This window comes from Thioclava sp. DLFJ4-1, from assembly GCF_002020145.1.
Classification (GTDB): domain Bacteria; phylum Pseudomonadota; class Alphaproteobacteria; order Rhodobacterales; family Rhodobacteraceae; genus Thioclava; species Thioclava sediminum.
Genome location: NZ_MPZT01000001.1, coordinates 619640 through 1068532, shown reverse-complemented (window position 1 = coordinate 1068532; position 448893 = coordinate 619640). Strand labels below are relative to the sequence as shown.

General features: G+C 64.9%; 429 protein-coding genes, 6 tRNA genes, 1 pseudogene and 1 riboswitch (2 of these 437 only partly in view). Of the genes and pseudogenes, 231 read left to right on the top strand and 205 right to left on the bottom strand.

Features of this window, described 5'->3' with window-relative positions; translation table 11 throughout:
- On the bottom strand, positions 1 to 146 hold the 5' portion of the coding sequence (locus tag BMI85_RS04845) for an MAPEG family protein (RefSeq protein ID WP_078599738.1). It extends 319 nt beyond the left edge of the window; only the first 146 of its 465 coding nucleotides appear in the window; the start codon lies at positions 144 to 146; its stop codon lies beyond the left edge, outside the window.
- Positions 147 to 203: 57 nt separating this feature from the next.
- Positions 204 to 539: a YegP family protein gene (locus BMI85_RS04840; RefSeq protein WP_078545629.1), complete on the bottom strand. Its 336-nt coding sequence runs from the start codon at positions 537 to 539 to the stop codon at positions 204 to 206.
- A 193-nt stretch (positions 540 to 732) separates the two neighbouring features.
- Here BMI85_RS04840 and BMI85_RS04835 point away from each other — a divergent pair, with 193 nt between their 5' ends.
- Positions 733 to 1263, top strand: a complete 531-nt coding sequence (locus BMI85_RS04835; protein ID WP_078599736.1) for a universal stress protein — start codon at positions 733 to 735, stop codon at positions 1261 to 1263.
- 201 nt (positions 1264 to 1464) lie between these two features.
- On the opposite strand, the gene BMI85_RS04830 is transcribed toward BMI85_RS04835, so the two are convergent.
- The 9 genes from BMI85_RS04830 to BMI85_RS04790 all read right to left on the bottom strand — a co-directional run bounded on the left by BMI85_RS04830 (position 1465) and on the right by BMI85_RS04790 (position 11915).
- Positions 1465 to 4674 carry an autotransporter domain-containing protein gene (locus tag BMI85_RS04830; protein ID WP_168174736.1) on the bottom strand — a complete coding sequence of 1070 codons (3210 nt, stop codon included), beginning with the start codon at positions 4672 to 4674 and terminating at the stop codon, positions 1465 to 1467.
- Positions 4675 to 5048: 374 nt separating this feature from the next.
- Positions 5049 to 5933, bottom strand: coding sequence for a DMT family transporter (locus BMI85_RS04825; protein WP_078599732.1), 885 nt, complete (start codon positions 5931 to 5933; stop codon positions 5049 to 5051).
- Between the two features lie 128 nt (positions 5934 to 6061).
- The gene (locus tag BMI85_RS04820; RefSeq protein ID WP_246832481.1) at positions 6062 to 6544 is read right to left on the bottom strand and encodes a GNAT family N-acetyltransferase; all 483 of its coding nucleotides are present in this window, start codon (positions 6542 to 6544) and stop codon (positions 6062 to 6064) included.
- A 41-nt stretch (positions 6545 to 6585) separates the two neighbouring features.
- Entirely contained in the window at positions 6586 to 7083 is a 498-nt protein-coding gene (locus BMI85_RS04815) for an anthrone oxygenase family protein (RefSeq protein ID WP_078599728.1), read from the bottom strand.
- Between the two features lie 154 nt (positions 7084 to 7237).
- Positions 7238 to 7666 carry a DUF4345 domain-containing protein gene (locus BMI85_RS04810; protein ID WP_078599726.1) on the bottom strand — a complete coding sequence of 143 codons (429 nt, stop codon included), beginning with the start codon at positions 7664 to 7666 and terminating at the stop codon, positions 7238 to 7240.
- 25 nt (positions 7667 to 7691) lie between these two features.
- A complete protein-coding gene (locus tag BMI85_RS04805) occupies positions 7692 to 8519 on the bottom strand; it encodes an NAD(P)H-binding protein (protein WP_078599724.1) in 828 nt (275 codons plus the stop codon).
- Between the two features lie 108 nt (positions 8520 to 8627).
- Positions 8628 to 9632: an AraC family transcriptional regulator gene (locus BMI85_RS04800; RefSeq protein ID WP_078599722.1), complete on the bottom strand. Its 1005-nt coding sequence runs from the start codon at positions 9630 to 9632 to the stop codon at positions 8628 to 8630.
- Positions 9633 to 9902: 270 nt separating this feature from the next.
- Positions 9903 to 10817 (bottom strand): AraC family transcriptional regulator, encoded by a 915-nt coding sequence (locus BMI85_RS04795; RefSeq protein WP_143594996.1) that lies wholly within the window; start codon positions 10815 to 10817, stop codon positions 9903 to 9905.
- A gap of 57 nt (positions 10818 to 10874) precedes the next feature.
- Complete coding sequence (locus BMI85_RS04790; protein WP_210402307.1) at positions 10875 to 11915, bottom strand: alpha/beta hydrolase; 1041 nt, start codon at positions 11913 to 11915, stop codon at positions 10875 to 10877.
- A gap of 294 nt (positions 11916 to 12209) precedes the next feature.
- Here BMI85_RS04790 and BMI85_RS04785 point away from each other — a divergent pair, with 294 nt between their 5' ends.
- The 4 genes from BMI85_RS04785 (at position 12210) to BMI85_RS04770 (ending at position 15857) form a co-directional block, all read left to right on the top strand.
- Positions 12210 to 12683, top strand: a complete 474-nt coding sequence (locus BMI85_RS04785) for an autoinducer binding domain-containing protein (protein WP_158522098.1) — start codon at positions 12210 to 12212, stop codon at positions 12681 to 12683.
- Between the two features lie 486 nt (positions 12684 to 13169).
- Positions 13170 to 13580 (top strand): FMN-binding protein, encoded by a 411-nt coding sequence (locus BMI85_RS04780; RefSeq protein ID WP_168174735.1) that lies wholly within the window; start codon positions 13170 to 13172, stop codon positions 13578 to 13580.
- A gap of 7 nt (positions 13581 to 13587) precedes the next feature.
- Complete coding sequence (locus BMI85_RS04775) at positions 13588 to 14334, top strand: FAD:protein FMN transferase (protein ID WP_078599716.1); 747 nt, start codon at positions 13588 to 13590, stop codon at positions 14332 to 14334.
- Entirely contained in the window at positions 14334 to 15857 is a 1524-nt protein-coding gene (locus tag BMI85_RS04770) for a hypothetical protein (protein WP_210402306.1), read from the top strand. The genes BMI85_RS04775 and BMI85_RS04770 overlap by 1 nt, the downstream gene beginning before the upstream one ends.
- A gap of 132 nt (positions 15858 to 15989) precedes the next feature.
- Here BMI85_RS04770 and BMI85_RS04765 read toward each other — a convergent pair whose 3' ends face one another.
- Positions 15990 to 16922 carry a M90 family metallopeptidase gene (locus tag BMI85_RS04765; RefSeq protein WP_246832480.1) on the bottom strand — a complete coding sequence of 311 codons (933 nt, stop codon included), beginning with the start codon at positions 16920 to 16922 and terminating at the stop codon, positions 15990 to 15992.
- Between the two features lie 256 nt (positions 16923 to 17178).
- Between BMI85_RS04765 and BMI85_RS04760 the strand changes: the two genes are divergently transcribed.
- Genes BMI85_RS04760 through BMI85_RS04750 form a run of 4 tightly spaced genes read left to right on the top strand, consistent with a single transcriptional unit; the run spans position 17179 to position 18785 of the window.
- Positions 17179 to 17436, top strand: a complete 258-nt coding sequence (locus tag BMI85_RS04760; protein WP_078519961.1) for a YjhX family toxin — start codon at positions 17179 to 17181, stop codon at positions 17434 to 17436.
- 39 nt (positions 17437 to 17475) lie between these two features.
- Positions 17476 to 17616 (top strand): hypothetical protein, encoded by a 141-nt coding sequence (locus BMI85_RS21345; protein ID WP_168174734.1) that lies wholly within the window; start codon positions 17476 to 17478, stop codon positions 17614 to 17616.
- A 27-nt stretch (positions 17617 to 17643) separates the two neighbouring features.
- Positions 17644 to 17832, top strand: coding sequence for a hypothetical protein (locus BMI85_RS04755; protein WP_078599710.1), 189 nt, complete (start codon positions 17644 to 17646; stop codon positions 17830 to 17832).
- Positions 17829 to 18785, top strand: a complete 957-nt coding sequence (locus BMI85_RS04750; RefSeq protein ID WP_078599708.1) for an NAD(P)-dependent alcohol dehydrogenase — start codon at positions 17829 to 17831, stop codon at positions 18783 to 18785. The genes BMI85_RS04755 and BMI85_RS04750 overlap by 4 nt, the downstream gene beginning before the upstream one ends.
- A gap of 2 nt (positions 18786 to 18787) precedes the next feature.
- On the opposite strand, the gene BMI85_RS04745 is transcribed toward BMI85_RS04750, so the two are convergent.
- From BMI85_RS04745 to BMI85_RS04735, 3 genes are all read right to left on the bottom strand, one after another.
- Positions 18788 to 19759 carry an NAD(P)-dependent alcohol dehydrogenase gene (locus BMI85_RS04745; protein WP_246832479.1) on the bottom strand — a complete coding sequence of 324 codons (972 nt, stop codon included), beginning with the start codon at positions 19757 to 19759 and terminating at the stop codon, positions 18788 to 18790.
- Between the two features lie 88 nt (positions 19760 to 19847).
- Positions 19848 to 21188, bottom strand: coding sequence for an ATP-binding protein (locus BMI85_RS04740; RefSeq protein WP_078599706.1), 1341 nt, complete (start codon positions 21186 to 21188; stop codon positions 19848 to 19850).
- Entirely contained in the window at positions 21185 to 21844 is a 660-nt protein-coding gene (locus BMI85_RS04735; protein ID WP_078519957.1) for a response regulator transcription factor, read from the bottom strand. Before BMI85_RS04735 ends, BMI85_RS04740 begins: the two co-directional genes overlap by 4 nt.
- 144 nt (positions 21845 to 21988) lie before the next feature.
- On the opposite strand from BMI85_RS04735, the gene BMI85_RS04730 reads away from it, so the two are divergent.
- From BMI85_RS04730 to BMI85_RS04705, 6 genes are all read left to right on the top strand, one after another.
- The gene (locus BMI85_RS04730) at positions 21989 to 22306 is read left to right on the top strand and encodes a PepSY domain-containing protein (RefSeq protein ID WP_078599689.1); all 318 of its coding nucleotides are present in this window, start codon (positions 21989 to 21991) and stop codon (positions 22304 to 22306) included.
- Positions 22299 to 22976 carry a cytochrome b/b6 domain-containing protein gene (locus tag BMI85_RS04725; RefSeq protein WP_078539993.1) on the top strand — a complete coding sequence of 226 codons (678 nt, stop codon included), beginning with the start codon at positions 22299 to 22301 and terminating at the stop codon, positions 22974 to 22976. The genes BMI85_RS04730 and BMI85_RS04725 overlap by 8 nt, the downstream gene beginning before the upstream one ends.
- A gap of 175 nt (positions 22977 to 23151) precedes the next feature.
- Complete coding sequence (locus BMI85_RS04720) at positions 23152 to 23550, top strand: PepSY domain-containing protein (RefSeq protein WP_078599687.1); 399 nt, start codon at positions 23152 to 23154, stop codon at positions 23548 to 23550.
- A 39-nt stretch (positions 23551 to 23589) separates the two neighbouring features.
- A complete protein-coding gene (locus BMI85_RS04715; RefSeq protein ID WP_078539991.1) occupies positions 23590 to 24060 on the top strand; it encodes a DUF2271 domain-containing protein in 471 nt (156 codons plus the stop codon).
- Between the two features lie 11 nt (positions 24061 to 24071).
- Entirely contained in the window at positions 24072 to 26279 is a 2208-nt protein-coding gene (locus BMI85_RS04710; protein WP_078599684.1) for a PepSY domain-containing protein, read from the top strand.
- Positions 26260 to 27225 (top strand): FAD:protein FMN transferase, encoded by a 966-nt coding sequence (locus BMI85_RS04705; RefSeq protein ID WP_078599682.1) that lies wholly within the window; start codon positions 26260 to 26262, stop codon positions 27223 to 27225. Before BMI85_RS04710 ends, BMI85_RS04705 begins: the two co-directional genes overlap by 20 nt.
- Before the next feature lie 26 nt (positions 27226 to 27251).
- Here BMI85_RS04705 and BMI85_RS04700 read toward each other — a convergent pair whose 3' ends face one another.
- Positions 27252 to 28184 carry a LysR family transcriptional regulator gene (locus BMI85_RS04700; RefSeq protein WP_246832478.1) on the bottom strand — a complete coding sequence of 311 codons (933 nt, stop codon included), beginning with the start codon at positions 28182 to 28184 and terminating at the stop codon, positions 27252 to 27254.
- A gap of 143 nt (positions 28185 to 28327) precedes the next feature.
- Between BMI85_RS04700 and BMI85_RS04695 the strand changes: the two genes are divergently transcribed.
- From BMI85_RS04695 to BMI85_RS04675, 6 genes are all read left to right on the top strand, one after another.
- Entirely contained in the window at positions 28328 to 29089 is a 762-nt protein-coding gene (locus tag BMI85_RS04695; RefSeq protein WP_078599680.1) for an HAD family hydrolase, read from the top strand.
- Entirely contained in the window at positions 29083 to 30012 is a 930-nt protein-coding gene (locus BMI85_RS04690; RefSeq protein WP_078599678.1) for an ABC transporter permease, read from the top strand. Before BMI85_RS04695 ends, BMI85_RS04690 begins: the two co-directional genes overlap by 7 nt.
- A gap of 4 nt (positions 30013 to 30016) precedes the next feature.
- Positions 30017 to 30898: an ABC transporter permease gene (locus BMI85_RS04685; protein ID WP_078539986.1), complete on the top strand. Its 882-nt coding sequence runs from the start codon at positions 30017 to 30019 to the stop codon at positions 30896 to 30898.
- Positions 30899 to 30961: 63 nt separating this feature from the next.
- Complete coding sequence (locus BMI85_RS04680; RefSeq protein ID WP_078569694.1) at positions 30962 to 32527, top strand: ABC transporter substrate-binding protein; 1566 nt, start codon at positions 30962 to 30964, stop codon at positions 32525 to 32527.
- 69 nt (positions 32528 to 32596) lie between these two features.
- Entirely contained in the window at positions 32597 to 33472 is an 876-nt protein-coding gene (locus BMI85_RS21030) for a metallophosphoesterase (protein WP_083078686.1), read from the top strand.
- A gap of 3 nt (positions 33473 to 33475) precedes the next feature.
- On the top strand, positions 33476 to 35314 hold the full coding sequence (locus BMI85_RS04675) for an ABC transporter ATP-binding protein (RefSeq protein ID WP_143594978.1): 1839 nt from the start codon (positions 33476 to 33478) through the stop codon (positions 35312 to 35314).
- A 32-nt stretch (positions 35315 to 35346) separates the two neighbouring features.
- On the opposite strand, the gene BMI85_RS04670 is transcribed toward BMI85_RS04675, so the two are convergent.
- Positions 35347 to 36162: a helix-turn-helix transcriptional regulator gene (locus tag BMI85_RS04670; RefSeq protein WP_168174733.1), complete on the bottom strand. Its 816-nt coding sequence runs from the start codon at positions 36160 to 36162 to the stop codon at positions 35347 to 35349.
- A 127-nt stretch (positions 36163 to 36289) separates the two neighbouring features.
- Here BMI85_RS04670 and BMI85_RS04665 point away from each other — a divergent pair, with 127 nt between their 5' ends.
- The 12 genes from BMI85_RS04665 (at position 36290) to ugpC (BMI85_RS04610) (ending at position 49646) form a co-directional block, all read left to right on the top strand.
- Entirely contained in the window at positions 36290 to 37636 is a 1347-nt protein-coding gene (locus BMI85_RS04665; RefSeq protein WP_078599673.1) for a glutamine synthetase, read from the top strand.
- A 74-nt stretch (positions 37637 to 37710) separates the two neighbouring features.
- Entirely contained in the window at positions 37711 to 38820 is a 1110-nt protein-coding gene (locus tag BMI85_RS04660) for an extracellular solute-binding protein (protein ID WP_158522092.1), read from the top strand.
- A gap of 62 nt (positions 38821 to 38882) precedes the next feature.
- On the top strand, positions 38883 to 39971 hold the full coding sequence (locus tag BMI85_RS04655) for an ABC transporter ATP-binding protein (RefSeq protein ID WP_078599670.1): 1089 nt from the start codon (positions 38883 to 38885) through the stop codon (positions 39969 to 39971).
- A 3-nt stretch (positions 39972 to 39974) separates the two neighbouring features.
- Positions 39975 to 40847 carry an ABC transporter permease gene (locus BMI85_RS04650; RefSeq protein WP_078545692.1) on the top strand — a complete coding sequence of 291 codons (873 nt, stop codon included), beginning with the start codon at positions 39975 to 39977 and terminating at the stop codon, positions 40845 to 40847.
- A complete protein-coding gene (locus tag BMI85_RS04645) occupies positions 40840 to 41673 on the top strand; it encodes an ABC transporter permease (RefSeq protein WP_078539980.1) in 834 nt (277 codons plus the stop codon). Before BMI85_RS04650 ends, BMI85_RS04645 begins: the two co-directional genes overlap by 8 nt.
- 21 nt (positions 41674 to 41694) lie before the next feature.
- Positions 41695 to 42870 (top strand): iron-containing alcohol dehydrogenase, encoded by a 1176-nt coding sequence (locus BMI85_RS04640; RefSeq protein ID WP_078599668.1) that lies wholly within the window; start codon positions 41695 to 41697, stop codon positions 42868 to 42870.
- Between the two features lie 354 nt (positions 42871 to 43224).
- Positions 43225 to 44295, top strand: a complete 1071-nt coding sequence (locus tag BMI85_RS04635; RefSeq protein WP_078545697.1) for a LacI family DNA-binding transcriptional regulator — start codon at positions 43225 to 43227, stop codon at positions 44293 to 44295.
- A gap of 1 nt (position 44296) precedes the next feature.
- Positions 44297 to 45559: an extracellular solute-binding protein gene (locus BMI85_RS04630; protein ID WP_078599666.1), complete on the top strand. Its 1263-nt coding sequence runs from the start codon at positions 44297 to 44299 to the stop codon at positions 45557 to 45559.
- 68 nt (positions 45560 to 45627) lie between these two features.
- Positions 45628 to 46695, top strand: a complete 1068-nt coding sequence (locus BMI85_RS04625; protein ID WP_078545702.1) for a sugar ABC transporter permease — start codon at positions 45628 to 45630, stop codon at positions 46693 to 46695.
- A 1-nt stretch (position 46696) separates the two neighbouring features.
- On the top strand, positions 46697 to 47575 hold the full coding sequence (locus tag BMI85_RS04620) for a carbohydrate ABC transporter permease (protein WP_078519936.1): 879 nt from the start codon (positions 46697 to 46699) through the stop codon (positions 47573 to 47575).
- A 6-nt stretch (positions 47576 to 47581) separates the two neighbouring features.
- Complete coding sequence (locus BMI85_RS04615) at positions 47582 to 48574, top strand: levansucrase (protein WP_078599663.1); 993 nt, start codon at positions 47582 to 47584, stop codon at positions 48572 to 48574.
- Position 48575: 1 nt separating this feature from the next.
- The gene (gene ugpC / locus BMI85_RS04610; RefSeq protein WP_078599661.1) at positions 48576 to 49646 is read left to right on the top strand and encodes a sn-glycerol-3-phosphate ABC transporter ATP-binding protein UgpC; all 1071 of its coding nucleotides are present in this window, start codon (positions 48576 to 48578) and stop codon (positions 49644 to 49646) included.
- A 156-nt stretch (positions 49647 to 49802) separates the two neighbouring features.
- Here ugpC (BMI85_RS04610) and BMI85_RS04605 read toward each other — a convergent pair whose 3' ends face one another.
- From BMI85_RS04605 to otnK, 3 genes are read right to left on the bottom strand one after another with little or no spacing between them, the layout of a single operon-like run.
- Positions 49803 to 50696, bottom strand: a complete 894-nt coding sequence (locus tag BMI85_RS04605; protein ID WP_078569684.1) for an NAD(P)-dependent oxidoreductase — start codon at positions 50694 to 50696, stop codon at positions 49803 to 49805.
- A gap of 39 nt (positions 50697 to 50735) precedes the next feature.
- Entirely contained in the window at positions 50736 to 51374 is a 639-nt protein-coding gene (otnC, locus tag BMI85_RS04600) for a 3-oxo-tetronate 4-phosphate decarboxylase (protein WP_078519932.1), read from the bottom strand.
- On the bottom strand, positions 51367 to 52644 hold the full coding sequence (gene otnK / locus BMI85_RS04595; RefSeq protein WP_078599658.1) for a 3-oxo-tetronate kinase: 1278 nt from the start codon (positions 52642 to 52644) through the stop codon (positions 51367 to 51369). The genes otnC and otnK overlap by 8 nt, the downstream gene beginning before the upstream one ends.
- 198 nt (positions 52645 to 52842) lie before the next feature.
- Here otnK and ltnD point away from each other — a divergent pair, with 198 nt between their 5' ends.
- Together ltnD and otnI are read left to right on the top strand one after the other, a co-directional pair.
- Positions 52843 to 53769, top strand: coding sequence for an L-threonate dehydrogenase (ltnD, locus tag BMI85_RS04590; protein ID WP_078599657.1), 927 nt, complete (start codon positions 52843 to 52845; stop codon positions 53767 to 53769).
- Positions 53770 to 53772: 3 nt separating this feature from the next.
- Complete coding sequence (gene otnI, locus BMI85_RS04585) at positions 53773 to 54543, top strand: 2-oxo-tetronate isomerase (protein WP_078599656.1); 771 nt, start codon at positions 53773 to 53775, stop codon at positions 54541 to 54543.
- Between the two features lie 19 nt (positions 54544 to 54562).
- Here otnI and BMI85_RS04580 read toward each other — a convergent pair whose 3' ends face one another.
- Together BMI85_RS04580 and BMI85_RS04575 are read right to left on the bottom strand one after the other, a co-directional pair.
- Complete coding sequence (locus BMI85_RS04580) at positions 54563 to 55618, bottom strand: aldo/keto reductase (protein ID WP_078519928.1); 1056 nt, start codon at positions 55616 to 55618, stop codon at positions 54563 to 54565.
- Between the two features lie 40 nt (positions 55619 to 55658).
- Positions 55659 to 56342 (bottom strand): aspartate/glutamate racemase family protein, encoded by a 684-nt coding sequence (locus BMI85_RS04575; RefSeq protein ID WP_078599655.1) that lies wholly within the window; start codon positions 56340 to 56342, stop codon positions 55659 to 55661.
- Between the two features lie 467 nt (positions 56343 to 56809).
- Between BMI85_RS04575 and BMI85_RS04570 the strand changes: the two genes are divergently transcribed.
- The 7 genes from BMI85_RS04570 (at position 56810) to BMI85_RS04540 (ending at position 64474) form a co-directional block, all read left to right on the top strand.
- Positions 56810 to 57736 carry an ABC transporter permease gene (locus BMI85_RS04570; RefSeq protein ID WP_208607944.1) on the top strand — a complete coding sequence of 309 codons (927 nt, stop codon included), beginning with the start codon at positions 56810 to 56812 and terminating at the stop codon, positions 57734 to 57736.
- Positions 57737 to 57903: 167 nt separating this feature from the next.
- Positions 57904 to 58836 (top strand): sugar-binding protein, encoded by a 933-nt coding sequence (locus BMI85_RS04565; protein ID WP_078519926.1) that lies wholly within the window; start codon positions 57904 to 57906, stop codon positions 58834 to 58836.
- Positions 58837 to 58901: 65 nt separating this feature from the next.
- Positions 58902 to 60404, top strand: coding sequence for a sugar ABC transporter ATP-binding protein (locus tag BMI85_RS04560; RefSeq protein ID WP_078539965.1), 1503 nt, complete (start codon positions 58902 to 58904; stop codon positions 60402 to 60404).
- Positions 60405 to 60450: 46 nt separating this feature from the next.
- Positions 60451 to 61344 (top strand): NAD(P)-dependent oxidoreductase, encoded by an 894-nt coding sequence (locus BMI85_RS04555; protein ID WP_078519924.1) that lies wholly within the window; start codon positions 60451 to 60453, stop codon positions 61342 to 61344.
- Positions 61345 to 61466: 122 nt separating this feature from the next.
- On the top strand, positions 61467 to 62492 hold the full coding sequence (locus tag BMI85_RS04550) for a LacI family DNA-binding transcriptional regulator (protein ID WP_078599654.1): 1026 nt from the start codon (positions 61467 to 61469) through the stop codon (positions 62490 to 62492).
- Between the two features lie 43 nt (positions 62493 to 62535).
- Positions 62536 to 63378, top strand: coding sequence for an SDR family NAD(P)-dependent oxidoreductase (locus BMI85_RS04545; RefSeq protein ID WP_078599653.1), 843 nt, complete (start codon positions 62536 to 62538; stop codon positions 63376 to 63378).
- Between the two features lie 7 nt (positions 63379 to 63385).
- A complete protein-coding gene (locus BMI85_RS04540; RefSeq protein ID WP_078599652.1) occupies positions 63386 to 64474 on the top strand; it encodes a tartrate dehydrogenase in 1089 nt (362 codons plus the stop codon).
- A gap of 137 nt (positions 64475 to 64611) precedes the next feature.
- On the opposite strand, the gene BMI85_RS04535 is transcribed toward BMI85_RS04540, so the two are convergent.
- Together BMI85_RS04535 and BMI85_RS04530 are read right to left on the bottom strand one after the other, a co-directional pair.
- A complete protein-coding gene (locus BMI85_RS04535) occupies positions 64612 to 65193 on the bottom strand; it encodes an NTP transferase domain-containing protein (RefSeq protein ID WP_168174732.1) in 582 nt (193 codons plus the stop codon).
- Between the two features lie 17 nt (positions 65194 to 65210).
- Positions 65211 to 65522, bottom strand: coding sequence for an NIPSNAP family protein (locus BMI85_RS04530; protein WP_078519919.1), 312 nt, complete (start codon positions 65520 to 65522; stop codon positions 65211 to 65213).
- Positions 65523 to 65664: 142 nt separating this feature from the next.
- On the opposite strand from BMI85_RS04530, the gene BMI85_RS04525 reads away from it, so the two are divergent.
- The 14 genes from BMI85_RS04525 to sigJ all read left to right on the top strand — a co-directional run bounded on the left by BMI85_RS04525 (position 65665) and on the right by sigJ (position 79980).
- Positions 65665 to 66426 carry a TetR/AcrR family transcriptional regulator gene (locus BMI85_RS04525; protein ID WP_210402130.1) on the top strand — a complete coding sequence of 254 codons (762 nt, stop codon included), beginning with the start codon at positions 65665 to 65667 and terminating at the stop codon, positions 66424 to 66426.
- Positions 66427 to 66665: 239 nt separating this feature from the next.
- Positions 66666 to 67997, top strand: coding sequence for an extracellular solute-binding protein (locus BMI85_RS04520; RefSeq protein ID WP_078599650.1), 1332 nt, complete (start codon positions 66666 to 66668; stop codon positions 67995 to 67997).
- A gap of 131 nt (positions 67998 to 68128) precedes the next feature.
- Positions 68129 to 68974: a sugar ABC transporter permease gene (locus BMI85_RS04515; protein WP_208607942.1), complete on the top strand. Its 846-nt coding sequence runs from the start codon at positions 68129 to 68131 to the stop codon at positions 68972 to 68974.
- Between the two features lies 1 nt (position 68975).
- Entirely contained in the window at positions 68976 to 69941 is a 966-nt protein-coding gene (locus BMI85_RS04510; protein WP_210402129.1) for a carbohydrate ABC transporter permease, read from the top strand.
- 13 nt (positions 69942 to 69954) lie between these two features.
- The gene (gene ugpC, locus BMI85_RS04505) at positions 69955 to 71064 is read left to right on the top strand and encodes a sn-glycerol-3-phosphate ABC transporter ATP-binding protein UgpC (protein WP_078519916.1); all 1110 of its coding nucleotides are present in this window, start codon (positions 69955 to 69957) and stop codon (positions 71062 to 71064) included.
- 4 nt (positions 71065 to 71068) lie between these two features.
- Positions 71069 to 71938, top strand: a complete 870-nt coding sequence (locus BMI85_RS04500; RefSeq protein WP_078599648.1) for an FAD binding domain-containing protein — start codon at positions 71069 to 71071, stop codon at positions 71936 to 71938.
- On the top strand, positions 71935 to 72432 hold the full coding sequence (locus tag BMI85_RS04495) for a (2Fe-2S)-binding protein (RefSeq protein ID WP_078599647.1): 498 nt from the start codon (positions 71935 to 71937) through the stop codon (positions 72430 to 72432). Before BMI85_RS04500 ends, BMI85_RS04495 begins: the two co-directional genes overlap by 4 nt.
- Positions 72429 to 74807, top strand: coding sequence for a xanthine dehydrogenase family protein molybdopterin-binding subunit (locus tag BMI85_RS04490; protein ID WP_078599646.1), 2379 nt, complete (start codon positions 72429 to 72431; stop codon positions 74805 to 74807). Before BMI85_RS04495 ends, BMI85_RS04490 begins: the two co-directional genes overlap by 4 nt.
- Positions 74804 to 75697 carry an NAD(P)-dependent oxidoreductase gene (locus BMI85_RS04485; protein WP_078539954.1) on the top strand — a complete coding sequence of 298 codons (894 nt, stop codon included), beginning with the start codon at positions 74804 to 74806 and terminating at the stop codon, positions 75695 to 75697. Before BMI85_RS04490 ends, BMI85_RS04485 begins: the two co-directional genes overlap by 4 nt.
- Entirely contained in the window at positions 75697 to 76287 is a 591-nt protein-coding gene (locus tag BMI85_RS04480) for a carbon monoxide dehydrogenase subunit G (RefSeq protein ID WP_078599645.1), read from the top strand. The genes BMI85_RS04485 and BMI85_RS04480 overlap by 1 nt, the downstream gene beginning before the upstream one ends.
- An 11-nt stretch (positions 76288 to 76298) precedes the next feature.
- On the top strand, positions 76299 to 77471 hold the full coding sequence (locus tag BMI85_RS04475; protein WP_078599644.1) for a M20 aminoacylase family protein: 1173 nt from the start codon (positions 76299 to 76301) through the stop codon (positions 77469 to 77471).
- Between the two features lie 10 nt (positions 77472 to 77481).
- Entirely contained in the window at positions 77482 to 78402 is a 921-nt protein-coding gene (locus BMI85_RS04470) for an XdhC family protein (protein ID WP_168174731.1), read from the top strand.
- Between the two features lie 242 nt (positions 78403 to 78644).
- Positions 78645 to 79097: a carboxymuconolactone decarboxylase family protein gene (locus tag BMI85_RS04465; RefSeq protein WP_210402128.1), complete on the top strand. Its 453-nt coding sequence runs from the start codon at positions 78645 to 78647 to the stop codon at positions 79095 to 79097.
- Entirely contained in the window at positions 79084 to 79980 is an 897-nt protein-coding gene (gene sigJ, locus BMI85_RS04460) for an RNA polymerase sigma factor SigJ (protein ID WP_078599642.1), read from the top strand. The genes BMI85_RS04465 and sigJ overlap by 14 nt, the downstream gene beginning before the upstream one ends.
- A gap of 80 nt (positions 79981 to 80060) precedes the next feature.
- Here sigJ and BMI85_RS04455 read toward each other — a convergent pair whose 3' ends face one another.
- A complete protein-coding gene (locus BMI85_RS04455; RefSeq protein WP_143594977.1) occupies positions 80061 to 80336 on the bottom strand; it encodes a hypothetical protein in 276 nt (91 codons plus the stop codon).
- Positions 80337 to 80355: 19 nt separating this feature from the next.
- Positions 80356 to 80754 (bottom strand): c-type cytochrome, encoded by a 399-nt coding sequence (locus BMI85_RS04450; protein WP_078599641.1) that lies wholly within the window; start codon positions 80752 to 80754, stop codon positions 80356 to 80358.
- A 239-nt stretch (positions 80755 to 80993) separates the two neighbouring features.
- Between BMI85_RS04450 and BMI85_RS04445 the strand changes: the two genes are divergently transcribed.
- Positions 80994 to 81437, top strand: a complete 444-nt coding sequence (locus BMI85_RS04445) for a YtoQ family protein (protein ID WP_078519905.1) — start codon at positions 80994 to 80996, stop codon at positions 81435 to 81437.
- Positions 81438 to 81755: 318 nt separating this feature from the next.
- On the opposite strand, the gene katG is transcribed toward BMI85_RS04445, so the two are convergent.
- From katG to BMI85_RS04415, 6 genes are all read right to left on the bottom strand, one after another.
- Positions 81756 to 83930, bottom strand: coding sequence for a catalase/peroxidase HPI (katG, locus tag BMI85_RS04440; protein ID WP_078599640.1), 2175 nt, complete (start codon positions 83928 to 83930; stop codon positions 81756 to 81758).
- A 328-nt stretch (positions 83931 to 84258) separates the two neighbouring features.
- Positions 84259 to 86457: a glycoside hydrolase family 2 TIM barrel-domain containing protein gene (locus BMI85_RS04435; protein WP_078599639.1), complete on the bottom strand. Its 2199-nt coding sequence runs from the start codon at positions 86455 to 86457 to the stop codon at positions 84259 to 84261.
- A gap of 2 nt (positions 86458 to 86459) precedes the next feature.
- Positions 86460 to 87608, bottom strand: a complete 1149-nt coding sequence (gene dgoD / locus BMI85_RS04430) for a galactonate dehydratase (protein WP_078599638.1) — start codon at positions 87606 to 87608, stop codon at positions 86460 to 86462.
- 27 nt (positions 87609 to 87635) lie between these two features.
- On the bottom strand, positions 87636 to 88556 hold the full coding sequence (locus tag BMI85_RS04425) for a Gfo/Idh/MocA family oxidoreductase (RefSeq protein WP_078599637.1): 921 nt from the start codon (positions 88554 to 88556) through the stop codon (positions 87636 to 87638).
- Positions 88553 to 89614, bottom strand: coding sequence for an ABC transporter ATP-binding protein (locus tag BMI85_RS04420; protein ID WP_078545764.1), 1062 nt, complete (start codon positions 89612 to 89614; stop codon positions 88553 to 88555). Before BMI85_RS04420 ends, BMI85_RS04425 begins: the two co-directional genes overlap by 4 nt.
- Before the next feature lie 32 nt (positions 89615 to 89646).
- Positions 89647 to 90450 (bottom strand): IclR family transcriptional regulator, encoded by an 804-nt coding sequence (locus BMI85_RS04415; protein ID WP_078599636.1) that lies wholly within the window; start codon positions 90448 to 90450, stop codon positions 89647 to 89649.
- 127 nt (positions 90451 to 90577) lie between these two features.
- On the opposite strand from BMI85_RS04415, the gene BMI85_RS04410 reads away from it, so the two are divergent.
- The 7 genes from BMI85_RS04410 to BMI85_RS04380 all read left to right on the top strand — a co-directional run bounded on the left by BMI85_RS04410 (position 90578) and on the right by BMI85_RS04380 (position 98080).
- Positions 90578 to 91813: an extracellular solute-binding protein gene (locus BMI85_RS04410; RefSeq protein WP_078599635.1), complete on the top strand. Its 1236-nt coding sequence runs from the start codon at positions 90578 to 90580 to the stop codon at positions 91811 to 91813.
- 117 nt (positions 91814 to 91930) lie between these two features.
- Positions 91931 to 92821: a sugar ABC transporter permease gene (locus BMI85_RS04405; RefSeq protein ID WP_078599902.1), complete on the top strand. Its 891-nt coding sequence runs from the start codon at positions 91931 to 91933 to the stop codon at positions 92819 to 92821.
- Position 92822: 1 nt separating this feature from the next.
- Positions 92823 to 93668 carry a carbohydrate ABC transporter permease gene (locus BMI85_RS04400; protein ID WP_078519897.1) on the top strand — a complete coding sequence of 282 codons (846 nt, stop codon included), beginning with the start codon at positions 92823 to 92825 and terminating at the stop codon, positions 93666 to 93668.
- On the top strand, positions 93665 to 95737 hold the full coding sequence (locus BMI85_RS04395) for an alpha-galactosidase (protein WP_078599634.1): 2073 nt from the start codon (positions 93665 to 93667) through the stop codon (positions 95735 to 95737). The genes BMI85_RS04400 and BMI85_RS04395 overlap by 4 nt, the downstream gene beginning before the upstream one ends.
- Complete coding sequence (locus BMI85_RS04390; RefSeq protein WP_078599633.1) at positions 95734 to 96624, top strand: 2-dehydro-3-deoxygalactonokinase; 891 nt, start codon at positions 95734 to 95736, stop codon at positions 96622 to 96624. The genes BMI85_RS04395 and BMI85_RS04390 overlap by 4 nt, the downstream gene beginning before the upstream one ends.
- Entirely contained in the window at positions 96621 to 97229 is a 609-nt protein-coding gene (locus BMI85_RS04385; protein WP_078599632.1) for a 2-dehydro-3-deoxy-6-phosphogalactonate aldolase, read from the top strand. The genes BMI85_RS04390 and BMI85_RS04385 overlap by 4 nt, the downstream gene beginning before the upstream one ends.
- Positions 97226 to 98080 carry an SMP-30/gluconolactonase/LRE family protein gene (locus BMI85_RS04380; RefSeq protein WP_078599631.1) on the top strand — a complete coding sequence of 285 codons (855 nt, stop codon included), beginning with the start codon at positions 97226 to 97228 and terminating at the stop codon, positions 98078 to 98080. The genes BMI85_RS04385 and BMI85_RS04380 overlap by 4 nt, the downstream gene beginning before the upstream one ends.
- Positions 98081 to 98164: 84 nt before the next feature.
- On the opposite strand, the gene BMI85_RS04375 is transcribed toward BMI85_RS04380, so the two are convergent.
- Positions 98165 to 98635 (bottom strand): autoinducer binding domain-containing protein, encoded by a 471-nt coding sequence (locus tag BMI85_RS04375; RefSeq protein WP_078599630.1) that lies wholly within the window; start codon positions 98633 to 98635, stop codon positions 98165 to 98167.
- Positions 98636 to 98764: 129 nt separating this feature from the next.
- On the opposite strand from BMI85_RS04375, the gene BMI85_RS04370 reads away from it, so the two are divergent.
- Positions 98765 to 99364, top strand: a complete 600-nt coding sequence (locus BMI85_RS04370; RefSeq protein WP_210402305.1) for an autoinducer binding domain-containing protein — start codon at positions 98765 to 98767, stop codon at positions 99362 to 99364.
- Positions 99365 to 99465: 101 nt separating this feature from the next.
- Here the strand turns inward: BMI85_RS04370 and ugpC (BMI85_RS04365) are convergent, their stop codons facing one another.
- Genes ugpC (BMI85_RS04365) through BMI85_RS04350 form a run of 4 tightly spaced genes read right to left on the bottom strand, consistent with a single transcriptional unit; the run spans position 99466 to position 103650 of the window.
- A complete protein-coding gene (ugpC, locus tag BMI85_RS04365; protein WP_078599629.1) occupies positions 99466 to 100587 on the bottom strand; it encodes a sn-glycerol-3-phosphate ABC transporter ATP-binding protein UgpC in 1122 nt (373 codons plus the stop codon).
- A gap of 2 nt (positions 100588 to 100589) precedes the next feature.
- Entirely contained in the window at positions 100590 to 101483 is an 894-nt protein-coding gene (locus BMI85_RS04360) for a carbohydrate ABC transporter permease (RefSeq protein ID WP_078569650.1), read from the bottom strand.
- Complete coding sequence (locus tag BMI85_RS04355; RefSeq protein ID WP_078519888.1) at positions 101480 to 102361, bottom strand: sugar ABC transporter permease; 882 nt, start codon at positions 102359 to 102361, stop codon at positions 101480 to 101482. Before BMI85_RS04355 ends, BMI85_RS04360 begins: the two co-directional genes overlap by 4 nt.
- A 29-nt stretch (positions 102362 to 102390) precedes the next feature.
- Positions 102391 to 103650, bottom strand: coding sequence for an ABC transporter substrate-binding protein (locus BMI85_RS04350; protein WP_078599628.1), 1260 nt, complete (start codon positions 103648 to 103650; stop codon positions 102391 to 102393).
- Between the two features lie 215 nt (positions 103651 to 103865).
- Between BMI85_RS04350 and BMI85_RS04345 the strand changes: the two genes are divergently transcribed.
- The 16 genes from BMI85_RS04345 to BMI85_RS04270 all read left to right on the top strand — a co-directional run bounded on the left by BMI85_RS04345 (position 103866) and on the right by BMI85_RS04270 (position 122481).
- Entirely contained in the window at positions 103866 to 106520 is a 2655-nt protein-coding gene (locus tag BMI85_RS04345; RefSeq protein ID WP_078599627.1) for a cation-transporting P-type ATPase, read from the top strand.
- Positions 106521 to 106640: 120 nt separating this feature from the next.
- A complete protein-coding gene (gene acsA, locus BMI85_RS04340; RefSeq protein ID WP_078599626.1) occupies positions 106641 to 108380 on the top strand; it encodes an acetate--CoA ligase in 1740 nt (579 codons plus the stop codon).
- Entirely contained in the window at positions 108377 to 110374 is a 1998-nt protein-coding gene (gene pdhA / locus BMI85_RS04335) for a pyruvate dehydrogenase (acetyl-transferring) E1 component subunit alpha (RefSeq protein WP_078599625.1), read from the top strand. Before acsA ends, pdhA begins: the two co-directional genes overlap by 4 nt.
- A 4-nt stretch (positions 110375 to 110378) precedes the next feature.
- Positions 110379 to 111560: a dihydrolipoamide acetyltransferase family protein gene (locus tag BMI85_RS04330; RefSeq protein ID WP_078599624.1), complete on the top strand. Its 1182-nt coding sequence runs from the start codon at positions 110379 to 110381 to the stop codon at positions 111558 to 111560.
- Positions 111557 to 111811 (top strand): acyl carrier protein, encoded by a 255-nt coding sequence (locus BMI85_RS04325; RefSeq protein WP_078519882.1) that lies wholly within the window; start codon positions 111557 to 111559, stop codon positions 111809 to 111811. Before BMI85_RS04330 ends, BMI85_RS04325 begins: the two co-directional genes overlap by 4 nt.
- A gap of 234 nt (positions 111812 to 112045) precedes the next feature.
- Positions 112046 to 112249: a hypothetical protein gene (locus BMI85_RS04320; protein ID WP_143593791.1), complete on the top strand. Its 204-nt coding sequence runs from the start codon at positions 112046 to 112048 to the stop codon at positions 112247 to 112249.
- Between the two features lie 145 nt (positions 112250 to 112394).
- Positions 112395 to 113168, top strand: a complete 774-nt coding sequence (locus BMI85_RS04315; protein WP_078599623.1) for a carbon-nitrogen hydrolase family protein — start codon at positions 112395 to 112397, stop codon at positions 113166 to 113168.
- A gap of 116 nt (positions 113169 to 113284) precedes the next feature.
- Positions 113285 to 113953, top strand: coding sequence for a cupin domain-containing protein (locus tag BMI85_RS04310; protein WP_078599622.1), 669 nt, complete (start codon positions 113285 to 113287; stop codon positions 113951 to 113953).
- Between the two features lie 33 nt (positions 113954 to 113986).
- Entirely contained in the window at positions 113987 to 115051 is a 1065-nt protein-coding gene (locus tag BMI85_RS04305) for an FAD-dependent oxidoreductase (RefSeq protein WP_078599621.1), read from the top strand.
- A 120-nt stretch (positions 115052 to 115171) separates the two neighbouring features.
- Positions 115172 to 115465: a ribbon-helix-helix domain-containing protein gene (locus BMI85_RS04300; protein WP_078530393.1), complete on the top strand. Its 294-nt coding sequence runs from the start codon at positions 115172 to 115174 to the stop codon at positions 115463 to 115465.
- Between the two features lie 114 nt (positions 115466 to 115579).
- Positions 115580 to 115975 (top strand): VOC family protein, encoded by a 396-nt coding sequence (locus BMI85_RS04295; protein ID WP_078545828.1) that lies wholly within the window; start codon positions 115580 to 115582, stop codon positions 115973 to 115975.
- A 36-nt stretch (positions 115976 to 116011) separates the two neighbouring features.
- Positions 116012 to 116536: a Twin-arginine translocation pathway signal gene (locus BMI85_RS04290; protein ID WP_078599620.1), complete on the top strand. Its 525-nt coding sequence runs from the start codon at positions 116012 to 116014 to the stop codon at positions 116534 to 116536.
- 11 nt (positions 116537 to 116547) lie between these two features.
- Complete coding sequence (locus tag BMI85_RS04285; protein ID WP_078599619.1) at positions 116548 to 118119, top strand: GMC family oxidoreductase; 1572 nt, start codon at positions 116548 to 116550, stop codon at positions 118117 to 118119.
- A 173-nt stretch (positions 118120 to 118292) separates the two neighbouring features.
- On the top strand, positions 118293 to 119201 hold the full coding sequence (locus tag BMI85_RS04280) for a pirin family protein (RefSeq protein ID WP_078539920.1): 909 nt from the start codon (positions 118293 to 118295) through the stop codon (positions 119199 to 119201).
- A 44-nt stretch (positions 119202 to 119245) separates the two neighbouring features.
- Positions 119246 to 119839: an NAD(P)H:quinone oxidoreductase gene (gene wrbA, locus BMI85_RS04275; protein WP_078599618.1), complete on the top strand. Its 594-nt coding sequence runs from the start codon at positions 119246 to 119248 to the stop codon at positions 119837 to 119839.
- Between the two features lie 125 nt (positions 119840 to 119964).
- Positions 119965 to 122481 carry a cation:proton antiporter gene (locus BMI85_RS04270; protein WP_078599617.1) on the top strand — a complete coding sequence of 839 codons (2517 nt, stop codon included), beginning with the start codon at positions 119965 to 119967 and terminating at the stop codon, positions 122479 to 122481.
- Between the two features lie 37 nt (positions 122482 to 122518).
- Here BMI85_RS04270 and BMI85_RS21340 read toward each other — a convergent pair whose 3' ends face one another.
- Positions 122519 to 122665, bottom strand: a complete 147-nt coding sequence (locus BMI85_RS21340; RefSeq protein WP_158522086.1) for a hypothetical protein — start codon at positions 122663 to 122665, stop codon at positions 122519 to 122521.
- Positions 122666 to 123037: 372 nt separating this feature from the next.
- On the opposite strand from BMI85_RS21340, the gene BMI85_RS04265 reads away from it, so the two are divergent.
- Positions 123038 to 123454 (top strand): hypothetical protein, encoded by a 417-nt coding sequence (locus BMI85_RS04265; protein WP_078599616.1) that lies wholly within the window; start codon positions 123038 to 123040, stop codon positions 123452 to 123454.
- A 26-nt stretch (positions 123455 to 123480) separates the two neighbouring features.
- On the opposite strand, the gene BMI85_RS04260 is transcribed toward BMI85_RS04265, so the two are convergent.
- From BMI85_RS04260 to gndA, 19 genes are all read right to left on the bottom strand, one after another.
- Positions 123481 to 124395, bottom strand: a complete 915-nt coding sequence (locus tag BMI85_RS04260; protein WP_078599615.1) for an N-carbamoyl-D-amino-acid hydrolase — start codon at positions 124393 to 124395, stop codon at positions 123481 to 123483.
- On the bottom strand, positions 124392 to 125663 hold the full coding sequence (locus BMI85_RS04255; protein ID WP_078599614.1) for a Zn-dependent hydrolase: 1272 nt from the start codon (positions 125661 to 125663) through the stop codon (positions 124392 to 124394). Before BMI85_RS04255 ends, BMI85_RS04260 begins: the two co-directional genes overlap by 4 nt.
- Positions 125660 to 126895 carry a diaminopropionate ammonia-lyase gene (locus BMI85_RS04250; protein WP_078599900.1) on the bottom strand — a complete coding sequence of 412 codons (1236 nt, stop codon included), beginning with the start codon at positions 126893 to 126895 and terminating at the stop codon, positions 125660 to 125662. The genes BMI85_RS04255 and BMI85_RS04250 overlap by 4 nt, the downstream gene beginning before the upstream one ends.
- 29 nt (positions 126896 to 126924) lie before the next feature.
- Positions 126925 to 127701: an ABC transporter permease gene (locus tag BMI85_RS04245; protein WP_078599613.1), complete on the bottom strand. Its 777-nt coding sequence runs from the start codon at positions 127699 to 127701 to the stop codon at positions 126925 to 126927.
- A 1-nt stretch (position 127702) separates the two neighbouring features.
- Positions 127703 to 128554: an ABC transporter permease gene (locus tag BMI85_RS04240; RefSeq protein WP_078539912.1), complete on the bottom strand. Its 852-nt coding sequence runs from the start codon at positions 128552 to 128554 to the stop codon at positions 127703 to 127705.
- Positions 128551 to 129624: an ABC transporter ATP-binding protein gene (locus BMI85_RS04235; RefSeq protein WP_078599898.1), complete on the bottom strand. Its 1074-nt coding sequence runs from the start codon at positions 129622 to 129624 to the stop codon at positions 128551 to 128553. Before BMI85_RS04235 ends, BMI85_RS04240 begins: the two co-directional genes overlap by 4 nt.
- 47 nt (positions 129625 to 129671) lie before the next feature.
- Entirely contained in the window at positions 129672 to 130739 is a 1068-nt protein-coding gene (locus BMI85_RS04230) for a substrate-binding domain-containing protein (protein ID WP_078519866.1), read from the bottom strand.
- 115 nt (positions 130740 to 130854) lie between these two features.
- Positions 130855 to 131817 (bottom strand): MurR/RpiR family transcriptional regulator, encoded by a 963-nt coding sequence (locus BMI85_RS04225; protein ID WP_078599612.1) that lies wholly within the window; start codon positions 131815 to 131817, stop codon positions 130855 to 130857.
- Between the two features lie 55 nt (positions 131818 to 131872).
- Complete coding sequence (locus BMI85_RS04220; protein ID WP_168174730.1) at positions 131873 to 132676, bottom strand: F0F1 ATP synthase subunit gamma; 804 nt, start codon at positions 132674 to 132676, stop codon at positions 131873 to 131875.
- A complete protein-coding gene (locus tag BMI85_RS04215; protein ID WP_078599611.1) occupies positions 132673 to 134175 on the bottom strand; it encodes a F0F1 ATP synthase subunit alpha in 1503 nt (500 codons plus the stop codon). Before BMI85_RS04215 ends, BMI85_RS04220 begins: the two co-directional genes overlap by 4 nt.
- A complete protein-coding gene (locus tag BMI85_RS04210; RefSeq protein ID WP_078599610.1) occupies positions 134162 to 134896 on the bottom strand; it encodes an ATP synthase F0 subunit B in 735 nt (244 codons plus the stop codon). The genes BMI85_RS04215 and BMI85_RS04210 overlap by 14 nt, the downstream gene beginning before the upstream one ends.
- A gap of 2 nt (positions 134897 to 134898) precedes the next feature.
- Positions 134899 to 135144, bottom strand: a complete 246-nt coding sequence (locus BMI85_RS04205) for a F0F1 ATP synthase subunit C (RefSeq protein ID WP_078519861.1) — start codon at positions 135142 to 135144, stop codon at positions 134899 to 134901.
- A gap of 2 nt (positions 135145 to 135146) precedes the next feature.
- Complete coding sequence (locus BMI85_RS04200) at positions 135147 to 135833, bottom strand: F0F1 ATP synthase subunit A (protein ID WP_078599609.1); 687 nt, start codon at positions 135831 to 135833, stop codon at positions 135147 to 135149.
- Complete coding sequence (locus BMI85_RS04195; RefSeq protein ID WP_168174729.1) at positions 135830 to 136102, bottom strand: ATP synthase subunit I; 273 nt, start codon at positions 136100 to 136102, stop codon at positions 135830 to 135832. The genes BMI85_RS04200 and BMI85_RS04195 overlap by 4 nt, the downstream gene beginning before the upstream one ends.
- On the bottom strand, positions 136099 to 136395 hold the full coding sequence (locus BMI85_RS04190; RefSeq protein WP_078519858.1) for an AtpZ/AtpI family protein: 297 nt from the start codon (positions 136393 to 136395) through the stop codon (positions 136099 to 136101). Before BMI85_RS04190 ends, BMI85_RS04195 begins: the two co-directional genes overlap by 4 nt.
- On the bottom strand, positions 136392 to 136802 hold the full coding sequence (locus BMI85_RS04185) for a hypothetical protein (protein ID WP_078599607.1): 411 nt from the start codon (positions 136800 to 136802) through the stop codon (positions 136392 to 136394). The genes BMI85_RS04190 and BMI85_RS04185 overlap by 4 nt, the downstream gene beginning before the upstream one ends.
- A complete protein-coding gene (gene atpD / locus BMI85_RS04180; RefSeq protein WP_078599606.1) occupies positions 136799 to 138190 on the bottom strand; it encodes a F0F1 ATP synthase subunit beta in 1392 nt (463 codons plus the stop codon). The genes BMI85_RS04185 and atpD overlap by 4 nt, the downstream gene beginning before the upstream one ends.
- A complete protein-coding gene (locus tag BMI85_RS04175; protein WP_078539901.1) occupies positions 138187 to 138939 on the bottom strand; it encodes an SDR family NAD(P)-dependent oxidoreductase in 753 nt (250 codons plus the stop codon). The genes atpD and BMI85_RS04175 overlap by 4 nt, the downstream gene beginning before the upstream one ends.
- Positions 138940 to 139151: 212 nt before the next feature.
- Positions 139152 to 140561: an NADP-dependent phosphogluconate dehydrogenase gene (gndA, locus tag BMI85_RS04170; RefSeq protein WP_078599605.1), complete on the bottom strand. Its 1410-nt coding sequence runs from the start codon at positions 140559 to 140561 to the stop codon at positions 139152 to 139154.
- A 279-nt stretch (positions 140562 to 140840) separates the two neighbouring features.
- On the opposite strand from gndA, the gene efeU reads away from it, so the two are divergent.
- The 5 genes from efeU (at position 140841) to BMI85_RS04145 (ending at position 147385) form a co-directional block, all read left to right on the top strand.
- Positions 140841 to 142385: an iron uptake transporter permease EfeU gene (efeU, locus tag BMI85_RS04165; protein WP_168174728.1), complete on the top strand. Its 1545-nt coding sequence runs from the start codon at positions 140841 to 140843 to the stop codon at positions 142383 to 142385.
- 38 nt (positions 142386 to 142423) lie between these two features.
- Positions 142424 to 143623: an iron uptake system protein EfeO gene (efeO, locus tag BMI85_RS04160; protein ID WP_210402304.1), complete on the top strand. Its 1200-nt coding sequence runs from the start codon at positions 142424 to 142426 to the stop codon at positions 143621 to 143623.
- Positions 143624 to 143640: 17 nt separating this feature from the next.
- Entirely contained in the window at positions 143641 to 144897 is a 1257-nt protein-coding gene (locus BMI85_RS04155) for a Dyp-type peroxidase (protein ID WP_078599603.1), read from the top strand.
- 222 nt (positions 144898 to 145119) lie between these two features.
- Positions 145120 to 146064 carry an HWE histidine kinase domain-containing protein gene (locus BMI85_RS04150; RefSeq protein ID WP_078599602.1) on the top strand — a complete coding sequence of 315 codons (945 nt, stop codon included), beginning with the start codon at positions 145120 to 145122 and terminating at the stop codon, positions 146062 to 146064.
- Between the two features lie 64 nt (positions 146065 to 146128).
- Entirely contained in the window at positions 146129 to 147385 is a 1257-nt protein-coding gene (locus BMI85_RS04145) for a glycosyltransferase (protein WP_078599601.1), read from the top strand.
- Positions 147386 to 147449: 64 nt separating this feature from the next.
- On the opposite strand, the gene BMI85_RS04140 is transcribed toward BMI85_RS04145, so the two are convergent.
- The 4 genes from BMI85_RS04140 to glgX all read right to left on the bottom strand — a co-directional run bounded on the left by BMI85_RS04140 (position 147450) and on the right by glgX (position 154862).
- Positions 147450 to 148562 carry a sugar phosphate nucleotidyltransferase gene (locus BMI85_RS04140; protein WP_078599600.1) on the bottom strand — a complete coding sequence of 371 codons (1113 nt, stop codon included), beginning with the start codon at positions 148560 to 148562 and terminating at the stop codon, positions 147450 to 147452.
- A gap of 221 nt (positions 148563 to 148783) precedes the next feature.
- Complete coding sequence (treY, locus tag BMI85_RS04135) at positions 148784 to 151063, bottom strand: malto-oligosyltrehalose synthase (protein ID WP_078599599.1); 2280 nt, start codon at positions 151061 to 151063, stop codon at positions 148784 to 148786.
- Positions 151063 to 152790, bottom strand: a complete 1728-nt coding sequence (gene treZ, locus BMI85_RS04130) for a malto-oligosyltrehalose trehalohydrolase (RefSeq protein ID WP_078599598.1) — start codon at positions 152788 to 152790, stop codon at positions 151063 to 151065. Before treZ ends, treY begins: the two co-directional genes overlap by 1 nt.
- Positions 152787 to 154862 carry a glycogen debranching protein GlgX gene (gene glgX / locus BMI85_RS04125; protein ID WP_168174726.1) on the bottom strand — a complete coding sequence of 692 codons (2076 nt, stop codon included), beginning with the start codon at positions 154860 to 154862 and terminating at the stop codon, positions 152787 to 152789. The genes treZ and glgX overlap by 4 nt, the downstream gene beginning before the upstream one ends.
- Before the next feature lie 225 nt (positions 154863 to 155087).
- On the opposite strand from glgX, the gene BMI85_RS04120 reads away from it, so the two are divergent.
- Entirely contained in the window at positions 155088 to 156602 is a 1515-nt protein-coding gene (locus BMI85_RS04120) for a catalase (protein ID WP_078599596.1), read from the top strand.
- Between the two features lie 78 nt (positions 156603 to 156680).
- Here the strand turns inward: BMI85_RS04120 and BMI85_RS21335 are convergent, their stop codons facing one another.
- Positions 156681 to 157148 carry a nucleoside deaminase gene (locus BMI85_RS21335; RefSeq protein WP_168174725.1) on the bottom strand — a complete coding sequence of 156 codons (468 nt, stop codon included), beginning with the start codon at positions 157146 to 157148 and terminating at the stop codon, positions 156681 to 156683.
- Between the two features lie 528 nt (positions 157149 to 157676).
- Between BMI85_RS21335 and BMI85_RS04110 the strand changes: the two genes are divergently transcribed.
- The 3 genes from BMI85_RS04110 to BMI85_RS04100 all read left to right on the top strand — a co-directional run bounded on the left by BMI85_RS04110 (position 157677) and on the right by BMI85_RS04100 (position 161180).
- A complete protein-coding gene (locus BMI85_RS04110) occupies positions 157677 to 158213 on the top strand; it encodes a DUF882 domain-containing protein (protein ID WP_078539890.1) in 537 nt (178 codons plus the stop codon).
- A 229-nt stretch (positions 158214 to 158442) separates the two neighbouring features.
- Positions 158443 to 158916 (top strand): (2Fe-2S)-binding protein, encoded by a 474-nt coding sequence (locus BMI85_RS04105; RefSeq protein WP_078599594.1) that lies wholly within the window; start codon positions 158443 to 158445, stop codon positions 158914 to 158916.
- Complete coding sequence (locus BMI85_RS04100) at positions 158913 to 161180, top strand: molybdopterin cofactor-binding domain-containing protein (RefSeq protein ID WP_078599593.1); 2268 nt, start codon at positions 158913 to 158915, stop codon at positions 161178 to 161180. Before BMI85_RS04105 ends, BMI85_RS04100 begins: the two co-directional genes overlap by 4 nt.
- 52 nt (positions 161181 to 161232) lie before the next feature.
- On the opposite strand, the gene BMI85_RS04095 is transcribed toward BMI85_RS04100, so the two are convergent.
- Positions 161233 to 161664 (bottom strand): MarR family transcriptional regulator, encoded by a 432-nt coding sequence (locus BMI85_RS04095; RefSeq protein WP_078599592.1) that lies wholly within the window; start codon positions 161662 to 161664, stop codon positions 161233 to 161235.
- A 110-nt stretch (positions 161665 to 161774) separates the two neighbouring features.
- Here BMI85_RS04095 and BMI85_RS04090 point away from each other — a divergent pair, with 110 nt between their 5' ends.
- Positions 161775 to 163658 (top strand): FAD-dependent monooxygenase, encoded by a 1884-nt coding sequence (locus BMI85_RS04090; protein WP_078599591.1) that lies wholly within the window; start codon positions 161775 to 161777, stop codon positions 163656 to 163658.
- A gap of 7 nt (positions 163659 to 163665) precedes the next feature.
- Here BMI85_RS04090 and BMI85_RS04085 read toward each other — a convergent pair whose 3' ends face one another.
- On the bottom strand, positions 163666 to 164526 hold the full coding sequence (locus BMI85_RS04085; RefSeq protein ID WP_078599590.1) for an NAD(P)-dependent oxidoreductase: 861 nt from the start codon (positions 164524 to 164526) through the stop codon (positions 163666 to 163668).
- Between the two features lie 375 nt (positions 164527 to 164901).
- Between BMI85_RS04085 and BMI85_RS04080 the strand changes: the two genes are divergently transcribed.
- The 3 genes from BMI85_RS04080 to BMI85_RS04070 are packed head-to-tail and all read left to right on the top strand — an operon-like array spanning position 164902 to position 168597.
- The gene (locus BMI85_RS04080; RefSeq protein ID WP_078599589.1) at positions 164902 to 165627 is read left to right on the top strand and encodes a sugar dehydrogenase complex small subunit; all 726 of its coding nucleotides are present in this window, start codon (positions 164902 to 164904) and stop codon (positions 165625 to 165627) included.
- Complete coding sequence (locus BMI85_RS04075; RefSeq protein ID WP_078599588.1) at positions 165627 to 167222, top strand: GMC family oxidoreductase; 1596 nt, start codon at positions 165627 to 165629, stop codon at positions 167220 to 167222. The genes BMI85_RS04080 and BMI85_RS04075 overlap by 1 nt, the downstream gene beginning before the upstream one ends.
- 1 nt (position 167223) lies before the next feature.
- The gene (locus BMI85_RS04070; RefSeq protein WP_078599587.1) at positions 167224 to 168597 is read left to right on the top strand and encodes a cytochrome c; all 1374 of its coding nucleotides are present in this window, start codon (positions 167224 to 167226) and stop codon (positions 168595 to 168597) included.
- A gap of 9 nt (positions 168598 to 168606) precedes the next feature.
- Here BMI85_RS04070 and BMI85_RS04065 read toward each other — a convergent pair whose 3' ends face one another.
- Both BMI85_RS04065 and BMI85_RS04060 read right to left on the bottom strand, forming a co-directional pair.
- The gene (locus BMI85_RS04065) at positions 168607 to 169887 is read right to left on the bottom strand and encodes a sensor histidine kinase (protein ID WP_281480482.1); all 1281 of its coding nucleotides are present in this window, start codon (positions 169885 to 169887) and stop codon (positions 168607 to 168609) included.
- Between the two features lie 29 nt (positions 169888 to 169916).
- Entirely contained in the window at positions 169917 to 170612 is a 696-nt protein-coding gene (locus tag BMI85_RS04060) for a response regulator transcription factor (protein WP_078569603.1), read from the bottom strand.
- 73 nt (positions 170613 to 170685) lie between these two features.
- Here BMI85_RS04060 and dsbD point away from each other — a divergent pair, with 73 nt between their 5' ends.
- The 3 genes from dsbD to BMI85_RS04045 are packed head-to-tail and all read left to right on the top strand — an operon-like array spanning position 170686 to position 173971.
- Complete coding sequence (gene dsbD, locus BMI85_RS04055) at positions 170686 to 172611, top strand: protein-disulfide reductase DsbD (protein WP_078599585.1); 1926 nt, start codon at positions 170686 to 170688, stop codon at positions 172609 to 172611.
- Positions 172608 to 173360 (top strand): L,D-transpeptidase, encoded by a 753-nt coding sequence (locus BMI85_RS04050; RefSeq protein WP_078545931.1) that lies wholly within the window; start codon positions 172608 to 172610, stop codon positions 173358 to 173360. The genes dsbD and BMI85_RS04050 overlap by 4 nt, the downstream gene beginning before the upstream one ends.
- Positions 173357 to 173971 (top strand): DsbA family protein, encoded by a 615-nt coding sequence (locus BMI85_RS04045; protein WP_078599584.1) that lies wholly within the window; start codon positions 173357 to 173359, stop codon positions 173969 to 173971. Before BMI85_RS04050 ends, BMI85_RS04045 begins: the two co-directional genes overlap by 4 nt.
- Positions 173972 to 174074: 103 nt before the next feature.
- On the opposite strand, the gene BMI85_RS04040 is transcribed toward BMI85_RS04045, so the two are convergent.
- The 3 genes from BMI85_RS04040 to BMI85_RS04030 all read right to left on the bottom strand — a co-directional run bounded on the left by BMI85_RS04040 (position 174075) and on the right by BMI85_RS04030 (position 177022).
- Positions 174075 to 174650, bottom strand: coding sequence for a YSC84-related protein (locus BMI85_RS04040; protein ID WP_078599583.1), 576 nt, complete (start codon positions 174648 to 174650; stop codon positions 174075 to 174077).
- A gap of 165 nt (positions 174651 to 174815) precedes the next feature.
- The gene (locus tag BMI85_RS04035; RefSeq protein WP_078599582.1) at positions 174816 to 175856 is read right to left on the bottom strand and encodes a glycosyltransferase family 4 protein; all 1041 of its coding nucleotides are present in this window, start codon (positions 175854 to 175856) and stop codon (positions 174816 to 174818) included.
- A gap of 176 nt (positions 175857 to 176032) precedes the next feature.
- Entirely contained in the window at positions 176033 to 177022 is a 990-nt protein-coding gene (locus BMI85_RS04030) for a LacI family DNA-binding transcriptional regulator (protein ID WP_246832477.1), read from the bottom strand.
- A gap of 141 nt (positions 177023 to 177163) precedes the next feature.
- Between BMI85_RS04030 and BMI85_RS04025 the strand changes: the two genes are divergently transcribed.
- The 4 genes from BMI85_RS04025 to BMI85_RS04010 all read left to right on the top strand — a co-directional run bounded on the left by BMI85_RS04025 (position 177164) and on the right by BMI85_RS04010 (position 180755).
- A complete protein-coding gene (locus tag BMI85_RS04025) occupies positions 177164 to 177700 on the top strand; it encodes a gluconokinase (RefSeq protein WP_208607939.1) in 537 nt (178 codons plus the stop codon).
- A gap of 24 nt (positions 177701 to 177724) precedes the next feature.
- Positions 177725 to 178744 carry a TRAP transporter substrate-binding protein gene (locus tag BMI85_RS04020; protein WP_078599580.1) on the top strand — a complete coding sequence of 340 codons (1020 nt, stop codon included), beginning with the start codon at positions 177725 to 177727 and terminating at the stop codon, positions 178742 to 178744.
- Positions 178745 to 178821: 77 nt separating this feature from the next.
- Entirely contained in the window at positions 178822 to 179433 is a 612-nt protein-coding gene (locus BMI85_RS04015; protein ID WP_078519826.1) for a TRAP transporter small permease, read from the top strand.
- A complete protein-coding gene (locus tag BMI85_RS04010) occupies positions 179430 to 180755 on the top strand; it encodes a TRAP transporter large permease subunit (RefSeq protein ID WP_078519825.1) in 1326 nt (441 codons plus the stop codon). The genes BMI85_RS04015 and BMI85_RS04010 overlap by 4 nt, the downstream gene beginning before the upstream one ends.
- Positions 180756 to 180830: 75 nt before the next feature.
- Here BMI85_RS04010 and BMI85_RS04005 read toward each other — a convergent pair whose 3' ends face one another.
- Complete coding sequence (locus BMI85_RS04005; protein ID WP_078599579.1) at positions 180831 to 181835, bottom strand: LLM class flavin-dependent oxidoreductase; 1005 nt, start codon at positions 181833 to 181835, stop codon at positions 180831 to 180833.
- Between the two features lie 149 nt (positions 181836 to 181984).
- On the opposite strand from BMI85_RS04005, the gene BMI85_RS04000 reads away from it, so the two are divergent.
- Positions 181985 to 182788, top strand: a complete 804-nt coding sequence (locus tag BMI85_RS04000) for a crotonase/enoyl-CoA hydratase family protein (RefSeq protein ID WP_078599578.1) — start codon at positions 181985 to 181987, stop codon at positions 182786 to 182788.
- Between the two features lie 59 nt (positions 182789 to 182847).
- Complete coding sequence (locus BMI85_RS03995) at positions 182848 to 183357, top strand: winged helix DNA-binding protein (protein WP_075776310.1); 510 nt, start codon at positions 182848 to 182850, stop codon at positions 183355 to 183357.
- Between the two features lie 19 nt (positions 183358 to 183376).
- Here the strand turns inward: BMI85_RS03995 and BMI85_RS03990 are convergent, their stop codons facing one another.
- The 3 genes from BMI85_RS03990 to BMI85_RS03980 all read right to left on the bottom strand — a co-directional run bounded on the left by BMI85_RS03990 (position 183377) and on the right by BMI85_RS03980 (position 186258).
- Complete coding sequence (locus BMI85_RS03990) at positions 183377 to 184678, bottom strand: TRAP transporter large permease subunit (RefSeq protein ID WP_078599577.1); 1302 nt, start codon at positions 184676 to 184678, stop codon at positions 183377 to 183379.
- A gap of 3 nt (positions 184679 to 184681) precedes the next feature.
- Positions 184682 to 185206, bottom strand: coding sequence for a TRAP transporter small permease (locus BMI85_RS03985; RefSeq protein WP_078599576.1), 525 nt, complete (start codon positions 185204 to 185206; stop codon positions 184682 to 184684).
- Positions 185207 to 185292: 86 nt separating this feature from the next.
- Positions 185293 to 186258, bottom strand: a complete 966-nt coding sequence (locus BMI85_RS03980; protein WP_078599575.1) for a TRAP transporter substrate-binding protein — start codon at positions 186256 to 186258, stop codon at positions 185293 to 185295.
- A 135-nt stretch (positions 186259 to 186393) separates the two neighbouring features.
- Here BMI85_RS03980 and BMI85_RS03975 point away from each other — a divergent pair, with 135 nt between their 5' ends.
- From BMI85_RS03975 to BMI85_RS03965, 3 genes are read left to right on the top strand one after another with little or no spacing between them, the layout of a single operon-like run.
- Entirely contained in the window at positions 186394 to 187164 is a 771-nt protein-coding gene (locus BMI85_RS03975) for a carboxyltransferase domain-containing protein (RefSeq protein ID WP_078599574.1), read from the top strand.
- Positions 187161 to 188192 (top strand): biotin-dependent carboxyltransferase family protein, encoded by a 1032-nt coding sequence (locus BMI85_RS03970; RefSeq protein ID WP_078599573.1) that lies wholly within the window; start codon positions 187161 to 187163, stop codon positions 188190 to 188192. Before BMI85_RS03975 ends, BMI85_RS03970 begins: the two co-directional genes overlap by 4 nt.
- On the top strand, positions 188185 to 188943 hold the full coding sequence (locus BMI85_RS03965) for a 5-oxoprolinase subunit PxpA (protein WP_078599572.1): 759 nt from the start codon (positions 188185 to 188187) through the stop codon (positions 188941 to 188943). Before BMI85_RS03970 ends, BMI85_RS03965 begins: the two co-directional genes overlap by 8 nt.
- Positions 188944 to 188979: 36 nt before the next feature.
- Here BMI85_RS03965 and BMI85_RS03960 read toward each other — a convergent pair whose 3' ends face one another.
- Complete coding sequence (locus tag BMI85_RS03960; RefSeq protein WP_078599571.1) at positions 188980 to 189789, bottom strand: hypothetical protein; 810 nt, start codon at positions 189787 to 189789, stop codon at positions 188980 to 188982.
- Positions 189790 to 189822: 33 nt separating this feature from the next.
- Positions 189823 to 190878 carry an AI-2E family transporter gene (locus tag BMI85_RS03955; protein WP_078599570.1) on the bottom strand — a complete coding sequence of 352 codons (1056 nt, stop codon included), beginning with the start codon at positions 190876 to 190878 and terminating at the stop codon, positions 189823 to 189825.
- A 359-nt stretch (positions 190879 to 191237) separates the two neighbouring features.
- Between BMI85_RS03955 and BMI85_RS03950 the strand changes: the two genes are divergently transcribed.
- Both BMI85_RS03950 and BMI85_RS03945 read left to right on the top strand, forming a co-directional pair.
- Positions 191238 to 192686, top strand: coding sequence for a trehalose-6-phosphate synthase (locus tag BMI85_RS03950; RefSeq protein ID WP_078599569.1), 1449 nt, complete (start codon positions 191238 to 191240; stop codon positions 192684 to 192686).
- A gap of 1 nt (position 192687) precedes the next feature.
- Positions 192688 to 193194: a hypothetical protein gene (locus tag BMI85_RS03945; RefSeq protein ID WP_078545965.1), complete on the top strand. Its 507-nt coding sequence runs from the start codon at positions 192688 to 192690 to the stop codon at positions 193192 to 193194.
- Positions 193195 to 193339: 145 nt separating this feature from the next.
- Here BMI85_RS03945 and BMI85_RS03940 read toward each other — a convergent pair whose 3' ends face one another.
- From BMI85_RS03940 to BMI85_RS03890, 11 genes are all read right to left on the bottom strand, one after another.
- Positions 193340 to 193828 carry a fasciclin domain-containing protein gene (locus BMI85_RS03940; RefSeq protein WP_078569582.1) on the bottom strand — a complete coding sequence of 163 codons (489 nt, stop codon included), beginning with the start codon at positions 193826 to 193828 and terminating at the stop codon, positions 193340 to 193342.
- A gap of 133 nt (positions 193829 to 193961) precedes the next feature.
- Positions 193962 to 194966, bottom strand: coding sequence for a DNA topoisomerase IB (locus BMI85_RS03935; RefSeq protein ID WP_078599568.1), 1005 nt, complete (start codon positions 194964 to 194966; stop codon positions 193962 to 193964).
- A gap of 46 nt (positions 194967 to 195012) precedes the next feature.
- The gene (locus BMI85_RS03930; RefSeq protein ID WP_078599567.1) at positions 195013 to 195585 is read right to left on the bottom strand and encodes a nucleotidyltransferase family protein; all 573 of its coding nucleotides are present in this window, start codon (positions 195583 to 195585) and stop codon (positions 195013 to 195015) included.
- Between the two features lie 3 nt (positions 195586 to 195588).
- Positions 195589 to 196455: an XdhC family protein gene (locus BMI85_RS03925; protein WP_210402302.1), complete on the bottom strand. Its 867-nt coding sequence runs from the start codon at positions 196453 to 196455 to the stop codon at positions 195589 to 195591.
- Positions 196456 to 196495: 40 nt separating this feature from the next.
- Entirely contained in the window at positions 196496 to 198691 is a 2196-nt protein-coding gene (locus BMI85_RS03920) for a xanthine dehydrogenase family protein molybdopterin-binding subunit (RefSeq protein WP_078599565.1), read from the bottom strand.
- The gene (locus tag BMI85_RS03915; RefSeq protein WP_078599564.1) at positions 198688 to 199710 is read right to left on the bottom strand and encodes a xanthine dehydrogenase family protein subunit M; all 1023 of its coding nucleotides are present in this window, start codon (positions 199708 to 199710) and stop codon (positions 198688 to 198690) included. The genes BMI85_RS03920 and BMI85_RS03915 overlap by 4 nt, the downstream gene beginning before the upstream one ends.
- Entirely contained in the window at positions 199710 to 200219 is a 510-nt protein-coding gene (locus BMI85_RS03910; RefSeq protein ID WP_078599563.1) for a 2Fe-2S iron-sulfur cluster-binding protein, read from the bottom strand. The genes BMI85_RS03915 and BMI85_RS03910 overlap by 1 nt, the downstream gene beginning before the upstream one ends.
- Positions 200220 to 200426: 207 nt before the next feature.
- Positions 200427 to 202703, bottom strand: a complete 2277-nt coding sequence (locus BMI85_RS03905; RefSeq protein ID WP_078599562.1) for a pyrroloquinoline quinone-dependent dehydrogenase — start codon at positions 202701 to 202703, stop codon at positions 200427 to 200429.
- On the bottom strand, positions 202700 to 203071 hold the full coding sequence (locus BMI85_RS03900) for a hypothetical protein (RefSeq protein ID WP_143594974.1): 372 nt from the start codon (positions 203069 to 203071) through the stop codon (positions 202700 to 202702). The genes BMI85_RS03905 and BMI85_RS03900 overlap by 4 nt, the downstream gene beginning before the upstream one ends.
- Before the next feature lie 197 nt (positions 203072 to 203268).
- Positions 203269 to 204288 (bottom strand): aldo/keto reductase, encoded by a 1020-nt coding sequence (locus tag BMI85_RS03895; RefSeq protein ID WP_078599561.1) that lies wholly within the window; start codon positions 204286 to 204288, stop codon positions 203269 to 203271.
- A gap of 165 nt (positions 204289 to 204453) precedes the next feature.
- Positions 204454 to 205896, bottom strand: a complete 1443-nt coding sequence (locus BMI85_RS03890) for an MFS transporter (RefSeq protein WP_078599560.1) — start codon at positions 205894 to 205896, stop codon at positions 204454 to 204456.
- 424 nt (positions 205897 to 206320) lie between these two features.
- Here BMI85_RS03890 and BMI85_RS03885 point away from each other — a divergent pair, with 424 nt between their 5' ends.
- The 13 genes from BMI85_RS03885 (at position 206321) to BMI85_RS03825 (ending at position 224662) form a co-directional block, all read left to right on the top strand.
- The gene (locus tag BMI85_RS03885; RefSeq protein WP_347429495.1) at positions 206321 to 207940 is read left to right on the top strand and encodes a peptide ABC transporter substrate-binding protein; all 1620 of its coding nucleotides are present in this window, start codon (positions 206321 to 206323) and stop codon (positions 207938 to 207940) included.
- A gap of 65 nt (positions 207941 to 208005) precedes the next feature.
- Positions 208006 to 208929, top strand: a complete 924-nt coding sequence (oppB, locus tag BMI85_RS03880) for an oligopeptide ABC transporter permease OppB (protein ID WP_078519800.1) — start codon at positions 208006 to 208008, stop codon at positions 208927 to 208929.
- A 1-nt stretch (position 208930) separates the two neighbouring features.
- Positions 208931 to 209854, top strand: a complete 924-nt coding sequence (locus BMI85_RS03875) for an ABC transporter permease subunit (protein WP_078539851.1) — start codon at positions 208931 to 208933, stop codon at positions 209852 to 209854.
- A gap of 1 nt (position 209855) precedes the next feature.
- Positions 209856 to 210833, top strand: coding sequence for an oligopeptide/dipeptide ABC transporter ATP-binding protein (locus tag BMI85_RS03870; protein WP_078519798.1), 978 nt, complete (start codon positions 209856 to 209858; stop codon positions 210831 to 210833).
- Positions 210830 to 211843 (top strand): oligopeptide/dipeptide ABC transporter ATP-binding protein, encoded by a 1014-nt coding sequence (locus tag BMI85_RS03865; RefSeq protein ID WP_078599559.1) that lies wholly within the window; start codon positions 210830 to 210832, stop codon positions 211841 to 211843. The genes BMI85_RS03870 and BMI85_RS03865 overlap by 4 nt, the downstream gene beginning before the upstream one ends.
- A gap of 150 nt (positions 211844 to 211993) precedes the next feature.
- Positions 211994 to 213961, top strand: coding sequence for a bifunctional 2',3'-cyclic-nucleotide 2'-phosphodiesterase/3'-nucleotidase (locus BMI85_RS03860; protein WP_078599558.1), 1968 nt, complete (start codon positions 211994 to 211996; stop codon positions 213959 to 213961).
- 340 nt (positions 213962 to 214301) lie between these two features.
- A complete protein-coding gene (locus BMI85_RS03855) occupies positions 214302 to 215513 on the top strand; it encodes an efflux RND transporter periplasmic adaptor subunit (RefSeq protein ID WP_078599557.1) in 1212 nt (403 codons plus the stop codon).
- Positions 215514 to 215520: 7 nt separating this feature from the next.
- Entirely contained in the window at positions 215521 to 218607 is a 3087-nt protein-coding gene (locus BMI85_RS03850) for an efflux RND transporter permease subunit (RefSeq protein ID WP_078599556.1), read from the top strand.
- Positions 218608 to 218779: 172 nt separating this feature from the next.
- A complete protein-coding gene (locus BMI85_RS03845; RefSeq protein WP_078569563.1) occupies positions 218780 to 218965 on the top strand; it encodes a PLDc N-terminal domain-containing protein in 186 nt (61 codons plus the stop codon).
- A gap of 25 nt (positions 218966 to 218990) precedes the next feature.
- Positions 218991 to 220646: an FMN-binding glutamate synthase family protein gene (locus BMI85_RS03840; protein ID WP_078599555.1), complete on the top strand. Its 1656-nt coding sequence runs from the start codon at positions 218991 to 218993 to the stop codon at positions 220644 to 220646.
- A gap of 1 nt (position 220647) precedes the next feature.
- A complete protein-coding gene (locus BMI85_RS03835; RefSeq protein ID WP_078599554.1) occupies positions 220648 to 222363 on the top strand; it encodes a thiamine pyrophosphate-dependent enzyme in 1716 nt (571 codons plus the stop codon).
- Between the two features lie 346 nt (positions 222364 to 222709).
- Positions 222710 to 223540 carry a fructosamine kinase family protein gene (locus tag BMI85_RS03830; protein ID WP_078599553.1) on the top strand — a complete coding sequence of 277 codons (831 nt, stop codon included), beginning with the start codon at positions 222710 to 222712 and terminating at the stop codon, positions 223538 to 223540.
- Positions 223541 to 223603: 63 nt separating this feature from the next.
- Positions 223604 to 224662, top strand: a complete 1059-nt coding sequence (locus tag BMI85_RS03825) for an FUSC family protein (protein ID WP_143594973.1) — start codon at positions 223604 to 223606, stop codon at positions 224660 to 224662.
- A gap of 52 nt (positions 224663 to 224714) precedes the next feature.
- On the opposite strand, the gene ilvD is transcribed toward BMI85_RS03825, so the two are convergent.
- Positions 224715 to 226550: a dihydroxy-acid dehydratase gene (ilvD, locus tag BMI85_RS03820; RefSeq protein WP_078546018.1), complete on the bottom strand. Its 1836-nt coding sequence runs from the start codon at positions 226548 to 226550 to the stop codon at positions 224715 to 224717.
- A 307-nt stretch (positions 226551 to 226857) separates the two neighbouring features.
- Here ilvD and BMI85_RS03815 point away from each other — a divergent pair, with 307 nt between their 5' ends.
- Together BMI85_RS03815 and pdeM are read left to right on the top strand one after the other, a co-directional pair.
- Complete coding sequence (locus BMI85_RS03815) at positions 226858 to 229263, top strand: ligase-associated DNA damage response DEXH box helicase (protein ID WP_078599551.1); 2406 nt, start codon at positions 226858 to 226860, stop codon at positions 229261 to 229263.
- Positions 229260 to 229907: a ligase-associated DNA damage response endonuclease PdeM gene (gene pdeM / locus BMI85_RS03810; RefSeq protein WP_078599550.1), complete on the top strand. Its 648-nt coding sequence runs from the start codon at positions 229260 to 229262 to the stop codon at positions 229905 to 229907. The genes BMI85_RS03815 and pdeM overlap by 4 nt, the downstream gene beginning before the upstream one ends.
- On the opposite strand, the gene BMI85_RS03805 is transcribed toward pdeM, so the two are convergent.
- From BMI85_RS03805 to BMI85_RS03785, 6 genes are all read right to left on the bottom strand, one after another.
- A complete protein-coding gene (locus BMI85_RS03805) occupies positions 229880 to 230383 on the bottom strand; it encodes a gamma-glutamylcyclotransferase family protein (protein ID WP_078599549.1) in 504 nt (167 codons plus the stop codon). The two genes, pdeM and BMI85_RS03805, sit on opposite strands and share 28 nt — an antisense overlap.
- A complete protein-coding gene (locus tag BMI85_RS03800; RefSeq protein ID WP_078599548.1) occupies positions 230380 to 231231 on the bottom strand; it encodes an aldose 1-epimerase family protein in 852 nt (283 codons plus the stop codon). Before BMI85_RS03800 ends, BMI85_RS03805 begins: the two co-directional genes overlap by 4 nt.
- Positions 231232 to 231650: 419 nt before the next feature.
- Complete coding sequence (locus tag BMI85_RS21025; RefSeq protein WP_143594972.1) at positions 231651 to 232418, bottom strand: hypothetical protein; 768 nt, start codon at positions 232416 to 232418, stop codon at positions 231651 to 231653.
- Positions 232415 to 234370, bottom strand: coding sequence for a DNA topoisomerase IV subunit B (parE, locus tag BMI85_RS03795; protein ID WP_078569553.1), 1956 nt, complete (start codon positions 234368 to 234370; stop codon positions 232415 to 232417). The genes BMI85_RS21025 and parE overlap by 4 nt, the downstream gene beginning before the upstream one ends.
- Positions 234371 to 234492: 122 nt before the next feature.
- The gene (locus BMI85_RS03790) at positions 234493 to 234828 is read right to left on the bottom strand and encodes a hypothetical protein (RefSeq protein WP_133051995.1); all 336 of its coding nucleotides are present in this window, start codon (positions 234826 to 234828) and stop codon (positions 234493 to 234495) included.
- 219 nt (positions 234829 to 235047) lie between these two features.
- On the bottom strand, positions 235048 to 235707 hold the full coding sequence (locus tag BMI85_RS03785; RefSeq protein ID WP_078599546.1) for a glutathione S-transferase family protein: 660 nt from the start codon (positions 235705 to 235707) through the stop codon (positions 235048 to 235050).
- 140 nt (positions 235708 to 235847) lie between these two features.
- Here BMI85_RS03785 and ppk2 point away from each other — a divergent pair, with 140 nt between their 5' ends.
- The 5 genes from ppk2 to BMI85_RS03760 all read left to right on the top strand — a co-directional run bounded on the left by ppk2 (position 235848) and on the right by BMI85_RS03760 (position 240324).
- A complete protein-coding gene (gene ppk2 / locus BMI85_RS03780; protein ID WP_078599545.1) occupies positions 235848 to 236861 on the top strand; it encodes a polyphosphate kinase 2 in 1014 nt (337 codons plus the stop codon).
- A gap of 92 nt (positions 236862 to 236953) precedes the next feature.
- Complete coding sequence (locus tag BMI85_RS03775) at positions 236954 to 237556, top strand: class I SAM-dependent methyltransferase (protein WP_078569549.1); 603 nt, start codon at positions 236954 to 236956, stop codon at positions 237554 to 237556.
- Between the two features lie 262 nt (positions 237557 to 237818).
- Positions 237819 to 238262: a cytochrome c gene (locus BMI85_RS03770; RefSeq protein WP_078519779.1), complete on the top strand. Its 444-nt coding sequence runs from the start codon at positions 237819 to 237821 to the stop codon at positions 238260 to 238262.
- Positions 238263 to 238268: 6 nt separating this feature from the next.
- Positions 238269 to 238865: a cytochrome b/b6 domain-containing protein gene (locus tag BMI85_RS03765; RefSeq protein WP_078599544.1), complete on the top strand. Its 597-nt coding sequence runs from the start codon at positions 238269 to 238271 to the stop codon at positions 238863 to 238865.
- Positions 238866 to 238965: 100 nt separating this feature from the next.
- Entirely contained in the window at positions 238966 to 240324 is a 1359-nt protein-coding gene (locus tag BMI85_RS03760) for an MATE family efflux transporter (protein ID WP_143594971.1), read from the top strand.
- Here the strand turns inward: BMI85_RS03760 and BMI85_RS03755 are convergent.
- The 3 genes from BMI85_RS03755 to BMI85_RS03745 form a co-directional block, all read right to left on the bottom strand.
- Entirely contained in the window at positions 240321 to 241532 is a 1212-nt protein-coding gene (locus tag BMI85_RS03755) for a UbiH/UbiF family hydroxylase (protein ID WP_078599542.1), read from the bottom strand. The genes BMI85_RS03760 and BMI85_RS03755 overlap by 4 nt on opposite strands.
- A 205-nt stretch (positions 241533 to 241737) precedes the next feature.
- Entirely contained in the window at positions 241738 to 241965 is a 228-nt protein-coding gene (locus tag BMI85_RS03750; protein WP_078599541.1) for a hypothetical protein, read from the bottom strand.
- Positions 241966 to 242079: 114 nt separating this feature from the next.
- Positions 242080 to 242781 carry a pyrimidine 5'-nucleotidase gene (locus BMI85_RS03745; RefSeq protein WP_078599540.1) on the bottom strand — a complete coding sequence of 234 codons (702 nt, stop codon included), beginning with the start codon at positions 242779 to 242781 and terminating at the stop codon, positions 242080 to 242082.
- A 96-nt stretch (positions 242782 to 242877) separates the two neighbouring features.
- Between BMI85_RS03745 and BMI85_RS03740 the strand changes: the two genes are divergently transcribed.
- Positions 242878 to 243531, top strand: a complete 654-nt coding sequence (locus tag BMI85_RS03740) for a GntR family transcriptional regulator (protein ID WP_078519773.1) — start codon at positions 242878 to 242880, stop codon at positions 243529 to 243531.
- Here BMI85_RS03740 and BMI85_RS03735 read toward each other — a convergent pair whose 3' ends face one another.
- Both BMI85_RS03735 and carA read right to left on the bottom strand, forming a co-directional pair.
- The gene (locus BMI85_RS03735) at positions 243532 to 245427 is read right to left on the bottom strand and encodes a glycosyltransferase family 2 protein (protein ID WP_246832476.1); all 1896 of its coding nucleotides are present in this window, start codon (positions 245425 to 245427) and stop codon (positions 243532 to 243534) included. It abuts the gene before it with no gap.
- A 265-nt stretch (positions 245428 to 245692) separates the two neighbouring features.
- Positions 245693 to 246856, bottom strand: coding sequence for a glutamine-hydrolyzing carbamoyl-phosphate synthase small subunit (gene carA / locus BMI85_RS03730; protein WP_078599538.1), 1164 nt, complete (start codon positions 246854 to 246856; stop codon positions 245693 to 245695).
- A gap of 170 nt (positions 246857 to 247026) precedes the next feature.
- Between carA and BMI85_RS03725 the strand changes: the two genes are divergently transcribed.
- The 3 genes from BMI85_RS03725 (at position 247027) to BMI85_RS21020 (ending at position 248219) form a co-directional block, all read left to right on the top strand.
- Entirely contained in the window at positions 247027 to 247491 is a 465-nt protein-coding gene (locus tag BMI85_RS03725) for a GatB/YqeY domain-containing protein (RefSeq protein WP_078519770.1), read from the top strand.
- 81 nt (positions 247492 to 247572) lie between these two features.
- On the top strand, positions 247573 to 247758 hold the full coding sequence (locus BMI85_RS03720) for a DUF3008 family protein (RefSeq protein WP_078539825.1): 186 nt from the start codon (positions 247573 to 247575) through the stop codon (positions 247756 to 247758).
- A 59-nt stretch (positions 247759 to 247817) separates the two neighbouring features.
- Complete coding sequence (locus tag BMI85_RS21020) at positions 247818 to 248219, top strand: hypothetical protein (RefSeq protein WP_143594970.1); 402 nt, start codon at positions 247818 to 247820, stop codon at positions 248217 to 248219.
- Here BMI85_RS21020 and BMI85_RS03715 read toward each other — a convergent pair.
- The 4 genes from BMI85_RS03715 to lipB form a co-directional block, all read right to left on the bottom strand.
- Entirely contained in the window at positions 248131 to 248640 is a 510-nt protein-coding gene (locus BMI85_RS03715) for a DUF2244 domain-containing protein (protein WP_246832475.1), read from the bottom strand. The genes BMI85_RS21020 and BMI85_RS03715 overlap by 89 nt on opposite strands.
- A gap of 128 nt (positions 248641 to 248768) precedes the next feature.
- Complete coding sequence (gene ctaD, locus BMI85_RS03710; RefSeq protein ID WP_078539822.1) at positions 248769 to 250439, bottom strand: cytochrome c oxidase subunit I; 1671 nt, start codon at positions 250437 to 250439, stop codon at positions 248769 to 248771.
- A 287-nt stretch (positions 250440 to 250726) separates the two neighbouring features.
- The gene (locus BMI85_RS03705) at positions 250727 to 251158 is read right to left on the bottom strand and encodes a c-type cytochrome (protein WP_078599890.1); all 432 of its coding nucleotides are present in this window, start codon (positions 251156 to 251158) and stop codon (positions 250727 to 250729) included.
- 114 nt (positions 251159 to 251272) lie between these two features.
- A complete protein-coding gene (lipB, locus tag BMI85_RS03700) occupies positions 251273 to 251947 on the bottom strand; it encodes a lipoyl(octanoyl) transferase LipB (protein WP_078599536.1) in 675 nt (224 codons plus the stop codon).
- A gap of 201 nt (positions 251948 to 252148) precedes the next feature.
- Here lipB and BMI85_RS03695 point away from each other — a divergent pair, with 201 nt between their 5' ends.
- The 9 genes from BMI85_RS03695 to BMI85_RS03655 all read left to right on the top strand — a co-directional run bounded on the left by BMI85_RS03695 (position 252149) and on the right by BMI85_RS03655 (position 264879).
- On the top strand, positions 252149 to 253813 hold the full coding sequence (locus BMI85_RS03695; RefSeq protein WP_078599535.1) for a peptidoglycan-binding domain-containing protein: 1665 nt from the start codon (positions 252149 to 252151) through the stop codon (positions 253811 to 253813).
- Positions 253814 to 253956: 143 nt separating this feature from the next.
- Positions 253957 to 254043, top strand: a tRNA-Leu gene (locus BMI85_RS03690).
- A gap of 232 nt (positions 254044 to 254275) precedes the next feature.
- Positions 254276 to 256840 (top strand): hypothetical protein, encoded by a 2565-nt coding sequence (locus BMI85_RS03685; RefSeq protein WP_078599534.1) that lies wholly within the window; start codon positions 254276 to 254278, stop codon positions 256838 to 256840.
- A gap of 122 nt (positions 256841 to 256962) precedes the next feature.
- Positions 256963 to 259695: a Hint domain-containing protein gene (locus BMI85_RS03680; protein ID WP_078599533.1), complete on the top strand. Its 2733-nt coding sequence runs from the start codon at positions 256963 to 256965 to the stop codon at positions 259693 to 259695.
- A 109-nt stretch (positions 259696 to 259804) separates the two neighbouring features.
- On the top strand, positions 259805 to 260905 hold the full coding sequence (locus tag BMI85_RS03675) for an ABC transporter ATP-binding protein (protein WP_078519761.1): 1101 nt from the start codon (positions 259805 to 259807) through the stop codon (positions 260903 to 260905).
- Between the two features lie 115 nt (positions 260906 to 261020).
- Positions 261021 to 262097, top strand: a complete 1077-nt coding sequence (locus BMI85_RS03670; RefSeq protein ID WP_078599532.1) for an ABC transporter substrate-binding protein — start codon at positions 261021 to 261023, stop codon at positions 262095 to 262097.
- Positions 262098 to 262165: 68 nt separating this feature from the next.
- Complete coding sequence (locus BMI85_RS03665) at positions 262166 to 262657, top strand: DUF2314 domain-containing protein (protein ID WP_168174723.1); 492 nt, start codon at positions 262166 to 262168, stop codon at positions 262655 to 262657.
- Positions 262658 to 262674: 17 nt separating this feature from the next.
- A complete protein-coding gene (locus tag BMI85_RS03660) occupies positions 262675 to 263955 on the top strand; it encodes an ABC transporter permease (RefSeq protein WP_078519758.1) in 1281 nt (426 codons plus the stop codon).
- A gap of 12 nt (positions 263956 to 263967) precedes the next feature.
- Complete coding sequence (locus BMI85_RS03655) at positions 263968 to 264879, top strand: ABC transporter permease (protein WP_078539814.1); 912 nt, start codon at positions 263968 to 263970, stop codon at positions 264877 to 264879.
- Here the strand turns inward: BMI85_RS03655 and BMI85_RS03650 are convergent.
- From BMI85_RS03650 to thyX, 3 genes are read right to left on the bottom strand one after another with little or no spacing between them, the layout of a single operon-like run.
- A complete protein-coding gene (locus BMI85_RS03650) occupies positions 264868 to 265281 on the bottom strand; it encodes a DUF1810 domain-containing protein (RefSeq protein ID WP_246832474.1) in 414 nt (137 codons plus the stop codon). The two genes, BMI85_RS03655 and BMI85_RS03650, sit on opposite strands and share 12 nt — an antisense overlap.
- Entirely contained in the window at positions 265278 to 266444 is a 1167-nt protein-coding gene (locus tag BMI85_RS03645) for a DUF3644 domain-containing protein (protein WP_143594969.1), read from the bottom strand. The genes BMI85_RS03650 and BMI85_RS03645 overlap by 4 nt, the downstream gene beginning before the upstream one ends.
- Positions 266445 to 266450: 6 nt before the next feature.
- A complete protein-coding gene (gene thyX / locus BMI85_RS03640) occupies positions 266451 to 267365 on the bottom strand; it encodes an FAD-dependent thymidylate synthase (protein WP_078599528.1) in 915 nt (304 codons plus the stop codon).
- Between the two features lie 154 nt (positions 267366 to 267519).
- Here thyX and BMI85_RS03635 point away from each other — a divergent pair, with 154 nt between their 5' ends.
- On the top strand, positions 267520 to 267954 hold the full coding sequence (locus tag BMI85_RS03635) for a VOC family protein (RefSeq protein ID WP_078519753.1): 435 nt from the start codon (positions 267520 to 267522) through the stop codon (positions 267952 to 267954).
- Here the strand turns inward: BMI85_RS03635 and pth are convergent, their stop codons facing one another.
- The 3 genes from pth to BMI85_RS03620 all read right to left on the bottom strand — a co-directional run bounded on the left by pth (position 267955) and on the right by BMI85_RS03620 (position 269868).
- Positions 267955 to 268665, bottom strand: a complete 711-nt coding sequence (gene pth, locus BMI85_RS03630; RefSeq protein WP_078569527.1) for an aminoacyl-tRNA hydrolase — start codon at positions 268663 to 268665, stop codon at positions 267955 to 267957.
- Positions 268666 to 268752: 87 nt separating this feature from the next.
- Positions 268753 to 269043 carry a hypothetical protein gene (locus tag BMI85_RS03625; RefSeq protein ID WP_078599527.1) on the bottom strand — a complete coding sequence of 97 codons (291 nt, stop codon included), beginning with the start codon at positions 269041 to 269043 and terminating at the stop codon, positions 268753 to 268755.
- Between the two features lie 189 nt (positions 269044 to 269232).
- On the bottom strand, positions 269233 to 269868 hold the full coding sequence (locus BMI85_RS03620) for a 50S ribosomal protein L25/general stress protein Ctc (RefSeq protein WP_078599526.1): 636 nt from the start codon (positions 269866 to 269868) through the stop codon (positions 269233 to 269235).
- A 185-nt stretch (positions 269869 to 270053) separates the two neighbouring features.
- Here BMI85_RS03620 and BMI85_RS03615 point away from each other — a divergent pair, with 185 nt between their 5' ends.
- Positions 270054 to 270926, top strand: a complete 873-nt coding sequence (locus BMI85_RS03615) for a helix-turn-helix domain-containing GNAT family N-acetyltransferase (protein WP_078599525.1) — start codon at positions 270054 to 270056, stop codon at positions 270924 to 270926.
- 10 nt (positions 270927 to 270936) lie between these two features.
- Here BMI85_RS03615 and BMI85_RS03610 read toward each other — a convergent pair whose 3' ends face one another.
- Complete coding sequence (locus BMI85_RS03610) at positions 270937 to 272100, bottom strand: alpha-hydroxy acid oxidase (RefSeq protein WP_078519749.1); 1164 nt, start codon at positions 272098 to 272100, stop codon at positions 270937 to 270939.
- Positions 272101 to 272254: 154 nt separating this feature from the next.
- Between BMI85_RS03610 and BMI85_RS03605 the strand changes: the two genes are divergently transcribed.
- The 3 genes from BMI85_RS03605 (at position 272255) to argF (ending at position 275417) form a co-directional block, all read left to right on the top strand.
- Positions 272255 to 273001 (top strand): ZIP family metal transporter, encoded by a 747-nt coding sequence (locus tag BMI85_RS03605; protein WP_078547264.1) that lies wholly within the window; start codon positions 272255 to 272257, stop codon positions 272999 to 273001.
- Positions 273002 to 273223: 222 nt separating this feature from the next.
- Entirely contained in the window at positions 273224 to 274402 is a 1179-nt protein-coding gene (locus BMI85_RS03600) for an aspartate aminotransferase family protein (RefSeq protein WP_078599524.1), read from the top strand.
- Between the two features lie 88 nt (positions 274403 to 274490).
- Complete coding sequence (gene argF, locus BMI85_RS03595) at positions 274491 to 275417, top strand: ornithine carbamoyltransferase (protein WP_078599523.1); 927 nt, start codon at positions 274491 to 274493, stop codon at positions 275415 to 275417.
- Positions 275418 to 275438: 21 nt separating this feature from the next.
- Here the strand turns inward: argF and yihA are convergent, their stop codons facing one another.
- The 8 genes from yihA to rpmH form a co-directional block, all read right to left on the bottom strand.
- Complete coding sequence (gene yihA, locus BMI85_RS03590) at positions 275439 to 276089, bottom strand: ribosome biogenesis GTP-binding protein YihA/YsxC (RefSeq protein WP_078599522.1); 651 nt, start codon at positions 276087 to 276089, stop codon at positions 275439 to 275441.
- Positions 276089 to 276856 carry an MOSC N-terminal beta barrel domain-containing protein gene (locus BMI85_RS03585; protein WP_078599521.1) on the bottom strand — a complete coding sequence of 256 codons (768 nt, stop codon included), beginning with the start codon at positions 276854 to 276856 and terminating at the stop codon, positions 276089 to 276091. Before BMI85_RS03585 ends, yihA begins: the two co-directional genes overlap by 1 nt.
- Positions 276853 to 278700 carry a membrane protein insertase YidC gene (gene yidC, locus BMI85_RS03580; protein ID WP_078599520.1) on the bottom strand — a complete coding sequence of 616 codons (1848 nt, stop codon included), beginning with the start codon at positions 278698 to 278700 and terminating at the stop codon, positions 276853 to 276855. Before yidC ends, BMI85_RS03585 begins: the two co-directional genes overlap by 4 nt.
- 191 nt (positions 278701 to 278891) lie before the next feature.
- Positions 278892 to 280418 carry a phosphodiesterase gene (locus BMI85_RS03575; RefSeq protein ID WP_210402301.1) on the bottom strand — a complete coding sequence of 509 codons (1527 nt, stop codon included), beginning with the start codon at positions 280416 to 280418 and terminating at the stop codon, positions 278892 to 278894.
- A 173-nt stretch (positions 280419 to 280591) separates the two neighbouring features.
- On the bottom strand, positions 280592 to 281473 hold the full coding sequence (gene ttcA, locus BMI85_RS03570) for a tRNA 2-thiocytidine(32) synthetase TtcA (RefSeq protein ID WP_078539799.1): 882 nt from the start codon (positions 281471 to 281473) through the stop codon (positions 280592 to 280594).
- On the bottom strand, positions 281466 to 281756 hold the full coding sequence (gene yidD, locus BMI85_RS03565; protein WP_078519741.1) for a membrane protein insertion efficiency factor YidD: 291 nt from the start codon (positions 281754 to 281756) through the stop codon (positions 281466 to 281468). Before yidD ends, ttcA begins: the two co-directional genes overlap by 8 nt.
- Entirely contained in the window at positions 281753 to 282181 is a 429-nt protein-coding gene (gene rnpA / locus BMI85_RS03560) for a ribonuclease P protein component (RefSeq protein WP_078599518.1), read from the bottom strand. Before rnpA ends, yidD begins: the two co-directional genes overlap by 4 nt.
- 130 nt (positions 282182 to 282311) lie before the next feature.
- The gene (gene rpmH / locus BMI85_RS03555) at positions 282312 to 282446 is read right to left on the bottom strand and encodes a 50S ribosomal protein L34 (protein WP_075776231.1); all 135 of its coding nucleotides are present in this window, start codon (positions 282444 to 282446) and stop codon (positions 282312 to 282314) included.
- 329 nt (positions 282447 to 282775) lie between these two features.
- Here rpmH and BMI85_RS03550 point away from each other — a divergent pair, with 329 nt between their 5' ends.
- Together BMI85_RS03550 and BMI85_RS03545 are read left to right on the top strand one after the other, a co-directional pair.
- Positions 282776 to 284200, top strand: coding sequence for a HAMP domain-containing sensor histidine kinase (locus BMI85_RS03550; protein ID WP_078539797.1), 1425 nt, complete (start codon positions 282776 to 282778; stop codon positions 284198 to 284200).
- Positions 284201 to 284346: 146 nt separating this feature from the next.
- Positions 284347 to 284423: transfer RNA gene (locus BMI85_RS03545), tRNA-Arg, on the top strand.
- Between the two features lie 408 nt (positions 284424 to 284831).
- Here the strand turns inward: BMI85_RS03545 and BMI85_RS03540 are convergent.
- Positions 284832 to 284907: transfer RNA gene (locus BMI85_RS03540), tRNA-Ala, on the bottom strand.
- A 247-nt stretch (positions 284908 to 285154) separates the two neighbouring features.
- Complete coding sequence (locus BMI85_RS03535) at positions 285155 to 285481, bottom strand: TIGR02300 family protein (RefSeq protein WP_078519738.1); 327 nt, start codon at positions 285479 to 285481, stop codon at positions 285155 to 285157.
- 179 nt (positions 285482 to 285660) lie between these two features.
- Here BMI85_RS03535 and BMI85_RS03530 point away from each other — a divergent pair, with 179 nt between their 5' ends.
- The 5 genes from BMI85_RS03530 to BMI85_RS03510 all read left to right on the top strand — a co-directional run bounded on the left by BMI85_RS03530 (position 285661) and on the right by BMI85_RS03510 (position 288544).
- Positions 285661 to 286320, top strand: a complete 660-nt coding sequence (locus tag BMI85_RS03530) for a SprT family zinc-dependent metalloprotease (RefSeq protein WP_246832473.1) — start codon at positions 285661 to 285663, stop codon at positions 286318 to 286320.
- A 31-nt stretch (positions 286321 to 286351) separates the two neighbouring features.
- The gene (locus BMI85_RS03525; RefSeq protein WP_078519736.1) at positions 286352 to 287008 is read left to right on the top strand and encodes a GntR family transcriptional regulator; all 657 of its coding nucleotides are present in this window, start codon (positions 286352 to 286354) and stop codon (positions 287006 to 287008) included.
- A 182-nt stretch (positions 287009 to 287190) separates the two neighbouring features.
- Positions 287191 to 287478 carry a 50S ribosomal protein L28 gene (gene rpmB, locus BMI85_RS03520; protein ID WP_078519735.1) on the top strand — a complete coding sequence of 96 codons (288 nt, stop codon included), beginning with the start codon at positions 287191 to 287193 and terminating at the stop codon, positions 287476 to 287478.
- A gap of 112 nt (positions 287479 to 287590) precedes the next feature.
- Positions 287591 to 287944 carry a hypothetical protein gene (locus BMI85_RS03515; RefSeq protein WP_078599516.1) on the top strand — a complete coding sequence of 118 codons (354 nt, stop codon included), beginning with the start codon at positions 287591 to 287593 and terminating at the stop codon, positions 287942 to 287944.
- Positions 287945 to 287983: 39 nt separating this feature from the next.
- Entirely contained in the window at positions 287984 to 288544 is a 561-nt protein-coding gene (locus tag BMI85_RS03510) for a copper chaperone PCu(A)C (RefSeq protein WP_078546104.1), read from the top strand.
- A gap of 22 nt (positions 288545 to 288566) precedes the next feature.
- Here BMI85_RS03510 and meaB read toward each other — a convergent pair whose 3' ends face one another.
- Positions 288567 to 289553 (bottom strand): methylmalonyl Co-A mutase-associated GTPase MeaB, encoded by a 987-nt coding sequence (gene meaB, locus BMI85_RS03505; RefSeq protein WP_078539792.1) that lies wholly within the window; start codon positions 289551 to 289553, stop codon positions 288567 to 288569.
- A 130-nt stretch (positions 289554 to 289683) separates the two neighbouring features.
- Here meaB and BMI85_RS03500 point away from each other — a divergent pair, with 130 nt between their 5' ends.
- The 4 genes from BMI85_RS03500 (at position 289684) to BMI85_RS03485 (ending at position 294423) form a co-directional block, all read left to right on the top strand.
- Positions 289684 to 290436: a DUF3108 domain-containing protein gene (locus BMI85_RS03500; RefSeq protein WP_078599515.1), complete on the top strand. Its 753-nt coding sequence runs from the start codon at positions 289684 to 289686 to the stop codon at positions 290434 to 290436.
- Complete coding sequence (hrpB, locus tag BMI85_RS03495; protein ID WP_078599514.1) at positions 290408 to 292894, top strand: ATP-dependent helicase HrpB; 2487 nt, start codon at positions 290408 to 290410, stop codon at positions 292892 to 292894. The genes BMI85_RS03500 and hrpB overlap by 29 nt, the downstream gene beginning before the upstream one ends.
- Before the next feature lie 72 nt (positions 292895 to 292966).
- Positions 292967 to 293470: an acyl-CoA thioesterase gene (locus BMI85_RS03490; protein ID WP_078519729.1), complete on the top strand. Its 504-nt coding sequence runs from the start codon at positions 292967 to 292969 to the stop codon at positions 293468 to 293470.
- Between the two features lie 68 nt (positions 293471 to 293538).
- Positions 293539 to 294423 carry an intradiol ring-cleavage dioxygenase gene (locus BMI85_RS03485; RefSeq protein ID WP_078599513.1) on the top strand — a complete coding sequence of 295 codons (885 nt, stop codon included), beginning with the start codon at positions 293539 to 293541 and terminating at the stop codon, positions 294421 to 294423.
- A 69-nt stretch (positions 294424 to 294492) separates the two neighbouring features.
- Here BMI85_RS03485 and lpdA read toward each other — a convergent pair whose 3' ends face one another.
- The 6 genes from lpdA to sucC form a co-directional block, all read right to left on the bottom strand.
- Positions 294493 to 295881, bottom strand: a complete 1389-nt coding sequence (gene lpdA, locus BMI85_RS03480) for a dihydrolipoyl dehydrogenase (protein WP_078599512.1) — start codon at positions 295879 to 295881, stop codon at positions 294493 to 294495.
- 48 nt (positions 295882 to 295929) lie between these two features.
- The gene (locus BMI85_RS03475; RefSeq protein ID WP_078599511.1) at positions 295930 to 296322 is read right to left on the bottom strand and encodes an MAPEG family protein; all 393 of its coding nucleotides are present in this window, start codon (positions 296320 to 296322) and stop codon (positions 295930 to 295932) included.
- Between the two features lie 115 nt (positions 296323 to 296437).
- A complete protein-coding gene (gene odhB / locus BMI85_RS03470) occupies positions 296438 to 297976 on the bottom strand; it encodes a 2-oxoglutarate dehydrogenase complex dihydrolipoyllysine-residue succinyltransferase (protein WP_078599510.1) in 1539 nt (512 codons plus the stop codon).
- Between the two features lie 4 nt (positions 297977 to 297980).
- On the bottom strand, positions 297981 to 300938 hold the full coding sequence (locus BMI85_RS03465; protein ID WP_078546115.1) for a 2-oxoglutarate dehydrogenase E1 component: 2958 nt from the start codon (positions 300936 to 300938) through the stop codon (positions 297981 to 297983).
- A 552-nt stretch (positions 300939 to 301490) separates the two neighbouring features.
- Positions 301491 to 302378, bottom strand: coding sequence for a succinate--CoA ligase subunit alpha (gene sucD / locus BMI85_RS03460; RefSeq protein ID WP_075776193.1), 888 nt, complete (start codon positions 302376 to 302378; stop codon positions 301491 to 301493).
- Positions 302379 to 302383: 5 nt separating this feature from the next.
- Entirely contained in the window at positions 302384 to 303577 is a 1194-nt protein-coding gene (gene sucC / locus BMI85_RS03455) for an ADP-forming succinate--CoA ligase subunit beta (RefSeq protein ID WP_078519722.1), read from the bottom strand.
- Positions 303578 to 303812: 235 nt separating this feature from the next.
- Between sucC and BMI85_RS03450 the strand changes: the two genes are divergently transcribed.
- Complete coding sequence (locus tag BMI85_RS03450) at positions 303813 to 304877, top strand: glycosyltransferase family 2 protein (RefSeq protein ID WP_078546117.1); 1065 nt, start codon at positions 303813 to 303815, stop codon at positions 304875 to 304877.
- Here the strand turns inward: BMI85_RS03450 and BMI85_RS03445 are convergent.
- Both BMI85_RS03445 and mdh read right to left on the bottom strand, forming a co-directional pair.
- Positions 304864 to 306123: a hypothetical protein gene (locus BMI85_RS03445; protein ID WP_078599509.1), complete on the bottom strand. Its 1260-nt coding sequence runs from the start codon at positions 306121 to 306123 to the stop codon at positions 304864 to 304866. The two genes, BMI85_RS03450 and BMI85_RS03445, sit on opposite strands and share 14 nt — an antisense overlap.
- A 69-nt stretch (positions 306124 to 306192) precedes the next feature.
- Positions 306193 to 307155, bottom strand: coding sequence for a malate dehydrogenase (gene mdh / locus BMI85_RS03440; RefSeq protein WP_078539780.1), 963 nt, complete (start codon positions 307153 to 307155; stop codon positions 306193 to 306195).
- A 225-nt stretch (positions 307156 to 307380) separates the two neighbouring features.
- Here mdh and BMI85_RS03435 point away from each other — a divergent pair, with 225 nt between their 5' ends.
- Complete coding sequence (locus BMI85_RS03435) at positions 307381 to 308124, top strand: sulfite exporter TauE/SafE family protein (RefSeq protein WP_078546121.1); 744 nt, start codon at positions 307381 to 307383, stop codon at positions 308122 to 308124.
- Between the two features lie 9 nt (positions 308125 to 308133).
- On the opposite strand, the gene BMI85_RS03430 is transcribed toward BMI85_RS03435, so the two are convergent.
- Positions 308134 to 308466 carry a hypothetical protein gene (locus BMI85_RS03430; protein WP_216644087.1) on the bottom strand — a complete coding sequence of 111 codons (333 nt, stop codon included), beginning with the start codon at positions 308464 to 308466 and terminating at the stop codon, positions 308134 to 308136.
- Between the two features lie 164 nt (positions 308467 to 308630).
- Here BMI85_RS03430 and BMI85_RS03425 point away from each other — a divergent pair, with 164 nt between their 5' ends.
- The 11 genes from BMI85_RS03425 to BMI85_RS03380 all read left to right on the top strand — a co-directional run bounded on the left by BMI85_RS03425 (position 308631) and on the right by BMI85_RS03380 (position 316595).
- On the top strand, positions 308631 to 309503 hold the full coding sequence (locus BMI85_RS03425) for a CoA ester lyase (RefSeq protein WP_078599508.1): 873 nt from the start codon (positions 308631 to 308633) through the stop codon (positions 309501 to 309503).
- Positions 309504 to 309515: 12 nt separating this feature from the next.
- Positions 309516 to 310067 carry an NnrU family protein gene (locus BMI85_RS03420; protein ID WP_078599507.1) on the top strand — a complete coding sequence of 184 codons (552 nt, stop codon included), beginning with the start codon at positions 309516 to 309518 and terminating at the stop codon, positions 310065 to 310067.
- A gap of 1 nt (position 310068) precedes the next feature.
- Entirely contained in the window at positions 310069 to 310272 is a 204-nt protein-coding gene (locus BMI85_RS03415) for a DUF1737 domain-containing protein (protein WP_078546137.1), read from the top strand.
- Entirely contained in the window at positions 310272 to 311306 is a 1035-nt protein-coding gene (locus BMI85_RS03410; protein ID WP_078599506.1) for a MaoC family dehydratase, read from the top strand. The genes BMI85_RS03415 and BMI85_RS03410 overlap by 1 nt, the downstream gene beginning before the upstream one ends.
- A 254-nt stretch (positions 311307 to 311560) precedes the next feature.
- Positions 311561 to 311950 carry a succinate dehydrogenase, cytochrome b556 subunit gene (gene sdhC / locus BMI85_RS03405; RefSeq protein WP_075776227.1) on the top strand — a complete coding sequence of 130 codons (390 nt, stop codon included), beginning with the start codon at positions 311561 to 311563 and terminating at the stop codon, positions 311948 to 311950.
- A gap of 11 nt (positions 311951 to 311961) precedes the next feature.
- Positions 311962 to 312354: a succinate dehydrogenase, hydrophobic membrane anchor protein gene (locus tag BMI85_RS03400; RefSeq protein WP_078539774.1), complete on the top strand. Its 393-nt coding sequence runs from the start codon at positions 311962 to 311964 to the stop codon at positions 312352 to 312354.
- A gap of 13 nt (positions 312355 to 312367) precedes the next feature.
- Positions 312368 to 314173, top strand: a complete 1806-nt coding sequence (sdhA, locus tag BMI85_RS03395) for a succinate dehydrogenase flavoprotein subunit (protein WP_078599505.1) — start codon at positions 312368 to 312370, stop codon at positions 314171 to 314173.
- On the top strand, positions 314173 to 314460 hold the full coding sequence (locus tag BMI85_RS03390; protein ID WP_078599504.1) for a hypothetical protein: 288 nt from the start codon (positions 314173 to 314175) through the stop codon (positions 314458 to 314460). The genes sdhA and BMI85_RS03390 overlap by 1 nt, the downstream gene beginning before the upstream one ends.
- 17 nt (positions 314461 to 314477) lie before the next feature.
- Positions 314478 to 315254 carry a succinate dehydrogenase iron-sulfur subunit gene (locus BMI85_RS03385; RefSeq protein WP_078539771.1) on the top strand — a complete coding sequence of 259 codons (777 nt, stop codon included), beginning with the start codon at positions 314478 to 314480 and terminating at the stop codon, positions 315252 to 315254.
- Positions 315255 to 315443: 189 nt separating this feature from the next.
- Positions 315444 to 315620, top strand: a complete 177-nt coding sequence (locus BMI85_RS21330) for a hypothetical protein (protein WP_158522076.1) — start codon at positions 315444 to 315446, stop codon at positions 315618 to 315620.
- Between the two features lie 117 nt (positions 315621 to 315737).
- Positions 315738 to 316595 carry a DUF1989 domain-containing protein gene (locus tag BMI85_RS03380; RefSeq protein WP_078599503.1) on the top strand — a complete coding sequence of 286 codons (858 nt, stop codon included), beginning with the start codon at positions 315738 to 315740 and terminating at the stop codon, positions 316593 to 316595.
- Here the strand turns inward: BMI85_RS03380 and BMI85_RS03375 are convergent.
- Positions 316592 to 317524, bottom strand: coding sequence for an ABC transporter ATP-binding protein (locus BMI85_RS03375; RefSeq protein WP_246832472.1), 933 nt, complete (start codon positions 317522 to 317524; stop codon positions 316592 to 316594). The genes BMI85_RS03380 and BMI85_RS03375 overlap by 4 nt on opposite strands.
- An 80-nt stretch (positions 317525 to 317604) precedes the next feature.
- Here BMI85_RS03375 and BMI85_RS03370 point away from each other — a divergent pair, with 80 nt between their 5' ends.
- Positions 317605 to 317811, top strand: coding sequence for a zinc-finger domain-containing protein (locus tag BMI85_RS03370; RefSeq protein WP_078519710.1), 207 nt, complete (start codon positions 317605 to 317607; stop codon positions 317809 to 317811).
- A complete protein-coding gene (locus tag BMI85_RS03365; protein WP_078599501.1) occupies positions 317798 to 318241 on the top strand; it encodes a globin domain-containing protein in 444 nt (147 codons plus the stop codon). Before BMI85_RS03370 ends, BMI85_RS03365 begins: the two co-directional genes overlap by 14 nt.
- An 18-nt stretch (positions 318242 to 318259) precedes the next feature.
- Here the strand turns inward: BMI85_RS03365 and BMI85_RS21325 are convergent, their stop codons facing one another.
- A complete protein-coding gene (locus tag BMI85_RS21325; RefSeq protein WP_165757027.1) occupies positions 318260 to 318418 on the bottom strand; it encodes a hypothetical protein in 159 nt (52 codons plus the stop codon).
- Positions 318419 to 318635: 217 nt separating this feature from the next.
- On the opposite strand from BMI85_RS21325, the gene polA reads away from it, so the two are divergent.
- Positions 318636 to 321461 (top strand): DNA polymerase I, encoded by a 2826-nt coding sequence (gene polA / locus BMI85_RS03360; protein WP_078599500.1) that lies wholly within the window; start codon positions 318636 to 318638, stop codon positions 321459 to 321461.
- Here the strand turns inward: polA and BMI85_RS03355 are convergent.
- Positions 321455 to 321691, bottom strand: coding sequence for a DUF2798 domain-containing protein (locus tag BMI85_RS03355; RefSeq protein ID WP_078519707.1), 237 nt, complete (start codon positions 321689 to 321691; stop codon positions 321455 to 321457). The two genes, polA and BMI85_RS03355, sit on opposite strands and share 7 nt — an antisense overlap.
- Positions 321692 to 321956: 265 nt before the next feature.
- Here BMI85_RS03355 and BMI85_RS03350 point away from each other — a divergent pair, with 265 nt between their 5' ends.
- Positions 321957 to 322928: a cation diffusion facilitator family transporter gene (locus BMI85_RS03350; protein WP_078599499.1), complete on the top strand. Its 972-nt coding sequence runs from the start codon at positions 321957 to 321959 to the stop codon at positions 322926 to 322928.
- Between the two features lies 1 nt (position 322929).
- On the opposite strand, the gene BMI85_RS03345 is transcribed toward BMI85_RS03350, so the two are convergent.
- A complete protein-coding gene (locus tag BMI85_RS03345) occupies positions 322930 to 323682 on the bottom strand; it encodes a TIM barrel protein (RefSeq protein ID WP_078599498.1) in 753 nt (250 codons plus the stop codon).
- A gap of 1 nt (position 323683) precedes the next feature.
- Positions 323684 to 324277 (bottom strand): DUF1285 domain-containing protein, encoded by a 594-nt coding sequence (locus BMI85_RS03340; protein ID WP_078599497.1) that lies wholly within the window; start codon positions 324275 to 324277, stop codon positions 323684 to 323686.
- Positions 324278 to 324350: 73 nt separating this feature from the next.
- Here BMI85_RS03340 and BMI85_RS03335 point away from each other — a divergent pair, with 73 nt between their 5' ends.
- The 7 genes from BMI85_RS03335 to BMI85_RS03305 all read left to right on the top strand — a co-directional run bounded on the left by BMI85_RS03335 (position 324351) and on the right by BMI85_RS03305 (position 333240).
- The gene (locus BMI85_RS03335) at positions 324351 to 325367 is read left to right on the top strand and encodes a MoxR family ATPase (RefSeq protein WP_078599496.1); all 1017 of its coding nucleotides are present in this window, start codon (positions 324351 to 324353) and stop codon (positions 325365 to 325367) included.
- Positions 325364 to 326284 (top strand): DUF58 domain-containing protein, encoded by a 921-nt coding sequence (locus BMI85_RS03330; protein WP_246832471.1) that lies wholly within the window; start codon positions 325364 to 325366, stop codon positions 326282 to 326284. Before BMI85_RS03335 ends, BMI85_RS03330 begins: the two co-directional genes overlap by 4 nt.
- Positions 326284 to 329025 carry a DUF4159 domain-containing protein gene (locus BMI85_RS03325; RefSeq protein WP_078599495.1) on the top strand — a complete coding sequence of 914 codons (2742 nt, stop codon included), beginning with the start codon at positions 326284 to 326286 and terminating at the stop codon, positions 329023 to 329025. Before BMI85_RS03330 ends, BMI85_RS03325 begins: the two co-directional genes overlap by 1 nt.
- Positions 329022 to 331154, top strand: coding sequence for a hypothetical protein (locus tag BMI85_RS03320; RefSeq protein ID WP_078599494.1), 2133 nt, complete (start codon positions 329022 to 329024; stop codon positions 331152 to 331154). Before BMI85_RS03325 ends, BMI85_RS03320 begins: the two co-directional genes overlap by 4 nt.
- An 83-nt stretch (positions 331155 to 331237) precedes the next feature.
- Complete coding sequence (locus BMI85_RS03315) at positions 331238 to 332161, top strand: carbohydrate kinase (RefSeq protein ID WP_078599493.1); 924 nt, start codon at positions 331238 to 331240, stop codon at positions 332159 to 332161.
- Positions 332158 to 332607: a D-aminoacyl-tRNA deacylase gene (gene dtd, locus BMI85_RS03310; RefSeq protein WP_078599492.1), complete on the top strand. Its 450-nt coding sequence runs from the start codon at positions 332158 to 332160 to the stop codon at positions 332605 to 332607. The genes BMI85_RS03315 and dtd overlap by 4 nt, the downstream gene beginning before the upstream one ends.
- Positions 332608 to 332658: 51 nt before the next feature.
- The gene (locus tag BMI85_RS03305; RefSeq protein ID WP_078599491.1) at positions 332659 to 333240 is read left to right on the top strand and encodes a thymidine kinase; all 582 of its coding nucleotides are present in this window, start codon (positions 332659 to 332661) and stop codon (positions 333238 to 333240) included.
- Positions 333241 to 333243: 3 nt separating this feature from the next.
- On the opposite strand, the gene BMI85_RS03300 is transcribed toward BMI85_RS03305, so the two are convergent.
- From BMI85_RS03300 to BMI85_RS03270, 7 genes are all read right to left on the bottom strand, one after another.
- Entirely contained in the window at positions 333244 to 334362 is a 1119-nt protein-coding gene (locus BMI85_RS03300; RefSeq protein WP_078599490.1) for a beta-ketoacyl-ACP synthase III, read from the bottom strand.
- A gap of 42 nt (positions 334363 to 334404) precedes the next feature.
- A complete protein-coding gene (locus BMI85_RS03295) occupies positions 334405 to 335352 on the bottom strand; it encodes a D-glycerate dehydrogenase (RefSeq protein ID WP_078599489.1) in 948 nt (315 codons plus the stop codon).
- A complete protein-coding gene (locus BMI85_RS03290; protein WP_078519696.1) occupies positions 335352 to 335687 on the bottom strand; it encodes a tRNA-binding protein in 336 nt (111 codons plus the stop codon). Before BMI85_RS03290 ends, BMI85_RS03295 begins: the two co-directional genes overlap by 1 nt.
- Entirely contained in the window at positions 335684 to 336496 is an 813-nt protein-coding gene (gene proC, locus BMI85_RS03285; protein WP_078599488.1) for a pyrroline-5-carboxylate reductase, read from the bottom strand. Before proC ends, BMI85_RS03290 begins: the two co-directional genes overlap by 4 nt.
- A 27-nt stretch (positions 336497 to 336523) precedes the next feature.
- Positions 336524 to 337027 carry a YbjN domain-containing protein gene (locus BMI85_RS03280; protein ID WP_078519694.1) on the bottom strand — a complete coding sequence of 168 codons (504 nt, stop codon included), beginning with the start codon at positions 337025 to 337027 and terminating at the stop codon, positions 336524 to 336526.
- Positions 337028 to 337311: 284 nt separating this feature from the next.
- Positions 337312 to 337387 (bottom strand) — tRNA-Ala (locus BMI85_RS03275).
- An 87-nt stretch (positions 337388 to 337474) separates the two neighbouring features.
- A complete protein-coding gene (locus tag BMI85_RS03270; RefSeq protein ID WP_078539752.1) occupies positions 337475 to 337927 on the bottom strand; it encodes a thioredoxin domain-containing protein in 453 nt (150 codons plus the stop codon).
- 68 nt (positions 337928 to 337995) lie between these two features.
- Here BMI85_RS03270 and BMI85_RS21320 point away from each other — a divergent pair, with 68 nt between their 5' ends.
- Positions 337996 to 338172 (top strand): hypothetical protein, encoded by a 177-nt coding sequence (locus tag BMI85_RS21320; protein ID WP_158522074.1) that lies wholly within the window; start codon positions 337996 to 337998, stop codon positions 338170 to 338172.
- 5 nt (positions 338173 to 338177) lie between these two features.
- Here BMI85_RS21320 and BMI85_RS03265 read toward each other — a convergent pair whose 3' ends face one another.
- The 6 genes from BMI85_RS03265 to BMI85_RS03240 all read right to left on the bottom strand — a co-directional run bounded on the left by BMI85_RS03265 (position 338178) and on the right by BMI85_RS03240 (position 345537).
- Positions 338178 to 339311 (bottom strand): zinc ribbon domain-containing protein, encoded by a 1134-nt coding sequence (locus BMI85_RS03265; protein WP_078599487.1) that lies wholly within the window; start codon positions 339309 to 339311, stop codon positions 338178 to 338180.
- Positions 339312 to 339315: 4 nt separating this feature from the next.
- Positions 339316 to 340452 (bottom strand): SPFH domain-containing protein, encoded by a 1137-nt coding sequence (locus BMI85_RS03260; protein WP_078599486.1) that lies wholly within the window; start codon positions 340450 to 340452, stop codon positions 339316 to 339318.
- A gap of 22 nt (positions 340453 to 340474) precedes the next feature.
- Positions 340475 to 341443 carry a DUF2927 domain-containing protein gene (locus BMI85_RS03255; RefSeq protein WP_078599485.1) on the bottom strand — a complete coding sequence of 323 codons (969 nt, stop codon included), beginning with the start codon at positions 341441 to 341443 and terminating at the stop codon, positions 340475 to 340477.
- Positions 341440 to 342618, bottom strand: a complete 1179-nt coding sequence (locus BMI85_RS03250; RefSeq protein WP_078519690.1) for a toxic anion resistance protein — start codon at positions 342616 to 342618, stop codon at positions 341440 to 341442. The genes BMI85_RS03255 and BMI85_RS03250 overlap by 4 nt, the downstream gene beginning before the upstream one ends.
- A 61-nt stretch (positions 342619 to 342679) precedes the next feature.
- On the bottom strand, positions 342680 to 343591 hold the full coding sequence (locus tag BMI85_RS03245; RefSeq protein WP_078599484.1) for a 5-bromo-4-chloroindolyl phosphate hydrolysis family protein: 912 nt from the start codon (positions 343589 to 343591) through the stop codon (positions 342680 to 342682).
- A gap of 254 nt (positions 343592 to 343845) precedes the next feature.
- Complete coding sequence (locus tag BMI85_RS03240; protein ID WP_078599483.1) at positions 343846 to 345537, bottom strand: pseudouridine synthase; 1692 nt, start codon at positions 345535 to 345537, stop codon at positions 343846 to 343848.
- A 123-nt stretch (positions 345538 to 345660) separates the two neighbouring features.
- Between BMI85_RS03240 and BMI85_RS03235 the strand changes: the two genes are divergently transcribed.
- The 5 genes from BMI85_RS03235 to BMI85_RS03215 all read left to right on the top strand — a co-directional run bounded on the left by BMI85_RS03235 (position 345661) and on the right by BMI85_RS03215 (position 348836).
- Positions 345661 to 346110, top strand: coding sequence for a nucleoside deaminase (locus BMI85_RS03235; protein ID WP_078599482.1), 450 nt, complete (start codon positions 345661 to 345663; stop codon positions 346108 to 346110).
- A gap of 105 nt (positions 346111 to 346215) precedes the next feature.
- The gene (locus BMI85_RS03230; RefSeq protein WP_078599481.1) at positions 346216 to 346491 is read left to right on the top strand and encodes a peptidase; all 276 of its coding nucleotides are present in this window, start codon (positions 346216 to 346218) and stop codon (positions 346489 to 346491) included.
- A gap of 65 nt (positions 346492 to 346556) precedes the next feature.
- On the top strand, positions 346557 to 347015 hold the full coding sequence (locus tag BMI85_RS03225) for a PaaI family thioesterase (RefSeq protein ID WP_078599480.1): 459 nt from the start codon (positions 346557 to 346559) through the stop codon (positions 347013 to 347015).
- Entirely contained in the window at positions 347012 to 347536 is a 525-nt protein-coding gene (locus tag BMI85_RS03220) for a PaaI family thioesterase (protein ID WP_078599479.1), read from the top strand. Before BMI85_RS03225 ends, BMI85_RS03220 begins: the two co-directional genes overlap by 4 nt.
- Positions 347529 to 348836 carry an MATE family efflux transporter gene (locus BMI85_RS03215; protein WP_078599478.1) on the top strand — a complete coding sequence of 436 codons (1308 nt, stop codon included), beginning with the start codon at positions 347529 to 347531 and terminating at the stop codon, positions 348834 to 348836. The genes BMI85_RS03220 and BMI85_RS03215 overlap by 8 nt, the downstream gene beginning before the upstream one ends.
- A 93-nt stretch (positions 348837 to 348929) precedes the next feature.
- On the opposite strand, the gene BMI85_RS03210 is transcribed toward BMI85_RS03215, so the two are convergent.
- From BMI85_RS03210 to BMI85_RS03165, 10 genes are all read right to left on the bottom strand, one after another.
- Positions 348930 to 350261, bottom strand: a complete 1332-nt coding sequence (locus BMI85_RS03210; RefSeq protein WP_078519683.1) for a glutamine synthetase family protein — start codon at positions 350259 to 350261, stop codon at positions 348930 to 348932.
- Positions 350262 to 350264: 3 nt separating this feature from the next.
- The gene (locus BMI85_RS03205) at positions 350265 to 351092 is read right to left on the bottom strand and encodes an ABC transporter permease subunit (protein WP_078519682.1); all 828 of its coding nucleotides are present in this window, start codon (positions 351090 to 351092) and stop codon (positions 350265 to 350267) included.
- Positions 351089 to 351967, bottom strand: a complete 879-nt coding sequence (locus BMI85_RS03200) for an ABC transporter permease subunit (RefSeq protein ID WP_078519681.1) — start codon at positions 351965 to 351967, stop codon at positions 351089 to 351091. The genes BMI85_RS03205 and BMI85_RS03200 overlap by 4 nt, the downstream gene beginning before the upstream one ends.
- Positions 351968 to 352022: 55 nt before the next feature.
- Complete coding sequence (locus BMI85_RS03195) at positions 352023 to 352745, bottom strand: transporter substrate-binding domain-containing protein (RefSeq protein WP_078569472.1); 723 nt, start codon at positions 352743 to 352745, stop codon at positions 352023 to 352025.
- A 32-nt stretch (positions 352746 to 352777) separates the two neighbouring features.
- Complete coding sequence (locus tag BMI85_RS03190) at positions 352778 to 353572, bottom strand: amino acid ABC transporter ATP-binding protein (protein WP_078519679.1); 795 nt, start codon at positions 353570 to 353572, stop codon at positions 352778 to 352780.
- Between the two features lie 163 nt (positions 353573 to 353735).
- Positions 353736 to 354179: a TerB family tellurite resistance protein gene (locus BMI85_RS03185; protein ID WP_078599477.1), complete on the bottom strand. Its 444-nt coding sequence runs from the start codon at positions 354177 to 354179 to the stop codon at positions 353736 to 353738.
- Between the two features lie 72 nt (positions 354180 to 354251).
- On the bottom strand, positions 354252 to 355283 hold the full coding sequence (locus tag BMI85_RS03180; RefSeq protein WP_078599476.1) for an NADP-dependent oxidoreductase: 1032 nt from the start codon (positions 355281 to 355283) through the stop codon (positions 354252 to 354254).
- 182 nt (positions 355284 to 355465) lie between these two features.
- Positions 355466 to 355777 (bottom strand): phosphoribosyl-ATP diphosphatase, encoded by a 312-nt coding sequence (locus tag BMI85_RS03175; RefSeq protein WP_078519676.1) that lies wholly within the window; start codon positions 355775 to 355777, stop codon positions 355466 to 355468.
- Positions 355774 to 356535, bottom strand: coding sequence for an imidazole glycerol phosphate synthase subunit HisF (hisF, locus tag BMI85_RS03170; protein ID WP_078599475.1), 762 nt, complete (start codon positions 356533 to 356535; stop codon positions 355774 to 355776). Before hisF ends, BMI85_RS03175 begins: the two co-directional genes overlap by 4 nt.
- A 62-nt stretch (positions 356536 to 356597) precedes the next feature.
- Positions 356598 to 357545 (bottom strand): 1-phosphofructokinase family hexose kinase, encoded by a 948-nt coding sequence (locus tag BMI85_RS03165; protein WP_078599474.1) that lies wholly within the window; start codon positions 357543 to 357545, stop codon positions 356598 to 356600.
- Between the two features lie 116 nt (positions 357546 to 357661).
- On the opposite strand from BMI85_RS03165, the gene BMI85_RS03160 reads away from it, so the two are divergent.
- Both BMI85_RS03160 and BMI85_RS03155 read left to right on the top strand, forming a co-directional pair.
- Positions 357662 to 357871 carry a hypothetical protein gene (locus BMI85_RS03160; protein WP_078599473.1) on the top strand — a complete coding sequence of 70 codons (210 nt, stop codon included), beginning with the start codon at positions 357662 to 357664 and terminating at the stop codon, positions 357869 to 357871.
- Positions 357872 to 357890: 19 nt separating this feature from the next.
- Complete coding sequence (locus BMI85_RS03155; RefSeq protein WP_078599472.1) at positions 357891 to 358889, top strand: hypothetical protein; 999 nt, start codon at positions 357891 to 357893, stop codon at positions 358887 to 358889.
- Between the two features lie 132 nt (positions 358890 to 359021).
- On the opposite strand, the gene BMI85_RS03150 is transcribed toward BMI85_RS03155, so the two are convergent.
- Both BMI85_RS03150 and BMI85_RS03145 read right to left on the bottom strand, forming a co-directional pair.
- A complete protein-coding gene (locus tag BMI85_RS03150; protein WP_246832470.1) occupies positions 359022 to 359939 on the bottom strand; it encodes an MBL fold metallo-hydrolase in 918 nt (305 codons plus the stop codon).
- Between the two features lie 112 nt (positions 359940 to 360051).
- Entirely contained in the window at positions 360052 to 360468 is a 417-nt protein-coding gene (locus BMI85_RS03145; RefSeq protein WP_078599886.1) for a metallopeptidase family protein, read from the bottom strand.
- 97 nt (positions 360469 to 360565) lie between these two features.
- On the opposite strand from BMI85_RS03145, the gene gltX reads away from it, so the two are divergent.
- The 4 genes and pseudogenes from gltX to gcvP all read left to right on the top strand — a co-directional run bounded on the left by gltX (position 360566) and on the right by gcvP (position 366639).
- Positions 360566 to 361894, top strand: coding sequence for a glutamate--tRNA ligase (gene gltX / locus BMI85_RS03140; protein WP_078599470.1), 1329 nt, complete (start codon positions 360566 to 360568; stop codon positions 361892 to 361894).
- 166 nt (positions 361895 to 362060) lie between these two features.
- A riboswitch (glycine riboswitch) is annotated at positions 362061 to 362151 on the top strand.
- A gap of 156 nt (positions 362152 to 362307) precedes the next feature.
- Positions 362308 to 363411, top strand: a complete 1104-nt coding sequence (gene gcvT / locus BMI85_RS03135; protein ID WP_078599884.1) for a glycine cleavage system aminomethyltransferase GcvT — start codon at positions 362308 to 362310, stop codon at positions 363409 to 363411.
- Between the two features lie 22 nt (positions 363412 to 363433).
- Positions 363434 to 363793: a glycine cleavage system protein GcvH gene (gene gcvH, locus BMI85_RS03130; RefSeq protein ID WP_078599469.1), complete on the top strand. Its 360-nt coding sequence runs from the start codon at positions 363434 to 363436 to the stop codon at positions 363791 to 363793.
- 5 nt (positions 363794 to 363798) lie between these two features.
- A pseudogene (gene gcvP, locus BMI85_RS03125) lies at positions 363799 to 366639 on the top strand (aminomethyl-transferring glycine dehydrogenase).
- A gap of 82 nt (positions 366640 to 366721) precedes the next feature.
- Here the strand turns inward: gcvP and glpX are convergent.
- The 3 genes from glpX to BMI85_RS03110 form a co-directional block, all read right to left on the bottom strand.
- Complete coding sequence (glpX, locus tag BMI85_RS03120; RefSeq protein WP_078599468.1) at positions 366722 to 367687, bottom strand: class II fructose-bisphosphatase; 966 nt, start codon at positions 367685 to 367687, stop codon at positions 366722 to 366724.
- A 275-nt stretch (positions 367688 to 367962) separates the two neighbouring features.
- Positions 367963 to 369264 carry a homoserine dehydrogenase gene (locus BMI85_RS03115; RefSeq protein WP_078599467.1) on the bottom strand — a complete coding sequence of 434 codons (1302 nt, stop codon included), beginning with the start codon at positions 369262 to 369264 and terminating at the stop codon, positions 367963 to 367965.
- Between the two features lie 100 nt (positions 369265 to 369364).
- Positions 369365 to 369568 (bottom strand): hypothetical protein, encoded by a 204-nt coding sequence (locus BMI85_RS03110; RefSeq protein ID WP_078599466.1) that lies wholly within the window; start codon positions 369566 to 369568, stop codon positions 369365 to 369367.
- Between the two features lie 114 nt (positions 369569 to 369682).
- Between BMI85_RS03110 and BMI85_RS03105 the strand changes: the two genes are divergently transcribed.
- The gene (locus BMI85_RS03105; protein WP_078539730.1) at positions 369683 to 370270 is read left to right on the top strand and encodes a TetR/AcrR family transcriptional regulator; all 588 of its coding nucleotides are present in this window, start codon (positions 369683 to 369685) and stop codon (positions 370268 to 370270) included.
- A gap of 60 nt (positions 370271 to 370330) precedes the next feature.
- Here the strand turns inward: BMI85_RS03105 and BMI85_RS03100 are convergent, their stop codons facing one another.
- Entirely contained in the window at positions 370331 to 370801 is a 471-nt protein-coding gene (locus BMI85_RS03100; protein WP_078599465.1) for a hypothetical protein, read from the bottom strand.
- 102 nt (positions 370802 to 370903) lie between these two features.
- On the bottom strand, positions 370904 to 371623 hold the full coding sequence (gene hisA / locus BMI85_RS03095; protein WP_075776131.1) for a 1-(5-phosphoribosyl)-5-[(5-phosphoribosylamino)methylideneamino]imidazole-4-carboxamide isomerase: 720 nt from the start codon (positions 371621 to 371623) through the stop codon (positions 370904 to 370906).
- A 145-nt stretch (positions 371624 to 371768) separates the two neighbouring features.
- Between hisA and BMI85_RS03090 the strand changes: the two genes are divergently transcribed.
- A complete protein-coding gene (locus BMI85_RS03090) occupies positions 371769 to 372155 on the top strand; it encodes a DUF2147 domain-containing protein (RefSeq protein WP_078519662.1) in 387 nt (128 codons plus the stop codon).
- A gap of 52 nt (positions 372156 to 372207) precedes the next feature.
- Here the strand turns inward: BMI85_RS03090 and BMI85_RS03085 are convergent, their stop codons facing one another.
- From BMI85_RS03085 to purD, 6 genes are all read right to left on the bottom strand, one after another.
- Entirely contained in the window at positions 372208 to 372873 is a 666-nt protein-coding gene (locus BMI85_RS03085) for an ATP-binding protein (RefSeq protein ID WP_078599464.1), read from the bottom strand.
- Complete coding sequence (gene hisH / locus BMI85_RS03080; RefSeq protein WP_078599463.1) at positions 372873 to 373511, bottom strand: imidazole glycerol phosphate synthase subunit HisH; 639 nt, start codon at positions 373509 to 373511, stop codon at positions 372873 to 372875. The genes BMI85_RS03085 and hisH overlap by 1 nt, the downstream gene beginning before the upstream one ends.
- Positions 373511 to 374098, bottom strand: coding sequence for an imidazoleglycerol-phosphate dehydratase HisB (gene hisB, locus BMI85_RS03075; protein WP_078599462.1), 588 nt, complete (start codon positions 374096 to 374098; stop codon positions 373511 to 373513). Before hisB ends, hisH begins: the two co-directional genes overlap by 1 nt.
- 127 nt (positions 374099 to 374225) lie before the next feature.
- Positions 374226 to 374300 (bottom strand) — tRNA-Gly (locus tag BMI85_RS03070).
- Positions 374301 to 374322: 22 nt separating this feature from the next.
- Positions 374323 to 374397: transfer RNA gene (locus BMI85_RS03065), tRNA-Gly, on the bottom strand.
- Between the two features lie 432 nt (positions 374398 to 374829).
- On the bottom strand, positions 374830 to 376095 hold the full coding sequence (purD, locus tag BMI85_RS03060) for a phosphoribosylamine--glycine ligase (protein WP_078599461.1): 1266 nt from the start codon (positions 376093 to 376095) through the stop codon (positions 374830 to 374832).
- A 92-nt stretch (positions 376096 to 376187) separates the two neighbouring features.
- On the opposite strand from purD, the gene xseA reads away from it, so the two are divergent.
- The gene (gene xseA, locus BMI85_RS03055) at positions 376188 to 377768 is read left to right on the top strand and encodes an exodeoxyribonuclease VII large subunit (protein WP_078599460.1); all 1581 of its coding nucleotides are present in this window, start codon (positions 376188 to 376190) and stop codon (positions 377766 to 377768) included.
- Positions 377769 to 377771: 3 nt separating this feature from the next.
- Here the strand turns inward: xseA and BMI85_RS03050 are convergent, their stop codons facing one another.
- Positions 377772 to 378194, bottom strand: a complete 423-nt coding sequence (locus BMI85_RS03050) for a hypothetical protein (protein WP_246832469.1) — start codon at positions 378192 to 378194, stop codon at positions 377772 to 377774.
- 55 nt (positions 378195 to 378249) lie between these two features.
- Positions 378250 to 379470: an alkane 1-monooxygenase gene (locus BMI85_RS03045; RefSeq protein ID WP_078599459.1), complete on the bottom strand. Its 1221-nt coding sequence runs from the start codon at positions 379468 to 379470 to the stop codon at positions 378250 to 378252.
- A 98-nt stretch (positions 379471 to 379568) separates the two neighbouring features.
- Here BMI85_RS03045 and BMI85_RS03040 point away from each other — a divergent pair, with 98 nt between their 5' ends.
- The 7 genes from BMI85_RS03040 (at position 379569) to BMI85_RS03010 (ending at position 386165) form a co-directional block, all read left to right on the top strand.
- Positions 379569 to 380204 (top strand): lysoplasmalogenase family protein, encoded by a 636-nt coding sequence (locus BMI85_RS03040; RefSeq protein ID WP_210402300.1) that lies wholly within the window; start codon positions 379569 to 379571, stop codon positions 380202 to 380204.
- 55 nt (positions 380205 to 380259) lie between these two features.
- Positions 380260 to 381540, top strand: a complete 1281-nt coding sequence (ftsY, locus tag BMI85_RS03035) for a signal recognition particle-docking protein FtsY (protein ID WP_078546267.1) — start codon at positions 380260 to 380262, stop codon at positions 381538 to 381540.
- Between the two features lie 181 nt (positions 381541 to 381721).
- Complete coding sequence (locus tag BMI85_RS03030; protein WP_078546269.1) at positions 381722 to 382624, top strand: EamA family transporter; 903 nt, start codon at positions 381722 to 381724, stop codon at positions 382622 to 382624.
- A 6-nt stretch (positions 382625 to 382630) separates the two neighbouring features.
- Positions 382631 to 383242, top strand: coding sequence for an inner membrane-spanning protein YciB (locus tag BMI85_RS03025; RefSeq protein WP_078599458.1), 612 nt, complete (start codon positions 382631 to 382633; stop codon positions 383240 to 383242).
- 66 nt (positions 383243 to 383308) lie between these two features.
- Positions 383309 to 384118, top strand: a complete 810-nt coding sequence (xth, locus tag BMI85_RS03020; RefSeq protein ID WP_078546271.1) for an exodeoxyribonuclease III — start codon at positions 383309 to 383311, stop codon at positions 384116 to 384118.
- 76 nt (positions 384119 to 384194) lie between these two features.
- Complete coding sequence (locus BMI85_RS03015; RefSeq protein ID WP_078599457.1) at positions 384195 to 384761, top strand: peroxidase-related enzyme; 567 nt, start codon at positions 384195 to 384197, stop codon at positions 384759 to 384761.
- A gap of 66 nt (positions 384762 to 384827) precedes the next feature.
- Positions 384828 to 386165, top strand: a complete 1338-nt coding sequence (locus BMI85_RS03010) for an 8-oxoguanine deaminase (protein WP_078599456.1) — start codon at positions 384828 to 384830, stop codon at positions 386163 to 386165.
- Here the strand turns inward: BMI85_RS03010 and BMI85_RS03005 are convergent.
- Complete coding sequence (locus BMI85_RS03005) at positions 386155 to 386886, bottom strand: hypothetical protein (RefSeq protein ID WP_078599455.1); 732 nt, start codon at positions 386884 to 386886, stop codon at positions 386155 to 386157. The genes BMI85_RS03010 and BMI85_RS03005 overlap by 11 nt on opposite strands.
- Positions 386883 to 388166: a guanine deaminase gene (guaD, locus tag BMI85_RS03000; protein WP_078599454.1), complete on the bottom strand. Its 1284-nt coding sequence runs from the start codon at positions 388164 to 388166 to the stop codon at positions 386883 to 386885. The genes BMI85_RS03005 and guaD overlap by 4 nt, the downstream gene beginning before the upstream one ends.
- 146 nt (positions 388167 to 388312) lie before the next feature.
- Between guaD and mgtE the strand changes: the two genes are divergently transcribed.
- A complete protein-coding gene (gene mgtE, locus BMI85_RS02995) occupies positions 388313 to 389698 on the top strand; it encodes a magnesium transporter (protein ID WP_078539714.1) in 1386 nt (461 codons plus the stop codon).
- Entirely contained in the window at positions 389695 to 390231 is a 537-nt protein-coding gene (locus BMI85_RS02990) for a 5-formyltetrahydrofolate cyclo-ligase (RefSeq protein WP_078599453.1), read from the top strand. Before mgtE ends, BMI85_RS02990 begins: the two co-directional genes overlap by 4 nt.
- On the opposite strand, the gene purU is transcribed toward BMI85_RS02990, so the two are convergent.
- The 4 genes from purU to BMI85_RS02970 form a co-directional block, all read right to left on the bottom strand.
- Positions 390232 to 391128 carry a formyltetrahydrofolate deformylase gene (purU, locus tag BMI85_RS02985; RefSeq protein ID WP_078546283.1) on the bottom strand — a complete coding sequence of 299 codons (897 nt, stop codon included), beginning with the start codon at positions 391126 to 391128 and terminating at the stop codon, positions 390232 to 390234.
- A 144-nt stretch (positions 391129 to 391272) separates the two neighbouring features.
- The gene (locus BMI85_RS02980) at positions 391273 to 392223 is read right to left on the bottom strand and encodes a cation diffusion facilitator family transporter (protein ID WP_078599452.1); all 951 of its coding nucleotides are present in this window, start codon (positions 392221 to 392223) and stop codon (positions 391273 to 391275) included.
- A 116-nt stretch (positions 392224 to 392339) separates the two neighbouring features.
- The gene (locus BMI85_RS02975; RefSeq protein WP_078599451.1) at positions 392340 to 393101 is read right to left on the bottom strand and encodes a VCBS repeat-containing protein; all 762 of its coding nucleotides are present in this window, start codon (positions 393099 to 393101) and stop codon (positions 392340 to 392342) included.
- On the bottom strand, positions 393101 to 393424 hold the full coding sequence (locus BMI85_RS02970; protein WP_075776110.1) for a 2Fe-2S iron-sulfur cluster-binding protein: 324 nt from the start codon (positions 393422 to 393424) through the stop codon (positions 393101 to 393103). Before BMI85_RS02970 ends, BMI85_RS02975 begins: the two co-directional genes overlap by 1 nt.
- A 167-nt stretch (positions 393425 to 393591) precedes the next feature.
- Between BMI85_RS02970 and BMI85_RS02965 the strand changes: the two genes are divergently transcribed.
- The 3 genes from BMI85_RS02965 (at position 393592) to BMI85_RS02955 (ending at position 396149) form a co-directional block, all read left to right on the top strand.
- Positions 393592 to 394155 (top strand): peptidoglycan-binding domain-containing protein, encoded by a 564-nt coding sequence (locus tag BMI85_RS02965; protein ID WP_078599450.1) that lies wholly within the window; start codon positions 393592 to 393594, stop codon positions 394153 to 394155.
- Between the two features lie 110 nt (positions 394156 to 394265).
- Positions 394266 to 395504, top strand: a complete 1239-nt coding sequence (locus BMI85_RS02960) for an MFS transporter (RefSeq protein ID WP_078599449.1) — start codon at positions 394266 to 394268, stop codon at positions 395502 to 395504.
- 201 nt (positions 395505 to 395705) lie between these two features.
- Positions 395706 to 396149 (top strand): GNAT family N-acetyltransferase, encoded by a 444-nt coding sequence (locus BMI85_RS02955; protein ID WP_078599448.1) that lies wholly within the window; start codon positions 395706 to 395708, stop codon positions 396147 to 396149.
- Positions 396150 to 396273: 124 nt separating this feature from the next.
- Here the strand turns inward: BMI85_RS02955 and BMI85_RS02950 are convergent, their stop codons facing one another.
- The 7 genes from BMI85_RS02950 to BMI85_RS02925 all read right to left on the bottom strand — a co-directional run bounded on the left by BMI85_RS02950 (position 396274) and on the right by BMI85_RS02925 (position 403664).
- Complete coding sequence (locus tag BMI85_RS02950) at positions 396274 to 397746, bottom strand: DegQ family serine endoprotease (RefSeq protein WP_078519638.1); 1473 nt, start codon at positions 397744 to 397746, stop codon at positions 396274 to 396276.
- 175 nt (positions 397747 to 397921) lie between these two features.
- Entirely contained in the window at positions 397922 to 398113 is a 192-nt protein-coding gene (locus tag BMI85_RS21015; protein WP_134331877.1) for a DUF2065 family protein, read from the bottom strand.
- The gene (locus BMI85_RS02945) at positions 398113 to 399045 is read right to left on the bottom strand and encodes a protease modulator HflC (RefSeq protein ID WP_143594967.1); all 933 of its coding nucleotides are present in this window, start codon (positions 399043 to 399045) and stop codon (positions 398113 to 398115) included. Before BMI85_RS02945 ends, BMI85_RS21015 begins: the two co-directional genes overlap by 1 nt.
- Complete coding sequence (gene hflK / locus BMI85_RS02940; RefSeq protein ID WP_078599447.1) at positions 399045 to 400226, bottom strand: FtsH protease activity modulator HflK; 1182 nt, start codon at positions 400224 to 400226, stop codon at positions 399045 to 399047. The genes BMI85_RS02945 and hflK overlap by 1 nt, the downstream gene beginning before the upstream one ends.
- 55 nt (positions 400227 to 400281) lie before the next feature.
- Positions 400282 to 401634: a glutathione-disulfide reductase gene (gene gor / locus BMI85_RS02935; protein ID WP_078599446.1), complete on the bottom strand. Its 1353-nt coding sequence runs from the start codon at positions 401632 to 401634 to the stop codon at positions 400282 to 400284.
- A 142-nt stretch (positions 401635 to 401776) separates the two neighbouring features.
- Positions 401777 to 402562, bottom strand: coding sequence for a ribose-5-phosphate isomerase RpiA (gene rpiA / locus BMI85_RS02930; protein WP_078519635.1), 786 nt, complete (start codon positions 402560 to 402562; stop codon positions 401777 to 401779).
- 85 nt (positions 402563 to 402647) lie between these two features.
- Entirely contained in the window at positions 402648 to 403664 is a 1017-nt protein-coding gene (locus BMI85_RS02925; RefSeq protein WP_143594966.1) for a Hint domain-containing protein, read from the bottom strand.
- A 153-nt stretch (positions 403665 to 403817) separates the two neighbouring features.
- On the opposite strand from BMI85_RS02925, the gene BMI85_RS02920 reads away from it, so the two are divergent.
- Both BMI85_RS02920 and BMI85_RS02915 read left to right on the top strand, forming a co-directional pair.
- On the top strand, positions 403818 to 405197 hold the full coding sequence (locus BMI85_RS02920) for an L-serine ammonia-lyase (protein ID WP_078599444.1): 1380 nt from the start codon (positions 403818 to 403820) through the stop codon (positions 405195 to 405197).
- A 464-nt stretch (positions 405198 to 405661) separates the two neighbouring features.
- Entirely contained in the window at positions 405662 to 407041 is a 1380-nt protein-coding gene (locus BMI85_RS02915; RefSeq protein WP_078539702.1) for a DEAD/DEAH box helicase, read from the top strand.
- Between the two features lie 103 nt (positions 407042 to 407144).
- Here the strand turns inward: BMI85_RS02915 and BMI85_RS02910 are convergent, their stop codons facing one another.
- Positions 407145 to 407642, bottom strand: coding sequence for a hypothetical protein (locus BMI85_RS02910; RefSeq protein ID WP_078599443.1), 498 nt, complete (start codon positions 407640 to 407642; stop codon positions 407145 to 407147).
- Between the two features lie 135 nt (positions 407643 to 407777).
- On the bottom strand, positions 407778 to 409136 hold the full coding sequence (locus BMI85_RS02905) for an aminotransferase (RefSeq protein WP_078599442.1): 1359 nt from the start codon (positions 409134 to 409136) through the stop codon (positions 407778 to 407780).
- Positions 409137 to 409302: 166 nt separating this feature from the next.
- Here BMI85_RS02905 and BMI85_RS02900 point away from each other — a divergent pair, with 166 nt between their 5' ends.
- Complete coding sequence (locus BMI85_RS02900; RefSeq protein WP_078599441.1) at positions 409303 to 410253, top strand: LysR family transcriptional regulator; 951 nt, start codon at positions 409303 to 409305, stop codon at positions 410251 to 410253.
- 4 nt (positions 410254 to 410257) lie between these two features.
- Here the strand turns inward: BMI85_RS02900 and BMI85_RS02895 are convergent, their stop codons facing one another.
- Positions 410258 to 410911: a thiamine diphosphokinase gene (locus tag BMI85_RS02895; protein WP_078599882.1), complete on the bottom strand. Its 654-nt coding sequence runs from the start codon at positions 410909 to 410911 to the stop codon at positions 410258 to 410260.
- A gap of 141 nt (positions 410912 to 411052) precedes the next feature.
- On the opposite strand from BMI85_RS02895, the gene BMI85_RS02890 reads away from it, so the two are divergent.
- Positions 411053 to 413905, top strand: a complete 2853-nt coding sequence (locus tag BMI85_RS02890; RefSeq protein WP_078599440.1) for a hypothetical protein — start codon at positions 411053 to 411055, stop codon at positions 413903 to 413905.
- Positions 413906 to 413959: 54 nt separating this feature from the next.
- Here the strand turns inward: BMI85_RS02890 and BMI85_RS02885 are convergent, their stop codons facing one another.
- The 3 genes from BMI85_RS02885 to BMI85_RS02875 are packed head-to-tail and all read right to left on the bottom strand — an operon-like array spanning position 413960 to position 416720.
- A complete protein-coding gene (locus tag BMI85_RS02885; RefSeq protein WP_078599439.1) occupies positions 413960 to 415138 on the bottom strand; it encodes an amidohydrolase in 1179 nt (392 codons plus the stop codon).
- Between the two features lie 42 nt (positions 415139 to 415180).
- Positions 415181 to 415420 (bottom strand): DUF2842 domain-containing protein, encoded by a 240-nt coding sequence (locus BMI85_RS02880; RefSeq protein WP_078599438.1) that lies wholly within the window; start codon positions 415418 to 415420, stop codon positions 415181 to 415183.
- A gap of 4 nt (positions 415421 to 415424) precedes the next feature.
- Positions 415425 to 416720 carry an adenylosuccinate synthase gene (locus tag BMI85_RS02875; protein ID WP_078539695.1) on the bottom strand — a complete coding sequence of 432 codons (1296 nt, stop codon included), beginning with the start codon at positions 416718 to 416720 and terminating at the stop codon, positions 415425 to 415427.
- 289 nt (positions 416721 to 417009) lie between these two features.
- Here BMI85_RS02875 and secG point away from each other — a divergent pair, with 289 nt between their 5' ends.
- Positions 417010 to 417462: a preprotein translocase subunit SecG gene (secG, locus tag BMI85_RS02870; RefSeq protein ID WP_078539694.1), complete on the top strand. Its 453-nt coding sequence runs from the start codon at positions 417010 to 417012 to the stop codon at positions 417460 to 417462.
- 183 nt (positions 417463 to 417645) lie between these two features.
- Positions 417646 to 419289 (top strand): CTP synthase, encoded by a 1644-nt coding sequence (locus BMI85_RS02865; protein WP_078599437.1) that lies wholly within the window; start codon positions 417646 to 417648, stop codon positions 419287 to 419289.
- A gap of 34 nt (positions 419290 to 419323) precedes the next feature.
- Here BMI85_RS02865 and BMI85_RS02860 read toward each other — a convergent pair whose 3' ends face one another.
- The 3 genes from BMI85_RS02860 to BMI85_RS02850 are packed head-to-tail and all read right to left on the bottom strand — an operon-like array spanning position 419324 to position 421643.
- Positions 419324 to 419854: a MarR family transcriptional regulator gene (locus tag BMI85_RS02860; RefSeq protein ID WP_078599436.1), complete on the bottom strand. Its 531-nt coding sequence runs from the start codon at positions 419852 to 419854 to the stop codon at positions 419324 to 419326.
- A gap of 35 nt (positions 419855 to 419889) precedes the next feature.
- Entirely contained in the window at positions 419890 to 420654 is a 765-nt protein-coding gene (locus BMI85_RS02855) for a 2-dehydro-3-deoxygalactonokinase (protein ID WP_078599435.1), read from the bottom strand.
- A 32-nt stretch (positions 420655 to 420686) separates the two neighbouring features.
- Positions 420687 to 421643, bottom strand: coding sequence for a zinc ABC transporter substrate-binding protein (locus BMI85_RS02850; protein ID WP_078599434.1), 957 nt, complete (start codon positions 421641 to 421643; stop codon positions 420687 to 420689).
- Between the two features lie 91 nt (positions 421644 to 421734).
- Between BMI85_RS02850 and BMI85_RS02845 the strand changes: the two genes are divergently transcribed.
- The 5 genes from BMI85_RS02845 (at position 421735) to BMI85_RS02825 (ending at position 427017) form a co-directional block, all read left to right on the top strand.
- The gene (locus tag BMI85_RS02845) at positions 421735 to 422244 is read left to right on the top strand and encodes a Fur family transcriptional regulator (RefSeq protein ID WP_078519619.1); all 510 of its coding nucleotides are present in this window, start codon (positions 421735 to 421737) and stop codon (positions 422242 to 422244) included.
- Entirely contained in the window at positions 422241 to 423041 is an 801-nt protein-coding gene (locus BMI85_RS02840) for a metal ABC transporter ATP-binding protein (RefSeq protein ID WP_078599433.1), read from the top strand. The genes BMI85_RS02845 and BMI85_RS02840 overlap by 4 nt, the downstream gene beginning before the upstream one ends.
- Positions 423034 to 423819, top strand: a complete 786-nt coding sequence (locus BMI85_RS02835; protein WP_078519617.1) for a metal ABC transporter permease — start codon at positions 423034 to 423036, stop codon at positions 423817 to 423819. The genes BMI85_RS02840 and BMI85_RS02835 overlap by 8 nt, the downstream gene beginning before the upstream one ends.
- A gap of 61 nt (positions 423820 to 423880) precedes the next feature.
- Complete coding sequence (locus tag BMI85_RS02830) at positions 423881 to 425296, top strand: aldehyde dehydrogenase family protein (RefSeq protein ID WP_078599432.1); 1416 nt, start codon at positions 423881 to 423883, stop codon at positions 425294 to 425296.
- Positions 425297 to 425415: 119 nt separating this feature from the next.
- Positions 425416 to 427017, top strand: a complete 1602-nt coding sequence (locus BMI85_RS02825) for an APC family permease (RefSeq protein ID WP_078599431.1) — start codon at positions 425416 to 425418, stop codon at positions 427015 to 427017.
- Positions 427018 to 427066: 49 nt separating this feature from the next.
- Here the strand turns inward: BMI85_RS02825 and BMI85_RS02820 are convergent, their stop codons facing one another.
- Genes BMI85_RS02820 through tkt form a run of 3 tightly spaced genes read right to left on the bottom strand, consistent with a single transcriptional unit; the run spans position 427067 to position 430901 of the window.
- Positions 427067 to 427942 (bottom strand): lysophospholipid acyltransferase family protein, encoded by an 876-nt coding sequence (locus BMI85_RS02820; protein ID WP_078546331.1) that lies wholly within the window; start codon positions 427940 to 427942, stop codon positions 427067 to 427069.
- An 11-nt stretch (positions 427943 to 427953) separates the two neighbouring features.
- A complete protein-coding gene (locus tag BMI85_RS02815) occupies positions 427954 to 428841 on the bottom strand; it encodes a DMT family transporter (RefSeq protein WP_158522073.1) in 888 nt (295 codons plus the stop codon).
- Positions 428842 to 428882: 41 nt separating this feature from the next.
- Complete coding sequence (gene tkt / locus BMI85_RS02810) at positions 428883 to 430901, bottom strand: transketolase (protein WP_078599430.1); 2019 nt, start codon at positions 430899 to 430901, stop codon at positions 428883 to 428885.
- A gap of 200 nt (positions 430902 to 431101) precedes the next feature.
- Here tkt and BMI85_RS02805 point away from each other — a divergent pair, with 200 nt between their 5' ends.
- From BMI85_RS02805 to BMI85_RS02795, 3 genes are read left to right on the top strand one after another with little or no spacing between them, the layout of a single operon-like run.
- Positions 431102 to 431686: a hypothetical protein gene (locus BMI85_RS02805; protein ID WP_143594965.1), complete on the top strand. Its 585-nt coding sequence runs from the start codon at positions 431102 to 431104 to the stop codon at positions 431684 to 431686.
- The gene (locus tag BMI85_RS02800; RefSeq protein WP_078569416.1) at positions 431679 to 432056 is read left to right on the top strand and encodes a cell division protein ZapA; all 378 of its coding nucleotides are present in this window, start codon (positions 431679 to 431681) and stop codon (positions 432054 to 432056) included. The genes BMI85_RS02805 and BMI85_RS02800 overlap by 8 nt, the downstream gene beginning before the upstream one ends.
- Positions 432053 to 432475 carry an MliC family protein gene (locus BMI85_RS02795; protein ID WP_078599428.1) on the top strand — a complete coding sequence of 141 codons (423 nt, stop codon included), beginning with the start codon at positions 432053 to 432055 and terminating at the stop codon, positions 432473 to 432475. Before BMI85_RS02800 ends, BMI85_RS02795 begins: the two co-directional genes overlap by 4 nt.
- Positions 432476 to 432542: 67 nt before the next feature.
- Here BMI85_RS02795 and purF read toward each other — a convergent pair whose 3' ends face one another.
- The 5 genes from purF to BMI85_RS02770 form a co-directional block, all read right to left on the bottom strand.
- The gene (purF, locus tag BMI85_RS02790; RefSeq protein ID WP_078539679.1) at positions 432543 to 434021 is read right to left on the bottom strand and encodes an amidophosphoribosyltransferase; all 1479 of its coding nucleotides are present in this window, start codon (positions 434019 to 434021) and stop codon (positions 432543 to 432545) included.
- 105 nt (positions 434022 to 434126) lie between these two features.
- Positions 434127 to 434738 carry a CvpA family protein gene (locus BMI85_RS02785; protein ID WP_078569415.1) on the bottom strand — a complete coding sequence of 204 codons (612 nt, stop codon included), beginning with the start codon at positions 434736 to 434738 and terminating at the stop codon, positions 434127 to 434129.
- Positions 434739 to 434760: 22 nt separating this feature from the next.
- Positions 434761 to 436125, bottom strand: coding sequence for a DNA repair protein RadA (gene radA, locus BMI85_RS02780; protein WP_078539678.1), 1365 nt, complete (start codon positions 436123 to 436125; stop codon positions 434761 to 434763).
- A 4-nt stretch (positions 436126 to 436129) separates the two neighbouring features.
- Positions 436130 to 436945 (bottom strand): alpha/beta hydrolase, encoded by an 816-nt coding sequence (locus BMI85_RS02775; protein ID WP_078599427.1) that lies wholly within the window; start codon positions 436943 to 436945, stop codon positions 436130 to 436132.
- The gene (locus BMI85_RS02770) at positions 436946 to 437545 is read right to left on the bottom strand and encodes a 2-hydroxychromene-2-carboxylate isomerase (protein WP_078519604.1); all 600 of its coding nucleotides are present in this window, start codon (positions 437543 to 437545) and stop codon (positions 436946 to 436948) included. It lies immediately after the preceding gene.
- Between the two features lie 111 nt (positions 437546 to 437656).
- On the opposite strand from BMI85_RS02770, the gene BMI85_RS02765 reads away from it, so the two are divergent.
- From BMI85_RS02765 to BMI85_RS02745, 5 genes are all read left to right on the top strand, one after another.
- The gene (locus BMI85_RS02765) at positions 437657 to 438676 is read left to right on the top strand and encodes a ribose-phosphate pyrophosphokinase (protein ID WP_078519603.1); all 1020 of its coding nucleotides are present in this window, start codon (positions 437657 to 437659) and stop codon (positions 438674 to 438676) included.
- Between the two features lie 349 nt (positions 438677 to 439025).
- The gene (locus tag BMI85_RS02760) at positions 439026 to 439871 is read left to right on the top strand and encodes a DMT family transporter (protein ID WP_078599426.1); all 846 of its coding nucleotides are present in this window, start codon (positions 439026 to 439028) and stop codon (positions 439869 to 439871) included.
- A gap of 102 nt (positions 439872 to 439973) precedes the next feature.
- Positions 439974 to 440573: a superoxide dismutase gene (locus BMI85_RS02755; protein ID WP_078599425.1), complete on the top strand. Its 600-nt coding sequence runs from the start codon at positions 439974 to 439976 to the stop codon at positions 440571 to 440573.
- A 159-nt stretch (positions 440574 to 440732) separates the two neighbouring features.
- Positions 440733 to 440960 carry a hypothetical protein gene (locus BMI85_RS02750; RefSeq protein ID WP_078519600.1) on the top strand — a complete coding sequence of 76 codons (228 nt, stop codon included), beginning with the start codon at positions 440733 to 440735 and terminating at the stop codon, positions 440958 to 440960.
- Positions 440960 to 441415, top strand: coding sequence for a host attachment family protein (locus BMI85_RS02745; RefSeq protein ID WP_078599424.1), 456 nt, complete (start codon positions 440960 to 440962; stop codon positions 441413 to 441415). Before BMI85_RS02750 ends, BMI85_RS02745 begins: the two co-directional genes overlap by 1 nt.
- Positions 441416 to 441624: 209 nt before the next feature.
- On the opposite strand, the gene BMI85_RS02740 is transcribed toward BMI85_RS02745, so the two are convergent.
- Positions 441625 to 442470: a DUF1206 domain-containing protein gene (locus BMI85_RS02740; RefSeq protein ID WP_078599423.1), complete on the bottom strand. Its 846-nt coding sequence runs from the start codon at positions 442468 to 442470 to the stop codon at positions 441625 to 441627.
- A gap of 133 nt (positions 442471 to 442603) precedes the next feature.
- Between BMI85_RS02740 and rarD the strand changes: the two genes are divergently transcribed.
- On the top strand, positions 442604 to 443545 hold the full coding sequence (gene rarD, locus BMI85_RS02735) for an EamA family transporter RarD (RefSeq protein WP_078599422.1): 942 nt from the start codon (positions 442604 to 442606) through the stop codon (positions 443543 to 443545).
- Here the strand turns inward: rarD and BMI85_RS02730 are convergent.
- Positions 443531 to 444085: a TIGR00730 family Rossman fold protein gene (locus BMI85_RS02730; protein WP_078599421.1), complete on the bottom strand. Its 555-nt coding sequence runs from the start codon at positions 444083 to 444085 to the stop codon at positions 443531 to 443533. The two genes, rarD and BMI85_RS02730, sit on opposite strands and share 15 nt — an antisense overlap.
- 147 nt (positions 444086 to 444232) lie before the next feature.
- Here BMI85_RS02730 and BMI85_RS02725 point away from each other — a divergent pair, with 147 nt between their 5' ends.
- Together BMI85_RS02725 and BMI85_RS02720 are read left to right on the top strand one after the other, a co-directional pair.
- Positions 444233 to 445693 (top strand): LysM peptidoglycan-binding domain-containing protein, encoded by a 1461-nt coding sequence (locus tag BMI85_RS02725; protein ID WP_210402299.1) that lies wholly within the window; start codon positions 444233 to 444235, stop codon positions 445691 to 445693.
- 137 nt (positions 445694 to 445830) lie between these two features.
- Positions 445831 to 447678: an ABC transporter ATP-binding protein/permease gene (locus BMI85_RS02720; RefSeq protein WP_078599419.1), complete on the top strand. Its 1848-nt coding sequence runs from the start codon at positions 445831 to 445833 to the stop codon at positions 447676 to 447678.
- A gap of 183 nt (positions 447679 to 447861) precedes the next feature.
- Here the strand turns inward: BMI85_RS02720 and BMI85_RS02715 are convergent, their stop codons facing one another.
- Positions 447862 to 448893, bottom strand: the 3' portion of a protein-coding gene (locus BMI85_RS02715; protein ID WP_078599418.1) for an efflux RND transporter permease subunit. The gene runs 2523 nt beyond the window's last position; only the last 1032 of its 3555 coding nucleotides appear in the window; its start codon lies off the right edge, out of view; its stop codon occupies positions 447862 to 447864.

Genomic DNA, 448893 nt, shown 5'->3' with positions numbered 1-448893 from the left:
ACGTCCTCCGGGCTCGCAAGCCCAGAGTTGGTTTTCTGCATCCGGTAGACTGTCATCCAGCCCTGGCCCATCACTTTGAGCACCGTCAGAGCGGCTGCAATCACGTAAGTCGCAAAGACCGGATTTTCCAAGCTCAATAGGGCCATCGCATTCTCCATGGGCCGTTCATTCGGGGTGCGTCACGCCGACGGAACAGCACCTCTTCAAGCTGTCAGATCGTCGAGCTTGGCATCTGGTGCATTGTTTTTCACCGATGTGATGCCATTCTCGCGGGCGGCTTCGCTGCTATAGGCTTCGCTGGTCCCGATAACCTGCCCGTTGGTGGCCTTGAGGTTGAACATCGGTTTGCCCGACGTCGTGGCCTTGCGCTCATAGCGCTCGTCCTGCGGCGCGTTCTTGCGCACGGATGCGATGCCCTGTTCGGCGCTTGCCTTTTGCTTATAACCCTCGCTGGCAAGGATGGTCTCACCGTTCCCGGCTTTCAGTCGAAAGCGGTATTCGCCCGCCTTGTCCTTATAGAGTTCGAATTTTCCAGCCACCTGTCTGTATCCTTTTGAAAACTGCTTACGCGATCAATTTGAAGCGAGCAGTCCTTCGTTGGCAATGCCTTTCGGATGCCCCCAATCGCCCACACGGCCAGATTGCAGGGCCATTCGTTCGGCGTTGAGCGCAATCAATGTCGCGATGCGCCATCGCTGTGATGCTGAAGCGTGAGCACCGAGGGGGTATGACATGGTCAAGAAAATTCTCATCGCAACCGACGGTTCGGACGCGTCAAATCGCGCGGTGGAGCTCGGAGCGGATATCGCCGCGCGCTTCAGGGTGCCGGTCGTGCTGCTCCATGTTTTGTTGCGCGATCACCTCTCGGAGGGGCTGCGGCACATGGCCGAAATGGAATACGAACCCGCGGAGGGTGGTCGGACCCTCTTCGAAGCGGTTTCGGCGCTGCCCCATGCCCGCTTCCCCCTCGCAGATCTCATACCGAGGAACGCCCGGACCGAGGACGAGTTGCTGCGCGCCGTGGCAAAGCGCATCCTCGATGTCGCGGAACGCACGCTGCATGATCATGGCGTGGAGGGCGTGGAAAGTCTGACCGCGGATGGCGATGCCGCCCGCCGGATCGTTGAAGCTGCCGAGGACACCGGCGCAGACATGATCGTGATGGGCGCCCGGGGGCTATCGGACCTCAAGGCGCTGATTGTTGGAAGCGTTTCTCAAAAGGTCCAGCACCTGTCTCCCGTGACCGTCGTGAGCGTCCGCTGATCTCGAGACATGGCCTGAGCGGAGGCGGCGGCCTCGATGGGCGTCCGAGCAGAGCTACGATCACGCGCAATCGTCAACTTCTGACTATGCGCTCTGGACCATGCCCATGGGCCGACATCAAAATCAGCCCATGGTTCTCGTTCTGCGAGGTCGCGAAAGCTCAGTGGACCTTCTGATTTTGTGCCGTTCTGAACTTCGAAATCAGAAGGAGATATGCATCGAGGCTCTTACCTGTTGGCTATGTGCGGAAGCGAGGTCGGAGGTGAACTGATAGCCCAGCTCGAAGTCCATGTTCTGATCGACCGTTCCGCGCAGCGACAGCCCGAGGGTCAGGGCATCCTGCGATTGCGTATCCCCGGCGAAGGAGTAATCCATCGTTCCGAGATCGGCGTAACCGAGAGTTTGCGTGAAGCCACCGTTGAACGCATGCCGGTATTCCAGCTGCGCGCCGGGTGTCAGGGTCCCCCAGTCGCGACGCATGTCATATTCGGCCGTGATCCCGATGACGCTCGAAGCTGTCGTGTTTTCGAGCTTTCCGTAGTCTAGCGCCCAAACCGACGAGCCGGTTTCCGAGTAGCTGTCCAGCGACAGTTTCACCACGTCGAGGCGGCCATAGCTCGACGTGCTCCATCGTCCCAATTGCCCGAGTTGCGATAGGCCGAGCGAGCCGAAGAGCATATGGCCGCCGCGCTCGCCCGAAAGCATCACGCCGCCGTCGGTCGAGTAACGGTTTTCCCGGAAGTTCAGCTTCCCATAACCGCCTGTCGCATCGAGGAAGAGATCGGGCTTCATCTGCCATGTGGCGTAGAGCGAGACGGTTTTCGCCCGCGAGCGCGACTTGCTTCCATCCGGCCCGAAGGTCGTCCGGTTATATCCGAAGCCAAGCGCGGCCCCTGCGGCGATGTCGCTGCCGAAGACCCGGTCGACACCGAGCGTGATCCCCTGCGTCGAGAGCTTGTTGGTATAGCCGCCATCGACCTGATCCCTGCCGAAATCGAGCGTGCCTGTCGCCCAGATACGGTAGGGCAGATCAGAGCCGTTCTGTGCGGGTTGCAAAGCGCGGGAAACGAGATCGATGACCTGCTCCGGCTCCGAGGAGCTCTCCGAATTGGTGGCGGCCGGATCGAGCAGGTAATTCGTGCTCGGCGTGGTCGCCCCTTGGGCTGCCGAAGCCTCCGGCGCACCGCCTGTCCCCGCAAAGGCTTGGGATGTCGTTCCCCAACCGGTGCGGCTTCCGCCCGAGCGCAGCATGCCATGAAGCGTGTCGAGACGCCGATGGGTGTTGTCGATCTGGGTTTGCCCGAAGCGGTGCGATGTCGAAACCTGCGAGACGATCATGCTTCTCACGGTCGGATCGAGCTCAGGGGCAGGGCGGCCGTTGACGGCCAAGGACTGTGCCGCCGAGCTCGCGGGCGCATTGGCGGCATCCCCGGAGTAATCCGCGGTGATCGAATGCGAACCCGTCGAGAGCGTGCGCGTGGTATAGCTCGCCGTCGAGCCGGATAGCGCGACCGTCGCAATCGCGGTGCCACCGTCGCGGAAGATGATGTTGCCGGTCGGCGAGGCGCCGCTCGTTACACTCGCCGTCATCGTGACCGGAACGCCTTGCAGCGCGCTGCTCGACGAAAGGGTCAGCGATACTCCGGTCGCGGCTTTCGAGACGGTAAAGCCCGCGTAGCTTTGTTGATCGGTATTCCCCGCGCCATCTTTCACCTGCACCGTGAAATCATAGGACCCGGCCGTTGTCGGCGTTCCGCTCAGGACACCACCACTGCTCAGGCTGATATTGGCCGGAAGGGTGCCCGAGGCGATCGAGAACGTGTAAGGCGCGTTGCCGCTCGTAGCCGTGATCGTCTGATTGTATGGCGTGCCGACCATTGCGCCGGGCAGGCTCGTGGTGGAGATCACCGGCGAGGCGGCCGTCACGTTGAACGCGTAGTTTTGCGTTCCGGTATAGGGCCCCGTGCCGGTCGAGCTGTCAGTGGCGGTGATGGAAAAGTTGAAGCTGCCGTAGCCCGTCGGCGTGCCGGAAAGCACGCCGCCTGACGAGAGGGTCATGCCAGTGGGCAAGGTGCCAGAAACGGAATAGGTGTAGGGGGAGGTGCCGCCACTCGCGGTGATCGTCTGGCTGTATGCCGTATTCTGCGCCGCATCGGGCAAGGTCGTCGGCGCCACGGAGATCGTCGGTTGGTTTACGGTCAGCGTGTAGGTTTTCGTGGCGTTCGCCGGTGATCCTGTGCCGGTGCTGCTATCGGTTGCCTTCACTGTGAAGGAGAAAGTGCCGCCCGCAGTCGGTGTGCCCTTGAGGGTCCCGGAGGTCGTGAGGTTTACGCCTGCAGGTAGGGATCCCGATTGAACCGTAAACGTGTAGGGTGCGATGCCGCCACCGGCCTTGATCACCTGACTATAGGGGCTCCCCACAGTCGCATTGGTAAGAGAAGCTGGCGAGGTAATGCTTATCGTCGCTGAGGCGATCGTCAGCGTGAAGGACTTCGTCACCTTGAAGGGCCCGTTCCCGGTGCTGGAATCGGTGCCTGCGACAGTTAACTGGAAAGTGCCGCTGACCGTGGGTGTGCCGGAAATCGTGATGGATGTGCTGTTGAAGGCTGTGACGCTAAGACCAGCGGGGATGCCGAGGATCGAATAGCCGATATAGGGGGCCGTGCCACCCGAGAAGGTGAAGGTCTGGCTGTAGCTCTGTCCGACGGTTGCGCTGAACGACCCGCTGGCGGCGATGCTCAGGGTGGGATTGCTCACGGTGATCGAGGCGGTCGCCGCGTTCGAAGTTCCGGTGGAATTGGTGCCGGTATAGGAAAAGCTGTCCGCCCCGGCATAGCCGGCGGTGGGCGTGTAGGTGATCGAGGTCCCGCTGACGCTGGTCGTCCCGTGGGAGGGCTGCGAGGTCACCGCAACCGAAGTCGGGGTGCCGCCGCCGGAAAAGTCGAGCGGGATGCTGTTGGCGCTGCTGCCATAGGCAACCGTCTTCGAGACCGCGCCGGCCACCGGGGCTGCAGGCCCCGAGCCGGTGTAGGCCACGGTGATGATGCCGCCGTTATAGGTTGCCGTATCGAGCCCATTGACCGTGACGATCGGGATGATCTCCAAATTCGATGTGTCGCTCGACGTCGTTACATAGCGCGCCGTGCAGGTGACCGTTGCGTTCGTCTGGTTCGTGCCTGGCGGGCAAATGGTCTGAACCGAGCCGGCGGGAAACGCCTGAAAGGTGATCGAAGCGGAATTGTAGGCGTAAGAGTCCGTGTTGAAGGTGACGCTCAGATCGATGGTCTGGCCCGCGCCGGAGAAGGTCGTCGGAGATGCGGTCGGCGTGCCCACGAAGGTGACGGCGGCGGCGGCCTGCCCGAAGAAGATCAACGCCGTTGCGATCCCGAGGGCGCGCAGCCCCGTGCGCATTTTTTGGTCCAAGCGGCTGGCTGGATTGTCGCTCTGAGTGGATTTGGAGGTTGCCGTAGCGGCAGGTTCACGACATGCGACAAGACGCGCGAACAGGCGCGCAAGCTTGTTGAAAGCTTCCATTTGAAATTGTCCCCGTTTGGCCCCCACAGGCCTGAATTTATTGATTTTCGGCGCGTTGACGTAACGTGCGTCTCATCCCTGTTTTCAATCAGGTGGATAAGTTCGTGGCTGTCAAATCACTAACGTTATTATCACCGATACGTGATACGGGCATTTCTCGCCAAGGCGGTATCTTCCCGGTCGGATCGCAGGGTTTCGCTGCGGTTAGCCCGGATGGCCCGATATCCTCTTTCTCGGTGACACAACTCGCTTCAGTCGCTGGCCTGTTTATGCTCGCGGAAGATCGTGAAAACGCCGCTCGCGATGATGATCGCCGCGCCCACGACCGTCATCGCATCGGGGCTCTCACGCCAGATGAGCCAGCCAAAGAGCGTCGCCCAGAGCAAACCGGTGTAGTCCAGAGGCGCCACGACGACCGCAGGCGCGAAACGGAAGGCCTGCGTGATCATCGTCATCCCGGCGGTGCCGAATATCGCGAGCCCCGCGAAAAGCCAGAGATCCTCGGACCGCACCGGCACCCAGACGAATGGCACGATCAGCGCACTCAGCAGCGCGCCTGCGCCCGTCAGGTAGACAAGCAAAGTCCACACGCTCTCGCGGCTGTCCACCCAACGGGCGCTGAGCATCAGCAGGGCATAGACAAGTGCCGTCGCGACTGGCAGCAGTGACACCAGCTGAAACGTCGCGCCGCCCGGGCGGATGATCACGAGAACCCCGAGAAACCCGACCAGCACGGCGAGCCAGCGCCGCCAACCGACCTCTTCCCCGAGGAAAGAGGCTGAAATCACGGTGATGAAGAAGGGGGCGACGAAGATAAGCGCGGTCGCCTCTGCCAGACCGAGATGGATGAAGCTGGTGAAGAACATCATTGCGGCCCCAACCCAGAGCGCACCGCGCAGCAAATGCGCAAGCGGCCGGTGCGACCGCAAGGCTTTGGGGCCACCGAAGAGCAGCGCGATCACGATGGTGGCCGGCAGGGCGATCACGTTGCGCAGGAATAGGATCTGCAGGGGGGAATAGCCGGCGGTCAGTGCTTTCGCGAAGGCGTCATTGGCGCTCAGACAGGCCACGCCCACGCACATCAGGAAGATGCCCTGCGTGTAAGGTCTCGGCGCGTTGGAAACCGCAGAGCTCATCGTTGCCTCCCTGATTGGACCAGCCCTACGAGGAGGGGTCAAACGAGCCAGACCTACACTGTCGGAGGGAGCGCGGAAAGCGCGACATGGTTCTTTGGAGTTCGCCTGCGAGATTAGTCGCCTCTCCCTCAGAGCTTCAGCTTGTATCCGACATGGGTCGGTTCAAATCCCAAACGGTCATAGAAACGATGCGCGTCCGGACGGGCCTTGTCCGTGGTGAGCTGAATCAACGAACACCCGCGCGCCCGGCATTCGCCGATCGCCCAGGCAAACATCGCCTCACCAAGCTTGCCGCCCCGATGGTCGCGCGCAATCCGCACCGCCTCGATCTGTCCGCGCCAGGCGCCCTGTCTGGCGAGGCCGGGCAGGAAGCTGAGCTGCAATGTTCCGACGACCGCTCCCTTGCGCTCGGCAACGACCAGCAGCTGGTTAGGGTCGCTTTCGATTGCGGAAAAGGCCGCGCGGTAGGCCTCTGGCAGGGGCGCGCGCAAATCCTCGCGCGTGGCCCCCAGCGGATCGTCGGCCAGCATCTCGACGATCTCGAACAGATCGGTCTCGCGGGCCGGGCGAATGGTCAGTGCTGTATCGATCATGGTCTTGTCCTCCTTCAAGGGTGGCAAACCCAAGCGCGTCGGCTCCAGCCCGAACCTTGTCACACCTGTCCGGCGATCGTGACGGTCGCGCCGAGGTAGCCGATCGAGGCGGCAAGTGCGGCCACCCAGCGCAGATGGTTCCAGCGGGTCCAGTCGCGCGTGTAGCTGGCCCGATAGGCATGTGAGTCGGGGCTTCGGTGCTCCATGCGGTCAAGCCGCTGATTCATCGGCACGTTCTTGCGGGCGGTGACCGCCACGACGCCGAGGATGTAGAACCCGGCGGCCGCGGCGAGCCAGAGCGCCACGTCAGGTCCCGCAAGGTATATCCCGACGACGGCGAGCAGGATCGAGACAAGGGCCAGCCCGAGCAGGAGCGTGGCGAACAGCGACCGATAGACCTCACGGTTTATCATCTGCATCGCTTCGATCCCGGCTGCGGGCTCGGCCCGTCCGAGCGCGCGTATCACGAAATCGGAAAAGGAGAGAAACACCCCTGCGACGAGGCCCGTGGCAAGCGTTGCGGCGACGAGGCTGACTTCGAAGAGTTGTTGGATCATCGGGGTGTCTCCTTTTGGAGCGTTCAGTTGGGGGTGCCGGCGGCGCTGTGAAGGTGGCAGCGCTCGAGGAAAGTCAGCCTTTTGGATGCCCTGCACGGCAGACTTCCCCGGTCATATCGATCACGCCCGGAAGCGCCGCGCTGGCACGGCAGGCTCAGCGCGCGGGCTGCGCCGTGGAGAGTCCGGGTGCCCGCTGCCAAAGGCGGGGGCGGAACGCGGCGAGGCAGAGCGCGGCGAGGATCAGTTCCACGATGAGGGCGCCGATCACGTTGCCCGAGGGCATCCCGTCCGCGATCAGTCCGACCAGCCGTCCGACCGGAAAGGCGATGAAGACCGTCAGGGTCGCCGCGATCGCGATGGGCAGGGCTGCCTGCCGCCAGATGCCGAGCAGCATCAGAAGACCGAACCCCGCGAGCCCGGCGCCGGGCGCGCGCAGTTCGCTCAGCAGGTTGGCGTCGTCGCCCAACGTGATGCCGTAGCTGGCGTAGAAGGCGTGCGGCACGAACAGGATGGACGCGCCGATGGTGAACGCGGTGAGGCCGGAGAGGCCGAGCGCGATCTTCTCGAACAGGGTGGGGCTCATGTCATTTTCCTTTCGTGGGGCGGTATCAGGCAGCGCTTGTCCAGGCGCCGGTTCGGGCGGCGGCCCGGGCGAAATCTGCAAAGTCGCGGGGCGCACGGCCGAGCGCGCGCATAACGCCGTCCGCGGTGTGGGCGTTGCGCCCGTCCAGCGTTTCGCGCGCGATGGCCGTGAAGACGTCGGCGACGAAATCGCCGCCAGCCTGCGCGACGGCCTCGTGGAATGCCTCGAAGCTGATCGGGATGTGCCGGATCTCGCGCCCGGTGGCCCGCGAAAGCTCGCCCGCCATGTCGGCAAATGTCATCAGCCGCGGTCCCGTCACCTCGTAGAGTTCGCCCTTATGGCCGTCTTCGGTCAGCGCGGCGACGACGACTTCGGCAATGTCGTCGATGTCGATGATGGGCTCGGCGACATTGCCGCCGGGCATCGGAAGAACGCCGGAGAGGAGCGGGTCGCGAAGGTAGCCCTCGGAGAAGTTCTGCGCGAACCAGGCGGCCCGGACGATCGTGAAGTCGATGCCGGACTTGCGCACCACCTCTTCGCCCAGCCGGGCGTGGTGTTCGCCGCGACCGGAGAGCAACGCGAGGTGTTCGACGCCAACGTCGCGGGCCGTCTCACAGAGGGACTCGAGCTTTTCCACCGCTCCGGGGAAAGCAAGGTCAGGAAAGTAGGTGACGTAGGCTGCGCGCGCTCCGCGCAGGGCTGGCGCCCAGGTCTCGGGGGCGTCCCAATCGAAGGGCGTTGCAGAGCTGCGCGAGCCGCGGCGCACGGGAAGGCCCCGCGCCTCGAGGCGGTTGGCGACACGGCGGCCGGTCTTGCCGGTGGCGCCGATGACGAGAATCTCCCGGTCTTGCATGGGCTGTCTCCCTGGCTTCGGTTTCGATAACCAAGGGATATGCGCAGGGAGGCAGCGCGGTCTTGACCGGTGAGGCCATCCTTTTGACCGCCGTCGCCAACGCGCCCGTCAGCGGTGGGTCATATCCTTGCGGTAGCTCGCCGGCGTCGTGCCGACCCAGCGCTTGAACGCGCGGGTAAAGGCGCTCTGCTCGGAGAACCCGGTGAGGAACGCGATTTCAGCCAGGGAATGGCTCTCGTCGCGCAAAAGCCCTTCGGCAAGGTTGCGGCGGGTTTCCTCGGTGAGCCTCTGAAAGTTCACCCCGTGCTCGGAGAGGCGCCTGTGAAAGGACCGCGCACTGAGCCCAAGGCTGCGGGCGATCTCGGCCATCTTGGGTGCGCCCTCGCTGAGGGCTTGGGCGATTGCGGTTTTCGCCTGCAAGACGAGCGCGGGCTCCTGCGTGATCTCGGCCATTTCCGCGTCGAGATGCTTCGCTAGATATTTCGAAATCCCCTCGTCGCCGAGAATATTGGGCCGGGCCAGCGTCTCGTTGTCATAGAAGATCGCGTCGAGATCGGCCCCGAAGCGCACCGGACAGCCGAACCAATCTTCGTGTGCGGTAATCGAGCGCGGAGCGGGATGCCGGACAAGCACTTCCACGGGCGCGAGGGGCACTGGTGAGACCTGCCTTGCGATGGACACGGCGCTCGCAAGGGTCGCCTCGTTCGACAGCCGCATACCGAGGCGCCGCTCGCCTTCACGGTGCAGGATGAAGAGGGTGCCCCCGGCCTCCGGCCGCAGCTCGTATTCGACGACGCTGGTCCAGAGACGCGCGTAGCGTTCGACCCGCGCGTAGGACGCTCGGAGCGTCGTTGCGGCCTTGAAGGCCAGTCCAAGCGCACCGTATTCATCAAGCCGCATCGAGGCGCCCGTACGCAGCGGAAGATCCGTCACGTCGATCCGATCGGCAATTTTCTCGAGCATGTCGTAGTAACGCTCGGCGGAAACCATCCGCCCGGCGTTCCAGGGATCGTCAGGAGCAATCCCGACGCTGGCCAGCATCGCGGCAGCGTCAACGCCACCGCCCGCTGCGGCAACGATTTTGCGTGCGAAGAGAGACGTCACATACCCCATGCCCCGTATCCTACGGTGCGCGTGGTGAGCCGCCAAGCTCACGTTGGCCCCGAGCGCGCGGCGGGCAGGGTGGCCTCTTTTCGCCGCCCTTTCCAACCAACATGAGAGTGCAGGAGGAAGGTCCCGGCCCGAACCGGACCTTCGTTGCTGAAGCTTATGTCGCGACGCGGCTTCGTCTGAGCCAACATTCCCGCCTCTGGCCTTGAAGCTCGAATTTTGGATCGAATTCATGCAGCGCAAGACGCCCCACCTTGGAGAGATGTGGGAGTCTTATATCGCTACATCGAGCCGCAGCTGGTCGATGTCCTTCTTGGGAGGATTTCCGAACAGCCGGGAGTATTCCCGGCTGAACTGCGAGGGGCTTTCATAGCCAACTTGGAAGGCCGCGCTGGCTGCATCGAGATGGTCGTTGAGCATCAATTGGCGCGCCTCGTTCAGACGGAGCCATTTCTGGTATTTGAGCGGGCTCATCGTGGTGAGCTCGCGGAAATGCTGGTGAAAGGTCGAACTGCTCATCTGTGCGCGGGCCGCGAGGTCGTCCACCCGGAGGGGTTCGGCATAGTTGAGCTTCATCCAGTTGAGCAGGGCGAGAATGCGTTGGTTCGGGCTACCGGCGGCGACGAAGGACCACAAACGGTCTCCCTGATCGCTGCGCAGGAGCCGGTAGTGGATTTCCTGCCGGATCAGTGGCGCAAGAACAGGGAGGGCCTCGGGCTCGTCGAGAAGCGCCACGAGCCGCTCGAGCGGGGCGAGAAGGTCAGAGGTCATGGTGCCCACCGCGACACTGCTGCGCTCCTTTGCGTGAGAGGGCGGTGGCGTAACGTTGCGCGCGACCATCTCGGCCAGCATCCGCTGATCGAGCTTCAGGACCAGCCCTAGGCAGGGCCGTTCTTCGCTCGCCTCGATGATCTGCGTCTGCCCGGGGATTTCCAGCGAAGTGATCAGAAAGCCGGACGGGTCGTATCGATGCGGTGCGCCGCCCACGAACATCTGTTTGGCCCCTTGCGCCACGACCAGAAGCGCGGGTTCGACCAGGCAGACATCCGGCTCGGTCGGGCGCGTGCGCCGGAAGAAGCTCAGATCGGGGAGAGGGGTCGAGACATCTTCCGAACCCTCGGCCCATTTCGCGATCATCGCGGCGAGGGCGTCGTGCGAGTGTCCATATCGGATGGTCTGCTCATTCATCGGCATCATGCCCCGTCTGCAGCTCGGAGCCGCCCGCAGGCGGCTCCGAGCATTTTATCACAGGTTCTCGGTGAAGAAGCTGGTGAATTTGTCGAAGGGGATCTTGTCGACCTGATCGTAGAGATCGGTGTGGTTCGCATCTTCGACGATGAACAGCTCTTTCGGTTCGGCCGCGGCGGCGTAAGCCGTCTCGCTAAAATAGAGCGAATGCGCCTTGTCGCCGTGAACGAACAGGCTCGGACGCGGCGAAATCTCGTCGATATAGGTCAGGAGCGGCATGTTCATGAACGACAGGGGCGTCGTCAGCGTCCAGGACGCGTTCGAGTTGACCGACCGGGGGTGGAAGCCGCGCTCTTCGGACTTGTAGTAGCCGGCGTATTCCACGACGAATTGCGGCTCGCCGCCCTGAAGTTCGAGCGAGACCGGGCCATAGGCCGGAGCGCCGTTTTCCGCGTCGACCCAGCGCTGCTGACCGAGCGCCTCGAGAGTTTCCGCGCGCTGCTCGGGCGTGTTGCTGTCGAAGTAGCCTTTGGCCATCATGCGGCTGATGTCATACATCGTGGTGACCGCCACGGCCTTGACCCGCTTGTCCACCGCGGCTGCGTTCAGGCCCATACCGCCGAAGCCGCAAATCCCGAGGATGCCGATGCGCTCGCGATCGACCGACGCCAGCAGGCCGAGATAGTCGACGGCAGCGCTGAAATCCTCGGTGTTGATGTCGGGCGATGCGACATTGCGCGGGCTGCCGCCGCTTTCGCCTGTGAAGGACGGGTCGAATGCCAGGGTCACGAAGCCGCGCTCGGCGAGCGTCTGCGCGTGGATGCCGGAGGATTGCTCTTTCACGGCGCCAAACGGGCCGCTGATCGCGATTGCGGCGAAGGGGCCGTCGCCCTTGGGGGCGTAGAGATCGCCCGCCAGCGTGATGCCGTAGCGGTTGGTGAAGGTGACCTTGCTGTGGTCGACCTTGTCGCTTTTCGGGAAGGTTTTGTCCCAGTCTTGCGTGAGTTCCATCATGTGTCCTTTCGAGATCGACGCGCCAATCTGCGTATCGGCGTTGCACTCGAAATAAGTCCCGAAGGCCGGAGACAGGTATATCATTCCGGGGGTATTCTTGCCTGATCCTCCGAAAGCGCATTGTCTTTCGCTTCTCTGGTTGCGAGGTGTCGTTTCAGGATGCCGGTCTCATCGGAACGGCGCTATCGCGCTTTCTCCCCAAAGGCACTCTCGACCCGAAAACTCCCGCTGCGGATGGTCCAGAGTCCTCAGGCACAGCACGGGTTTCATCGGTCTCAGCTTGTATCCCGAATTTACAAATCGAAGTTTTCAAGAAACTGCCCTAAATACGCCAAAAGCATCGGCGAAGAGTTGCAAGATGTGGTCAGGAGGCGAGACATGGATAATCTGCATAAGATCGAGGACCTATTGCAACGTCTGAACCGGGTCTGCGATTGGACATTCGCGTTGGGCCTGCATGTTCGCTTTGCTAGTCCGACCCTTAGCTATCTCACCTACCCAAAAGAGTGGGTCGATTACTACACTGAAAAAGAGCTCGTTTTTGTGGATCCGACCGTCCGCTGGGCGATCTCCAATCAGGGCATTTGTGACTGGGAAGATCTCGCCGACGGTGACCAGAGTGACGTGTTCGGCGCCGCCGCGCGTTTCGGATTGCGCTTCGGAAAAGTCATTGCGCTTGGGGAGCTGGACCGCTCGCTCGGCTTCTTTGCCCATCCGTCTCGTCCGATCACGCAGGAGGAGATCGAGCAGGCTCAAACATTGATGCAGGAGCTTCACGATGTGACCCGCGATGCGCTGGACATGTCCGAGGAGGAGCTTGAGAAATTGCGTCAAATTATCGTGCCAGCGTAGCTGGTCGTTTGAAGGCCGGGCGCAATACGGTCGGGGCGCGTCGCCCGTCTCGAGCCCGGCGCGGCTATCGTTCTCGTGTCGGTCTGGGCCAGGCAGCGAACGAACCGTCCGCGCGTTGCCAATAGCTTCCGTGCCCGACCTCTCGTCGGCTTTCGCCCCGCATATGGGCTGACAATCCTCGCAGAGACTGCGTTCTCCCTCAGGTTGCTGTTCCGGCGGCGGTGAGGCTGACGGAGCGCAAGTGCTGGCAAGGTGAAAGATCCGCGAAGGAGAGGCGACACCTCAAGCTGATATGGGGTTGGGCGCGACTGCGTTCTTGATAGGGTCGCTCCCTTCGCTCGCAATTGCTTCACGCAAAGGGGAACGGGCGCGACTTCAATGTCGATGCGGAACACGTATCTTTATAAGTGGTCTGGGGGCAGGCGAGCGACCGTCAAATCGAAGTCACTGGGCCGGGAGCCCGCAAGGAATATCAGGAGGTCCCCAATGACGAGCAGGAAGTTTACAAGCGCACTTTCAAGCACCGTTCTCGCTGTGCTGCTCAGTTCGACCGCGGCATCGGCAGGCTTTTTCTCGAGCTTTTCGCAGCCTCGCCAAATTCCCGCGAACGCTCAATTTCAGGATGGCACTTGGACCGGGTCTCCGGTCCGCCAGTATTACGGCTATGTGCAGGTGCAAGCCCATGTGAAAAATGGGAAAATCGCCTCCATCGACATCCTGAGATCGCCGACGGATCGCAGGACGAGCCGCTATATCAACAGCAAGGCGCTGCCGATGCTCGAGCGCGAGATCGTCATGGCGCAGAATACCAACGTCTCTTACATTTCCGGCGCAACGCTCACCAGCCAGGCGTTCCTGAATTCGGCAAATGATGCGCTGCTGAAATCGCTGAAATAGTCCGGCCATGACCGTCGAGACGCGGATCATCATGGGAATGCCGATCACGCTCGACATCCCGAATTCCGAGGGCGCAGACATTCACGAAAGGGTGTTCGACGTCTTCAATGACGCGGATAAACGCTTCAGCCCCTTCCGCCCTGACAGCGAAGTTTCGCGCTTCAATTCGGGCGAGATCGATGCGCCCGCACTCAGTTCTCAGATGCGCGACGTCCTGAAGATCGCCCATGACATGCAAGAGATCACGGGCGGGTATTTCGACATTAGGTGCGAGGATGGAACCATCGATCCCTCCGGTGTCGTGAAAGGATGGGCGATCCTCGGTGCGGCCCGACTGCTCGAGAGAGACGGGTTCGGGAATTTCTGCATCGATGCGGGCGGAGACATTCAAGTCGGCGGGCGCGATGCGCGCGACCGGGAGTGGTCGATCGGCATTCGCAATCCCTTCGATCCGCGCCAGATCGTCAAGGCGATCGCGCCAAGAGGGCAGGGCGTGGCGACGTCGGGCAACTACGTCCGTGGCGATCATATTTATGACCCGCATGACCGAACCAGCCGCATCGAAGGCCCCGTCAGCATCACCGTGATCGGGCATGACGTGCTCGTCGCGGACCTACACGCCACGGCGGCCTTCGCGATGGGCGACAAGGGCATCTACTACATCGAAGCCCTCGATGGCCTCGAAGCCTACCAAATCCACCAGGATGGAACGGCCGTGCAAACGACCGGTTTCAAGGAGTTTGTCTTCTCATGATGAAACTGATCAGGCGTTCGCTGAATGGCGTCACGATGTATCGATTGATGGTCTATTACCTCGGGATCCTGTTTCTGGGCGGGATTGCGGTCGGCATGATGGGAGCGGCCTTCCTCGACCCTGTCGGGCTGGTCGTGTCGCTCGTGCTCTCTGTCGCGAGCGCCTGGGTGACGAACCGGCTTTTCAGCTTGTTTCTGAAGCTGCCGACGAACGCGGAATCCGTCTATATCACGGCCCTGATCCTCGCGCTCATCATGCCGCCCGCGGATTTCGCCGATCCGATGACACTGGCCGCGATCGTGCTCGCATCGGTCGCAGCGATCGCGTCGAAATTCATCCTGACGCTCGGGCATAAGCACATCTTCAATCCGGTGGCGATCGGCGCGGTCGTCGCGGGGCTAGCGCTCAACACCCCGGCCTTGTGGTGGGTCGGGGGCACGCCGCAGCTGTTGCCTCTGGTGATCCTCGGAGGGCTGCTCGTCGCCTACAAGATCGAACGCCTTGGCATGATCGCGGTCTACATCCTGTCCAACCTCGCCGCCGTTCTGGTAACGACGCCTCCGGGCATGATGGGAATGGCGCTGCAACAGACGCTCCTCTATTCGCCGCTGTTCTTTGCTGGTTTCGCAATGCTGACGGAGCCGCTGACGGCCGCGCATGGTCGCTGGTCGCGGCATGTCTACGCCACCATCGTCGGGGTTCTGTCTTCCTCGAACATCCATATCGGGACGATGTACTTCTCCCCCGAAATGGCCTTCCTCGTGGCGAATATCTACGCTTGGGCCGCCAGCCCCAAAGGTCGGTTCAAGATGAAGTTGATCGGTGTCGAGGAGATCGCCGCGAACTGCTACGAATTCGTCTTTCAGTCGGATCGCGCCCTGAAATTCCGGGCGGGCCAGTATCTCGACTGGACGCTGGGGCTGTCGGGGTCGGACAAGCGCGGCAACCGCAGGCCCTTCACCATCGCCTCCGCGCCCGGGGCCTCGGCCGTGCGGGTTGGCGTCAAGTTCAACCCTCAGGGAAGCGCGTTCAAGCGGGGGCTTTTGCGGTTGCAGGAAGGCGACACGATTTACGGCTCCCAGATCGCGGGCACATTCGTCCTGCCGCGGCAGCGCGAGAAGAAGCTTCTGTTCATCGCGGGCGGGATCGGAATTACCCCGTTTCGCAGCATGATCGCCGACCTCCTCGAACGCGGAGAGAAACGCGATATCGTTCTGGTCTACGCGAACAGGTCAGCAGACGAGATCGCCTATCGAGAGCTTCTGACACGCGCGCGCAACGAATTGGGGATGAAGGTGGTCTACGCGGTGTCCGGAGAACCCGGCTCCGCCATATATGACGATGTTACGCTGGTGCAGGGCCGGATGGACGAGACGAAGTTGCGCGAATGCGTTCCCGATCTGGACGAACGGCGCGTCTATGTGTCCGGCGCGAGCACCATGGTCTCCGGGTTTCTGAAGATGCTGCGCAAATGCGGCGTGCGTCGCAGATGGATTCACACCGATGCCTTTGCCGGGCTGTGACGGAGGCGGCCTCGTTCTGGAGAGCATGCCGCGCTGTCCTGAAACCCTCGATGAGAGCTGGATGAGCCGGCGGATGCCGGATCTTCCGGTGCAGGCCGGAAGGTCACGGGGACGAGCCTGCGCGCAGGGGCATCAGGCCCATGTCGATGGCTCAAGCTGGAAGAGTATCGACAGCTGTTCATAGACTGCAGGTTCGGCGTGTTTCAGCTCTGCCGGTCGCTCGAAGAAGGCCTCGACCAGAACCGCGAAGAACTCCTCCGGCCCCTCGGCGCCGTAGGCGTCTATCACGGTGCGCCGCCCGTGTCGGACGTGCTGAACATGGCGCTCGTAGGCCTCGGAGAATGGCACCGCCCAGCCCGCGAAGCTCTGCTCTTTGCTCAGCACCGGAATGCCGTCCGTGTGACCTGAAAGATCGTCGAGCTGGTGGGCGAACTCATGCAGGACGACGTTGTGGCCGTCATGATCGTTGGAGGCGCCCCACCGGGTGTGCTTCCAAGACAGAACGACCGGACCGCGCGCCCAGCTCTCCCCGGTCCGGATGGTTTCGCGCTCCGTCAAAACATAGCCGCTGCGCTGAGCTTGTCTGGACTTGAAGGCCCCGGGATAGATCAGGATGGTGCGAAGGTGATCGTACCAGCTGTCTGAATTCACGACGAGAAGACAGGCTTGGGCGGCGATGGAGAGCCGCATTTCCTCGGTCACTTCCAAGCCATTGCAGCCGAGGAATTCGACCTGATCCAGAAACAGGCTGATCTTGCCGTCGAGCCGAGCTTGCAGGTCGCCCGGCAGTCTTCGGATTAGCGGAACCTGCTGCTTCACGATCCGACGCTGACGCTCCGGCAGCGCAGTCGTCAGCAGTTGGGCGCGCTTATGCCGCTTGAGCCAGAAGAACGCTCCAACGGCGCCTGCGACGATGACCATGAGGATCAGGAATATCGGCATTACCGCTGTCCAATCTGGGCTGGTGTATCTGATGGCGTAGATAGTCGCTGAGGACAATGCAACCGCGCTGTCTTGCGTCTCTTCTTCAGTGCGCTGGCCGCGAGAGCTTTTGCGGAGGGACATGAACGCCCGCTTTTCTGCAACGCCACTGCTTTGATCGTGCAGAGATGTCGCAGGGGACTTGTTGTGCTCTGCGTCCGTGCCTAACTGTCCAAAAGGTATGAGGCAGAGACCTCATGCGATGGAGATTTTATGCAAGAGCCCCGGGCATAAGCCCGTTCCCGATCAAGTGATACGGGAACGCCAGAACCAAAAGAACACTCACGCGCAACGCTGAGTGCCTCTGTTTCTGCACTCTCATAAAATCGAGACCAATCCCTTGAATATCTCAAAGCACGAACAGCGTGTTTTGCATGAACTCGCCCTTGGCGGAGCAATCCACCATGAAAGAGGCGAGGGCGGCAAGATACGCGCCATCACCTGTTACACGCGCGACGGTTACGTCCTTTCGGACTGCACGCTCGACGTGTTTATGCGCCTGAGAAAACGGCGCTTCATCCGCTCGCAGAACGGCCAGCCTTATCGCGTATCGCGGCAAGGCATCAAAGCCGTGCGCGCGCAGCTCAATCAACGATGACAAACCGGAGGAGCATGATCATGCAAACGACAATCTGCTATGACGGTCGACGTGCCCATGAAAAGGATCAGGGCGCTCTACGGGCGCATCGGCGACTGGCTCGGCTGGCTGTCGGTCGGGCTTGTCGGGCCGTTCGGCTTGGGTGCCGTGATCTTTGGGCGTCGCGCGCGAATCGACTAGGATTTACATGAAGAGGGGGAGAGACCGATGGGCTTGCGACAGAAGAGAAAAGAACTGGTCGGACTGGTCGGCGCAATCGGCGTGGTGATCGCGATTGCCGGATTTGTCGGCGGCTACCTGAGCCCCGGCGCCACGATCGTCTGGACCTTGGGGGTCTGGATCGTCGGCACGATGCTGGTCCGTGTGTTCACCGATCCCCCCGGACCCGGCAAATGAAGGCCATGACCTATCACCGCTACGGCGGGGCCGAGCAGCTGCGGCTTGCGGACCTGCCGGTGCCCGAACCGGGCAAAGGCCAGCTTCGGCTCCGGGTAAGCGCCTGCGCTGTGAACCTGTCGGATTGGGAATATCTCACGGGCGCGCCGTTCTATGCGCGAATGGTCGGCGGGTACTGGCGGCCGAAGCAACCGGTGCTTGGCTCGGATGTCGTGGGGATCGTCGACAAGCTCGGTCCCGACACTCCCGGCTTCGCGATCGGCGACCGGGTCATGGGGGATGTCGTCATGACCCGCGGCGGCTTCGCCGAATATGTCTGCGTGCCCTCTGAGCTGATGGTGAAGGTGCCCGAGAGCCTGTCCGACGCGGTCGCCGCCTGTTTGCCGCAGGCGGGCGGCATCGCCGTCGCGGGGACCGAAAATGTCACGGCAGGGGACAGGCTCCTGATCAACGGGGCCGGGGGTGGTTCGGGCACTATGGCGCTGCAACTGGCGAAGCAGGCGGGGGCCTTCGTGAGCGCGGTCGACAATGGCGGCAAGGTCGACTGGCTGCGCGCGCTCGGTGCCGACGAGGTGATCGACTATCGCGCACAGGACTTTACCGAGACCGGGGCCACCTGGGATCGCATCCTCGACATGGTGGCGACGCGCGGGCCACGCCGCATTGCGAAGGCGCTTGCGCCGGGTGGCATCTACCGGGCGGTCGGCGGCGAGGTCCGCGTGCTCTTGTCGCTCCTGCTCGGTGGGGCGATCTACCGGGGGCGGCACAAGTCGATCGGAATGCTGATGGTGCCCTCGGGGCGTGAACTGACCGCGCGCGTGGCGGCGCTGGCACAGGCGGGGCGGATCGCGCCGCATCTCGAGGCGGAGCTGCCGCTGGCCGAGCTGCCGGAGGCACTGGCGCGCACCGGTCATGGCGAGGTCAGGGGCAAGATCGTGATCCGCCCGTCCTGATCCTAGGGGATGTCGATCCTGACGATCCCGGTCTTCTGCCCGGTCTCGACATAGCGGAAGGCCTCGACGATCGCGTCCAGCCGATAGCGCCGGTCGAAGACGCCCCGGAACCGCCCCTCGGCCATCAGCCCGGCGAGGCGTCGCACGAAGCCCGGGGCATTCTCGGGAAAGGGAAGCCGCACGCGCTTGCTGCCGGTGAGCGCGCACCAGCCGGAGAGAAACAGGTGGGACCAGCCGGGGCCCAGATCGGTCGCCGTGAAGACGCCGTCGGGCGTCAGCAGCGGGCGACAGGCGCGCCACGAGGTCTTGCCCACCGCGTCCATGACAAGGTCGAAGCGCTCGCCGATCGCGGTGAAATCCTCGGTCTCGTAATTCACCACCCGGTCGGCCCCCAGGCTCTGGGCCAATTCGAGGTGACGGGTTCCGACGACCGCCGAGACATGCGCCCCACGCACCTTGGCAAGTTGAACCGCCGCCGAGCCGATGGCGCCGGAGGCACCGTAGATCAGGCAGCGGGCGCCCTCGGACAGCAGGCTGGTGGTCGCGTCGGCATACCATGCGCCTTCGCCCACGACGGCCTCGTCGAAGGTGAGATCGCCCGGGATCCGCGCCAACGGTCCATCGGCGGGCAGGCAGAGATATTGGGCATGGGCTCCGAACCTCTCGGGCGACAGGCCGAACACCCGCTCCCCGGGCCGGAAGGCGCTCACGCCATCGCCCAAGGCGTCGACCACGCCGGCGAAATCCATCCCGAGCGTGGGCATCTTCGGTCGCAAGAGCCCCGTCATCGCCCGCGCGAAGAAGGGGTGGCCGCGCAGCGTGGCCGTGTCGGTCCGGTTCACCGTTCCGGAATGCACGCGCACCCGGATTTCGCCCGGTGCGGGCGCCGGGATGGGCACGTCGTCCAGCCAAAGCGTGTCAGGCGCCCCATAGCGGTCGCAAAGCACCGCAGTCATCGTGTCCGCGTCGGTCATTTTTCCAGACTATCAGCCGAACGAGGTCCGGCAAGTGACGCTGAACAAGACGGGTTTCGGAACGTGACGGATTTCGGCGCGCGGCTCTTCAGGACGTCGCCGCACTCAGCGGCAGCTGCAAGCTGACCTCAAGGCCGGAGTCGCGACCGCTCGGCGGCGATGTCAGCGAGAGCGGGCTTCCGATCCGCTCCGCGATGACGGCGACGATGGCGAGGCCCAATCCGCTGCCGTCATTCGTGCTGCCGGCGCGCTCGAACCGCGCGGTCAGGCGCGCGAGCGTCTCCTGCGGAATGACCGGCCCGGCATTCGTCACGGTGAAAACGCCTTTCGCAGTCAGGCGCACCGCAACCGGTTCGTCCTGCGCCCCATGCTTCAGCGCGTTCTCGATCAGGTTCCGGCACAGGATACCGAAAGCGTCGGGATCGAGATCTGAGATGACAGGCGTCTCCGGTAGCTCCAGAGCGATACGCCCGGGATCGAAGCCGCGCGCGAGGTCTTCGACGATCAAGCGGGCAGCGACCCGCAGGTCCGAGCTGCGCTCCAGCCGCAAAGGCCCGCCTTCCGCGCGGGCGAGTTGCAGCAGACGTTCCGAGAGCCGTGTGAGACGTTTGAGCGTCGCCTCGATATCGGCGGCGCGTGTCTTCGCGACCGGGTCGGTGGTTTCCGCGCTCAACCGCTGTGTCTGCGCGATGGCGCCCGCAAGGGGCGTGCGCAATTCATGCGCGGCGTTGGAGGCGAAGCTTCGCTCGGCCTCGATCCCTTCGCGCAACCGCCCCAGAAGATTGTTGAGCGTGGCGGCGACCGGAGAAATCTCGGTCTGCAGATCGTCGGTCGGAATGGGGGTGAGATCGCGGGCGTTGCGCGCCTCGAGACTGGTTCGGAACCGCCGCAGCGGCCCGAGATTGGTCCGCACCGCCAGCACGACCGCCGCGAAGGCGAGCGGGATCACGATCAGCAGCGGCAGACCAAGGCCAAGCTCCACCTCTCGCGCGACCTTCGCACGATGCGCGAGCGGTTCCGCGACGGTGATCCGGATCGTGTCCTGAAGGGCGGCATCGCTATAGAGCCGGTGGGTGGCCGTCTGGCTGAACCCCCGGCCGTCATAGGCGGGGAAGGCGGACGGATCGGCCGCGTGGGACTGCAGAAGAATGTGCCCCTCCGCGTCCCGCACGATATAGGTGAAGAATTCCTCGTGGTTGCGCAGCCTTGCAAGACGCTGTGTCGTGTTGTTGCCGTCGCGGTTCACGATATCCATGACCGCGAGGGGCAGGATCCTCTGCGCCGTTTCCTGAAGCGTGGAGTCGAAGACCTCGCTCATCTCCTTGCGCACGATCAGCGCGGTGACGGTTGCCGCCGCGATCCACATCAGCGCCAGAACGACCCCGAGCGAAAGCCCCAGACGGGCCTGAAGGCTTCGGGGTAATCTCATGCCTTGCCCAGCCTGTAGCCGAGGCCGCGTTCGGTCTCGATCACATGGGCGCCGAGTTTCTTGCGCAGGCGGCTGACATGAACCTCGATCGTGTTGCTCTCGACCTCCGCGTCGAAGGCGTAGAGCTTCTCTTCGAGCTGGGCTTTGGACAGCAATTGGCCGGGGCGCGAGAGGAACGCCTCGAACAGGGCCCATTCGCGCGCGGTCAGTTGCACGGGCTTGCCGTCGCGCAGGATGCTGCGCGCGGCGAGGTCGATCTCGAGCCCGGCATGGCTCACGATTGGGTTCGGATTGCCGCTGTAGCGCCGCGCGACCGACCCGATGCGCGCGGAGAGTTCCGCGAGGTCGAAGGGCTTCACCAGATAGTCGTCGGCGCCCGCGTTCAGCCCCTCGATCCGGTCCGAGACCTGATCGAGCGCGGTCATGATGATCACGGGGGTCACATCGCCCCGGCTGCGCAGCGACTTCAGAAAACCGATGCCGCGGCCATCCGGGAGCATGAGATCGAGCAGGACGAGATCATAGCCGGTGCTGCGGACCGACGCGCCCGCTTCATCGAGGCGCGTGACCCAGTCCACCGAGTGGCCGTCGCTCGCGATCTGGTCGCGCACCGCGGTGCCCAGAATAGTGTCGTCCTCGATCAGCAGGATGCGCATGTTGGTCCCATCTCTTTTCCGTTGCCCAGTCTTTACCTGCCCGGCTGACACCAAGCTGACGTTGCGCGCGATGCGGCTTCAGGTTCCCGTCAGATTGATCGCCCATGAAAGGTGCAGAGTTGGCCGCGAACAGGAGTTTGGCCCATGAAGAAGACAGTGACAATTCTCGCCTTTCTCGCGGTGCTTCCGGCTGGAATGGCTCTGGCCGATGACGACTGTTTCGTGCCGATGGCGGATTGGCAGCCGCGCGATGCCGTGGCCCAACTCGCCGAAGAGAACGGTTGGACGGTGCGCCGCATCAAGATCGATGACGGCTGCTACGAGATCGACGGCACCGACGCGCAGGGCCGCCAACTCGAAGTGACGGTTCATCCGTCGACGCTCCAGATTCTCGAGGTCGAATATGAGGGCGATGAACATGGTCGGTCCCGCGAAGATCGTGAAGGAGACAAACATGACTGACGCAGCATTTCACGACACGACGAATTCCGGCGGTAGCTCCGGAGGCAAGGTGCGGGTCTGGGATCCGCTGGTGCGGATTTTCCACTGGGGCCTCGTCGCGGCTTTCGCCACGGCTTGGTTCACGGCCGACGAATTGCAGCCGGTGCATGAGATCGCAGGCTACACCGTCGCCGGGCTGGTCGCGTTCCGGCTGGTCTGGGGGCTCGTGGGCGGGCGCTATGCCCGGTTCACCCAGTTTCTCAGAGGCCCCGGGCAGACGCTCTCCTATCTCGGCGACATGCTGCGCGGCAAAGAGCGTCGCTATCTCGGCCACAACCCTGCGGGGGCTTTGATGATCGTGGCGCTGCTGATCTCGCTGTCGGGCACCGCCTTTACCGGCTGGCTGATGGCGGAACCCACGCGCGTGGCGATGCTTCCCGCGCTGCCGCAGATCGTGACACCGGCCTTCGCGGACGAGGATGGCGAATACGGTGAATATGGCGAGGGCGGAGAAGGCGAAGGCAACGAGGCGCTGGAAGAACTGCACGAGGTTCTCGCCAATCTGGTCCTGCTGCTCGTGGCACTGCATGTCGCCGGTGTGGTTCTGGCCTCCTTCCGGCATCGCGAAAACCTCGCGCGGTCGATGCTGACCGGCGACAAGCGTGGGCCTGAACCCGGCGATATCGCCTGACCGTTCCCGATCACATCGCCAAGGCCGTTTGTCCCGCGGCCTCACCTGGCCCCGCCCTCACAAGGCGGGGCCTTTTTCCTGACGCGAAGCTGAAGCGGAAACTCTCCGCCCGTCAGGAAGCGCTCAGGTCCGCTGCCCAGATTGTCGCTAGCAGATGAAAAAAGGAGACCCTGCCATGCGAAAGATCCTGACCGCACTTCCCCTCATCGCCCTGCTGCCTGCGGGGATGGCTCTGGCCGACGACGACTACCGAAAGTCTTCGCGCGGCGAAGGAATGTCCCGCGACGCAGTGATGCAGATCGCGCGCGAGAACGGCTGGACTGTCCACGAAATCGAGATGGAAGACGGCCGATACGAGATCGAGGGCCGCGACCGCGACGGGCGGAAAACCGAAGCCAAGCTCGATCCGGCGACGCAGCGCCTCATCACGTCGGACTATGATGACGATGACGAGGACGACGATGATGACGACTACGGCGCATCGGCGCGCAACCCGGCCCCCGCCGGCACGGTCGCCCCGCCGAAAAACGGCCTCTTCGGTGACGGCGCTCCGCCCAAGGTTCAGGTGAACTGAGCCGCCGCCGCTTTCCTCCCCAAAACAAGGATTCCCGAAATGAAGTCTCTACTTGCAACATTGGCGCTGAGCACGGCTCTGACCATTCCCGCGCTTGCATCCGCACAGCCCGTCACGCTCAAGACCACGCTGAACAACTATGGCGGCGACGGCGCTTATCTCGCGCTCTATGTCACCGATCCGTCGGGCGCCTATGCGGGCAGCCTCTGGATGGCGGGCGGCAAGTCCAAATATTACGAGCATCTCAACGACTGGTATCGCGCAACCGGGGGTGATCCCGCGCAGATCAACGGCATCACCGGCGCGAGCGTCGGGGCGGGCCGGACGCTCGAGATCACGCTCGATCTTGCGGATGCGCTTTTTGATGCGGGCTACACGCTGCATATCGACGCCGCGGTCGAGGACATGCGCGACAGCCCCAACGAGGTCGCCGTGCCGCTGACGACCGAGGGCGCAGGCACGCCGGTTCCGGGGCGTCGCTACGTCGCCGATTTCACCTACGACATGTGAGGTGACAGGCCATGATCCGCGCGTTTCATCGCTGGCCGGGGCTGATTGCCCTGGCGCTTGTCACGGTGCTGGCGCTCAGCGGCGCGGTGCTCGCGGTCTTTCCGGTTGCGGAGCGGATCGCGGCACCGCAGGCGGGGGCGGAGCTCAGCGTCGCGACCCTCGCCGAGCGCATCCAGACGATCTATCCGGGGCTCGAACAGATCCGGCGCGCCCCGTCGGGGCGGATCACGGCCTATTGGTTCGAAGCCGGACAGCCCGGCGCGGCGGTGATCGATCCCACCACGGGCCGAGGCGTCGCATCGGCTGATCCGAATGCCTTTCAGCGTTGGCTGACCAACCTTCACCGCTCCCTCTTCCTCGGCGATCCCGGCCGCGTTGCAAGCGCGCTCGGCTCCGTCGCGATGCTGGTGCTCTCGGTCTCCGGCATCCTGCTCGTGGCGCGGCGTGTCGGCGGCTGGCGGAACTGGTTCTCGCGTTTGCGCGGGCCGCTCGCCGGTCGGCTCCACGTCGAGATCGCGCGCGTCGCGGTGGTCGGCCTGCTTCTATCCTCCGCCACCTCCTTGTGGATGACGGCCTCGACCTTCGAGCTGATCCCCGATGGCGGGCCCTCGCTCGGCGTTCCTGCGGAGGTGAGCGGCCAAACAGACGTGCCGCTTGCCGGTCTTGCGATGCTGGGCGACATGCCCGTCTCGGAGCTGCGGAGCCTGAGCTTCCCCTATGACGGTGATGCCACCGATGTTTTCACGCTGAAGACCGATCTCGGCACCGGCTATCTCGATCAGGGCACTGGCGCGGTGCTCGCTTGGGCGGACCTCACCGCATGGCAACGCATCTCGGAAACCATCTACATGCTGCATACGGGGCAGGGGGCGGCGCTGCTTGGCGCGGTGCTCGGCCTCATGGCGCTGGGCGTGCCTGTGATGGGTCTCACCGGCCTGACGATCTGGCTTGCGGGTCGGCGCGGCCGCCCGCGCATCCGGGCCAACCAACCAGCCGCGCGCGCGGCGACGATCCTCCTTGTCGGCAGCGAAAGCGGCAGCACCTGGGGCTTTGCCGCGACCCTGCATGCGGCGCTCCGTGCGGCGGGCCAGAGTGTTCACATCGCGCCGATGTCGTCCTTCGCCCCCGAGCGCTACGCCCGGGCCGATCGGATCATCGTGCTCGCGGCCACTTATGGCGACGGGGCAGAGCCCAGTTCCGCGAAAGGCTTCCTGACCAAACTCGACGCCTGCTCCGATGCGCTGGATATCCCGTTTGCCGTGCTCGGTTTCGGGGACCGGAGTTTCCCTGCCTATTGCGCCTACGCCCAGAAGATTGCCGAGGCCGTGGAGGCGAAAGGGTGGCCGGTTCTTCTGCCCTATGACACGATCGACCGTCAGTCGCCGCAGGCCTTCGCGCGCTGGGGGCAGGCGCTGGGTGCGGCGCTCGGGATCGCGCTCGAACTGCACCACCAACCGACGCCCCCTGCCACGACCGAACTCACGCTCCAGTCGCGGCGCGACTATGGGGCGGACGTGCAGGCTCCGACGTCGATCCTGCGCTTTTCCCTGCCGCGCGCCACGTTCTGGGAGCGGCTGACGGGGGCAGGCTTCACGCGATTTGCCGCAGGAGACCTGATCGGGATACTGCCCGAAGGGTCGCCGACGCCGCGTCTCTATTCGCTCGCGTCGTCACGCCGCGACGGGTTTCTGGAGATCGTGGTCAAGAAACACCCCGGTGGGTTGTGTTCGGGCCAGCTGACGGCGCTCGAACCCGGCGAGAGCGTCCGCGCCTTCGTCCGACGCAACCCCGCCTTCCGGCCGGACCGTTCGCGCGCGCCGCTGATCCTGATCGGCGCGGGCACGGGGATCGGCCCTCTCGTGGGCTTCGTGCGCGAAAACGAGCAACGGCGCCCGATCCACCTCTTCTTCGGGATGCGCGATCCGCAAAGCGATTTCCTCTATGAGCAGGAGTTGGGCGGCTGGAAGAACGAAGGGCGTCTGTCGCGGCTCGTGACCTCGGTCTCGCGCGGCCAGCGACCGCGCTATGTCCAGGATGCGATGCGCGCCGATGCCCCCGAACTTGTCCGGCTGGTGCAGAGCGGCGCGCGGATCATGGTGTGCGGCGGGCGGGACATGGCGGCGGGCGTCGCCGATGCCCTGCATGACATTCTCGCGGCTTCGGGCCTGAGTGCGATCAAACTGAAAACGGAGGGCCGTTATGTCGAAGACATCTTCTGATCTGCTGCGCCACGCTTTGCAAGGCGCGACCATGGGCACCCGCTGGACCGCCCTGTTCTTCGCACCGCCCGAGCGCGATCCAGCGCCGATCCAAGCCGCGCTTCAGGCGGCGGTTGCGGAGGTGGATGCGCAGATGTCCACGTGGAAACCGGACAGCGACCTGATGCGGCTCAACGCGGCTGCGGAAGGCGAATGGGTGAAGGTGCCCGGGCGTTTGGCCGAAGTGCTCCGTCTCGGGCTCGAGATCGGCAAAGCCTCGGGCGGTGCGTTCGATGTCGGGCTCGGAGATGCGGTTGCGGCGTGGGGCTTCGGTCCCGACGATGCGACACCCGAGGCGATCCGCGCCGCGATGAGCGTGCCGCGGGAGCCCGCATATCAATGGCTCGAGCTCGACCATGACCGGGTACGCAAGAGCGGACCCGTGGTGCTGGACCTGAACGGGATCGCGAAAGGCTACGGCGTGGATCGCCTTGCCGAGACGCTGGCCGCGCAGGGGATCGAGGCCGGTCTCGTCGGGATCGACGGCGAAATGCGGGCCATGGGGCTCAGGCCCGATGGCAGCCCGTGGACGATCGCGGTCGAGAGCCCCGATCCGCTGCGCCGCACGCCGCATTCGATCCTCGCGCTCGAGAATGCGTCCGTCGCGACCTCCGGCGATTATCGTCATTGGATCGACCTCGGCGCGCGCAGGCTCTCGCATACGATGGATCGTGTGCGCGGCGCGCCCTTGCTGGCATCGCCTGCCTCCGTGACGGTGGTCGCGCGCAGTTGCGCCGAGGCCGACGGCTGGGCCACCGCGCTTATGGTGCTTGGCCCGGAGAAGGGATTGGAGGTTGCGAGAAAACGCGGGCTCGACGCCCTGTTCCTGATGCGCGAGGACGACGGGTGCGTGAAAAGCTTCGGGACAGGCGATCTGTTTCCCGAGAGCGTCGTGGCGACGGTCTAGGCCACGTCGCTTGGGCGTCGGCGCACTTAGTCTCGAATGATCTCCGCGCCAGCGGCCCCGGCCGGATCGATCTGGCTGGCGGCGTTGAAGAACAGTTCGATCAACTCGTTCCGTTCGTCCTTCAGGGCGAACACGACCTCGTCCACCGTCGACCGGATGTCGCGGATCAAAAGCCTGCGCACCGTATCGGTTCGGTAAGTGCCAAAGCGCCACATGAAGCCGACGCCGATCCCCAAGGCCACCGCCTCGTAGACGGCGTCGCGGGTGTCGGCGATCAGCTGCGGCTCGGGGGACAGGCCGGTCGCACGGAAGGCGCGGTCGACGACCTTCTGGGTCGAGGACCCCTGCGAGCGGAAGATCAGCGGCAGCCGCGCCAGTTCTTCCAGACTGACCTCGTCGCGCAAACCGGCCGGGCTGTCGGCGGAGACGATGCCCACCACCTCCTGCGACAGCACCCGCGCGGTGCGGAATCGGCGATCGTTCGGCAGATCAGGCAGCACCGCGACATCCACCTCGCGCCGCAGCAGGGCCGCGAGGATGTCCTGATGCGAGCCGCTTTCCACCGAGACCGTCAGCGAGGGGTGCTGGCGCAGCAGCTGGTGGACGATCGCGATGCCCGGCATCGAATTGCCCAGACCGACGCGCAGCCTGCGCCTGCCGGTCGGGCCCCGGCGTTCGAGGATGCGCAGCGCGTCATGCTCGGCCTCGCGCATCCGTGCCCCGATATCGCAAAGCTGCTCGCACAGGGGCGTGGCACACAGGGTTCCGTTGAGCTTGTCGAACAGCCGCACGCCGAAGGCGGTCTCGAGATCGCGAATCTGCTGCGCGACTGCGGAATGCGACACCCCCAACCGGCGCGCAGCAGCCGAAAAAGAGCCCTCCTCGGCGACCGCAGTCACCGAGCGCAGGCGCGAGAGCGACAGGGCGCTCGCCAAAGATCCAACCGAAGCTTTCATCATCTGACGGCTTAGCTTGCAGATGTAACATCCACGTCACAGAAACTCGTCAAACCGTGAGCAGTCCGGGGCGACGCCCCATCACCGCATGAACAGACGCGCATCGCGCGAACGGGGCCGAGGCCCCGAACGGAGAGGATTTGCCCATGACCCAGCCTGTCGGATTGTCCGAGTTCCTGTCAGGGCCGCTCCCCGAACGTGCTGCGGTTCTGGCCGATCTCGATGGCTGTCTGATCGCTGGGGACCGCGTGCTGCCCGGCGTGCCCGAACTGATCGAGCGCTGCGGCGAGCGGCTTTGGGTCGTCTCGAACAATTCCACCGACACCGCCGAGCACCTCTCGGCCCGGCTCGGCATGATGGGGCTCGCGGTAGCTGCCGAGCGCATGGTGCTGGCGGGGGAGGAAACGCTCCGCAATCTGCAGCGCCGTCGCCCCGGTGCGCGGGTTGCACTTTTCGCCGCGCCGCCGCTTGTCACGCTGGCGCGCAAGCTGGGGCTGGTGCCCGACCGGGCGCAACCCGAACTGGTGCTTCTGGCGCGCGACACCGGTTTCAGCTTCGCCGACCTTACGGAACTCACCGCGATGGCCGCGCGGGGCCTGCCCGTGCTGCTGAGCAATCCCGACACGTTCCATCCCGGCCCTGACGGCACGCCCCGACCCGAGACCGGCGCGCTTTGGGCCGCGGCACGCGCCGCAGTGCCCGCCGCCACCGCATCGAGCCTCGCCAAGCCCGCCCCCGATCTGGTCCACGCCGCGCTGTCGCGCGCCGGGGTCGCGCCGGGCGCGGCGGTCTTTCTTGGCGACACGCCCGAAACAGATGGCCGCGCGGCCGCCGCCGCCGGGGTCGAGTTCGTTCTGCTCGCCCGGCCGGGTGGGGTGACCCTCGCCCAGGAGATCGTGACATGCTGAGCTACACCCTGCGCACCCTCGTCCGGATGGCGCTGACCTTCTTCGTGATCGTCACGCTTGTGTTCTTCGCCACGCGCCTGTCGGGGAACGCCATAGATTTCCTCGCGGGCGAGGGCATGACCCAAGAGGACCGCGAGATCCTGATCCGCTACTACGAGCTCGACCGGTCACTTTGGGACCAATATTTCGCTTTCCTGCGCGCCTTCCTCGACGGGAATTTCGGCCTGTCCTTCATCGAGCGCCGACCGGTCATCCAGATCGTGGTGGAGCGGTTGTGGCCCTCGGCGCAGCTCCTCTTGTCGGCGATCGGCCTCACGCTCGTCGTGTCTCTCCCGCTGGGCATGATCGCCGCGATCTGGCGCAAGCACTGGCGGGGCAGCGCGGCGATGGTCGTAGCCTTCCTCGGCTATGCGGTGCCCAACTTCATCCTCGCCGTGGTGATGGTCTTGGTCTTCGCCTACTGGCTGAATTGGTTGCCGGTGGTGGGCAATGGAACGCCGCTGCATTTCATCATGCCGACGCTGGCGATGTCGGGAGTTCTGATCGCGGCGCTCACGCGCTTTACCCGCAACGCCATGCTCGACGTGCTGGGGCAGGACTTCATGCGCACCGCCCGCGCCAAGGGCCTGCCCGAGCGCGCGGTGATCCTGCGCCACGGATTGCGCAACGCCTCGATCACGCTGCTGTCGGTGATCGGTCTTCAGATTGCGGGGCTCGCCGCCTCCGGCTCGGTGGTGGTGGAATCGATCTTCGCCTGGCCCGGCATCGGCGACCTGCTCGTCTCCTCGGCGATCCGGCGCGACTACCCGGTGCTCCAGTTCGGAGTCATCACCGTCGCCATCGCCGTCATCCTCATCAACGCCGCCATCGACCTTGCCTACGCATGGGCCGATCCGCGCCTGCGCCATCAACTCAAAGGGTGATCCGATGACCATGGCCCTCAACACTCCCGCGCCTTCGGCTTTGAGCCGCCTTTGGACCGGCACCAACGTGATCCAGAAAGTCGCCTTCGCGGTCGGGCTGGCCCTCTTGCTCATGGCTTTCCTCGGCCCACTGATCGCGCCGCATGATCCCAATGCGCAGAGCCTGCTTTCGCGGCTGCGCCCGCCGATTGGCTTCGACCGGGCGAAGATCGCCTATCCGCTGGGCACGGACGAGCTGGGCCGCGATGTCCTCTCGCGCAGCCTGCACGGATTGCGCCTGACGCTGATGCTGGCGATCCTCGGTGCGCTGTTGGGGCTTCTCGTCGGCGGGCTGCTCGGTCTGCTGGCAGGCGTGGTCGGCGGACGCACCGATGCCGCGATCATGTCGGCGGTCGATACCCAGATCGCGGTGCCCTTCACGCTGATCGCGCTTTTCACGTTGGCGATCTTCGGCAGCTCGCTTCAGGTGATGGTCATCGTCCTCGGCCTCGCCGGCTGGGAGCAATATGCCCGGATCGTGCGCGGCGACGTGCGCCGCCTGATGCATCTGCCCTTCATCGAGGCCGCCCGCGCCGCAGGCGCCAGTCCGCGGCGCATCGCCTTCACCCACCTGCTGCCCAATATCGTCTCGCCGCTGGTGGTCCAGTTCACGCTGTCGCTGTCGAATATCGTGCTCCTTGAAAGCACGCTGTCCTTCCTCGGCCTCGGCGTGCAGCCGCCCACTGCGACGCTTGGTTCGATGGTCGGCATCGGTCGCGACTACATGCCGACCGCCCCCTGGATCGTCATCGTCCCCGCCGCGCTGATCGTGTTGCTGACCTTCGCCGTCCAGGTGGTCGGTGACTGGTTACGCGACAGCGTCGACGTGCGCCTGCGCGCACGCTGACACCCCGCAACAAGAACAGAAGGCCGCAAGCGCCCGTCGTCAAACCCTGCAATGGAGATACCAATGCTCAGACTGCTCGTTTCCACCGCTCTTGCCGCCGGCATCGCTGCCGCTGGCGTCACGGGGGCTCAGGCCCGCGAACTGAAAGTCGGCGCTGCCAACGTCGCCAAATATCTCGATCCCGGCCGCGACCACTCGAATGTCGGCTCGCAGTTCTACTACAACACCTTCGACACGCTGATCGACAAGGATCACGAGAAGATCGGCGGCGAATGGCGCCCCGGTCTGGCGACCGAATGGAACCTCGTTTCGCCCAAGGTCATGGAGTTCAAGCTCCGTCAGGGCGTGACCTTCCAGAACGGCGAAGCGATGACCGCCGATGACGTGGTCTTCTCGCTCAACCGCATGTATCAGGCCACCTTCCCGCCCTACATGGTGCGCTCGAAGGACCGTCTGAACAACTTCGAGAAAGCCGAGAAGGTCGACGATTACACCGTCCGCATCACAGTGAAGCGCGAAGAGCCGCTTTGGGAAACGCTCGTGAACCTGCAGCAGGTCATGATCATCCCCGAAGACTACACCAAGGGCCTGACCGGCGATCCGAACGTGGCCGAGGACAGCGATTACGAAGCCTTCTCGATGGCTCCGGTCGGCACCGGCCCCTATGCGATCAGCGAGTTCAGCCCCGGTGAGCGCGTGGTCTATACCCGCTTCGACAATTTCTGGGGCGACAAGGCGCCGCTGGAAAAGGTCTCGGTGATCCATATCCCGGAAACCGCCTCGCGGATCACCGCTCTCAAGACCGGCGAAGTGGACATGATCACCAATGTCGCGCCCGACCAGTTGTCGCTGATCGAAGCCGACCCGAGCATCAAGGCCGCCGGCAGCGTCACGCCACTGTTCCACGTCATGATCATGAACACCAACCATCCCAAGCTGCGCGATCCGCGCATCCGTCAGGCGCTCAGCCTCGCGATCGACCGCGACGCGCTGAACGAGGCGCTTTGGCTCGGCAAGGCCGTCGTTCCCTCGACCCACACGATGAAGGAATTCGGCGACCTCTACATGCCGGAGCTGAAGACCTTCGAATACAACCCCGAGAAAGCCCGCGAACTGCTGAAGGAAGCTGGCTATGACGGGTTCGAGATCACCTATGACACCGACCCGGTCTATTACACCAACGGCCTTCTGGCCGCGCAGGCCATCGTCGAGATGTGGGCGCAGGTCGGCATCAAGGGCAAGGTGAACGTCGCCGAGAAATGGACCGGCAACAGCAAGGACATGATGACCCGCAACTGGTCGAACCCGATGTATTTCGCGGACCCCTTCGGCTCGTTCGGCGTCATGTGGGCCCCGGATGCGGCCTCGGAATCGGAAGGCCGTTTCACCACCGACGAAGCCTATCGCAAGACCTGGGACAAGTTCCGCTTCTCCAAGGATGTCGCGGATCGTCGCGCCGCCTATGCCGAGCTGATGGATCGCATCAAGCAGGACCCGCCGGTGCTGCCGCTCTATCGCCCCTATGAGAGCTGGGCGATGCGCAAGGATATCGCCTGGGCGCCGAAGCCCGGCCACATCCCCTATGTGCTCGACTTCCGCGCCGGGGCGATCTCCTTCGCCTCCAACTAACGCTCCCCGCCCGTCGCCGCTTGTGCGCGGCGGCGGGCACCTTCCCCCAACTCTTTGGAAAGTTTCAGCATGTCTACCCGTATCGCCATCGTCACTGATATCCACCATGGCAAACCCTCGACCGCGAAGCGCGGCGACATGGCGCTGCCCCTGATGGAAGACTTCGCCCGTTACGTTCGCGACGGCGGCGCCGATCTGGTGCTCGATCTCGGGGACCGGATCTCGGATGAGAACCGCGACACCGACCTGCGTCTGGAAGCCGAGGTGGCCGAGGCGTTCCGCGCCGTCGAGGCCCCGATCCTGCATCTCAACGGCAACCACGATCGCGATCATCTGGAGGTCTCGGATAACGAAGGGATCCTCGGCCAGACGCTCGATCACGGGGTGGTCGACATCGGTGGCTGGCGCATCGTCCTGTGGCGCGCCGATACGCGTATCCGCCGGATGCCCGACTATTCCGGCTTCGTGCTGACCGAGCCCGATGTGGTCTGGCTCTCGCGCACCATGCAGGCGAGCGATCGTCCGACGCTCGTGGTCAGCCATGTGCCGATCTCGGGCCATTCGCAGCTGGGCAACTACTATTTCGAGAACAACCCGGCCAGCTCGACCTATCCGATGGCCGAGCGCGCCCGTGCCGCTCTGTCTCGCGCCAAGGTGCCGGTCGTCTGTCTTGCCGGTCACGTGCATTGGAACACTGTCACCACGGTCGACGGCATCACCCATCTAACCCAGCAATCTCTGACCGAGAGCTTTACCACCGAGGGCGAGCCCGCCGGCGCGATGGGGATGATCGAACTGGGCGACAGTTTCCGCTGGGAGGTCGTGGGCGACGATCCGTTCTCCTTCGAGACCACCCCCCGCCATCGCCGCTGGACGCCCCCGCTGCCGTCCTTCGCCGACCACCCCGAGGCACGCGTTCGCCGCGCTGCCGCAGCCGCGAGTTGATCCATGAGCCGCGCACCGCTTTTGTCAGTCCAGAACCTGAGCCTCGCTTTCGGCTCCCACACCGCGCTGTCGGGGCTCAGCTTCGACATCGCACGCGGCGAGACCGTCGCGCTCGTGGGGGAGTCCGGCTCGGGCAAATCCGCCACCGCGCTGGCGCTGATGCGCCTGATCGAACGCGAGGGCGGGCGCCTGACCGGCGGGCGCATCGATCTGGATGGCGATACGCCGGTCGAGATCACCGTGCTCGAGGAACGCGAGATGCAGCAGGTGCGCGGCAACCGGATCTCGATGATCTTTCAGGAGCCGATGACCGCGCTCAACCCGGTGATGCCGCTTGGCGAACAGGTGGCAGAAGTCTTGCGCCTGCATCAGGGCTTGGACCGCAAGGCGTCGCTGGCGGCGGCCCGTGCCGCCTTCGCGCGGGTCAAGATCCCCGAACCCGAGCGGCGGCTGGTGCAATATCCGCACGAGCTGTCGGGCGGGTTGCGTCAGCGCGTCATGATCGCGATGGCGCTGGCCTGCCAGCCAGACCTGCTGATCGCCGATGAACCGACGACCGCGCTCGATGTGACGACGCAGGCGGAAATCCTCTCGCTGATCAAAGAGTTGCAGGAAGAAAGTGGAATGGCCGTGCTGTTCATCACGCACGACATGGGGGTGGTGGCCGAGATCGCCGACCGCGTCGTCGTGCTGTGTCGCGGCGAACAGGTCGAAACCGGTCCGGTCGGGCAGATCTTCGCGGCACCGCAGGCCGAATATACCCGCAACCTGATGGCGGCAACGCCGATGCTGGGCGCGGGGGCTCCGAAACGACCGCTCAATGCAGATGCGCCGCTCCTCGAAGTCGACCGGCTGTCTGTCCGTTTCCCGGTGCGCCGCGCTGCTCCGGGACGGCCTGCGCTCGATTATCACGCGGTCAACGAGGTCTCGCTGACCCTCGGGCGCGGTGAAACGCTCGGGCTGGTGGGGGAATCCGGCTGTGGCAAATCCACTCTGGCGCGGACCTTGCTCGGTCTCGAGGCAGCCTCCGGCGGGCGGGTTCGGCTGAGCGGGCAGACCCTGACCGGCCTGACGGCGCAAGAGCTGCGCCCGCTGCGCGGAAAGATGCAGATGGTCTTTCAGGACCCCTATGCCAGCCTCAATCCGCGGCTTCCGGTCTACGATCTGATCACCGAGCCTGCCCATATCCGCAACCCGATGACGCGCACCGAACGGCGGGCTATGGCGGGCGAGCTGCTGGAGCGGGTCGGGCTGGAAGCCGCCGCGATGGACCGTTACCCGCACCAGTTCTCCGGCGGGCAGCGTCAGCGGCTTTGCATCTGCCGCGCGCTCTCGGTCAAACCGGCGATCATCGTCGCGGATGAGGCGGTTTCGGCCCTCGACGTATCGGTCGCGCGCCAGATCACCGATCTGATCGCCAAGCTGCAGCGGGAGGAGGGCGTCTCGTTCCTCTTCATCTCCCACGATATCGCGGTCGTCGAACGCGTCAGCCACCGCATCGCCGTGATGTGGGCGGGGCAGGTCGTCGAAACCGGGCCGACCGACACCGTGCTGAAGAACCCGCTGCATCCCTATACCCGACGGCTCCTGTCGGCGGTGCCGCATCCGGACCCGCAGCGCAGACCGCTCCAGCGCGAGCGCGCATCCGACCTGAAAACGCCGAAGCTTCTGCTGCCGCGCGCCACAGACCCCGAGCGCATCGCGCTGCGTGAAGTCGGGGAGGGGCATTTCGTGGCCATCCGCGACACGGTCGAGCTGATGGCCTACCAGTCGATGGCAAGCGCCGCGCCAGAGGCGGTTCGCGAAGCGAAGCGCGAAGATGTCGGTAGCATGGTTTTCTAGCGCTCTCGGAGTCGTCGGCGCTGGGCGGAGGGCTACCCAGATCGACGCTGCTGCAACTGACCTGCCACTGAACTTTCGTCCAGCGCCTTCAGGAACAGCGAGAAGAGCTGCGCCTGGGACGAGATCGACAGCTTCCGGTAGGCGTTCTTGCGATGGACCTTCACCGTCTCGTCGCTGATCTCGAGATTTGCGCCGATCGCCGTGGTCGAATAGCCACGCAGCACCATCGCAATCACCTCGGTCTCGCGCGGGGTCAGTACCCCTCCGGCAATTCGGTCGAGCAGGACCTGCAGAGGGGGCAGGGCGGTCTCCGCCGCATCGTCGCGCGCCTCGCGCGCTGCCGTGACGCCCCAATGGCCGCGCATCAGGGCTTCGATGACGGGCCCCACCTCGGCGAGACGCGCCCGCTCGCGGGCACTGAAAACCGGCTGGCCGCGTTCCCGGGCGAAGCTGATCACCGCGACCCGCTCCGGCCCGATCGCGGCGAAGATGCCGATCTCGTCGCGAATGCCGGTGCGGCTGTAATGCTTGGCGTAATATTCCGACTGGAAGAACTTGTCCGGCGCCATCTGTCGAAGACCGGCCATCCCCGAGCGCCGCCGTTCGGTCTCGGCGTAGAACGGGTCGAGCAGATACGGACCGGTGCAGTAATCCCAGATCACGATCCGCGCCGCATCCGGCGGCAGATTGTGGTAGAGCGATTGCGGCGTCGCGTTGCCCTCATAGGCAAAGACCATGCAAATCTTGTAGGGAAACAGCGTCTCCGTCGCCCGGTCCAGCGCTCGGGCGAACTCTTCGGTCCCCATCGCAGTGATCGCATCTGCGACGCGTTCATTCCATCCTGACATCGTTCCCGGTCTCGCTTTGATCCGCGGCGCCCGTTGCGGGGAACGCGGCATACCCCTCGGGGGGTATTGGTAGGCTCAGCCAAGGCTCTAAGCTGAACCCGATCAGGAAAAAATGGAATGCTGCGGAATGCAAGCTGATACCCCCCATCATGTCGATATGCACGAAATGCTCGATCGGATCGGCGCGCAATATGTGCATATCGGGATTTTCGATCAGGACGGGATGTTCCGCGTCAAACGGGTCGCGCGCGCCAAGGCGGAGAAGCTGGCCCAAGGGGGCTACCCGTTCTGCGATGTGCTCTACAATTGGGATAGCGCCGAGGAAACCTACGGGAGCGGCGACTATACCGATGTTCCGGCGCAGCTTTTCCCCGAGACGGTGCGCGCCTGGCCCTTCGAGGGCGATCAGGCGATCTGCATCGCCGATTATGCGATGCCCTTCGGAGAGCGGTCGGGACGAAATCAATTGATCCGCCAACTCGAGAAAGCGCGAGACATGGGCTTTTCGGTCCATTCGGCTTTTGAGTTCGAGTTCAACCTGCTCGACGAGGACGCGGCGAGCCTGCGCGAAGGCGGGTTTGCTGAGCCCAAGCATTACGCGCTGGGCAATAAGACCTACTCGCTCGAGACGCTGGCGAATGAGCACGAGCTGCTCGATGGGCTCGTGGCGATGATGGAGAGCCTCGGGATCGGTCTCGACGCGCTGCATACGGAACTTGGCCCCGGCTGTCTCGAAGTGCCGCTGACCCATGCGCCCGGGGTCAAGGCCGCCGACGATGCCGCCTTGTTCAAGAACTTCGCGAAGACATACTTCCGGCGCCACGGGCTCACCGCCTGCTTCATGTCGAAGTTGAATGAGAACCTCTCGGGGCAGTCCGGGCACCTGCATGTCTCGCTGCGCAACCTGACCGACAACAGTCCCGCCTTCGTCGATCCCGGCGATGCGGACGGGCTGAGCAAGACCGCCCGGCATTTCATCGCCGGATTGGTCGCCTTGATGCCGGAGATGCTCGCGCTGTGCAGCCAGACGGTGAATGCCTATCGCCGGATGGTTCCGGGGATGTGGGCGCCCACGGCGGCCTCCTGGGCGATCCAGAACCGCACGGTCGCGGCGCGGGTGATGAATGACAGCCCCGATGCGACCCGTGTGGAGTTCCGTGTGCCATCGGCTGATACGAACCCGCATCTGGCCCTGGCGATGTGCCTCGGGGCCGGGTTGTGGGGGATCGAGAACGAGCTCGACCCGGGCCCGCCTGCCTCCGGTGATCAGTATCTTCTGGACCCGTCGCCCGACACCCGTTTCCCGAGCGATCTTGGCATGGCCGCCGAGCGGCTGAACGAAAGCAAAGTCGCTCGGGCGATTTTCGGCGACGTGTTCATCGACAGTTTCGTGCGCGCGCGGCGCCACGAATACGCTTCTTTCCTTCGCCATGTGAGCACTTGGGAACGCGAAAGATACCTAGAGGTCGTCTGAAACAAGAAAACAAAGCTGGCCTTGATCCAACCAACCGGGAGTAAAGAGAGATGACAAAGTCCAAGGGAATACCGATGTTTTCACCCAATCGCCGCACGTTCCTGCAAGGCATGGGCGCGGCAGGGCTCGCGGGGGCAGGGTTGATGCCGCGAAAGGCACATGCCGCCACTTCCATGAAATTCATGTGCTGGGAGGGCTATGACAGCCCCGACATCATCAAGCCCTTCGAGGAGGCGAACGACGTTTCGATCTCGATCGACCTCATCACCGACAGCCCCGGCGGTTTCGCCAAGCTCGCAGCGGGCGCATGGCGCGATTTCGACGTCGTAGCCACCGACAGCCCTTGGGTGCAGCGTATGGGACCGGCCGATATCGGGGAATTCCTGGACGACGCCGAATTCGCCGATGTCTACGAGAGCTTCTACCCCCAATTCCGCGCCCCCTTCGCGCCGCTGGATTTCGACGGGAAGACCACGGGCCTGCCGACGCGCTGGGGCTGGGTCGGGCCGACCGTCAACACCAAGTATGACAAGCTGGAAAACTGGAGCAGCTACGCCCCCTGTTTCGACCCGGCCTACAAGGACAAGATCTGTGTGCTCGACTGGGGCGACTGGCCGATCATGCCGATGGCGCTCTATGCCGGGATCGATCCCTACAAGGAGCTCGACGACGCCGAGCTCAACGAGATCCGCCTCGTGCTGCGCGCGCTCTTCAAGAACACGCGGGCGATCGTCGGAGACCTGTCGGTCGCACAGAAAGGCCTGATGGACGGCTCGTTCAGAACCCTGATCGGGGGCGGCACCTACTGCACCTCGGCGCTGCGCAAGGATGGCCAGAAAGAGATCATGTCGATCGTGCCGGAGCCCAAGGACGGCTTGAACCAGGGCATCATCTGGATGGAAGCGGGCGGGGTCGTGAAAGACCCGGTCGACGACGCCAAGGCGAAGGCTCTGCTGCGCGACCTGACCTCGCCGGAAGTGGCCGTGAAGCTCGCCTGGACCGAAGCGACCTGCAACCTCGTGCCCTCGCAGGAGGCCGAAGCTCTCTTCACCGACGAGCAGAAGGACGTGCTGCAGATGGATTACATGTGGGAGGCCTGGGACAAATCCCACTTCCACAATGTGGCGCCGAATATCGACCAGATGCTCGAAATCTGGTCTCAGGAACTGGCCGCTGCGCGTTGATCTCCCGATTTGCAAGGGCGGTTTCGCCGCCCTTGCTCCCTTTCTGAGACAGGAAGTCCCCCTTGGTTTCTCCCATCATCAAAGCCACCGGAATCGATAAATACTACGGCACCTATCGCGCGCTGACCGACATCTCATTGGAAGTCGCCAACGGTGAGTTTCTGGCGCTCGTCGGGCCTTCGGGCTGCGGCAAGACCACATTGCTCAAGATCCTGGCCGGTTTCGAGGATCTGTCGGCGGGCAGTCTCGTGATCGACGGGGAGGATATGACGGAGATCCCAGCCTCGGCCCGGCCGACGCGGATGGTGTTCCAGAAGCTCGCGCTTTTCCCGCACAAGACCGTTGCGCAGAATATCGGTTTCCCGCTGCATCTGGCCAAACGCCCGAAGCCCGAGATCGACGCTGCCGTGCGCCGGATGTTGGAGCTGATGCATCTCAAGGAGAGCTACCTCAACCGCTACCCGCATGAGCTGTCGGGCGGGGAGCAACAGCGCGTGGCGCTCGCGCGGTCGATGGTGTCGCAGCCGCCGGTGCTGCTGCTGGACGAACCGATGAGCGCGCTCGACGCGAAGCTCAAGAAATCCCTGCAGGCCGAACTCAAGCACCTGCATCGCCATGTCGGGACGAGCTTCGTCCATGTCACGCATGACCTCGAAGAGGCGATGATGCTCGCCGATCGGATTTGCGTCATGCGCGCCGGGAAGATCGTGCAACTGGGCGAGCCGTCCGAGATTTATTACCGCCCCGCGAATGCCTTCGTGGCCGGGTTCATCGGGGATACCAATCTCCTGCCCGCCAAGGTCACCCGAGAGGGCGATGCGTTCCGGTTCGCCTGCGACGTTCTCGATTGCGCAAACCCGATCATTGCCGCCGATCAGGTCGCGCCCGGTGTCGCGGCGGGGGCCGATGCCGCGCTGATGATCCGTCCGGAAATGCTGCGCCTGCTTGCGCCGGGCGAAAGCGCTGACTGCAGCATCACCGGGACGGTGAACGAGTATTTCATCCGGGGCGCATCGATCCAGTATCGGATCGCGGCGGCCGGAACCGAGATCGTGATGGATATCCCCGGCACCTCCACCTTGCCGGCGAAACAAGGCGATCCGGTGAAGCTCGGCCTCGCGCTGGGCGACCTGTTCGCCGTGGAGGCGTAAACAATGGCCGAGATACAGAAATCCTGGCGGGACGGGGCGTTGCGCCTGTCGACCTTGCCTCTCTTGCTGCTGATGGGGTTGTTCTTCGTGATCCCGCTGATCATGACGGCGCTCCTGAGCTTTCAGGGCACGCAATACTATCGGCTTGTCTGGACATGGGATCTGAAGGTCTGGACCGACGTGTTCAGCCAGGTCCATTACTGGACGATCATGTGGCGCACCTTGATGATGGCGCTGGTCTGCACGGTGCTCTGCACCATCCTCGCGATCCCGATCGCTTATGGCATGCTGCATCGCCTGTCGCGCTGGTCCGACCATATCACCCTCTTGATGGTCTTCGCCTTTCTCACCGACGCGGTCCTGAAGACCTTCGGTTGGGTGCTGTTTCTCGACCGCTCCGGCGTGTTGAACGGCACGCTCGAGGCGATCGGATTCCCACCGGCCGCGGTGAACGTGCTGTTCACGCCGAACGCGACGATGATCGGCATGGTCTACAACCTGCTGCCCTACACGATCTTCACCATCGCGCTCTCCATGGCGCGGATCGACGGCGATCTGGTGCTCGCGGCACGTGATGCGGGCGCCTCGCGGCTGCGCGCCTTCATCGAGGTGACCTTGCCGCTTGCCAAGCCCGGTATCTGGGCGGGGGCGGTTCTGGTGTTCGTCCTCAGCCTCGGCGTCTTTCTCGAGCCGAAGGTGATGGGGGGCGGGACCTCTCCGCTCGCGGCGGAACTGATCCGACAGAGTTTCGAGACCCGCGTGAACTGGCCCCTGGGCGCGGCGCTGACGCTCGTGCTGATCGTGATCGGGGCGGCGGCTTTGACGGTGGCCGGAGCGGTCGCGCTCTGGCAGGCGCGGAGGGTGGTAAATGACTGATCGCATGGAAAAGCGAATTGCGGATGTCCTGCTTTACGGCTCCGTGATCGCCGCGCTGATTTTCTTCTACATCCCGATTGCCACGCTGGTGCTGTTCTCCTTCACCAAGAGCCGCTTCCTGTCCTGGCCGATCCCCGAATTCTCGACCCGCTGGTATGGCGAGTTGCTGGCGGATCGCGATTTCTGGTCCGCGCTTGGCAATTCGGCGCTTCTCGCGGTGCTCGCGACGGTCTTCGCGACGCTTCTCGGCATCGGGGGCGCCTTCGCCTGGAGCCGCTACAAGTTCCGCTTCCAGTGGGGCTTTCGCATCCTGACCTTCGCGCCGCTTTTGTTCCCGCAGCTTCTGCTGGGCGTCGTGATGCTCTTGTGGTTCTCGGTGCTGGCCGGCTGGCTGAACATGTCGCCCGGGCTTTGGTCTGCGGTGATCGGGCATGTCATCTACATCACGCCGTTCTGCATCGTGATCATCTCGGTGCAGATGCAGGGCTACGACAACACGCTCGACTATGCCGCCGAGGATGCGGGGGCGACCCGCTGGCAGATCCTGCGGGAGATCACGCTTCCCCTGATCTGGCCGGGAATCTTCTCGGCCGCGATCTTCGCCTTCCTGCTATCGTGGGGGAATTTCTACATCACCTACAGCCTCTCGGGCTCGACGCGCACGCTTCCGACCTTCGTCTTCTCGGGGATCGCGGTGGGGTCGTCCCCGATCTACCCGGCCCTCGCCACGCTGACCTTCATCCCCGCCTTGGTATTGATCTTCGCCGTCGACAGGTTGCGCAAACGCGCCGCCCGTCGCCGCCTGAGCGCGATTGCCGAGAGCTGATCACTTCGACAGGACCTTCCCATGGGTGAATTCGATTTTGCGAGCCTCCACGCGCGCTGGAGTTTCCCGACGCAAGTCTGGTTCGGAGCCTGGCGCCTGTCCGATCTTCCCGCAGGCCTGGCGGAGATCGGTGCGAAGGCACCGCTGCTGATCACCGACAGGGGCCTCGCCACCTCTTCGATCGTAACGCAGGCGCTGGAGATCGTGAAAGCTGCAGGCATGGAGCCCGGGTTTTTCCATGACGTGCAGCCGAACCCCACTGTGGAAAATGTCATGGCGGGGCGGGAGATCTTGCGCAAAGGCGGCCATGATTGCGTCATCGCGCTTGGTGGGGGCTCCGCGATGGATGCTGCCAAGGCGGTCGCGATGATGGCGGGGCAGTCGCGCGCCCTGATGGATTTCGAGGATGTCGGCGACAACTTCCGGCGCGTTCAGACCGAGGGAATGGTGCCGGTCATCGCCGTTCCGACAACGGCAGGGACGGGTTCCGAATTCGGCAGATCGTCGGTGATCACCGATACCCAGACCCATCGCAAGGTCATCATCTTCCACCCCGAGATGCTGCCGGAGCTGGTCATCCTCGATCCCGAGCTGACCGTTGGCCTGCCGCCCACTCTGACGGCTGCGACCGGTATGGATGCGCTTTCGCATGCGCTGGAAGCGCTCTGTGCGCCGGGTTGGCACCCGATGGCCGATGGCTTGGCCCTGACGGCATTGAAGATGATCGACGGGGCCCTCGCGACGGCCTACTGGGAGCCCGAAAATCTCGAGGCGCGCTCGAACATGATCGTCGCCTCCGCAATGGCCTGCACGGCCCTGCAAAAGGGGCTCGGCGCGGTTCACGCCTTGGCGCATCCGTTGGGCGCGCGTTACGATGCGCATCACGGAATGCTCAACGCGGTGCTGATGCCCCATGTGCTCCGCTTCAACCTGCCTGCCGTGAGAGAGCAGATGGCGACGCTCGCGCATGAATTGCGGCTCGAGGGCGGCGATCCCGGCGCGGCGGTTCTTGCCTGGCTCGAGGCGTTGCAGGCGCGCATCGACATGCCTTCGACGCTGAGCGAAATGGGCGTGAAGGTGAATGACAGTGATATTCCCGATCTGATCGCCGATGCGTTGCGCGATCCGTGCGCCGGAGGCAATCCGATCCGCTTGGACGCGGAAGGGGTCGAGCAGATCTTGCGGGCCGCACGCTGACTGCCGGGCTGCGGCGCATGCGATCCTCAAGGCATCGGGGGGCGGCCTGTCGTCGCTCGGCGTCGGCCTTGTCGTGCTGCCCGGCTACAATCGGCCCGAGAACGATCGCGCGCGTGCGGGCCCTGCGCGGGAATATGCATTCCGAAGATATTGAACCGCTTATCGATCACCCGGACTTCGTGGTGGTGCTGAGGGCTCTGGGAGAGCTCCAGTTCGGGAGATCGCACTTCCAAGGCGCACGGGGCAGGGCCTAAGGGGCGCCTCCCAACTCAATTTGACATCGATGACATTTCTGATTATGACATCGATGTCTTTTGGGAGTCGCGGGGTTTTCTCTGCGTTGGAGGGGCCGTCGTGTCGACGATTTACGATGTAGCAAAGCTGGCTGGCGTTTCGCCGAAAACGGTGTCGCGCGTCGTGAACGGGGATGCGCCGGTCGGCAAAAAGACCCGCGAGAAGGTGGAAACCGCCATTCGCGAGTTGAAATATGTCCCCTCGAGCGCGGCACGCATGATGCGCTCGAATCGGTCGGGTCTAATCGGCGTCGTGACGGGGGCGATTTCGCGCACGGCCGAGCTGTCCGACCCCAAGGGTCTGCCCGATCTGTTCATCCTTCAGGGCATTCAGCAGGTCGTCGCCGAGCGCGATCTGACCTTGATGATCGCGGATACGGCCGGACAGATCGACAAGGTTCCCGCGCTCCTGCGCACGTTTCAGGAGCATCGGGTCGAGGGGCTGATCTATGTCGCCGACTATCACAAGCGGGTGGCGTTCGAGACCGCGACACCGGCTTGCCCGCTCGTGCTCGCAAACTGCTACGACGCCCATGGCACCCCGGCGATCGTGCCCGACGACAAGGCGTGCGAGAAACGGCTCGTCGAGCGTCTGACCGCGCATGGCCACAGGCGCATTGCCTATCTGACATTCGATCCCGCGATGGATGCGGTGCCGCTGCGCATCGAGGGGTATCGCGAAGCGCTTGAGGCTGCGGGGATCGCCTACGACCCCGCGCTCGTATCGACAGGCTACCCGATCAACACCGAATTTCTGCACCGGTGGCTCGACGAGGCGCTCGACCGGATCCTCGCCCTGCCGGAACCGCCAACAGTGATCTGCTGCGGCAATGACGAGATGGCGATGCAGCTTTACGGATTGCTGCGCACCCGCGGCATCCGTGTCCCGGAGGATATCTCCATCGCCGGTTTCGATAATTACCGTGCGATCGCAGAGACCCTCTACCCGCCGCTGAGCACGGTCGAACTGCCCTATGCCGAGATGGGCAGGCAGGCGGCCGAGCTTTTGCTTTCCTTGATCTCGGAGGAGGCATCCCGTCCGCACGACCCTGTGCGGGTGGCGGGACGCGTATTCTGGCGCTCCTCCGTGACCGACCTCGAACTCGAAAGCCAGACATCCAAGGGAGGATGACATGAAACTATTGAATGTGACGGCCGGGGCGGTCATTGCCGCCACCGGGTTCTGCAGTGCTGCCTTCGCGACCACCGATCTGACGATGTGGTATCACGGTGCAGGCAACAAGGTGGAGAGCAAGATCGTCCACCAGATCATCGACGACTTCAATAAGAGCCAGTCGGACTACAAGGTCGCGCTGCAGAGCTTCCCGCAGAACAGCTACAATGACTCGGTGACGGCAGCAGCCCTTGCAGGCAACCTGCCCGACATTCTCGACATGGACGGGCCGATCATGCCGAACTGGGCTTGGTCGGGCTATCTGCAGCCGCTGCCGATCCCGGAAGATCACTTCAAGGATTTCCTGCCCGGCACCAAGGGCGTCTATGACGGCAAGCTCTACTCGATCGGGCTGTGGGACGCGGCGGTCGCGCTTTATGCGCGCAAGTCCACGATGAAAGAGCTGGGGCTGCGCCCGCCCACGCTCGACAAACCCTGGACCAAAGACGAGTTCATGAGCGCGCTCGAAGCCGCGAAGAAGAGCGGCAAGTTCGACTACGCAATCGATCTGGGCATGTCGGACAAGGGCGAGTGGTATCCCTATGCGTTCCTGCCCTTCCTGCAGAGCTTCGGCGGCGGGCTGGTCAACCGCGAGACCTATGACACCGCAGAGGGCGTGCTCAACGGCGATGCCGCGATCGCATGGGGCAACTGGTGGCAGTCGCTGTTTACCGAAAAGCTGGCGCCCGGCACCAGCCAGGACCCGGCAGCCCATGAAACCGGCTTCATCGACGGCAAATACGCCTTCTCGTGGAACGGCAACTGGAATGCGGTCAAGACGATGGACAAGGTCGACGATGTCGAGTTCCTGCCCGCGCCTGATTTCGGCAACGGTTCCAAGATCGGCGGCGCGTCCTGGCAGTTCGGCATCTCGGCCAGCTCCACGGCTCCCGAGGGTGCGGCGGAGTTCATCAAGTTCGCGACGCAGGACAAGTACCTGGCGGAGTTCTCGGATGCGCTCGGCCTGATCCCGGCGACCAAGTCGGCCGCGCAGATGACGAAGAACTACAAGACGGGCGGTCCGCTTGCAGTGTTCTACGGCCTGTCCGAGGCGCAAGCCGAGAAACGTCCGGTGACGCCCGGCTACGTCGTCGACTCCAAGGTGTTCCAGAAGGCCGCCGCGGATATCGCGGACGGGGCTGACGTGATCGACACGCTCGATTCCGCCACCGACCAGATCAACGCCGATATCAAGCGCAACGACGGCTACAAGAAGAACTGAGCCGCTGTGCCGCGGGGGCGCGCGATTGCCGCGCCCCCGCCTCCAACTTCAGACCGGGAGACCGCGCCATGCGCTCGTCACTGACTTCCGCCAATCGGGCGGGATGGGCCTTTGCCCTGCCGGGCATCGTGCTGATCCTCGCCTTCATCATCACGCCTTTCTTTCTGGGCGTCGGCTTCTCGCTGACCAACCAGCGGCTGATCTCGCCCAATGCCACGCGTTTCGTAGGCCTCGAGAACTACCGGGAAATGCTCAACATCGCGGTGGTCGACCTTCAGGCCAAGACCGATAGCGCGGGCAAGACCGTCACCGATGCCGATGGACAGGCCGAATTTCCCCGCCTGCGCTCCATCACGCGCAACCCCGACACGCCGCAATATCACGGCATGCAGGAATGGTTCCGCTGGGTCTCGGGCGACACGGCGCATGTGGTGATCGCAAGCGACGTCGTCTTCTGGAAAGCGCTGCTCAACACCTGCATCTTCGTGCTGATGGTCGCACCGATCCAAGCCGCGATCGCGCTGGGTCTCGCACTGCTGATCAATCAGAAACTGCGCGGGATCACGATCTTCCGCACCATCTATTTCATGCCCGTCGTCGTCTCGATCGTCGTCGTCTCGCTGCTCTGGCGTTTCATCTATTCGGGGCAGAACGGGCTCTTGAACAACATGCTGTCCTTCCTGAGCTTCGGGCATTTCCAGCCCGTCGACTGGCTGGGCAATCCACATACCGCGCTTGGCGCAATCATCACGATGTCGATCTGGCAGGCGGTGGGCTTCCACATGGTGATCTGGCTTTCCGGGCTGCAGACGATCCCGCCCACGCTTTACGAGGCCGCTGCGATCGAAGGCTCGTCGAAATGGCAGACCTTCCGCTATGTCACCTGGCCGGGGCTGCGCCACACCGCCGTGCTGGTGCTGATCGTGATCACCATGCAGGCCTTCGCGATCTTCGCCCAGATCGACGTCATGACGAAGGGCGGCCCGCTCGACTCCACCCAGACGCTGGTCTTCCAGGCCGTGCAGCGCGGCTACGGGATGCAGAACATCGCGGGCGGCTCGGCGATCTCGGTGATCCTGTTCCTGATCGTTCTGGTGATTTCGATGATCCAACGCTGGCTGACGAGGGAGCGCTGAAATGAGTGTCATTGGTTCCGATAACCGCAATCTGCGGCTGGGTGTGCGCTATCTCGTGCTGATCCTGATCGCGCTGATCTTCGTTCTGCCGCTGCTGTTCATGGTGATGTCCAGCTTCAAGCCCAGCGACGAGCTGCTGCGCGACACGTCGAGCCTGCGCGCCTTCCTGCCGGTGGGCCAGCTCAGCCTCGACAATTACACCGGCGCCTTCGAGCGCGCCCCGGTCGGGCTCTTCGTCTTCAACTCGATCTTCGTGACCGGCACGACCGTGCTGCTGTCGCTGGTGATCTGTTCGCTCGCCGGGTTCTCCTTCGTCTTCCTGCAATGGCGCGGGCGCGACGTGATGCTCTCGATCATTCTCGCGACCTTCATCGTGCCGTTCGAGACGATCGCGATCCCGCTTCTGCTGGAAGTGTCGAAATTGCCCTGGCTGGGGCTGGACGGGCTCAGCTGGGGCTGGCTCGACAGCTACCGCGTGCAGATCATCCCGTGGATCGCGGACGGGCTGACGATCTTCCTCTTCGTGCAGTATTTCAAAGGCCTGCCCGGTGAGCTGATCGAAGCGGCCCGCGTCGAGGGCGCAAGCTGGTTCCAGATCTATCGCCGCGTGGTGATCCCGCTCTCGGGGCCTGTCATCGCGACCGCTGCGATCCTGAAATTCCTGATCATGTACAACCAGTATCTCTGGCCGCTGATCGTGGTCCAGCAAGAGCAGTATCGCCCGGTGATGGTCGGCCTGCAGTATTTCTTCCAACTCAACCCCGCCTGGGGGGAGATCATGGCTTACCTGACGCTGATCACGGTGCCGGTTCTCGCCTTCTATCTCGTGCTTCAAAAGGCGTTCATCGCCTCCATCGCCTCTACCGGCGTGAAAGGATAATCCGACATGGTTCTCGCACTCGACAAGCAATGGGTCTGGGACAGCTGGTATGCCCATGATGGCGAACGCTGGCATGCCTGGTTCCTCAAGGCCGACAAGTCGCTCGGCGATCCGGACCTGCGCCACTTCAACGTGAGCCAGGGCCACGCGGTCTCGGACGACCTGATAAGCTGGCAGCATCTGGGGACGTCGCTCGCCCCGGCTCCGGCCCCGGCCTGGGACGATCTGGTCACCTGGACCGGGTCGGTGCTGCGCGACGATGACGGGCTGTGGCACCTGTTCTACACGGGCGGTCGGCAGTCTGAAGACGGGCTCTATCAGCGCATCGGTCATGCAACCTCGCATGATATGCATAATTGGGACCGCGTGGGCGACGGGCTCTGCCTCGACCTGACCGGCCCCAATGCCGCGCAGTACGAGGCAAAACATATGGTCGGTCACTGGCACGACCGGGCGATGCGCGACCCTTGGGTGATGCGCGACCCCGCAGGCGATGGCTGGCTGATGTATTTCACCGCCCGCGCCCCCGGCATCGAAGAGGCGAACGCGGCCGGGGCCATCGGCTTCGCCACCTCGCCCGACCTGATCCACTGGGAATTGCAGCCGCCGGTCTTCGTCGGCGGGTTCGGCCAGCTGGAAGTGCCGCAGGTCTTCGAGGAGAGCGGGCGCTGGTATTGCCTGTTCTGCACCGCCGCCGAACATTGGAGCCGCGCGCGCATCGCGGACACCGGCATGACCCCGGTGACCGGCAACCACTACCTGATCGCAGACGACCCGCGCGGGCCGTGGCGGATCGCCCCCGGCTTCCTCGATGGCGCGAACCCGTGCCGGCGCTATGCCGCGCGTATCCTCAAGACCGCCGAGGGTCTTGTGATCATGGGGTTCGACGACAACGGCCACGACCATTTCGTCGGCCAGATCCGCGACCCGGAGCCCGTTCTCGTGGATGCGGAGGGTTATCTTCACATCGACCCGGATGCCGAGCAGGGAGGGAAATGACATGGCAGACATCAAGCTGCGCGGCCTGCGAAAGAGCTATGGCGCCCATGAGGTCATCCGCGGAGTCGATATCGACATCGCCGATGGCGAGTTCTGCGTCTTCGTAGGCCCCTCGGGCTGCGGGAAATCCACGCTGCTGCGGATGATCGCCGGGCTCGAGGACATCTCGGGCGGCACGCTGGAGATCGACGGCGAGCGCGTCAATGACGTGCAGCCCCGCGAACGCGGCGTGGCGATGGTGTTCCAGAGCTACGCGATCTTCCCGCATATGAGCGTGCGCGAAAACATGGCCTTCGGCCTCACCATCTCGGGCGCCTCGAAGGCCGAGAAGGCGGAGAAGGTGCAGCGCGCCGCCGAGATCCTGCAGATGGAGCATCTGCTCGACCGTCGCCCCAGCCAGCTCTCGGGCGGCCAGCGCCAGCGCGTCGCGATCGGGCGCGCGATCACCCGCAACCCCTCGGTCTTCCTCTTCGACGAGCCGCTCTCGAACCTCGATGCGGCGCTTCGGATGGACATGCGCATGGAGATCGGAAAGCTCCACAAGCAGCTGGGCGCGACGATGATCTACGTCACCCACGATCAGGTCGAGGCGATGACGCTCGCCGACAAGATCGTGGTGCTGCGCGACGGGCTGGTGATGCAGTCGGGCTCGCCGATGGAGCTCTATCACAACCCGGCCAACCGCTTCGTCGCCGGCTTCCTCGGCGCGCCGTCGATGAATTTCCTCGAGGTCGAAGTCCTGGAGGCCGACAGTGAAAACGCCAAGGTCGCGCGCCACTCCATGGACCCGATCGTCGTGCCCGTGCGCGGTCGTAAATTCGCCCCCGGCGACACCGCCCTGCTGGGCCTGCGCCCGCAATACGTCACCCCCAGCACGCCCGATGAGGGCGTCCTGCACGGTCAGGTATCGCTCGTCGAGCGGCTGGGCAGTGAAACGGTTGTCGATCTGGCGATGGCGGACGGCACGAGCCTGATCGCCGCCTTCAGCGAGGACAAGCAATTCGAACGCGGCGAACGGATCGATCTGGCGTTCGACCCCGCCCGGACGCATCTGTTCCACCCCGACGAGTGAGGGGTGGCACCCATCGGCCCCGAAAATATCCTCCCGAAGGACCTGAGGTCGGCCAAGTTCGAACACTCAAAACGACCCCCTCAGGTGGGGCCGGTAAATGCTCAGCCCGACCATTTCTGGCCGGGCTGAGACGTCGCTTCCGGGAGGTGCGTGGGCTCAGTCGAGCCCGTTCGCGCGTGCTACGAAATCCGCGAGATGCGGCACGTAATCTTCAGAGCCATCGCCACCGGTCGCCATCGCCATCGCGAAGGCGTTTTTGGCCGTGCTGGCGAGCGGGGTCGCGACGGTGGCGGCATTGGCCATCGTCTCGACATAGCGCAGATCTTTGTAGGCATTGGCGAGGGTGAACTTGTGCGCCTCGCGGTTGCCCTCGAGCGCGTAGCCCATGAAGGTCTGGTAGAAGCCGCAATCCATCCGGCCGCCCCGGATCACCTTGTCGAACTGCTCGATCGGAATGCCGACCTTGCGCGACAGCGCGAGGGCTTCGGAATAAAGCGCGGCATAGCCGAGAGAGATGAAGTTGTTGAGCAGCTTCATACGGTGGCCGTCGCCCAGACTGCCCACGCGCACGATCTTGCCCGCCCAGGTGTCGATCACAGGTTCGATGCGGGCGAACAGCTCTTCATCCGCGCCGACCATGCAATCGAGCGTACCTTCCCAGGCCTCTTTCGGGGTGCGGCTGAGCGGTGCATCGGCATAGGCGACGCCGATCGCCTCCATGTCCTGTGCGAGCTTCATCGTCATGGTCGGTTCGCCGGTCGAACAATCAATGATCACGCTGCCTTCTTTCAGGCCCGGCGTCAGCTTCGCGACCGCCTCGGCGGCCTCGGGCGCGCCGGTGAGGCACAGGAAGATGATCGACGAACGGGCGGCGAGGTCTTCATAGGACGATGCTTCGGTCGCCCCGCGCGAGACCAGGTCCTCGATCGGCTTGCGGTTGCGGTGGGCGATCACGGTCAGCGGATAGCCTTTCTCGACGATGTTCTTGGCCATGCCGTGGCCCATCAGGCCGGTGCCGATGAAGCCGATGGTTTCCTGGGTCTTAGTCATTGGGTACTCCGCTTGGGTCGGTAGGTCGTGAAAATCGTGTCAGAGATTGAAGCGCTTGCGCAGGTCCGCGACCTGCGACTGGGTGAGCGGGCGGATCGCGTGGCCTTGCAGCGCGAGGAACAGCTTGGAAGTCTCCTCCAGCTCTTCGGCGGCGTATTGCGCGTTCGACAGGCTGGTGCCTGCGACGACGGGGCCGTGATTGGCCAGCAGCACCGAGTGATGCGCGCTGGCGAGCGAGCGCACGGCCTCGGCCAGTTCGGGATCGCCCGGCGCGTAGTAGGGGACAAGCGGCAGCTTGCCCACGCGCATCACGTGATAGGCGGTCAGCGGCGGCAGCACGTCCTCGGGGTCGATATCGCGCAGGATCGAGACGGCCGTCGAATGGGTCGAGTGCAGGTGGATCACCGCGCCCGCCTCCTGACGCTCGTCATACATCGCGAAATGCAGGAAGGATTCCTTGGTCGGCTTGTCGCCCGAGACGAAATTTCCATCCCGGTCGAAGAGCGAGATCCGGGCCGGATCGAGCGTGCCGAGCGAGGCGTTGGTGGGCGTCATCAGCCAGCCGCCATCGGGCAGCCGCGCCGAGATATTGCCCGAAGACCCGGCGGTCAGGCCGCGATCGAAGAGCGAGCGCCCGATGGTGCAGATCTGGTCGCGCAAACGCGTTTCGTCAGACATGTTCGGCCTCCGGCTCCAGCAGGTCCCACGCCTTGAGGAAGAAATCCTCGGCGCCGAAATTGCCCGATTTGAGCGCGAGCGCGAGGCGCGGGCCCGACAGGCTCATCGTCCACGGCACGCCGGGGTCGATCTCCGGGCCGATGTCGAGCAGGCGCACGCCGAGGGCCGTCGTCACCGCGCCCGACGTCTCGCCGCCCGCGATCAGCATCCGGGTGAACCCGGCGTCGCGCAGGCGTTCGGCGACCGCGGCCAGCGTGTCTTCGACCAGCGCGCCGGAGGCGTCACGGCCCAGACGGGACTGGATTTTGCTGAGTTGCGCAGGATCGGCGCTGGAATAGATCAGGGGTGTGCTGTCGGCGGGCTGCGCGATGGCCCAGTCGGCGATCTCATCCGCGCTCTGTCTGCCTTCGGTCAGTGCCTCCACGTCGAGCGCGCGGCTCGGCAGGCCCGCCGCTTGCGCCGCCGCGATCTGGCCACGGGTCGCGACCGAGCAGGAGCCCGCGAGGATCGCGCAGCGGCCCTCCGGGGCCGGCATCCGATCCGGGGCGCTATGCGCGTCGCTCTGGTCGCGAAGTGCTGCGGCCAGACCCAGACCGATGCCCGAGCCGCCGGTAATCAGCGGCATCTCCGCGCAGGCCGCGCCGAGCGTCATCAGATCCGATTCGTCGATCGTGTCCGTGACGACGATGCGGGTGCCAGCGGCACGTGCGGCGTCGAGCGCCTCGCGCAGCGCGGCCTCTCCCTGCCGGATCGTGGTGATGTCGATGGAGCCCACTTTCAGCGCCGTCTGCCGCCCCAGAACGCGCACCAGATCGGGGTCGCGCATCGGGGTGAGCGGGTGATCTTTCAGCGGGCTTTCCGACAGCAGGCGGTCGCCCACGAAAAGGTGGCCCTTGTAGACCGTGCGCCCGGTCGCCGGAAAGGCGGGGCAGGCGATGGTCAGCGTCGCGCCGGTGAACTCCATCAGGGCCTCGGTGACGGGCCCGATATTGCCTTCGTCGGTGGAGTCGAAGGTCGAGCAATACTTGAACATCAGGCGCTGCGCCCCAGCTGCGCGCAGGGCCTTCGCGGCCTGCAGCGACATCTCGACCGCGTCGGCTGCCGGAATGGTGCGCGACTTCAGCGCGACCACCACCGCATCGGCTCCCGACAGGTCCATTTGCGGCCCCGGCAGGCCGATGACCTGCCGCGTCTTCAATCCGCTGCGTGACAGCATCAGGCACAGGTCAGTGGCGCCGGTAATATCGTCGGCGACCGCTCCGATCAGCATGGAAATTCCTCCCTCGGTCCACAGATCGCCGATCGCCCCGACGGCTCGGGACGGCGATTTCACATAGCCCTTGCCAAGCCGTTGCGGCTCGGGCTAACGATGTAATGACAACGCTATCATTCCAGCAATGCAAGCGCAAGATGGACGCTGGGAGGGGGCGGAGTGAGACTAGAAATCGGCGATTGAGAGGTATTCCGCATGAAGTCACCCCAAGAGACGAAGGTCTGTGTCATCGGTCTGGGATCGATGGGCTTCGGCATGGCCGAGAGCTTGCTGCGAGACGGGTTCGCGGTGACGGGCGTCGATGTGAATGTCGATGCGATGGAGCGCTTCGCGGCGCTTGGCGGTGCGGTTGCGGCTGAACCTGCGACGGGTGCGCAAGATGCGGATCTGGTGATCGCCGTGGTCGTCAATGCCGACCAGACAGAGCAGGTGCTTTTCGGACCGGGCGGAGCTGTCGCGAGCATGTCCAAAGGCGGCGTCGTGATGTCCTGCGCCACGATGGCGCCCGATCTGGCGCGCGTCTTCGCCAAGCGCTGCGCCGAGGTCGGCGTGGAGTATCTCGACACGCCGATCAGCGGCGGTGCGGTGCGTGCGGCCAGCGGTGAGTTGACGATCATGGGCTCGGGGCCGTCTGCGACCTTTGCGCGCATCCGTCCGGCGCTCGATAGCGTCGCGGCCAAGGTCTATGAGCTGGGCGAGGAGGCGGGCACGGGCGCGGCTTTCAAGGTGGTCAATCAGCTTCTGGCCGGGGTGCACATCGCGGCGGCCTGCGAGGCGATCACCTTCGCCAAGGCGATGGATCTGGATCTGGAGAAGGTCTACGAGGTGATCACCGCCTCGGCGGGCAACTCTTGGATGTTCGAGAACCGGGTGCCGCACGTGCTCGAGGGCGATTACAGCCCACGCAGTGCGGTGGATATTTTCACCAAGGACCTCGGAATCGTCGCGGATATCGGGAGGGACCTGAAATTCCCGACCCCGATTGCAAGCACGGCGATGCAGATGTTCGTCATGACAGCGGCGGCCGGGATGGGGCGCGACGATGACGCCTCGGTGGCGCGGATGCTGGCGGATATCGCAGGTCTCGAGCTGCCGTCTGCCACGCCTGCAAGCGAGGGCTGAGCGATGCCCAGATTTGCCGCCAACCTGACGATGATGTTCACCGAGCACGATTTTCTCGACCGCTTCGCTGCGGCGAAAAAGGCAGGCTTCGATGCGGTCGAATATCTTTTTCCCTATGACCACCAGCCCGAGGCGATCGCGGAGCGGCTGCAGGAGCACGGGCTGACGCAGGCGCTCTTCAATCTGCCGCCCGGCAATTGGGCGGCGGGTGATCGCGGGCTGGCGGCTCTGCCGGAGCGGGGAGAGGAATTCCGGGCCTCGATCGACACCGCGCTGCGCTATGCAGAGGCGACCGGGGTAGGGCGGGTCCATGTGATGAGCGGGCTGGCCTCACGCCAAGATACGGCAGCGCGGCAGGCCTATCGCGACTCGCTGCGGCGGGTCTGCGATGCCGCCGGGGCGCAGGGGCGCGACGTGGTGATCGAGCCGATCAACACGCGCGACATGCCGGGGTATTTTCTGGATGATTTCAGCTTCGCCGCCGATCTGATCGCGGCGTTGGGGCTGCCCAATCTCAAGCTGCAATTCGACATCTATCACCGCCAGATCCTGCACGGTGACGTGCTGATGGGGCTGCGGGAGATGGCGCCGATCATCGGGCATGTGCAGATCGCTGCGGTGCCGGATCGGCATGAGCCCGGAACCGGTGAGCTCGACGATACGCGCATCCTGCGTGAGCTGGACGCGCTGGGCTATGAGGGGTTCGTGGGCTGCGAATATCGCCCGGCGGGCCGGACAGAGGATGGCCTCGGGTGGATGCGCGCCTTCGCCTGAGACGAAGGCGCGCCCCTGATCAGCTTTCGATGTAATCGCGATGCAGCGCCCAGTCGCCCGGGCTGAACCGGTCCGAGGCGAATTGCTGCTGGTGCCAGTAGGGGTAGATCACGGGCAGCTTGCTGACCTCGTGCAGCCGCTTCAGCTCGTCCTCGCTCAGCTCCAGATCCACGGCGCGGAAATTGTCGCGGAACTGCTGTTCGTTACGTCCGCCGATGACGAGCGAGCTGACTGCAGGACGCGTCAGCAGCCATGCCAGCGCGACCTGCGCGGCCGAGACCCCATGCGCGTCGCCGATCTCGACCAGCGTGTCGACGATGTTCCACAGCTTCTCTTCGTCGCGGATCGGCGGCTCGGTCCAGCCTGCGAACTGACGCGAGCCTTCCGGAGTGTCCTTGCCGCGGCGATGCTTGCCCGACAGGAGGCCGGCGGCGAGCGGGCTCCAGACCAAGACGCCCAGCCCCTGATCGACCGAGATCGGTAGCAATTCGTATTCCGCCTCGCGGGCCTCGAGCGTGTAGTGGATCTGCTGGGCCACGAAGCGCTCGCGCAGGCTCCGGTCGCTGACGCCGAGCGCCTTCATGATGTGCCAACCCGAGAAATTCGAGCAGGCGATGTAGCGGACCTTGCCCTGTTGCACGAGCGTATCGAGCGCCGAGACCATTTCCTCCATCGGGGTCACGCCGTCCCATTCATGCATGTGGTAGATGTCGATGTGGTCGGTGCGCAGCCGCTTGAGCGAGCGTTCGCATTCGCGGATCAGGTGATAGCGCGAAAAGCCCTCGTCGTTGGGGCCGTCGGCGATCCGCATCCGCGCCTTGGAGGAGATCAGCACGTCATCGCGCCGACCGTCGAGCACTTCGCCAAGGATCTCTTCCGACAGGCCGGTCGAGTACATGTTCGCGGTGTCGTAGAGGTTGATACCGGCGTCGATGCAGGTGTCGACCAGCTTGCGCGCTTCGCTGACGCCTTGGGCGCCGACGGCCTTGAAGGCGCCCGCGCCGCCGAAGGTGAACGTGCCCATCGTGAGCACCGAGACCTTGAGCCCCGATCGTCCTAGGGTTCTGTATTTCATGGATATCTCCTCCTCTTGAGTATCGTTTCCTCAGGCGCGATCAGCGCGCCAGACGTCTTGCTGCATGGGCGATGCCCAGCGTCGGGCTGGTCAGGACCGGCGGGTCATCCGCGCTCGGTTCGAGCCGTTTGAGCGCGCGTGCCATCGAGGCCTGTGCCAGAACCACCACGTCGTTTTCGCGGGCGAGCCGGGCGATGCCTTCGGCCACCCGCGCGTCATGTCCCTCCCGGTCGCCCGATTGCAGCGTCTCGAAGGCGCCTTCGACGACCTCGCTCGTGATGGTGCTGTCCGCCCCGGCCTCGCGGCTGACGCGTTCGACCAGTTCGACGGTGGGTGTCAGGGTCGATTGCAGGGTTGCGAGCACGCCGATGCGGCGGCCTTTTGCGACCGCCTCCTGCGCCATTCCCTCGTCGATACGGATCAGCGGGACGGGACAGAGCGGTGCGATACGTTCGACCGCGCCGCCGAGGCTGGAGCAGGTCACGAGGACGGCTTCGGCCCCCGCATCGACCGCCGACCAGATCATGCCCGTCAGGCGTCGCGCCGTCATCGGGCTGACCGACCCCTCGCGGATCGTCAGGCGCAAAAGGCTCTCGTCGAGCATGTTGAACACTTTCCAGTCGGGCAGGTGCTCCTGCGCCAGACCTTCGAGTTCCGGGATCAGCCCGGCGACGGTGTGGATCATCGCCAGGGGGCGGGGTGATTCGTAGCTTTCGTCGGTCATGGGCGGGCTCCTTTGTTGCGGTCTGGGTGCTTTCGCCCCGTTGGTTATGACAGCGCTGTCATGTTTTGCGAGTATCACCACGGACCCGGCGCGATGACAAGCCGGAATGTCTCAAGACCCTTGTTTGAAACGCTTCGGCGGGGGTCGGAACTATGTTCCGCCGGGGAGGGCGCGTCGTTCCGACACCTGTCCTGAGACAAGTTTTTGTTATTTGCTGATTGACAAGTCGTCTTTGCAGTTCGCAATATGACAGCGCTGTCACCGGAGGAATGGCAGCGCTAGCATTTTCGGGCGTATCCCCGTTCGACCCGCCAGCCCCTCACCGACGAGATCGGTTCCGGGATGAGCGAGTGGAACGTCGGGGATGCGGAGAAGGGAGGGGCGTTTTGGCACTGTCGGAAAATTCGGTCACGCCATCGGAAAGGAAATCCATGCGAGTCCTGCATCAATTGCTTCAACTGCGTCACATGCGTGAATTCAACGTTCTGATCGCGTTGATCCTGATGGGGCTGCTGATCAGCCTGTTCACACCGTATTTCCTGACCGTGTCGAACCTGATGGGCGTGTCGCGGGCATTCTCGCTGACGGCGATCATGAGCATCGGCATGGTGATGGTCATCATCACGGGCGGGATCGACCTGTCGGTTGGCTCCGCGATGGGGCTTGCCGGTCTGATCACGGCGCTCTGTTTCGACGCGGGCTATTCGCAATATGCGGCGGTGGCTGCGGGGCTCGGTGTCGGGCTTGCCTTCGGGCTGACCAACGGGCTGCTGATCACTGCGATCGGCCTGCCGCCGTTCATCGCCACGCTCGGCACGCTGAGCATCGGTCGCGGCCTTATGTACATGATCACCCACGGCGTGCCGCTGACCCCGGAGACGCCCGAGAGCTTCAGCTTTCTGGGGCAGGGCTATGTCGGCCCGGTGCCGGTGCCGGTGGTCATCCTGCTCGTGCTGACGCTCATCTTCACGGTCATCATGACCCGGACCCGCTTCGGTCGGCACGTCTACGCCACGGGCGGCAACGAGAACGCGGCGCGTCTGAGCGGGGTGAAGGTTCAGCGCGTCAAGCTCGCGGTCTACGTCCTGTCTTCGACGATTTCCGCGCTGGCCGGCGTCATCGCCTTCTCGCGTTATCTTTCGGCGGAACCGGCGTCCGGCTTTGGCTCGGAACTTGAAGTGATCGCCGCGGCCGCAATCGGCGGGGCGAGCCTCGCGGGCGGTATCGGCTCGGTGCTCGGTGCGGTCATCGGGGCTGCCCTGATCGGTGAGATCGCCAACGGCGTCGTGCTGCTCAACATCAACACCTATGCCCAGCAGGCCATTACCGGCGGCGTGATCCTGATCGCGGTCAGCCTCGACGTGCTGCGCAATCGGATGGGCGGGCGCGGCTGAGCCGCGCCGTCCGGGAAGGAACAAGATCAAGAAGCCGGACCGCGTCTCGAAGAGGAGAGAGCGGCGCGAGATCCGGACGAAGAATGCCCCGGTGCGGGGCGTGAAACCGAAACTGCATCAACAACAGGGGCCCGCCGCGGTTGGTTGGGTCCGGAGGAGGAGATAAGATGCGTATTGCAATGAAAGCCGCCGCTGCGGTTCTAGCCCTGGCAACCGGTATGGGGACGGCAGCGTCCTATGCTCAGGACATCACCGTGGCGCTCGTGCCGAAAGTGGCCGTTCCGTTCTTCGACGACTGCAACACCGGTGGCGCGGAAGCGGCCAATGAACTGGGCGTGAAGTATCAGTGGGTTGTGCCCGCGAACACGCAAGGTTCGACGCAGGTCAAGATCATCGAGGACCTGATGGCGCGCCATGTCGACGGGATCGGGATCTCGGTCAACGAGCCGAAATCGGTCGAAGGGATCATCAAGCAGGCCACCGATGCGGGCATCAAGGTCGTCACCTTCGACAGTGACAGCGCCAACAGCTCGCGCAGCATGTATATCGGCACGATCAACAAGCAGGCTGGCGTGACCATGGGCAAATCCATGGCCGAAGCGCTCGGCGGCAAGGGTGAGGTGGCGATCGTCACCGGTCAGCTCGGCGCCTCGAACCTGAACGAGCGGATCGACGGCGTGAAGGAAGCGCTGGCGGACTATCCCGACATCAAGCTGGTCGCGACCGAAGGCACCGAGGATGACCTCGCGCGCGCCGTGTCGGTGACCGAGGCGCTCCTGCGCGCCAACCCGAACCTCTCAGGCATCTTCGGCATCAGCCAGGTCGGTGGCCCGGCCGTGGCGAAGGTTCTCGCGCAGCAGGAATTCGCGGATAAGAAAGGCCAGCTGAAGGTCTTTGCCTTCGACGATCTGCCCGACACGATCAAAGGCGTGAAGGAAGGCTTCATCGACGGCATCATGGTGCAGCGTCCGATCACGATGGGCAAGCTGGCGGTCGAGCATCTCGTGGCCCAGATCAAGGGTGAAGAGACCGACCCGCAGAACATCGACACCGGTGTGACCGTTGTGACTGCCGACAACCTCGACAGCTACACCAAGTGATCTCCGACAAGACCTGGGCGGGGCCAAACGCGGTCCCGCCCGACATTCTTCAGCCAGAGGCCGCGATGAAACCGTTTCTCGAAATGATCGGCATTTCCAAAACCTTTCCCGGGGTGAAGGCGCTGGACCACGTCGACCTGCATCTCAATTCCGGAGAGGTGCATGTGCTGGCGGGTGAGAACGGCGCCGGCAAGAGCACCCTGATGAAGATCATGACAGGCGTTCTGCGCGCGGATCCGGGCGGTGAGATCCGGGTCGAGGGCGAGCCCGTCGTGATCAAGAATCCGGTCCATGCCCGGTCGCTCGGTATCTCGATCATCTACCAGGAACTCGCGGTGGTGAATAACCTCACCGTCGCTGAGAACGTCTTTCTCGCGCGCGAGCCGCTGTTGCCCACCGGCCTGATCGACCGCACCAAGATGAATGCGGATACCCGCGCGGTGCTGCACGAGCTTGGCGTGGAAATCGATCCCGAAGCGATGGTCGGCACGCTTTCGATCGGCCAGAGGCAGCTGATCGAGATCGCCCGCGCCATCTCCTACAATTCCAAACTCATCATCATGGACGAGCCGACCGCGTCGCTCAGCCACCACGAGGCATCGACGCTGTTGCGCATGTCGCGCAAGCTGGCCGCGCAGGGTGTCGGCATCGTCTTCATCTCGCATAAGCTCGAGGAGATCTTCGAGATCGCCGACCGCGTCACCGTGCTGCGCGACGGGCGCACCGTGGACACCCGGCCCGTGTCCGAGATGACGAGCGATCTGCTGGTGCGCCTGATGGTGGATCGCGAGCTCGATCAGTTGTTCGGCCATCACATCTCCCACGCGACCGACGAGGTTCTGATGTCGGTGCGCAATCTCACCGAGAAGCGCGTGAAGGACGAAGGCGTCTTCGTGCGCGACGTCGATTTCGACCTGCGTCGCGGCGAGGTGCTGGGCTTCTTCGGTCTGGTCGGCGCCGGGCGGACCGAAGTGATGGAGATGATCTTCGGCAGCCGCCCGCATAGCGGCGAGATTTCGATCAATGGCAAACCGGCGCGGATTTCCTCTCCCTCGGACGCGATCGAGCATGGGCTCGGATTTGTGACCGAGGATCGGCAGTCGCGCGGGCTTGTTCTCGGCATGTCGGTGCGCGAGAATTTCTCGCTGACGCATCTGAGTGACTATTGCAGCCTCGACTTCGTGAACCGTCGCAAGGAAACCGCGGCCTGTGCGGATTACATCCGCGCGCTGGGCATCAAGACACCGTCGCCCGAGCAGAAGGTGCTCAACCTGTCGGGCGGCAACCAGCAGAAGGTCGTCTTGGCGAAATGGGCTGCGCGCCGCCCGCAGATCCTGATCGTCGACGAACCGACGCGCGGGATCGACATTGGCGCGAAGGCCGAGGTCCACACGTTGCTGGGCAAGATGGCCGAGGAGGGCATGTCGATCATCGTGGTCTCTTCGGACCTGCCGGAGATCCTTGCGATCAGCGACCGTGTGATCGTGCTGAAGGAGGGGAAGATCAGCGGTGAACTGACCCGAGAGAACGCCACGCAGGAGAGCGTGATGCTGGCGGCGACCGGCTGAGGCCGTCCCGTCGAACCAAATGTGAATGAACGAAACGGAGACTGAAATGACCAAGCGCGTAGTATTTACAGGCGGAACCGGCAAGGCTGGGCGTCATGCGGTGCCGCATCTGCTGAGCAAGGGCTACGATGTGCTCAACGTCGACCTCAAGCCGCTCGATTTGCCCGGCGTCAACACGCTGATCACCGATGTGACCGACAGCGGCGCCGTGTTCAACGCGCTGACCACCCACCACGACTTCGGCGGGTTCGAGAAAGGCGCGCCGCCTTCGCCGCCCGATGCGATCGTGCATTTCGCCGCGATCCCGCGCGTGCTGATCGAGCCCGACAACGTGACCTATCAGGCCAACGTCATGAGCACCTACAATGTGCTCGAGGCGGCGATGAAGCTCGGCGTGCGCAAGGTGATCATCGCTTCATCCGAGACGACCTACGGCGTGTGCTTCGCCGAGGGCGACAAGGATTTCCACTCCTTCCCGCTCGAGGAAGATTACGACAGCGATCCGATGGACAGCTACGGCCTCTCCAAGGTCTGCAACGAGAAGACCGCCCGCGCTTTCGCCGCCCGCTACGGCGCGGATATCTATGCGCTGCGCATCGGTAACGTGATCGAGCCGGATGAATACGGCATGTTCAAGGGCTTCCTTAAGGACCCGATGAGCCGCAAGCGCAACGCCTGGAGCTATATCGACGCCCGCGATCTGGGTGAGATCGTGCATCTGTGCATCGAGAAGGACGGGCTGGGCTATCAGGTGTTCAACGCGGTCAACGACACGATCACCGCCGATATGCCGACCACCGAGTTCTTGAAGAAATACTGCCCGAACACGCCGATCACCCGCGAGATGGGCCCCGATGAGGCGCCGATTTCGAACCGCAAGGCGCGCGAGGTTCTGGGCTTCAAGGAAGCGCATCCGTGGCGCAAATACGTGGAGGTATGATCGCCACGGTCCCCGCGATGTTTTTAGCGCCAATGCACGTATGGCCTTTGAAAACGCTGCCGCTAGGTGCATTTCTGGGTCATTAACTCGGGCTTGCCCGAAAGGAATTGGAGGAAAGCGTCATGGGGACCAAGCAGCGATTGCCCGACCGCAAGAGCAAGATCACGGTGCGCGAGGTCGCGCGCCGTGCCAATGTCAGCGAGTCGACGGTATCGCGGATCATGCGCAACAAGGGGCTCGTCGCCGAGTCCACCCGCGAGAAGGTCATGGAGACGGTCCGCGCGATGGGCTACGTCCCCAACCGCATCGCGGGCTCGCTGGCCTCGCTCGACTCCTTCCTCGTGGGCGTCGTCATCCCGTCGCTCTCCAACATCGTGTTCCCGGAGGTTCTGCAGGGCGTCCATGCCGGGCTCGACGGAAGCGACCTGCAGCCGGTGATCTCGACCACGGATTACAATGTCGACCGCGAAGAGGCCGTCGTGCGCGGCATTCTCAGCTGGAAACCCGCCGCGATCCTGCTCGCCGGGTTCGACCACACCGACGCCACCCGCAAGATGCTCGAGCAAAGCGACATCCGCGTCGTCGAGATGATGGATATCGACAGCACGCCGATCGACATCGCGGTGGGTACCTCGCATCGCCGCGCGGGCCACGCGATCGGTCGCCACCTGATCTCGCGCGGCTACCGCCATTTCGGCTATGTCGGCCATGACTGGAACGCCGACCGCCGGGCGCGGCTGCGCTATGACGGGTTGTGCGAGGCGCTGTCCGAAGCGGGACTCTCGATCGAAGCGCATGCGATCGACGACGGACCCAGCTCGGTCGGGACGGGCCGGGAGCAGACCGCGCGCCTGCGTGCGTCGGCCCCGCAGATCGACGTCGCGGTCTATTCCAACGACGACATGGCCGTGGGCGGCGTCTTCCACTGCCTTGCCGAAGGTATCAGCCTGCCTGACCAATTCGCCATATTCGGCTTCAACGGTCTCGATATCGGCAAGGAGCTGCCCCAGCCGCTCTCGACCGTCCGCTCGAACCGTTATCTCATCGGCAAGAAGGCGATCGAGGAGGTTCTGGCCTCGCCCGAGCGCCCGTCGACACCCACCATCATCGACACTGATTTCGAGGTCTTCGCCGGCGCAACCGCCTGAGGCGCGCCGATCTCGGACACCGAACGAAAAAAGGAGAAATCCCATGCATCCCGCTCTCGCCAAAGGCAATGTCGCAGTCGTCACCGGAGGGGCCTCGGGTATCGGCCTCGCCGCCGCCCGCCACCTCGCCGGGCTGGGGATGCGTGTCTGCATCGCCGATCTGCCGGGGGCTGCGCTCGAAGCCGCCTACGACGCCCTGATCGCTGCGGGCGCGGCGGCGGCTGACGTAATGACGCAGGCCACCGATGTCTCGGACCGGGCTCAGCTCACGGCGCTCGCCGATGAGGTCTGGGCGCATTTCGGGCCGGTCAATCTGCTGATGAACAATGCGGGCATGCAGCCCGGCAGCTCGATCTTCGATGCGGAAGGCAACTGGGACCGCATCCTCGACGTGAATATGGGTGGCATCATCCGCGGCAGCCAGATCTTCGCGCCGCGCATGATCGCGTCGGGCGCGCCGGGCCTGATCGTCAATACCGGCTCCAAGCAGGGGATCACCACGCCTCCGGGCGATCCGGCCTATAACGTGTCGAAAGCTGGCGTGAAGGCCTTCACCGAGGCCTTGCAGCACGAGCTGCGCAATCGTGAAGACTGCAAGGTCGAGGCGCGGCTGTTCATCCCGGGCTTCGTCTTTACGCCGCTCACCGCAGGCGGGCGCACCGAGAAACCCGCCGATGCCTGGACGCCCGAGCAGGTCGTGGAGTTCCTCTTCGACTCGATCGAGCGCGGCGATTTCTACATCCTTTGCCCCGACAACGACGTGGATCGCGCTACCGACGTGAAGCGCATCCTCTGGGCGGCGGGCGACATCACCGAGAACCGCCCGCCCTTGTCGCGCTGGCATCCCGATTACGGTGACGCCTTCAAGGCGTGGCTGAAGAAGTGATGCGGCCATGACGACCCGTGTGCATCGTATCGCGGCCATCCCCGGCGACGGGATCGGGCCGGAGGTGGTCGACGCCGCATTGACGGCGCTTGACCACCTGAGCCGCCAGACCAACGCCTTCCGGCTGGAGGTCGACCGCTTCGACTGGGGCTCGAAACGCTACCAGCGCGAGGGCGCATTCATGCCCGCAGATGGGGTCGATGCACTGCGAGCCTATGACGCGATCCTATTCGGCGCGGTCGGCGCTCCGGACGTGCCCGATCACCTGACGCTCTGGGGGCTACGCCTCGCGATCTGTCAGGGGCTCGATCAATACGCGAACCTGCGGCCCACCCGTATCCTGCCGGGCCTGTCGAGCCCGCTTGCGGGTGTCGGTCCGGAAGATCTGGACTGGCTGATCGTGCGCGAGAACTCCGAGGGCGAATATGCGGGGCAGGGCGGGCGCAGCCATCGCGGCCAGCCGCATGAGGTCGCTACCGAGACCGCCATCTTCACCCGCACCGGCGTCGAGCGCATCATGCGCGTGGCCTTCTCGCAGGCTCAGGCGCGCCCGCGTAAGCGTCTGACGGTGGTGACGAAATCCAACGCGCAGCGCTACGGGTTGGTGCTGTGGGACGAGATCGCCGCCGAGGTCGCGACCGAGTTTCCCGACGTGACATGGGACCGGATGCTGGTCGACGCGATGACCGTGCGCATGACGCTCGACCCGCGTTCGCTCGACACGATCGTCGCCACGAACCTCCACGCCGACATCCTCTCGGATCTGGCAGCGGCGCTCGCGGGCTCCATCGGCATCGCCCCCACGGCCAATCTCAACCCCGAACGCGCCGCGCCGTCGATGTTCGAGCCGATCCACGGCTCGGCCTTCGATATCACCGGCAAGGGCGTCGCCAATCCCATCGGCACCTTCTGGAGTGCTGCAATGATGCTGGGGCATCTGGGAGAGACCGAGGCCGAGGCGCAAATGATGCGCGCGATCGAGGTCGTGACAGCCGATCCCGAGAGTCGCCCGCGCGACCTCGGCGGCACAGCCAGCACCGAGCAGGTTACGGAACGGCTCTGCCGCGCACTCGATGAGATCGGGACGAAAAGCTGAAAATTACGGACGGGCGTTGGACGCTGTCGTCTTTTGCCGGTCTTGAGAGCCGAGCGCATGGGGAGTGGGCTCACGCAAGCCGAACTCGCGTCCGCGCCAGGATCAGTTTCCCGACAATACGCGCCCTGGAGAACGTGTCAGGCACGATCCTCACGCCTGACGTTAACCCGATGATGGCGGAGGTCTTCGGGCGTGTCGATGTCACTCGCCTCTTCGGCTGAAAGGGGGATGAGCGACTTGGGCGGCAGGGCGCGCAACAGCTCCCGGGCACCTTGATCTTCGTCCTGATCGGGTGCTTGCGTCAAGTCCTGCGCGGTCAGAAGCGCCGGCGGCATCGGGATACCGTCGAAGGTGCAGGCGCGGCTGCCGCCATCGCTATTTACCAAGGCGCGGAGCGTGTCGGTTGAAACGAAAGGCATGTCGCCCAGCACGAACAGCGCACGTTCTGCCCGGCGGCTCGTTGCGACGCCGCGCGCCGCTCGCCAGCTCTCGGAGAGCGGCAGGCCCGGTGCCACGTGATGCACCTTGAACGACGGCGGGAGAGAAACGGCGACCCTCTCGGAAGAGACGATCGCCACGAGCGCGTCACATCCCGACGCCTCGAGCGCGCGCGCCGCTGCCAGCACCAAAGGGGCGCCGTTCCAATCTGCAAGGAGCTTGTCCCGAGCGCCGAACCGACGCGAGGCGCCGGCGGCGAGGAGGATGCCAAGCGTGCGCATGGTGGCCCGCGCCCGGATCAGTCGAGCGGCGAGAAGGCCGCGGGCTGCAGGAAGATGCTTTCCTGATGCACGAGATAGGGCAGGATCTTGGGCACGAAAGCCTGCCATTCCGGATCAGCGCCCAGCTTGGCCCGTTGCGCGCTGCGGTGGCCGTAATCCTCATAGGCCCAAAGGAAGGTGACCGCGTTGAGCACGCCGCTGTCGCTGACCCAGCACCCGGCGAGCTTTGCGTATTGAGTGATGATGTGCAGGCCCTCGGCTTCATAGAGCTTGAGGAACTCGGGCGCCTTCCCGGGGGTGATGCGGTAGGTTCTTTGTTCGTAGATCATGTTGGACTCCGGCGTGAATGGCAGAAAATCGCGGGCACTGACGTCCCGTCACGCGCCGAAGCTACGACCAAACTTTGGGTTTTCGCAACACATAAGTCGTCAAGTGACGAAAAGATACTTTGCCTTCGCGCGGAATGGGCTAATGTATGAACCTGAAGTCGTTGCGTCCGGCGTCGGAATGAACAACAAGGGGTGCCAAGGGGAAAACGTGCAGGCCAAGCCAAAAATGACTGAAGGTTCGTCCAAAACGAACGGCGCCGGAAACAAGCCCGGCTCGCCGCAAGGCGCTGTGCGCATGCCGTTCAATGAGCGTCGTGCCCAGATTTTGGACGTCGCCACCGAGTTCTTCGCGGAGAACGGGCTTGCGGGGCAGACGCGTCAGTTGGCGGAGAAATGCGGCATCTCCCAGCGTCTTCTCTATCGCTTCTTCCCGACCAAGGAAGACTTGCTCAAAGAGGTCTATAACCGAGAGATTCTTGGTGCTTTCAAGGCCGTCTGGTTCGTTGAGCTTCAGGATCGTTCGCAGCCCATGGCCGTGCGCCTCGACGCATTCTATCGCGACTATCTTCAGTCTACCTTGACCCGGAAGTGGTTGCGATTGTTCCTTTATGCCTCGCTGGCCGAGGCGAATATGGCGCCTGACTACATCGCAGCGATCGTCATGCAGTTGCTTGAGACCGTGATGCGCGAAGTTGCGCATGAGCGGGGCGTGGAGCTGCCGGAAGATCCCGCATTGCTCCGCGAAATGGCGTGGACGCTGCACGGTGCGATCTCTCACTACGCGATTCGACGCCATATCTATCAAAGCAGCCTGTCGCTCTCCGAAGACCAGGTGGTAACGATGCATGTCCGCGTGTTCCTCGCGGGATTCGAGGACATGGTCGAGGTGTGCAGCGGCCGCTGAGCGCTGCAATCCGCTACATTTTCCCTGATTTCGTCTGCGGAGGCTTCCGTGGGCGCTGAAATTTTGTGCGATTTCCGTTGCGGAAGGGGAATCCTCACTTTTTCGTTTGTCGTCAGTTGACGAATAAATAAATCGCCAATAGCGTCAGTTCCCATAAAGAAGATCAACAGGGACGGCTTGCTGCAGGTTGGGCTTTGAACGGGCTCGGGCTGAGGCGGCCATGCAAAAGGAATCGAAAGATGCTCAAGGATAAGACGCGCCGTCTCGGGCGCCGGGATTTCCTCCGCTACTCGGCGGCGGGCGCAGGGGCGCTGATGGCGCCGGGTCTGGTTCGTCCGGCCAAGGCCGAAACGGCCGCGCTGACGATGCACACCTGGTCGGCGGCGGTCGACACCGTGCAGAGCCACCTCAGCGCCTTCACCAAGGAAACCGGGATCCCGGTCAATTACGGTAACTCGCCCTGGGCGCAGTACCGTGAGGGCATGGTCGCGAAATTCGTGGGCGGTGCGCCGCTCGACGCGATGTGGGTTTCGGATTCCTGGCTGCCCGAATGGGCCGAAGCCGGCTGGATCGCTCCGGTCGACGAGTTCGACAGCCTGATGAAATACAACGCCGAGGCCGAGGATTTCTGCACCGACTCCATGACCTATGGCGGTCGTCAGTACGGCCTGACCTATTACACCGACTACATGGCCTTCTTCTATGACGAGGCGAAGCTCAAGGAAGCCGGCTTCGACGCCCCGCCGGAAACTTGGGACGAGCTGGTCGAGCAGTCGCTCGTCATGAAAGAGAAGGGCATTGCCGACTATCCGATGATGCTCGCGATGGCGCAGGAAAGCTGGCTGATCGAGTTCATCTCGACGCTGGTCTATTCGCATGGTGGCCGTCTGGTCGACGACAACGGCATGGCCGTGATGCAGGACCCGAAAGAGGGGGCTGTCGAGGCGCTGAGCTGGGTCGTCGATGCGGTCAACAAGCACGAGATCGTCTCGCCCGCCTGTGTCGAGACCGGCGAGCTGGCTGGCCTGAAATCCTTCGCGGCGGGCAACCATGCCTTCGCGATGGTCGCGAAATACCGTCTGCGGATGCTCAACGATCCCGAGCAGTCGCAGATCGCGGGCAATGTGAAGCAGGCGATGATGCCTCAAGGCCCGAACGGCTCTCACGCGACGGTCGGCTGGATGCGTTTCCACGGCATGTCGGCGCAAGCTGCACAAGACAAGGCGCGCGCCGAGAATGCCGCGAAGCTGATCGAATGGTTCGGCGGCAAGGCGGATGGCGCCTACACGTTCCAGAAACTCCTGTTCCTCGATATCGGCGCCGGGTTCGGCGTGAAGCCGTTGTTCGAGGATCCCGAGATCCGCGCGGCCTACGACTCCTATGGCGATGTCGACATGATCCAGGCTCAGCAGGCGCTCGCTCGCAAGAAGGACACGGTCACCCCGTGGTTCGGCGAGTGGAACGACACCAACGGGTCGGCCTGGCAATCGGCGATCCTCGGCAATGTCGATCCCGCCGGAGCGGTCAAGAAATCTGCCGATCTGTGGAACGAGCTGAAGGACAGCTACTGAGCAGGTGCGGCGGGCCTTTCTAAAAGGCCCGCCGACTGTCGGGCAGGGCAACGGGAGAGCATGACGTGGCGAATGCAATGACACGGGCGACACGCCCGAAATGGCGGCTGGGATACGAGGAGCGCAGCGCCATGCTGTTTCTTGCTCCTGTCATGGCCGTTCTGGGCGCGGTTGCGGTCTTCCCGATCGCCTATTCGCTTTATATCAGCTTCTTCAGCATCAAACTGACGCGTCCGAACCGGACCCCCTTTGTCGGGCTGAAGAACTATACCGATCTTCTCGGCGATGAGGCTTTCTGGGGCGCGGTCTGGCGCACGGTGAGTTTCTCGCTCGTCTCGGTCACCGCGATTGCTTTCATAGCCTTGCTTGTCTCGCTGCTGCTGAACCAAGAATTCCGCGGGCGTCGTATCCTGTCGACGATCCTTCTGGTGCCGTGGGCGATCCCCTATGTCGCGAACGCGCTGATGTGGAAATGGATCTACGATTCCAGTTACGGAGCGCTGAACGGCCTGCTCTATCAGCTCGATTTCATCGACAAATACATGGTCTGGCTGGGGGATCAGGACAAAACGCTGTTCCTGATTGCCAATGCCTTCGTCTGGAAGGAAGTGCCGCTGGCGACGATCCTTCTGCTGGTCTCGCTCAAGTCGATCCCGTCCGATCTCTATGCGGCGGCGCGCGTCGATGGAGCGACGGTCTGGCAGCGCTTCGTGCATGTCACCCTGCCGGCGATGAAGCCCGGTTTCATGCTGGTGATGATCTACGAGACGATGATGGCGATCCGCCATTTCGACCTGTTCTTCATCCTGACCGAGGGCGGGCCCGGCAGCGCGTCGCATGTGCTTTCGTGGCACATCTATGTCGAGACCTTCCGCAACCTGTCCTTCGGGAGCGGTGCTGCGATGTCCTACCTCCTCGCAATCGCGACTTTCGCACTCTCCTACCTCTTCATCCGAACGCTGGGGCGCAAGATCTGACATGAGCGATATGCCTATCACCCCGCCTGTCGACACGATCGACTACCGTCGCCGCCAGAAAATCGGGCGCATCGTGCAGCGTCTGGTGATCGTGGTCTCCGCGATCGTCCTTGCGGCCTACATTCTCGCCCCGGTGTCGTGGCTCGTCTCCTCGGCGTTCCAGACCGAGACCGAGATCGTCTCGATCCCGCCGCACTGGATTCCCGAAGAACCGACCCTGCGCAATTTCGAGGCAATCTTCACCGCCGGGAACGACGAGCCCGTCACCTACGAGACGCGCTCGGGCGCCGATCCGGCTGCCGGTGACTTCATCCCCTCCACCGCGGAGAACCTCCTGCCGTCGATGGCCAACAGCCTGATCGTCTCGATCCTGGTGGTGATCCTGAACCTGCTCGTCGGGGTGCCGGCCGCCTATGCGATCGCGAAGATCCGGTTCTGGGGGCGCAACGCGTCGGTCTATTTCATCCTGATCACGCGGGTGATCCCCGATATTGCGCTGGTCGTGCCGTTCTTCCTGGTGATCCGCAAACTCGGGATGCTCGATACGCTCGGATCGCTGGTGATCACCTATCTCGCGATCACGGTGCCCTTCACGGTCTTCATCCTGATCCAGTATTTCGAGGGCCTACCGGACGAGCTGGACAAGGCCGCGCGGGTCGATGGCTGTTCGCGGCTCCAGGCGCTGATCAAGGTGTTCCTGCCGCTCTCGCTGCCCTCGCTCGTCGCCGTGGTCCTCTTCACCTTCCTTACCAGCTGGAACGAATTCCTGCTCGCGCTGATGTTCACGCAGACCTCCGCGTCGCAGACCCTGCCGATCCTGCTGGCCTCGTTCACCTCCGATTTCACGGTGAGCTTCTCCTTCCTCAACGCCGCTGGCGTCCTGGCGGTCGTGCCGCCCGTGATCGTCGCCATCGTCTTCGAACGCTACATCGTTTCCGGTCTGACCGCCGGGGCTGTCAAAGGTTAGAAAGGACAAAGTCTTGGCCCGGATCCGCTTCACCAACGTAAACAAGAAATACGCCAACGGCTTCCATGCCGTGCGCAATCTCAACCTCGATATCGAGGATCGCGAGTTCATCGTCCTGCTCGGCCCCTCGGGCTGCGGCAAATCCACGACCCTCAACATGATTGCAGGGCTCGAGGAGGTCTCGGACGGCGATCTGATCTTCGACGAGCAGGTCGTTAACTACGTCCCCCCGCACAAGCGCGACGTCGCGATGGTGTTCCAGAGCTACGCGCTCTACCCGCATAAGACCGTCTACGACAATATCGGTTTCGGGCTGAAAATGCGCAACGCGTCGAAGGAAGAGATCGACGAGCGCGTGCAAGACGCCGCGAAGAAGCTCGAGATTTCGCACCTGCTCGACCGCCGTCCGTCGCAGCTGTCGGGCGGCCAGCGTCAGCGTGTGGCGCTGGGGCGGGCGATGGTTCGTGACCCGTCGGTCTTCCTGATGGATGAGCCGCTGTCGAACCTCGACGCGGCGCTGCGGATCTCGATGCGCGCGGAGATCAAGGAACTCCACCGCGCAATGGAGACCACCTTCGTCTACGTGACCCACGATCAGGCCGAGGCGCTGACGCTCGCGGATCGTATCGTGGTGATGAATGACGGGGTCGTGCAGCAGATCGGCACACCCGACGACATCTACGAGCGCCCGGCGAACACCTTCGTGGCGTCGTTCCTCGGCAGCCCGCCGATCAACTATTTCGACGGCGTGCTCGAGGCCGGGCCGGATGACGAGATGGCCTTCGTTCGCGATGGGTTGCGTCTCGTGCTGCCGGCAGATCACGCTGCGCGCCTGAAAGGGCAGGAGGGGCGCGCGGTGCGACTGGGTATCCGGGCCGAGGATGTCGCGGAAGGCACTGCCGAGCCGGGATATAATGCGCTCAGCGGCACCGTGAACTCGGTGCTTCCGGTTGGTTCGGATCAGTATCTGGGTATGGATTTCGGCGGCGAGGAGCTGTTCTTCCGCGTCGGCAAGGATCTGCGCCATGCGTTCGGCGAGAGCATCACCCTCGCGGTGGACCTCAACCGCCTGCATGTTTTCGACCGCGAAACCGGTCAGTCGCTGATCTGGAACGCGGCCTGACACAATGAAACCCGCCCCTTTCACCTACCACCGGCCTGCGAGCCTTGCCGAGGCACTGGCGCTGTTGCGCACGCATGGGCCGGCGGCCAAGCCGATCGCCGGAGGGCAAAGCCTCGGGCCGATGCTGAACATGCGGCTGGCGCGCCCGGGCCATCTGATCGATCTCAACGATCTGATCGAGCTGGACCGCGTGCGGGTGAAGGAGGACATGCTGGAGATCGGCGCGCTGACGCGCCATCACCGGCTGGCCAATGCGCCGGAAGTGCAGCGGAGCCTGCCGCTTCTCGGTGCCGCTGCCGCCTCGATCGGGCATTACGCGATCCGTCAGCGTGGCACGATCGGCGGCAGCCTTGCCCATGCGGACCCCGCCGCCCAGTTGCCGCTGATCGCGGTCACGCTGGGCGCGACGCTGGTGATTTCGGGACCGGCAGGCCCGCGCGAAGTTGCCGCCGCCGATTTTCTGCAATCGATCATGACGGTCGATCTGCGCGATGGCGAACTGATCACCGCGCTGCGCTTTCCGCTCCCCGTCGGCGATCTGTGGGCCTTCGAGGCGTTCTCGCGCCGTCACGGCGATTTCGCGCTGGTCAGCGTCGCGCTCAGTTTCGCGCGCGACGCCGAGGGCAAGATCGATGCGCTGCGGCTTGGGCTCGGCGGCGTCGATACCGTCCCGCTGCGCCTGCCTGAGATCGAGGCGCGCGCGCAGGGCAGGCTGGCCGATGAGGACACCATTCGCGACCTCGCAGCCGCGACTGCCGCGGCGATCGCGCCCGAAGACAGCGAACAGGTGCCCGCGGTCTATCGCCGGGAACTTGCCGAAACGCTTGTCATTCGCGCGTTCCAGTCCGCTCTGACCCGGGAGGAGGGTGCATGACCGCTCCGACACACGACCCCCTGACGCTTTCGCTGAGCGTGAATGGCGAAACCCACGACGTTCGGGTGCCCGCGCGCAAGCTGCTCTCGGATGTGCTGCGCGACGACCTCGGCCTGACCGGTACCCATGTCGGCTGCGAACACGGCGTCTGCGGCGCCTGCACCGTGCTGATCGACGGCCGCCCCGCGCGCGCCTGCCTGACCTTCGCCGCCCAGATGGAGGGCCACGAGGTCACGACCATCGAGGCCATGGGACGGCCCGATGCACTCTCGGCGCTTCAGCAGGCGCTGCACGAGGAACATGGGCTGCAATGCGGTTTCTGCACGCCCGGCATCGTGGTGACCTTCGAGCATTACCTGCGCGAGAACCCGGACCCCACCGCAGAAGAGGTGCGCGATGTCCTGTCGGGCAATCTGTGCCGCTGCACGGGCTATCAGAATATCGTCGCCGCCGTGCTGAAAGCTGCGGCCTGGATGCGTGGAGAGGCGGCATGAGCGGCGATTTCACCGAGATCGGTCGCGCCCTGCCGCGCAAGGAAGATCGGCGCCTCGTCTCGGGTCGCGGGCGCTATCTCGACGACCTCGCCTTTCCCGGCGCTCTGCATGTGAGCTTCGTGCGTTCGGCCCACGCCCATGCGCGCATCCTCGACATCGACAGCGCCGAAGCCGCGGAAATGCCGGGGGTCGTGGGGATTTTCACCGGGCGCGATCTCGATCAGATGACGACGCGGTTGCGCCTCGCACCGCCGATCGAGGGGCTGCAGCCGACCGAGCTGACGACGCTTCCGATCGACAAGGTCCGCTTCCACGGCGATCCGGTGGTCTGCGTCGTCGCGACCGATCGCTACCTCGCCGAGGATGCCGCGGAATGTGTCAGTGTCGAATATGACCAGCTTCCGGCGGTGACCTCGATCACCGAGGCCTTCGCGCCCGATGCCGCTCTGGTCGACGACAGCCTGACCAGCAACATGGTCTCGCATCAAAGCCTGTGCGTAGGCGATCCTGCCGCGCGCCGGGCCGAGGCGCATCGCGTCGTCGAGGCCCGGTTCTCGCTCCATCGCCACACCCATGTGCCGCTGGAGACGCGCGGCTGCGTCGCCGATTGGGATGACGGGCGCGCGCATCTGAACATGCATATCGGCAATCAGGTCCCGCACCCGTTGCGCAGCCAGCTTGCTGCGCGGCTGGGCCTGTCGGAAAGCCAGGTCACGGTGATGAGTCCCGATGTGGGCGGTGCTTTTGGTCAGAAGATCGCGCTCTATCGCGAGGAACTCACGGTCGCGGCTCTGTCTCGCCACCTGCGCCGCCCGGTTCGGTGGCGCGAGGATCGGATGGAGAACCTGATGTCCGCCGCCCATGCGCGGGAATACGAGTGCCGCACCCGCGCCTCGGTCAGCGAAACCGGACGGATTCTCGGTCTCGAGCTCGAGATCGACGAGGATTTCGGCGGCTACTGCTTCTACCCGGCCAACTATATGGCCCGCGTCATCGCCCTCATCATGACCGGTCCCTACCGGATTCAGGACTACGCCTATGAGGTCCGCGTCGCGCTGACCAATAAATGCGGCGCAGGCCCGATGCGCGCGCCGATGGCGATCACGAGCTGGGTGATGGAGGGCACGATCGACGCCATCGCCCGCGACCTCGGCCTCGACCCGGTCGAGGTGCGCCGTATCAACGCGCTCGGCCCGGAGGATCTGCCCTACAAGATGCCCACGGGCGAACTTCTCGAAGATGTCAGCCCACGGGAGACGCTCGAGATCGCCGTGGACGCGATCGACGTCGCGGATTTCCGCACGCGGCAGGAAAAGGCGCGCGCCGAGGGGCGCTATCTGGGGCTCGGGCTGTGCACGGTGATCGAGAGCACGACCTATGGCTCGGAATTCTACAAATCCGCCGGTATCCCCGGATCGGGCCATGAATCGGCCTGGGTGCGGATCGAACCGAGCGGAGCGGTCAACGCCTCCGTCGGCCTGATGGGCACCGGGCAGGGCTACGAGAGCCCGCTTTCGCAGGCGGTGGCCGAAGGGCTCGGCGTGCGCTCGGAAGATGTCACGGTCCATATGGGCAACACCGATATCGCGCCCTACGGCATGGGCAGCCGTGGCGGACGCGGCGCGACCGCTGGCGGGGGGACGCTCTATCTCTGTGCGCTCAAGGCGCGCGAACGGGTGCTCGCGATTGCGGCTTCGATGCTCGATCTCAACGATGCTGGCGGGCTGCGCATGCGCGCAGGCCAGATCGAACGGATGATCGGCGACGACTGGCAGGAGACGGGCCTTGCGCTGACCGATATCGCGCGGCGCGCCTATCTCGATCCGCTGGCGCTTCCCGAAGGGATCGCGCCGGGGCTCGACTTTTCGCATAGCTACGACCCGCCCGCGATGACCTATTCCAACTCGACCCATGCCTGCGAAGTCGAGGTCGACCCGCAGACCGGCGCTATCACCATAGACCGCTATCTCGTCGCCGAGGATTCCGGCACCGTTCTCAATCCGATCGTCGTGCGCGGCCAGCAGCAGGGCGCGATCGCGATGGGGCTGAGCGGCGCGCTGCTCGAACAGGTGATCTACGACCGCACGGGGCAGAACCTCTCCGCGACGCTCGCCGATTACCTCGTGGCCTCTCCGAACGAATTGCCGGAATTCGAAATCCTGCATCACAACACGCCGAACCGCCGCACCCCCGCGGGGATCAAGGGCATGGCCGAAGGCGGCGTGATGGGCGCGATCGGCGTGCTCGCCAACGCGGTGAGCGATGCGCTCGCGCCGCGCGGCGTGACGATCGAGCGTCTTCCGCTGACCCCCCAATCCATTCGCGCGCTCCTGCGGGAGGCCGCGCCCAGCTCAACGAAAAGGACCCAGCCGTGACAGAAGAGAAACTCAGCGTCGGCTTCATCGGACTCGGAATCATGGGCCAGCACATGGCGGGGCATATCCTCGCCGCGGGGCATCCGCTCAACATCTACAACCGCACCCGCGCCAAGGGCGACGCCCTCGTCGCGAAGGGGGCGACGTGGTGTGACAGCCCCGGCGCCGTGGCCGAGGCCAGCGACATCACGATCACCATCGTGGGCTACCCAGCCGATGTCGAACAGGTCTACCTCGGTGAGGATGGGATCATCGCCAAGGCGCGCCCGGGCTCGGTGCTGATCGACATGACCACCTCGAGCCCGGCCCTGGCCGGGAAGATCGCGCAGGCGGCTCTCGCGCGCGGCCTCTCTGCGCTCGACGCACCGGTGTCCGGCGGCGATGTCGGTGCGAAGGCGGGCAAGCTCGCGATCATGCTGGGCGGCGATGCGCGGGCATTCGAGCGGGTCCTTCCGGTGCTGGAGCTGATGGGCGGGAATATCGCGCTGATGGGAAAGGCGGGCGCTGGGCAGCACACCAAGATGGCCAACCAGATCGCCATCGCCTCGACCATGCTCGCGGTCGCGGAAAGCATCAGCTACGCACGCGCCGCCGGTCTGGATCCGATGCAGGTTCTCAAAGTCATCGGAACCGGGGCCGCGTCGAGCTTCCTGCTCAACGGGCTTGGGCCGAAGATGGTGGACGAGGATTTCGCGCCCGGCTTCTTCGTCCACCACTTCGTCAAGGACATGTCCATCGCGCTGAGCGAAGCCGAAAGACTGGGCCTCGATCTGCCGGGCCTGTCGCTGGCGCGCAGCCTCTACGGCAAGCTGGTGGATGACGGCTTCGGCGAAGAGGGCACGCAGGCGCTCTACCGTGCCTATAACGCGATCCATGCGGAGGCCGGGTGATGCGGTTCGAAGGCGATCACCTGATCCCGGCCGATCCCGAGACAGTCTGGCGTGGGCTCAACGACCCCGAGGTGCTGCGCCGCGCGATCCCGGGCTGCGAAGCGATGGAGCAGACGGGTGAGGCCGAATATACCGCCACGGTCGTGGCACGGGTCGGCCCCGTCTCGGCCAGCTTTCGCGGCAAGGTGGAGCTGAGCGATCTGGTGCCGCCCGTCTCCTACCGGATCTCCGGGCGCGGGCAGGGCGGCCCTGCGGGCTTCGCCAAGGGCGGCGCGGAAATCAAGCTCGCGCCCGAGGGCGAGGGCACGCGGCTGTCCTATGTCGCCGATGTCGAGGTCGGTGGTAAACTGGCCGCAGTCGGCGGGCGATTGATTCAGGGCGTGGCGCGCAAGAATGCCGAGGATTTCTTCAACGCCTTCTCGCGGGTCGTGACCGGCGAGGCGGAGGAGACAGCCCCGTCACGCGAAGGCGCCGCCCCGACGGGCGCGGTGGCCACGGCGACGGCGGGACATATCCCGCTGATCGACCGCGTGGCGTGGCTTCTGGTCGGTCTTGGCCTCGGGCTTGGGATCTGCTGGCTCTTTGGTTGAAAGGACGCGCGATGAATATCACCCCGGCGATCAAGGCGATGGAAGACCAGTTGGTCGAATGGCGGCACGCGCTGCATCGCCGCCCCGAACTGGCCTTCGAAGAACACGAGACCGCCGCCTTCATCGCGGCTGAGTTGCGCGCGTTCGGACTTGAGGTCCACGAGGGGCTGGCCGGGACCGGGGTGATCGGCGTTCTGCGAAATGGCGAGGGGCCGACCGTCGGCCTGCGCGCCGATATCGATGCGCTGCCGATCTCCGAACTGACCGGGGCGGACTATGCCTCCGAGATCCCCGGCAAGATGCATGCCTGCGGTCATGACGGTCACACCACGATGCTGCTGGGCGCCGCGCAGGCAATGGCGGCCGATCCACCGGGGCCCGGCACGGTGGTGTTCATCTTCCAGCCCGCCGAGGAAAACGAAGGCGGCGCGCGGGTGATGATCGAGGATGGGTTGCTTGACCAGTTCCCGCTCGACAGCACCTTTGCGCTGCATAACTGGCCGGGCCTCGAGGCGGGCAAGATCGCGATGCGCGCGGGCCCCGTCATGGCCGCATTCGACACGTTCGAGCTGAAGGTGATGGGCAAGGGCTCGCACGGCGCGATGCCGCATGAGGGGATCGACCCGATCACGCTGGCGGCTCAGCTGCAGATGGCCTGGCAGACCATCGTCAGCCGCGCGGTGGATCCGACCGATGCGACGGTGATCTCGGTCACGCAGATCCATGCGGGCCACACGCTCAATGTGATCCCCGACGAAGTGACCCTGCACGGCACTGTGCGCACCCTGCGCCCCGCGACGCGCGATTTCGTTCAGGCCGAGATGACGCGCCGCGCCGAAATGATCGCCGAGGCATTTCATGCCAAGGCCGAGCTGATCTATCAGCGCCGCTACCCGGCCACGATCAACGATGCCGAGGCCGCCGAAACGGCACGCCGCGCCGCCGAGGCCATCGTGGGCCGCGACGCGGTGCAGGTCGATTACGCACCCAGCATGGCGAGCGAGGATTTCGCCTTCCTGCTGGAGAAGGTGCCCGGCGCTTACGGCTGGATCGGCAACGGATCGGCGGAGGGCGGGCGCAACCTGCACAGCCCGCATTACGATTTCAACGACTCCATCCTGCCGCTGGGCGTGCAATTCTTCGTCGAGGTCGCGCATCGCGCGCTGGCCGGGTCGAACGATTGAGGGGCCAGCCGTGACCCATCCCGCTGCGCAAGATCCGTGGTTCGAATTGGCAAGGTCCGACGTACCCGGCGCGATCGCGGTGATCTCTGCCATCGAAGGTCCGGCCTATCGCAATGTCGGCACCGCGATGGCGATCTTGCCGGATGGTCGGCGCTTCGGAGCGCTCAGCTCAGGTTGTATCGAAGAAGATGTGGTCGAACATGCGCGCGCGGCGCTGGCCGACGGGCAGGTGCGCAAGCTGCGCTATGGGGCCGGTTCGCCCTTTTTCGATCTTAAGCTGCCCTGCGGCGGCGCGCTCGAGGTTACGGTGACCCCCGCGCCGGACCGTTCCTTGCTTCGCGAGCTTGCGGCAAGGCGGGCGCGCCGCGCGGAGGCGGCCTTGGGACTGAGCGCCTCGGGTGGCTTGCGTTTGATGCAGGAAGACGAGACCCCCGACGCGCTGGGAGAACTGCGTATCGCCTTTCGCCCCGAGCCGCGCTTCGTGATCTTCGGTGCCGGCGCTGAGGCGGTGTTCTTCGCCGATCTGGTGCGGGCGACCGGCGCGCCGCATCTTTTGCTCACGCCCGAAGACGCCACTTTCGCCAATGCTGAAGCTACAGGCTGCACGGTGCGCAGGTTGGATCGAAGCGCGATCCCCTCAGACGTTGCCATCGACGCGCGCACGGCGGTGATCCTTCTGTTTCACGACCACGATTGGGAGCTGGATATTCTCGAGGCGGCGCTCGCAACCCCTGCGTTCTACATCGGGGCACAAGGCAGCGTGCGCACGCAAAGCCGGCGGCAGGAAGGTTTGCAAGCTCGCGGTATCGACGCGGCGACGCGCGCGCGGGTTCATGGGCCGATCGGGCTGATCCAATCCGCGCGCGATCCGCGGCTGCTGGCCGTGTCGGTGCTGGCCGAGGTGCTTGAAGACGTGCAGCGCGACGTTTGAAATTCGCGGGTGCTGGCCCGAACAAGCCGCCGCGAATTGCATCTACGTTAAAATGCCCCGCGCGACCAAAGCTTCGACCGAGTTCGTCCTTTCCGGCGCATGGCTTTGGCGAAAAGGCGTAGGTCCCCTTAGGCTCCAGACCCGGCGACCTGAACAGAGAGATTTTCTTTCCGCCTGTCACAAAGCGGGGGGCTGTCTCGTCTTCTGGTATATAACCCAAGGAGATGCCGATGACGCCCCGAATGAACTACTACGAAGCAGCCGCCGAGACGATGAAGGCCATGAGGGCAGCCGAGGACGCGACGAAGGAGCTTTCGATCCCGCTTATGCTGCGGGAGCTTATCAAGATGCGCGTGTCGCAAATCAACGGATGCGCTTATTGCCTCGATATGCATGCGCCTGCCGCGCGGGATGCGGGTGTGTCGCAGCAAAAGCTCGATGTGCTGGCGGCCTGGCGTGAAAGCCCTGCGTTTGACGAACGCGAATGCGCCGCACTCGATTGGGCCGAAGCCCTGACAAGGATCGAACAACAGGGCGCCTCGGAGGAAGTCTTCCAGCGTCTCAGAAATGTTTTCACGGAGCGCGAATGCGTGGACCTGACTTTCGCTGTTACGTTGATTAACTCTTGGAACCGTTTCGCGATCGGATTCCGGTCTACCCACAAGATCAGAGAGCGCGATCATGCAGCTGCCTGAGACACAGCAGGTTTTCGAAAGGGAGCGCCGCCGCTTGGCGGGGCTCGCCTATCGAATGACCGGCTCAGTCTCGGAGACGGAAGACATCCTTCAGGACGCGGCGCTCAAACTGCAAAGCGTCGGTCTCTCCGGCATCGAACGTCCGGCGCAATGGCTTTCGACCGTCGTCACGCGCCTTTGTCTCGACCATCTGCGATCGGCGCAGAAGAGGCGGGAAACCTATGTGGGGGCGTGGCTGCCCGAGCCGATTGTCACCGACCATGCGGCGGATGCCGAAAGCGATTGGATCCTGACCGAAGATGTGGGGATCGCACTCCTGCTCACGCTCGATCGACTATCGCCCGAGATGCGCGCGGCGTTCATTCTTCGCGACGGGTTCGATTACAGTTTCGACGAGATATCGGCGGTCGTCGGCCAGTCTTCCGCAAATTGTCGGCAGCTGGTCTCGCGGGCAAGACGCAAGCTTGCCGGCGCCGATCAGAGCACGCTTGAGCGAGCAGAGGAGACCCACCCGCTTGTCGCGGCATTCTGGGCCGCAAGCCGCGAGGGCGATATGGATCGGCTGCTGGAAATCTTCGCTGAAGATATCGAGGTGCATACGGATGGCGGCGGCAAAGTTCCCGCAGCAATCAACGTGCTGAGAGGGAGCTGGAACGCCGCGCGCTTCTTCGAAGGCTTGGCCCGGAAGGGTAAGCTGACGAATGGGCCTGTGCCGAGACAGCAGTTGATCAACGGAGCAACAGGATATGTGGTGCGGGAAAATGGCGTCCTGCAAACCACGGCCTTCGCGGTTCATTCCGGAAAGATCAAAGCAATATGGATTGTCCGAAACCCCGAGAAGCTGCGGCATGTTCGTCCTGCAGAGGAAGGATTTCCATCCTAAGGGTCGCGCGCTCCATGCTGTTCGGCCGATTGATGAGGACTAAGCCACATCGTGTGTTTCGTCTGGCATGACCGCGGACATCAAGAAGCCGGACGCGAGGCCCGGCTTCCTGCCTCGTGTGAACAGGCCAGATGGCCTTCGAAGACGCTCTGCAGCTTGTCGACGGGAATGATGTCCGTCTGGCCGTAGAGGTCGACGTGATCGGCGCCGTCGATGATCATCAACCCCTTCCGCCCGCCCGTCGCCGCGCCGAGGGCGTTGGCGAGTTTGAAAGCCGCCATCTTCATCGCGCCAAAGCGGTAGCGGTCCGCCGCGCGCCCGCCGATCAAAGTGCCGGCACAGATGCCGAGGCCCAACACCATCTGCGCCGGGGCGCTACTGCTGTATCGAGGCCAGATAATAGATGAGAGACAGGATGCGCCCCCGGGCCACCATGTCCGCCGTTTCTCCGCGCTCGCTGGTCGCCGAGGCCGCGTAACGGTCCCCCCAGACCGGCATCTTGCTGCCATGCGCCCGCATCTCGTTTCGCCCATCTATCATCCGAAGCGTGTAGTCGAACGGGAATTCGCCGTTGCCCTTCTTCGCCGCGAGGCTCGTGAGGTCGGGTGTCTGAATATCCAGCAACCCTGCCAGCGGGCCATTCCCCTTCGCTGACTCCCCATGACATCCAGCGCAGGCGACCATGTATTCCTCGCGACCGGCATCCTCCTGCGCCAGAGCGCTTGTTGTCAGCAGCAGGAGCGCTGCCACGCTTGAAATCACCACACCGTTCATTGCTTTCTCCTCCTCCCAGGATTTCGAACACTTCCCAGCAAAGCAGGTGGCCGAATTTGCGCACTGACCGGCGTCAATGACATGTCGCTATGCGCGCTGCCGTATCAAACGCATGGGGAGCGGATCGGAGGGGGGCAGACGACCGGAGAGGTTGCCAAGCTGGTCCCGATCCTCAAGGATCGCGCCGGAAAAGCGATGCGGTCCGAAGCGGGGCCCACGCGACAGCGAAAGAGGATGCGATGAAACTGAATGTCTATCTGGCCGGCGAAATTCACACCGATTGGCGCGAGGCTGTGAAATCGGCCTGCGAAGGGCTCGAGATCGAATGGTCCGGTCCTGTGACCGATCACGGGGCCTCGGATGATTGCGGGGTCGAGATCTTCGGCGCGGAAGAAGACAAGTTCTGGCATGACCGCAAGGGCGCGTCGCTCAACGCGATCCGTATCCGCACCGGGATTGAGCGCTGCGACGTGCTCGTCGTGTGTTTCGGCGAGAAATACAAGCAGTGGAACGCGGCCTTCGACGCGGGTTATGCGGCGGCGCTCGGCAAGCCGATCATCGTGCTTCAGCCGCCCGAGCATGACCATGCGCTCAAGGAGGTCGATGCGGCGGCCAATGCGGTCGCGCGCACGCCCGAACAGGTGGCCCGTGCGCTGCGCTACGTGACGACGGCGGCGCTGTAAGGCGGAACGGTGCCCCGCCCGGATCAGCCGCGTCAGCGGCCCGGGCAGCACGAGCGGCTTTGAAAGAAGGGCGGCGCCCGACCTCGGGCGGGCGCAGGCACGAGGTGGGTGGTCTGCGCTTAATCGGGCCACATCCGACCAACTGTTGAGCGCGCGGTGCCGCTGCAAAAGCGCCCTCCCGGGGGGAGGTCGGGCGCTGCCCGGGGCTGGTCGCCCCGGGCGTCGGTCTGAACTTGGAGTGGGCTCTCTCCTGTCCCAAACGAAAACGCCCCCCGCAGGTCATCCTGCGAGGGGCGCGGTTTTCTGTAAGACAGGTAATCAGGCCAGATCGAAGCGATCGGCGTTCATCACCTTAGTCCAGGCGGCCACGAAGTCCTCCACGAACTTCTCGCTTGCGTCGTCCTGCGCATAGATCTCGGCATAGGCGCGCAGGATCGCGTTCGACCCGAAGACCAGATCGACGCGGCTCGCGGTCCATTTCACCGCGCCGGTCTTGCGGTCACGGATCTCGTACGCGCCGTCGCCCACCGGATGCCAGCTGTAGCCCATATCAGTCAGGTTGACGAAGAAATCGGTCGTCAGCTGGCCTTCGCGGTCGGTAAAGACACCGTGCTTGGTGCCGCCGTAGTTGGTGCCGATCGCCCGCATGCCGCCGATCAGGACGGTCATTTCATGCGCGGTCAGCCCCATCAGCTGGGCGCGATCCAGAAGCATCTCCTCGGGCGAGACGATGTAGTCCTTCTTGAGCCAGTTGCGGAACCCGTCGGCGAGCGGTTCGAGCACGTCGAAGCTGTCGGCATCGGTCATCTCGTCGGTTGCGTCGCCACGACCCGGCGCGAAGGGCACCGTTGCGTCATGACCGGCGGCCTTGATCGCCTTCTCGACGCCGACATTGCCCGCCAGCACGATCACATCGGCCACCGAGGCACCGGCTTCCGCCGCGATCGGCTCGAGCACCGAGAGCACCTGCTGCAGACGGGTGGGCTCGTTGCCCTCCCAGTCCTTCTGCGGGGCGAGACGGATGCGCGCGCCATTGGCGCCGCCGCGCATGTCCGAGCCGCGATAGGTGCGCGCGCTGTCCCAAGCGGTCGAGACCAGCTCGGCCACCGACAGGTCCGAGGCGGCGATCTTCGCCTTCACCGACTCCACGTCCCAAGCGGTCGACCCAGCGGGGACCGGGTCTTGCCAGACCAGATCTTCCGAGGGCACCCACGGGCCCTTGTAGCGGACCTTCGGACCCATGTCGCGGTGGGTCAGCTTGAACCAGGCGCGGGCGAAGGTCTCCTTGAAATACTCCGGATCGGCCATGAATTTCTGGCAGATCTCGTTGTAGATCGGGTCGACCTTCATCGCCATGTCGGCATCGGTCATCATCGGCATCCGGCGCTGGCTCGGATCCGAAGTGTCGAGCGGCATGTCCTCTTCGGCGATGTCCACCGGCTTCCACTGTTTCGCGCCAGCGGGGCTCTGGGTGACTTCCCATTCATGGCCGAAGAGCATCTCGAAATAGCCCATGTCGAATTCGAGCGGGTTCGTCGTCCAGGCACCTTCCGGCCCGCCGGTGATCGAGTTGCTCGCTTGCCCCTTCAGGTTCGGGTTGAACCAGCCGAGACCCTGCTGCTCGACATCGGCGGCTTCAGGCTCCGCGCCGAGCGCCGACGCGTCGCCATTGCCGTGGCATTTGCCGACGGTGTGGCCGCCTGCGGTCAGCGCGGCGGTTTCCTCGTCATTCATCGCCATACGCGCGAAGGTCTCGCGGACTTGTGCCGCGGTCTTCATCGGGTCGGGCTGGCCGTTGACGCCTTCGGGGTTCACGTAGATCAGGCCCATCTGCACCGCGGCGAGCGGGTTTTCCATCGTGTCGGGCTTGTCGACATTGGCGTAACGCTCGTCCGACGGCGCGAGCCATTCCTTCTCGGCGCCCCAGTAAGTGTCCTTCTCGGGATGCCAGATGTCCTCGCGGCCAAAGGCGAAGCCGAAGGTCTTCAGCCCCATGCTTTCATAGGCGACGGTGCCGGCGAGGATGATCAGGTCCGCCCAGCTGAGCCGGTTGCCGTATTTCTTCTTGAGCGGCCAGAGCAGGCGACGGGCCTTGTCGAGGCTCGCATTGTCGGGCCACGAGTTGAGCGGGGCGAAGCGGATATTGCCGGTGCCCGCGCCGCCGCGCCCATCCGCGAGACGGTAGGAGCCCGCCGAGTGCCAAGCGAGACGGATCATCAGACCGCCATAATGGCCCCAGTCAGCCGGCCACCACTCCTGACTTTCGGTCAGCAGCGCATGCAGATCGGCTTTCAGCGCATCGTAGTCGAGCTTCTCGACCTCTTCGGCATAGTCGAAGCTGCGCCCCAGCGGGTCCGTCTTGGTGTCATGCTGGTGCAGGATGTCGAGATTGAGCGCCTGCGGCCACCAGTTCATCACGTTCGAGCCAAGCTCGGTATTGCCGCCATGCATCACCGGGCACTTGCCGCCCGTGTTCACGTCATTTCCGTCCATCTGTGCTTCCTCCTGCTGAGCACGGGGTTGATCGGGGAGACCGGTTAAAGTCTGACATGCCGCAGCTTGTCCGAATAGGGGCTACGGCACGTGGGTCCCTACCTTGCCCGATGCTCATAGCAGGCAGTGTGATAAATAAAAATTTGGAAATTGTAATAAGACATATAATGTAAAATTATGCATTGGCATTTTGTCAGCGGAATCCAAGTGCTGGCGTCATGCGCCTCCGACGGGTTCGAACCGGCCAAAGCGGGCGCCCGTTCAACGACATGTCATGTCGCGAACGGTTTGCCCCATGACCTTGATCGAGCGTCGCCGTCCTTGCCGCTTACTCCACCGCGATCTCGATTGTCTCGAGCGTCTCACGAAGCCGGGCGGTCACCTTGATCGTGCCGCGCGTCCCGGTCAGGCGGATCCAGCAGCCGGTCGCGCCGTCAGCGAGCACCGGACAGTCGGAGCCGATCAGCTTAGCCGGGCCTTCAACGGTGAGGTGAACGGGCTCGTTGAGGAAATGCAGCTTGTTGCCCGCCTGATCGCGCGCGCGGATCATCACGCGGATTTCCTCGCTCGGATCGGCCTCGGCCTTCGTGACATCGGGCGCCACTTCGAGCCGGTCGAACATCGCATCGGCGGGGAAGTCGCGCTCGATCACCAACTCGCCGTTGCGATAGCCGCGCAGGCGGCCCGCATGCCAGCTCTCTCCCCAAGCGGTCACCTCGTCGGGGGTGAAATGGTCGTAATCGATGATAACTGGCGCGTGCGGCAGATGCGGGAAGCGGGTGCGATCAGGCCCGACGCGTTTGACCACATCGGCGTAGGACAGCTCCACCTCGTCGCAGTTCGTCAGCACGATCAACGGGATCACCCCGCCGATATTGCGCTCGCCGCGCGACCAGACGGTGACCGGCTCCATCACGATCGCCTCGTCGGGATCGCGCTGGCTGGCATAGGCGTAGGCTGCGAATTTCGGCTCGCGGAAGATCGACATCACGCCGTGATGGCAGATTCGGTCGCCCGCGCCGAAATCCTTGTGCGTGTTGTAGTCGAACATGCACCAGCCGATGCAGCCCGCGAGCCCGGCATCGGGGTCGTGGGCGGCGTTGAGCACGTCGAGATGGCGCAGCACATGCTCGTGCTGGCGATGCTCGGGGTCGCCCGCCTTGGTCGGATACATGTGCCCGTTATATTCGGTCACCAGATAGGGCACGCGCTTGGGCAGCCCCGTCACCTCCTGCTGGTCACGCAAACTCGTGCGCGGGCGGTTCGAGAAGGGCAGTTCGAAGTCGCCGAGGATGAAATCGTTCATCGTGTAGACGTCTTCGAGCAGTTGGCTGTCGGTGATGCAGCGCACGCCGCCGGTGGGGCGCGTCGCATCCAGCTCATGCGCGAGGGCATTGGTGCGTTTGTAGAACGCTTCCGCATCGGGGCTCTCGTTGATCCGCACGCCCCAGATGATGATCGAGGGGTGGTTCCAGTCGCGCCGGATCATCCGCTCGACATTGCGCACCGATTCATCCTGCCAGACATCGCCGCCGATATGCTGCCAACCGGGAATTTCCTCGAAGACCATCAGGCCGATCTCGTCGCAGCGGTCGAGGAAATAGGGGCTTTGCGGGTAATGCGAGGTGCGCGCGATGTTGCAGCCCAGATCGTAGCGCAGGATTTCCGCGTCGCGCTCCTGACTGCGCTTGCCCTGAGCGTAACCCGAATAGGGGAAGCTCTGGTGCCGGTTGAGGCCGCGCAGGACCACGCGTTTGCCGTTGAGGAAGAACCCCTCGGGCGTGAACTCCGCATGACGGAAGCCGAACCGCTGGGTGAGGCGGTCGCCGCTTTGTCTCAGGGTCAGCGTCAGCGTGTAGAGCGCGGGCGTCTCGGGGGACCAGAGAGTGATGCCGCTCAGGCCCTCCAAGGTGATCTCGCCGGTGCCCTCGCCGCGCGCGATCTCGTGGCCGTCGGCGTCCGACAGAACCGCCTCCACCGTGCCCGGCGCGTCGAGCTTGACCAGAACGCGCTTGGTCTCGGCCAGCGCGTCGGGCGTCTCGATCTTCACGCTTGCGATATGGGCTTCGGGCAGCACCTCGAGCCATGCGTCGCGATAGATCCCGGCATAGGTGAGATAGTCGATCCGGCCACCGAAGGGCGGAATCTCGGGGTTTTCCGAGCCGTCGATATGCACCGTCACCAGCGCCTTGCCGCCCTCGAACCGGTCCGTCAGATCGACGGTGAAGGGCGTGTAGCCATCGCGGTGGCGCAGCACTTCCGGGCCGTTCACATAGACCACGGCATCGGCCATCGCCCCATCGAACCGCAGCCGGACAAGCTTGCCCGCCCACGCATCGTCCCAAGCGATCTCGCGTTGATAAGTGAAGGGGCGCTGGAACGCGGCTTCGTCGAAATAGCTCATCGGCAGGTCGGCGGCGTTATGAGGCAGGGTGACCGTCTCGCCCTGCAGCGGCTCCGCGACGTTCGCCGCGTCGAAGCCTTCCGCGAAACTCCAACCTTCGTTCAGTTTGCTGATCTCTCTCATGCTTACCACTCCGCGAAGCTGCCATCGGCATGGCGCCAGATCGGGTTGCGCCAGCGGTGACCTTCAGAGGCCGCCTGACGGACTTTCTCCTCGTTGACCTCGACGCCGAGGCCGGGGCCCTGCGGGATCGCGACGAAGCCGTCGTCATATTCGAAGACCGACGGGTTGCTCAGATAGTCGAGCAGATCCGAGCCCTTGTTGTAATGGATGCCCAGCGACTGTTCCTGAATGAAGGCGTTGTAGCAGACCGCGTCGAGCTGCAGGTTCGCCGCCAGCGCGATCGGCCCCAGCGGGCAATGCAGCGCCAGCGCCACGTCATGCGCTTCGGCCATCGCCGCGATCCGGTAGGTCTCGGTGATGCCGCCGGAATGCGAGGGGTCGGGCTGGACGATATCGACATAGCCGCCCTGCAGGATCGATTTGAAATCCCAGCGGGTATAGAGCCGCTCACCCAAAGCGATCGGGGTGGAGCAATGGTTCGCGATCTCGCGCAGCGCCTCGGCGTTTTCGCTCAGCACCGGCTCTTCGATGAACATCAGGTTGAAGGGCTCGAGTTCCTTCGCGAGCTGCTTGGCCATCGGGCGATGGACGCGACCGTGGAAATCGACGCCGATGCCGAAATCGGGGCCCATTTCCTCGCGGATCGCCTGCACGCGCGCCAGAACGGCGTCTATCTTGTCGTGGGAGTCGATGAATTGCAGCTCCTCGGTGCCGTTCATCTTCACCGCAGTGAAGCCCCGGTCGCCGCACTCGCGCGCCATCTGCGCCGTGTCGCCGGGCCGGTCGCCGCCGATCCAGCTATAGACCCGGATGCGGTCGCGTTGCTGGCCGCCCAGAAGCGCATGGACAGGCACGCCAAGCGCCTTGCCCTTGATGTCCCACAGCGCCTGATCGAGCCCGGCGATCGCCGACATGTGGATGCCGCCGCCGCGATAGAACCCGCCGCGATACATCACCGTCCAGTGGTCCTGAATATGGCCGGGGTCCTTGCCGATCAGGTAGTCCGACAGTTCCTCGACGCAGGCGGCGACAGAGGCCGCACGGCCCTCCAGCACCGGTTCGCCCCAGCCGGAGATGCCCTCGTCGGTGGAGATTTTCACGAAACACCAGCGCGGCGGCACGATGAAGGTTTCGATGGCGGTAATTTTCATGACGGTCCTCAGGGTTAGTGGGCGCGATCAGGCGTCGAAAGGATCGGTGATCGCGAAACGTGCGTTGATGAAGGCGTCTGCGACGAGGCGCATCGGCGCGAGGTCGAGATCGCTTTGGCCGGCGCGCACCAGATCGCGCATCCGGGCGTAGAGATTGGCGTATTCGCGGTTCTCGCCCGTGGCGATCACCTCGCCATCGACGCTGAACTCCGCGCCGCCCTTGTCGAGCATGGCCGTGCCGCGTTCGGTCTGAAGGGTGATGCGCCACAGCTCGTCACCCGTTTCCCGCCAGTCGAACGCGGCAGTGATCGGGGTCGCGCCCGCGCACATCTCCAGATCAGCGGCGATCGGGGTCTGGCGGCCCTGCGGGATGCTAAGCGCGGCTGCTGTTAGCCGCACCGGCTGGCGCAGGATGCGGGTCAGGATCGAGAGCGCGTTGATGCCGGGATCGAAGACCCCGAGCCCGCCCGGCTGCCAGATCCACTCCTGCCCGGGATGCCATTTGCGCACATCCTCGCGCCAGTCGATCCGGATTTCGGAAATCTCGCGCCCGGCGAGCCATTGGCGCGCCGCGTCCACGGCTGCCGCCTCGCGCGAATGCCAGGTCGCGAAGATCGTCAGCCCCGCCTTGGCTGCGGTCTCGCGCAGCGCCTCGACCTCGCTCAGCGTCATGCCGGGCGGCTTTTCGAGCATCAGGTGACGGCCCGCGCGCAGCACCGCCATCGCCAGATCGAACCGTCCCTGCGGGGGCGTGCAGAGCGAGACGGCGCCGATCTCGGGCTCGGCGTCCAGCATCGCGCGGAGGTCGGGATAGCTCGGCAGGTCGGGCAGGGTGGCATTGCGGCTCGCGATGGCGGCGAGATGCACGCCGCCCGTCTCCGCAATCGCGGGAAGGTGCTGGGCGCGCGCAATCGCTCCCAGCCCCACGAGGCCGATGGCAAGGCTCATCCGCGCACCCGTGCGCCCGTGCTGGTGTCGAACACATAGACCGAAGCCGGATCGAAGCTGAGCCCCGTCTTGCCGCCGACCGCGCCGTGGAGGCGTTGATCGGTCTCCACGACCACCCGCTCGCCAGTGGTCGCGTCGAGATGCGCATAGCTGACGCCGCCAAGGTTCTCGGCCATCTCGATGGTGAAATTGTCGCCCGTATCGCCCAAGCGCAGCGCGTTGGGGCGGATGCCGATTTCCAGCTTCGTGCCGTTCGCGGGCAAGGCAACGGGGCTGTCGACGCGTTGCCCCAAGGCGGGCACGTCAAGCTGACCCTCCACCACGGTCGCGGCGAGAAAGTTCATTGAAGGCGAGCCCATGAAGCCCGCGACGAAGCGATTGTCGGGGTCGTCGTAAAGCTCCATCGGGCTTCCGACCTGTTCGATATTGCCCGCCCGCAGCACGACGATCTTGTCGGCCATGGTCATCGCCTCGACCTGATCGTGGGTAACGTAGATCATCGTCGCCCCGATCTCGCGGTGCAGACGCGCGATCTCGGCGCGCATCTCGACGCGCAATTCGGCATCGAGGTTCGAGAGCGGTTCGTCGAAGAGGAACACCTCCGGGCCACGGGTGATCGCGCGGCCGATGGCCACACGCTGGCGCTGACCGCCAGACAGTGCGGCAGGCTTACGGTCCAGAAGCGGCTCGAGCTTCAGGATCCGCGCGGCTTCCTGCACCTTGTCGCTAATCTGGGCCTTCGGATGGCCGTTCATCTTCAGCCCGAAGCCCATATTCTCGCCCACCGTCATATGCGGGTAGAGCGCGTAGGTCTGAAACACCATCGCGATGCCGCGCTCGGCGGGTTCGGCCTTCGTGACTTCGCGGCCACCGATGCGGATTGCGCCGTCCGAGGTCTCCTCCAACCCCGCGATCATCCGCAAAAGCGTCGACTTGCCACAGCCGGACGGCCCGACGAAGACACAGAATTCCCCCGGGTCGACCGTCAGATCGACGCCGTGGATCACCTCCGCATCGCCAAACCGTTTGACGATCTTCTCCAATGCGACTCCGCTCACGGGGTCTCCTCCCTGTTTTTACGCGCCGGGGTTCAGTCGGCGCGTTTCTGTTCCGGAAAGCGCCAGTCACTGGCCGCTTTCGCGATCTTCTCCGCCGTCTCGAGGATCAGCGGGGCATAGGTTTCGAGTTGTTTTTTACCGTCGGGCTGGCCCGAGGTGATCGAGAGCGCGCCCAGAACGCGGCCCTGCGGCGACAGGATCGGGGCGGCGATGCAGCGGATGCCGGGCTCGTGCTCCTCGTCGTCCCAGGCAAAACCGCGCTTGCGGATGTTGTCCAGCTCGGCGCGCAGGCTCGTCGCGTCGGTCAGGGTGTGTTCCGTGAAACGATGAAAGCTCTGCCGCGTCAGCGCATTCTGCAGCGCGTCCTCCGGCAGATAGGCGAGCATCGCCTTGCCCACGCCCGTGCAATAGGCCGGACCGACCTTGCCCGATTGCGAGAACATCTCGACCGGGCGCGAGGCGTTGCGCTTGTCGACATAGAGCACCATGCCCTGATCGAGCTGCGCGAGGTGTAGCGTCTGACCGGTCTCCTTCGACAGCTGGTCGAGGTAGGGCGCTGCGATCGGCGCAAGCGAACTTTGCGCCCAGGCGGCATGAGCAAGGCGCACGAGGCGCAGGCCCGGCCTATAGGTCTGACGATCCTCGTCGAAGGCGAGCATGCCCTGGTTCGTCAGGGTTTGCAGGAAACGATACAGGGTCGCCTTGGGCAGATCGCTGACCGGCAGCAACTCGGCGAAACGCACGGGGCGGCCGAATTCGGCAACGCGGTCGAGCACGGCCAGCGTGCGTCCAACCGTGCCGTCCGATTTCTCCGGCTTGGGCGTGGCGTCGTTCATGGGCTCCTCCTCAGGGCTGTTGACAGGATGAAAGATTCGCGGCAGCATTTCAATATGTAAAACACGGTTTCAATATTTGGAACTAAAATCATTGATCCGTGGGCTACTGAAACGGGAGGAGAACCGAATGAATATTCTGAAAACCACCGCGCTTGTGGCGCTGATGGGCTCGATCGCCATTCCGGCGATGGCCGAGCAGCGCGTGCTCAAGCTGTTCACGGATGCGTCCGATCCGGCCCCGAAAGCCGCGTTCGAACAGCTCGTGAAAGGCTTCGAGGCCGAAAATCCGGATGTGAAGGTCGAGGTGAACACCTTCGATCACGAGGGCTACAAGACCGCGATCCGCAACTTCCTGACCGCCGACAGCCCCGATCTGGCGAACTGGTATGCGGGCAACCGCATGGCGCCCTTCGTCAATGCCGGGCAGTTCACCGATGTGTCCGATGTCTGGGAGGAGAACGGGCTCAAGGACAGCCTCGGCTCCGCGCTCAAGTCGATGACCATCGACGGCAAGCAATGGGGCGTGCCCTATACCTACTACCAGTGGGGCATCTACTATAACAAAGACGTCTACAAGAAGGCCGGGGTGGAGGTGCCCAAGACCTGGGACGAGTTCATCTCGAACTGCAAGAAGTTCAAGGAGATGGGCGTCGACTGTCTGACCACGGGCACCAAGGCGCTGTGGCCGGCGGCAGGGATCTTTGACTATCTCGATCTGCGCACCAACGGCTACGATTTCCACATGAAGCTCACCAGCGGCGAGATCCCGTGGACCGATGACCGGGTGAAGGCCGTCTTCGCGGAGTGGAAGAAAGTTCTGCCCTACACCACGAAGAACGTCGCCGCGATCGACTGGCAGGATGCGGTGTCGAATATCGTGCAGGGCAAGGCCGCGAACTACGTCATGGGCAACTTCGCCGTCGCCACCTTCAAGGATGGCGGGATGACCAATGACACGCTGGGCTTCATGGACTTCCCGACGATCAACCCGGATATCCCGCGCGCCGAAGAAGCGCCGACCGATACGATCCACATCCCGGCAGGCGCGAAGAACAAGGCGGACGCCAAGAAGTTCCTCGCCTATGTCGCGAAGGCCGATGTGCAGACCAAGATGAACGAAGAACTCGGTCAGCTGCCGATCAACAAGAACTCTTCGGTGGGCGACGATCCCTATCTGCAGGCGGGCTTCAAGATCCTGTCCACGGCCGATGGCGGCATCGCGCAGTTCTTCGATCGTGACGCGCCAGCTCAGATGGCGAAGGCGGGCATGGAAGGCTTCCAGGAATTCATGGCCTATCCTGACCATCTCGACGCGATCCTCGAGCGCCTCGAGAAGGTGCGTCAGCGCGTCTACAAGAACTGATCCTCCCCGAGGGGCGGTGCCTGTTGCAGGGTGCCGCCCCTTCCTGTTTTTCCAGATCCGAGGAGTGCGACGATGACCGTCTCACCCGCTATGTCCGAGCCGCGCGCGGAGACCGGCATGCCCGCACCGCGCCGCCGCCGGTTGAACCGCAAACTTGCGCCCTGGCTGTTTCTCGCCCCCGGCGCGCTGATGTTCCTGATCTACGTGCTGATCCCGATCGGCGAGTCGATGTGGATCTCGTTCTTCCAATGGGACGGGCTGAGCGCGAAGACGTGGGTCGGGCTGTCGAATTATCTCGAGCTGCTCGATGACGACGCTTTCTACACCAGCCTCAAGAACAACCTGATCTGGCTGGTGCTCTATATGCTGGCGATCCCGTTCGGGCTGTTCATCGCGCTTTTCCTGAACCAGACCGTGCGCGGCATCCGGATCTACAAATCGCTGTTCTTCTTCCCCTTCGTGATCTCTCAGGTCGTGGTCGGCCTGATCTTCTCGTGGTTCTACGCGCCGGGCTTCGGGCTGTTCTTCGAGCTGACGAAATGGCTCGACGGGACCGGGATCGCGATCCTCGCGAACCCCAATACCGTGACCTACGGGATCATCGCCGCCGGTCTCTGGCCGCAGATCGCCTATTGCATGATCCTCTACCTGACCGGTCTGAACGCGGTCGCGCCCGACCAGATCGAGGCGGCGCGTCTCGACGGGGCGAAGGGCATCAAGATGCTTTGGTATGTCGTGCTGCCGCAGTTGCGCCCGGCTACCTTCATCGCGGTCGTCGTCACCGTGATCGGGGCGCTGCGCAGCTTCGATCTCGTCTCGATCATGACCGATGGCGGGCCCTTCGGCTCCTCGCGGGTGCTGTCCTACTACATGTATGAGCAGGCGCTGTCGGAATACGGCTATCGCATGGGCTATGGCGCGGCGATCGCGGTGGTGCTGTTCGCGATCATGATGATCTTCATTTCGGGCTTCATCTGGAAGATGTGGCGCGACGAAAGGGGCCTGTGAGATGTTTCCCAAACCCATTCAATCCATGAGCCCCGCCGCCCGGCTGACCTATCAGATAGCCCTTCCGGTGATGCTGGTGGTCTGGCTGCTGCCGCTTCTGGGCGTCGCCGTCACTTCGATCCGCCCGTCGAGCGATCTCGCACAGGGCAATTATTTCGGCATACCGTCCTATCTGGCGTTTTCGAACTATCTCGACGTGTTCAAGAACTCGCCCTTCGCGAGCTACATGCTGAACTCGTTCAAGGTGACGATCCCGACGGTGATCGGGGCGGTGGCGCTGTCGTGCCTGACGGGCTTTGCGCTCGCCGTCTACAAGTTCAAGGGCAACCTGCTGATCTTCTTCATCTTCGTGGCGGGGAACTTCGTGCCCTTCCAGATCCTGATGGTGCCGGTGCGCGACCTGACGGTGAAGATGGGGCTTTACGACACGATCACCGGGCTCGCACTGTTCCATGTCGCCTTCCAGACCGGGTTCTGCACGCTCTTCATGCGCAACTTCATCAAGGCGCTCCCGAAAGAGCTGATCGAGGCCGCCCGGGTCGAGGGTGTGGGCGAATGGCAAATCTTCTGGCATATCGTGCTGCCTCTGGTGCGGCCCGCGATCGCGGCGCTGTCGGTGCTGATCTTCACCTTCATCTGGAACGACTATTTCTGGGCGACGGTTCTGACCACGGGGGCCGATACCCAGCCGATCACCGCCGGGTTGCAATCGCTCAACGGCCAATGGGTCGCGGCGTGGCAACTGGTGTCGGCAGGCTCGATCCTCGCGGCCCTGCCGCCGGTCGCGATGTTCTTCCTGATGCAGAAACACTTCATCGCAGGGCTGACGCTCGGGGCGGTGAAATGATCCGCACATGGCATTTGCAAGACGCCCGCCAGAGCCTCGTTCTGGCGGGTCACGACGACCGGCTTCCCGAGATCGTCTATTGGGGCGCGGCGCTGCCCGAGGGGGAAGACCTCGCGGGCTTGGCCACGGCGAGCGTGCCGGATGTCACCGGCGGGATGCTCGATCGCGCGCCGGAGGTTTCGATCTGCCCCGAGGCCAGCCAGAGCTTCCCGGGCGAGCCGGGTCTGATCGCGCGCGACGGGGCAGGGCGGCCGCTGCGGCCCGCCTTCCGCTTCGCGTCGGAAGAGCTTCGCGAGGATCGGCTCACGCTGGTCTATCGCGATGCGGCGTCGGGTGTGAGCTACAGGGCCAGCTTCGCGCTCGACGCCGACACCAGTCTGATCGCGGCGCGCGCTGAGCTGGAGAGCGATGCGCCGATCACGCTTCATTGGCTCGCCGCCCCGGTTTTCCCCGGCCCGCAACTGGCCGACGAGATGCATGAGTTTTCCGGTCGCTGGATCGGTGAATTCCAGATCGAGCCGACGCCGTGGCGTCCCGGCCAGCGCGTGCGCGACAACCATACAGGCCGCACCGGGCACGAACATTTCCCCGGCCTGATCCTGCCCGCGCGCGGTGCCACCAAGACCCAGGGCGAGACCCGCGCCTTCCACTACGGCTGGTCCGGCGGGCATCGGATGGTCGCCGAAGAACTGCCCGACGGACGCAGGCAAATCCAGTTCGGCAACGCCAGCGGCTCCGAGCCGGAACCGGCGACGCGGTTTGAGACCGCGACGCTCTATGCCGCTTTCTCGGAGGCGGGCTCCAATGGCTGCGCGGTGGCCTTCCAACGCCATCTGCGCAAACGCGCCCCTTGGGCCAAATCGCGCCCGGTGCATTACAACTGCTGGGAAGCGGTCTATTTCAAACATGATCTGGCCGAGCTGAAAGCCATCGCAGAGCGCGCCGCAGCACTTGGCGCGGAGCGTTTCGTGCTCGACGATGGCTGGTTCGGCAAGCGCGACGACGACACCACGTCGCTGGGCGACTGGACGGTCGATCCGCGCAAATATCCCGGCGGGCTGACGCCGCTGGTCGATCATGTCCAAAGCCTCGGGATGGAATTCGGCCTCTGGTTCGAGCCCGAGATGGTCAATCGCGACAGCGATCTGGCGCGCGCCCATCCCGACTGGCTGCTGGGGCCGGAGGATCAGATCGAAGGCCGCCAGCAGCGCGTGCTCGACATGGCGAACCCGGCGGTGCGCGATCATCTTTTCACGGCGATCGACGCGGTGCTCTCGGCCTACGCGATCTCTTACGTCAAATGGGACCATAACCGGGTGCTGCCGCATCCCGACGCTGCGCAGGCGCGGGGCCTTTACGATCTGCTCGACCGGCTCCGCGCGGCCCATCCGCAGGTGGAATTTGAAAGCTGCGCCTCGGGCGGTGGCCGGATCGATTTCGGGATTCTCGAGCGCACGGGCCGGGTCTGGCTCTCGGACAGCAACGACGCGCTCGAACGCCTGCGCATCCAGCACGACGCGGCGCTGTTCCTGCCGAGCTGCGTCACCGGCTCTCATGTCGGCCCGCGCCATTGCCACACCTCGGGCCGGGTGATCGATATTCGCACCCGGGCATGGGTCGCGGCGCAACGACACATGGGCTTCGAGATGGACCCGCGCGAGTTGACCGCGGAGGAAACCGAGGTTCTGACCTCCGTCACCCGCTGGTGGAAGGACAATCGCGACTGGCGGATGCGCGCGGATATCCTGCGGCTCGACAGCGCCGACCCCGCCGTGATCGCCGAGTTGCAGCTGGCCGAGGATGGCAGCCGTTTCGTGGCCTTCGCTGGTCAGGCGGCAACCTCTGCGCAGATCCTGCCGCGCCCGCTGCGGCTGACCGGGTTGGACCCGGCAGCGCGCTACCGGTTGCGGCTGATCACCGCGGAAGATCTGCCCCGGTTGTCGCGTGGGACGCCTGCGCTCAAGACCGGACCGATTACGCTCAGCGGGCAAGCGCTGATGGGGCAGGGGCTCACCCTGCCCTGGACCTTCCCCGAGCGCATTCATGTGATTGAAGGAGAAAGACTATGAGTGACGCGGCTCCCGACTGGATCGCCGCCGATTGGGGCACGACGCATCTGCGCGTCTGGGCGATGCGCGGGCGCGAGGTGCTCGACCGACGGAGCTCGGAGCAGGGGATGGGCAAGCTCTCCCCCGCCGCGTTCGGCCCGGTGCTGGAAGACGCCGTCGCGGGCTGGGGCGCGGCCCCGGTCGTGACCTGCGGCATGGTCGGCTCGCGTCAGGGCTGGGCCGAGGCGCCTTACGCGCCGGTGCCCTGCGCTGCCCAGCCGCGCCTCGTGCGGGTGCCCGATCACGCGGCGCGCCCGGTCTATATCGCTTGCGGCCTGCGTCAGGACAGCCCGCCCGACGTGATGCGCGGCGAGGAGACCCAGATTGCGGGCTTTCTGCTGCGCACGCCCGATTTCGAGGGCACGATCTGTCTGCCGGGCACTCATACGAAATGGGTGGCCCTGCGCGCGGGCCGGATCGAGCGGTTCCGCAGTTGCATGACCGGCGAGATCTACGACCTGCTCGCGCATCGCTCGGTGCTGCGCCACACGATCGGGGAAGGCTGTCAGGACATGGCAGCTTTCGACGCAGCGGTGGCGGAGGTGCAGGCCGATCCGGCGGCAGCCTATGGCGCGCTGTTCGCGCTGCGCGCCGGGGCGCTTCTGGGCGCGCAATCGCCCGAGAGCGCCGCCGCGCGCCTGTCGGGGCTGCTGATCGGCTGGGAGCTGTCCGCCACGCGCGATCTCTGGCAGGGCCAGCCCGTCGCGCTGATCGGAAGCCCGGTTCTCAGCCCGCTTTATACCCGGGCGCTGGCCGGCTGCGGCATCCAAGCAGCCAGCCATGACGCCGAAGACGTGACCCTTGCGGGGCTCTATGCCGCGCGCCAGACCATCGGAGCTGACACATGAGCCGACCCATCATCGCCATCCTGCGCGGGATCACCCCCGCTGAAGGCCTTCCCGTCTGCGCGGCGCTGATCGCCGAGGGCGTGACCCGGATCGAGGTGCCGCTGAACTCGCCCGATCCGCTCGACAGTATCGCCGCGATGGTGGAGCGCTTCGGCTCGGACGCGCTGATCGGGGCGGGGACGGTCCTGACGACCGATCAGGTCGCCGCCGTCGCCGCGACCGGCGCGAAGCTGATCGTCTCGCCCAATTGCAACACCGAGGTGATCGCCGCCTCGAAAGCCGCCGGGCTGCAGAGCTTTCCTGGCGTGATGACCCCGACAGAGGCCTTCGCGGCGCTTGCCGCTGGGGCGGATGGGCTCAAGCTGTTTCCGGGCGAGCTGATCGGGCCGATTGGTCTCAAGGCGATGCGCGCCGTGCTGCCGCCCGAGGTGCCGCTTTATGCGGTGGGCGGTGTCTCGGCCGAGAACATGCGCGAGTGGCACAAGGCGGGCGCGGCAGGCTACGGCATCGGCTCGTCGATCTACAAACCCGGCGACAGCGTGGAGACCGTTTCCGAGAAGGCCCGCGCGCTGGTCGCCAGCTATGACGAGGCCTGCACGGCATGAGCTTCGAGATTTACGACGACCGCGCCTGTTTCCTTGGCGAGGGGCCGTTCTGGCATCCCGAACGTAGCCAGTTGTTCTGGTTCGATATCCTCGCGGGCCGGATTCTCAGTCGCGACGCGACCGGGCCGCGCGAATGGGCGCTCGGTCAGATGGCGTCCGCCGCGGGCTGGGTCGATGCCGAGACGCTGGTGATCTCGACCGAGACCGGACTGCGCCGTTTCGACATTGCCTCGGGTGCGCATGAGCCGCTCGCCGCGATCGAGGCCGACCGCACCGACACCCGTTGCAACGATGGCCGGGCCGATCCGATGGGGGGCTTCTGGGCGTCGACCATGGGCAAGAACGCGGAGACGGGCGCGGGGGCGATCTACCGCTATTTCGAGGGCACGGTGGAGCGGCTCTTTCCCGAGATCACCATCCCCAATTCGATCTGTTTCGCGCCGGACGGCCGGCGCGCCTATTTCGCCGACACCCCGACCGGAAAGATCATGACCATCGCGCTCGATGGGCAGGGCTGGCCTGAGGGCGCGCCGGAGATATTCGTCGATCTGAGTGCGGAGGGTCTGAACCCCGACGGTGCGCAGACCGATGCCGAGGGCGCACTCTGGAGCGCGCAATGGGGGGCAGGGCGCGTGGCACGCTACCGGCCCGACGGGCGCTTCGACCGGGCGATCGCAGTCGGCGGGCGGCACAGTTCCTGTCCCGCTTTCGGCGGGCCGGACTTCAAGACTCTCTTCGTGACCACTGCGCAGGAGGGGATCGAGACACCGGATGCCGCGCAGGGCCGGGTCTATTGCGCCCCCTCCGGGATTGCAGGGCGACCCGAGCCCGCGGTGCGACTGGACGGGTGATCGCAACGCGTGCAGCGAAGCTCGGGCGAACACAGCACGGGCTTGCTGCGCTTTCTCGGGGACGATCCGGCTTTCCGGATCGTCTCAGAAACGGAGTTCAGACCGGAGCCGCTCCAACTCGCCCTCGGGCAACAACTCGACACCCTTCGTCATCTCGTGAAGCTCTTCCAGGAGCGCTCGGGCTTGCTCGGCCTCAGCGTCTTCGATCTTCCGCGAAGGGTGTGTGAAAAATCCAGCGGACCGGGAGGTCTCCCCGATCGCGATGGCCTTCCCGAAGCGCAGTCCGAATTCGGCGGCCTGACCGAACACATTGCTCTCGTCTTGATCCGCGAGCTCGGACCAATCACAAATCCCTGTATGGGTCATCGCCCACTTGACCGTCGGATCGACGAATACGAGGCCGTTTGCGGTGTAGAAATTCATCCATTCTTGTGGATATGTCTGGTAGAGCAGCGTAGGATTGGCGAAGCGAATGTGCAGCCCCAGGGCGAATTTCCAATCAGATACTTCACCCAGACGTTGCAAGCTCTGGCGCATTTCATGCACGTCGATCATGCAGCTATCCTTGTATAAACTTGACAGAAATTCTTGACCAAAACGCCGCGGCACTAGCTTGGCCTAATTGAGCTCTCCTCTTTGGTGACTATAAATCCCTCGGAGGGAATGGAAGATCGAAACGACACGATGCTAAGTGATTTTCAAAGTCTTTTCGCCGAACGCGCGCCAGCCGGTTGCTACATCGCTTTGCGGGCGGGTTTCTTCGCGCCTGAGGCCGAGTTGAACCTGTTTCCGGCTGACTGGATCAATCATTATACCTTTTCTGGACTGGCGCTGGCCGACCCGCTGTTGCGTTGGTGTCAGGAAAATTCGGGCTATGCGCGATGGAAGGACATAGACAGCTTCGTCGGCACGGACTTCATGCGTGACTATCGGAAATTTGGCTTCGAATTCGGTAGTGTCGTGTCGATCCATGGGACGGAGGAGATGCCGAAGCGGAGCCTCGGGATCTTTGCGCGCGCTGACCGGGAGCTGCACGTCTCCGAGATGGAAGAGATCGAGACGGTGCTCTCGCGTATCCATGCAGCCGAGCCCGAGATGCCGACAGAGGCGCAGATGCAGGCCCTTCAACTCTATTCCAAGGGCTATCTGCACAAGCAGGTCGCCCATGAATTGCAGCTCTCCGTCGGCGGGGTAAAGGCCCGTCTCAGGGGCGCTGCGGACCGCCTCGGGGCGAAGACGTTGAGAGAAGCTGCGAGCATCGCTGCAAGTCGTGGCCTGCTGTAAGCTTTGACGCTCCACCGGGTTTCCTCTTGCGAAGACGATAGCCGAACGCCGCGTTGCGCCAATCGGCGCGGGGGGCTTTAGGGGGCTTACAAAGGTCCGCGTCACAGGCGCAGGCCGGTCTCGGCATCGAAGACCTTGGCCTTGCCCATATCGACCTCGAAGCTGAAGGGCGCACCCGGGGGCAGGGCGTCTTCCGGGCGGACCCGGGCGATCACCTCGATCTCGCCAAGGGCGAAGACGATCATCGTGTCGGGGCCGGTTGGCTCCACCAGATCGACCGGGCGTTCGAAGACGAAACGGTCGGGGCCGGGCAGTTCGGTTCCGGCCATGAAGATCGCCTCCGGCCGGAGCCCCAGAACGACCTTGTGCCCGTCGGGGACGGTGACCCGCTCTGCGAACCGCGCGGGCAGGGGAAAGCGAAGCGCCCCCGCCGTGCCCTCGGCCACCTCAACGGACATCGCGCCCGTCTGCCCGTCGCGCCGCAGGGTGCCGGGCAACATGTTCATCGACGGCGAGCCCATGAAGCTCGCGACGAAGAGGTCCACCGGATCGTCGTAGATCTCTCCGGGTTCGGCCACCTGCCGAATATGGCCGTTATCCATCACCGCGATCCGGGTCGCCAGCGTCATCGCCTCGATCTGGTCGTGGGTGACATAGACGACGGTTTTGCCGAGCCGCTGGTGCAGCTTCTTGATCTCGGTGCGCATCTCGATCCGCAGCTTGGCGTCGAGGTTCGACAAGGGCTCGTCGAACAGGAATACCTCGGGCTTGCGCACCAGCGCGCGGCCCATCGCGACGCGCTGGCGCTGGCCGCCCGAAAGCTGACCGGGCTTGCGATCCAGATAGGGATGGATCTGCAAGAGCGTGCTGAACTCTTCGACCGCGGTGGCCTGTTCGGCGCGCGGGACGTGGCGGGTCTGCATCCCGAAGGTGATGTTCTCGCGCACCGTCTTGGTCGGGTAGAGCGCGTAGGACTGGAACACCATCGCGATGTCGCGGTCGCGCGGCGGGGTGTCGTCGACCAGCCGCCCGGCGATCTCGATATGGCCGTCGCTCAGCGTCTCGAGCCCGGCGATCAGGTTGAGCAGGGTGGACTTGCCGCAGCCCGAAGGCCCGACGAGGACGATGAATTCGCCCGCCTCGATCTCGAGGTCGATACCCTTGATCACCTCGTTCGTCCCGAAGCGTTTGCGCACGCTCTGAAGGGAAATTCCCGCTGCCATTGCTACCCTTTCACCGCTCCGGCCGAGAGCCCGCGCACGAACCAGGCTCCGGCGACGACATAGACCGCCAGCGTCGGCAGCGCCGCGATGATCGCTGCGGCCATGTCGACATTGTATTCCTTCACCCCCGTCGAGGTGTTCACCACGTTGTTGAGCGCCACCGTCACCGGGTTGCTGTCGCCGATGGTGAAGGCCACGCCGAACAGGAAATCGTTCCAGATCTGGGTGAACTGCCAGATCACGGTCACCACGATGGCAGGCAGCGACATCGGCAGCACGAGCCGGAAGAAGATGCCGAAGAAGCCCGCCCCGTCGACCTTCGCCGCCTGAATGATGCCGCTGGAAACCCCGATGAAGAAATTGCGGAAGAACAGCGTGGTGAAGGCGAGGCCATAGACCGTGTGTACGAGGATCAGCCCCGGGATCGTGCCCGCAAGGCCAAGCTGGCCCAGCACCCGCGCCATCGGCAGCAAGATCACCTGAAACGGGATGAAGGCGCCGAACAGCATCAGCGCGAAAATCGTGTCGGCGCCGCGAAAGCGCCACTTGGTCAGAGCGTAACCGTTGAGCGCGCCCAGTATCGTCGAGATCGCTACCGCCGGCACGGTCATCATCACCGAGTTCCACATATAGGGTGCCAGCCCGTTGCAGCGTACGCCCACGCAGGCGCTGTTCCAGGCTTTCTCCCAGGCGCTGAAGTCGAACTCTTTCGGCAGGCTGATCAGCGAGCCCTCCCGGATCTCGGTCAGCGATTTCAGAGAGGTCGAGATCATCACCAGAAGCGGGATCAGGTAGTAGATGCAGAACACCCCGAGCACGGCGAACAGCACGGCGCGCATCAGGCTGTGATGCAGGCCCCTGCGCTGGACGATCCCGCTTGTGTTGCGCCCGCTCATCCGCTGGTCTTCCTCAGTTCCGAGTAGAGATAGGGCACGATGATCGCGATGACCGTCATCAGCATCATCGTGGCGCTCGCCGCCGCCACGCCCAGCTCGCTGCGCTGGAAGGCGAAGGAATACATGAAGGTGGCCGGCATGTCGGTCGCATAGCCCGGCCCCCCGCCGGTCAGCGCGATCACCAGATCGAAGCTCTTGATCGCGAGATGGGCGAGGATGATGACGGTGGACAGAAACACCGGCCGCAGCATCGGCAGCACGATGCCGGTATAGGTGCGCCACAGCCCCGCGCCGTCGATCGCCGCTGCTTTCAGGACCTCGTCATCGACCGAGCGGAGCCCGGCGAGAAACAGCGCCATCGCGTAGCCGGAGCTTTGCCAGACGGCTGCGATCACAACCGTGTAGATCGCGTAATGAGAGTTCACCAGCCAGTCGAAACTGAAATTCTCGAAGCCCGCCTGATGCATCAGCCGCTCCAGCCCGAGGCCGGGGTTCAGCATCCATTTCCAGACCGTGCCGGTGACGATGAAACTGAGCGCCATCGGGTAGAGGTAGATCGTGCGGATCACCCCCTCGATGCGCACCTTCTGATCGAGCAGAATCGCCAGAAGGATGCCGATCGCCATCGAGATCGAGATGAACAGGCCCGAGAAGACGAAGAGGTTGCGGATCGCCACATACCAGCGTGGCGTCTCCCAGAGCCGGACATATTGGCTCAACCCGTCGAACTCGTAGTTTGGCATCACCCCCGACCGCGTCAGCGAGATATAGGCCGTCCAGAGGATGAAGCCGTAAACGAAGAACAGGCTCGCCGCGAAAAGCGGCGAGACCACGATCGCGGGCAGGCGCCGTTCCAGCGCCCGCCCGAACCTTGCCATGGGCCCCGTGCCTCCGGGCATTGCAGGCCCTAGTTTTCCTGCGCGCGCTTGATCGCGGCCGCAAGTTGCTTGACCGCGTCCTCGGAACTCATGTCAGAGTTGAAGAAAGCGGTCACGAGATCGAGGAACTCACCCCGCACCGAGCGCGGCACCGCCATCTCATGCGCCATCGACGGCACCAGCGTGTCGTTCTCGATCGCCGCCAGCAGGTCTTCATGCGAGCGTTTGGCGCAGGCGTCGAAATCGTCGAGCGGCACGTCCGTGCGCGCCGGGATCGACCCCTTGGCGAGGTTGAACACCTTCTGGAACTCGGGCGACATGATCAGTCGTGCGAGCACTTTCTGGCCCTCGATGCGGTCCTCGCCCTCCACCTTGAAGAAGGTGAAGCTGTCCGAATTCAGCACGAAGCCCTTGCCCGGCGTGGGCCAGCACAGGAAATCCTGTTCCGGCACTTTGCCGGCAGCGAGGAATTCGCCCTTCGCCCAGTCGCCCATGATCTGGAAACCGGCCTCGCCGCGCATTACCATCGCGGTCGCGAGGTTCCAGTCGCGTCCCGAGAAGTTCGGATCGACATAGCCGCGCAGCTTGCGCAGCTGGTCGAAGGACTTGACCATCATGTCCGAGGTCAGAGCCTCCGGATCGAGCTCCACCAGCGCCTTGCGGAAGAAATCGGCGCCGCCGATCCCCAGCACCACGTCTTCGAACAGCGTCGCGTCCTGCCACGGCTGACCGCCATGGGCGAGCGGCACGATGCCCGCCGCCTGCAGCTTGTCGGCGGCGGCGTTGAACTCGTCCCATGTCGTGGGCATCTCCTCGACGCCTGCCTTCTTCAGCGCCTCGGGGTTAGCCCACATCCAGTCGACGCGGTGGATGTTGACTGGCGCGGCGACGTATTTGCCCTGGTATTTCATGATCTCGGCCAGCGCCGGTGGCAGGACCGCATCCCAGTTGCCTTCGTCCGCGACGGATTGGACGTCATTGAGCGCGCCTTGCTCGGCCCATTCCTGGATACCCGGCCCTTTGAGCTGCACGGCCGTCGGCGGATTGCCGGCCACGACGCGGGCGCGCAGCGCCGTCATCGCGGCATCGCCGCCACCGCCCGCGATCGGCGAGTCGATCCATTCGCCGCCCTCGGCCTCGAAGGCTTTCTTCAGTTCTCCGACGGCCTTGGCCTCGCCGCCCGAAGTCCACCAGTGCAGGACCTCGACCGTGCCATCCGCCCGCGCCGCGCTCGCTGAGAGCGCGCCGGCGACACTCACCGCCGCCATCATCGCTTTACAAATGTGCATGTTTTCCTCCTCCTCCCGGTCGAGTTTGCGGTCCAAGATCGCAGCCCGACACGCGGATTAGGCTGAGACGACAGGCGCAGAACGTCATTGATCTCGATCAACGATTTGTGAATCACGGGTGAGGGGGGGGTGGCAGAGGCGAGTGTGACCCGTGGCATCCCTACACAGGTCCGGGCGATTGCGCTGCCTGCCGAAAGGCTTACCATCGCCTCGGGATGACTGAAGGCCTCGTGATGCAGGATACCGACGCCGCGCCAGCTTTTGCCGAAACCGCCGAGGCGGTGATCGCGCGTCTGTCCGTCCCCTTTCCGAACGGGCTGAGCGCTCAGGAGGCCGCCACGCGCCTCGCGCGCCACGGCCCGAACGCTCTGCGTCGTCCCAAGCCCCGAAGCGCATTGCGCATCCTGCTGCATCAGTTTCAGGGGGTGATCGTCGCACTGCTCGTTCTGGCAACGGTGTTCTCGCTCGTCATCAACGATATCGTCGAGGCGCTGGCGATCCTCGTCGTGCTGCTCTTGAACGGCGCGATCGGGTTTTTCACCGAGTTGCGCGCCACTCGCTCGATGGAGGCGCTGTTCAGCGTCGCCGAGGTTCGCACCCGAGTCCGTCGGGACGGAATGCTGATCGAGGTGGATGCCCGCGATCTCGTGCCTGGCGATCTCGTGATGCTCGAAGCGGGCGATGTGGTGACCGCCGATTTGCGGCTCGTCGAGGCGTCGGGGCTTCATTGCGACGAATCCGTGCTGACCGGCGAGTCCCTTCCGGTGCTCAAGACCACCAAACCGCTGCCATCCGATGCGGTGCTGGGGGATCGCACCAATATGGGGTTCAAGGGCGCGGCCGTCACACGGGGGGCCGGAACCGGCGTGGTGGTGCGGACCGGCATGGAGACCGAGATCGGCAAGATCAGCCAGCTCGCGATGACGGCCAGCACCGAACCCACACCGCTCGAACACCAATTGACGCGGCTCGGGCAGCGACTGGTCTGGCTGACGATCGTTCTTGCCGTCGCGATCATCGTGACGGGGCTCGCGCAGGGCCACCCGCTCACCAGTATGATCCAGACCGGGGTCGCCCTTGCCGTGGCCGCGATCCCCGAAGGCATCCCTGTTGTGGCCACCTTGTCGCTTGCGCGCGGGATGTGGCGCATGGTGCAGCGCAATGCCCTGATCAGCCGCCTGTCCTCGGTTGAGACGCTCGGTGCGACGACGCTGATCCTGACGGACAAGACCGGGACCCTGACCGAGAACCGGATGAGCGTGGTGCAGGTCTTGCTCGATGGGGGGAGCGTGGATCTGGATGGGCCGGAGACCGGTGTCGCGGAGGACCGTCTGCGCGCCGCGTTGAAGATCGGTATGCTGTGCAACAATGCCGAGCTGGGCGACGGCGATGAGGGCCGGATCGGCGACCCGACCGAACTCGCCTTGCTGAGTGCAGCGCGACAGGCGGGGGTGACCGAGGACGAAGCGGAGCCACGCCTGCTCCAACATGCTTTCGAGAGCGATAGCCTGATGATGGCGACCGTCCATGCGTTGCCGGACGGGGGCGCGCTCTATGCAGTGAAGGGCGCGCCCGAGGCGGTGATCGCCTCTTGCTCCGAGGTTCTGGGGGCGGAAGGCCCGCGCCCTCTGAGCGCCGAAGCCAAGGCGGACTGGATCGCGCGGAACGCGGACGCCGCGAGCGAGGGGCTGCGTGGGATCGGCCTCGCGATGAAGCGGACGGACGGGACGGAGGACGCGCCCTATGAGGGGCTGACGCTTGTCGCGATTGCCTGCCTCGCCGATCCGTTGCGCAAGGATGTGCCCCCCGCGATCGCGGCCTGCCAGAGCGCCGGGGTCCGGGTGATCATGCTGACGGGCGATCATGCCGAGACCGCCGCGCGCATCGCGAAGGATGCCGGGATCAGCGGAAACGGCGCGGTGGCGATCGAGGGGCGAGACCTCACCGGGCTCGATCTGGAAAACGCCCCGGAGGAAACGCTCGACCGCCTGCGCAAGGCTAGCGTCTTCGCCCGCGTGGCTCCGGCGACGAAGCTGGACCTCGTCAGCTTCTATCAGCGCGAGGGGGAGACTGTCGCGATGACGGGCGACGGGGTGAATGACGCGCCGGCGCTGAAGAAAGCCGATATCGGCATCGCGATGGGCCAGCGCGGCACCCAGGTCGCCCGCGAGGCCGCGCATATGGTGCTCAAGGACGACGATTTCGCGACCATCGTCGAGGCGGTGCGACAGGGCAGGGTGATCTTCGGCAATATCCGCAAATTCATCGTCTACCTGATGTCGTGCAATCTCTCGGAGATCCTTGTGGTCGGGATCGCCGTGGGAGTGGGGCTTCCTTCACCGCTCCTGCCGCTGCAGATCCTGTTTCTCAATCTCGTCACCGATGTCTTCCCCGCGCTGGCGCTCGGTTTGGGGCATGGGGACGGCCATGAGATGCGCCGCCCGCCCCGTGACCGCGCCGAGCCGATCCTCGCACGCAGGGAATGGGGGCGCATCATTGCGCTCGGGACGATCGTCACGCTGGCGACGATGCTGGCTTTCGGGGGGGCGCTCTACGGTCTGCAGCTTGAGCCCGCCGCCGCCGTCACCGTGGCCTTCGTCACACTCGCGCTGGGCCAGTTGTGGAACGTGTTCAACATGCGCGAGGCCGACACCCACGCCCTGCGCAACGATGTGACGCGCAACCCCTATGTCTGGGGGGCGCTTGTCCTGTGTCTCGTGCTGATCGCCGGGGCGCTGTGGCTGCCGGGGCTCTCCGATGTGCTGCAGCTGCCGTCGCCCGGAATCGCGGGGCTGACGCTCGCCGGGGCGATGAGCCTGCTGCCGCCGCTGCTGGGACATCTGGTCGTATCGCGCGCAACCCGCAGATAATTTCCGCTCCCGCGTTGAGCCACATCAATGAAACTGCCTCCTGTCTTCGCCTAGGGAAGTTCATGGCCGTTCGTGACAGGGGGCGGCCCATCGACTGGCATCACCTTGGGAGGAGGCGTGATGACTTGGGCGATTATCCGGAAGTCGGATGCCGAACGGGCAGCCGCAACGCTGACCGATGAGGTTCGCAAGGCGTTCACCTGGGACACCGCGCGGGCGATGCTCGACGGCTTTCCCGATGGCGGGTTGAACATCGCCTACGAGGCCGTGGATCGGCATGTCGCCTCGGGGCATGGGGCGGATGAGGCGATCCTATGGCTGGGTAAGTCGGGAGAGCGAGAAAGCCTGAGCTATGACGATCTCGCCGCCCGGACCGCGCGCTTCGCTAATGTGCTGACAAGCCACGGGCTGAAACCGGGCGACCGGCTCTTCGGTCTCGCAGGGCGTGTGCCCGATCTCTACGTCGCGGCGCTGGGCACGCTGAAAGCCGGGATGATCTTCTCGCCGCTCTTTTCCGCCTTCGGGCCTGAACCCTTGCGCACGCGGCTCGAGATCGGCGAGGCCAATGCGCTGATCACGACTGCCTCGATCTATCGCCGCAAGATCGCCGCCTGGCGCGACGAAATCCCTTCCCTCAAACTGGTGCTGATCATCGGCGACGAGGCGCCCGACGATTGCGTCGCGCTCGGCCCCGCGATGGCGGCGGCCTCCGAGGACTTTGAGACGGTTCACACCCAACCCGAAGATCCCGCGCTGATCCATTTCACCTCCGGCACTACGGGCCGTCCGAAAGGCGCGGTGCATGTGCATAATGCGGTGGTGATGCACGCTGCCGCGGGGCGCTACGCGCTCGAGCTGACGCCGGGCACGCGCTACTGGTGCACCGCCGATCCGGGCTGGGTGACCGGCACCTCCTTCGGGATCATCTCGCCGCTGGTGAACCGGGTGCGGATGGTCATTGACGAGGCCGATTTCGATCTCGACCGCTGGTATGGCATCCTTGAGCGCGAGCAGATCGAGGTCTGGTACACCGCGCCCACCGCGATCCGCATGATGATGCGCGCAGGGAAAGAGGCGGCCGAGCCTTACGATTTCTCGAAGCTGCGGTTCATGGCCTCGGTGGGCGAGCCGCTCAATCCCGAGGCCGTGGTCTGGGGCAACGAGGTCTTCGGCAAACCCTTCCACGACAACTGGTGGCAGACCGAGACCGGCGGCATCATGATCGCCAATACCCGCGCGATGGATGTGCATCCCGGCTCGATGGGCAAACCGCTGCCCGGTATCGAGGCGGGGATCGTCGAACGCGTCGATGAGGGGCTGCGCGAGTGCAAACCCGGCGAGATCGGCGAACTGGCGCTGCGCCCGGGCTGGCCCTCGATGATGCGCGCTTACTTGCACGAAGAGGCGCGCTACAAGAAGTGTTTCGTGGATGGCTGGTATCTCTCGGGCGATCTCGCGATGCGCGATGCGGAGGGCTATTTCTGGTTCGTCGGTCGGGCCGATGACCTCATCAAATCTTCCGGTCACCTGATCGGTCCCTTCGAGGTCGAAAGCGCGTTGATCGAGCACCCGGCGGTGGCCGAGGCTGCCGTGATCGGCCTGCCGGACGAGACCGCGGGCGAGGTCGTGAAGGCCTATGTCGCGCTCAATCCGGGCTTCGAGCCCTCAGAAGATCTCGAACGCGACATCCGCGGCCTCGCGCGCAAGAAGCTCGGCGCGGCGGTGGCCCCGCGCGAGGTAGTGTTCCGCAAAACCCTGCCGAAGACCCGTTCGGGCAAGATCATGCGCCGTCTGCTGAAAGCGCGCGAGCTGGGCCTGCCGGAAGGCGATATTTCGACGCTGGAGAGTGACGAGACATGACTGCCGATAAACCGCATCTGACCCATGACCACATCCGCGAATTGCTCACGGCGATGATCCGTGTGCGCCATTTCGAGGATAAATGCGCCGAGCTTTACACGCAGGAAAAGATCCGCGGCTTCCTCCATCTCTACGATGGCGAGGAGGCGGTGGCCTCTGGCGTGATCCCGCGCCTTGGCCCCGAGGATCGGGTGGTGGCGACCTATCGCGAACACGGCCATGCGCTGGTGCGTGGCGTGCCGATGGCGCGCGTGATGGCCGAGATGTATGGCAAGGCCACCGGCGCCTCGGGCGGGCGGGGCGGCTCGATGCATATCTTCGACGCCGAGCGGAATTTCTACGGCGGCAACGCGATCGTGGGGGGCGGGCTGCCGCTGGCCGTGGGGCTGGCGCTGCGCGACCGGATGATGGGCGCGCCCAATGTCACCGCCTGTTTCTTCGGCGAAGGCGCGGTGGCCGAGGGCGAGTTCCACGAGTCGATGAACCTCGCGCAGCTCTGGTCGCTGCCGGTGCTGTTCGTGTGCGAGAATAACGGCTACGCGATGGGCTCGGCCCTGGCGCGGACCGAGGCCGAGACCGACATCCGGCGCAAGGCGGCGGCCTATGGCACGGTGACGGAACAGGTGGACGGGATGGATGTGGTTGCGGTCGAGGCGGCCACCCGTCGCGCGCTCGCTGCGATCCGCGAGACCGGCAAACCCTATTTTCTCGAATGTCTGACCTATCGCTTCCGGGCGCATTCGATGTTCGACGCCCAGCTCTATCGCGACAAGGACGAGGTGGCCGCGTGGCGCGAGAAGGGGCCGATCGTGCGGTTCCAGTCATGGCTCTACAAGAGCGGGTTGATGCATCCCGAGGAGGTCGCGCAGATCGAGGCCGACGTCGAGGATGAGATCGCCGCTGCCGTGGCCTATGCCGAGGCGAGCGAGTGGGAGCCGCTCGAGACGCTCACCCGCCATGTCATGGCAGAGGACCGCCCCACGCCGCCCGCACCGCCCGAACCCAGCGCCGAGACCGTCGAGATGACCTATCGCGAGGCGGTCAAGCAGGCCATCCGCGACGCGATGACCCGCGACGAGCGCGTCTTCCTGATGGGCGAGGATGTGGGCGCTTACGGCGGGTGCTACGCGGTCTCCAAAGGGTTGATGGACGAATTCGGCGAGGATCGCATCCGCGACACGCCACTGTCGGAGTCCGGCTTCACCGGGGCCGGGATCGGCGCGGCGGCGGCGGGGATGCGGCCGATCGTCGAGGTGATGACGGTGAACTTCTCGCTGCTCGCGCTCGACCAGATCATGAACACCGCCGCTACGATCCGGCATATGTCGGGCGGGCAGTTCGGTGCGCCCGTGGTGATCCGTCTCGCGACCGGCGCGGGCAAGCAGCTGGCGGCGCAGCATTCCCATTCGCTTGAAGGGTGGTACGCGCATATTCCCGGGCTACGGGTTCTCGCGCCCGCCACGCTCGAGGACGCGCGCGGGATGCTGTGGACCGCGCTTGAGGATCCCGACCCGGTGCTGATCTTCGAGAATGTCATGCTCTACAACATGACCGGGCAGATCGCGGCGAATGCCGGGCCGGTCGATATCGACAAAGCCGCGATCCGGCGCGCGGGTAAGGATATCAGCCTGATCACCTATGGCGGATCGCTGTGGAAGACGCTGGAGGCGGCCGAAGCGCTGACAGGCGAGGGGATCGAGGCCGAGGTGATCGACCTGCGCTCCCTGCGGCCGCTCGATGACGAGACGATCATGGCCTCGCTGGCGCGCACGCGCCGCGCGGTGATCGTGGATGAGGGCTGGCGGTCCGGCTCGCTCTCGGCCGAAATTGCGGCTCGGATCGGGGAACAGGCCTTCTGGCATCTCGACGCGCCGGTGGGGCGGGTGTGCTCGGCCGAGGTGCCGATCCCCTATCCCAAACATCTCGAGGACGCCGCCATTCCGCAGGTGCCCGCCATCGTCGCCGCCGTGAAGGCGACGCTCGGGAAAGGGTGACGCGATGGCCGTTTTTAAGATGCCCTCGCTCGGCGCGGATATGGACGCGGGCAAGCTGGTCGAATGGCTGGTGAAGCCCGGCGATACGGTCAAGCACGGCGATATCGTCGCGGTGGTCGAGACCCAGAAAGGCGCGATCGAGATCGAGGTCTTCGAGGACGGGGTGGTCGAGAAGCTGATGGCAGAGCTTGGGCAAGACTTGCCCGTCGGCGCGCCGCTCGCCGTTATTCAGGCGCCGGGGGACGCTGCGGAGGCGCCAACGCAGACCGCGCCGCCAGTTGCACCGAAGACTGCGACCGAACCCGTCGCGCCCGTTGCGGAAGCGGCGCCGCCAAGTGCTCCGCCTGCCGCCACAGCAGCAGGCATCGCCGCATCACCCGCCGCCAAAGCACGCGCGGCGGAACTCGGGATCGCGCTGGAGAGCCTCACCGGGAGCGGGCCGGGGGGCGCAATCGTCCTCGCCGATGTCGAGACGACGAAACCCGCCGCGACACCGAGCCCGGCGCAAGATCGTGGGGCCTATCTCGCCGAGATGCGCAAGGCGATCGCCGCCGCGATGGCCCGGTCCAAACGCGAGATCCCGCATTACTACGTCACCCACACGGTCGACCTCAGCGCCGCGAGCGATTGGCTGAGCGCCGCCAATGCGGACCGCCCGCCCGAAGAACGCATCCTGATGGGCGCGCTCTTGATGAAGGCGATGGCGCTGGCGGCACGCGAGGAAAAGGCGGTGAACGGGCATTTCGGGGAAGATGGGTTCACGCCCTCCGCGGCGATCCATCTCGGGCTGGCCATCGCGCTCAGGGGGGGTGGGCTCGTGGCCCCCGCGATCCTCGATGCCGACAAGAAAAGCCTGCAGGATTTGATGGAGGCGATGCGCGACCTCACGATGCGCGCCCGTGCCGGTCGGCTCAAAAGCTCGGAGATGAGCATGGCGACGTTGACCTTCTCGGCGCTCGGCGAAAGCGGGGTCGAGGCGATGGCCGGGATCATCGTGCCGCCGCAGGTCGCCATCGTGACTGCCGGTGCGCCCGGCCCGCAACCGCTGGTGCGCGACGGCGAAGTGATCGCCGCACAGGCCGTGACGCTGACCCTCGCCGCCGATCACCGCGTGAGCGACGGGCGGCTGGGCTCGAAATTCCTGACCGCGATCGACGCGAAGCTGCAAACCCCGGAGGAGCTATGACCGAAGACGAAATCCGCAGCGCCTATATCGAGGAACTCGTGCGCGTCGCCCCCGACCTCGACCCTGCCGAAATCGCGGGCTCGGACCATCTGCAGGACGATCTCGAACTCGACTCGATGGATATCCTGAATCTGGTGATCGCGCTCAACCAGCGCTTCGGCGTCGCGATTGCCGAGGCGGATTACCCCCAGATCGCCACACCGGATCTTGCTGCGGCGTTTCTCGCTCGGAGGCTAGGCACTCCGAATTGACCCAGCCGGACCACCCGCTGAGCATTCAACTCAGGGGGTATTTCGGCACGCCGTGAGTCAATTCACTGTTACCGCGGAAAAAACTGAGGAATTCCGCAATGCGCGGGTTCCCATTCCTTTGTTACCAGTGGGTTATTCGCAGCGATTGTCTATTCGCAAAAAGTAATTTTCCAGAGGGCCCCGGCTGTATCGTGAGCCTCTTGCGCCCTTGACGAGTTAGAGATGGAGATCGTTATGATCGAACCGCGTATCGAAGTGGAGTGCTTGGAAGACGGGGCCATCCGGGTGCGCCGAGGTGCGTGGTCGGACCGGGTGCCGCGTGCGCGGATCGACCACTGGGCAGACCACTATGAGCTGATGCATCTCAATAACGGCAATGCAGGCTATCTCGAACTGGCGCGTGCCCTGCGGGAGGCCAAGGCGAAACTCCTGTCTTGATTGAACTGGACAGGCTGTCGGGGCTGTTTTCGTTCTGACCCGCTCTCCAGACGTCTGTCGCCCCTAGGCAGAGTTTTCCGGCTTTGCTCAGGGTGACGGGCTGCGACGCAAGCGATACGCTTGTTTGTCGAGAATGGAGGCAAACATGAGAATCGCGCTCGTCCAGCCGCTGCCGCTTTCTTCTGACCCGGCGCAGATTTTTGCGCATATCGAGACTTGGGTGAGCGGTCTGTCGAGGCTCGGCGTCGATTTTGTCGTGCTGCCCGAGCTGATCTTGCCCGGCTACAACCGGCCCGAGGATCATCGCGCGCAGGCGCAGCCGCTCGGGGGAGAGTGGTGCACCACGATGGGCGATATCGCGCGCAAATACGAATGCGCGATCTGCTATGGCTGGGCCGAACGGCTGGGCGATGACGTGTTCAACGCGGCGTCTGTGCTCGACAAGACAGGCGCGCGGGTCGGGCATTATCGCAAGATCCAGCTTTTTGGCGAGATGGAGCGCGCGAGCTTCGCCTTCGGGACGGAAACGCCGCCCGTCTTCGAGCTGAATGGCATCCGGACCGGTCTGCTGATCTGCTACGACATCGAGTTCCCGGAGCACGCACGGACCTTGGCGAGAGCGAAGGCCGAGTTGATCCTTGTGCCGACGGCGAACCCGGTTGGCTACGATCACGTCCCCGATCTGCTCGTGCGGGCGCGCGCGCATGAGAACGCGGCCGTCGTGGTCTATGCGAATTACGCGGGCCCTGATCGCGATATCGACTTCGGTGGCAAGTCCATCATCGCGGGCCCAGACGGGCAGGCGGTGGCGCAGGCAGGAAGCGGGCCGACGATGTTGATTGCCGAGCTGCCGAAGCCCGCCGATTATCCCGGCGAGGCGATCTCGGTTCAGCTCGATGATCTGCGCAGCGTCGAATAGCCGAGGGGCTTCGCGGCATTTGAAATTCTGCCTTCCGAGCATAGCTCCGAATTACGCGCGGCTTAGGGGCGGTGCGACAGTCCAACCCGGGTTGGGCCAAGTATTTCGGAGGACAGATGGAAATCAACGCGGAATTCTCGGAGCGTGTGCTCGTTCATTCCGACACGCTCGAGTGGCACGGCTCGCCGTCGGCGGGTGTCGAGCGGCGGATGCTCGACCGGATCGGCGACGAGGTGGCGCGGGCGACGAGCATCGTGCGCTTCGCCCCGGGGCACAGTTTCTCGGCGCATACGCATGGCGGCGGCGAGGAATATCTCGTGCTCGAAGGCGTGTTCCAGGATGAGAGCGGCGATTATCCGGCGGGGACTTACGTGCGCAATCCACCGCAGACCCGGCACCGGCCGGGATCGGAAGGTGGCTGCACGATCTTCGTGAAGCTCTGGCAGTTCGACCCGGACGACCGCAATCAGTTTCACAAGGATATCCGGGCCGATCTGGCACAGACCGGCGAGGGCGTCGAATGCGCTGAACTTCATCGCGATGCGCGGGAGATTGTCCGCTTCTACCGGCTCGCGCCGGATGCGACCCTGTCGCTAGATGATCCGGGCGGGATGGAGTTGCTCGTGCTAGGCGGAACGCTGTCCGAAGGCGGCGATGACCTGCGCAAGGGATCGTGGTTGCGCTTGCCTGACGGGCAGCCGCTGCAGGTTCAGGCCGGGTCGGGCGGCGCCGAGTTCTGGATCAAGACGGGGCATCTGCGCTTTGTTGCCGCGCCGGATCAGTGACGGGAAACGATCTCTCACAATGACGAGGCTTCCATGAAAACGCAGGTCGCGATCGTGGGCGGCGGGCTCGCGGGCTTGGCGCTCGCGCGGCATCTGCACGCGCGCGGGGTCTCTTTCGAGCTGTTCGAGGCGCGACCGCGCTTTGGCGGTCGGATCAAGGCGCTTGAGACCGCAACGGGCAGGGTCGATCTTGGCCCATCATGGTTCTGGCCCGGCCAGCCCCGGATCGCCGCGCTCACCGAGGCGCTGAACCTGCGCAAGTTCGAGCAGTTCGCGCGCGGCGCGGTGTCGCTGGAAGATGCGAGCGGCGAGGTTCACCGCAATATGGGCTTTGCCAGCATGGCGGGGTCGTGGCGTCTCGAAGGCGGGATGGTTGCGCTGACCAATGCGCTTGCCGCTGAGCTTCCCCCCGCGCAGCTTCATCCCGGATCGCGCGTTGTCGAAATCGGGGCAGGGCCCTCGGTCACGCTTGAGGACGGTCGGGCCTGCGAGGCGGAGCATGTCGTGCTGGCCGTGCCGCCCCGCGTTGCGGCGCAGATGTCTTTCGCGCCGCAGTTGAGCGAGGCGCAGATGCAGGCGCTCCGCGCGATCCCTACTTGGATGGCGGGGCACGCGAAATTCGTCGCTCTCTACGAGCGACCGTTCTGGCGCGAGGCCGGGCTGTCGGGCGATGCGATGAGCCAGCGCGGCCCTCTGGCGGAAATCCATGATGCGTCCGGGCCAGACGGCGCGCCCGCTGCGCTGTTCGGCTTTCTGGGCGTGCCGGCGCGGGCGCGGATCGGGCAGGAAGAAGTGGTCAAAGCTGCCGCCCTCGAGCAGCTTGGCCGGATATTCGGGCCGGAGGCGGCCAAGCCGCTGACCTATGCGCTCGAAGATTGGGCCGTCGCGCCCGAAACGGCGACGGAGGCCGATCTCGAACCGCTCAGGTTCCACCCCGATTACGGCCTGCCGTCGGTGCTGCGCGGGCTCCGTGAGGGCCGTGTGCATTTCGCGTCTTCGGAAACCGCGCCCGAGATGGGCGGCTACATGGAAGGCGCGCTGGCGGCGGCGGAGCGCGTGGTGCGTGACCTCGTGGGAGGGTTCGGGGCGACCCCATAGCCCGACGCGCCCAGACCCCCTGTCACAACACGATTGACCCGCCCCGGATTGACCATATTCTTGAGTCTCGGGTGAATCTTGGTTCGCCTCGGCAATCGGATCTGAGGGAGGAGAGACGATATGTGCCATGTTTTTGCGGGTCAGGACCCGGAGCGCTATTCCAGCGAGACGCGCAGGCTGCGGCTCAACGGCCAGAGCACGAGCATCCGGCTCGAGAACGCATTCTGGGATATTCTCGACGAGATCGCCGCGCGCGATGGGGTGTCCACGCCGACCTTTATCTCGACGCTGCATGCGGAAGTGCTGGAGCTGCGCGGGGAGCCGTCGAACTTCACGTCGCTGCTGCGCTGTGCGTGCCTGAAATTCATGGAAATCTCGACCGATCGTGCCCCGCTCGCGGTCGCCGCAGAGTAAGCGCAAGCCTGACGTCAAACATTCTTCAGGGGTAGTATAGACCTACTACCCGCCCCACCGCGGCCCGCTGCTAGGCTCTCAGGACAACTGACAGCACTACAGCGGGAGCAACCGGTGGCAAAATCCATTCATTCCATGATCCGTGTCCTCGACGAGGACCGCTCGGTCGCGTTTTACGACAAGGCTTTCGGCCTCAAGGTCGCCGACCGTCTCGACTTTCCGGATTTCACGCTCGTCTATCTGAGCAATCCCGAAAGCGAGTTCGAACTGGAACTCACCGTCAACAAGGGCCGGACCGAGCCCTATGACCTCGGCGATGGCTATGGCCATTTCGCGGTCTCGGTCGATGATCTCGAAGCCGAACACAAGCGCTTCGAGGCGGAGGGCCTCGCGCCTCGCAAACTCGTGGAATTCGCGCCGGCAGGGGAGGTCGTCGCGAAGTTCTTTTTCGTGGCCGATCCGGACGGATACCAGATCGAGGTGCTCGCGCGCGAAGGCCGCTTCAAGTGAGATTTTCCTAAGGGAGACATCAGGGAGGAGACGACAATGGCAACCAAGGCAAGCTCGAAAGGGCTGACCAGACGGCAGCTGCTGGCGCGGGCAACCGTGGCGGGGGCGAGCTTCGTCGTGGGTTCGGGGTTCATGGCGGCGCGCAATGCCGCCTGGGCCACCGAGCTCTCGGCGCTCAAGCCCACGACCTTCGCGACGCTCGTGCAGATGGCGCGCGATATCTACCCGCACGACAAGATCGACGACCAGTATTATGTCATCGCGGTGAAGGGCTACGACACTGCCGATACGGCCGATGAAATCGAAGCGGGGATTGCCGCGCTCGATGCGGCGGCGCGCGGCAAGGGTTTCGCGAATTACCTCGAGACGGGCTGGGAGAAGGATCGCGTCGCGATCCTGCGGGGCATGGAGGAGAGCCCCTTCTTCCAGAAGATCCGGGGCGGACTGGTGACAGGTCTCTACAACCAGAAAGCGGTCTGGCCGATCTTCGGCTACGAGGGCGAGTCCTATTCCAAGGGCGGCTACATCAACCGCGGTTTTGACGACATCGACTGGCTGTAAGGGAGGCAGACATGGTTGCGAAATTTGATCTGAGCGACGACAGCGTCGTTGTCATCATCGGCACTGGCGCGGGCGGCGGCGTGCTGGCAAACGAGCTAGCGCAGAAGGGCGTCAAGGTCGTGGCGCTCGAAGCGGGCGGTCGCTATCTGCCCGAGGATTACATCAACGACGAATGGGAAAGCTTCGGCCAGCTCGCCTGGACCGAGCCGCGCACCACGAGCGGCGACTGGCGTGTGGCGAAGGATTTCTCGGGGCTTCCTGCATGGATCGTGAAGGCGGTGGGCGGCACCTCGATCCACTGGGCCGGCGCGAGCCTTCGCTTTCAGGACCACGAGTTCAAGACGAAGACCCATTACGGCAATGTCGACGGGGCGAACCTGCTCGACTGGCCGATCGATCCGGCCGAGCTTGCGCCCTATTACGACAAGGCCGAGGCCAAGCTGGGCGTGACCCGCACCGGCGACCGTCCGGGCCTGCCGGGCAACAACAACTTCAAGGTGCTGGAGAAAGGCGCGAAGTCGCTTGGCTACGAGGAAGTGAATACCGGGCACATGGCGATCAACTCGATCGACTATGACGACCGGATTTCGTGCCAGCAGACGGGCTTCTGTTTTCAGGGCTGCAAATGGGGCGCCAAGTGGTCGTCGGCCTACACCGATATTCCGCGCGGCGAGGCGACCGGCAATCTGGAGGTGCGCGATCACTGCCACGTCGCCCGCATCCTGCATGACGATCAGGGCATGGCCTCCGGCGTCGAGTATTTCGACAAGGAGGGCAATCTGCAGATGCAGAAGGCCAAGATCGTCTGCGTCGCGGGCAACTCCATCGAGAGCCCGCGCGTGCTCCTGAATTCGCATTCGGCGATGTTCCCCGACGGGCTTGCGAATTCCTCGGGGCAGGTGGGGCGCAACTACATGCGTCACACCACGGGCTCGGTCTATGGCGTCTTCGACAAGCCGGTGAAGATGTGGCGTGGCACGACGATGGCGGGCATCGTCCGTGACGAGGCGCGCCACGATCCCTCGCGCGGCTTCGTCGGCGGGTATGAGCTGGAAACGCTCAGTCTCGGTCTGCCCTTCATGGCGGCCTTCCTCGATCCGGGCGGCTGGGGGCGCGAGTTCACCTCGGCGCTCGACAGCTACGAGAACATGGCCGGGATGTGGATCGTCGGCGAGGACATGCCGCAGGAGACCAACCGCATCACCCTCAACCACGAGGTCGAGGATGCCTACGGGCTGCCGGTCGCGAATGTGAACTACACCGATCACCCGAACGACCGGGCGATGCGCGATCACGCCTATGCGCGTGGCGCTGCGATCTACGATGCGGTGGGTGCGACCCGGACCTTCCCGACGCCGCCCTATCCGTCGACGCATAATCTCGGCACCAACCGGATGTCCGAGAACCCGCGCGACGGGGTGGTGAACAAGCACGGCCAGACCCATGACGTGCCGAACCTGTTCATCTCGGACGGCTCGCAATTCACGACGGGGGCCGCGGAGAACCCGACGCTGACCATCGTGGCGCTCGCGATCCGGCAGGCGGATTTCATCGCCGGGGAGCTGTCCAAGGGTAACATCTGATCCCGAGAGGATCAGCTAAGGCAAAAGACGACCGGGCTGCCCATGGGTGGCCCGGTTCTTTTTGCGGAACCTTTGCCCGTCTGCGCGCTTGCGCACAGGACATGCGGGACCTTCGCTAATTCAAATTTCCACGGGAAGCCCCACACTATCACCAACGATATTTGGAGGCTCCCATGACCTTTCGACCTGTCTCGGCCACCAGCCAAGCGCAACCCGCGCTCGAAGGCGCTGGCGTTCATCTTCATCGCGTGTTCGGCTTCGGCGATCCGTCGCTGACCGATCCGTTCCTGATGATGGACGATTTCCGCAACGACGATCCGCGCCTTTATTCCAAGGGCTTCCCGTGGCACCCGCATCGGGGCATCGAGACGATTACCTATGTTCTCGACGGCCAGGTGGAGCACGCGGATTCCCTCGGCAATCGCGGTCTTCTCGGCGCGGGCAGCGTGCAATGGATGACCGCCGGGTCCGGCATCGTCCATCAGGAGATGCCCTCGGGCAATGCCAAGGGGCAGATGCACGGGTTCCAGCTTTGGGCCAACCTGCCCGGCGCGCTCAAGATGACGGCGCCGCGCTATCAGGACATCACCGGCAGCGACATCCCGATCGAAGGCGACGATGACGGCACGACCGTGAAGGTCATCATCGGCTCGTTCTGGGGCAAGACCGGCCCGGTCGACGGTATCGCCGCCAATCCCATGCTGCTCGACGTGTCGATCCCCGCGGGACGCCGCAAGGTGCTGCCGGTCGATACGCACTCCAATGCGCTCGCCTATGTGTTTGCAGGCTCCGGCACCTTCCGTGACGCCAGCGATCCCGTCGGCATCAAGGTCGAGAAGGAGTATCGCGGGCAGGAACTGAACATCCGCGACATGACCGGCAACCGCACGCTGGTCCGCTTCGGCGCGGGCGACGAGATCACGGTGCAGGCCGGGGACGAAGGTCTCCGTTTCCTGCTGATGACCGGTCGCCCGATCCAGGAGCCCGTCGCATGGCACGGCCCCATCGTCATGAACACGCAAGACGAACTGCGTCAGGCGCTGACTGAACTCAACAACGGCACGTTCATCAAACACGGCTGAGGGCGCCGTTGCCCCTCAGACCCTTCCCAACACAGGAGATAGAAATGGCACAACCGAAGATCGCAATCGTCTTTTATTCCACCTATGGCACCAACCATGCCGTCGCGCTGGCGGCTGCGGAAGCCGCTGAGGCTGCCGGAGCCGAAGTGCGCCTGCGTCGCATTCCCGAGACCGCCCCGAAAGCCGTCGTCGAGGGGCAGGACGCCTGGAAGAACCAGCTCGAGAAGATGAGCGATATTCCGGAAGTGACCGCCGACGATATGGAGTGGGCCGAGGGCTATTTCTTCTCCGGGCCGACCCGCTACGGCGTCTCCGCAAGCCAGATGCGCGCTTTCATCGACACGCTGGGCGGTCTCTGGGGCGCGGGCAAGCTCGCCAACAAGACCTTCACCGCGACGACGAGCGCGCAGAACGCGCATGGCGGGCAGGAGGCGACCATCCTCGGCCTCTACACCACGGCCATGCATTGGGGCTGCGTCATCGTTCCGCCGGGCTATACCGACGAGGCGATCTTCAATGCGGGCGGCAACCCCTACGGCTTCTCGACCAATGCCGGGGGCGTCGACGAGGCTGGCAAGGCCGCGATCGCCCATCAGGCGAAACGCCTCGTCGAGATGACGGCGAAACTCGTCGCCTGATCTGACTTAACGTCCATTAAGCGCCCCCACCTCTCTCGGCGGGGGCGTGCTTGTCTCCCGATCGCAAAGTGTCCAAACCTTTCAATTCCCCGTGCGTCCCCCGATCAACGTGGTATTTCGACTGAATGGATATCGTCGTCATCACCACGATTGTCGCGTCGCTTTTCCTCGTCATCGGGGTGGCGGAGCCATTGGCAGCGCGGCTGCGTCTGCCCTTCAGCGTGATCCTTGCGGGCATCGGTATTCTCATCGGTGTGGCGGCTGTGTTTTTCCTCCGGACCGAGCTGACCGACGCGCTCAATCCGGTCGCGGAAGCGATCCTGAACCTTCCGATCCGCTCGAACGTGTTCCTCTACGTGTTCCTGCCAACGCTGCTGTTTCAGGCGACGTTGGGCATGGACCTGCGCAGGATGCTGGACGACTGGGTTCCCATCCTGATGCTCGCGGTGGTGGCGGTCGTCGCGGCGACCCTCAGCGTCGGTTACGCGCTGTCCTGGGTCTCTTCGATCCCGCTCACCGCGTGCCTGCTCATCGGCGCGATCGTCTCCACGACCGACCCGTCCGCCGTCGTCTCGATCTTCCGCTCGATCTCTGCCCCGCGCAGGCTGTCGCGGATCATCGAAGGGGAAAGCCTGCTCAACGATGCGGCGGCGATTGCGCTGTTCGGGCTTTTCATGGGGTTCGTGATGATGGGCGTGCCCGATCCGAAGCTGGGCGATGCGCTCGCCCGGTTTCCGTATCTCATCCTCGGCGGCGCGTTCACCGGCTGGCTGGTCGCGCGTATCGCCGTCGGGATGATGTCGTTCTTCCGGCGTCATGAGCTTGCCCAGCTCTCGATCTCGGTCGCGCTGCCTTACCTGGCCTATATCGGCGCGGAGCAAAGCATCGGTGCCTCGGGTGTCATCGCGGTGGTCGCCGCCGGTCTGACGCTGAACCTGACCGGGCCCGGACGCCTGCAACCGCAGACTTGGATCAATCTGCGCGAGCTCTGGGGCGTCCTGGCGCATTGGGCGGGGGCCCTCATCTTCGTCCTGGCGGCACTGTTGATTCCCAGACTTCTCGAAGAAATCCGCATCGGGGATATCGCCCTCGTCGGTGTCGTGGTCCTTGCGTCCATTTTCGCGCGCGCGGTGATCCTGTTCGGGCTTCTGCCACTTCTCACGGCGCTGCGGGTCTCGCCCACGGTCGAGCGGCCCTATCGGGTCGCCATCCTCTGGGGCGGGTTGCGTGGGGCGGTGACCCTCGCGCTGGCGCTGGCGGTGACCGAGAGTTTCCGCGTCCCCGATGAGGTTCAGCGCATGGTCGGCATCCTCGCCACCGGCTTCACCCTGTTCACGCTGATCGGGCAGGGCACCACGCTGCGCTGGATCATCGGTCGGCTGGGGCTCGACCGGCTGTCGCCGATCGACGATGCGCTATCGCGCCAGGTGGTCGCCGTCTCGCTGCAGAAAGTGCGCGAAGACCTCGCGCGGACCACCGAGAACTACGAACTCAGCCGAGACGTCGTCCGCTCCGAGGCCAAGCGGTTCGGGGACCGGCTGGAGGGCGCGGTCAAGGCCGCCGATGACAGTCAGGACATCCACGACCGCGACCGCATTACCCTGGGGCTCATCGCGCTCGCTGGCCATGAACGCGACACCATCCTGATGCGGGTGCGGGAGCGGACGATCGCCTCTCGCATCGCCGAACAGGTTCTGTCGAACGCCGACCGCCTCATCGAGGGCGCACGCGCGGACGGGCGGCACGGCTATAACCGGATCGCGCGGCGCAGCGTCAAATATGGCTTCGGCTTCCGCTTCGCGAATATCCTGCATCGCCGCCTCCACCTGTCGCGCCCCCTCGCGCTGATGACGGCGGACCGGTTCGAGATGCTCCTGTCGCAGCGTCTGGTGCTGCGCGATCTCGGCGGCTTCATCAGCGGCCGCATCCGCCGCATTCATGGCAAGCGCGTGAGCGACCTGCTCTCTGACCTGCTGTCGCGCCGCATCGAAATCGTCGAAACCGCGCTGCAGGGGCTGCGTCTGCAATATCCCGGCTACGCCGAAGAGCTCGAACGGCGCATCATTCGCCGGACCGCGCTGCGGCTGGAGGAGCGTGAATACGAGACGATGCGCGAAGACGGCCTGATCGGCGATGAGGTCTACACCAAGCTCCGGGCCGCCCTTGCGCAGAAGCGGTCGCGCGCAGAGGATCGCCCCAAGCTCGATATCGCGCTGCGGCGCATCGAGCTCGTGCGGCAATTTCCGCTGTTCTCCGGTCTCGATGCCCGGGACCAGAAACGATTGAGCCGGTTGCTCAAGGCGCGGCACGCCAATGCGGGGGAGGTCATTCTCGGTCGCGAAAGCGTCGCGAAAAGCGTGTTCTTCATCGCCTCCGGGGCCGTCGAGGTTGAGGCGGCCAACCAGACGTGGCGGCTGGGTCGCGGCGAGATGTTCGGCCAGCTGTCGATCCTGATGAGACGGACGCGCAGGACCGAAGTGCGCGCGATCACCCCGTCGACTCTTCTGGAATTGGACGAAGCCCGGTTCCGTCGACTGCTGAGCCGTAGCAAGTCACTGCAGGAGGCCGTCCGCGCCAGTGCGGAAAAACGCGGGATCGCTCCTGACGCGCTCCTCGCGGATGTCGAGAGGGCGCGTCAGTAGCGGGTCGGCTTTGGTACTGCGAAAAGGCTCCGATCGCTTACATCGGGTTTTCGATGTTCGCCTTCATGTTCGGAACGTTTGCAGCAGTCGCCGTGCCCTCGGTTTGGGCGCAGGCGGCCAGAATGCCCATGGCGCAGCATGCGACCAGAGCGAGTACGGCTTTTTTCTTCATCGGGCTTTGCATGTCGGGTTCCTTTCAAAACGACTCGGGTCCTCAAAGTGAACGGACCAGTTCAACTATTTGAGCCGCACCGTGGTCGCGGCAAGATTTTTTGGTTGCTGTGGATGTATTTAGCCTCACTGACGCAGCGGCGCCACGCAGGGGATTTCCCGGCGCACATGAGCGGGAGATTGCCGCAAGGGTATTTCTCGATGGCAGGCCCCGTAGATGGAGGCCTACTAGTCAGCTCGAAAGGTCACGCAGCGTCAGAAACTAACTTTGACATAGTTGCCCAATTCAAGTCACAACATCGCCGCTCTTGCATGTGATCCAGCCCTCGTCGGCGAGCCGCACAGGTCCATTCGGAGCCACTCGCGTCCAACGGAGGTATTGATTATGAATGTTAAACACGTGTCGCTTGAATTGTTGGTTAAGCTTGATGAGCGCGGTGTGGCTGAAGTGGGCAAATTCTCCCTTAATTTCCAGGACGACACCCGTGACGCTCTCGGGGACTCGATCAACTTGAAAGGCTTGGCGACACTGGCGCAGCCGGAAAAGGTGTTCACCCCGGCCTTGCGCACCGAATTGCTCGACCAACGCGCGACTTTCGACCCGCAGAAATTCTCGGTCTCCGTCAACGTGAGTTCCTTCGCGACCTCCGATCCCTATATCGAGATCGAACGCCGGTGGCGCATCGCCCTCGTCACCTTCCTCGAGGGATACATCATGCAGTCCCAGCCGATGCTGTCGTCGCTCAAGGTTCGGGGCGCCTATGCGGAACAGCTCGCGGCCTCGAATGCGCCGCTGCACTGATCGGTAACCCCGCAACTTAACATTGCTTATCCCGCGCAGATGTCGCGGTAGTCGTCCGGCTCGCGGTGAAGCGCGAAGTTGAAGACGTTCTCACGCAGCTCGCGGCAACGGTCGAGGTCGATTTCGGCCATCGCCAGCTCATCGCCGAACCCTTGGGTCTTGGCGATGATCTCGCCGGTGGGCGCAATGATGCACGTGCCGCCGATCAGGTCGCAGCCTTCTTCGCGCCCCGCTTTCGCGGTGCCGATCACCCAGCACCCGTTCGCGTACGCCCCCGCCTGCATCGACAGGTGGTTGTGGAAGTCCTGCAGATGGTCATGCTCGGGCGCGAGCGGGTAATGCACCGGCGTATTGTAACCCAGCATCACCAGCTCCGCCCCGCGCAGACCCAGCACGCGGAAGGTCTCGGGCCAGCGGCGGTCGTTGCACAAGCACATGCCCAGCTTGCCGCCGAACCCGTCGAAGACGCCAAAACCCAGATTGCCATGCTCGAAATAGCGCTTCTCCAGATGCTGGAAGGGGCGCCAGTCTTCATACTCCGGATGGCCGGGCAGGTGGATCTTGCGATATTTGCCGATGATCTGACCGGTCGTGTCGACGGTGATCGAGGTGTTGAACCGGCGCTTCTCGCCGTTCTCGTAGGCGATCTCCGCATAGCCGAGATAGAAGCCGACGCCGAGGTCGCGGGCAGTGTCGAACAGCGGCTGCACCTCCGCGTTCGGCATCTCGGTCTCGTAGAACGCGTCGAGCTCCGCCTCGTCCTCGATCAGCCAGCGCGGGAAGAAGGTGGTCAGCGCCAGTTCGGGAAAGACGACCAGTTCCGCGCCGCGCCGATGGGCTTCGATCAAAAGCTTCTGCATCCGCGCCACGGCGGAGGCGCGCGGCTCGTCACGCGCAATCGGTCCAAGCTGTGCGGCGGCGGCAATGAATTTGCGGGTCATGGCAATTGTCCTGTCTCGATCGTTTGAAATTCGGGCGCGTCCTGAAGCTCCGCCTGCTGGCAGACGACATCCATCAGCACCTGTGCCCCGCCCGCGATGTCCGAGGGGGCGGTATATTCGTGAATGTTGTGGCTGACCCCGTCCTGCGAGGGCACGAAGATCATGGCCGAGGGGCAATGGGGCGCGAACATCTGCGCGTCATGGCCCGCGCCCGAGGGCATCCGGCGATGGCCCAGCCCGCGGGCGTGGGCGGCGGCCTCGACGCTGTCGACCAGCGCGGGGTCGAACTCCACCGGCTCGAAGCGGGCCAGCGTCCGGCGCGTGATCGCGCATCCCCCGGCGCGTGCGAAATCCTGCGCGGCGCGCCAGAGCCGGGTCTCGGCCTTCTGCAGTGTGGCCTCGTCGGTATGGCGCAGATCGACGGTCATCACCGCTTCCTGCGGCACCACGTTCACCAGATCGGGAGAAACCCGCATACGCCCCACGGTCGCCACCTGTGGCGGACCGTGATCGGCGGCGATCTGCTGCGCCTCGACCGCGATCCGTGCCGCCACGGCTCCTGCATCATGGCGCAGCGCCATCGGCGTCGTGCCCGCATGGGCGGAGGCGCCGGTGACGGTGATCTCGGTCCAGGAAATGCCCTGCACGCCGGTGACGACGCCGATCTGCAGTTCTTCAGTCTCCAGCACCGGGCCCTGTTCGATATGCAGCTCCAGATAGCTATGCGGCTTCAGCGCGCCGACCGGTGCGGGGCCTGCGGCATCGATGGCGGCGAGCGCATCGCGCAGGCGCACCCCGTCGATGCCTTCCACCTCCAGCATCTCGTCGAGCGGCAGCGCGCCTTGCGCCACGCCCGAGCCCATCATGTCGGGGGCGAAGCGCGCGCCTTCCTCATTGGTGAAGAACGCGACCGCAACGGGGTGGCGGGTGCGCGCGCCAGCCGCATTGAGCGCCTCGATCACTTCCAGCCCGGCCAATACACCGAGGCTGCCGTCATAGAGACCGCCCGTCGCGACCGTATCGATATGCGAGCCTATCAGAACCGGCGGGCCGTCTTCCTCGCCCGCGCGGATGCCCCAGCAATTGCCGATGACGTCCGTGGTGATCTCAAGGCCCAGCTCGCGCATCCAGCGCATCACGAGATCACGGCCTTCGGCGTCTTCAGGGGAAAGTGCGAGGCGCTTCACGCCGCCACCGGGCAGGGCGCCAACCTTGCCCAGCCATTCCAGCCGCGCCATCAGGCGGCGGATGTCAATTGCGATGCTCATGCCGCGCCCCGAACTTCGGCGGCGCTGCGACCGACGAGGGTTTTGAACAGGGCAGCGTCGGTGTCGCCTTCCGTGCCGAAACACAGGATGCGGGACTTTGCGTCGATCCCGAGGGCTGAGCGCGCGTCGCCGTTCTCGGCGGCGGCGAGGAAGGCTGCGAGCCCCGCCACGGCGGATTCTCCGGCGGCCACCGGGGGATCGCCCCCCTCGGGATTGGCCAGCGCGCGCATCACCGCAACGGCATCGGGGTCGGCGACGGACATCACCGCGAAGGTCAGTGGCTCCAGCACGTCCCACGCCAGCAGCGAGACCTCGCCACAGGCCAGACCCGCCATCAGCGTGTCCAGATCGCCCTCGACGGCGGTGGGTTTGCTTTCGCGGATCGTCTCGAGCCAGCAGGCCGATTGGTCGGGATCGGCGAGGATCACGCGCGGCGCCTCGGGGCCGTAACGACGCGCGAATTGTGCCGCGACCGCCGCAGCCAGCCCGCCGACGCCGGTCTGGATGAAGATATGGGTGGGCGGGGTGCCAAGCGTATCGGCGGCTTCCGCCGCCATGAGCTCGTAGCCCTGCATCACGTCTTTCGGGATCTCGGTATAGCCCGGATAGGAGGTGTCGGAGACGACGAACCAGCCTTCGCGGGTTGCGGTCTCCTGCGCCTCGCGGACGCTGTCGTCGTAATTGCCTGCGCAGCGGCGAACCTCGGCCCCGTAGGCCTCGATGGCTTCCTTGCGGCCCTCCGAGACGGTGGCATGGATGAAGATCACACAGCGGCAGCCGAAGCGTTGCGCGCCCCATGCGACCGAGCGCCCGTGGTTGCCGTCCGTGGCGCAGCAGACGGTCAGTTGCGAGACGATATCGGCATATTTGCCCGCCACGATGTCTTCGGCGCTGGGTTCGGGAATGTCCTTGGCCTTCGCGATCTCGCGGGCCAGAAGGCGCAGCACCGCATAGGCGCCGCCCAGGGCTTTGAAGCTGCCCAGACCGAAGCGCCCGCCCTCATCCTTGAACTGGATCTCGGCCACGCCCGCCTTGGCCGCCATTGCGGGCAGCGAGACGAGGGGCGTCGGCGCGTAGCCCTCCCACGAAGAAATCGTGCGCTTGGCCAGATCGAAGGCCGCGTCGTTCAGAACCGCTTCCTGCTTGGGGCCATAGCCTTTCGCGGTGTCGTAATGCGGGTTCAGAATGAGCTCGTTGGATTGCCCCTCTCCGAGGGCATTTTCGAAAATCATGGTGGAGTCCTTGTGGTTGGTCATCGCGCTCAGGCCCCCGTCTTGGAGGCGCGGCGGCGGATCAGCTCGGCCAGCGCCACGAGGGCGATGTTGCCGAAGACGATCATCACGGCGAGCGCGTTGAGTGAGGGGGAGAGCGCGAAGCGGAAGTCGGAGGCGACGAGCACCGAAAGCGGTTGCGCGCGGCCAGAGACGAAAGCGGTCAGGACGTATTCGGCCGAGGACAGCACGAAGGCCACGACCCACGACGCCATCAGCCCGTTCGCCATCAGCGGCAGCACCACCCGGCGGAAGGCCGAGAGGCCCGAGGCCCCCAGATCGGCGGCCGCTTCCAGCAGCCCGCGGTCGATCCGGATCAGCACCGAGGCGATCACCAGCGTCGAGAAGGGAAGCACGATCACCGTCTGCGCGGCGATCACCGTCAGCAGGCTGCGCTCCACCCCGGTCTCGTTGAACATGATCAGCTGCGCCACGGCGAGGATCAGCTTCGGGATCAGGAAGGGTGCGAGCAGCAGCACCGCGAAGATGCCGCGTCCGCGCATCGGGTAGAAGCTGATCGCCAAAGCGGCGAGCCCGCCCAGAAGCGTCGCGCAGATCGCGACGGGGAAGGCGACGCTGAGCGTGGTCAGGAAGCCCCCGCCCAGACGCCCGTCGCCCATCACCTCGGCATACCATTTCAGGGTGAAGCCCGAGAAGGGCAGGGACATGATCTTGGAATCGTTGACCGAAAAAAGCGCGATCATCGCGATCGGCAGATACATGAAGGCGAAGACCGCCCAGACCCAAAGCGTGGAGAGGCGCGACATGTCAGGACCCTCCCACAAGGCTGGAGCGGCGGATCAGCATCGCGCCCACGGCAAAGAAGGCCATCAGGATCGCGAGCATCGTCCAGGCGATGGCCGAACCCAGCGGCCAGTCGAACGCGGTGCCGAAGAGGTCGTTGATCGCCGAGATCACGGTGATCCCCGAGGCCCCGCCCAGCAGTTGCGGCGTGAGGTAATCGCCCACCACCATCACGAAGACCATCAGCCCACCGGCGACAAGGCCGGGGAAGGTCAGCGGCAGGGTCACGCGGGCGAAGCGGCTGGGGCTGCGCGCCCCCAGATCGGCGGCGGCTTCCAGCCACGCGTCATCGAGGCTCTCGAAGGCGAGCCACAGCCCGATCACCATGAAGGGCAGGTAGTTGTAGGTCAGCGCGATATGGGTCGCGAGGGGCGAGAACAGCAACCCCTGAATGGGCGCGTCGGTGACGCCTGCCCAGATCAGCGAGCGGTTGATCACCCCTTCGGCGCCCAGAAGCACGCGCCAAGCGAACACCCGCACCAGATCGCCGGAATAAAGCGGCACGAGCAGCAGCGTCAGCAGCGCGGATTTCATTGCGCCCGCACGTTTGGCGAGGAACCACGCGACCGGGTAGCCGATCACGGCGGTGATCGCGACGACGAGCGCGCCCGAGCCGAAGGCCTTCAGGATCAACCCGCGATAGGTCGCAGAGCCTGCGATCTTTGCATAATTGGCGAAGGACGGGTCGTAGGAGATCGCGACGAAATCGACGCGGAAGAAGCTGTAGGCGAACAGGATCAGCAGCGGCGCCACGCAAAGCGCCAGCAGGAAGGCCGTCACCGGGGCGGCGAGGAGCGTGCCGACGCGCAGGCTCATGGCTTGGCCTCCGTCGCTTGTTCGGCCTCGGTCCGCGCGATCCAGACCTGTGCCGGATCGAAACCGATGCGGATCTCCGCGCCGATCTCGGGCACGTCGTCATGGCCTACGGTCAGCGCCAGCGTGATGCCCGCGGCCTCAGCTTCCACCAGCCATTCCGCGCCGCGATAAACGGCATGGGTCACGCGCGCGGAAATCTGGCCCTGCGGGTCGAGGAACAGTTGCTCGGGGCGCAGGCAGAGCACGGCGGGAGAGCCGGCTTTGAGGCCGCGCACGCCGGGTGTCGCGAACTGGCCCAAGGGGGTCTCGATCTCATAGGCGCCGATGGCGGTGTCGGTGATCTTGCCCGGCACGCAGGCCGCGCCGCCGATGAAATCGGCCACATAAGCGGTCTCGGGGCGGCGATAAATCGTATCCGGCGCGCCTTGTTGTTCGATGATCCCGTCACGCATCACGATGATCCAGTCCGAGAGCGCGAAGGCCTCTTCCTGATCGTGGGTGACATGGAGAAAGGTCATTTTCAGCCGACGCTGCAGGTCTTTCAGCTCGATCTGCATGTCCTTGCGCATCCGCCGGTCGAGCGCGGAGAGCGGCTCGTCCAGAAGTAGCAGACGCGGCTCGTTGGCAATCGCGCGGGCCAGCGCCACGCGCTGTTGCTGCCCGCCCGAGAGCTGGCGCGGGCGACGATCCGCCATCGCGGTCATCTGCACGGTTTCCAGCGCCGCGCGGGCCTTCTCGCGTTCTTGTTTGCGGCTCAGCCCCTTGTAGCGCAACCCGAAGCCCACGTTTTCCAACACGCTCAGATGTGGGAAGAGGGCGTAGCTCTGGAAGACGGTGTTGATCGGGCGGGCGCTTGCGGACACGTCGTTGATCTTCTTGCCGTCAAGCTCGAGCATCCCCTCGCTCACCTCCTCGAACCCGCCGATCATGCGCAGGATCGAGGTCTTGCCGCAGCCCGAAGGCCCCAGCAGCGTGACGTAGGAATTCTCGTCGAGCCGGAAATTCACACCGCGCACGGCCTGCACGGTGCCATATGTCTTACACAGGGCACGCGCGCGGAGCAGGGGCATTGTCTGCCCCTGCCCACCCGTCGGCCCGGAACCTGCCTCGGTCATTCTTAGCTGGCCTTCACTTCGTTCCAGAGTGCGACCCAGTCGTTGTAGCGCGGCGGATTTTGCTTCCAGACGAAGTTATCCATCACCGACAGATCCTTGATGAAGATTTTCTCCTGCTGGGCTTCGTCGATCTCGTCGCGCGCGGCGGAGGTCGATTGCGCATAGGGGCCGCCATAGGCGAGCATTTTGCCGTAGGTCGGGCCGAGCAGGTAGTTGACCAGTTCGAAGACCGAGTCCCTGCGCGCGCCCTCGACGCCCTTGGGCACGGCGATCGTGTCGCACCAGCCGATGACGCCCTGCTTGGGTTTGGCCATGCCCATTTCGAGACCTTTTTCCTTCAGGTCGTAATAGGGCGGCACCCAGGAGAAGGCGCAGACCACTTCGCCGGTCGCGAACAGGTTGGTCAGGTCGCCGATGGAATTCCAGTAGGTGCGCAGCTTGCTCTTCTGGATCATCAGCACCTTTTTCACTTCGGCGAGCTGCTTGTCGTCCATCGTGAACATTTCGTCGCGCGGGATGCCCAGATACATCGCGGCGATCATGATCCCTTCGAGCGCGTAGTCGCGCATCGCGAGCTTGCCGTTGTATTTGTCGCCCTCGAAGAAGACGGACCAATCGGGCTCTTCATCCATCAGGTCGGCGCGATAAACGATCGGGTTGATGCCCCAATAGAAGGGGATGCCGTAGGTCTGGCCGTCCGTCTTGCCCAGATCAGTCTTCTTGAACGTGTCATAGAGGAGCTTCGCGTTCGGCACCTTGTCGAAGTCGATCGGCTGCAGAAGGTCTGACGCGGTGTAGTAGGAAACCTTGTCGAGACCGGGCGTGATCAGGTCGACCGAGGAGGCCCCGCCGGCGCGAAGTTTCGCGAATTGCTCGTCATCGGTGCCGATGAAGGTCTTCGTCAGGTCGACGTCATGGCTGTCGAGGAAGGGCGCGAGATAGTCGTCTTTCGCGAGGTTCTCCCAGGTCATCCACAGAAGGTCGGTCGCGGCCAGCGCTCGTCCCGCCGGGCCGAACGCCCCGAGAGCGGTGCCCGCAAGCGCAGATTTCAGGAATAGTCGGCGATCCATGGCATATCCTTTCGCTGCATGAGATGGCGAGGTCACCTTCGCAGGAAAGAAATATTTCACAAAATGCTAAAAATGAAAATAAGCTTTCATTCGAGCCATGCGCAGTTTTTAGGCGCTATTTGTCCTGTTTTGCAGCCTTGGTGAGCGCCTCAAGGCTCTCCGGGGGCGGTCCGAGGTCGTCGAACCGCGCATGAAGGTCCTCGATCCGGGCGAGTCGGGCGCGCGCTTCGGGGCCAAGCGAGTCCACCAGACTCGAGCAGAGGAAGTTGATCAGGCTCATCGCGACGACCGTGCTGTCGAAGATGCCTTGCCCGCGATTGTGGCAGCGCAGGGTGATCGTCGCATGCCGCGCGGTCTGCGCCACGGTGGGGTCGCCGATCAGGATTGTCGGGATGCCCGCCTCGCGCGCGACGGTCATCACCTCTCCCAGCGCCCGCGTCCTGCGCCGCAGCCCGATCGCCAGCAGCACATCGCCCGGCGCGAACCCCGCGACATCCTCGGCAAGCGAGGCGCCCTCATAGGGCAGAAGCTGCACGTCCGATTTCAGATTGAGCAGCAGGGCGCGGGCATAGATCGCAAGCGCCCGCGAATTCCGGTAGCCCAGCACCCAGATCCGGCGGGCCGAGGCGAGATGCTCGACCGCATCGGCGACCGCCTCTTCCGAGAGGATCTCGGTGCTGCGGGTCAGATTCTGCATATCCTGCGCGAAGTGATCGGCGAGCTGTCCCGGCTCGGTACCGTCGCTCAACTCGCTAAGCGGCGAGCCCCAGCTTCCATTGCGCCGCGAATGCAGCCGCGCTTCGTTGTAATTGCGATAGCCCAACCGCTTGAAGAAGCGCGCCGCCGTGGCCGAGGAAATCCCCGCGCTCTCGGCCAGTTCTGCAGCCGTATAGCTCGACAGGGTCGATTGCGCTTCGAGCACGACCTCGGCAAGGCGTTTCTCGCTGGGGGTCAACTCGGGAAAAATCGCCATGATCCGCATGTCGATCGGGTCATCTCCCGACCCGGGTTGCGCCTCGGGGGACATCTCTTGCGTCACATCGGCCTCGTTTCTGCTCGAGCCCAAGTCTTGTTGCATGCGGGCGCGCTTTTCAAGCGATGCGTGTGCGTAGCGGGGTTGTGGGGGGCTCAGCTCAGCTGGACGTGACGCCTGCCGAAAGCTCCAGAATTTCCGTCGTCACCGACTCCTGGCGCGAAATCCGCGCGGTCTGTTGCAGCGCGTCGAGCTTGCGTTCGGTCATTCCCTGGGCGGACGCCATGGCGAGCATCCGGGCGGTGTTTTCCGCCGCCGTGGCATGCAACGCCACGCGGCACAGCTCCGCGTGCAGCAGCTCGGCAAAGAGCGACGCGCAAAGCTGCGCGGGCGGCAGCGTCAGCAGCGGCGGCTGGCTTGGCGGCGGAGTCGACCGGGTCGGGCGGGGGAAGATACGGCGGCGGCGGGCTTTCCAGCTGCCATCCTCCGTCTGGGCGTAGAATGCGTCGATCGGGGCGCGGCCCGCCAGTTGCAGCAGCGTCTCGGCCAGCCGGTCGGCGAAGGGCGGAACCGCCGGGCCGTGCGAGGGCAGGGGGAACTGCGCAAGCGCATTCAGGCCTTGCTCGGCGGCCAGCGCCGCGCCGCGCGTGCCGATCACGACGAGACCGCCGGGCGGCGCGCCCAACTCGCTCAGAAGCCGGGCGTTGAACGATCCCGCAAAGCCCTGCTCGGCCAGAAACAGAACGGTGAGCGGCGGCCCTTCGGGTTTGGGCGGTGTGGGCGCGAGCGACAGGACCCGGTCGAGCGCACGGCTCACCGTCGCCGCGTGCAGATCCACCGAGGCAAGCTCTCCCTCTGTTTGGCGCACGCGTGCGCCCGCGATGGCGCGCATCGCCCGGATCACCGAGGCGAGCGTGCGGATACTGCCGATCCGCGCTTCGATCTCGGCAAGCTGCTCGCTCATTTTGAAGGCTCCGGCAAAAGCCCTTTCAGGCATTGCACGATCTGGTCATGCAGACCCTCGCTGAGCGTGGCGGAGAAATCCGCCCCAGACAGCCCCGCCGCATCGAGCGCATCGGGCAGCGCCGCGCGCAGCGCGTCGATCTGCTCGGGCTCCAACCCGTCGAGAAGCCCCGTCTGCACTGCCAGAACCAGCGCCACCTCATCGGCGAGGCGCAGTGGCGCGTGCTGGATCTGCGCCAGCACCGCGCGCACCGCCCGCCCGCGCGCAAGCTGCGCCTTCACCCGCGTATCGGGCATCCCCCCGAAACGCGTGAAAATCTCCAACTCAAGGAACTGCGCGTAATCGAGCCGCATCGACTCCGCGGCGTCGCGCAGGCTGCGCGCCTGCGTCTTGCCGCCAACCCGGCTGACTGAGGTGCCGACATCCACGGCGGGTTTCTGGCCGCGGTTGAACAGTTTGGCGTCCAGCGCGATCTGCCCGTCGGTGATCGAGATCAGGTTGGTCGGGATGAAGGCCGCGAGGTTGCCCGCATCGGTCTCGGCAATCGGCAGCGCGGTCAGCGTGCCGCTGCCCAATGCGTCCGACAGCCGCGCGGCGCGTTCCAGAAGCCGGGCGTGCAGATAGAAGATATCGCCCGGATAGGCCTCGCGCCCCGGCGTCTGGCGGGTCAGCAGTGCAAGCTCGCGATGCGAGGCGGCGTGGCGCGTGAGGTCGTCGAGCACAATCAGCGCGTGGCCGCCGGTGTCGCGCAGCTCCTCGGCCATGGTCATGCCTGCGAAGGGGGCGAGCCATTGCATCCCCGGCGGTGTCGACGGCCCGGCGACCACGACAATGGTGCGCGCCAGCGCGCCGTTGCGCCGAAGCGTCTCGATCACGCGCTCCACCGAGGAGGTTTTCTGCCCGATCGCGACATAGACCGAGGTCACGTCGCCGTCTTTCTGGTTCAGGATCGTGTCGAGCGCGATCGTCGTCTTGCCGGTCGCACGGTCGCCCACGATCAGCTCGCGCTGGCCCCGTCCAAGCGCGAAGAGGGCATCCACCACGAGCGTGCCGGTCTGCATCGGCTCCACCACCGCGGCGCGGTCGATGATCGCCGGGGCGGGGCGTTCGACCGGGTGTTTGGCCGTGGTCGTGATTGGGCCGAGCCCGTCGAGGGGCCGCCCGAGCGGATCGACGATCCGGCCCAGCAGTCCCGGCCCGACCGGCACCCGCATCACGTCGCCCGTGCCGGTGACCGCATCGCCCTGTGCGACGCCCGCGATATCGTCGAGCAACACCGCCGCGAGGGTCTCTTCGTCGAGCACATGCACGAAGCCCGATTGCCCGCCCTCGAAGACCAGCCGCTCGCCGGCGCGGGCTTCGGGCAGGCCCGACACCATCGCAACGCCGTCGGACACGCGCTCCACCCGCCCGCTGCGGCGCACGACGGGACCGAGCGGCGCACGCGCGATGGCCTCGAGGCTGCGGTCCAGCCACTCGTCGGGATCATTGGGTGTCATTGGCCACCTCCTTGCGCATCCGGGCGAGATCGGCGGCCCATGAGCTTTCGAGGTGCAGGTGCTTGGTCTCCAGCGCGAGGCCGCAGATCAGCTCCGCATCCGTCTTGATGGCGGGGCGGATCTCTTCGCCCAAGGTCTTCCCGAGGCGGTCGGCGAAAGCCTCCCCGTAACCGGCCTCTGTCGCATCGCTGATCCGCAGCATGAGTTTCTCCGAGCCGAGCGCGGCGCGATCTTCGGTGTCGAGGGCCGCGACCTGCGCCAGAAGATCCGTTGCGTAAGCTTCGAGCAATGCGGGCCGCGACAGGCGCGCGCCGATCCGTTCGGCCATGCGCTGCGCCAGATCGGCGGCGCGGGCGGCATAGCGCGCCTCGGCTTCCTCCGCGCGGGCGGCGCGTTCGGCCTCTGCGGTGCGGGCCATATCGGCGGCCTCTGCGCGGGCGTGATCCAGAAGCGCCTTGCGCGCGGCTTCGGCCTCGGTCTGGGCCTGCGCCAGCATCTCGGACTTGCGCGTGCCGACCTGATCGAGCTCCGCCTCGGCCTGCGCCTTCGCCTCATCGGCCTTGCGCGCGGTCTCGCTCGCCTCACTCAATTGCTTGTCCGCCTCGGCCTGACGCGCCTGGATGGCACTTACGATCGGATGCCAAAGCACCCGGCTCAGAAGCCAGATCAGCACCGCCGCATTGAGCGTCTGCAGCCCGAGCGTCCACCAGTCCAGTGTCATGATCAGCCGATGAACGGGTTGGCGAACAGCAGCAGAAGCGCGATCACGAGGCAGTAGATCGCCGTCGTCTCGATCATCGCGAGCCCGACGAAGAGCGTGCGCGAGATCGCGTTCGCGGCCTCGGGCTGGCGGGCGATCGCGTCCATCGCAGCCGCGACCGAGCGCCCCTCGCCGAGCGCGGGGCCGAGCGCCCCGAAGGCCACCGCCGCGGCGGCCGAGATAACGCTCGCCACTTCAATATATTCCATGATCAGTCCTTTCCGGATCCGTGGGAGGTTTGGGATTCCGCCACTGCCGCCGCGATGAAAACCATGGCGAGGACGGTAAAGATGTAGGCTTGGACAAGGCCGGTCAGCAGATCGAGCGCCATGAAGGGGATCGGCACGAACAGCCCCGCAAGCGAGAGCACGATCCCGATCACGAAGACCCCGCTCATGATATTGCCGAACAGGCGGATCAGCAGCGAAAAGCTGCGCGTCAGCGTCTCGACGAGGTTCAGCGGGATCATCAGCGGCGTCGGCATCGCAAAGCTGCGCAGGTAGCCACGCACGCCGCCCGCGCGGATGCCGTAGACGATCACCGCTACGAAGACGAGCAGCGCCAATGCTGCGTCGGTTTCGAGGTTGGCAGTTGGCGGCTCCACCCCCGGGATCAGCGAGGACCAGTTCGCGATCAGGATGAACAAGAACAAGCCGCCGAGAAAGGTGCGGTAGCGGCCGGGCTCTACGCTCATCGTCTCGCGGATCTGGGTGTCGAGCACCGTCACCAGCAGCTCCAGCGCCGCTTGGCGCCGTGCGGGCTTGAGGCTCAGGTTTCGGGTCAGCGCGTAGGATCCGACCACGATCACCACCATCATCACCCATGTCGTGACGACGGGTTGCGTGATCGGCACGGGACCGATCCAGAACAGCACGGTGGTCTCCAGCGGCGAATTCATGCGGACCTCGCGCGTCTTAGGGTAAGCATCCGCCCGATGCCGATCCCGAGCGCCGCCGCCAGCAGCGGCACGGCACCCAGAAGCGCGCAGCCCACGAGAACCCCGATCGTCAGCCCGAAGCGCAGCACGGTCAGCGCGATCGCCTTCAGCGCCTTGCTTTCGAGCAGCATCGCATCCGTTCCCGCCCGCAGCAGCGCGAAATGCACGACGCCCACGCCGATGCCGAGGGCGAGGCTCGCCAGACCCAGAAGAACCATCGTCCCGCTCATTGCTGCTGCACCCAGCGCCAGCCCAGCCAGCACCCCACGACAAGCCCCACCATCATCAGCGCGGCAGTCCAGAAGATGCCCGACTGAGCGCTCCGGTCGATCCATCTGCCGCCCGCGGCCCCCGCCAGCATCGGAAGCACCACGATCCATCCGAGCACACCGATCTGGCCCAGCCGTCTTGCCAGCGGGATGTCACCCTCCTCTCGGGCTTTCTCGATCCGGGCGGCGTGGCGGCGCGCGGCGCTCTCCATCGGCTCCTCCGTCTGTTCCGGGTCTTCCGGCGGGTGGGTCATGTCCAATCCTTCCGAGCCTGCGCGCCGTCGAGGCTCGCCACCAGCTGCCGGATCGCGAGCAGATGCAGCCGGGTGGAGTCGGCCTGTTTGGTCTTCGCGGCGTCATCCTCGTCCTGAAACCGCTTCAGGATCGTGTCGCCCAGCTCGGGCAGATCGCCGGTCACCGCAGCGCGGGTCGAGACCGAGACATCGCTTCCATTCTCGACCATAAGAACACCGCCCTTCACCGCGCAATAGTGCCGTTGGCCCTCGACCACCCAGGAGATGACCGAGATGCTGAGGCTGGTGAGGAACTCGGCATGGCCGGGCAGGATGCCGAAGCCGCCGCTCTCGTCCTCGGCCCGGATCGCGGTGACGTTCTTGGCGTCGACGACGATTTCGAGGGGCGTGGCGATGGTGAGCCTCATGCTGCCGCCTCCTCTCGCTGGCGGGCCTCGTCGATCCCGCCGATCATGTAGAGCGACTGATCCGACCAGTCGTCCGCCTCGCCCGCGAGGATCGCACGGCAGCCCTCCAGCGTATCGGCCAGCGGCACCGAGCGCCCGGTCTGGCCGGTAAAGGCCTCGGTCACGACAAAGGGCTGGGTGAGGAAGCGTTGCAGCTTGCGTGCGCGGCGCACCGCGAGCCGGTCGGCCGCGCCGAGCTCCTCGACGCCGAGAAGCGCGATGATGTCCTGCAATTCGCGGAACCGCGCCAAAAGCGCCCGCGCCTCGCCTGCCAGCTGGAAATGCTCCGCCCCGACGATCTCGGGGTCGAGCAGTTGCGAGGACGAGGCGAGCGGGTCGATCGCGGGGTAGATCCCCTCCGAGGCCAACTGACGCGACAGCACGATGGAGCTGTCCATATGCCCCGAAATCGCGGTCACCGCCGGATCGGTGAAATCGTCAGCCGGCACGTAGACCGCCTGAATTGCCGTGACCGACGCCCCGGCGGCGGAGGCGATGCGCTCCTCCAGTTCCGCGACCTCAGACGCGAGGGTGGGCTGGTAGCCCACGCGCGAGGGCAGGCGGCCCAGAAGCCCCGAGACCTCGCTGCCCGCCTGCACGAAGCGGAAGACGTTATCCATCATCAGAAGGACGTTGCGGTGATCGCGGTCGCGGAAATCCTCGGCGATGGAGACTGCGGTCAGCGGCACCCGCCAACGCGCGCCGGGCGGCTCGTTCATCTGGCCATAGACCAGCGCCGTGCGGGCCAGAACGCCCGACTCGGTCATGTCGGCGAGCATCTCGTGACCCTCGCGCGAGCGCTCCCCCACGCCCGCGAAGATCGCGATGCCCTGATATTTCTCGACCATCGTGTTGATGAGTTCCATCACCAGCACCGTCTTGCCCACGCCCGCGCCGCCGAACATCGCAGCCTTGCCGCCGCGAGCCAGCGGCAGCATCAGGTCGATCACCTTGATGCCGGTCTCGAAGGCGGTGACCGCGCCGCTGCCCGACAGGCGCGGCGGCGTGCCGTGGATCGGGCGGCGTGGCGTCGTTTGAGGCAGGGGATCGCCGCCGTCGCGCATCGCCCCCGTCACATCCATCAGGCGCCCCAGAACGGCCTCGCCGACCGGCACTTCGAGCGGCTTGCCCGTGGCGCGCAGCTTGCGCCCGCGCGACAGGCCGAGCGTCGATTGCAAGGCGATGGCGCGCACCCGATGCGCGTCGAGATGGCCATGCACCTCGAAGCTGCCCGGCATGTCGTCATCCGTCAGCGTCAGGATCGAATGGATCGGCGGTAGCGGGCCATCGAAACTTGCGTCGATGACCGGCCCGCGCACCGCGATGATCCGCCCCTCCGTCGTGCTCATCGCGAGGTATATCCGCCGTCAACGAGGTGATAGCTGCCGTTCACGAAGCTCGCGGCATCCGACAGCAGGAAGCAGGTCAGCGCCGCGACCTCCTCGGGCGTGCCGAGCCGTCCGGCGGGATGCAGCGCGACCAGCGAGTCCTTCACCTCGGGCGCCAGCCCCGACAGAAGCGGCGTCTCGATGAAGGCGGGGCCGACCGCATTGACGCGGATGCCCTGTGCCGCGTGATCGATCGCCGCCGCCCGCGTCAGCCCCAGAAGCGCATGTTTCGCCGCGACATAGGCGCAGGCGCTCGGGAACGCGACCGAGCCGAGGATCGAGGACATGTTCACGATCGCGCCGCCGCCCGATTTCAGCATCGCGGCGATCGCGAAGCGCATCCCGTAGAACACCCCGTTCAGGTTGACGTCGATCACCTGCTTCCAGCCGTCGAGCGGATACTCCCCGAACGGCACCTGCGGACCGCCGATGCCCGCATTGTTCACGGCCAGATCCAGCTTGCCGAAGGTCGCGACTGCCTTCTCGACCATCGCCTCGACCTCCGTGGCAGAGGTGACGTCGACCGCCATCGGTTCGGCGGTGCCGCCAGCCTTGCGAATTTCCTCGGCCACGGACTTGGCCGCGTCCGCGTTCTGATCGGCAAGCAGGACCGAAGCGCCGCGCGCCGCCAATTCCTTGGCGATTGCCGCGCCGATCCCTGATCCCGCGCCCGTAACGATAGCTGATTTACCTTCGAAATCCCGTGTCATAGCAGTCCCGGCCTCCGTTTTGGATGCAGGAAGGGTAACGATCTCGATGCTTTAGGACTTTGATGGGGATCAAGCGGGGCGGGTCCGGTTGCGACGCACACGAACTCGTGATTGTGCCGCATGGTTCGCGGCGTCTGACGCCCCGCGAAACGGAAACCGCCCGCGACTCTGCGCGAGCCGCGGGCGGTGATCTTTCAGCGTAGAGGGCGCGCTTACATCGCCCAGGGGCCGTGGAAGTCGGTGCCCTCGCGGTCGGTGCGCTCGAACCCATGCGCGCCGAAGAAATCGCGCTGGCCCTGGATCATGTTCGCGGTGCCGCGCGCGGTGCGCATCGTGTCGAAATAGCTCAGCGCCATCGACAGGGCCGGAACCGCCAGGCCGTGGGCCGCGGCAATGCTGACGACCTTGCGCAGCGCGCCGTGATGCGCCTTCAGCAGATCCGCGAAATAGGGCGCATACATCAGGTTGCGATCGGGCGACTCGCTGAGCGCGCTCGCCATATCGTCGAGCATCGCCGAGCGGATGATGCAGCCGTCGCGCCAGACCAGCGCGATGTCGGGCAGCGGCAGATCCCAGTCGAAGGGCGCATTGGCCGAGCGCAGCAGCTCGAAGCCCTGCGCGTAGCACAGGATCTTGCCCGCGATCAGTGCGTTCTCCAGATCCTCCGCGCTCAGTGCGCCCTCGGGCAGCGCCTCGGGGGCCGCGCCGAACATATCCTCGCCCTGCTTGCGCGCATCGAGCCGCGACGACAGGTTGCGCGCCATCACTGCCGCTTCGATCACCGGGACGGGGGCGGCCAGATGCTGCGCCTCGATCACGGTCCAGCGGCCGGTGCCTTTCTGGCCCGCGCGGTCGAGGATGATGTCGAGCATCGGCTCGCCACTCTCGGGATCGGTGGCGCGGGCGACCTTGCCGGAAATCTCGATCAGGTAGGATTTCAGCGCGCCTTCGTCCCATTTCGCGAAGATCTCGCCGCAGGCCTTCGAGTTCAGCCCCATGCCGTCGCGCATCACGCCATAGGTTTCGGCGATCATCTGCATGTCGGCATATTCGATGCCGTTATGCACGGCTTTGACAAAATGCCCCGAGCCGCCCTTGCCCATAAAGCCGGCGCAGGGCGTGCCGTCGAATTTCGCCGCGATCGCGTTGAGGATCGGGGCCACGCGGTCCCAGTCCTGCTGCTCGCCGCCGCCCATGATCGCGGGCCCGTGGCGCGCGCCTTCTTCACCGCCCGAAACCCCGATGCCGAGGAAACGCGGCCCCGCCTTCGCTGCTTCTTCCGCGCGGCGCTCGGTGTCGTGGAAATTCGCGTTGCCCGCGTCGATGATCAGATCGTCGGCGTCGAGATGGGCGCGCAGCGCCGCGATCTGCTGATCGACCGGGTCGCCTGCGGGGACCATCAGGATGATCGCGCGCGGTTTCGCGATCGAGGCCACGAGGTCTTCGAGATTTTCGCAGGGCGTGATCTTCGATGCCAGCTCGCCCGCGTTTTCATGGAAGGTCTTGGTGACGCTGGTGGTGCGGTTGAACACCGAAATGTCGAACCCTTTTTCCGCGATGTTGAGGGCGAGCATGCCGCCCATGGTGCCAAGGCCGATCAGCCCGATTTGCGATTGTGCCAAGATACGGCCTCCGAATTTGTTGCATGCGGGCCGCTTCAGGCGCCCGGGGCGTTGTCTCTTTCGCTGCGCCGGACCGCCTGATTGCGCGGCGCTACGAGGGCGACCTGCACGAATTGCCCCAAGATGGCGGAAGTTGCAAATCGCCCGCAACGGCAGGGGCGAAGAAATGCGACTTCAAGAATCCGAGCAATTTACTCGGAAAAGGGGTTGCGCCCGCCGATCTGCGCCACTAACGAATACCCAATCAATTTACTCGGGAATCGACGGGGTGCCCACAGCATGTTGGCAACATTCATCATCGGCCTGCGCGAAGGGCTCGAGGCGGCGCTGATCGTCGGGATCATTGCAGCCTTCCTGCGCGCCCGGGGCGAGCGTTTGACCGAGATGTGGCTTGGCGTCGCTGCCGCCGTGGCGCTGGCCGTCGGTGTTGGCGCGGGGCTCGCGCTGGTCGAGGCCGCTTTGCCGCATAGCGCGCAGGAAAAGCTCGAATGCGTGATCGCGGCCGTTGCGGTCGTCTTCGTGACGCTGATGGTGCTCTGGATGACGCGCCACGCCGCAGGTCTGAAGGGCCAGATCGAGCGCGACGCCGATGCGGCGCTGGGGCAGGGGAGCCGGGTCGCACTGGCGGCGATGGCCTTCCTCGCCGTGCTGCGCGAGGGTTTCGAGACCGCTGTTTTCCTGCTTGCCACGATCTCCGGCGCGCAGACCGGACATTGGGCTGGGCTTGGTGCAGCACTTGGCCTCGCGGCGTCGGTCGTGCTTGGCTGGGCGATCGCGCAGGGCGGGATGCGGCTCAATCTGGGGCGTTTCTTCCGCTGGACCGGCGTGTTCCTGATCCTCGTCGCGGCGGGGCTGGTGTTGCAGACGCTGCGCTCGGCCCATGAGGCGGGCTGGTTGCTGGCGGGTCAGCAGCGCATCGCCGATCTGAGCTGGCTCGTGGCCCCCGGCACGGTGCGCTCGGCTCTGATCACCGGCGTTCTGGGCATTCCCGCCGATCCGCGCCTGATCGAGGTGCTGGGCTGGATCGCCTATCTGATCCCGGTCGCGGCGCTGACCTATTGGCCGCGTGCACTGCGTCCCGATCCCCGCACGGCGCAATGGCTGCGCGGCTCTCTCGCGGTCGCCTTCGCAGCGCTGGCCGTCGGTATCGCGGCGCTTTGGCCGCAACCGCAGGTGACGCTGCCCGATCATGCGCCGCGTGTGCTGGAAGGCGATGTCGACACCTCCGCCGGGCCCGATCTGCGCTTGCAGGGTGAGGTTCTGGAGATGGGCGCGACCCGCGTCGACCTGACGGGCGCCGAGGCCACGCCGGAGCGGCATCTGGGCCTGCCAAGCCTGCATCGCGAAGTGCAGAGCCAGACCGAGATCGCGGGTGCCCCCGGCCAGATCGATCTCGCCACGCTTGCGCAGCTTGCAGGTGGGCGCCTGCCGGTGGGCGTCAGCCCCGCGCGCAACCCCGGGCCTTTCGTGGCCGAGTGGACGCGGCTCGAACAGGTGACCGTCTGGACCGCAGGCGATGCGCTTCTCGATGCGCAGGGCCGTAGTGCCGTTACGCTGCGCCTCTCGGGCGGCGGGCTGACCACGGCACGCACATTGCGCGTCGATATGGCTCCCGGTGGCATGGCGACCGGCGCCTGGGTCATGGCCCCCGCCGCCGCGCAAGACGCCGCCGATGCACTGCGCTCCGTGCGCCGCGCCCGTATCGAGCATCAGTTCTGGGCCCGAGAGTTGCCTGTGATCCTCTTCCTCATCGCGCTCGCACTGGCAGCTTCTGCGCTCGCCCGTGCGCGCCCCACACCGTTTTTCCCCGCCAGGTCCCTCTGACCAAGCCAAAACCGCAGAGCAAATACAGGAGCCTGACAATGAACATGTCGTCCCGCGCGCGCCGCCGCGCTGTCCCCCTTCTCGCCGCAACCGCGTTCTTCGCGCAGCCCGCGCTGGCCGATGCGCCCACGAATAACGGGGCTGCGCAGGTCGCGATCACGCTTACGGGCGAGAATGGCGGCGCATGCGTGCTCGATCACGACAGCGCGGCGGCAGGGCCGATCACCTTCACGGTGACCAATGAATCCGCCCCGGCGATCTCCGAGCTGGAGCTGCTGTCGGACAGCCGCATCCTCGGCGAGAAAGAGAACCTCGCCCCCGGTCTGCCCGCGTCGAGCTTCACCGTCACGCTCGACGGTGGCGACTATCGCATCTATTGCCCGGGCGCGGCCGAAGACACCGTGGCCTTCACCGTGACTGGTGAGAGCAAGCAGCGCGCGCAAAGCGCGATCGGCGATCTCTTGGACGAAGGCACCGCAGGCTATGCTAATTACGTCGAAGGCATGGTCGGCGCGATGGTGACCGCAAGCGAACGCCTCGCCGCGAAAGTGGACGCAGGCGACGTGGAGGGCGCGAAGGAAGCCTATGCGCAGGCGCGACCGTTCTATGAGCGGATCGAGCCCGACGTCGAAGGCTTCGTCCTGCCCGGCACCGACCCGACCGACAACTCGGGCAACCTCGATTACCTGATCGACATGCGTGCCTCGAACCTCGACCCGGCGGTCGGCTGGCACGGCTTCCACGCGGTGGAGCGCGACCTGTTCGAGAAAGGCGAGATCACCGACGAGACCAAGGCCTATGCGGCGGAACTGGTGAAGAACGTCAAGATGCTCGCCGATCTGTCGGGCGGGATCGAATATCGTCCCGAGGATCTGGCGAACGGTGCGGCGGCCCTTCTGGAAGAAGTGCAAAGCGGCAAGATCAGCGGCGAGGAAGAGGCCTATAGCCATATCGACCTCGTGGACTTCGCGGCCAATATCGAAGGCGCGCATCAGGCGTTCGCCTTCCTCGAGCCGGGGCTGAAGCGGATCGACCCGGACGTGGCCGAGACCATCGCGCAGCGCTTTGCGGATGTGCAGACGATGCTCGAAGACTACCGCGATCCCGACGCTCTGGGCGGCTACAAAATCTACGATGCCGAACTGCGCAAATCGGACGCGGTGAAGCTGAGCCGCGCGATCCAGATGCTGCAGGAACCGCTGTCGCGGATCGCTGAAAAAGTCGCCACGGCAAGCTGAAGACGAAGGAGGCCATGATGCGCGGGCAAGACGATAAACCGGCAGGACTGTCGCGGCGTGGGTTGTTTCTCGGCGCGGCAGCGCTTGGCGGCACCTTCGCCACGGCGGGGCAGGCGGCGGAGACCGGCAAGGTCGCGCCCGACGCCATGCCCGATCCGGACCAGAGGCGCTATGCCTTTTACGGCACCGGGCCGCAGGCCGGGATCGCCACGCCGCCGCAGCAGCATCTGATGGCCATGGCCTTCGACCTGACCGGGACCGATCCGCGCGCGTTGCAAGTGCTGCTCGCGCGCTGGTCGGCCTCGATCGGGCTGATGATGGAAGGGCAGCCGGTCGGTCCGGCAGAGCCCGACCGCGAGACAGCCACCGCGCTCGAGACCGGCGAGGCGCTCGGGCTTGGTCCGGCAGGGCTGACGGTGACCGTGGGCCTTGGCCCGCGCGTCTTCTCCAAGGAGATGAGGCTGGCGGCGAAAGCCCCGCCGCATCTGCGTCCGCTGGCCGATCTGCCCTCGGACGCGCTGCGCCCCGAGATCAGCGGTGGCGATCTCTCGCTGCAGGCCTGCGCCGACGATCCGCAGGTCGCCTATCACGCGGTGCGCATCCTCGCGCGGATCGCGAAACGCACCGGCGCCGCGACGGTGCGCTGGACCCAGCTCGGCTTCGGGCGCGCCTCGGCCGGGGCAGGGCAGGAGACGCCGCGCAACCTCTTTGGCTATCGCGACGGCACCCGCAACATCACCACGCCCGAGCAGCTCGCGCAGCACGTCTGGGCCAATGACGGTCCCGACTGGCAGCATGGTGGCACCTATCAGGTGATGCGCCGGATCGAGATGCATATCGAGAATTGGGACAACGCGCAGGTCAGCCATCAGAACGACGTCTTCGGGCGGCACAAGCTCACCGGCGCGCCGCTGACCGGAGAGAACGAATTCGACACGCCCGATTTCAAGGCGAAGAACGCGCAAGGCGAGCCGGTCATCCCGACGCATGCGCATATTCGGCTATCGGCGCATGAAACCAATGACGGCATCCGCATCCTGCGGCGCGGCTACAACTTCACCGGCGGTCTGAACGCGGTTGGGCGTCTCGATGCGGGGCTGTTCTTTATCAGCTACCAGAACGATCCAGCGTATTTCGAGGCGCTGCAACGGCGGCTCGGCGCGTCGGATCTGCTGAATGAATACATCTCCCACACCGGGTCGGGACTGTTCTGGGTGCCGCCTGCCGCGCCGAAAGGCTCCTATATCGGCGCGCCGCTTTTCGCTGCGGTCTAAGCGTCGGGGGTTGAGCCGGCGGTGACCCCTTTGCGCGCCGTCGTCGCGGCGAAACCAAGGAGCTTCAGGAAGTCTGAGCCGTGCCGGAGGCATAGGTGCCGGGGGCTGGCGGTTTACAGCAGTTGACTCGGTCAGAGGAAAGGTCACTGTCGGGCCGGGCCATTCGGCTCCGCGCCCCGCTCATCCTCCCCCGCACATCGTCAGTACCGAGGTTTCCCCAGCATGTCGCTTCCCCCCATCGGCCTCGAGGACGCATTCGGCATTGCCGGGATCGGCCGCTGGGAATTCTCGGTCGAGGCGCGCCGCTTGGTAATCGACGAGCCGTGTCGTCTGCTTTTCGACATCTCCGAGGGAGAGATGGACTTGCAGGGCGCAGTGCGGACACGGGTGGTCGAGGAAGATCGCGCGCGCGTTTTCGAGGCGCTCGACAGTGCCGTGAGCGAGGGCGACATCTATGACGAGGTCTTCCGGATCACCCTTCCTTCCGGCGAGCAGCGCTGGATCCGTGGCGTCGGAAAATACCGCGCGCAGGCGGGCCAGCGCAAAGTCATCGGGGTCAGCTTCGACATCACCTCCGAGCAGGAGTTGCTGGCCGAGCGCGAGCTGCACCTCGCCGAGATGAACCACCGCATCAAGAACCTCTTCGCGCTCGTCTCCGCGATGATTTCCAGCGCGGCCCGCGCGAGCGAAACCAAGGAGGAGATGCTCGACGAGTTGCGCGGCCGCGTGACCGCCCTCGATCGCGCGCATTCCATGATGCTGCGAACGGACAGCACGCAGCCGGTTGCGCTCGGTGGGCTGTTGGAGCGGGTGCTTGCGCCTGCACGCGCCGAGCAAACCATTCTGCTGTCGGGCGCAGAAGTGATGATCCCCGCGCGGGCGCTGACCTCGCTGGCCTTGATCTTGCATGAATGGGTGACAAACTCCGCCAAATACGGCGCGCTGAGATCCGTGGACGGCCAGATCAATGTGACGTGGGAGCCCTATGAGAACGGCGTTCACCTCACCTGGAAAGAGCAGGTCCCGGATTACGACGCGGCCGCCGAACAGGGCTTCGGCTCGCGCCTGATCCTCGCCTCGGCGATGCAACTGCGCGCGGAGAAAGAGCGCCGCTATGAGGATGGCTGGCTCATCATCGACATGAAGCTGCCGCTCGACGGGTACTGACGCGCGCCGCCCCCCGGGGGGAAATCGGGCAACAGCCGAGACTTTCTGCACGATCGGCTCCGCGATGCAGGAACAAGCGTCGCACCCATTGGTTCCCCTACACGATACGATTGAAGTCCCATTACCGAAACAGCCCGTTCATCGCCCGGAGCCCATGCGTTTCCGGGAAGGGAGGCACATGCGCATCGCTATCATTTCCCCAATCCGTCACCCCATTTCGGCGCCCTTCATGGGTGGGATGGAGGCTCATTCCTACGCGCTCGCAGGCGCCCTCGTCGCGCGAGGGCATGAGGTGACACTGTTTGCGTCGGGCGACAGTCAGCCGCCTGAAGGGGTGGAGCTGTATCCGGTCACGGAGCGCCATGTCGACAGCGCCTATCCGTCGAAAGGCGGCCGCGAGTCCGATGTGCCCGATACCCATCTCGACAGCGCCTTCGCGGGCATCCTGCAGAAGTTGGAGACGGGGGGCTTCGACATCATTCACAACAATTCGCTGCACCGCTATCCGCCGCGGCTGGCGCGGCGGGAGCGGATCGCGATGCTGACCTCCCTGCATGTGCCGCCCCTCGAGACGCTGCGCGACGCCGTCCACGATGCCCGCGCGCCATGGTGTCGTTTCACGGTCTGCACGGGGGCGCAACGAGAGCGTTGGGCCAAGCCCGACTGCGACCTGTCCTTCCATGTCGTGCCGAACGGGATCGATACCGGCGTCTGGGGCTTCTGCCCTCATGCCGATGGCTCGGCGGTCTGGTTCGGGCGCATCACTCCCAACAAGGGCACCGCCGAGGCCGTGAAGGCCGCGCGGATCGCGGAGCTGCCGCTGCGGATTTACGGGCCAATCGAGGATCGTGCGTATTTCGACGACACCATCGCCCCCTATCTCGGGTCGCAGATCACCTATGGGGGCAATCTGACGGCGGAGGACCTGAGCGCCGAAGTCGCCAGGGCGTCGGTCTGCTTCTTCACGCCGGTCTGGGATGAACCCTTCGGGCTCGCCGCAGCCGAGGCGATGTCCTGCGGCGTGCCCGTCGCTGCCTTCGACTCCGGCGCGGTGCGCGAGGTCGTGGGCGAGGCGGGCGTGATCGTGCCGACAGGCGACGTGTCCGCGCTCGCGAATGCTGCACGCAAGGCGATGACCTGCGACCGACAATTCGTGCGCGACCGGGCGGTCGCCCGCTTCGGGGTGGAGCGGATGGTCGACCGTTACGAAGAGCTCTATCGCATGTGCATGGCGGGGCTCTCGGAGCCAGCGCCCGAGGTCGATTTCGCCCCGGACGACCTGCCGCCGGCAGAGGTCGGTGTCAGGCTGGCGGTGGAATAGCGCGGGACTGAAAAAGGCGCGGACCGCTGAAGGTCCGCGCCCGAAAGCGTCTCGGAATTGGCAGCTAGTGCAGCCGCTCTCTGGAGCGATCGACCATCGCCTGCGTGATCAGGTTGGTGTCGCCGCTGCGGCGGAACCATTGCATATTCGTGCGTCCGATCCCTTCGACTATAGTTCCGGCTGGCAACGAGACATCGGGCGCCAGCAGCGTATCGGTCAGGTGGCAATCGCGCGAGACGGCCCCTTTTGCCGTCAACGCGGAGCGCCGACCGACCCCGATGACGCCCGGCTGCGCCTCGAGATGAAGGCAGCTCAGCGGCGGGCTTCCCCGTGTCGTGCCACCTTGCGGCGCCGCGAAATTCAGAAGCGCAGAGCGATAGTCGTCGAGCGTGTCGATATCGCGCCAATAGGCTTCGCGCCCGGCGTCGCTGCGCGGCAGGCGGTAGGCTTGCAGGGCCTTCTCGCGCAGCGCGGCTTCCAGCAGGTCGGCCTCGATCGAAATATCGAACTGGCCCCGCGACAGCTCCGGCAGTTCCTTGCGAAGCCATGCGGTCTTGAAGAGGTAGATCCCCGTGGCAACTAGGCTGCGACCCGAGCTTTCGCCGATCTCGGCGGGCGCGCTCGGGCGATGGGTGAGCGCGCTGACATGCCCGTCTCGCGCGACTTCCAGCACCGAATGATGCTCCGCATCCGACGATGAGAGCGTTGCAGCGACCAGCGTCGCGGGGGCGTCGCTCAGGCGATGGCGCTGGATGAACGGACGCAGATCGATGTCGCAAATCTGATCGGCGGGCATCACCAGAACGTCGTTAACGCCTTCGCGCTCGAGCAGGTCGAGATTGGCGAGAAGCGCATGGGCCGTGCCACGATAGCCGCCGCGCGAGAGCCGCGTCGCATCGCGGATGAGCAGACCGTCGGGAAACGCATCCGCCCATCTGTCGCGCAGGTGCCGGATCAGCGGCGCGGGGCGATACTGGGTCGCGATGATCGCCCGTGTGAAACCGGCAGCACGCAGCGAAGCAAGGGTGAAATCCACCAATCGCTGTCCGCCGGCACCAAAGGGCAGGGCAGGTTTGCAACTCTCCTCGGTCAGCTCGTACAGACGCTTTCCGCGCCCGCCGGCCAAGACCACTGGAAGACAGCCGATCAATAAATTGGGTCTTTTCTGAGTCAGCATCAGAGCTCCTCCACCGTGACGCTGCGACGTGAATAAGCTTAACGCTTTTCAAAAATGAAAGCCATGAAACGGGTCCGCGGTTCCCGGATTTCCGCCGGTTCGCGGTAAGATTTTCGCGTGTGTTTTTTGACCATTTCGAGAGCTGCTCGATAACCCTTTGAGTCTAGGGGGCGGTCTCGGACGATGTGTCAAAAAGCAGGTCGCGCCAATCCGCCGATCAATTAGGCAGGCGGCGGAAATGCGAGGCGGGTGGCAGTGTCCTCTGCTGCCGAATCGCGAATCTCGAAGAACACGCCATCGCTCAGATCGCGAAGGTCACGACGGAAGCGCAGGGTGATTTCGCGCCCGCCCGCGCGACGGGTGAGCGTAAAGATACCGTCACGCTCTGCCGCCTCGGCGGTGCCTGCGCGGAACACGTCCTCCGCCTGTCGTCGCAGCTTCAGAAGGCGCCGGGTGGCGTCCGATTTCGCCTGCTCGAAGGACGTCAGGGTTTCCGGCAAAGCGAAAGGGCGGCGATTGTCGGGATCGGTCAATTCGTAGAGGGCGCGCTCCCCGCGCTGGTAGATGTCGGGCATGCCGGGCAGCATCATCTTCAGCGCCAGTTGCAGCAGCGACAGCCGCTGTCCCGTCGCGATCAGGGGCGCGAGTTCGGCTGGCGGCTGCGCCTCCCACGCCGCGCAGATGCGCCGCGCGGTGTCCAGTGCGGCGTCCTCGGCTTCGATGTCGGGGAAGGACCAGCGCGTGATCTCCCCGCCCTCGCGCAGCGCTTTGCGCAGATGCTCGGTCAGGCGGTCGCACAGCTCCGGACCGGGCGCGGGATCGTCCCAGATGCCCAGAAGGCTTTGCGTGGCATACCAGACGAAACCGGCATCCGAGAGTGCGGCGTCCTGCATCGCGGTATCGAACAAAGCGCCGAAGGTCTCGGGATAGTGCGAGATCGCGGCGATCCGCATCCGTGTGTCCTCAGCGCGTTTCGTGTCGTGGCTCGAGGTGAGCGTCAGCGCCGTGTCCCGCTGCCCCTGTGCGCTGGAGAACCACGCGTTCAGCCCTTCCGCATCCAGCAGCGGCGTATCGGGTTCCGCGCCGACCTCGTTCGCGGCGAGGTAACGGGTGTGGCGGAAGAAGGCGGTGTCCTCCTGCGCCTTGGCGACCACCGCGCCCGTCACCTGCTGAAACCGAATGCGGAACTTGAGGCTCGGCTTGTCCGTCCTGTCGAGCAGCAGCCCGGCAAGCAGATCGAGCGCCTCGCGTTGCGGCAAGGTCTCTGCCGCAGCTTCCACCGTCTCTTCAATGATGGCGCGGTCCTCGGGTGTCGCGGGCGGCGTGGTGATATAGCTGCGATAGCGCGGGAAGAAGATCAGGAGCGCCAGCATCGCCTCGCGCAGCGTCTCGGCATCCGGCGGGTCGAGCCGATCCACCACGAGCGCCGCCTGCGCAAGGTCGATCAGTTGGTGCAACTCGGCCGCGAGGTCTTCGGGGATCACCTGCGCGCGCGCCTCGCGGCACATCGTCTCGTAATCGTCGCAGCCGCCGGTGCGGTCGCGCCAAAGTGCGTCGAGCCGCGCGAAGCCTTCGGGTTCGGTCAGCAGACAGCAAATCTGCCGTCCGGCCTCGTATCCGGTCGTGCCGTCGGTCTGCCACCCGGCGGGCATCGCCTCATCGTCGGTCAGAATCTTCTCGACCCAGACCGGGACCGCATCGCCGACCGTCTGGCGCAGCCGCTCCAGATAGGTGGCGGGATCGGCCAGCCCGTCGATGTGATCGATCCGTAGCGCGTGGGCGAGCCCCTCGCGCACCAGTCGCGCAGGCAGTTCCGTCATCGCGGCGAATACCGCCGGATCCTCGATGCGCATCCCGATCAGCCCGGTGACGTTGAAGAAGCGCCGATGCGAGAGCGCGCCGCGTTCGCGCGTCCAGTCGCGCAGCTGCCAGTGCTGGTGCGTCAGGACCGCAGCGATGTCTCCCAGCGCCTCCGTGCCGGGCGCGAGCGGCAGCCAGCCGCCCTCCCATTCCACCGCGCCACCGTGATCCTCAGTCAGTCGCAGCTCGCCCTTCGCCAGCATGTCGTCGAGCGGCTCCGGCAGGAAAGGCAGGATCAGTCTTTGCGACCAGTCTATCGCGAAGTAATCGGCATAGGCGCTGTCGGGGCCATGGCGCATCGCGTCGCGCATCCACGGATTGTCGAGCGAGAGTGCGGTGTGGTTCGGCACGAGGTCGAGCACGATGCCGAGCCCCAGCGCCTGCGCCGCCTCCGACAGCGCACGAAACCCGTCCTCGCCGCCAAGCGCCGGGTCGATCTCCTGCGGATTGGCAACGTCGTAGCCGTGGGTCGACCCCGCGGTCGCGGTGAAGATCGGCGACAGGTAGAGATGGCTCACGCCAAGATCCGCGAGATAGGGCAGGAAGGTTTTCGCAGCCGCGAAGTCGATGCCGTTTCGCAATTGCAGCCGGTAGGTCGCGATCATGGGGTGGGCGGTGGCAGCGGGCAGATCGGACGGCATCACTCAATCCTCATGTCGATGGCGAAGGCGTCCCGGCGCGGGTCGCCCATCGAGAATAGCGCTGGCTCCCGGCGCGGCGCATTGGAGGCGGGTGCCCCGAGGCTGACGAGACTATCGAGCGTCCCCGCTGCGAAAGGCCAGCGCGCGTGGAAGGCCTTTGCCCCGTGGCGCGTGACCTCGCCGGGCCCGGTTTTGCCGCTGCGCGAAAGCGGCAGCACATGCGCCCGACGCAGGCTCAGAAGTTCGCGCGTCAGCTGCAGCCACTCCTGACCGCGGGGACCGGTGTCGCGGTAAGGGTAGCACAGGCGCGGTGTCTCGGGCGAAGCCGGGTCGATCATCGCCCCCGTGTCGTAGCCGATGCTTTGCAGCTCTTTCGTCCGGCCTGCGCGCAGCGCGGCGACGGCGCCCGGCGGCGGATCGGCGAAGAAGGGGAAGGGCGCGGTCGAGCCAACCTCTTCGCCCATGAACAGCATCGGCGTGAAGGGCATCAGCAGCAACAGCGCATGGATCACCGCACCCGCCTCGTCGCCGATCAGGCTCAGTAGGCGCTCGCCCCCGGGGCGGTTGCCCGCTTGGTCATGGGTGAGGTTGGCGTTCACGAAAGCGGACCATGGCAAATGGGCGGCGGGCGCGCCGCGCGCTTTCGTCCCGTCGGCCCGCGTCTGGCCTTCCTCGACTTGGCCCCGCGCCATTGCCCGCGCAAGGTCACCGAACGGGTCGGTGGCATGGGCCTCGTAATAACCCTGTGTCTCGCCGGTCAGCGCAACATGCAGCGCGTTATGCCAATCGTCGTTCCACTGCGCGTCATACCCGCCGTCGCGCAGATCGGGGAGGTTGCGCTCGTCTTCGAGGATCAGGTGGATCGGACGGCCTCGATCCTGTGCGCGGATCGTTTGCAAAAGCTCGATCAGGAAATGCGGCTCGGACGGGTCGCGGATCGCGTGGACTGCATCCAGTCGCAGCCCGTCGAGCCGATACTCGTCGATCCATCCCGTCGCTGTCTCGCGCAGCAGCGCGCGTACCTCGGGCCGGGTGAAGTCGATCGCATCGCCCCATGGCGTGGCCTCCCCGCCGAAGGTCTGGGGCGCATAGGCGTGCAGGTAGTTCCCGAACGGGCCGAAATGGTTCAACACCAGATCGAGGATCACCATGATCCCGTGGCTTTGCGCTGTGCGGATGAAGGCGCGCATCTCGTCGGGACTGCCATAGGAGGGATGCGGAGCGCGCAGCAAAACTCCGTCATAGCCCCAGCCATGAGCACCGTGGAACTGCGAGACCGGCATGATCTCGATGGCCGTGATGCCGAGATCGGCAAGTTCGGGCAGGCGGTCGGCCGCTGCCGCGAACGTGCCCTCGGGGGTGAAGGTGCCGATATGGATTTCGAGGATCACCGCCTCGTCCCATGGGCGCCCGCTCCACGGCGCGCCCCAATCGAAAGTGGCCGGGTCGTGGGTCAGGGAGGGGCCGTGAACATCGCCTTGCTGGCGGCGTGCGGCCGGATCGGGGTAGTCGGTGCCGTCGAGGCGGAATACGTAGGGCAGTCCGTCGCGGGCCGCGACTGAGACCTGCCAGCCGCCGTCTCCGACCGGTGTCATGTCATGTGCCGCTCTGTCCAGCATCAGCTCCGCGCGCTTTGCGGCAGGGGCCCAGATGGCGAAGTCCCAGTCACCCTCCGTTCCCGGATGCGCGCCCCAGCGAAGGGGCCGCCGATCGCCTGCCGCCGTCACGCGTCGCCCTCGTCGATCGCAGCTTCGCCCTCACGACAGAACGCGTGCAACGATTGCCAGGGCAGCGATTGAACCGCGTCGACTGCCTCGTCGCAGCGCGGCTGATCCCGCGTCGTGTCGAGGATATGGTGCCAGCCGTAGCCGGGCAGGGTGAACTCGCAGGCGTCGCCCGCATTGGCGACGATCAGCAGCTCGGGGTAGCCTGCCAACCGGTGCCGCAATCCGACGCAGCACAGCCCCGCTTCCTGCCAGTCGCCATCCTCCATCTGCCGCCCCGACGCGTGCCACCAATCGCTGACCGGGGTCGCGGCGTTAGGGGCAAAGGCGGGCGGGGCGAGGTGGTAGCGCCAGTCCTGCCGGAACGCGACCATCGCACTGAAACTGTCGCGCAGATCGGTCCGTGCGCCCTCCCAGTCGATCCAGGTCGTCTCGTTGTCCTGACAATAGGCGTTGTTGTTGCCGTTCTGGCTCTGACCCATTTCGTCGCCTGCGAGGATCATCGGCACGCCGTGGCTGACCAGCAGCGAGCCCAGCATCGCGCGCGCCCTACGCAGGCGGGCGGCGTTGATCTCGGGATCTTCGCTCGGCCCTTCGACGCCCATATTGTCGGACAGGTTATGGTCGTGGCCGTCGCGATTGCCCTCGCCATTGGCCTCGTTGTGCTTGTGGTTGTAGCTGAGCGCATCCCAGAGCGTGAACCCGTCATGGGCAGCAAGGAAGTTGATCGACGACGTCGCGGGGCGATGCGTGTGGTCGAACTGCACCGGCGAGCCCATCAGCCGCTGGGAGATTTTCGGCAAGAGCCCCGGATCGCGGCGCCAGAACGCGCGGGTGTCATCGCGGAACTTGTCGTTCCATTCGCGGAAGGGCCAGGGAAAGCCGCCCACCTGATAGCCGCCTTCACCGATATCCCACGGCTCGGCGATCAGCTTTACGCCGGAGAGCACCGGGTCCTGCCGGATCGCGTTGAAGAAGGCGCCCTCGCGCTCGAAGCCGTCGGGTTCGCGGCCAAGTGTCGAGGCGAGGTCGAAGCGGAAGCCGTCGACGTGGACCGCCTCCACCCAGTAGCGCAGGCTGTCCATCACGAGGCGCAGGACCATCGGATGGGCCACGTTGAGCGTGTTGCCGGTGCCGGTCGTGTCGAAGCCGTGGCGTTTGTTCTCCGGCGACAGCAGGTAGTAGCTGCGGTTGTCGATGCCCTTGAAGCTGAGCGTCGGGCCGAGCTCGTTACCCTCGGCGGTGTGGTTGTAGACCACGTCGAGGATCACTTCGATCCCGGCCTCGTGGAAGCGTTTTACTGCGGCGCGCACCTCGCGCACGTCCTCGCCGGCGAGATAGCTGCGATTGGGCGCGAAGAACCCGATGGAGTTGTAGCCCCAGTAGTTCGACAGGCCGTTCTCGACCAAGTGGCGATCCTGCACGATGGCATGGATCGGCAGGAGTTCGATCGTGGTCACGCCGAGCGTCAGCAGGTGGTCGATGATCGGCGGCGAGGCGAGCGCGCGGAAGGTTCCGCGATCGGCCTGAACGACGCCGGGATGGCGCATCGTCAGGCCCTTCACATGGGCCTCGTAGATCACGGTTTCCGACCACGGGCGGTGCAGCACCTGATCCTGATCCCAGTCGAACTGCGTGTCGACGACGATGGCTTTCGGCATGAACGGGGCGGAGTCGCGGGTGTCTTGTTTCAGATCGGAGCCACCGATGGGATAGCCGAATAGCGCGTCATCCCATTTCAGATAGCCCCGCATCGCCATCGCATAGGGGTCGAGCAGCAGCTTGTTCGGATTGAAGCGCAGCCCTTCCTCGGGCGCAAACCGCCCGTGGACGCGGTAACCATAGGCGAGGCCTTCCTGCGCGCCGGGCAGATGGCCGAACCAGATCCCGCCCTCCTGCTGCGGCATCTCCAGCCGCGCGAGTTCTTCCTGGCCCTCATGGTCGAAAAGGCACAGCTCCACCTTCTCGGCCTCTTCGGAGAAAATCGCGAAATTCACACCGTCTCCGGTGACGCGCGCGCCAAGAGTATCGGGTCGCCCCGCATACGGATCGAAACGCAGCGAACTCGGGGTCATAGGGGGAGGCTCCATGTGCGGAAGAAACGGCGACGCGCCAACGGGATCAATGCGCCGCAGTGTAATCGGTTCCCAAGCGTAAGCCGTTAAGGGCCGGATCGGGACGGGCCGCACGCATTTCGAACAACATATCGGAGCCGTGAATTCAGTCGTGGAAACTTCAAGGAACTGCGCCACGCCCCCTGCGTTTCCGAACCGATATTTTCCAAAATCTGAGGTTCCGACATGACGAACGACAAGCGCGGACGCCCCGCCACCACAGACGGGGGCGCCCCCGTCCAAAGTCTCGAACATTCGCTCACGGTCGGTTCCGATGGTCCGATCGTTCTGAACGATCACTACCTCATCGAGCAGATGGCGAATTTCAACCGGGAGCGCATCCCGGAGCGCCAGCCCCACGCCAAGGGCTCGGGCGCGTTCGGCCATTTCACCGTGACGGGCGACGTCTCGAAATACACCAAGGCGAAGGTGTTCCAGCCGGGTGCGAAGACCGACATCGTGGCGCGGTTCTCGACCGTCGCAGGCGAGCGCGGCAGCCCCGACACTTGGCGCGACCCGCGCGGCTTCTCGGTGAAGATGTATACCGAGGAAGGCAACTTCGACATGGTGGGCAACAACACTCCCATCTTCTTCGTGCGCGACCCGCTGAAATTCCAGAGCTTCATCCGCAGCCAGAAGCGCCGTGCCGATAACGGTCTGCGCGACCACGACATGCAGTGGGACTTCTGGACCCTCTCGCCCGAGAGCGCGCATCAGGTCACCTATCTGATGGGCGATCGCGGCATCCCGCGGACCTGGCGCGAGATGAACGGCTATTCGAGCCACACCTATTCGCTCGTCAATGACGCGGGCGAGATGTTCTGGGTGAAGTTCCACTTCAAGACCGATCAGGGCGACGGCAACGCGCATTTCACGCAGGAAGAAGCGGACGAGATGGCGGGCGCCGATAGCGACTATCACCGCCGCGACCTGTTCAACGCGATCTCCGAGGGCAACGCTCCCAGCTGGACGCTCTATTTCCAGATCATGCCCTTCGAGGATGCCAAGACCTATCGCATCAACCCGTTCGATCTGACGAAAGTCTGGCCGCACAAGGATTATCCGCTGATCGAGGTTGGCAAGATGGTGCTCGACCGCAACCCGACCGATTTCCACACCGAAATCGAGCAGGCGGCCTTCGAGCCCAACAACATGGTCCCCGGCGTGGGTCTCTCGCCCGACAAGATGCTGCTGGCACGTGGCTTCTCCTATGCCGATGCGCACCGCGCGCGGCTCGGGGTGAACTACAAGCAGATCCCGGTGAACAAGCCGCAGGCCGAGACCAACGCCTACACCAAGGACGGCGCGCTGCGGGTCAACAAGTCCGAAGACCCGGTCTATTTCCCGAACTCCTATGGCGGGCCGGAAGCGCATCCGCAGAAATCCGAAGCCGGTCTGTGGTACTCCGATGGCGAGATGGTCCGTCAGGCCTACACGCTGCGCGAGGATGACGACGACTGGAGCCAGGCAGGTGCGCTGGTGCGGGACGTGATGGACGACGCGGCGCGCGAGCGTCTCGTGAACAACGTCACCGGTCACCTCTGCGACGGTGTGAGCGAGAAGATTTTACAGCGTGCGTTTGAGTACTGGCGCAACATCGACGGCGATATCGGCGCGCGCATCGAGAAAGCGGTCCGCGACAAGCTGGGCGGTGAATCGAAAGCGCCGGGCATGGCCTCGGCGAAAAGCATCGGCCGCTAAGCTGAACGTAAGACAGACCAAAGGAAAAGGCGGGGCCGCGGCCCCGCCTTTTTGCTATCCGCTTAGCTTAGAAAGGCGTCACTCCTCGCCATCGACATAAAGCGCGACGACATCCTCCTCCAGCACGCCGCCGATCGCTTCGAAGGCCTCGCCTGCGTCGCGGAATTTGGTCAGCGTCAAATCGGGGAACACGAAATACTTCCCCGCGACATTCTCCTTCTGCGCGCCGAAGATGATCCGCTTGATCCCGGAGAACCGCGCCGCCGAGAGGCACATCTCGCAGGGCTGCAGGGTCGTCAAAAGCACGCAGCCCTCGAGAGACGGGTCGTCCTGCGCCCGTGTCGCTTTCGCGATCGCCACGATTTCGGCATGGCGGGTCGGGTCGCAGTTCAGATGCACCTCATTCTCCCCCTCGGCGATGATCTCCCCGTCGCGCAGGATCGCGGCGGCGATCCCCGCCTTGCCCGGCTCCTGTGCGGCCTCTTTCGCTTTGGCGATTAAGCGGGCCATCGCCTCGCGTTCGGTCGGTGTGGGGTGCTCGGGCATGGATGCGATCCTTTCGGCGGTCGGAGGAAGAGGGGCGGGCGCGGCGGGCGCGCAGGGACGAACGCCCACGGCTGCGCGCTGTTCCCCGCTTGCGGTTGCGACCAATCCCACACGCGCGCCGATTTTTTCGGGAACCCATGTCGACATTCGGCGTTGGACGAGACTTACAGGTGACCGAAAGGCGCGCCGCGAAGCTGCTGCGTCTTCGTGGGGTCCAAGTCTCCACGGGGCGAATCGGGTGGTGGTTTCAGGTGCGGTGACGTGTCCGGAAGCCAAAATCCGGCCTCTCCCCCGTGTGAGGCTGTCCTCGCGCTCCCTCGCGCCTGCGTGACCTGCAAGGGCTGCGCGGGTTTCAAGAGGTAACATCCGTTCAGATGACCTTGAGGTGGAGGCGTCTGTCGGCAGGTCCCCGCTGAGCTCTCGGCATTTGGCTGCTGGTTCCATCGATGGAACCGTGTGCGGCCCTTTTGTTCGTCGCCGAAATTTCGAATTTGCGCCCTTCGACACGCATTCGAAGGGACATCTATCATGGCAAAGGCATCAGGACTGCTCCGTCGCGAGTTTCTCCTGGGCGCGGCGGGCGCCCTCGCAACCCCCTATATCGTCACCCCGGCACAGGCAGGCCAGACGGACGAGCGCCGCCTGCGCTTCCACAATCCGCATACCAACGAGAATTTCGACGCGGTCTATTTCGCGAAGGGCCAGTATGACGACGACGCGATGCGCGAGTTCTACCGGATCGCCCGCGATTGGCGTCAGGAAAAAGAGGTGAAGATCGACAATCGTACGGTCAACATCGCCTACAACATGCAGAACATGCTCGAGCAAAGCACGCCGCTGATGCTGGTGTCGGGCTATCGCACGCCGAAGACGAACCGTCTCGTGCATGGCGCGACGCATAGCTACCACATGCGGGGCGAGGCGCTCGATCTGACGCATCCGCATGTCTCGACCAGCATGCTGCACAAAGTGGCCCTGCGCATCCGTGGCGGCGGTGTCGGCTACTATCCGAGCGAGCATTTCGTGCATGTCGATTGCGGTCCTGTCCGCACCTGGCGCGGCTGAGCGCAGACCTTCCAAAGACCTCTGGCGCGACGCGCGGTTTCCCTGCCTTCACGGGATCGACACGAGGGCAGGGCGCCGCGCCGCGTTGACGCGCCGGTATCCCCGGCGGTTCCATTTTCTCGCGAAGTTTTCACGAAAATTTAGTGCCTCGCGCCACTCGTGCCCTAGGTGGAGAGCGGCCAACCAGCGCCGCGCGAGCGCTCACCGATGAAACGGCGAGGAGGAATTCATGAAATTGAAAATCAACGGCAAGTCCGTCGACGTGCAGTCCGGCCCGGATACCCCGCTCCTTTGGGTGATCCGCGATGAGCTCGGCATGACCGGCACGAAATTCGGCTGCGGGATCGCACAATGCGGCGCCTGTTCGGTGCTGCTCGACGGGATGGTGCAGCGCAGCTGTGTCCTGCCCGTCAGCGCCGTGGGCGACAGCGAAGTCACCACGATCGAAGAGATCGAGAACGACCCCGTCGGCAAGCGTGTCGTCGAGGCCTGGGTCGATAAGGAAGTGCCGCAATGCGGCTATTGCCAGTCCGGTCAAGTGATGGCGGCGACCTCGCTGCTGAAGTCCAACGACAAGCCCACCGAAGATGACATCACGGCAGCTATGACCAACCTGTGCCGCTGCGGCACCTATAACGCGATCAACGACACGATCGCCTCGATTGCCGGTACCGATGCAGCGAAAGCGGGGGATGCGCAATGAACGACCACGATCCCAAAATCTCCGATCCCGGCTACCCGACCGGCGCGCCCGAGAACGTCTCGCGCCGCCGCTTCCTGCTGGCCTCGGCCGGCATCACCGCGGGCTCGCTCGTGCTGGGCTTCGGCCTGAGCGTCGCGCCGAACAAGGCAGCCGCCGCCGCTGCGAAAGACATGCCGCCCGGCTCGAACGTTCCGGCCTTCCTCGAGCTGCGCAAAGACGGCAAGGTCCGTCTGCTGAGCCCGTTCAACGAAGGCGGGCAGGGCGTCTTTACCGCGATGGCGCAGATCGTGGGCGAGGAAATGGACGTCGCCCCCGATAGCTTCATCGTCGAGAACGCGCCCGCGGGCAGCGATTACCTCGTGGTCTACGGCAAGATGCGGATCACCGGCGGCTCGATGTCGGTGCGCACCAGCTACGACACGATGCGCAAGCTCGGTGCGGCGGCACGGCAGATGATGCTGGAAGCGGCGGCGAAGAAGCTCGACGCGCCGGTCTCTGACCTCTCGACCGAGCCGGGCAAGGTGGTCCACAAGGCCTCCGGCAAGTCGCTGGGCTATGGCGAACTGGCGGGCGATGCGCTCGACCAGGAGGTGCCGAGCCCCGACTCCGTGACGCTGAAAGACCCGAAAGACTTCAAGTGGATCGGCGAGCCGGTGAAACGCGTCGATGTCTACGAGAAATCGACCGGCAAGGCGATCTATGCGATGGATGCCAAGGTCGACGGGATGCTGCACGCCGCCGTCCAGCACGCGCCACGTCTGGGTCTCAAGCCCGGCGACATCAGCAACCTCGACGAGGTGAAGGGCATGGCCGGCGTCATGTCGGTTCACAAGCTCGACGGGGCGGTGGCTGTCGTGGCCGAGCGGTTCTGGGATGCGAAGACGGCGGTCGAAGCTGCCAAGGTCGACTGGCAGGAGCCGAGCGAGGACGAGAAGTCCAAGATCCGCTACATGCCCGCCGATTTCTCGACCGAGGAGTTCGCCAAGCAACTGGCCAATACAAAAGGCGACGGCACCGAGGCCGAGAGCGAAGGCGACATCGCGTCGGGCTTCGACGGGGCTGCGAAGACGGTCGATGCGACCTATCAGAGCCAATACCTGCACCACGCCCAGATCGAGCCTGCCTCGACACTGGCGCGGTTCAACGAGGATGGCACGCTCGACATCTGGCTGCCCAATCAGGCGCCCGAGCAGTTCCAGGCCCAGATCGCGGATGCGGCGGGCATCAAGCCCGAGCAGGTAAAGGTCAACTCGCCGATGCTCGGTGGTTTCTTCGGGCGGCACTTCCTGTACCCCGCGGCGAACCCCTTCCCGCAGGCGGTCCAGCTTGCGAAAGAGGTCGGCAAGCCGATCAAGGTGATCTGGACGCGCGAGCAGGAATTCCTGCGCGATCCGCTGCGTCCGATGGCGGCGGTGCGTTTCCGTGGTGCGCTGGACGATCAGGGCATGCCGGTGGCGCTGGAGGCGATCTCCGCCTGTGAAGGTCCGACCGAGGCGCTCAACGGCCACAACCCCGACAAGGTCGATGCGATGGCCGTCGAGGGGCTGACCGGCAAGAGCTACGCGATCCCGAACCGCCGCATCGCGCAGAACTATGTCGAGAACCCGACCTCGCTCGCCTATTGGCGCTCGGTCGGTCATTCGATGAACGACTTCTTCTATGAGGCCTTCCTCGACGAGATGGCCGATGCGGGCGGGCAGGACCCCTATGAGCTGCGCATGAAGCTGCTCGAAGGGAATGAGCGTCTGACTAATCTGCTCAAAGCCGTGGGCGATCTCTCGGGCGGCTGGAAGCGTGGCCCCTTCGACGCCGAGGACGGCACCCGCCGCGCCCGCGGTGTCGCGATGGCGTCGCCCTTCGGCAGCGAGGCGGCGGCGATTGCCGAGGTCTCGATACAGGACGGCCAGATCGTCGTGCATGACATCTGGGACGTGCTCGACCCGGGCAGCATCGTGAACCCGTCGATCATCAAGGCGCAGATCATGGGGGCGGCCACGCTCGGCACCTCCGAGGCGCTGATCGAAGAGGTCGCCTACAAGAACGGCGAGCCGACCGCGCGCAACTTCGACTACTACCCGATCCTCGGTGGGGCGCGGGCGCCGCGCATCCATGCGAAGGTGATCGAGAGCGGCGCGAAGATGGGCGGCGTGGGCGAGCCGCCGCTGCCCGCCGTGCCGCCGGCGATCGCCAATGCGGTCTCGGCGCTGACCGGGCAGCGCGTGCGTTCGATGCCGATGGACAAGCTCGACCTGAAGAAGGGCTGAGCTCGTCCGGACGGAAAGAATTGGGGGAGGCGGCGCGATCCGCCTCCCTTTTTCAGTCCTGCGGGGCGACCGCCTTGCGGGCAAGCGCAATGAACTGCGCGGCCTCTTCCTCGCTCAACCCTTCCAGAATCTCCGCCTGCAGCCGCGTCACTACGGGCCGCGCACCCTCCAGTGCCGCGGTCCCTTCCGGCGTCAGATGCAGGCTGCGGGCGCGCCGATCCGTCTCGCTGACGGCCCGCGCCACCAGCCCCTTCTGCACCAGCCGCTTCACCACGTCGCCGATCGTCGCGCGGTCATAGGCGATGCGCGCGGCCAGCTGCGCCTGATCCATTCCCGGCTCACGCGATAGAGCGTCGAGCGCCGCGAATTGCACCGAGGTCAGTTCCACCGGGGCGTCCTTGATCCGCTTCTGAAACACCGCCGTCGAGCGCTGGTTCAGCCGCCGGATCAGGTGGCCGGGCAGGGATTCGAGATCGCGTTTCATCGAGGGCGCTCCGGTTTGGGGGGGCTATTCGATATGTATACTTACCATATTGACGTGACGCCAGCCTTTTCGGTAATGGTAAGTATGCATATCAACTGGGAGGGCGCGCTATGCAATTTCATCTGAACGGGTTCACTACCGGCGATCCGGCCATCGCGCCGCGTCATCCGCAGGCGGGGGAGACGCTCGACAAGGTCGATGTGCTGATCGTCGGATGCGGCCCGGCGGGGCTGACCCTTGCGGCGCAGCTTGCAGCCTTCCCCGAGATTTCCGTGCGCATCACCGAGCGCAAATCCGGCCCGCTCGAAGTCGGGCAGGCGGACGGCATCGCCTGCCGCTCGGTCGAGATGTTCGAGGCTTTCGGCTTCGCCGAGAAGGTGATGAAGGAAGGCTATTGGGTGAATGAGGTCGCCTTCTGGCGGCCCGGCGTGCAAGGCGAGGGGCTGCAGCGGGCCGACCGGATTCAGGACGTGGCCGATGACCTCTCAGAGATGCCGCATGTCATCCTCAATCAGGCGCGGGTCCATGATTTCTACCTCGAGAAGATGCAAAACGGTGCACGCCGTCTGACCCCGGATTACGATCGCGCGCTGACCACGCTCACCCGCACCGACGACCCCGATTATCCGCTCGTCGCGATATTCGACTGCCTCGATGCGCCGGGCGAGACCGAGACGATCCGCGCGCGCTATGTCGTCGGCTGCGACGGGGCGCGCAGCACGGTGCGCAAATCTATCGGGCACGAATTGCACGGCGAATCCGCGCGCCAGCTTTGGGGCGTGATGGATGTGCTGCCGGTCACCGACTTCCCCGATATCCGGCTCAAGGCGGCGATCCAGTCGGCAACCGAGGGCAGCATCCTGATCATCCCGCGCGAAGGCGGCTATCTGGTGCGGCTCTATATCGAGCTCGACGCGCTGCATGGCGACGAGCGCGCCGCGGATCGCAATGTCAGCGCCGAGATGCTGATCGAGAAAGCGCAGGCGATCCTCTCCCCCTACAGTCTCGATGTGAAGGAGGTCGCATGGTGGTCGGCCTATGAGATCGGCCAGCGTGTCTGCGACGGGTTCGACGACAGCGACGGGGGCGGCGACGGCGTGACCGAGCCGCGCATCTTCATCGCGGGCGACGCCTGCCACACCCATAGCCCGAAGGCGGGGCAGGGTATGAACGTCTCGATGGCCGACACGTTCAACCTCGGCTGGAAACTGGCTGCCGTGCTGCGCGGACAGGCGCGGCCAGAGCTGTTGCGGACCTATTCGGCGGAGCGGCAGGCCAAGGGGCAGGAACTGATCGACTTCGACCGCGACATGGCGCGGCTGTTCAGCGCGAAGCCGCAGACCAAGGAGGAAGAGGCGCAGTTTCAGGCCTATTTCCAGAAACACGGGCGCTATACGGCTGGGGTCGAGACGCAATACGCGCCGGGGCTTTTGATTGGCGGTGCAGCGCATCAGGCGCTGGCTGCCGGGCAGGTCGTGGGCAAGCGCTTCCACTCCGCGCCGGTGGTGCGTTTGGCGGATGCAAAGCCCGTGCAGCTGGGCCATGCGTTCAAGGCGGACGGGCGCTGGCGGCTGCTGGCGTTTGCGCCGACGGGAGACACCGGCGACGCGGGCGGAGCGATCGCGCAGCTATGCGACCGGCTCGATGGGCCGGAGGGGCTCATTCACCGCTTCACGCCGGAGGGCGCGGATATCGACAGCGTCATCGACCTGCGCGCGGTCTTCCAGACGCCCCATCGCAAGATGCGCATCGAGGCGCTGCCCGCGCTCCTGCGTCCCAAGAAGGGGCGTTACGGGCTGGTCGATTACGAGAAGGCCTTCTGCCCCGCCGTCACCGGCCCGGACATTTTCGACCTTCGCGGCATCGACCGGGCGCAGGGCGCCTTGCTGGTGCTGCGGCCCGATCAATATGTCGCGCAGGTCTTGCCGCTCGACGCGGTGGACGCGGTCGCGGATTTCTTCGACCGCATCCTGATCCCGCAATCGGCAGGCTGAGGGCGCGTCAGTCGCGGTTCACCTGCACGACGCCGGTCATGTTCTCCGCGCCATGACCGGCCTCGCTGGCCCGCGCAAAGAGGCGTTTCGCGGCCTCGGTCATCGGCATCCGCGCTTCGCCACCCTCGGCGATGGCATAGCGGAAGTCCTTTGAGATCAGATCGACGGGGAATTGCGGCGTGAAGTCCGAGCGCTGCATCGTGCCGGTGATATAGGGCGCGTTCGGCGTCCAGATCGGGGTGGAGGACAGCGCCTCCAGCGCAAGATCGACATCCATGCCGCCGCGCTCCAGCATCGGAATGATCTCCGCCCAAGCGGCGACCTGAACGCCCAGCATCGCATTCGTGGCGAGCTTCATCCGCGCGCCCATGCCCCAGGTCCCGACATGGTGCTGCGCCTTGGCGAGCGGGTCCAGCACGTCATGCACGCGCTTGGCGGTCTCGGCCTCACCGCCGAGGAAATAGACCAGCACACCGTTCTCCGCCTGCGGCAGCGTGCCGGAGACCGGCGCTTCGACAAAGCGCCGCTGCTGCGCGGTGGCAAAGCTGGCGAGCTCTGCCGCCCCCTCTGGCGTGATGGTCGAGCTTTCGATCGCGATGGCCTCTTCGGGAAGCCCGGCGAAAGCGCCGGTTTCCGGGTCGCACCAGACCTCGCGCGAGACCTCGGTGTCGCGCAGCATCGAGATCGTGAACTCGGCCTGTGCTGCAGCGTCGCGCGGGGTGTCAGCCTGCGTGGCCCCGGCCTCGACGAGCGGCGCGCAGCGCTCCGGCGTCCGGTTCCAGACGATCAGATCGTGGCCCGCATCCAGAAGGGTCCGCGCCATCCGCGAGCCCATCGCGCCCATGCCTAAAAATGCGATCTTTGCCATGCTCTGCTCCTGTTCGTGATGGTGTTTCTGGCCGAATGCGAGGCGCCTTGGCGGGGTTCCGGAGGTGGCGTGCACATCCCGGTGACCGGGCCGATTTCAGACGCGGCCGCGTTCGTTTGCGAGAAAACGTGAGGGCCTATCGAACGCGCATCCAGCGGCTTTGTTCCTTGACGATAACGTGCGGTAGCGGGCGGTTGCTGGCCCCGACTGCGGCCCTACCGTCAACCTCGCCAACCCGAATGCGTGAAAGCGTCACGATTATGACGAAGGCAGCCACGATTCGACCGCTCCATCCGCGCGATTGCGCGGGGATTGAGGGTCGCTGCGCATGGCTGTTGCTTACGCTCCTTTTTTAGCCCCCGGGAGGAGGATGCCATGAGCCTCGACCGCAGACGTTTTTTGATCGCCCTGGCAGGCACTGTGCCACTTGCAAGTTTGACACCCGGTTTCGCCCGCGCCGCCGATAGCGCCGCGCCCAGCGATGCCTTTCTTTCCGTGAGCCGCGCGATCTGCGGCAATGACAGCCTCTCGAAGGAAACCGCCGCCCGGATCGAAAAGCTGCTGAGCGAGGAAGATGCAGGCTTTGCCAACAAGCTGGACGGGCTCGTTAAAGCGTTCGACGGCAAGGACCGCGCCGCCGCGATCGACGGGCTGAGCGACGACCAGACCACGCTCGCGTTGAGCATCGCGAAGCCGTGGTATCTCGGATTCACCGGCTCCCCCTCCGCGCGCATCTTGAAAGACGACGCCGAATTCGCGACCTTCCTCGAGGCGCAGGCCCTGACGAAAGTGAGCGACATCGTACCCTTGCAGACTTACCCCTCCGGCGGTGCCGGCTGGTGGGAAGCGGTGCCCGAAGGTGTCGATGCCTCGGACCTCCCCGAGGAAGCCACGAGCTGGGAGTACCAGCCCAAATCCAGCTACGAACTGCAAGATCCCGATCCGGCATGGCTGGCCTATGCCAAGGGTGAGGCCGACAGCGTCGACGCCGCCCGCAAAGCGCAAGGCGCGGGCAGCGGAGGCGGTTCCGGCGCGAAGGCAGGCGCCAATGGCTCGCCCAATCCCGCGTCCAATTCCGACTCCCAGCAGGAGGCGCAGTAATGGCTGATTTCGATGCAGACGTGATCGTGGTCGGGTCGGGCTCGCTCGGCGGTCTGGCCGCGCAGCAGATCGCACAGGCGGGCCATTCGGTGATCGTGCTGGAGGCCGGTCCCGACATCCCCGACTGGAAAGTCACCGAGAACTGGCGCAACTCGCCGCGCAAGAACAACTTCAACGACCCCTTCGGCGATGTGCCCTATGCGCCCAACAGCTTCACGCCGGGCTATGTCGATCCGCACCTGACGGGCGGGCTCGAGGTTTTTCCCGGCACGCTGCGGGTGCTGGGTGGCACCTCGCGGCACTGGACTGCGGCGACGTGGCGGCTCTTGCCCGAGGACATGGCGATGCACTCGACCTATGGCATCGCCGAGGACTGGCCGATCAGCTACGACGATCTGGAGCCCTTCTACACGCAGGCCGAATACGAGATCGGCGTGAACGGGCAGAAAGGCTTCGACGAGAGCGGTCTGGGCAAGGGCGAGACCTATCCGCCGCGCTCGAAACCCTATCCGCTACCGCCCGAGGCGAAACCCTATGCGACCCAGCGGCTACAGCATCAGGTGGCGTCGATGGGCTTCCGCGTCGATATCGCGCCCTCGTCGCGGCTGTCGCAGCCCTACGACAACCGGCCCGCCTGTATCGGCAACAATATCTGCAACTGGAATTGCCCGATCGGTGCGAAGCATTCGGGCTATCACGTGGTGCAGAAGATCCGCGATCTGGGCGTCGAAATTCGCACGCAGGCCATCGTCGACAAGATCGAGACCGGCGACAAGGGCAAGATCACGGCGCTCTCCTATATCAACCCCGAAGGCGACCGCACGCGGCTGACCGCAAAGATGTTCGTGATCGCGGCGCATGGCTATGAGACGCCGAAGCTCTTGTTGATGAACGATCTCGCGAACAGCTCCGACATGGTCGGGCGGCGGCTGATGATCCACCCGACGATCGATATGACTTGGCTCTCGCCCGAGCCCTATTGGACGGGGCGCGGCCAGAACATCCACGGCGCGATCATGCAGCGCCGCGCGCTTCCCGACCGCGACAAGGTGCCATCGACGCGCTACGACCTGCTCAATGCGCCACCCGAGGAAGGCATCGCGCAGGGGCTGTTGAAGGACGGCACGCTCGGCCCCGAGCTTGACGCGAAAATTCGCGACCACTCGGCCCGCGTCTTCACCGCCGAGGCGCTGACCGAAGACCTTCCCGATCCCGCGAACCGGATCGAGGTGAACTCCTCTTGGAAAGACGCCGTGGGGCTGCCGGGCATCAAACTGACCTACAAGCTCTCGGATTACACCAAGGCGAACCTGCCGCGCCTGATGGAGGATTACGCGCGCTTTCTGCAGGCGACTGGCGGCACCCGCGTCTCAGCGCCCGAGAAGTTTATTTGCCAGCAGCACGTGATGGGCACGACAGTCATGGGCAGCAAGGCCGAAGAGGCGGTCTGCGACGCCGATCTGCGCTGTTTCGACCACGAGAACCTGTTCCTTGTGACGACCGGCGTGATGCCGACGGCGGGCGGGGTGAACCCGACGCTGACCGGCATGGCGCTTGCGATCCGCGCGGGCCAGACCATCGCGAAGGAGCTGTGAGATGCGTGTTCTGATCTTGGCCACCGCCGCCTTCGCCGCGATCTCTCCGCTGGCAGCCAACGCGCAATCCGGCTCCGATGCTTCGGCAGGCGACCTCGTGAAGCGCGGCAAATACCTCGCCATCGCGGGGGACTGCTCCTCCTGTCACGCGGAGGATTTCTCGGGCGGCGAGAAGATCGAAAGCCCGATCGGAGCGATCTATGCGCCCAACATCACGCCCGACGAGAAGACCGGGATCGGCGACATGACCGAGGCGGAATTCGAAGGCGCCCTGCGTCGCGACAAGTCCGACACGTGGCTTTATCCCGCGATGCCTTACACCCATTACACCGGTCTGACCGATGCCGATGTGAAAGCGCTCTGGGCCTATTTCAAACAGGTCGAACCCGTCGAGAACGACGTACCCGAGACCGATCTGGGCTTTCCCTTCGTGCGTCCGGCGATGATGGGCTGGAACACGCTGTTCCTCGATAAGGGCCATCCGCCCGGCGCGGCGGATGTCTCGGGCGATCAGCTTCAGCGCGGGCGCTATCTGGTGGAGACGCTGGAGCATTGCTCCTCCTGCCACAGTCCGCGCGGGACGCTGATGCAGGAGGATACCAGCAAACATCTCGCCGGGGGGACGTTGAACGGTTGGTATGCGCCGAACCTCACACCGTCTGACAAAGGCGGTCTGGGCGACTGGAGTGAGGCCGATATCGTGGCCTATCTCAGTAAGGGCCGAAATGCGCACGCCGTCGCGGGCGGCGAGATGGGGCTCGTGGTCTCGCGCTCAACCTCGAAGCTGTCGAGCGACGACCTCACGGCGATTGCGAAATACCTGAAGGCTGTGAAGCCGGTCGACACGCAACCCGAGGCCAGCGGACCCGACGGTCAGGCGACGCTCGACCTTGCCGCGCTCGAGGTGCCCAACGGCGATTGGCAATCCGTGGTCGGCCACGACACGACCGATGGGGCGACGCTCTATCAAGGTGCTTGTGCGACCTGCCACGGCATGAACGGGCAGGGCACCGCCGCGCCCGCGCTGTCCCAGATCTCTGACGTGCGCGCTGCGAATGCAGCGAATGTCGTGCAGGTGATCGCGCATGGGATCAACATGCCCAATGACGCGCGCCACGTCGCCATGCCCGGATTTCAGCGCACGATGAGCGACGCGCAGATCGCCTCGGTCGCGAGCTATGTGCGCACCAATTTCGGCGGCGTCGACGGCGAGGTGACCAAAGGCAGCGTCGCCAATATCCTGAGCGGCAAGCAGCAGGTCAGTTGGATCATCGCGAACGCCGCGCAGTTGGCTTGGGCGGCGATCGCCGTGGCGGTGCTTCTGGTACTGGCGCTGATCGGTTGGGCGGTGATGCGGACGCGGCGCAGGGCCTGACGCCGCACCTCACGCGGCAGGCAGATCGACCCGCGTATGATGTCCGTCCGCGCGCATCTCGAAACTCAGCGTGCAGCCCAGACGGGTCAGCGCGTCGTGCGCGATCGAAAGGCCGAGGCCCGAACCATTCGCATCCGCGCCCTTGCCCTTGACGAATTTCTGCCCCGCCTGCTGCGCGATCTCGGGTGGCAGGCCCGGCCCGTGGTCGTGAATGTCGACCACAAGCGCAGCGTCGGAGGTGCTCACGCTGACCTTGATCGCCGCGCCGTCCGGGCTCGCCTGCACCGCGTTCTCGATCAGGTTGCGCAGGGCGAGCGACAGAAGCAGCGGGTCGCCTTCCACCGTCGGCGCGTTCGGCGCGCTGTCGAGTTCCAGCGTCACGCCGCGCCGCGTGGCCAGCCCCGCCAGATCGCCAAGCACCTGCCGCAGAAGCCCGTTCAGCTCCACCGACGCGGCGCGCGCCTCGCGACTGTCCACCTGCGCCAGATCGAGAAGTTGGCGCACCATCCGGTCGGTCCGGTCCACCGATGTCGAGATCGCGGCGAGGGCGTGTTCGCGCGTGTCGGTATCGGGCGCATGGCGCGCGATATGGGCCTGCGTCTTCAGCCCGGCGAGCGGCGTTTTCATCTCATGCGCGGCATAGGCTATGAATTCCCGCTCGCGCCCGCGCGCGTCCGCCAGACGCGCCAGAAGGTCGTCGAGCGCACCGGCGAGCGGGCGGATCTCGCGGGGCTGTCGCGCGGTGCCGGGCAGGGCGCGCAGATCTTCGCTGGGCCGCGCCTCCAGATCGCGGGCGAAGCGGTCGAGCGGCGCCAGACCGCGCGAGATCGCAAACCAGATCAGCCCCCACATCACCGGCAGGATCACCAGCGCGGGCCAGAGGAACCCCTCTATCACGTCGCGCACCAGCCGGTTGCGCATCGCGAGACTGTCGCCCACCGTGACCTGCCCGCCCAGATCCGGATCGATGATCGTGTAGACGCGCAGGTCCTTGCCGTCGCGTGTCACATCGCGGAAGCCGGTCGCATCGGCGGGCACCAGCTGCGCGCTCGGCGCCCCGTTCGAGCGCCCGACGAGCCCTTGGGTGAAAGACCAGATCTGGCAGAATTGCTGATGCTCGTAACTCTCGTCATGCGACAGCGTGATCTGTGCGGGACCGTCCCGATTCAGCGAGATCTGGTTCTTCGAGACCAGCGACGAGACCATGCGCGCCGCCTCCACCAGTCGCGCATCGAGCACCCGCGTCACCTCGGCGCGGGTGGAATTCTCGATCCAGAACACGGCGGACAGCCAGACGGCCAGCGTCGCGCCGGTGAGGATCAGGAAGAGGCGGAGGCGGAGCGAGATGGCGAGGTCTCCTCTGGGCGCAGCCGGTAGCCGATGCCGCGCAGGGTTTCGATGAAATCGCGCCCGAGCTTGGCGCGCAGATGGTGGATATGGACTTCGACGGCGTTGCTCTCGACCTCCTCGTCCCAGCCGTAGAGCCGGTCTTCGAGGTCCGATTTCGCGAGCACCCGTCCGGGCCGTTCGGCCAGCGCTTGCAACACCGCGAATTCACGGCGCGAGAGTTTCAGCGGCTGGCCGTTGAAGGCCGCGCTGCGGGTGCCGGGGTCCAGCTCCAGCCCGGCATGGGAAATCTGCGCCGCCGCCCGTCCGTCCGACCGACGTGAAAGGGCGCGCAGCCGGGCGGCCAACTCGTCCAGATCGAAAGGTTTGCCGAGATAATCGTCCGCGCCCGCATCCAGCCCCGCGACCCGGTCCTCGACCTGATCGCGCGCGGTCAGCAGCAGGACCGGCAGCCCGGCGCGGCCCGCGCGCAATTCGCGCAGCAGTTCGAGCCCGGAGCCATCGGGCAGCATCAGGTCCAGCACGAGCGCGCGATATTCCGCCCCGGCCAGTGCCGCGCGGGCGTCTTCAAGGCAGGACACGACATCGGCGGTGAACCCGGCCATGCCGAGCCCGACCCGCAGGCCGTCCGCCAATATGCTGTCATCTTCGACGACGAGTATGCGCATCTTTTCTCCTTCGCGGCGGATACACCGCACGAATCTTAAGACTGACTTAAGCTTCGCTCGCGATCCGGCCAACATGAACGCAAAGGCTCTTTCCCGTCTATCGCTGCGCGCCCTCTGGGGCGTGTTTCTGGTCTCATTGCTGTTGCCCGGCCTCGCTGCGGCGCAAAGCTTCGATCTTCTGAAACCCAAGGGAGGCAGCGGTCCGCTGTCGCCTGAAGAGGCGTTTCAGGTCGAGACCGCGTGGCAGGATGACGGGACGCTTGCGGTCTCCTTCGACATCGCGCCGGGCTATTACCTCTATCGCGAGCATCTTACGGTGAGCGCCGAGGGCGATGCGCCGGTGATCGAGACGCAGCCGGGCGAGATGAAGGACGATCCGAATTTCGGCACGGTCGAGGTCTGGCACGATCACACCGAGGCCGTGGTGAGCGACATTACCGGGCCCTTCACGCTGCATTGGCAGGGCTGCGAAGAGAAGGGGCTGTGCTACCCGCCGCAGAGCCGCGAGATCGTGCCGCCGGGCGGGGCTGCGACTGCCGCCGCATCAGGCGCGGCGCAATCGAACCAAGCCGCCGGCGTGCCGGATTATGCGCAAAGCGACGCGTCCTCCGCGCCAGCCGCGCGTTCCGAGGCCGATACTCCCACGCCTCCCGTAGTCGCCTCCAAGGGCGACGGAAACAGCCTGAACCTCTCTTCCGATGACGACCTCGTCGCGGGGATCGCGGCGAAAGGCGGTTGGGCTCTGGTCGTGGCGTCCTTCTTCGGCTTCGGTCTGCTTCTGGCCTTCACGCCTTGCGTGCTGCCGATGGTGCCGATCGTGGCCGGGATGCTCGGCGCGCAAGGCAAAGACCTGACGCCTGCGCGGGGGTTGGCGCTGACCGGGACCTATGTGCTGGCGATGGCCGTGGCCTTCGGGCTTCTCGGCATCGTGGCGGCGTGGTCGGGGCAGAACCTGCAATTCCTGATGCAGGCGCCTGCGACGGTGATCGCGCTCGCGCTGCTGTTCGCCGTCCTCGCGCTGTCCTCCTTCGGCCTGTTCGAACTGCGCCTGCCGCAGGCGCTGACCAACAAGGTCAGCTCGGTGCAGGGGCGGCGCGGCACGCTCGCGGGGGCGGCGATCCTTGGCTTCACCTCGACGCTGATTGTTGGGCCTTGTGTGACCGCTCCGCTGGCCGGGGCCTTCCTTTATATCGCGCAGACTGGCGATGCGGGGCTCGGAGCTTCGGCGCTGTTCGCGCTGGGGCTGGGGCAGGGCGTGTTGCTGATGGCCGTGGGGCTCTTCGGCTCGGCGATCCTGCCGCGCATGGGCGAATGGATGGTCAGCGTGAACCGCGCCTTCGGCTTCGTCTTCCTAGGGGTGGCGATCTGGCTCTTGAGCCGTGTCGTCGCGGGGCCTGCGATCCTCGCGCTCTGGGCGCTCCTGTTGATCGCGGCAGGCGTGGCTCTCGGTGGTCGCGACCGGTTGGGACCGGAAAGTTCGGGCCTGCGCCGCGTGGGCGGCGCGCTGGGTCTCGCGGCGCTGCTGGCCGGTGCCATCGAAGGTATCGGCGCGGCGAGTGGCGCGGCCGATCCTCTGCGGCCGCTTGCGCCCTTCACATCGGGCCGGACCGTCATGGCCGCCACGTCGGATGTGCTGACGGAAGATGACTTCACCCATGTCGAGACGCCCGAGGCGCTCGACGCAGCGCTGGCCGCCGCGAAGGGCGAGCCGGTGATGCTGATCACCACGGCCGAGTGGTGCACCGAATGCGCCACCATCGCGCGCGAGGTGATCCCCGACCCGCAGGTGCAGGCCGCGCTGCGCCACGTCACGCCCATCGCGGTCGATGTGACCAAGACCGGCGCGCCGCAGCAGGCGCTTCTCAAGCAGTTGGGCGTGATCGGCCCGCCGACGCTGATCTTCCTCGACCCCGACCATTCGGAGGCGCAGGGCACCCGGCTGATCGGGGATGTAACCGCGCCGAAACTCACGACCTCGCTTTCGGAGATCGCTCAATGACCCTCACCCGCTTCGCCCCTCTCGCGCTGATCGCCCTCGCAGCCTGCGCGCCCGAGCCACCTGCCTCGAACCCGCCGCCCGCGCCGCAAGCGCCGCAACTGAGTGCGCGGGTCAAGGCGATTTACAGCCAGATGGAAGATGACGGTCGCACGATCCCGGCGGTGGACCCGAAACTGCTGAGCGAAGAGAAAGCCCGTCAGGAGGTCGATTACTGGACCGACGAGCCGCCCGGCACCATCATCGTCGATCCTTGGGCGCGCAAGCTCTACCTCGTGCAGAAGAACAACCGCGCACTGCGCTACACGGTCGCCGTGGGCGAGGACGGGCGCGGCTTTTCCGGGGAGGGGCATATCCCCTATCAGCGCGACTGGCCGAGCTGGACGCCGACCAAGAGCATGATCAAGGAAGACCCCGAGCTATACGGCCCGGTGAAGGACGGGCTCGCCGGCGGCCTCGACAATCCGCTCGGCGCGCGGGCGCTTTACCTGCATCGCGGGAACAAGGACACGCTCTACCGCATTCACGGAACGATGGATGACAGTTCAATCGGCAAGGCGACGTCGGCGGGCTGCATCCGTTTGTTCAATCAGGACATCATCGACCTCGCCGACCGCGTCCGCTCCGGCACGCATGTCGTCGTGCTGACCCGTGCCGAGAGCGGCAAGGGCACGGTGCCGCCGGGCCAGCCGCTGCCGCCCGTTCCCTACTCCCCCGAAGATTTCCCCCAAACCACAGGAGACGACACATGATCGATCGCCGGAATTTCCTCACCCTCGCAGGCGTCGCCGCAGGCTCCACACTGATCCTACCGACGGCGAGCCTCGCGCAGGCCGATATTTCGCCCGAAGCGGTGTTCCACGACCCCAAAGCGCCCGCGCTCGGTAACCCGGATGGGGACATCACGCTGGTCGAGTATTTCGACTACCAGTGTCCCTACTGCAAATCGAACCACCCGGTGGTCGAGAAGGTGACAAAGGAAGACGGCAATCTGCGCGTCGTGATGAAGGACTGGCCGATCTTCGGTGCGCCTTCGGTCTACGCCTCGCAGCTCGTGCTGGGCGCGCAGAGCATGGGCCAATACGAAGCGGGTCTCGAGGCGCTGATGGCGACGCAAGGAAAGCTGTCGAACGACCTGATCGAGAAGACGCTCTCCGAGGCCGGTGTCGACCCGGACAAGGCGATGGCGGGCTACAAGGCCAACCGCAAGGAGATCGACGCGCTGCTGTCGCGCAATGATGCGCAGGCGGTGGCGATCGGGCTGCGTGGCACGCCCGCCTATATCGTCGGGCGCGACGTCTATCCCGGCGCGGTCGATGCCGACACGCTGCGCAAGGCGATCAGCGACGCGCGCCAGGCCTGAGCCGCGCGCCACTTCGCCGGACAAACAAAAGGCCCCGGGGGTGAAGCAAACCCCGGGGCCTTTCTCATCGCGGGCCTTCCCCAGACGGGGAAGACGCCTGCGATCAGCTGTTGTCGCCGTCTTTCCAGATGCGCAGCGTGCTGACCTTTGCGCCGCCGTTCAGGCCCGAGCTGTCGAAGACATAGACGCGCGGCTTGCCGCTCTCGACATTCGCGGTGGCATTGGCGTTGACGACGGTGATGCCTGCACCCGCACCGACATGCCATTCGCCGCCATTCTGCACTTCACTGACCGATTTCTTGGTCGGGAAGACGTAGATCTGGCTCGCCTGCTTGGCACCGAGCTGGAGACCGACCGAGGCCTTGCCGATGTCGTAATAGCCCTGAACCTTGCCATTCTCGATCAGCGCGCCGGAGCCGCCCGAACCGCCAATGCCGAGATCGACCGTAGTCACTTCGGGGAAGACCAGAACGGCTGCGGAATTGGTCGCGACCTGCTGGCAGGTCTCCTGGAGGCTCGCGCATTGCTGCAGTGCTGCAGCGACGTGCTTGTCGAGATCCGGACGCGGCTTGACGCCTTTCGCGTGGTCCATCGCATTGGCGGGCGAGCCTGCGAGCGCCATCGTGCCCATCAAGGTTGCGGCGATACCAGCGGTGAGGGTGCGGGTCTTGGATTTCATGAGATGCCTCCTTTTGAAATTACGAAAATGAAACGGCCTCGCACGCTCAACGTTCCTTTTCGGATCAATCACATAGGGCAAAAAATCGTGTCGGAACCGAAGGCGCGATCCGTGAATTCGCGCGCCCGGAGGTAAGAGGCGAAATCGCCCGATTTTCGGTGCAGCTCAGAGGCTGTCCAGCACCGACCCCATGATCGCCGCTGTGTCGCGCCAATCCGGCAGGGCGGTCCCCGCCACCGCCGAAGCCGCGCCCATTCGCTCCCGAAGATCCGCGTCTTGGAGAAGCTGTCGCAGTGCCTCGGCGAAGTCGAGATGCGCGTCCACAGGCACGAGAATCCCGGCATCGGGCGGCACCGTGTCGGGCACCGCGCCCGTGCGGCAGGTGACGATGGGGAGCCCGTGCAGCATCGCCTCGCCGAAGACGATCCCGTAGCCCTCGTAGCGCGTGGCAAGCGCAAAGATAGAGGCTTCGCTATAGGCTGCATTCAGAGCGTCGCGCTCCATCCGTCCGGCAAGCTGCACGCGCTCGCTCAGCCCGAGCCGTGCAATCCGCGCCGCGAGCGCATCGGCAACCTCCGGATCATGCGCGCTGCCCACGATCTGCGCGCGCCAGTCCAGATCGGCGATCTCGGCCAAGGCGTCGATCAGCACGTCATGGCCCTTGCGCGGCGCCAATAGCCCGACCGCGAGGATCAGCGGCGGAGTGGGTTTCGCGCTCTCCATCGCCGGCGGACGGTCGAAGCCCGGAAGCGCGATAGAGATCCGCTCCGGCGTGACGCCGAACTCCTTTTGCAGAATGGCGCTGGTATGCGGGCTCGGCACGACGACATGGGCGGCGCGGCGCAGGTTCTCCGCCTCCCGTGTCAGGAGATGACGCGCGCGATCCTCGGTCAGCCCGGTCTCGAGTCCCAGCGGATGGTGCAGCATCGCCACCACGGGCGCGGACATCGCGTCGAGCACCTCCGGGTCGATCGAGCCGAAGACCAGCCCGTCGATGATCACCGGCACCTCCGCGGGAATGGCGGTCAGTTGGCGGCGCGCGGTCTTGGTCTCCTCGGGCGTCGCATCGGGGAAGCCGGGCGGCAGTTCCAGATGCTCCACGCGGCGACCCTCGGCCCGCAGCGCCTCGAGCAGCTTGCGCTCGTAGATGAACCCGCCGGTCAGTTGCGTGATATCCCCCGGGATGGCGAAAACGGCTGGCGTCATGTCATGTCTCTCCCGATCTTATCTGGCGCGTTGCTCGGCCCCGTAGCGGCGCAGCACGGCGCGCTCGACCCGCTCAATTCCGAGATAGGCCGCAACCGCCACGAGGGCGAGGAGAACGACCGAACTCCAGAGCATTCCTTAATCAGGGGTCGAGGCGGTCAGCGCCATCAGCCCGCTCAGTGCCCGCGCGTGGATCGACGCTGGATGATCTGAAAGCCGAGGTCGACGACCTTTTCCTGCGCCGCACTCCCCGACAGTGCATCGAGGATCAGTTGCACCGCGCCTTCGCCCATTTCGCGGCGGAACGTGCGCACCGAGGAAATCGAGGGCTCCGCGGCAGCCATCATCTCCATGTCGTTGAACCCGCAGATGCCCAGATCGTCCGGGATCCGCAGGTTGCGGCGCTGCGCTTCGAACATCGCGCCAAGGGCGAGGTCGTCATTGATGCAGAAGATCGCGTCGGTCTCTGGGGCGAGATCCATCAGCTGCGCGAGTAGATGACTGCCCAGTGTCACAGAGGAGGGGCGGGTGGTCGTCTGGATGCGCTTGCCTTCCTCGATGCCATGCGCACGCAGCTCGTCGCGGAAACCATGCAGGCGGCGCTGCGTGCGCGGATCCATCCGCGCACCCAAGAAACCGGGGCGGCGATAGCCCTGCGCGATCAGATGCGCGGTGGCGGCGCGGGCGGCGTCGTAATGCGAAAAGCCGATCATCCGGTCATAGGGATTGCTGCCGGTCTCCATGATCTGCACCACCGGGCAACCCGCCTCGCGCAACAGCGCCTGCGCAGCCTCGGTCTGGTCGATCCCGGCCACGATCAGCCCGGCGGGGCGCTGGCGCAGGAAAACGCGGATCAGGTTCTCTTCCGACAGCGGCGCGTAGCGCGAATAGCCGAGCTGGACCGAATGATGCGTGCCCTCGACCGCGGAATAGATCCCGTCCATCACATCGGCAAAGACGTTGTTCGACACCGAGGGCAGGATCACCCCGATAATGTCCGACCGCGTCGAGGCGAGCGCGCGGGCCGCAGGGTCCGGCAGGTAGCCGAGCGATTCGATTGCGGCGGCGATTTTGTCCCGCACCGCCGGCGAGACGACCTCGGGATTGCGCAGGGTGCGCGAAACAGTGGCAACGCTTACACCGACATGATCGGCGACGTCGCGCATCGTAACTGATTTGTTTACATTGTTTTTATTCATTGCCCCTCCCCGTGGTCGCACCCCTTTTTTAAAAGGGCGATTGACGAATGTAACCGCTTACATTACGCCTCTGTGTCCAAGAAACACCTGCGAACCCGGTAAGGCAAGATGGTAAACAGCAGCAATGCGAACGCGACACCGGTCCTTGTGATGGGCGTTTGCGGCACCGGCAAGACGACGGTGGCGCAGCGCGTGGCGCAAGCGGTGGACGGCGTGTTCCTCGATGCTGACGATTTCCATCCGCCCGAGAATGTTGCGCATATGGCCGCCGGTCTGCCGCTCAATGACGAGATGCGCTGGGACTGGCTCGACCTCGTGGCGAAGGGTGTGATCGAGGCGGGGCGCGACGGCAGGACGGTCGTTTTCGCCTGTTCGGCGCTCAAGCACTCCTACCGGGATCGCCTGCGCCAGAGTCTCGGCGTGATGCATCTCGCGCATCTCACCGGGCCGCGCGACCTGATCGCCGAGCGGATGGCCGCGCGCGAAAACCACTATATGCCGATCGCGCTGCTCGACAGTCAGCTGGCCGATCTGGAAATGCCGGGGCCCGACGAGGCCCCGCTGAGCTGCGATATCCGCGAAGCGCCCGAGGCGCTTTGTGCGCAGATATTGAACGCCTGGGGCCTCACGGCTCCTCAAGTTTGATTTCGTCTTTTAAGGGAGGACACCATGACGAAACCGATCCGTAAAATCGCCCTCGCGAGCGTCGCCGTCGTGGCGCTGGCCAGCGCTGCGAATGCCGAAACCCACAAGTACAAGTTCCAAAGCTCGGACCCGGCGGGTAACCCGAACTTCGAACTGCAGCAGAACTGGGCGAAGGACCTCGCGGAGCGCACCGACAACCAGATTCAGGTCGAGATGATGCCCGTTGGCTCCGTCGTCGAGCATAACGAGACGCTCGACGCCACCGGTGCCGGCATCATCGACGGCATCGTGACCGACATCTCCTATTTCGCGGGGAAAGACCCGGCCTTCTCGCTGCTGGGTAACCCGGTCGGCGCATGGTCGAGCACCGATCAGCTTCTCGACTTCATGAACAATGGCGGTGGCCAGCAACTCGCGAACGACCTGTTCCAGCCCTATGGCCTGCACTACGTCGGCTCGACCACGACGGGCCTCGAGTCGCTCGTCTCGAAAGTGCCGCTCGACGGCGTGGCGGACCTGAAGGGTCTGAAGATGCGCGCGCCGGAAGGTCTCGTGCAGGACGTCTTCGCGGCGGCGGGTGCTGCTCCGGTGAACCTGCCGGGTTCGGAAGTCTACACTGCGCTCGACAAGGGCGTGATCGACGCGGCCGACTACACCGTGTTCTCGACCAACCAGGCGCAGGGCCTCAACGACATCGCGCCGAACCCGGTCTATCCGGGCTTCCACTCGATGCCGCTCGTCGGCGTTGCGATGAACAAGAAGGAATGGGACAGCCTGTCGCCCGAGCTGCAGAAAGCCTTCGAAGAGTCGGTGAAGCAATTCGCGGACAAGGAAGTCAGCGACCTCGCAGCGGCCGACAAGAAGGCCGTGGCCAAGGCTGAAGAAGGCGGCAAGATCCACGTCCACGACTGGTCGGACGAAGAGCGCGCCAAGTTCCGCCGCATCGCGATCACCCAGTGGGAAAAGGTTGCCAAGAAGTCGGACAAGGCGCAGCACGTCTATGACGTCCTGACCGACTACCTGAAGAAGAACAACCTTCTCTGATCTGATATCCTATCGGTGCGGGGCTGCGATCGCGGCCCCGCATCTTTTCCAGTTTTCTGACAGCAGCGGTTTTTGCAATGTCACAACCCGAGAATAACGGGGTGGATCACCCCGCACATGATCCGCACACGCCGGAACCGGTGCAGACCGAGGACGAGGCGGCGACCATCCCCGAAGCGGGCATCCTCGGCCGCGCGATCAACGCGGTGGGCATCGTCTTCGCGCTCGGCATCATCGCCTCCGCGCTGATCCTTCTGAACGAAGTCGTGCTGCGCTACGGCTTCGACAGCCCGACGATCTGGGCGCATGAGACGACGATCTTCCTCTGCGCGATGGCCTTCGTCTATGGCGGGCTCTACTGCGTCGTGCGCAACAGCCATATCCGCGTCGTGCTGATCTACGACATGGTCACCGGCCGGGCGAAGCGTATCCTCGACGCGATCATCTCGCTGATCTGCCTGTTCGCGGCCGGCTTCTTCGCCTGGGCCGCCTACGGCATGGTGATGAAGGCGACGTTCCGCCCCGGTGGCGATGTCCATTTCGAGACCTCGGGCAGCGCCTGGGATCCGCCATTCCCGGCCTATCTCAAGATTTTCCTTCTCGTGGTGCTCTGCCTCATGGTTGTGCAATTCATCATCATGGCGGTGAACTACTTGCGCGGCGCCTTCGCATCGGAGGCGGGTAAATGATCGAACATCTTCTGAGTTTCGACCTTTCTGCGCTGGGCATCGGCTACGGCACGGTTCTGCTGTTCGCGCTGCTCATCGGTCTTCTGCTGACCGGCATGCCGCTGGCCTTCGTGACGCTGCTCGTCGCGCTGATCTTCGCGCTTGGCTGGTTCGGGCCGATGGCGGTGCCGCTGATCACGTCCCGCGTCTATTCCTTCGTCTCGAGTTTCGTCTTCGTCTCGGTGCCGATGTTCGTGATGATGGCGGCGCTTCTGGACCGATCAGGCATCGCACGCGATCTGTTCGAGGCGATGAAACTCGTCGGCGGCCGGATGCGCGGCGCAGTCGCGGTGCAGACGATCTTCGTCTCGGTCATCCTCGCGGCGATGTCGGGCATCATCGGCGGCGAGATCGTGTTGCTGGGTCTTCTGGCCCTGCCGCAGATGATCCGTCAGGGCTATGACCGCAAGCTCGCCATCGGCGTGATCTGCGCGGGTGGCTCGCTCGGTACGATGGTGCCGCCGTCGATCGTGCTGATCATCTACGGCCTGACCGCGAATGTCTCGATCGGGGATCTGTTCACCTCGGCCTTCATCCCGGGCTTCATGCTCGCGGCCTTCTACGTGATCTTCGTGATCATCCGGGTGAAGCTGAACCCCGATCTGGCCCCCATGCCGGAGCCCGACGACCGTCCGTGGTCCGAAAAGATCAAGCTGCTGAAAGGCCTGATCCTGCCTGTGCTGGTGATCGGTTTCGTGCTGGGCTCGATCTATGGCGGGATCGCCTCGGTGACTGAGGCCTCGGCGCTCGGTGTGGCGGGCGTGATGCTCTCGACGATCATCCGAGGCGAGCTGACGCTCTCGATGCTCAAAGGGGCGGCGCTGCAGACGCTCGCGACCTGCGGGATGATCGTCTGGATCGGCATCGGCGCCTCGGCTCTGGTCGGCGTGTTCAACCTGATGGGCGGGATCGATTTCGTGTCGTCGCTGCTGAAAGGCGTCTCGGACACCCCGATCATTGTGATCCTGACGATGATGGCGATCCTGTTCTTCCTCGGCATGTTCCTCGATTGGGTGGGGATCGCGCTTCTGACGATGCCGATCTTCGTGCCGATCGTGAAAGACCTCGGCTACGATCCGGTCTGGTTCGGCGTGGTCTTCGCAATGAACATGCAGGTGAGCTTCCTGTCGCCGCCCTTCGGGCCAGCCGCGTTCTACCTGAAATCGGTCGCACCGAAGGACATCTCTCTGGGCGAGATCTTCCGCTCGCTGCTGCCCTTCATCGCGATCCAGATCTTCGCAGTGGGGCTGCTGGTGGCCTTCCCGGCGATCACCGGGCACTGAAGCGAAACGGATCGAAACGAAAAGAGGCGGGCTTTCGGGCCCGCCTCTTTGCATGTCTGAGTGTCGCGCCGTGCCTCAGGCCGCGGCGGGTTGCTCGCGAAATTCGCTCAGGACCTCGGCGGCGATCTTGAAGGACTTCTGACGCGCATCGGCGTCGTGGATCATCCCGGTCACCATCAGCTCGTCGGGCTCGTATTGAGCGATCAGGCGCGCCAGATCATCGCGCACCTTATCCTTGGAGCCGGTGGCCGAGCAGGACAGCGCGCGCTGCACCTGAACCATCATCTGCGGCGGCACCTCGGAGAGATCCTTGACCGGATAAGGCAGCTTGCCTGGCATACCCGAGCGCAGCCGCGCGAAGGCCAGCACCTGAGACGAACGCAGATACTGCGCCTCCTCATCGGTGTCGGCGGCAAACACCCCGGCGGCCATCATCGCATAGGGTTTGTCGAGATAGGCCGACGGGCGGAAGCTCCGGCGATAGATGTCGAGCGCGTCGCCCAGCATGTCGGGCGCGAAATGCGACGCGAAGGCGTAGGGCAGGCCGAGATAGGCGGCAAGCTGCGCGCCGTAGAGGCTCGAGCCAAGGATCCAGATCGGCACATGCGTGCCCGCGCCCGGAATGGCGCGCACCCGGAAAGTCTCTGCCTCGTCGCTGAAATAGGCGAGCAGCTCCTGCACGTCTGCAGGGAACGTGTCCTCGGGAGACATATTGCGGCGCAGGGCGCGGGCGGTGCCGCCATCGGTGCCGGGCGCGCGGCCCAGACCGAGGTCGATCCGGTCGGGATAGAGCGTGGCGAGCGTGCCGAACTGCTCGGCGATCACCAGCGGCGCGTGGTTGGGCAGCATGATACCGCCCGCGCCGACGCGCATCGTCTTGGTCACCGAGGCGACATAGCCGATGAGAACCGAGGTCGCGGCGCTCGCGATGCCGGGCATGTTGTGATGCTCGGCCAGCCAGAAGCGGTGATAGCCCGCGTCTTCGGCCATCCGGGCCAGATCGGCCGTTCCCGCGAGCGCATCGGCTGCGGTCTTGCCTTCGGGCACGGGCGACAGATCGAGAAGTGAGAATTGCTGCATGGGGAACCTCCGTCGGGGCAGAGCTAGCGCGCCGCGCAGAGCTGTCCAACGCCGCGCGGCAGTTGATCCCTGACTTATGACCCCGCGTTCCGCTTTGCGAGGGGGCGGCGGGTCTGCATAGTGCGCAGACCCAAGCGAGGAGGATGGACATGGCCGACCCGGTGCAGATTTCGGTAAGCGCGCAAGGCGTGGCGGAGGTGACCCTCAACCGCCCCGAAAAGAAGAACGCCTGGACCCTGGAGATGTTCGATGCGCTGGCCGAGGCGGCGCAGAGCCTGTCGCAGCAAAAGGGTCTGCGCGCGGTGATCTTGAGCGGCGCGGGCGGCTGTTTCTCGGCCGGGCTCGACCTGACCGTGATGCAAAGCTTCGCGGCCGATCTGGCGGGGGTGAAGGCGCAGATGGCCGAACGCGATGCGCAGGGCGCGAACCGCTTTCAGCGCCCGGTGACACGATGGGCCGAGCTGCCCGTGCCGGTGATCGCCGCGATCGAGGGCGTGGCCTTCGGGGCGGGGATGCAGCTGGCTCTGGGCGCGGATTTCCGGATCGCGGCGCCCGATGCGCGGCTGTCGATCATGGAGGCGAAATGGGGGCTGATCCCCGATATGGGCATCTCGCAGAGCCTGCCGAAACTGACCCGTGCGGATGTCGCGAAAGAGCTGATGATGACCGGCCGGGTGCTGGAGGCCGAGGAGGCGCAGCGGCTTGGGCTGATCACGCGTGTGGCCGAGAGCCCGCTGCGGGCGGCGCGCGACATGGCGGACGACTTCACCCTGCGCTCCCCCGAGGCGCTAGCGGCGAGCAAGGCGCTGGTGGAGACGGCATGGACGATGCCGCCCGGCGATGGGCTGGCGATGGAAGCTGAGCTGCAGGCCGAGATCATCGGCGGTCCCGCGCAGATGGAAATGGTGATGGCGAACCTACAAAAGCGCCCGCCGAATTTCTCTCAAGGATAGAATGTCAGCGAAATGTCTATAAGGTGAGGGCGTAATCGCACGAAAGGAGAGCGCCGCTCATGCCCGCAGGAGAACGCCGCATCGTCTCATCCCGCCATCTGGCCGAAGGGCCGGGCTGGGAAGCCTCGGAATTCGAATACGGGATGATCATCGCCTACAACTCTTTCGCGCGATGGATGCAGCGCTGCATGGCGGCTTCGGGGATGGAGCTGTCGCCGCTCGAAATCCTCGTGCTGCACAACACCAATCACCGCGACCGAGAAAAGCGGCTCAACGACATCACTTTCCTGCTCAATATCGAGGACACGCATACGGTCAATTATGCGCTGCGCAAGCTGTTGAAGCTGGGGCTGCTGGATTCCGAGAAGCGCGGCAAGGAAGTGTTCTACCGCACCTCGGAAAGTGGGCGCGAACTCTGCGAACGCTATCGCAAAGTACGCGAGGAATGCCTGCTCGAGCCGATCCAGAAAGGCGGCATGGCGGGCGAGGATCTGCGCGAGATCGCCTCGGCCCTGCGGGTTCTGTCGGGCTATTACGATCAGGCGAGCCGCGCGGCCTCTTCGCTCTGAGGCCGCGCGGGTCGTTGGCTCAGTTGCCCATCAGCGAGGGCAGGTAGGTCACGATCCCCGGCACCAGCGTGATCAGCAGCACCGCCAGCAACAGCAGCCCGAAGAAGGGCAATGCTGCGCGGGCGACCTTGAGGATGTTGAAGCCTGTCAGCCCTTGGATCACGAAGAGGTTGAAGCCCACGGGCGGGGTGATCTGGCTCATCTCGACGACCAGCACGAGGTAGATGCCGAACCAGAGCGGGTCGATCCCGGCGGCCTCCACCATCGGCAGGATGATCGAGGTGGTCAGCACCACGACCGAAATCCCGTCGAGGAAGCAGCCCAGCAGGATGAAGAACACCGTCAGCACCGCCAAGAGCGCGGTGGGCGACAGCCCGAAGGTGCCGATCCACGCCGCAAGGTTGCGCGGGATGCCGGTGAAGCCCATCGAGACAGACAGCACCGAGGCCGCCAGCAGGATGAAGGCGATCATCGCGCTGGTGCGGGTGGCCGAGAACAGCGCCTCCTTGAAGTCGCGCCAGCAGAAGCTGCCCGTCGCCATCGCAAGGATCACCGAGAAGACCACGCCGACGGCCGCCGCATCGGTGGGCGAGGCGACGCCGGTATAGATCGAACCGATGACGCCACCGATCAGGATGACGATCGGGATCAGGCGACGCGAGGCCCGCAGCTTCTCGCGCAGGTTCAGAGTGATGTCCTCGCGCGGGATCGCGGCGGGGTTCATCCAGGCGCGCAGCGCGACATAGCCGCCGAACAGCGTCACCAGCATCAGCCCCGGCAGGATGCCCGCGATGAAGAGGCGCGCGATGGATTGCTCGGTCGCGACGCCATAGACGATCAGGATCACCGAGGGTGGGATCAGGAAGCCAAGCGTAGCCGAGCCCGCCAGCGTGCCGAGGATCAGGCTTTCGGGATAGCCGCGGCGGGTGAGCTCGGGCACCGACATCCGCCCGATCGTGGCCGCCGTCGCCGCGGACGAGCCCGAAACGGCGGCGAAGATCGCACAGCCCAGCACGTTCACATGCAGCAAGCGGCCCGGCGCGCGGCCCAGCCATGGGGCGAGGCCGGAGAACATATCCTCGGACAGCCGCGAGCGCAGCAGGATTTCTCCCATCAGGATGAACAGGGGAAGAGCCGCGAGCGGCCAGCTATGGCTATGGCCCCAAAGCGTGGTCGCCATGACCAGCCCGGTCGGCGCGCCGGAGAAGAAGCTCAGGCCCGCCAGCGCCACGATCAGCAGCGACAACGCCACCCAGACGCCGCCCGCAAGAAGCACGAGAAGCAGGCCCAGAAGAATTGCGAAGGTCATCGGATCGGACATGGTTCACTCCGAAACATCATCGACGAGCACGGGGCGCTTGGCGCGGATGCTCTCGATCAGCGTGTCGAGGAAGGCGAGCGCCAGAAGGCCCAGCCCCACCACCATCGTGCATTGCGGGATCCAGATCGGGATCGCGACGATGCCGGTGGACATATCGTCGTAATGCAGGCTCTCGAGCATCAGCGAGGTCGCGAACCACACAGCGTAGACGCTGGCCACGAAGCCAAGCGCGAGCGCCACGATCTCGGCGGCCCACTGGCCGCGCGCGGGCAGGCGGGTCAGCACGAGATTGACGCGGATATGGCTGCCGTGGCGCAGCGTGTGGGCCAGCGCCATGAAGCTTGCCGTCGCGAGGAAGTAGCCCGCGAAATCGGCATAGGAGGGGATCGTGTAGGAGAGGGAGGGGCCACCCAGACGGGCGAGCACGTTCAGCCCGACCTGTGCCGTGACCAGCAGGCAGATCGCGAGGATCGAGACGGCCGCGATCCCTCCGGACAGAAGATAGACCTGATCGAGCAGGCGACGCATGGCGAAAGCTCCGAACGCTTGAAATGGGGATGAGCATCGAAAAAGGCCCTCCCGCGCGGGACGCGGAAGGGCCGGATCGGGCGGGCTCAGTTGCCCTGATAGGTCTTGAGAACCTCAAGCGCGTCGGGGCTGGCTTTCTCTTTCCAGCTCGCCAGCATCTCGTCACCGATCTTCTTCAGCCCTTCTTCCAGCTCGGGGCTCGGATCGACGATCGCCATGCCGTTTTCCTTCATCACGGCGGTCTTCTCGGCGGCCTCTTTCTTCGACATTTCCCAACCGCGGGTCTGCGCGGTGGCGGCGGCATCCATCACCGCGGTCTGCTCGTCTTCGCTCAGACGGTCGAAGGCGCGCTTGTTCACCACGACGATGTTCTTGGGCAGCCAGGCGTCGATCTTGGTGTAGGTGTCGACGAAGTCCCACGCCTTGGAGTTCGCACCGGTCGAGGGCGAGGTGATCATCGCCTGCAGCTGACCGGTCGAGAAGGCCTGCGGAATGTCGACCGCTTCGACCTGTACGGGCGCGGCCTTCGCGAGCGTCGCAAACTCTTCGAGCGCCGGGTTATAGGCACGGAAGCGCAGCCCCGCGAGGTCGTCCACGGACTTGATCTCGCCATTGGTATAGAGGCCCTGCGCCGGCCACGGCACCGAGAACAGCGGCATCAGGCCCTGCTTGTCGAGCAGCTTGGTGATGACGGGCTTCTGCGCCTCCCACAGCTTTTCGGCCTGATCGTAGTTGGTGGCGAGGAAGGGCTGGCTGTCGACGCCGAAAGCCAGATCCTCGTTCGAGAGCGTCGAGAGGAAGAATTCCCCAAGCGGCACCTGGCCCGAGCGCACGGCGTTCTTGATCTCGGAATGCGGGAAGAGTGAGCCCGCCGAATGCACCTTGATCTCCAGTTTGCCGTCGGTCGCTTTCGACACGTCCTCGGCGAAATCGCGGATGTTCACGGTGTGGAAGGTGGTGTCGCCATAAGGCGTCGGCATGTCCCAGGTCTGCGCCTGAACGGCCGTGCCCAGCCCCAGCGCAACCGCGAAGCTTGCAGCAAATCTGATCATATCTCTCTCCTGTCGGGTCGCGGCGGAATTCGTGTCCGCCTCCTTTTCATAACGTTGACAAATTGTCAGTAAAATGAAATCAAAGTCAACGATAACTTTTTAGATCGCGGTCTGAGCCAGTGGAGATGCCCTGACATGATGCTCGAAGAAGCATTGCGGCCCGGAACGGCCCAAGCGCACAGGCCGCAGATTTTGCCGGCTGGCGGGAACGGGCTGCTCGTGCGGTTCGCGCTGGTCGCAGAGCCGCGCGCGATCGCGGCGGCGCAGAGCTTTCATCAGCGCGTGACGGAGAGCGATCTGCCCGGCCTGCGCGAGATCGTCCCGAGCCTCGTATCGGTTCTGCTGCGCTTCGATCCGGAGGCCGTGACGCGGACCGAGATGGCTCAGCGGTTGGAGACCCTGCTGTCCGAGGCCGATTGGCAAAGTGCGGCGCCGCATCCCGCGCAGCGTGTCTGGCATCTGCCCGTGGCGTTCGGGGGCGACCACGGCCCCGATCTGGAAGGGGCGGCGAAGCTTGCGGGTCTTTCCCCTCAGGCGGCCATCGACGAGATCACCGCGACCCCGCTGAGTGTTCTCGCCATCGGCTTCGCGCCCGGTCAACCCTATCTCGGTCTGCTGCCCGAGCATTGGAATCTCGCACGCCGGTCCGAACTGAACCCGCGCGTCCCGAAAGGCGCGCTCTGCGTGGCGGTGCGCCAACTGGTCCTGTTCGCGAATGCGTCGCCCACCGGCTGGCATCAGATCGCACGGACAGCCTTCGACGTGTTCCGCCCCGACCAATCCGACCCGGTGCCGCTGCATGCGGGAGACGAGGTTCGCCTCGTGCCGGTCTCCGGCACCGAGATGGACGCGCTTTTGAAAGCGGGCGATCCGATGGGCAGCGCGCGCTGCGAGGTGCGGTCATGAGCGGCGGATCGGTGATCCTGCGCGCCTTGGGGCCAAGCGTGAGCGTGCAAGACATGGGCCGCCCCGGACGCATGGCGCAAGGCATCTCGCGCGGCGGCGCAGTCGATCCGCTCGCGCTGGTCGAGGCGGCGGTGCTTCTGGGATCGCGCAGCCCGCTGCCCGCGCTGGAAATGGCGGTGAGCGGCGGGCGGTTCGAGGTCACAGTCCCGACGCGGATCGCGCTGACCGGCGCGCCGATGCAGGCGGAGCTTGACGGGCGCCCCCTGCGCTGGGGCGCGAGCCACAAGATCGAAGCGGGCGAGGTGCTGTCGATCGGTGCCGCGCGCGCAGGCATGTTCGGCTATCTCACCTTCGCGGGCGGGATCGAGACGCCCGAAGTGCTGGGCAGCCGCTCGGCGCATCTCGCCGCCGGGATCGGATCGGCGCTGGAGTCGGGTGCGCGCCTGCCGCTGGGCGTCGACCCCGAGCCTGATGCGCCCGCGATGGTTCTCACGCAGGAGCACCGTTTCTCGGGTGGCACGCTGCGGATCATCCCGGGGCCGCAGACGGGCCTGTTCGACGAGGATACCTTCGCGCGGCTCAACGCGACCGAATTCACCCGCGCGCGGCAGGGCAACCGTCAGGGCGTGGCGCTCGAGAGCGATGCGCCTGCGCTGACCTCGGACATGGCCAACGGGCTCGCCTCGGATGTGATTTTCGAGGGAGATATCCAGATGACCGGCGCGGGCACGCCCTATGTGCTGCTCGCCGAATGCCAGACCATCGGCGGTTACCCTCGGATCGGCACCGTGCTGCCCTGCGATCTGCCGCGCGTGGCCCAGGCCGCGCCGGGAACGAAGCTGCGGTTCAAAGCGGTGACGCTGGATGAGGCCGACGCGCTGGCGCCGCGCTGGGAGACGCAACTGCAGGCGCAACGCGCCAAGCTGCGGCCGCTGATCCGCGATCCGCACGACATTCATGACCTGCTCGGCTACCAATTGATCAGCGGCGTGACGGCAGGGCGCGAGTTGGAGGAAGAAAATGGCTAAGATCGACCTGAACGCCGACATCGGCGAAAGCTTCGGCCCGTGGGTCATGGGCAACGACGCCGCGCTGATGGAGGTGATCTCCTCGGCCAATGTCGCCTGCGGCTTTCACGCGGGCGACCCGAATGTGATGGCGCAGACGATGCGGAGGGCGGTGGCCAATGAAGTGGGCATAGGCGCGCATCCGGGCTTTGCCGATCTGCAGGGTTTCGGGCGTCGCAGGCTTAACCTCAGCGCCGAGGAATTGACCAATCTGGTGACCTATCAACTGGGCGCGGCGCAGGCGATGGCCCGCGCAGCGGGCGGTGCGGTCCGGCATTTCAAGCTGCACGGGGCGCTGTCGAACATGGCCTCGGAGAATGCCGAGATCGCGCGCGCCTGCTATGCCGCGGCGCTGAAGGTGCAGCCCGAGATCATCCTCGTCGTGCTGCCGCAAACCGCGATGGAGCAAGTCGCGCGAGACCTACAGGCCAATTGGGCGGGTGAGATTTTCGCCGATCGCGCCTATGAGGACGACGCCTCGCTGGTGTCGCGCTCAAAACCCGGTGCGGTGCTGCATGACGCCGAAGAGGTCGGCGCGCGGATCGAGACGATGCTGCGCAAGGGTGCAATCGTGACCGCGTCGGGCAAGGAAATCCCCTGCAAGATCGACACGGTCTGCCTGCATGGCGACGGGGCGGAGGCGCTGGCGATGGCGCGCGCTCTGCGCGGGCATCTGACCGGGGCCGGGTTCGAGATCGCGCGTTTCGGCTAAGGCCGGTCTGCGGTCAGATCATCTGTACGCACCGCATCACGCGCGGCGCGTCATGTCCTGTGGACACAGATCGTGGCGCTGCGCCCAATGCTGGAGCGTGTCGTCGAACTGCTCGGGCGGGACGCCTTCGAGCCCGGGAAATTCATGCAGGATGATCCGCAGCGCGCGGCGCTGATCCTCGGTGAGGCGGTCGTCGTGCCAGAGCCGGTAGATGCCGCGCGGCAGGCGGCGCTCGGGTCTCGCGGTGCTATAGAACAGCGCGAAGGGGATGGATTTCACCTGCGCCACGTAGCTTGATAATTGCGGCAGGAACTGCCCGGTGAACTCGTCGGAGCCGGGCGGGAAGACCTCGGCCAGCGCCATCACCGCACGGCCCTGCGCCGCCGCCTGCGTGGTGGAGAAGACGAAGCTTACCGCGAGCGTCAGCACCAGCATCCCTGTCACCCCCGTGATGACCGAGATCAGCGACCAGCCGGTGCCTGCGGGCGTCGCGTAGCCCCCACCCAGCGTCGAGAGCAGATGCCCCGCATAGGAGAGGCTGTCCGCGAAGCTCGCCGCGGGGAGCCCCTTGGTCGTCTCCAAAGATCGGGTCGTGGCGAAGAAGATCAGGCTCCAGCCGAAGGCGACCATGATGATCCAGACGCCGCCGAGCCATGCCATCGTCACCGGGCCGCAGATACGATGCGCGATCCGCGTGTGCCCGAAGCTCCGGATGCGCTTGAAGCCGAACCGCGCGATGGCCAGCGAGATCGCCCCGGACTGCCCCGCACCGAGCGCGCAGAGCAGAATATCCCAAAGCGAGATCGCAACGATGGCGGCGCCGAGGAGGATCAGGAAAGTCGTCAAAACGGGCTCCGGAAGTTGGAAAAGAGTGTGCGGTCAGGCGGTCTCGGGCCTGACCAGCGGCAGGTAGTGGCGCCGGGTCATCATCATCAGAACGGCCAGCAGCGGGGTTGCCAGCGCAAGGCCGAGCAGGCCGAAGAAGCTCCCCATCAAAAGCTGGAAGGCGATAATCAGGGCCGGGGGCAGCGACATCGCCTTTTCCTGAATCTGCGGCGTGATCAGGTTGCTCTCGAGCGCCTGCACCGCGAGGTAGAGGACGGCGACCCAAAGCATCGTCATCGGGCTGACCGTCAGGCCCATCGCCAAGGCGGGGATCGCCGAGAGGACCGGACCGATATTCGGAATGAAGGTCAGTAGCCCTGCAAGGATCGCAAGGATCGCCGCCAGCGGCACGTTCAGCAGCCACAGTCCGACGAAGGTCAGCAGGCCGATCACCGTCATCGAGATCAGCTGCGCAAACAGCCAGCCCGACAGCGCCGCCCAGCCGGTCGCGAAGCTCGCAACGACCCAGTCACGCTTGGAGGCGGGGAAGAGTGCTGCAATCCCGCGCCGGTACAATTGCGGCTCCACCGCGCCATAGACGCCGATGAACAGGATCAGCATCGCGTTCCCGATCACGCCGATCGACATCATCACGGTCGTGGCGGCCCCTTTGCTCGACGGGGCGATGGAGCCGAGGTCGATCGAGCGCGTGACCGAATGCAGCCAGCCATGCGAGTCGATGAAATCCTGCACCTGTTTCATCGCCTTGGGCAGGGCGGTCGTAAGTTGGTCGAGCTGATCGGACAGGCCCTGCGCGGCATAGAGAAAGAACAGAACCGCGAGGCAGACCAACATGATCGAATAGAGCGCGAGCCCCCAACCTTCGCGGATATGGAGTCTGCGCGCGATGGCGTTGCCGCCCATCCGCAGGAAGACCGCGACCAGAAGTCCGGCGAAGACCAGCAGCAGGATATCGGGCGCGATCAGCACCAGAAGCGCGAAGATCGCGATCGGCAGCCAGAAGGCGATCCGCTCGCGCGAGGCCTTCGCGCGCAGTCCGGCCGGCTTGGGGTCCGCATGGTGGGCGCGATGCGGTCCGGGGTCTGACATGGTGCTCTCCGTCGCGGCTTGTGTCGTGTGACAGGCCAACCTGTCGCGCGCGCCGTGGTTCCGTGCCCAAAGCGCGTCGCGGCGGAGAAATTGTTACCCGCCATGTGTCCGGCGCCGCATGCGCGCGAGCTGGGAGAGATGTTACAAAACATCGCGGAAGGGCTTGAAAATGTGTAAAAAAATGCATCCCGGTGAGCCGGTTGATTGTCTTATGTTAAAGATGTGAACTTTTTTCGGCCGAGAGGCTGTTTTCGCCCTCAGAGAGAGGAACTGCCATGCGTAAGGAGGAGTTGCTCGGGCGAAACATCCCAACAGGGACAAACCCATTCAGCCGCCCAATTTCGGAGGTCTCTTTCGTCATGTCCGCCCGCCTCATCGTCGTCTCCAACCGTATCCCTTCCGAGGCCACGCCCTCGGGCGGGCTCGTGGTGGCGCTCCACGAGGCGCTGCGTGAGAAAGGCGGCATCTGGATCGGTGCGCATCCCGAGACGGGCCCGGAAGAGCCCGCACTCATCGATATGGGCGGGACGCAATATGACAAGCTCGCCTTCCGGCTGACCGAGGAAGACCGCGCGGCCTATTACCTGGGCTTCGCCAATTCCGTGCTCTGGCCGATCGCGCATCACCGCACCGATCTGGTCGAGATCAATCGCAGCTTCGACGAGGGCTACCTGCGCGTGAACCGCCGGATCGCGGAGCAGATGGCCGAGGTGATCTCGCCCGAGGACCACATCTGGATTCACGACTACCATTTCTTCCCGCTGGCGGAGGAGCTGCGCAGGTTGGGTGTGACCAACCGCATCGGCTTCTTCCTGCATATTCCTTTCCCCAACATCACCGATCTCGATGTGTTGCCCGACCCGCCCGCCTTCGCGCGCTGGCTGGCGCATTACGATCTGGTCGGCCTGCAGACGCGGGCTGACGTGGCGCGATGCCTCGAGATGTTCCGCGCCGATCCGAGGGCAGAAATGCTGCCCAACGGCGCGATCAAATTCGGCGCGCAGGAGGTGTCCGTCCGGTCTTTCCCGATTGGCATTTCAGCTGAGAGCTTCGCCCGGGCGGCGCAGGACTGCGCGCCGCCGCCCGCGCACGAATTGTTCGGAGACGCCTATGTCATCGGCGTCGACCGGCTCGACTACTCCAAGGGCTTGCCGCAACGCTTTCGCGCGTTCGAGCGCTATCTGGAGACCTACGACACGGGGCCGCGCGCCTCGCTGGTGCAGATCGCGCCACCCTCGCGCGAAAGCGTGCGGGCCTATCAGGAGATCACCGCCGATCTGCAGCAGATCGCGGGGCAGGTGAACGGGCGCTTCGGCGAGGTCCATTGGGCGCCGATCCGCTTCCTGCACCGTCCGGTGCCGCGCGACGAGATCGCGGGGCTGCTGCGCGGCGCACGGGCGGCACTTGTGACCCCGCTCGCCGACGGGATGAACCTCGTGGCGAAGGAATATGTCGCAGCTCAGGACCCGGACGATCCGGGCGTGCTCGTGCTGTCGCGCTTTGCGGGCGCTGCCGAGGACATGACCGAGGCGCTGCTGGTCAATCCGCATGACGTCGACGAGACCGCCACGGCGATCCGTCGCGCTCTGACGATGCCGCTGGAGGAACGCCGCGCGCGCCACGCCGCCTGCATGGAAGTCGTCCACGCGACCGATACCGGTGCTTGGGCGCGCAGCTTCCTCGATCAGCTCGCCGCCTGCACACCCGCTTTGCGCATTACCGGACGCGCCGCCGAATGGCTCCGCGGCGAAGAGGGCCGGGAATTCGACCCCGGCGCGCATCGCTCTATTTCAAAGGAGGAGGTCTGATATGACCATGATGTCACGAAATATGGAGCCGACCGCGTCGGAGGAGGGCGCGCTCGTTCTGATGCTCCACCCCGGAAATTGCGATCTCGATTGCCATGGGGCGTTCATCGAAGCTCTCAAGGGCGACCGTGCCCATATCGTTTGCCTGTCTCAGGAAGGCGGCGGGCGTGGCGAGTTGATCGCCCGGCTCGGTGCCTGTGGCGCGACGCCGATCTGTGCGTCTTTCCTGACCTATGAAGATGGGGCGCTGTCCGATCCCGAGGAGCATGGTTCGATCGCGCATGTGCTGTCTTACATCATGCAGGCGCACAATCTGACGCGGATTTTCGTGCCCAAGCACAATGGAGATCACGCGTGCCACAGCGCAATCGAGGCGATCGCGCAGAACCTGTCGCGGATGACCGATGCGCCGGTCATTCACGAGGAGGACCTGCCGAGCCAAAGCGAGATCGTACCCGGCGGTGGCGATCCGAGCGGGAGCGGCACCCTTCTGAGCGCTTACGCCTGACCGACCCCGATCTGCGGCCCCGTGGGCACCTCAAAGAATAAACCGCCCGCGCATCCGAAGCTGCGCGAACGGTCCGGGAGCGGTCTGCCGTGAGGGGGACCTTCCGACAGACCTCCCCGTCACTGGGGCTTTTCACATAAGCCCATCACTCGGGCATGATCACCTTGTCGATCACGTGGATCACGCCGTTGCTGGCTTCGATATCGGCCTGGGTCACGCTGGCTTCATCGACCATCACGGCGGGGTCGGTTTTCACCATGACTTCCGAGCCCTGCACCGTCTTGGCCATCATCCCGTCGCTCAGATCGCCGGACATCACTTTGCCGGGCACGACGTGATAGGTGAGGATCGAGGTCAGCTTGTCCTTGTTCTCGGGTTTGAGCAGGTCGTCGACGGTGCCTTCGGGTAGGGCTGCGAAAGCCTCGTCCGTGGGGGCGAAGACGGTGAAGGGGCCTTCGCCCTTGAGCGTCTCGACCAGACCGGCGGCCTGCACGGCGGCCACGAGCGTCTCGAAGCTGCCAGCGTTCACGGCGGTGTCGACGATATCCATTCCGCCATGATTGTCGGCATGGGCGGGGGCGGAAACGAGTGCGGTACCGGCGAGCACTGCGGCCATGAAGGTTCTTCTCAGCATTCTCTTTCTCCCTGTGTTGGATCGTGGGCAGATCCGGTTGTGGATCGTGCAGGGGATACGGGGAATGCCGTGATATGGATCACGCGGCGCTCGCGATTTTGCACTGAGGCGTGAGGTGGCGTGAACGGCGCGCTCAGCGCGTGCCGCCGTCGAGAAGATGCAGTAGCTGCGCCTCGGCCTTGCGCAGCCCGTCGATCGCCGGCGCGGTTTGCGCAAGTGCGACAAGCGCCTCCGGCTCCGCCTCGGTCAGCGCGATCACCTTCGGATGGATGTAGGAGTTGCGCGCGATCGTGGGTGTGTTGTGCAGTCGCTCAGAGGCGGCCTCTGCCATCGCCTTGATCGTCACCCGCCCGTCATCCGCCTGACGCAGCGCGGCCTCCAGCGCCGCCGCCGAGCCGTTCCACGTGCGGAAGGTCTTTGCGGTCAGCCCCTCGGCCCCGGTACGGTCGGCGAGGAAAGCGTTCACCTCGTCCGAGCGCACCGAATGGGGGGCGCCATCCTCGTCGATCCAGGTGATCAGCTCTGCCCCGGGCAGATCGTCGAGCTGCGTCAGCGCGCGCTCCAACGTCCTGTCGCGCAGTTCGCTTTCGATCTTCGTGCCGCCCTTGCCGGTGAAGGCGAGCCGCAGCGTGCCGCCGTCGAGCGTCATATGCGCGCCGCGCAGCGTGGTCGCGCCGAAGCTGCGATTTTCGCGCGCGTAATCGGCATTGCCGACGCGGATCGCGGCGCGGTCCAGCAGAGCCAGAACTGCGGCCAGCGCGAAGGCCCGATCCCCGGGATCATGGCCGCGCAGATCGCTCAGGATCGACCGGCGCAGACGCGGCAGGACGGTGCCGAATTCCGCGAGCCGGTTGAACTTCCGCTGCGACCGAAACTCGGTCCAGTCGGGATGGTAGCGGTATTGCTTGCGCGCGCGTGCGTCGCGGCCCGTCGCCTGCAGATGGCCGTTCCGCCGCGGGCAAATCCAGACATCTTCATAGGCGGGCGGCACGGCCAGCGCTTCGATCCGTTTGCGCTCGGTGCCGCGCGCGATGGTCGTTCCGTCAGGCGCCATATAGGAAAACCCGCGCCCGCAGCGCCTGCGCGTGATGCCGGGTCGGTCATCGGGATAATAGACGAGATCGGGCAGGTCTTTCATGGAGCGAAAACGCCGGGCGTATCGGCGCAGTTCCCGTTCCGCGCGCTTATTGCAGGGCGTTGCGAAGATCTTCAGGCCGGTCGATATCGCGGAGCGTGCCGGGCGGTAGCGCAACGCGTCGCAGGACCGGCGCGCGACGCAGCAACGCCCCGGCGCCCCGGTCGCCTGTCAGCCGCAAAGCCGCACCGAACAGCCTGCGCGGGATCAGCGTCGGCGGCGCGAGGCGACCGTCCGAAGTGGCCATCGCCGGATGGGGGCCGGGTGCCTTGAGAAGCTGGCGCAGATGCGCGCGCGAGACTTCGGGCATATCGCCGAGGACGATCAGCAGATGGCTCGCGCCACTGGCTTGAGCGGCGCGGATCGCGCGGTGCAGGCTCGCACTTTGGGCGCGACCCACTCCGATGCAGAGAAGGTCGAGCCCCGCGCCGCGGAGCTCTTTCGGCAGCCGGGGGCTGCGGGTGATCGCGGCGCGTCGATGGAGGCCAAGCCCTTGGAGCTTCCGCGCGGATCGCAGCACAAGCGCGGCTTCGCCGCCGCAGCGCGTGGCCAGCTTATCCCGCGCACCGAAGCGCCGCGACGCGCCTGCCGCCAAGACCACGCCCATGATCTTGCGCGTCAAGTCTCAGACCCGCGCCAGTTGCAGCACTTCGGCCAGCACCGAGACCGCCAAGAGGCGCGGCTCGCGCGCCTGTTCGATCAGGCCGACCGGACCGCGCAGCCGCGAAATCGCGGCCTCCGACAGCCCCTTGCGACGTAGCGCCACCGCGCGCTGGCGCGCCGTGCGGCGGCTGCCCTGCGCGCCGATGAAGAACGCGTCGCTTTCCAGAAGCTGGGCGAGGATCGGGATTTCCCGGTCGTGATCGTGGAAGAACAACAGCGCCGCCATGCGCGGATCGGGTTGGATGTCCCCAAGCGGATTGCTGCGCCGGAATTCGTGGCTCGTCACGCCGGGCAAGCTCACGGGATCGGGCATTATGAGATCGGCCTGATAGCCTGCGCCCGCGGCGAGCTGCGCAAAGGTTTCCGCCTCGACGCCGGTGCCGAAGATCACGAAACGCGGCTCGGGTACGAGGTGCAGGCTCAGATCGGTCTCGGGTTGCGGCTCGAGCGTCAGGGTGCCCTGTGTGCCTGAGAGGTGCAGCGACAAAGGCATCCGAGCGTCAATCGCTTCGGCCATGCGTTCCTGATCGGCCACGGGCGGGGCAGGGATCACCGTGATGTCGAGCGCCCCGCCACAGGGCAGAACGAGGTCGATGAAGGGCGAGCCCTCGCCATAGCGCAGATGCCGGGTGCAGCCGTCCTGCGCGACCTTGTTCAGATGGTGTTCGATATCGGCATCGATGCAACCCGCCGAGAGATGGCCGCGAATGTCGCCCCTATCATCGAGGCTCATCGCAGCACCGAGGGGGCGATAGCCCGCCCCCTCGATCCGTGTCAGAATGGCCAGCGCGGCGAGCCGTCCCGGCGCGGGCAACGGCATTTCCGCCATGCCCAACCGAGTTTCAGCGCGCGCACGCTGGCGAAGCGGACTACCGTCCATTTGCAAACCCCTTGAGAACTTTGTCGGGCGTGGCCGGATAGTCGTATAGCCGCACGCCCGTCGCATTGTGGATCGCGTTGATCACCGCAGCCCCTGCACCCGAGATGCCCAGCTCGCCCACGCCTTTGGACTGGATCGGGTTCGCCTCGTCATCGCGCTCGGGCAGGAACACCACCTCCATCTCGCGCGGGATATCCGCGTGCGACGGGACGTGATAATTCGCCAGATCGCGGGTGACGATATGGCCGGTGCGCGGATCGTGGCCAAGCTCCTCGTGCAGAGCCGAACCGACGCCCCAGACCATGCCGCCGACGGCCTGGCTGCGCGCGGTCTTCTCGTTGAGCACGCGACCGATGCCGAGCACGCCGAGCATCCGGCGCACCCGCACCTCGCCCGAGACCTCGTTCACCGCGACTTCGGCGAAATGGGCGCCGTAGCCAGCCGAGAAGTGGCTCTTGGCGGTCTTGCCGCCTTCGATCTTGCCCTCGGCGCTGATCGGATCGCTCAGCAGATCGACCAGTTTCGCGGTCTTGCCGCCGCCCGAGACCTCGCCATTGCCAAGGCTGAGCTCGTCGAACTTGCAGCCGAGCTTGTCCGCAAGCTGCTCGCGGATCTTGCGTGCGGCGAGGAACACCGAGGAGCCCGACGACGACGCCCCGAAGGAGCCGCCGGACCCGGAGGCCCCCGGCAGGTCGCTATCGGCCAGATGGACCGAGACCTTGTCGATCGGCAGGCCCAGCATCTCGCCCGCGATCTGGCCGAGGATGGCGTAGCTGCCGGTGCCGATATCGGTCATGTCGGTCTCGACCAGAGCGCCATCCGCGCTGAGCGTGACGCACGCCGCCGACGGCACGAGGAAGTTCGCCCGCCCCGCAGCCGCGACGCCCATGCCGATCAGCCATTCGCCTTCGCGACGCGTTCCGGTTTCCGGGCGTTGATCCCAGCCGAAGCGTTTCGCGCCTTCGCGCAGGCTGTCTTCCAGCGCGCGGGCCGAATAGGCCTGACCGGTGTCGGGGTGCTTTTCGGGAATGTTGCGCAGGCGCAGTTCCACCGGGCAGAGACCCAGCTTCTCGGCCAGCTCATCCATCGCGGTTTCCAGCGCGAAGGTGCCAACCGCCTCGCCCGGCGCGCGGACCGAGCCAGTAGGCGTGCGGTGGTTGCGCGAGATGTGCTGACGCATCACCCGGTTGGGCGCGCCATACATGAAGCGGCTCGCGGCGTTGACCGGTTCGGAGAAGGCTTCCACTTCGAGATTGGACACGCGATCCTCGTGCCCGATCCCGGTCAGCTTGCCGTCCTTGTCCGCCGAAAGGCGCAGGCGCTGCCATGTCTCGGTCCGGCGCAGCACGGCATCGAAGACGGTCTGACGGCTCAGCACGATACGCACCGGACGGTCGAGTTCGCGCGCGGCAAGCGCCGCCGCGACATGCTCGGAGGAAATGCCCAGCTTGGAGCCGAACCCGCCGCCCACATAGGGCGCGAGGATGTGGACCTTGTCGGACTCGATGCCAACCGCATCGGCCAATTCCTCCTTGTTGAAACGGACCATTTGCAGCGAGCCATGTAGAACGAGGCGACCGTCCTTCCACTCGGCGATGCCCGCATGCGGCTCCATCGCCGCAGCGACGTGACCGGCGGTTGTATATTCGAGATCGACCGATTGCGCGGCCTTCTCCATCGCGGCGTCGAGATCGCCCTGGATGCTTTCGCGCTTCTCGTTCAGCTCGAGTTCAACGCCTGCCGGATCGACCGGTGCGCCGGGGTTCTGCTCGTAGCTGGTCTTAATCCGGGCGGCGGCGTCGCGCGCGGTCTCGAAACTTTCCGCGACCACGAGCCCGATGGGCTGACCGTGATAATCGACGCGGTCGCCGGGCTGCACCGGCGCGGCGCCTGCCATGCCCTGCGCCGGGTTGCGCACGAATTCCGGGCCGTGGAACAGGCCCAGATAGCCGGGGAGCTTCTTCGCCTCCGTCTCATCAAAGCCGGTGACCTTGCCGCGCGTGATCGTGGCGCGCAGCATCACGCCATGCACCATGCCTTCAGGCTTGAATTCGGCCGCATAGGTCGCGGTGCCGGTCACTTTCAGCTTGCCCTCGGGGCGGTCGAGAGGCGCGCCCACCAGACCCTGTTTGGTTTCGTCGAGCAGCCGCGGCTGCGCTTCATCCATCGTGAACGTGTCGCTCATGCCAGCGCCTCCACCTTGTCCGTTCCGGTCGAGGCCGGGGCCATGCCCGTCGCCTCGCGCATCACCGCGACCAACGCGCGGCGGGTCATTTCGCGTTTGAAATCGTTGCCCTCATCGGTGACCGCTTCGGCCAGAAGCGTATCGGCGGCCTTGCCGAACAGCTCCTCCGACGGGGTCTCGCCTTCGAGCATCGCATTGACCTGCGCATCCGCCCAGGGGCGCGGCCCGATGCCGCCGAACGCAAGCGAGGCCTGCTTGATCGTCTCGCCCTCCATCTCGACCACGGCAGCGACCGAGACGAGCGCGAAGGCGTAAGACGCCCGGTCGCGGATCTTGCGATAGCTCTGCGTGGCGTTCGGCTGCGGGGCAGGGAGGATCACCGCGGTGATGATCTCGCCCGGCTTCAGGGAGGTCTCGATTTCGGGCGTCTCGCCGGGCAGTTGATAGAGCTCGTCCATCGCCACGGTGCGGGTTGCTCCATCGGTGCCGCGGATTTCCACCTGCGCATCGAGCGCGCGCATCGCCACCGCCATATCGGACGGATGCGCGGCACTGCAGGCGGCCGAAGTGCCCAGGATCGCGAGCATGCGGCTGACGCCGCCCTTCGCGGCGCAGCCCGCGCCGGGGTCGCGCTTGTTGCAGGCCATCGCCGGGTCGTAGAAATAGGGGCAGCGCGTGCGTTGCAGCAGGTTGCCGCCCGTGGTCGCCTTGTTGCGGATCTGGCCCGAAGCGCCCGCAAGCAGCGCGCGCGACAGCACCGGATAGGCGCGGCGCACCTGCGGATCGGCGGCGAGATCGGCGTTGCGCACCAGCGCCCCGATCTTCAGCCCGCCCTCATGCGGCTCGATCTTGTCCAGCCCGTCGATATTGTTGATGTCGATGACCGTCTCGGGGGTCATCACCTGCAGTTTCATCAGGTCCAGCAGGTTGGTCCCGCCCGCGATGAACTGCGCGCCGTCACCCGCCTTGGAGGCCGCGTCATCGAGTGTATTTGCGCGAAGATAGTCGAAAGGTCTCATTACTTCTCCTCCGCCTCGGCCACGCGCGAGATGGCCTCGCGGATGAAGGGATAGGCCGAACAGCGGCAGAGATTGCCGCTCATCCGCTCGGCAATCTCGGCATCGCTCAGCTCGGACTTGCCGGTGAGGCTGTCGCTGACATGGCTGGGCGCACCTTCGGCGGCTTCTGCCAGCATCCCGGTTGCCGACATGATCTGCCCCGGTGTGCAATAGCCGCACTGGTAGCCGTCGCAGGAGACGAATTCCTGTTGCAGCGGGTTGAGATTTTCGGGCGTGCCGAGCCCTTCGATGGTGGTGATCTCGGAGCCTTCATGCATCACCGCGAGGCTGAGGCAGGAGTTCACCCGCCGCCCGTCGACGAGCACCGTGCAGGCGCCGCATTGGCCATGATCGCAGCCCTTTTTCGAGCCGGTGAGTTCGAGATGGTCGCGCAGTGCGTCGAGCAGCGTCACCCGCGGGTCGAGGTCAAGCGCGCGGGCCTCGCCATTGACGTGAAATGAAACCTTCATGGGGTCCCCCTTGTCCGGAATTCAGGTTTGGCGCAGCCGTCTGGGGAAGCAGACGTTCAAACCAGCTTAGTGGGGAACACCGCGCGCGCGGAACGGTTCCTGCGAGAAAACCCTCACGTTGCGGTGAGGGCTTCGCGGACGCTGTGCGCGTCAGGGGGCGGGGGCGTGGGTCGTACCACGCCACCCGCAATGTGTTTTGCGCCGCGATCAGTTCTCCGGCAGCGCGTAGACGGCCACCATATCGCCCACGGTGGGCTTCAGAATCGAGTTGCCGCCCGAGATGAAGGCCACGTATTCGCGTCCCTTGTACTCGTAGATCGCCGGGTTCGCGACGACCGGGGCTTCGAGCTGCGAGGACCACAGCTCCTTGCCGGTCTGGATGTCATAGGCGCGCGCCTTGGCATCCATCGTGGCCCCGATGAAGATCAGCCCCGACTTGGTCACCGCCGGACCGCCGATCGTGGGCGAGCCCATGCTCTCGGGCATGAAGAACCCGTATTTCTGCGAGCTGCCGAGCGGCTTGCGCCATTTCACGTCGCCGGTATGCATGTCGATCGCGACCAGTTCGCCGAACGGCGGCTTCCAGCACGGCATCCCGAGCGAGTTCAGCGCGTTGCCGAGGCTCATGCCGTAGGGTGCGCCTTTCTGCGGGTAGAAGCCGTTCTCGTTGCCTGAACCACCGGCGTTCTGCTCGTAGTCCTGACGCTCCCAGAGCTTGATGTATTGCACGATGTGGCTCGTGTTCACGACCGCGATCTGCGCGTCGGGATCGAAGGCCACGCCGCCCCATTGCACGCCGCCCGCACTGTCGGGATAGGCCAGCGTGCCTTCGCCCTTGGTGGTGGGCGGGGTGTACATCCCCTCATAGGTGAGGTTGTCGAACAGTTTCGAGCAGGCCCCACCCGAGACGAGATCGGCAATACCCCAGACCTCGGGCTTCTTCGACTGGTCGAGAAGCGGCGCGGGTTTGGTCGGGAAGGGCTGGGTCTTGGCATAGACTTCGCCTTTCACCGTGCCGTCGCCCTGCGGGACGGGGCGTTCCTCGATCGGCCAGACATCCTCGCCGGTCTCGCGGTTCACCACGAACAGGAAGCCCATCTTCGTGCCCTGCATCAGCGCCGGGATTTCCTTGCCGTCGACCGTGATGTCCATCAGCGTCGGCGCGGAGTTGATGTCATAGTCCCAGATGTCGTGATGCACCCACTGACGCGACCAGACGACCTTGCCCGTGTCGAGATCGAGCGCGGTGGTCGAGGTGGCGTAGGGGATCTGCTCGGTCCGGTTGCCGCCCCAGTAGTTCGGCGAGGGCGAGGCCACCGGCAGATAGACCATGTTCAGGCCGGGATCGACGGACATCGCGGTCCAGACATTCGCGGTGCCGGTCTTGCGGCGGATATTCTCGGGCAGGGTCTCGAAGGACCATTGCAGCTCCCCGGTCTGCGCATCGACCGAGAAGACCGCGCCCGGAGGAGCCTCTGCCGACTCCCAGTCCTGACCGGCCCAGCCGAGGATCAGGTGATTGCCCGCAACCGTCGGCGGCTGCAGCACGGAAAGCGGGAAGCTGTCATTGACCGTGTTCCACTTGTCCACGTTCAGCACGCCATTATCGCCGAAATCGGTGCAGGGCTTGCCGGTATCGGCGTCGAGCGCGAAGAGCTGCGCATCCATCGTGCCGATATAGACGATCTTCTGACAGACCTTGCCCGCGACCGGGTTCTCGGCCTGCCAATAGGCGACGCCGCGGTTCTTCAGCGCGGGCTGGGTCAGCGCCTCCAGCTTGGATTTCGTGTCGAAGGCCCATTTCTGCTCGCCGGTTGCGGGGTCGAGTGCCAGCACGCGATAGAAGGGCGTGCCGATATAGAGCGTGTCATTGGCAAAGATCGGCGTGGCCGACCAGACGGTCGCGGGCTTGTCGCCCGAACCGTCCGAGACGTCGCCGGTATGGACCTGCCAGACCTTTTCCAGATCGCCGACATTGTCCGGGTTGATCTGGGTCAGCGGCGAATATTTCTGTGCGGAGAGCTGTCCGTGGAAGCTGTTCCAGACGGGCTGCTCGGGCACGAGCGGGGTGCCGTTACGCTCGCGCGAGCCGCTGGCGATCATCGGCTGGGCCACGCTATCCGCAACCGGCTTGGCCTGTTCGGCGCTGGCGTCGGGACCGGGAGGGGTATTCTCGTTGGCCGCGGGATCGTTGGTTTGTTGATCGGTGCTGCCCTGACTGTCCGACTGGGTGGCAGTGTCCGCCGTGGTCCCGGTATCGGTGCTCGTGCTGGCGTCCGTACCCGTGCCGGAGGTGTCCGATTGTGTGCTGGTATCCGTCGTTGCCGAAGTGCCGCTGTCGGTCGAGTTCGCGGTGCCGCTATCGGCTGCGGGTTGGGTCGTGTTGTCGGTTGCGGTGCTGTCGGTCGCGGTCGTGTCCTGCGCATACCCGGCGGCAGCAAAGAAGGCGAGGGCGAAGGCGAGCGAGACGGTCTTGCGGTTCATGCGTAGGCTCCTTTCGAACGCGCGCCCCGGCTCGAGGCGATGTCGTAGATGAGGCCGATCAGCACGACACCCATCGCCGCGATCAGCCACCATTCATGGAGGAAATAGCCAGCCGCTGCGGTGCCCAGCAGGCCGAGCGCGACGAGGACGCGCAGGATCGTGCGGATCGCTCCGGGTTCGGTCATCTGGATCACGATCCCTGCGAGTGCGATGAGCACGGAGGAGGCGATCACCAGCCCCGCGCCGAATGTGCCGGTCACGCCGGTCAGGGGGGTGACGTAATTCCAGATCGCGATGGCGGCGCCGATCAACGCCCCCAGAACAATCAGGATGCTGCGTGGCCGTGATGCTGAGCGGGAATGTGCCAAAGGAACTCTCCTTGGTAAGTGCTTTCCCGCTCAACGCGCTCTGTGTCTTTTGAGGTCCATGAAAAAGTGAACCGATTTGAGGCCGCAGCGTAAGCGTGCATCGATTGCGGCTCCGGTCGCAGACATGAAAAGGCGCGCCAAGGCAGGGTTGGCCAAGCCAACACCCGCCCGGGCGCGCCGATCGGTTCGCTGCGTGTTCAGCGCTGGCGGTAGCCGCCCTGACGCTCCAGCATCCAGCCCGGATATTCGGCGGGCAGGGCGCTGACCTTGTCGAGGGTCTCCAGCTCTTCCGCGTCGAGCGTGATCTCGGTCGCGGCGATATTGTCGGTCAGCTGGTCCTTGCGCTTCGCGCCGACGATGACGCTGGTGACGACTTCCTGATGCAGAAGCCATGCCAGCGCGATCTGCGCCACGCTCGCGTCGCGCTTCTCGGCCATCGGGCGCATCGCGTCGATCACGTCATAGGCGCGGTCCTTCTCGACCGGCGGGAAGTCGAAATTGGCGCGCCGCCCGTCGGAGCCCTTTCCGTCGCGGTCGTATTTCCCCGAGAGCAGACCGCCTGCCAGCGGGCTCCAGACCATCAGGCCCATGTCGGTGTCGCGCAGCATCGGCACCACTTCGCGCTCCAGATCGCGCCCGGCGATCGTGTAATAGGCCTGCAGCGACAGGATCGGGGCGAGCTTGCGCGCCTCTGCGATGCCCACTGCTTTCATCACCTGCCACGCGGCCCAGTTCGACAGGCCGATATAGCGGACATGGCCATGCTGCACGAGCGTGGTCAGTGCCTCCAGCGTCTCCGAGATCGGCGTCATCGGGTCGAAGCCGTGGATCTGATAGAGGTCGATATGGTCGAGCTGCAGCCGCTCGAGGCTCTGCTTGCACTGCTCCATGATGTGATAGCGCGAGGCGCCGCGCTGGTTGATGCCCTCGCCCATCGGGCCGAGCACCTTGGTCGCGATGACGACCTCGTCGCGCGCGATGCCGAGATTGCGCAGGCTCTGGCCGAGGATGCGCTCGCTCTCGCCGCCCGCATAGACATTCGCGGTGTCGATGAAGTTGATGCCTGCATCAACGGCGGTTTTCACGAGGCCGTCGGCATCGTCCTGACGCAGCTGGCCGATCTGGCCCCACATGCCCTCCGAGCCGCCGAAGGTCATCGTGCCGAGGCAAAGTTCCGAGACGAGAAGGCCGCTGGGGCCAAGAGGTCTGTAACGCATGGATCGCTCCTTTCGCATCTTTCGGGGGGCCAGGTTCGGACGGCCCCTCTAGGTTGGGTAGATGGGGCGCGCGGCGCTCGGGGCGAGTGTCGCGTGACAGTTGTGGCGCACGATCGTGTCATCGTGCGAGAAAGCGATGGTAGCGGCGCGGGGCGCGCTGTCCGCTCAGTCTTTGGCACGCTCGATCTTCATCGGCGTGAACCACGGTGTGAGGATCACCACGCTCGCGATGACCATTGCGTAGCCGATCGCGGACATCATCGCGCTGCGATAGGCCTCGTGATCGCCCGGCTCCGCGCCGCCCAGCATACCGAAAAAGATCCCGCCCATGATTGCGATGCCGAAGGAGATGCCGACCTGCCGGATCGCCTGCACCGCGCCCGAGGCCGAGCCGCTGTCGTTGCTATCCGCCGCCGAGAGCGAGACCTGAAATAGCGGCGAGACGGTGTTGCCCAGGCCGAAGCCGCCAAAGAAGAACCAAGGTGCCATTCGCCACCAGCTGATCGTGTCGCCCATCGTCCAGATCGCCCAGAGCTGCCCTGCGAAGCCCGTCGCGATCAGGATGCCGCCGCCCATCACGCGCCAGCGGACCCAGCGCGACCCGAACCAGCCGGTCGTGGCCGAGGCCAGCAGAACGCCCAGCGGGAAGGGCGTCGTCGTCAGCCCCGATTGCAAGGGCGTGAGCCCGTAGCCCGCCTGAAGATAGAGCGCCATGGTGAAGAAATAGCTCGGCACGGCGGTGAACAGCGCGGCGTTGAGAAGGCTGCCCGAGAGGAACGAGCCCGAGCGCAGCAGCCGCATCGGCAGAAGCTGGGGCGCGTTGCGTTCTTCCTGATGCCGCTGCCAGCGGATGAAGACCCAGCCGAGGATCGGGGCGGCGATCACCATCGGATACATCCAGACCTGCCAGCCGATCGACGGGGCTTCGACCAGCGGGAACAGAAGCGCCAGCGTGGCCACGGCGGCGATCGCGATGCCCACCTTGTCGATGCCCAGCTTGCGGTTGCCCTCGCCCTTTGGCACCAGCATCAGCGCCGCGATGAAGGCCGCGATGCCCAGCGGAATGTTCACGAGGAAGATCGGACGCCAACCCAACCCGTAGATATCGGCGGTCAGCAGCAACCCGCCCACGATCGGCCCCGCGACCGAGGCCAGCCCCGCCGTCAGTGCGAAGAGACCAAAGGCCGCGCCGCGTTGCTCTGGCGGGAACAGGCGCGGCACCAGCGCCAGCGTCTGCGGCGTCATGATCGCAGCGCCCACGCCCTGCACGATGCGCGCGGTGACAAGCGTCCCGATCCCCGGCGCGATGCCGCAGACCAGCGAGGCGGCGGTGAACAGCGCGATGCCCGACACGAACAGCTTGCGCCGGCCCAGCAGGTCGCCCATCCGTCCCGCCGGCAGCAGCAGGATCGCGAAAGAGAAGGTGTAGCCCGCGACGATCCACTCGATCAGGTTCGGCGGAGCCGCCAGCTCGTTCTTCATCGAAGGCAGGGCGACATTGACGATCGTGATGTCGATCAGGTTCATGAAATTCGCCAGCAGCAGCACGGTTGCAGCCGCCCAGCGGCGTGCGGGCGAAAGTGGGGTCTTCTGGTCGGTCTCGGCCATTCGGGGTCCGTTCTGTCGGGGCTGTAACGCCAAGGGTAGCTAGCAGGGGGGCGAGGCTGGTCAATAGCACGCCCGATGGCGAGCCCGGGCGGAACAACTTCTGGATGTGTCAAAATACATAGGAAGAAAGGCGCGCAAGCGGATGTATCGCGGCCGGAGAGATTCGGTCGCGGAGGGCCGGGATTTGGCTTTGGCTCACGCGACGGAGCTTGGCGTTCGTTGCAAATTTCAAGGGCGCCACGCAAGTTTCAGAAAGATTTCGCCGAGGTCCGAGAAATGCGCTCTCACATGGGTGTGAGCACCGTGACGTCAGACTTGCGCCGCGCCCCGATCCTGCCCTTGATGCCCCATCAACGAAAAATCGGGGCCCCGCGCTCACCCCTGCGTTGCGCGCGACCGGACCCCGGAAAACTGGAGGTATCCCTTGAAGTCGATTGCCGCGATTTCCGCTTTTGCCCTGATGCTGGGCAGCGCCGCACCCGTTCTCGCTCAGTCGAGCAAAGTGCCCGAAGGCACCAAGCTCGCCGCTGACCAGACCTTCACCTACTGGATGCAGGACGATCTCAAGACGCTCGATCCCGATCTGAGCACCTCGAAGGACGGCAACGACGTTCTTCAGCAGATGTTCGAAGGTCTCTACCAGCAGGACGATCACGGTAAACTCGTGCCCGCGCTCGCGACGAGCTACGAGGTGTCCGACGACAAGAAGACCTACACCTTCCACCTGCGCAACGAGAAGTGGTCGAACGGCGATCCCGTCACCGCGCAGGACTTCGTCTATGCATGGCGTCGTCTCGCCGATCCGGCGACCGCCTCGCAATACTCGTGGTATATCGAGCTGATGCAGGTGAAGAACGCCCATGACGTGATCGCGGGCGACAAGAAGCCGAGCGAGCTGGGCGTGAAGGCGCTCGACGACCACACGCTGCAGGTGACGCTCGACAGCGCGATCCCCTACTTCCGCCAGATGCTCGTGCTGTCCTCGACCTTCCCGGTGCCGCAGAAGGTCGTCGAGGAATACGGTTCCGACTGGACCAAGCCCGAGAACATGGTCGTCAACGGTCCCTACAAGCTGAAAAGCTGGAAGATCGGCAACTCGATCGAGCTGACGAAGAACGACGCCTATTACGACGCCGCGAACGTCACGCTGACCGATCTGAAGTTCATCCCGATGCAGGATAACGACCAGGCGCTGACGCGCTACGAGGCGGGCGAACTGGACTTCGTGCAGACCCCGGCCGGTCAATATCCGCGCCTGAAGAAGGAATACCCGGATGCGGCCCACGCTCCGCCGCGCTCCTGTGTCTATGCCTACCGCTTCAACGTCGGCCCGAACGGCCCCGAGGCGCTCAAGGACGTGAAGGTCCGCAAGGCGCTGTCCTATGCGATCAACCGCGACATCATCGTCGACAAGATCCTCAAGGGCGGCCAGAAACCGGCCTATACCTGGACCCACTGGGCGACCGCGAACTTCAAGGCACCGGACGTCGCTTATGCCGACATGACGCAGCAGGAGCGTATGGACAAAGCCAAGGAGCTTTTGAAGGAAGCCGGCTACGGTCCCGATCACCCGCTGAACCTGCGGATCATGTACAACACCTCGGCCGACCACAAGAAAATCGCGATTGCGGTGCAGCAGTTCTGGAAGCAGATCGGCGTGCAGTCGACGCTCGAGAACTTCGAGTGGAAAGTCTATCTCGACAAGCTCAACGGTCAGCATGACTTCGATGTGGCCCGCACCGCATGGTGCGCCGACTACAACGAGGCCTCGACCTATCTCGACGTGAACACCTCGTGGTCGGATCAGAACTCGGGTCAGTGGTCGAATGCCGACTACGACAAGCTGATGAAGGACTCGAAGACGGCGGAAGATCCGCAGGTGGACTACACCAAGGCCGAGAAGATCCTCGCCGAGGACATGCCGCTCGCGCCGATCTACGCCTATTCGCTGCCGATGCTGCTGAACCCGCAGATCAAGGGCTACCCGTTCGATAACGTCCAGCTGAACTGGTACGCGAAGAACATGTACAAGGTCGCAAAGTAAGCCGGCTGAAACGATAACGGGCGGGCCGCACGATCGGCCCGCCCGACTTATTTCGGGACACTCTTATGATCGTCTACATTCTCAAGCGTCTCGCTATCGCGATTCCGACGCTTCTGGTGCTCATCATCGCGAGCTTCTTGCTGATGCACACGGCGCCCGGCGGGCCGTTCACCTCCGAACGTGCCGTGCCTCCCGAGGTGCTCGCCAATCTCAACGCGAAATACGGGCTCGACCAGCCGCTATGGAAGCAGATCGCGACCTATCTGTGGAACGTGGTCGCCCATTTCGATTTCGGGCCTTCGTTCTCGTATAAGGACCGCTCGGTGAACGACATCATCGCGCAGGGCTTCCCGGTCACGCTGACATATGGCTTCCTCAGCTTCATCGCCGCGGTTCTTGTCGGTGTGACCCTTGGCGTGACCGCGGCGATCAAGCGCAACTCGTGGCTCGACTATCTCGCCGTGGGTATCTCCATCGGCGCGCAGGTGCTGCCGAACTTCGTGATGGCGCCGATCCTCGTGCTGATCTTCACGCTAAGCCTGCACTGGCTGCCCGGCGGTGGCTGGAGCTTCGACGATCCGCGCTTCTGGATCATGCCGGTGATCGCGCTCTCGACCTCTTACATGGCGTCGATCGCGCGGATCACGCGCTCGTCGATGCTTGAGACGCTGAGTTCGAACCACATCCGCACGGCCCGCGCCAAGGGCCTGCCGAAGCGCAAGATCATCATGCGCCACGCCCTGAAACCCGCGCTGCTGCCGGTGATCTCCTATCTCGGTCCGGCGTTTGTCTCGATGATCACCGGCTCGGTGATCGTGGACGTGTATTTCACCACGGGTGGGATCGGCAAAAGCTTTGTGGATAGCGCGCTCAACCGCGACTACGCGGTGATGATGGGGATCACCATCCTGCTGGGCACGCTGACCATCCTGTTCAACCTTGTCGTCGATATCGTCTACGGATGGATCGACCCGAAAATCCGGTACTGACATGGTCATAGATGAATCCAAGATGACCTCGCTCGCCGAGGCAACGAGCCGCGAAGACGTGGCGGGCCGCTCGCTTTGGGCGGACGCGCGCCGGCGGTTTTTCAACAACAAGGCCGCAATCTTCGGGCTGGGGCTGCTGGCCTTCGTCGTGGCCTTTGCGCTGTTCGGTAACCTGATCGCGGCGTGGAATAATTCCGACATCGATTACAACGTGATGGGCGATGCGACTGCCTCCGCGCCGTCCTTCGCCAACGGCCACTATTTCGGTGCCGACGATCTGGGCCGCGACCTGTTCGCGCGCACCGTGCAGGGCACGCAGATCTCGCTGCTGGTGGGGGTGATCGGCACGCTGATCGCGGTCTCCGTGGGCACGGTCTACGGTGCGATCTCGGGCTATTTCGGGGGCCGCGTCGATGGCTTCATGATGCGCCTCGTCGATATCCTTCTGGCGATCCCTTACATGTTCGTGCTGATCCTGCTGCTGGTCATGTATGGCCGCTCGATCGGGATGCTCTTTGTGGGGGTCGGGCTGATCTCGTGGCTGGAGATGGCGCGGATCGTGCGGGGGCAGACACTGACCTTGAAGAACCGCGACTATGTCGAGGCCGCGCGCGCCATCGGTGTGCCTGCGCCGACGATCATCCGCCGTCATATCCTGCCCAACCTCGTGGGCGTGGTGGTGGTCTTCGCGACGCTGCTGGTGCCGCTGATGATCCTGACGGAGAGCTTCATCTCCTTCCTCGGGCTCGGCGTGCAAGAGCCGCAGACCTCTCTGGGGGCTCTGATCTCGGAAGGGGCGGGGACCATGAGCTACGGCACGCTGTGGCAGCTGGCCTTCCCGCTGTTCTTCTTCGTCACCACCCTGTTCGGTTTCTATTTCGTAGGGGACGGGCTGCGTGACGCGCTCGACCCGAAGGAGCGCTGATATGCCATTGTTGGAAGTCAACGACCTCAACGTCCGGTTCGCAACGCAGGAGGGCGAGGTTCACGCCGTCAACGGCGTCAGCTTCGCCTTGGAGCGCGGCGAGGCGCTGGGCATCGTGGGCGAGTCCGGTTCGGGCAAATCGCAGCTCAGCTTTTCGATCCTCGGGCTGCTGGCCGCGAATGGTAAGGCCTCGGGCTCGGTGAAATTCGAGGGGCGGGAGATTTTGAACCTGCCCGAGCCCGAGCTGAACAAGCTGCGCGCAGACCGGATATCGATGGTCTTTCAGGACCCGATGACCGCGCTCAACCCCTATATGCGCATCTCGGACCAGATGGCCGAAGTGCTGATGCTGCATAAGGGGCTGAGCAAGCGCGCCGCCGTGGCCGAAGCTGCGCAAATGCTCGAACTGGTGAAGATCCCGGACGCGAAGAACCGCGTGCGACTCTTCCCGCATGAATTCTCGGGCGGGATGCGCCAACGCGTGATGATCGCGATGGCGCTTCTGTGCAAACCAGATGTGCTGATCGCGGACGAGCCGACCACCGCGCTCGACGTGACCGTGCAGGCGCAGATCATGGACCTGCTGGGCGAGCTGCGCCGCGAGCTGGGCATGGCGACCGTGCTGATCACCCACGACCTCGGCGTGGTCGCGGGCTTCTGCGAGCGCGCGATCGTCATGTATGGCGGTCAGGTGATGGAGCAATCGCCCGTCGATCCCCTGTTCGCCAACCCGACCCATCCCTACACCAAGGGCTTGCTGGCCGCGCTGCCGCGTCTGGATGCGGATCGCGCGATGACCCCGATCCGGGGCAATCCGCCGAACATGACCGGTGCGCCGAAGGGCTGCCCGTTCTGCCCGCGCTGCGATTTCGTCGAAGAAAAATGCGCCGACGTGATGCCGCCGCTGGCGGAGTTTGCGCCGGGCCGCGCCCGCGCCTGCCACCGTTCCATTGAAACGATCGAGGAGGCCGCCGCATGACGACCCCGCTGATCGAGGCCCGCGACGTTCGGGTCACTTTCGACATCCGCCGCGCCTCGGACCTGCCTTGGACCGAGCCGCCGAAACTGCGCGCAGTTAATGGCGTGAGCTTCAAGCTCGAGCAGGGCAAGACGCTCGGCATCGTGGGCGAGTCCGGTTGCGGCAAGTCCACGCTGGCCCGCGCGCTGATCCAGATGCTGCCCGCCGAGGGCGAGATCATCTGGCAGGGCAAGACCGATCTGCTCCCGCTCTCGCCGCGCCAGATGCTGAAATACCGCTCCGACATCCAGATGATCTTTCAGGATCCGCTGGCCTCGCTCGACCCGCGTATGACCGTGGGCGAGATCATTGCCGAGCCGCTGCGCACCCATCGCCCGAAGATGGGCCGCAAGGAGCGCAAGGAGAAAGTCCGCGAGGTGATGGAGAAGGTCGGCCTGCTGCCGAACCAGATCAACCGCTACCCGCATGAGTTCTCGGGCGGCCAGTGTCAGCGTATCGGCATCGCCCGCGCGCTGGTGGTGGAGCCGAAGCTCCTGATCTGCGACGAGCCGGTCTCCGCGCTCGACGTCTCGATTCAGGCGCAGGTGATCGCGCTTCTAGAAGAACTGCGCCGCGATCTCGGGCTCACGATCATCTTCATCGCCCATGACCTGAGCGTCGTGCGCCATGTCTGCGACGAGGTGATGGTGCTCTATCTGGGCCAGATGATGGAGGCGGGCGCGACCGAGAAGCTCTTCGCCGAGCCGCAGCACCCTTATACGCAGGCGCTGCTTTCGGCGGTGCCGATCCCCGATCCGGAGATCGAGCGCAACAAGGTGCTGATCGCGCTGGAAGGCGATCTGCCGAGCCCGCTCAACCCGCCATCGGGCTGCCCGCTGCGCACTCGCTGCCCGCGTGCGAGCGAAATCTGCGCCACGACCCCGCCCACCGAAGAGGTCGCCGGACGGCAGGTCTTCTGCCACCACCCCGGCCCTGCTGCGGAAGTGCAGGCGGTGCTCTCGGAGAGCTGAATTCTTGTGCGGCGGGCGGGGTTTTCCCGCCCGCTCACACCAATTTGTGCGAGCTTACGTCGGGATATTTATCCGGACGGTCAAAGCACTGTTACGATCCTCGGATAGAGCGCTCCGGCAAGGAGCCAATTGTCTCGGAGGATCCCCCTTATGTCGCTTATTTCGCGTCGCCAATTCCTGATCACTACCACCGCTGCGGGCGGTCTCACGCTGGTCCACCCGTTCACGGCGCGCGCCGCCGAAGGGCAGGCCCATCTGCGCCTGCTCTGCACCACCGATATTCACTGCCACATCCGGCCCTATGACTATTACGCCGACAAGCCCGTCGACACGGTCGGCCTGTCGCGCACCGCGACGCTCATCCAAGGGGTGCGCGCGGAGGCCGCCAACACGATGATGTTCGACAATGGCGACTACATGCAGGGCAACCCGATGGCCGATTACATCGCCTATTCCAAGGGGATGAAGGAGGGCGACACCCATCCGGTCATCGCGGGTATGAACCTGCTGGGCTACGATTGCGGCACGCTGGGCAATCACGAATTCAACTACGGGATGGATTTCCTCAAGAAGGTGAACGACCGCGCGAACTTCCCGATGGTCTGCGCGAATTTCGCCCATAAGCTCGGGGCGTCCCCGCGTGAAGACGACCTCTATCTTCCGCCCTACCTGATCCTCGATCGCGACCTGACCGACGGGGCGGGAAACAAGATGCCGATCCGCATCGGCGTGATCGGCTTCGTCCCGCCGCAGATCATGCAATGGGACCGCGCGCATCTCGAGGGCAACTACCAGACCCGCGACATCGTGGAGGCCGCGAAAGCCTGGGTGCCGCAGATCAAGGAAGAGGGCGCCGATCTCATCGTGGCGCTCGCCCATACGGGCATCGACAACGGCCCGCAAAGCGACGGGATGGAGAACGCGGCCTTCTACCTCGCGGGTGTGGACGGGATCGACGCGGTGATCACCGGGCACCAGCACCTGAACTTCCCCGGCAAGGATTTCTCCGGCCCCGGCATCGACAATGACAAGGGCACGCTGCAGGGCAAGCCGGCGGTGCAGGCGGGCTTCTGGGGCAACCATATGGGCCTGATCGACCTGATGCTGAGCCGCGACGGCGGCAAGTGGAAGATCGACACTCATACCTCGGAAATTCGCCCGATCTTCGCACGCGGCGAGGATCGCTCGATCACGCCGCTCACCACAGATTATAAACCGATCCTCGCGGCGACCGATCAGGTTCATGAGGAGACGCTGAAATATGTCCGCGCCAAGGTCGGCGAGACCGAAGCGCCGCTCTATTCCTACTTCGCGCTGGTGGCTGACGATCCGTCGGTGCAGATCGTCTCGAATGCACAGCTCTGGTATGTGAAGAAGCTGCTGGAGGGCACGCCCGAAGGCAAACTGCCGCTCCTCTCGGCGGCAGCGCCGTTCAAGGCGGGCGGTCGCGGCGGCCCGGATTACTTCACCGATGTTCCCAAAGGCCCGGTGGCGATCAAGAACGTCTCCGACCTCTACCTTTATCCGAACACGTTGCAGGCGGTGAAGGTCACCGGCGCGCAGGTGAAAGACTGGCTGGAACGCTCGGCGGGCATGTTCAACCAAGTTGAGCCCGGCGCGAAGGATGCCAAGCTGCTGAACCCCGATTTCCCGTCCTACAATTTCGACGTGATCGACGGGGTGACCTATCAGATCGACATCACCCAGCCAGCCAAGTTCGACAAGGACGGCGCGGTGGTGAACGCCGATACGAACCGCATCGTCGATCTGAAATATGACGGCAAGCCGATCGACCCGAAGGCTGAGTTCGTGATCGCCACGAACAACTACCGCGCGTCGGGTGGCGGCAGCTTCCCCGGCGCGGATGGCTCGACGGTGATCTACCGCGCGCCCGACACCAACCGCGACGTGATCGTGCGCTACATCCACGACAAGGGCACGATCAATCCGAAGGCCGACGCCAACTGGTCCTTCGCGCCTGCGGGGGGCGCCACGGTACTGTTCGAGACCGGGCCCAAGGCGCAGACCTATCTCGAAGACGTCAAATCGCGGGGTCTGGATATCGAACCGGCGGGCGACGGCGAGGGGGGCTTCGCGCTCTACCGCATCACGCTGTGAACGGCTTCGTACAGGGATCGAGAGGGGCGCCACTGGCGCCCCTTTTTTATGCGCTGCGGTCGTGAGGCGGTTTGTGGCTCTCATCTCGCGAATACGTGAACTCCGCGAGGGGCGCGATCTGACGCTGGAATTGGGGCGCGGATATCTCGAGTGGCTGCGTTCAGGCGGAAATTTTATTTTTAAAACAATGGGTAAGCTGGGTCCCCATTTCCTTGGCTCTACGGCTCGCGGCATTTGTTTCCGCATTTCCGGTCGCGTGCGAGTGGCGACAGAATAGCGCGGGCCTATCGTAGAAATGGAATAACGCCGGGAAAACCGGGCAGCGGACAGGAGTTTCAGTATGAGCATTGGTCGGATGGCGCGGCGCGCCGCGTTTGGGATGCTGCTTGCGGGCGGGTTCGCTGCGCAGGCGATGGCGCAAGGAATGCCGGGTGGCACTCAAGGCCCGACCGAGGTCGGCGTGATGCAGGTCGAGACGCAATCCGTGCCTTACACCGTCACCCTCCCGGGCCGCGCCGTGGCCTATGAGCAGACCGATATCCGCCCGCGCGTTGCGGGTACCATTGCCTCTATCGACTACGAGGCAGGCCACAAGGTCGCGACGGGTGACGCGCTGTTTCACATCGACGACGACACCTATCAGGCCGAACTGACTGCAGCCGAGGCCGAGAAGGCGAGCGCCGACGCCAATGTGCAGGCCGCGCAGTCGCAGGTGGACCGCTACACCAAGCTGGAGAAGACCTCGATCTCGGTGAGCGATCTGGAGACGGCGAGGGTCGCGCTCGCGCAGGCAAAAGCCTCCGCGCTGAGTGCCGAGGCCGATCTGCAGACCGCGCAGCTCAATCTCGACCGCACGGTGATCCGCTCGCCCATCGACGGCTACCCGGATGTGGCGAGCGTCTCGGTGGGCTCGCTGGTCACGGCGAACCAGTCCGATGCGCTGACCACGGTGACGCGGCTCGATCCGATCTATGTCGATGTCTCGGAAAGTGCCGCGCGGATCATGCGGGTGCGCCAGCGCATCGATCAGGGCACGCTTCAACGCGGCGATCAGTTGAAGGTCTCGTTGCTGCTCGAGACCGGCGCGGAATATGACGGTACCGGCACGCTTGTCAGCCCCGGTGCGACGGTGTCCGCGACCACCGGCACGGTCGATTTCCGGTTCAAGTTCGACAATCCCGACCGGCTGATCCTGCCGGGCCAGTTCCTGCGCGCGAAGATCACGCTGGGCACGACGCAGGCGATCCTCGTGCCGCAGCGCGCGACGAAACGGGAAGGGGATGGGTCGCTCTCGGCTTTCATCGCCGCCGACGGCAAGGCGAAGAAGGTGACGCTGACGACGGCGGGCACCTATCAGAACGCATGGATCGTGACCGACGGCATCGAGAGCGGCGATCAGGTGATCCTCGACGGGCTCAAGAACCTGCGCGACGGGGCCGAGATCAAGACGGTGCCGGTGACGATCAACGCGCAGGGCGTGGTGCAGGATGCCGCTCCGGATAGCTCCGGCAATACCGCCGACGCCGCCAACGACACGGCGAAGGCGGAGTAAGCTCAACATGATCCGTTTCTTTATCCATCGCCCCGTCTTCGCGATCGTGCTCGCGCTGGTCACGATGCTCGCCGGCGGCTACGCGATCACCCAGCTGCCCGTGTCGCAATACCCGGAAGTCGCGCCGACTACGATCCGCATTTCCGCCAGCTATTCCGGGGCTACCGCGCAGGCGGTCGAGAACTCGGTGACGACGCCTATCGAAGACTCGCTGACCGGGCTCGACGGGCTCCTTTACATGGAGAGCTCGTCCAATCAGGGTTCGGCGCGCCTGACGCTTACCTTTGACGGCTCGGTCGATCCGATCGACGCCGAGAACGAGGTGCAGACCAAGATCCGCAAGGTCGAGAATTCGCTGCCCGATGCGGTGCAGACCTCCGGGGTGAGCGTGTCGCGCTCGTCCTCGGATATCCTGATGGTCGGCGCGCTGGTTTCGACCGATGGGAAATATTCGACCGTCGAGCTGGGCAATATTCTGGACACCGAAGTGAAAGGCGCGATCGAGCGCACCTCGGGCGTGGGCGGGATCAACGTCTTCGGTTCGGGCTACGCGATGCGGGTTTGGCTCGATCCCTACAAGCTCGAGCAATATCAGCTGACGCCGACCGACGTGACCTCGGCCGTGCAGGCGCAGAACACGACCGTCTCGGTCGGCTCGCTCGGCGATCTGCCAACGACCGAAGGGCAGCAATTTACCGCGACGATCACCGCGCAGAGCCAGCTGACCTCGGTCGAGCAGTTCGAGAAGATCCTTCTGAAGACCGAGGCCGACGGCTCGGCGGTCTATCTGGGCGATGTCGCGCGTATCGAGATCGGACAAGAGGATTACGGCAGCAACTCCAAGTTCAATGGCATGAACGCAGCGGGCTTCGGCGTGAACCTCGCGAACGGCGCGAATGCGGTGGATACGGCCTCGGCGGTGCGTGCGACGCTGGACCGGATGTCGTCGTCGCTGCCCGAAGGCGTCGAATTCCAGATCGCCTATGACACCTCGCCCTTCGTGCAGCTCTCCATCGAGAAGGTCTATCACACGCTGGCCGAGGCGATCGTGCTGGTGCTGCTGGTGATCCTCGTCTTCTTGCAGAAATGGCGCGCGACGCTGATCCCGATCGTCGCGGTTCCGGTGGTGCTGCTGGGCACATTCGCGGTGCTGCTGGTCGCGGGCTATTCGATCAACACGCTGACGATGTTCGCGATGGTGCTGGCGATCGGCCTGCTGGTCGATGACGCGATCGTCGTGGTGGAGAATGTCGAGCGGGTGATGGAAGAGGAGGGGCTCAGCCCCCTCAAGGCCACCGAGAAAAGCATGTCGCAGATCACCGGGGCGTTGATCGGGGTGGCGCTGGTGCTCTCGGCGGTGTTCCTGCCGATGGCGTTCTTCCCGGGCTCGACGGGGGTGATCTATAGACAGTTCTCTGTGACGATCATCACCGCGATGGTGCTGTCTGCCGTGGTCGCGCTGATCCTGACGCCTGCGCTGGCGGCAAAGCTGCTGCGGCCTTCGACGGGTCGCGCGATTGCGCCTGCGCGCGCCTTCAACAACGGCTTCGCGAAGATGCAGGGCGGTTACGCGGGCGCGGTGGCCCGGATCGTGCGCAAGCCTTTCCTGATGGCGCTGGTTCTCGTGCTGGTGCTGGCGGGGGCGTGGGGCGTGATGACCCGGCTGCCCTCGTCCTTCCTCCCGCAAGAGGATCAGGGCGTGCTGATGGCGATGGTGAACCTGTCCGAGGGGTCGACCACGGCGCAGACGTCGGATGTGGTCGATCAGATCACGCAATACCTGCTGACGCAGGAGAAATCGGATGTGTCGTCGGTCTTCGCGACGCTCGGCTTTTCTTTCGGCGGCGGCGGGCAGAACACCGCGATGGTCTTCGCCAAGCTGAAGGATTTCGACGAACGCACCGGCGCGGACCAGACCGCTGCCGCCATCTCGGGCCGAGCCAATGCGCATTTCGCGGGGCTGCGCGCGGGGCAGGTCTTCTTCCTGCAACCGCCCGCGATCCGCGGTATCGGCAACTCCTCGGGTTTCCAGATGTATCTGGTGGATCAGGGCAATAACGGCACGACGGCCCTGAAGGAGGCGGGCGAGCAGCTCGTGGCCGCGGCGAAATCCGACAGCCGCCTGACCAATGTCCGCGTCAGCGGCGACGAGAACAAAGCGGCACTGCAGCTCGATATCGACCAGCAGAAGGCCGAAAGCTTCGGGCTGACTCTGAGCAATCTCAATTCGATGCTCTCGGTGATCTTCAGTGGCAGATCGGTGAACGACTTCGACCTCAACGGCAATCTGCGCCCGGTGATCGTCCAGGCGGATGCGCCCTACCGGATGCAGCCGGAGGATATCGACACTTGGTATGCGCGCAACGCGTCGGGCGAGATGGTGCCGTTCTCATCCTTCGCGACGACGAAATGGGTCTCCGTCGCACCGAAACTGTCGCGCTATGACGCGGCCAATGCGATCGAGATCTCCGGCCAGGCCTCGGACAGCGCAAGCTCCGGCGCGGCGATGGACGCGATGGAGCAGCTGGTCAGTGACCTGCCCGGCGGCTACGCGGTTGCCTGGACGGGGCTGAGCTATCAGGAACGCCAGTCCGGCGATCAGGCGCCCTATCTCTATGCGCTCTCGGTGCTGGTCGTCTTCCTCTGCCTCGCCGCGCTATACGAGAGCTGGTCGATCCCGCTTTCGGTGATGCTCGCCGTGCCGGTGGGGGTTCTGGGGGCGCTGGTCTCGGCTTGGGTCTTCGGGCAGTCGAATGACGTTTACTTCAAGGTGGGTATCCTCACGACCATAGGTCTGGCGGCGAAGAACGCGATCCTGATCGTGGAATTCGCCAAGAACCTCGAAGCCGAGGGAAAGGAGCTGATCCCCGCGACCATCGAGGCGGCGCGGCTCCGCCTGCGCCCGATCCTGATGACCTCGCTCGCCTTCATGCTGGGCGTGGTGCCGCTGGCGATTGCGACCGGGGCAGGGGCCTCGGCGCAGAACGCAATCGGCATCGGCGTGCTGGGGGGCATGGCGGCGGCGACCTTCATCGGCGTCTTCATGGTGCCCGCCTTCTACGTCCTGATCCGTAAACTGACTCCGGGGCGCTGAGCCGAAGGCGCGATCCCAATGCCAAGGCGGCGGCGCTACGCGCGCGACCGCCTTGGCGATCAATCACTTCCGCTTGAATCGGGGAAAGCGGGGAACAAAGCGTTGAAGGCGCAAGTTTCCCTGCCAAGGAACGCCGGTAAGTGCCGGAAAAAACCGATAAAGGAGTGAAGTTATGCTGAGCATGATCGGGGGCCTCGTCGTCCTCATCCTCGATATCTGGGCCATCGTGTCGATCCTTGGCTCGGGCGAATCCACCGGCAAGAAAGTGCTGTGGATCCTGTTGATCGTCATCCTGCCGATTATCGGCTTCATCATCTGGCTGCTGGTTGGGCCGAAAGGCGCCAAGGCGACAATCTGAGCCACGCAGAGCCGGGAGGGACGATATGAGCAGCATCATCCGCAACATCGTCCCTCTCGGCTCGCTCTTGATGTCTGTGCTGGCGCTCGCGCTGGCCGTCTGGATCAGCCCTTGGTGGCTGATCCTTTTGCTTTTGACGGTGCCGCTTCTGGCGCTCAGCCTTTATGACTATTTCCAGAAGGACTGGACGATCACGCGCAACTATCCGGGCGCGGCGCGCATCCGCTGGCTCGCCTACGATCTGCGGCCTTTCCTGCGCGCCTATATCGTCGAGGGCGATCTGGAGGGCAAACCCTACCCCTATGAGGCGCGCAACCTCGTGCATGCCCGCGCGCGGGGCCAGACCGATACCCATCCTTTCGGCACGGAGCGCGACGTGGAAGGCGCCGAATATCAATGGGTGAACCATTCCATCGCGCCCGCCGAGCATCCCGACAAAAGCCCACGCATCACGGTCGGCAACGATCAATGCGCCAAGCCCTATTCGGCGTCGGTGCTCAACATCTCGGCCATGTCCTTCGGGGCGCTGTCGGCCAATGCGGTCGAGGCGCTGAACCTCGGGGCCAAGCAGGGCGGGTTCTACCACGACACGGGCGAGGGAGGCTTCTCGCCCTATCACCAGAGCCATGGCGGCGACATCGTCTGGGAGCTGGGCTCGGGCTATTTCGGGGCGCGCGACGATGAGGGGAATTTCGACCCGGAGCTGTTCGCCGAGCAGGCGAGCCACGATCAGGTCAAGATGACCGAGATCAAGCTGAGCCAGGGCGCGAAGCCCGGTCACGGCGGGATGCTTCCGGCGGCCAAGGTCACCGAGGAGATCGCGAAGACCCGCAAGGTGCCCGCGCATCAGGACTGCCTCTCGCCGCGCGGCCACAAGGCGTTTTCGACGCCCGCGCAGATGATGGAATTCGCGGCGAAGATGCGCGATCTCTCGGGCGGCAAGCCCGTGGGTATCAAGCTGTGCATCGGCCAGCCGCATGAGGCCTTCGCGATCGTGAAGGCGATGCAGAAGACCGGCATCTATCCCGATTTCGTCGTCGTCGACGGGGCCGAGGGCGGCACCGGGGCCGCGCCGCTGGAGCTGTCGGATCATGTGGGGATGCCGCTGATCGACGGGCTGGTGTTGATGCGCAACGCTTTGGTCGGCGCGGGCGTGAAGGACAAGGTGCGGCTGGCGGCGTCCGGCAAGGTCTATTCCGGCTATGGGCTGGCGCAGAACCTCGCGATCGGGGCGGATTGGTGCAATGCCGCGCGGGCCTTCATGTTCTCGATCGGCTGCATTCAGGCGCAGCGATGCCACTTGGGCACCTGCCCGACCGGGATGACCACGCAGGACAAGAGCCGCCAACGCGGCCTCGTACCCGAGGTGCAGGGCCCCCGTGCCGCGCGCTTTCACGCCAAGACGCTGGAGGCGCTTGCCGACATCGTCGCAGCCGCCGGGCTGGAGCATCCGAGCGAGCTGCAGCCCCATCACATCGTGCATCGCACTGCCGTGCGCGAGGCTCGCACCATCGACAAGATTTATCCCTTTTTGCCCGCGAACATCCTCAACGACGATCCGGGCAGCACCGAGTACGCGGACTGGTGGGAAGCGGCCGATGCCGACAGCTTCAAGCCGCGCATCGACCTCGATGCCAAGCGCACCAGCCTGCATCACAAAGCCGAATTGAAAGAGGCCTGACATGAGCAAGAGCGTATCCGACATCATCGCCGAAACCCTCGTTTCGGCGGGGGCGCAGCGCGTCTACGGGATCGTGGGCGACACGATCAACCATTTCACCGATGCGGTGCGCCGGTCGGACCTTAACTGGGTGCATGTGCGCCACGAAGAGGTCGGCGCGCTCGCGGCAGGTGGCGAGAGCTACATGACCGGGGAGCTGTCGGTCTGCGCGGGGACCACCGGGCCGGGCAGCCTGCATTTCGTGAACGGTATCTTCGAGAGCCACCGCAACGGCGCGCCCGTGGTGCTGATCGCCTCGAATATCGAGCGCGCGGAGGAGGGCTTGGGCTTCCCGCAGGAGGTCGATCAGAAGAAGGTCTACGAGCAGGCTTCGGTGTTCTGCGAGCGGATCAGCCATCCTGACCAAGCGCGCCGGATCACCGTGCAGGCGGCGCAGGCCGCGCTGACCAAGGGCGGCGTCGCGGTGGTCATCGTCAATGGCGACATGTTCCGCGAGACTACGAAGGACGATCTGCAATGGGCCGTGCATCGCCCGCAGCCGGTGATGCGCCCGTCGGAGGCGGAACTGGACGCGCTGGCGGGCATGATCGCCGAAGCCGAGCGGATCACGATCTACGCGGGTATCGGCGCGCGCGGAGCCGCCGCCCAGATCCGGGCACTGTCGGAGCGGCTCGCCGCACCGGTCGCGCATACGACGCGGGCGAAGGAATTCATCGAGCCGGACATGCCCAACAATGTCGGCATGACCGGGATCCTGGGCAATCGCGCGGGTATGGAGGCAATGGGCGATTGCGACCTGCTGCTCTGTCTGGGCAGCGATTTCGCCTATACGCAGTTCTATCCGGGCAAGGCCAAGATCGTGCAGCTCGACATCGATCCCACCCGGCTGGGACGGCGCGCGCCGATCGATCTGGGACTAGCGGGCGATGTCGGCGACACGATCGACGCGCTGCTGCCGCGCCTTGTCCCGCGCGAGCCCGGCAAGCATCTGGATCGGGCGCTGAAAGCCTATGCCGAGGACCTCAAGGGCTACCTCGATAGCGCGGAAGAACCCGACCCGAGCCTGATCCACCCGCAGCACCTGACCGAGCTGCTCGACCGGTTCGCGGCGAAGGATGCGATCTTCACCGCAGATGGCGGCTCGCCCATGGTCTGGTTGCTGCGCCACCTCTCGGCCAATGGCGAGCGGCGCTTCCTGACCTCGCTGTTGCACGGGACGATGGCCAATGCCTATCCACAGGCGCTGGGCATTCAGGAGGCCTACCCCGAGCGTCAGGTGATCGCGATGTGCGGCGATGGCGGAATGAGCATGCTGATGGGCGATCTGCTTACGCTGGTGCAGGAGAAGCTGCCGGTGAAGCTCTTGGTCTATAACAACGCCTCGCTCGGCTTCGTGGAGATGGAGCAGCGGGTGGAGGGGATGCTCGACGCCTTCACCGAGCTACACAATCCCGACTTCGGCGCGATGGCACGGGCGATCGGGATGGAGGGGATGCGGGTCGAGAGCGCGACCGAGCTCGACGGCGCTGTGCGCGACTGGCTCGCCGCACCGGGGCCTGCGCTGCTCGACGTGAAGGTGAACCGGATGGAGCTGGTGATGCCGCCGAAGATCGAACCGGCACAAGTGGGCTCGACCGCGCTCTTTGGCGTGAAGGCGGTGCTCAACGGGCGCGCCGATGAGGTGGTTTCGCTGATGCGCGACAACTTCCTGCGCTGACCGGGGCCGGGGCTAGACGCAGCCGCCGCAAGGGGTTCGCGGCGGCTGCTACCCGACGGAGACGAGTGTGGGGATATCTCCGTCAGGGTCTCGTGTTGCCCCCCGAGGGACAGAAACGGACAAATCCTCCGGCCCGAGCGCGCTGCACGCATTGTCTCGGCACGAAGGCGTCCAAAATGTCTATGCTGCACGAAGGACTGACCCGCCATGGGGAGGCTGATCGACGGCAACATTGGGCATTTGCACCGGATGGAACCCGTCACGCAACCGTAATCCTGTCGCACAGAGCGGATATTCGCCTGTGGTGCCGCAAGAAAAGGCAAACGACCGAAAACAAGAGGGCGACATGGACGAAACGGCGCGGATATTGGCAGAGGCCGCGCGCCTGCTGGAAATCACCCCGCGACGGGCCGAGCCGCTGGCGGGCGGCGATCTGAGCCCGGTGCTGGCGCTAGACCTGCCGACCGGAGAGCGGGTGATCGCCAAGGGCGGGCCTCACCCCGAGATCGAGGCGGAGATGCTGCGTGCGCTCGCTGAGGCGGGCGCGCGGGTGCCGAAGGTGATCTCGGCCTCTCGGGTCTGCCTCGTGATGGAGGCCTTGCCGCAGCACGGAGGCCTAAGGGGTGCGGGGTGGCTGGAACTGGGCGAGATACTTCGGCGCCAGCACCGCGCGCCGGGGGCACCGGATGAGGCGCCCTACGGCTGGCCCGACGAGTATGCCTTCGGCCCGGTGCCGATCCCGAACGCAGCGCGCCCGACATGGCCCGAATTCTGGGCCGAGGCGCGGCTGCGCCCGTCGCTGCCCGCCTTGCCCGTGCCACTCGCCCGCCGGGTCGAGACGCTCGCCGCGCAGATTGACGAGCATCTGCCGCCACGCCCGTTCCCGTCCTTGCTGCACGGCGATCTCTGGGCGGGCAACGTGCTGGCCGACCAGGGGCATCTGAGCGGGCTGATCGACCCGGCCTGCTATTACGGTGACGGCGAGGTCGATCTCGCGATGCTGCATCTCTTCGGCGCGCCCGGGCAGGAATTCGCCGTGGGTTACGGCGCGCTTGAGCCCGGCTGGCAGGCGCGGCGGGCGATCTATCAGCTCTGGCCCGCGCTGGTGCATCTGCGCCTGTTCGGTTCGGGCTATCACGGAATGGTGGCGGGGCTTCTGGACCGGATCGGCGTCTAGCGGGGAACCAGCGCGTCGGTAAGGCGCTTTGCCTGCATCGAAAGGTGTTACACGGTGCAATTGGTGACTATCTCCCCTACGCAACTTCAGAAGCTGAACTGGTCGCGCGGCTTGCCCGCAGCGCTTGCACTGAGCGGGCTCGTCACGATCGTTCTGTCGCTCGATCTGCCGCGGGGGCAGGAACTCGCGGCGCTTGGCGCGGGCTTCGCCACCTCGACAGGGCAGGGCAAGTCGATCCGCAATCGGCGCTGGCCGGTCACATTCCTCGACATTGCGGGCAAACTGGTTGGGATCTTCGCCGGGATGATCGCCGCGAAGGTCATGATAGGCGGCGTCGCGCTGAGCGTGCCGGGAATGCTGCTCGGCGCGTTCGCCGTTGGCCTTCTCTCGCGCCGCGATATGAGCCTGTGGTGGCTGTTTCTGCAAAGCTGGCTGTTCTTCTCGCTCTCGACCTTCCTCGTGCAGTTCATCCCGTCGCCCGGGCCGGTACTGCTCGCCGTCGGCGGCGCGATGGTCTGGGTCTTGGCGGTGGAAGAGGCGGTGCGGGTGATCTGGAAACACTTCGCGCCGAAGACGGGGCCGAAGCTCGATGGGCAGGTGCCGCCCGATGGCGTTGCGCCGCTCAACTCGCTGATCGGTCAGGGGCTGCAGGCGATGGGCGCGGTGGGCTTGTCCTACGGGATCGCAGTGGCTTTCTCGATCAATCACCCCTACTGGGCGCCGCTCTCGGCGCTGTTGATGCTGCGCCCGCGTCCCGGCATGACATGGGACCGGGTGCTGGTGCGCAGCCTCGCGACCCTCGCAGGCGGGCTGGGGGCGAGCCTGCTTGTGCTGTGGCTGGGGCCAGACAGTTTCGTGATGCCGGGGCTCTATGTGATCTTCGGCGTGACTGCGATCCTGTTCGCGCCGCCCGCGCATTACCCGACCTTTGTGGCCTTCCTGACCGCGCTGATCGTGGTGATGGTCTCGATGGGCAATGATGCGCCTTTGTCGAACGCTTGGGGCCGGGTCGCGGGGACGGTGCTGGGCGGGGTCTCGGCCTTGGCGATGAGCTACCTCGCCCATGCGATCCGCAAGCGGCTCGGTTGGGAAGAAAGCCTGCCCGAAAGCGATGCCGCCTGAATGAAAACGGCCGCCCCGAGAGGCGGCCGTTCCAATTCGCGTTCGGGTGCGATCACTCGGGCAGGATGCGCACGCCACCCTTCGCCGCCGAGCTGGCCAGCAGCGCATAGGCCTTGAGCGCGGTCGAGACAGCGCGCTTGCGCGGCTCTGCCGGTTTCCACGGCAGCGGCCCCATCGCCTCGCGGCGCGCGGCCAGAACGTTGTCGGCCACGGCGAGGTTGATCGTGCGGTTCGGGATGTCGATCTCGATGATGTCACCGGTCTCGACGAGGCCGATCGTGCCGCCTTCTTCCGCTTCCGGGCTGACATGGCCGATCGAGAGCCCCGAAGTGCCGCCCGAGAAGCGTCCGTCGGTCAGCAGCGCGCATTTCGCGCCGAGGCCCTTCGATTTGAGGTAGGAGGTCGGGTAGAGCATTTCCTGCATCCCCGGACCGCCGCGCGGGCCTTCATAGCGGATGATGACCACTTCGCCCTCGACGACCTTGCCGGTCAGGATGCCCGACACCGCGTCGTCCTGACTCTCGTAGACTTTTGCGGGGCCCGAGAATTTCAGGATCGAGTCGTCGACGCCTGCGGTTTTCACGATGCAACCCTGCTCGGCGATATTGCCGTAGAGCACCGCCAGACCGCCATCCTGCGAGAACGCATGTTCCGCGGTGCGGATCACGCCGCCCTCGCGGTCGCGGTCGAGCTCTTTGTAGCGGTTCTCGGTCGAGAAGGCCTGCGTCGTGCGTACGCCACCCGGGGCCGCCCGGTAGAACTGATCGGTGGCGTCGTCATTGGCGACCATCACGTCCCATTTCGAGAGCGCCTCGGCCATCGTTTCCGAATGCACGGTGCGCACGTCCTGATGGATCAGACCGGCGCGGTTCATCTCGCCAAGGATGCCCATGATGCCGCCGGCGCGATGGACGTCTTCCATGTGGACGTCTTGCTTGGCAGGCGCCACCTTGCAGAACACCGGAACCTTGCGCGAGAGGCGGTCGATGTCTTCCATCGTGAAGTCGACCTTGCCCTCATGCGCGATCGCCAGCAGGTGCAGCACCGTGTTGGTGGACCCGCCCATCGCGATATCGAGGCTCATCGCGTTCTCGAAGGCCTCGAAGGTCGCGATCTCGCGCGGCAGCAGACCTTTGTCTTCCAGCTCGTAATGGCGACGCGTGATCTCGACGATCTTTCGGCCTGCCTCGAGGAACAGCTCCTTGCGGTCGGCATGGGTCGCCAGCATCGAGCCGTTGCCCGGCAGTGCCAGACCCAGCGCCTCGGCCAGACAGTTCATCGAGTTCGCGGTGAACATGCCCGAGCACGACCCGCAGGTCGGGCAGGCGGCCTTCTCGATCGCGAGCACATCCTCGTCGGAATATTTGTCGTCGGCAGCCGCCACCATCGCATCGACCAGATCGAGGTCGTGACCGATGATCTCCGCGCCTTCCTTGCCGGCCTCCATCGGGCCGCCGGAAACGAAGATCACCGGGATGTTCAGGCGCATCGCGGCCATCATCATGCCGGGGGTGATCTTGTCGCAGTTCGAGATGCAGACCATCGCATCGGCGCAATGCGCGTTGACCATGTATTCCACGGAGTCCGCGATCACTTCGCGCGAAGGCAGCGAATAGAGCATCCCGTCATGGCCCATCGCGATCCCGTCATCGACCGCGATGGTGTTGAATTCCTTCGCGACGCCGCCCGCGCTCTCGATCTCGCGCGCGACCATCTGGCCGAGATCCTTGAGGTGGACGTGGCCGGGCACGAACTGAGTGAAGGAGTTCACGACCGCGATGATCGGCTTGCCGAAGTCGTCATCGGTCATGCCGGTGGCGCGCCACAGACCGCGCGCACCCGCCATGTTGCGGCCATGGGTGGATCTACGGGAACGATAAAAGGCCATAAGATTTCCGTTTCTGTCGCGCCCGAGGGGACTCGGGCAATTTCCTGTCGCGGGCCTGAATATAACATGGATCGCCCAATGAACAGTGGCGAGATGGCGCGGGTGGGGTGTGCGATGGTGCGAGATGTTGGGGTGAGCCGCGTCTCGGAAGGCTTCCAAGGAAAGCCTTCAGCGGCGAGCGCGCCGCGCGTCGCGGCGCAAAGGCTGATTGCTTTAAAGAAGGGGCGGGCGCGGCCCGGGCTAGCCGCCCGCGCCAAGAGCTGCCGCAAAGCTTGCGCATCCGCTCCTCACGCCTACCTTTCACGCGATGCCTGACACCGCCGCCACGCCCCTCCTGCCGCAACGCTTCGCCGACTGGTTCGCCAGCCGCGGCTGGCAACCGCACAGGCATCAGCTCGACGTGCTGTCGGCGCGCGAAGATACGCTGCTGATCGCGCCGACCGGGGGCGGCAAGACGCTGGCGGGTTTTCTGCCGTCGCTCGTCGATCTGGCCGAGGGATACGAGGGGCTGCACACGCTCTATGTCTCGCCGCTCAAGGCGCTGTCCAAGGACATCGCCCGCAACCTGCGCGCGCCGGTGGACGAGATCGGGCTGGAGCTGCGGATCGAGGATCGCACCGGCGACACGTCCGCCACGCAGCGTCGCCGTCAGCGGGTCGATCCACCACAGATTTTGCTGACGACGCCGGAGAGCCTCGCGCTGATGCTGTCCTACCCGGAAGCGCCGAAGATCTTCGCAGGCGTGAAGCGGGTGGTGCTCGACGAGATCCACGCGCTGGCCGAAAGCAAGCGCGGCGATCAATTGATGCTGGGCGTCGCGCGGCTGCGCAGCCTGTCGTCCGACCTGACCGTCACGGGGCTGTCGGCCACGGTTGAAGCCCCGCAGGCGCTGGCCGATTTCATGGGCGGCGCGCGGGTGATCATGGCCGATCCCGGCCCGCCCCCCGATATCGAGATGCTGCCGACCGCGCGTCCCGCGCCTTGGGCAGGCGGCGGTGGGCGGCACGCCGCGCGCGACGTGATGGCAGCGATCGAGGACGCGCGGCTCAGTCTCGTTTTCCTGAATACCCGCGCGCAGGCGGAACTGTTCTTTCAGGCGCTCTGGGAGGTGAACGACACCGCCCTGCCGATCGGGCTGCATCACGGCTCGCTCTCGCGCGAGGCCCGCCACAAGGTCGAGGAGGCGATGGCGAGCGGCGAGTTGCGCGCGGTGGTCTGCACCGGCTCGCTCGATCTGGGGCTCGACTGGGGCGATGTCGATCTGGTCCTGCAGGTCGGCGCGCCGAAGAACGTCAAACGCCTCGTGCAGCGGATCGGGCGCGCCAATCACCGCTTTGACGAGCCTTCGCGCGCCCGGATCGTGCCCGCGAACCGTTTCGAGATCGTCGAGTGCGCCGCCGCATTGGAGGCCGTGCGCGAAAACGATCTGGACGGGGGCGGGCGGCGCTGGCGCGGTCCGCTCGACGTGCTGTGCCAGCATATCCTGCTGACCGCCTGCGCCGGGCCGTTTGAGGCGGATGCGCTCTATGCGGAAGCGCTGCGGGCGGGGCCTTACGCGAATTTGCCACGCGCGGATTTCGACGCCTGTCTGGAATTCTGCGCGACGGGTGGCTACGCGCTGCGGGCCTATGACCGCTGGCAGCGCCTGCTGCAGCGCGACGGCAAATGGCAACTCCGCGACCCGCGCGCGACCCGCGATCTGCGGATGAATATCGGCACGATCACCGAGACCGAGAAGCTGAAAGTCCGCCGCAAATCCCGGCGCGGCGGCACGCCCTTGGGCGAGGTGGAGGAAGGGTTCGCCTCGTCTCTCACCCCCGGAGACACTTTCTTGATCGGCGGGCAGGTCGTCCGCTACGAGGGCCTGCGCGAGATGGTCGTCGAGGTGACGAATGCCGCCACGCGCGAGCCGAAGATCGCCGTCTTCTCGGGGCTGAAAATGGCGACCTCGCTGGAGCTGTCGCAAAGGGTGCAGCGCCTGATCGCCACGCCCGAGGACTGGGATCAGCTGCCGCCTGACACCCGCGACTGGCTGGCGCTGCAGCGTGAGATTTCCACGCTGCCCGCCCCCGGCACGCTGACCTGCGAGACCTTCCTGCGCGGCGGGCGAGCTTTCTTCTGTCTCTACGGATTTGCGGGGCGCAACGCGCATCAGACGCTCGCGCTGCTGCTGACCCACCGGATGGAGCAGGCGGGGCTCGGGCCGCTGGGGTTTGTTGCCACCGACTACGCGCTGCTGATCTGGTCGATCGATCTGGTCGAAGACCCCGCCCCGCTGCTATCGGCCGAAGGGCTACGCGAAGGGCTTCGCGACTGGCTTGAGAGCAACGCGGTGATGAAGCGCGCCTTCCGTTCAATCGCGACGATTGCGGGCCTCATCCAGCGCAACCTGCCGGGGCAGCGCAAATCGGGCAAACAGGCGACGTTTTCGTCCGACATCCTTTACGATACCTTGCGCCGCTACGACCCCGATCACCTTCTGCTGCGCATTACCCGCGAGGAGGCGAGCCGCGGCCTCGTCGATTTCGAACGGATCGAGGAGATGCTGGCCCAGGGCAAGAGAATCGTGCATATCCGCGCCCCGCACGTGACGCCGCTGGCCGCGCCCTTGCTGTTGGAGCATGGGCAGGTCGGCATTCGCGGCGGCACGGGCGAAGCGCGGCTTATGGAAGAAGAGGCGCAGGCAATGATGCGCGAGGCGGGGCTGGAATGAGAGAGATCACCTTCGCGGGGCAGCGGCTCATCGCGCAACCGTCGGGCGCGCTCTATTGGCCCGGGGAAGACGCGCTGATCGTGGCCGATCTTCACCTGGGCAAGTCCGAGCGGATGGCGCGGCGCGGCGGCGCACTGCTGCCGCCTTTCGAGAGCCTCGACACGGTGATCCGGCTGGAGGCCGAGGTGCTGCGACTGCGCCCTGCGCGGCTGATCAGCCTTGGTGACGCCTTCGACGACGATGCGGCGGCGGGAGAGATCGCGCCCGAGATCGCCGGGCGACTGACCCGCATCGCGGCGCAGACGAAGCTGCTCTGGATCGCGGGAAACCATGACCCGATCGGCCTTGGGCAGACCGTGGAAGAGACGCAAATCGGCCCGCTCACCCTGCGCCATATCGCAGGCACCGGGCCGGACCTCTCTGGCCATTACCACCCCAAAGCTCAGATCGCGCGGCGGTCGCATCGGGCGTTTCTGATCGGACGCGATCACCTGATCCTGCCCGCTTTCGGCACCTATACCGGCGGCTTGGATTGCGACGGGCCGGAGCTGTCGTCGCTGGTCGAGGCAGGCATCGCTGTGCTGACCGGGCCGGGCATGCCGGTGCGCCCGATCGGTCAGAGCGCGCTGCGCCAGTCGCGATAGCCCGCGCGGACCAACGCTTCGCGGGCGGCGATGAAACCGGGGCGCTCGGGCGCGGGGTCGGGGATCGGCGTGACGCCCGCCAGATCGTCCAGGCCCAGTTCATGCTCGCGCCGCCCCGCCCGGATCAGCGCCAGATACCATTCGAAGGGAGCGATCCCGTCCCGGCGCTGTAGCGCGCGATAGGTGAAGGCGCGCTGGCCATCCTCGAGCGTGAGCGCGATCTTCTCGTAGTGCAGCCCTGCGCCTTCGGCGGCATCGAGCGCGGGGATGTCGGCCTCCGTGATCTCGAACAGCACACCTTGCGTGGTCGCCGCGCTTTCGGTGATCGTGGCCTTCGCGCTCCCGTCGCGCCCGCGCTTCGAGAAATCGAGCGAATGTCCGGGGATCTCCGCCAACCCGAGCACGCGCGCCGAGGGGCAGCGCGCGGCAAGCCGCGAGGTCAGCAGGTTGGAGCCATAGGCGAGGTAAGGGATCATCCGCTCACCGCCAAGGTCATCGTGAATGTCTCCTGCCCGCCGGGGGCCAAGATCATGCTGTCGGGCCACGCGGCCAATTCCGGCCCGGCCCCCTCTGCGGCAGGCAACCCGTGCCACGGTTCGATGCAAATGTACGGCGCACCGGGTTTCTGCCACAGGGCGAGATTGGGCAGGTTGGAAAAGCGGAAATCGAGCACCGGCGCCCCGTCGGCGAGGTAGCGCAGCCCGTCGCCCGCGCCTTCGGGGAAGATCATCGCATCGTCCTCATACTGCGCTGGATCGAGGGTCAGCGCGCCCGTCGTGAAGGGCGACGGCATCCGCGCGCGCCCCAGCATCCCATCCGCGAGCCGCGCCAAGGCCGGCTCCGCCCCGTTGCTCAGCTCGATCCGGTGCGGACCGGTCGCGCCGGGCAGCGGCCAGCGGAAGGCCGGGTGAAAGCCGAAGGAAAACGGCATCTCCCGATCGCCCGCATTGCTGACCGTGGCGGTGACGCTCAGCTCCGACCCCACGACCTCGTGGATGATCTCGAGACGGAATTCGAACGGATAGGCCGCGGTCTCCTGCGAGGGTTCGAGCAGGTGGCAGCAGCGGCTTTGCGTCAGCTCGGTCACGCGGAAGGGCAGGCGGCGGGCAAAGCCGTGCTTGGAGATCGCGTGGGGCGTGCCGTCGATCGTCACCCCGTCGGGGGCGGGAAGGCCGACGATGGGAAACAGGATCGGAGCTTGCCCGCTCCACCAGGCCGGGTCGCCCTCCCAGAGCAGCTCCTGCCCCTGATAGCTCAGCCCCTGCATCTCGGCGCCCAAATCGGCGATGGTGACGCTGAGGCTTTGGGAAGAAATCTGGGGCATGTGTCGGGATCCGGAGGTTGTGACGTGTCGCGCCTTGGTATCGCGCAGCCGGAGATGTTCCAAGCCCGTGTCCGTTCCATGCCGAGCGAGGAGGGGTGAGCCGGGACTAGCGGCCTTCCAGTGGAAGGACGCCCCGGCGAACGCCCGGAGTGCGAGCGAAGGGCCGGACGGGCGCGTGTGGCGAGGGATGAGGGCAGCGCCCGACCCTTGGGGTGAGCCGCGTCTCGGAAGGCTTCCAGTGGAAGCCTTCAGTGGCGAACGCGCCGCGCGTCGCGGCGCAGGGGGCGCTTCGCTGTCGTTTGGTATGGGCGGTTTATCTCGCAAGCCCGAAGGACGGGGAGGCTGTGAGCTGCATCGCCAATGCGCCCTCCCGGGGGGAGGGTCGGGCGCTGCCCGGGCTGGTCGCCCGGGCGTTTCGGTCAACCTAATGCTTTCACAATCAATCTATGAATGTCACCCCGGCTCAAGAAGTGGAAAACACAGCTAGATGCGTTGGTAACGATGCCTGCGAGAAAAACTGTCGGTCTCAGCCCGTTCAAATAGACGCCGAAGACCGGCCCCCCGCTCATCCCTGCTGGATCAATTGTCAGAGTTGGCGCTGGGCGGAAAGCAAGCCTATTGGGTAGGAATGGTTGAGTTGGCTTCCCAGCAACGCCGAAGGGAGCGGCTTCATAGCCCATAACCTCAAAGTCGATTCGATTAGTGTCCTTTGGGAAGCCAATTGCGAAGAGAATCTCAGGTTCAGGCAACTCTTCCAAAAATGCCCTCCTACTCAGTCGGTACCATGAGTGAGTTGAAAGGCTATTGGCCATCACAGCTTCAGTGAATTCGAAAAGTACTGCATCAAGATTTGGGCCCTGATCTCTATAATTCTGAAATACCGCTGCATGCGACGTGACGATTTTCCTCGCCTCACTATTGTGGATGCAGAGTTGTTCGAGGTCGTATTTTTGTATTCGAAGCTGGTGATCGGTTGTCAGGGCGAAGTGGCGACCCTCAATGCATATTCTTGTTAGAGAACCGGATTTGCTGAGATCATAGGGTTCAAAACCATCTGAGTGAAATAGTGCTGGTTCGGCGAAACGGCGCAGATACTCGCCGAGTGAGTTCGCTGGGACAAGTAGCCGATTGACGTCGATCGCCGTGTTAACTTTGCTTCCAAGTATCGTATCTAAATCGAAGCTCAAACATCCAGCTCCTCCACGAACTGCGCGTTTTCCTGAATATACTGGAACCGCAGTTCGGGCTTCTTGCCCATCAGACGCTCCACCAGATCGCCGGTCTCGTTCGGCTCGTCGTCGTGGATCGTCACCCGGATCAGCTTGCGCGTGTCGGGGTGCATCGTGGTCTCTTTCAGGTCCTTCGCGTCCATCTCGCCCAGACCCTTGAAGCGCTGCACGTCGATCTTGCCTTTGCCGCCCAGACCTTTCTCCAGCATCGCGTCCTTCTCGGCGTCGTCGGCCACATAGACGCGCTTGGCGCCCTGGGTCAGGCGATAGAGCGGCGGGCAGGCCAGATAGAGGTGCCCCTGATCGATCATCGGGCGCATCTGGGTGAAGAAGAAGGTCATCAGCAGCGAGGCGATGTGCGCGCCGTCGACATCCGCATCGGTCATGATGATGATCTTGTCGTAGCGCAGATCGTCGACGTTGAACTTGGTGCCGAGCCCCACGCCGAGCGCCTGCGTCAGATCGTTGATCTCCTGGTTCGAGCCGAGCTTGGAGCTTGCCGCGCCGAGCACGTTGAGGATCTTGCCGCGGAGCGGCAGCAGCGCCTGGTTCTTGCGGTCGCGCGCCATCTTGGCCGAGCCGCCTGCCGAGTCGCCCTCGACGATGAACAGCTCCGTGCCCGAACGGTTCGTGGCCGAGCAATCGACCAACTTGCCGGGCAGACGCAGCCGCTTGGTGGCCGATTTGCGCTGGGTCTCTTTCTCTTGCCGGCGCTTGAGGCGTTCTTCGGCGCGCAGCACGAGGAAATCGAGGATCGCGCCTGCGGATTTCGTGTCCGAGGCCAGCCAGTTGTCGAAGTGGTCGCGCACCGCGCCTTCGACCAGACGCTGCGCCTCGACGGTGGCCAGACGGTCCTTGGTCTGGCCTACGAATTCCGGCTCGCGGATGAAGCACGAGACCAGCGCACAGCCGCCGGTGATCAGGTCGTCGCGGGTGATCTGCGCGGCCTTCTTGTTGTTCACCAGCTCGCCATAGGCGCGGATGCCCTTGAGGATCGCCGACCAGAAGCCCGCCTCATGGGTGCCGCCCTCGGGCGTCGGCACGGTGTTACAGTAGGACTGGATGAAGCCGTCGCGCGACGGCGTCCAGTTGATCGCCCATTCGACCGAGCCCGGCACGTTGAACTTCTCGCGGAACTCGACCTTGCCCGAGAAGGGGCGGTCGGCATAGGTGCTGGCACCGCTCAGCGTCTCGGTCAGGTAATCGGCGAGGCCGCCGGGGAAATGGAACGTGGCCTCGGTCGGCGTTTCGCCGTCATCGACCTCGGATTTCCAGCGAATCTCCACGCCCGAAAAGAGATACGCTTTCGAGCGCACCATCTTCAGCAGACGTGCGGGCTTGAACCGGTGATGGCCGAAGATCTGCTCGTCGGCATGGAAGGTGACGGTGGTGCCGCGACGGTTCGGGGCCGCGCCGATTTTCTCCACCGGACCTTCGGGGATGCCGCGCGAGAAACGCTGTTCATACAGCTCCTTGTTCTTGGCGACCTGAACGACCATCGAATCCGACAGCGCGTTGACCACCGAGGCGCCCACCCCGTGCAGACCGCCCGAGGTCTCGTAGGCGTCGCCCGAGAACTTGCCGCCCGCGTGCAGCGTGCAGAGGATGACTTCCAGCGCGGATTTGCCGGGGAATTTCGGGTGCGGGTCGATCGGGATGCCGCGCCCGTTGTCGCGGATGACGACGGAATGATCGGCGAGCAGCTCGACCTCGATGCGGTTGGCGTGACCGGCCACCGCTTCGTCCATCGAGTTGTCGAGCACCTCGGCCACCATGTGATGAAGCGCGCGCTCGTCCGTGCCGCCGATATACATGCCGGGGCGTTTTCGCACGGGTTCGAGACCTTCGAGCACCTCGATCGAGGAGGCGTCATAGGAATCGGTCTGGGGCGTCAGAAGATCGTCGGCCATGCTGCTCGCTTTCTCTTGTAGTTTTCTAAACAAGAGATACCGCAGGTTGGGGCGGAGGAGCAAGAAGACCCCACCGCCCCGATCCGCTTCGAAAGCCCCACACCCCCGAAAACGTCCGGCCCTTACGCGACGCGCGCCATGAGCAGCATCGACCCCACCGCCATCGCGATACCGAAGACTTCCCGCAAGGCGAGTTTTTCACCGAACAGGACGACTCCCATCGTCACCAGAGCCATCAATGTGAAAAGCGCCGAGGCCACGCCCGTTTGTGCCAGCGACACATGCCGCATAGCCAGAAACCAACCTGCTGCCGAAGCGGCGTAAAGCACGCAACCTAGGAAGACAGACGGCGAATGCAGCGCGTGACCTTTATCAACGGCGGATTTCAGAACGAAATCTCCCGCGATCACGATCAGCGTCGCACCCAAACACAGGCTGTATCCAAGCAAAGCAGACATGGTTACCTCGAACCCTCTTCACCCCGACAAAATGACGTAAGGGAAGCTGTATTGCTAAGAGGAATTCACCCCGCTGCGGAAAACCCGACCACTTGGTCAGGGAGACCTGACTGAAAGGCGAAGTTGGGTTGAGCGCCTGCCCATCGCTTGAGCAGAGTGCGTATCCGCGCCATCGTCACATACACCTTTCGAATTAGGCGCGACGCGAGGTTCGCCGAATCAAACCGCCTCGGCTTCGCGCTTCTCCCACATCGCGCGGAAGGCTTTCCGGCTCTGGCACAGCTTGATCCAGCTTTGCAGGCGCGGGTAGGGGACGAGGAAATCCGGGTGGTCCTGTCCGTAGCGCAGAACCTCGGCCAGATTGAGATCGGTCACGGTGAACCGGCCGCCCACGATATGGCTATGCGTCTCCAGATGGGTCTCGAGCGTGGTCAGCGGCCGGGCGAGCTTCGAGCAGAGAGAAGCAATCTCGGCCTTGCCCTCGGGCGTGTCCTGCTCCTTGCGGCGATAGACGAAGCTGAGAGCGAGCGCGTCGGTCTCGATCCAGGTCGCGGCGAAGAGCGCCCATTGCTCCATTTGCGAGAGCTCGCGCTCGTGCGCAGGGGCGAGCGGCCCTCCCGCCTTGCGTGCGAGATGCAGGTTGATCGCGAGCGACTCCGTCAAGATCAGCCCGTCTTCCTCCAGCACCGGGATCGCGCCCATCGGCGAGAGCTTGCGAAATTCGGGCGAGCGGGTGTTGAGCGGCACCTCCGGCGCGAGCGGATCGGAGAAGCGGTTCGCCTGCACGACTCGGCGCAGACGGAACGGCAGGCCCAACTCCTCGAGCAACCACAGCGCCCGGCTCGCCCGCGAATGATAGTTGCCGTAGATCGTGATCATGTCCGTTCCTTCGTTTCGCTCGATTTTTGTGGCGTTTTTGCCGCCGGAGGCCCAGCAGACACGGGTTTTTGATGCGTATCAAGGCACATCACGCGGGATTGCGCGATGCTCCGCAAGGTTCAGCCAACGGAGGGATACGCATGAAAGATCAGCTCATGAGCGACGCGACGAAACCGGCCAAGGCCGCAGCCGGGAAGGCAGAGGCTGTCGTCAAGCCGATCGATCCCGCCGAGGCGCATCCCGCGATCACCCCGCCAGAGCCGAAGGCGACCGGCCCGAAGAGCTTCCCGCGCGTCGATCCCAGTGCGGTGCGGCTGGCTTTCGAGACCGGGAAATACCCCTACAAGCGCAAGATGGCGCGCGCCGCCTATGAGAAAGAAAAGGCGGAGCTTCAGGCGGAGCTGCTGAAGGTCCAGAAATGGGCGCAGGAGAGCGGCGAGAAATTCGTGATCCTTTTCGAGGGCCGCGATGCGGCGGGCAAGGGCGGTACGATCAAGCGCTTCACCGAACATCTCAACCCGCGCTTTGCCCGGGTCGTCGCACTCAACAAGCCCTCGGAAGAGGAACTCGGTCAGTGGTATTTCCAACGCTATGTCGAGCATCTGCCGACCGCGGGCGAGATGACCTTCTATGATCGCAGCTGGTATAACCGCGCGGGTGTGGAGCGCGTGATGGGCTTCTGCAAACCCAACGATTACCTCGAATTCATGCGCCAGACCCCGGAGTTGGAGCGGATGTTCGTGCGCTCGGGGGTTCGGCTTTACAAGTACTGGTTCTCGGTCACCCGCGAGGAGCAGCGCCGCCGCTTCCAATCGCGCGAAACCGATCCGCTCAAGCGCTGGAAGCTGTCGCCGATCGATCTGGCGAGCCTCGATCGCTGGGACGATTACACCGAGGCGAAAGAGGCGATGTTCTTCTACACCGACACCGCCGATGCGCCATGGACCATCGTGAAGTCGAACGACAAGAAGCGCGCGCGGCTGAACTGCATGAAGCATTTCCTGTCGACGCTGGACTATCCCGACAAGGATCCCACGATCGCAACGCCGCCCGATCCGCTGATCGTGGGCCATGCGAGCCATGTCGTGCATTCGTCCGAGCATATTCTTGGCGCATCTCTTCATCCCGATCAGCGCCGCGTGACCAAATCCTGAGCATGTGATTGCCGATGGCGATTTCGGTGACCGGTGGGGCTTGTCCCTCCGCCGGTTGCATTCCATGTGAAAGGTAACAACCGGAGGAGAGCATGGGCTGGAACGAAAGATTCGCCGGAGAAGAGTATCTCTATGGCACGACCCCGGCGGATTTCGTGGCGCGTCAGGCATGGCGTCTCGCTCCGGGGGCGCGGCTTCTGAGCATCGCTGACGGCGAAGGTCGCAACGGCACCTATCTCGCCAGCCTCGGAGTGCAGGTCACAGCCCTCGAGCCGTCGGAAAACGCGCGCCGCAAGGCCGCTGAACTGGCGCAGGAGCGGGGCGTGTCGATGCAGACGATCGACGCCGACCTGCGTGGCTACGATTGGCCGCGCGGGGAATATGACGCCGTTCTCGCCTGTTTCATCCAATTCGCCGATACCGCCTTTCGCGCAGAGATTTTCGATGGGATCGCGACCGCGCTAAAACCGGGCGGGCTCGCATTGATCCACGGCTTCGCGCGCCGCCAGCCGCGCTACGGGACCGGCGGGCCGGGGGTCGTGGAGCAGCTCTACGATCTCGATCTCCTGCGCGACGCCTTCCCGCGCTGGGAGGTGCTGCATCAGGCCGATTACGATGCCGATCTCGACGAGGGCGCGGGCCATTCCGGACGCGCCGCCCTGATCGATTTCGTCGCCCGCAAACCCGAGCGGTGATTCCGCAGATTTCGGCATAAAGTCAGGGTTTGGCGCGGCTTATACGCGGGGTGCCTGACTTTCCGTCGCAACTTAAGTGCGATTTCTAGGCGATTTGCGCGTTCGATCGGCAATAGGCCGGAACCTGCCTAAGACCCGGTGCCTCCCTATCGTCCCGGTAGGGGAAATGTGTGCCTGCGCACATAGGAGTGTCTTCGGATTGACACGAATGCGTGTAACCTCAAGCCTGTACGTTTCTTGCCATCGCAGATTGGAGTTCCACATGCGTAAGCCTCTCCTCGCCCTGACCTTCACCCTCGCCGCCAGCGCCGCCTTCGCGCAGTCGCCCAAAGACGCTGTCGAAGCGCGCCAAGGTTTCTTCGATTTGCTCGGCGCCCAGATGGCCGTGCTCGCGCCGATGGCGCAGGGCAAGATGGACTTCGACGCAGCCAAGGCACAGACCGCCGCCAACAACATCGCGGCGCTCGCGAAGGTCGACATCTCGCCGCTCTTCGTCGAAGGCACTTCGGTCGACGACATGATGGAGACCCACGCGAAGTCGGAAATCTGGTCGAACATGGACCTGTTCATGGAAAAGGCGGATGCCCTCCATCAGGCCGCGGCGGAAATGCCCGATGCGGCAGGTAGCCTCGAGACGCTGCAGCCGGCGGTCGGTAAGCTCGGCGGCACCTGCAAGAGCTGCCACGACGAGTTCCGTTCGAAGTAACGACTGATGAAAGACACCGCCGCCTCCCCCGCGAAGAAAACCGTCACGGTCTGGGACCCTGTCGTGCGTCTGTTCCACTGGCTTCTGGTGGCGGCTTTTGCCGCCGCCTGGGGGCTCGGGGAATGGGGGCCGAACCAGATGACATGGCATTTCTATGCCGGCTACGCGATCGCGGGGCTGCTGGCGGTGCGTCTGATCTGGGGGTTCGTGGGGTCGCGCACGGCGCGGTTCTCGCATTTCCTCTATGGACCCAAGGCGGTGGCGGAGTATCTTCGCCACCTGCCATCCAAGGAAAGCTCCGGCCATGTCGGGCATAATCCGCTGGGCGGTTGGTCGGTTCTCGTGATGCTCGCGCTGCTGATCGTGCAGGTCGTGACCGGGCTGACCTCCGATCCGCAGGACTATATCAACGTCGGTCCCCTTGCGGGATCCGTGCCGGAAAGCATCAGCACGAGCTGGGCGCCGAAAATCCATGAATTCGTGGCGACCCTGCTGCTGATCGTCGTCGGCATCCATATCGCGGCCATCGTCTATTACCGGACGTGGAAGGGTGTGAATCTCGTGAAGCCGATGATCACGGGTAAGAAAGAAGTGGGCGAGTAACCGCTCTCTTGACCGCCGCGTCGGGCAGGGCTAGCGCTCGCCCATGACGAGCAAAGACCCATCCCAGAGCGCGCCACTGCCTCAGTCGCAGAACCAAGCGATGCCTCTCGCCCGCCACGTGCGGGCGATCTTCACTTTGGGTCTGCCGCTGATCGGCTCCAACCTCGCGCAGATGCTGCTCAACGTGACCGATACGGTGATGGTGGGCTGGTATGGCGTCGAGGCGCTGGCGGCGCTGGTGCTGGGCACCTCCTATTTCTTCTCGATCTTCATGCTGGGCAACGGGATCGCGCTTGCGGTGATGGGGCGCGTCTCGGCAAGCCTGGGCGCGGATGACGAGGTGCAGGCGCGGCGCGACACTCGGATGGGGATCTGGCTGTCGATCCTGTTCGGGGTCGCGATGCTGCCGGTCTTCTGGAATTCCGGCGCGGTGCTGGAGATGCTGGGTCAGAAGTCCGAGATCGCGGCGCTCGCACAGGATTACCTGCGCATCCTCGGCTTCGCCCTCGCTCCCGGCCTCGCGATGATGGTGATCCGCTCGTACCTGTCCGCGCAGGAGCGAACGGCGGTGCTGCTCTGGATCACGCTGGGGGCTGTCCTGCTGAATGCGGGCGTCAACTGGATCCTGATCTTCGGCAATTGGGGCGCGCCGGAACTGGGTGTGCGCGGCGCGGCCATCGCTTCGCTGAGCGCGATGGTGCTGAACCTCGTGGCGCAGGCGATCTATGCCGCGCGTGCGCCGGGCCTGACCCATATCCGGCTGTTCCAGCGCTTCTGGCGACCCGATTGGGAGGCTTTCTGGATCGTTGCGAAAATGGGCCTGCCGGTGGGGCTGACCTCGGTGGCGGAAGGATCGATGTTTCAGGCCTCGGCGCTGATGATGGGCTGGATCGGCACGATTGAACTCGCCGCGCACGGGATCGCGCTGCAGGTCTCCTCGATCACCTTCATGGTGCATGTCGGCCTGTCGAATGCCGCCACCGTGCGGGCGGGCCGGGCGCATGGGAAGCGTGACCCGCGCCTTTTGCGTGACGGGGCGCGTGTGGTGACAGGGCTTTCCGTGGGCTTCGGTCTTCTGACGGTGGCGGTCTTCGTCTTCGCCGGTCCTTGGCTCACGCGGCTCTTTCTCGATGCCGACAATCCCGCCACGCCGGAGATCGTCCTTTACGGTGTGCGCTTCCTGATGGTCGCGGCGATTTTCCAGCTGTTCGACCTGATGCAGGTAATGGCGCTGGGCCTGTTGCGCGGCGTGCAGGATACGCGCGTGCCGATGTGGATGGCGGTGGCGAGCTATTGGCTGATCGGTATCCCGGCTAGCTACTTCCTCGCCTTCACGCTGGATTTCGGCGGCGTCGGGCTTTGGCTCGGCCTCGTGCTTGGCCTTGCCTCCGCGGGGGCGATGATGATGCGGCGGTTCTGGCGCGGGCCGTGGTTGCAGCCGCGCCAGTCAGTCGCTTAACGTACGCCGAGCCCCGCCTTCATCAGCGTCTTGCGCACCGGCCCGAGCGAATAGAGCGCGCCCAGAACGCCTGCGCGCAGGTCGCGCAGGGGCTGGGCTTCGACCATCGAGGCGCGGTTGAGCAGGTCGATCCCCACTTCGCGCGCCTTCACCTCCGGCCAGCGGCGGCGGTGATAGGCGTCGAGCATCTTCGCCTCGCCCAGATGCACCGGGTCTTCCTCGGCCAGTTTCAGAAGGCAGGCGAGATCGGCGAGGCTCATATTCAGCCCCTGCGCGCCGATCGGCGGAATGACATGGGCGGCCTCGGCGATCAGGGCCACGCGCTGGCCCGAGAACCGATCCGCGATCTGCGTCATCATCGGCCAGACGGCGCGGCGGGTCTCCAGCTTCAGCGGCCCGAGAAGCCCGGTCGAGCGTTCCATGATCGCCGCTTCGAATTCTTCCGTGGGCAGTGCTGCGAGGCGTTCGGCCTCGGCGGCGCGTTCCATCCAGACGATCGCGGAAGAGGGCTTGCCATCACGGTCGGGCAGCGGGACCAGCGTGAACGGCCCGCCCGAGCGGTGGATCTCGGTGGAGACGTTGTCATGCGGGATCGGGTGGGTGACCGCGAAGGCCAGCGCCTTCTGGCCATAGCGGATCGTCTTGACGCCAAGCCCCGCCGCTTCGCGCACGAAGGAATTGCGGCCATCGGCCCCGATCACGAGACGCGCACGCACATGGGTGCCGTCGGAGAGCGTCACCTCGGCACCGCTTTCGCGGGTCACGAGGCCGGTCGTTGCGACGCCGGGGCGGAAATCGACGAGCGGGTTGTCGGCCAGCGCGGCCACCAGCTCGCGGCGCAGGAGCCAGTTCGGGAAGTTCCAGCCGAAGGGTTCGTCGGACAGGTCCGCCGCGTCGAAATCGCGCGTCAGGCGCGCGGTCGGGCTTTCGCCGCCCGCATCCACAATCCGCATGATCTGCAGCGGCGCGGCATAGGGCAGGAGCCGATCCCAGATCCCAGCAGCCTGCAGCACCTCGCGCGACGGGCGCAGGAACGCGGTCGAGCGCATATCCGCGCCCTCTGCCGCCTCTTCCGTGACCGGCGGCGTGGGGTCGACGCAGATCGTGGTGAAGCCCGCCTGCCCGAAGGCTGCGGCTGCCGTCAGACCGGCGACGCCGCCGCCGGAGATCAGGATATCGGTGTCGATGGGTGTGCGGGTCTCGGCCATAGGGCGCCTCCGTCAATGTCCATGCCACTTTGCCCTCCGGCGCGGGCAGGTGCAATGATCCGCCGCCGGTATGCGACGCGGCGACACAGCGAAACGCAAGCCGGGGGCGTGGAGGTCCCCGCAACGCGCGGCGCAAAAAGAAACAGCCCGGATCGCGCGGATCCGGGCCGTGTTCGCCGAGGGCGAGAATTCTTCTAATGCGACGTCAGCCGCCTGCAGTCATCACCACGATGAGGGCGAGCATGATCCAGGTGGCGCCCACGGCCCAGAGGATCAGGCCGCCAAGGCCCATGATCGCGACCATGCCCGCGGCCAGAGCCACGACGACAAGCGCGAGGGTGAACATGAAAGCCGGCGAAATCTGCTTGTGCTCGGCTTCGGAATGATCGGCCACATAGGCCGAAACGCCGGAATCGGCGGTCGTCATGGTCATAATCGATTCTCCCGTTTGCTGTCTCCCTGACAGGCCACCGTGATTTAAAGATGCATCTCGTTTCGATAAAGATGCGAAGCCGTGCCATATTGTCGCAGCGCCGTCACTTTCCCTTCATGCGCGCGTGATTTTGCGCAGGAACCCGGCGAGATCGGCAGTGTGATAGTGGATGTGATCCTCCGGCGCGGGGGCAGGGGCGACATGCACGGTCTTCATCCCGATCGCATGGGGATGGCGCAGGTTGCGGGCGTCGTCCTCGAACATCGCACCGCGGTCGGGCGCGATCCCGGCCTGCGCGAAAACTCGGTCGAAAGCTTCGGCGCGCGGCTTGGGGTGGAACTCGGCGTGCTCGACGCCATAGATCCCGTCGAACAGCCCCGTCAGCCCGCGCGCCGCGATCACCCGCGTCGCATAGGGGGCCGAGCCGTTCGTGTAGACGATCTTGCGCCCCGGCAGGGCTTCGATGCCCTCGCGCAGCGCCTCATCCACCACCAGATGGTCGAGCGAAATCTCGTGCACCTCGTGCAGATAGGGGGCCGGGTCCACATCGTGCTCGTGCATCAGACCCGCCAGCGTGGTGCCGTAAAGCTGCCAGTAGTGGTTGCGCAGATGGTCGGCCCGCGCGCGATCGACGCCGAGCGAGCGCATCACGAAATCGGTCATCTTCACTTCGATCTGGTCGAAGAGCCGCGCCTCTGGCGGGTAGAGCGTGTTGTCGAGATCGAACACCCAGGCGTCGACATGCGCGAACTCGGCGGCGAGATCGCGGTCGGCAGGGGTGGCGGAGGCGGGGGCAGGCGCGGAGCTGTCTGTCATGGGCTGCAAGCTAGGTTGCGGGGCGCGCAGGTGCAATCTGCTTGTCACCGGGGGCGGCCCGCGCCTAATCTCTGGCAGAACGCGAAAGCAGGTTGCATGCAAAAAGACGCCTACACTCTCATACTCGACGCCATCGACGAAGGCGTTTACCGCCCCGGGGACCGTTTGGTCGAATCCGAATTGGCGGAGCGGTTCGGAGTGTCACGCACCCCGGTACGCGAGGCGCTGCAACGGCTGGAAACCCAGCAAATGCTGGCCCGCGACGGGCGGTCGCTGATCGTGGCCTCGCTCGATCACAACCAGCTGGCGGAGCTCTATATCGTACGCGCCGAACTGGAGGCGCTGGCCGCGCAGCTGGCGGCGAAACATGCGGCGCCCGAAGAGGTCCGCGTGCTGCAGAACATGATCGACGAGGATCGCGGGCAACTGGACGATCCCGAGGCGTTGAGCCGGGCCAATCGCCGGTTCCACCACCAAATTCACCTCGCCTCGCATAATCGTTACCTTGTCCAGCAGCTCGACCTCGTGCACCGCTCGATGGCGCTTCTCGCGACGACCTCGCTTGCGGTGAAGGGCCGGGGCGAGGCTGCGCTCGACGAGCATCAGGCGATTGTCGATGCGATCCGCGAAGGCAATGGCGATGCGGCTGCCTCGGCACTGCGCGCCCATATCTCGCGCGCCTTCGAGACGCGCCTCACGCTCGACGCTGCGCATCACGGCACGGCGGGCCACTGGGCCGAGGCGCTCTGATCAGCCGATAAGCGGCGCACGCGCCAGACGCTGCGGTCCGGGCTTTGCCCCGGCCTGTGCGGCTGCGACTTCCTCGAGAAGCCTGTGCTGCGCGCTGTCCGGCGCTGTGCTGCTATGGGCATCGAAAATGCCGTGGCTCGTCTTGTCCCAGTAGAAGGGCCGCGCGACCAACTCATACAGCGCCTTCCAGCCTGCCAGCGCCCCCAGCGGGTAATAGAGATGCAGCGTCGGCACCCATTTGATCAGATGGCGATGCTCCGCACCGCGGCAGGCCCAGGCCGAGGTCGTGATCGCGATCAGCTCCGACAGGAGGAAAGTGCCCATGACAAGCGCGAAGGCGGGGCCGGGCAGGGCGCTCGCGATCGGATGCCAGACCCCGAACAGCGCGAGCCAGAAGCTCCACAACACCGGGGCCAGAACATATTGCGAGAGCGATCCGAGGATCAGGATCTGCACCCCGATGAAGCGTTTCGTTCCGAGATCGCGCCAGAGCTGCACGGGATCGCGCATATGGACCGCCCAGGTCATCGCATAGCCCTTGAGCCAGCGTGAGCGTTGTTTGACCCAAGGCACAGCGCGGCAGTTGGCTTCCTCGTAGGTAACCGCCGGGATCAATTCGGTGCGGTAGCCGTGTCGCGCGAGGCGCACGCCGAGATCGGCATCTTCGGTCACGTTATGGGCGTCCCAGCCGCCCAGCTTCTCCAGTGCGTCGCGGCGGAAGAACAGGGTCGTGCCGCCCAGAGGCACGACGAAACCGAGCCGCGCGAGCCCCGGCAGGAACATCCGGAACCATGTCGCATATTCCACGGTGAAACAGCGTGCGAGCCAGTTGGTGCGCGGGTTGTAATAGTCGAGGATGCCTTGCAGACAGGCGGTCTCGGGCGGGGCCTCGAGAAAGCGTTGGGCGGCGATCTGCAGCTGATCGGGTTCGGGCGCGTCCTCGGCATCCCAGACGCCGATCACCGACCCCCGACAGAAGTTCAGCGCGTAGTTCAGCGCGCGCGGCTTGGTCTTGATCGGTCCGTCGGGCACCGTCACCACCCGCATCCAACGTGGCAGATCGGCACCGGAAAGGGCTGCCAGAGTCATTGCGTCGGTCTGCTCGACGACGAGGATCACGTCGAGCAATTCGCGCGGATAGCGCAGCTTGCCGAGCCGTTCGACCAGTCGTGCGGCGATGTCTGTTTCGCGAAAAAGCGGTACCATCATCGAGATGATCGGGAGCCGTCCCCTTGGCGCGCCACGGTCGCACGGGTCAGGGGCGGGACGACGGCGGGCGGTGAGTTCGCTCGCGAAAGCGGCGAGCTTGAGGGCCATGGAGCCCACGAGTGTCAGCATCACCCAAGCGAAGAGGACACCGATCAGCAGCGAGGGCGCGAACCACAGGCCGAGACCCGTCACCACGAGAAACCCCGCCGCAATCCGGCTTGCACGCTGTTCGTTATGGTCACGGCAACTCTCGGTCGGGTCGACCTTGATCTCGGCGCGGCGGATCAGGGCGGTCTGCCGACGGGCCAACAAGCTCTCGTGGATGCAGCGTTCCGGCGCCAGCACCAGCCTGTAGGGCGCGTGGCGCGCGGGTAGGGCGTCGCGCAGCGCTTCGAAATCCTCGGGCCGTGCGGTCGCGATGAGGGTTACGCCGCCCACGCGCCGCCACGGCACCATCGCATGCCTAAGGCACAGTTCCGCCCCGACAGCGTCGATCAGACGTGGATCGGGGGGAGAGGCCTGCAGATCGACGACCGAGGCGTGCCATTGCTCGGCCAGGGCCGCCAGCAGATCGGCCTCGCGCACCCAGCCATTCGCAATGAGAATGTCGCCCAGCCGTACATCCTCGCGTTGCCGCAATGCTGCGGCCTTGAGCAGATCGCCCGGGTCGACCACTCCCCGATCCAACAGGATTTGTCCCAGAGGTTGGCGCCGCGGGCGGTCGGGCTTAGGGCGCGTTATCGCGCCGGGCGAATTTGCCGCGGGCACGCGATGCGCATGCTCTGCTGGTTCTGCTATCGCCGCCGGTATTTCGAGAAGCTGTCGCCGCGCGCCGCCCATGCCAATCCTCGCATCTGTCCCGCAGGGCAGAATGCGAACGCTTGGTTAACATGGTGTTAACGCCCGCCGGGGCCGGTTAGGCATCACGGCGAGCGATTGGTCGGAGTGCAGCTTACGCCTTGCGCGCGCGCATCGCGGTCGCGAAGCGCTCGAACAGGTAGTAGCTGTCCTGCGGGCCCGGGCTCGCCTCGGGGTGATATTGAACCGAGAAGACCGGGCGATCGGATATGGCGATCCCGCAGTTCGAGCCGTCGAAGAGCGACACGTGGGTCTCGGAGACACCTTTGGGCAGGGTCTGGCTGTCGACCGCGAAGCCGTGGTTCATCGAGGTGATCTCGACCTTGCCGGTGGTCAGGTCCTTCACCGGGTGGTTCGCCCCGTGGTGGCCGTGGTTCATCTTGATCGTCTTCGCGCCGAGCGCGAGCGCCAGCATCTGGTGGCCGAGGCAGATGCCGAAGACCGGCAGCTCGGTTTCCAGAATGCCCTTGATCATTGGCACGGCATATTCCCCGGTGGCTGCCGGATCGCCCGGACCGTTCGACAGGAAGACCCCATCGGGCTCAAGCGCGAGCACGTCCTCGGTGGTCGCGGTGGCGGGCAGCACGGTCACGTCGCAGCCGGCCGAGGCGAGGCAACGCAGGATATTACGCTTTGCGCCGTAGTCGATGGCGACCACTTTTAGATCGTTGCCTTCGGCTTTCTTGTAACCCTCGGGCCAGGCCCACCGCATCTCGTCCCAGCGGTAGCTTTGCGCGCAGGTCACGTCCTTCGCGAGGTCGAGCCCTTCGAGCCCGGACCATTCGCGCGCCTTGCGCACCAGGGCCTCGATGTCGAAGACGCCATCGGGGTTGTAGGCGAGTGCCACATGCGGCGCGCCTTGCTGGCGGATCGCGCGGGTCAGGCGGCGGGTGTCGATGCCGCCGATGCCGATCCGGCCGCGTTTCTCGAGCCACTCGACCAGCGTCTCGGCCGCGCGCCAGTTCGACGGCTCGGTCGGGTCCCATTTCACCACCATGCCAGCGGCGACGGGATCGTTCGTCTCGTCATCTTCCGGGTTCACGCCGGTGTTGCCGATATGGGGGAAGGTGAAGGTCACCACCTGACCCGCATAGGAGGGGTCGGTCATGATCTCCTGATAGCCGGTCATCGAGGTGTTGAAGACCAGTTCGGCCACTGTCTCGCCGGGGCGGCCGAAACCCTTCCCGTAAAACAGCGATCCATCAGCGAGCGCGATCAACGCAGTGGGCTTTTCCGATGCGGACTGGCTTGCAGGCATGGCGCGACTCCCCGATGTCAAAATTCGCCGGAACCTAGACGCGCTGAACGCGGGGGTCAAGAGGCCATGAGGTAATTGCGAATTGCTTATTTATCAATGGCTTGCGGATGTTGTGCGCGTTTCGCAATGCCGCTATTCTGGCGCCTTCACTGAAGTAGGGACACGATGTGATGCAAATGCGCGATAAGATCGCCGCCGCGTTGAAAGCGGCGATGAAGGAAAAGGATCAGGAGCGGCTCTCGACGCTGCGGCTGGTGAACGCCGCCATCAAGGACCGCGAGATCGCGATGCGCGCCGAAGGCGAGGGCGAGGGCACTGTCGGCGACGCCGAAGTGCTTGCGATCATGGGAAAGATGGTGAAGCAGCGTCAGGAAAGCGCACGCGCCTATGAAGAGGGCGGTCGGCTGGAGCTGGCCGAGAAGGAGCAGGCCGAGATCCGCGTGATCGAGGACTTCCTGCCGCGTCAGCTGAGCGAAGATGAGGTGAATGCCGCCATCGAAGCCGCCATCTCGAAACTCGGCGCGGAGTCGATTCGCGACATGGGGCGCGTGATGGGCGAGCTGAAGGGCCAATATACCGGACAGATGGATTTCTCGAAGGCGGGCCCGATGGTGAAAGATCGTCTCGCCTCCTGATCTGACTTGGGTCTCTCGAGACTGGGAACAGCGCCCCCTTGTGGGGCGTTTTCTTTTGAGCATTTGTCAAAGGAGGCGGCGATGCCGGCGCAATCGAAAGCACAGCAGAAAGCAGCGGGCGCGGCGCTCGCAGCCAAGCGCGGCGAGACCAAGGTCGGCGATCTTCAGGGCGCGTCGAAGGAGATGTATGACAGCATGTCCGAAAGCGAGCTTGAGGATATTGCGAGCACGAAGCGCGAAGGCCTGCCCGACACCAAGGACGACTGAGCGGTGCCGCCAAGGCTGTGCCTGATGTCGAGTGACGAGTAATGTGTTTGGAGAAGTGGATGGGGCGTCTTCCGGGGTTGGCGGTGATTGGGGCGGTTGTCGGGCTGGCGGGATGTGTCCCGGAGCCGGGCCTGCAGGATCTGAAGCGAAGCTATCCCGACCGCACGCTTTACCATTTCAACTCTTCTGCCTTGGGTGGCGAGGTGAGCTATCTCTGCGCGCCGGGCAACACGCCGAGGGCCACCAAGGCCCGCGCGCGCAAGGCCCATGCCGCCTATGAGGCCGAAATACAAAGCTACGGCGACAGGTTCGCCGAGACGCTGGTCTCCGCTCTGGAGGCCGGAACCGGGGCGAGTTCCGCCGCGCAAGAGGTCAACCGGGACAGCGACGCCTGGGCGCGCGCGCGGCTGCAAGGCGGATCACGAGTTCGCGGTGCAGCTGGCGACGCTCTTCCGGCGTGAGAAACGCGCCGATCTCCACCTCGCGCGGGCCGCCGCGCAGGGTGAGGTAGGCTTCGACCGGCCCGCCCTTTCCATGCAGATCAGCCTGCACCCAATGCGGATTGGCCGCCCAGTCGCGCGAGGGTTTGCCCGGTTCGTGGCGGATCAGGTGCAGGTCCGGCCCGTTGAAGGTCAGGACCTCGAGCACCTCCCCGGTGCGATAGCTATGCGAGATTGCCCACCAGACGCCTGCGATGGCGAGCGCGATGAAGGGCAGCAGCCCCCACAGCTCCACATGGCCCAGCAGCGATAGGAGCGGCAGGCTGACCATGACCACCGTGGCCGCGATGAAGAAGACGAAGCCTTTGCGCGGCAGGGAACGATAGGGCCACAGGTGCAGCTGATCGGGCAGGGGCGCAGCCTCGGAGCGGGGCGCCTCCATGGTTTGGCCTTCGGTATCTGTCCAGCGATAGGGCATGATCCGCCCGGTCCTTCCTGCAACCTCTCGCCCTTTTGCAAACGGCCCCGGATCGCTCCGGGGCCGTTCTCGTTATCAGGAGATCTAGATCACTAGTGCGCGTGGGCGTGATCCCAATCCTCGCGCTTCGGGAGCTCCTCGAACGTGTGCTCCGGCGGCGGGGAGGGCAGGGTCCACTCCAGCGTGTCGGCATACTCGTTCCAGTAGTTGTTCTCGGTGACGCGCTTACCCTTGAACAGGGTGTAGAACACGATGCCGATGAAGAACACGAAGCTGGCGAACGAGATGAACGCACCGATCGAGCTGATGTAGTTCCAGGTGGCGAAGGCCTCCGGATAGTCGATGTAACGGCGCGGCATGCCCTGACGGCCCAGGAAGTGCTGCGGGAAGAAGATCAGGTTCGACCCGATGAACATCATCCAGAAGTGCAGCTTGCCGGCCCATTCCGGGTATTGGCGGCCCGACATCTTGCCGATCCAGAAGTAGACGCCCGCGAAGATCGCGAACACCGCCCCCAGCGACATCACGTAGTGGAAGTGCGCCACGACGTAGTAGGTGTCGTGATAGACGCGGTCGAGCGGCGCCTGCGACAGCACCACGCCGGTCACGCCGCCGATGGTGAACAGGAACAGGAAGCCGATCGCCCAGAGCATCGGCGTCTTGAACTCGATCGAGCCGCCCCACATCGTCGCGATCCAGCTGAACACCTTCACGCCCGTTGGCACCGCGATCACCATCGTCGCCACCATGAAGTAGCTCTGCTGGGTCAGCGACAGGCCCACCGTGTACATGTGGTGCGCCCAGACGACGAAGCCCAGAACACCGATCGCCACCATCGCGTAGACCATCGGCAGGTAACCGAAGACCGGCTTCTTGGAGAAGGTCGCGATGACGTGGCTGATGATGCCGAAGCCCGGCAGGATGATGATGTAGACCTCGGGGTGACCGAAGAACCACAGGATGTGCTGGTAGAGGATCGGATCGCCGCCACCCGACGGATCGAAGAAGGTGGTGCCGAAGTTACGGTCCATCAGCAGCATCGTGATCGCACCCGCCAGAACCGGCAGCGACAGCAGGATCAGCCAGGAGGTCACGAAGATCGACCAGGCAAACAGCGGCACCTTGTGCAGCGTCATGCCCGGCGTCCGCATGTTGAGGAAGGTCGTGATCATGTTGATCGCGCCGAGGATCGAGCTGGCGCCCGAGACGTGCACGGCGAAGATCGCGAGATCCATCGAATAGCCGCCCTCGTTAACGGATAACGGCGGGTAGAGAACCCAGCCCACGCCCGAGCCTGCGCCGCCACCACCGCCGGGGGCGAGTAGCGAGGCGATCCCGAGCGAGGTGCCCGCGACATAGAGCCAGTAGCTGAGGTTGTTCATCCGCGGGAACGCCATGTCCGGCGCGCCGATCTGGAGCGGCATGAAGTAGTTGCCGAAGCCCCCGAACAGCGCCGGGATGACGACGAAGAACATCATCAGGACGCCGTGATAGGTGATCATCACGTTCCAGAGGTGCCCGTCGGGGGTGCATTCCTCGGCCGAAGCGATGAAGCGCGCGCCCTCGGCGCACATGTATTGCACGCCCGGCTCCATCAGCTCGAGGCGCATGTAAACTGTGAACAGGACCGAGATCAGCCCCACCGCGCCTGCGGTGAAGAGATACAAGATCCCGATATCCTTGTGATTGGTCGACATGAACCAACGGGTAAAGAACCCGCGCGTGTCATGTGCGCCCTCGCCGTGAACGGCTGCGTCCGCCATAGTGATCTCCCATTTCTCCCGTCAGACCCGGGTCTCCCGTCCCTTTGGGCCTGAATGAACGGAGGTTATGAATATTTCGATGGCAGGGCAAGAATTCTGCACACGCAGCCGTGAAAAAATGTCGCAGCTCTGTCAGGCGTGAGTGATCCGTGATCTCGCGCCCTTTGCGGGCTGTGCGAGCGTCGGGGTTGCGCCGCGCGGGCGTTGCGAATCCGCGACGCTGGCACAAAAAAAAGCGGACCCTCGAAAGGGTCCGCCAACGAACGCGTGATGCGTTTATGTCGCGATCAGGACGCGGGCGCGTCGGGCGACACTTCTGCCGAACCGAGGTAAGCGGCGATGTCCGCCTGGTCCTTACGCTGTTTGTAGGCCATGCCGGATTTCGCCTTGGGATCGCCGGTCTGCTCCTCGAGGAACTTCGACGGATCGGTGATGTATTCGGCGAGCAGCTCTTCGGTCCAGACGGCGCCGGTCTCGGCGTATTCCTTGATCCCGTCCTTGTATTTATAGCCATCCACGGATGCGACCTTGCGGCCGATCACGTTGTAGAGGTTCGGGCCGACCTTGCCGCCTTTGTAGATCGCAGTGCCATCGGGGGCGACGATCGAGTGACAGGCCTTGCACCGCTTGAATTCGTTTTTGCCTTTCTCGACGTCCTGCGCAAGCGCGGGGCTCGCAACGGTGACGGCGGTGATCATGGCAATAAGGCTGAGTTTCATCGCGTCTTCCTTGTTCATTTTGAGACGAAGCTCGGGCCCTCCCGACCCGGCTTTCACAGGGCAGTCACGCTGCCTTGAAGGGCGTTCTAACATGCATGATTACCTATGTGTCCACTAAACTTCTGAGGTCGCATTTAGTTTACTCACAAAAATGCGACAGAATGTCGCACGTAGCGCGAGATCAAGATCGGCCATTTCGACCGGCAGGCCGAGATCGACGAGGCTGGTCACCCCGTGTTCGCGAATCCCGCATGGCACGATTCCCTCGAAATGCGACAGGTCCGGCTCCACATTGATCGAGATGCCGTGGAAGCTGACCCATTTGCGCAGCTTCACCCCTATCGCGGCGATCTTGTCCTCGCGCAGGTTGCCATCCGCCGCCTTCGGCTTGTCCGGGCGCTGGACCCAGACGCCGACGCGACCGTCGCGAATCTCGCCCTTCACGTTGAATTCGTCGAGCGCGGCGATCACCCAATCCTCGAGCTGGCGCACGAAGCAGCGCACGTCGCGCCCGCGCTTGTTGAGATCGAGCATGACATAGGCGACGCGCTGGCCGGGGCCGTGATAGGTGTATTGGCCGCCGCGCCCGGCCTCGAAGACGGGAAACCGGTCGGGATCGACGAGATCTTCGCGCTTCGCCGAGGTTCCCGCCGTGTAGAGCGGCGGGTGCTCGAGAAGCCAGATCATCTCCTCGGCCTCGCCCGAGGCGATCTTGGCCACGCGGTCCTCCATGAAGGCCAGTGCCTCACGATAGGGGACCGGGCTGTCACTTACGCGCCATTCGACCATTTCTTAACCTCACCCGCCGGAATTCCTCACCCGGCGTCTTTATTCCTTGCCACATCACCGATTCGGAGCGCAAACTTGACCTATTGGTAAGGTCGCGCACCCCCCGCGCCGGTCACATTCCGACCGGTCCTGTCGTGCAGAAACATGGAATTTGCGGGGCAACAGGCAAGACCGGAAGTTATTTGATTGGAGGGTTCAGGGATGAAACACAAGTTCGTTCTGGCGGGTCTTGCGCTCGCCGTCGCTACGGGTGGTCCGGCAGGGCCGGCGCTGGCGGGCGGCTCGGATATCGTGGGCGGGGTGATCGGAGGGATCATCGGCGGCGCGATCGTGAACGAGGCCAACCGCCAGCCGCGCACGGTCACCAAGCGCACCTATTACAAGAAGCCGACCATGTCGTCGGCGCAGCGCGAGGCCAATCGCGAAGTGCAGGTCTCGCTCAACCACTTCGGCTGGAATGTCGGCACGCCGGACGGGGTTCTGGGGCGCAACTCGCGCTCGGGCATCTCGCAATATCAGGCCTTCATGGATTTCCCGATCACGGGCAAGCTGACCGATCTGGAGCGCACCATCCTGACCACGTCGTATCAGAAGGCGAGCCTGGGCGGCGCGGCGGTCACTCAGACGATCTCGACCCACCCGCAAGGGATGCGCGGGCTTCTCTTTCAGACGCGCGAGCAGATGCTGGGCACGGGGAAATCCACCTACGCTGGTAATTCGATCGGCGGCTTGCCGCCTCAGATTTCCGAGGCCGTATTCGAGATCGCGCGCAGCTCCAACGTGGAGCCGCAGCAGCTTATGGCGCGGTCTGGTTTCGTGCAGCTGGCCGATCTGAACAATGACGGGCGCACCGATTATCTACTCGACACGTCGGTTCTGGGGCCCGGCTTCTGGTGCAACGACAAGAGCTGTGCGGTGCGGGTCTTCGCCTCGACGCCGAGTGGTTTCTCGCGCAACGACTTCCAAGCCTATAACGCGACGCCTGCGATATTCACCTGTCAGGCGGGGGCGTGCCAGAAGACCGATACGGGGGCCCAGAGCAACGCGCCGGTAACGGCTGCCGCGCCAGCGCCTGCTCCGGCACCAGCCGCGCCGTCCTTCGCGACGCAGATGGCCTCGCAGCCTGCGCCCGCGATGCCGTCCTTTGTTGCACCCGCGCCGGTTACGGAACCCGTGCCGGTGTCGCTTGCGTCTTTCTGCGCGAAGACCAGTCTCGTCACCTCGTCCAATGGCGGCTTCGCGACCGAGGCTTCGCTGACCGATCCGGGGCAGGCCTTGGGCGAGCAGTTCTGTCTTGCGCGCGGCTATGCCTTGGACGAGGGCGCGGAGCTGGAGGCCAATATCGGCGGCTTCACACCCGAACAGATCGCCGCGCAATGTCGCGATTTCGGCGCGCTTCTCTCCGAGCAAGTGGCCGCTGTCGGAACCACCCCGCGCGAGGCGACGCTTGCCAAGGTGAAAAGCTTCATCGACGGCTCGGGGATGAGCCCGGCGCAGCTCTCGGGCACCGCAAAGGTCTGCCTGTCGGTCGGCTACCGCACCGACGACATGGATGTGGCGCTGGGCTCGGCGCTGGTTCTGGGCGGTCTGGGCGAGGGCGCCTATGACGAATTGGTCGGCCATCACCTGATGGAGGGAATCGGTACGGCTGAGCGCGCCGATCTCGCGATGGGCTGGTATGAGAACGCGCTTTCCGCGCAGCCGGTCTTCGCGCCCGCGCAGCCCGAGCGCAGCGGTCTGATCCGCAAGGCGGCCCTGATGATGAACGGTCGCGCCGACGCCGCTACGGCGCCGAAGCCCGCGATGGCGCTGCCGAGCTTTGCGGCGAAGGCAGCGGAGCTCGTGGAAACCGCGGCGCCGCAATAACCTGCACCGCGCGACAGGCCGGGACCGCCCGGCCTGTCGCAACGGCAAGAGCGCGAATGCGAAAAATTCTCGCCAATCCCGAAATACCCCCTTTTCATCCCCCAAGCCTTTGGCTAATACGCGCCACACCAAGCCTAGACAGTGCGGTCGTGGCGGAATTGGTAGACGCGCAGCGTTGAGGTCGCTGTGGGGTAACTCCCGTGGAAGTTCGAGTCTTCTCGACCGCACCATTTCTCTCCTGAAGAGAAAGCTGACAGACCCGAGGCGGGTGTTCCCTAGATCGAAATATTACGTCCCGCCGTAGATGCGCGCGCATTTTTTCACATCTCCAGTTTTGGCAGTTTCCATTTGTTTTCAAAGGCCTGATGGCCTTGGGTGGGCACCGTGCGCTCGGTTCAAAGCTCGGTAGGGCCTCTTGCTGATCCTATCCCTCGACAGCGGCTTACCCTGAGCGAGGATCGCATGACCTGCCACATCACCGGAATCGTCACATCCCCAGACGGGACGATTAGCGCCAATTGCACCGTCAGCTTCGAGCGGCTGGGCGGAATCGTCTCGACCGTCGAGCAAGGCGGCGTCACGGTGCGCGTGCCGCGGATCGTCTCTGCCCAGACCGACGCGGAAGGCGCGCTCGCGATCGATCTGCCTGCGGGCGACTATCACGGCACCTGTTTCGGTGACGCGTGGGAATTGCATTGGGAGTTTCTGGCTCGGGTGCCCGATGCGCCAAGCGAGAGTTTCGCCAATTGTATCGCGACTGCCCCTGAGGAAGCGCCCGCAGATACGCCGCCCTCGGAGGCGAGCGCGGTATATGTCGCGCTGGCGCAGGCTTGGGCGGAAGGCACGGCCCCGGGCGGGCCGGGCACGCAAAGCGCGCAGGCGTGGGCGGAGGCGGCGCAGGCCGGGGAACAAGCGGCGGGCATAGAGGCGACGGCGGCGGCGGCGGCCAGCGCGGCGGCTGCGGAGAGCCGGGCGGCGGCGGAACTGGCGCGCGATGCCGCGATGCTGAGCGGAGGAGTTCATGCGAGCGTTGCCGACGGGCTCGGGGCCACGGCGGAAGGCGCGCATTTCAGTGTGGCTAGCGAGGGCGCGCGTTTCGCGACGCTCTACCGTCACGCGGCCGGAGGCATCGCCGAGGAAGTCGCGAGCTACCCGTCTTCTGAAGCGCTGGCGGCGCGGAGTTTCTCTGGTACGCGCTCGGTCTTCGGCGGCAACGACTTTCGAGACGGTGCTGCAGGGTGGGCCATCTCGGGGGCGGATGCTGTAAGCTGGGCCCCCGAGGGAGCAGAGGTCGCGCGGAGCCTGTCGGGGCAAAGCTTCGGCGCGATGCTGATCTACAAAGACGTCCCCGGCGCGGGCGTCGATCTGGTCGCGGGGCATCGCTACGCGCTTTACGCCGATTTCGACGCGGAGGGCGATGTGGCAGCCAGCGGCATCGATACGCTCGGCTGGCGTCCCTTCGTGCTGCAATCCACGCCGGGATCGGCGATGGACGCGCTGCGCGTGCAGGTGGGCGAGAGCGGTGCGCCGATCCGCCACCGTATCGCGCGGTGTTTCATCGCCGAGACGAGCGCCACGCGCGGTAATCCCTATATCGAGTTCGCGAGCCCGCGCGACGGGAGCGATCAGAACCTCCTGACGCTGTCGCTGAAGCTTACGTTGCGCTGCTTCATGCTGGTCGATCTGGGCGTGGCCGGCGAGCCCGCTTTCGACCTCAGCGAAACGGAGGTGGCCGAGGCGCTGGCGCGGCTTGGTGCCCCCTATCATCCGCTGCCCGAGACCGCGCAGGCGATCAGCTTCGACGCGGTGCGTGCGGTCCAGACGGGCTACGCTCAGCAGGCGGGGCTGGCGGCTCGCGCCGATCTTGCCGACATGGCAGAGGCGCTGCGTTCCCCTTGGGAGGGAAAGCGGGTCATCACTTTGGGCCATTCGCTGGTCTCGCAGGTCATGTGGCAACCGCATCTGCGCGAGATGCTGGCGCTTGAGGGGCACTCGGTGCGCGGGATTTCGGGCGGCACCTTGCAGCCCAAGCCGGGCGAGGGTGTGACAGGTATGTTTTCGCGCGACTATATGGCGGGGCTCGCGAACGACCTGATCAATTTCAGCGATGCGACCGCAGGAAACGCGACGACGCTGGGCCTGAGCGCGGAAATCCGCGACCGGAGTGCGGCGACGATCTTCTGGCTCGGCGCGAATGACGGGGTGATGGATCTGGCCAATGCCGGGTATCAGACCCTCGCGCTCGATGGGGCGCAGATCGCGAGGCTAGCGGCGAAGGTGGCGGCGCTCACCGCGGGGCATTTCGCAGGCCCCGCAGAGGGGCTCGCGGCGACGCAAGCCGGGGCCTATTTCACGGCCCCCGGCACGCAGCCCGGCTTCGATATCCTCTATGAGCATCGCAATGCCGGCAGCGCCGAGGCGCGCGCGGTCTATCACGTTGCGCAGCCCGGCATCGCTTATAGTTGCGACCGGATCATGACCGAAACAGAGCAGGACGAGTTCGAGGCGCGCAACGCCGCGGATGGCGCGCAAGCCTTCCTGTCGGCGCCGCTGAGCACCGGGCATATCGTGACCTATGAAGGTCTCTGGCACACGATGGTCGCCAATTATCTTGCGGCGAGCGGCTTCGATGGGGTGCCCGATCATCGGCTGTTCATCGTGCGTGAGCCGCAGGCCTTCTGGTCTTTCGATGGGACGCTCGACTGGCCGCAAGGGCATTTCGAGCGCAACGCGGTGCATGCGCGTGTGGCCGATCGCTGGGGGATCCCGTTGATCGATCTGTGGGGCGAGAGCGGCATCAACCTCGCGACGCGCGGCTGGTATCTCGCGGTCGAGGCGGGAGGCAATCTGCTCATCCATCTCAACGACCGCGGCGGACGCCTCTGCGCGAACCGGGTGGCGACGCGGATGGCGCAGTTTCCGCCGCTCGATCCGGCGGGGGCATCGGATGGCGCGGCGCTGTCGCTGCCCGTGAACGCGTCCGGCCTCGCGCCGTGGCAACCCGACAATACGGTCACGCCGGGCTGAACCCCGACCGATTTATCTCAAATCGCAAGAACTCTCTCGCGCGCGTTAACCCTGCCTTGGGAGACGCGCGCGATGATCGCCCCTGGGTGAAACCGTTTTGGGGCTGATCGGGCGATCGTGCGATGGCGAGTTACGTCTTTCATGGCTATTTCCGATCGGATTTCCTGATCGAGGGCGGCGGCTCGACCGTCGTCACCGGAAGCCGTCTCATGATCGACCCGAGTTGGGATGTCGATACCAGCGGACGTATCTTCACCTTCACCGACGACGGCTCGACTCTCTCCGGCGACACAATTCTCGACGAGATCGGCAACGACCTCACGCAATCCGTCTCGGTGACCGATGCATATGGCGCGCCGATTGCGTCCGGTCAGGTCTATATCGAGAATGAGTTCACGCTGCTCGCCCCGGACGGCACGACGATCACAATCTATATCCTCGAGATCGGCGGAACGATCGTCGGCGAGGTCGCCGATCAACCGCTGCAGCCCGGTGTCACCTATGAGGTCACATCCGTCAACGACGTCTCGACCGGTCCCGCCTATACCGAGCTCTTCAACGCAACCTACGACCCCGACGACGCCAACGCGATCCAGGGCGGCAGTCTGGATGACTCGCTTCAAGGGGGCGCGTCGAGCGACCTGATCGATGGGGGCGCTGGCGCCGACACGATCGACGGTGGCGCGGGCGACGACACGATTTACTACGGTACCGGCGGCGGCACGTTGGCCGAGGGCGATCTGGTCTATGGTGGCGATGGCAATGATCTGATCGATGACGTCCCGGGCATCTCCTACGACTATGACGACACCATCTATGGCGGCGCCGGGAGTGATACGGTCTGGGCCGGGGGCGGCGCGGATTACGTCGAGGGCGGGGACGATGACGACGTCGTCCATGGCGAGACCGGGGATGACACGATCCTTGGTGGCGCGGGGAACGACTATCTCTATGGCGAGGACGGCAACGACTCGATTCTGGGCGAGGCGGGCTCGGATACGATCCTCGGCGGGACGGGGGACGACACGATCTCGGGCGGGGACGGGGCCGATCACCTCGCTGGGGAGGCCGGGAGCGACCTCCTTTACGGCGATGCCGATGCCGACACGGTCTACCTGAGCGACGGCTGGGGTAGCGATACGCTTTTCGGCGGTGAGACTGTCACCACGGGCAGCGATTTCGACTCGCTCAACTTCACCTATTACACGGCGGGCGGCGTGGCCGTTACCTTCTCCGGATCGGAGAGCGGCACTGCCAGTGCCGGTGGCAACACGGCGAGTTTCAGCGAGATCGAAGGGGTCGTCGGGTCGCAGCAGGGCGATCTGATCGACGCCACGAGTGATACCAGCGGCGTCTTGATCGACGGTGGTGGCGGCGCCGACACGATCACCGGCGGATCGGGGGCGGACACGCTTTCGGGCGGCGACGGCAACGACACGATCTGGGCGCTGGGCGGCGACGACCTGATCTCGGGCGGGGCGGGCGACGATACACTACAGGGCGTGGGTGGCAGCGATACGCTCACCGGCGGCGCAGGGGCTGACGAGCTGCATGGCGGCGACGATGCCGACACGTTCCTGCTTTATGCCGGTGACGGGGCCGAGACGATCTTAGGCGGCGAAGGCGGCACCGATTGGGACGTGATCGAGCTTGGTCCGGGTGAGGCCGTCGTCCTCTGGACGGGTTGGGAAACCGGCGCGATCAGCTATGACGGCGGCATTACCGTGACCTATTTCTGGGAGGTCGAGGAGGTTCGGGGCTCCGCCGACGCAGAGGCATTCGATGCCTCCGCCGCGGGGAATGCCGTCTCGATCGCAGCAGGCGACGGGGCCGATACGCTGACTGGCTCGGCGCTGGGCGACACGCTCGATGCGGGCGCTGGCGATGACGTCATAGATGCGGGTGCCGGGGTCGATACGATAACCACCGGGCTCGGGGCCGATACGCTCAGCTTCGGTGATGGCGACGGGCAGGACATCGTCACCGATTTCGATCTGACGGATGACGGTTCGGGCTTCACGCTCGATCAGCTCGATGTCTCTGGCCTGACCGATGGCAGCGGCAATCCGGTCAATGCCTGGGATGTGACGGTCAGCGACGATGGCGCGGGCAATGCGGTTCTCGGCTTCCCCAACGGTGAGAGCCTGACGCTGACCGGTATCGCGCCCGCGCAGGTGGCGGGGGTGCCGCAGCTCTACGCGATGGGCATTCCTTGTTTCACCGAAGGCACGCGGCTGGCTACGCCGCGCGGGCCGCGCCGGGTGGAAACCCTGAAACCGGGCGATCTGGTCACGACGTTGGATGATGCGCCGCAGCCGGTCCTGTGGCATGCGCGTCGCCGGTTCGGCGCGGCGGCGCTGGCCGCTGATCCGCGGCTTTGCCCGGTGCGACTGCGGCCCGGCGCCTTCGGCAATAGCGAGGCGCTGGTCCTCTCCGGGCAACATTGCATCTGGGTGCCGGAAGGGCAGGGCGCGCTCGCGCGCGCGCGCCACTTAGCGGCAACGGGATGGGGCGGGGCGCGGGTGATGCGGGGCTGCCGGGAGGTGATCTATCACCACCTGCTGCTGCCGCGTCACGCGTTGGTCAATGCCGAGGGCGCCTGGGTCGAAAGTTTCTGGCCCGGACCGCAGGCGCTGCGCGCGCTGACCCCGTCAGATCTGACCGATCTGCTGCGCGCCCACCCCGCCTTGGCGAAAGTCCATTTCCTCGGCGCGGCGCCGGAAGAGGTCTACGGTCCACGAGTGCGTCCGCCGCTTACGTCGCGGAAGCTAGATCGTTCCAAATGCAAGTCGTGGTCGCTCCTTGCGCGACAAGCGACGCAAAACGGCAATTTTTCAGGCGAAACCGTGCTGTGATGCGTCGGTGACGTGGGTTTTTGATTTCCGGGTTGAAAAACGCAAATGCCCTTGCTTTAGTCACATGCACGGGAATTGACCAACGACAAAAAACAACGGGGAGCCCGCTTTGAACAACGCAGCTAGCGACGATGGATTCGTCGTATTCGACCGCGTGCAGAAGAGCTATGACGGCGAAACGCTCGTCGTGAAGGATCTCAATCTCTCGATCGGTAAGGGCGAGTTTCTGACGATGCTCGGACCGTCCGGTTCAGGGAAAACCACCTGCCTGATGATGCTTGCAGGTTTCGAAACCGCCACCAACGGCGAGATCCGCCTCGACGGCCAGAACATCAACATGGTGCCTCCGCATAAGCGCGGCATCGGGATGGTGTTCCAGAACTATGCACTTTTTCCACATATGACCGTGGGCGAGAACCTCGCCTTCCCGCTCGAAGTGCGGGGCATGGGCAAGGATGAACGCGAAACCAAGGTTAAGCGCGCACTGGACATGGTGCAGATGGGGAGCTTCATCCATCGCCGTCCGGCGCAGCTTTCGGGCGGTCAGCAACAGCGGATCGCACTGGCCCGCGCGCTGGTCTTCGACCCCGAGCTGGTCCTGATGGACGAACCGCTCGGCGCGCTCGACAAACAGCTTCGCGAACATATGCAGTTCGAGATCAAGCACTTGCATGAAAGCCTCGGGATCACCGTGGTCTACGTGACCCACGATCAGGGCGAGGCGCTGACCATGTCGGACCGCGTGGCCGTGTTCAACGACGGGCGCATCCAGCAACTCGCACCGCCGGACGAGCTTTATGAACGTCCGCAGAACAGCTTCGTCGCGCAGTTCATCGGCGAGAACAACAAGCTTCCGGGCCGGGTCGAGACGCTGAATGGCGACACCTGCACGGTGCGTCTGGAAACCGGCGAGATCATCGACGCGACGGCGGTGAACATCCGCGAGGCGGGGCAGGAGACGCTGGTCTCCATCCGTCCCGAGCGGGTCGAATTCAAGCCCGAGATGATGCCTTCGGGCGCCCATACGATCAACGCCGACGTGCTCGAAGTGATCTATATGGGGGACATCCTGCGCACCCGTATGAAGGTTGCCGGGTCGCCGGAATTCGTCATGAAATCGCGCAACACGCTCGATCAGGTGCGGCTGACGGAAGGCCAGACGGTCAAGATCGGCTGGCACCCGCAGGACGCGCGCGCGCTCGATCTCTAAAGAATGCGGAACGTGCGGCCCAAGGTCCGCACGCTCCGAACTGCCGCAAAAAGCGGCCAAGCGGCGAAAACGTCGCGAAACCACAAAAGCTCAACCAACTGGGAGTAAAACCAAGATGAAAAAAGCAATGATCCTGAGCACCGCGCTCGTCGGCCTCGTGGCCGGTGCGGCGCAGGCCGAGGAAGTCACTGTCCTTTCCTGGGGCGGCGCTTACGAGAAAAGCCAGGTCGAAGCCTATAACAAGCCCTTCGCGGAAGCGACCGGCATCGACGTGAACATGGAAGCCGCCGATAACCCGGCGACCCCGATCAAGGCACAGGTCGAAGCGAACAACGTGTCGGTCGACGTGGCCGATGTTGAAAAGTCCGACGCGATCCGCCTGTGCGACGAAGGTCTGCTCGAGCCGATCGACCCCGACACCGATCTGGCCGCGTCGCCCGACGGCACCCCGGCGAGCGAAGACTTCATCGATGGCTCCTTCACCGATTGCGGTGTGGCGAACATCGTGTGGTCGACCGTGATGTCCTACAACTCGGACAAAGTTGACGGTGAGCCGACCTCGATCGCCGACTTCTTCGACACCGCGAAGTACCCGGGCAAGCGCGGTCTGCGTAAGTCGGCCAAAGGCACGCTGGAATTCGCGCTGATGGGCGCAGGCGTTCCGGCTGCGGACGTCTACAAGGAACTCGGCACCCCCGAGGGCGTCGACAAGGCCTTCGCCGAACTCGACAAGATCAAGGGCGACGTCGTCTGGTGGGATGCCGGTGCACAGCCGCCGCAGCTTCTCGCCGACGGCGAAGTCGTGATGTCGACCGCCTATAACGGTCGTATCTTCAACGCCGAGGTCGCCGAGGGTCAGCCCTTCAAGATCGTCTGGGACGGCCAGCTGATGGACTTCGACTTCTTCGTGATCCCGAAGGGCGCGCCCCATATGGAAGCCGCGAAGAAATACCTGAAGTTCGCGACCGAGACCCAGCAGCTCGCCAACCAGGCGAAGTGGATCTCCTACGGTCCGGCACGTAAGTCCTCGGCTCCGATGGTCGGTATGTATCAGGACGGCAAAACCGAGATGGGCCCGCATATGCCCACCGCGGAAAACAACATGCAGAACGCCCTGGTCAACGACTCGGAGTTCTGGGCTGACCACGACACCGAACTGAGCGAGCGCTTCAACGCTTGGCTCGCTGGCTAAAGCCAATAGGGCCGCGCGGCATTTTCATGTCGCGCGGCTCGACCTGTTCGATGTCAGGAGCCCCGCGGATGTCAGCTTTCCGGTCGTCACTGGCCTGTTTGTGCATCGGTCTTTGTCTGTCGTTGCCCGCTGCCTTGCACGCTCAGGCGCAAGACGATGCGGTCGTCGGCTACGAGACCAGCGATACGAAGATGAACGCGGCGATCGGCCAAGCCCGCGCGACCTATGAAAGCGTCTTCATTCCTGCGGTGCGCGCCCGGTCCGGCTCGCAATTCATGCTCAAGGCGGGGATCGATACGCCCGCCGATGGCCTCGAACATATCTGGATCGCGCCGATTTCGATCTCCGCGCAGAAAATCATCGGCACGTTGATGAACGAGCCCGTGCATTTCAAAGCGCATGTGGGGGATGAGATTACCTTCGCGCCGAACCAGATTTCCGACTGGAGCTTTCGCCGCGATGGCAAGCTTCACGGCAATTACACGACGCGGGTGATGCTGCCCGATATTCCCGCCGAGCAAGCCGCGAATTTGCGCGCGCAGCTCGCCCCGCTGCCCTGAGGGGCCAAGGAGACACGATGAGCGACGCAACGATGGATGCGAGCCTGAACGGCCCCGAACCAACACAGTTGAAGACCGCCGACGGGCTGCCGCTGAAGGCCGCCCTCGCGAAATCGCAACTCCGCGCAAAACGCCGCGCCTTCCTTCTGGTCGCGCCGCTGTTTCTCTTCGTTCTGATTACCTTCGTCGTTCCGATCGGGCAGATGCTGCTGCAATCGGTCTATAACGACGGGTTCTCGAAGAACGCGCCGGCGCTGGGGCAATGGTTCAACGAACACCCTCTGGGGTCGCCGATCGACGAGAGCGCCTATACCGCGCTTGCCTCGGACCTCAAGCAGATGAAGGAAAACCGCACGCAGGGCGAGGCGGGGACTCGGATCAACTATGACGTGGCGGGCACGCGCTCGCTGTTCACCTCGACTGCGCGCAAGATCGAACGTCTCGAGCCGCCGTGGAAAGAGTCGATCCTCGGCGTGAACGAGGGGTGGAGCGACCCGAACCTGTGGCGCGCGATGCGCTCCGCGTCGAGCCCCTACACGGTGGATTTCTACCTCGCCGCGACCGACCACACCCGCGACAAGGACAACAATATCGTGCCCGTCGATCCGCAGCGCGCGATCTACGGCAAGCTGTTCATCCGCACCGCGATCCTGTCCCTGGTGATTACCGTGCTCTGCATGTTCCTCGCCTTCCCGATCGCGCATCTGCTGGCCTCGCTGCCACTGGCGAAATCGAACCTTCTGATGATCTTCGTGCTGCTGCCCTTCTGGACCTCGCTGCTGGTGCGGACGACCTCGTGGATGGTGCTGTTGCAGCAGCAGGGCGTGATCAACGACCTGCTCGTCTGGTCGGGTCTGATCGGCAACGATAACCGGCTGGAGATGATGTATAACCAGACCGGCACGATCGTCGCGATGACCCATATCCTGCTGCCCTTCATGGTGCTGCCGCTCTATTCGGTGATGCGGACCATCCCGCCGAGCTATGTCCGCGCGGCCCGCAGCCTTGGCGCGACCTCGTGGACCGCCTTCCGCCGGATCTACCTGCCGCAGACGCTGCCGGGGATCGGGGCAGGGGCGCTCTTGGTGTTCATCCTGTCGGTCGGCTACTACATCACCCCCGCTCTTGTCGGTGGTGCCGATGGTCAGCTGATCTCGAACATGATCGCCTTCCACATGCAGAAATCGCTCAACTGGTCGCTTGCTGCGGCATTGGCCTCGATGCTGCTGGGCGGCGTCATCATCCTCTACTGGCTCTATGACCGGCTGGTGGGCATCGACAACATGAAGCTGGGCTGAGGAGAAACACAGATGGCCGTTCCCGCATATGCAAGCCCGCTCGAGAGAACCTGGCACTACGCCTATCTCGTGATCTGTGGCCTGATCTTCTTCTTCCTGATCGCGCCGATCGTGGTGATCATTCCGCTGTCCTTCAACGCGGAGCCCTATTTCACGTTCACCGAGAAGATGCTCAGCTTCGACCCTTCCGGCTATTCCATGCGCTGGTATGACCTGCTGCTGACCTTCGGGATGCAGGAGCCGCAGGTGGAGCGTGGCTGGTCGTGGTGGATGGATGCCTGGCAGCATTCGACCTGGATCGACGTGGCGAAGAACTCGGTGATCATCGGCTTCTTCTCGACGATCCTCGCGACGGTGCTGGGTACGCTGGCCGCCCTCGGCCTGTCGCGCCCCGAGATGCCGTTCCGCCGTGCCATCATGGCGGTGCTGATCTCGCCGATGATCGTGCCGATCATCATCACCGCGACGGGGCTGTTCTTCTTCTACTCGAAGACCGGGCTCGCGCATTCCTATCCGGGCATCATCATGGCCCACGCGACCCTGGGCATTCCCTTCGTGATCATCACCGTGACCGCGACGCTGGTGGGTTTCGATCACTCGCTGACCCGCGCGGCGCAGAACCTCGGGGCCGATCCGCGGACGACCTTCTTCAAGATCGTGATGCCGCTGATCCTGCCGGGCGTGGTCTCGGGCGCGCTGTTTGCGTTCGTGACGTCCTTCGACGAAGTCGTCGTGGTGCTCTTCGTGGCAGGCTATGACCAGCAGACGATCCCGCGTCAGATGTGGAACGGTATCCGCGAGCAGATCAGCCCCGCGATCCTTGCGGTGGCCACGATCCTCGTCTTCGTGTCGATCGCGCTTCTGACCACGGTCGAGCTGCTGCGCCGCCGCTCCGAGCGCCTGCGCGGGATGTCACCGGGCTAAGGCGTCAAGCGTCAGCGGGCAGCGCTCGCCCTCATAAAACGTCTCAAGGAGCCGGGTGAACACCGGCTCCTTTTTCTTTGAGGCGGCCTCGAACAGCGTCGCGCAGGAGCGCAGCTTCAGCGCATCGACCGGCCCCATGATCTCTTCGATGGGCGTGCCCGCATGGGCGAGCACCGCCTCGGAGGCCTCGACTAGCCGCGCCCGCAGCACCGGATCGGCGAGATAAGCCCGCGCCTCGGCGAGATCCGCGATCCCGTATTCCCGCGCGCGCGGCGAGCGCCCGAGCGAGGCCAGTTGCGGGAAGATCCACCAGATCCAATGGCTGGTCTTCCGACCTTGGCGGAGTTCCCGCAGCGCGGTCGGATAGTCGCGGTCTTGGGGGGCATGGAAGCGTTGGGTCAACTTTTTTCCTCGTTTTGTGAGGCAATCAGTAAGTCCACCCATGCTTGACTGTAAGTATAATCGCCGTGAGCCGCGTGATAAATGCAGTATTTGCTGTTGGTCTTTTTCTTGTCGGGCTTGCCGTTCTCCGGGCGTATTTTGTACTTTTTGACCGCTTCGGTGTGCATCGGAATCGTGAATTTCTTATTTGTCGCAGATTTTACGAGATTAACTACTTTTGTGGGCTTGAAGGGGTATAGTTCATCAGCAGGTTTATGCTTGATAAGAACATTCGAGATCTCTTTGCCTTCGTCTGACTCCGGTGAAATGAATTTTATGTTTGCCTTGGATTTGGATCCAGGAACCATTGTGTAGACGACCGTAAACTCGTATTCGGTGCTCTCTTTAATGCTGTCCGCGTGATTTTCTCTCAGGCCTTCGTTGAAAGCCTTTATGCCTGAGGGAACATCATAGGCGGTAACTTGTGAAAGTTGTTCAATGTCCGGTTTTGAGAATTGAAGGCTGAACGATAGGTTCTTTTGAAGTGTCACTTTGGCGCCGAACCAATCGCACATGACTTTATCGAAGTTGAGGCAGTTGGCCTGAAACAAGCCGCGCCATAGTAAGTCAGCCTGCCCTAAAATGTGATGCTCGACCTTGTCCCGAAGCTCCTTGATGTCAAGAAGATTGGCGGTGATAGCGGGGTTCAAGCCGAGCTTCTCTGTCTTCAGAATTTGGCTTAGAGGGAGGCTCGATCCGTCAGCCGTGTAGATTTCCTCGCCGAGACTCAAAAGTCGGTGGTGGCACAGATAAGTCCACGCAATATTGGACAAAACACAGAACACTTCAGTCTTGAATTTGTGTACTGGGCTATTGAAAACTTGTACGGCCAATATCATGGCTTCGCGAGCCCGAATTAGACGTTCGTCTCTGACTGGGCTGAGACCAGTTTGTAGGTCAAATGCTTCTTGGTTCTTGATGAATTTCTGAAGTTCTTCTTCGGTGCATTCGCTCTGGCTTTTGTCTTTTTTGACGCCTGTAATCCGTCCGCTATTCGTAGTGTGTGGGCGGCCAATGTTTACAAGCGCTAAGATGTCTTGGCCGCGCCATCCAGAGTTGAGCAGTTTTTTGACTATTTTTTTCTCTTCAGCCGTTAATGCCCCTTCTTTGAATTTTTTTGTCACGAAAAGTCACCCCCAAATCTCCTCAAACTCCCGCCATTCGCCTTTGCTCATGCCGGAATTCTCTTGTGTAATGGTTTCACCATTCAACTTGCGTTTGAGTAGGTCAACTGCTTTCCCGCTGAGGTTCACCCCACCCAGACGGTAATCCTCGAAGGCCGAATAGGCCGCGGGGACCCAGTCCTTGACGATGTCGCACATGGTATCGGCATAGACGCGGATCTCGTATTGGGCGTGGCTGTCGGCGCGCAGGCGCAGGAAGTGGAAGAGGTTGTGCAGGTCCACCTTCCAATACCATTGCGTGTAGATATTGGTGGGCAGGTTCATCCGTGCCAGTTCCCGGGCGAGGCCCTGTTTGCCCGCATCCTCGTCGGGCGTCAGCATGTCCTCGTAATGGTCATAGGCGCGCATCGCGTCGTCGCGCAGGATGTCGAGCACGCGAGCGGCCTCGGCGCCTTCGAGCACCTGACCGCGGCCCTGATGGTTCTGGCTCGATTGCGCGGCGAGCTGGCTGGCCTCGGGGATGTAGAATTCGCGGTCGAGGATCGAGTAGCGCGCGGAGTATTCGTTGACGTTCGCGGTGCGGTGGCGGATCCACTGGCGCGCGACGAAGACCGGAAGTTTGACGTGGAACTTGACCTCGCACATCTCGAACGGGGTCGAGTGCCAGTGCCGCATCAGGTAGCGGATCAGGCCCGCGTCGCTGTTCACCGTCTTGGTGCCCCGGCCATAGGAGACGCGCGCCGCCTGCACGATCGCGTTGTCGTCGCCCATATAGTCGATGACCCGGACCACCCCGTGATCGAGAACTTCATGGGCGGTATAGAGGCGCTTCTCCATCCCCGGCGAGACCGCCCGTGCGGTCATTTGCGTCTCGGCGCGCTGTGCGTCGATCTCGGCTTGTTGTTCGGGGGTGAGCGCCATGATGTCCTCCGGATGTCTCGAATCGACCTCCACTATATATGCGATGGGCGGCTCTAGGAACCGCCATATCCTGTGGATAAGCCGGGGCGCTTGCCGCGGCTGCCTCAAGGGCTATCCTCCGGTTAACCGCAATCAGTTCCAAGGAAGCCTGTTCATGAAAATCGAATATCTGCACACGATGGTCCGCGTGCTCGACCTCGAGAAATCGAAAGCGTTCTACGAGCTTCTGGGCCTCAAGGAACGCCGCCGCATCGAAAACGACAAGGGCCGCTTCACGCTGGTCTTCATGTGCCCGCCCGAGCAGGACGACGGCACGGCGGATGTGGAGCTGACGTGGAACTGGGACGGCGATAGCGGGCTGCCCTCGGACAGCCGCCATTTCGGCCACCTCGCTTACCGCGTCGAAAACATCTACGAGATGTGCCAGCACCTGATGGATAATGGCGTGACGATCAACCGCCCACCGCGCGACGGTCACATGGCCTTCGTGCGCTCGCCCGACAATATCTCGATCGAACTGCTGCAGATGGGCGAGCCGCTGCCGATCCAGGAGCCGTGGTCGAGCATGGAGAACACCGGCAGCTGGTGATCACTTACGGAAGTGATCCTTAAGCTTGTCGAAGGGGCTGCGGGTTTCCGTGGCCTCTTTCTTTTGCGGTGCGGGCTGCGGAGTGTCTTGCGGGACAGAGGTGTTGGCTTTCGCGGGTGCCTTGGTTCCGGTCGAAGAGCGCGGCGGCGCGACCCGCAGGCTCACCGCATTGAGGAATTTCGACCCGTCGCCCGCCGCCAGGGCAGGCGCCCCATCTGAGATCCCGCGCAGCAGGTCGTCGAGCATCTCCTGCTCGGCCTTCGGGAAATCGTTGAGCACATAGCCCGCCACTCGGTCCTTGTGCCCCGGATGGCCGATGCCCAGCCGCACCCGCGCATAGTCGGGGCTCATATGCTGATGGATCGAGCGCAACCCGTTATGCCCCGCATGACCGCCACCCTGCTTGAGGCGGCACTTGCCGGGGGCCAGGTCCAGCTCGTCATGGAAGACGGTGATGTCGGAGACATCGACCTTGTAGAAATCGGCCGCCGCGCGCACGGACTGGCCGGACAGGTTCATGAAGGTTTCGGGTTTCAGCAGCACAACGCGGGTCGAGCCGAAACGGCCCTCGCTCACTTGACCCTGAAACTTGCCGCGCCACGGGGCGAAGCCGTGATCCTCGGCGATCCGGTCGAGCGCCATGAAGCCGATATTGTGACGGTTGTTCGCGTATTTCGCGCCCGGATTTCCCAGGCCCACCCAAAGCTGCATGCGTCTCCCCTTTCGAACGCCGGTGTCGAGGCTCTGCTCACCGAGGGATATGTGAGCGGGCGCGCAGGGGAAAGGGGGTCGTCGCGCTTACGCCGCGCGGTATTCGACATAAGTCGGGCGTCCCGACTCGCCTAGGATGATCGGGCGCTCTTGCGGTTCGGGCAGGGCGAACTCATCGAAGAGGCGCTCGCTGGTCTCGTCGATATTGCATTTCGCAATTTCTTCATACCCGTTGCGCGGGAGTCGTCTCGACGCGAAGCGGTAGAACGGGCGGAGAACCGGACGCAGCACCGCGTAAACGGCGCGACCAATTGCGCTGAGCATTCTAGGCGGTAGCACCACGAATGCTGCAAGAACGAGTGCGATAAGCTCCAGCATGTGACTAGCCTTTAGGTTGTATTACCTTCGAAGCTATCGCGTTTTGGAAAAAAGGCGAGAAATTTTTTGTTCACATAAATGTGAGCGCGTCTGGCCGGCGGTCTGCCGCGCAGCCGGCAATTGCGGCTTTGGGCAAAGAAAAACGGGGCCCCGAAAGGCCCCGTCTCGAAAATCTCATCGGAAGAAGAATTACTCTTCGGTCGCTTCTTCGCTGGCTTCTTCGCCTTCGTCCTCGTCGGAGGAACCGCCACCGAAGCCTTTCGGGGGCGCGACGTTCGCGATCACGAAGTCACGGTCGATGGTCGGCTTGGCGCCTTTCGGCAGGTCCACGTCGGAGATGTGGATGGTGTCGCCGATCTGCTTGCCTTCGAGGTCGACCACGATCTGCTCGGGGATATCACCGGCGAGAACGTTGAGTTCGACTTCCGGACGCACTGCGACGAGGGTGCCGCCGCGCTTCAGGCCGGGCGCCTTCTCGTGGTTGATGAACTCGACATGCACGAAGAGCGAGATGCGCGAGTTGCGGTGGGTGCGCATGAAGTCGACGTGGGTCGGCAGGTCCTTGACGACGTCTTTCTGAACGCCGCGGCAGATCACGCGGACATCTTCCTGGCCGTCCATCTTCAGGTTGAAGAGGGTGGACATGAAGCGGCCTTTGCGCAGGCGGGTGATCAGGCGGTTGTAGTCGAGGTTGATTGCAACCGGGTCCTTGCCGTCGCCGTAGACGATACCGGGCACGAGGCCCTCACGACGCGCTTGCCGAGCGGCCCCCTTGCCCGTCCCCGTACGCGCCACGGCTTCGATCGTTTCGATCTCTTTTGCCATAACTGGTCTCCAATTTGTCAAAGTGATGGGCCGCCTCCAAGGGTGTCGGGCCCATGAAGCCGCGCGGATACTCGGGATTGGCCGTGATGGCAAGGGGAAAGCGACGGTGCGGCGGAATCCGGGTTGCTATAGAACGATATCTGACTAATGTCAGGAACAATCTCGGACTCAGCTCAGGTAATCCCATGGACGCACTCGCACATATACGCCGGTTCAACCGGGCCGTCACCCGGCAGGTGGGCGCGCTGAACTCCTCCTTCCTCGATCGCGGGCGGCCTTTGGGCTCTGCGCGGGTGCTCAATGCGATCGGGCGTGGGCAGGGCGATGTCGCCAAGCTGCGTCAGGCGCTGGCCCTCGATTCCGGGCTGATGAGCCGTCTGCTGCGCGGGCTGGAGGCTGAGGGACTGATCGTCGTGGAAGACAATCCCGAAGACGGGCGGCGCCGCATCGCGCGTCTGACCGAGGCGGGGCAGGCGGAATTCGCGGAATATGAACGGCTCTCCGATGCGCAGGCGGCGGATATCCTCTCGCGTCATCCCGATCAGTCAGCGCTCTTGGCGGCGATGGACCTGATCGCGACCGCACTGACCCGCGCGGAGATCGAGATCGTGCCCTGCGATCCGCTCGATCCGCGGGCGCGGGACTGCCTTCAGCACTATTACGCGGAGCTTGCCGCGCGGTTCGAAGGCGGCTTCGATGTGAACCTGTCGAAAGACCCCGAGGCCGACGATATGCGCCCTCCTCGCGGCACCTTCCTGATCGCACTATCCGACGGGGTGCCGGTTGGTTGCGCGGCGCTGAAGGGCGGGGCGGATTATGCCGAGGTGAAGCGCGTCTGGATCGCGCCCGCCGCGCGCGGCCTCGGGCTGGCGCGGCAGCTGATGGAGGCGGTTGAGGCGGCGGCGCGCGAGTTGGGCCAGATGCATCTGCGGCTCGATACGAATTCGGCGTTGCCCGAAGCGGTCGCGATGTATCACCGCTTCGGTTGGGATGAGATCGACCGATTCAACGACGATCCCTATCCCGACCGGTTCTTTGAGAAGCGCCTAAACCCTTAGGAAACCGCCCTCAGGAATAGGTGTCGAAGAAGCCGTTGGGGATCAGCAGATCGTCCCGGCCAAGATCCTCGATCCGACGCTCGCCGCACAGCGCCATCGAGGTGTCGAGCTCCTTCTGGATGACCTCCAGCGCCTTGGTCACGCCCGGCTCGCCCATCGCGCCCAGACCGTAGACATAGGCGCGCCCGATCATCACGCCCTTCGCGCCAAGCGCGAGCGCCTTGAGCACGTCCTGACCCGAGCGGATACCGGAATCCAGCCAGACCTCGGTCTTGTCGCCGACCGCGTTGACGATCTTCGGCAGCATCCGGATCGAGCTGAGCGCCCCGTCCAGCTGACGCCCGCCATGGTTCGAGACCACGATCGCATCGGCCCCGGTCGCGGCGGCCATCTCGGCGTCTTCCTCGCTGAGGATCCCCTTCAGGATCACCTTGCCGCCCCACATATCCATGAGCTGCTTGATCCGGTCCCAGTTCAGCGACTGGTCGAACTTCTCCGCGGTCCACGACGACAGCGAGGCCGGGTCGGCGGCGCTGTCCACATGGCCCACGATATTGCCGAAGAAACGCCGCTTGGTCTGCAGCATCTCGATGCCCCAGCGCCATTTCGTCGCCAGATCCGCCAGCACGGCTGGGGTGAATTTCGGCGGCGCGGTGAGGCCGTTTTTCAGATCCTTGTGCCGCTGGCCCAGCAGTTGCAGATCGACCGTGATCACCAGCGCCGAACAGCCTGCCGCCCGTGCCCGCTCCAGCACGCGCTTGTTATAGTCGTCATCGGTCAGCGTGTAGATCTGGAACCAGAAGGGCTGGCTGACATTTTCGGCGACGTCCTCGATCGAGCAGATCGACATGGTCGACAGCGTATAGGGCACGCCGAATTTCTCCGCCGCCTTCGCCGCCTTGATCTCGCCATCGGCGCGCTGCATCCCCGTCAGCCCGACCGGGGCCAGCGCCACCGGCATCGCGACCTCCTGACCCAGCATCGTCGATTTCGTCGTGCGCCCCGTCATGTCCCGCGCGATCCGCTGGTTGAGGCGGATCTGCGCGAAGTCCTCGGTATTCTCGCGGAAGGTCTGCTCGGTGTACGAGCCGCTCTCCGCGTAATCGTAGAACATCTTCGGCGTGCGGCGCTTATGCAGACGTTTCAGATCGGCGATGGAGGTGATGACGGGCATGGGTGTTCCTCTCTCCGTGGTTAAGTTTCCTTACCAATCCCTCGAAATTTGCGCAATCACCCATCGCAAGGCTTGCAATCATGCGCGATCCGTTCCCATCTCGCCGAGCGAACACGAAAAGGAGAGCGGCGTGAACGAGATTTGGCTCGGCCTTATGGGCGGCATGGTGGCGGGCGTCGCAACGGCCGCCGGGGCGATCCCGGCGCTGCTCGGGCGCTCGATGAGCCAGCGCACCGCCGATACGATGCTGGGCTTCGCGGCGGGCGTGATGCTCTCGGCCTCGTATTTCTCGCTGATCCTGCCGGGCATCGACGTGGCCGAGACCATGTTCGGCTCGGTCTGGGTCGCCGCCGCCATCGCCGCAATCGGCATTGCCATTGGCGCGGGCTTCGTGGCCTGGCTGAACGCAACCCTGCCGCACGAGCACTTCACCTCCGGGCGCGAAGGGGCAGACGCGGCGCAACTGGCGCGGATCTGGCTTTTCGTGATCGCGATCACGATCCACAACTTCCCCGAAGGCCTGTCGATCGGCGTGGCCTTCGGCGCGGGCAACGAGAACGGCTTCTCGGTGATGACCGGCATCTCGCTGCAGGACATCCCCGAGGGGCTGGCTGTGGCCGTCGCGCTGATCGGGCAGGGCTATACCCGCCGCAAAGCCTTCTTCGTCACTGCGATGACCGGCGCGGTAGAACCCATAGGCGCGCTGGTCGGCGCGGCGGCGGTCTCGGTCTCCGGAGCGCTGCTGCCATGGGGCCTGACCTTCGCGGCGGGCGCGATGCTCTACATCATCAGCCACGAGATCCTGCCCGAGACCCATCGCAACGGGCATCAGAACCGCGCGACCGCGGGGCTGCTTTTCGGGCTGATCCTGATGATGTTCCTCGACGTGACGCTTGGCTAAACCCTCTTTACTTCCGCGCTGCCCCGGCGTAAGCGCAAACGCATGATCGCACGGACCGCATATATCACCCGTCCCCGACGTCGCCGCTGAAGCGCCTGACGTCCGATCTGCCGTGGCATGCCGCCACACCCTATCCCAAATCGCTGACCTTAGGCCCCTGAATGTTGACAGCCCCCCGGGACTGTTGCACGCATTTGCCTTCTCTTACTGGAGTTTGACCCGATGATCCCCTCCGTTTTGCCGACCTATAATCGCGCACCGCTCGCCTTCGTGAAGGGCGAGGGTTCCTGGCTGGAGACGGCGGACGGGACCCGATATCTCGACATGGGCGCGGGGATTGCGGTGAATGCGCTGGGTCATGCCGCCCCCGAACTGGTCGAGGCGCTGACCGAGCAGGCGAGCAAGCTGTGGCATGTCTCGAACCTCTACCAGATCCCGCAGCAGCAGGCGCTGGCCGACGCGCTGGTCGAGAAGACTTTCGCCGATACGGTCTTCTTCACCAATTCCGGCACCGAGGCCGCGGAACTCGCGATCAAGATGGCGCGGAAATACTGGTCCTCGAAAGGCGAGGACCGGGTGGAGATCATCACCTTCGAGGGCGCGTTCCATGGCCGCTCCACCGGTGCGATCTCGGCCACGCCGAACTCGGAGAAGATGGTGAAGGGCTTCGGTCCGCTGCTGCCCGGTTTCACCCAGCTTCCCTGGGGCGATCACGAGGCGCTCAAGGCTGCCGTCTCCGACAAGACCGCCGCCATCCTGATCGAGCCGATTCAGGGCGAGGGCGGCATCCGCCCGGTGCCCGATCAATGCCTGAAAGGGCTGCGCGATCTCTGCGACGTGACCGGCGCGCTCCTGATCTTCGACGAGGTGCAATGCGGCGTGGGCCGTTCGGGACGGCTCTTCGCGCATGAATGGGCAGGCGTCACGCCCGATATCATGATGGTCGCGAAAGGCATCGGCGGGGGCTTCCCGCTGGGCGCTGTGCTGGCCACCGAAGACGCCGCCTCCGGCATGGTCGCGGGCACGCATGGCTCGACCTATGGCGGCAACCCGCTGGGCTGCGCTGTCGGCGCCAAGGTGATGGAGATCGTGTCCGAGCCCGCCTTCCTCGATCAGGTGAACGCGCGCGCTGGCTTCCTGCGTCAGAAGCTCGAAGGGCTCATCGCCGCGCATCCCGACACGTTCGAGAGCGTGCGCGGCACCGGTCTGATGCTCGGGCTCAAATGCAAGCGCGCGCCGACCGATCTCGTCGCCGCCGCCTATGATCAGCACCTGCTGACCGTGCCGGCTGCCGATAATGTGCTGCGCCTTCTGCCCGCGCTGAACATTTCCGAGGCCGATCTGGCCGAGGCCGTGACCCGCCTCGATGCCGCCGCGTCGCAACTCGAAAAGGCCGCCTGACTTCCTCTTGGCGTAAATATCCTCGGGGGCTGCGCGGGAGCGCAGCGGGGCGGACAGCCCCTCAGGCCCCTCCACGAAAGACAAACCGATGAACCATTTCCTCGATATCCACAAAACCGACCCCGCCGCGCTGCGGTCCATGATCGACCAAGGCATCGCGATGAAGCAGGCCCGCAACGGTCGCCCGAAAGGCGCGCCCGATGACGAGCAGCCGCTGGCCGGTCACATGGTCGCTCTGATCTTCGAGAAGCCCTCGACCCGGACGCGCGTCAGCTTCGATGTCGGCGTGCGTCAGATGGGCGGCCAGTCGATGGTGCTCTCGGGCGCGGATATGCAGCTGGGCCATGGCGAGACCATCGCCGATACTGCCCGGGTTCTGTCGCGCTATGTCGATCTGATCATGATCCGGACCTTTGAGGAGGAAACCCTGCTCGAGATGGCCGAATATGCTTCGGTGCCGGTGATCAACGGTCTCACCGACCGCACCCACCCCTGCCAGATCATGGCCGATGTGATGACCTATGAAGAGCAGCGCGGGCCGATCGCGGGCAAGAAAGTGGTCTGGTCGGGCGACGGCAACAACGTCTTCGCGAGCTTCGCCCATGCCGCCGCGCAGTTCGGCTTCGATCTGACCTTCACTGGGCCGGAAACGCTCGACCCCGAGCGCGCTTGGCTGGACGTGGCCGAGAAGGCGGGCCACCCGATCACTATCGAGCGGGATCCGGTCAAGGCGGTCGAAGGCGCCGATCTGATCGTCACCGATACCTGGGTGTCGATGCACGATCCGGAATCCGCGAAGGAGCGTCGCCACAACCAGCTGCGGCCCTATCAGGTCAACGAGGAGCTGATGAGCTACGCCAAGCCCGACGCGCTTTTCATGCATTGCCTGCCCGCGCACCGGAATGACGAAGCGACGAGCGGCGTCATGGACGGCCCGGCCTCGGTGATCTTCGATGAGGCGGAAAACCGTCTGCACGCGCAGAAGGCGGTGATGCGCTACTGCCTCGGTAAATAACGACAGCAGCCGGGCAGGGGGTTACTCCAGCCCGGCGATGATCGCGCGCAGCGTCTCGATCCCTTCGCCCTTCTCGGACGAGGTCAGCACGATCTCGGGGAAGGCGGCCGGGTGCTTCGTCAGCGCCTTGCGCACCTGATCCAGCACCTTCTCGCAATCCTTTGCGCTGACCTTGTCCGCCTTCGTCATCACGACCTGGAAGGGGACGGCAGCGCGGTCGAGCAGCGTCAGGATTTCCTCGTCCACCGCTTTCACGCCGTGACGCGTGTCGATCAGCACGAAGGCGCGGCGCAGCGTGGCGCGGCCCGACAGATAATCCTTCAGCAGCGCCTGCCATTTCGCGACGACCGCGACGGGGGCCTGCGCGAACCCGTAGCCCGGAAGGTCGACCAGATAGGGACCGTCCTGCGTGGTGAAATAGTTGATCTCCTGCGTCCGGCCCGGCGTGTTCGACGCCCGCGCGAGGTTGCGGCGGTTCGTCAGCGCGTTGATCAGGCTCGACTTGCCGACATTGGAGCGGCCCGCGAAGCAGACCTCGATCCGGTCGGCAGGCGGCAGCCCCTTCATCGCGACGACGCCCTTGAGGAACTCGACGGGAGCGGCAAACAGCTTGCGCCCGCGCTCACGCGAAAAATCGTCGGGGGCCTCGGCCAGCGGGAAATTTAACTCCATCAGAGTACCTCGATCTTGTCGCCGCGCGCGATGCGGCCCTGTTTGGTGACGAGACAGAAGACGCCAAGGTCGGTATGCCCGTAATGGCGTTCCAGCTCTGCCAGCATGTCGATATCGCGTTCGCCCGTCTCGAGATTGGCGTCCGTCGCACGGCAACGCCCGATACAGGCGCGCAGTTGCAGTTCCGCCTCGCCAACGCGCACCGTCTTGCCGATCAGGTCCATCTCCGCGAAAGGCTCCCAGCCCTCGACCCAGAGATTGGCGCGGAAGCGGCGGCGGTCGATCGACTTGCCCACCCGTGCCGAGAGATCGTCGAGCGAGGCCTGCCCGATCAACGAGACATAGGGCAGGGGATCGTCGGTGAAGGCCCGGTCGGGCCCGCGCACCAGCGCGGTCGGGTGCGGCGCACTGTCCGGCCAGAAGGTGCGCAGCCATTCGAATAGCTTGCGCTGGTCGGCTTCGCGCTCGGGGTCGATCTCGAGATGCCACTGCTCGGGATGCTCCAGCAAGATGTGCCCGTTATCGAGCATCCGAGAGGTGACCCCCATCAGCCCCGGCGCGGAGCGCCCGATCACGAAGTTGATCTTCTGGCCCCAGCTATCGGCACGTCCATCCGCGCCGACGCCCACCTTGGAGCGCTCGTGCAGCACCGCCCACTCCCGGTCGCAAGGCAAGACGCGCCCCTCTTCAAGGGACGCGTCCTTCAGTTCCTCTACCCCGATCGACTTGATCGGATGTCGGTAGATGCGAGAGAGCGTTGCGCTCATTTCTTCTCTTCGGCGGGTTTCTTCCGCTGGAAGCTCTCTTTGATATTGCCGAACAGATCCGGGCGTTTCCCGTGCATCGACATGATCGTGTACTGCTGGAGGAACGTGATGGTGTTGTTCGTAATCCAGTACAGCACGAGGCCCGAGGCGAAGCTGCCCAGCATGAACATGAAGACCCACGGCATCCAAGCGAAGATCATCGCCTGCGTCTTATCCGTCGGCGCCGGGTTCAGACGCTGCTGGAACCACATCGACACACCAAGCAGGATCGGCAGGATACCGAGCGACAGGATGAAGAGCGGCGAGCCCGGATCGGGCGCTGCGAAGGGCAGTAGGCCGAACAGGTTCAGGATCGAGGTCGGATCGGGGGCCGAGAGGTCATGGATCCAGCCGATCCACGGCGCGTGATACAGCTCGATCGTGACGTAGATCACCTTATAGAGCGAGAAGAAGATCGGGATCTGGATCAGAAGCGGCAGACAGCCCGCGGCGGGGTTCACCTTGTGCTTCTTATACAGCTCCATCATGCCCTGCTGCATCTTCTGGCGGTCGTCGCCGGCAGCTTCCTTCATCTTCTCCATCTCGGGCTGCAGCTCTTTCATGCGCGCCATCGAGATGTAGGACTTCCGCGCCAGCGGGAAGACGATCAGCTTGATGATGAAGGTCAGTGCGATGATCGCCCAGCCCATGTTGCCGATCGCGCCATGCAGGAAGTGCAGCAGGCGGAACATCGGCTTGGTGAGGAAGTAGAACCAGCCCCAATCGAGCGAGTCGACGAATTTCGGGATCGGGACATTGTCCTGATAATCGCGCAGGGTTTCCCATTCCTTCGCACCGGCGAAGAGGTGGGTCTGCGCGTCGCCCTTGGCGCCCGGCGCGACGTCGATCACCGGCAGGCGGGTCTCGGTCTGGTAGATGTCGGACTTCTCACCCGAATATTTCACGACCGAGGTGAACGGGCCCGAGATCGGCGCCAGAACGGTCTGCCAGTATTTGTCGGTGAAGCCCGTCCAGCCGGCGTCCTGCACCTGCTTGATCTCGGCCTGACCCTCGACGCCCTGATTGTCGAGCTTGGTGATGTTCTTGTATTTGATCTCTTCGAGATTGCCGTCATCCATCGCCACGAGGCCCTCGTGGAGCACGTAGACGCGGCGCTCCTCGGGGATGCCGTGACGCGCGATGATGCCGTAGGGCGCAAGCTTCACGGCGGCGTCGGTGCCGTTCTGCACCGACTGCTTGATCGTGAAGAGATATTTGTCGTCGACCGAGATCTCGCGCTGGAAGGTCAGGCCGTGGCCGTTATCCCATTGCAGCGTGACGGGGGTGTCGGGCGTCAGCTTGCCGGTGCCGACCTGCGTCCAGACCGTGTTCGGGCCGGGCACCTGATCGCCCGGCAGACCACCCGCGGGCAGCCAGCCATAGACGACGTAATAGGGAAGGGTCGAATTGCTGGTATCGCCGCTGATCGGCGAGAGAAGACGCACGTCCGGCGAATCCTCGTCCAGCGTTTCCTTGTATTTCTTGAGCGACAGGTCGTCGAAACGCCCGCCGAGAGTCGAAATCGAGCCCTCGACCGCGGGGGTGTCGATCTCGATGCGCGCGGCGCTCTGGGACTGGGCGCTCGCGGCCTGCGACATCGTCGCCGTATCGACCGGTGCACCCGTGGAGTCGGCGGCGGTCTTCGGTGCAATATCAGTGGCTTCGGGCGAAGCGCTCTGCTCTGCGACCGGTTGGCTCGGTGCCGTTGTCGTGTCTTCCGTGGGCGGGAAGAAGTAGGTCCAGACGCCCAGCACGAGCGCAGAAAGCACCACCGCGAGAATGAGATTCTTGTTTTGGTTGTCCATGAAACCCTAATTCCACAAGCCTGTCGAAAACTTGCATGGGTTCAACAGAAGGGGCAGCCAAAGGTCAAGCCATTTTCCCTTGAAACAGTGGATCGGGCATGGTTTGCCATCACGCTTTCGGCCCGGATCCGGGGTCCGCAGTCGCAAAGCCCGGTCTGCGACTCGCTCTGCGGCCTGGTCTTTGGGGTGGTTCACCGCCTGCCGATTTGCGGCGTCGCGTCGAGCTTGGTGCGATGGCGTTCCGCCCATTCGAGGAATTCGCTGATCGGCATCGGAGCGGCAATCGCCGGGCCCTGCACCGCCGAGCAGCCCAACTGGCACAGCATCGCGTGTTCGGCGATTCCCGGCACCCCTTCGGCGAGCGTCTCCAGCCCAAGACCTTCGGCCATCGACACGATCGCGGCGGTCAGGCGCTGATGTTCGGTGTTGTGGTCGATCTCTGCCGTGAGCGAGCGATGGATGCGCAGCCGCTGCGGCCCGAGTTGGCGGATCGTCTCCGCCGAGACGGGACCGGAACCGAATCCCGCCAGTTCGATCAGGCAGCCGAGGCGCTTGATCGCGTGCAGCGTATGGCTGCAGACCGGATCGTCGAGCCGCGCCACCATCGCCTGCGGGACGATCAGCCGCAACCGGTTCGGGGCGATCTCGAAGCGGTCGCATTCCCAGGCCAGCCGCTCGGCCAGCTTCGGGTCGCCCATCTGTCCGGCCAGGAAGGGAAGCGAGGCCGGGCCGAAATCGCTGCCGTCGCGGACGATGTCGCGCAGCGCGCCGAAGGCCGCGTAAAGCATGACCTCGGAGAAGCGCGCGCCCAGCCCTGCCGCCTCGATTGCGGGGAGTATCTCGCTTTCGGTCAGAATCCCGCGCTGCGCATGAAGCCAGCGCGGAATCGCCTGAAATCCGCTGATCTCGCCTGTGTCGGTGGAAATCTGCGGCAGGAAAAACGCCTTGATATGGCCCGCTTCGAGCGCCTCTCCGACACTGGCGGACAGGGGATGCGCGCCCGGGTCTTTCGTGGCGATCTTGTCCGAGCGGGAGGAGCGGATCGCACCGGGGCCGGATTGCATCGCGCGGTTGGCTGCGGTCTCGGCGCGCGAGAGCGCCGCCTCCGCCTCTGTGTTGGCGCGCGCGTCAGCCTTGGCCTGCGTTGCCGCGTTGTCGCGATAGGCCGGGGCCGCGGCACTTCGGCCCACGAGGTGAAATCCGATATGCATGGTGATCTGCTGCGTCTGCTCGGCGATCACGTAAGGCTCGCTTACCGCTTCCTGAAGGCGGCCGCAAAGCTGGATCATCCCTTCGAGGCCAAGCCGCGGCGTCGGGCGCAGCAGCACCGCGAAACGCGCGCCGTCCCAGCGCGTGACCACATCGCCGCTGCGCAACTGCGCCTGCAGCCGTTCGCCAATCCGGCGCAGCAGAAGGTCGAATTCCTTCGGGTGGAGTCGCCGCAGCACCTGATCGGGGGCGTCGAGCCCGAGGATCAGGCATCCGGTCGGGCGATTTCGCTGCTGTGCGTCCTGCAAGGAGGCGGCCATCTCGGCAATCGCGGCACTCGGCGGCAGCAGGCCCGTCGCGGGGTCGCATCCTTCCTCGTCGATCTCGGGCGGAACGGGCAGGGGGCGGGTCATCCAGCCCACCAGAATCGCGGTCAGCCCGATCAGCACCATCGCCTCCGGCCCAACCCAAAGCAGGGCGAGCCCGCAGGCCGGCAAAAAGGCGATCATCTCGCGTCGGAGCAGAACCGGACCCGGCTTGCCCTGATATCTTGCGCGCAGCTCTGATTTGCGGGCGGCGCGCTTGCCCCCGTCATTTCCCATGACACCTACCCCCGTGGCACATGCGGGCCCCTAAAGGCCCCCTTCGCCAGCAAGGCTAGACGTCATTGGTGTTCAGCCGGTTAATCGCGCTCGCGCAAAACCGGGACGTTTTCGTTAAAATCCGCTTCACCCTCCGCGCGGCGCTCGAGCCCCGCAAAATCGAAGATCGAGGGGTCGCACAGATGCGAGGGGCGTGCGTTCATCAACGCCTTGAACATCTTGTTGCGGCGACCGGGCGCGTTCTTCTCCCAGCCGTCGAGCATCATCTTCACCTGCTGGCGCTGCAGCCCGTCCTGAGAGCCGCAGAGGTCGCATGGGATGATCGGATAGTCCATCGCGCGGGCGAATTTCTCGCAATCGGCCTCGGAGACGAAGGCGAGCGGGCGATAGACGAAGAGATCGCCTTCCTCATTCAGCAGTTTCGGCGGCATCGTCGCAAGGCGCGAGCCGTGGAACAGGTTCATGAAGAAAGTCTCGAGAATGTCGTCGCGGTGATGGCCCAGCACGACCGCCGAGCACCCTTCCTCGCGCGCGATCCGATAGAGGTTGCCGCGCCGCAGCCGCGAGCACAGCGCGCAATAGGTGCGGCCCTGCGGGACCTTGTCCATCACGATCGAATAGGTGTCCTGATACTCGATCCGATGCGGAACCCCCATCTTCTCGAGGAATTCCGGCAGCACGGTCGCGGGAAAGCCCGGCTGACCCTGATCGAGATTGCAGGCCAGCAGCTCCACCGGCAGCAGCCCGCGCCATTGCAACTCGTGCAGGACGGCCAGAAGCGTATAGCTGTCCTTGCCGCCCGAGAGGCAGACCAGCCAGCGTTGCCCGCGTTCGATCATCCCGTATTTCTCGATCGCCTCGCGGGTCTCGCGCACGATGCGTTTGCGCAGCTTCTTGAACTCGGTGGTCGAGGGTGCGCCCGCAAAAAGCGGATGGATCGGGCTGTCTTCGTCATCAAGCATCTGGAGTGTCCTTCGCGTCATGCGCATGGGCGCAACGATGGGCGGCGTCAAATTCGGGATCGGCCCCGGGCACCGGGTCATAGCCATGCCCGCCCCAGGGGTGGCAGCTCAGAAGCCGCTTCCCGGCCAGCCAACCACCCTTCACCGCACCATGACGTTCGAGCGCTTCGAGCGCATAGGACGAACAGGTCGGCTGATAGCGGCAGCCATGCCCCATCCAGGGGCTGAGCAGCAAGCGATAGGCATGAACCGGTAGGGCAAGGATTCGGGCGAGGGGGCTCATTTGCGTTTGCTCCCCTTGGGTTTGCGCGGCCGCGGTGGGGAGATCGGCAAATCGTGAATGATCGTGAGCACGGTTTCGAATTCGGCCAGCATGGCGGCGAAGTCGCGGGTGGCGGTCGCCTCGGGGCGCCCGACTAGAACATAGTCCCAGCCCGACCGACCCGCCTTGGGCAGAACCTGCCGCGCGATCTCGCGCAGGCGGCGTTTCGCGCGATTGCGCGCCACCGCGTTGCCGAGCTTCTTCGAGCAGGTGAAGCCCACGCGGATCAGATCGGGGGCGACGGGCTCACCCTCGCGGCGCTTGCGCGCCTGCAGCAGAAAGCCGGGCATCCCCTTACGCTGCGCCGAGGCCGCTTTCAGGAAATCCGCCCGCTGCCGCAGAACCGCGGTCGGACGAGTCGGATCATCTGAGCGTATGGCGGCCATCAGGCGACCTCCGGCGAATAAACGGCGCGCAAAATAGCGAAGCCGCCGGTCTTTTCACCGATCTGACCCGAGGGCCCGACCTGCGAAAAGCATCCGGCGGCGTCAAAAGCCAGTCGCGGCTGTAACGGCCTTAAGCCGACAGACGCTTACGGCCCTTCGCGCGACGGGCGTTGAGAACCCGGCGTCCACCCTTCGTGGCCATGCGGCTGCGGAAGCCGTGGCGACGGGCGCGAACGAGGTTCGACGGCTGGAACGTGCGTTTCATCGTTTTCACTCCGGTTCGGGCCCAGAAACAGGATTCGAGGGCCAGATAGCATTTCGAAGCCGCTCTTTAGTGACCTCTCCCCAGCAAGTCAATTCGCCAAAGCGGGTTTTTTCCGGCTTTTCCGGTCGCTTCGCACGGATCGTGACCGCTCACGGGGTTTTGCCTTCTGCGCGAGCCGCCTATCTTGTGCGCAAAGCGCGGCTGACGCAGGGGACGGTATCCTTGCATCCTGACCGGCGGTGCATCTTGCATCCTGACCGGCGGTGCATCAAGAGTGACATTGAAGGGGACGGGCCGATCCTGCGGGACGGCCTTGCGTTTGATAGGCGATGAAAGTGAACACTCTTTCAGGGCGGTTTCTGATCCTGACCACGGTTTTCGTGGTGCTCGCCGAGGCGTTGATCCTTTTGCCGGGTTTGGCGAATTTTCGCGAAGACTATCTTTTGACGCGACTCGAGCGCGCGCAGATCGCTTCGCTTGCGCTTCTGACCACCGACACCACTATAGCGCCCGATCTGGAAAAAGAGCTTCTGTCCAATGCGGGCGTCTTCAACGTGGTGCTTCGCAGAGATGCGGCGCGGCAGCTGGTGCTGTCCTCGCCGATTCCCTCTCCGGTGACCGAAACCTACGACCTGCGCGATTCGACCGAATGGACGCGGATTCGCGATGCGGTCCACGCGCTCTTCGATTCCGGGGATCGTGTGATCCGGGTGCTGGGCCAGCCGGTGCAGAAGGGCGGTATCGTGATCGAGGTGACGCTCGCGACCGAACCGATGCGGATCGCGATGGTGGAATACGGGCTGCGGCTCTTGTCGATCTCGGCGGTCTTCTCGGTGATCACCGCCGTGCTGCTGTTCCTGCTGGTGCGCCGCCTGATGGTCGTGCCGATCAAGCGGCTGGTCGCGCATATGTCTTCTTATGCGGACGCGCCCGAGGATGCGCGGCGCATCATAACCCCGCAGGCCAGCGTCGAGGAGCTGCGCGTGGCTGAGGAGGCGCTGGCCTCGATGCAGCAGCAGCTCACCGCGTCGCTGCGCCAGAAGGAGCGTCTCGCGCAGCTCGGGCAGGCGGTCGCCAAGATCAGCCACGACCTGCGCAACATCCTCACCACGGCGCAGCTCTTTGCCGACCGGATGGAAAGTTCGGACGATCCCGGCGTGAAACGCGCCGCCCCGAAGCTGACCGGCTCGATCGAGCGCGCGATCAACCTGTGCGAAACGACGCTCGCCTTCGGCAAGGCCAAGGAGCCGCCGCCGACGTTGTCGCGCTTTATGTTCGGCGAACTGGCGCAGGAGGTTCTGGAGAACGAAGAGCACCCGAGCGAAGGCCCGCTCGTCGATTTCGTCACCGACATGCCGCCGAATCTGGTGATCCGCGCCGACCGCGAGCAGCTCTATCGCGTGCTCAACAACCTCGTGCGCAACGCTCGTCAGGCGATCGAAGCGACTGGCCAGAACGGCACGGTGGAGATCGGCGCAGGCGAGAATGCCGATGGCTGGTGGATTCGCGTCCAAGATAGCGGCCCCGGCCTGCCGGAGACTGCGCGCGAACACCTCTTCAAGCCTTTCACGGGCGGCACGCGCGCGGGCGGCACCGGCCTTGGCCTCGCCATCGCGGCCGAGTTGATTCGTGGTCATGGCGGGCGTCTGGACCTGGTGCGCACCGACGGCAACGGCACCGAGTTCCGGATCTTCCTGCCCTCGGATATCGCGCTGGATTGCGCCTCCGAGAAGGGCGCGGGCGCAATTTCCTGAGCCTGCGCGGGGTTAGGTTCCGGGAGGTGCGTGCCGATCTTCAGGGCTTCCGCGAGGGCATCCAAGAATTTTGACGGTTTTCCAAAATTGCCTCGAATTTGCTCTTGCATCGCTCCGACGTGGCCGTTACATCGCCCCACATAAGCGGACCCGTAGCTCAGCTGGATAGAGCACTTGACTACGAATCAAGGGGTCGGGCGTTCGAATCGTCCCGGGTCCGCCATTTCCCCCTCCTACTAAAAATCAATGTCTCGCGGGCCATGCCTGTCGTTCGCGCCGTTGGCTGTTGCGGTCTGCGCGCTCTGTCGTCGCGCATGTTGCGCTGTGGGCCTCGGTCGTCCTTAGGGGCGTCTCATCGGACAAGCTCTCGCTGCGCTGCGAGAGCGGTTCGGGGCCGCGCTTGGGTGTGGGGTGCCCCGGAGGCGTTCGAAGGGTGGCTGCGGGTGCTGATCGACGCTCTGCGTCTTCCCCGGGCGGGATACAAAAGCAGGACGCTTGGAAGGCCTTCTCGAGCCTCTCTCGGGCGGCTGTCGGAGGCGGCGTGCGGTTCAGCTGTTTGCAGAGAAACAAACCCTCGGAAACGCGAAACCCCGCCACGAAGGGCGGGGTTTTCGGCGTATCGAAGTTTGTTTGGTGGAGCCAAGGGGAGTCGAACCCCTGACCTCTTGAATGCCATTCAAGCGCTCTCCCAACTGAGCTATGGCCCCACCGGAGGTCCAGCGGGTAGCCCCGCTGTGTGGGGAGGCGTATAGGCAAAGCGCCGCGGCGGTGCAAGAGGAATTTCGCTCCGAACCGCGCGAAAATTTCGTCGCTCTCGCCTTCCCAAACGTCAGCTGTCACCTGCACCCGGAAACGGGGCGCGAGGCTGCATGCCGGGGCAGGGCCCGGGCCAAAGAAAAAGGCGCCACGGTTTCCCGTCGCGCCTTGATCAATGGTCCCGAGCGGCCCAGCCGATCAGTTGTCTTCCTTATCCTCAGTGCTGACATCCGCGATGTCATCGAGCGAGACATTGTCGTCATCGTCGTCGTCGTCGAGCAGATCGTCGTCGAGATCCACGTCACCGTCATCGGTGTCGAGATCGTCATCTCCGAGACTGACGTCATCGTCTTTCTGAGACGACGTCTTGTCGGTCGTAAGCGTACGACCGCTGCCCGAGGTCAGAGCCTCGAGGGTAAAGGTGTTGTTGCAGACCGGGCAGGTCATCGGGTCGTTATTCAGGTCGTAAAAGCGGCTCGCGCAATGCGGGCACAGACGCTTGACGCCCCATTCCTCTTTCGGCATGGAATTCTCCTGCGCACTTAATCCAGCAGAGTCGCAGCCACCTGCCACATGCCGGGCAGGGTGTCAAAGCCTTTTCGTGCCTTTTCTGGCCGGGCTGCGACCCGCGGGCCACCTCTCGCTGTCGAACCTTTCGGAGAAAGCTTCTGTCCCGCACGCCCCCCATTCCCGAACTGCCTGAGGTGGAGTTGGTTCTGCGCCGCTCCGGGCGTGCGCGCAGGTTCTCGTTGCGGGTGTCGCGGGTGGACGGCCGGGTGGCGCTCACGATCCCGCGGGGTGCGTCCGAGCGCGAGGCTTTGGCCTTCGCGCGCTCGCAAACCGAATGGCTGCGCAAGACCCTCGGGGCGATTCCGCCGGCGCAGGCGGTACGATTCGGGCAAGGCATCCCCTTCGAGGGGCAGATGCTGACACTGGAGCCCGCACGATTGCGCAGCCCGAAGATCGACGGGGCGCGTCTCTTGGTGCCCGAAGACCCGGCGCGGCTGGGCGTGCGGGTCGAGACCTTTTTCAAACACGCGGCCCGGCTGCGGCTCCATGCGGCCAGCACGCGCTATGCCTCCGAGATCGGGCGCGACTTCGCCAAGATCACGATTCGCGACACGCGCTCACGCTGGGGCTCGTGCAGCTCCACCGGAGCGCTGTCCTATAGCTGGCGCCTGATCATGGCGCCGCCGGAAGTGCTCGACTATGTCGCGGCCCATGAGGTCGCGCATCTCGAGGAGATGAATCACTCGCCCGCCTTCTGGCGCGTCGTCGAAGCCCTGCGTCCGAGCTTCAAGTCAGAGCGCGCCTGGCTCAAGCGCGAAGGCTCTGCGCTGCATGCGATCCGGTTTCGAGATTGACCCCGGCTGCTAACGTGATCACAAAAAGCGCATGACCACGATTTCTACACGCCCCATCGAGACCGCCGCCCATGATCGGCTTTACCGCGCATTGCGTCAGCAGATCATGGTGGGGGAATTGCTGCCGGGCACCGCGCTGACGCTGCGGGGCTTGGGCAAGCAATACGGTGTCTCCATGACCCCCGCGCGCGAGGCGCTGCGGCGGCTGGTGGCGGAAGGGGCGCTGACGCTGTCGAGTTCGGGCCGCGTCGCCACGCCGGAACTGTCGAACGAACGGATCGAGGAGCTGGCGGCGCTGCGCGCACTGATCGAGCCGGAGCTGTCGGCCCGTGCCCTGCCGCGGGCGCACCTCGCGCTGATCGATCGTCTCGGCGCGATCAACGTCGCCAATGCCGAGGCCGTCGCGAAGCAGGATGCGGTGGGCTACATCCGCACAAACCTCGAATTCCACCGCACGCTCTACCTGCGCGCGCAGGCGCCCGCGATGCTCGCGGTGATCGAAACCGTCTGGCTGCAGCTGGGGCCGACGATGCGCGCGGTCTACACCAAGCTGCAGCGCAACGAGCCGCCGCGCCACCACCGAATGATTCTCTCGGCTCTGCGGGCGGGCGACGAACCGGCGCTTCGATTGGCCGTGCGCACCGATGTGACCCAGGGTTTGCGCCATCTGGCCCAGCGTGGCTGGTAAAACCGCCCCTGAAGCGATGCGTGAGGGGCATAAAAACGGCTTGGGCGACTTGACGCGAGACGCCATTGCCCGTATTCCGCGCCAACAGATTTTCGGGCGCTGCCATGCGGCGCCTTCTCATGTTGGGGCCGGGCGCGCGATTCGCGTAACTTCGGCCAGGTAAGAAACGAAGGAAGAATGCCATGTCGCGCGTTTGCGAACTGACCGGCAAGGGCCCCACGACGGGCAACAAAGTGAGCCACGCGAACAACAAGTCGCGTCGTCGCTTCCTGCCGAACCTGAACGATGTCTCCCTGATCTCGGACACCCTGGGCCAGAGCTTCAAGCTGCGCGTTTCCGCAGCCGGCCTGCGCTCGGTTGACCATCGCGGCGGTCTCGACGCGTTCCTCGCCAAGGCGAAGGATGCAGAGCTGTCGGTGAATGCTCTGAAGATCAAGAAAGCGATCGCGAAAGCTCAGGCAGCCGCCTGATCCTTTCCGGATGCACGGTTACGAAAACCCCGCGCTTCGGCGCGGGGTTTTTGCTTGTGCGGCGTTATCTGCCGTATTTCCCTCCCTGCGTCGTCACGCTAGTGTGAGCGCCATGTGGAGGACGCGCTTCAAGCTGCTGATCGGGATCGCCGCGGCGCTCATGCTGGCCACGACCAGCATGACGATGGCGGTCGCACGCGGTCAGGCGCGCGTCGCGGGCGAGGTGGTGCTCTGCACCGGCTACGGCGTGACCACGGTCAGCGTCGATGCCGAGGGCAATCCGACCGGTCCCGCCCATATCTGCCCCGACATGGTGCTGGCGATGATGGCCGCCGTCGCGCTCGCGCCGGCTCTGCCGACACCGCCCCAGGGCGAGGGGCGCAGCGTCGAGACGGTCGAGCCCGAGACCGCGCAGGCGCAGGCCGTCGTGGTGCCGCGCGCCCGCGGACCGCCCGTGCCCGTCTGATCCCAAGCTTTCAGACGAACACACCCACAGGAGACGCAAATGATCCGCAAATACCTGATGAGCGCGGCCCTGATCGCCGCAGCTCTCCCCGCCTTCGCCGCCGAACCGATCCAGATCCTCGACCCTTACGTCCGGGTCTCCACCCCGATGTCGAAATCGGCGGCAGCGTTTATGGAGATCAAGAATATCTCCGATCTCGACGATCGCCTTCTCTCGGTCAGCTCGAACGTCGCCGCGCGCGTTGAACTGCACACCCACAAGCAAGGGCCGAATGGCGAGATGCAGATGCTCGAGGTCAAGGAAGGCTTCGAGATCCCCGCCAAGGGCGAGCATGTCCTGCAGCGCGGCGGCGATCATGTCATGTTCATGGGGCTGAACCAGCCGCTCCATCAGGGCGACATGGTCACGCTCAACCTGCGCTTCGAGAAGACGGGTCTGATGGTCGTGGACATCCCGGTCGATCTCAACCGCGATCAGCCTGCCGCACCGTCGCAGGAGACCGCGCCGGTCGCCGATCCGCAGATTTCACATGAAGACATGACCCACGGGGAGCCGGAGCATACGGAGCCCACGATGGACAAGAAAGAAAGCGATATGTGAGCCGGGCCGGGTAGGGCGGCGTTCAGCCGCCCAACTGCTCCAGCATCTCGGCTGCGGCCGCCGAGGCCGCGCTTTCGCCGCTGGCCACGGCATCGCCAAGCTCGCGCATCTTTGCCCGGATCTCCGGGTCCTGACGCAGCCGCGCAAGCAGCCCCTCGCGGACTTCGGCCTCGAACCAGTGGCGCGCCTGCTCGGCCCGGCGCTGATCGAAATGCCCGTTCGCGCGCCGCCACTCGGCCAGCGCGGTCATCTCGTCCCAGGCCTTCTCCAGCCCGTTCTCTTCCATCGCCGAGACCGGCAGCGCCTTGGGGAACCCTTCGGGGTCCTGAGGCCGCTTGCGCAGCAGCCGCAGCGCGCCCGCGTAATCCGAGACCGTCCGCATCGCCGCCGGTTTCAGATCGCCATCCGCCTTGTTCACCAAGATCAGGTCGGCCATCTCCATGATGCCGCGCTTGACGCCCTGCAGCTCGTCGCCGCCAGCTGGGGCCATCAGCAGCACGAACAGATCCACCATCTCGGCCACGAGCGTCTCGGACTGGCCGACGCCCACGGTCTCGATCAGCACCACGTCGAAGCCCGCCGCCTCGCACAGAGACACCGCCTCGCGGGTACGCCGAGCGACGCCGCCGAGATGCGCTTGGCTAGGCGAGGGACGGATGAAAGCATTGGGATCGCGCGACAGGCGCTCCATCCGGGTCTTGTCGCCCAAGATCGAGCCGCCCGAGCGGGCCGAGGAGGGATCGACCGCCAGCACGGCGACCTTCAGCCCCTTCGCGGTCAGCATCATCCCGAAGGCTTCGATGAAGGTGGATTTGCCCACGCCCGGCGTGCCCGAAAGCCCAATGCGCAGCGCCTGACGCCCTTCGCCTGCCAACGTATCCAAGAGTTCGACCGCCTGCGCGCGATGCTCCGCCCGGCCCGATTCCACCAGCGTGATCGCGCGGGCCAAGGCGCGGCGATCGGAGGCCAGAATGCGCGGAGCGAGGTCGGCGGGGCTTTGTTTGGTCATCGGCAGGCTTTCGCTGATTTTGGGTATTCGTGTCAAAAATGACATCAGACGTGAAGACTTATCGGTTACTTGCCTGCACCCTGCGACCTATGTCCAGACCCAATGGGAAATTCCTGACACGAGGATGCCAATGACATCTCTTTCGAACCGTTTGCCCCGCGCCTTGACCGCTGCGCTGACAGCGGCGCTGGTGATCGTGCCCCTTGGCGCCGCGCCCGCACGCGCCGAGCAAAGCGACAAGATCGTCTTCGACGTGGTGCTGAAAGGCATCCGCGCGGGCGAGCTGGCGATCAACGGCAAGATCACCGACGGAGCGTATGGCGCGAACGGTGTGCTGCAGACGGCTGGCCTCGTGGGGCTGCTGCGCAAGATCAAGTTCTCGGCCAGCGTCTCGGGGCTTCACGACGGCCAGAAATTCACCCCGATGAAATATTCCGAGGTGGACGACGCGCCGGGGCGCAAGTCGAAACACCAGATCATCTACAACAACGGCACCCCTGTTTCCGTCAGCCAGCAGCCGCCGCGCAAGCCCAAACCCCGGGATGTCGATCCCGCGAAACAGGGCGGAACGGTCGATCCGCTGACCGCGCTCTATGCCGTGCTGCGCGATGTGCCGCGCGACGAGGCCTGCAAACTCGACGTGAAGATGTATGACGGCGCGCGGCGCTCGCAGGTGCGCCTGTTCGATCCGAAGCCCGATGGCAAGAACCTCGTCTGTTCGGGCGAATATCGCAGGCTCGAAGGGTTCTCGGAAAAGGACATGAAGGAAAAGAGCCGCTTCGCGTTCACCCTCTATTACGAGCCGAGCCCGAAGGGCGGTTTGCAGGTCGACAAGATCGAGACCGACACGCTCTATGGAAAAGGCCGCCTCACTCGGCAATAAGGGGCGGGTGAACACAGACCGCTTTTCTCTTCCGATCGACGTGGTGCTGCCCGATCTGCGGGCGGCGCTGTCTGCGCATGGCCGCGCGGTGCTGATGGCGCCGCCGGGCGCGGGCAAGACGACCCGCGTGCCGCTGGCGTTGCTGGATCAGATCGAGGGCCGGATCGTGATGCTGGAGCCGCGCCGTCTGGCCGCGCGCGCCGCCGCCGAGCGCATGGCGGACACTTTGGGCGAAAAGGTCGGCGAGACGGTCGGCTACCGCATCCGGGGCGAGGCGAAGGTCTCGAAATCCACCCGGATCGAGGTCGTGACCGAAGGCATCCTGACCCGCGTGCTGCAATCCGACCCGGAACTGACCGGCATCGGCTGCGTGATCTTCGACGAATTCCACGAACGCTCGCTCAATGCCGATTTGGGGCTGGCGCTGGCATGGGAGGTGCGCGGCGCGCTGCGCCCCGATCTGGCGCTGGTGGTGATGTCCGCCACGCTCGATGCCGAGCCAGTGGCGCAGCTTATGGACGATGCGCCAATCGTGGTGTCCGAGGGCCGGGCCTATCCGGTGGAGACGCGCTGGCTGGACCGTCCGGTCGACAGTTCGATGCGGTTCGAGGCCGCGATGGCCGGGCTGATTGCCGAGGCCGTCGAGGCCACCGACGGCAGCCTGCTGGCCTTCCTGCCGGGCGAGGGCGAGATTCGCCGCGTCGAAGGGCTTCTGAAGGGCCGCTTGCCCGCCGACATCGCGATCCGTCCGCTGTTCGGCGCGATGGAATTCGCCGCCCAACGCGCGGCCATTGCGCCCGCGCCTTCGGGGCGAAAACTGGTGCTGGCCACCGCCATCGCCGAGACCTCTCTGACCATCGAAGATATCCGCGTCGTCATCGACGGCGGCCGCGCGCGGCGCGCGCGCTTCGATCCAAGCTCCGGCATGGCGCGATTGGTGACCGAACCCGCCTCCCGCGCCGAGGCCGAGCAGCGCCGGGGCCGCGCAGGCCGCGTGGCGGAAGGCATCTGCTACCGGCTCTGGACCAAGGGCGCGGAGGGTGCGCTGCCCGCCTTCGCCCCGCCCGAGATCGAGGTGGCCGACCTCACGGGCCTCGCGCTGGAGCTTGCGCTCTGGGGCACGGAGGGCGGCGATCTGGCCTTCCTGACCCCGCCGCCCGCGCACGCGAAGGCGGAGGCGCGCGCTTTGCTGGAAGAGCTCGGCGCGCTTAAATCGGGGCTGATTACCGAACACGGGCGCAAGCTCGCGAAACTGCCGCTGCATCCGCGCCTCGGGCATATGCTGTTGACCGCTGGCCCCGAGGCAGCTCCCCTTGCTGCCCTTCTGGCCGAGCGCGACCCGCTGCGTGGCGCGCCCGCCGATCTGACCCTGCGCCTCAGCGCCATCCGCGACCCGAAGCGTTTCGAGGCGAACCACCCCTACACGCCCCATCGCGGCACGATCGAGCGTATCCGCTCCGAGGCGAAGCGGCTGGCTCGCCTCGCCCCCGAGGCGCCCGAGACCTATTCGCCCGCCGAGCAACTTGCGCTCGCCTATCCAGACCGTGTGGGGCTGCGCCGCAAGGGCGATGCGCCGCGCTACGTCCTGTCTGGCGGCAAGGGCGCGGTGGTGGCCGAGGGCGATCCGCTGGGCGCACAACGCCTGATCGTGGTGAGCGATCTCGACGGCGATCCGCGCGAGGCGAAGGTGCGCCAAGGCATCGCGATCTCCGAGGCCGAGGTCCGCCGCCTCTTCGCCGATCAGATCGCGTGGCACGATGTCTGCGACTGGTCCAGGCGCGAGGGCCGTGTGATCGCGCGCAAGCACGAACGGTTCGGCGCGCTGGTGCTCGACGATCGCGTCTGGAAGGACGCTCCGCGCGAGGCATTGGCGCGCGGCGCACTGGCCGGGTTGCGCCAGATCGGGCTGCCGATGACGCCAGCCGCGCGTCGCCTTCAGGCGCGGGTGGAGCTGTTGCGCGGGCAGGGGGCCGATCTGCCGGATTTCACCGATGAGGGGCTGTTGGAGAGGGCGGAGGACTGGCTGCTGCCCTATCTCGGCAAGGTCCGAACCGAGGCCGATCTGCGCAAGCTGGATCTGACCGATGCGCTGCGCGCGGCGCTCGACTGGGAACAGATGCAGCTGGTGGACCGGCTCGCGCCTGCGCATTTCGAGACCCCTCTGGGCCGTCGCGTGCCGATCGACTACGCGGGCGAGGCGCCGGGGATCGAGATACGCCTGCAGGAGATGTTCGGCGTCACCGCCCATCCCACGGTCGGCCCGAAACGCCTGCCGCTGCGGATAACGCTGCTGTCGCCCGGCCACAAACCCATTCAGGTGACGATGGACCTGCCGGGTTTCTGGGAAGGGTCCTACGCCGATGTGCGCAAGGATATGCGCGGGCGCTACCCCAAGCATCCGTGGCCGGAAGACCCGCGCGAGGCCGATCCGACCCTGCGGGCCAAGCCGCGCAAATAAGCTATGCGCACCGCGCGGATTGACCCAACGGGAGGCTTTCGCGCATATGGCGCGAGGCAACGAGGGAAAAACATGACCGAAACGCTGAGCTTCGAGGACCGCAAGCGCCTCGTGATGACCGTGCTGATGACGCCCGATCAGGCGAATTTCTCCGGCAAGGTGCATGGTGGCGCGCTGTTGAACTGGCTCGACCGGGTCGCGTTCTCGCTCGCCTCGCGCTACTCGCAGCGCTACGCGGTGACGCTGTCGGTCGATCAGGTGACCTTCCAGCAGCCGATCAATGTGGGCGAGCTGGTGACGTTTCGGGCCAGCGTGAACCACACGGGCCGCACCTCGATGGAGATCGGTATTCGGGTCGAGGCGGAGAACATCACAGCCGGCACACGGCGGCACACCAATAGCTGTTATTTCACCATGGTCGCGGTGGACGAGGACGGCAAACCCGCCGCGGTGCCGAAGCTGGAGGCGGAGACCGCAGAGGAGCGCCACCGCTGGCGCGCCGCCGAACTGCGCCGCGAACTGCGCCGTGAATTCGCCGCCAAGATGGACGCGGCGGCGGATCACGGCGAGGGGTAGGCCTCACGCAACGGTGAAAGACGGAAACGGGTGGTCCGATGCGTTGAACCTGCGAAAGGAATTCACGCATGAGACAAACCTCCCCCAATCTTTCCCGACGAAACCTTCTGCGCGCGCTCGCGGCCTCTCCGGTCGCTGCTGGTGCTGCGACGTTTCCGCTGGCCGCGCGCGCCGAAGCCAGTTCTGCCGCAACGGCCGCCGGGTTGATTACGCCCAATGTCTGTCTGGTGATGCCGGAAGTCACCGAAGGCCCCTATTATATCGACCCAAATCTGGTGCGCGCCGACATTGCCGAGGACCGGACGGGCATTCCGCTGGTATTGCAGATGCAGGTCGTCAATGCCGATTGTACCCCGATCGAAGGCGCGCGCGTCGATGTCTGGCATTGCGACGCCGAGGGCAATTATTCGGGCTATGCGAACCAAGGCTCCGAGGCCACGCTCGACACCACCGGCCAAACCTTCCTGCGCGGCACGCAGATGACGGAAGCGGGCGGGCTTGTGCAATTCCAGACGATCTATCCGGGCTGGTATCGGGGGCGCACGACCCACATCCATTACAAGGTCTTCCTCGACGAGGTGACCGTGCTGACCTCGCAAATCTTTTTTCCCGATGCGCTGAGCCAGTATCTCTATGACAATATCGCGCCCTATACGCGCGAAAGCACCCGCGACACGATCAACGCAAGTGACGGGATCGCGCATCAGGCAGGCGATGGCGCCTATGCAGCGCTGCGCGAGCAGAGCGATGGTTACGTGGCGCAGCTCGTGGTGGGCGTGAACCCTGATGCGGTGAGCGAGGCGGGCAATGGTGGCCCGGGCGGGTCAGGCGGCGGCGCAGGCGGCCCGAACGGAGCCCCTCCCGGCCCGCCGCCGGGCGATGCGGGTGGCATGGGCCCCTCCGGGTCTGGCGATTGGACGCCGGACGATCTGGTGCCCGAGAAGGACAGCTGAGCCTTTCGACGGCCAAAAAAAGGGCGCCCCGCGGGGCGCCCTTTCGCATTTCTCACGACCCTTGGCCTATCAGGCGTGGATCGCGCCGTCGCCGCAGGCGAGCGCGGCTTCGCGCACGGCTTCGGAGAAGGTCGGGTGGGCGTGGCAGGTCAGCGCCACGTCTTGCGCCGAGGCGCCGAACTCCATCGCCACGCAGATCTCGTGGATCAGGTCGCCCGCGCCGGGACCGATGATGTGGCAACCGAGGATGCGGTCGGTTTCCTTATCCGCGATCAGCTTCACGAAGCCGTCCGACTGGAACACCGCCTTGGCGCGGCCATTGCCCATGAAGGAGAACTTGCCGACCTTGTAGGCGCGGCCGTCCTGCTTGAGCGCCTCTTCGGTCTGGCCCACCGAGGCGACTTCCGGGGTGGTGTAGATCACGCTCGGGATCACGTCGTAGTTCACGTGGCCATGCTTGCCCGCGATGACTTCGGCGACGGCCATGCCTTCGTCCTCGGCCTTGTGGGCGAGCATCGGACCGGTGACCGCGTCGCCGATCGCGTAAATGCCCTTCGCGGAGGTCTGCCAATGCGCGTCGGTTTTCACCTGACCGCGCGGCAGCATCTCGACGCCGACGCCCTCAAGGCCCAGACCATCGGTATAGGGCTTGCGGCCGGTTGCGACGAGGACGGTCTCGGCTTCGATCGAGGCGTTGCTCTCATCTTTGCGCAGCTGGTAATTCACCGTGGCCTTGCCGTTCTTCACGTCGACGCCCTGCACGGCGGCGCCCATGACGAATTTCAGGCCTTGCTTGGACAGGATCTTCTGGAAGTTCTTGGAGACCTCGCCGTCCATGCCGGGGGTGATCGCGTCGAGATATTCCACGACGGTCACATCCGCGCCGAGACGGGCATAGACCGAGCCCATTTCCAGACCGATGACGCCCGCACCGATGACGACCATCGACTTCGGAATCTTGTTCAGCGACAGCGCGCCGGTGGAGGTCACGACGGTTTTCTCGTCGATCTCGATGCCCGGCAGCGAAGAGGGTTCGGAGCCGGTGGCGATCACGATGCTCTTGGCGTTATGGACGTCCTCGCCCACTTTCACCTTGCCGGCTTCCGGGATCGAGCCCCAGCCCTTGAGCCAGTCGATCTTGTTCTTCTTGAACAGGAACTCGATGCCCTTGGTGTTGCCGTCGATGACTTCCTGCTTGTAGGTCAGCATTTGCTTCCAATCGACCGAAGGCGATTTGCCCTTCAGGCCCATCTTGGCGAAGTTATGCTCGGCTTCGTGCAGCTGATGCGTGGCATGCAGCAGCGCCTTGGAGGGGATGCAGCCCACGTTGAGGCAGGTGCCGCCGAGGCTGTCACGGCCTTCGACACAGGCGGTTTTCAGGCCCAGCTGGGCGCAGCGGATGGCGCAGACATAGCCGCCCGGGCCGCCGCCGATCACGATCACATCATAGTCAGCCATTGTTCTTGCTCCTTGGATTGGGGCGCGAGGGGGCCTCGCGCCGGGAGGTCAGATCAGCGCGGCAATCGCCAGCGCCAGAATTGCGAAGAAGGAAAAGCCCCAGATGAGCGAGCGCCACGGCACCCAGCCCAGCAGATAGGACGGAATGTAGAGAACCCGCGCGATCAGAAAGATCCAGGCGAAGGCCGCAGTGGCGGCGCTCGACTGCCCGGTCAGGCCGATGACCAGCGCGACGGGGGCAAAGAGGATCAGCCCCTCGAAGGAGTTGTTCATCGCGCGCTGAATCCGGCCGAGCAGGGTCGAGATCGGCGGCGGCGTCTTGTCGCGCGGAGAGACGGGGTATTTCGTGCCGAGTTCCGTATTCGCTTTGACCGAATAGGCGATCATCAGCCCCAGATGGAGCAGGATCGCGAGGATGAGCACGGTGAGTTCGGGGGTCATGGGTCGCTCCCGGTGGAGAGGGCGGACCGGAGGGCTGTCTGCCCCCCGGACCCCCCGAGGATATTTGGCAAGAGCGAAGGAGGCGGGGCGCCGCCTTCGTCCCAAGTCGCTTACCTTACAGGTCCATAAGCAGGCGGCGCGGGTCTTCCAGCGCTTCCTTGACGCGCACGAGGAAGGTCACTGCGCCTTTGCCGTCGACGATGCGGTGGTCGTAGCTGAGTGCGAGATACATCATCGGCTTGATGACGATCTGGCCGTTCTCGACCATCGGACGTTCCTGGATCTTGTGCATGCCGAGGATACCCGATTGCGGCGGGTTGAGGATCGGCGAGGACATCAGCGAGCCGTAGACGCCGCCGTTCGAGATGGTGAACGAACCGCCCTGCATCTCGGCCATCGAGAGCTTGCCGTCACGGGCGCGGGTGCCCATCTCGGCGATCGTCTTCTCGATCGACGCGAAGCTCATCTGATCGGCATCGCGCACGACCGGAACGACGAGCCCGTTCGGGGTGCCCACGGCCACGCCCATGTGGACGTAGTTCTTGTAGACGACCTCGTTGCCGTCGATCTCGGCGTTGACTTCCGGGACCTCTTTGAGCGCGTGGCAGCAGGCCTTCACGAAGAAGGACATGAAGCCGAGCTTCACGCCGTGCTTCTTGTTGAACAGGTCCTTGTACTCGTTGCGCAGGTTCATCACGCCCGACATGTCCACCTCGTTATAGGTGGTCAGCATCGCGGCGGTGTTCTGCGAGTCCTTGAGGCGCTTGGCGATGGTCGCACGCAGGCGGGTCATCTTCACGCGCTCTTCGCGCGACGCGTCATCGGCATTGACCGGGCCGCGCGGCGCCTGCGAGGGCGTCGAGGCGACGTTGACCGACGCCTGCTTCGGCGCGTTTTCGGCCTTGGCCACGTCTTCCTTCATGATCCGACCATCTTTGCCCGAACCCTGAACGGAGGCCGGGTCGATACCTTTCTCGGCCATCAGCTTCTTGGCCGAGGGTGCATCCTCGACATCCTTGCCGCCCTTGCTGCCGCTCTCGGCGGGGGCTTCGGATTTGGCCTCTTCCTTCGCGGGGGCGCTGTCGGAGGCGCCACCGGATTCGCCTTCAGCGATCACGGCAAGCTTGGCCGAGGCATCGACGGTCGCGCCTTCTTCAGCGACGATCTCCTTGAGAACGCCAGCCGCGGGAGACGGCACTTCGACGGAGACCTTGTCGGTTTCCAGCTCGCAGAGCATCTCGTCGGCCGCGACCTTGTCGCCAACCTTCTTGAACCACGTCGACACAGTTGCCTCGGTGACCGATTCACCAAGGCTGGGCACCATCACGTCGGTCATTTTTCCCTCATTCGATTGGGGCTGTTGGGCGGGTTTTTCCGCCGGTTTGTCGTCTTTCTTCTTCGGCGCGGGGCTGGCGCCGGCCTCTTCGATCGTCGCGAGAAGCGCATCGACGCCGACGGTCTCGCCTTCGGCGGCCACGATCTCGCCGAGCGTGCCGGCCGCGGGGCTCGGCACTTCGACGGTCACCTTGTCGGTTTCGAGCTCGCAGAGCATCTCATCGGCGGCCACCGTGTCGCCGGGCTTCTTGAACCAAGTGGCGACGGTAGCTTCCGTGACGCTCTCTCCGAGCGTGGGAACGCGGACTTCAGTGGACATCTATTCAACCCTCCAGTGCATCGTTGACGAGCGCGTCTTGCTCGGCCTTGTGGCGGCTTGCCAGACCCGTCGCGGGCGAGGCGGAAGCTGCACGGCCTGCATAGCGCGCACGGGCATGTTTCGCGTCGATCTTGGCGAGGACCCATTCGATATAGGGCTCGACGAAGAACCAAGCGCCTTGGTTCTTCGGCTCCTCTTGGCACCAGACGATCTCGGCATTCTTGAAGCGGGTCAGCTCTTTGGTGACGGCCTGCGCGGGGAACGGGTAGAACTGTTCCAGACGCAGCAGGTAGACATCGTCCAGCCCGCGTTCGTCGCGCTGTGCGAGCAGGTCGTAATAGACCTTGCCCGAGCACATCACGACGCGCTTGATCTTGTCGTCGGACTTCAGCTCCATATCCGAATTGCCGCGCTGGGCATCATCCCACAGCACGCGGTGGAAGCTGGACCCGGTGGTGAAGTCTTCCGTGGTCGAGACCGCCTTGGGGTGACGCAGAAGCGATTTCGGCGTCATCAGGATCAGCGGCTTGCGGAAGTCGCGGTGGATCTGGCGGCGCAGAATGTGGAAGTAGTTCGCCGGCGTCGTGCAGTTCGCGACGATCCAGTTATCTTCCGCCGACAGCTGCAGGAAGCGCTCCAGACGGGCCGAACTGTGCTCGGGGCCCTGACCTTCGAAACCGTGCGGCAGCAGGCAGACGAGGCCCGACATGCGCAGCCATTTCCGCTCGCCCGAGTTGATGAACTGGTCGAACATGATCTGCGCGCCGTTGGCGAAATCGCCGAACTGCGCTTCCCAGAGCGTCAGCGCCTTCGGTTCCGCCAGCGAGTAGCCGTATTCGAACCCGAGCACCGCATATTCGCTGAGCATCGAGTCGATCACCTCGTAGCGGGCCTGACCCTCACGGATGTTGTTCAGCGGGTAGTAGCGGTCTTCGTTGTCCTGATTGACCAGCGCCGAGTGGCGCTGCGAGAAGGTGCCGCGGGTGGCATCCTGACCCGACAGACGGACCGGGTAGCCCTCGGTCAGAAGCGAGCCGAAGGCCAGTGCCTCGGCGGTCGCCCAGTCGAAGCCCTTGCCGGTCTCGAGCATCTGCTTCTTGTTGTCGAGCAGACGCCCGACCGTCTTGTGCAGCGCGAATTTCTCGGGCGCGGTTACGAGCGCCTTGCCGACCTCTTCGAAGGTCTCGGGCGCGATCGCGGTGGTACCGCGCTCGTATTCGCTTTTTTCCTGCTCCATGCCGGACCAGCGACCGTCGAGCCAGTCGGCCTTGTTCGGCTTGAAGACCTTACCGGCTTCGAACTCCTCGTTGAGATGCGACTGGAACGAGGCTTTCATATCCTCGATCTCGCCCTCGGGGATCAGGCCGTCAGCCACGAGGCGCTCGGTGTAGAGCTGCAACGTGGTCTTGTGGGTCTTGATCGACTTGTACATCACCGGGTTGGTGAACATCGGCTCGTCGCCTTCGTTGTGACCGAAGCGGCGGTAGCAGAAGATGTCGATGACCACGTCCTTGTGGAACTTCTGGCGGAACTCGGTCGCGACGCGGGCTGCGTGCACGACGGCCTCCGGATCGTCGCCGTTCACGTGGAAGATCGGAGCTTCCACCATCAGCGCGAGATCGGTCGGGTAGGGCGAGGTGCGCGAGAAGTGCGGCGCGGTCGTGAAGCCGATCTGGTTGTTCACGACGAGGTGGATCGTGCCGCCCGTGCGGTGGCCGCGAATGCCCGAGAGCTGGAAGCACTCGGCCACGACGCCCTGACCGGCGAAGGCCGCATCCCCGTGCAGCAGCACCGAGACGACCTTTGAGCGGTCCGAACGGTCGGCCAGCTGGTCCTGCTTGGCGCGGACCTTGCCGAGCGCGACCGGGTTCACCGCCTCGAGGTGCGAGGGGTTCGCGGTCAGCGACAGGTGGACCTTGTTGCCATCGAACTCACGGTCGGCGGACGCGCCGAGGTGGTATTTCACGTCGCCCGAGCCGTCCACGTCCTCGGGCTTGAACGAGCCGCCCTGGAATTCGTGGAAGATCGCGCGGTAGGGCTTTTGCAGCACGTTGGCGAGGACCGAGAGGCGACCGCGGTGGGGCATGCCGACCACGACCTCTTGCAGGCCGAGCTGACCGCCCCGCTTGATGATCTGCTCCATGGCGGGGATCAGCGCTTCGCCACCATCGAGGCCGAACCGCTTGGTGCCCATGTATTTGACGTGCAGGAACTTCTCGAACCCTTCCGCCTCGACGAGCTTGTTGAGGATCGCGCGGCGGCCGGTCTTGGTGAAGGTGATTTCCTTGCCGTAGCCTTCGATGCGCTCTTTCAGCCAGGCCGATTGTTCGGGGTCGGAGATGTGCATGTATTGCAGCGCGAAGGTGCCGCAATAGGTGCGCTTCACGATATCCATGATCTGGCGCATCGAAGCGATCTCGAGGCCGAGCACGTTGTCGATGAAGATCGGGCGATCCATGTCAGCATCGGTGAAGCCGTAGCTCTTCGGATCGAGCTCCGGATGCTGACCGGTTTCGCGCATGTTCAGCGGGTCGAGATCGGCGGCGAGGTGGCCGCGGATACGGTAGGCGCGGATGATCATCAGCGCGCGGATCGAATCCAGCACGGCGCGTTTGACCGCGGCCTCATCGACCGGAACGCCAGCCTCGGCGGCTTTCTTCTTGATCTTGTCGCCAGCGGCCTTGCCCTCGGCAGGGGCGGCGGGCCATTCGCCCGTCAGCGCGGCGGTCAGGTCGTCGGCGACCACCGGCGGCCAGTCGCGACGCTCCCAGCTTGCGCCTTCGGCGGATTTCTTCACGTCCTGATCGGGATCACCGAGCGAGGCGAAGAAGGCAGCCCAGGCGGTATCGACCGAAGACGGATCTTCGGCGAACTTGGCGTAGAGCTGCTCGACATATTCGGCATTCGCGCCTTGCAGGAACTGCGAGGCATTGAACTGGTCGTTGGGGGATTGGTCGGTCATTTTCCTCACCTTCGGTCGGTGAAACAGGGATCTGTGGAACTCGAACGTCTATCAGCGGCCCATTGAACGGTTGGTTAAACGCTGGGCGCGTGTGGTGGCGGGGTCGCGCGGCGCGCGAACGCCCTCGCGACGGATACAGGGGTGGAACGGGACATGATGTAGGGTCCTTTCCTTCGCGCGCGGGGCCATCACGGATACTCCGAAACCGGCACCTTCAGTCCCGGGCATATTGCCTTCTGGGTCAATGATGTAGGTGCTGATGTCAGGACTTCCATGCAGGGCAGGGATGCACGCAGTCTGAACTGCGACCGGTGAGCGGACGCCCGCGACCAGAGCGAGGCCTTTACGCGCGGGCTTTCCGGTGCGGTTGGCGACGCGCTCCGCCGCAAAAAAAGACCGGCCCCCGTCGCTGCTTTCAAGCAGGGCGCATGCGACCGTCCCCGAAACGGGGAGGCAGGCGCGCCGTGCGATCCGCAGCGACATGAGTCCGGTCCTTTCCTTGGTCAGGATGCAGGGCCGCGTGCGCCGCGACCCTGCCTGTCTCAATGGGGCTTATTCGCCCTTGATCGCTTTCATCACCGCTTCGCCCAGCGTAGCGGGGCTGTCAGCGACGACGATACCGGCCGACTTCATGGCTTCGATCTTGGATTCCGCATCACCTTTGCCGCCCGCGACGATCGCGCCGGCGTGGCCCATGCGGCGGCCGGGAGGGGCCGTGCGGCCAGCGATGAAGCCAGCGGTCGGCTTCCAGCGACCTTTCTTCTTCTGCTCGGCGAGGAATTCCGCGGCTTCTTCTTCCGCCGAACCACCGATCTCACCGATCATGATGATCGATTCCGTTTCCGGGTCGTCGAGGAACATGTCGAGCACGTCGATATGCTCGGTGCCCTTGATCGGGTCACCGCCGATGCCGACGGCCGAGGACTGGCCCAGACCCATATCGGTGGTCTGCTTGACCGCCTCATAGGTCAGCGTACCCGAGCGCGACACGACGCCGACCGAACCACGCTTGTGGATGTGGCCGGGCATGATGCCGATCTTGCAGGCGTCGGGCGTGATGACACCGGGGCAGTTCGGGCCGATCAGGCGCGACTTGGAGTCGATCAGCGCGCGCTTGACCTTCATCATGTCGAGGACCGGGATCCCCTCGGTGATGCAGACGATCAGCTCCATTTCCGCGTCGATCGCTTCGAGGATCGAGTCAGCCGCGAAGGGCGGCGGAACGTAGATCACCGAGGCGTTCGCTTCGGTCTTGGCTTTCGCCTCGTGGACCGAGTTGAAGACCGGCAGGCCGAGATGCTCTTGGCCGCCTTTGCCGGGGGTCACGCCGCCGACCATCTTGGTGCCGTACGCGATTGCCTGCTCGGAGTGGAAGGTGCCCTGCGAGCCGGTGAAGCCCTGGCAGATGACCTTGGTGTTTTCGTTGACGAGAACTGCCATGATTCTTAGCCTTTCACCGCTTTGACGATTTTTTCTGCGCCATCCGACAGGTTGTCGGCGGCGATGACGTTCAGGCCGGAATTCGCGATGATTTCCTTGCCTTTTTCGACGTTGGTGCCCTCGAGGCGGACGACCAGCGGCACTTCGAGGCCGACTTCCTTCACCGCGGCGATCACGCCTTCGGCGATGATGTCGCAGCGCATGATACCGCCGAAGATGTTCACGAGGATCCCTTTGACGTTCTTGTCCGAGGTGATGATCTTGAACGCTTCGGTCACTTTCTCTTTCGTGGCGCCACCGCCAACGTCGAGGAAGTTCGCCGGTTCCGCACCGTAGAGCTTGATGATGTCCATCGTGGCCATTGCGAGGCCAGCGCCGTTCACCATGCAGCCGATCTCACCGTCGAGCGCGATGTAGTTGAGGTCGTATTTCGACGCTTCGAGCTCTTTGCTGTCTTCTTCGGTCTCGTCGCGCAGGGCGGCGATGTCCGAGTGACGGTAGACGGCGTTGCCGTCGAAGCCGAGCTTGGCGTCGAGAACCTTGAGGTTGCCGTCGGTCATGACGATCAGCGGGTTGATCTCGAGCATCTCCATGTCCTTCTCGACGAAGGCTTGGTAGAGCTTGCCGAGAAGGCCGACCATCTGCTTCACCTGCGGGCCTTCGAGGCCGAGCGAGAAGGCGACGCGGCGGCCGTGGAACGGCTGGTAGCCGGTGGCCGGGTCGATCGAGAAGCTGAGGATTTTCTCGGGCGTGTTCGCCGCGACTTCTTCGATGTCCATGCCGCCTTCGGTCGAGGAGACGATCGAGACGCGCGAGGTCACGCGGTCGACGAGCAGCGCGAGATACAGTTCGCGCTCGATGTCGGAGCCGTCTTCGATGTAGATGCGGTTGACCTGCTTGCCCGCCGGGCCGGTCTGGTGCGTCACGAGCGTCTTGCCGAGCATCTGCTTGGCGAGCGTTTCAGCCTCTTCGACCGATTTGGCGAGGCGGACACCGCCCTTTTCGCCGGCTTCGGCTTCCTTGAAGTGGCCCTTGCCGCGACCACCTGCGTGGATCTGCGCCTTGACGACCCAGAGCGGACCATCGAGTTCGCTGGCTGCGGTCTTCGCTTCTTCGGCCTTGAGGACGACACGGCCGTCCGAGACCGGTGCGCCATAGCTCTTGAGAAGCTGTTTGGCCTGATATTCGTGGATATTCATCCTTGGATACCCCATGCTGGTGCGATTTGAGGGGGTTCTAGGCTGTTAAGCGGGGCGGACAAACCGAAATCGCGACATTCTGCCCCACTCGCCCGGAAAAAGCGACATACGTGATCACAGCGCGGAAAGGTGTGATCACAAATTGGAAAATGCTGCGCTGTGGCATGGGAGCACTGGCACGACTCGGTTAATTGAACCTATCTGCGCTGAGGGCATTGGCAGGGATCGAATTTAGATGACGCAAGGGCAAGATATGCCGCGCTGGGGCGTGGTGGCGACGGTGGACGAGCCCGCGGCGCTGGTGGCCGCCTATGTCGCGCATCATCTGAGCATCGGCGCGAGCGAGGTCCACGTCTTCTTTGACCGCCCGAACCCCGAAGCCGAGGCGCTGCTCGACCCGGTCGATGGAGCGTTCATTCACCATTCCGGCGATGACGACTGGGCGCGAAGCTGGCGCAAGAAACGCCCCGCGCGCCATCAGGGCCGCCAGAAATACAATGCGACCCGCGCGCTGAACGAGACCAACCTGGATTGGATGATCCATTGCGACGCGGACGAGTTCGTGAGCCTCGCGCGCCCGCTCGAATGGGAGCTGGCGAAGACGGGGGAGCAGAAAGCGTGGCTGCGCTTGGAGGTCGACGAACGCTGCTATCTCGACCGCACTCTGGGCCCGGATATTTTCAGCGGTGTCTTTAGGCGACGCTGGGACGGATTTCAGGAGGACGGGCTGATGTTCTACGGCCTCCGGTCGCGCTTTCTGAAGAAGGGTCTCGCGGGCCATGTCGCCGGGAAACCCATCGTGCGGGCTAGGCGCGGCTATGCGATCGGGGTGCACTTCCCGCTGAAAGACTGGGACAGCAAGGAAAACGATCTTCCCTATCGGCCCAGCTATAACGGGCGGCTGATGCATTTCGACGGGCTGACGCCGTTGCATTTCCTCCTCAAGATGCTGCGCCGCGCCACGACCAAGGTGCAGGGGCAGCCAGTGCCCTATGTCGGGTCCCGCAAGGCGCAATTCGCTGCGGCCGCCGAGCGCGCCGCCGATCCCGCCGAGCTGATGAGCCTCTGGTGGGAGGTGCAGGGGATGCGCGATTACGAGGCCGATGAGCTGGAAACCCACGAGCTGCTGATCCGACCCGAAGTGAAGATCGCGACTGAGACCCGCGCGTTGTTCGGCGACGAGGTCGATCTTTCGCCAGCCGCCTTCGATCGCGCGCTGCTTCTCCATGAGGCCGAGCTGATCGCGCGGCTGCGCGAGGAATTCGGCTTCGACCCGGAGCCGCTCGTCAGTTCAGCGTGAACATCATCATGCCGGTGCGTCCGCCAACCAACCGCGAAAAGCGCGTCCAGTTCTCGGGCGTCAGCATCGGCGTGTCGGTGAAATAGGGATCGAGGGCCCAACCCTGAACCACTCCGGTCAGCGGCAGCGGAGTGGGATTTTCCAGCCACGCGCCCAGATCGACCCCGACCGGCACACGCCAGAAGGGGAAGGACTTCTCGCTCGTCAGCAGCGCCTCGCCATCGCTCAGCACGCCCCGCCATGTTTCTCCCAGACCGTCGGGAAATTCCACGCCAAGCGCCTGATCCTGCGCGTCGCTCGGAATCCATTCCGCCTGATTGTCGGTCTCGGCCTCAGCCAGATCCCAGAACTGCCGGTTATCCGCAATCATCGCCAGCCAATGATCCCGCGCGGCACGGGTGCGCGTCGGATCGGGCTGCTGGTGGAGCATATCGAGCACCGCCGCCGCCGGGTCGATGAAGCTGAACATCATCAGACCGTCCAGCGACGTGGCTTGCCCGGTCCCCATCGCCTTGTCGCGCGCGTCCACGAGTTTCGCATAGGTGGCCATCACGCGGGCGATGGCCGGTTCAGGGTCGAAGGCCAAGATTAGCTCGCCCACGCCCGAGACCAGATGCGTATAGGCCGAAAGCCAGGCCGCATCCGCATTGTCGAAGCGCACGATCCGCGAAGCACCGGCTTCGGCCTCCGGTGCGCGGGGCATGAAGGCGCCGCGCAACAGCGTCACCGCGTCCTCGCCGTCGTCACGCGTGCCATTGCCGTTCAGGTCAAACCAGAGATCGTTCAGGTCGATCGCAAGACCGAACTCCGGTCCATCGGCCAGCCCGTCGAGCGCGGTCTTGGCGCGATCCATGCCGGCGATCAGCGCCTCGCTTTCGCGCGGGACCGCGTCGGCGGTGAAGGTTTCGCGCGGCGCGTCGCGCCTGCCGGGAAGGTTGCCCACGAAGGGCATCAGCACACGAGCGCCGCCTGCTTCCAGCTGCCAGCGCATCGTCGCCTCGAGGCTCGCGAGGAATTCCAGCCCGCCGAGCGCGAAACGGTCCTTCGGGTCAAGCGCGTCCTGCGATTGCAGATCGGCGAGCACCGGCGCGATCCCCTCTGCCCCGATCCGCGCCGAGATTGGATCGGCGGCAGGTGCCTCGCTTCGCGCGATCTTGGCGGTCACCGGCCCGTCTTGCGCATGCGTGGTGATCGGTGAAAGGGCGAGAAGAACGGCAAAGCACGTGACGAGACGGGCGGAACACATGGCACTCTCCAAAACAAAGGGCGCGCCAGTAAAGGCGCGCCCCAAGATTGGATCAGTCCTGGCTTTCGATCAAGCGAGCGTGCTGTCGATGCCTTTGCAGGCGGCCACGAGGCCTTTGACTGCGTCGACCGACTTGTCGAACATCGCCTGCTCGTCCTTGTTGAGCTTGATGTCGATGACCTTCTCGATGCCTTTGGCGCCGATCACGGTCGGCACGCCGACATAGAGACCGTCGAGGCCGAGCGCGCCTTTGACGTAAGCCGCGCAGGGCAGAACGCGCTTTTGGTCTTTCAGGTAGGCTTCCGCCATCTCGATCGCCGAGGTGGCCGGGGCATAGAAGGCCGAACCGGTCTTCAGCAGGCCCACGATCTCTGCGCCGCCGTCACGGGTGCGCTGGATGATCGCGTCGAGCTTCTCCTGCGTGGTCCAGCCCATCTGCACGAGGTCGGGCAGCGGAATGCCACCGACGGTCGAGTAGCGTGCGAGCGGCACCATGGTGTCGCCGTGGCCGCCGAGCACGAACGCGTTCACGTCACGCATCGAGACGCCGAATTCCAGCGACAGGAAGTGACGGAAGCGGGCCGAGTCCAGAACGCCCGCCATGCCGACGACTTTCTCTGCCGGCAGGCCGGAGAATTGCTGCAGCGCCCAGACCATCGCGTCGAGCGGGTTGGTGATGCAGATGACGAACGCGTCCGGAGCGTGGGCGGCAATGCCTTCGCCGACCGATTTCATGACCTTGAGGTTGATGCCCAGCAGATCGTCGCGGCTCATGCCCGGTTTGCGCGGAACGCCAGCCGTCACGATGCAGACATCCGCGCCCGCGATACCGGCGTAATCGTTGGTCCCCTTGAAGGAGCCGTCGAAGCCCTCGGACGGGCCCGATTCCGCGATGTCGAGCGCTTTGCCCTGCGGCGTACCTTCGGCGATATCGAACAGAACGACGTCACCGAGTTCCTTGATGGCGGCGAGATGGGCGAGCGTACCGCCGATCTGGCCGGCGCCGATAAGGGCGATCTTGGGTCTGGCCATTTGGTCCTCCGGGTGGATGGATTGGAAAATAGATCGCAGGTGGAGTAGCCCTTTGGCTCGCAAAGGGCAAGGGCGCTGCGCTGCGGCGACACTGTTTGTATGCACTCGTATGCCGAAACTGGTTCCGCACACTGACCTGCGGTTCCGTTTCGTCACGCGCCGTGTCAGCAAGGGGGCAAGACGGGGCGGAGCGATTCTGTGACCCGCAGGGAAGGGAGCATCCGAATGGAGTTGAGCCTGCTCGGTTGGGCGCTGGCGCTGCTCGCCGCGGTGATGGTGGGGCTGTCGAAAGGCGGTATCCCGATGGCGGCCTCGATCTCGGTCCCGGTCCTGACGATCGTGATGGACCCGGTCGCGGCGGCGGGGCTGTTGCTGCCGGTCTATATTGTCGCGGACATGTTCGGTCTCTGGGCCTATCGCAAGCATTTCGACAAGCGGGTGCTCGCGATCATGATCCCCGCCACGACGATCGGGATCGGCATTGGTTGGGCCACAGCCGAGGTCGTGTCAGAGCGCTGGGTGACGCTGATGGTGGGGGTGATCGGCGCGCTTTTCGCGCTGAACGCGCTGTTCCGGCATCGGCATGGCGCGCGGCAGGAGGCGAAAGTCGCACCGGGCCTGTTCTGGGGCACCATCGCAGGCTTCACCAGCTTCGTCAGCCATTCGGGCGCGCCGCCCTTTCAGGCCTACACAATCCCGCTGAACCTGCCGAAACAGGTCTTTGCGGGCACGGCGACGGTTCTCTTTACCTATGTGAACCTTGCGAAACTCGGCCCCTTCATCGCGCTGGGCGAGGTGAACTGGGACAGCCTCGGCACCGCGTTGATCCTGGCGGTTCCTGCCTCGGCCTCGGTATTCCTTGGTGTCTGGCTTGTGAAGCGCATGCCCACGGAGATCTTCTTCAAGGTCGTGATCTGGGCGCTTCTGCTGATCTCGCTGAAGCTGATCCAGCAAGCGATCACCGGGTGAGGGCGGCGCCTAGAGCGCCGCGTCCTTTTCCTTGAGCGTCCCGTCGAGCTCCTCGAACGCCTCGCCCGAGGCGATCAGACAACTCACGCCATCCGCCGGTGTGACTATGATCGTCCAATTGCCCGCCTCGGCTGCGAAAATCTCCAGCACGGAGTTGTTCGCGGAGAGCGCCACCATGCGGCGGCTCTCGTGATATTTCGCTTCGAGATTGGCCACGATCTCATCTCGCTTGCCGCAGGCGCGCGACGGATCAGACGGGTCCCGCGTCTCTCCGTAAGAAGCCTGTGCGAAGCCGATCGCTGCGGCCAGGCCGAGCGTTAGCACATAAGTTTTGTTCAGCATTTTGATCCCTCTGAGAGCATCATCAAAGAGTGGCCGGTCAGCTGTCAAGAAAGCTTTACGTCGCGGCTCCGTATAGCTGGACGCTGTGATTTTTCTGCGTTGCGGCAAATCGGGGCTTGCCGATTCTGTCTCATTCGTGCGATTTGGCGAAAGAAAATTGCGAGATGGAGAATCAAATGGCCCGCCCGACCCGTTCCGTGCTCTACATTCCCGGCTCGAAAGAGCGTGCGCTGGAGAAGGCCACCGGGCTTGCCTGCGACGCGATCATCTTCGATCTCGAAGACGCCGTGGCGATCGACGAGAAGGCCAACGCGCGCGCGCTACTCGCAAAGACGCTGACCGAGGTCAATTACGGTCCGCGCATGAAGATCGTGCGGATCAACGGTCTCGACACCGAATGGGGGCGCGAGGATGTGCTGGCCTTCGCCGACGCGATCCGCAATGGCGCCAAGGTCGATGCGATCCTGATCCCGAAGGTTTCGACCCCCGCCGATCTCGTGGAGGTGGCCGATCTGATTCAGGGCGTGCCGCTCTGGGCAATGATGGAGACCGCGCTGGGGATGCTCAACGCGGGCGATATCGCGGCCTATCCGCGGCTCGAAGGTATGGTGATGGGCACGAACGACCTCGCGAAGGAGTTGGGCAGCCGTTTCCGCGCCGACCGACTGCCGATGCTTCCGGGGCTGGGCCTGTGCCTGCTGGCCGCGAAGGCGCATGGCAAGATCATCGTCGATGGCGTCTACAATGCGTTCAAGGATGACGAAGGTCTGAAGGCCGAATGCGAACAGGGCCGCGACATGGGCTTTGATGGCAAGACCCTGATCCACCCGGCGCAACTCGATGTCTGCAATGCGGCCTTCGCGCCCTCCGAGGCCGAGATCGACCTCGCCCGACGTCAGATCGCTGCCTTCGAGGAAGCCGAGAAAGCGGGGCAGGGTGTCGCGGTCGTGGATGGAAAGATCGTCGAAAATCTGCATATCGTCACGGCGCGGCAAGTCCTCGCCAAGGCGGAGGCGATTGCCGCGCTTGGCAGCTAAGAGGCAATCGCAATGGCACTACTCATCCTCGGCGTCCTGATCTGGTCGCTCGCACATCTGGCAAAACGGATCTTTCCGGGCTTCCGGCGCGCGCTCAAAGGGGCCGAGCGTCCGATGGTCGCCGCGCTCCTCCTGATCAGCCTCGTTCTGATGTTCGTCGGCTGGCGCGCCGCCGATCCGGTCTTCTACCTCTGGACGCCGAATGCTGCGCTCAAGGGGATCAACAACCTGCTGATGATCTTCGCGGTCTACCTGTTCGCCGTTTCGGGCATGAAGCTCTCGCTCAGCGGCAAGATCCGTCACCCGCAGCTGACCGGCGTGAAGACCTGGGCCTTTGCGCACCTTCTGGTCAATCCGACCCTGCCGGGGATCATTCTGTTCGGCGGTCTGCTGGCGTGGGCGGTGGTCGAAGTCATCCTGATCAACAAGAAGTCGAAGCCCGCCAAGGTCACGCCCGAGGTGAAGATGGGCAAAGAGATCGGCGGGATCGTCGGCACGTTGGTCCTCTACGGCCTGATCGCCTCGATCCACATCTGGTTCGGCCACAACCCGTTCGGAGCCTGATATGCAAATCTACCGCCTTCTGACCGAGGAAGACACCTCGGCCTTCTGTCACAAGGTCAGCCTCGCGCTGTCCAAGGGCTGGGTGCTGTATGGCGATCCGCAATATGCCTACGATCAGGCGAATGGCGTGATGCGCTGTGCCCAGGCCGTGACCAAAGAGATCGAGGGGGAGTATCACCCCGACATGAAGCTGGGAGAGCAATGATGGGCAAGACCAATCCGGGCCGTTTCTTCGAGGATTACAAGCTGGGCGACGTGATCCGTCACGCCGTCCCGCGCACCGTCGCGGAAGGGGAGCGCGCGCTCTATCACGCGCTTTATCCGGCGCGCCATGCGCTCTATTCCTCGGACGAATTCGCGGCGGCCTGCGGATTGGATGGCTCGCCCCTCGACGATCTGATCGCGTTCCACGTCGTGTTCGGCAAGACGGTCCCGGATGTCTCGCTGAACGCGGTCGCCAATCTTGGCTATGCCGAGGGGCGCTGGCTGAAGCCGGTCTATCCCGGCGACACGCTGCGCTCGGAATCCGAGGTGATCGGGGTCAAGCAGAACTCCAACGGCAAGTCGGGCGTGGTCTATGTCCGCACCCGCGGGCTGAACCAGGTGGGCGAGACCGTGCTGGAATATGTCCGCTGGGTGATGGTGCGCAAAGGTGATCTGGATGCGCCTGCGCCCGAGACCGTGCTGCCCGATCTGGCGAAGGTCGTGGCGCCTGCGGATCTGGTGATCCCGGAGGGGCTGAGCTTCGACGATTACGATTTCGATCTGGCGGGCGAGCCGCATCGCTGGGGCGATTACCAGATCGGCGAAAAGATCGACCATGTGGACGGCGTGACCATCGAGGAAGCCGAGCACATGATCGCCACGCGGCTGTGGCAGAACACCGCCAAGGTGCATTTCGACGCGACATTCCGCGAGGACGGCCAGCGCCTGATCTATGGCGGGCATGTGATCTCGATGGCCCGCGCGCTGTCCTTCAACGGGCTGGCGAACGCGCAGATGATCGTGGCGCTCAATGGCGGGGCGCATGCCAATCCCTGCTTCTCGGGCGATACGGTGAAGGCATGGTCGGAAGTTCTCGACAAGGCGGAAACCGGCGCGCCCGGCGTGGGCGCGATCCGTCTGCGTCTGGTCGCCGTGAAGCAGGGCGCGCCCGAGTTCGCCTATAAGGGAGAAGACGGCAAATACCTGCCCGAGGTCCTGCTCGATCTCGACTACTGGGCGTTGATGCCGATCTGATCCCGGCTCGAGAGACTCACTCGGGGGGCAGGGCGCCCGCGAGCGTTAACATGTGATCACGCACAGAATTTATGTGATCACAAAGCGAATTTTTCGCCGCTCTTTATGCGTAAATGACAGGTTTTCAAGCTTGCCCCCCGTGACTTGGGAGAAATTTACGCTACTAAAAGAGCCAATTCCGGCCAGCTCCGCGCCAGCGCGTGCCTCCGATTGAGGTCGACGAGAGCGCCGAGCCCAGCGAAAAGGGACCGATCATGGCTGAAGCGAAACAGGTTGAGCGTCCGCTTTCCCCGCACCTTCAAATTTACCGCCCGCAGATGACGTCTTTCTCGTCGATCATGACGCGGATCACCGGCAACGGGATCATCGTCGGCGTGCTGCTGCTCGTCTGGTGGCTTCTCGCCGCTGCGACCAGCCCCGACTACTTCAACTTCGTGAACGCGATCGCGACCTCGTGGTTCGGCGATCTCGTCTTCACCCTGTCGCTGCTGGGCGTTTGGTATCACTACCTCGCCGGCATCCGGCACCTCATCTTCGATGCGGGTAAATACATGGACATCAAATCCGCCGAGATGCTCGGCTGGATCTGCACCATCGGTTCGGTCGTGCTGACCGTGCTGACCCTCATCATCATCCAATTCTGACGGAGGCCCTCATGCGTTACCTCACCGACCGCAAGCGCGCCGTGGGCAAGGGCGCCTCGGGCACCGGCCCCGAGCATCACTGGTGGATGTCGGCCTCGGCCGTCGCTCTCGCCTTCATGATCCCGACCTGGCTCTATATCGTCGGCACCACGCTCGGCGCCGATCAGCAGACCGTGATCACGACCTTCTCGCAGCCCTTCCCGGCCATCCTGACCGCGCTGGTCGTGATCGTCGGCATGCGCCACTTCGCGAAGGGCACCGAGATCTGGATCGAGGATTACATCCACGGCACCGCCGCAAAGGCGACCAAGATCGCGATGCATTCGCTGGCTTACGTGATCATGGCGACCGCACTCTATGCACTCGGCAAGATGGTCTTCATCGGCCTTCTGCTGGGCAACTGAACGGGACGAGATAATGGCTGCTTACGAATACGAAACGCATAATTACGACGTGGTCGTGGTCGGCGCCGGTGGCTCGGGTCTGCGCGCCACGCTCGGCATGGCCGAACAGGGCCTGCGCACCGCCTGCGTGACCAAGGTCTTCCCGACCCGCTCGCACACGGTCGCCGCACAGGGCGGTATCGCCGCCAGCTTGGGCAACATGGGCCCGGACAGCTGGCAGTGGCACATGTACGACACGATCAAGGGCTCGGACTGGCTCGGCGATAACGACGCGATGGAATACCTCGCGCGTCACGCCCCCAAGGCCGTCTACGAGCTCGAGCATTACGGCGTGCCGTTCTCGCGCACCGAAGAGGGCAAGATCTACCAGCGTCCCTTCGGCGGCCACACCACTGAATACGGTGAAGGCCCGCCCGTGCAGCGCACCTGTGCCGCCGCGGACCGCACCGGTCACGCGATCCTGCATACGCTCTACGGTCAGTCGCTGAAGAACAACGCCGAGTTCTACATCGAGTATTTCGCGATCGACCTGATCATGTCCGATGACGGGCAGTGTCAGGGCGTCGTCTGCTGGAAGCTCGACGATGGCACGATGCATGTCTTCAACGCGAAGATGGTTGTGCTGGCGACCGGCGGTTACGGCCGCGCCTACTTCTCGGCCACCTCGGCCCATACCTGCACCGGCGACGGTGGCGGCATGGTCGCGCGGGCCGGTCTCGCGCTGCAGGACATGGAATTCGTACAGTTCCACCCGACCGGCATCTACGGTTCGGGCTGCCTGATCACCGAGGGCGCACGCGGCGAGGGTGGTTACCTGACCAACTCCGAAGGCGAGCGCTTCATGGAGCGTTACGCGCCGACCTACAAGGATCTGGCGTCGCGCGACGTGGTGTCTCGCTGCATGACCATGGAGATCCGCGAAGGGCGCGGCGTGGGCGAGCACAAGGACCACATCTTCCTCAACCTCAGCCACCTTCCGCCGGAAGCCCTGGCCGAGCGTCTGCCGGGCATTTCGGAATCCGCGAAGATCTTCGCCGGTGTCGACGTCACGAAAGAGCCGATCCCGGTTCTGCCGACCGTGCACTACAACATGGGCGGTATTCCGACGAACTACCACGGCGAGGTCATCAACCCGAAAGAGGGCGATCCCGATGCGATCGTGCCCGGCCTGATGGCTGTGGGCGAGGCGGGTTCGGCGTCTGTGCACGGTGCGAACCGTCTGGGCTCCAACTCGCTGATCGACCTCGTGGTCTTCGGCCGTGCCGCCGCGATCCGCGCTGGCAAGGTCGTCGACGCGGATGCGTCCAACCCGGTCATCCCGAAAGCCAAGATCGACGCGATCTTCGAGCGCTTCGACAAGGTGCGTTACGCGGATGGCGGCACGCCGACTGCCGTGCTGCGCGACGAGATGCAGCGCACGATGCAGGCGGATGCGGCGGTGTTCCGCACCGACAAGACGCTGGCGGAGGGTGTCGAGAAGATGAAGGCGGTCGCCGCCAAGCTCGACGATCTCAAGGTCACCGACCGTTCGCTGATCTGGAACTCGGACCTGATGGAAACGCTGGAACTCGAGAACCTGATGCCGAACGCGCTGGCGACCATCGTCGGGGCCGAGGCGCGCAAGGAAAGCCGCGGGGCACACGCCCACGAGGACTATCCCGATCGCGACGACACCGAATGGCGCAAGCACTCGATCATGCATGTCGAAGGCGCGAACGTCGATCTGACCTTCCGCCCGGTCCACATGGACCCGCTGACGCCCGAGGATCAGGGCGGGATCGAGATCAAGAAGATCGCGCCCAAGAAGCGGGTCTACTGATGCGTCACGCACCGGCATATGGGCTTCTCGCGGCAGGGCTTGGCCTTGCCGCCTGCGGCCCTATTCCGGTCGAGCAGGCAGAGCGCCAGTGCTACGCCCAGTTCGCGCCCAAACCGCCCATCTCGGGCGAGGCGGGCATGGGGGTGACCAATGACGGCTTCCGCTCGAACTTGAAGGTCGAGCTCAATGTCGGGGCCTATGTGCAGGGCGATCCCTCTGCGGCCTACGACTCCTGCGTTTTCAGAAAATCCGGCCGAATGCCCACGCGGCCGCTCTATTCGTACTGACGGAAAGGGGACCAACCATGGTTCAGTTCACGCTTCCGAAGAATTCCAAGATCCGCGTCGGCAAGACCTGGCCGAAGCCGGATGGCAAGAATATCCGCAAGTTCCAGATCTATCGCTGGGACCCGGATACCGGGGAGAACCCGCGTCTCGACACTTATTTCATCGACATGGATAAGTGCGGGCCGATGGTTCTCGACGCGCTCTTGAAGATCAAGAACGAGATCGACCCGACGCTGACCTTCCGCCGCTCCTGCCGCGAAGGCATCTGCGGCTCCTGCGCGATGAACATCGACGGGATCAACACGCTGGCCTGTATCTACGGCCTCGACGAGGTCAAGGGCGACGTGAAGATCTACCCGCTGCCGCACATGCCGGTGGTGAAAGACCTGATCCCCGACCTGACCATGTTCTACGCGCAGCACGCGTCGATCATGCCGTGGCTCGAGACCAAGACGAACCGTCCCGAGAAGGAATGGCGTCAGTCGATCGAGGACCGCAAGAAGCTCGACGGTCTGTATGAGTGCGTCATGTGCGCATCGTGCTCGACCTCCTGCCCGAGCTATTGGTGGAACGGCGACAAATATCTCGGCCCGGCAGCGCTGCTGCACGCCTATCGCTGGATCATCGACTCGCGCGACGAAGCGACGGCAGAGCGTCTCGATCAGCTTGAAGACCCCTTCAAGCTCTATCGTTGCCACACGATCATGAACTGCACCAAGACCTGCCCGAAAGGTCTGAACCCGGCGAAGGCGATCGCCGAGATCAAGCGGATGCAGGTCAACCGGGTCGTCTGATCCGATGCATATATTGGGGTGAGCCTATGGTTCGCCCCAACGTTTTGTGGAAAGGGCGGCGCGAGCTGCCCTTTTTGCTGCGTTGCGGCAAATGCATATCGCACATGCAGCATTTTGGGTTTGAATCCGCGGAAAAATCCCTAAATCGGGTGTCAGGGAGGAACTCGAAACGTGACTGGAGAGAGTTCCATGGTCGACATCGTCAAATTCCCCAAAGGGGCGCAACCGATCCAGGTGGCCGAAGAGCATCTGGCTTACTACACCCCTGAGAAATCCACCCCCGTATTCATCCCGACCGCGAAGACCGAAAATACCGACGGTCTCGAAGCGGTTGAGCTGATGTACGAGTATTACACCGCGGCTTGAGCGGTGACCTCCCGAATAGTTCTGTCGTGACTACCCCGGCTTCGGTCGGGGTTTTTCTTTGCGCCTTTCGCTCTTAGCCGGGGCAGGGCAGAGTGGCGGCGACAAGGAGGGAGCCCCATGCATCCGACGCCCGAGCACGCCGCGCCCGAAGACGCCCAAGCCCGCCGCGATATCGCGCCGGTGATCTGCTATCCGACCGACGCGCTGCCCGCGCCGGATCTGTCCGCCTATCGCGCCGCGCGTGAGGGCTGGGAGAAGATCGCCGATCTGCGCGTGCCCCCGCGCGAGGCGCTGGCCTTCGACGTGCCCGCCGGACATTTCTTCCGCATTACTTCGGTCGAGGGGCCGCAGGTGGGCGATCTGAACCTGTTCTCTGCGGACCTGTCCGAGCGGTTCTATTCGGGCAAGACGCGCGCGCTGCATGGCACGCATCTCAGCCGCGGCGACCAAATGTGGTCGGGCTTTCCGACGCTGCGCCCGCTGGCGACGATCACCGAGGACACGCTCGACTGGTATGGCATCGACGCATTCGGCGGCTCGGTCCATGACGTGATCGGGACGCGGTGCGATCCTTACACGCATTGCCTGCTATCCGATGGCGGGCAGTATCACCATTGCTGCCATTCGAACCTGACCCGCGCGCTGGCCGAGGCCCGCGATCTGCCGCTGCGCGAGGCGGAGGCGCTGGTGCATGACGTGCTCAACGTCTTCATGTGCACCGGTTTCACCCGCGACACCGGGCAGTATTTCATGAAGGCGAGCCCGGTGCGGCCCGGCGATTATCTCGAATTCTTCGCAGAGACCGATCTGCTGGGCGTGCTCTCCGCCTGTCCGGGCGGGGATTGCTCGTCCGAGCACAGCTCGGACACGGCGGCCTGCTACCCGCTGGGGGTGGAGGTCTACCGTCCGAAATCAGCGCCCGAAGGCTGGGCGCCGCCTGCGCCCAACGCCTACGACCGCAGCCACGGGCTTTAACGGTTCGAGGTCAGCGAGACGAAGACTTCCTCAAGGCCCGGCTGTTCGCTCGCGATGTCGCGAATCTCGACGTCAGCGGCGCGCAGCGCATCGAGGATATCTTCCGCCGAGGTCTGCTCGCGCGAATAGGAAAACGCCATCTGCCCGCCCGGGCGGGTCTCCATGGTGACGCCTTCGGGCAGGCGAATCTCTTGGCTGACCTCGTTGCGCGGCTCGACCACCAGCGCCTTGCGGTCCATCCGCTTGAGCAGGTTCGGCGTGGTGTCGCGCACGATCAGCTCGCCATTGTTGATGATCGCGATCTCGTCGCACATCTCCTCGGCTTCCTCGAGGTAGTGCGTCGTCAGGATGATCGTCATGCCCTGTTCGTTCAGCTTGCGGACATTGCGCCACAGCATCGCGCGCAGCTCGATATCGACGCCTGCGGTGGGTTCGTCCAGCACGAGGATCTGCGGCCGATGCACCAGCGCCTTGGCCAGCAATAGCCGCCGCTTCATCCCGCCCGAGAGGTTGCGCGCATAGGCCTCGGCCTTGTCCGAAAGGCCGACCAGTTCGAGAATCTCATCGGTCCAGCGCTCGGATTTCGGGACGCCGTAGAGGCCTGCCTGCATCTCCAGCGCCGCGCGGGGCGTGAAGAACGGGTCCATGTTCAGCTCTTGCGGCATCACCCCGATCGCGGCGCGCGACTGGCGCGGGTTCACGTCCTGATCGAAGCCCCAGATCACGACGCGCCCGTCGGTTTTCTTCACCAGGCCCGCAAGAATATTGATCAGCGTCGACTTGCCCGCCCCGTTCGGCCCCAGCAGCCCGAAGATCGAGCCTTCGGGGATCGACAGGTCGAGCCCCTTCAACGCTTCCTTCGGTTCCTGCTTCTTGCCGCCTGCATAGGTCTTGCGCAGCCCGGTAACTTCGATTGCCTGCTGTTCCAACTTGCCCCGCCTTTCGCGATTGCTAGAATGAAGCCCAAATTCAGGGCGCGGTTTTCGTGCCTTATATAGACGGAGCATCCATGACTGCCACCCATTCGCCTAATGCCCCCGAGGCACCCGAGACCGAGGTCGTCACCACCTGGAAGGTCGCCTGCGATGGCGGCGAGGGGGCGTTGGGTCATCCGCGCGTCTGGCTGTCGATCCCGCGTGACACCGGTTTCGTCGAATGCGGCTATTGCGACAAGAAATATGTGATCGACCGCGATCACGCGCATGACGATCACTGAACCACTTTTGCCAGCAGAGCGTGCGGCGCGGGTGAAAGCCAGCGCGGCGCGGCTCGACTTCGAGGATCCGTCGCTGTTTCGCGACGCCTTCGCGCGGCTTTTCGCGGTCCATCCCGAGCTTGATCAGGTGCTGCCCAACAGCGAAGGCGGGCAGCAGCTGAAATATGCCGCGATGATGGAGGTGATCCTCTCCACGCTCGATCCACCCGAGGAGCAGGAGCTGGAACTGCCCGGCCTCGGGCAGATGCATGTGCTGTTCGGGGCCGAGCCGGACTATTACGTGTGGCTGTCAGAGGCGGTGATCGCAGGCCTCGCGGCCAAGCTGGGCGATCACTGGACGTCAGAACTGGCCGCCGACTGGGCCGAGTTGTTCAGCAAGGTCTCGGCGCAGATGATCGCGGGCGCCGAGGCGCTGGAAGATCAGTTCTAGGCGCCAGCCTGCCGCGCCTCACTTATCCTTCTTCGCCGCCGCCTTCATCCGTTCGAGCAGCGCAGCCTTCGGGTCTTTCTTCCCGTAAGGCGTCTTGTCACTGCCATAGGCGTTATGCTCGGCATGTTTGGGCGTGTTCTTCGGCGGCCTTGCGCCACCCATTTTGGAATAATCCATCGGTTCGATCCTTTGCGGTTGCCGCTTGAGATGGGGGATTTCAGGGGTTCTGGCAAGAGGGCGCTTCGCTATGAGGGGCGCGCCCGAGCCTCGGGTGCGCGCTTTGATCCCTTGGAAGGTCGGGCGCGGCCCTCCGCTTCCAGCCTCCCCGATCCTCTTCCCCTCCGCACCCCCCTGTGGCACAACCGGGGCCAACGCGCGAAGGAGGGCTCTCGCAATGGCATTCGGCAAAGGCTGTCACCTGCATCTTATCGACGGTTCGGCCTTCATTTTCCGCGCTTATCACGCGCTGCCGCCGCTCACGCGCAAGTCCGACGGGCTGCCGATCGGGGCGGTCGCGGGCTTTTGCAACATGCTTTGGAAGTACATCGAAGACGCCAAGGGCTCGGACGCGCCGACCCATGCGGCGGTGATCTTCGACAAGGGCAGCCACACCTTCCGCAACGACCTCTACGATCAATACAAGGCCAATCGCGACGAGATGCCCGAGGAGCTGCGCCCGCAGATCCCGCTGACCCGTGACGCGACCAAGGCGTTCAACATCGCCTGCGAGGAACTGGCGGGATACGAGGCCGATGACATCATTGCGACGCTCGCCCGTCAGGGCCGCGAGGCGGGCGGCCGCGTGACGATCATCTCCTCGGACAAGGATCTGATGCAGCTTGTCGGCGGCGGCGTCGAGATGTTCGACGCGATGAAGAACCGCGCCATCGGCGTCGAGGAAGTCGAGGCCAAGTTCGGCGTCGGCCCCGAGCGCGTGATCGACGTGCAGGCGCTGGCGGGCGACTCAGTCGACAACATCCCCGGCGCGCCCGGGATCGGCGTGAAGACGGCGGCGCTGCTGATCAACGAATATGGCGATTTGGACACGCTGCTGGAGCGCGCCTCCGAGATCAAGCAACCCAAGCGCCGCGAGACGCTGATCGAGAAGGCCGACCAGATTCGCCTCTCGAAACAGCTGGTGACGCTCGACGATCAGACACCCATCGAGTTCACGCTCGACGATCTGGAAATCCGCGAGCCGGATGTCGACACGCTGATGGGCTTCCTCAACGAGATGGAATTTCGCACGCTGACCCGCCGCGTCGCGGAGAAATTCGGTGCCGAGCCGCCGGCCGCGCCGGAAGTCTCGGACGTGCCCGCCAGCCATGACAACGCAGCACCCGAGGTCGAACAGCCGCCCTTTGACCCGGACAGCTATGTCTGCATCCGCGATGCCGAGACGCTGACGCAATGGCTCGATGAGGCCCGCGCCAAGGGCTGGGTTGCGGTCGATACCGAGACGACCTCGCTCAACGAGATGCAGGCCGAGCTGGTCGGCGTGTCGCTTGCCATCGAGGCGGGGCAGGCAGCCTATCTACCGCTCGGGCATAGCAAAGGCGAAGGCGATCTCTTCGGCGGAGCCGAACGCGCCGAGGGGCAGATGGACCTCAAAGAGGCGCTTGCGCTGCTCAAATCCGTCCTCGAAGATCCGGCGATCCTGAAGGTCGGTCAGAACATGAAGTATGACTTCAAGATCTTCGCCCGTCACGGCATCCGCGTCGCGCCCATCGACGACACGATGCTGATGTCCTACGCGATGTTCTCGGGGCTGCATGGCCATGGGATGGATGCGCTTTCGGATCGCTACCTCAACCATCAGCCGATCCCGATCAAGGAGCTGATCGGCTCCGGCAAGAGCCAGATCACCTTCGACAAGGTCGAGATCGACAAGGCCACCCGCTACGCCGCCGAAGATGCCGATATCACGCTGCGCCTCTGGCAGCAGTTCAAGCCGCGGCTCCATCGCGAGCGCGTCACCACCGTCTACGAGACGCTGGAGCGCCCGATGGTCCCCGTGCTGGCCGATATGGAAATGGCGGGCGTGAAGGTCGACGCCTCGGTGCTGTCGCGCATGTCGAACGCTTTCGCGCAGAAAATGGCGCAGCTCGAAGACGAGATCGCCGAGATCGCGGGCCAGCCCTTCAATGTCGGCTCGCCGAAACAGCTGGGCGAGATCCTGTTCGACACGATGGGCGTCGAGGGCGGCAAGAAGGGCAAGACCGGAGCTTATGGCACCGGGGCGGACGTGCTCGAAGACGTGACCACGATGGAAGACACAAACCCGCAGGCCGCGAAGCTGGCGGCACGGGTGCTCGACTGGCGGCAAATCTCCAAGCTGAAATCGACTTATACGGATGCGCTGCAAACCCATGTGAACCCGGAGACGGGCCGCGTTCACACCTCCTATTCGATCGCGGGCGCGAATACCGGGCGTCTGGCCTCGACCGATCCGAACCTGCAGAACATCCCCGTGCGCTCCGAGGAAGGTCGCCGCATCCGCGAGGCGTTTGTCGCCCGCGAAGGCTGCAAGATCGTCTCGCTCGACTATAGCCAGATCGAGTTGCGCATTCTCGCCCATGTCGCGGACCTTCCCGAGATGCGCGAAGCCTTCAAGGACGGCTTGGACATTCACGCGGCCACCGCGTCGGAGATGTTCGACGTGCCGCTCGACCGGATGACGCCCGAAATCCGCCGCCAGGCGAAAGCGATCAATTTCGGGGTGATCTACGGGATTTCCGGCTTCGGTCTCGCGCGCAACCTGCGCATCCCGCGGGCCGAGGCGCAGGGCTTCATCGACCGCTATTTCGAGCGTTTCCCCGGTATCCGCAAATACATGGACGACACCGTGGCCTTCGCCAAAGAGCACAAATTCGTCCAGACCCTGTTCGGGCGCAAGATCCACACGCCCGATATCGGCGCGAAGGGACCGTCGGCGGGCTTCGCCAAGCGCGCCGCGATCAACGCGCCGATCCAGGGGGCAGCGGCCGATATCATCCGCCGTGCGATGGTGCGCATGCCCGAGGCGATCGAGGGACTTCCCGCGCGGATGCTGCTACAGGTGCATGACGAATTGATTTTCGAGGTCGAGGAGGCCGCGATCGACGATCTGATCAAGACCGCCCGGGCCACGATGGAAGGCGCGGCGGAGCCTGTGATGAAGCTCACCGTACCGCTGGTGGTCGATGCGGGCCAGGGGGAAAGCTGGGCCGCCGCTCACTGAGCCGCGGGCTGACGCACCAACAGATTGGTCACGCGCCGTGCAAACGGCGCGACGATCAGCACCGAAGGGTAGGAGAGCATCCAGCTGGACACCCAGCTTGCCACCCACAGCGCCGTGAAGTCTTCCACCATCCCCGTCGCGCGGTAGGTCGCGATACCCGAGACCAGAAACGACATGATCCCCGACAGGATCAGGCTGAAAATGAAATGCGCGTAGCGGGCGGGGATCATCGGGTCTCCTCCTTGGGCCGGAAAGTCAGTCGCTCGCATTTTGGTGATTGGACGTGAGCACGCAACGCACAAACCTGTGTGTTCATTCGCGCAGAGACACCGTCCCGCATTGACCCTGCCGCCCGGCAATGTTGAGACTGCGCATGCCTCCGGCGGGGATATTTGCGCCAAGCCGAATTGCACGCTTGGTCTTCGGCTTGGTCCAAATATCCCCCGCGGAGCGTCCCAACCGCGCCTCAGGCGCCGAAATCCGAGAAAGGCGCCCATGCCCCACGATCATCATCACCACCACAATCTGGACGATGCCAGTGACAACCGTGTGCTCTGGGCGGTGGTCGTCAATGTCGTGCTTACCTTTGCGCAGGTCTTCGGCGGGGCGATCGCGGGCTCGATGGCGCTGATCGCGGACGGGGTGCATAACTTCTCCGACGCCGCCGCGCTGGTGCTGGCCTTCGGGGCGCGCAAACTGGCCAAGCGCGGGGCGGATGCGGCGATGAGCTTCGGCTGGTCGCGCGCCGAGGTAATCGCGGCTTTCGTCAATTACATCGCGCTGATCCTGATTTCGGTCTGGCTGGTCGTCGAGGCCGTGGGGCGCATGATCCATCCGCCGCAGGTCGATGGCTGGATCGTGGTCTGGCTGGCGACGCTGGCGCTGATCATCGATCTGGCGACGGCGGCGCTGACCTATGCGCTTTCCAAGCACAGCCTGAACATCCGCGCGGCCTTTCTGCATAACCTCGCCGATGCCGGGGCCTCGGTCGCGGTGATCGTCGGCGGTATCGTGATCCTGCTTTACGATTGGCGGCTGGTCGATCCGATCCTGACCATTGGCATCTCGGTCTTCATCCTGTGGCATGTCGCGACCGATCTGAAACCGGTGCTGCGCATCCTGATGCTGGGCGCGCCGCCCGAAAAGGATTGTACGGAGGTGCGGGGCGCGCTGGGCGATGTCGAGGGCGTCGAGAGCGTCCACCACGTCCACCTGTGGCAGATCGACGAGAAGCGTGTCTCCGTCGAGGCGCATCTGGTGCTGGACGAGGGACGGGATTACGCCACGGTCATCGCGCGGGCGAAGGATATGCTGGCGCATCAGTTCGGCATCCACCACGCGACGCTGGAGCCGGAAAGCGCGAGCCTGGGCTGTGCCGATCACGCGGACCATGACGACCACGAAGATCATGGGCACGCAGATCACGGGCACTCAGATCATGCCCACGCGGGCCACCCGGCGCATTGAGCTAGCGCGGAAGCCAGCCCAGCGTTTCGCGCGTCTCCGCCTGCGGGGTGTATTCCGCTGACGCGTAGCCGTCGTAGCCATCGGCATCGAGCGTCGCGAAGAAACCTTCCAGATCGATCTTGCCCGAACCGGGGCCGCCGCGCCCCGGGGCATCGGCAAATTGCACATGGGCCGCACGGTGACCATGCTTCGCCCAAGCTCCCGCCACATCGCCGGTCAACATCTGCGCGTGATAGGCGTCGAATTGCAGATGCAGGTTCGGGGCGGCGACCGCATCGAGGATATCCGCCGCGAGATCGAAACCGTTCAGGAAATAGCCCGGCATGTCGATCGGGTTGATCGGCTCGATCGTCAGGCGCCGTTTCGGTGCGCGCGCCGCCGCCCATTTCAGGTTTTCGATATAGGTCGCACGGGCCTCCGCGCCCTCGGCCTTGCCCGCCATGATATGGATGACACGCGGTTTCAGGATGTCGGCGAAGCGCATCGCGCGGTCGAAATCGCGGCGGAAGCGGTCTTCCAGCCCCGGCACGGCGGCGAAGCCTCGATCGCCGCCCGTATAATTCGGCGGCGGCACGTTCATCAGCGCGAAGCTCAGGTCGTGACGGATCAGCTCGTGGCGCATCTCCTGCGCGGAGGCGTCGTAGGGAGACAGCACCTCGACCGCATCGAAGCCGGCCTGTTTCGCCGCTTTGAACCGTTCCATGAAGGGCAGTTCGGTGAAGAGGAAGGTCAGGTTCGCGGCGAATTTCGGCACGTTACAGCTCCGCGGCACGCTGGATCGGGAAGAAGCTGCCCGCGGACATCACGCCGGTCCAGTCCTCGCCCTCATGCTCGCGCGTCACGGCCAGATCGACGAGCCGGTAGAAGCTCTTGCGGTCGATCAAAGCCTCCAGCCCACGGCGCACATGCAGGTAGGGTCGGGGCTCGCCATCCTCGCTATGTTCCACCCGGATCGCGTGCTGGGCATCGGCCAAAACCACGTCGCCCACATTGGTCGTGAAGCGAATCGACTGGTCGTCGCCTTCGCCCTCGGTTGTGAAATCGACGGCGATGAAAGGCGCGTCCTCGACCCGGATACCGACCTTCTCGACCGGGGTGACGAGATAGTATTTCCCGTCCTCCAGTTTCAGAATCGATGAAAACAGTCGCACCAGCGCCTCGCGCCCGATCGGTGTGCCAAGATAGAACCAAGTCCCGTCCCGGCGGATCTCCATATCGAGATCGCCACAGAAGGGCGGATCCCACAAATGCACGGGCGGCGGGCCCTTTTTGCTGGCTTTCTTGGCCGCATCGGCGAGCCCGTCTGCCGTGGGGGAAGGGGTCGAAACTGTCTGTTTGTGATCCGTCATGTAAATTTGGCCGTTGGTCGGAGCGTGGATATCTGCTTTGCTGGGAAAGATAGGCATCAACGGGGAGAATGTCATGGCCGAGCCCGAAAAGCTGATGGAAGATATCGAACGACTTGGCGGCAAGCTCGCACAGGCGCGCGCGTCGATCGACCGGCGTTTCATCGGGCAGGACCAGGTGGTGGAGCTGGTTCTGGCCGCGATGCTCTCCGGGGGGCATGCGCTTCTGGTGGGTCTGCCGGGCCTCGGCAAGACACTTCTGGTCGAGACGCTGTCGACCGTGATGGGGCTGGGATCGAACCGCATCCAGTTCACGCCCGACCTGATGCCTGCCGATATTCTGGGCTCCGAAGTTCTGGAAACCGCGCCCGATGGCAGCCGCGCGTTCCGCTTCCTCGAAGGTCCGGTCTTCTGCCAGCTGCTGATGGCCGATGAGATCAACCGCGCCTCGCCCCGGACCCAATCGGCGCTCTTGCAGGCGATGCAGGAGCGTGAGGTCACCATCGCGGGCGAGCATCGTCCGCTTGGCCCGCCCTTCCACGTTCTCGCTACGCAAAACCCGATCGAGCAGGAGGGCACCTATCCGCTGCCCGAAGCCCAGCTCGACCGTTTCCTCGTGCAGGTCGACGTCGATTACCCGGACCGCGAGACCGAGCGCTCGATCCTGCTGGCGACCACCGGGGTCGCGGCGGAGGGTGCGCATACCGTCTTCACCCCGACCGAGCTGATCGAGGCGCAGGGGATCGTGCGGCAGATGCCGGTGGGCGAGAAAGTCGTCGATGCGATCCTCGATCTGGTGCGGCTGTGTCGTCCGCGCGAGGCCGAGGCGCCCGACTTCATCCGCGATGCGCTGGCCTGGGGGCCGGGGCCGCGGGCCGCGCAGGCGCTGATGCTGACCGTGCGGGCGCGTGCTCTGATCAATGGCCGCCTCGCGCCGACGCTGGACGACGTGCAGGCGATGGCCCGCCCGGTGCTGATCCATCGCATGGCGCTGAGCTTCGCGGCCCGCGCCCGAGGCGAGACGCTGGGCGATCTGATCGACCGCGCCGTGGCAGAGGTCACCGGGCCTCGCGCCGCCGGTGCTGCCGCTTGAGCGTAACCTCCGATACCGCAGCGCCGGGGCAATCCCCCGCGCTGAGCCTGCGCCGCGAGGCGGAAGGGGCGGCCTCTGCGCTGCCTCCGCTGCTGGTCGCGGCGGAGCATCTGGCGGCGACCGTCCAGATGGGCGCGCATGGCCGCAGACGCGCGGGATCGGGCGAGGAATTCTGGCAATACCGTCCCGCTCATGCGGGCGACGAACTGCGCTTCGTCGATTGGCGGCGCTCGGCGCGCTCGGATAGCCAATATGTGCGCCAGCGGGAATGGCAGCTGGCGCAATCGGTCCATCTCTGGGTCGATGACGCGGCCTCGATGCGCTTCACCGGGGCCGAGAGCGGGCGCAATGCGCGTGCCACCAAATCAGAGCGCGCCCGTGTTCTGGGCCTCGCGCTTGCGGTGCTGATGGTGCGCGGCGGCGAACGCGTCGGGCTGACCGGCCTGCTCGCGCCGCCACGTCCAGGCCGCGCGCAGCTGATGGAGCTTGCAGGCTTGCTGTCGCGCGAGGCGGGCGTGCAGGATTATGGCGCGCCCGAAATCGCAGGCGTTACGCCGCAGTCGCGCGTGGTGCTGCTGTCGGATTTCTTCGGTGATCTCGGCCCGATCGAGGCGGCGCTGGGCCGTCTGGCCGATCGCGGTGTGTCGGGCGTGATGATGCAGGTGCTCGACCCCGACGAAGAGGCCTTCCCCTATGACGGGCGCACGATCTTCCAGTCGATGGCGGGCGGGCTGATCCATGAGACCCGCAAGGCGGGCGATCTGCGGGCGCGCTATCTCGACCGGCTGGCCGCGCGGCGCGATCAGCTCGCCCGGCTCGCGCGCAGCGCGGGCTGGCAATTCTCGACCCATCACACGGGCGATCCGGCGCAGGCTGCGCTGCTGTGGCTTTATTCCGCGCTCGAGAGGGGGCGCTGATGTGGATGCTCGGCCCCATCGGCTTCACCGCGCCCTGGCTTTTGCTGGGGCTGGCTGCGTTGCCGATCATCTGGCTGATCCTGCGCGCGGTGCCGCCCGCGCCGATCCGCAGGCGTTTTCCCGGCGTCGCGCTCCTGCTGGGTCTCAAGGACGAGGAAGTGCAGGCCGCGCGCACGCCGTGGTGGCTGCTGGCGCTGCGTCTGCTGGCGTTGGCCGCCGCGATCATCGGTTTTGCCGGGCCAATCCTGAGCCCGCAGCGGGCCGTGCCCGGCACAGGACCGCTCTTGATCGTGGCCGACGGTAGCTGGGCCTCCGCGCGCGACTGGCCGCGCCGGGTGGAGCGGATGACGTCGGCGCTGAAGGATGCGCAACAGGCGGGACGTCCCGCAGCAGTGATTTCGCTGGCCGATCCGCCGCCCGCGCAGGTAAGTTTCACGGATGCGGGCGCGCTGATCCAGTCGCTGCCCGGTATCCAGCCGCAGCCCTGGGCCCCGCAGAGCTTCGACGCCGCCAATTTGCCGGAGGGGAATTTCGAGACGCTCTGGCTGTCGGACGGCTTGGCCCGCGACAGCCGCGCGGGCGTTCTGAATGCGCTGGAGGCGCGCGGTCCGGTCAAGGTCTGGCAGCCGCAATTGCCGGTCTTGGCGCTGGGGGCCGCGCGGATCGAGGACGGCGCGCTCGTCGTGCCTGCGCTCGCCTCAACCATCCCGCCCAGCCCGCGCGATGTTGCCGCCGTGGGGCGCGACCCGGCGGGGATCGAGCGGGAACTGGCCAGCCAGCCGCTGCAATTCACCGACAGCCGCGAGACGGAGCTGCGCTTCGATCTGCCGCCCGAGCTGCGCAACCGCATCACCCGGATCGAGATCACGGGCATGCGCTCGGCAGGCGCAGTCAGCCTGACCGACGACGCGGTGAAGCGCCGCAAGGTCGCGATCCTGTCGGGCGCGCGCGACCGCGAGGGGCTGGAGCTGCTCTCGCCCACCCATTACCTGCATCAGGCGCTCGCCCCCACGGCGGACCTGATCGAGGGTACGCTCGCCGATGTGCTGACCGCCGATCCGGACGTGATCATCCTCGCCGATATGGCCGATCTGCCGGAGCAATCGAAACTGCACGACTGGGTTGAAAAGGGCGGGCTGCTGATCCGTTTCGCAGGGCCCCGCATGGCCAATGCCGATCTCGATGCCGATACGCTTCTGCCGGTGCAACTGCGCGCTGGCGGCCGCTCGCTTGGCGGCACGATGAGCTGGGGCGATCCGCGCGCGCTGGCGCCTTTCCCGGAGAACTCGCCCTTCGCCGGGCTGCAAGTGCCCGACGATGTGACAGTGAAGGCGCAGGTCATGGCCGAGCCCACGCCGGACCTCTCCGAGCACACCATTGCCGCGCTGACCGATGGCACGCCGCTCGTGACCCGCGCCAAGATGGGGCAGGGGGCGGTCGTGCTGTTCCATGTCACCGCGAATGCCGAATGGTCGACGCTGCCGCTGTCGCTTCTGTTCCCGCAGATGTTGGAGCGGCTCGCGGTCTCTGCCCGGCCCGCCGCGCCGGAAGAGGCTGATCTCGCGGGCCAGACCTGGGTACCGCAGAAGCTGCTCGACGGGTTCGGGCGACTGCAGGACGCAGGGGCTGCCGCGGGCGTGCCGGGCGAGGAGCTTGCCAAGGCCGAGCCCGGGCCGAAGCTGCGCCCGGGCATCTACACCGCCGAGGACCGCTCGGTCGCGCTGAATGCTCTGCCACGCGGCGCGACGTTGTCCCCGGCAAGCTGGCCCGCCAATGTCCCCGTCGAAGGCGCTTTCGAGCAGCGCGAGATGCCGCTAAAAGGCTGGCTGCTAGGCGCGGCGCTGGCGGCGCTGCTGATCGACATTCTCGCGACGCTGGCGCTGTCGGGCAAGCTTTGGGGGCCGCGCGCGATGAAGGCAGCCGGCTTCGGGGCCGCCCTGATCCTCGCCAGCTTCGCGCCGCCGCAAGCCCATGCCGAGGATATGGATCCGGCGCGCGCAATCGAGGCTGCGTCCAACGTGGTGCTGGCCGCGATGCCCACCGGCGATGCCGAGGTGGACCGGGTGTCCATGGCGGGGCTGAAGGGGCTGTCGCAGGTTCTCAACCGCCGCACCACGGTCGAGCCCTCCGCACCGATGATGGTCGACCTCAAGAACGACGATCTGGCCGTCTTCACCTTCATCTACTGGCCGATCACCGCAGATCAGCCCGCGCCGAGCCCGATGGAATATGCCAAGCTGAACCGCTACCTGCGCGGCGGTGGCATGATCCTGTTCGACACGCGCGACGCCGATATCGCGGGCTTCGGCGAGGCGACGCCTGCGGGTAAGCGCTTGCAGGCGCTGGCAGCCCCCTTGGACATTCCGCCGCTCGCGCCGATCCCGGACGATCACGTGCTGACCCGCACTTTCTACCTGCTGCAGGATTTCCCCGGCCGCTACGACGGCACGATCTGGGTGGAGGCCCCGCCCGCCGATGCCGAACGCGCCGAGGGGATGCCGTTTCGCAACCTCAATGACGGGGTGACGCCGGTGGTGATCGGCGGCAATGACTGGGCCTCGGCCTGGGCTGTCGACGATCGCGGGATGCCGATGTTCCCCGTGGGCCGTGGCCGCACCGGCGAGCGTCAGCGCGAGATCGCGGATCGTTTCGGGGTGAACCTGATCATGCATGTGCTGACCGGCAACTATAAATCCGATCAGGTCCATGTGCCTGCGCTTCTCGAAAGGCTGGGGCAATGAACGGGATGTCGATCATCTTCGCACCGCTTCTGCCGTGGCAAGTGATCGCGGGCGCAGGCGTGGTGGCTGTCGTGCTGCTGGCGCTGGCGCTGTGGCGCGGGCTGAAGGGCTGGGCGCTGCGGGCGCTGGCGGCGCTGGTGCTGCTGGCGGCGATCGCGCAGCCTTCGTTGCAGCGCGAACAGACCGCGCCGCTGTCCAATATCGTGCTGCTGATCGACGACCGCTCCTCGTCGCAGAAACTCTCGGATCGTGTCGCGCAGACCGATACTGCGCTGACGCGTCTGCAAGCACAGCTCGACGCGATGCCCAATGTCGAGACGCGCCGGATCACCGTTCCCGACGGGGCCGATAATGCGGGCACCGAACTGGGCTCGACCCTGGCCGAGGCGCTCGCCGCAGAGCCGCGCGCGCGGGTCGCGGGCGCGCTGATGGTCACCGACGGGCAGGCCCATGATGCGCAGCTCGCCCCCGATCTGCCTGCGCCGCTTCAGGTGCTGCTGACCGGCAAGCGCAGCGACTGGGATCGGCGTCTCCTGATCGAGACCGCGCCGTCCTTCGGTATCATCGGGGAGGAGACTAATATCCGTCTCAAGGTCGAGGATATGGGCAACGTGCCCGAAAGCGCGGGCGGCACGGCTGACCTGACCATCTCGATCGACGGCAAGGATCCGAAAAGCTACACGGTGCGCACCGACCGCGATCTGGAACTGCCGCTGACGCTGACCCATGGCGGGCAGAACGTGGTGCAGTTCACGCTGTCGCCGACCGAGGGCGAGCTGACCGATCGCAACAATGTGGCGACCGTCCAGATCAACGGCGTGCGCGACCGGCTGCGGGTGCTCTTGGTCTCCGGCCAGCCCCATGCGGGCGAGCGGACATGGCGCAACCTTTTGAAATCGGACGCAGGCGTGGACCTCGTGCATTTCACAATCCTGCGCCCGCCCGAAAAGCAAGACGGTGTGCCGGTGACGGAACTGTCGCTCATCGCCTTCCCGACGCAGGAACTGTTCGTCGACAAGATCGACGAGTTCGACCTGATCATTTTCGACCGCTACGGCGCGCGGGGCATTCTGCCGTCCGCGTATTTCGACAATATCAAGGATTACGTCGAGCGCGGGGGCGCGATCCTCGTGGCCGCCGGTCCGGAATTCGCGACCGTCGAGAGCCTCTATCAGACCAGCCTTGGCGACATCATGCCCGCGCGCCCAACGGGCCGGGTTATGTCGGAAAGTTTCCTGCCGCGCCCGACCGATCTGGGGCTGCGCCATCCGGTGACAGCCGGGCTGGAAGGGGCGCCCGCGCCCGAGGGCGAGGATACGGCCGCCGAAAAAGACGGCCCGCATTGGGGCCACTGGTTGCGCCAGATCGAGCTTGCGAACCCCACCGGCGAGGTCGTGATGTCCGGCGCCGAGGGTAAGCCGCTTCTGGTGCTGTCGCGCGAAGGCGAGGGGCGCGTGGCGCTGCTGGCCTCCGATCAGGCATGGCTCTGGGATCGCGGCTATGACGGCGGCGGGCCGCAGCTCGAATTGCTGCGCCGGATCGCGCATTGGGAGATGAAAGAGCCGGAACTCGAGGAAGAGGCGCTCTATGCCGAGATCGATCCCGGCGCGCTCTCGATGCGGATCATCCGCCGCACGATGGAAGACAGCGCGCCGCCGGTGACCGTGACGCTACCCGATGGCTCGACCGAGCAGGTGCCGCTGACCGAGACAGCACCCGGCCGCTTCACCGCGCGTTGGACCGCGCCCGAGGCGGGGCTCTACCGCCTCAAGGACGGTGATCTGGAGCGTGTCGTGGCGATGGGGCCTGCAAGCCCGCGCGAGTTCGAACAGACGATCGCCAGCGGCGATCCCCTCTCCGCCGTGGTCGAGGCGTCGAATGGCGGCGTGACGCGGCTCGAGGACGGGGTGCCCGCCATCCGCGAAGTGCGCGCGGGTCGCCCGACATCGGGGCGCGGCTGGATCGGCATCACGCCGCGTGGTGCCACGGCCACGACCGATATCCGGGTGCAGCCGCTGCTGCCCGCCTGGGCCTGGCTGATCCTGGCGGCCCTGCTGACCGTGGGCGCGTGGCTGATCGAAGGGCGCAACCGGCGCGGCGGCGACAAGGGCGGGCCGACTGCAGCGTGATCCCTGCGGGGATTGCCCGGACACCGCTTCGCGTGTAGCAGGTGTTAGCGGTATCGGAACGCGATGACGGAGGAGAAAACCCTATGATCCTGAGCTGTGGTGAAGCACTGATCGACATGCTCCCGCGCGAGAGCGCGCAAGGCGAGGCGGCCTTTGCGCCCTATCCGGGGGGTGCGGTGTTCAACACTGCGATCGCGCTGGGGCGGCTCGGTGCGCGCTCGGGGTTTCTGTCGGGGCTGTCCGAAGACCTGTTCGGCAAGATGCTGATCCACTCGCTGTCCGATAGCGGCGTCGATGCGGGGCTTGCGGTGCGCTCGGACCGGCCGACGACGCTCGCCTTCGTGACGCTAACCGACGGCCATGCGAGCTACGCTTTCTACGACGAGAATACGGCTGGCCGGATGCTGAAGATCGAGGACATGCCCGAGATCCCGGCAGAGGTGAAGGCGATGTTCTTTGGCGGCATCTCCCTGCCGGTCGAGCCTTGCGGTGCGGCCTATGAGGCGCTGATGCTACGCGAGGCAGAGAACCGCGTGACCATGATCGACCCGAATATCCGCCCCGGTTTCATCGGCGACGAGGCGGCTTATCGCGCGCGGCTGGAACGGATGTTCGCCGTGGCCGATATCGTCAAGGTCTCGGACGAGGATCTACGCTGGATCGAAGGCCCGGGCACCATTCCCGATCTCGCGCGCGGGCTGCTGGCGAAAGGGCCGAAGCTGGTCTTCGTCACCGAAGGCGCAACCGGCGCGCATGGCTTCTCGAAGCACTGCGAGGTCTTCGTGCCCGCGCGCAAGGTCGAGGTCATCGACACGGTCGGCGCAGGCGATACGTTCAACGCGGGCGTTCTGGCCGCGCTGGACCGCGCCGAGGCGCTCGACAAAGGCGCGCTCGCTCGCGCCGAGGAAGGGCTTATCTCGGACTGCCTGAAACTGGGCGTGGCCGCCGCTGCGGTGGTCGTCAGCCGGGCAGGGGCCAACCCGCCCTGGGCGGACGAACTGGCATGAGGGCGCTGATCCAGCGGGTCTCCGAGGCCTCGGTCACCGTCGACGGCAATTGCATCTCCGAGATCGGGCCGGGCCTTCTGATCCTGTGCTGCGCGATGCAGGGCGATGACGAAAAGGTCGCCGAGAAGCTGGCTGAGCGGATCTCGAAGCTGCGCATCTTCAAGGACGAGGCGGGCAAGATGAACCGCGCGGTGGGCGATATCGGCGGCGCCTGTCTCGTGGTCAGCCAGTTCACGCTGGCGGCTGACACCTCGCGCGGCAACCGCCCCGGTTTCTCTGCAGCCGCCCCGCCCGAAGACGGCGATCGGCTGTATCAGCATTTCGCCCGGCACCTCGAATCTTTGGGCCCGCCGGTTCAGACCGGCGAGTTCGGTGCGGATATGAAAGTGGCGCTTCTGAATGATGGGCCGGTCACGATCTGGATGGACAGCGCCGACCGTCCCTGAGCGTCGCGCGGGCAGTCTTGCTCCCCTGAAAATCGCGGGCTATTGCAGGCCATGGCCAAGCTCTACTTCCATTATTCCACGATGAACGCGGGCAAGAGCACGATCCTCTTGCAAGCCTCCCACAACTATATCGAACGCGGCATGGAGACTTTCCTCGTGACCGCGCGGCTCGACAATCGCGCGGGCGATGGGCGCATCGCGAGCCGGATCGGCATCGGAGCGGAGGCGGCCTGTTTCACCGAAGGGACGGACATGGTCGCGCTGATCGAGGCGCGGCTGGCCGAGGGTCCCTGCGCCTGCATCTTCGTGGACGAGGCGCAGTTCCTGACCGAGACGCAGGTCTGGCAGATCGCCCGCGCGGTCGATGACCTGCGCGTGCCGGTGATGTGCTACGGGCTGCGGGTGGATTTTCAGGGCAAGCTGTTCCCCGGCTCGGCGGCACTGCTGGCGCTGGCCGACGAGATGCGCGAAGTCCGCACGATCTGCCATTGCGGCAAGAAGGCCACGATGGTGGTGCGGATGGGCCCGGACGGACAGGCGCTGCGCGATGGCGATCAGGTGCAGATCGGCGGCAACGAGACCTATGTCAGCCTCTGCCGCCGCCACTGGCGCAAAGCGATGGGCGAGGCGTAAGCCTCAGATCTTCTCGAGAACGACCGAGCCCACCGAATAGCCCGCCCCGAAGGAACAGATCAGCCCGATCTCGCCCGGTTTGAAATCGTCGGAATATTTCGAAAACGCGATAATCGACCCGGCAGACGACGTGTTGGCGTAATCCTGCAGGATATTGGGCTGCTCGCCCGGCTCGGGATCTCGGCCCAAGACTTTCTTGCCGACGAAGTCGTTCATCGTCTTGTTGGCCTGATGCAGCCAGAGACGGTGCAGTTCCTGGGGTTTCACCTCCGCATCGGCGAGATGGCCGAGGATGTGCTGCGCCACCATCGGCATCACTTCCTTGAAGACCTTACGGCCCTCCTGCATGAACTGCATGTCGCGGCGGTCGGCCACGCCATCGGGCCGGGTGCGGCGCAGGAAGCCGTTGTTGTTGCGGATGTTGTTGGAAAACTCCGTCGCGCAACGGGTGGAGCGGATCAGGAAGCCATGCGGCGCATCCTCACGCCGTTCGATCAGCGTCGCGGTCGCCACATCGCCGAAGATGAAGTGGCAATCGCGGTCGCGCCATTCGAGATGGCCCGAGGTGATCTCGGGGTTCACGACCAGCGCGCGGCGCACGGAGCCGGTGCGGATCATGTCGGCGGCGGCCTGAATGCCGAACGTGGCCGACGAGCAGGCGACGTTCATATCGAAAGCGAACCCGCCCGCGCCGAGAAGTTTCTGGATCTCGATCGCGACGGCGGGGTAGGCGCGCTCCATATTCGAGGCCGCGCAGATCACGAGATCGACGTCCTCGCCTTTGCGCCCGGCCTGCGCCAGCGCCTTGTTGCAGGCATCGAGCGCGATCTCGGCCATGATGCCCGGCTCGTCATCCGAGCGTTGGCGCAGGCGTGGATACATGCGCGTGGGGTCCAGCACGCCTTCCTTGTCCATCACGTAGCGCTGCTCGATCCCGGAGGCTTTCTCGATGAACTCGACCGAGCTATGCGGCTTGGCCTCGATCTCGCCCGCGGCGATGGCCTCTGCGTTCGCGGCGTTGAACAGGTCGGCATAGGCGTTGAACGCCTCGACCAGTTCGGCATTCGTGATGACGTGTTCCGGCGTATAGACCCCGGTCCCGGTAATGACGGCTTGATGCATCGGATCCTCCTTGGCAGAGCCTCCCGCCAAGGAGGTGAAAGGTCAAGACGACACGCGATTGGGCGGCGTGTTGCCGTCACGAAAGGCGATGAGATTGTCGACCGCCATGTGGCCCATGTCGTCACGCACCTCAAGAGCGGCGGTGCCCAGATGCGGAAGCAACGTGACGTTATCCAGCGCGCGCAGGGCTTCCGGCACATAAGGCTCGCGCTCATAGACGTCGAGACCCGCGCCTGCGATCGCATTGCCCTGCATTGCCGCCACCAGTGCGGCCTCGTCGACGATATCGCCGCGCGCGATGTTGATAAGATGCGCATGGGGCTGCATCTTCGCGATCTCGGTCGCGCCGATCAGGTGATGCGTGGCGGGGCTTGCGGGCACCGCGATCACCACGAAATCGGAAGTCGCGAGCAAGTCATCCTGGCTCAAATGCGTGGCGGGGAAGCCCGGATCGACGGGGGTGCGCTTGGTGTAAGCCACCTCCATGCCGAAGCCGAAATGGCAGCGTTTCGCGATCGCCGTGCCGATCCGGCCCAGACCGATGATGCCGACCTTCTTGCCCGAGACATGCTGGCCGAGGAATTGCGTCGGCGTCCAGCCGGTCCACTCGCCGCGCCGCACGAAGCGCTCGCCCGCCGAGGCGCGTCGCGCGCTCATCAGGATCAGCATCATCGCGATATCGGCGGTGGCATCGGTCACGGCGCCCGGTGTGTTGGTCACCGTGATGCCTTTCGCCTCGGCCGCGGCCACGTCGATGTGGTTATAGCCGACCCCGAAATTGGCCACGATCTTCGCGCGGGGGCTACCCTCGAAGGCCGCTGCCGTCACCTTGTCGCCCAAGGTCACAAGAAGCGCATCGTATTCGGCCAGCGCCGCGTGGGATTCCTCTTCGGTCATCGGCGCAGCCCCGTTGCGGAAGGTCACGTCGAACTCTTTCGCCACGCGGGCCTCGACCTCGTCGGTCAGCTTGCGGGTCACGAGGAGCTTCATCAGAACATCCTCCCGCCGATCGGCACGTCTTTGTCGGGCGTCAGCAGCACGACCTCGCCGGCCTCATCCGGCACGCCCAAGACCAGCGCCTCGGACATGAACGGCCCGATCTGGCGCGGCGGAAAGTTGACCACGCCGAAGACCAGCTTGCCGACCAGTTCCTCGGGCGCGTAATGCACCGTGATCTGGGCGGAGCTTTTCTTCACGCCGATCTCCGGGCCGTAATCGACCCAGAGCTTGATCGCGGGCTTGCGCGCCTCGGGGAAGGGCTCGGCTTCGGTGATCCGGCCGCAGCGAATGTCGACCTTCATGAAGTCGTCGAAGGAGATGGTCATTTCCCCAGCTCCCGGTTGCGCGCGATATTCGCGGCGACCGCTTTGCGCATCAGGGGCGGCATGCCGGTCTCGGGGTCCATCAGAACCTCCAGCGCCGCCGCCGTCGTCCCGCCGGGAGAGGTCACGTTCTCGCGCAGTTTCGAGGGCGTCTCGTCGCTATCCTCGGCCAGTTGCCCCGCGCCGCCCACGGTCGCCTTCGCGAGCCGCAGCGCCAGATCGGGGTCGAGCCCCTCGGCCTCGCCCGCCGCCGCCATCACCTCGATCAGGTGGAAGACATAGGCCGGGCCCGAGCCGGAGACGCCGATCACGGCGTTCATCTGTTCCTCATCGTCGAGCCGCACGACCTGACCGACGCCGGTCATCAGCGCATCCGCGGTGTCCAGATCGTCGCCGGTTGCGTTCGGATTGCCGACGATCGCGGTCACGCCACGGCCGATCGCGGCGGGCGTGTTGGGCATCGCGCGCACCAGACGCGCCTGCGTGCCCAGCATCTTCTCGTAGCCCTCTATGGTGATCCCGGCGGCGACGGTGACAAACAGAGTATCGCCCTCGGCCATGGCCGAGAGTTGCGGCAGCGCGTCCGTCATCATCTGCGGCTTCACCGCGACCAGAACGACAGCCGGATTCTCGGGCAGATCGGCGTTGAGATTCACGCCGGACTCTTTCAGCCAATCGGACGGATTCGGATCGACCACCCAGACCGAGGCTGCGGGCAGACCGCCCTTCAACAGCCCCTGAAGGATCGCGCCGCCCATGCGTCCGCAGCCCAGAATGACGAGGCCGCGGTCGGAAATCTTGTCAAAGCTCATGCTTCCCCCTTTTGGTTCGGGGGGAGATTAGGCGCGCCCGTAGGCCTCCGCAATGGCCACCTGCATCGCGTCTTCGGGATCGCGCTCGCCCCAGGTCGCCAGCTGGAAGGCCGGGTAGAACCGCTCGGAGGACACGACAGCCGCACCGATCAGCCGGTCGATCTGCTCCGGCCCGGGCAGCTGCCCGCCCGAGAGCACCAGCCCGTGCCGCCAGACCATCAGCCGCTGATCGGGCCAGAAGGTGAAGGCGCCGGTCCAGACCCGGTCGTTGATGCGGTTCAGAAGCTCGTAAAGCGCGCCCTCGCGGGCCGGCGGCGGGTCCATCTCGAAGGTGCAGATCAGCCGCAGCGTTTCGTCCATCGGCGACCAGGCGAGGGTGATCGAGTAGGTCCGCCACTGACCCTCGACCGCCATTGCGATCTGGTCATCGGTGACCCGGTCGAATTCCCATTCATGGGCTTCGGCCAGCGTCTCGACGATGTCGATCGGGTGGAGTTCTTCGGCGTACAGATAGTCTTCGCTCAGTGCCATGCTCGTATCCCCCTGCCTTTTTAGATGCCCGGGGTGCAGCTCCCCTAGGGCTTGTCGGCTTTACAAGGAACGGCGGTAGCAGCCGCCAGTCCCTACAAGATATCGTGTAGGCAGGTTGCTATTGTGTAAAGCAATTTCTGGTGGATAAGCCGGGTGGTCCCCACGAAATCTGGGGATAGTTCATCCACAATGCGGGGCGAATTGCGGATTGCTACACGCTAAGCATTTGAGATTGTTCGGAAACGCAAAAAGCGCCCGAAGAACGGGCGCTTTTTGAAGCGGTTTGGTGGAGCCTAGGGGGATCGAACCCCTGACCTCGTCATTGCGAACGACGCGCTCTCCCAGCTGAGCTAAGGCCCCGAACCGTGGCGTGGTATTTCGCGCAAGGCGCGCGCGTTGTCAAGCGGGCCGCCCGCGCCGCGCGCGAAAATTTCCGCATGATCCGCGTTACGCGGGCACCGAGATTTTCGACTTCACGAAATTGACCAGATCGCCTGCCGGGCGCGCCCCTGCGGCGCGGGCGACCTCGCGGCCCTTGGCGAACAGGATGAAGGCGGGGATGCCCTGAATCCGGTAGCGCTGGGTCGCGGTGGGGTTCACCTGCGTGTTGATTTTCGCCAGCCGCACATGCGGTGTCAGCTTCTCGGCGGCCATGTTGAACTGCGGCGCCATCGCCTTGCACGGGCCGCACCACGGCGCCCAGAAATCGACCAGCAGCGGCAGATCGTCCTTCTCGGCCTTGGCGAGCGTCTTGAAGTCGACTTCGGTCACCTTGTGCGAGACGAGCCAGCCGCCGCAGGTGCCGCATTTCGGATTCGCGCCCAGCTTCTCGGCGGGGACGCGGTTGGCCTGCCCGCAATCGAGGCAGGTCACACGGTAGCTTTGAGAGGATTGGGTCATGTCACCCCTCCTTTACATTGGGTTGCAAGATATATCGGAAACCCACTTCGGCTTTGCAAGGAGACGACATGACGCGCTGGAAAGAACTGAGCCCCGAACGCCAGATGGACCTTCGCGCCGCCTATGACATCGAGATGGCGCGGCAAACCAATACCTGTTCGCTCGACGAGAAGATCGCGCGCTTCGCAGAATGGCTCGCCCCGCAGGGCATCGCCTTCGGGATGGACGATCTCGCGAAAGGCTGACCCGCTCAGCGGCTCTTCAGGTAGAAGAGCGTCCCCCCGACGATCACCGCAGCAAGGACCGCCAGCGCGATCTTCCATGCCGACCACGGGCGATCCCCACGGACGCGGCCCGTCTGGGCGTTCACGACGAAGCGGTAGGAGCGGCCGCGGAACTTGTAGGCGGCGGTCCAGATCGGCAGCAGGATATGCTTGAAGGTCTCGGCCGAGAACTGCGGGTCCATCGCGCCGATCCGCTGCTCGTCGCCGCCGATATCGCGGCGAATGTCGGTCTGGATGACGCGGATCATCTCGGCCTGCGCGGCGTGATGGCCCTCTTGCAGTTGCACTGTGTAGCCCTCGGCGGTGAAGCCCGCGAGATAATCGCGCCGGTAGGGCTCCAGCGCGCCCAAGTCCCACGGGCGCAGCGCCTGCACGTAATCGGGCGGCAGCGAGCGCGCGGCGTAGATCACCACATCGTCGAAATCGCGCGCCACCTGACCCGAGACCGGCGTCCAGCGGATGCGCCGGACCTGCTCGGTGCGGGGGCCTTTGTCGGTCTGCACCGTGCGCGTGACGTAATAGGCGTCGCCGCGCTGGCCGGAATAGCGTGTGCGGGTCGCGGCGTCGAAGGTCCAGAAGGGCGCGTAGATGCCGGTCATGCGCCGCCCCTTGCGGGCATATTGCGACAGCCCATTGGGCGCGAACCACAGCGAGCCGAGCCATTTCGAGAGCGCCGCGCGCGCTTGGTCCTCGGTCAGTTGGAAGGGCAGCACCCCTTGCGGCTTGATCAGCCGCGTCGTGCCGGTATCGACCACCACGGGCGTCGCGCAGAACGGGCATTCGGTCGCGTGCTCGCCGTTTTGCAACTCGATCGAGGCGCCGCAATTGGGACAGGAGACAGTGCGGTGCTCCTCCATTTCCTGTTCGGGTAATTCGCGGGTCAGCGCATCGTCGAGCGGCAATTCGCGCAAGCGCGCCTCTCCGCGTCCGGTGGCGGAGGGAATGTCCTGCACATGGCCGCAATGATCGCAGACGAGCCGCGTCTGGCCCGGCGCGAAGCGCAGATCGGCGCCGCAGCTTTCGCAGTGATAGTGGCTCTCGCCGCGTGGGTCGGCAGGGGCGGCAGCAGCGCTCCGCCCCACTTTCGGGAAACCCAGCATTGGATCAGCTCGCAGGTGGCGCGGCAGGCGGGGGCGGCGGCGGCGCGATGGTGAAGAGCTGCGCCAGTTCGGTCACGTCCTCGGCGCGCATCCAGCCGTTCTGACCCGGCGTCCAGACGAGGCTGTCGCGGGTGAGCGAGCCTTCCGAGACCATACGCCCCAGATGCCCGCGCCCGAAGGGCCCCTGCGTCTGGCCGTTGACCGCGAGATGCCAGACCTTCTCCACCGGCGGCGGGGGAGGGGGCGGCGGTGCGGCGGCAGCGGGTTGCTGACCCATCTGCCCCCAAGGCCCCATCTGCTGGCCCATCGCCATGCCCATGCCGGCACCCATGCCCGCGCCCATCGCGGCGCCCATCCCGGCGGAGGCGCCCGAGCCCGGCTGGCCCATCGCCTCGGCGGCATTGTATTGCATGTATTTGTTCAGATCGCCCACGATCCCCATCGAGGTGCGCTTGTCGAGAACCGCCTCCACCGCCTCGGGCAGCGAGACGTTCTCGATGTAGAATTCCGGCAGCTCCAGCCCGTAATTCGCGATGGTGGGCGCGATTGCCTTGGTGATCAGCTTGCCCATGTCGGCGGTGTTGGCGGCCATGTCCAGGATCGGGATGCCCGAGCTGGCAATGGCGCGCGAGAACTCCTGCACGATCACGTTGCGCAGCTGGTAGCTAATCTCGTCCGAAGTGAACTCGCCATCGGTGCCCACGATCTCGGTCAGGAACTTGCCCGGATCGGTGACGCGCATCGAATAGGTGCCGAAGGCGCGGATGCGCACCGGGCCGAATTCCGGATCGCGCGCCATGACCGGGTTCTTCGTGCCCCATTTCAGGTCGTTGAACCGGGTGGTGTTGACGAAATAGATCTCGGACTGGAAGGGCGATTTGAAGCCGTGATCCCAGTGCTGAAGCGTGGTCAGGATCGGCAGGTTGTTGGTCTCGAGCATGTAGAGCCCGGGCCCGAAGATATCGGCCAGCTGCCCCTCATGGACGAAGACGGCCGCCTGACCTTCGCGCACGGTCAGCTTCGCGCCGTATTTGATCGCGTGACCCTCGCGCTCGAACCGCCAGACCATCGTGTCGCGGGTGTCGTCGGTCCAGCCGATGACGTCGATGAATTCGCCGGAGAGGAAATCGAGAATGCCCATGGATGCGGTTCCTTCTTGGTTCTCAGCTTGCGCCGCCCAGCAATTCGGAGGCGATGGTGGTGACGATCGGGCGGGCCTCGCGTTCGGTCATGCCGGGCGTCAGGCGCGGGTCGTAAAGCATCTGCAGCAGCAACTCGTCATGCTTGGTCAGCAGCGAGAATTCCTCGTCATCGTTGAAGATTGAGGGCCGCGCGCGCGGATAGTCATTGGCGAGGCCCAGCCCCTGGGCCAGTTCCTCATGGATACAGCTGGTGCGCAGTTCGGGCGGGTGTTCGCCCCGGATCACTGCGACGGCGTCGGTATAGATCGGGCTGTCGCCCTGCGAGAAGGCGAAGACCACGCAATAAGTCGAGAGCGGCAGATTGGTGATCGCCTCGACCGAGCTGTCATCGATCCCCGGCACCAATTGGCGCAGGCGTGGGCCGATCGCCCGCCTCTCGTCCTCGTTCAGGAACAGGACGTGGAAATTGCCGCCCCGGTTCACCACGCTGACCGGATGGCGCGAGGCGCGCGCGAGCTTGCCCGCATAGGCGCGCACTTCGGCGATATCCGAGGCGCGGTCGGCCTTGGGGATCGAGGCGCCGAAGTCGATATCCATCCGCACCGGCTTGTCCCAGCGCCGCAGGCGCGAGGGCGTCTGACGCGCGACGAACCCGCCGCCCTGCGCCGCGTATTCGTCGTAAAGCGCGATATGGACGAAGTCCTGCACCAGTTGCCGCTGGTTGAACGGCGCATCGCGCGGCGCGACATCGGTGCGCAGCTGCCCGCGGCTTTCCATCTCGGCGGCGGTCTTGGCGAAATAGGCTGACATCTCCCGCGAGAGTGCGCTTTGCTTGGTGGCGTTCGAGCGATCGAGATCGGCCGGTGCGCTGGGCGGGCGCGCGGTCTTGTCCGGTGCGAGCGGCGAGCCGCCCAAGCCCGGCGCGCAGGCCGAAAGGGCCAGCGCCGCCAGCCCTGCAAGAACCGGAAAGGCCGCACGCATCCGTGTCATCCCGCAGCTCCGCCAGCCTGTGCGGAGGATTTCGCCGCCGACAGGGTGTCGCGCAGCTTGTCTTCCATCTCCACCAGATCATGCTCTGCCGCGGCGCGCTTGCGCTTGCCCTCATCCGCGATACGCAAAGAATCCTCGATCGTCGCGACCAGATCGGCATTCGCCGCCTTCACCGCCTCGATATCGAAGACACCGCGCTCCATCTCGGTGCGGATCTCGGCATTGGCTTCGCGCAGGTTCTTGGCATTCGATTTCAGAAGCTCGTTGGTCAGATCATTGGCCTCGCGCACAGCGCCCGCCGCCTCGCGCGAGCGTTGGATCGTGACCGCCTGCGCCAGTTGGGTCTCCCACAGCGGCACGGTGTTCACCAGCGTCGAGTTGATCTTGGTCACGAGGCTCTTGTCGTTTTCCTGAACCAGCCGGATCGAGGGCAGCGACTGCATCGTCACCTGACGGGTCAGTTTCAGATCATGCACTCGGCGCTCCAGATCGTCGCGGGCTGCGCGCAGGTCGCGGATTTCCTGCGCCTTGAGCACTTTCTGATCCTCGGACGCGGCTTCCATCGCCGCCTCTTTCGCGGGGATTTCCTCCCGGTCGAGCTGGGCCAGCTTTTCCTCGCCCGCCGCGATATAGAGCGCGAGCTCGTCATAGAAATGCAGCGTCTTGTCGTAGAGCATATCGAGTGATTTGATGTCCTTGAGCAGCTTGTGCTCGTGGCTCAGCAACTCGTCGGTGACGCGGTCGATCTGGCCCTGCACCTCTTCGAACCGGGCGATGAAGTTGCCAAACGGCGCGGCCCGGCCCAGCAGCTTTTCCCACCAGCTCCGCTTGCGGCGCACGTCGAGTTCCGAGACCGAGAAACCGCGGATCGTGGTGACGATCTGGCGCAGGCTGTCTCCGGCGGGGCCGACATCCTTGTTCTTGACGCCCGAGAGCATCTCTTGGCTTATCGATTGCAGATCGACCTGCGCGCGCGAGCCGAACTGCACGATGGAATTCGAGTCGCCCATGTCCAGCTCAGCCATGCGCTTGCGGATTTCTTCGGCGGTCTCGGGCGGGGCCTGATCGAGCGGCGTCACCGCCTCTGCCGGGCCCGGTTCGGGCAGCAGCGAACCGCTGACACCTTCCACTTCGGTCATCAGCTCGGTTGCCTTTTGGCGGGTCGTCTCGGTCATCTCAGGGCCTCCTTGCGCCTGTCGGGGCAGTTCCCGGTGTCACTTGTCACGTCACGCTTCGTCAATTCTCGCGGGTCGTCGGCACGACCCCTTCGCGCGCCAGCCGGTCGCGCAGCACGTCGATCTCGATCTCCAGCCCCTCGCGGCCATCTTCCAGCATCTTGCGGGTGCGGGCGGTGAAATTCGCTTCCAGATCATCGAGCAGCGCCGCGTAATCGTCGCGTGCCTTGTGATCGCGCGTGTTGCGCCACAGATCGGCGAACTTGATCGTCGCGTCGCGCGCGCCCTCCAGATAAACGGTCATGTAGCGCCGCGCCTGCGCCAGATCTCCGGGATCTTCCTCGACCGCGCGGAACAGATCGCGCGCGGTGGTGGCGAATTGCTCGACGCGGGTGATCAGCACTCGCTCGCCCGAGGGGGTGATCGCCTTGCGCATCTCGGTCAGATAGGCCTCGCCTTCCTTGACCACGCGGGCGACGCGCTCTTGCTGAAACTCGTCTACGCCGTCCATCCCCTTGTCTTTCAGCGGGTCGAGACCGAAGGCCACAAGCGAGACCACCGTGCCGATAGCCCCGATCCCGGCCGCGCCGATCACGCCCAGTTCGGGGGCCTGTGCGCCCAATGCGAGACCCAGACCATAGGCGACGGAGCCAAGAATTTTCCGCGGAAAGGCGGGGCGCTTGGCCGAACTGCGCGCGACATAAGCGAATTCGGCCCGCAGCCCCTCGCGGATCGTCCAGGCGGCGCCTGCGATCAGGGCGAAGGCGCCAAGTGCGCGGGCCAGTGCGAAGGGGCCTTCGCCGAAGGCGCCCAGCAGGAAGGGCAGGGCGGCGGCCACGATCCAGAACGGACGGCCTTCCTCGGGGTGGCGGGCATCGGGACGACGATGGGGCGGCACGCTGCGGGGATCGTGCAGGTCGGGCCCGCTGGCCGGGCCTTGGGGCGAGTATTTTCCGCCATAGCGTTGAGCCATCATACGCTCCCGGTGAGCGCGACCGACAGCGTCAGCGCGATCATCAGCCAGAAAGCGATTCTCTTTTGCGCCTCGCGCGACATCGCCAGCCCCTGCCATCGGACGCGAATTTCGACGTCCTCAGGGAGAATTTATAAGCAGGCTGGCGGGTCTATGCCAGAGAGACGGTGTGAAATTCGCGTAAACTCGCCGAGGAAAAAGAAGAGGGGAAAACCACGGCGGTTTTCCCCTCCCTAAAAGCGCGTTTTCGCCGGTCAGTCGCGATTGCCACCGCGCGGCTTGCCACCGCGCGGCTTGCCACCGCGCGGCTTGCCACCGAAGGGCTTGCCACCGGGTTTTCCGCCCGGTTTGCCCGAATGCGACTTGAAGCCGCCCGAGCGTGCGGGCCGGTCGCCGCGCGCGTCGCCGTGGGATTTGAACCCGCCCGAGCGCGGCTTGCCGCCCGGCTTTCCGCCATGCGATTTGAAGCCGCCCGAGCGGGGCTTGTCGCCGCCACGGTCGTCACGGCCACCTTCGTCGCGGTCCCGGTTGAAGTGGGCCTTGTCGCCGAACTTCCCGCTGGGCTTGCCGCCGAACTTCCCGCCCGAGCGGTCGTCGCGGTCGCGATTGAAGCTGGGCTTGTCGCCACGCGGCCCACGATCCGGGCGGTCGCCACGATCTTTCGAGAAACGCGGGCCCCGGTCGCCACGCTCGCCTTCATCACGATGCGACTTGAACCCACCGGTGCGCGGCTTGCGCGGCCCGTCGCGGAACGGGCGATCCTCGCGCCCGCCCTCTTCGCGGTCCTTGCGGAAGCGCGGTTTGTCGTCACGGCCACCCTCGTCGCGGTCGCGGTTGAAGCGCGGCTTGTCGCCACGCGGGCCGCGATCCGGACGGTCGCCCCGATCCTTCGAGAAACGCGGTCCGCGGTCGCCGCGCTCGCCCCGGTCACCGCGTTCGCCGTCGTCACGATGCGATTTGAAGCCGCCGGTACGCGGCTTGCGCGGACGATCTTCACGACCACCTTCGTCGCGATCCTTGCGGAAGCGCGGCTTGTCATCACGCCCGCCGTCGTCGCGATCCCGCTTGAAGCGCGGCTTGTCGCCCCGATCCTTGCGCTCGCCGCGCTCCGGACGATCCCCACGCTCTTTGCGCTCGGGCTTGGCTTCGCCGCCCACCGGCTTGTCGTCGAGCAACCCGCCAAGCTGATCGCGCAACATCCTGCGCTTCACTTCCATCACGTCGCCCGCCTTCATGTCCATCAGGCGGAACGGGCCGTAGCTGATGCGGATCAGGCGGTTCACCTGGAAGCCGATCTCGGTCATCGCGCGGCGGATCTCGCGGTTGCGGCCTTCGCGGATGCCCACGGTCAGCCACGCATTCGCGCCTTGCTGACGGTCGAGCGAGACCTCCATCGGCAGGAATTCCTCGCCCTCGATGGTGATGCCCTGACGCAGCGGCTCGAAAGACTGCTCGGTCGGGCGGCCATTCACGCGCACGCGGTATTTGCGCAGCCAGCCGGTCTCGGGCAGTTCCAGACGGCGCTTGAGGCCCCCGTCATTGGTCAGCAGCAGCAGACCTTCGGAGTTGATGTCGAGACGGCCGACGTTCAGCACGCGCGGCATGCCTTCGGGCATCTCGTCGAAAATCGTGCGGCGACCCTGTTCGTCTTTCTCGGTGGTGACCAGACCCAGCGGCTTGTAATAGAGCCACAGCCGCGTTTCCTGCGGCGCGTCGATGGGCTTGCCGTCGATGGTGATCTTGTCGGACGCCGCCACGTCGAGCGCGGGCGAGTCGATCTGCTTGCCGTTCACCGCGACCTTGCCGGCGAGGATCATCTTCTCGGCGTCGCGGCGCGAAGCCACGCCGGAGCGCGCGATCACCTTGGCGATGCGTTCTTTCGCGCCGGATTTCTCGGCGGATTTCGAAACGGAATTTTCAGGGGAATTTTCGGGAGTGTCGGTCATGTCCGGTTCCTTCTAGGGGAGGGGGCGCGCGAGTCGCTCGGGCGCGAAAGATGGCGATCTACACCTTTCTGCTGCGCGTGGGAAGCGTCTTGATAAGCGCGGATTTGCAAGCGATGAAGAGCCATGGAATTCCGGTCTTTCATGCAACAGGCGCTGGCAGAGGCGCGCGAGGCGGCCAAACGCGGCGAGGTGCCCGTGGGCGCAGTCGTCGTCTCCCCTGACGGTAGAGTGGTGGCCGCCGCTGGCAACCGCACCCGCGAGCTGGGCGATCCGACCGCCCATGCAGAGATCCTCGCGATGCGCGAGGCCTGTGCGCAGATCGGCTCGGAGCGGCTTCCGGGCTATGACCTCTATGTCACGCTCGAGCCCTGTCCGATGTGCGCCTCGGCGATCTCTCAGGCCCGGATCGCGCGGCTTTATTACGGCGCGGCCGATCCGAAATCGGGCGGCGTCGCGCAAGGGCCGCGCGTCTTTTCGCATCCGCAAAGCCACCACGTGCCGGAAATCTACGACGGTATCGGGGCGGCAGAGGCCGAGGCGCTTCTGAAGGATTTCTTCGCCGCGCGCCGCTAGATCCGCGCCCGTCTGGACGGATCCCCTTTCCTGTGGCATATCAATCGCATCGCAGGCCCCAAGGGCCGCGATCCCCGACATTGGTATCAGTCAGAAGGAGCGGGCATGCGTCCGGCACTGCGTCTGCGCGAAGGTGGCCTTGCGGCCTATCAGCAAGAGATGAAATGGGTCGCACTGGCCCTCGGCATCGCCTCGACCATCGCCATCGTGCAGAACTGGTACCCGCTCAATCTCTTTCTCAGCCTGCCGTTCTGCATGATCTGGGCCTATCACGCCTGGCTGCATACCGAGCGTCAGCTGAAATATCTCAACATCATGTTCACCGGCTTCTACCTTTACGGGATCGCACGCTATTTCCTTGTGTCGCAGGGTCAGGGCTGAGGCGCGGGTCTTGTAACCCCGTCGGCCAGCGGGGATAGTCGCGCAAGACATTCGGGGATGATTTCATGAGCGACCAGAACGACAAGATACTCGAACAGGCGCGCCAGTTCATCGAGGCGATCCCGCATTCCCGCGCGCTGGGGATGCAGATGGACGAGATCCGCCCCGGCTGCGCGACCCTGTCGATGCCCTATGACACGCGCTTCGTGGGCGATCCGCGCACCGGCGTGATCCATGGCGGCGCGGTCTCGGCGCTGATGGATACCTGCGCAGGCGCCGCCGTAATGAGCCATCCGCAGGCCGGGGCCTCCACCGCGACGCTTGATCTGCGCATCGATTACATGCGCCCCGCGACGCCCGGCCAGCGGATCACCGCGCGGGCCGAATGCTACCACGTCACCCGCTCGGTGGCCTTCGTACGCGCCACCACCCATGACGAGGATGCCGAGCGGCCCGTGGCGACCGCCACCGGCGCCTTCACCGTCTCGCGCCCCGAAAAGCCCAAATCGGAGGGGCAAGCATGAGCCGTCCCAAGCCCGAACCCGTCCAGCAGGTCAAGCAGCGCCGCGACGGCGCGCTCAAAATGCTCGTCGAGGGCATCCCTTACGCGCAGTTCCTCGGCATCGGCTTCGACCGGCGCGGCGATGAGCTGACCGGCGTTCTGTCCTATGACGACAAGCTGATCGGCAACCCGATGCTGCCCGCGATCCATGGCGGGGCGACGGCGGCCTTTCTCGAAGTCACCGCGATCATCGAACTCAGCTGGTCCTACCTGTGGGACGATATCGAGGCGGGGCGGATCGATTTCGACGCGCTCACGCCCGAGAGCCTACCGCGGCTGCCCAAGACGATCGATTTCACCGTGGATTACCTGCGCTCCGGCCTGCCGCGCGACGCCTATGCGCGCGCCCGCGTCAATCGTTCGGGGCGGCGTTACGCCAGCGTCCATGTCGAGGCGTGGCAGGACAACCGGACCCGGATCTTTGCCCAAGCGACCGGCCATTTCCTGATGCCCGCGCGGGACGATACCTTCGCCAATGGCTGAGATTACCCATGCGCGGGTTCTGAAAATCGCGCTGCCCATCGTCCTTTCGAACGCCACGATCCCGATCCTCGGCGCGGTCGACACGGCCGTCGTCGGCCAGATCGGCCTGCCCGCGCCGATCGGGGCGGTGGGGATCGGCGCGGTGATCTTGTCCTCGCTCTACTGGATCTTCGGCTTCCTGCGGATGGGCACGACCGGGCTCGTGAGCCAGGCGCATGGGACGGGCGATACGGGCGAAGTCTCCGCCGGGCTGATGCGCGCGCTGATCATCGCAGGCATTGCCGGGCTGAGCCTGATCGTGCTGCAGCTCCCGCTGTTCTGGGCCGCGTTTCAGCTTGCCCCCGCGAGCGACGAGGTCGAACGTCTCGCCCGCGATTACCTGCAGATCCGCATCTGGGGCGCGCCGCTCACCATCTCGCTCTACGCCTTCACCGGCTGGTTGATCGCGCTGGAGCGCACGCGCGGTGTCCTCTTGCTGCAAGTGACGATGAACGCGCTGAACGTGGGGCTGGATCTGTTCTTCGTGCTGGGCCTCGGCTGGGGCGTGCAAGGTGTCGCGGGCGCCACGCTGATCTCCGAAATTAGCGGTGTGGTGCTGGCGCTGTGGCTCTGTCGCGCGGCCTTCGTAAACGGCTTGTGGCGCGCGCGCGCAATCTTCGACCGGGTGAAACTGGCGACGATGGCGCGGGTGAATACCGACATCATGCTGCGCTCGATCCTGCTGCAGGCGAGCTTCACCAGCTTCCTGTTCCTCGGCGCGGGGCAGGGCGATGTGACGCTCGCGGCCAATCAGGTGTTGCTGCAATTCCTGCAGATTACCGCCTTCGCGCTGGACGGGTTCGCCTTCTCCGCCGAGAGCCTCGTGGGCCAGGCTGTGGGCGCACATTCGGCAGCAAGGCTGCGCCGGGCGAGCATCGTGTCCTCGCAATGGGGGATCGGCGGCGCGCTCGCGCTGGGCGCGGTCTTCCTGCTTGCAGGCCCTGCGATCATCGACCTGATGACCACCGCCCCGAATGTCCGCATCGAGGCGCGCGACTACCTGTTCTGGATCGCCGCCGCGCCGCTGATCGGCGGCCCGGCCTGGATGCTCGACGGCATCTTCATCGGCGCGACCCTGACCCGCGAGATGCGCAACGCGATGGTGATCTCGGTCGCGATCTACACGGCCGCGCTTTTCGTGCTGATCCCGCTTTTCGGCAATCACGGGCTCTGGGCGGGGCTGATGATCCTCAACGCCACGCGCGGCCTGACGATGGCGCGGCTCTATCCCCGTGCCGAGGCGAAAGCGGCAGCCGGGTAGGGGCGCGGCCCCTCTGCCTGCACCCCGCCTCTCCCTTCCCCTTGGGAGAAATATCCCGGGGGTGAGGGCGAAGCCCGAGGGGGCAGCGCCCCCTTAGACCGTATCCAGATAAAGCTCGGTCTGTTCCTGATCCGACAGCTCCGCCATGTAATGCAGCTCCTGCCGCTTGGTCATGGCGAAATTGGTGATCAGGTCGCGGTCGAAGATGCGCGGCATGATCTCGCAATTCTGGAAGGCGTCGATCGCCGCTTCCCAGTCGGTGGGCATCTGCGGCAGGTCGAGCGCATAGGCGTTGCCCTTGATCGGCTCGGGCGCTTCCATCTTGTCCTCGATCCCGATCAGGGCCGCGCCGAGGATCGCCGCGATCATCAGGTAGGGGTTCACGTCGCCACCCGCCACGCGATGCTCGATCCGGCGCGCCTGCGGTCCCGAGGCCGGGATGCGCAGCGCCGCGGTGCGGTTCTCATAGGCCCAGGCGATGCCGGTCGGCGCATGGGCGTCGGGCACGAGCCGGTCATAGCTGTTCTCATGCGGCGCGAAGATCAGGCCCGAGCCCTCCATCGCGGCCAGACACCCAGCCACCGCATGGCGCATCTGGTCCGAGCCTTGCGGCGTGCCGTCGTTGAAGATGTTGTTGCCCTCGGCATCGAGCACCGAGAAATGCATATGCATCCCGTTGCCGGGCCATTCGTCGTAAGGCTTGGCCATGAAGGATGCGGCAAAGCCATGCGCGCGCGCCAGCCCTTTCACCAGCATCTTGAACAGCCAGCTGTCATCGGCGGCCTTCAGCGGGTCGGGCTGGTGGCTAAGGTTGATCTCGAACTGCCCCGGACCCGCTTCAGAGATCGCGGTATCGGCGGGAATATCCATCGCCTCGCAGGCGTCGTAGAGCTGGCTGAAGAAGATGTCGAACGCGTCGAGCGCGCGCAAGCTCAGCACCTCACCGCCGGTGCGCCGCTTGCCCGAGCGGGGCGAGGGCGGCACGCGCAGCGTCTTGCCGCTGTCGTCGATCAGGAAAAACTCCAGCTCGGTCGCGACCACCGGGGTCAGCCCCAGCGCCTTGTAGCGTTCCACCACGCGCGCCAGCGCCTGCCGGGGGTCGCCCGCATAGGGCTTGCCGTCCATATGGAACATCCAGATCGGCAGCAGAGCGGTCGGCGCCGAGAGCCAAGGCATCGGCAGGAAGCCCCGCTCGGTCGGCATCAGAAGCCCGTCGGCATCGCCGGACTCGAAGACAAGCGGGCTGTCTTCGACATCCTCGCCCCAGATGTCGAGATTCATCACCGAGTAGGGGAAACGCGTCCCTTCGGTGAAGACCTTATCGGCGAAGCGGGCTGGCAGGCGCTTGCCGCGCGCCACCCCGTTGAGATCGGCCGCCGCCACGCGGATCGTGCGAACGTCGGGATGGTCGTGCAGCCAGTTCATGTGTCACCTGATAATCTGCGGCCTGAACCGGAAGCGCTTGCGGCTTTCCTGCGGCAGATGGCGGTTCAGGCGGCGGTTGATCACCCCGAAGACCGCGATGACGCAGAGCGTAAGCAGGATGAAGTAGAACGCCGCGATCGGGTAGGGGATGAAGGGGTTGAAGGTCTTGTCCGCGAAATATTTCGCGTAATAGAGCGCGTCGCCCTCCTGCCGGAACGCCGGGAAGCCCGAGAAGAACACGAGCGTCGTGGCGTGGAACAGGAAGATCGCCTCGTTGGTGTAGGAGGGCCAGCCGAGCCGGAGCATCGTGGGCCATGTCACGCGGCGGAACTTGGTCCAGCCGGTCATGCCGTAGGCGTCGGCGGCTTCCATGTCGCCTTTCGGCACGGAGCGCAGCGCGCCGTAGAAGATCTCGGCGGCATAGGCGGAGGTGTTGAAGAACAGCACAATCAGTGCGCCTGCCCAGGCCCGCGTGATCCAGTCCGTCGCGACCGTGATGCCGAGGATCGGGAAGCCCGCACGGGGCAGCATCGCGAAGGCCTCGTAGGCGAGGAAGAACTGGATGAAGAGGGGCGAGCCGCGGAACAGGAAGATGAACCATTCCGCCGGTTTGCGGAAGATCGCGCGATCGGAGTTCTTCGCCACCGCCAGCGTCGTGGCGAGGAAGAACCCTGCGAGCAGAGCGAGGATGCCGAAATAGAGGTTCCAGATCATCCCTGAGCCGATCAGGGTGAATTGCTGGCACATGGTGAAATCGGAGCGCGGCAGCAGCCGCTCGCCGATACCCACGGAGCGCAGCCCGTAATCCGCGATGGTCTGAATGCAGCTCATGCGTCCGCCTTTCTCAGCGCTTCACCAGCAGCCGTGGCCTGCCCGAAGGCGAGGCGGCGGTTGATGCGGGCCAGTACGATCTCGGAGAGCTTGGTCATCACCAGATAGAAGACCAGCAGCACGAGGAAGTAATAGAGACGCCAGTCGGGATGCGGATAGGCGTAGATGCTCGACTTGGTCGCGCCCAGTTCGCGCGCCCAGTAGACGATATCCTCGATGCCCAGAAGGAACAGCAGCGGCGTCGCCTTGATGAGGATCATCCAGAGGTTCGACAGGCCGGGGATCGCATAGGCCCACATCTGCGGGATCAGCACGCGACGGTTCACCTGCGCGCGTGTCATCCCGTAGGCCTCGGCGGTCTCCAGCTGCGCGCGCGGCACGGCCTGCATGGCGCCGAACAGCACGTTGGCGGCGAAGGCGCCGTAGACGATGGAGAAAGCCACCACCGCCAGCGCGAAGCCATAGGCCTCGTGATAGAATTGCGGGGCCGTGCCGAGCGGGATTTTCGCGGAGGCACAGACGTGGAATTCGTTACCCGTCCAGGCTGGGCCGGGATCGGGGCAGACCGCGCGTGACTTCAGGTACTCAAGCCCCTGGTCCATCGCGATCGGCACGAAAAGGAAGAAGATGATGTCGGGCACACCGCGCACCATCGCGATGTAGCCCCGTCCGAGAAAGCGCAGCGGGGCGGCGCTCGACCGGGCGGCCAGCGCCCCGCCGAAGCCGAAGATCAGCGCCACCGGCGCGGTCACGGCCAGCAGGATCAGCACGATGCCGAACGAGCCATAGAACATGATCTGCTTACCCGTGGTCAGGTAGCAGAGCAGCCAGCCAAGCCCGTGAAGGGCAGAAGGATCGGAACAGCTTTCGAACATCGGACTTTCGGTCGGGACCGGAGCGGCTCATACCGCCCCGGCCTCGTTTTCTGGATCAGTTCTTGAAGGTCAGGGCGTCGTCGCCGAAATACTTCTTAAGCAGTTCGTTGAGCGTGCCATCGGCTTTCAGCTTGGAAATGCCGTCGTTGAACTTGTCCTTCAGCTCGGTGTCGGACTTGCGCAGGCCGATGCCGATGCCTTTGCCGAGCTGCACGTCGTCGCCCACGAATTCCATGTTGTCCTGGCCCGCGAAGGGCTTGAGCGCGTCCTTGTCGGCGAAGACCGCGTCGGCCTCACCGTTCTTCACGGCGGCGATCGTGTCGTCGAGGGTCGCGTATTCGGCCAGCGTCGCGCCGGTTTCAGCGACATGCGCCGCCTGAATGGTGCCGGTCTGTGCCGCGATCACGCCGCCCTTGAGATCCGCGCCCGGGTCCATCGCCATGTAGGACGAGGCCGCCGGCGGGTAATAGGCCTGGGTGAAGTCGATGGTCTTCTCACGCTCAGCGGTGATCGACATGCCAGCCATGATCGTGTCGTAGTTGCCCGAGAGCAGGTTCGGGATGATCGAATCCCAGTCATTGGTGACCCAGGTGCAGTCGAGGCTCTCCATCTCGCACAGCTTGTCGCCGAGTTCGCGCTCGAAGCCCGCGACTTCACCGTTATCGTCGATGAAGTTGTAGGGAGGGTAGGCGCCCTCGGTGCCCATGCGGACGGTCTGTGCCGCAGCGACGCCGGCCGAGAGGCCGAGGATGGCAGCGGTCAGGATCAGTTTTTTCATTTTGGTTCCCCGTTGTTAAGTCTTGGGTTGGTTCACGCCGGCGCGGTGGCCGACAGGAATTGTTGCAGGCGCGTCGATTTCGGCGCGCCGAACAGAGCCTCTGGCGGGCCCTCTTCCTCGATCTTGCCCTGATGCAGGAAGACGACGTGGTCGGAGACGTCACGCGCCAGTCGCATGTCATGGGTGACGAGGATCATGGTGCGGTGTTCGGCGGCGAGGTCCTTGATGACCTTCACCACCTCTTGCTGCAATTCCGGGTCGAGCGCCGAGGTGGGCTCGTCGAAGAGAAGCGCCTTGGGCTCCATGCACAGCGCCCGCGCGATCGCCGCGCGCTGCTGCTGGCCGCCCGAGAGCTGCGCGGGCCAGGCGTCGCATTTGTCGCCGATGCCGACCTTGTCGAGCAACTGGCGCGCCAGCGGTTCGACCTCTGCCTTGTCGCGGCCCAGCACCGTCACCGGCGCTTCCATCACGTTCTGCAAGATCGTCATGTGCGCCCAGAGATTGAACTGCTGGAACACCATCGACAGGTTCGTGCGGAACCGGGTGACCTGCGCGCGGTCGGCAGGGCGACGATTGAGCCCCTCGCCACGCCAATGCACAGACTCGCCTTCGAAGATCACATCGCCCTTCTGGCTGTCTTCAAGCAGGTTGCAGCATCGCAAGAGGGTCGATTTGCCCGAGCCGGAGGAGCCGATCAACGACACCACATGGCCGCGCGGCGCGGTGATCGAGACGCCCTTGAGCACCTCGAGCGAGCCGTAGCTCTTGTAAAGGTCACGGATTTCGATGACGGGCGCGTCTTTGGGCGCAGGCTCGTTTCGGGTCACGCAGGCAGCTTCTCTTTGTCCATCCGCGCAATCTGGCGCGATTTGACCGGTGAATGCAACTGCGTCTGCCCGGTTGACGATGGGGAAGGGGCCGAAATCACGAGCATCTGAGGAAAAAACAGGCGCGGAGCGGTCGCGCCCCGCGCTGCCTTGCCCATCGAATTCAGGTGCGGCGGGCCTCGACGCGTTGCCGCGCCACCGCCGAATCGACGTCGTTAACGCCCAAAAGCTTCGCCGCGAGCCGGATCAACGCATCCTCATGAGCATCGCGCACGCCATCGGCCAGCGCCACGTCCCACAGCGCCTCGATCACGCCGGTGCGGTCCTCATAGGCGACCTTGTCCTTCAGCGCGCGGGTGAAGCGGACCGTGTCGGGCGCGCCCGCCTCGACCTCTTCGGCGCGCTTGCGCATCTCGGTCGCCTCGAAGCCCGAGAGCCCGTTGCGCTGCGCGAGAACCCGGTCGATCCGGGTTTTCTCCTCTTCGGTATAGTTTTCATCCGATCGCGCGAGCCGCACCAGAAGTGCGCCAAGCGCCAATTCGCGATCGGCCCCCTCCATCGGATCGGGGGCGGGATCGTTGAGCATATCGAAAAGGCGTCCAAACATAGGAATAGAGATAAGCGATGCGCGGCGCAGGGCAAGTCACGGATGCGAAAGCCCTGCGCGCGTGCCTCGCTTTTAGCCGACTTTCACGACCATCTTGCCGAAATTGCGGCCCTCCAGCAGGTCGTAGAGCCCCTGCGGCGCGGCCTCGAGGCCTTCCACCACCTGCTCCTTGTACTGAACCTTGCCCTCTTTCAGCCAGCCGGTCATCGCCTCGGAGAATTCCTGATAAAGCTCGATCGGGAAGCTGTCGAAGATGATGAAGCCCTGCACCTTCACCTTCATGCGCAGGATCGTCGAGAGGATCTGCGGGCCGTGATCGGGCCCCTCGGGCAGGCCTTGTAGATTATACCACGCGACCATGCCGCAGACCGGCATCCGCGCGAAGGGGTTGAGAAGCGGCAGCACGCCGTAGAGCACCTTGCCGCCGACATTCTCGAAATAGACGTCGATCCCGTCCGGGCAGGCCGCCGCCAGTTGCTCGGCGAAATCCTCGGCACGGTGGTCGATACAGGCGTCAAACCCCAGCGTGTCGGTGACATGGGCGCATTTCTCGGCCCCGCCCGCGACGCCGACGACGCGGCAGCCCTTGATCTTGGCAATCTGGCCGACCGTTGCACCGACGGGACCGGAGGCGGCGGCAACCACCACTGTCTCGCCCGGTTTCGGCTCGCCGATCTTCAAGAGCCCCGCATAGGCCGTGTAGCCCGGCATCCCCAGAATGCCGAGCGCCCAGCTCGGGTTCTCCGGCTCCGGCCCGAGATTGAGCACCTGCGTGCCGTCCGAGACGAAGAAGTCCTGCCAGCCCGAGGGCGAAAGCACAAAGTCGCCCTTCGAGAAGCCCGCGACATCGCTCTCCATGACCTCGGCCACGACCTGACCGGTCATCACGCCGCCGATCTCGACCGGGGTCGCGTAGGATTTCGCATCCGACATCCGCCCGCGCATATAGGGGTCGAGCGACAGCCAGACGGTGCGCAGCAGCATCTCGCCCTTGCCGGGTTGCGGCACGGCCTCGGTTTCCAGCTTCAGCGTATTGTCGTTCGGTGCGCCTTTCGGGCGCTCGGCGAGGATGATCTTGCGGTTGGTGTCGGTGGTCTGTGCCATGAAAGCCTCCTGTTTGAGAGGCCAGCTAGCACGCGGTTCGCGCGGGGAAAGGGGGCCAGCCCCCTCGGGCGCAGCCCTCACCCCCGGGATATTTCGGCAAGAGCGAAGACAGGCGCGGACCGCGCCTTCGCTCTTGAGAAATATCCCGGGGTGAATGCCGTAAGGCAGAGGGGCAGCGCCCCTTAGCTGCGGGCCGCTTTCTCGGCGATGCCGGACGTCCCTTCGCGGCGCTCCAGTTCGGCCAGCACATCGGCCAGCTTCACGTCGCGCGCCGCCAGCATCACCAAGAGGTGATAGAGCACATCCGCCGCCTCATAGGTCAGGTTCTCGCGGTCGTTCTTCGCCGCGGCGATGATCGCTTCCACCGCTTCCTCACCGAATTTCTCGGCGCATTTCTCCGGGCCCTTGGCCAGCAGTTTCGCGGTCCACGATGTGTCGGGATCGGCGCCCTTGCGGCTCTCGATGGTCGCGGCGAGTTGGTCCAGAATGCTCATTGCAGCCTCATCGGAATGCCCGCGGCGGCCATGTATTCCTTGGCCTCGCGGATCGTGTATTCGCCGAAGTGGAAGATTGACGCCGCGAGCACGGCCGAAGCCCCGCCTTTCGTCACGCCTTCCACCAGATGATCGAGATTGCCGACGCCGCCGGAGGCGATCACCGGCACGTCCACCGCGTCCGAGATCGCCTTCGTCAGCTCCAGATTGAAGCCCGAACGCGTGCCGTCGCGATCCATCGAGGTCAGCAGGATTTCCCCCGCGCCCTTCGCGGTCACGGTGCGCGCGAATTCCACTGCGTCGATGCCAGTGGATTTGCGGCCCCCGTGGGTAAATATCTCCCAGCGGCCCGGCTCCACGGTCTTGGCGTCGATCGCGCAGACGATGCACTGGCTGCCGAAGCGGTCGGCGGCCTCGGTGATCACGTTCGGATCGGCCACGGCGGCGGAGTTGAACGAGACCTTGTCGGCGCCCGCCAGCAGCAGCGCGCGAACGTCGTCATGGGTGCGCACACCGCCGCCCACGGTGAGCGGCATGAAGCATTGCTCGGCGGTGCGGGTCACCAGATCGAACATGGTGCCGCGGTTTTCGTGCGTCGCGTGGATGTCGAGGAAACACAGCTCGTCGGCGCCGGCCGCGTCATAGGCCTTGGCGGCTTCGACCGGGTCGCCCGCGTCGATCAGGTTCACGAAATTGACGCCTTTCACGACGCGGCCATCGGCGACGTCGAGACAGGGAATGATGCGGGTCTTCAGCATGGGCGGCGCTCCTTTGGCGCTTTCATAACGCGCAGGTGCCGCGAGGCAAAGGGGCAGAGTGCTCAGACCGGCTCGACCGGGCAATGCGGCAGAAGGCGGCGCACCATCGCGGCCGAGCACAGATCGGTCGCAGGCGTGGTTACGGCCGCCGCCGCGCCCGCAGCGCCTTGCTGCAACGCCTCGGGAAAGGGTTTGCCACGGGCCAGCGCCAAGGTGAAGGCGGCCACGAAACTGTCGCCCGCGCCCACTTTCGACACGACGTCGACCTTCGGCGCCACGGCGAACCAGCGCGCATCCTTGGTGGCCAGCACATTGCCGTCCGCGCCGCGCGCCACGATCACCGCATGGGCCAGCCCGCGCCGCACGAGGTCTTGGGCGAAATCGGCGCTATCCCGGCGTTCGGGCAGTTTGCGGCCCGCCAGCCCCTCGGCCTCCAGCTCGTCCATCCGCAGCACGTCGGCAGGTTGCGCCTTGCGTTCCATCAGCTGGTGCAGGGCCTCGCCGGAGGTGTCGAGGAAAAGCCGCGCCTTGGTCCGCGCCATCTTCGTCGCCAGACGCGCGGGGAAATCTTCGGGCACACCGGGCGGTTGCGAGCCCGACAGAACCACGATCCCACCTTCGGGCGCGGCCCGCGCGATCCGGCTGAGCGCCTTCGCGACATCGCGCGCGCCCCAGTCCGGTCCCGGCATCACGAAGCGATATTGCGCGCCCGTGCTCTGGTCGGTGGCGGTCAGGCTCATCCGCGTCTCGCCCGGCGCGGGGAAGGGGAAGACGGCGATCCCGGCCTCGGCCAGAAGCCGCATCACCCGATCGCCGGTTGTCCCGCCAAGGGCCACGAAAGCCGTGGAATTGCCCCCCAGAGCGGCGATCGCGCGGCTGACATTAAGGCCGCCGCCGCCCGGATCCGTGAGCGGCCGCGTGCAGCGCAGCTTGCGCTCGGGGGCGACCTCGGGGGTCTCGATCGACAGATCGACCGTCGGGTTGAGCGTGATCGTGAGGATCGAGGTCATCGCGTCTCCTTTTGGCCCAGAGCCCGACTTTGCGGCGCGGGGCGCGCGCCTGTCAACGCAGTGTTAAGGGATGGTGCGCTATGACCTCACCCGTGCTGTTTCAAAGGAGTGTGAGGATGGTCCCGGGTGCCGATGATCCGCGATGGAAGCGGGTTTTGACGAGTCAGAGCGATTTGAGTGCCGCATCGCTGGCGACGAAGATTTTGATTGCGCGCTTGCGTCGCGAGGTGGCCGCGCGCCCGGCCTCGCTTGGCGAGAAGATCGCGGAGCTGCGTGAGTTCGTGACGAAAAATGCTTTTGCCGCCGGCGATGTCGCGGCGTTCTAGGCTCGAGAGGGGATCCGGGATGAAAAATGAGATGTTGAGCGTGGCCGAGGCCACCGCGCGGATCGAGGCGGGTGACGTCATGGTCGTGGCGGGGGACGAGGCGCTTCTGGCGCAGCTCCCGCGCGGCAAATGGATCGGTGGCACCACCGTTTATTTCGTCACTGAAGAGGGCGGGGCGATGGTGCGCGACAAGCTGTTCTGCACCCGGTTCGAGCGGGCGACGGGCGCAGCGCAGCGTTGGCTCGAGGTGGGCGAACTGCCGAAGATTTCCGAAGGCTACGCCGAAAATGGCTTCACCATGATCATGATCCCCGCCTTCTCGGTGGCGCATTCCGACTTCGCGGTGGAGGGGCAAGGCTATCCCGGTCTCTTCGATCAGCCGCTGGCGGGCTGGATCACCGGGGTGCATCTCGATGAGCTGGGCAAACGCGCGCCGAAGGTGTTCGACGGCGCGACGGGGGTGGCGCATGACGAAGGGGCGGTGCTGCTGCATGTCGAGCTGCCCGATGGTGTCGCGGCCGATCTCGACATCCTCAATATCTTCGCCCAAGGCGAGGCCGAGGCGCTGACCTTCACCTTCCCGAAGGCGGGGTTCGAAGCCGAGGTGGCGACGGTCGAGGGGCAAGAGGTCAATCTCGCCCGCTACATCACCGAGCACGAGATCGACACCCGCCTGCCACTGGTCGCAAATTACGCAGGCACGCTCGTCAATGTCTCGATCCAGGAGGTCGATGCCGAGGCAGGCAGGGTGAAATTCTACGCCCCCGTTGTCGAAGGGGTCGAATACCGTCTGGCGCAGGCGCTGGGCTCCTACGCGCAGGCTTTCGCTGAAGGCGCGGGGGGCAAAGGCGCCAACGAATATTCGTGCAACTGTATTCTGAACTATCTCTACGGCGAGCTGGAAGGACAGCGCACCGGCGGCTTCACCGGCCCCGTCACTTTCGGCGAGATCGCCTATATCCTGCTCAACCAGACCCTTGTGCGCATGGAGTTGCATGAGGGCGATGCCGCCGCCTGACGGGCGGGGCGCAGCCAGTCGTGGCCCTTAGGGGCGTGCCCCTCTCAGAGCGGGATGACATAAGAAAAGCGCGCGCCGGTCGGGCGCGCGCCTGAAATTCTCCGTGCGAGTTAGACTCGCATGCATCACGGATCAAACGTTGAGTTGATAGGTGATCGGATGGAAGTGGAAGCCGGTGTCGAGCGCCTCGAGATGGCCGACGCCTGGGAAGGGCATGTGATAGCCGATGAAGGCCAGCTTGTCGGCGGCGACACGGCCCAGAAGTTCCTTGCGGGTCTTCGCGGCCATCTCCTTGTCCATGTCGTATTTCACTTCCCAATCGGGACGCTGAAGCGACCAGACATAGTGGTTCGAGGTATCGGCGGCGAGCATCAGCCCCTTGCCACCCGACTCCACCATGAATGCCATATGACCCGGTGTGTGGCCGAAGGCCTCGACCGCCGAGATGCCGGAGACGACCGAATCGCCACCCTTGAGATAGCTCATCTTCTCGGCCAGCGGACGGACCTTGGCTTCGAACGTGTCGTTGCCCGCATTCGACCAATGGTCGAATTCTTTCTGCCCGGTGATATAGGCGGCATTGGCGAAGGTCTCGCCGCCATCGCCCATCAGCCCGCCAATATGGTCGCCATGCATATGGGTGATCACGACATGGGTGATGTCTTCGGGCGCGTGTCCGGCGGCGGAAAGCGCCGAGGTGATGCCATCTGGCGACAGGCCGGTGTCGAAGAGGATCTTCTCCGAGCCGGTCTCAATCAGCGTCGGAGTAAAGAAATTCAACGACTTGTCGGCGGGGATATAGGCGGCTTCCGAGACGGCCGCGAAGTCTTCGGGGCTGGCATTCATGCCGAAGATCGTTTGCGGGTTTTCCAACTCGCGGGATCCGGCGAGCAGCGTGGTGATCGTCAGGTCGCCCATCTGCATCCGGCGATAACGCGGGATCGCGGGCGGGGCTTCGTTCGAGCTTTGCGCGGCGGCGCCGGTCCCGGTCAGAAGCGCGGGGGCGGCGGGCAGGAAAGCGGCGGTTTTCAGGGCAGTACGGCGGGTCATGAAGGTCCTGGTCATCGGGTCTCTCCCTCTCGATGGTTGGTCTTCGCAGGTCGAAGTCTAGCGCATTGCGCCGCTTCCACAGAGTCGTGAACGTTGCGTGAGCCGCTTCGGTTCACTCCCACCAGCGATCGATTGAGGAAATATCGCCATCCGACCACCCCAGATGATGCGCCAATTCATGCACGAAAATATGGGTGACGAGGGTTCCGAGGGGCTCGTTGCCGCGCGAAACCCACTCGTCGAGGATCGGGCGGCGGAAGAGCCAGATCACATCCGTGTGGCCGCCGGGGTCCATCACGGATTTCTCGGTCAGCGGGATGCCGTCATAGAGCCCAGTCAGTTCGAAAGGGTTCTCGATGCCCAGATCGGCAAGCATCGCCTCGGAGGCAAAGTCTTCCACCCGGATCGCGACAGCTTGCGCGGCGCGGGCGAATTCCGGCGGAAGCGCCGCGCGTGCGGCCTCGGCCAGCGCCTCGATCTCCTCGATGCCCGGTGCCGTGACCTCCGCCCAGTCGTAACCCTCGCTCATCGCACCCTCCAAGCCGCTCTGCACGCGCCGCATGGCCCCTCATATGGACAAACGGGCCGCCTTGTGAAAGAGCAGGCGCCAACAGGAGTTTGCCCAGATGACCACCGTTACCCGTTTCGCCCCGTCGCCCACCGGCTATATCCATGTCGGCAACCTGCGCACCGCGCTGATGAACTACCTGATCGCCCGCAAGACCGGCGGTCAATTCATCCTGCGCCTCGACGATACCGATCAGGAGCGTTCGAAGCAGGAATATATCGACGCGCTGAAGCAGGACCTCGAATGGCTCGGCATCGAATGGGACCGCGAAGAGCGTCAGTCGCTGCGTCTCGACCGCTATGCCGAAGTGGCCGAGCAGCTGAAGGCCGACGGTAAGCTTTATGAATGTTTCGAGAGCCCGACCGAGCTGGACCTCAAGCGCAAGAAGCAGCTCAACATGGGCAAGCCGCCGGTCTATGACCGCGCGTCGATGCATCTGTCGGATGCCGAAAAAGACGCGATGCGCGCGGAAGGCAAGGAAGGTTACTGGCGCTTCAAGCTCGAGCTCGAGCGGATCGAGTGGAAAGACGGCATCCTCGGCGATCTGTCGATCGATGCGGCCTCCGTGTCCGATCCGGTGCTGATCAAGGCCTCGGGGCAGGTGCTCTATACCTTCGCCTCACCGGTCGACGACGCGGATATGGGCATCACCCATATCGTGCGCGGCGGCGACCACGTCACCAATACCGCGACGCAGATCCAGATCATCGAGGCGATCGGCGGCAAGGTGCCTAGCTTCGCGCACCATTCGCTGCTGACCGGCCCGCAGGGCGAGGAACTGTCGAAGCGTCTTGGCGCGCTCTCGATCCGCGATCTGCGCGCCGAAGGGATCGCCCCCGAGGCGCTCTTGTCGATGATGGCGCGTCTGGGCTCGAGCCAGCCGATCGAGCTGAAAATGTCGATCGACGAGCTGGCCGACGGGTTCGAACTGAACCATTTCGGCTCGGCGCCGACGAAATTCGATCCGGCGGATCTGATCCCGCTGACCCGTGCGCGCAACCAGCACCTGCCGTTCTCGGCCGTGGCGGATCGCATCGCGGAGCTCGGCATCCCCGAGGATCAGCGCGAGCGCTTCTGGAAGGTCGCCTCGCAAAATATCGACAAGCTCGACGATCTGAAGGGCTGGGCCGATCTGTGTCTGAACGGCGCGGAGCCTTCGATCGACGAGGAAGATCGCGACTTCATCGCGCAGGCCATGACGATGCTGCCCGCGCCGCCCTATTCCGACACCACGTGGAAGGACTGGACCTCGGAGGTGAAAGAGGCGACCGGGCGCAAGGGTAAGGGGCTGTTCATGCCGCTGCGCAAGGCCGTGACCGGCATGGCGCACGGGCCCGATATGGGCGAGCTGATGCCGCTTCTGCACAAGGTTCCGGCGCGCGGCTGACGGCTCCGCCGCAGGCTCGCAAAACCAATTCCAAAAGCGCGAGGGGAGAGCCCCTCGCGCTTTTTGTTTGGGCAATTCGCGACCTCGTGAGGTCGTTTTCGGCGGTAAAGCGGCGCTTTTGGCGATTGGGGCTTGTCAGTCGCGCGGGGCCTCAGGTAATCGGGAGAAGTCGGATACGGGAGAATCCGGGGGAAACCTCGGTGCCGAAGGAGCAACCGCCCCGGTAAACTCTCAGGCAAAAGGACCGTGCCCGACGAAGGACTCTGGAGAGTGATGCTGCGCGCAATCGCGGCATCCGCCGAAGGGATAACGATCTCAGGCGTCTGCATCGCAGGCACGGACAGAGGGGGCATCGGGCGAGCCGGAAGGCTCATGAATCGATGCCGGATCATCCGGCTGAAGGGGAGGCCGCGATGAGCGAGTTGAAACGCACACCGCTATACGATCTGCATGTTGAGCTGGGCGCCAAGATGGTGCCTTTCGCGGGCTACGAGATGCCCGTGCAATACCCGCTGGGCGTGATGAAGGAACACCTGCACACGCGCGCGAAGGCGGGGCTGTTCGATGTCAGCCACATGGGGCAGGTGATCGTGCCGGGCGAAGGCGCTGCCGAGGCGTTCGAGGCGCTGGTGCCGGTCAGCCTGATGGGTCTGAAAGAGGGCCGTCAGCGCTATGCGATGTTCACCGATGAGAATGGCGGCATTCTCGATGACCTGATGGTGGCGAACCGTGGCGATCATCTGTTCGTCGTGGTGAACGCGGCCTGCAAGGAAGACGACATCGCCCACATGCGGGCGCATCTGGAATCGGTCGAGGAACTCACCGACCGCGCGCTCTTGGCGCTGCAAGGGCCCGCCGCCGAGGGCGTGCTGGAGGCGCTGGTGCCCGGCACCGCCAAGATGCGCTTCATGGATGTGGGCATCTATCACTGGAACGGGGCGGAGCTATGGATTTCGCGCTCGGGCTATACCGGTGAAGACGGCTACGAGATTTCCGTGCCTGCCGACCGCGCGGTGGAATTCGCCCGCAAGCTGCTCGCCGATGAGGCGGTGGAGCCGATCGGACTGGGCGCGCGCGACAGCCTGCGGCTCGAAGCGGGGCTTTGCCTCTACGGCCACGATATCGACACCACCACGACCCCGGTCGAGGGCAACATCGCCTGGGCAATCCAGAAGGTGCGCCGCAAGGGTGGGGAGCGCGAAGGCGGCTTCCCCGGCGCGGATCGCATCCTGAGCGAATTGGAAAACGGACCGAGCCGCCTGCGCCTCGGCCTGCGCCCCGAGGGCCGCGCACCGATGCGCGAAGGCGTCGAGATTTTCGCCGAGGCCGAGGGGGGCGATCCGATCGGACGCGTGACCTCGGGCGGTTTCGGTCCCTCGATCGAGGCACCGATGGCGATGGCTTATTTGCCGGCCGAAACGCTCGAAGGCACCACCGTCTATGGCGAGGTGCGCGGCAAGCGTCTGCCCGCCAAGGTCGTGCCGATGCCCTTCCGTCCTGCCACTTACAAACGCTGAACAACCAATCGGGAGACGTTACATGAAATTCACCGAAGACCACGAATGGCTCAAAACTGAAGGCGACGTTGTGATCGTCGGCATCACCGAGCACGCTTCCGAGCAATTGGGCGATGTCGTCTTTGTCGAGCTGCCCGATGTGGGCGACACGGTCGAAAAGGGCGACGAGATCTGCGTGATCGAGTCGGTCAAGGCCGCCTCCGACATCCTCGCGCCGCTGGGTGGCGAGATCGTCGAGATCAACGAGGATCTGGCCGACAATCCGGGCCTGGTGAACGAAGACCCGCTGGGCAAGGCGTGGTTCTTCAAGATGAAACTCGCCGACGCCTCCGCGCTCGACGGCTTCATGGACGAGGCCGCTTACAAAGACTTCATCGGGTAATATCCATGACCTTCACCCCCACGACTTACGACAGTTACGATTTCGCCAATCGCCGCCATATCGGGCCTTCACCGGCCGAGATGGAGGAGATGCTCAAAGCCGTGGGGGCGCCGGACCTCGACGCGCTGATCGCCGAGACGGTGCCGAAAAGCATCCGTCAGGCCGAGCCGCTGGGCTGGGCGCCGCTGACCGAATATGGCCTCCTGCAGAAGATGGAAGGCGTCGCGAAGAAGAACCGCGTGATGACCAGCCTGATCGGGCAGGGCTATTACGGCACCGTCACGCCGCCCGCGATCCAGCGCAATATCCTCGAGAACCCGGCCTGGTACACGGCCTACACGCCCTACCAACCCGAGATCGCGCAGGGCCGTCTTGAGGCGCTTCTGAACTTCCAGACGATGGTGTCGGACCTGACCGGCCTGCCGGTCGCCAATGCCTCGCTTCTGGACGAGGCGACGGCGGCGGCGGAAGCCATGGCGATGGCGCAGCGCGTGTCGAAGTCGAAGGCCACCGCCTTCTTCGTCGACGAGAACTGCCACCCGCAGACCATCGGCGTGATCCAGACCCGCGCCGAGCCGCTCGGGATCGAAGTGATCGTGGGCGCGCCCGAGACGCTTGAGGCCGAGAAGGTCTTCGGCGCGATCTTCCAATATCCGGGCACCTATGGCCATGTCCGCGACTTCACCGCCGAATGCGAGGCGCTCCATGCCGCGAAAGCCGTGGCCGTGGTCGCGACCGATCTTCTGGCGCTGTGCCTGCTCAAAGAGCCGGGCGCAATGGGAGCCGATATTGCCGTCGGCTCCGCGCAGCGGTTTGGCGTTCCGATGGGCTATGGCGGCCCGCATGCGGCCTTCATGTCCTCCACCGACAAGATGAAGCGCGCGATGCCGGGCCGGATCGTCGGCGTGTCGATCGACAGCCACGGCAACCGCGCCTACCGCCTGAGCCTGCAGACCCGCGAGCAGCACATCCGCCGCGAGAAGGCGACTTCGAACGTCTGCACCGCGCAGGCGCTTCTGGCCGTGATGGCGAGCTTCTACGCGGTCTTCCACGGCCCCGTCGGGCTGCGTGCGATCTCGGAACGCGTGCACCTTCTGACCGTGCAGCTGGCCGATGCGTTGAAAGCGGCAGGCGCCTTGGTGGAGCCCGCGAATTTCTACGATACGATCACCGTCGAGGTGGGCGTGGGCCAGCAGGGCATCCTCGCCGCCGCCCGTCATCGCGGGATCAACCTGCGCAAGGTGGGCCGCGACCGGGTCGGGATTTCGCTCGACGAGACCAGCGATCCGGGCGTGGTGGCCAAGGTGCTCGACGCCTTCGGGATCACCGAAGCGGCGCCCAAGGCCACGCAACCGGCGGTGCCGGATGCGCTGCTGCGCGAGAGCGATTACCTCACCCATCCGGTTTTCCACATGAACCGCGCCGAATCCGAGATGATGCGCTACATGCGTCGTCTCTCGGATCGTGACCTCGCGCTGGATCGCGCGATGATCCCGCTCGGGTCCTGCACGATGAAGCTCAACGCAGCCGCCGAAATGATGCCGCTGACCTGGCCGGAATTCGGCTCGCTGCACCCGTTCGTGCCGCTCGATCAGGCGCAGGGCTATGCGGAGATGATCGACGATCTGACTGCGAAGCTGTGCGAGATCACCGGCTATGACGCGTTCTCGATGCAACCCAATTCGGGCGCGCAGGGGGAATATGCGGGGCTGTTGACAATCGCTGCCTATCACCGCGCCAATGGCGACGATCAGCGCGATGTCTGCCTGATCCCGATGTCGGCGCATGGCACGAACCCGGCCTCGGCGCATATGGCGGGGATGAAGGTCGTCGTCGTGAATTCCGCGCCCAATGGCGATGTGGATCTGGAAGATTTCGAGGCGAAAGCGGCAGAGGCGGGCGACAAGCTCGCGGCCTGCATGATCACCTATCCCTCGACCCACGGCGTGTTCGAGGAGACCGTGAAGCGCATCTGCGACATCACGCACGAATATGGCGGTCAGGTCTATCTCGACGGCGCCAACCTCAACGCGCTGGTGGGGCTGGTGAAGCCGGGCGAGATCGGCTCGGACGTCAGCCACCTCAACCTGCACAAGACCTTCGCGATCCCGCATGGCGGCGGCGGTCCCGGCATGGGGCCGATCGGGGTGAAGTCGCACCTCGCGCCCTTCCTTCCGGGCCACCCGGAGACGGGCGGCGAGGAGGGGCCGGTGAGTGCCGCGCCCTACGGCTCGGCCTCGATCCTGCTGATCTCTTGGGCTTATATCCTGATGATGGGCGGGCCGGGTCTGACGCAGGCGACCCGCGTCGCGATCCTCGCTGCGAACTACATCGCCGCGAAGCTGAAAGAGGGCTAACCGATCCTCTTCATGGGCAACCGCGGACGTGTCGCGCATGAATGTATCATCGACACGCGGCCCTTCGCGGAGGTGGGCGTGACGGTGGACGACATCGCCAAGCGCCTGATGGATAACGGCTTCCATGCGCCCACGATGAGCTGGCCGGTCGCCGGCACGCTGATGGTGGAGCCCACGGAATCCGAGACCAAGGCCGAGATCGACCGCTTCATCACCGCGATGCTTTCGATCCGTGACGAGATCCGTGAGATCGAGGCGGGCGAGATCACCCCCGAGGACAGCCCGCTGCGCCATGCGCCGCATACGGTGGAAGACCTCGTGGCCGATTGGGACCGGAAATACACCCGCGAACAGGGCTGTTTCCCGGCAGGCGCCTTCCGCGTCGACAAATACTGGCCGCCCGTGGGCCGGGTCGACAACGTCTTCGGCGACCGCAACCTGATCTGCACCTGTCCGCCGGTCGAGAGCTATGCCGACGCGGCGGAGTAACCGCCAGCCAGAATGAAGAAAGGCCGGAGCATCGCGCTCCGGCCTTTCTCTTCTTCTCGAAAAAAATATCCAGACGCGCCGGTTACTTCACCGGGTTGCGGTAGATCACGCGGCGCAGCGAGCCGGTTTTCGACCGCATCAGCATCGTCTCGGATTCGATATAGGTCGGCTCGCGCTTCACGCCCTTCACGATGGACCCGTTGGTCACACCGGTCGCGGCGAAGATCACGTCCGAACGCACCATCTCGTCGCGCGTATAGACCTTGTCGAGATCGGTGATCCCGGCCTTCTTCGCACGGCCACGCTCGTCGTCGTTGCGGAACAACAGCTTGCCCCACATCTGACCGCCCATGCATTTCAGTGCCGAGGCCGCCAGCACACCCTCAGGTGCGCCACCCGAGCCCATATACATGTCGATGCCGGTGAAATCGGGCTCGGCGCAGTGAATGACGCCCGCCACGTCGCCATCGGTGATCAGGCGGATCTTCGCACCGGTCTCGCGGACCTCGGCGATCATGTCCTCGTGGCGCGGACGGTCGAGGATGCAGACCGCGATGTCCTTGGTCTCCACGCCTTGGGCCTTGGCCAGCGCCTGAACGCGCTCGGTCGGGGTCATGTCGAGCGAGACCACGTCTTTCTCGTAGCCCGGGCCGATGGCCAGCTTGTCCATGTAGACGTCGGGCGCGTGCAGCATCGTGCCGCGCGGCGCCATCGCGATCACGGTCAGCGCGTTGGGCATGTCCTTCGCGGTCAGCGTGGTGCCTTCCAGCGGGTCGAGCGCGATATCCACTTCCGGGCCGACGCCCTGACCGACTTCCTCGCCGATAAAGAGCATCGGAGCCTCGTCGCGCTCGCCTTCCCCGATGACCACGGTGCCGCGGATTTCCAGCTTGTTGAGCTGATCGCGCATCGCGTTCACCGCCGCCTGATCGGCAGCCTTCTCGTCGCCGCGACCGATCAGGTCGGCGGAGGCATGAGCAGCCGCTTCCGACACGCGGGCGAGGCCCAGCGAAAGCATGCGGTCGTTGAAATCACTCGGAGGGGTCATTTGGGTCTTCCTGTCTGCCTAGGCGTTGTGGGCCGGGCATAGGTAAAGCCTGTGGGGGCGCGAAGGGCAACCCCGTGAACGCTAACAGGAGGGGCCAGCCGCTATTGCGGTGAAAAATGGCACGCAATGCGGGGTTTGGGCCGCCTGAGGTCGCGAAAATAGGCGGCCGAATAACCGGTGTGCGTGGGGCGGGCCCGCATCGTCGCGCCGTCCGGTGGCACCTCGCGGTCGGGATGGCGGCGCCCGGCGGGAAAGGGCCGAGCGCTGCGGGCCTTTCAGACCTCTTCGATGCGGATCGCGATCGGCTCGCCCTCGACCACGCGGGTCGCGGGCAGGGCGTCGATCGCGGCGTCGACTGCGTCGCGCGTCGTCTTGTGAGTGACGATCAGCACCGGGGCCGAGGTGTCGGCATGGCCGTATTGGCGCATCCGGCTGATCGAGACGCCCGCCTCGCCCAGAACGGTCGCGACCTTCGCCAGCGCGCCGGGTTTGTCCGACAGCTGCAGGCGCAGGTAATAGGGCGCGGGGATCGCGGTGACGGCCGGGGTGGGGGCCTCAAGCTTGTCTGCGGGCTGGCCGAAGACCGGCAGCCGCAACCCGCGTGCGAGGTCCATCACATCGCCCATCACGGCGCTCGCGGTCGGGCCTTCGCCCGCGCCCGCGCCACGCAGCACGATCTGGCCGACCGAGTCGCCTTCCAGAACGGTCATGTTGGTGCCGCCGGTCAGCTGACCCAGCGGTGAGGTGGCGGGCACCAGGCACGGTGTCATCCGCTGCTCGAGCCCGCGGCCGGTCATCTGCGCGACGCCCAGAAGCTTGATCTTGTAGCCCATATCGCCCGCGCGGCGGATATCGTCGATCGAGATGCGCCCGATCCCTTCCAGCGTCACGTCGTCGAAAGCGACCTGCGTGCCGAAGGCGATGGAAGCGAGGATGGCGAGCTTGTGGCCCGCGTCGATCCCGCCCACGTCGAGGTTCGGATCTGCTTCGAGATAGCCAAGCGCGCGTGCCTCCTCGAAGACCGTGTCATAGGGCAGGCCCGCATCTTCCATCCGCGTCAGGATGTAGTTGCAGGTGCCATTCATCACGCCCATCACGCGGCGGATGCCGTTGCCGGCAAGCCCTTCGGTCAGCGTCTTGATCACCGGGATGCCGCCCGCGACAGCGGCCTCGTAGCGGATCGTGCGGCCGAGGCTTTCGGCGAGTTCCGCGAGCGCCTGACCGTGATGTGCGAGCAGCGCCTTGTTCGCGGTCACCACGTCCTTGCCCGCTTTCAGCGCGGCTTCGGTGGCGTCCTTCGCGGGGCCTTCATGGCCGCCCATCAGTTCGACGAAGACGTCGATGTCGTCGCGCTTGGCGAGCGTCACCGCATCGTCTTCCCATGCATAGCTCGACAGGTCCGCATCGCGGTTCTTCGTGCGATCGCGTGCGGTGATGGCGGTAATTTCGACCGTGCGGCCCGCACGGGCTGCCAGCAGATCGGCGTGGCGTTGCACGATCTTCACCACACCGATGCCCACGGTGCCGAGACCCGCGATGCCAAGACGCAAGGGTGCGGTATCTGAGACGGCGGACATAGGGACCTCATGAGCGAAACTTGGTGGTTTGCGCCCTGTTAGCGGGAAAGCGCAGGCAGGGCAACGCGGCGTGCGGCTTCAACCGCTCTATGGCGTGATTTTATTGGCTGCGCATCGCGTCTGCGCGGGCGCGCAACGCATCGGCGCGGGCCTCCAGCTCGGGGGCCGGATCGGGGGTGAGGGGCTGATCGGTCAGGATCTCGTCCATCGGCAGCAGCGTCGGATAGCCCTCCATCGACTGTTTCGAACAGGCGGCGAGCGAGGCCAGCAAGGCAAACAGGGCGATCAGGGCAGGGGCGCGCATGGTTTCTCCTCTCGGGACAGGGGCAAACTATTGCGCCCACGGCCCCATTGCCAGTGCCGATTGCGCCGCAAATCGGGTTTGATAATGAACGCCCGTTCAGTTAGCGTCGGTATCATGGCACGCAAGACTGGCTCCCATTCCGAGATTACCGGCCCGAAGATCCGCGCCGAGGCGCAAAGGCTCTTTGCGCGGCATGGGTTTGCTGCGGTCTCGATGCGCCAGATCGCAGGCGCGGTGGGGGTGCAGGCGGGGGCGCTCTACCTCTACACGCCCGACAAAGAGGCGCTGCTGTTCGATCTGCTGAAGACCCACATGGACGAGTTGATCGCCGCGTGGCACGCCGAGCCCGGCGGGGGCGACGCCCATGCGCGGCTGGAGCGTTTCGTGCGCTTCCACATCCGCTTCAACCTCGAGCGGGCGGAGGCGGTGTTCCTCAGCTATATGGAGCTGCGCAACCTGAGCCCGGAGAATTTCGCGGTGATCGAGGGGCTGCGCAAGACCTACGAGACCGAGCTGGAAGCGATCCTGAAGGCAGGGCAGGACGAGGGCGTGTTCCTGATCCCGGATACCAAGCTTGCGACGATGGCGATCATCGCGATGCTGACCGGGGTGAATACATGGTTCCGCGAAGGTGGTCGTCTGAGCCGCGCCACCGTGGCCGATATCTACTGGGATATGGTGCGCAAATCGGTGGGCGCTTGAGCTAAGGAAAAGGGCGACCGAAGCCGCCCTGTACCTCTGTGATGAATTGCTTAACAAGACTTAGCCGGGCTGAGCCTCCTGCGGCGGCGGCTCCAGAACCGGTGCTGTGGGCGCTTTCGGCCGATCGAATTGCAGGCTGTGAATGCCGCCGAAGCCTTCCCAGCCGCCCTGGAAGAACAGATCGCCGCCGACGGTCCAATGTTCGCCCATCAGGCCGCCCGTGCCGAACCAGCCACGGCTGCCGTAGCCCATGCCCAGTTCCGCCATGGCATTGTCCTGTCCGGCGACACCGGTCAGCTTGATCTTGCCCTGAACCGGTCCCGGACCCATGCCGAGATGCAGCGACAGCTTCGCCCCGTTGATGTCGCCATCCGGGTCGAGGTCGTAATTCATCGCGCCGAACACCCCTTCAAGGCCGCTCGCGCCCGGGCCGAAGGTCCAGTTCAGACCCACGAAGCCCTTGGTATCATTCGCCATGGCCGCGCTTGCGAGGCAAGCGGTCACCGCGGCAATCGTCATCATGCGTTTCATGGCACCCTCCACACTTGGTGTTAACGCTGGGTTAACCCTCACGCGGAAATTCACATGACGCAATGATTTGTGTCACTTGCGGTGGATTTCCTCAGCGATGTGTCAGGCGCGCAGGGCCGCCAGCGCCTCGGTCAGATCGAGTGCCCCGTCATAGATCGCGCGCCCCGAGATCGCGCCCGCGATCACGCCCGTGTCGCGCAGGGCGATCAGGTCGGGCAGGGACGACACGCCACCGCTCGCGATCACCGGGATTTCGACCGCGCGGGCCAATGCCTCGGTCGCGGCGATATTGGGCCCGCCCATTGCGCCATCGCGCATGATGTCGGTGTAGATGATCGCGGCGACGCCCGCGTCCTCGAAGGACTTCGCCAGATCGGTGACCATCACATCGGTCTCTTCCGCCCAGCCCTTGGTCGCGACTTTGCCGTTGCGCGCGTCGATCCCGACGGCCACTTGACCGGGGAAGGCTTTCGCCGCCTCGCGCACAAGATCGGGGTTCTCGACCGCGACGGTGCCGAGGATCACCCGCGCCAGCCCTTTATCCAGCCAGCGCTCGATCGTCGCCATGTCGCGGATGCCACCGCCCAGCTGCGCGGGCACCTTGATGCGCGACAGGATCGCCTCAACGGCGGCGGCGTTCACCGGCTCGCCCGCGAAGGCACCATTGAGGTCCACCAGATGCACCCATTCGCAACCCGCCGCCTCGAACTTGGCCGCCTGTGCCGCCGGGTCGTCACCGAAGACCGTGGCCTTGTCCATCTCGCCATGCAGCAGACGCACGCATTGGCCATCCTTGAGGTCGATTGCGGGGTAGAGGATCATCTGTGGGCACTCCTGAACTGTCGCGATGCCTCTTGCCACGGGTTCGCGGATTTTCCAAGCCTGACGCGGACGTCACGTCAGGCTTGCCGGGAATCGCTCTTGCATGGCCTGATGCGGCCAGCAGGCAAAAGGGAGGAGATTTGCCATGAAGACTTTGATGATCGCCGCAGCGACCCTGGCACTGGGCGCAGGCGCGGCGCTGGCCGACCCGATCGAGGGCACCTGGAAGACGCAGCCCGATGACGGCGCCTATGCCTATGTGGACATCGCGCCCTGCGGGTCGAAGTTCTGCGGCACCATTGTGCGGACCTTCAAGGGCGGCAGCGAGTACAAGTCGGAAAACCTCGGCAAGCAGCTCGTGATCGGGATGGAGCCGAAGGGCAACAACAAATACCAGGGCAAGGTCTGGCGTCCGTCCAACAACAAGATCTACCTCGGCAAGGTCACCGTGAACGGCAACGCGATGGCGCTGGCTGGTTGCGTGGCGGGCGGTCTGTTCTGCAAGTCGCAGGACTGGCAGCGCGTGAAGTGATGTATTCCCCGGCCCCTGCGATGACGCGGCGGGCCGGGATTTCTCGCCGGACTTACTCGGGGATCAGGTCTGCGTAGGTGAACCCGTCGCGCATCACCGTTTCGCCCACCCGCACCGGGATCGGCGCGTCAAAGATAGGGCCCGCGCTGACGGCGGTGTGAAACTCGCCATTCTCGCCGCAGGGATCGACGCCTTCGGGCAGATCGGCCAGCAGGCTTTCATCGAAACGCCGCCCCGCGAAGCTGGGGTCGAGCTTGCTCGGGTCCACCGTCACCAGATGCGTGACGAACCCCGCTTCGATCATCTCGCGCGCCAGCTGATCCGTGGGGCGCTGCCAGAGCGGGAAGATCGCCTCGACGCCCAGCGGCTTCAGCTTCTCGATCCGGTAATCGCGCACGTCTTCGAGGAAGAGATCGCCGAAGACCATCGTCTCGACGCCAAGCGCCTTCACCTGATCCATGGCAGAGGCTATCCGAGCCTCGTAATCCTCGTTCGAGCAGGGCCAGGGCAGCGGCACCTCGATCAGCGGCAGGCCCACGGCCTTCGCCTGACGGCGCAGCAGCTCATTGCGCGTCCCATGCATCGCCACCCGGTCGAAAGCCTCGTTGGTCGTGGACAGCAGCGCCACGACATCCGCGTGACCTTCCGTGCGGCAAGCATGGAGCGCCATCGCGCAATCCTTGCCCGAGGACCACGACAGAACCGCCTTGGGCGCCATCAGGGTTTCCAGCCGAGGAAATTCGCGATCAGTCGCAGACCGGTGGCCTGAGATTTCTCGGGGTGGAACTGGGTGCCGACGATATTGTCGCGGCCCACGATCGCGGTGATCTCGGTGCCATATTCGGCATAGGCCAGACGGTGCTGCGGCTCGGCCACCTTGAAGTGGTAGCTATGCACGAAATAGGCGTGATCGCCGGTCGAAATCCCGTCGAGCACGGCGTGATCGTTGTCGATCACCAGATCGTTCCAGCCCATATGCGGGACCTTCATCGACGGATCGGAAGGCTCGATCTTCACCACTTCTCCGGGGATCCAGCCGAAGCCCTCGGTCTCGCGGAACTCGAGCCCGCGCGTCGCCAGCATCTGCATCCCGATGCAGATCCCGAGGAAGGGGCGGCCCTTAACGGTCACCGCCTCTTCGATCGCCTGCGCCAGCCCCTCGAAGCGATAGAGCGCCGCGCTGCAGGACGGAAACGCCCCGTCGCCCGGCAGCACGATCCGGTCGGCGCGCGCGACGACGTCCGGCTCAGAGGTCACGACGATCGTGCCGTGACCCGTCTCATTCGCCATGCGCTGAAACGCCTTCTCGGCCGAGTGCAGGTTGCCCGAATCGTAATCGACCAGTGCCGTGAGCATCAAAGCGCCCCTTTGGTCGAAGGCAGCACGCCGCCCATACGCGGATCGGTCTCGACCGCCATGCGCAGGGCGCGGGCGACCGATTTGAATGCGGCCTCGGCGATGTGGTGGCTGTTAAAGCCATGCACGCGGTCGATATGCAGCGTGATCCCGCCATGGGTCGAGAGCGCCTGGAAGAATTCACGCACCAGTTCGGTGTCGAACGTGCCGATCTTCGGGGAGGGCATGTCGCAATTCCACACGAAGAAGGGGCGCGCGGACAGGTCCAGCGCGCATTGCACCTGCGTGTCATCCATCGCCAGTGCGAAATGGCCGTAACGGCGGATGCCGCGCTTGTCGCCAAGCGCCTGCACCAGCGCCTGACCCAGTGCGATCCCGGTATCCTCGACCGTGTGGTGATCGTCGATATGCAGATCGCCCTTCGCCCGCACCGTCATGTCGATCAGCGAATGCCGCGCGAGCTGATCGAGCATGTGGTCGAAGAAGCCCACGCCCGTCTTGTTATCGAATTGACCGGTCCCGTCGAGATCGATCTCAACGCTGATCTCGGTCTCGGCGGTCTTGCGGCTGATCGTGGCTTTGCGCATTGGGCGCCTCCTTGAAACTCACCGCCTTATAGGCCGGGGCAGGGGGCGCGCTCAAGCGGGGGCATGTCGATTGACGGGCAGTGGGGCGGAAAAACAAAAGCCTCCCCGAAGGGAGGCTTTTTTGTATTGGAGCGGGCGAGGCGATTCGAACGCCCGACCCTAACCTTGGCAAGGTTATGCTCTACCCCTGAGCTACGCCCGCATCCTTGGGTATTTGACCGAACTGGAGCGGGCGAGGCGATTCGAACGCCCGACCCTAACCTTGGCAAGGTTATGCTCTACCCCTGAGCTACGCCCGCGCCGGTTCGGTGGAGGCGGATTTAGGGGATAGCGGCGTAGGCTGCAAGAGGAAATTTTGCGCGAAGGGGAAAATTCCTGCCTGACGTTTCGGCAGGTGGTGCCGAGCTGCGTTGCAAGCACCTAGCGACGCAAGAGGACAGCAAGCCGGCGGGCTCAGGACGCGCCAAGCGAGGGGGCTCTGCCCCCGCTGGCTGCGCCAGCCCCCCGGGATATTTGACCCAAGCCGAAAACGAAAAATGCCCGACTCGATCCGCAGAAGGGCGGGCGAGCCGGGCACGTTCGTCTTGGGCGGTCATCGGCGTCCCCGCCTGTTCCGCGAATCCTTGATAGCGTGAGCGTAGTTAATGTTCCGTTACGCCCGTTCGGCTTGGTGGAAATATCCCGGGGGGCTGGCGCAGCCAGCGGGGGCAGCGCCCCCTCCACCCCTCGGGTCAGCTCAGCGCCCGCCAGCCGATATCGCGGCGACAGAAGCCTTCGGGCCAGTCGATCGCGTCGACCATTTCATAGGCCCGATCGCGCGCTTCCTGCAGGCTCTCGCCGCGGGCGGTGACGTTGAGCACGCGGCCGCCGCTTGCGACGACGTGTCCGTCTTTCTCGGAGGTGCCCGCGTGGAAGACCATGCGCGAGCCGTCTTCGGGCAGCGCGTCGAGCCCGCCGATCACCGAGCCTTTTTCATAGGCGCCGGGATAGCCCTGCGCGGCCATCACCACGGTCATCGCGTGATCCGGCGCCCACTGCGCCTGCACCTCGTTCAACCGCCCTTCCGCGCAGGCCAGCAGCAGATCGAGCGCCTGCGCTCCGAGCCGCAGCATCAGCACCTGACATTCGGGATCGCCGAAGCGCACGTTGTATTCCACGAGCCGCGGCTGGCCATCCTTGATCATCAGCCCGGCATAGAGCACGCCCTGGAACGGGGTGCCGCGCTTGGCCATCTCGGCGACGGTGGGGCGGACGATCTCGTCCATCGCCTTCGCCTCGATCTCGGGGCTAAGGATCGGGGCGGGGGAATAGGCGCCCATGCCGCCGGTGTTCGGGCCGGTATCGCCTTCGCCGACGCGCTTGTGGTCCTGCGCGCCGCCCACGGCGAGCACGTTCTCGCCATCGCACAGCACGAAGAGCGAGGCTTCCTCGCCCTCCATGAATTCCTCGATCACGACTTCCGCGCCCGCGCTTCCGAACGCGCCGCCGAAAATCTCGTCGATGCCATTGAACGCCTCATCGAGCGTCATCGCGACGATCACGCCCTTACCGGCGGCGAGACCGTCGGCCTTCACTACGATCGGCGCGCCCTGTTCGCGTACATAGCCCTTCGCGCCTTCCGCGCTGGTGAAGCGGGCATAGGCGGCGGTGGGCGCGCCACAGGCGTCGCAAATTTCTTTCGTGAAGGCTTTCGAGGCTTCCAGCTTCGCGGCCTCCGCCGAGGGGCCGAAGGTCAGGATGTTCTGCGCGCGCAGCGCATCGGCCACGCCCGCAGCGAGCGGCGCTTCCGGCCCGATCACCACGAAATCGACCGCATTGGCCTCGCAGAGTTCCAGCACCGCCGCCGCATCGTTCGGATCGATCGCCGCGCAATCGGCGATCTGTGCGATCCCGGCATTGCCCGGGGCCACGATCAGCCGGTCGCATTTCGGATTTTGCTTGATCGCCCAAGCCAGCGCATGTTCGCGCCCGCCGCCGCCCAGAACCAGAATGTTCATCGCTCGCCCCCTTGGCCTTCGCTTTCCCGCCTTCTAAGCTGCGCGAAACTCTGAGGCAAGCGCCCCGGACCAACGCTCAAGCAGGCAGGCATATGGACCTTCTCGACGACGAAAGCGGCTCGAACGCGCATGACTACACCGTTTCCGAGATTTCGGGGGCGGTGAAGCGCGTGATCGAGGGGGAATTCGGCCGCGTCCGGGTGCGCGGCGAAGTCGGCCGTGTGTCGATGCCGCGCTCGGGGCATATGTATTTCGATCTCAAGGACGACCGCTCGGTGATCGCCGCCGTCAGCTGGAAAGGGCAGGTGGCAAAGATGCAGGTCCGCCCCGAGGAGGGGATGGAGGTCATCGCCACGGGCCGGATGACAACTTTCGCGGGGCAGTCGAAATATCAGCTGATCGTCGACAATGTCGAACCGGCGGGCGCGGGTGCGCTGATGGCGATGCTGGAGGCGCGGCGCAAGGCGCTGGCCGCCGAGGGGCTGTTCGACGCGGGCCGCAAGAAGCCCATTCCGTGGCTGCCGCAGGTGATCGGCGTGGTGACCTCGCCTTCGGGGGCGGTGATCCGCGACATTCTGCACAGGCTCGCCGACCGCTTCCCGCGCCATGTGCTGATCTGGCCGGTGGCGGTGCAGGGACAGGCCTGCGCTCCGGAAGTGGCCCGCGCGGTGCGGGGCTTCAATGAACTCGCGCCGGACGGGGAGATCCCGCGCCCCGATCTGATCATCGTCGCGCGCGGCGGCGGCTCGATCGAAGACCTCTGGGGGTTCAACGAAGAGGCCGTGGTCCGCGCCGTGGCCGAAAGCGAGATCCCAGTGATTTCGGCGGTGGGCCACGAGACCGATACGACGCTGGTGGATCACGCCGCCGACCGGCGCGCCCCCACGCCCACCGCGGCTGCGGAGATGGCGGTGCCGGTGCGCGCCGAACTGGCCGCTTGGCTGTCGGAGGCACAGACGCGGATGATGCGGGCGGCGCGCGGGCGGCTCGATCAGCGCGGCCAGCGGCTGCGCGATCTGGCGCGCGGGCTGGGCCGTCCCGAGGCGCTGACGCAACCGGCGCGGCAAAGCTTCGATCTCTGGGCCGAGCGGCTGGGCCCTGCGCTGCGTACGCTGGTCCTGCGCAAGAATACCCGTTTCGCGCCGCTGGCTGCGCAAATCTCGCCGAACCTGCTGCGGCGCTTCATCCGGGATCGCTCGCGCGAGATCGACGGCTTGTCGGCGCGGCTCGCACCGGCGCCAGCGGCGAGGATGCGGCGCGCCACGCAGGATCATACGCAGCTTACGCGGCGGCTGGATGCGGCGCGGGTGCGGATGATCGGCGATGCGCAAAGGCGCAACCGCGACGGCGCCGAGCGGCTGGCGGGGCTGGAAGCCCGGCTCGAGCGCTCCTTGCCCGCCCGGATCGAGGCGCAGCGCGAACGGCTCGAGCGGCTCGACCGGATGCGCCAGACGCTGGGCTATACCGAGACGCTCAAGCGCGGCTATGCGGTGGTGCGCGGCCCCGATGGCGTGGTGACCTCGCAAGCGGTGGCGGAGAAGCAGCCCGGTCTCGAAATCGAGTTCGCCGATGGCAAGCTCGCGGTCATCCCGGGCGGGGGCGGCAGTGCTGCGCCGCCGAAGCCGAAGAAGAAAAAGCCCGATCCGGGCCCGTCTCAGGGCAGTCTGTTCTGAGGCTCACACGCCCACATCCGGACCCTGACAGACCAGCGGATCCTGGCTTTCGGACAGGCTGACCAGCGGCTCCTGCGAGGGATCACCCTTGAACTGTGCGAGCAGCCCCTGCGCCGTGTCGTAGAAGGTCCAGCATTGCAGCGGCGCGTATTCGCCGTAATCGAAGCAGATATACTGCCCGTCCTGATACCAGTCGCCTTCCTTGCACTCGCTTTCGGTGAAGGCCCAGATCACCTTGTGGCCGGGCTTGTATTGCTCGGAGCCGTAGGGCTGGCCGAAGACCGAATAGGTGATTGTGCGCCCGACGGTGCGCTGATCGAATTGCTCCGCATTGAGCGGTGGGCCGAGCGGATCGGCAGCGGCCGCCAGCGTCGGCATCAGAGCCAAGGCCGCAAGGGATAGAGTCAGGATCGGGTTCGGGCGCATGGGGGAGGCTCCGGCAAGGTCTTTCACCCAACCTGCCAGATCGCGGCCCGCTTGCCTAGCGCGCGCTGGGCGCATCGGTGCCGACTGGCTGCGCTTTGCCCAAGGCCTTCACGCGCTTGTCCATGACCCGGCGCCACAGCGGCGGGAACAGCGCCAGCGCCGCCATCGCGGGCAGGCTGCGCGGCAGGACGGGCCGCTGCGTCTCGGTCAGATCGCCAAGCCGCAGCGCCGGATATTCTCGGGCCGGATGTGCGTGGTGATCCGAATGGCGCGGCGCGTTGAGCATCCACAGCGAGGTGATCGGCGCGGGCGCGTCCCAGCTGTGATGCGCATCCACCGGATCGAAACTGCCATCGCCTCGACGCTTGCGTGACAATCCGTAGTGCTGGACGTAATCGGCGAGCAGGATCTGCACCTGCGCATAGGCGCAGAGCATCAGGTAAGCCACCACGCCCTCGGCCCCGAAGAGCATCCCGAACAGCACCGCGAACCACAGCCCGCCCAGCAGATAGGACGGGTAGGGGCCGAGCCGCGCGATCCTCGCCTTGATCCGCGCGCTCAGCGGCGCTTTCGGATCGATCGCAGGCAGGCGGGCGAAGCGGTTGCGCTCCATCTCGTAGCCGCCGATGAAGCTGCCGATCCAGGCCCGCGGCGCAAACGACCAGAACCCCTCGCCAAGCTGCGCGGAATTCGGATCGTCCGGCGTCGCGACGAAACGGTGATGGACAAGCCGGTGCGCCGAAGTGTGATGCCCGAAAAGCAGCGAGATATAGACCCATTTCCCCAGCAGAAACAGCCGTTTGTCTGAGCGATGGATCAGCTCATGCGCGTTGGAATTCGACACCTGCCCGAAGAACAGCCCAAAGGCCAGCCAGACCGCGATCCAGCTCGGCCCCTCCAGCAGCGTATGCCCCGACATCGCCGCCACGCCGAGCACGAGCAGCACGAAATGCACCACCGCCAGCGTCGTCGACAGCGCATCCGCTGCCGGGAATTCCGAGCCTTCCGGCGCATCGGGAGAGGGATGCTTCAGCGCCTCATCCAGGATGAACATGCACAGCCCGATCCAGACCAGTGCCGCCCAGGCCGCGATCCCGCCGAAGACGCCCGCCACCAGCAGAAGCGGCACCGGCAGAAGCGTCACGACCGCGAAACTGTCGACCCCGGGGATCTCGCGCGACCGCCGCAGCAGATTGGCAATTGCTCCGCTCAGGCGGCGCTTGCGTGAAGGGTCTTTGCCTTGGGTCACGTGCTGCGGGTCCGCTTCGCTCAACATCAATAGTGCAATGGTTTTGCGCTATTCTTTCGCCAATTTCGACCCTTTTATGGCCCCGCTTGCGGCGGTCGGGCTTTTCTGCGCGAGATGTGGCCATGATGTCCGCAGCCCCGATCAGTCTCCTCATCGCCGCCGTCTTCGCGCTGATTTACCTCGCGCGTCATGCAGGCGCGGGGGAAAGCGGCGCGAAAACCCTCGTGAAGACCGCCTCCGTCGTGGCGCTGATTCCGATGGCGGCGGCCATGGGCGCGCCGCTTGCGATCCTCGCAGGTCTCGCGCTCGGGGCGGCGGGCGATTTCGCCCTGTCGCGCCCCGGCCAGCGGGCCTTCCTGATCGGCATGGCGGCTTTTGCTGCGGGGCATCTGGCCTATCTTCTGGGGTTCCTCGACATGGGCGCGCAGCCCTCCGCCTGGACTATCCCGCTCATCGCGCTGGGGCTCTCGGCGGAGTTCTGGCTGCTGCCGCGCACGGGCGGACTGTGCTGGCCGGTGCGCAGCTATATCTGGATCATCGTGGCGATGGCGGCGGTGGCGATGGGCCTGCCTGCGGGCTATCTGATGGTGGTCGTGGGCAGCCTCGCCTTCGTCCTCTCTGACCTGATCCTCGCGCTGGAGATGTTCGTGCTGCGCGACGCTGGCCGCAAACAGCTGGCGGCACGCGCGCTCTGGGTGCTCTACTGGGGCGGTCAGGCCTTGATCGGCTGGGGCGCGGGATCCGGTTTTGCCGGGGGATAAGCCTTCCATCCGGGCCTGCGATGAACTAGGTGGAGCGTAAGGAAAGGCCTGATCCATGTCGTTTTTCAAAAAGCTCAAATCGCGTCTGACGCGTTCCTCCTCGAAGCTCGAGCAGGGCCTCGAGGATATCGTTGCCGAGAATGCGGCCAGTGAAGACGAGGTCGCGCAGACGCCGGAACCTTCCGCGCCCGCGACGCCCGCAGAGACCTCCCCCGAGGCCGCGCCGCAGACCCGCGCCGAACCCGCGCCGGAACCGGAGCCCGAGGCAGAGCCTGAGCCCGAACCGCGGCACAGCGAGACGATCAACCTCCCCGATCCGACGCCACCTGCGCCCGGCTACGTGCCCGCGCCGGTGACCGAACCGGTCGAGGAGGAGCACGCGCAGATCGCCAAAGCGCCGCTCGACGTCGAGCCCGCGCCCGAACGTCCCAGCCCCGAGCCGAAGAAACCCGGCCTTCTGGGCCGCATCTTCGGCGGCGGCGAGGCGAAACCCGCCGAGCCGCGCCGCGTCCTCGATGACGAGATGTTGGAGAGCCTCGAAGAGCTGCTGATCGCCTCCGACATGGGCGTGGACACCGCGCTGCGCGTCTCGGCGAACCTCGCGGAGGGGCGGATGGGCCGCAAGCTCTCGGTCTCCGAGATCAAGGGGCTGCTGGCCCAAGAGGTCGCCCGGATCATGGAGCCGGTCGCGAAGCCGCTGCCGCTTTACCCGAGGAAGCCGCAGGTCGTGCTGGTGGTGGGCGTCAACGGCTCGGGCAAGACCACGACGATCGGCAAGCTTGCCTCGCAATTCCGCGCCGCCGGCAAGCAGGTCGTGATCGCGGCGGGCGACACGTTCCGCGCAGCCGCCGTCGAACAGCTGCAGGTCTGGGGCGATCGCGCCGGCGTGCCGGTCCTGACCGCGCCCGAAGGCTCGGACCCGGCCTCGCTCGCCTATGATGCGATGAAGAAGGCCGAGGCCGAAGGTGCGGACCTCCTGATGATCGACACCGCAGGCCGGTTGCAAAACCGCGCCGACCTGATGGAAGAACTCGCCAAGATCGTGCGCGTGATCCGCAAGGTCGACGAGACCGCGCCGCATAACACGCTTCTCGTGCTCGATGCGACGACGGGGCAGAACGCGCTGCAACAGGTCGACGTGTTCCGCAAAATCTCGAACGTGTCGGGGTTGGTGATGACCAAGCTCGACGGCACCGCGAAGGGCGGCGTTCTGGTAGCGCTGGCCGACAAGTTCGGCCTGCCGATCCACGCGATCGGGGTGGGCGAGCAACTCGACGATCTGGCGCCTTTCGATCCGGAGGAATTCGCGCAGGCCCTCGTCGGTCTCGAAGACTGACGTCGGGAAGGGGGGCGCTGCCCCCCCCGCGCTTGCGCGCGCCCCCCGGGATATTTGTGCAAGAGCGAAGAGAGGGATGCGCCTTTCCTCTTCCCCTTGGTCGAAATATCCCGGGGGTGAATGGCCCTGAGGCCAGAGGGGGCAGCGCCCCCTTGCCGCCGACATCACGAAGGACTTCCCCTTGAGCGACTGGATCATCTCCGTCTCGGGCACCGAGACCGGCAAGCACCTCGCGCTGAGCCTCGCTCTGCTCGCGGCTTTTCTTCACGCGCTGTTCGGGGCGTTGCAGAAGGGGCGCCACGATCCGTGGCTCAGCCGCGCCGCGATCGATGCGAGCTACGGGATCATCGCAGCCCCCTTCGCGCTTTTCGTGGTGCCGTGGCCCGAGCCCTTCATGTGGCCGATCTTCGTGGGCGTGTTCTTCATCCATGTCGCCTACAAGCTGCTGCAGGCGGCCTGCTACCAGCGCGGGGCCTATACGGTGGTCTATCCGGTGGTGCGCGGCACCGGACCGCTTTTCGCGGTCATCGGGGCGGGGTTCATCTTCGGTGAGCATTTCACGCTGGGCCAGTGGGCCGGGGTGGCGACGCTGCTGGCGGGCATCTACGGGCTTGCGCTCTACAACCTGCGCAACGTGACGGTCGATCGCGAGACGATGGTGCCCGCCCTGATGCTGGCCGTGGCGACCGGCGCCTTCGTCGCGCTCTACACCACCTATGACGCCTATGGCATCCGCGCGACCGCCGATCCGTTCACCTTCCTTGCGTGGTTCTTCTTCATCGACGGCTGGTTCATGCCGATCTTCACCGCGCGGCGCTGGACGAAACTGCCGAGTTCGGAAATGGTGCCGCTCATCAAGAGGGGTGTTATCGGCGCGATTGTTGCTTATTTCTCCTTTGGCTCGATCATGTTGGCGACACGGCTCGACAAGGTGGGCGAGGCGGCGGTGCTGCGCGAGACGTCCACGGTCTTCGCAGCGCTCATCGGCTGGCTCGTGCTGGGCGAGAAAGTGGGGCCGCGGCGCACGGCCCTGATGGCGCTGATCGCGGCAGGGGCCGTGATCGTTGAGATAGCAGGCAGGTAAAGGCAGATGGCAGAGAAAAAGATTTCCCCCTGGGTGAAAGCGGCGCTCGACTGGGGGCCGCTCATCGTGTTCTTCATCGCCTTCAACCGGCTCAAGGACGGCACTTACACGATCCTCGGTACCGATTACTCGGGCTTCGTTGTGGCCACCGCGCTGTTCATCCCGCTGATCGCGGCGACGACGCTGATCCTGTGGCTGCTGACCGGCAAGCTCTCGGCGATGCAGATCGCGACGCTCGTGCTGGTGGCGATCTTCGGCGGGCTGTCGGTCTGGCTGAACGATCCGACCTTCTTCAAGATGAAGCCCACGATTATCTACCTGCTGTTTGCGGGTATCCTCGGGGCCGGATTGCTGCGCGGCAAGGCGTGGCTGCAACTGGTGATGAACGAGGCGATGCCGATGGCGCATGAGGGCTGGATGATCCTGACCAAGCGCTTCGTCTGGCTGTTTCTGGGCCTTGCCGTCGCCAATGAGATCGTCTGGCGCACGATGTCGGACGCGCATTGGGTCGATTTCAAGACTTTCGGTCTGCCGATCATCATGATCGCCTTCATCATGTCGCAGGCCAAGTTGTTCGAGCGTCATGGGATCGACACGGAAGAGAGCGAGGAGGGCTAACTCCGCCCTGTCCGCGCCCGCCGCGATCCGTTACACCTTTCGCGACTGCCAAACCCGGAGCCGCACATGAAAATCGCCACCTTCAACATCAACGGCATCAAGGCGCGCCATCAGGCGCTGGTCGATTGGCTGAAGGAGGCTGAGCCCGACGTGGCTTTGCTGCAGGAGATCAAGTCGGTCGACGAGGGTTTCCCGCGCGAGATATTCGAGGAGCTGGGCTATTCCGTCGAGACGCACGGTCAGAAAAGCTTCAACGGCGTCGCGATCCTCTCGAAGCTGCCTCTGGAGGATGTAACGCGCGGCCTGCCCGGGGACGAGGGTGACGAACAGGCGCGCTGGATCGAGGCCACCGTGGTCGGCGACAAGGGCGCGGTGCGGCTCTGTGGTCTCTATCTGCCCAATGGCAACCCGGTGGAGCTGGACGATGCGGGCCAGCCCGTCGAAGGCGGCAAATACGCTTACAAGCTGTCATGGATGGAGCGGATGAAGGCGCGCGCGGAAGAGCTGCTGGCGCTGGAAGAGCCTTTCGTGATGGCGGGCGATTACAACATCATTCCGCAGGACGAGGATGCCGCGAAACCCGAGGCGTGGCGCGGTGATGCGCTGGCGCTGCCGCAAAGCCGCGAAGCCTTCCGCCGTATCCTCAATCTCGGTTTCACCGAGGCGTTCCGCGCCCGGGTCCAAGGGCCGGGGCATTACTCCTTCTGGGATTATCAGGCAGGCGCCTGGCAGAAGAATAACGGCATCCGGATCGACCATCTGCTGCTGTCGCCGCAGGCGGCGGATCTGCTGCGCGATGTCGGCATCGACAAGGAAATTCGCGGCCGCGACAAGCCCTCGGATCACGTGCCGGTGTGGATCACGCTCGACCTCTGATCGCGATTGCCGCAACGTCATTTCCTCGGCCCCGTCGCAGCTGTGCATAGTGGCGGCGGAGAAGAGGAGACCCCACATGCAAGACAAGATCAGCCGGCATCCGGTGCCGAAACTCGCCGACATGCCTGAGGATATCCGCACGCGGATCGAGGCGGTTCACGAGAAGGCCGGGTTCATCCCGAACATCTTCCTCGCGCTGGCGCATCGCCCCGACGAGTGTCGCGCCTTCTTCGCCTATCATGACGCGCTGATGGAGAAGCCCGGCAACCTGACCATCGCCGAGCGCGAGATGATCGTGGTGGCGACCTCGGCGGCCAATGAGTGCCAGTATTGCGTGATCGCGCATGGGGCTATCCTGCGCATCCGCGCCAAGAACCCGCTGATCGCCGATCAGGTCGCGGTGAATTACCGCAAGTCCGAGATCACGCCGCGCCAGCGCGCGATGCTCGACTTCGCGATGAAGGTGAGCCTGCGCGCGCAGGAGGTCGAGGAGGCCGATTACGAAGCGCTGCGCGCCCACGGGTTCACCGATGACGATATCTGGGACATCGGCGCGATCACCGCGTTTTTCAGCCTGTCGAACCGCTTGGTGAACATGGCCGCGATCCCGCCGAACCCCGAGTTCTACGCGATGGGGCGCTGAGCGCCTCTGGTCTTCGCCCATCCGCGCGGTCTAGGCTCTGGCGAAACCAGCCAGTAGGAGCGCGCGATGGGCGATATCTTGATCCGGGGCGCCGAGGTGATCGTCACGATGGACGGCACCCGGCGCGAGCTGAAGGGCGCGGATCTGCTGCTGCGCGACGGGCAGATCGCCGCCGTCGGGCCGGGGCTGGAAAGCACGGGCGAGGTGGTCGAGGCCAAGGGCTGTGTCGTCACGCCGGGGCTCGTGAATACCCATCACCATCTTTACCAGACGCTGACGCGCGCGGTGCCGGGGGGCCAAGATGCGCTGCTATTTGGCTGGCTGCAGACGCTCTATCCGATCTGGGCGAAGATGGGGCCCGAGGAAATCCGCGTCTCGGCGCAGGTGGGGCTCGCGGAGCTGGCGCTGACCGGCTGCACCACCAGTTCCGATCATCTGTATATGTATCCGAATGGCGCGCGGCTGGAGGACACGATCCACGCCGCCGCCGAGCTGGGCCTGCGCTTCCACCCCACCCGCGGCGCGATGAGCATCGGCGAGAGCGATGGCGGCCTGCCGCCGGATAGTCTGGTCGAGCGCGAGGACGCGATCCTCAACGACTGCATCCGGGTCGTCGATGCGTTCCACGATGCAGGCGAGGGCTCGATGTGCCGGGTGGGGATCGCGCCGTGCTCGCCGTTTTCCGTCTCGCGCGAGCTGATGCGCGATGCGGCGCTGCTGGCGCGCGACAAGGGTGTGATGCTGCACACCCATCTGGCCGAGAATGACGAGGATATTTCCTACAGCTTGGAGCAGTTCGGCTGTCGGCCGGGGCAGTATGCGGAAGATCTGGGCTGGACCGGCGACGATGTCTGGCACGCCCATTGCGTGAAGCTGGACGCGGGCGAAATCGACCTGTTCGCGCGCACGAAGACGGGCGTTGCGCATTGTCCGTGCTCGAACTGCCGTCTGGGGTCGGGCATCGCGCCGGTGCGGCAGATGCGCGATGCGGGGGTGAAGGTGGCGCTTGGCGTCGATGGCTCGGCCTCGAACGATGCAGGGAGCCTCATCGGCGAGGCGCGCATGGCGATGCTGCTGCAGCGGGTGCAAAACGGCGCCGACGCGATGGCCGCGCGCGAGGCGCTGGAGATCGCGACTTTGGGCGGGGCGCAGGTGCTGGGTCGTCCCGATTGCGGGGTGCTCGCCCCCGGAAAACGCGCGGATGTGGCGATCTGGGATGTCTCGGGGCTGGAGGCGGCAGGCGCATGGGATCCGGTCGCGGCACTGGTGCTGTGCGGGCCGCCCAAGGTGAAACACCTCTTCGTCGAGGGCCGTCAGGTGGTGCGCGACGGGCAGGTGGTGACAATCGACATGCCGCGCGTGATCGAGACGCAAAACCGTCTCGCGGCACGGCTTATGGGCTGAACTTTTCGCGCCGCACGGCACCGGCGGCGCTCGCGATCCGCAGCAGGCGGCGACGGTCGCCTGCAAGGGCGGCCTCCATCAGCCCCGATAGCCCACCGCGCGCCTTCAGATGCGGCCCGAGGTCGGAATGGCCAAGAGCGGGGAAGATCAGGTGGTCGACATTTGACGCGCGCGGGAAGTGCATGGCCTGATCCAGATCGTCATGCGCGCCGTGGCACAGGATCGTCCAGCATGGCGCGGGCGGGAGCGGCGTGGTCTCGCGGGCGAATGTTCCGATCCGAGAGGTCCACTCGCTCCAGCGCGTCTCCCCCGGCACGACGCCCGGTTTGACCGAGACTTGCGGCGACAGCGCGAGCACCACATCGACCGGGATCACCTCCGCTGCGACCAGCGCCGAGACCGCGCCCATCGAGAGGCCAATGGCGGCGATGCGGGTGACGGGGCGGCGGCGCGTCACCTCCGCCAAGGCGGCGCGCAGGGCAGGGGCGAAACCCGGATCGTTTGCCCAGCTGCGGCTTTCGTCGCTGATGAACAACGCTCGGCGCGGGAAGCCGGGCGTGCCGCGCCCCGTGGCAGTGGCGACGAATTCCGGTGCGGGCGGGCGGCTTGGGGCATGGCCGATCGAGGCGAAGGAGATGACCAGATCGCCGCCGCCACCGTCTAGGAAATCGACCGTGAAAGGTGCGCGGGCGTAGACCCTCTCGAAAGCTGGGTCGTTCAATGCAGCCGCTTGCCCGCGACCCAGGTGCCCGCTATCGCGCGGTCGTCGCCCATCATGATCGTCGGGAAGATCGCCTCCCAGATGTCATTCGCCCGCGCCGCGCGTTGCGAGATGGCAAGCGTCGAGGCGAGGTCGACGGCGATGAAATCCGCCTCCATCCCCGGCGCCAGCGCACCGATCTTGTCGCCCATTCGCATCGACTTGGCCGAGCCCTGCGTGGCCAGCCACCAAAGCTGCGCGGGGTGCAGCGGCTGATGCGTCAGCTGCCCGATCTCATAGGCCGCGGCCATCGTGCGCAGCATCGAAAAGCTCGACCCGCCGCCGGTATCGGTGGCCAGACCGATTTGCTGCCCCTCGGCCAGACGCGTCGGCCAGTCGAAGAGCCCCGACCCGATGAACGTGTTCGAGGTCGGGCAATGAATCAGCGCCGCGCCGACCTCCTTGATCCGGTCGGCCTCGCGCGGTTCCAGATGGATCGCGTGGCCGTAAAGCGCGTTCTCGCCCAGCAAGCCATAGGTCTCGTAAGTGTCGAGGTAGTCGCGCGCGGTGGGGTATAGCTCGCGCACCCAGGCGATCTCGTCCACCTGCTCGCTCAGATGGGTCTGCATCAGACAATCGGGATGCTCCGCCCAGAGCGCGCCCAAGGCGCAAAGCTGATCCGCCGACGAGGTGGGGGAGAAGCGCGGCGTGATGACATAGCTCAGCCGGCCCGTCCCGTGCCATTTCTGCAAGAGGATGCGGCTGTCGTCATAGGCGGATTGAGGCGTGTCGCGCAAAGCCTCGGGGGCGTGGCGATCCATGCAGGTCTTGCCCGCCGCGGCGCGCATTCCGCGGGCCTTGGCGGCGGTGAAGAAGGCTTCGACGCTGGCGGGATGGATCGTGCAATAGCTGCACATCGACGTCGTGCCGTTCATCAGCGCCAGATCGAGATAGCGGGTCGCGATCTCTTCGGCATGGGCGGGATCGGCGAAGGAAATCTCTTCGGGGAAAGTATAGGTGTTGAGCCAGTCGATCAGCCGCTTGCCCCAGCTCGCGACGATCGCGGTCTGCGGGTAATGCACATGCGCATCGACGAACCCGGGCGACAGGAGGTGGTCGCCATGATCGACGATCTCGGCCTGCGGATGGGCCTCGCGCAGATCGTCGGCCTCGCCCACGGCGGCGATCATACCGCCGTCGATCAGCATACCGCCGCGGCGCCGGTGCGTGACCGCCTCCGGCCCCTCGACAAGCGCGTCGCCACGGTATTCCAGAACCTGCCCAAGGTGCAGCTCAGCCATCATTCTCTCCTGTCCGACGCGTCATGCTAGGGCGGGGCGGGGCGAAGGTAAATCTCTGCCGTCGCGGCGCTTCTTTTTCGCCCTCGCCCCCCTGTCCATCTGCGAGAAAACAGCTATGTTTCACGCGCGATCGGAATGGGGGCGACATGGCCGAAGCACTTGCCGAAGAGACAGAGCGCGAGGAAGAGGATTATCGGCTGAGCGGAGAGCTGGTCGAGGAAATTCTCGATGCCGTCGAGCAGGAAGATGCAGATCGCCTGAGCGAGCTGCTCGAGCCCTTGCACGCCGCCGATATCGCCGACCTTATCGAACAGGTCTCCGGCCATGAGCGGCGCGAAATCCTTCGCCTCTGGGGCCGCCAGATCGACGGCGAGATCCTGACCGAGATCGATGAGGGTATCCGCGAGGAGGTTCTCGCGAGCCTGCCGCCCGAAGTTCTGGCCGACGCTGTCCGTGAGCTCGATTCCGATGACGTCGTCGACCTGATCGAAGACCTTGAGGAGCCGCAGCAGGAAGCGATCCTCGGCGCGCTCGACGAGACCGACCGGGCCGCAGTCGAGAAATCGCTGGGCTATCCCGAATATTCCGCCGGTCGCTTGATGCAGCGCGAGGTCGTGACCGCGCCCGAGCATTGGACGGTGGGCGAGACGATCGACTTTCTGCGGAAAGCCAAATGGCTGCCCGACCAGTTCTATCACGTGACCCTCGTCGATCCGGGCCATCATCCGGTCGGCAATGTCACTCTGGGACGCATCCTGTCCGCCCCGCGCGCCTCGAAGCTGATCGAGATTTGCGAGGAAGAGTTCCGCAAGATCTCGGCCTATCAGGACGAGGGCGACGTGGCCTATGCGTTCAACCAGTATCACCTGATCTCGGCCCCGGTTGTGGATGAAGACGACCGCCTAGTCGGCGTGATTACCATCGACGACGCAATGTCCGTGCTCGACGAGGAACACGAGGAAGACATCCTCCGCCTCGCCGGTGTGGGCGATGAATCCGCGATCTCGGATACCGTTCTGGAAACCGTGCGCCAGCGCCTGCCGTGGCTCTTCGTGAACCTGCTGACGGCGATCCTCGCCTCGGCGGTGATCTCGATCTTCGAGGGCACGATCCAGCAGCTTGTGGCGCTGGCCGTGCTGATGCCCATCGTGGCCTCGATGGGCGGCAATGCGGGCACGCAGACCCTGACCGTGGCGGTGCGCGCACTCGCCACGCGCGATCTGACCGACAGCAACGTCTGGCGGGTCGTGCGACGGGAAGCCATCGTGGGGCTGCTGAACGGTCTCGCCTTCGCAGTCGTGATGGGCGCGGTGGCCGCCTTCTGGTTCTCGGGCGCACAGCTTGGCATCGTGATCGGGCTGGCGATGGTGATCAACCTCGTGGTGGCTGCCTTGTCGGGCATCCTGATCCCGCTCGCGCTTGAGAAGCTCGGCGCGGACCCAGCGCTGGCCTCGGGCACCTTCGTCACGACGATGACCGATGTGGTGGGCTTCTTCGCCTTCCTCGGGCTGGCCTCCGTGGTTCTGCTATGAGCAAGGATCTCGCGCGCAAGGACGCTTTCGCGGCGCGTAAGGCCGCCCATGCTGCCGATGATGGCGCGGCGACCCGTGCGCTGACGGCGGCGCTAGAGCCTTTCGCGGGCAAGGTGCTGGCGGGCTATTGGCCGATCCGGACCGAGCCCGATCCGCGCCCGGCGATGGTGGCCCATGGTGGGCCGCTCTGTTTGCCGGTGGTGGTCGCGGAGGCGCAGCCTTTGGTCTTTCACCGCTGGACGCCCGAGACCGAGATGATCGCGGGCGCTTTCGGGGCGCATATCCCGGCGGAGGGCGAAGAGATCACGCCCGAGGTGCTGATCGTGCCGCTACTGGCTTTCGACGCGCAGGGCTATCGGCTGGGCTATGGCGGCGGCTTCTACGACCGCACGCTGGAGGGGCTGCGCGCACGCGGCCCCGTCACGGCGATCGGCTTTGCTTTTGCGGCGCAGGAAGCGCCGGAAGTGCCCACCGAGTCGACCGATCAGCCTCTCGACATGATCGTGACCGAGGCGGGCATCCTACATCTTTGATCAGCCCATCCGCTCGGAGGCGTAGGCGCCGGGCGAAGCCGGGAAGACGACCGTCTTGCTGTCGTTGAGGAACACCCTGTGTTGCACATGGGCGTGGATTGCACGCGACAGCACCTGCGCCTCGACGTCACGGCCCAGCGAGACGTAATCCGACGGGCTCTGCGCATGGGTGACGCGCACGGTGTCCTGCTCGATGATCGGGCCTTCGTCGAGATCGGCGGTCACGTAATGCGAGGTCGCCCCGATCAGCTTCACACCACGCTCGTAAGCCTGCTTGTAGGGGTTCGCGCCTTTGAAGCTCGGCAGGAAGGAGTGGTGGATGTTGATGATCCGGCCCGACATCTTCTGGCACAGCGCATCCGACAGAATCTGCATGTAGCGCGCCAGCACGATCAGTTCCGCGCCCGATTCATCGACCACGTCCAGAAGGCGCTTCTCGGCCTCGGGCTTGTTCTCTTTCGTTACCTTGATGTGGTGGAAGGGCAGGTCATGGTTCACGACGACCTTCTGATAGGTCATGTGGTTCGACACCACGCCCACGATCTCGATCGGCAGCGCACCGATGCGCCAGCGGTAGAGAAGGTCGTTCAGGCAGTGGCCGAAATTCGACACCATCACCAGAACCTTCATCTTCTCGCGGGAGTCGCGGACCGCCCAGTCCATCTCGAAATCCTTGGCGACCGGCTCGAAGGCGGCGCGGATCGCCTCGGCATCCTTGCCTTTCTCGGAGACGAAGCTGACGCGCATGAAGAACTGGCCCGTCTTCGGGTCGTCATACTGATGCGAGTCGGTGATGTTGCAGCCCTGATCGGCCAACACGTTCGCGATCCCCGCGACGATCCCCCGCGTCGAGGGGCAGGCAACGGTGAGAACGTAAGCGTCGGCAGTCTGGGTCATGTCGCATCCCTTTTGATCTTTCGCCCGGTTTCCTAGCGCGCCGGGGGTGGGGACACAATCACCCCGAGTCCGGGGAGGGGCGCGGGAGAAAGCGACGGCGTTGCGGTGAAAAGCGGCATCGCGTCGGGGGCGCGGCGCGCGGCCTCAGGCCGCCGCGTTTTCGGGCTGCGTGCCGCGCAGGGATTCGATTTCGAGGAAAACGCTCGAAACCTCGGGATGGGCCTCATGGATTTTCTTCTGCACCGCCTCCACCGCGTGGAAGATCGCCTCGGGCGAGAGACCTGTGCGCATCTTCAGCTCGATATTCACCAGCACCTGATCGGGCGCGAAATGCATCGTCAGGAGGCGTTTGACCTCTGCGACCTCGTCGAACCCGGTCGCGATCTCGCGGATCGACTTGCGCACGTCGCGGTCAGCGGCCTCGCCCATGATCAGCGCGCGGGTCTCGTAGACGAGGATGATCGCCACGACGATCAGGATGAGCCCGATGACGATGGAGGCCGCGCCGTCGAAGAACGGATTCTCGAACGTCACCGAGAGATAGACGCCAAGCGCGGCCGCGAGGATGCCAAGAAGGGCGGCACTGTCTTCGGCGACGACGACGAAGATCGACGGATCCTTGGAGCGGCGGAAGGCCTTGAAATAGCCTTCGCCCGGTTTGCGCTGCTTCAGAAGCTGACGGATCGCGATGACCCAGGACGTGCCCTCGGCGAGGAAGGCCACGAGCAGCACACCGTAATTCCAGATCGGTTTCTCGATCGGCTCGGGGTTCTGGATATGGACAATGCCCTCATAGATCGAGAGCCCGCCGCCGATCGCAAACAGCAGCATCGCGACGACGAGCGACCAGAAATACAGCTCCTTGCCATAGCCGAACGGGTGTTTCTCGTCCGGTTTCTTCTTGCTGCGCTTGTGGCCCAGCAACAACAGCCCCTCATTGCCGGTATCGACCACCGAGTGGAACGCCTCCGCCAGCATGGACGAGCTACCCGTGAAAGCCGCCGCCACGAATTTCGCTATGGCGATCAGGAGGTTCGCGGCGAGCGCGCCATAGACGGCAATCGGCTTTTCTTCGGAGGCTTGGGCTTCGGCCATGGCTGGGATCCTGCATCGGGGCGCGCGACGGGGAGGAACGACCGCGCGCCGGTGTCGTGATGCAGAGGTAACATGGGCGGGGGCAGGGCGGTTCCGCGAGGCCGGTACGGCAGGGGTCAGCCGTTGCAGTTCAGCGCATTCGCGAAACCGCCGGGCGAGGTGTCGGTGCCGAGGCGCGTCCAGTTCACCGCGTTTGCGGGCGTCACGGAAAGCGCAAGCAGTTCCGACCAGTCGAAGCTGGCGACGATCATCTCGGGTCCGGCGCCGCAATCGCGCACCCCGCCCAAGATCGTGTCAGAGCCGAAACGGTGATTGGTGAACGAGCCGCCCGAGAAGGTCGGGTGCAAAGCGCCGTCGCGATACTCGAACAGGCGCAGCACACCCAACCGATGCGGCGCATCGATCAGCGCAATATCGCGATGCCCGTTGCCATTGAAATCCGCGACGCCGATGGGCGCGAGCCAATGGTTCGGCTCTCCCACGAAATCCGTCGCGGCGAGGAATTCCGGCTTGCCCGATTTCACCGTGAGCACCAGAAGCCGCGAGCCGAACTTCAGATGCGATTGCACCACGATCACCTCGGCGATGCCATCGCCGTCGAGATCGCTCAGGCGCGGGCTCGTGTCCTCATAGACCATGTCAGGGTCGAGGCGCAGGTCATAGGTCAACGTGCTGTGGCCTGAAAACAGACCCTTGGGATTGCCCGCCTTGCGGGCCACGTCGATCTGGAGATTTGCGAATTCATGATCGGGGCCGAGCGCGCCGTGACCATAGCGGTCCGTCGGCTCGGTGAATTGCGCGGCGACCGACATCTCGGCCCGCGCGGGCAGGGCGGCAGCGGTGACCAGCGCGCAAGCGAGGGCCACCGCGCGTCGCATCAGATCTGCTTTTCGGGAAGGTTGACGATCAGGCCGTCGAGCTCGTCCGTGACCTTGATCTGGCAGGTCAGGCGCGAGGTGACGGGATCGGGCTCGTACGCGAAGTCGAGCATGTCCTCTTCCATCGGATCGCGCGGAGGCAGTTTCTCGATCCAGTCCTTGTCGACATAGACATGGCAGGTCGAACAGGCGCAGGCGCCACCGCAATCGGCGTCGATGCCGGGCACGCCATTGTCGCGTGCGCCTTCCATCACGGTCATGCCGGGCTTCACGTCGATCTCGTGACGGGTGCCGTTGAATTCGACATAGGTGATTTTCGCCATAGCTCGGGGCCTCTTGTTCGTAATCAAAACGCGCTTGCCGGCGGGGCCGGTCGCAAGTGATCTAAGCTGCTTTCGGTGATTTGGCCAGAGGCGGGCTATCACGGGCAAGGGATTGCCGCAGCGTAGATATCGGCTAGTCTGCCGGCCCAAGGCAGGCGGAGACAAGAATGCGGCAGATCGCTGAAAACTTCGGCACGGCGCGGGCGGTGCTGGTGGCGTTGGGTGTGACGATGGGGCTGGCGGGCTGTCAGCCCACGGCGCAGGGCTCGGACGCCACACCGAAGGACCCGCCCGCCAAGACGCTCGCCCATGTGCTGCAAAGCCGCCCGCCCGCCGACGACGCGCAGGGATGTTTCACCCAACTCAAAGGCCCGGCCAAGGTCGAGACCGTGACCGGGCAGGTGCAGGTGCTCCCCGAACAGCGCGACCCGAAGACCGGCAAGGTCACGCAGCCCGCGATCTATCGCGAATTGAGCGGGCAGAAGCTCGTCGATAGCGGCAAGCCGCGCTATTTCGAATCCGTCTGTTCGGAAGATCTGACGCCCGCTTTCGTTGCGATGACCCAGCGCGCGCTGGCGCTGCGCGGGCTTTATTCCGGCCCCGCCGACGGCAAGCTGGACCCGGCGACGGGCCGCGCGATCGCGGCCTATCAGGCGCCCCGCGGCCTCGACAGCCCGACGCTTTCGGTGCGCGCCGCGCAGGAACTGGGCCTCTATATCTGGTCGAACTGAGGCCGTCCGCGACCGCCATCGCATCGCTGCACAGCCCTTTGCGCAGGCGGCGGGGTTGTGCCTTTGGGAGGAACGGTCTCTAACCGGGGGCCAAGGGATCAGGGGGCATCATGCAAAAGCTTTTCGGCAGCAACCTGCGCTTCATGCGCGACAATGCCCGCTGGCTCGGCGCGGGGTTCCTGCTGACGCTGTTCTCCTCCTTCGGGCAGACCTTCTTCATCGGCCTGTCGGGCAATGACATCCGGGCCACGTTCGGTCTGTCGGGTGGCACCTTCGGGGCGCTCTACATGGTGGCGACACTGGCCTCGGCCTCGACGCTGCCCTTCCTCGGGCGCACGCTCGACCTGATGCCCGGCTGGAAGGTCGTGCGCTTTACCATTCCGCTGCTCGCGCTGGCCTGTGTCGGGATCACGCTCGCGCCGAACCTGATCTTTCTGACGGTGGCGATCTACATGCTGCGGCTTTTCGGGCAGGGCATGATGACCGAGATCGCCTTCACCGAGATCGGCCGCTGGTTCGTCGCGAGCCGCGGCAAGGCGATGTCGCTGATCGTCCCGGGCCAGCCTTTCGGCTCTGCGCTGCTGCCGGTTCTGGTGGTGCTGATCGCGCAGGCGAGCGGCAATTGGCATCTCGCGTGGTGGCTCTCGGCCGGGGTGCTGGTCTTGATCGCCTGGCCGCTCCTGATGCGGCTGATGCAGGTCGAGCGGGTGCCCAACGCGACCGAGGTGCAATCGAGCGCCTCTGGCACCGCGCGCGACTGGACCCGTGCTGAGGTGATCCGCGATCCGGTCCTCTACATGCTGCTGGCGGGACTGCTCGCGCCGCCCTTCATCGGCACGGTGATCTTCTTCCACCAAGGCTACCTGACCGGGCTGCGCGGCTACTCCCCGCTTGCCTTCGCGGCGGCTTTCCCGGTGATGTCGATCGCGACGGTGGGCTTCGGCTTCGTCTGCGGCGGGCTGATCGACCGGTTCGGGGCGCTGCGCCTGCTGCCCTTCGTGCTGGCACCGCTGACGCTTGCCTCGCTGACGGTCGCCTTGGTCACGCCGGTCTGGGGCGTCTATGCCTTCATGGCGCTGCTTGGCATGTCGAACGGGTTTTCCGGCACGCTGATGGGTGCGCTCTGGCCCGAGGTCTACGGCGTGAAGAACCTCGGCGGCATCCGTGCGATCATCGTGGCCTCGATGGTGCTCTCGACTGCCGTGGGGCCGGGGATCACGGGCGTGCTGATCGATATGGGGGTGGAACTGCCGACCCAGATGCTGGGCATGGCGGTCTGGTGCGTGCTGGCCGCCGGGAGCCTGACGATCGCCTCGCGCCGGGTGCGGGCGCGCGAAGCGGCGCAATGAAAAAGGCGCCCCGCGGGTCAGCCCCATGCAGTAAATGGTGTAGCTTGGGGCCGAACGTATTGTAGGCGCAACACCATGTCGATCAGCAGCTCCCGACGGGAACTTCGGGAGCTGTCTGCGGCGGGTGTCGGCTAAGCGGGACGAAGCCGCTGTTGCGGACAAACGCGGCGTCGGTAAGCTAGAGGCGGAGAGTGAGGAAGCATGATCGAGATCAGGCACGCGATGGATGCCGATGCTGTCGAAGGGGTAAACACCCTGCGTCGCTCGATCACCGAACTCTGTGTTGCAGATCATCAGAACGATCCGTCCGAAATCGAAGACTGGCTTGGCAATAAGACGGTCGAGACCTGGCGACAGTGGATCGCGCGGGATGACGCCGTAGTGCTAGTGGCCGAGCGGAACAGGAAGGTCATAGGGGTCGGCATGGCCACCCTGAGCGGCGACATCCTCTTGAACTATGTCCATCCCGATGCCCGCTTTGGTGGCGTCAGCAAGGCTATTCTCGCAGGCTTGGAGGACGTCTTGCGCGCGCGTGGCATCCGGCGCTGCCGTTTGGAAAGCACCGTTACGGCCCAATCATTCTACGAAAACTGCGGCTTCCGGTCAGAAGGCGTTGACGCGCACCTGCTCTCGAAATCCCTGTAGTTGCGGGGATCGTGAAGGTCTCGAAGCGGCCATTGCGCTTCGAGCCTTCAACGTTCTCACGCGCACCATTTACTGAAAAAGGCGCCCCGCGGGGCGCCTTTTCTATCGTTTTGAAACGTGCGGATCACTCCACGGGGAGGGCCACGAAACGCGGCTCGCCAGCGCGGCGGATCAACAGCAGGATCGACTTGCGCCCCGCATCCTTCGCCGCCTGCACGCGCTCTTCGAAGTCATCGACCGCGGAGACCGGCTTCTGCCCGACCTCTGTGATCAGATCGCCGACGCGGAGACCCTTCTCATAGGCCGAAGACGTCTCGTCGATCTGCTTGATGACGAGGCCGTTGGCCTCTTTCGTCAGGCCCATCTCGGTGCGCAGATCATCCGTCAGAGGCGTCACGGTCAGGCCGAGCATGTCCTTCTCGACCTCCTGCGGGGCCTGCACGGCTTTCGGGGGCTGTTCGCCCTCAGCGGCTTCGCGGCGGCCCAGCGTCACCAGAAGCGTCTTGGCCTCGCCATCGCGCATCACGGTCACGCGGACCTTCTCGCCCACAGGCGCATCGGCCACGCGACGCACCAGATCGCGGGTGCTTTTGACCTCGCCGCCATCGAAGGAGGTGATCACGTCGCCCGCCTCGATCCCGGCTTCCTTCGCGGGGCCATCGGGCACTTCGGAGACAAGCGCGCCTTCGGGGGCCTCGAGCCCCATCGCTTCAGCCATGTCCGCGGTGACGTCCTGAATTTTTACACCCAGCCAGCCGCGCCGCGTCTCGCCATATTCCTTGAGTTGTTCGACCACTTTCGCGACCACGTTCGACGCCATCGAGAAGCCGATCCCGATCGAGCCGCCATTGGGCGACAGGATCGCGGTGTTCACGCCGACGACCTCGCCTTCCATGTCGAAAAGCGGTCCGCCCGAGTTGCCACGGTTGATCGCCGCGTCGGTCTGCAGGTAGTCGTCATAGCTGCCGGACAGCTCGCGGTTGCGCGCCGAGATGATCCCGGCCGAGGCGGAGAAGCCCTGACCCAGCGGGTTGCCCATCGCCATCACCCAGTCGCCGACGCGCACGGCGTCGCTGTCGCCGAAGGCAACGAAGGGCAGGGGGGAATCGCTCTCGACCTTCAGAAGGGCGATGTCGGTTTTCGGATCGGTGCCCACCAGTTTCGCGTCGAGCCGCTTGCCCGAGAAGAATTCGATCTCGATCTCGTCGGCATCTTCGATGACGTGGTTATTGGTGACGATATAGCCGTCTTCCGAGATCACGAAACCGGAGCCGAGCGCATTCGAGCGACGCGGCGCGCCCCGTCCGTTCGGGCCATTGGGGGCGTTCGGGTTCGGCAGGCCGAAATCGCGGAACAGATCCTCGAAGGGCGAGCCGGGCGGGAAGTTCGGCATGTCACCGGTCGGCGCGGCCACCGTGGTCGAGGTGGTGATGTTCACCACCGAATTGGATACCTGATCGACGAGTTCGGCAAAGCTTTCCGGGGCGGCGCGGGCATAGGCGGGCCCGGCCAGAGGGGCGCAGGCGAGCGCCACGGCAAGCGTGGCGGCGCTCAATCCGGCGCGCAGCATGGATCCGGGTCCGGTGAGGATTGTCATATGGCTCTCCCTTGCTTCGCCGGTGCGGAAGACCGGCGCGATGCTCTCTTTGATTTGAAATGTAGGAGCAGGGAGGGGCGAAGGGAAGTTATTCGCCAAAATTCACGACAGGAAATTGCGTCGCAGGGGGCTGAAGGCGCGCTCTCTTGCGCCCAAGGCGCGGGCACAGGGGCGATTATCCGAACATTCGCAGCGCCCAGAGGATTGCCACTCCCGTCGCCAGAGCTGCGAGGCCGAGGGTGCGACGTTGGCCCGCCGACATCGCGCGCAGCATATCCAGCGCCTCCTCGATACGTGAAGGGGCCAGCGCAAGCGCCAGCCCCTCGATCACAAGGACCAGTCCCAGACCGGTCAAAAGCATCGCCATCACTGGCCGACTTGGCTCGCAGATGCGCTGCCCCGGCCTGCACCGGTTTCGGGCCCCGGGTTCTCCCCGATTGAGCGCAGGAAGCGCCCGTAATCGAAGTAGAGGCTGTCGGGCTGCGTCACCAGCGACGAGGTCTGCGTCTTCATCGATTGCGCGTAGAATTGCAGCGCGCGCACGAAGGCGAAGAACTGGCGATCCTTGCCGTAGGCATCCGCATAGACCTTGTTGGCCTGCGCATCGGCTTCACCGCGCACGATCTCGGCCTGTTTCTTGGCCTCGGACGTGACCTCGACCGCGGTACGGTCGGCGGTTGCGCGGATGCGCTGTGCGGCCTCGGCGCCGCGGGCGCGCTCGTCTGCGGCTTCGCGTTCACGCTCTGCCCGCATCCGGCCATACGTGGAGGCGAGGTTCTGCTCGGGCAGATCGGTGCGCGTCAGACGCACGTCGATCACGTCCACGCCCAGCGACAGCGCCTCGCGACGTGCCAGATCGCGGATGCGGTTCATCAGCGGCGTCCGGTCATCCGACAGCACAGCCGTCGAAGGGACCGAGCCCAGAACTTCGCGGATCGCGTTGTTCAGGATGCCGTCGATGCGGCTCTTTGCGGTCGTCTCACCGCCCGCGCCCACCGCTTCGCGGAATTTCACCGCGTCGACGATGCGCCAGCGCGCGAAAGCGTCGACCACGAGACGACGGTCGTCCTCGGGCGTGACTTCGAGCGGCTGCGTGGTCAGGCTCAGGATGCGGTCATCGTATTTCACGATGGTGTCCACGATCGGGATCTTGAACCCGAGACCGGGCTCGGTCTTCACCTGCTGCACCTCACCGAAGCGCAGCACGAGGGCCTTTTCACGTTCGTCCACCACGAAGACCGAATTCAGCCCGAGGAAGATGAGAACAACGAGAACGGCAATTGCGATAGGTCCGCGCATCAGTTGCTTCCTCCCGTGTTAGCGGTCGAGTTGGTGGTGTTGGACGCCGAGCCGGAGTTCTTGCGCAGCTGATCCAGCGGCAGATACGGCACGACGCCGCCAGCGCCGTCCTTGGTGTCCACGACGACCTTGTCGACGTTCTGCAGCAGCTTGCCCATGGTCTCGTAGAACATCCGGCGCTTGGTCACTTCGGGCGCTTTCTCGTATTCCGTGAGGATCGAGTTGAAGCGCGCGGCGTCACCTTCGGCTGCGTTCACGATCTGCGCGCGGTAGCCTTCGGCCTCTTCCTTGACCTGAGCGGCCTCACCGCGAGCGCCTGCAGTGACCTTGTTGGCGTAGGCGTCGGCTTCCTTCTCGAGGCGGTCCCGCTCCTGCTGGGCGGCCTGCACTTCGCGGAAGCTGTCGATCACCTCGCGCGGCGGGTCGGCGCGGTTGAAGTTCACACGAACGATGTTGATGCCTGCATCATAGCTGTCGAGCGTGTTCTGCACCGCCGAGCGCAGATCGCCCGCGATCTCGCCACGTGCGGTCGACAGGATCGGCGCGAGGTTCGAGCGCGCGATAATGTCACGCATCGCCGATTCCGACACCGCGCGGATCGTGTCCTGCGGATCGCCGAGGTTGAACAGGTATTTCGCCGGATCGCTGATGTTCCAGACCACCTGGAATTCGAGATCGACGATATTCTGGTCGCCCGTCAGCATCAGGCCGGTATCGTTCGTGCCTGCGCGGCCCGAGCCGATATCGACGGTCTGTTCGCGCGTCACCGGAACCTTGGAATAGGTGATGAAGGGCCACGGCGCGAGGTTCAGGCCGGGGCCTTTGGTCGCGTAGTAGCGCCCGAACATCAGCTCCACCGAGCGCTCTTCCGGGTTCACCTTGTAGAGAGAGGAGCCGAGCCAGATCGCAACCAGAGCCACGAGGCCGATGACGACCGCGGTCTTTGCCGGGAAGGGGCTCTTGCCGCCTCCGCCGCCATTGGGACGGTTGGGACGATTGCCGCCTCCCTTGCCGCCCATCAGCACCTTGAGCTGCTCGGAGCCCTTGCGCATGAATTCCTCGATTTCCGGGATTTGCGCGCCCTCACCGGGACGTCGCTGACCGGGACGCTTGTCTTCGCGGTCGTCGTCGCGGTCATCGCCGCCACCGCCTCCGCCGCCCCAGGGGCCTCCGTTGCTCATATGCTCCTCACCTTTCCGTTATCTTGTCGGACAGTTGGGTATCTTTTCCGTGATTTCAATAATGTCTTACAGGGTTCCGCATGGTCACGAGCTCTTCGCCCATGGTCGGGTGGACCGCGCAAGTCGCGTCGAATTGTTCCTTGGTTGCCCCCATTTTGACGGCGATGCCGACCATTTGGATCAATTCGCCTGCTTCGGGGGCCACGATATGGCAGCCCAGCACGCAGCGCGTCTCGCGGCAAACGATCAATTTCATCAGCACCCGCGCGTCGGAGCCCGCAAAGCTCGAACGCATCGGCCGGAAGCTCGAGACGTAGACCTCGGCATTGCCGCGTTCCTCGGCCTCTTCCTCGGTGATGCCGACGGTGCCGAATTCGGGCTGGGTGAAGACGGCCGAGGCCACCAGCTCATGATCGGAGGCGCGGGCATTGGCGCCGAAGACGGTATCGGCGAAAGCGTGGCCCTCGCGGATCGCGACCGGGGTCAGGTTGATGCGGTCGGTCACATCGCCCACCGCAAAGATCGAGGGCACGTTGGTCTGCGACCATTCGTCGACCATGACCTCGCCGCGCTCGCCCAGCTCCACGCCCGCGGTCTCGAGGCCGAGCCCTTCGGTGTTCGGCGTGCGGCCCGTTGCGTAGAGCACCGCGTCGAACTCTTCCTCGCGCCCGTCGCCGCAGGTGACTTTCAGGCAGTTCTCGGTCTTCTCGATCTCGGTGATCACGACATGAGTGTGAATGTCGATGCCGCTCGCCTGCATCTGATCCACGATCAGATCGCGCGCCTCGCCATCGAAGCCGCGTAGCAGGGGCGAGCGATTGTATTGCGTGACCTCCACGCCCAAGCCGTTGAGGATGCAGGCGAATTCGCAGGCGATATAGCCGCCGCCGACGATCAGGATGCGCTTGGGCAGGGTGTCGAGCTTGAAGATGTCGTTCGAGGTCATCACCAGTTCGCAGCCCGGGAATTCGGGCACGAAGGGCCGTCCGCCGACCGCGACGAGGATGTGCTTGGTGGTGATCTTCGTGCCATCGGCCAGCGTGACCTCATGCGGGCCAGACACGGTGGCGCGCTGGTCGAAGACCTTCACGCCCGCGTTTTCCTGCCCCTTGCGATAGATCGCTTCGAGCCGGTGAAGCTCCGCATCCAGCTTGCCGCGGAAACCCGGCCAGTCGAACTGACCTGCATCCGCGCTCCAGCCATAGGCGCGGGCTTCTTCGATAGCCGCCGGCGCGGTGGAGGCGAAGACCATCAGTTTCTTCGGGACGCAGCCGCGGATCACGCAGGTGCCGCCCATCCGGTATTCCTCGGCCAGTGCGACGCGCGCGCCATGGCCCGAGGCAATTCGAGCCGCGCGCACCCCGCCCGAGCCACCGCCGATGACGAAAAGGTCGTAGTCGAAGCTCATGGGGGCGCCTTCCTTCCTGATATTCCTTGCGTCTTGGCTTAGCGGTCCATGCGCTCAGGAGCAAGGCGGGGACGGAAAGACGCGCGCAAGGCGGGGATGCGTCACAGCGTTGCATCCCCGAGGCGCGCGCCCTGCGCGAAAATCAGTCCATATCGCGGAAGATATTCTCGTCCTCGGCGAACTCGATGGTCTCGTTGGCCACCGTGCCCTCATTGATGTCGCGGATTTCGACCTTGCCGTCGGTCCCGCCGATGATGACCTTGTCGCAGATGTCGATGAACAGGCCATTCTCGACCACGCCGGGAATCTGGTTCAGCACCAGTGCCAGCTGACGCGGGTTGCCGATGCGGTTGAGATGCAGATCGACGATGTAATTGCCCTCATCGGTCACGAAGGGCTGCTGACCGTTCAGGCGCAGCGAGGTCTGGCGGCCCATCACGTCCATCGAATCCAGCAGTTCCTCGATCAGCGCGCGGGTGACCTGCCAGCCGAAGGGGACGACCTCGACGGGAAGGGGGAAGGCGCCCAGATGGTTCACTTCCTTGGAAGCGTCGGTGATGACGACCATCTGATCGGAGGCGGTGGCCACGATCTTTTCTTGCAGCAGCGCCCCACCGCCGCCCTTCACGAGGTTCAGGTCGGGGTCGAATTCGTCTGCCCCGTCGATCGTGATATCGAGCCATTTCGCTTCGTCGAGCGCCACGACCTTAATACCGACCTGACGGGCGAGATCGGCGGTGCGCGTGGAGGTGGGCACCCCGATCAGCTGCAGACCTTCGTCGCGGATACGCTCGCCAAGGCAGCGCACCATCCATGCAGCGGTCGAGCCGGTGCCGAGGCCCACACGCATCCCGTCTTCAACGAGGTCAACGGCACGGCGGGCGGCGGCGAATTTCGCCTTGTCGATCGGGGAGAGGTCGGCAGCCATTTGGCACTCCATTCATGGGCAGTCTGAGTTGCCGACGCTTATAGGCAATCACAACCGCTCAGGCGAGGGCTTTGTCGGCCTGTCTTCAGCGCAGGAGGAATTGTCGCATCCCGCCTGCCTGCTTGGCGTGGCGTCGCGCCTGCCCCGGGGGCAGGATTGGACGCGCGGGCTGGGTGAGGAGCGGGTTCTCCGCCATCAGCGCGCGCAGCCGTGCGGCCTCTTGAGGGCCAACCCCGCGCAGCGCCATCGGGCCGGGCAGGAGACTTTCCACGGCCGCCCCGTCCGCGAAGACGATCTCATGCGCTTCGAACAGCAGATGCAGCCATTCGATGCGCGGACGCGGCGCCCGCGCGATCCCCGGCAGATCGAGTAACCCCTTGGCCGGGATCAGAAGCTCCCGCCCGCCAAGGACGCCCGCGCGGCTGCGAACCAGCAGCCGGTGTTGGGCCGAGACTTCAAAGGCGCGGTCATTGCCAAGCGCGCCTTTCGCAATGCGGATCGGTGCGTTCTCGTCGCGCTCGGTCATCCGCCAGCGTCCCGTCCATATCAATTCGCGATAGCCGTTATCGGCGGTTTGCACTTTTATGCCCGGGCGCAGATCCTCCACCGCGACGGGGCCTTGCTTGGTCGCGATCCGGGTGCCGCGGGCGAAGCAGACCGCGAGGTCGGTATAGGGGATAATCGGATCGTTGCTGTCGATTGCGACGATGTCGTAGGTTTGCCCCGCGAAAAGCCGCTGGGATGACGCGATGCCATGCACGTCGCCCTCGAATTCCAGCACGAAGATCGTGATATTGTCGGCCGGATCGGCGGAGCCCGCCGGACGGATGACATAGCTGTATTCGATTTCGACATCGCCCGCCGCACCTGCGCCCCAGGCGATGCCGTCGAATGTCGTGGGTAGGGAGAGTTCCTGCGAGCCGTCAGCATCTTCGAGATTGGCGTCGTCATCGGTCAGATCGATCATCTGCACCGCAGCAGAGGCATCGATCGTGAAGCTGGTCGCACCCACCGCATCGGCATTCGCCAACGCGTTCGACCCGAACGGGTCCGGGCCCGATACGATCAGGTCCGAAAATTGCCATGCACCGAAAATCGGCATCGTGCCCACCACAGCCTTTCGCCGCTCAGGCTGCGTGATAATCCTGAATATCGCGTCAACGATGTTGCTTTTGCGCGTGGCGGGGTCGTTTTGGGGCTGTTGGTCCGGGGGCGAACACGGCAGTCTGGGCCAAAATCAGGGCAGGGAGGTCGCATGTTTCTGAGCGTCTTCGATATCTTCAAGATCGGCGTCGGGCCGTCCTCGTCGCATACGATGGGGCCGATGGTAGCGGGCGCGCGGTTTCTCGACGCGCTCCGGGCCTCGCCCTTCACCGCGCATGGGGTGCGGGTGCGTCTGCATGGCTCGCTCGCCTTCACCGGCAAGGGGCATGCGACGGATCGGGCCGCGATCCTCGGGCTCGCAGGGGTGGTGCCCGAGAGCTACGATAACGATCTGGCCGAGAAATTGCTGGCTGCGAATGCGCGCGACCACCTGTTGAAGCCTGATGGTTTGCCGCCTTTAGCTTTCGACCCCGAGGCCGATCTGATCTTCGACTACGACACGTCTCTGCCCGGCCATGCGAATGGCATGGTGATCGAGGCGCGCGACGCGCAGGGCGACGTGTTGATGCACGAGGTCTATTACTCGATCGGTGGCGGTTTCGTGCGCACCGAGGCCGAATTGGCCGCGGTCGACGATGCCGCCCGCGACGCGCCGAGCCCGGTGCCGTTCCCCTTCAAAACCGCCGAGGAAATGCTGGCGATGGCCCATGCCTCGGGTCTTAGCATCGCGCAGATGAAGCGGCGCAACGAGGCGCGCTTCCGCGGCCCGAAAGAGATCGACGAAGGTCTCGAGAAAATCTGGATCACGATGCGCGATTGCATGGAGCGCGGGCTGACCAGCGAGGGCGAGTTGCCCGGTGGTCTGCGGGTGAAGCGTCGCGCCAAGGCGATCCATGAGAGCCTGAAGGCGGATTGGGGTCAGAACCTTGCGCCGCCGCATCAGATCAACGACTGGATCTCGGCCTATGCGATGGCGGTGAACGAGGAAAACGCCGCCGGCGGGCAGGTCGTCACCGCGCCGACGAACGGGGCGGCGGGCGTGATGCCCTCGGTGATCCGTTACTGGCTCGATCATGTGCCCTCGGCGTCCTCCGCGAAAATCCCCGATTTCCTGCTGACGGCGGCGGCCGTCGGCGGGCTGATCAAGACCAACGCCTCGATCTCGGGGGCGGAATGCGGCTGTCAGGCCGAGGTCGGATCCGCGGCGGCGATGGCGGCGGCGGGGCTGGCCGCCGTGCTGGGCGGCACGCCTGAGCAGATCGAGAACGCGGCCGAGATCGCGCTGGAGCATCACCTCGGCATGACCTGCGACCCGGTGAAAGGGCTGGTACAGGTGCCCTGCATCGAGCGCAACGGTCTGGGTGCGATCAAGGCGGTGTCGGCGGCCTCGCTGGCGCTGCGCGGAGATGGCACGCATTTCGTGCCGCTCGATGCGGCGATCGAGACGATGCGCCAGACGGGCCGCGACATGCACGAGCACTACAAGGAGACGAGCCTCGGCGGGCTGGCGGTGAACGTGCCGAACTGCTGAGGGTGCCTCATTCGTGCTGAGGGCTGCGCCCGACCTCGGGTGGGCGCATGCTCGCTAGGTGGTTTGCACTTTATCGTGCCACCTCTCTCGAAGGCCGAGCGCGCGCAGCTTGCGTAGATGCGCCCTCCCGGGGGGAGGTCGGGCGCGGCCCGGGCTGGTCGCCCGGGCGGGGCATCACTCCAAGGGAAGCCCTCAAAACACGCTCCCCCTTGACTTTTCGCGCCATCACGCGCATTTACCCCCAATCGCCGCACTGCCGCGTGAGCAAGCCGCGCCCGAGAGAGGCGCACCGGCGATACCTCCCGAGTTCCCATTCACGCAGGGTTCTGACACGCAAGACCGGACCACGCGGGACTAGCCCGCCTGTCCCGAGGTCTGCGTCAACCTGCGCTCCGGACAATCCCGTCCGGGCTGATCGCCGTGCGCATCCCCGCGTTGGGAGCCTCGGCCATAAAGGATAGGCATTGTCCGATTTCTCTTCGCTGGGGCTCTCCCCGGCCATTCTCAAGTCGCTCGCACGCGCAAAATTCACCCAGCCGACCCCGATTCAGGAAAAAGCGATCCCGCTGGTTCTTGCGGGCCATGACGTGCTGGGCCTCGCCCAGACCGGCACCGGCAAGACGCTGGCCTTCGGCCTGCCGCTCATCGACAAGCTGATGGCGCAGCCAGGCAAACCCTCGCCCAAGACCTGCAAGGCGCTGATCCTCGCGCCGACTCGCGAGCTGGTGAACCAGATCGCCGACAACCTCGCGGGGCTCGTTCAGGGCACCAAGATGAACGTGGCCACCGTCGTCGGCGGCCAGTCGATCAACCGTCAGATCACCATGATGCATCGCGGCAACGACATTCTCGTCGCCACCCCGGGCCGTCTGATCGACCTGATGGATCGCGGCGCGGTTGACCTCCGCTACACCCGCCATCTGGTGCTCGACGAGGCCGACCAGATGCTCGACCTCGGCTTCATCCATGCGCTGCGCAAGATCGCGTCGCGCCTTGGCACGCCGCGCCAGACCCTGCTGTTCTCGGCCACGATGCCGAAGCAGATGGAAGAAATCTCGCAGGCGTATCTGACCGATCCCAAGCGCGTGCAGGTCTCGCCCCCGGGCAAGGCCGCCGACAAGATCACCCAGTCGGTGCACTTCCTCGACAGCAAGGCCGAGAAGGCCCGCAAGCTGCGCGATATTCTCTCGGCCGATATGGGCGCGCTGACGCTTGTGTTCGCCCGCACCAAGCACGGCGCGGAAAAGCTGATGAAGAGCCTGCGCGCCGATGGCTACAACGCGGAATCGATCCATGGCAACAAATCGCAGGGCCAGCGTGACCGCGCGATCAAGGGCTTCCGCGATGGCAAGGTCAACGTGCTGGTCGCGACCGACGTGGCCGCGCGCGGGATCGACATTCCGGGCGTGTCCTATGTCGTGAACTTCGACCTGCCGGACGTGCCGGACGCTTATGTCCACCGCATCGGGCGCACCGCGCGTGCCGGGCGCGAGGGCGAGGCGATTGCTTTCTGCTCGCCGGACGAGGCAGATAACTTCCTGCAGATCGAAAAGCTGATGAAGATCGAGATCCCGACCGCGAGCGGCGAACGCCCGTCTGCGGCCGTGCGCCCCTCGGCGCGTGCAGCTCGAGGCCGCGGTCGCGGCGGTCCGCGCTCTGGCGGCAACAAGGGTCGCGGTGGCAAGCCTCAGGGCAAACCGCAGGGGCAGGGGCAGCCGCAAGGTCAAGCTCAGGCCCAGGCGCGCTCGAAACCTCGCGCCGAAGCCAAGCCCAAGGTCGATGCCGGTGGCAACGCCTCGCCGAAGCGGCGTCGCCCGCGTCGGCGCAATGCAGGCGCTGCATGAAATTGACAGCGGGCCGCATCGTAAGATGCGGCCCGTTTCAATTCGTCCGTCCGGTCCATGTGAGACGCGTCCGAACGATCCAATCGAAACGCATCCACAGCCGTCATCTGCATCGCTTCAATGTCATGTCCAACGCGGCGGCGAAGCCTTTTGCAGAGAAGTCGAAGACGCCCACTTTCGGAATGGAGACGGTGAAATTCGCGTTCCCGCCTGCCGCCTCAACTTGTTTTAGCGCGTTGATCGCAAGCTTGTCGGTGCGTTGATCCAGCCAGGCATATTGCCCTGTCGAACGCAGGCGGAATTTGCTCTGCCCGATCGTAATGGTCATTCCGCCAGAGCGGGGCAGCCGTCGGTCGGCATAGACGGACAGCTCCGGTTGCCTGCCCGAGTGCTTCGTCACCGCGACATAGAGAAGCGAGCCATTCAGCAGAACCCGCCGATCATTCGCGGTCGCTGTCCAGCAGGTCTTCATGGTGCCGTTTCTCTCTTCGAAGACGCTCCACTTCCCGACATTGCCGATGCTATCGGCGGCATAGGCTGGCGAGAGCGCACCGAGGGCGATCAGGGCGGCGCAGATAAGTACTCTGAGAAGACGGCTCATGCGGGTTCCTCCGACCAACGCAATTTACCTCGCCCACAGGGGGCGAGTTAAAAATAGCATAATTTTCGCCAGTTGGACTGAATTATGCGTCGGGGTGCCTAAGACAGAACGCAGGCGATCTCGCGGTTTGGCGGGTCACCCCACCTCTGCAAACACCTTCTTCAGCGCCGTTTCCAGCTTCTCGAACATCTCGTCCATCTGTGGTTCGGTGAGGATGAACGGCGGGCACAGCACCACCGATTGCCCCAAGGGTCGGCAGATCAGCCCCTGATCGGTGCAGGCATTGGCGATGCGTTCCGAGACCGAGAGCGACCCGTCGAACGGCGTCTTACTCTCGCGATCCTTCACCGCTTCCAGCGCCCACATGTAGCCCACGCCGCGCAGCTCGCCGATATTGGGGTTCTGCGCGATCTGGGCGAGGCCCGCCTCGAGGCGTGGGCTCAGACGCCGGACATTCTCGGCCAGCCCCTCGTTCATCACCACGTCGATCGCCTTCAGCGCAATCGCGCAGCCGACCGGGTGGCCCGAGGCGGTGAAGCCGTGGGGGAATTCTTCGATTGCCTCGGAGGCCGCCTGCAGGCGGTCCGACAATTCCGGCCCGAGGATCACTGCGCCCATCGGGAAGAACCCGGCGGTGAGGTTCTTCGACGAGATGATCGCGTCGGGCTGGAAGTCATAGGTCTCACAGCCCCAGGTGTTTCCGGTGCGCCCGAAGCCGCAAATCACCTCGTCGGAGATCAGCGGGATGTCGTATTTCTTCAGGATTTTCGATACGGCTTGGAAATAGCCTTTGGGCGGCGTGATCACCCCGCCCGCACCCATCACCGGCTCGGCGAAGAAGCCCGCTATCGTGTCCGCGCCTTCCTTGATGATCGTCGCTTCCAGCTCATTCGCGAGGCGCTGGGTGAATTGCTCTTCCGTCTCGCCGTCGTGGCCCTCGCGCCAGTAATGCGGGCAGGTGAGGTGCAGGAACCCCGGCAGCGGCAGGCCGAAGACCGAGTTGTAGGGCTTGCCGGTCATCGAAGCCGAGACCGCCGTGACACCGTGATAGGCGTTCTTGCGGGTCAGGATCTTGCGCTTCTGCGGTTTGCCCTCGGCCCCATGCAGGAACCAGAGCATCTTGACCATCGTGTCGTTCGCCTCGGAGCCGGAGTTGGTGTAGAACACCTTGCCGTCCTCGAAAGGCGAGACCTCGATCAGCTTCTCGGACAGCATCACCGTCTGATCCGACATCCGACCGAAGAAGGCGTGATAGCCGGGGAAACGCGCATATTGCGCCTGTGCCGCCTCGATCAGCCCGGAGTGGTCGAACCCCGCGACCATGTTCCAGAGCCCCGAATTCGCATCGAGATATTTCCGCCCCTCGGTGTCGAAAATGTACGGCCCCTCGCCATGGGTCACGACGACCGCGCCGCGATCATGGATCGTGGGCAGATCGGTGAAACCGTAGAAGCTATGCGCATCGGCGCGGGCCTGCCAGCTTTGGTCTTTCATCTCGCGACTCCTCCGGGATGGGCGATGGATGAAAGCGAGGCTATCCGCGGCGCGGTCGGCGTCAATGGTCCGCGATGTGCCAGGATGCCGCATGGCTTGCGCGCCGGGGCGGGGCAGGGCAGTCTGCGCCTCAAGCCTTATCGCCTCCCCGATCACGGAGCCTCCCATGCCCGCCCCCAATCCGCGCATCAGCCTCTGGGCGGTCGAGGTCTTCGTGGCCACGGCGGAGGAAGGCGCGACCACCGCAGCCGCGCGCCGCTTGGGCGTTTCGGCCTCGGCGGTGAGCCAGCAGCTTGCGGGTCTGGAGGGAGCCTTGGGCGCGGAGCTCGTGGACCGTTCGGCCAGACCTTTCGCTTTGACGGCAGCGGGGCGGGCTTTCCTGCCTCATGCCGAGGCAATGCTGGACGAATTGGCCCGCGGTCGTGCCGGGGTGGGGCAGGCCGATCCGGCGGGGCTCACGAGTTTCCGGCTGGGCATGATCGAGGATTTCGAGGCCGAGGTGACGCCGCTTCTGCTGGCGGGCATGGCCGACGAGCTCAGCACCTGCCGGTTCGAGCTGGAAACCGGGCCGAGCCACCGGCTGCTGTCGAAGCTCGAAGCGCGCGGCTTGGATGTCGCCGTTGCGGCCGAGCCGCAGGGCGCGGCGCTCGACGGGATCGAGCTGCACCCGCTTCTGACCGAACCGTTCCTCGCCATTCATCCCGCCGATGCACCTGCGAAAAGAGATCCGTCGCTGCCGCTGATCCACTATTCCCAGCGCACGTTGATGGGGCGCCAGATCGCCGCGCATCTCGCGCAAACGGGCAAGGCGCCGCCGCATCAACTGGAACTCGACAGCTATCCCGCGATCCTCGCGCTGGTCGCGGCGGGGCGGGGCTGGACGATCCTGACGCCCTCGGCGGTGCGTCATGCGCCGCGCGCGGGGCTGGCGCTGTCGCCGCTCGACGGGCCGCCGCTGACCCGGCGCATCGTGCTGGCCGCGCGCGACGGGATGATGGCGGATTGGCCCGCGAAAGTGGCCGCCCGCCTGCGGGCGCTGCTGCAAGAACGCGTGGTCGAGCCGGCGCTGGAAGAAGCGCCGTGGCTGGACGGGACATTGCGGGTCGAGGCGGGCTAGCGCCTCAGCCGATCCCCAGACCTGTCAGGGCGGTGGCCAATTCTTCGCGTGGCAGCATCATCAGGGCTGGCCCCTCCAGCATGATCCGCACGGGCCCCGTCGCCCGGTTCGACGTGCCGACCCGCTCGGCGGGTGTGAAGCCGATCCCGTCAAGCGGCCATTGCAGCCCTTCCGAGCGCGCCTTTACCTCGCCGAACGGAAACAAAGAGACCCGCGTGCCTTCCGTCACATCCAGCGAAAGGGACGGGGGACAACGGAAGATCACCTCTTCCTCGGCCAGCATCACGACCCGGTGCGGCGTGCGGATCAGGTCAGTCATCGCGGCCAGCGTGTGATCGAGCCGCATCCCCGTGAAGCCGAGCGCCAGGATGAACGGCGCTTTGATCCGTTGCAGGCATTTCGCGAAATCGGTGCTGTCCTGCTCGGCCACCTGATGCACGCGCGGGCCAAGTGTCGTGCGCGCCGCATCCGACAGGGAATCGAGATCGCCGATCACCGCTTCGGGCTCGAGACCCATCGACAAGGCCCGATCTCCACCGCCATCTGCGGCCACGAGACAGGGGGCGATTGTCAACGCTTCGTCAACATCCGCATGGTTAACTGCGCCGGCGCCGAGAAGCGAAACCCCGGTTGACGAATGGACAATACTGCTAATCATGGGCTGATTGATGACGATTGTGGCAAAGAAAGACAATCGAGACCGGTAAAAAACCTTTCAAATGCCTTCTTTCGTCCACGCGAAAGAACCAGTTGGACAGGAATGTCGACGCATTGAGGTCCAATAGAAAGCGAGTGGTCCATGGTTGGTGCGAGCAAGATCCTGACCGTATCCTACGGCACCTTTTCGTGCACCTTGGAAGGATTTGATGAGCCTTTCAACACGATGAAGGCGATTGCGGAGTATTTCCGCGATCTGGCTGCCGACGACCGGTATTTCGGTGCAGAGCCGCCCCAGCCCGATGCGGAGATGCTTCACCGTATCGCAGAGCGCGAAATTCAGCGCCGGGTCGAAGCGAAAATTCAAGAAAACGGCGTTGTTCTGCGCCAGCAAGACACGCTTCTGGGTGGCGAGGCTGCAGCGGACGAAGCGCCTGCACCCGCTCAGGAAGAGCCGTTGGTGACGTCGGAGGTGCCGCAAGAAGCCGCGCCTTCCGCCGAAGCGCCCGCGCAGCCAGAGGTCGCCGAGACGCCCGAGCCGGCAGCCGCGCCCGAACCAGTCGCAGAGCGGCCCGAGCCCGAGATTGAAACCCAGCCCGCCGAACCCGAAGCAGGCTTCGCGCAGCCGGAAACCGTCGCCACCAAGCTGCAGCGCATCCGCGAAGCCGTGGCCCGCGCCCGCGTGGTTCAGGCCGACAGCTTTGCCGAGGAAGACGAGCCCGTTTCCGTCCCCGAGGCGCTTCTGGACCGCTTCGAGACCGAGCCGTCGAGCGAAGCCGAAGATTTCGGCTATGACCTCGACATTTCCGGCCCGCTGAGCGCCGAGGAAATCGAACGCGAAGCCTCCGAACCCACGCAGCCCGAGGCCGAGATGCCCGAGGCGGAGGTGGCAAAAGAAGCCTCGGCAGAGGCCGCGCTCGAACAGATTGCGGAAGAAAACGAAGAAGTGGCGGAAGTTGCTCGCGAAGACGAAGACGTCGTCACCGAGGAAGAGCCCGTCGCCGAAGCGGATGAGGTTGAAGCCGAAGACATCGCAGCAGCCGAACCCGATGCCTCGGAAGAGGACGCTGCCGACGAAGCCGAAGCCGCGTTTGGCCCGACCGACGACCAGATGGGGCGCCGTCAGGCGGCCCGCCGCGCGCGCCGTTCGGCCAAGCGTGCCAAGCGCATCGCCGCACTCAAGGCCGCAGCCGAAGAACTCGGTGCGACCGAAGAGGAAACGGTTGAGCAGGCCGAGGACCAAACCGAAGAGACCTCGGCTGATACCACCGTTGAGGCCGACGCGCCCGCCGCGCCGCGGATGCGCGCGCGTGTGATCAAGGTGCGCCGCCGCGAAACGATCGAAGCCGCGACTGCGGAGGTTGCAGCGGAGGCGTCGGAAGAGCTTCCGGCGCAGACCGACGATGCGGCCACGGCAGACAGCGCAGAGGAACAATCGATCCCGGCTGCCGAGCAGGTCGAGGACGACGCCGCGCAACCGGCACCTGAAGTGGCTGCCGAAGCCGAGCAAGACGTCGAAACCGAGGCCGAGCTGGAGGCAGAGGCCGAGGAGGACGACCTCGCCGCACGTCTGGCTGCCGAGTTGAGCGAAACGACAGAGGAGGCCAGCCCTGCTCCGGTCGCGCCGCAGGCAGAGCAGCCGCAGGATGAAGGTGATCGCGACAGCCGGATGCCGGGGCGCCTCTCGCCCGAAGCCGAAGCCGATCTCATGCGCGAACTCGCCGCGCTGCAGATGGAGAACCTCTTCACCGGCGCCGAAATCGAGACGGCTGACGAAGCCCCGGACGAGGCGGTTGCGCAGGCAGATGTTTACGAAGACCTGGAGCTGCCCGATATCGACCTGTCCGATCTGGAAGACGAGTCGGTCGACGCGCCGCTGGTTCTGACGCAAGACGAGGCCGCCGCGCCCGAAGCGGAAGAGCCCGAGGCGACCCTGGCAACCGCATCGCTCGACGCGCAAAACGTGCTGGTTCTGGGCAACGCGATCATCGCCGAAGAGGCCGAAGCCGAAGCCGAGATGTCGGAAGACGACACCGTGGCCGAGGATGAGGCCGAGGATATCTCCGCCGACGTCTTCGCACCGGAATTTGACGCCGAGGCCGCAGACGAGACCGAAGCCGAGGACGCGGAGGCAGAGGCCGAAACCGTCGAGACCGCCGATGCGGAAGACACGGAAGAGGCGGAAGCCCCGACCGAGGTTGCCGCACGCGAGGCCGCGTCGCTCTCCGAGGAAGAGACCGACCGCGAAGCCGAGGTGGATCGCCTTCTGGCCGAGGCCGACAAGCAGGCCGAAGTGGTCGAAACCCGCCGCCGCTTCTCCGCGATCGCGCATCTCAAGGCCGCCGTCGCCGCGACCGTTGCGGATCGTCTGGCCAAGGGGCAGGACACCGCGAAAGGGGGCGTCGAGGACGAGGACGGGTCCGAACCCTACCGCGCCGATCTGACCCAGGCCGTGCGCCCGCGCCGCCCGGTCAGCTCGGGCGAGACGGCATCGCGCCGTCCCGATCCGTTGCGCCCCGCGCCGCTGGTGCTGGTTTCCGAACAGCGCGTCGATGCAGAGGAAGCCTCGGAGGTCGAGGAGGTCGAGCAGCCGGCTGCTCAGCCCGCCGCCGCGATCCGTCCGCGCCGTGTCTCGGCAGGTCAGTTCGCCGTTGCCCAAGGCGACGAATCCGAAACCACGCCGATGAACCCCGAGCAGGCGACCAGCTTCGCCGAATTCGCGGAAAGCCTCGGCACGCAGGGCCTCTCCGATCTGCTGGAAGCCGCCGCCGCCTATACTTCGGCCGTGGAGGGGCGCCCGCATTTCTCGCCGCCGCAGATCATGCGCAAGCTGTCCGTCATGGACGATGCCGCTGACGTGCCGCGCGAAGAGCGGATGCGCGTCTTCGGGCGCCTGCTGCGTCAGGGCAAGATCACCAAGGTGAAGCGCGGCCAATATGCGATCACCGAAGCCTCGCGCTACTGGGACGAGGCGAAGATGGCTTCGGGGCAGTAAGCCCGGCGACAGATCTGAAAGGGCGGTCCTGCGGGGCCGCCCTTTCTTATTGGATCAGTACAGCCTTGCGCGCAGGCACTGGATCAGGACGCGCGCACCGGGGGCGATCAGCGCGTCGGGGAAATCGTAGTCGGGGTTGTGCAGGGCCGGACGGTTGCCCGCGCCCAGAAGCGCCATCGCGGCGGGACCGTGATCGGCGAAACGCCCGAAATCCTCGGAGGCGCGCATCGGCAGATCGGTCTCGGTGGTCTCGATCCTCTCGGCCTGCAGCGCAGTACGCAGAATTTCGGTCGCTTCGGGGGTGTTTTCGCAATGGCGAAAGACGTCGTGATAGGTGATCTCGCGCTCCAGCCCGAGCGCATCGGCGGCCTCGTGCACCATCGTCTCGGCTTTCTCCACGAGCCCCGCCATCCCCGCATCGCGCTGGGTGCGCAGGGTCGCCCACAGCTCCGCCGCGCCGGGAGCGACGCCGAAGGCGGGCTCGCCGAGCCGCGCATGGGTGATCGTCACGCGCGCGAAATCGGGATCGCTCTGGTGCAGCTCGTTGCCGAGCGCGGTCAGATCGCTCAGCAGCCGGGCCAGTGCCGGGGCGGGGGAACGACCGCTTTCGGGTAGCGAGGCGTGGGCGGTCCACCCGGTGAGCGTGATTTTCATGCCGCGCGAGGCGCAGTTCATCACCCCGTCCTGCAGCGCCGCTGCCCCGAAGGGCACGCCGGGCATGTTGTGCAAGGCGAAGGACAGATCGGGCGCGATCTCGGCAAAGCGCGGATCGGCGATCACGGCCGCAGCCCCCGCGCCCGTCTCTTCGGCGGGTTGGAACAGCAAGATCGCGCGGCCCCGCGCAGGACGATTGCGCGACAGCCAGCGCGCCACGCCCGCGAGAATCGCCATGTGGCCGTCATGGCCGCACAGATGCCCCTTGCCGGGAAAGTTCGACCGGTAAGGCGGCGTGCCAGTCTCGTGGATCGGCAGTCCGTCCAATTCGCAGCGCAGGAGAATCGTCGGGCCGGGCTCCGTCCCCTCGTAGATCGCGGCGACCCCGTGGCCGCCAAGCTCGGTCAGCGCCCGGTCCGGGGCGGTCGGCAGCAGCATCGCGACCACCCGCGCGGCGGTGTCGCGTTCCTCGCCGGAAAGCTCTGGGTCCTGATGCAGACGGTGCCGCCACGCGGTCAGTTCCGCGATGTCGGAATTGGTCAGGCTGTCGGGCGGGAGGGGGCAGGGCGCGCTGGTCATCGGGCTAATTTGCCCGTTTTTCGGCGCGCCCGCCAGAGGGTGTCACGGCTTGGACGGATCGTCGGGGTCGTCCTTTCCGACGCCTTTGAAGATCGGCTTGAGCGGCGCGATCCACAGCAAGCCAAGCACGACATAGACGCCGAACTCGGCCCAGATCGGCAGCCGCCCCCAGCGCGCGCCCGCCCAGTTCACCACCGTCACCGCGACGACGATATAGGCGGGCAGCCCCACGACGAGGGCCAGCAGCGACAGGCGGCGTCGGGCCTTGTAGCTCAGCGCCATCGGATCAATCCGCGAAGGGGTCGGTCACGAGGATCGTGTCGTCGCGCTCGGGCGAGGTCGAAAGCATCGCGACCGGGCAGTCGATCAGCTCCTCGATCCGGCGGACATATTTGATCGCCGCCGCCGGCAGATCGGCCCAGCTGCGCGCGCCTTCGGTCGATTCGGCCCAGCCTTCGATCTCTTCATAGACCGGCACGCAGCGCTTTTGCTCTTCGGCGGCGGTCGGCAGATAGTCGAGCGTCTCGCCGTCGAGCTCATAGCCGGTGCAGATCTTGATCGTCTCGAACCCGTCGAGCACGTCGAGCTTGGTCAGCGCGATGCCGTTCACGCCCGAGATCGCGCAGGTCTGGCGCACCAGCGCCGCGTCGAACCAGCCACAGCGGCGCTTGCGGCCCGTGACGGTGCCGAATTCATGGCCGCGCGTGCCGAGGCGGTTGCCGTCTTCGTCGTCCAACTCGGTCGGGAAGGGGCCTTCGCCGACGCGGGTGGTGTAGGCTTTGACGATGCCGAGGACGAAATCGATCGCACCCGGACCCATACCGGTGCCCGCTGCGGCCTGACCCGCGACCACGTTCGACGAGGTCACGAAGGGGTAGGTGCCGAAATCGATATCCAGAAGCGAGCCCTGCGCGCCTTCGAACAGGATGCGCTTGCCCTGCTTGCGCTTCTCGTTGAGCACTTTCCAGACGGGGGCTGCATATTTCAGGATCTCGGGCGCGACTTCCTTGAGCTTCGCGATCAGCGCGTCGCGGTCGATCGCTTCGATGCCGAGACCCTTGCGCAGCGGATCGTGGTGCTGCAGCGCGCGGTCGACACGAGCTTCCAGCGTCGCGTCATCGGCGAGGTCTGCCACGCGGACCGAACGGCGGCCCACCTTATCTTCATAGGCCGGGCCGATGCCGCGACCGGTGGTGCCGATCTTGGTGCCTTTCGACGCCGCTTCCTCGCGGGCGCGGTCGAGCTCGCCGTGAATCGGCAGGATCAGCGGTGTGTTTTCCGCGATCATCAGCGTCTCGGGAGTGATCTCCACGCCCTGATCGCGGATCTTCTCGATCTCTGCGAGCAGGTGGAACGGGTCGAGCACGACGCCATTGCCGATCACCGAGAGCTTGCCGCCCCGAACCACGCCCGAAGGCAGCGCGTTGAGCTTGTAGACCTTGCCGTCGATCACGAGCGTATGGCCCGCGTTATGACCGCCCTGAAATCGCGCGATCACATCCGCGCGCTCGCTGAGCCAGTCCACGATCTTGCCTTTCCCCTCGTCACCCCATTGGGCGCCGACGACGACGACATTGGCCATTGCTCTCTCCTTGGCAGGTGTAAAACCGCGCGAGGTATAGCGGCTGAGCGCGCGGTGCGAAAGACCGCATTTGCGAGAGATGCACTCTCTAATTCCCGCGTGTCGCGCGCGAGGGGGCAGGCGCCTCCGGCGGGGATATTTAGGCCAAAACGAAGGGGAGGGCGGATGCAGGCTGCGTGGCTGTGCCGATTTGACCCCGCGAAAGCCGAAAATACACCTCTGCGGCCTTGCACCCTCAGTCTCATCCGCCTAGATAGGCGCGTCGCAAGAAAGAAGGCCCGACCCGTTCATGGAAAACGTCGTTCTCTCGATCCATCTGATCCTCGCACTGCTGCTGATTGGCGTGGTGCTGCTGCAACGCTCCGAAGGGGGTGGCCTCGGCATGGGGTCGTCCAACAGCTCTGGCGGCGGTGTCGGCGGGCTGATGACCGGTCGGCAGGCGGCCAATGCGCTGACTCGCGTGACCTGGGTTCTGGCCGCTGGCTTCTTCGCGACCTCGGTGACGCTGACGGTTCTGGCCGCGCAGAAAGCGGGCAGCAGTTCGGTGCTTGATAGCGCCGCGCCCGAGCAAAGCGCACCGGCAGAGACCGCGCCGGCCAATGACACGACCGGTTCGACGCCGTCGCTCGATGTCGTGATGCCGCCGCCGGCAAGCGGGTCGGATGCCTCGACCGGCGGAAACGCGGGCGAAACCACGACGGATACGCAAAGCGGTCCGGTTACGCCGCCCGCCGCCAACTAAGCCGTCACTTCAGCCGGCAATCGGTTCGCACCCACAAAACGTTGCGGGTGCGTCCTATCCAAACTCAATAGCTTGCGGTCTGGTTGCGGGCAGGCCGCGAATCGTGTAAGCATTAAATCCCGTGATCCTGACCCTCTTTGGGGCAGGGAAACCATTCGAATTTCGCAGATCACGGGGGTCTTCATGGCACGTTATGTCTTCATTACCGGCGGCGTCGTCTCGTCGCTCGGCAAGGGTTTGGCATCCGCCGCCTTGGGGGCATTGCTGCAAGCACGCGGCTTTTCGGTTCGGCTGCGCAAGCTCGACCCGTATCTCAACGTCGATCCGGGCACGATGAGCCCGTTCGAGCATGGCGAGGTCTTCGTCACCGATGACGGGGCCGAGACCGATCTCGACCTTGGCCACTACGAACGCTTCACCGGCGTCTCGGCACGCAAGACCGACTCGATCTCTTCGGGGCGGATCTACACCAACGTGCTCGAGAAGGAGCGCCGCGGCGAATATCTGGGCAAAACGATCCAAGTGATCCCGCACGTCACCAACGAGATCAAGGACTTCCTCGATGTCGGCGATGACGAGGTCGATTTCATGCTCTGCGAGATCGGCGGCACGGTCGGCGATATCGAGGGTCTGCCCTTCTTCGAAGCGATCCGCCAGTTCAGCCAGGACCGTCCGCGCGGCCAATGTATCTTCATGCATCTCACGCTGCTGCCCTATCTGGCGGCGTCGGGCGAACTGAAGACCAAACCGACGCAGCACTCGGTGAAGGAACTGCGCTCGATCGGCCTGCAGCCCGACGTGCTGGTCTGCCGCTCGGAACAGCCGATTCCGGAGAAAGAGCGCGGCAAGATCGCGCTGTTCTGTAACGTGCGCCCCGAGGCGGTGATCCCGGCCTATGACCTGAAGTCGATCTACGAGGCGCCGCTGGCCTATCACCGCATGGGCCTCGATCAGGCAGTGCTGGACGCGTTCGGCATCTCGCCCGCGCCGAAGCCGGAACTGAGCCGCTGGGAAGACGTGATGGATCGTCTCGACCATGCCGAGGGCGAGGTGCGCGTCGCGATCGTCGGCAAATATGTCCAGCTGGAGGATGCCTACAAGTCGATCGCCGAGGCGCTGACCCATGGCGGCATGGCGAACCGCGTCCGCGTGAAGGCGGAATGGATCGACGCGGAGATTTTCGAGAACGAAGACCCCGCGCCCTATCTGGAGAACTACCACGCCATCCTCGTGCCCGGCGGCTTCGGTGAGCGCGGCACGGAAGGCAAAATCCGGGCGGCCCAATTCGCGCGCGAAAAGGGCGTGCCTTATCTGGGCATCTGTCTGGGGATGCAGATGGCCGTCATCGAGGCCGCGCGGAACCTCGCGGGCGTCAGCGATGCGGGCTCGGAAGAATTCGACCACGAGGCGGGCAAGAAGCGCTTCACCCCGGTCGTCTATCACCTCAAGGAATGGGTGCAGGGCAACCACCGGGTCGAGCGCAAGGTGACAGACGACAAGGGCGGCACGATGCGTCTGGGCGCCTATTCGGCCTCGCTGAAAGAGGGCTCGAAGGTCGCCGAGGTCTACGGCTCGACCGATATCGAAGAGCGTCACCGCCACCGCTACGAGGTCGACATCAAGTACCGCGAGCCGCTGGAAAAATGCGGCATGACCTTCTCCGGCATGTCGCCCGATGGCCGCCTGCCCGAGATCGTCGAGCACAAGGACCATCCGTGGTTCATCGGCGTGCAGTTCCACCCCGAGTTGAAATCGAAGCCCTTCGCACCGCACCCGCTGTTTGCGGGCTTCATCAAGGCCGCGCGGGATCAGAGCCGGTTGGTGTAAACCGGTCTCAAGCTCGAAATTGAAAAAGCCGCGCTCAGCTTTGCGCGGCTTTTTTCTTTTTCTTCTTGGAGGTTTTGGGCGCGGGCTTTTCCGCTTTGCCACCGCCGCGCGCCGGGTCGATGTGGCGGGCAAGCTCGGCCGGGTCGAGGCGGATCAGCGCCTGGATGTAGCCCGAGGCCGCGTCGAGCAGCTCGCACAGGGCCGCCGCGCGCGGATCGGCGCTGCGGGCTTCCAGGGCCGAAAGGTGGTCACGCGCGGGGCCGATGACGCGACGCTCGCGCTCGGCCAGCATCAGCCGCGCCAACTCCCACGGTTCGGTCGGGGCCACGAAGAAATCCTTGCGCGAGCCGGGCGAGCGTGCGGCCTGCACCAGACCGGCATCGCGCAATTCCTTCAGCGCGGTCGAGACATTGGAACGCGACAGCCCAAGCTGCGTCACCAGATCGTCGGCCGAGGGCGCTTGCGCCGCGCGCCAGATCGCGCCGAGACAGCGGCCTGCGGGGCGGGAAAATCCGAAACGGGGGGCGAGTTCGGCGAAGGCTTCGGGCAGTTCGGTTTCACTCATGCATCCATCCTCTGCCGCCTATTTTCGCCGCTCGGTTACGCGCCGGGTCGGCGCGCCGCGGACAGCCCCGCGATCAGCGCGGCCTCCCCGTCGCCCAAAGTGACCTGCGCGCCCTGCGCTTGCAAGCCGCGGGCGCAAATTTCCGACCAGCCGGGGGCGGAGGCGGAGGACAGCGCGAGCACGGTTTGCCCGAGCCACCACGGTTTCGCTGCGGCGAGTTCCGCGCCGAGCACGGCGCCAGTGGCGCGCGGGGCGGGACGTCCGAGGCTGAGGGGCGCCAATTCGCGGGCGAGGCGCTCGGGGCGCGAGAGCGTATCGGCGAGCGCTGCGTCGAAGCCGTCGCCAGCTTCGAGCGGCGCGCCAAGGGCGGCCAGCATCGCCGCCGATCCTGCGCGCATCGCGCTGACCACTTCGCCCGCCGAGATATGCGCCCAGATCGCGCTTGCGCCGCAGATCCAGATCACGCCGTCGAATTGCGGGAGGCCTGCGAGGATGCCGGCGATCCGGGCCGCCTCGGGGGCGGTGATCTCGGTGCCGTCGCTGTCTTGGATCAGGCCGGGCAGGGCGGGATAGCTTTGTCCGCCGATCTCGGTCAGCGGCAGCGCGCCTTCCGGGCGCGGCGTGCAGGGCAGGGCGCGCGGGGCGGGGCCTGCAGTGGAGGCCGCCACGATCGCAGCGGCCCCTTCGGGCAAGAGCGGGCGCGCGGCGGGCCCGGATTTGCGGTCGCTCACCGCCCCGTCCGAGACATGTGCGGCGCGCCAGCGCCCGAATTCTTCCGTGAGTGCGATCCAATCAGCCATGGCGCATCAGATCGCACGGCGGTCTTGCGGGATCAACCCTGCGACAGGCAGGCGGTGATCGTGTCCGCCATTCCCTGCATCAGGTCGTTGTACAGGCCGGGGCCATAGGTCAGCGCGGTGCCGGACGGATCGAGCGGCTTGCCGAGCGTGACCGGCGTCCCATCGACGAGGATTTCGACCATTTTCGGGTCGTGGTTCGCCTCCGGGAAAGCACAGACGGCATCCTTCGCCGAGGCCTCGTCGCGCAGGCTCACGAGATGGGCCGCGCCGGGGGTCGAGGCGTCGCTGGGGGCGAGCGCACCCATGATGGTCAGCCCGTAATGATCGGCCAGATAGCCATAGGCCGCGTGATAAACGAGGAAGGGCTTATCCGCGACGGGGGCGAATTCAGCCTTGAGTTTGGCGTCGAGCGTCTCGATCCGCGCCTGCGCGGCCTCGGCATTGGCCGCGTAGGTGTCGGCATGTTCGGGATCGGCCTTGGAGAGGTCGTCGGCGATCAGGCCGAGCCAGAGCTTCGCATTGTCGGGGTCGAGCCACGCATGGGGATCGGTCATCTGATCGACCTCGGCGTGGTCGTCGTGCCCCGCCTCGGCGTGATCCTCGTCCTCGTCGAGATCGGCGCTGTGATCATGCGGGTCCTGCGCCGAGAAGCTGCGTACATTCGTTCCGGGCGCCTGAAGCAATTCGATCGACTGGCCTTTCCCTCCGACCCCGTCGAGCGCGCGTTCCAGCCACGGCGTTAGCCGCGGGCCGATCCAGAAGACGAGATCGGCGTCCTGCAGATCGCGCGCTTGGCTGGGTCTCAGCTGATAGTGGTGCGGGTCCGAATTCTGACCGAGCAGCACTTCGGGCTTGCCCAGATCGCCCATCACCTGCGCGACGAGCGACTGCACCGGGGGAACATCGGTGACGACGCTGGGCACCTCGGCTTGGGCGAGGGCGGGCAGTGCGGCAAGCGCGCTCACGAGAACGGGAAGGGTGGGGCGCATCGGATGTCTCCTGTCCAACTTGATCTGAGGAGCGGAACATGTATGTTATAAAATCACTCGTCAAGAAGAAATGTGATAAGGTAACGCTCTCGTGGGATCTTCGACCTCTTCCGCCAAGGCTTTCACGCCGCATGACCACAGCCGATGCGCCGGCACGACGCTGGCGCGCGCCGAGGCTGTCGCCGCCGAAAAGGGCGCGCGTCTGACCCCGGTGCGCAAGCGCGCGCTGGAAATTCTGCTGGAAGAACACCGGGCTATGGGGGCCTACGAGGTGCTCGACCGGCTCGCAGAGGATGGGTTCGGCAAGCAGCCGCCCGTGGCCTATCGCGCGCTGGAATTCTTGGTCGAGCACGGGCTTGCGCATCGCGTGCGTCGCCTCAACGCTTTCGCCGCATGCATGAGCCCGGGCGAGGAACATGCGCCGGTCTTCCTGATCTGCCGCAACTGTGGCGAGGTCGCCGAGGCTGGACCCGAAGAGGGGGCCGAAGAGGTGCGCCACGCGCTGCAGGGCGCCGCCGAGCGGTTGAATTTCCATGTCGAGCGGGCGACCGTCGAGGCGCTGGGGCTGTGCCCGAACTGCGCCGCCGAGGAGGCGCAATGAGCGAGTTGATCACGGCGCAGGGCCTGAGCGTGCGCCATGGCGAGGTCGAAGTGCTTCACGGCGTCGACTTCACGATTTCCCCGGGCGAGATCGTCACTGTCGTCGGGCCGAACGGGTCGGGCAAATCGACGCTGATCCGCGCTCTGATCGGGCTGGAGCGCGCCGCGCGGGGCAAGGTGAACCGTCAGGCGGGGCTGCGGATCGGCTATGTCCCGCAAAAGCTGCATGTCGATGCGAGCCTGCCGTTGACGGTGCGCCGCTTCCTGTCGCTGCCCAAGCGCGTCTCCAACGCGCGCGCCGAGGCCGCCCTGGAACGCACCGGCGTGCCGCATCTGGGCGCGCGGCAGATTTCGCGGCTTTCGGGCGGGCAGTTCCAACGTGTGCTTCTGGCGCGCGCCTTGCTGTCGGAGCCGCAGATCCTGATCCTCGACGAGCCGACGCAGGGGCTCGACCAGCCCGGCACGGCGGGGTTCTACAAGCTGATCGAGGAGGTCCGTCAGGAAACCGGCTGCGCGGTGCTGATGGTCAGTCACGATCTGCACGTCGTGATGTCGGCCTCGGATCGCGTGATCTGCCTCAACGGCCATGTTTGCTGTCAGGGCACGCCGAAGGTGGTGGCCGAGGCACCGGAATATCGCGCGCTGTTCGGGATGGGCACGCAAGGGGCCTTCGCGCTCTATCAGCATAGCCACGATCATGGCGAACATGCGGATCACGCGACCTGCGGCCACGATCACGATCACGCCCATGACGCGGCGCAGGACGGCACTCAAACCCACGGGCAGGCGCATGTTTGACGATTTTCTTTTCCGCGCGGCGCTGGCCGGGATCGGCCTGACCTTCGCGACCGGGCCGTTGGGCTCTTTCGTCGTGTGGCGGCGGATGGCCTATTTCGGCGATGCGACGGCGCATGCGGCGATCCTCGGCGTGGCGCTGAGCTTCGCCTTCGGCATCTCGGTCTATCTGGGCACGCTTGGCGTGGCGCTGGCGATGGCGCTCACAGTGGCGCGGCTCTCGGGGCGCGGCCATGCGATGGACACGCTCTTGGGGGTGCTCGCCCATTCCGCGCTGGCTTTCGGCCTCGTCGCGGCGTCGCTGCAATCGGGGCTGCGGGTCGATCTGTCGGCATGGCTGTTCGGCGATATCCTTGCCGTTTCGCGCAGCGATCTGGCCGTGGTCTGGGGCGGCTCGGCCGTGGTCGTGGCGCTTCTGGCATGGCGCTGGCAGGGGCTGCTGACCGCAACGATCAATGACGAGCTGGCGATGTCCTCGGGGCTCGACCCTCGGCGCGAGCAGATGGCGCTGACCATCGCGCTGGCGCTGACCGTGGCCGTGGCGATCAAGATCGTCGGCGCGCTGCTGATCGCGGCGCTGCTCATCATCCCGGCGGCCACGGCGCGGCAATTCGCGCGCGGGCCCGAGGCGATGGCGGCGGGCGCGACCGGGGTGGGGATCGCCTCGGTGCTGCTGGGGCTCTGGGGGTCGTTGCAGTTCGACACCCCTGCCGGTCCGTCGATCGTGGCGGCCTCGACCGTGCTCTTCGTGCTGTCCTTGCCGCTGCGTCGCGCGCGCTAAGCCGTGCTGCCGCTTGCCATTTCCCCTCCCGCGCGTTGAGATGCGCGGCAAAGGAGCCCCGATGGATCACCGCAGTTTCAAGACCCCGGCGCAGATTTTCGTCGACCTCGCGGCGGGCAATCCACAGCGTCGCATGGCTTTCGATCCCGCGCAGCGGCGCGCGGCGCTGCAGGCGCTCTCGCGCGCGATCCATGACTACGAAGCGGAGATCCTCGCGGCGCTGGCCGAGGATTTCTCCAAGCCCGAGGCCGAGATCCGGCTGACCGAAATCCTGCCCGTTCAGGCCGAGATTTCGCATGCGCTGCGCCACCTGAAAACATGGACGCGCGTGCGCCGGGTGCGCCCGACCCGCGCCATGCTGGGCACCCGCGCGCGGATCGTGCCCGAGCCGAAGGGCACCGCGCTGATCATCGCGCCGTGGAATTACCCGCTGGCACTGTCTCTGGGGCCGTTGGTGTCGGCCATCGCGGCTGGCTGTGCCGCGATCGTCAAACCGTCCGAGCTGGCCCCGGCCAGCGCCGCCGTGATCGCGCAGATCGTGGAGGAGGCGCTGCCTGCCGATCTCGTGCGCGTGGTGCAGGGCGGGGTCGAGGTCAGTCAGGAACTGCTCGACCAGCCTTTCGATCATATCTTCTTCACCGGCTCGCCGCGGGTCGGCAAGATCGTGATGGCGGCGGCGGCGAAGCATCTGACGTCGGTGACGCTTGAGCTGGGGGGCAAATCCCCGGTCATCGTCGGCCCCGGTGCGGACCTGAAAAAGGCCGCGCGGATGATCGCCTGGGGCAAGTTCGCGAATGCCGGGCAGACCTGCATCGCGCCCGATCACGTCTATGTCGCCAAACAGATCGAGGCCCCGTTTCTGGCCGAGCTGAAGGCCGCGATCGCGCGGATGTATGGCAAGACGGAAGAGGCGCAGGCGGCTTCGCGAGACCTCGCGCGGATCATCAACCCGGATCATTTCGCCCGCCTGATGGGCATGATCGAGAGCGCGCAATCCGCTGGCGCAAAGGCGCTGACCGGTGCCACCAGCGAGGCCGAGAGCCGCTATATCGCGCCCACCGTCCTGATGGGCACCGACCCGTCGATGCGCGTCGAGCAGGAGGAGATTTTCGGCCCCGTTCTGCCGGTCATCCCCTTCGACGATGCGGCGGATGTGGTGGCGCGGATCGAGGCCGGACCGAAGCCGCTCGCCCTTTATATCTTCGAGCGCGACCGTGGTCTGATCGACCGGCTGCGCCGCGCGACCAGTTCGGGCGCGGTGGGCGTCAATGTCGCGCTGGTCCATTACCTGCACCAGAACCTGCCCTTCGGCGGGATCGGGAATTCGGGTGTCGGGGCCGCGCATGGGCATTGGGGCTTCGAGGCCTTCACCCATCTCAAGCCCGTGCTCGAGAACCGTTTCGCGCCGCTTGCGATGCTGATGCCGCCCTATCGCAGCGGACGCATGGCGAAGCTTGCCCAGAAATTCCTGCGCTAAGTCCGACTGCAGATTTCACGCGTGATCGCGTTCCGCCACAAGCCCGTGTAATCGCTCCGGTTGGCGAAATCGCGCCCTAGTTGAACCCTTGTGATTAATAAGAAACAGGGGATTAACCAATGGCATCAACAGAAACGATGGCCGGAGGAGGCAAACTGCGGCGTGACGCCGGGGTCATCGGGCTGCTCTTTGCCTCCACCACCTCCATGATCGGCTCGGGCTGGTTGTTCGGCGCCTATCACGCCTCGAAAATCGCAGGGCCGCTCTCGGTCTGGTCCTGGGTGATCGGGGCGGCGATCATCATGCTGATCGCGCTGTGCTTTGCCGAACTCTCCACGATGTTCTCCAAATCCGGCGCGCTCGTCCATATGAGCCATGCGAGCCACGGCGCGACGCTGGGCCGGCTCTGGGGTTGGATGCTGTTTCTCAGCTATGCGCCGGTGCCTGCGGTCGAGGCCGAGGGGATCGTCACCTATGCCAATAACTACCTGCCGTATTTCCTGCGCGGGGACGGGTCGGGCACGCTGACGCTGGTGGGCTTCATCACCTCCGCGCTGCTCCTGAGCGTGCTGGCGCTGCTGAACCTGCTCGCGATCAAGGCGCTGCTAAAGGTGAACAACACCGTCACGTGGTGGAAGATCGCCGTGCCGCTGATCACCGTGGTCGGGCTGATCGCGGCCTCGTCCCATTGGGGCGTCTGGCATGCGGCACCGGGCACCTACAAGGCGCAGGGCATGTTCACCGCCATTCCCGCCGCAGGGATCGTGTTCTCCTTCCTTGGCTTCCGCACCGCGATCGACCTGGGCGGCGAGAGCGCCAATCCGGGCCGCAATATCCCGATGGCGGTGATCGGCTCGGTCATTCTCGCCGCGATCGTTTATATCCTGCTGCAGGTGGCCTTCATCATGGCGCTCTCGCAGGGCGATCTGGCGAATGGCTGGGCGTCGTTGAGCTTCAAAGGCTCCGCTGGTCCCTTCGCCGGTCTCGCGGCGACGCTGGGCATGGGATGGCTGGCGCTGCTCCTTTACGTCGACGCTTATGTCTCGCCCGGCGGGACGGGGCTGATCTACGTCACCGGCGGCTCGCGCATCCTCTATGCGGTGGGCGACACCGAGAGCGGGCCGAGCGCACTGACCCACACGACCCGCCACGGCGTGCCGTGGCTGGCGGTTGCGGTGATGTGGGCCGTGGGCGTGTTCTTCCTGCTGCCCTTCCCGGCATGGCAGCTGCTGGTGGGCTATATCAGCTCGATCACGGTTCTGACCTACGGCCTCGGTCCGATCGTCCTGATGGTGCTGCGCCGCAGCCAACCCGATGCCGAGCGCGCCTTCCGCCTGAAAGGGGCGGAAATCCTCGCGCCGCTGGCCTTCATCGCGTCGAACCTCGTGATCTACTGGACGGGTTTCTACACCGACTCGATCCTGTTCGGGATGCTGCTCGGGGGCTTCGCGGTCTATGCGGTGGTCTTCCACGTCCTGCAGAAGAAATCCGCCTCCGAGTTCGGCTGGGGGCATATCGGCTGGCTGGCTCTGTGGTTCGGCGGGCTTTGGGTGATCACCGGCCTCGGCACCTCGGATCACGCGCTCAATGTGCTGAACTTCTGGAGCGGGATGGGCCTCGTCGCGGTGTGGTCGCTGGTGGTGATCTGGTTCGCGCTGCGCGCGGCGCTGCCGGCCGAGGAGACCGGCGCGCTGATGGAGCGTATCCAGCGCGGCAACTGAGCCGTTGCGAAATGACAAAAGGGCGCGCGGGGAAACTCGCGCGCCTTCCTTATGTCCGCTTCACCTTCCAGCGGCGATGGATCCAGAGCCATTGCTCCATATGCTTGAGGATCATCTCCTCCAGCCCGTCATTGAGCGTCTGCGTCATCGCCTCGGGGGTGCTGTGCGGGACGGGCTTGTCGGCATAGATCTTGAAGTTGAGCCCGTCGGGCTGCCGGATCGCGTAGATCGGCACCAGATCGGCTTTCATCTTCAGCGCCATTTCCGCCGCCGACAGCGGCGTGCGCGCGGGTAGGCCGAAGAAGCTCAGTTCCGCGCCCTTGTTGAAATGCTGGTCGAAGCCGAAGGCGACCATTCCGCCGTCGCGCAGGAATTTCATCATGTCGCCCAGCCCCCGGCGCGAGCGCGAGAACAGCGGCTCTGCGATGGCCGAGATGGTCGAGACATATTGCTCGTTGAAGAGCGGGTTGTTCATCGGGCGGTAGATCGCGCCGACCCGGTAGCCGCGCCCGGCCAGCGCCGCGCGCCACGCGTCGTAATTGCCGAAATGGCCTGCCGCGAGGACGACGGGGCGACCCTCGCGATGGGCGGCCTCCAGCGTCTCGGCGCCGGGGCCCTCGATCGGCAGATCGTGCACGCGGGCCACGAATTCCTCGCCGGAATAAATCTCCGCCAGCATCCGGCCCAGATTGTCGGGCATCTCGCGCTGCAGCCGCTTGATTTCGTCTTCGGACAGATCCGGGCAGGCGATACGTAGGTTCTCGCGGATTTTGCGGGTGAAGCCGAGGATCGGGGCGAGCCGCGCGACCATCCGCCCCGCTGCGGGGATACGCCGCTCGTAGGGCAGGCGCTGGACCAGCCGCATCACCGCCACGAAAAGGGCATTCGAGGCGCGGTCGGACAGGGTGGGTTCGCGGTTCTTCATCGTGTCGAGTGTCAGGCTCTGGCTTGGCGCGCGGCACGGCGCTCACGCGACCAGACATAGAGGCCAGCCCCCACGATCACAAGCGCCCCGGCAATCGTGAACCCGTCGGGAAACTGCCCAAACATCAGCCAGCCCCAGAAGGACGCGAACAGCAGCCCCGAGTAACCGAAGGGTGCGAGCGTCGAGGCTTCGGCCAGCGCGAAGGCGCGGATCAGCAGAAACTGAGACAGGCTGCCCGCAAGCCCGAGACCGAGGAAAACCCAGAGATCGGACAGCGCGATCGGCTGCCAGATGAAGGGCAGGGCGAGCGACGAAAGCGCAAGCCCGGTAAAGGCGGACCAAAGCTGCGAGGTGGCCGCGCTATCGCCGCGCAGGTGGCGCGTCAGCAGCACCGCGCCCGCGAAGCTGAAGGCGGCCAGCAGCGCCAGAAACGCCGCCGGATGCAGCCCGCCGAAACCCGGACGCAGGATGATCATCGCGCCCATGAAGGCCGCCAGAATGCCGAAAATGCGGTGCGGGCCCAGCCGCTCGCCCAGAAACAGCGCCGCGCCCAGCGTCACGATCACCGGGTTGAGATCGCCAAGCGCGGTGGCGGTGGCCAGCGGCACATGTTTCAGCGCGTAGAAGAAGGCCACGATCGCGCCCATCTGGAACAGCGCCCGGCCCAGCTGGAACTTCGGCTGCGCGCTGCGGAGCCTGCGCGGCAGGCTGCCGCGATAGATGAAGGCGAGCACCGCGGCATTCACCGCGAAGCGCGCCCAGACGATCAAGAGCGGGTGATAGCCTTGCCCGAGAAGCTTCGCGAAAGCGTCCATCAAAGTCAGCATAGAGAACGCGCCGAGCATCAGCGCGATCCCCATCCCGGGACGATCGCCCTCGGGATGTGAAGAGGGGGCCACGCCGGGCCCCCTCGCAGTCGCTTTCAACCCGGGCAGAGCCATCAGAGGAGGCTCTTGACCTTCTCGGCCACGGCCTCGGGGGTGATCCCGAACTTCTCGTAAAGCTCACCTGCGGGGGCGGAGGCGCCGAAGCCCTCCATGCCCACGAAGCCGGCTTTCGCCTCGCGGCCACGCTCGCCCAGAAGCCAACGGTCCCACGGCTGGCGCACGGCGGCCTCGACGGCCACACGGACCGAGTTCGGCGGCAGCACGCGCTTGCGGTAGGCCTCGTCCTGCTCGGCGAACAGCTCCATGCAGGGCATCGAGACGACACGGGTGCCGATCGCTTCCTTCTGCAGCAGCTCGCGGGCTTTGATAGCGATTTCCACTTCCGAGCCGGTCGCCATCAGGATCACCTGACGCTTGCCATCGGCCTCGGCCAGAACATAGGCGCCGCGCGCGGTGAGGTTCTGCGGCTTGTACTCGGTGCGCAGCGTCGGCAGACCCTGACGCGACAGCGCCAGAACCGAGGGCGTGCCCTCCTGGTTCATCGCGATTTCCCACGCCTCGGCGGTCTCGATGACATCGGCGGGGCGGAAGGTCAGCGTGTTGGGCGTCGCGCGGCAGATTGCCAGATGCTCGACCGGCTGGTGGGTCGGGCCGTCTTCGCCCAGACCGATGGAGTCATGGGTCATGACATAGACGGTCGGCACTTTCATCAGAGCCGACAGACGCATCGCGCCGCGCGCGTAGTCGGTGAAGCAGAAGAACGTGCCGCCATAGGGGCGCACGCCGCCATGCAGCCACTGGCCATTCATCGCAGCCGCCATGCCGTGCTCGCGGATACCGTAATGGATGTAGCGGCCCTTGCGGTTCTCCGGGTTGAAGACCGTCATGTCCTTCGACTTGGTCAGGTTCGAGCCGGTGAGGTCGGCCGAGCCGCCGATGGTCTCGGGGCAAGCGGCGTTGATCGTGCCCAGCACCATCTCGGACGCCTTGCGGGTCGCGACTTTCGGCGCGGCTTCGGCCTGCTCTTTCTTGAACTTGCGGATCGCGCCGGTGAGCTTCTTCGAGACGCCGCCTTCCATGATGCGGGTGAACTCGGCCTGCTTGTTGGCCGAAAGCTTGCCGAAGCGCTCTTCCCATTCGCCACGCTCTGCCGCGCCGCGGGTGCCGATGGCCTCCCATTGCGACTTCACGTCGGCGGGGATTTCGAACGGGCCGTGATCCCAGCCGTAGATCGCCTTGGTGCGTGCGATCTCCTCGTCGCCCAGCGGCGAGCCGTGGGCCGAGTAGCTGTCGGCCTTGGTCGGTGCGCCGAAGCCGATGATGGTTTTGCAGTCGACCAGAACCGGACCCTTGGCTTTCTTCGCCTTGGTCAGCACCTCGTCGATGGCAACCGGATCGTGGCCGTCACAGGCAAAGACCGTCCAGCCCGACGCCTCGAAGCGCTTGCGCTGGTCGGTCTTGTCGGACATCGACACGCGACCGTCGATGGTGATGTCGTTATTGTCCCACAGCACGATCAGGTTCGACAGTTCCTGCATCCCGGCAAGGCCGATGGCCTCCTGTGAGATGCCTTCCATCAGGCAGCCGTCGCCTGCGATGACCCAAGTGCGGTGATCGACGAGCTTCTTGCCCCATTGGGCGCGCAGCGCCTCTTCGGCGATGGCCATGCCGACCGAAGTCGCGAGACCCTGGCCGAGCGGGCCGGTCGTGGTCTCCACTGCGTCGAGCAGGAAGTTCTCGGGGTGGCCGGCGGTCAGTGCGCCCGACTGGCGGAAGTTCTTGATCTGGTCGAGCGTCACCTGCTCGTCGCCGCAGAGATAGAGCAGCGAGTAGATCAGCATCGAGCCGTGACCCGCCGACAGGATGAACCGGTCGCGGTCAGCCCATTTCGGGTTCTTCACGTCGAATTTCAGGTGGTTCTGGAACAGAACGGTCGCCACATCGGCCATGCCCATCGGCATGCCGGGGTGACCGGAATTTGCGGCCTGTACCGCATCCATCGCCAGTGCGCGGATCGCGGAGGCAAGTTTCCAATGCTCAGGATGGGCGGCGCGCAGCTCTTCGATTTCCATGAAACGTCCTTTCGCAGGGCAGCAGTTGGATGGGTCCGCGCCCCTGATAGCAGGGATCGGCCCAAGATCAAGCACGGCCCACAAGTGCTTGAGGCAAAAGGGTGGGCTTGCCCTGTCGCAAAAGGTTAGACTTAACGAAACTCGCAGTCGGCCGCGATTCGGTCATGGCAAGCGAAAAACATGAGGACGAGGAGGCGCGTATGAGTGACATAGCCGAATACGAACGCCGCATCGCTTTCGCGCTAGAGCGGATCGGGCGCGGGGTCGAAGCGCTCAAGCAGCGCGAGGCATTGCAGGCGCAAGCGGCGCAGGATGCCACGCACCAGCCCGAGCCGGAGACCGCACCGCCTGCCGAGGCAGAGCTGCCCGCCGTGCCCGAGGCGCCGCCCGAAGCTATTGCCGATCCGGCGGAAGTGGCCGAGCTGAAAGCCGCGCTCGCCGCCGAGCAGGAAGCCAACGCGCAACTCTCCGAACGCGTCCGCGCGATCCGCGAGAAACAGGACACCACGCTGGGCGCGATGGAGCGCAAATACGGCGCCGCTGTCCGCGCGCAGGAAGCCGCTTTCAAGGAAGTCGCAGCCCTCAAGCAAGCCAACGCGGCGCTGGTCGCGGCCAATCGCAAGCTGATGGACGAGGGCGTGGCCTTCTCCGAGGAGGCGCTGATGGCCGAGCTGCAAAGCCTGCGCGCCGCGCGCGACGGCGAGAGCGCCGAGCTGGAGCAGATCATCGCGGGTCTCGACCCGATCATCGAAGCGGCGAACCGCGAGGAGGAGACCGATGCCTGAGGTGACGATTTCCATCGGCGGCCGCGATTTTCAGGTCGCCTGCCAAGAGGGTGAAGAACATTTCCTGCGCTCGGCTGCCGGGATGCTCGACAGCGAGGCGCAGGTGCTTCTGGGCCAGATCGGGCGGGTGCCCGAGAACCGGATGCTGCTGATGTCGGGGCTGATGCTGGCCGACAAGGCGGCGGGCATCGAGGATCAGCTGCGCGACGCGATGAACCGTCTGGGCGAATTGCAGGCGAAGATCGACGAGCTGCAGTCGAACCCGGCGCATGTAGAAGTGCCGATCGTGCCGCCCGAAGTGACCGAAACGCTGGCCGAGATCGCCGCGCGCGCGGAGTCGCTTGCCGACCGGGTCGAGGACGACGCGTGAGGCGGGCGCTGTTTGGCGCGGCGCTCGCAAGTGTCGCGCTGGCGGGACCGGTCGCGGCGCAGGACGCGGTGCAGGGCACGGCCCCGGATGACGGATCGGTCGAGCGGTTGGAGCCGCTCAATCCGATTGTCGGCGACGGCCCTTCGGCGGTGGTGAACGCCACCTATCATTGCGAGCGCGGCGCGGAAGTGCACGCGGCCTATCTCAACGACACCGATCCGCAGCGCGTCGTCGTGTTTCTACAGGGGCGGCAGGTTGTGATGAGCCATATCCGCTCTGCCGATGGTGCGAAATATGCCGAGGATGGCGAGGGCGAAGTCGGCTATGTCTGGTGGACGCGCGGCGCGCAGGCGATGCTCGACTGGATCGCCGAAGATGGCGAGGTGCAACCGCTTCTCAGGGCCTGCCGCCAAGAATAAGGGCCGCAACGCGGATCAGCGCGGCGGCCCTTGTTCGTTCGTTCGGGAAACCTGAAGCGCCGCGCGCTTACTCGGCGGCCTTCATCTCGAAGCCCTTTTCAAGCTGATCCGACGGTGTGATCGGATACTCGCCCGAGAAGCAGGCGTCGCAATATTGCGGGCAGGAATTGTCGCGGCCCTCGGCCTCGCCCACGGCGCGATACAGTCCGTCGAGCGAGATGAATTTCAGGCTGTCCACGCCAACCCAGTCGCGCATCTCTTCTTCGGTCATCTGCGCTGCCAGCAGCTTGTCGCGGTTGGGCGTGTCGACGCCGTAGAAGCACGGCCATGCGGTCGGCGGCGAGGCGATCCGGAAATGCACCGATTTCGCGCCCGCATCGAGGATCATGTCCTTGATCTTGCGCGAGGTGGTGCCGCGGACGACGGAGTCGTCGACAAGGACCACCCGCTTGCCGCGAATGAGCGACTTGTTGACGTTGAGCTTGAGGCGCACGCCCATGTTGCGGATCTGCTCGGTCGGCTCGATGAAGGTGCGGCCCATATACTGGTTGCGCGTGATCCCGAGCGCGAAGGGGATGCCGCTTTCCTGACTGTAGCCGATCGCCGCCGGGGTGCCGCTGTCGGGCACGGGGCAGACCAGATCGGCCTCGACCGGGGCCTCGCGGGCCAGCTCGACGCCGATCGCGCGGCGGGTCTCGTAGACCGAGCGGCCGCCGATCATGCTGTCGGGGCGCGAGAAATAGACATGCTCGAAGATGCAGAAACGGCCGGTGGAGGGGCCGAAGGGGCGCGAGCTCTCGATATGGCCGTCCTGGATGACGACCATCTCGCCCGGATCGATCTCACGGACGAAATCCGCGCCGATGATGTCGAGCGCGCAGGTCTCCGAGCTCAGCACATAGCCATGCTCGCCAAGCTTGCCCAGCACCAGCGGGCGCACGCCCAGCGGGTCGCGCACACCGATCAGCTTGGTCCGCGTCATCGCGACGATCGAGAAGGCGCCTTCCACGCGGCGCAGCGCGTCAGCGATCCGGTCCGCATGCTTGCGTTGGATCGAGCGGGCCATCAGGTGGATGATGCATTCGCTGTCCGACGACGACTGGAAGATCGCGCCGCGTTCGATCAGCTCGCGGCGCAGCGCGTCGGCATTGGTCAGGTTGCCGTTATGGGCGACCGCGCAGCCGCCCATCGAGAACTCGCCGAAGAAGGGCTGGATGTCGCGGATCACCGCACCTTTGGAGCCGGCGGTGGAGTAACGAACATGGCCGATGGCGACATCGCCCGGCAGCGTTTCCATCAGGCTCGACTTGGTGAAGTTGTCGCGGACATAGCCGAAACGGTGGGCCGAGTTGAAGCCGGTGGCGGCGTCATGGGCGACGATGCCGCCCGCTTCCTGACCGCGGTGTTGGAGGGCGTGAAGACCGAGGGCCACGAAATTCGCGGCGTCGGAAATGCCGACAACACCGAAGACGCCGCATTCTTCCTTGAGCTTGTCGTCGTCGAAAGGGTGGGCGTAGTGGGTCTTCTGGGCGGCGGGGCAGGACATGGCATCAGCTCCGAATGACGCAAGGGGAGGGCGCTTTGGCCCATTTATAGACAAACGCGAGAGGTGTTAACCCCTCGCGCCTGTAAAACCGTCATGTGACTGACATCAATTCTCGGTCGCCGGAGGCAGTTCATCCGTCCGGGCCGGGGCATCCGCGCCCGGAGGGGCGGGGCAGGCGGCCACAAGTTGTTCGTAACGCTGCACGATCCAGCCGGGTGCATCGGCGGGCATCGATTCGTCGAGTTGGCCCGAGGCGCGCGAGAACACTTTGGCCGAACGCGAGTCGTCGACCACCGGCACGGGATCGTTACTCATCACGCGGTCATAGACCACGAAGGCCACCGCCACGAGGACCACACCGCGCAGCACGCCGAAGAGGAAGCCCAGACCCTGGTCGATCCCGCCAAGCGCCGAGCGTTGCACGGCAGAGGCGAAGAGCGGCGTGAGGATCGAGAAGACGACGAGCGCCACGGCGAAGACCACCGCGAAGCCGCCGATCATGCCCAGCTCGCAGCTTTGGCCGATGAACTTGTCGAGGCCGGGAATTTGCTGCACCAGAGGGCGTGCCTCGTTGGCGAAGATATAGGCGACGATCGCCGCTGCGATCCAGCCGACGATGGCCAGCGCCTCGCGCACGAAGCCACGCGAATAGGCGAGGATCGCCGAAAGAATGATGACGACCGCCACGATGGCATCGACAATGGTGAACCCGTCCATTTGCGCTCCTATGTTCTCGGCGTTAACCGGCGCCGAACATCTCCCCGGTAAATGTCACGAGATCGCCCAGCTTGCGCAATGCCATCCCGCTCGACCCTTCGGCTTTCGTTCCCGAGGGTGCGATCGCCTGTGAAAAACCAAGTTTCGCCGCTTCTTTCAACCTGTTTTCCGCTTGACCCACGGGACGCAGCGCGCCCGACAGGCTGATTTCGCCGAAAATGACCATATCGGCAGGCAGTGCCACATCTTCGCGCGCGCTGAGAAGCGCTGCGGCCGCGGCGAGGTCGGCTGCGGGCTCCACGACCTTCATGCCGCCCGCGACATTAAGAAACACGTCGAGCCCCGCAAACGGGATGCCACAGCGCGATTCCAGCACCGCGAGAATGGTCGAAATCCGTCCGCTATCGAGCCCGACCACGGTGCGCCGCGGCGAGGCGAGCGTGGACGGCGCAACCAGCGCTTGAATCTCTGTCAGCACCGGTCGCGTGCCTTCAATTCCTGCGAAAACCGCCGAGCCCGGTGCGGGTTGACCGCGCTCGGACAGGAACAGAGCCGAGGGGTTGGCGACCTCGGCCAGACCCGCGCCGGTCATCTCGAAGACGCCGATCTCGGAGGCCGGGCCGAAGCGGTTCTTCACCGCGCGCAGAATGCGGAACTGGTGGCCGCGCTCGCCTTCGAAATAGAGCACGGTGTCGACCATATGCTCGATCACGCGCGGGCCCGCGATCTGGCCTTCCTTGGTCACGTGCCCGACGAGGATCACCGCCGTGCCACGCTTTTTGGCGAAGCTCACCAATTCGTGTGCGGCGGCGCGCAACTGGCTCACCGATCCCGGCGCGCTGTCGACATTGTCCGACCACATGGTCTGGATCGAATCGATGATGACGAGGTCGGGGCGCTCGGTTTCCAGCGTCGTCAGGATGTCGCGCAGGGATGTTTCTGCGCCCAGACCGACCGGAGCATCGGCCAGCCCAAGACGTTGCGCGCGCATCCGCACCTGGCTCGCCGCTTCCTCGCCCGAGATATAGAGCGCCTTCACGCCTTTGCGGGCGAAGCTGGCCGTCGCTTGCAGCAGAAGCGTCGATTTCCCGATGCCGGGATCGCCGCCGACCAGAACGGCAGAGGCCGCGACCAGACCGCCGCCCAGGACACGGTCCAACTCCTCCATGCCCGATTTTACGCGGGCAGGCGGGGTTTCCTTCGTGTCGAGCGCGGTGAGCGGGATCACCTTGCCCTTCGCGCCCTTCATGCCGGAGCCGGGCGTGGTCGAGATCGGCGCTTCCTCGTGGATCGAGTTCCATGCGCCGCAGGCGTCGCAGCGCCCGGACCATTTGGCATGCGTCGCGCCGCATTCGGCACAGCGGAAGATCGCGGATTGCTTGGCCATATGGTCAGCTACGTTCCAGATTGGCGGCGATCAGGCTCGCGCATTGCTCGGGATGGGTGGCGGGCAGCATATGACCGGCGCCCTCGACGCAGGCCACGCCCACGTCCGGAAGACGCGCAGCGATCGCCTCGGCAACCTTCGGCATCGTCGCGGGCGAGCGGTCGCCATGGATGATCATTGCAGGCGCGTCGATCTGTTCGATCCCATCGGGTCGCACGATCTGCGCCGGATCCTCGAAATTGGCGCGGGAGATATTCTCGACCATCGGCATGCAGGCGGTGAAGCGCTCGCGCTGCGTCTCGGAATAGCTGTCCCACGGCTGGCCGGTGCCCCAGTCGCGCATGAAGCCGCGCGCTGCAGGCTCGTAATCGCCCGCTTCCATCAATCGCTCGAAGTGATCCTGCTTGGCGCGCAGGTCCTGCCAATCCGGATCGTCCTCGGGGAGCGCCGCGAACAGGACCGGCTCGATCAAGGTCAGCGAGCGGACGGCCTCGGGGGCGCCCACCGCGATGCGCAGCGCGACCGAGGCGCCGAAACTATGCCCGATCAGGTCCACGGGGCGCTCGATGAAGCTGGCCGCGATGCGCGTCACCAGCGTCTGGAAGCTGCCCGGCTCGCTCGTGTCGCCGCGCCAAGGGGCGGATTGCCCGTGGCTCGGCTGATCGAAGGCGACGGCGTGGATCTGCTGGCCCAGCGGCGTCAGCGCCTTCGCCCAGAGGTTCGAGCTGCCCAACGTGCAATGGATCGCGATCGCCGGACGCTCGCCCTGACCGAAGCTCTGCCAGAAGACTTCGGCCCCTTGTCGTTGGTCTCGCGGCATTCAGAGCGTCCCCAGATAGTCGTCGAGCAGCTCCAGATGATCCTGCCCCCAGAACCGCTCATCCGTATCGGTCACGATATAGAAGGGCGAGCCGAAGACCCCGGCCTCGACCGCGTCTTCGAGGTTCTTCTCATAGGTAACCGCGCCGTCGAAGAGGCCCGTGGTCGCCAGATTGCCGTCAAAGCCATTGGCTTCCAGCGCTTCACGGATCACCTCGTCCGAGGCGATGTCCTTGTCCTCGGCCCAGCAGGCCCGCAGGATCGCGTTGACCAGACCGCCCACATCGCCGCCACCGGCTTTTTGCGCGGCAATGATCGCGTAAGAGGAGGGCGCGGGGTTCGGCGGATAGCCGGGAGGCGTGGTGTTCATCTCCATCCCGAGCCGCTTCGACCAGCGCTTGAGCTCCTGCATCCGGTATTCCATCCGGCTCTGGTGACGCTGCGCCGGGCGCACCCCGCCGGTGCGGTCGAACAGGCCCAGAAGGTCGAGCGGTTTGTAAGTCACGTCAGCGCCATGACGCGCCGCGATCTCTTCGAATCGCGGGCCGCCGAGGTAGGCCCAAGGGCTGAACGTGCCGAAATAGTAGTCGATGCGTGCCATTCATAACACTTTCTTGACAGTCGAAATTGCCGCCACGCTACCCCGGTGCTAAGGCAGGCGCAATCAAGCGAATCCCGCCGGCACTGACCGGCGTCACGAAGGAACTGGCCCATGTCCGTCGTCACTGAACCGAAGCTCATCTCCGGAAATTCCAACAAACCGCTCGCGCAATCCATCGCGCGGCGCATGTCGATGCATCGCGGCATGTCGGTCGGTTTGGTGGATGCGCGGGTCGAGCGTTTCAACGATGGCGAGATCTTCGTCGAGGTTTTCGAGAACGTCCGCGGCGAGGATATGTTCATCATCCAGCCGACCTCGAACCCGGCCAATGACAACCTGATGGAGCTGCTGATCATCACCGACGCGCTCAAACGCTCTTCGGCCGATCGCATCACCGCCGTGATCCCCTATTTCGGCTATGCCCGTCAGGATCGCCGCACCAAGGCCCGCACGCCGATTTCGGCCAAGCTGGTCGCGAACCTGCTGACCGAAGCCGGCGTCGACCGCATCCTGACGCTCGACCTGCACGCAGCCCAGATCCAGGGCTTCTTCGACATTCCGGTGGACAACCTCTACGCCTCGCCGGTCTTCGCGCTCGATATCCTGCACAACTTCAAAGGCCAGACCGACGATATCATGGTCGTCTCGCCCGACGTCGGCGGCGTGGCCCGCGCGCGTGAGCTGGCCAAGCGGATCGACGCGCCGCTCTCCATCGTCGACAAGCGCCGCGAGAAGGCGGGCGAAGTGGCTGGTATGACCGTGATCGGCGACGTGAAGGGCCAGAAATGCATCATCGTCGACGACATGGTCGACACGGCAGGCACGCTGTGCAAGGCCGCCGATCTGCTGATGGAGCACGGCGCGACCGAGGTTCACGCCTATATCTCCCACGGCGTCCTGTCGGGCCCGGCGGTCGAGCGCGTGACCAATTCGGCGCTGAAATCGCTGGTGATCACCGACTCGATCGAGCCGACCGACGCCGTGAAAGCTTGCCCGAACATCCGCATCGTGCCGACCGCGCCGATGTTCGCGCAGGCGATACTCAACACTTGGTCGGGCACGTCTGTGTCGTCGCTCTTCGAGACCGACACGCTCGTCCCGATCTACGAGGGCATGTATACCCGCGACTGATCCGCGGTTCGCCCGAGACAAGAAAAAGGCCCGGATCTAAGCGATCCGGGCCTTTTTCATTGCGCCCGATCCCGAGCGCCGGGTTACGAGGCTTTCTTGAGCGCCTTCTTCGCCTCTTTCAGCTTCTTTTCCTGACGCTCGACCTTGGCCTTGCGCGTCTTCACTTCCTGCTTCAGCTCCTTGAGCTTCGCTTTCTTCGCCATGATCCGGCTCCTCCGTGTCAATCCCTAGCCTCTGCATCGTGCGGCAACGGTCCCGCGATGTATAGGGCCGGGCGTCGAAGCCATTGTTTTCGCGTCGGCCAAAGGTCGGGCTGGACAGCGCCGCGTGGCGCGGCGATGACTTGAGGATGCGCCTTTTCGCCCTTACCGCCCTCGTCATGGTCGCCTTCGCGGCCAATTCGGTGCTCAACCGGATGGCGGTGCATGATGCGGGCTGGGGACCGGCTGCGACAGGCTTCGTACGGCTTGCCTCGGGGGCGCTGGTGCTGCTGATCCTCGCGATCCGGGCGAAGGGCGCGCGCGGGCTGCGGCTGCCGGGCGCGGTGCTGGGGGCCGGGGTCGCGACGCTTGCGCTTTATATCTTCGGGTTTTCCATCGCGAGCGGGCTGATCGACGCGGGCGTTGGCGCGTTGACGCTGTTCGGGATGGTGCAGATCACCATGTTCGCGGGCGCGCTGTGGCTGCGCGAGGCGATCTCGCTCTGGCGCTGGATCGGGGCGGGGCTGGCCTTCGCGGGGCTCGCGGTTCTGCTGCTGCCTGCCTCGGGGGCGGCCCATATCGACCCGCGCGGATTTGCGATGATGGCGCTCGCCGGGATCGGCTGGGGGCTCTATTCGCTCAACGGACGACGCGCGGGTGATCCGCTGGTCGCGACCGCGCTCAATTTCGCACTCGCCACGCCGCTGGCGCTGATCTGGATGCTGGGCGCGGGCGATTGGGGGCAGGGGGAAAGCTGGGGCTGGACGCCTGCGATCCTCTCGGGCGCGGTCACCTCCGGGCTGGGCTATGCGCTGTGGTATCGCGTGATACCGCAAATCCCCGCGAGCCTCGCTGCCATCGCTCAACTCTCCGTGCCCTTGATCGCGGCGCTGGGCGGGGCGGTTTTGCTCGCGGAGACGCCTTCGGCACGCTTCTGGCTGGCCGCGGCGCTGGTGATCGGCGGGATCGCCCTCTCGCTGAGGCGAAAAACCTGAGCGCATCTCTCGGATTTTCGGGCCGGAAACGGCTTGACCTCGGAACCTCCAGCGCTTCTTTAGTGTTTGACACACGTACCTTCGAACTAATGAGAGGACATCATGGCTTTTGAACTTCCCGATCTTCCCTATGCCCACGACGCGCTCGCGGATCTCGGCATGTCGAAGGAAACCCTCGAATATCACCACGACATTCACCACAAAGCCTATGTCGATAACGGCAACAAGGCGATTGCCGGTACCGAATGGGAAGGCAAGTCGGTCGAAGAGATCGTGAAGGGCACCTACCAGCCGAACGCGGTTGCGCAGAGCGGCATCTTCAACAACGCCTCGCAGCATTGGAACCACACCCAGTTCTGGGAAATGATGGGTCCGGGCAACTCGGCGATGCCGAGCGAGCTGGAAAAGGCGCTGACCGAGAGCTTCGGCTCGGTCGACAAGTTCAAGGAAGACTTCGCCGCCGCAGGTGCGGGCCAGTTCGGCTCGGGCTGGGCATGGCTCGTGAAGGACACCGACGGTTCGCTGAAAGTGACCAAGACCGAGAACGGCGTGAACCCGCTGTGCTTCGGCCAGACCGCCCTTCTGGGCTGCGACGTGTGGGAGCACTCCTACTACATCGACTTCCGAAACAAGCGCCCCGCCTACCTGTCGAACTTCCTCGACAAGCTGGTGAACTGGGAAAACGTCGCTTCGCGCATGTGATTTCCGCGAAACGAATGAATTGGAAGGGCGTCCTGCGGGGCGCCCTTTTTCATTTCCGCGCCTGTGGCGATTGCCGGAACGGAAAGCCTGCAAAGCAGGAACCGCGACCCAGCCAAATCGGTTTTCTTGACAGCTACCAGAAACCAAGAGGAGGATATGATGGCAGAGCGTATTCGTTCGAAAGACGGCAAGCGCGAAACCGAAGAGGTCCTCGGCGAGAAGCCCGAGAATATCGAGACGCCGGAAGGGCAAGGCAGCTCGGGCGGGAACCTCAATCGCAAGGTCGGCACCCGCGACGAGAAGAAACGCCTCGATGAGACTTCGGCAGGCGCGACCCGTCCGTTGGGCGGCGACGAGCGCGACAGCGGTGAAAAGGAGAAGATGTGATGACCAAGCTTTCCAAAGGCACCTGGGTTGTGATCGCGGATGGCGAGAAGGCGCTGTTTCTTGAAAACATGATGGACGAGCAGGATCCCAACCTCGTCGTGCGCCGCATCGACGAGCAGGAGAACCCGCCGGATCACGAGCAGGGCACCGACAGCCCCGGTCGCATGGCCGATGACGGCCCCGGCCATCGCTCGGCCTTCCAGGAGACCGACTGGCACGAGCTGGCGAAGATGCGCTTCGCCGACGATCTGGCCGAGCGGCTCTACAAGATGGTCCATAAGGGCCGGATCGAGCAGCTGGTGATCGTTGCGGCGCCGCGTGTGCTGGGCGAGATCCGCTCTGCACTGCATAAGGAAGTCTCCGACGTGGTGGTGGCCGAGATCGACAAGACGCTGACCAATCACCCCCGCGACGAGATCGAGAAGCTGGTGAAGGAAGAGCTCGCGACCGCCTGAGCCGCACCTCGCCAAGATGACAGGAAAAGCGCCGTGCGGGTCTCGCGCGGCGCTTTTTCATTTGGGCTGAAAGGGGAGTGGGGGATGCTGATGGTCCGAGCGCCACCGATCGTTCAACTCGCCATGCGTCTCCGGTCGTCTGTCGCGCAACGCAAAAACGCCGCGCGAGACCCGCGCGGCGTTTTATGGATGGGGAGGAACGAGGCGGCTTAGTCGTCGTTCTCGAGGCTCTGCTTGAGCGTTTCGATATCGGGGTCGCTGGCGCGCGGGACGATCCGATAGACCGCGTTGACGAAGCAGAACACGGCGAACCCGAGAAGCCCCACGCAGATCGCCCCGGTCAGGAATTGACCGAACGGGTGTCCGCGCAGCCACTCGAACACCTTGCCGAGGCCGCCCGCGCTCGAGGGATCGTAGCTATAGGCCGCATAGACGATCAGCGCGCCCATGATCACGATCACCACGCCCTGCGCTACAAGCCCCGCCTGCAGCACGATATTGGCCCGCCGCGTGACCTCGTTGGCTTGCAGATGTTTCAGGTAAGCCTTGGTGATCCCTTTGTAGAGGTAGTAGCCGCCCGCGCCGATCACGATCAGCCCGATGACGCCAAGCGCGATACGTCCCATCGGTGCACTTAGGATCGTGGAGACCAGTTTGCTCGTCCCGTTGTCGCCGCTGGCGCGGGCGACCAAAGTCGTCACCGCGATACCGCCGATGCCCAGATGGACGAGACCGCTGACAACGAGGCCGATCCGTGCGACCCAGCCCTTCATCTCGGAGCCATAGGCCTCGAGGTCCCAGACCGCATCGACCACGCGCCAGATCGCATAAGCCGCCATGCCGAGCGCGATGGCGACCAGCACCACGGCCCCCCAGCCGCTCGACAGCTTCTGCAGCACCTGCTTGGTGCCCTCGGCGCTGCCGCCATGAAACAGCGACCAGAGCGAGACGCCGGCGACGACGAGATAGACGAGCCCGCGCCCCCCGTAGCCCGTGCGCATCACGGGCACTGCCCAGGCGAAATCGTCGGGGTCGTGGCTGTCTGTAGCGGACATTGGCGGTCTCTCTCGGCACTGTGAATTGACGCAGACCCAATGCGTGGACAAGCGCACAGGTTCCCGTGAGGCGCGGCCTTTCCTTTCGCCCGCCAATCGGTCAGGGTCACGCGGTTGAGAGAAGGGAATTTCGATGAACGAGGCGGTCAAGGGCTTCTGGGCGATGGTGACGGCCTGCGTCATCTGGGGGCTGTCGGGCCTCTACTACAAAATGCTCGACGGGATGCCGCCGATCGAGGTGCTTGCCCATCGCACGCTCTGGTCCTTCCTGTTCTTCGCCGTGATCCTCGGGCTGAAAGGCCGCCTTGGCGAGCTTTGGGTCGCGCTGGCGGAACGTCGCGGGCGCGGAACGCTGGTGATCGCGACGGCGGCGTTTATGATCTCGGCCAATTGGTTCACCTTCATCTGGTCGGTCCATTTCGGCCATGCGGTGCAGGCGTCGCTCGGCTATTACATCTTCCCGCTCGTCGCCGTCGTCCTCGGGCTGATCGTTTATCGTGAGGCGCTGAGCACGCGGCAGTGGATGGCGGTCGCGCTGGCGGCCACGGCGGTCATCGTCCTGACGATCGGGCTGGGCGTGGCGCCCTGGGTCTCGCTGATCTTGGCGGCTACCTTCGGCACTTATGGGCTGATCAAGAAGGGGCTGCGTGCGGGGCCGATGGTCTCGGTCTGCGCCGAGGTGCTGTTGCTCTCGCCGGTCGCTCTGATTGTGCTCTGGGGCTATCACGCGGGCTGGTGGGGCAATGCGCCCGGCGCGGGCCATTTCGGCGGCGACTGGAAGACGACGCTGCTGCTGATCTTCTCCGGCCCGCTCACCGGCACGCCGCTCTTGCTGTTCGCCTATGCGGCGCAGCGGGTGCGGATGGCGACCGTGGGGCTGGTGCAATATCTGAACCCGACCCTGCAATTCGCAGTGGCGACGCTGGCCTTCGGCGAGACGGTCACGATCTGGCACGCGATCGCGCTGGGGCTGATCTGGACGGCGCTCGCGCTCTATTCCAGCGCCAACCTGCGGATGCGCCGCCCGCAGCCTGCGGCACAGCCCGCCACGCAGCGTGGTTTAGGCGAAGGCTGAGACGAGCGCGCTTTCCAGCTCCTCCACGCTATCGACCGTCACGACGAGATCGCGCAGCGACGCATCCGCGAAGCCCTCGCCGATGATATGGTCGATCAGCGCCTCGAGCGGGGCCCAGTAGCCCTCGATATTGAGCAGATAGATCGGCTTCTCATGCAGGCCGATCTGGCGCCATGTCAGCACTTCGAACAGCTCGTCGAGCGAGCCCGCGCCGCCCGGCAGCACGACCACCGCATCGGCATTCATGAACATCACCTTCTTGCGCTCGTGCATCGTCTCGGTGACGACGAAGGTGGTCAGATCGCGCTTGCCGACCTCGCGCGGGAAGAGGTGCTCGGGGATCACGCCGAAGGTGCGCCCGCCTGCGGTTTGCGCCGCGCGCGCGACCTCGCCCATCAGCCCGACATCGCCCGCGCCGTAGACCAGCTGCCAGTCGCGCGCGGCGAGCATCTCTCCGGTCTCCTGCGCTGCTGCCGCATAAGCAGGCTTCGCGCCCGAACGAGAGCCGCAATAGACACAGACGGAACGGGGAAGGGTCATGACGGTGTCTCCGAAAATGCATTGTTATTGAGCGGTGATACCGGGGTTGCTAAGTTCCCTCAAGGGACCGGGTGACCTAGCCGTACATAAGAACAGGCGGCAGGCCCCGAGGGATGACGTGAAGGCGGGACTTAAATGAATGAAAACGTGACGGATCAACCAGTCGAGAGCACCGGGCTCGGGGCGGTGAAAGGGGGGGCGGTCGCGCTGCTCCTCGTGGTCTTGGGGCTGGTGCTTTGGGGCGTTCTGCGCCCGGTGGAGCGCGAAGGGGCGCAACCATCGGGGACAGATACCACTGCCGCGACCGGTTCCGCAGGCGCGCCGCAAACGGCCCAGCAGGGGGATGGGGGCACGACCTCCGGCACCGCCGCGCCGCAAAAGCAAGGCGTGGAAACCGTGGCTCAGGAAGCGGAAGAGGCGGCGAGTGCCGTGGCTCCGCTGGCTGAGGAGCCTACGGATAAGCTCGTTGAAACGGTCGACGGTCAGGGTGCTGAGGCCTCGGCTGCAGCGTCCGTCACCGGGACTGAGATGGGGGCTGACAGCACCACTGCAAAGGCGGCAGCGGACGGCAAGCCGCTCGCCCAGGTGCAATTCGATGCGCTGCGCGCCGCGCCCGACGGATCGGTGACGCTCGCCGGTCGGGCCGAACCGGGCGCCAAGCTCGATATTCTGGTGGACGGGAAAGTCGTGGCGAGCACGCAGGCCGATGGCGCTGGCAGCTTCGCCTCGCTCTTCGATCTGCCGCCCGCCGATGGACCGCGCGCGCTCTCGCTGCGGGTGACCGGCGCGGATGGTAACGCGCGCGATAGCGCCGAGACGCTCGTGCTGCGCGGCCAGCCGAAACAGGAGCGCCTTGCTTCGGCAGGGGAGAGCGCGACCTCCGGAACGGCTGCGGATGGTGCGACAGATGGAAGCGCCAGCGCGACGGCTCCGGCGACCGATGGTGCGGCGATGACCGGCACTGACGCAGGCGCGTCCGCCGCCACCGGGTCCGACGCGGCCCCCTCGACACCCACGCCGCCGGCAGCACCGCTCATCGCGGATGCCGATGGCGCGCGGCTGCTTGCTCCGAAAAGCGACGATCTGGTGATCGACACGATCTCCTTCGGCTCGGGCGAGGTTGCGCGCAGCGAAGGGCGCGGCGCGCCCGAGGGCACGACGCTCAGCGCCTATCTCGACGACACGCTCGTCGCCGAGGCGCAGCCGGGCGCAGATGGGCGCTGGTCGCTCAGCCTGCCTGGCTTGGGCACGGGTGAGCATAAGCTGCGGATCGACGCGCAGGATGCGTCCGGCAAGGTGGTCGCACGGGCCGAGACCGGCTTCGATCAACCCGACGAGATCCTCGTGGCGAGCGCGGCCGATCCGACCGGTGCGCAGGCGGCGTCGGTGCGCGCGACCGGAGAGGTGGGCGACGCGGTGAAAGTGGTGCAGATCGTGAAGGGCAATACGCTCTGGGCGATCGCACGCGAGGTCTATGGCGACGGGTTCCTCTATGTGCGGGTCTTCGACGCCAATCGCGACCAGATCCGCGACCCCGACCTGATCTATCCGGGGCAGGTCTTCAACATTCCCGCCCCCGATGCGCAGCCCGCCGAGGCTGCGCAGTAGCGCACAGACCGCTGGCACGGCTGGACTCCTGCGCGCCGCCGAGTAGGTTGCGCGCAGGTTTGACCGGTGAGGGGCGCTGCCCCGCTCCCTGACGGGAGCCCCCGGGATATTTTCGCCAAGAGGAAGAGGAGGGCGCGATGCCTCCGGCACAGATCACGACCAAGGGCAAGATGAATGCCGAGGAACGCGCCCGCGGCTGGCGCACGATCCGCGCGGTGCTGCCCTATCTCTGGGCGCATGAAGCCCCGTGGGTGAAGCGCCGCGTCGTCTTCGCGATGGTGATGCTGGTTATCGCCAAGATCATCTCGGTCGCGACGCCCTTCGTCTATCGCGAGGCGGTCAACGCGCTCTCGGGCGAGGGCACCTCGGCGGCCTGGGCGCTGGGCATGGGGGCGGTGGCGATCACCGTGGCCTATGGTGTCGCGCGCCTAATGACCGTGGCCTTCGGCGAGCTGCGCGATGCGATCTTCGTGAAGGTGGCGCAACGCGCGCTGCGTCATCTGGCGCTGCAGACCTTCACCCATATGCATCAGCTGAGCCTGCGCTATCACATCACCCGCAAGACTGGCGGCCTCAGCCGGATCATCGAGCGCGGGGTGAAAGGCGTCGAGTTCCTGCTGCGCTTCATGCTGTTCTCGGTCGGCCCGCTGATCGTCGAGCTGACGCTGGTGGCGATCATCTTCGCGGTGGTGTTCGACTGGCGCTACGCGGCGGTCGTGCTGGTCACCATCGCGGCCTATATCAAGTTCACCTTCAAGGTCACCGAGTGGCGCGTGAACATCCGGCGCGAGATGAACAAGGCCGATACGGCGGCGAACCAGAAGGCGATCGACAGCCTGCTGAACTTCGAGACGGTGAAATATTTCGGCGCGGCCAAGCGCGAGGCCGAACGTTACGACGACTCGATGAAGGGCTACGAGGCGATGGCGGTGAAGACCGGCCAGTCGCTCGCGGCGCTCAATGCGGGCCAGACGCTGATCATCACGATCGGGCTTGTGACGGTGATGGTCATGGCCGCGATGCAAGTGCAGGCGGGCACGCTGACGGTCGGCGATTTCGTCATGGTGCAGGCCTACATGATCCAGATCACCATGCCGCTGGGCTTCCTCGGTACGGTTTATCGCGAGATCCGGCAGGCGCTCGTCGATATGGGCGAAATGTTCGATTTGTTGCAGCAACCGGCCGAAATTCAGGACAAAGAGGATGCAGATGTTCTGAAAGTGAAAGGCGGGCATATCAGCTTCGACCATGTCGAATTCGCCTATGACCCGACGCGGCCGATCCTGAAGGGGATTTCCTTCGACGTGCCGGCCGGACAGACGGTGGCGCTGGTCGGGCCCTCAGGCTCGGGCAAATCCACGATCGGGCGCCTGCTGTTCCGCTTCTACGAGGTGAGCGGCGGCGCGATCCGCATCGACGATCAGGATCTGCGCGATGTGACGCAGGAGAGCCTGCAGCAGTCGATCGGCGTGGTGCCGCAGGATACCGTGCTCTTCAACGACACGATCCGCTACAACATCGCTTACGGGCGCGCCGATGCCTCGGACGAAGAGATCGTGGCGGCAGCGAAGGCCGCGCGCATCCATGACTTCGTGCTCAGCCTGCCCGAAGGCTATGACACGGCCGTGGGCGAGCGCGGGCTGAAGCTCTCGGGCGGCGAGAAGCAGCGGGTGGGCATCGCGCGCACGATCCTGAAGAACCCGCCGATCCTGCTTCTGGACGAGGCGACCTCGGCGCTCGATACGCAGACCGAACGCGACATCCAGATGAGCCTGAAGGCGATGGGCGAGGGGCGGTCCGTGATCACCATCGCGCACCGTCTGTCGACCATCGCGGATGCCGATCAGATCCTTGTGCTCGACAAGGGCGAGATCATCGAGCGCGGCCGTCACGAAGAGTTGCTGGCACAGCGCGGGCGCTATGCCTCGATGTGGGCGCGGCAATCGGCGGAAGAGGAAGACGAGGCGGAGCAGGGGGCGGCGTAAGTCTTCCGTTGTCAGCCTTCTAGGCGCGGGGCGACCAGCCCCGGGCCGCGCCCGACCCTCCCCCCGGGAGGGCGCATTGGCGAGGAGATCGCGGGCACGACCGACTTGCGGGCTTGCACGATAAAGCGCCACACCACTGCGATGCGACGCGCCCACCCGAGGGCCGGGCGCGGCTCTTCGCACTCACTCCGCCGCGTCGGGCCGTGTCACCAGATGCGGCTTCACGCCGCCTTCGGGTTCGCCATCCTCCCAGATGATCTCGCGGCCACGCATCTTGCGCATCGCACGCTCCAGCGCGAGGTCGCGCGCAGCCCGGCTGTCGATGCCCTGCATCAGCGCCGAAAGCGCCTTGGTCCCGCGATAGGCGCCGGTGTTGAACCAGACCCGGATCGCCAGCAGCGCGGGCGTCAGAACCAGCGTCAGCACGGTCGCGGTGCCAAGGCCGAACACCACTGCGGTCGCCAGTTGCTTCCACCAGAGCGCCGTCGGACTGTCGATCGAATAGCCGCCATTGAAAAAATCGAGCGACAGGCCGAACATCATCGGCGCAAGCCCCGCCATCGTGGTGATCGTGGTCAGCAGCACGGGCCGCAGGCGGGCCTCGGCGGTGCGGATGATCGCCTCGAGCTCGGGCATGTAGCGCGAGAATTCCTGATAGGTATCGATCAGGATGATGTTGTTGTTCACCACGATCCCCGCCAGCGCGACGATGCCCACGCCGGTCATGATGATCGAGAATTGCTGGCCCATCACCAGCATCCCGATCAGCACGCCTGCCGTGGACAGTACCACCGCCAGCAGCACCAGCACCGAATTGTAGAAGCTGTTGAACTGCGCGAGCAGGATCACGAACATCAGCGCCAGCGCGCCGCCGAAGGCGGTCATCAGGAAGTCCTGGCTCTCGTTCTGCTCGACCAGATCGCCGGACCATTCGTAGCTGACGCCCGGCGGCAGCGCGGCCTCGGTATCGAGCCACTCCCCGAGTGCGGCGATCCGCTCGTTGCCGGTGATCGGCTGGCCGTCGTCATTGGTGAGGCCCTCTTCGACACCCGCCTTGATGTCGTAATAGCGGGTCTGGTCGATCCGGTCGATCTGGCCCAGCTTGGGGGCGGGCGTTCGGGTGATGAAATTCGCGAGCGGCACAAGCCCCTCGGAGGTGCGCAGCTTCAGCGTGTCGAGGGTCGACAGCACCCGGTCTTCCTCGGGCAGGCGCAC

Excerpts from the sequence above, each read along its gene's own strand:
- BMI85_RS04835 (WP_078599736.1), top strand. The coding sequence starts at position 733 with ATGGTCAAGAAAATTCTCATCGCAACCGACGGTTCGGACGCGTCAAAT.
- BMI85_RS04830 (WP_168174736.1), bottom strand. The coding sequence starts at position 4,674 with ATGCGCACGGGGCTGCGCGCCCTCGGGATCGCAACGGCGTTGATCTTC.
- BMI85_RS04825 (WP_078599732.1), bottom strand. The coding sequence starts at position 5,933 with ATGAGCTCTGCGGTTTCCAACGCGCCGAGACCTTACACGCAGGGCATC.
- BMI85_RS04815 (WP_078599728.1), bottom strand. The coding sequence starts at position 7,083 with ATGATCCAACAACTCTTCGAAGTCAGCCTCGTCGCCGCAACGCTTGCC.
- BMI85_RS04810 (WP_078599726.1), bottom strand. The coding sequence starts at position 7,666 with ATGAGCCCCACCCTGTTCGAGAAGATCGCGCTCGGCCTCTCCGGCCTC.
- BMI85_RS04805 (WP_078599724.1), bottom strand. The coding sequence starts at position 8,519 with ATGCAAGACCGGGAGATTCTCGTCATCGGCGCCACCGGCAAGACCGGC.
- BMI85_RS04800 (WP_078599722.1), bottom strand. The coding sequence starts at position 9,632 with ATGGGGTATGTGACGTCTCTCTTCGCACGCAAAATCGTTGCCGCAGCG.
- BMI85_RS04795 (WP_143594996.1), bottom strand. The coding sequence starts at position 10,817 with ATGAATGAGCAGACCATCCGATATGGACACTCGCACGACGCCCTCGCC.
- BMI85_RS04790 (WP_210402307.1), bottom strand. The coding sequence starts at position 11,915 with ATGATATACCTGTCTCCGGCCTTCGGGACTTATTTCGAGTGCAACGCC.
- BMI85_RS04785 (WP_158522098.1), top strand. The coding sequence starts at position 12,210 with ATGGATAATCTGCATAAGATCGAGGACCTATTGCAACGTCTGAACCGG.
- BMI85_RS04780 (WP_168174735.1), top strand. The coding sequence starts at position 13,170 with ATGACGAGCAGGAAGTTTACAAGCGCACTTTCAAGCACCGTTCTCGCT.
- BMI85_RS04775 (WP_078599716.1), top strand. The coding sequence starts at position 13,588 with ATGACCGTCGAGACGCGGATCATCATGGGAATGCCGATCACGCTCGAC.
- BMI85_RS04770 (WP_210402306.1), top strand. The coding sequence starts at position 14,334 with ATGAAACTGATCAGGCGTTCGCTGAATGGCGTCACGATGTATCGATTG.
- BMI85_RS04765 (WP_246832480.1), bottom strand. The coding sequence starts at position 16,922 with ATGTCCCTCCGCAAAAGCTCTCGCGGCCAGCGCACTGAAGAAGAGACG.
- BMI85_RS21345 (WP_168174734.1), top strand. The coding sequence starts at position 17,476 with ATGACGGTCGACGTGCCCATGAAAAGGATCAGGGCGCTCTACGGGCGC.
- BMI85_RS04755 (WP_078599710.1), top strand. The coding sequence starts at position 17,644 with ATGGGCTTGCGACAGAAGAGAAAAGAACTGGTCGGACTGGTCGGCGCA.
- BMI85_RS04750 (WP_078599708.1), top strand. The coding sequence starts at position 17,829 with ATGAAGGCCATGACCTATCACCGCTACGGCGGGGCCGAGCAGCTGCGG.
- BMI85_RS04745 (WP_246832479.1), bottom strand. The coding sequence starts at position 19,759 with ATGACCGACGCGGACACGATGACTGCGGTGCTTTGCGACCGCTATGGG.
- BMI85_RS04740 (WP_078599706.1), bottom strand. The coding sequence starts at position 21,188 with ATGAGATTACCCCGAAGCCTTCAGGCCCGTCTGGGGCTTTCGCTCGGG.
- BMI85_RS04735 (WP_078519957.1), bottom strand. The coding sequence starts at position 21,844 with ATGCGCATCCTGCTGATCGAGGACGACACTATTCTGGGCACCGCGGTG.
- BMI85_RS04730 (WP_078599689.1), top strand. The coding sequence starts at position 21,989 with ATGAAGAAGACAGTGACAATTCTCGCCTTTCTCGCGGTGCTTCCGGCT.
- BMI85_RS04725 (WP_078539993.1), top strand. The coding sequence starts at position 22,299 with ATGACTGACGCAGCATTTCACGACACGACGAATTCCGGCGGTAGCTCC.
- BMI85_RS04720 (WP_078599687.1), top strand. The coding sequence starts at position 23,152 with ATGCGAAAGATCCTGACCGCACTTCCCCTCATCGCCCTGCTGCCTGCG.
- BMI85_RS04715 (WP_078539991.1), top strand. The coding sequence starts at position 23,590 with ATGAAGTCTCTACTTGCAACATTGGCGCTGAGCACGGCTCTGACCATT.
- BMI85_RS04710 (WP_078599684.1), top strand. The coding sequence starts at position 24,072 with ATGATCCGCGCGTTTCATCGCTGGCCGGGGCTGATTGCCCTGGCGCTT.
- BMI85_RS04705 (WP_078599682.1), top strand. The coding sequence starts at position 26,260 with ATGTCGAAGACATCTTCTGATCTGCTGCGCCACGCTTTGCAAGGCGCG.
- BMI85_RS04700 (WP_246832478.1), bottom strand. The coding sequence starts at position 28,184 with ATGATGAAAGCTTCGGTTGGATCTTTGGCGAGCGCCCTGTCGCTCTCG.
- BMI85_RS04695 (WP_078599680.1), top strand. The coding sequence starts at position 28,328 with ATGACCCAGCCTGTCGGATTGTCCGAGTTCCTGTCAGGGCCGCTCCCC.
- BMI85_RS04690 (WP_078599678.1), top strand. The coding sequence starts at position 29,083 with ATGCTGAGCTACACCCTGCGCACCCTCGTCCGGATGGCGCTGACCTTC.
- BMI85_RS04685 (WP_078539986.1), top strand. The coding sequence starts at position 30,017 with ATGACCATGGCCCTCAACACTCCCGCGCCTTCGGCTTTGAGCCGCCTT.
- BMI85_RS04680 (WP_078569694.1), top strand. The coding sequence starts at position 30,962 with ATGCTCAGACTGCTCGTTTCCACCGCTCTTGCCGCCGGCATCGCTGCC.
- BMI85_RS21030 (WP_083078686.1), top strand. The coding sequence starts at position 32,597 with ATGTCTACCCGTATCGCCATCGTCACTGATATCCACCATGGCAAACCC.
- BMI85_RS04675 (WP_143594978.1), top strand. The coding sequence starts at position 33,476 with ATGAGCCGCGCACCGCTTTTGTCAGTCCAGAACCTGAGCCTCGCTTTC.
- BMI85_RS04670 (WP_168174733.1), bottom strand. The coding sequence starts at position 36,162 with ATGTCAGGATGGAATGAACGCGTCGCAGATGCGATCACTGCGATGGGG.
- BMI85_RS04665 (WP_078599673.1), top strand. The coding sequence starts at position 36,290 with ATGCAAGCTGATACCCCCCATCATGTCGATATGCACGAAATGCTCGAT.
- BMI85_RS04660 (WP_158522092.1), top strand. The coding sequence starts at position 37,711 with ATGTTTTCACCCAATCGCCGCACGTTCCTGCAAGGCATGGGCGCGGCA.
- BMI85_RS04650 (WP_078545692.1), top strand. The coding sequence starts at position 39,975 with ATGGCCGAGATACAGAAATCCTGGCGGGACGGGGCGTTGCGCCTGTCG.
- BMI85_RS04645 (WP_078539980.1), top strand. The coding sequence starts at position 40,840 with ATGACTGATCGCATGGAAAAGCGAATTGCGGATGTCCTGCTTTACGGC.
- BMI85_RS04640 (WP_078599668.1), top strand. The coding sequence starts at position 41,695 with ATGGGTGAATTCGATTTTGCGAGCCTCCACGCGCGCTGGAGTTTCCCG.
- BMI85_RS04630 (WP_078599666.1), top strand. The coding sequence starts at position 44,297 with ATGAAACTATTGAATGTGACGGCCGGGGCGGTCATTGCCGCCACCGGG.
- BMI85_RS04625 (WP_078545702.1), top strand. The coding sequence starts at position 45,628 with ATGCGCTCGTCACTGACTTCCGCCAATCGGGCGGGATGGGCCTTTGCC.
- BMI85_RS04620 (WP_078519936.1), top strand. The coding sequence starts at position 46,697 with ATGAGTGTCATTGGTTCCGATAACCGCAATCTGCGGCTGGGTGTGCGC.
- BMI85_RS04615 (WP_078599663.1), top strand. The coding sequence starts at position 47,582 with ATGGTTCTCGCACTCGACAAGCAATGGGTCTGGGACAGCTGGTATGCC.
- ugpC (WP_078599661.1), top strand. The coding sequence starts at position 48,576 with ATGGCAGACATCAAGCTGCGCGGCCTGCGAAAGAGCTATGGCGCCCAT.
- BMI85_RS04605 (WP_078569684.1), bottom strand. The coding sequence starts at position 50,696 with ATGACTAAGACCCAGGAAACCATCGGCTTCATCGGCACCGGCCTGATG.
- otnC (WP_078519932.1), bottom strand. The coding sequence starts at position 51,374 with ATGTCTGACGAAACGCGTTTGCGCGACCAGATCTGCACCATCGGGCGC.
- otnK (WP_078599658.1), bottom strand. The coding sequence starts at position 52,644 with ATGCTGATCGGAGCGGTCGCCGACGATATTACCGGCGCCACTGACCTG.
- ltnD (WP_078599657.1), top strand. The coding sequence starts at position 52,843 with ATGAAGTCACCCCAAGAGACGAAGGTCTGTGTCATCGGTCTGGGATCG.
- otnI (WP_078599656.1), top strand. The coding sequence starts at position 53,773 with ATGCCCAGATTTGCCGCCAACCTGACGATGATGTTCACCGAGCACGAT.
- BMI85_RS04580 (WP_078519928.1), bottom strand. The coding sequence starts at position 55,618 with ATGAAATACAGAACCCTAGGACGATCGGGGCTCAAGGTCTCGGTGCTC.
- BMI85_RS04575 (WP_078599655.1), bottom strand. The coding sequence starts at position 56,342 with ATGACCGACGAAAGCTACGAATCACCCCGCCCCCTGGCGATGATCCAC.
- BMI85_RS04570 (WP_208607944.1), top strand. The coding sequence starts at position 56,810 with ATGCGTGAATTCAACGTTCTGATCGCGTTGATCCTGATGGGGCTGCTG.
- BMI85_RS04565 (WP_078519926.1), top strand. The coding sequence starts at position 57,904 with ATGCGTATTGCAATGAAAGCCGCCGCTGCGGTTCTAGCCCTGGCAACC.
- BMI85_RS04560 (WP_078539965.1), top strand. The coding sequence starts at position 58,902 with ATGAAACCGTTTCTCGAAATGATCGGCATTTCCAAAACCTTTCCCGGG.
- BMI85_RS04555 (WP_078519924.1), top strand. The coding sequence starts at position 60,451 with ATGACCAAGCGCGTAGTATTTACAGGCGGAACCGGCAAGGCTGGGCGT.
- BMI85_RS04550 (WP_078599654.1), top strand. The coding sequence starts at position 61,467 with ATGGGGACCAAGCAGCGATTGCCCGACCGCAAGAGCAAGATCACGGTG.
- BMI85_RS04545 (WP_078599653.1), top strand. The coding sequence starts at position 62,536 with ATGCATCCCGCTCTCGCCAAAGGCAATGTCGCAGTCGTCACCGGAGGG.
- BMI85_RS04540 (WP_078599652.1), top strand. The coding sequence starts at position 63,386 with ATGACGACCCGTGTGCATCGTATCGCGGCCATCCCCGGCGACGGGATC.
- BMI85_RS04535 (WP_168174732.1), bottom strand. The coding sequence starts at position 65,193 with ATGCGCACGCTTGGCATCCTCCTCGCCGCCGGCGCCTCGCGTCGGTTC.
- BMI85_RS04530 (WP_078519919.1), bottom strand. The coding sequence starts at position 65,522 with ATGATCTACGAACAAAGAACCTACCGCATCACCCCCGGGAAGGCGCCC.
- BMI85_RS04525 (WP_210402130.1), top strand. The coding sequence starts at position 65,665 with ATGTATGAACCTGAAGTCGTTGCGTCCGGCGTCGGAATGAACAACAAG.
- BMI85_RS04520 (WP_078599650.1), top strand. The coding sequence starts at position 66,666 with ATGCTCAAGGATAAGACGCGCCGTCTCGGGCGCCGGGATTTCCTCCGC.
- BMI85_RS04515 (WP_208607942.1), top strand. The coding sequence starts at position 68,129 with ATGCTGTTTCTTGCTCCTGTCATGGCCGTTCTGGGCGCGGTTGCGGTC.
- BMI85_RS04510 (WP_210402129.1), top strand. The coding sequence starts at position 68,976 with ATGAGCGATATGCCTATCACCCCGCCTGTCGACACGATCGACTACCGT.
- BMI85_RS04500 (WP_078599648.1), top strand. The coding sequence starts at position 71,069 with ATGAAACCCGCCCCTTTCACCTACCACCGGCCTGCGAGCCTTGCCGAG.
- BMI85_RS04495 (WP_078599647.1), top strand. The coding sequence starts at position 71,935 with ATGACCGCTCCGACACACGACCCCCTGACGCTTTCGCTGAGCGTGAAT.
- BMI85_RS04490 (WP_078599646.1), top strand. The coding sequence starts at position 72,429 with ATGAGCGGCGATTTCACCGAGATCGGTCGCGCCCTGCCGCGCAAGGAA.
- BMI85_RS04480 (WP_078599645.1), top strand. The coding sequence starts at position 75,697 with ATGCGGTTCGAAGGCGATCACCTGATCCCGGCCGATCCCGAGACAGTC.
- BMI85_RS04475 (WP_078599644.1), top strand. The coding sequence starts at position 76,299 with ATGAATATCACCCCGGCGATCAAGGCGATGGAAGACCAGTTGGTCGAA.
- BMI85_RS04465 (WP_210402128.1), top strand. The coding sequence starts at position 78,645 with ATGAACTACTACGAAGCAGCCGCCGAGACGATGAAGGCCATGAGGGCA.
- sigJ (WP_078599642.1), top strand. The coding sequence starts at position 79,084 with ATGCAGCTGCCTGAGACACAGCAGGTTTTCGAAAGGGAGCGCCGCCGC.
- BMI85_RS04450 (WP_078599641.1), bottom strand. The coding sequence starts at position 80,754 with ATGAACGGTGTGGTGATTTCAAGCGTGGCAGCGCTCCTGCTGCTGACA.
- BMI85_RS04445 (WP_078519905.1), top strand. The coding sequence starts at position 80,994 with ATGAAACTGAATGTCTATCTGGCCGGCGAAATTCACACCGATTGGCGC.
- katG (WP_078599640.1), bottom strand. The coding sequence starts at position 83,930 with ATGGACGGAAATGACGTGAACACGGGCGGCAAGTGCCCGGTGATGCAT.
- BMI85_RS04435 (WP_078599639.1), bottom strand. The coding sequence starts at position 86,457 with ATGAGAGAGATCAGCAAACTGAACGAAGGTTGGAGTTTCGCGGAAGGC.
- dgoD (WP_078599638.1), bottom strand. The coding sequence starts at position 87,608 with ATGAAAATTACCGCCATCGAAACCTTCATCGTGCCGCCGCGCTGGTGT.
- BMI85_RS04425 (WP_078599637.1), bottom strand. The coding sequence starts at position 88,556 with ATGAGCCTTGCCATCGGCCTCGTGGGGCTGGGAGCGATTGCGCGCGCC.
- BMI85_RS04415 (WP_078599636.1), bottom strand. The coding sequence starts at position 90,450 with ATGAACGACGCCACGCCCAAGCCGGAGAAATCGGACGGCACGGTTGGA.
- BMI85_RS04410 (WP_078599635.1), top strand. The coding sequence starts at position 90,578 with ATGAATATTCTGAAAACCACCGCGCTTGTGGCGCTGATGGGCTCGATC.
- BMI85_RS04405 (WP_078599902.1), top strand. The coding sequence starts at position 91,931 with ATGCCCGCACCGCGCCGCCGCCGGTTGAACCGCAAACTTGCGCCCTGG.
- BMI85_RS04400 (WP_078519897.1), top strand. The coding sequence starts at position 92,823 with ATGTTTCCCAAACCCATTCAATCCATGAGCCCCGCCGCCCGGCTGACC.
- BMI85_RS04395 (WP_078599634.1), top strand. The coding sequence starts at position 93,665 with ATGATCCGCACATGGCATTTGCAAGACGCCCGCCAGAGCCTCGTTCTG.
- BMI85_RS04390 (WP_078599633.1), top strand. The coding sequence starts at position 95,734 with ATGAGTGACGCGGCTCCCGACTGGATCGCCGCCGATTGGGGCACGACG.
- BMI85_RS04385 (WP_078599632.1), top strand. The coding sequence starts at position 96,621 with ATGAGCCGACCCATCATCGCCATCCTGCGCGGGATCACCCCCGCTGAA.
- BMI85_RS04380 (WP_078599631.1), top strand. The coding sequence starts at position 97,226 with ATGAGCTTCGAGATTTACGACGACCGCGCCTGTTTCCTTGGCGAGGGG.
- BMI85_RS04375 (WP_078599630.1), bottom strand. The coding sequence starts at position 98,635 with ATGATCGACGTGCATGAAATGCGCCAGAGCTTGCAACGTCTGGGTGAA.
- BMI85_RS04370 (WP_210402305.1), top strand. The coding sequence starts at position 98,765 with ATGCTAAGTGATTTTCAAAGTCTTTTCGCCGAACGCGCGCCAGCCGGT.
- ugpC (WP_078599629.1), bottom strand. The coding sequence starts at position 100,587 with ATGGCAGCGGGAATTTCCCTTCAGAGCGTGCGCAAACGCTTCGGGACG.
- BMI85_RS04360 (WP_078569650.1), bottom strand. The coding sequence starts at position 101,483 with ATGAGCGGGCGCAACACAAGCGGGATCGTCCAGCGCAGGGGCCTGCAT.
- BMI85_RS04355 (WP_078519888.1), bottom strand. The coding sequence starts at position 102,361 with ATGGCAAGGTTCGGGCGGGCGCTGGAACGGCGCCTGCCCGCGATCGTG.
- BMI85_RS04350 (WP_078599628.1), bottom strand. The coding sequence starts at position 103,650 with ATGCACATTTGTAAAGCGATGATGGCGGCGGTGAGTGTCGCCGGCGCG.
- BMI85_RS04345 (WP_078599627.1), top strand. The coding sequence starts at position 103,866 with ATGACTGAAGGCCTCGTGATGCAGGATACCGACGCCGCGCCAGCTTTT.
- acsA (WP_078599626.1), top strand. The coding sequence starts at position 106,641 with ATGACTTGGGCGATTATCCGGAAGTCGGATGCCGAACGGGCAGCCGCA.
- pdhA (WP_078599625.1), top strand. The coding sequence starts at position 108,377 with ATGACTGCCGATAAACCGCATCTGACCCATGACCACATCCGCGAATTG.
- BMI85_RS04330 (WP_078599624.1), top strand. The coding sequence starts at position 110,379 with ATGGCCGTTTTTAAGATGCCCTCGCTCGGCGCGGATATGGACGCGGGC.
- BMI85_RS04325 (WP_078519882.1), top strand. The coding sequence starts at position 111,557 with ATGACCGAAGACGAAATCCGCAGCGCCTATATCGAGGAACTCGTGCGC.
- BMI85_RS04320 (WP_143593791.1), top strand. The coding sequence starts at position 112,046 with ATGATCGAACCGCGTATCGAAGTGGAGTGCTTGGAAGACGGGGCCATC.
- BMI85_RS04315 (WP_078599623.1), top strand. The coding sequence starts at position 112,395 with ATGAGAATCGCGCTCGTCCAGCCGCTGCCGCTTTCTTCTGACCCGGCG.
- BMI85_RS04310 (WP_078599622.1), top strand. The coding sequence starts at position 113,285 with ATGGAAATCAACGCGGAATTCTCGGAGCGTGTGCTCGTTCATTCCGAC.
- BMI85_RS04305 (WP_078599621.1), top strand. The coding sequence starts at position 113,987 with ATGAAAACGCAGGTCGCGATCGTGGGCGGCGGGCTCGCGGGCTTGGCG.
- BMI85_RS04300 (WP_078530393.1), top strand. The coding sequence starts at position 115,172 with ATGTGCCATGTTTTTGCGGGTCAGGACCCGGAGCGCTATTCCAGCGAG.
- BMI85_RS04290 (WP_078599620.1), top strand. The coding sequence starts at position 116,012 with ATGGCAACCAAGGCAAGCTCGAAAGGGCTGACCAGACGGCAGCTGCTG.
- BMI85_RS04285 (WP_078599619.1), top strand. The coding sequence starts at position 116,548 with ATGGTTGCGAAATTTGATCTGAGCGACGACAGCGTCGTTGTCATCATC.
- BMI85_RS04280 (WP_078539920.1), top strand. The coding sequence starts at position 118,293 with ATGACCTTTCGACCTGTCTCGGCCACCAGCCAAGCGCAACCCGCGCTC.
- wrbA (WP_078599618.1), top strand. The coding sequence starts at position 119,246 with ATGGCACAACCGAAGATCGCAATCGTCTTTTATTCCACCTATGGCACC.
- BMI85_RS04270 (WP_078599617.1), top strand. The coding sequence starts at position 119,965 with ATGGATATCGTCGTCATCACCACGATTGTCGCGTCGCTTTTCCTCGTC.
- BMI85_RS21340 (WP_158522086.1), bottom strand. The coding sequence starts at position 122,665 with ATGCAAAGCCCGATGAAGAAAAAAGCCGTACTCGCTCTGGTCGCATGC.
- BMI85_RS04265 (WP_078599616.1), top strand. The coding sequence starts at position 123,038 with ATGAATGTTAAACACGTGTCGCTTGAATTGTTGGTTAAGCTTGATGAG.
- BMI85_RS04260 (WP_078599615.1), bottom strand. The coding sequence starts at position 124,395 with ATGACCCGCAAATTCATTGCCGCCGCCGCACAGCTTGGACCGATTGCG.
- BMI85_RS04255 (WP_078599614.1), bottom strand. The coding sequence starts at position 125,663 with ATGAGCATCGCAATTGACATCCGCCGCCTGATGGCGCGGCTGGAATGG.
- BMI85_RS04250 (WP_078599900.1), bottom strand. The coding sequence starts at position 126,895 with ATGATTTTCGAAAATGCCCTCGGAGAGGGGCAATCCAACGAGCTCATT.
- BMI85_RS04245 (WP_078599613.1), bottom strand. The coding sequence starts at position 127,701 with ATGTCGCGCCTCTCCACGCTTTGGGTCTGGGCGGTCTTCGCCTTCATG.
- BMI85_RS04240 (WP_078539912.1), bottom strand. The coding sequence starts at position 128,554 with ATGAGCCTGCGCGTCGGCACGCTCCTCGCCGCCCCGGTGACGGCCTTC.
- BMI85_RS04235 (WP_078599898.1), bottom strand. The coding sequence starts at position 129,624 with ATGCCCCTGCTCCGCGCGCGTGCCCTGTGTAAGACATATGGCACCGTG.
- BMI85_RS04230 (WP_078519866.1), bottom strand. The coding sequence starts at position 130,739 with ATGGATCGCCGACTATTCCTGAAATCTGCGCTTGCGGGCACCGCTCTC.
- BMI85_RS04225 (WP_078599612.1), bottom strand. The coding sequence starts at position 131,817 with ATGCAACAAGACTTGGGCTCGAGCAGAAACGAGGCCGATGTGACGCAA.
- BMI85_RS04220 (WP_168174730.1), bottom strand. The coding sequence starts at position 132,676 with ATGAGCGAGCAGCTTGCCGAGATCGAAGCGCGGATCGGCAGTATCCGC.
- BMI85_RS04215 (WP_078599611.1), bottom strand. The coding sequence starts at position 134,175 with ATGACACCCAATGATCCCGACGAGTGGCTGGACCGCAGCCTCGAGGCC.
- BMI85_RS04210 (WP_078599610.1), bottom strand. The coding sequence starts at position 134,896 with ATGACACTGGACTGGTGGACGCTCGGGCTGCAGACGCTCAATGCGGCG.
- BMI85_RS04205 (WP_078519861.1), bottom strand. The coding sequence starts at position 135,144 with ATGGAATATATTGAAGTGGCGAGCGTTATCTCGGCCGCCGCGGCGGTG.
- BMI85_RS04200 (WP_078599609.1), bottom strand. The coding sequence starts at position 135,833 with ATGAATTCGCCGCTGGAGACCACCGTGCTGTTCTGGATCGGTCCCGTG.
- BMI85_RS04195 (WP_168174729.1), bottom strand. The coding sequence starts at position 136,102 with ATGAGCGGGACGATGGTTCTTCTGGGTCTGGCGAGCCTCGCCCTCGGC.
- BMI85_RS04190 (WP_078519858.1), bottom strand. The coding sequence starts at position 136,395 with ATGACCCACCCGCCGGAAGACCCGGAACAGACGGAGGAGCCGATGGAG.
- BMI85_RS04185 (WP_078599607.1), bottom strand. The coding sequence starts at position 136,802 with ATGAGGCTCACCATCGCCACGCCCCTCGAAATCGTCGTCGACGCCAAG.
- atpD (WP_078599606.1), bottom strand. The coding sequence starts at position 138,190 with ATGAGCACGACGGAGGGGCGGATCATCGCGGTGCGCGGGCCGGTCATC.
- BMI85_RS04175 (WP_078539901.1), bottom strand. The coding sequence starts at position 138,939 with ATGACACGGGATTTCGAAGGTAAATCAGCTATCGTTACGGGCGCGGGA.
- efeU (WP_168174728.1), top strand. The coding sequence starts at position 140,841 with ATGTTGGCAACATTCATCATCGGCCTGCGCGAAGGGCTCGAGGCGGCG.
- efeO (WP_210402304.1), top strand. The coding sequence starts at position 142,424 with ATGAACATGTCGTCCCGCGCGCGCCGCCGCGCTGTCCCCCTTCTCGCC.
- BMI85_RS04155 (WP_078599603.1), top strand. The coding sequence starts at position 143,641 with ATGCGCGGGCAAGACGATAAACCGGCAGGACTGTCGCGGCGTGGGTTG.
- BMI85_RS04150 (WP_078599602.1), top strand. The coding sequence starts at position 145,120 with ATGTCGCTTCCCCCCATCGGCCTCGAGGACGCATTCGGCATTGCCGGG.
- BMI85_RS04145 (WP_078599601.1), top strand. The coding sequence starts at position 146,129 with ATGCAGGAACAAGCGTCGCACCCATTGGTTCCCCTACACGATACGATT.
- BMI85_RS04140 (WP_078599600.1), bottom strand. The coding sequence starts at position 148,562 with ATGCTGACTCAGAAAAGACCCAATTTATTGATCGGCTGTCTTCCAGTG.
- treY (WP_078599599.1), bottom strand. The coding sequence starts at position 151,063 with ATGCCGTCCGATCTGCCCGCTGCCACCGCCCACCCCATGATCGCGACC.
- glgX (WP_168174726.1), bottom strand. The coding sequence starts at position 154,862 with ATGACCCCGAGTTCGCTGCGTTTCGATCCGTATGCGGGGCGACCCGAT.
- BMI85_RS04120 (WP_078599596.1), top strand. The coding sequence starts at position 155,088 with ATGACGAACGACAAGCGCGGACGCCCCGCCACCACAGACGGGGGCGCC.
- BMI85_RS21335 (WP_168174725.1), bottom strand. The coding sequence starts at position 157,148 with ATGCCCGAGCACCCCACACCGACCGAACGCGAGGCGATGGCCCGCTTA.
- BMI85_RS04110 (WP_078539890.1), top strand. The coding sequence starts at position 157,677 with ATGGCAAAGGCATCAGGACTGCTCCGTCGCGAGTTTCTCCTGGGCGCG.
- BMI85_RS04105 (WP_078599594.1), top strand. The coding sequence starts at position 158,443 with ATGAAATTGAAAATCAACGGCAAGTCCGTCGACGTGCAGTCCGGCCCG.
- BMI85_RS04100 (WP_078599593.1), top strand. The coding sequence starts at position 158,913 with ATGAACGACCACGATCCCAAAATCTCCGATCCCGGCTACCCGACCGGC.
- BMI85_RS04095 (WP_078599592.1), bottom strand. The coding sequence starts at position 161,664 with ATGAAACGCGATCTCGAATCCCTGCCCGGCCACCTGATCCGGCGGCTG.
- BMI85_RS04090 (WP_078599591.1), top strand. The coding sequence starts at position 161,775 with ATGCAATTTCATCTGAACGGGTTCACTACCGGCGATCCGGCCATCGCG.
- BMI85_RS04085 (WP_078599590.1), bottom strand. The coding sequence starts at position 164,526 with ATGGCAAAGATCGCATTTTTAGGCATGGGCGCGATGGGCTCGCGGATG.
- BMI85_RS04080 (WP_078599589.1), top strand. The coding sequence starts at position 164,902 with ATGAGCCTCGACCGCAGACGTTTTTTGATCGCCCTGGCAGGCACTGTG.
- BMI85_RS04075 (WP_078599588.1), top strand. The coding sequence starts at position 165,627 with ATGGCTGATTTCGATGCAGACGTGATCGTGGTCGGGTCGGGCTCGCTC.
- BMI85_RS04070 (WP_078599587.1), top strand. The coding sequence starts at position 167,224 with ATGCGTGTTCTGATCTTGGCCACCGCCGCCTTCGCCGCGATCTCTCCG.
- BMI85_RS04060 (WP_078569603.1), bottom strand. The coding sequence starts at position 170,612 with ATGCGCATACTCGTCGTCGAAGATGACAGCATATTGGCGGACGGCCTG.
- dsbD (WP_078599585.1), top strand. The coding sequence starts at position 170,686 with ATGAACGCAAAGGCTCTTTCCCGTCTATCGCTGCGCGCCCTCTGGGGC.
- BMI85_RS04050 (WP_078545931.1), top strand. The coding sequence starts at position 172,608 with ATGACCCTCACCCGCTTCGCCCCTCTCGCGCTGATCGCCCTCGCAGCC.
- BMI85_RS04045 (WP_078599584.1), top strand. The coding sequence starts at position 173,357 with ATGATCGATCGCCGGAATTTCCTCACCCTCGCAGGCGTCGCCGCAGGC.
- BMI85_RS04040 (WP_078599583.1), bottom strand. The coding sequence starts at position 174,650 with ATGAAATCCAAGACCCGCACCCTCACCGCTGGTATCGCCGCAACCTTG.
- BMI85_RS04035 (WP_078599582.1), bottom strand. The coding sequence starts at position 175,856 with ATGACGCCAGCCGTTTTCGCCATCCCGGGGGATATCACGCAACTGACC.
- BMI85_RS04030 (WP_246832477.1), bottom strand. The coding sequence starts at position 177,022 with ATGCGCGACGTCGCCGATCATGTCGGTGTAAGCGTTGCCACTGTTTCG.
- BMI85_RS04025 (WP_208607939.1), top strand. The coding sequence starts at position 177,164 with ATGGTAAACAGCAGCAATGCGAACGCGACACCGGTCCTTGTGATGGGC.
- BMI85_RS04020 (WP_078599580.1), top strand. The coding sequence starts at position 177,725 with ATGACGAAACCGATCCGTAAAATCGCCCTCGCGAGCGTCGCCGTCGTG.
- BMI85_RS04015 (WP_078519826.1), top strand. The coding sequence starts at position 178,822 with ATGTCACAACCCGAGAATAACGGGGTGGATCACCCCGCACATGATCCG.
- BMI85_RS04010 (WP_078519825.1), top strand. The coding sequence starts at position 179,430 with ATGATCGAACATCTTCTGAGTTTCGACCTTTCTGCGCTGGGCATCGGC.
- BMI85_RS04005 (WP_078599579.1), bottom strand. The coding sequence starts at position 181,835 with ATGCAGCAATTCTCACTTCTCGATCTGTCGCCCGTGCCCGAAGGCAAG.
- BMI85_RS04000 (WP_078599578.1), top strand. The coding sequence starts at position 181,985 with ATGGCCGACCCGGTGCAGATTTCGGTAAGCGCGCAAGGCGTGGCGGAG.
- BMI85_RS03995 (WP_075776310.1), top strand. The coding sequence starts at position 182,848 with ATGCCCGCAGGAGAACGCCGCATCGTCTCATCCCGCCATCTGGCCGAA.
- BMI85_RS03990 (WP_078599577.1), bottom strand. The coding sequence starts at position 184,678 with ATGTCCGATCCGATGACCTTCGCAATTCTTCTGGGCCTGCTTCTCGTG.
- BMI85_RS03985 (WP_078599576.1), bottom strand. The coding sequence starts at position 185,206 with ATGCGTCGCCTGCTCGATCAGGTCTATCTTCTGTCCGGAGGGATCGCG.
- BMI85_RS03980 (WP_078599575.1), bottom strand. The coding sequence starts at position 186,258 with ATGATCAGATTTGCTGCAAGCTTCGCGGTTGCGCTGGGGCTGGGCACG.
- BMI85_RS03975 (WP_078599574.1), top strand. The coding sequence starts at position 186,394 with ATGATGCTCGAAGAAGCATTGCGGCCCGGAACGGCCCAAGCGCACAGG.
- BMI85_RS03970 (WP_078599573.1), top strand. The coding sequence starts at position 187,161 with ATGAGCGGCGGATCGGTGATCCTGCGCGCCTTGGGGCCAAGCGTGAGC.
- BMI85_RS03965 (WP_078599572.1), top strand. The coding sequence starts at position 188,185 with ATGGCTAAGATCGACCTGAACGCCGACATCGGCGAAAGCTTCGGCCCG.
- BMI85_RS03955 (WP_078599570.1), bottom strand. The coding sequence starts at position 190,878 with ATGTCAGACCCCGGACCGCATCGCGCCCACCATGCGGACCCCAAGCCG.
- BMI85_RS03950 (WP_078599569.1), top strand. The coding sequence starts at position 191,238 with ATGTCCGCCCGCCTCATCGTCGTCTCCAACCGTATCCCTTCCGAGGCC.
- BMI85_RS03945 (WP_078545965.1), top strand. The coding sequence starts at position 192,688 with ATGACCATGATGTCACGAAATATGGAGCCGACCGCGTCGGAGGAGGGC.
- BMI85_RS03940 (WP_078569582.1), bottom strand. The coding sequence starts at position 193,828 with ATGCTGAGAAGAACCTTCATGGCCGCAGTGCTCGCCGGTACCGCACTC.
- BMI85_RS03935 (WP_078599568.1), bottom strand. The coding sequence starts at position 194,966 with ATGAAAGACCTGCCCGATCTCGTCTATTATCCCGATGACCGACCCGGC.
- BMI85_RS03925 (WP_210402302.1), bottom strand. The coding sequence starts at position 196,455 with ATGGCGGAAATGCCGTTGCCCGCGCCGGGACGGCTCGCCGCGCTGGCC.
- BMI85_RS03920 (WP_078599565.1), bottom strand. The coding sequence starts at position 198,691 with ATGAGCGACACGTTCACGATGGATGAAGCGCAGCCGCGGCTGCTCGAC.
- BMI85_RS03915 (WP_078599564.1), bottom strand. The coding sequence starts at position 199,710 with ATGAGACCTTTCGACTATCTTCGCGCAAATACACTCGATGACGCGGCC.
- BMI85_RS03910 (WP_078599563.1), bottom strand. The coding sequence starts at position 200,219 with ATGAAGGTTTCATTTCACGTCAATGGCGAGGCCCGCGCGCTTGACCTC.
- BMI85_RS03905 (WP_078599562.1), bottom strand. The coding sequence starts at position 202,703 with ATGAACCGCAAGACCGTCTCGCTCGCCTTCGCCCTCGCCTTCTTTGCT.
- BMI85_RS03895 (WP_078599561.1), bottom strand. The coding sequence starts at position 204,288 with ATGCGTTACAGACCTCTTGGCCCCAGCGGCCTTCTCGTCTCGGAACTT.
- BMI85_RS03890 (WP_078599560.1), bottom strand. The coding sequence starts at position 205,896 with ATGGCCGAGACCGACCAGAAGACCCCACTTTCGCCCGCACGCCGCTGG.
- oppB (WP_078519800.1), top strand. The coding sequence starts at position 208,006 with ATGATCGTCTACATTCTCAAGCGTCTCGCTATCGCGATTCCGACGCTT.
- BMI85_RS03875 (WP_078539851.1), top strand. The coding sequence starts at position 208,931 with ATGGTCATAGATGAATCCAAGATGACCTCGCTCGCCGAGGCAACGAGC.
- BMI85_RS03870 (WP_078519798.1), top strand. The coding sequence starts at position 209,856 with ATGCCATTGTTGGAAGTCAACGACCTCAACGTCCGGTTCGCAACGCAG.
- BMI85_RS03865 (WP_078599559.1), top strand. The coding sequence starts at position 210,830 with ATGACGACCCCGCTGATCGAGGCCCGCGACGTTCGGGTCACTTTCGAC.
- BMI85_RS03860 (WP_078599558.1), top strand. The coding sequence starts at position 211,994 with ATGTCGCTTATTTCGCGTCGCCAATTCCTGATCACTACCACCGCTGCG.
- BMI85_RS03855 (WP_078599557.1), top strand. The coding sequence starts at position 214,302 with ATGAGCATTGGTCGGATGGCGCGGCGCGCCGCGTTTGGGATGCTGCTT.
- BMI85_RS03850 (WP_078599556.1), top strand. The coding sequence starts at position 215,521 with ATGATCCGTTTCTTTATCCATCGCCCCGTCTTCGCGATCGTGCTCGCG.
- BMI85_RS03845 (WP_078569563.1), top strand. The coding sequence starts at position 218,780 with ATGCTGAGCATGATCGGGGGCCTCGTCGTCCTCATCCTCGATATCTGG.
- BMI85_RS03840 (WP_078599555.1), top strand. The coding sequence starts at position 218,991 with ATGAGCAGCATCATCCGCAACATCGTCCCTCTCGGCTCGCTCTTGATG.
- BMI85_RS03835 (WP_078599554.1), top strand. The coding sequence starts at position 220,648 with ATGAGCAAGAGCGTATCCGACATCATCGCCGAAACCCTCGTTTCGGCG.
- BMI85_RS03830 (WP_078599553.1), top strand. The coding sequence starts at position 222,710 with ATGGACGAAACGGCGCGGATATTGGCAGAGGCCGCGCGCCTGCTGGAA.
- ilvD (WP_078546018.1), bottom strand. The coding sequence starts at position 226,550 with ATGGCCTTTTATCGTTCCCGTAGATCCACCCATGGCCGCAACATGGCG.
- BMI85_RS03815 (WP_078599551.1), top strand. The coding sequence starts at position 226,858 with ATGCCTGACACCGCCGCCACGCCCCTCCTGCCGCAACGCTTCGCCGAC.
- pdeM (WP_078599550.1), top strand. The coding sequence starts at position 229,260 with ATGAGAGAGATCACCTTCGCGGGGCAGCGGCTCATCGCGCAACCGTCG.
- BMI85_RS03805 (WP_078599549.1), bottom strand. The coding sequence starts at position 230,383 with ATGATCCCTTACCTCGCCTATGGCTCCAACCTGCTGACCTCGCGGCTT.
- BMI85_RS03800 (WP_078599548.1), bottom strand. The coding sequence starts at position 231,231 with ATGCCCCAGATTTCTTCCCAAAGCCTCAGCGTCACCATCGCCGATTTG.
- parE (WP_078569553.1), bottom strand. The coding sequence starts at position 234,370 with ATGGCCGACGATCTTCTGACGCCCCAGACCGATTCCTATGACGCCTCC.
- BMI85_RS03790 (WP_133051995.1), bottom strand. The coding sequence starts at position 234,828 with ATGTCTGCTTTGCTTGGATACAGCCTGTGTTTGGGTGCGACGCTGATC.
- BMI85_RS03785 (WP_078599546.1), bottom strand. The coding sequence starts at position 235,707 with ATGATCACGATCTACGGCAACTATCATTCGCGGGCGAGCCGGGCGCTG.
- ppk2 (WP_078599545.1), top strand. The coding sequence starts at position 235,848 with ATGAAAGATCAGCTCATGAGCGACGCGACGAAACCGGCCAAGGCCGCA.
- BMI85_RS03775 (WP_078569549.1), top strand. The coding sequence starts at position 236,954 with ATGGGCTGGAACGAAAGATTCGCCGGAGAAGAGTATCTCTATGGCACG.
- BMI85_RS03770 (WP_078519779.1), top strand. The coding sequence starts at position 237,819 with ATGCGTAAGCCTCTCCTCGCCCTGACCTTCACCCTCGCCGCCAGCGCC.
- BMI85_RS03765 (WP_078599544.1), top strand. The coding sequence starts at position 238,269 with ATGAAAGACACCGCCGCCTCCCCCGCGAAGAAAACCGTCACGGTCTGG.
- BMI85_RS03760 (WP_143594971.1), top strand. The coding sequence starts at position 238,966 with ATGCCTCTCGCCCGCCACGTGCGGGCGATCTTCACTTTGGGTCTGCCG.
- BMI85_RS03755 (WP_078599542.1), bottom strand. The coding sequence starts at position 241,532 with ATGGCCGAGACCCGCACACCCATCGACACCGATATCCTGATCTCCGGC.
- BMI85_RS03750 (WP_078599541.1), bottom strand. The coding sequence starts at position 241,965 with ATGACCATGACGACCGCCGATTCCGGCGTTTCGGCCTATGTGGCCGAT.
- BMI85_RS03745 (WP_078599540.1), bottom strand. The coding sequence starts at position 242,781 with ATGACAGACAGCTCCGCGCCTGCCCCCGCCTCCGCCACCCCTGCCGAC.
- BMI85_RS03740 (WP_078519773.1), top strand. The coding sequence starts at position 242,878 with ATGCAAAAAGACGCCTACACTCTCATACTCGACGCCATCGACGAAGGC.
- carA (WP_078599538.1), bottom strand. The coding sequence starts at position 246,856 with ATGCCTGCAAGCCAGTCCGCATCGGAAAAGCCCACTGCGTTGATCGCG.
- BMI85_RS03725 (WP_078519770.1), top strand. The coding sequence starts at position 247,027 with ATGCAAATGCGCGATAAGATCGCCGCCGCGTTGAAAGCGGCGATGAAG.
- BMI85_RS03720 (WP_078539825.1), top strand. The coding sequence starts at position 247,573 with ATGCCGGCGCAATCGAAAGCACAGCAGAAAGCAGCGGGCGCGGCGCTC.
- BMI85_RS21020 (WP_143594970.1), top strand. The coding sequence starts at position 247,818 with ATGGGGCGTCTTCCGGGGTTGGCGGTGATTGGGGCGGTTGTCGGGCTG.
- BMI85_RS03715 (WP_246832475.1), bottom strand. The coding sequence starts at position 248,640 with ATGGAGGCGCCCCGCTCCGAGGCTGCGCCCCTGCCCGATCAGCTGCAC.
- ctaD (WP_078539822.1), bottom strand. The coding sequence starts at position 250,439 with ATGGCGGACGCAGCCGTTCACGGCGAGGGCGCACATGACACGCGCGGG.
- BMI85_RS03705 (WP_078599890.1), bottom strand. The coding sequence starts at position 251,158 with ATGAAACTCAGCCTTATTGCCATGATCACCGCCGTCACCGTTGCGAGC.
- lipB (WP_078599536.1), bottom strand. The coding sequence starts at position 251,947 with ATGGTCGAATGGCGCGTAAGTGACAGCCCGGTCCCCTATCGTGAGGCA.
- BMI85_RS03695 (WP_078599535.1), top strand. The coding sequence starts at position 252,149 with ATGAAACACAAGTTCGTTCTGGCGGGTCTTGCGCTCGCCGTCGCTACG.
- BMI85_RS03685 (WP_078599534.1), top strand. The coding sequence starts at position 254,276 with ATGACCTGCCACATCACCGGAATCGTCACATCCCCAGACGGGACGATT.
- BMI85_RS03680 (WP_078599533.1), top strand. The coding sequence starts at position 256,963 with ATGGCGAGTTACGTCTTTCATGGCTATTTCCGATCGGATTTCCTGATC.
- BMI85_RS03670 (WP_078599532.1), top strand. The coding sequence starts at position 261,021 with ATGAAAAAAGCAATGATCCTGAGCACCGCGCTCGTCGGCCTCGTGGCC.
- BMI85_RS03665 (WP_168174723.1), top strand. The coding sequence starts at position 262,166 with ATGTCAGCTTTCCGGTCGTCACTGGCCTGTTTGTGCATCGGTCTTTGT.
- BMI85_RS03660 (WP_078519758.1), top strand. The coding sequence starts at position 262,675 with ATGAGCGACGCAACGATGGATGCGAGCCTGAACGGCCCCGAACCAACA.
- BMI85_RS03655 (WP_078539814.1), top strand. The coding sequence starts at position 263,968 with ATGGCCGTTCCCGCATATGCAAGCCCGCTCGAGAGAACCTGGCACTAC.
- thyX (WP_078599528.1), bottom strand. The coding sequence starts at position 267,365 with ATGGCGCTCACCCCCGAACAACAAGCCGAGATCGACGCACAGCGCGCC.
- BMI85_RS03635 (WP_078519753.1), top strand. The coding sequence starts at position 267,520 with ATGAAAATCGAATATCTGCACACGATGGTCCGCGTGCTCGACCTCGAG.
- pth (WP_078569527.1), bottom strand. The coding sequence starts at position 268,665 with ATGCAGCTTTGGGTGGGCCTGGGAAATCCGGGCGCGAAATACGCGAAC.
- BMI85_RS03625 (WP_078599527.1), bottom strand. The coding sequence starts at position 269,043 with ATGCTGGAGCTTATCGCACTCGTTCTTGCAGCATTCGTGGTGCTACCG.
- BMI85_RS03620 (WP_078599526.1), bottom strand. The coding sequence starts at position 269,868 with ATGGCAAAAGAGATCGAAACGATCGAAGCCGTGGCGCGTACGGGGACG.
- BMI85_RS03615 (WP_078599525.1), top strand. The coding sequence starts at position 270,054 with ATGGACGCACTCGCACATATACGCCGGTTCAACCGGGCCGTCACCCGG.
- BMI85_RS03610 (WP_078519749.1), bottom strand. The coding sequence starts at position 272,100 with ATGCCCGTCATCACCTCCATCGCCGATCTGAAACGTCTGCATAAGCGC.
- BMI85_RS03605 (WP_078547264.1), top strand. The coding sequence starts at position 272,255 with ATGGGCGGCATGGTGGCGGGCGTCGCAACGGCCGCCGGGGCGATCCCG.
- BMI85_RS03600 (WP_078599524.1), top strand. The coding sequence starts at position 273,224 with ATGATCCCCTCCGTTTTGCCGACCTATAATCGCGCACCGCTCGCCTTC.
- argF (WP_078599523.1), top strand. The coding sequence starts at position 274,491 with ATGAACCATTTCCTCGATATCCACAAAACCGACCCCGCCGCGCTGCGG.
- yihA (WP_078599522.1), bottom strand. The coding sequence starts at position 276,089 with ATGGAGTTAAATTTCCCGCTGGCCGAGGCCCCCGACGATTTTTCGCGT.
- BMI85_RS03585 (WP_078599521.1), bottom strand. The coding sequence starts at position 276,856 with ATGAGCGCAACGCTCTCTCGCATCTACCGACATCCGATCAAGTCGATC.
- yidC (WP_078599520.1), bottom strand. The coding sequence starts at position 278,700 with ATGGACAACCAAAACAAGAATCTCATTCTCGCGGTGGTGCTTTCTGCG.
- BMI85_RS03575 (WP_210402301.1), bottom strand. The coding sequence starts at position 280,418 with ATGATCGCCTTTTTGCCGGCCTGCGGGCTCGCCCTGCTTTGGGTTGGG.
- ttcA (WP_078539799.1), bottom strand. The coding sequence starts at position 281,473 with ATGCTTGATGACGAAGACAGCCCGATCCATCCGCTTTTTGCGGGCGCA.
- yidD (WP_078519741.1), bottom strand. The coding sequence starts at position 281,756 with ATGAGCCCCCTCGCCCGAATCCTTGCCCTACCGGTTCATGCCTATCGC.
- rnpA (WP_078599518.1), bottom strand. The coding sequence starts at position 282,181 with ATGGCCGCCATACGCTCAGATGATCCGACTCGTCCGACCGCGGTTCTG.
- rpmH (WP_075776231.1), bottom strand. The coding sequence starts at position 282,446 with ATGAAACGCACGTTCCAGCCGTCGAACCTCGTTCGCGCCCGTCGCCAC.
- BMI85_RS03550 (WP_078539797.1), top strand. The coding sequence starts at position 282,776 with ATGAAAGTGAACACTCTTTCAGGGCGGTTTCTGATCCTGACCACGGTT.
- BMI85_RS03535 (WP_078519738.1), bottom strand. The coding sequence starts at position 285,481 with ATGCCGAAAGAGGAATGGGGCGTCAAGCGTCTGTGCCCGCATTGCGCG.
- BMI85_RS03525 (WP_078519736.1), top strand. The coding sequence starts at position 286,352 with ATGACCACGATTTCTACACGCCCCATCGAGACCGCCGCCCATGATCGG.
- rpmB (WP_078519735.1), top strand. The coding sequence starts at position 287,191 with ATGTCGCGCGTTTGCGAACTGACCGGCAAGGGCCCCACGACGGGCAAC.
- BMI85_RS03515 (WP_078599516.1), top strand. The coding sequence starts at position 287,591 with ATGTGGAGGACGCGCTTCAAGCTGCTGATCGGGATCGCCGCGGCGCTC.
- BMI85_RS03510 (WP_078546104.1), top strand. The coding sequence starts at position 287,984 with ATGATCCGCAAATACCTGATGAGCGCGGCCCTGATCGCCGCAGCTCTC.
- meaB (WP_078539792.1), bottom strand. The coding sequence starts at position 289,553 with ATGACCAAACAAAGCCCCGCCGACCTCGCTCCGCGCATTCTGGCCTCC.
- BMI85_RS03500 (WP_078599515.1), top strand. The coding sequence starts at position 289,684 with ATGACATCTCTTTCGAACCGTTTGCCCCGCGCCTTGACCGCTGCGCTG.
- hrpB (WP_078599514.1), top strand. The coding sequence starts at position 290,408 with ATGGAAAAGGCCGCCTCACTCGGCAATAAGGGGCGGGTGAACACAGAC.
- BMI85_RS03490 (WP_078519729.1), top strand. The coding sequence starts at position 292,967 with ATGACCGAAACGCTGAGCTTCGAGGACCGCAAGCGCCTCGTGATGACC.
- BMI85_RS03485 (WP_078599513.1), top strand. The coding sequence starts at position 293,539 with ATGAGACAAACCTCCCCCAATCTTTCCCGACGAAACCTTCTGCGCGCG.
- lpdA (WP_078599512.1), bottom strand. The coding sequence starts at position 295,881 with ATGGCTGACTATGATGTGATCGTGATCGGCGGCGGCCCGGGCGGCTAT.
- BMI85_RS03475 (WP_078599511.1), bottom strand. The coding sequence starts at position 296,322 with ATGACCCCCGAACTCACCGTGCTCATCCTCGCGATCCTGCTCCATCTG.
- odhB (WP_078599510.1), bottom strand. The coding sequence starts at position 297,976 with ATGTCCACTGAAGTCCGCGTTCCCACGCTCGGAGAGAGCGTCACGGAA.
- BMI85_RS03465 (WP_078546115.1), bottom strand. The coding sequence starts at position 300,938 with ATGACCGACCAATCCCCCAACGACCAGTTCAATGCCTCGCAGTTCCTG.
- sucD (WP_075776193.1), bottom strand. The coding sequence starts at position 302,378 with ATGGCAGTTCTCGTCAACGAAAACACCAAGGTCATCTGCCAGGGCTTC.
- sucC (WP_078519722.1), bottom strand. The coding sequence starts at position 303,577 with ATGAATATCCACGAATATCAGGCCAAACAGCTTCTCAAGAGCTATGGC.
- BMI85_RS03450 (WP_078546117.1), top strand. The coding sequence starts at position 303,813 with ATGACGCAAGGGCAAGATATGCCGCGCTGGGGCGTGGTGGCGACGGTG.
- BMI85_RS03445 (WP_078599509.1), bottom strand. The coding sequence starts at position 306,123 with ATGTGTTCCGCCCGTCTCGTCACGTGCTTTGCCGTTCTTCTCGCCCTT.
- mdh (WP_078539780.1), bottom strand. The coding sequence starts at position 307,155 with ATGGCCAGACCCAAGATCGCCCTTATCGGCGCCGGCCAGATCGGCGGT.
- BMI85_RS03435 (WP_078546121.1), top strand. The coding sequence starts at position 307,381 with ATGGAGTTGAGCCTGCTCGGTTGGGCGCTGGCGCTGCTCGCCGCGGTG.
- BMI85_RS03430 (WP_216644087.1), bottom strand. The coding sequence starts at position 308,466 with ATGCTGAACAAAACTTATGTGCTAACGCTCGGCCTGGCCGCAGCGATC.
- BMI85_RS03425 (WP_078599508.1), top strand. The coding sequence starts at position 308,631 with ATGGAGAATCAAATGGCCCGCCCGACCCGTTCCGTGCTCTACATTCCC.
- BMI85_RS03420 (WP_078599507.1), top strand. The coding sequence starts at position 309,516 with ATGGCACTACTCATCCTCGGCGTCCTGATCTGGTCGCTCGCACATCTG.
- BMI85_RS03415 (WP_078546137.1), top strand. The coding sequence starts at position 310,069 with ATGCAAATCTACCGCCTTCTGACCGAGGAAGACACCTCGGCCTTCTGT.
- BMI85_RS03410 (WP_078599506.1), top strand. The coding sequence starts at position 310,272 with ATGGGCAAGACCAATCCGGGCCGTTTCTTCGAGGATTACAAGCTGGGC.
- sdhC (WP_075776227.1), top strand. The coding sequence starts at position 311,561 with ATGGCTGAAGCGAAACAGGTTGAGCGTCCGCTTTCCCCGCACCTTCAA.
- BMI85_RS03400 (WP_078539774.1), top strand. The coding sequence starts at position 311,962 with ATGCGTTACCTCACCGACCGCAAGCGCGCCGTGGGCAAGGGCGCCTCG.
- sdhA (WP_078599505.1), top strand. The coding sequence starts at position 312,368 with ATGGCTGCTTACGAATACGAAACGCATAATTACGACGTGGTCGTGGTC.
- BMI85_RS03390 (WP_078599504.1), top strand. The coding sequence starts at position 314,173 with ATGCGTCACGCACCGGCATATGGGCTTCTCGCGGCAGGGCTTGGCCTT.
- BMI85_RS03385 (WP_078539771.1), top strand. The coding sequence starts at position 314,478 with ATGGTTCAGTTCACGCTTCCGAAGAATTCCAAGATCCGCGTCGGCAAG.
- BMI85_RS21330 (WP_158522076.1), top strand. The coding sequence starts at position 315,444 with ATGGTCGACATCGTCAAATTCCCCAAAGGGGCGCAACCGATCCAGGTG.
- BMI85_RS03380 (WP_078599503.1), top strand. The coding sequence starts at position 315,738 with ATGCATCCGACGCCCGAGCACGCCGCGCCCGAAGACGCCCAAGCCCGC.
- BMI85_RS03370 (WP_078519710.1), top strand. The coding sequence starts at position 317,605 with ATGACTGCCACCCATTCGCCTAATGCCCCCGAGGCACCCGAGACCGAG.
- BMI85_RS03365 (WP_078599501.1), top strand. The coding sequence starts at position 317,798 with ATGACGATCACTGAACCACTTTTGCCAGCAGAGCGTGCGGCGCGGGTG.
- BMI85_RS21325 (WP_165757027.1), bottom strand. The coding sequence starts at position 318,418 with ATGGATTATTCCAAAATGGGTGGCGCAAGGCCGCCGAAGAACACGCCC.
- polA (WP_078599500.1), top strand. The coding sequence starts at position 318,636 with ATGGCATTCGGCAAAGGCTGTCACCTGCATCTTATCGACGGTTCGGCC.
- BMI85_RS03355 (WP_078519707.1), bottom strand. The coding sequence starts at position 321,691 with ATGATCCCCGCCCGCTACGCGCATTTCATTTTCAGCCTGATCCTGTCG.
- BMI85_RS03350 (WP_078599499.1), top strand. The coding sequence starts at position 321,957 with ATGCCCCACGATCATCATCACCACCACAATCTGGACGATGCCAGTGAC.
- BMI85_RS03340 (WP_078599497.1), bottom strand. The coding sequence starts at position 324,277 with ATGACGGATCACAAACAGACAGTTTCGACCCCTTCCCCCACGGCAGAC.
- BMI85_RS03335 (WP_078599496.1), top strand. The coding sequence starts at position 324,351 with ATGGCCGAGCCCGAAAAGCTGATGGAAGATATCGAACGACTTGGCGGC.
- BMI85_RS03325 (WP_078599495.1), top strand. The coding sequence starts at position 326,284 with ATGTGGATGCTCGGCCCCATCGGCTTCACCGCGCCCTGGCTTTTGCTG.
- BMI85_RS03320 (WP_078599494.1), top strand. The coding sequence starts at position 329,022 with ATGAACGGGATGTCGATCATCTTCGCACCGCTTCTGCCGTGGCAAGTG.
- BMI85_RS03315 (WP_078599493.1), top strand. The coding sequence starts at position 331,238 with ATGATCCTGAGCTGTGGTGAAGCACTGATCGACATGCTCCCGCGCGAG.
- dtd (WP_078599492.1), top strand. The coding sequence starts at position 332,158 with ATGAGGGCGCTGATCCAGCGGGTCTCCGAGGCCTCGGTCACCGTCGAC.
- BMI85_RS03305 (WP_078599491.1), top strand. The coding sequence starts at position 332,659 with ATGGCCAAGCTCTACTTCCATTATTCCACGATGAACGCGGGCAAGAGC.
- BMI85_RS03300 (WP_078599490.1), bottom strand. The coding sequence starts at position 334,362 with ATGCATCAAGCCGTCATTACCGGGACCGGGGTCTATACGCCGGAACAC.
- BMI85_RS03295 (WP_078599489.1), bottom strand. The coding sequence starts at position 335,352 with ATGAAGCTCCTCGTGACCCGCAAGCTGACCGACGAGGTCGAGGCCCGC.
- BMI85_RS03290 (WP_078519696.1), bottom strand. The coding sequence starts at position 335,687 with ATGACCATCTCCTTCGACGACTTCATGAAGGTCGACATTCGCTGCGGC.
- proC (WP_078599488.1), bottom strand. The coding sequence starts at position 336,496 with ATGAGCTTTGACAAGATTTCCGACCGCGGCCTCGTCATTCTGGGCTGC.
- BMI85_RS03280 (WP_078519694.1), bottom strand. The coding sequence starts at position 337,027 with ATGGCACTGAGCGAAGACTATCTGTACGCCGAAGAACTCCACCCGATC.
- BMI85_RS03270 (WP_078539752.1), bottom strand. The coding sequence starts at position 337,927 with ATGACCCAATCCTCTCAAAGCTACCGTGTGACCTGCCTCGATTGCGGG.
- BMI85_RS21320 (WP_158522074.1), top strand. The coding sequence starts at position 337,996 with ATGACGCGCTGGAAAGAACTGAGCCCCGAACGCCAGATGGACCTTCGC.
- BMI85_RS03265 (WP_078599487.1), bottom strand. The coding sequence starts at position 339,311 with ATGCTGGGTTTCCCGAAAGTGGGGCGGAGCGCTGCTGCCGCCCCTGCC.
- BMI85_RS03260 (WP_078599486.1), bottom strand. The coding sequence starts at position 340,452 with ATGGGCATTCTCGATTTCCTCTCCGGCGAATTCATCGACGTCATCGGC.
- BMI85_RS03255 (WP_078599485.1), bottom strand. The coding sequence starts at position 341,443 with ATGACACGGATGCGTGCGGCCTTTCCGGTTCTTGCAGGGCTGGCGGCG.
- BMI85_RS03250 (WP_078519690.1), bottom strand. The coding sequence starts at position 342,618 with ATGACCGAGACGACCCGCCAAAAGGCAACCGAGCTGATGACCGAAGTG.
- BMI85_RS03245 (WP_078599484.1), bottom strand. The coding sequence starts at position 343,591 with ATGGCTCAACGCTATGGCGGAAAATACTCGCCCCAAGGCCCGGCCAGC.
- BMI85_RS03240 (WP_078599483.1), bottom strand. The coding sequence starts at position 345,537 with ATGACCGACACTCCCGAAAATTCCCCTGAAAATTCCGTTTCGAAATCC.
- BMI85_RS03235 (WP_078599482.1), top strand. The coding sequence starts at position 345,661 with ATGGAATTCCGGTCTTTCATGCAACAGGCGCTGGCAGAGGCGCGCGAG.
- BMI85_RS03230 (WP_078599481.1), top strand. The coding sequence starts at position 346,216 with ATGCGTCCGGCACTGCGTCTGCGCGAAGGTGGCCTTGCGGCCTATCAG.
- BMI85_RS03225 (WP_078599480.1), top strand. The coding sequence starts at position 346,557 with ATGAGCGACCAGAACGACAAGATACTCGAACAGGCGCGCCAGTTCATC.
- BMI85_RS03220 (WP_078599479.1), top strand. The coding sequence starts at position 347,012 with ATGAGCCGTCCCAAGCCCGAACCCGTCCAGCAGGTCAAGCAGCGCCGC.
- BMI85_RS03215 (WP_078599478.1), top strand. The coding sequence starts at position 347,529 with ATGGCTGAGATTACCCATGCGCGGGTTCTGAAAATCGCGCTGCCCATC.
- BMI85_RS03210 (WP_078519683.1), bottom strand. The coding sequence starts at position 350,261 with ATGAACTGGCTGCACGACCATCCCGACGTTCGCACGATCCGCGTGGCG.
- BMI85_RS03205 (WP_078519682.1), bottom strand. The coding sequence starts at position 351,092 with ATGAGCTGCATTCAGACCATCGCGGATTACGGGCTGCGCTCCGTGGGT.
- BMI85_RS03200 (WP_078519681.1), bottom strand. The coding sequence starts at position 351,967 with ATGTTCGAAAGCTGTTCCGATCCTTCTGCCCTTCACGGGCTTGGCTGG.
- BMI85_RS03195 (WP_078569472.1), bottom strand. The coding sequence starts at position 352,745 with ATGAAAAAACTGATCCTGACCGCTGCCATCCTCGGCCTCTCGGCCGGC.
- BMI85_RS03185 (WP_078599477.1), bottom strand. The coding sequence starts at position 354,179 with ATGTTTGGACGCCTTTTCGATATGCTCAACGATCCCGCCCCCGATCCG.
- BMI85_RS03180 (WP_078599476.1), bottom strand. The coding sequence starts at position 355,283 with ATGGCACAGACCACCGACACCAACCGCAAGATCATCCTCGCCGAGCGC.
- BMI85_RS03175 (WP_078519676.1), bottom strand. The coding sequence starts at position 355,777 with ATGAGCATTCTGGACCAACTCGCCGCGACCATCGAGAGCCGCAAGGGC.
- hisF (WP_078599475.1), bottom strand. The coding sequence starts at position 356,535 with ATGCTGAAGACCCGCATCATTCCCTGTCTCGACGTCGCCGATGGCCGC.
- BMI85_RS03165 (WP_078599474.1), bottom strand. The coding sequence starts at position 357,545 with ATGACCTCGATCCTCACGATCACGCTCAACCCGACGGTCGATCTGTCG.
- BMI85_RS03160 (WP_078599473.1), top strand. The coding sequence starts at position 357,662 with ATGGTCCCGGGTGCCGATGATCCGCGATGGAAGCGGGTTTTGACGAGT.
- BMI85_RS03155 (WP_078599472.1), top strand. The coding sequence starts at position 357,891 with ATGAAAAATGAGATGTTGAGCGTGGCCGAGGCCACCGCGCGGATCGAG.
- BMI85_RS03150 (WP_246832470.1), bottom strand. The coding sequence starts at position 359,939 with ATGACCCGCCGTACTGCCCTGAAAACCGCCGCTTTCCTGCCCGCCGCC.
- BMI85_RS03145 (WP_078599886.1), bottom strand. The coding sequence starts at position 360,468 with ATGAGCGAGGGTTACGACTGGGCGGAGGTCACGGCACCGGGCATCGAG.
- gltX (WP_078599470.1), top strand. The coding sequence starts at position 360,566 with ATGACCACCGTTACCCGTTTCGCCCCGTCGCCCACCGGCTATATCCAT.
- gcvT (WP_078599884.1), top strand. The coding sequence starts at position 362,308 with ATGAGCGAGTTGAAACGCACACCGCTATACGATCTGCATGTTGAGCTG.
- gcvH (WP_078599469.1), top strand. The coding sequence starts at position 363,434 with ATGAAATTCACCGAAGACCACGAATGGCTCAAAACTGAAGGCGACGTT.
- glpX (WP_078599468.1), bottom strand. The coding sequence starts at position 367,687 with ATGACCCCTCCGAGTGATTTCAACGACCGCATGCTTTCGCTGGGCCTC.
- BMI85_RS03115 (WP_078599467.1), bottom strand. The coding sequence starts at position 369,264 with ATGTCCGCCGTCTCAGATACCGCACCCTTGCGTCTTGGCATCGCGGGT.
- BMI85_RS03110 (WP_078599466.1), bottom strand. The coding sequence starts at position 369,568 with ATGCGCGCCCCTGCCCTGATCGCCCTGTTTGCCTTGCTGGCCTCGCTC.
- BMI85_RS03105 (WP_078539730.1), top strand. The coding sequence starts at position 369,683 with ATGGCACGCAAGACTGGCTCCCATTCCGAGATTACCGGCCCGAAGATC.
- BMI85_RS03100 (WP_078599465.1), bottom strand. The coding sequence starts at position 370,801 with ATGAAACGCATGATGACGATTGCCGCGGTGACCGCTTGCCTCGCAAGC.
- hisA (WP_075776131.1), bottom strand. The coding sequence starts at position 371,623 with ATGATCCTCTACCCCGCAATCGACCTCAAGGATGGCCAATGCGTGCGT.
- BMI85_RS03090 (WP_078519662.1), top strand. The coding sequence starts at position 371,769 with ATGAAGACTTTGATGATCGCCGCAGCGACCCTGGCACTGGGCGCAGGC.
- BMI85_RS03085 (WP_078599464.1), bottom strand. The coding sequence starts at position 372,873 with ATGGCGCCCAAGGCGGTTCTGTCGTGGTCCTCGGGCAAGGATTGCGCG.
- hisH (WP_078599463.1), bottom strand. The coding sequence starts at position 373,511 with ATGCTCACGGCACTGGTCGATTACGATTCGGGCAACCTGCACTCGGCC.
- hisB (WP_078599462.1), bottom strand. The coding sequence starts at position 374,098 with ATGCGCAAAGCCACGATCAGCCGCAAGACCGCCGAGACCGAGATCAGC.
- purD (WP_078599461.1), bottom strand. The coding sequence starts at position 376,095 with ATGAACATTCTGGTTCTGGGCGGCGGCGGGCGCGAACATGCGCTGGCT.
- xseA (WP_078599460.1), top strand. The coding sequence starts at position 376,188 with ATGGACCTTCTCGACGACGAAAGCGGCTCGAACGCGCATGACTACACC.
- BMI85_RS03050 (WP_246832469.1), bottom strand. The coding sequence starts at position 378,194 with ATGCGCCCGAACCCGATCCTGACTCTATCCCTTGCGGCCTTGGCTCTG.
- BMI85_RS03045 (WP_078599459.1), bottom strand. The coding sequence starts at position 379,470 with ATGTTGAGCGAAGCGGACCCGCAGCACGTGACCCAAGGCAAAGACCCT.
- BMI85_RS03040 (WP_210402300.1), top strand. The coding sequence starts at position 379,569 with ATGTCCGCAGCCCCGATCAGTCTCCTCATCGCCGCCGTCTTCGCGCTG.
- ftsY (WP_078546267.1), top strand. The coding sequence starts at position 380,260 with ATGTCGTTTTTCAAAAAGCTCAAATCGCGTCTGACGCGTTCCTCCTCG.
- BMI85_RS03025 (WP_078599458.1), top strand. The coding sequence starts at position 382,631 with ATGGCAGAGAAAAAGATTTCCCCCTGGGTGAAAGCGGCGCTCGACTGG.
- xth (WP_078546271.1), top strand. The coding sequence starts at position 383,309 with ATGAAAATCGCCACCTTCAACATCAACGGCATCAAGGCGCGCCATCAG.
- BMI85_RS03015 (WP_078599457.1), top strand. The coding sequence starts at position 384,195 with ATGCAAGACAAGATCAGCCGGCATCCGGTGCCGAAACTCGCCGACATG.
- BMI85_RS03010 (WP_078599456.1), top strand. The coding sequence starts at position 384,828 with ATGGGCGATATCTTGATCCGGGGCGCCGAGGTGATCGTCACGATGGAC.
- guaD (WP_078599454.1), bottom strand. The coding sequence starts at position 388,166 with ATGGCTGAGCTGCACCTTGGGCAGGTTCTGGAATACCGTGGCGACGCG.
- mgtE (WP_078539714.1), top strand. The coding sequence starts at position 388,313 with ATGGCCGAAGCACTTGCCGAAGAGACAGAGCGCGAGGAAGAGGATTAT.
- BMI85_RS02990 (WP_078599453.1), top strand. The coding sequence starts at position 389,695 with ATGAGCAAGGATCTCGCGCGCAAGGACGCTTTCGCGGCGCGTAAGGCC.
- purU (WP_078546283.1), bottom strand. The coding sequence starts at position 391,128 with ATGACCCAGACTGCCGACGCTTACGTTCTCACCGTTGCCTGCCCCTCG.
- BMI85_RS02980 (WP_078599452.1), bottom strand. The coding sequence starts at position 392,223 with ATGGCCGAAGCCCAAGCCTCCGAAGAAAAGCCGATTGCCGTCTATGGC.
- BMI85_RS02975 (WP_078599451.1), bottom strand. The coding sequence starts at position 393,101 with ATGCGACGCGCGGTGGCCCTCGCTTGCGCGCTGGTCACCGCTGCCGCC.
- BMI85_RS02970 (WP_075776110.1), bottom strand. The coding sequence starts at position 393,424 with ATGGCGAAAATCACCTATGTCGAATTCAACGGCACCCGTCACGAGATC.
- BMI85_RS02965 (WP_078599450.1), top strand. The coding sequence starts at position 393,592 with ATGCGGCAGATCGCTGAAAACTTCGGCACGGCGCGGGCGGTGCTGGTG.
- BMI85_RS02960 (WP_078599449.1), top strand. The coding sequence starts at position 394,266 with ATGCAAAAGCTTTTCGGCAGCAACCTGCGCTTCATGCGCGACAATGCC.
- BMI85_RS02955 (WP_078599448.1), top strand. The coding sequence starts at position 395,706 with ATGATCGAGATCAGGCACGCGATGGATGCCGATGCTGTCGAAGGGGTA.
- BMI85_RS02950 (WP_078519638.1), bottom strand. The coding sequence starts at position 397,746 with ATGACAATCCTCACCGGACCCGGATCCATGCTGCGCGCCGGATTGAGC.
- BMI85_RS21015 (WP_134331877.1), bottom strand. The coding sequence starts at position 398,113 with ATGGCGATGCTTTTGACCGGTCTGGGACTGGTCCTTGTGATCGAGGGG.
- BMI85_RS02945 (WP_143594967.1), bottom strand. The coding sequence starts at position 399,045 with ATGCGCGGACCTATCGCAATTGCCGTTCTCGTTGTTCTCATCTTCCTC.
- hflK (WP_078599447.1), bottom strand. The coding sequence starts at position 400,226 with ATGAGCAACGGAGGCCCCTGGGGCGGCGGAGGCGGTGGCGGCGATGAC.
- gor (WP_078599446.1), bottom strand. The coding sequence starts at position 401,634 with ATGAGCTTCGACTACGACCTTTTCGTCATCGGCGGTGGCTCGGGCGGG.
- rpiA (WP_078519635.1), bottom strand. The coding sequence starts at position 402,562 with ATGGCTGCCGACCTCTCCCCGATCGACAAGGCGAAATTCGCCGCCGCC.
- BMI85_RS02925 (WP_143594966.1), bottom strand. The coding sequence starts at position 403,664 with ATGCCGATTTTCGGTGCATGGCAATTTTCGGACCTGATCGTATCGGGC.
- BMI85_RS02920 (WP_078599444.1), top strand. The coding sequence starts at position 403,818 with ATGTTTCTGAGCGTCTTCGATATCTTCAAGATCGGCGTCGGGCCGTCC.
- BMI85_RS02910 (WP_078599443.1), bottom strand. The coding sequence starts at position 407,642 with ATGAGCCGTCTTCTCAGAGTACTTATCTGCGCCGCCCTGATCGCCCTC.
- BMI85_RS02905 (WP_078599442.1), bottom strand. The coding sequence starts at position 409,136 with ATGAAAGACCAAAGCTGGCAGGCCCGCGCCGATGCGCATAGCTTCTAC.
- BMI85_RS02900 (WP_078599441.1), top strand. The coding sequence starts at position 409,303 with ATGCCCGCCCCCAATCCGCGCATCAGCCTCTGGGCGGTCGAGGTCTTC.
- BMI85_RS02895 (WP_078599882.1), bottom strand. The coding sequence starts at position 410,911 with ATGATTAGCAGTATTGTCCATTCGTCAACCGGGGTTTCGCTTCTCGGC.
- BMI85_RS02890 (WP_078599440.1), top strand. The coding sequence starts at position 411,053 with ATGGTTGGTGCGAGCAAGATCCTGACCGTATCCTACGGCACCTTTTCG.
- BMI85_RS02885 (WP_078599439.1), bottom strand. The coding sequence starts at position 415,138 with ATGACCAGCGCGCCCTGCCCCCTCCCGCCCGACAGCCTGACCAATTCC.
- BMI85_RS02880 (WP_078599438.1), bottom strand. The coding sequence starts at position 415,420 with ATGGCGCTGAGCTACAAGGCCCGACGCCGCCTGTCGCTGCTGGCCCTC.
- BMI85_RS02875 (WP_078539695.1), bottom strand. The coding sequence starts at position 416,720 with ATGGCCAATGTCGTCGTCGTCGGCGCCCAATGGGGTGACGAGGGGAAA.
- secG (WP_078539694.1), top strand. The coding sequence starts at position 417,010 with ATGGAAAACGTCGTTCTCTCGATCCATCTGATCCTCGCACTGCTGCTG.
- BMI85_RS02865 (WP_078599437.1), top strand. The coding sequence starts at position 417,646 with ATGGCACGTTATGTCTTCATTACCGGCGGCGTCGTCTCGTCGCTCGGC.
- BMI85_RS02860 (WP_078599436.1), bottom strand. The coding sequence starts at position 419,854 with ATGAGTGAAACCGAACTGCCCGAAGCCTTCGCCGAACTCGCCCCCCGT.
- BMI85_RS02855 (WP_078599435.1), bottom strand. The coding sequence starts at position 420,654 with ATGGCTGATTGGATCGCACTCACGGAAGAATTCGGGCGCTGGCGCGCC.
- BMI85_RS02850 (WP_078599434.1), bottom strand. The coding sequence starts at position 421,643 with ATGCGCCCCACCCTTCCCGTTCTCGTGAGCGCGCTTGCCGCACTGCCC.
- BMI85_RS02840 (WP_078599433.1), top strand. The coding sequence starts at position 422,241 with ATGAGCGAGTTGATCACGGCGCAGGGCCTGAGCGTGCGCCATGGCGAG.
- BMI85_RS02835 (WP_078519617.1), top strand. The coding sequence starts at position 423,034 with ATGTTTGACGATTTTCTTTTCCGCGCGGCGCTGGCCGGGATCGGCCTG.
- BMI85_RS02830 (WP_078599432.1), top strand. The coding sequence starts at position 423,881 with ATGGATCACCGCAGTTTCAAGACCCCGGCGCAGATTTTCGTCGACCTC.
- BMI85_RS02825 (WP_078599431.1), top strand. The coding sequence starts at position 425,416 with ATGGCATCAACAGAAACGATGGCCGGAGGAGGCAAACTGCGGCGTGAC.
- BMI85_RS02820 (WP_078546331.1), bottom strand. The coding sequence starts at position 427,942 with ATGAAGAACCGCGAACCCACCCTGTCCGACCGCGCCTCGAATGCCCTT.
- tkt (WP_078599430.1), bottom strand. The coding sequence starts at position 430,901 with ATGGAAATCGAAGAGCTGCGCGCCGCCCATCCTGAGCATTGGAAACTT.
- BMI85_RS02805 (WP_143594965.1), top strand. The coding sequence starts at position 431,102 with ATGAGTGACATAGCCGAATACGAACGCCGCATCGCTTTCGCGCTAGAG.
- BMI85_RS02800 (WP_078569416.1), top strand. The coding sequence starts at position 431,679 with ATGCCTGAGGTGACGATTTCCATCGGCGGCCGCGATTTTCAGGTCGCC.
- purF (WP_078539679.1), bottom strand. The coding sequence starts at position 434,021 with ATGTCCTGCCCCGCCGCCCAGAAGACCCACTACGCCCACCCTTTCGAC.
- BMI85_RS02785 (WP_078569415.1), bottom strand. The coding sequence starts at position 434,738 with ATGGACGGGTTCACCATTGTCGATGCCATCGTGGCGGTCGTCATCATT.
- radA (WP_078539678.1), bottom strand. The coding sequence starts at position 436,125 with ATGGCCAAGCAATCCGCGATCTTCCGCTGTGCCGAATGCGGCGCGACG.
- BMI85_RS02775 (WP_078599427.1), bottom strand. The coding sequence starts at position 436,945 with ATGCCGCGAGACCAACGACAAGGGGCCGAAGTCTTCTGGCAGAGCTTC.
- BMI85_RS02770 (WP_078519604.1), bottom strand. The coding sequence starts at position 437,545 with ATGGCACGCATCGACTACTATTTCGGCACGTTCAGCCCTTGGGCCTAC.
- BMI85_RS02765 (WP_078519603.1), top strand. The coding sequence starts at position 437,657 with ATGTCCGTCGTCACTGAACCGAAGCTCATCTCCGGAAATTCCAACAAA.
- BMI85_RS02760 (WP_078599426.1), top strand. The coding sequence starts at position 439,026 with ATGCGCCTTTTCGCCCTTACCGCCCTCGTCATGGTCGCCTTCGCGGCC.
- BMI85_RS02755 (WP_078599425.1), top strand. The coding sequence starts at position 439,974 with ATGGCTTTTGAACTTCCCGATCTTCCCTATGCCCACGACGCGCTCGCG.
- BMI85_RS02750 (WP_078519600.1), top strand. The coding sequence starts at position 440,733 with ATGGCAGAGCGTATTCGTTCGAAAGACGGCAAGCGCGAAACCGAAGAG.
- BMI85_RS02745 (WP_078599424.1), top strand. The coding sequence starts at position 440,960 with ATGACCAAGCTTTCCAAAGGCACCTGGGTTGTGATCGCGGATGGCGAG.
- BMI85_RS02740 (WP_078599423.1), bottom strand. The coding sequence starts at position 442,470 with ATGTCCGCTACAGACAGCCACGACCCCGACGATTTCGCCTGGGCAGTG.
- rarD (WP_078599422.1), top strand. The coding sequence starts at position 442,604 with ATGAACGAGGCGGTCAAGGGCTTCTGGGCGATGGTGACGGCCTGCGTC.
- BMI85_RS02730 (WP_078599421.1), bottom strand. The coding sequence starts at position 444,085 with ATGACCCTTCCCCGTTCCGTCTGTGTCTATTGCGGCTCTCGTTCGGGC.
- BMI85_RS02720 (WP_078599419.1), top strand. The coding sequence starts at position 445,831 with ATGCCTCCGGCACAGATCACGACCAAGGGCAAGATGAATGCCGAGGAA.